The sequence below is a fragment of the Candidatus Midichloria mitochondrii IricVA genome, from assembly GCF_000219355.1.
Taxonomy (GTDB): Bacteria; Pseudomonadota; Alphaproteobacteria; order Rickettsiales; family Midichloriaceae; genus Midichloria; species Midichloria mitochondrii.
This window is the reverse complement of record NC_015722.1, coordinates 370,453-831,825: the sequence shown is the minus strand read 5'-3', so window position 1 is coordinate 831,825 and position 461,373 is coordinate 370,453. Positions and strand designations below refer to the sequence as shown.

The 461,373-nt window shown below is 36.4% G+C and carries 509 protein-coding genes, 17 tRNA genes, 2 rRNA genes, 1 other RNA gene and 35 pseudogenes (2 of these 564 cut by a window edge); 275 read left to right on the top strand and 289 right to left on the bottom strand.

What is annotated here, in order from left to right; genetic code table 11:
* Positions 1 to 399: the 3' end of an LD-carboxypeptidase gene (locus MIDI_RS04345; RefSeq protein ID WP_052567705.1), read on the top strand. 456 nt of this gene lie to the left of the window's left edge; the window shows 399 of its 855 coding nt (coding positions 457-855); the start codon falls outside the window, past its left edge; its stop codon occupies positions 397 to 399.
* A 13-nt stretch (positions 400 to 412) separates the two neighbouring features.
* On the opposite strand, the gene MIDI_RS09830 is transcribed toward MIDI_RS04345, so the two are convergent.
* The 4 genes and pseudogenes from MIDI_RS09830 to dnaX all read right to left on the bottom strand — a co-directional run bounded on the left by MIDI_RS09830 (position 413) and on the right by dnaX (position 3,602).
* Positions 413 to 1,459 (bottom strand): 3-deoxy-D-manno-octulosonic acid transferase, encoded by a 1,047-nt coding sequence (locus MIDI_RS09830; protein WP_320408582.1) that lies wholly within the window; start codon positions 1,457 to 1,459, stop codon positions 413 to 415.
* 16 nt (positions 1,460 to 1,475) lie between these two features.
* Positions 1,476 to 1,532: pseudogene (locus MIDI_RS10330) on the bottom strand (hypothetical protein); the annotation flags it as partial.
* 151 nt (positions 1,533 to 1,683) lie between these two features.
* Complete coding sequence (locus MIDI_RS04335) at positions 1,684 to 1,989, bottom strand: YbaB/EbfC family nucleoid-associated protein (protein WP_013951366.1); 306 nt, start codon at positions 1,987 to 1,989, stop codon at positions 1,684 to 1,686.
* 77 nt (positions 1,990 to 2,066) lie between these two features.
* Positions 2,067 to 3,602: a DNA polymerase III subunit gamma/tau gene (dnaX, locus tag MIDI_RS04330; protein WP_013951365.1), complete on the bottom strand. Its 1,536-nt coding sequence runs from the start codon at positions 3,600 to 3,602 to the stop codon at positions 2,067 to 2,069.
* A gap of 97 nt (positions 3,603 to 3,699) precedes the next feature.
* Here dnaX and MIDI_RS04325 point away from each other — a divergent pair, with 97 nt between their 5' ends.
* Together MIDI_RS04325 and MIDI_RS07270 are read left to right on the top strand one after the other, a co-directional pair.
* Positions 3,700 to 4,041, top strand: coding sequence for a hypothetical protein (locus MIDI_RS04325; protein WP_013951364.1), 342 nt, complete (start codon positions 3,700 to 3,702; stop codon positions 4,039 to 4,041).
* Between the two features lie 46 nt (positions 4,042 to 4,087).
* Positions 4,088 to 4,423, top strand: a pseudogene (locus MIDI_RS07270) (DNA-processing protein DprA); the annotation flags it as partial.
* Positions 4,424 to 4,794: 371 nt separating this feature from the next.
* Here MIDI_RS07270 and MIDI_RS09085 read toward each other — a convergent pair.
* From MIDI_RS09085 to ssrA, 3 genes are all read right to left on the bottom strand, one after another.
* The gene (locus MIDI_RS09085; protein ID WP_083809641.1) at positions 4,795 to 4,914 is read right to left on the bottom strand and encodes an integrin alpha; all 120 of its coding nucleotides are present in this window, start codon (positions 4,912 to 4,914) and stop codon (positions 4,795 to 4,797) included.
* Between the two features lie 38 nt (positions 4,915 to 4,952).
* The gene (locus tag MIDI_RS04315; RefSeq protein ID WP_013951362.1) at positions 4,953 to 5,327 is read right to left on the bottom strand and encodes an HIT domain-containing protein; all 375 of its coding nucleotides are present in this window, start codon (positions 5,325 to 5,327) and stop codon (positions 4,953 to 4,955) included.
* A 21-nt stretch (positions 5,328 to 5,348) separates the two neighbouring features.
* Positions 5,349 to 5,670, bottom strand: a transfer-messenger RNA (tmRNA) gene (gene ssrA, locus MIDI_RS07260).
* 130 nt (positions 5,671 to 5,800) lie between these two features.
* On the opposite strand from ssrA, the gene sucC reads away from it, so the two are divergent.
* From sucC to MIDI_RS04275, 9 genes are all read left to right on the top strand, one after another.
* Entirely contained in the window at positions 5,801 to 6,967 is a 1,167-nt protein-coding gene (sucC, locus tag MIDI_RS04310) for an ADP-forming succinate--CoA ligase subunit beta (protein ID WP_013951360.1), read from the top strand.
* A gap of 4 nt (positions 6,968 to 6,971) precedes the next feature.
* The gene (sucD, locus tag MIDI_RS04305; protein ID WP_041185489.1) at positions 6,972 to 7,853 is read left to right on the top strand and encodes a succinate--CoA ligase subunit alpha; all 882 of its coding nucleotides are present in this window, start codon (positions 6,972 to 6,974) and stop codon (positions 7,851 to 7,853) included.
* Positions 7,854 to 7,913: 60 nt separating this feature from the next.
* On the top strand, positions 7,914 to 10,619 hold the full coding sequence (locus MIDI_RS04300) for an ATP-binding protein (protein ID WP_041185488.1): 2,706 nt from the start codon (positions 7,914 to 7,916) through the stop codon (positions 10,617 to 10,619).
* Between the two features lie 375 nt (positions 10,620 to 10,994).
* Complete coding sequence (locus MIDI_RS04295) at positions 10,995 to 12,200, top strand: pyridoxal phosphate-dependent aminotransferase (protein ID WP_013951357.1); 1,206 nt, start codon at positions 10,995 to 10,997, stop codon at positions 12,198 to 12,200.
* 60 nt (positions 12,201 to 12,260) lie between these two features.
* Positions 12,261 to 12,782, top strand: a complete 522-nt coding sequence (gene def, locus MIDI_RS04290; RefSeq protein ID WP_192805739.1) for a peptide deformylase — start codon at positions 12,261 to 12,263, stop codon at positions 12,780 to 12,782.
* 1,384 nt (positions 12,783 to 14,166) lie between these two features.
* Positions 14,167 to 14,313, top strand: a complete 147-nt coding sequence (locus MIDI_RS08685) for a hypothetical protein (RefSeq protein ID WP_160162267.1) — start codon at positions 14,167 to 14,169, stop codon at positions 14,311 to 14,313.
* Positions 14,314 to 14,523: 210 nt separating this feature from the next.
* A complete protein-coding gene (locus MIDI_RS04280) occupies positions 14,524 to 14,793 on the top strand; it encodes a hypothetical protein (protein WP_237697338.1) in 270 nt (89 codons plus the stop codon).
* 27 nt (positions 14,794 to 14,820) lie between these two features.
* Positions 14,821 to 14,994 (top strand): hypothetical protein, encoded by a 174-nt coding sequence (locus MIDI_RS08680; protein WP_013951353.1) that lies wholly within the window; start codon positions 14,821 to 14,823, stop codon positions 14,992 to 14,994.
* 204 nt (positions 14,995 to 15,198) lie between these two features.
* A complete protein-coding gene (locus MIDI_RS04275; RefSeq protein ID WP_013951352.1) occupies positions 15,199 to 15,960 on the top strand; it encodes an MBL fold metallo-hydrolase in 762 nt (253 codons plus the stop codon).
* Positions 15,961 to 16,141: 181 nt separating this feature from the next.
* On the opposite strand, the gene MIDI_RS07250 is transcribed toward MIDI_RS04275, so the two are convergent.
* The gene (locus MIDI_RS07250) at positions 16,142 to 16,321 is read right to left on the bottom strand and encodes a transposase (RefSeq protein WP_237697337.1); all 180 of its coding nucleotides are present in this window, start codon (positions 16,319 to 16,321) and stop codon (positions 16,142 to 16,144) included.
* Positions 16,322 to 16,437: 116 nt separating this feature from the next.
* Here MIDI_RS07250 and MIDI_RS07245 point away from each other — a divergent pair, with 116 nt between their 5' ends.
* Positions 16,438 to 16,605 carry a transposase gene (locus MIDI_RS07245; RefSeq protein WP_148234150.1) on the top strand — a complete coding sequence of 56 codons (168 nt, stop codon included), beginning with the start codon at positions 16,438 to 16,440 and terminating at the stop codon, positions 16,603 to 16,605.
* A 16-nt stretch (positions 16,606 to 16,621) separates the two neighbouring features.
* Here the strand turns inward: MIDI_RS07245 and ccoS are convergent, their stop codons facing one another.
* The 4 genes from ccoS to MIDI_RS04260 all read right to left on the bottom strand — a co-directional run bounded on the left by ccoS (position 16,622) and on the right by MIDI_RS04260 (position 17,751).
* Positions 16,622 to 16,753 carry a cbb3-type cytochrome oxidase assembly protein CcoS gene (gene ccoS, locus MIDI_RS10325; RefSeq protein WP_083809640.1) on the bottom strand — a complete coding sequence of 44 codons (132 nt, stop codon included), beginning with the start codon at positions 16,751 to 16,753 and terminating at the stop codon, positions 16,622 to 16,624.
* Between the two features lie 2 nt (positions 16,754 to 16,755).
* On the bottom strand, positions 16,756 to 17,232 hold the full coding sequence (nusB, locus tag MIDI_RS04270; protein WP_013951349.1) for a transcription antitermination factor NusB: 477 nt from the start codon (positions 17,230 to 17,232) through the stop codon (positions 16,756 to 16,758).
* Entirely contained in the window at positions 17,204 to 17,650 is a 447-nt protein-coding gene (locus MIDI_RS04265) for a 6,7-dimethyl-8-ribityllumazine synthase (protein ID WP_013951348.1), read from the bottom strand. Before MIDI_RS04265 ends, nusB begins: the two co-directional genes overlap by 29 nt.
* A gap of 16 nt (positions 17,651 to 17,666) precedes the next feature.
* Positions 17,667 to 17,751, bottom strand: a tRNA-Leu gene (locus tag MIDI_RS04260).
* A gap of 150 nt (positions 17,752 to 17,901) precedes the next feature.
* Between MIDI_RS04260 and fdxA the strand changes: the two genes are divergently transcribed.
* From fdxA to MIDI_RS04220, 8 genes are all read left to right on the top strand, one after another.
* On the top strand, positions 17,902 to 18,234 hold the full coding sequence (fdxA, locus tag MIDI_RS04255) for a ferredoxin FdxA (RefSeq protein WP_041185486.1): 333 nt from the start codon (positions 17,902 to 17,904) through the stop codon (positions 18,232 to 18,234).
* Positions 18,235 to 18,300: 66 nt separating this feature from the next.
* Positions 18,301 to 18,591: an RlpA-like double-psi beta-barrel domain-containing protein gene (locus MIDI_RS04250; protein ID WP_052567701.1), complete on the top strand. Its 291-nt coding sequence runs from the start codon at positions 18,301 to 18,303 to the stop codon at positions 18,589 to 18,591.
* A 54-nt stretch (positions 18,592 to 18,645) separates the two neighbouring features.
* Positions 18,646 to 18,721: transfer RNA gene (locus tag MIDI_RS04245), tRNA-Thr, on the top strand.
* Between the two features lie 18 nt (positions 18,722 to 18,739).
* Positions 18,740 to 20,152, top strand: a complete 1,413-nt coding sequence (gene dacB, locus MIDI_RS04240) for a D-alanyl-D-alanine carboxypeptidase/D-alanyl-D-alanine endopeptidase (RefSeq protein ID WP_013951346.1) — start codon at positions 18,740 to 18,742, stop codon at positions 20,150 to 20,152.
* A gap of 95 nt (positions 20,153 to 20,247) precedes the next feature.
* Positions 20,248 to 22,284 (top strand): heavy metal translocating P-type ATPase, encoded by a 2,037-nt coding sequence (locus MIDI_RS04235; RefSeq protein ID WP_013951345.1) that lies wholly within the window; start codon positions 20,248 to 20,250, stop codon positions 22,282 to 22,284.
* Complete coding sequence (locus tag MIDI_RS04230; protein WP_013951344.1) at positions 22,250 to 22,924, top strand: HAD family hydrolase; 675 nt, start codon at positions 22,250 to 22,252, stop codon at positions 22,922 to 22,924. The genes MIDI_RS04235 and MIDI_RS04230 overlap by 35 nt, the downstream gene beginning before the upstream one ends.
* A complete protein-coding gene (locus MIDI_RS04225; RefSeq protein WP_013951343.1) occupies positions 22,921 to 23,712 on the top strand; it encodes a PhzF family phenazine biosynthesis protein in 792 nt (263 codons plus the stop codon). Before MIDI_RS04230 ends, MIDI_RS04225 begins: the two co-directional genes overlap by 4 nt.
* Complete coding sequence (locus MIDI_RS04220) at positions 23,706 to 24,224, top strand: deoxycytidylate deaminase (protein ID WP_013951342.1); 519 nt, start codon at positions 23,706 to 23,708, stop codon at positions 24,222 to 24,224. The genes MIDI_RS04225 and MIDI_RS04220 overlap by 7 nt, the downstream gene beginning before the upstream one ends.
* 185 nt (positions 24,225 to 24,409) lie before the next feature.
* Here the strand turns inward: MIDI_RS04220 and MIDI_RS08675 are convergent, their stop codons facing one another.
* The 8 genes from MIDI_RS08675 to ffh all read right to left on the bottom strand — a co-directional run bounded on the left by MIDI_RS08675 (position 24,410) and on the right by ffh (position 29,683).
* A complete protein-coding gene (locus tag MIDI_RS08675; RefSeq protein ID WP_160162264.1) occupies positions 24,410 to 24,556 on the bottom strand; it encodes a hypothetical protein in 147 nt (48 codons plus the stop codon).
* Between the two features lie 72 nt (positions 24,557 to 24,628).
* Complete coding sequence (locus tag MIDI_RS10600) at positions 24,629 to 25,174, bottom strand: transposase (RefSeq protein ID WP_052567700.1); 546 nt, start codon at positions 25,172 to 25,174, stop codon at positions 24,629 to 24,631.
* A gap of 383 nt (positions 25,175 to 25,557) precedes the next feature.
* Complete coding sequence (trxB, locus tag MIDI_RS04210) at positions 25,558 to 26,484, bottom strand: thioredoxin-disulfide reductase (RefSeq protein ID WP_013951341.1); 927 nt, start codon at positions 26,482 to 26,484, stop codon at positions 25,558 to 25,560.
* Positions 26,485 to 26,513: 29 nt separating this feature from the next.
* Entirely contained in the window at positions 26,514 to 27,113 is a 600-nt protein-coding gene (locus tag MIDI_RS04205) for a peroxiredoxin (RefSeq protein ID WP_013951340.1), read from the bottom strand.
* Positions 27,114 to 27,189: 76 nt separating this feature from the next.
* Complete coding sequence (locus MIDI_RS06345; protein ID WP_013951339.1) at positions 27,190 to 27,723, bottom strand: helix-turn-helix domain-containing protein; 534 nt, start codon at positions 27,721 to 27,723, stop codon at positions 27,190 to 27,192.
* 16 nt (positions 27,724 to 27,739) lie between these two features.
* On the bottom strand, positions 27,740 to 28,198 hold the full coding sequence (locus MIDI_RS04195; RefSeq protein WP_013951338.1) for an outer membrane protein assembly factor BamE: 459 nt from the start codon (positions 28,196 to 28,198) through the stop codon (positions 27,740 to 27,742).
* On the bottom strand, positions 28,182 to 28,334 hold the full coding sequence (locus MIDI_RS08920) for a hypothetical protein (RefSeq protein WP_013951337.1): 153 nt from the start codon (positions 28,332 to 28,334) through the stop codon (positions 28,182 to 28,184). The genes MIDI_RS04195 and MIDI_RS08920 overlap by 17 nt, the downstream gene beginning before the upstream one ends.
* A 5-nt stretch (positions 28,335 to 28,339) precedes the next feature.
* Entirely contained in the window at positions 28,340 to 29,683 is a 1,344-nt protein-coding gene (ffh, locus tag MIDI_RS04190) for a signal recognition particle protein (RefSeq protein WP_013951336.1), read from the bottom strand.
* Positions 29,684 to 30,027: 344 nt separating this feature from the next.
* Between ffh and MIDI_RS09825 the strand changes: the two genes are divergently transcribed.
* Positions 30,028 to 30,156, top strand: coding sequence for a hypothetical protein (locus MIDI_RS09825; RefSeq protein ID WP_272940945.1), 129 nt, complete (start codon positions 30,028 to 30,030; stop codon positions 30,154 to 30,156).
* A 386-nt stretch (positions 30,157 to 30,542) separates the two neighbouring features.
* On the opposite strand, the gene MIDI_RS10310 is transcribed toward MIDI_RS09825, so the two are convergent.
* The 9 genes and pseudogenes from MIDI_RS10310 to MIDI_RS04150 all read right to left on the bottom strand — a co-directional run bounded on the left by MIDI_RS10310 (position 30,543) and on the right by MIDI_RS04150 (position 36,007).
* Entirely contained in the window at positions 30,543 to 30,728 is a 186-nt protein-coding gene (locus MIDI_RS10310; RefSeq protein ID WP_410517922.1) for an SAM hydroxide adenosyltransferase, read from the bottom strand.
* A gap of 39 nt (positions 30,729 to 30,767) precedes the next feature.
* Positions 30,768 to 31,001, bottom strand: a pseudogene (locus tag MIDI_RS10305) (SAM-dependent chlorinase/fluorinase); the annotation flags it as partial.
* A 37-nt stretch (positions 31,002 to 31,038) separates the two neighbouring features.
* Positions 31,039 to 31,242, bottom strand: coding sequence for an SAM-dependent chlorinase/fluorinase (locus tag MIDI_RS09070; RefSeq protein ID WP_013951333.1), 204 nt, complete (start codon positions 31,240 to 31,242; stop codon positions 31,039 to 31,041).
* A 100-nt stretch (positions 31,243 to 31,342) separates the two neighbouring features.
* Positions 31,343 to 32,575, bottom strand: coding sequence for an MFS transporter (locus tag MIDI_RS04180; RefSeq protein WP_013951332.1), 1,233 nt, complete (start codon positions 32,573 to 32,575; stop codon positions 31,343 to 31,345).
* A gap of 347 nt (positions 32,576 to 32,922) precedes the next feature.
* On the bottom strand, positions 32,923 to 33,120 hold the full coding sequence (locus MIDI_RS04170) for a hypothetical protein (RefSeq protein ID WP_148234149.1): 198 nt from the start codon (positions 33,118 to 33,120) through the stop codon (positions 32,923 to 32,925).
* Between the two features lie 139 nt (positions 33,121 to 33,259).
* Positions 33,260 to 33,463 (bottom strand): glycerophosphodiester phosphodiesterase family protein, encoded by a 204-nt coding sequence (locus MIDI_RS04165; RefSeq protein ID WP_041185484.1) that lies wholly within the window; start codon positions 33,461 to 33,463, stop codon positions 33,260 to 33,262.
* Positions 33,464 to 33,595: 132 nt separating this feature from the next.
* Positions 33,596 to 34,195 carry a glycerol-3-phosphate 1-O-acyltransferase PlsY gene (plsY, locus tag MIDI_RS04160; protein ID WP_013951329.1) on the bottom strand — a complete coding sequence of 200 codons (600 nt, stop codon included), beginning with the start codon at positions 34,193 to 34,195 and terminating at the stop codon, positions 33,596 to 33,598.
* Between the two features lies 1 nt (position 34,196).
* Positions 34,197 to 34,871: an RlmE family RNA methyltransferase gene (locus MIDI_RS04155; protein WP_013951328.1), complete on the bottom strand. Its 675-nt coding sequence runs from the start codon at positions 34,869 to 34,871 to the stop codon at positions 34,197 to 34,199.
* Positions 34,868 to 36,007, bottom strand: a complete 1,140-nt coding sequence (locus tag MIDI_RS04150; RefSeq protein ID WP_160162263.1) for a D-alanyl-D-alanine carboxypeptidase family protein — start codon at positions 36,005 to 36,007, stop codon at positions 34,868 to 34,870. The genes MIDI_RS04155 and MIDI_RS04150 overlap by 4 nt, the downstream gene beginning before the upstream one ends.
* Before the next feature lie 115 nt (positions 36,008 to 36,122).
* On the opposite strand from MIDI_RS04150, the gene MIDI_RS04145 reads away from it, so the two are divergent.
* The 9 genes from MIDI_RS04145 (at position 36,123) to MIDI_RS04115 (ending at position 45,372) form a co-directional block, all read left to right on the top strand.
* On the top strand, positions 36,123 to 36,641 hold the full coding sequence (locus tag MIDI_RS04145) for a hypothetical protein (protein ID WP_013951326.1): 519 nt from the start codon (positions 36,123 to 36,125) through the stop codon (positions 36,639 to 36,641).
* Between the two features lie 81 nt (positions 36,642 to 36,722).
* Complete coding sequence (gene gatA, locus MIDI_RS04140; protein WP_041185704.1) at positions 36,723 to 38,186, top strand: Asp-tRNA(Asn)/Glu-tRNA(Gln) amidotransferase subunit GatA; 1,464 nt, start codon at positions 36,723 to 36,725, stop codon at positions 38,184 to 38,186.
* A 22-nt stretch (positions 38,187 to 38,208) separates the two neighbouring features.
* Positions 38,209 to 39,594, top strand: a complete 1,386-nt coding sequence (gene fumC, locus MIDI_RS04135; protein WP_013951324.1) for a class II fumarate hydratase — start codon at positions 38,209 to 38,211, stop codon at positions 39,592 to 39,594.
* 164 nt (positions 39,595 to 39,758) lie between these two features.
* Complete coding sequence (locus MIDI_RS04130; RefSeq protein ID WP_013951323.1) at positions 39,759 to 40,490, top strand: response regulator; 732 nt, start codon at positions 39,759 to 39,761, stop codon at positions 40,488 to 40,490.
* Positions 40,491 to 40,937: 447 nt separating this feature from the next.
* Entirely contained in the window at positions 40,938 to 41,045 is a 108-nt protein-coding gene (locus MIDI_RS10300; protein ID WP_410517921.1) for a hypothetical protein, read from the top strand.
* A 763-nt stretch (positions 41,046 to 41,808) separates the two neighbouring features.
* Positions 41,809 to 44,580: ribosomal RNA gene (locus MIDI_RS04125) — 23S ribosomal RNA — on the top strand.
* A gap of 95 nt (positions 44,581 to 44,675) precedes the next feature.
* A 5S ribosomal RNA gene (gene rrf, locus MIDI_RS04120) occupies positions 44,676 to 44,790 on the top strand.
* Positions 44,791 to 44,899: 109 nt separating this feature from the next.
* Positions 44,900 to 45,067 carry a transposase gene (locus MIDI_RS09370; RefSeq protein ID WP_013951321.1) on the top strand — a complete coding sequence of 56 codons (168 nt, stop codon included), beginning with the start codon at positions 44,900 to 44,902 and terminating at the stop codon, positions 45,065 to 45,067.
* Positions 45,068 to 45,168: 101 nt separating this feature from the next.
* The gene (locus MIDI_RS04115) at positions 45,169 to 45,372 is read left to right on the top strand and encodes a hypothetical protein (protein WP_013951320.1); all 204 of its coding nucleotides are present in this window, start codon (positions 45,169 to 45,171) and stop codon (positions 45,370 to 45,372) included.
* Between the two features lie 69 nt (positions 45,373 to 45,441).
* On the opposite strand, the gene MIDI_RS04110 is transcribed toward MIDI_RS04115, so the two are convergent.
* The 3 genes from MIDI_RS04110 to MIDI_RS04100 are packed head-to-tail and all read right to left on the bottom strand — an operon-like array spanning position 45,442 to position 46,954.
* A complete protein-coding gene (locus MIDI_RS04110; RefSeq protein WP_013951319.1) occupies positions 45,442 to 46,296 on the bottom strand; it encodes a glycine--tRNA ligase subunit alpha in 855 nt (284 codons plus the stop codon).
* Between the two features lie 8 nt (positions 46,297 to 46,304).
* A complete protein-coding gene (locus tag MIDI_RS04105; protein WP_041185483.1) occupies positions 46,305 to 46,505 on the bottom strand; it encodes a hypothetical protein in 201 nt (66 codons plus the stop codon).
* Positions 46,502 to 46,954, bottom strand: coding sequence for a hypothetical protein (locus tag MIDI_RS04100; RefSeq protein ID WP_013951318.1), 453 nt, complete (start codon positions 46,952 to 46,954; stop codon positions 46,502 to 46,504). Before MIDI_RS04100 ends, MIDI_RS04105 begins: the two co-directional genes overlap by 4 nt.
* 134 nt (positions 46,955 to 47,088) lie before the next feature.
* Between MIDI_RS04100 and MIDI_RS04095 the strand changes: the two genes are divergently transcribed.
* Positions 47,089 to 47,610, top strand: coding sequence for a diacylglycerol/polyprenol kinase family protein (locus MIDI_RS04095; RefSeq protein ID WP_237697336.1), 522 nt, complete (start codon positions 47,089 to 47,091; stop codon positions 47,608 to 47,610).
* Positions 47,611 to 47,785: 175 nt separating this feature from the next.
* Entirely contained in the window at positions 47,786 to 48,436 is a 651-nt protein-coding gene (locus MIDI_RS04090; protein ID WP_148234147.1) for a hypothetical protein, read from the top strand.
* Positions 48,437 to 48,480: 44 nt separating this feature from the next.
* Here MIDI_RS04090 and MIDI_RS09820 read toward each other — a convergent pair whose 3' ends face one another.
* The 5 genes and pseudogenes from MIDI_RS09820 to rpsL form a co-directional block, all read right to left on the bottom strand.
* The gene (locus MIDI_RS09820; RefSeq protein ID WP_272940944.1) at positions 48,481 to 48,615 is read right to left on the bottom strand and encodes a hypothetical protein; all 135 of its coding nucleotides are present in this window, start codon (positions 48,613 to 48,615) and stop codon (positions 48,481 to 48,483) included.
* A gap of 269 nt (positions 48,616 to 48,884) precedes the next feature.
* Positions 48,885 to 49,148: pseudogene (locus MIDI_RS04085) on the bottom strand (GTP-binding protein); the annotation flags it as partial.
* 15 nt (positions 49,149 to 49,163) lie between these two features.
* The gene (gene fusA, locus MIDI_RS04080) at positions 49,164 to 51,251 is read right to left on the bottom strand and encodes an elongation factor G (protein WP_041185480.1); all 2,088 of its coding nucleotides are present in this window, start codon (positions 51,249 to 51,251) and stop codon (positions 49,164 to 49,166) included.
* 18 nt (positions 51,252 to 51,269) lie between these two features.
* Positions 51,270 to 51,743: a 30S ribosomal protein S7 gene (gene rpsG / locus MIDI_RS04075; protein ID WP_013951314.1), complete on the bottom strand. Its 474-nt coding sequence runs from the start codon at positions 51,741 to 51,743 to the stop codon at positions 51,270 to 51,272.
* A gap of 13 nt (positions 51,744 to 51,756) precedes the next feature.
* Positions 51,757 to 52,131, bottom strand: a complete 375-nt coding sequence (gene rpsL / locus MIDI_RS04070; protein WP_041185479.1) for a 30S ribosomal protein S12 — start codon at positions 52,129 to 52,131, stop codon at positions 51,757 to 51,759.
* Positions 52,132 to 52,549: 418 nt separating this feature from the next.
* On the opposite strand from rpsL, the gene MIDI_RS09365 reads away from it, so the two are divergent.
* Entirely contained in the window at positions 52,550 to 52,756 is a 207-nt protein-coding gene (locus tag MIDI_RS09365; RefSeq protein ID WP_013951312.1) for a hypothetical protein, read from the top strand.
* Between the two features lie 89 nt (positions 52,757 to 52,845).
* On the opposite strand, the gene MIDI_RS09360 is transcribed toward MIDI_RS09365, so the two are convergent.
* Positions 52,846 to 52,989, bottom strand: coding sequence for a hypothetical protein (locus tag MIDI_RS09360; RefSeq protein ID WP_237697335.1), 144 nt, complete (start codon positions 52,987 to 52,989; stop codon positions 52,846 to 52,848).
* Positions 52,974 to 53,102 carry a hypothetical protein gene (locus MIDI_RS09815; protein ID WP_272940943.1) on the bottom strand — a complete coding sequence of 43 codons (129 nt, stop codon included), beginning with the start codon at positions 53,100 to 53,102 and terminating at the stop codon, positions 52,974 to 52,976. The genes MIDI_RS09360 and MIDI_RS09815 overlap by 16 nt, the downstream gene beginning before the upstream one ends.
* 626 nt (positions 53,103 to 53,728) lie before the next feature.
* Here MIDI_RS09815 and MIDI_RS04060 point away from each other — a divergent pair.
* The 3 genes and pseudogenes from MIDI_RS04060 to MIDI_RS09810 all read left to right on the top strand — a co-directional run bounded on the left by MIDI_RS04060 (position 53,729) and on the right by MIDI_RS09810 (position 54,907).
* Positions 53,729 to 53,926 (top strand): hypothetical protein, encoded by a 198-nt coding sequence (locus tag MIDI_RS04060; protein WP_013951310.1) that lies wholly within the window; start codon positions 53,729 to 53,731, stop codon positions 53,924 to 53,926.
* Between the two features lie 341 nt (positions 53,927 to 54,267).
* On the top strand, positions 54,268 to 54,528 hold the full coding sequence (locus tag MIDI_RS10295; protein ID WP_083809684.1) for a phage major capsid protein: 261 nt from the start codon (positions 54,268 to 54,270) through the stop codon (positions 54,526 to 54,528).
* A pseudogene (locus MIDI_RS09810) lies at positions 54,410 to 54,907 on the top strand (phage major capsid protein). The gene MIDI_RS10295 and the pseudogene MIDI_RS09810 overlap by 119 nt, the downstream one beginning before the upstream one ends.
* 3 nt (positions 54,908 to 54,910) lie before the next feature.
* Here MIDI_RS09810 and glmU read toward each other — a convergent pair.
* Entirely contained in the window at positions 54,911 to 56,215 is a 1,305-nt protein-coding gene (gene glmU, locus MIDI_RS04050) for a bifunctional UDP-N-acetylglucosamine diphosphorylase/glucosamine-1-phosphate N-acetyltransferase GlmU (protein ID WP_013951307.1), read from the bottom strand.
* A 1-nt stretch (position 56,216) separates the two neighbouring features.
* Entirely contained in the window at positions 56,217 to 56,399 is a 183-nt protein-coding gene (locus MIDI_RS04045) for a DUF3035 domain-containing protein (protein WP_013951306.1), read from the bottom strand.
* A 67-nt stretch (positions 56,400 to 56,466) separates the two neighbouring features.
* Between MIDI_RS04045 and hemH the strand changes: the two genes are divergently transcribed.
* The 3 genes from hemH (at position 56,467) to coaD (ending at position 59,002) form a co-directional block, all read left to right on the top strand.
* Positions 56,467 to 57,489, top strand: a complete 1,023-nt coding sequence (gene hemH, locus MIDI_RS04040; RefSeq protein ID WP_083809683.1) for a ferrochelatase — start codon at positions 56,467 to 56,469, stop codon at positions 57,487 to 57,489.
* Between the two features lie 72 nt (positions 57,490 to 57,561).
* On the top strand, positions 57,562 to 58,521 hold the full coding sequence (locus tag MIDI_RS04035) for an RluA family pseudouridine synthase (RefSeq protein ID WP_013951304.1): 960 nt from the start codon (positions 57,562 to 57,564) through the stop codon (positions 58,519 to 58,521).
* Positions 58,514 to 59,002, top strand: a complete 489-nt coding sequence (gene coaD / locus MIDI_RS04030; protein ID WP_013951303.1) for a pantetheine-phosphate adenylyltransferase — start codon at positions 58,514 to 58,516, stop codon at positions 59,000 to 59,002. The genes MIDI_RS04035 and coaD overlap by 8 nt, the downstream gene beginning before the upstream one ends.
* A gap of 195 nt (positions 59,003 to 59,197) precedes the next feature.
* On the opposite strand, the gene MIDI_RS09805 is transcribed toward coaD, so the two are convergent.
* The 3 genes and pseudogenes from MIDI_RS09805 to MIDI_RS09055 all read right to left on the bottom strand — a co-directional run bounded on the left by MIDI_RS09805 (position 59,198) and on the right by MIDI_RS09055 (position 60,046).
* Positions 59,198 to 59,326, bottom strand: coding sequence for a hypothetical protein (locus tag MIDI_RS09805; RefSeq protein WP_272940942.1), 129 nt, complete (start codon positions 59,324 to 59,326; stop codon positions 59,198 to 59,200).
* Positions 59,327 to 59,378: 52 nt separating this feature from the next.
* Positions 59,379 to 59,685, bottom strand: a pseudogene (locus MIDI_RS09355) (transposase).
* Positions 59,645 to 60,046: a transposase gene (locus MIDI_RS09055; protein ID WP_192805748.1), complete on the bottom strand. Its 402-nt coding sequence runs from the start codon at positions 60,044 to 60,046 to the stop codon at positions 59,645 to 59,647. Before MIDI_RS09055 ends, MIDI_RS09355 begins: the two are co-directional and overlap by 41 nt.
* An 832-nt stretch (positions 60,047 to 60,878) precedes the next feature.
* Between MIDI_RS09055 and MIDI_RS09800 the strand changes: the two genes are divergently transcribed.
* The 5 genes from MIDI_RS09800 to MIDI_RS09795 all read left to right on the top strand — a co-directional run bounded on the left by MIDI_RS09800 (position 60,879) and on the right by MIDI_RS09795 (position 62,273).
* Positions 60,879 to 61,007, top strand: a complete 129-nt coding sequence (locus MIDI_RS09800) for a hypothetical protein (protein ID WP_272940941.1) — start codon at positions 60,879 to 60,881, stop codon at positions 61,005 to 61,007.
* A 72-nt stretch (positions 61,008 to 61,079) separates the two neighbouring features.
* On the top strand, positions 61,080 to 61,295 hold the full coding sequence (locus MIDI_RS07180) for a tetratricopeptide repeat protein (RefSeq protein ID WP_083809637.1): 216 nt from the start codon (positions 61,080 to 61,082) through the stop codon (positions 61,293 to 61,295).
* A gap of 110 nt (positions 61,296 to 61,405) precedes the next feature.
* A complete protein-coding gene (locus MIDI_RS04020) occupies positions 61,406 to 61,636 on the top strand; it encodes a tetratricopeptide repeat protein (RefSeq protein ID WP_041185477.1) in 231 nt (76 codons plus the stop codon).
* On the top strand, positions 61,602 to 61,838 hold the full coding sequence (locus tag MIDI_RS08670; RefSeq protein ID WP_013951299.1) for a hypothetical protein: 237 nt from the start codon (positions 61,602 to 61,604) through the stop codon (positions 61,836 to 61,838). Before MIDI_RS04020 ends, MIDI_RS08670 begins: the two co-directional genes overlap by 35 nt.
* 312 nt (positions 61,839 to 62,150) lie before the next feature.
* On the top strand, positions 62,151 to 62,273 hold the full coding sequence (locus MIDI_RS09795; protein WP_272940940.1) for a hypothetical protein: 123 nt from the start codon (positions 62,151 to 62,153) through the stop codon (positions 62,271 to 62,273).
* Positions 62,274 to 62,413: 140 nt separating this feature from the next.
* Here the strand turns inward: MIDI_RS09795 and MIDI_RS06330 are convergent, their stop codons facing one another.
* The 6 genes and pseudogenes from MIDI_RS06330 to MIDI_RS03985 all read right to left on the bottom strand — a co-directional run bounded on the left by MIDI_RS06330 (position 62,414) and on the right by MIDI_RS03985 (position 69,777).
* Complete coding sequence (locus MIDI_RS06330) at positions 62,414 to 63,313, bottom strand: lysylphosphatidylglycerol synthase transmembrane domain-containing protein (RefSeq protein WP_013951297.1); 900 nt, start codon at positions 63,311 to 63,313, stop codon at positions 62,414 to 62,416.
* The gene (locus MIDI_RS04005; RefSeq protein ID WP_013951296.1) at positions 63,307 to 64,260 is read right to left on the bottom strand and encodes a tyrosine recombinase XerC; all 954 of its coding nucleotides are present in this window, start codon (positions 64,258 to 64,260) and stop codon (positions 63,307 to 63,309) included. The genes MIDI_RS06330 and MIDI_RS04005 overlap by 7 nt, the downstream gene beginning before the upstream one ends.
* Positions 64,261 to 64,297: 37 nt before the next feature.
* Positions 64,298 to 65,563: a dicarboxylate/amino acid:cation symporter gene (locus MIDI_RS04000; RefSeq protein WP_013951295.1), complete on the bottom strand. Its 1,266-nt coding sequence runs from the start codon at positions 65,561 to 65,563 to the stop codon at positions 64,298 to 64,300.
* 518 nt (positions 65,564 to 66,081) lie between these two features.
* Positions 66,082 to 67,090, bottom strand: a pseudogene (gene tsaD / locus MIDI_RS03995) (tRNA (adenosine(37)-N6)-threonylcarbamoyltransferase complex transferase subunit TsaD).
* Positions 67,087 to 68,379, bottom strand: coding sequence for a proline--tRNA ligase (gene proS, locus MIDI_RS03990; protein ID WP_041185476.1), 1,293 nt, complete (start codon positions 68,377 to 68,379; stop codon positions 67,087 to 67,089). The pseudogene tsaD and the gene proS overlap by 4 nt, the downstream one beginning before the upstream one ends.
* 15 nt (positions 68,380 to 68,394) lie before the next feature.
* Positions 68,395 to 69,777, bottom strand: a complete 1,383-nt coding sequence (locus MIDI_RS03985; RefSeq protein ID WP_237697333.1) for a penicillin-binding protein activator — start codon at positions 69,775 to 69,777, stop codon at positions 68,395 to 68,397.
* Here MIDI_RS03985 and rsmI point away from each other — a divergent pair.
* The 7 genes from rsmI (at position 69,754) to MIDI_RS03955 (ending at position 74,083) form a co-directional block, all read left to right on the top strand.
* Complete coding sequence (rsmI, locus tag MIDI_RS03980; protein ID WP_052567699.1) at positions 69,754 to 70,638, top strand: 16S rRNA (cytidine(1402)-2'-O)-methyltransferase; 885 nt, start codon at positions 69,754 to 69,756, stop codon at positions 70,636 to 70,638. The two genes, MIDI_RS03985 and rsmI, sit on opposite strands and share 24 nt — an antisense overlap.
* 111 nt (positions 70,639 to 70,749) lie before the next feature.
* The gene (locus tag MIDI_RS03975; protein WP_148234144.1) at positions 70,750 to 70,965 is read left to right on the top strand and encodes a hypothetical protein; all 216 of its coding nucleotides are present in this window, start codon (positions 70,750 to 70,752) and stop codon (positions 70,963 to 70,965) included.
* A gap of 72 nt (positions 70,966 to 71,037) precedes the next feature.
* Entirely contained in the window at positions 71,038 to 71,184 is a 147-nt protein-coding gene (locus tag MIDI_RS09050) for a hypothetical protein (RefSeq protein ID WP_160162261.1), read from the top strand.
* 29 nt (positions 71,185 to 71,213) lie between these two features.
* Entirely contained in the window at positions 71,214 to 71,927 is a 714-nt protein-coding gene (locus tag MIDI_RS08910) for a transposase (RefSeq protein ID WP_202795458.1), read from the top strand.
* Positions 71,928 to 71,945: 18 nt separating this feature from the next.
* Positions 71,946 to 72,524, top strand: a complete 579-nt coding sequence (locus MIDI_RS03965; RefSeq protein ID WP_041185473.1) for a tetratricopeptide repeat protein — start codon at positions 71,946 to 71,948, stop codon at positions 72,522 to 72,524.
* Between the two features lie 129 nt (positions 72,525 to 72,653).
* Positions 72,654 to 72,893, top strand: coding sequence for a hypothetical protein (locus MIDI_RS03960; protein ID WP_041185472.1), 240 nt, complete (start codon positions 72,654 to 72,656; stop codon positions 72,891 to 72,893).
* Between the two features lie 632 nt (positions 72,894 to 73,525).
* Positions 73,526 to 74,083, top strand: coding sequence for a lysophospholipid acyltransferase family protein (locus MIDI_RS03955; protein ID WP_160162260.1), 558 nt, complete (start codon positions 73,526 to 73,528; stop codon positions 74,081 to 74,083).
* A 71-nt stretch (positions 74,084 to 74,154) separates the two neighbouring features.
* On the opposite strand, the gene MIDI_RS09045 is transcribed toward MIDI_RS03955, so the two are convergent.
* From MIDI_RS09045 to MIDI_RS03940, 4 genes are all read right to left on the bottom strand, one after another.
* Positions 74,155 to 74,343, bottom strand: a complete 189-nt coding sequence (locus MIDI_RS09045; protein ID WP_202795457.1) for a hypothetical protein — start codon at positions 74,341 to 74,343, stop codon at positions 74,155 to 74,157.
* A 118-nt stretch (positions 74,344 to 74,461) separates the two neighbouring features.
* Positions 74,462 to 75,010, bottom strand: a complete 549-nt coding sequence (locus MIDI_RS10595) for a transposase (RefSeq protein ID WP_052567698.1) — start codon at positions 75,008 to 75,010, stop codon at positions 74,462 to 74,464.
* A gap of 430 nt (positions 75,011 to 75,440) precedes the next feature.
* On the bottom strand, positions 75,441 to 75,776 hold the full coding sequence (locus tag MIDI_RS03945) for a hypothetical protein (RefSeq protein WP_041185471.1): 336 nt from the start codon (positions 75,774 to 75,776) through the stop codon (positions 75,441 to 75,443).
* Positions 75,777 to 76,108: 332 nt separating this feature from the next.
* Positions 76,109 to 76,333, bottom strand: coding sequence for a hypothetical protein (locus MIDI_RS03940; RefSeq protein WP_041185470.1), 225 nt, complete (start codon positions 76,331 to 76,333; stop codon positions 76,109 to 76,111).
* Positions 76,334 to 77,148: 815 nt separating this feature from the next.
* Between MIDI_RS03940 and MIDI_RS03935 the strand changes: the two genes are divergently transcribed.
* Positions 77,149 to 77,574 carry a hypothetical protein gene (locus MIDI_RS03935; RefSeq protein ID WP_148234142.1) on the top strand — a complete coding sequence of 142 codons (426 nt, stop codon included), beginning with the start codon at positions 77,149 to 77,151 and terminating at the stop codon, positions 77,572 to 77,574.
* Complete coding sequence (locus tag MIDI_RS03930) at positions 77,501 to 80,137, top strand: TrbL/VirB6 family protein (RefSeq protein WP_160162259.1); 2,637 nt, start codon at positions 77,501 to 77,503, stop codon at positions 80,135 to 80,137. Before MIDI_RS03935 ends, MIDI_RS03930 begins: the two co-directional genes overlap by 74 nt.
* Positions 80,138 to 80,968: 831 nt before the next feature.
* Here MIDI_RS03930 and MIDI_RS08660 read toward each other — a convergent pair.
* Positions 80,969 to 81,106 carry a hypothetical protein gene (locus MIDI_RS08660; protein WP_160162258.1) on the bottom strand — a complete coding sequence of 46 codons (138 nt, stop codon included), beginning with the start codon at positions 81,104 to 81,106 and terminating at the stop codon, positions 80,969 to 80,971.
* Positions 81,107 to 81,395: 289 nt separating this feature from the next.
* Between MIDI_RS08660 and MIDI_RS03915 the strand changes: the two genes are divergently transcribed.
* Positions 81,396 to 82,052 (top strand): hypothetical protein, encoded by a 657-nt coding sequence (locus MIDI_RS03915; RefSeq protein WP_013951279.1) that lies wholly within the window; start codon positions 81,396 to 81,398, stop codon positions 82,050 to 82,052.
* A 60-nt stretch (positions 82,053 to 82,112) separates the two neighbouring features.
* Here the strand turns inward: MIDI_RS03915 and lepA are convergent.
* Positions 82,113 to 83,932, bottom strand: a pseudogene (lepA, locus tag MIDI_RS03910) (translation elongation factor 4).
* A 44-nt stretch (positions 83,933 to 83,976) separates the two neighbouring features.
* Entirely contained in the window at positions 83,977 to 85,305 is a 1,329-nt protein-coding gene (cysS, locus tag MIDI_RS03905; protein WP_041185465.1) for a cysteine--tRNA ligase, read from the bottom strand.
* Between the two features lie 105 nt (positions 85,306 to 85,410).
* On the opposite strand from cysS, the gene MIDI_RS03900 reads away from it, so the two are divergent.
* Positions 85,411 to 86,577, top strand: coding sequence for an MFS transporter (locus tag MIDI_RS03900; RefSeq protein WP_013951276.1), 1,167 nt, complete (start codon positions 85,411 to 85,413; stop codon positions 86,575 to 86,577).
* Between the two features lie 9 nt (positions 86,578 to 86,586).
* On the opposite strand, the gene MIDI_RS03895 is transcribed toward MIDI_RS03900, so the two are convergent.
* The 10 genes from MIDI_RS03895 to MIDI_RS03855 all read right to left on the bottom strand — a co-directional run bounded on the left by MIDI_RS03895 (position 86,587) and on the right by MIDI_RS03855 (position 93,791).
* Positions 86,587 to 86,829, bottom strand: a complete 243-nt coding sequence (locus tag MIDI_RS03895; RefSeq protein ID WP_013951275.1) for a hypothetical protein — start codon at positions 86,827 to 86,829, stop codon at positions 86,587 to 86,589.
* A gap of 798 nt (positions 86,830 to 87,627) precedes the next feature.
* Positions 87,628 to 87,831 (bottom strand): hypothetical protein, encoded by a 204-nt coding sequence (locus tag MIDI_RS03890; RefSeq protein WP_148234141.1) that lies wholly within the window; start codon positions 87,829 to 87,831, stop codon positions 87,628 to 87,630.
* 288 nt (positions 87,832 to 88,119) lie between these two features.
* Positions 88,120 to 88,476 (bottom strand): hypothetical protein, encoded by a 357-nt coding sequence (locus MIDI_RS03885; protein ID WP_148234140.1) that lies wholly within the window; start codon positions 88,474 to 88,476, stop codon positions 88,120 to 88,122.
* Between the two features lie 166 nt (positions 88,477 to 88,642).
* The gene (locus MIDI_RS07160; protein ID WP_237697332.1) at positions 88,643 to 88,819 is read right to left on the bottom strand and encodes a transposase; all 177 of its coding nucleotides are present in this window, start codon (positions 88,817 to 88,819) and stop codon (positions 88,643 to 88,645) included.
* An 81-nt stretch (positions 88,820 to 88,900) separates the two neighbouring features.
* Positions 88,901 to 89,200 carry a transposase gene (locus MIDI_RS07155; protein WP_160162257.1) on the bottom strand — a complete coding sequence of 100 codons (300 nt, stop codon included), beginning with the start codon at positions 89,198 to 89,200 and terminating at the stop codon, positions 88,901 to 88,903.
* 289 nt (positions 89,201 to 89,489) lie between these two features.
* Positions 89,490 to 90,737 carry an ATP-dependent Clp protease ATP-binding subunit ClpX gene (clpX, locus tag MIDI_RS03875; protein ID WP_013951272.1) on the bottom strand — a complete coding sequence of 416 codons (1,248 nt, stop codon included), beginning with the start codon at positions 90,735 to 90,737 and terminating at the stop codon, positions 89,490 to 89,492.
* Positions 90,738 to 90,756: 19 nt separating this feature from the next.
* Positions 90,757 to 91,407, bottom strand: a complete 651-nt coding sequence (gene clpP / locus MIDI_RS03870; protein ID WP_013951271.1) for an ATP-dependent Clp endopeptidase proteolytic subunit ClpP — start codon at positions 91,405 to 91,407, stop codon at positions 90,757 to 90,759.
* Between the two features lie 19 nt (positions 91,408 to 91,426).
* Positions 91,427 to 92,731, bottom strand: coding sequence for a trigger factor (gene tig / locus MIDI_RS03865; protein ID WP_013951270.1), 1,305 nt, complete (start codon positions 92,729 to 92,731; stop codon positions 91,427 to 91,429).
* A gap of 65 nt (positions 92,732 to 92,796) precedes the next feature.
* Entirely contained in the window at positions 92,797 to 93,510 is a 714-nt protein-coding gene (locus MIDI_RS03860; protein ID WP_272940996.1) for a P-loop NTPase, read from the bottom strand.
* 8 nt (positions 93,511 to 93,518) lie between these two features.
* Positions 93,519 to 93,791: a hypothetical protein gene (locus MIDI_RS03855; protein ID WP_013951268.1), complete on the bottom strand. Its 273-nt coding sequence runs from the start codon at positions 93,789 to 93,791 to the stop codon at positions 93,519 to 93,521.
* Positions 93,792 to 93,856: 65 nt separating this feature from the next.
* Here MIDI_RS03855 and hflK point away from each other — a divergent pair, with 65 nt between their 5' ends.
* Together hflK and hflC are read left to right on the top strand one after the other, a co-directional pair.
* Positions 93,857 to 95,014 carry an FtsH protease activity modulator HflK gene (gene hflK / locus MIDI_RS03850; protein WP_013951267.1) on the top strand — a complete coding sequence of 386 codons (1,158 nt, stop codon included), beginning with the start codon at positions 93,857 to 93,859 and terminating at the stop codon, positions 95,012 to 95,014.
* A 43-nt stretch (positions 95,015 to 95,057) separates the two neighbouring features.
* Positions 95,058 to 95,864 (top strand): protease modulator HflC, encoded by an 807-nt coding sequence (hflC, locus tag MIDI_RS03845; RefSeq protein ID WP_160162256.1) that lies wholly within the window; start codon positions 95,058 to 95,060, stop codon positions 95,862 to 95,864.
* Between the two features lie 301 nt (positions 95,865 to 96,165).
* Here the strand turns inward: hflC and MIDI_RS03840 are convergent, their stop codons facing one another.
* From MIDI_RS03840 to MIDI_RS03825, 4 genes are all read right to left on the bottom strand, one after another.
* Positions 96,166 to 96,432, bottom strand: coding sequence for a hypothetical protein (locus MIDI_RS03840; protein ID WP_013951265.1), 267 nt, complete (start codon positions 96,430 to 96,432; stop codon positions 96,166 to 96,168).
* Positions 96,432 to 96,872 carry a hypothetical protein gene (locus tag MIDI_RS03835; RefSeq protein ID WP_041185463.1) on the bottom strand — a complete coding sequence of 147 codons (441 nt, stop codon included), beginning with the start codon at positions 96,870 to 96,872 and terminating at the stop codon, positions 96,432 to 96,434. The genes MIDI_RS03840 and MIDI_RS03835 overlap by 1 nt, the downstream gene beginning before the upstream one ends.
* Before the next feature lie 257 nt (positions 96,873 to 97,129).
* Positions 97,130 to 98,353 (bottom strand): 5-aminolevulinate synthase, encoded by a 1,224-nt coding sequence (gene hemA, locus MIDI_RS03830; RefSeq protein WP_013951262.1) that lies wholly within the window; start codon positions 98,351 to 98,353, stop codon positions 97,130 to 97,132.
* Positions 98,354 to 98,435: 82 nt separating this feature from the next.
* Complete coding sequence (locus MIDI_RS03825; RefSeq protein WP_148234138.1) at positions 98,436 to 98,744, bottom strand: hypothetical protein; 309 nt, start codon at positions 98,742 to 98,744, stop codon at positions 98,436 to 98,438.
* Between the two features lie 146 nt (positions 98,745 to 98,890).
* On the opposite strand from MIDI_RS03825, the gene hisS reads away from it, so the two are divergent.
* The 7 genes from hisS to MIDI_RS03785 all read left to right on the top strand — a co-directional run bounded on the left by hisS (position 98,891) and on the right by MIDI_RS03785 (position 104,669).
* Positions 98,891 to 100,144 carry a histidine--tRNA ligase gene (gene hisS / locus MIDI_RS03820; RefSeq protein WP_013951260.1) on the top strand — a complete coding sequence of 418 codons (1,254 nt, stop codon included), beginning with the start codon at positions 98,891 to 98,893 and terminating at the stop codon, positions 100,142 to 100,144.
* Positions 100,145 to 100,146: 2 nt separating this feature from the next.
* Positions 100,147 to 100,962 carry a division plane positioning ATPase MipZ gene (locus tag MIDI_RS03815; RefSeq protein ID WP_013951259.1) on the top strand — a complete coding sequence of 272 codons (816 nt, stop codon included), beginning with the start codon at positions 100,147 to 100,149 and terminating at the stop codon, positions 100,960 to 100,962.
* A gap of 166 nt (positions 100,963 to 101,128) precedes the next feature.
* Complete coding sequence (locus MIDI_RS03810) at positions 101,129 to 102,121, top strand: glucose-6-phosphate isomerase (RefSeq protein WP_013951258.1); 993 nt, start codon at positions 101,129 to 101,131, stop codon at positions 102,119 to 102,121.
* A 119-nt stretch (positions 102,122 to 102,240) separates the two neighbouring features.
* Positions 102,241 to 102,501 carry an ankyrin repeat domain-containing protein gene (locus tag MIDI_RS03805; RefSeq protein WP_041185462.1) on the top strand — a complete coding sequence of 87 codons (261 nt, stop codon included), beginning with the start codon at positions 102,241 to 102,243 and terminating at the stop codon, positions 102,499 to 102,501.
* 35 nt (positions 102,502 to 102,536) lie between these two features.
* On the top strand, positions 102,537 to 102,761 hold the full coding sequence (locus MIDI_RS10275; protein ID WP_083809632.1) for an ankyrin repeat domain-containing protein: 225 nt from the start codon (positions 102,537 to 102,539) through the stop codon (positions 102,759 to 102,761).
* Between the two features lie 85 nt (positions 102,762 to 102,846).
* Positions 102,847 to 103,290, top strand: a complete 444-nt coding sequence (locus tag MIDI_RS03795; protein ID WP_013951256.1) for an ankyrin repeat domain-containing protein — start codon at positions 102,847 to 102,849, stop codon at positions 103,288 to 103,290.
* A 1,100-nt stretch (positions 103,291 to 104,390) separates the two neighbouring features.
* Positions 104,391 to 104,669, top strand: a complete 279-nt coding sequence (locus tag MIDI_RS03785) for an HU family DNA-binding protein (RefSeq protein WP_013951253.1) — start codon at positions 104,391 to 104,393, stop codon at positions 104,667 to 104,669.
* Positions 104,670 to 104,678: 9 nt separating this feature from the next.
* Here MIDI_RS03785 and MIDI_RS03780 read toward each other — a convergent pair whose 3' ends face one another.
* The 5 genes from MIDI_RS03780 to MIDI_RS10270 form a co-directional block, all read right to left on the bottom strand.
* Positions 104,679 to 105,785 carry a porin gene (locus MIDI_RS03780; RefSeq protein ID WP_041185459.1) on the bottom strand — a complete coding sequence of 369 codons (1,107 nt, stop codon included), beginning with the start codon at positions 105,783 to 105,785 and terminating at the stop codon, positions 104,679 to 104,681.
* A 124-nt stretch (positions 105,786 to 105,909) separates the two neighbouring features.
* Positions 105,910 to 108,114 (bottom strand): ankyrin repeat domain-containing protein, encoded by a 2,205-nt coding sequence (locus tag MIDI_RS03775; RefSeq protein ID WP_083809630.1) that lies wholly within the window; start codon positions 108,112 to 108,114, stop codon positions 105,910 to 105,912.
* An 11-nt stretch (positions 108,115 to 108,125) separates the two neighbouring features.
* Positions 108,126 to 108,452: a DUF2497 domain-containing protein gene (locus tag MIDI_RS03770; RefSeq protein ID WP_041185458.1), complete on the bottom strand. Its 327-nt coding sequence runs from the start codon at positions 108,450 to 108,452 to the stop codon at positions 108,126 to 108,128.
* A 102-nt stretch (positions 108,453 to 108,554) separates the two neighbouring features.
* Positions 108,555 to 109,028, bottom strand: a complete 474-nt coding sequence (locus tag MIDI_RS03765; protein ID WP_041185457.1) for a calponin homology domain-containing protein — start codon at positions 109,026 to 109,028, stop codon at positions 108,555 to 108,557.
* Positions 108,955 to 109,251, bottom strand: coding sequence for an MJ0042-type zinc finger domain-containing protein (locus tag MIDI_RS10270; RefSeq protein ID WP_083809629.1), 297 nt, complete (start codon positions 109,249 to 109,251; stop codon positions 108,955 to 108,957). Before MIDI_RS10270 ends, MIDI_RS03765 begins: the two co-directional genes overlap by 74 nt.
* Before the next feature lie 210 nt (positions 109,252 to 109,461).
* Here MIDI_RS10270 and tolB point away from each other — a divergent pair, with 210 nt between their 5' ends.
* Positions 109,462 to 110,763, top strand: coding sequence for a Tol-Pal system beta propeller repeat protein TolB (tolB, locus tag MIDI_RS03760; protein WP_013951248.1), 1,302 nt, complete (start codon positions 109,462 to 109,464; stop codon positions 110,761 to 110,763).
* Positions 110,764 to 111,221: 458 nt separating this feature from the next.
* Here the strand turns inward: tolB and MIDI_RS07145 are convergent, their stop codons facing one another.
* From MIDI_RS07145 to MIDI_RS03735, 9 genes and pseudogenes are all read right to left on the bottom strand, one after another.
* Positions 111,222 to 111,353: an FG-GAP repeat protein gene (locus MIDI_RS07145; RefSeq protein ID WP_160162255.1), complete on the bottom strand. Its 132-nt coding sequence runs from the start codon at positions 111,351 to 111,353 to the stop codon at positions 111,222 to 111,224.
* Between the two features lie 177 nt (positions 111,354 to 111,530).
* Complete coding sequence (locus tag MIDI_RS10265; RefSeq protein ID WP_410517918.1) at positions 111,531 to 111,710, bottom strand: FG-GAP repeat domain-containing protein; 180 nt, start codon at positions 111,708 to 111,710, stop codon at positions 111,531 to 111,533.
* Between the two features lie 3 nt (positions 111,711 to 111,713).
* Positions 111,714 to 111,839: pseudogene (locus MIDI_RS10260) on the bottom strand (FG-GAP repeat domain-containing protein); the annotation flags it as partial.
* A gap of 378 nt (positions 111,840 to 112,217) precedes the next feature.
* On the bottom strand, positions 112,218 to 113,378 hold the full coding sequence (gene dxr / locus MIDI_RS03755) for a 1-deoxy-D-xylulose-5-phosphate reductoisomerase (RefSeq protein WP_013951246.1): 1,161 nt from the start codon (positions 113,376 to 113,378) through the stop codon (positions 112,218 to 112,220).
* Entirely contained in the window at positions 113,378 to 113,617 is a 240-nt protein-coding gene (locus MIDI_RS09790) for a phosphatidate cytidylyltransferase (protein ID WP_083809628.1), read from the bottom strand. Before MIDI_RS09790 ends, dxr begins: the two co-directional genes overlap by 1 nt.
* Positions 113,514 to 114,122, bottom strand: coding sequence for a phosphatidate cytidylyltransferase (locus MIDI_RS10255; protein ID WP_013951245.1), 609 nt, complete (start codon positions 114,120 to 114,122; stop codon positions 113,514 to 113,516). The genes MIDI_RS09790 and MIDI_RS10255 overlap by 104 nt, the downstream gene beginning before the upstream one ends.
* Positions 114,112 to 114,810, bottom strand: a complete 699-nt coding sequence (gene uppS, locus MIDI_RS03745) for a polyprenyl diphosphate synthase (RefSeq protein WP_041185456.1) — start codon at positions 114,808 to 114,810, stop codon at positions 114,112 to 114,114. The genes MIDI_RS10255 and uppS overlap by 11 nt, the downstream gene beginning before the upstream one ends.
* A gap of 48 nt (positions 114,811 to 114,858) precedes the next feature.
* A complete protein-coding gene (locus MIDI_RS03740; protein ID WP_013951243.1) occupies positions 114,859 to 117,003 on the bottom strand; it encodes an ATP-dependent helicase in 2,145 nt (714 codons plus the stop codon).
* A 4-nt stretch (positions 117,004 to 117,007) separates the two neighbouring features.
* Complete coding sequence (locus MIDI_RS03735; RefSeq protein WP_013951242.1) at positions 117,008 to 117,877, bottom strand: UTP--glucose-1-phosphate uridylyltransferase; 870 nt, start codon at positions 117,875 to 117,877, stop codon at positions 117,008 to 117,010.
* Positions 117,878 to 118,716: 839 nt separating this feature from the next.
* Here MIDI_RS03735 and glmM point away from each other — a divergent pair.
* On the top strand, positions 118,717 to 120,066 hold the full coding sequence (gene glmM, locus MIDI_RS03725; protein ID WP_013951241.1) for a phosphoglucosamine mutase: 1,350 nt from the start codon (positions 118,717 to 118,719) through the stop codon (positions 120,064 to 120,066).
* A gap of 382 nt (positions 120,067 to 120,448) precedes the next feature.
* Positions 120,449 to 120,724 (top strand): annotated as a pseudogene (locus MIDI_RS10250) (host attachment protein); the annotation flags it as partial.
* On the opposite strand, the gene MIDI_RS10245 reads toward MIDI_RS10250, so the two are convergent.
* The 10 genes from MIDI_RS10245 to MIDI_RS06320 form a co-directional block, all read right to left on the bottom strand.
* Positions 120,663 to 120,818, bottom strand: a complete 156-nt coding sequence (locus MIDI_RS10245) for a DNA-3-methyladenine glycosylase (RefSeq protein WP_410517917.1) — start codon at positions 120,816 to 120,818, stop codon at positions 120,663 to 120,665. The pseudogene MIDI_RS10250 and the gene MIDI_RS10245 sit on opposite strands and share 62 nt — an antisense overlap.
* 219 nt (positions 120,819 to 121,037) lie before the next feature.
* Positions 121,038 to 122,087, bottom strand: coding sequence for an anhydro-N-acetylmuramic acid kinase (locus MIDI_RS03715; RefSeq protein WP_013951240.1), 1,050 nt, complete (start codon positions 122,085 to 122,087; stop codon positions 121,038 to 121,040).
* A complete protein-coding gene (gene murB, locus MIDI_RS03710; protein WP_052567695.1) occupies positions 122,080 to 123,000 on the bottom strand; it encodes a UDP-N-acetylmuramate dehydrogenase in 921 nt (306 codons plus the stop codon). Before murB ends, MIDI_RS03715 begins: the two co-directional genes overlap by 8 nt.
* Positions 122,997 to 123,407, bottom strand: coding sequence for a hypothetical protein (locus MIDI_RS03705; RefSeq protein WP_041185453.1), 411 nt, complete (start codon positions 123,405 to 123,407; stop codon positions 122,997 to 122,999). The genes murB and MIDI_RS03705 overlap by 4 nt, the downstream gene beginning before the upstream one ends.
* A 33-nt stretch (positions 123,408 to 123,440) precedes the next feature.
* The gene (locus MIDI_RS03700; RefSeq protein ID WP_041185452.1) at positions 123,441 to 124,067 is read right to left on the bottom strand and encodes a DNA repair protein RecN; all 627 of its coding nucleotides are present in this window, start codon (positions 124,065 to 124,067) and stop codon (positions 123,441 to 123,443) included.
* 135 nt (positions 124,068 to 124,202) lie between these two features.
* A complete protein-coding gene (locus tag MIDI_RS03695; protein WP_041185451.1) occupies positions 124,203 to 124,718 on the bottom strand; it encodes an AAA family ATPase in 516 nt (171 codons plus the stop codon).
* 26 nt (positions 124,719 to 124,744) lie between these two features.
* Entirely contained in the window at positions 124,745 to 125,470 is a 726-nt protein-coding gene (locus tag MIDI_RS06325; protein ID WP_237697331.1) for a MotE family protein, read from the bottom strand.
* Between the two features lie 18 nt (positions 125,471 to 125,488).
* On the bottom strand, positions 125,489 to 125,956 hold the full coding sequence (locus tag MIDI_RS03685; protein WP_272940995.1) for a DUF6468 domain-containing protein: 468 nt from the start codon (positions 125,954 to 125,956) through the stop codon (positions 125,489 to 125,491).
* 47 nt (positions 125,957 to 126,003) lie between these two features.
* Complete coding sequence (locus MIDI_RS03680; RefSeq protein ID WP_013951236.1) at positions 126,004 to 126,948, bottom strand: flagellar motor switch protein FliM; 945 nt, start codon at positions 126,946 to 126,948, stop codon at positions 126,004 to 126,006.
* 9 nt (positions 126,949 to 126,957) lie between these two features.
* Complete coding sequence (locus MIDI_RS06320; RefSeq protein ID WP_083809625.1) at positions 126,958 to 127,563, bottom strand: flagellar basal body-associated FliL family protein; 606 nt, start codon at positions 127,561 to 127,563, stop codon at positions 126,958 to 126,960.
* Positions 127,564 to 127,576: 13 nt separating this feature from the next.
* On the opposite strand from MIDI_RS06320, the gene MIDI_RS03670 reads away from it, so the two are divergent.
* From MIDI_RS03670 to MIDI_RS03650, 5 genes are all read left to right on the top strand, one after another.
* Entirely contained in the window at positions 127,577 to 128,101 is a 525-nt protein-coding gene (locus MIDI_RS03670) for a hypothetical protein (RefSeq protein ID WP_148234136.1), read from the top strand.
* Positions 128,102 to 128,275: 174 nt separating this feature from the next.
* On the top strand, positions 128,276 to 128,641 hold the full coding sequence (locus MIDI_RS03665) for a hypothetical protein (RefSeq protein WP_013951233.1): 366 nt from the start codon (positions 128,276 to 128,278) through the stop codon (positions 128,639 to 128,641).
* A 15-nt stretch (positions 128,642 to 128,656) separates the two neighbouring features.
* On the top strand, positions 128,657 to 129,847 hold the full coding sequence (locus tag MIDI_RS03660; protein WP_013951232.1) for a hypothetical protein: 1,191 nt from the start codon (positions 128,657 to 128,659) through the stop codon (positions 129,845 to 129,847).
* A gap of 197 nt (positions 129,848 to 130,044) precedes the next feature.
* Positions 130,045 to 130,344, top strand: a complete 300-nt coding sequence (locus MIDI_RS03655) for a hypothetical protein (RefSeq protein ID WP_013951231.1) — start codon at positions 130,045 to 130,047, stop codon at positions 130,342 to 130,344.
* A 115-nt stretch (positions 130,345 to 130,459) separates the two neighbouring features.
* Positions 130,460 to 131,275 (top strand): WD_0702 family putative metalloprotease, encoded by an 816-nt coding sequence (locus tag MIDI_RS03650; protein WP_013951230.1) that lies wholly within the window; start codon positions 130,460 to 130,462, stop codon positions 131,273 to 131,275.
* A gap of 60 nt (positions 131,276 to 131,335) precedes the next feature.
* Here the strand turns inward: MIDI_RS03650 and rpoH are convergent, their stop codons facing one another.
* Positions 131,336 to 132,202, bottom strand: a complete 867-nt coding sequence (gene rpoH / locus MIDI_RS03645) for an RNA polymerase sigma factor RpoH (protein ID WP_013951229.1) — start codon at positions 132,200 to 132,202, stop codon at positions 131,336 to 131,338.
* 617 nt (positions 132,203 to 132,819) lie between these two features.
* On the opposite strand from rpoH, the gene MIDI_RS08655 reads away from it, so the two are divergent.
* On the top strand, positions 132,820 to 132,963 hold the full coding sequence (locus MIDI_RS08655) for a hypothetical protein (protein WP_160162252.1): 144 nt from the start codon (positions 132,820 to 132,822) through the stop codon (positions 132,961 to 132,963).
* A gap of 70 nt (positions 132,964 to 133,033) precedes the next feature.
* On the opposite strand, the gene MIDI_RS09785 is transcribed toward MIDI_RS08655, so the two are convergent.
* The 3 genes from MIDI_RS09785 to MIDI_RS03630 all read right to left on the bottom strand — a co-directional run bounded on the left by MIDI_RS09785 (position 133,034) and on the right by MIDI_RS03630 (position 134,276).
* Positions 133,034 to 133,162: a hypothetical protein gene (locus tag MIDI_RS09785; protein ID WP_272940939.1), complete on the bottom strand. Its 129-nt coding sequence runs from the start codon at positions 133,160 to 133,162 to the stop codon at positions 133,034 to 133,036.
* A gap of 471 nt (positions 133,163 to 133,633) precedes the next feature.
* Positions 133,634 to 133,813, bottom strand: a complete 180-nt coding sequence (locus MIDI_RS08905; protein ID WP_192805738.1) for a hypothetical protein — start codon at positions 133,811 to 133,813, stop codon at positions 133,634 to 133,636.
* Between the two features lie 232 nt (positions 133,814 to 134,045).
* Complete coding sequence (locus MIDI_RS03630; protein WP_013951227.1) at positions 134,046 to 134,276, bottom strand: hypothetical protein; 231 nt, start codon at positions 134,274 to 134,276, stop codon at positions 134,046 to 134,048.
* Between the two features lie 752 nt (positions 134,277 to 135,028).
* On the opposite strand from MIDI_RS03630, the gene MIDI_RS09780 reads away from it, so the two are divergent.
* A complete protein-coding gene (locus tag MIDI_RS09780) occupies positions 135,029 to 135,157 on the top strand; it encodes a hypothetical protein (RefSeq protein ID WP_272940938.1) in 129 nt (42 codons plus the stop codon).
* Between the two features lie 902 nt (positions 135,158 to 136,059).
* Positions 136,060 to 136,295: pseudogene (locus MIDI_RS09345) on the top strand (conjugal transfer protein TraD).
* A gap of 137 nt (positions 136,296 to 136,432) precedes the next feature.
* Here MIDI_RS09345 and MIDI_RS03615 read toward each other — a convergent pair.
* Positions 136,433 to 136,849, bottom strand: coding sequence for an HD domain-containing protein (locus tag MIDI_RS03615; RefSeq protein ID WP_052567693.1), 417 nt, complete (start codon positions 136,847 to 136,849; stop codon positions 136,433 to 136,435).
* A gap of 361 nt (positions 136,850 to 137,210) precedes the next feature.
* Between MIDI_RS03615 and MIDI_RS03610 the strand changes: the two are divergent.
* Positions 137,211 to 137,916, top strand: a pseudogene (locus MIDI_RS03610) (DNA adenine methylase); the annotation flags it as partial.
* Between the two features lie 377 nt (positions 137,917 to 138,293).
* Here the strand turns inward: MIDI_RS03610 and MIDI_RS09340 are convergent.
* The 5 genes from MIDI_RS09340 to MIDI_RS03590 form a co-directional block, all read right to left on the bottom strand.
* Positions 138,294 to 138,623 (bottom strand): hypothetical protein, encoded by a 330-nt coding sequence (locus tag MIDI_RS09340; protein ID WP_237697330.1) that lies wholly within the window; start codon positions 138,621 to 138,623, stop codon positions 138,294 to 138,296.
* 23 nt (positions 138,624 to 138,646) lie between these two features.
* Complete coding sequence (locus tag MIDI_RS09335) at positions 138,647 to 138,937, bottom strand: hypothetical protein (protein ID WP_237697329.1); 291 nt, start codon at positions 138,935 to 138,937, stop codon at positions 138,647 to 138,649.
* An 861-nt stretch (positions 138,938 to 139,798) separates the two neighbouring features.
* Positions 139,799 to 139,874, bottom strand: a tRNA-Ala gene (locus MIDI_RS03595).
* Between the two features lie 98 nt (positions 139,875 to 139,972).
* On the bottom strand, positions 139,973 to 140,122 hold the full coding sequence (locus tag MIDI_RS08650) for a hypothetical protein (RefSeq protein ID WP_160162251.1): 150 nt from the start codon (positions 140,120 to 140,122) through the stop codon (positions 139,973 to 139,975).
* Positions 140,123 to 140,171: 49 nt separating this feature from the next.
* On the bottom strand, positions 140,172 to 141,002 hold the full coding sequence (locus MIDI_RS03590) for an ankyrin repeat domain-containing protein (RefSeq protein WP_013951221.1): 831 nt from the start codon (positions 141,000 to 141,002) through the stop codon (positions 140,172 to 140,174).
* 251 nt (positions 141,003 to 141,253) lie between these two features.
* Between MIDI_RS03590 and MIDI_RS03585 the strand changes: the two genes are divergently transcribed.
* Positions 141,254 to 142,789 (top strand): acyl-CoA carboxylase subunit beta, encoded by a 1,536-nt coding sequence (locus MIDI_RS03585; protein ID WP_013951220.1) that lies wholly within the window; start codon positions 141,254 to 141,256, stop codon positions 142,787 to 142,789.
* A 650-nt stretch (positions 142,790 to 143,439) separates the two neighbouring features.
* Here MIDI_RS03585 and MIDI_RS08645 read toward each other — a convergent pair.
* The gene (locus tag MIDI_RS08645; protein ID WP_160162227.1) at positions 143,440 to 143,583 is read right to left on the bottom strand and encodes a hypothetical protein; all 144 of its coding nucleotides are present in this window, start codon (positions 143,581 to 143,583) and stop codon (positions 143,440 to 143,442) included.
* 411 nt (positions 143,584 to 143,994) lie between these two features.
* Between MIDI_RS08645 and MIDI_RS03580 the strand changes: the two genes are divergently transcribed.
* The 3 genes from MIDI_RS03580 to gltX are packed head-to-tail and all read left to right on the top strand — an operon-like array spanning position 143,995 to position 147,843.
* Positions 143,995 to 144,549 (top strand): hypothetical protein, encoded by a 555-nt coding sequence (locus MIDI_RS03580; protein ID WP_013951219.1) that lies wholly within the window; start codon positions 143,995 to 143,997, stop codon positions 144,547 to 144,549.
* 44 nt (positions 144,550 to 144,593) lie between these two features.
* Positions 144,594 to 146,468 (top strand): 1-deoxy-D-xylulose-5-phosphate synthase, encoded by a 1,875-nt coding sequence (gene dxs / locus MIDI_RS03575; protein WP_013951218.1) that lies wholly within the window; start codon positions 144,594 to 144,596, stop codon positions 146,466 to 146,468.
* 19 nt (positions 146,469 to 146,487) lie between these two features.
* Complete coding sequence (gltX, locus tag MIDI_RS03570; protein ID WP_013951217.1) at positions 146,488 to 147,843, top strand: glutamate--tRNA ligase; 1,356 nt, start codon at positions 146,488 to 146,490, stop codon at positions 147,841 to 147,843.
* A gap of 124 nt (positions 147,844 to 147,967) precedes the next feature.
* Here the strand turns inward: gltX and MIDI_RS08640 are convergent, their stop codons facing one another.
* The 9 genes from MIDI_RS08640 to MIDI_RS03540 form a co-directional block, all read right to left on the bottom strand.
* On the bottom strand, positions 147,968 to 148,201 hold the full coding sequence (locus MIDI_RS08640) for a transposase (RefSeq protein WP_013951216.1): 234 nt from the start codon (positions 148,199 to 148,201) through the stop codon (positions 147,968 to 147,970).
* Between the two features lie 18 nt (positions 148,202 to 148,219).
* Entirely contained in the window at positions 148,220 to 148,405 is a 186-nt protein-coding gene (locus MIDI_RS07100; RefSeq protein ID WP_041185411.1) for a transposase, read from the bottom strand.
* Positions 148,365 to 148,766 (bottom strand): hypothetical protein, encoded by a 402-nt coding sequence (locus MIDI_RS07960; protein ID WP_041185446.1) that lies wholly within the window; start codon positions 148,764 to 148,766, stop codon positions 148,365 to 148,367. Before MIDI_RS07960 ends, MIDI_RS07100 begins: the two co-directional genes overlap by 41 nt.
* A gap of 128 nt (positions 148,767 to 148,894) precedes the next feature.
* Positions 148,895 to 149,206, bottom strand: a complete 312-nt coding sequence (locus MIDI_RS03555) for a hypothetical protein (protein WP_041185445.1) — start codon at positions 149,204 to 149,206, stop codon at positions 148,895 to 148,897.
* 14 nt (positions 149,207 to 149,220) lie between these two features.
* Positions 149,221 to 149,373, bottom strand: coding sequence for a hypothetical protein (locus tag MIDI_RS08635; protein WP_013951214.1), 153 nt, complete (start codon positions 149,371 to 149,373; stop codon positions 149,221 to 149,223).
* A gap of 381 nt (positions 149,374 to 149,754) precedes the next feature.
* Positions 149,755 to 149,913 carry a hypothetical protein gene (locus tag MIDI_RS08630; RefSeq protein WP_160162250.1) on the bottom strand — a complete coding sequence of 53 codons (159 nt, stop codon included), beginning with the start codon at positions 149,911 to 149,913 and terminating at the stop codon, positions 149,755 to 149,757.
* Positions 149,914 to 150,001: 88 nt separating this feature from the next.
* On the bottom strand, positions 150,002 to 150,970 hold the full coding sequence (locus MIDI_RS03550) for a polyprenyl synthetase family protein (RefSeq protein ID WP_013951212.1): 969 nt from the start codon (positions 150,968 to 150,970) through the stop codon (positions 150,002 to 150,004).
* Positions 150,971 to 151,183: 213 nt separating this feature from the next.
* Entirely contained in the window at positions 151,184 to 151,519 is a 336-nt protein-coding gene (locus MIDI_RS06315) for a TrbC/VirB2 family type IV secretion system protein (protein WP_052567691.1), read from the bottom strand.
* A gap of 176 nt (positions 151,520 to 151,695) precedes the next feature.
* Positions 151,696 to 151,992, bottom strand: a complete 297-nt coding sequence (locus tag MIDI_RS03540) for an FtsB family cell division protein (protein ID WP_013951210.1) — start codon at positions 151,990 to 151,992, stop codon at positions 151,696 to 151,698.
* Positions 151,993 to 152,104: 112 nt separating this feature from the next.
* Here MIDI_RS03540 and secG point away from each other — a divergent pair, with 112 nt between their 5' ends.
* The 5 genes from secG (at position 152,105) to MIDI_RS09330 (ending at position 157,168) form a co-directional block, all read left to right on the top strand.
* Entirely contained in the window at positions 152,105 to 152,407 is a 303-nt protein-coding gene (gene secG / locus MIDI_RS03535; protein ID WP_013951209.1) for a preprotein translocase subunit SecG, read from the top strand.
* 5 nt (positions 152,408 to 152,412) lie between these two features.
* On the top strand, positions 152,413 to 154,062 hold the full coding sequence (locus MIDI_RS03530; RefSeq protein WP_013951208.1) for a CTP synthase: 1,650 nt from the start codon (positions 152,413 to 152,415) through the stop codon (positions 154,060 to 154,062).
* Positions 154,063 to 156,257: 2,195 nt separating this feature from the next.
* A tRNA-Glu gene (locus tag MIDI_RS03515) sits at positions 156,258 to 156,332 on the top strand.
* Between the two features lie 42 nt (positions 156,333 to 156,374).
* A tRNA-Phe gene (locus MIDI_RS03510) sits at positions 156,375 to 156,450 on the top strand.
* Between the two features lie 277 nt (positions 156,451 to 156,727).
* Entirely contained in the window at positions 156,728 to 157,168 is a 441-nt protein-coding gene (locus MIDI_RS09330) for a hypothetical protein (RefSeq protein WP_052567690.1), read from the top strand.
* Between the two features lie 323 nt (positions 157,169 to 157,491).
* Here the strand turns inward: MIDI_RS09330 and MIDI_RS03500 are convergent, their stop codons facing one another.
* Positions 157,492 to 157,893, bottom strand: coding sequence for a hypothetical protein (locus MIDI_RS03500; protein ID WP_013951205.1), 402 nt, complete (start codon positions 157,891 to 157,893; stop codon positions 157,492 to 157,494).
* A 316-nt stretch (positions 157,894 to 158,209) separates the two neighbouring features.
* Between MIDI_RS03500 and MIDI_RS03495 the strand changes: the two genes are divergently transcribed.
* From MIDI_RS03495 to MIDI_RS03470, 6 genes are all read left to right on the top strand, one after another.
* The gene (locus MIDI_RS03495; RefSeq protein ID WP_041185442.1) at positions 158,210 to 158,500 is read left to right on the top strand and encodes a VirB3 family type IV secretion system protein; all 291 of its coding nucleotides are present in this window, start codon (positions 158,210 to 158,212) and stop codon (positions 158,498 to 158,500) included.
* A 14-nt stretch (positions 158,501 to 158,514) separates the two neighbouring features.
* The gene (locus tag MIDI_RS03490) at positions 158,515 to 160,923 is read left to right on the top strand and encodes a VirB4 family type IV secretion/conjugal transfer ATPase (protein WP_041185441.1); all 2,409 of its coding nucleotides are present in this window, start codon (positions 158,515 to 158,517) and stop codon (positions 160,921 to 160,923) included.
* Between the two features lie 2 nt (positions 160,924 to 160,925).
* Positions 160,926 to 163,526 carry a TrbL/VirB6 family protein gene (locus tag MIDI_RS03485; RefSeq protein WP_041185440.1) on the top strand — a complete coding sequence of 867 codons (2,601 nt, stop codon included), beginning with the start codon at positions 160,926 to 160,928 and terminating at the stop codon, positions 163,524 to 163,526.
* A 6-nt stretch (positions 163,527 to 163,532) separates the two neighbouring features.
* On the top strand, positions 163,533 to 164,999 hold the full coding sequence (locus tag MIDI_RS03480) for a hypothetical protein (RefSeq protein ID WP_013951204.1): 1,467 nt from the start codon (positions 163,533 to 163,535) through the stop codon (positions 164,997 to 164,999).
* Positions 165,000 to 165,080: 81 nt separating this feature from the next.
* Positions 165,081 to 166,472 (top strand): TrbL/VirB6 family protein, encoded by a 1,392-nt coding sequence (locus MIDI_RS03475; RefSeq protein WP_237697328.1) that lies wholly within the window; start codon positions 165,081 to 165,083, stop codon positions 166,470 to 166,472.
* Positions 166,473 to 166,489: 17 nt separating this feature from the next.
* Complete coding sequence (locus MIDI_RS03470) at positions 166,490 to 168,589, top strand: TrbL/VirB6 family protein (RefSeq protein ID WP_013951202.1); 2,100 nt, start codon at positions 166,490 to 166,492, stop codon at positions 168,587 to 168,589.
* Between the two features lie 72 nt (positions 168,590 to 168,661).
* Here MIDI_RS03470 and MIDI_RS07955 read toward each other — a convergent pair whose 3' ends face one another.
* The 7 genes and pseudogenes from MIDI_RS07955 to uvrA form a co-directional block, all read right to left on the bottom strand.
* Positions 168,662 to 168,889: a hypothetical protein gene (locus tag MIDI_RS07955; protein WP_148234134.1), complete on the bottom strand. Its 228-nt coding sequence runs from the start codon at positions 168,887 to 168,889 to the stop codon at positions 168,662 to 168,664.
* A 29-nt stretch (positions 168,890 to 168,918) separates the two neighbouring features.
* Positions 168,919 to 169,068, bottom strand: coding sequence for a hypothetical protein (locus MIDI_RS08625; RefSeq protein ID WP_160162249.1), 150 nt, complete (start codon positions 169,066 to 169,068; stop codon positions 168,919 to 168,921).
* A gap of 788 nt (positions 169,069 to 169,856) precedes the next feature.
* Positions 169,857 to 170,066, bottom strand: a complete 210-nt coding sequence (locus MIDI_RS03465) for a glycosyl transferase group 1 (protein ID WP_013951201.1) — start codon at positions 170,064 to 170,066, stop codon at positions 169,857 to 169,859.
* Positions 170,067 to 170,216: 150 nt separating this feature from the next.
* A complete protein-coding gene (locus MIDI_RS03460) occupies positions 170,217 to 170,414 on the bottom strand; it encodes a hypothetical protein (protein ID WP_148234133.1) in 198 nt (65 codons plus the stop codon).
* A 161-nt stretch (positions 170,415 to 170,575) separates the two neighbouring features.
* Positions 170,576 to 171,166, bottom strand: coding sequence for an L-threonylcarbamoyladenylate synthase (locus MIDI_RS03455; protein ID WP_013951199.1), 591 nt, complete (start codon positions 171,164 to 171,166; stop codon positions 170,576 to 170,578).
* Positions 171,167 to 171,186: 20 nt separating this feature from the next.
* Positions 171,187 to 171,261 (bottom strand) — tRNA-Asn (locus tag MIDI_RS03450).
* Positions 171,262 to 171,357: 96 nt separating this feature from the next.
* Positions 171,358 to 174,233: pseudogene (gene uvrA / locus MIDI_RS03445) on the bottom strand (excinuclease ABC subunit UvrA).
* Positions 174,234 to 174,472: 239 nt separating this feature from the next.
* On the opposite strand from uvrA, the gene MIDI_RS07950 reads away from it, so the two are divergent.
* From MIDI_RS07950 to MIDI_RS08620, 4 genes are all read left to right on the top strand, one after another.
* Positions 174,473 to 174,685 (top strand): hypothetical protein, encoded by a 213-nt coding sequence (locus tag MIDI_RS07950; RefSeq protein ID WP_148234078.1) that lies wholly within the window; start codon positions 174,473 to 174,475, stop codon positions 174,683 to 174,685.
* 43 nt (positions 174,686 to 174,728) lie between these two features.
* Positions 174,729 to 174,875, top strand: a complete 147-nt coding sequence (locus MIDI_RS10240; RefSeq protein WP_160162248.1) for a transposase — start codon at positions 174,729 to 174,731, stop codon at positions 174,873 to 174,875.
* Positions 174,876 to 175,046: 171 nt separating this feature from the next.
* A complete protein-coding gene (locus MIDI_RS07090) occupies positions 175,047 to 175,184 on the top strand; it encodes a transposase (protein WP_013951196.1) in 138 nt (45 codons plus the stop codon).
* Positions 175,139 to 175,378, top strand: a complete 240-nt coding sequence (locus MIDI_RS08620) for a hypothetical protein (protein WP_160162247.1) — start codon at positions 175,139 to 175,141, stop codon at positions 175,376 to 175,378. Before MIDI_RS07090 ends, MIDI_RS08620 begins: the two co-directional genes overlap by 46 nt.
* Before the next feature lie 377 nt (positions 175,379 to 175,755).
* On the opposite strand, the pseudogene lpdA reads toward MIDI_RS08620, so the two are convergent.
* The 4 genes and pseudogenes from lpdA to MIDI_RS03420 form a co-directional block, all read right to left on the bottom strand.
* Positions 175,756 to 177,157, bottom strand: a pseudogene (gene lpdA, locus MIDI_RS03435) (dihydrolipoyl dehydrogenase).
* 1 nt (position 177,158) lies between these two features.
* On the bottom strand, positions 177,159 to 177,503 hold the full coding sequence (locus MIDI_RS03430) for a hypothetical protein (protein ID WP_148234132.1): 345 nt from the start codon (positions 177,501 to 177,503) through the stop codon (positions 177,159 to 177,161).
* A gap of 73 nt (positions 177,504 to 177,576) precedes the next feature.
* Positions 177,577 to 178,756, bottom strand: a pseudogene (gene odhB / locus MIDI_RS03425) (2-oxoglutarate dehydrogenase complex dihydrolipoyllysine-residue succinyltransferase).
* A gap of 13 nt (positions 178,757 to 178,769) precedes the next feature.
* Positions 178,770 to 181,580: a 2-oxoglutarate dehydrogenase E1 component gene (locus tag MIDI_RS03420; protein WP_013951191.1), complete on the bottom strand. Its 2,811-nt coding sequence runs from the start codon at positions 181,578 to 181,580 to the stop codon at positions 178,770 to 178,772.
* Positions 181,581 to 181,953: 373 nt separating this feature from the next.
* Between MIDI_RS03420 and MIDI_RS08610 the strand changes: the two genes are divergently transcribed.
* Positions 181,954 to 182,103, top strand: coding sequence for a hypothetical protein (locus MIDI_RS08610; protein WP_160162246.1), 150 nt, complete (start codon positions 181,954 to 181,956; stop codon positions 182,101 to 182,103).
* A gap of 10 nt (positions 182,104 to 182,113) precedes the next feature.
* Here MIDI_RS08610 and MIDI_RS08605 read toward each other — a convergent pair whose 3' ends face one another.
* The 14 genes from MIDI_RS08605 to MIDI_RS03370 all read right to left on the bottom strand — a co-directional run bounded on the left by MIDI_RS08605 (position 182,114) and on the right by MIDI_RS03370 (position 193,900).
* Entirely contained in the window at positions 182,114 to 182,263 is a 150-nt protein-coding gene (locus MIDI_RS08605; protein ID WP_160162245.1) for a hypothetical protein, read from the bottom strand.
* A 136-nt stretch (positions 182,264 to 182,399) separates the two neighbouring features.
* Positions 182,400 to 182,798, bottom strand: a complete 399-nt coding sequence (locus MIDI_RS03415) for a hypothetical protein (RefSeq protein WP_041185439.1) — start codon at positions 182,796 to 182,798, stop codon at positions 182,400 to 182,402.
* A 114-nt stretch (positions 182,799 to 182,912) separates the two neighbouring features.
* Positions 182,913 to 183,014: an FG-GAP repeat domain-containing protein gene (locus MIDI_RS10235; protein WP_148234131.1), complete on the bottom strand. Its 102-nt coding sequence runs from the start codon at positions 183,012 to 183,014 to the stop codon at positions 182,913 to 182,915.
* Positions 182,983 to 183,261 carry an FG-GAP repeat domain-containing protein gene (locus MIDI_RS03410; protein ID WP_160162244.1) on the bottom strand — a complete coding sequence of 93 codons (279 nt, stop codon included), beginning with the start codon at positions 183,259 to 183,261 and terminating at the stop codon, positions 182,983 to 182,985. Before MIDI_RS03410 ends, MIDI_RS10235 begins: the two co-directional genes overlap by 32 nt.
* A 46-nt stretch (positions 183,262 to 183,307) precedes the next feature.
* Complete coding sequence (locus MIDI_RS07940) at positions 183,308 to 183,478, bottom strand: VCBS repeat-containing protein (protein ID WP_013951188.1); 171 nt, start codon at positions 183,476 to 183,478, stop codon at positions 183,308 to 183,310.
* A 352-nt stretch (positions 183,479 to 183,830) separates the two neighbouring features.
* Complete coding sequence (locus tag MIDI_RS03405) at positions 183,831 to 185,204, bottom strand: porin (protein WP_013951187.1); 1,374 nt, start codon at positions 185,202 to 185,204, stop codon at positions 183,831 to 183,833.
* A 170-nt stretch (positions 185,205 to 185,374) separates the two neighbouring features.
* Positions 185,375 to 185,749 (bottom strand): c-type cytochrome, encoded by a 375-nt coding sequence (locus MIDI_RS03400; RefSeq protein ID WP_148234129.1) that lies wholly within the window; start codon positions 185,747 to 185,749, stop codon positions 185,375 to 185,377.
* A 16-nt stretch (positions 185,750 to 185,765) separates the two neighbouring features.
* On the bottom strand, positions 185,766 to 185,933 hold the full coding sequence (locus MIDI_RS08600) for a hypothetical protein (RefSeq protein WP_160162243.1): 168 nt from the start codon (positions 185,931 to 185,933) through the stop codon (positions 185,766 to 185,768).
* 188 nt (positions 185,934 to 186,121) lie between these two features.
* Positions 186,122 to 186,634, bottom strand: coding sequence for a demethoxyubiquinone hydroxylase family protein (locus MIDI_RS03395; protein WP_013951185.1), 513 nt, complete (start codon positions 186,632 to 186,634; stop codon positions 186,122 to 186,124).
* Between the two features lie 6 nt (positions 186,635 to 186,640).
* Positions 186,641 to 187,111 (bottom strand): disulfide bond formation protein B, encoded by a 471-nt coding sequence (locus MIDI_RS03390; RefSeq protein WP_013951184.1) that lies wholly within the window; start codon positions 187,109 to 187,111, stop codon positions 186,641 to 186,643.
* Between the two features lie 9 nt (positions 187,112 to 187,120).
* A complete protein-coding gene (locus tag MIDI_RS03385) occupies positions 187,121 to 188,617 on the bottom strand; it encodes a S1C family serine protease (RefSeq protein WP_013951183.1) in 1,497 nt (498 codons plus the stop codon).
* A 20-nt stretch (positions 188,618 to 188,637) separates the two neighbouring features.
* Entirely contained in the window at positions 188,638 to 190,077 is a 1,440-nt protein-coding gene (gene gatB / locus MIDI_RS03380) for an Asp-tRNA(Asn)/Glu-tRNA(Gln) amidotransferase subunit GatB (protein ID WP_041185690.1), read from the bottom strand.
* Positions 190,078 to 190,409: 332 nt separating this feature from the next.
* Entirely contained in the window at positions 190,410 to 191,132 is a 723-nt protein-coding gene (locus MIDI_RS03375) for a 3-deoxy-manno-octulosonate cytidylyltransferase (RefSeq protein ID WP_013951181.1), read from the bottom strand.
* Positions 191,129 to 193,900 (bottom strand): hypothetical protein, encoded by a 2,772-nt coding sequence (locus MIDI_RS03370; protein WP_013951180.1) that lies wholly within the window; start codon positions 193,898 to 193,900, stop codon positions 191,129 to 191,131. Before MIDI_RS03370 ends, MIDI_RS03375 begins: the two co-directional genes overlap by 4 nt.
* A 110-nt stretch (positions 193,901 to 194,010) precedes the next feature.
* Here MIDI_RS03370 and MIDI_RS06310 point away from each other — a divergent pair, with 110 nt between their 5' ends.
* Positions 194,011 to 194,673, top strand: a complete 663-nt coding sequence (locus MIDI_RS06310; protein ID WP_013951179.1) for a YdcF family protein — start codon at positions 194,011 to 194,013, stop codon at positions 194,671 to 194,673.
* Here the strand turns inward: MIDI_RS06310 and lpxB are convergent.
* The 3 genes from lpxB to kdsA are packed head-to-tail and all read right to left on the bottom strand — an operon-like array spanning position 194,638 to position 197,104.
* Positions 194,638 to 195,834, bottom strand: coding sequence for a lipid-A-disaccharide synthase (lpxB, locus tag MIDI_RS03360; RefSeq protein ID WP_013951178.1), 1,197 nt, complete (start codon positions 195,832 to 195,834; stop codon positions 194,638 to 194,640). The genes MIDI_RS06310 and lpxB overlap by 36 nt on opposite strands.
* Positions 195,804 to 196,268: an SsrA-binding protein SmpB gene (gene smpB / locus MIDI_RS03355; RefSeq protein ID WP_013951177.1), complete on the bottom strand. Its 465-nt coding sequence runs from the start codon at positions 196,266 to 196,268 to the stop codon at positions 195,804 to 195,806. The genes lpxB and smpB overlap by 31 nt, the downstream gene beginning before the upstream one ends.
* A complete protein-coding gene (gene kdsA / locus MIDI_RS03350) occupies positions 196,265 to 197,104 on the bottom strand; it encodes a 3-deoxy-8-phosphooctulonate synthase (RefSeq protein ID WP_013951176.1) in 840 nt (279 codons plus the stop codon). The genes smpB and kdsA overlap by 4 nt, the downstream gene beginning before the upstream one ends.
* Positions 197,105 to 197,187: 83 nt before the next feature.
* Here kdsA and MIDI_RS03345 point away from each other — a divergent pair, with 83 nt between their 5' ends.
* The 7 genes from MIDI_RS03345 to MIDI_RS03320 all read left to right on the top strand — a co-directional run bounded on the left by MIDI_RS03345 (position 197,188) and on the right by MIDI_RS03320 (position 201,986).
* A complete protein-coding gene (locus MIDI_RS03345) occupies positions 197,188 to 198,474 on the top strand; it encodes a bifunctional folylpolyglutamate synthase/dihydrofolate synthase (protein WP_013951175.1) in 1,287 nt (428 codons plus the stop codon).
* Between the two features lie 71 nt (positions 198,475 to 198,545).
* The gene (locus MIDI_RS03340; RefSeq protein WP_013951174.1) at positions 198,546 to 199,982 is read left to right on the top strand and encodes an NADP-dependent isocitrate dehydrogenase; all 1,437 of its coding nucleotides are present in this window, start codon (positions 198,546 to 198,548) and stop codon (positions 199,980 to 199,982) included.
* A 397-nt stretch (positions 199,983 to 200,379) separates the two neighbouring features.
* Complete coding sequence (locus MIDI_RS03335) at positions 200,380 to 200,643, top strand: FG-GAP repeat domain-containing protein (RefSeq protein WP_160162242.1); 264 nt, start codon at positions 200,380 to 200,382, stop codon at positions 200,641 to 200,643.
* A 93-nt stretch (positions 200,644 to 200,736) separates the two neighbouring features.
* Positions 200,737 to 200,883 carry a hypothetical protein gene (locus tag MIDI_RS08595; protein WP_160162241.1) on the top strand — a complete coding sequence of 49 codons (147 nt, stop codon included), beginning with the start codon at positions 200,737 to 200,739 and terminating at the stop codon, positions 200,881 to 200,883.
* Between the two features lie 48 nt (positions 200,884 to 200,931).
* The gene (locus tag MIDI_RS03330; protein ID WP_041185435.1) at positions 200,932 to 201,261 is read left to right on the top strand and encodes a hypothetical protein; all 330 of its coding nucleotides are present in this window, start codon (positions 200,932 to 200,934) and stop codon (positions 201,259 to 201,261) included.
* A complete protein-coding gene (locus tag MIDI_RS03325) occupies positions 201,239 to 201,526 on the top strand; it encodes an FG-GAP repeat domain-containing protein (protein ID WP_041185434.1) in 288 nt (95 codons plus the stop codon). Before MIDI_RS03330 ends, MIDI_RS03325 begins: the two co-directional genes overlap by 23 nt.
* Positions 201,507 to 201,986, top strand: coding sequence for a hypothetical protein (locus MIDI_RS03320; RefSeq protein ID WP_148234127.1), 480 nt, complete (start codon positions 201,507 to 201,509; stop codon positions 201,984 to 201,986). Before MIDI_RS03325 ends, MIDI_RS03320 begins: the two co-directional genes overlap by 20 nt.
* Positions 201,987 to 202,298: 312 nt before the next feature.
* Here the strand turns inward: MIDI_RS03320 and rodA are convergent, their stop codons facing one another.
* Genes rodA through MIDI_RS07935 form a run of 8 tightly spaced genes read right to left on the bottom strand, consistent with a single transcriptional unit; the run spans position 202,299 to position 209,007 of the window.
* Positions 202,299 to 203,417, bottom strand: a complete 1,119-nt coding sequence (rodA, locus tag MIDI_RS03315; RefSeq protein WP_013951171.1) for a rod shape-determining protein RodA — start codon at positions 203,415 to 203,417, stop codon at positions 202,299 to 202,301.
* Between the two features lie 4 nt (positions 203,418 to 203,421).
* A complete protein-coding gene (prfA, locus tag MIDI_RS03310) occupies positions 203,422 to 204,501 on the bottom strand; it encodes a peptide chain release factor 1 (RefSeq protein WP_013951170.1) in 1,080 nt (359 codons plus the stop codon).
* An 8-nt stretch (positions 204,502 to 204,509) separates the two neighbouring features.
* Positions 204,510 to 205,427, bottom strand: a complete 918-nt coding sequence (locus MIDI_RS03305) for a DMT family transporter (protein ID WP_013951169.1) — start codon at positions 205,425 to 205,427, stop codon at positions 204,510 to 204,512.
* A 2-nt stretch (positions 205,428 to 205,429) separates the two neighbouring features.
* Positions 205,430 to 206,380, bottom strand: a complete 951-nt coding sequence (locus tag MIDI_RS03300; RefSeq protein WP_013951168.1) for a DMT family transporter — start codon at positions 206,378 to 206,380, stop codon at positions 205,430 to 205,432.
* Between the two features lie 11 nt (positions 206,381 to 206,391).
* Complete coding sequence (locus MIDI_RS03295; RefSeq protein WP_013951167.1) at positions 206,392 to 208,329, bottom strand: sensor histidine kinase; 1,938 nt, start codon at positions 208,327 to 208,329, stop codon at positions 206,392 to 206,394.
* A gap of 10 nt (positions 208,330 to 208,339) precedes the next feature.
* Positions 208,340 to 208,651: a DMT family transporter gene (locus MIDI_RS03290; RefSeq protein ID WP_013951166.1), complete on the bottom strand. Its 312-nt coding sequence runs from the start codon at positions 208,649 to 208,651 to the stop codon at positions 208,340 to 208,342.
* Complete coding sequence (locus MIDI_RS08590; protein ID WP_160162240.1) at positions 208,648 to 208,803, bottom strand: hypothetical protein; 156 nt, start codon at positions 208,801 to 208,803, stop codon at positions 208,648 to 208,650. The genes MIDI_RS03290 and MIDI_RS08590 overlap by 4 nt, the downstream gene beginning before the upstream one ends.
* A 6-nt stretch (positions 208,804 to 208,809) precedes the next feature.
* Positions 208,810 to 209,007 (bottom strand): aldehyde dehydrogenase family protein, encoded by a 198-nt coding sequence (locus MIDI_RS07935; protein ID WP_272940994.1) that lies wholly within the window; start codon positions 209,005 to 209,007, stop codon positions 208,810 to 208,812.
* A gap of 374 nt (positions 209,008 to 209,381) precedes the next feature.
* Between MIDI_RS07935 and MIDI_RS08585 the strand changes: the two genes are divergently transcribed.
* The 13 genes from MIDI_RS08585 to MIDI_RS03255 all read left to right on the top strand — a co-directional run bounded on the left by MIDI_RS08585 (position 209,382) and on the right by MIDI_RS03255 (position 216,943).
* The gene (locus MIDI_RS08585) at positions 209,382 to 209,525 is read left to right on the top strand and encodes a hypothetical protein (protein ID WP_160162227.1); all 144 of its coding nucleotides are present in this window, start codon (positions 209,382 to 209,384) and stop codon (positions 209,523 to 209,525) included.
* Positions 209,526 to 210,038: 513 nt separating this feature from the next.
* A complete protein-coding gene (gene rpsB, locus MIDI_RS03285; RefSeq protein ID WP_041185688.1) occupies positions 210,039 to 210,809 on the top strand; it encodes a 30S ribosomal protein S2 in 771 nt (256 codons plus the stop codon).
* 13 nt (positions 210,810 to 210,822) lie between these two features.
* A complete protein-coding gene (gene tsf / locus MIDI_RS03280; protein ID WP_013951162.1) occupies positions 210,823 to 211,752 on the top strand; it encodes a translation elongation factor Ts in 930 nt (309 codons plus the stop codon).
* A gap of 64 nt (positions 211,753 to 211,816) precedes the next feature.
* Positions 211,817 to 212,527, top strand: a complete 711-nt coding sequence (gene pyrH, locus MIDI_RS03275) for a UMP kinase (protein ID WP_013951161.1) — start codon at positions 211,817 to 211,819, stop codon at positions 212,525 to 212,527.
* An 11-nt stretch (positions 212,528 to 212,538) separates the two neighbouring features.
* Positions 212,539 to 213,102 carry a ribosome recycling factor gene (gene frr / locus MIDI_RS03270; protein ID WP_013951160.1) on the top strand — a complete coding sequence of 188 codons (564 nt, stop codon included), beginning with the start codon at positions 212,539 to 212,541 and terminating at the stop codon, positions 213,100 to 213,102.
* An 885-nt stretch (positions 213,103 to 213,987) separates the two neighbouring features.
* On the top strand, positions 213,988 to 214,368 hold the full coding sequence (locus MIDI_RS03265) for a hypothetical protein (RefSeq protein WP_148234126.1): 381 nt from the start codon (positions 213,988 to 213,990) through the stop codon (positions 214,366 to 214,368).
* A gap of 91 nt (positions 214,369 to 214,459) precedes the next feature.
* On the top strand, positions 214,460 to 214,618 hold the full coding sequence (locus MIDI_RS08580) for a hypothetical protein (RefSeq protein WP_160162239.1): 159 nt from the start codon (positions 214,460 to 214,462) through the stop codon (positions 214,616 to 214,618).
* A 7-nt stretch (positions 214,619 to 214,625) separates the two neighbouring features.
* Positions 214,626 to 214,805, top strand: coding sequence for a hypothetical protein (locus MIDI_RS03260; RefSeq protein ID WP_041185430.1), 180 nt, complete (start codon positions 214,626 to 214,628; stop codon positions 214,803 to 214,805).
* Positions 214,806 to 215,620: 815 nt separating this feature from the next.
* Positions 215,621 to 215,749 (top strand): hypothetical protein, encoded by a 129-nt coding sequence (locus MIDI_RS09775; protein ID WP_272940937.1) that lies wholly within the window; start codon positions 215,621 to 215,623, stop codon positions 215,747 to 215,749.
* A gap of 150 nt (positions 215,750 to 215,899) precedes the next feature.
* Complete coding sequence (locus MIDI_RS08575; RefSeq protein ID WP_160162216.1) at positions 215,900 to 216,046, top strand: hypothetical protein; 147 nt, start codon at positions 215,900 to 215,902, stop codon at positions 216,044 to 216,046.
* A gap of 29 nt (positions 216,047 to 216,075) precedes the next feature.
* Entirely contained in the window at positions 216,076 to 216,333 is a 258-nt protein-coding gene (locus MIDI_RS07065) for a transposase (RefSeq protein ID WP_160162238.1), read from the top strand.
* Between the two features lie 28 nt (positions 216,334 to 216,361).
* On the top strand, positions 216,362 to 216,538 hold the full coding sequence (locus MIDI_RS07060) for an FG-GAP repeat domain-containing protein (protein ID WP_237697327.1): 177 nt from the start codon (positions 216,362 to 216,364) through the stop codon (positions 216,536 to 216,538).
* A 138-nt stretch (positions 216,539 to 216,676) separates the two neighbouring features.
* Positions 216,677 to 216,943 carry a hypothetical protein gene (locus MIDI_RS03255; protein WP_160162237.1) on the top strand — a complete coding sequence of 89 codons (267 nt, stop codon included), beginning with the start codon at positions 216,677 to 216,679 and terminating at the stop codon, positions 216,941 to 216,943.
* Between the two features lie 114 nt (positions 216,944 to 217,057).
* Here the strand turns inward: MIDI_RS03255 and MIDI_RS03250 are convergent, their stop codons facing one another.
* Positions 217,058 to 218,011, bottom strand: coding sequence for a KpsF/GutQ family sugar-phosphate isomerase (locus MIDI_RS03250; protein ID WP_013951155.1), 954 nt, complete (start codon positions 218,009 to 218,011; stop codon positions 217,058 to 217,060).
* Positions 218,012 to 218,066: 55 nt separating this feature from the next.
* Positions 218,067 to 218,357 (bottom strand): exodeoxyribonuclease VII small subunit, encoded by a 291-nt coding sequence (xseB, locus tag MIDI_RS03245; protein ID WP_013951154.1) that lies wholly within the window; start codon positions 218,355 to 218,357, stop codon positions 218,067 to 218,069.
* A gap of 57 nt (positions 218,358 to 218,414) precedes the next feature.
* On the opposite strand from xseB, the gene MIDI_RS03240 reads away from it, so the two are divergent.
* From MIDI_RS03240 to MIDI_RS08570, 4 genes and pseudogenes are all read left to right on the top strand, one after another.
* Entirely contained in the window at positions 218,415 to 218,720 is a 306-nt protein-coding gene (locus MIDI_RS03240) for an ETC complex I subunit (protein WP_148234125.1), read from the top strand.
* A gap of 138 nt (positions 218,721 to 218,858) precedes the next feature.
* Positions 218,859 to 219,011 (top strand): annotated as a pseudogene (locus tag MIDI_RS07055) (integrin alpha); the annotation flags it as partial.
* 404 nt (positions 219,012 to 219,415) lie between these two features.
* Positions 219,416 to 219,556, top strand: coding sequence for an integrin alpha (locus tag MIDI_RS10230; protein ID WP_410517897.1), 141 nt, complete (start codon positions 219,416 to 219,418; stop codon positions 219,554 to 219,556).
* A complete protein-coding gene (locus MIDI_RS08570; protein WP_013951152.1) occupies positions 219,516 to 219,683 on the top strand; it encodes an integrin alpha in 168 nt (55 codons plus the stop codon). Before MIDI_RS10230 ends, MIDI_RS08570 begins: the two co-directional genes overlap by 41 nt.
* Here MIDI_RS08570 and MIDI_RS08565 read toward each other — a convergent pair.
* The 3 genes from MIDI_RS08565 to MIDI_RS03230 form a co-directional block, all read right to left on the bottom strand.
* Complete coding sequence (locus MIDI_RS08565) at positions 219,670 to 219,822, bottom strand: hypothetical protein (protein WP_160162236.1); 153 nt, start codon at positions 219,820 to 219,822, stop codon at positions 219,670 to 219,672. The two genes, MIDI_RS08570 and MIDI_RS08565, sit on opposite strands and share 14 nt — an antisense overlap.
* A gap of 162 nt (positions 219,823 to 219,984) precedes the next feature.
* A complete protein-coding gene (locus MIDI_RS03235) occupies positions 219,985 to 220,884 on the bottom strand; it encodes a Ppx/GppA phosphatase family protein (protein WP_013951151.1) in 900 nt (299 codons plus the stop codon).
* A 126-nt stretch (positions 220,885 to 221,010) separates the two neighbouring features.
* On the bottom strand, positions 221,011 to 222,159 hold the full coding sequence (locus MIDI_RS03230; protein WP_013951150.1) for a deoxyguanosinetriphosphate triphosphohydrolase: 1,149 nt from the start codon (positions 222,157 to 222,159) through the stop codon (positions 221,011 to 221,013).
* 121 nt (positions 222,160 to 222,280) lie between these two features.
* Here MIDI_RS03230 and MIDI_RS03225 point away from each other — a divergent pair, with 121 nt between their 5' ends.
* From MIDI_RS03225 to MIDI_RS03210, 4 genes are read left to right on the top strand one after another with little or no spacing between them, the layout of a single operon-like run.
* Positions 222,281 to 222,805: a division/cell wall cluster transcriptional repressor MraZ gene (locus tag MIDI_RS03225; RefSeq protein ID WP_013951149.1), complete on the top strand. Its 525-nt coding sequence runs from the start codon at positions 222,281 to 222,283 to the stop codon at positions 222,803 to 222,805.
* Positions 222,802 to 223,746 (top strand): 16S rRNA (cytosine(1402)-N(4))-methyltransferase RsmH, encoded by a 945-nt coding sequence (gene rsmH / locus MIDI_RS03220; protein WP_013951148.1) that lies wholly within the window; start codon positions 222,802 to 222,804, stop codon positions 223,744 to 223,746. Before MIDI_RS03225 ends, rsmH begins: the two co-directional genes overlap by 4 nt.
* Positions 223,747 to 223,756: 10 nt before the next feature.
* Positions 223,757 to 224,059 (top strand): cell division protein FtsL, encoded by a 303-nt coding sequence (ftsL, locus tag MIDI_RS03215; protein WP_041185428.1) that lies wholly within the window; start codon positions 223,757 to 223,759, stop codon positions 224,057 to 224,059.
* 3 nt (positions 224,060 to 224,062) lie between these two features.
* Positions 224,063 to 225,775 carry a peptidoglycan D,D-transpeptidase FtsI family protein gene (locus MIDI_RS03210; protein ID WP_013951146.1) on the top strand — a complete coding sequence of 571 codons (1,713 nt, stop codon included), beginning with the start codon at positions 224,063 to 224,065 and terminating at the stop codon, positions 225,773 to 225,775.
* On the opposite strand, the gene MIDI_RS03205 is transcribed toward MIDI_RS03210, so the two are convergent.
* Complete coding sequence (locus MIDI_RS03205) at positions 225,772 to 226,209, bottom strand: DNA polymerase III subunit chi (protein ID WP_041185427.1); 438 nt, start codon at positions 226,207 to 226,209, stop codon at positions 225,772 to 225,774. The genes MIDI_RS03210 and MIDI_RS03205 overlap by 4 nt on opposite strands.
* Positions 226,206 to 230,954 carry an NAD-glutamate dehydrogenase gene (locus MIDI_RS03200; RefSeq protein ID WP_013951144.1) on the bottom strand — a complete coding sequence of 1,583 codons (4,749 nt, stop codon included), beginning with the start codon at positions 230,952 to 230,954 and terminating at the stop codon, positions 226,206 to 226,208. The genes MIDI_RS03205 and MIDI_RS03200 overlap by 4 nt, the downstream gene beginning before the upstream one ends.
* 73 nt (positions 230,955 to 231,027) lie before the next feature.
* Between MIDI_RS03200 and polA the strand changes: the two genes are divergently transcribed.
* The 10 genes and pseudogenes from polA to MIDI_RS03160 form a co-directional block, all read left to right on the top strand.
* Positions 231,028 to 233,571 carry a DNA polymerase I gene (polA, locus tag MIDI_RS03195; RefSeq protein WP_013951143.1) on the top strand — a complete coding sequence of 848 codons (2,544 nt, stop codon included), beginning with the start codon at positions 231,028 to 231,030 and terminating at the stop codon, positions 233,569 to 233,571.
* A gap of 69 nt (positions 233,572 to 233,640) precedes the next feature.
* Complete coding sequence (gene ppa / locus MIDI_RS03190) at positions 233,641 to 234,168, top strand: inorganic diphosphatase (protein ID WP_013951142.1); 528 nt, start codon at positions 233,641 to 233,643, stop codon at positions 234,166 to 234,168.
* Positions 234,168 to 234,785 (top strand): oxygen-dependent tRNA uridine(34) hydroxylase TrhO, encoded by a 618-nt coding sequence (trhO, locus tag MIDI_RS07050; protein WP_160162315.1) that lies wholly within the window; start codon positions 234,168 to 234,170, stop codon positions 234,783 to 234,785. Before ppa ends, trhO begins: the two co-directional genes overlap by 1 nt.
* A 103-nt stretch (positions 234,786 to 234,888) precedes the next feature.
* Positions 234,889 to 236,181, top strand: a complete 1,293-nt coding sequence (locus MIDI_RS03180) for a hemolysin family protein (RefSeq protein WP_013951140.1) — start codon at positions 234,889 to 234,891, stop codon at positions 236,179 to 236,181.
* Positions 236,182 to 236,250: 69 nt separating this feature from the next.
* Positions 236,251 to 237,510, top strand: a complete 1,260-nt coding sequence (locus tag MIDI_RS03175) for a M16 family metallopeptidase (protein ID WP_013951139.1) — start codon at positions 236,251 to 236,253, stop codon at positions 237,508 to 237,510.
* Complete coding sequence (locus MIDI_RS03170; RefSeq protein ID WP_052567688.1) at positions 237,504 to 238,490, top strand: quinone oxidoreductase family protein; 987 nt, start codon at positions 237,504 to 237,506, stop codon at positions 238,488 to 238,490. Before MIDI_RS03175 ends, MIDI_RS03170 begins: the two co-directional genes overlap by 7 nt.
* Positions 238,491 to 238,701: 211 nt before the next feature.
* Positions 238,702 to 238,929, top strand: coding sequence for a hypothetical protein (locus tag MIDI_RS07930; RefSeq protein WP_041185426.1), 228 nt, complete (start codon positions 238,702 to 238,704; stop codon positions 238,927 to 238,929).
* Positions 238,889 to 239,074 carry a transposase gene (locus MIDI_RS07045; RefSeq protein ID WP_041185411.1) on the top strand — a complete coding sequence of 62 codons (186 nt, stop codon included), beginning with the start codon at positions 238,889 to 238,891 and terminating at the stop codon, positions 239,072 to 239,074. The genes MIDI_RS07930 and MIDI_RS07045 overlap by 41 nt, the downstream gene beginning before the upstream one ends.
* Before the next feature lie 107 nt (positions 239,075 to 239,181).
* Positions 239,182 to 239,334, top strand: coding sequence for a hypothetical protein (locus tag MIDI_RS08900; protein ID WP_192805737.1), 153 nt, complete (start codon positions 239,182 to 239,184; stop codon positions 239,332 to 239,334).
* A 705-nt stretch (positions 239,335 to 240,039) separates the two neighbouring features.
* A pseudogene (locus MIDI_RS03160) lies at positions 240,040 to 240,287 on the top strand (DNA adenine methylase); the annotation flags it as partial.
* 1,324 nt (positions 240,288 to 241,611) lie between these two features.
* Here MIDI_RS03160 and MIDI_RS03155 read toward each other — a convergent pair.
* Positions 241,612 to 241,687 (bottom strand) — tRNA-Ala (locus tag MIDI_RS03155).
* Between the two features lie 20 nt (positions 241,688 to 241,707).
* Positions 241,708 to 241,782: transfer RNA gene (locus MIDI_RS03150), tRNA-Gly, on the bottom strand.
* A gap of 150 nt (positions 241,783 to 241,932) precedes the next feature.
* Between MIDI_RS03150 and MIDI_RS08560 the strand changes: the two genes are divergently transcribed.
* Together MIDI_RS08560 and MIDI_RS03140 are read left to right on the top strand one after the other, a co-directional pair.
* Positions 241,933 to 242,115, top strand: coding sequence for a hypothetical protein (locus tag MIDI_RS08560; RefSeq protein ID WP_041185425.1), 183 nt, complete (start codon positions 241,933 to 241,935; stop codon positions 242,113 to 242,115).
* Positions 242,116 to 242,228: 113 nt separating this feature from the next.
* Positions 242,229 to 242,465, top strand: coding sequence for a hypothetical protein (locus MIDI_RS03140; RefSeq protein WP_148234124.1), 237 nt, complete (start codon positions 242,229 to 242,231; stop codon positions 242,463 to 242,465).
* A 358-nt stretch (positions 242,466 to 242,823) separates the two neighbouring features.
* Here MIDI_RS03140 and glmS read toward each other — a convergent pair whose 3' ends face one another.
* On the bottom strand, positions 242,824 to 244,545 hold the full coding sequence (glmS, locus tag MIDI_RS03135) for a glutamine--fructose-6-phosphate transaminase (isomerizing) (protein ID WP_013951135.1): 1,722 nt from the start codon (positions 244,543 to 244,545) through the stop codon (positions 242,824 to 242,826).
* A gap of 205 nt (positions 244,546 to 244,750) precedes the next feature.
* Here glmS and MIDI_RS03130 point away from each other — a divergent pair, with 205 nt between their 5' ends.
* Positions 244,751 to 244,948, top strand: coding sequence for an integrin alpha (locus tag MIDI_RS03130; protein WP_013951134.1), 198 nt, complete (start codon positions 244,751 to 244,753; stop codon positions 244,946 to 244,948).
* Between the two features lie 116 nt (positions 244,949 to 245,064).
* Here MIDI_RS03130 and MIDI_RS08895 read toward each other — a convergent pair whose 3' ends face one another.
* The gene (locus MIDI_RS08895) at positions 245,065 to 245,208 is read right to left on the bottom strand and encodes a hypothetical protein (RefSeq protein WP_192805770.1); all 144 of its coding nucleotides are present in this window, start codon (positions 245,206 to 245,208) and stop codon (positions 245,065 to 245,067) included.
* Between the two features lie 714 nt (positions 245,209 to 245,922).
* On the opposite strand from MIDI_RS08895, the gene MIDI_RS07035 reads away from it, so the two are divergent.
* From MIDI_RS07035 to MIDI_RS03120, 3 genes and pseudogenes are all read left to right on the top strand, one after another.
* Positions 245,923 to 246,090 (top strand): integrin alpha, encoded by a 168-nt coding sequence (locus MIDI_RS07035; protein ID WP_083809616.1) that lies wholly within the window; start codon positions 245,923 to 245,925, stop codon positions 246,088 to 246,090.
* Between the two features lie 188 nt (positions 246,091 to 246,278).
* Complete coding sequence (locus MIDI_RS08555; RefSeq protein WP_160162235.1) at positions 246,279 to 246,428, top strand: hypothetical protein; 150 nt, start codon at positions 246,279 to 246,281, stop codon at positions 246,426 to 246,428.
* A 20-nt stretch (positions 246,429 to 246,448) separates the two neighbouring features.
* Positions 246,449 to 246,697 (top strand): annotated as a pseudogene (locus MIDI_RS03120) (integrin alpha); the annotation flags it as partial.
* Positions 246,698 to 246,954: 257 nt separating this feature from the next.
* Here MIDI_RS03120 and MIDI_RS07025 read toward each other — a convergent pair.
* The 13 genes and pseudogenes from MIDI_RS07025 to MIDI_RS10590 all read right to left on the bottom strand — a co-directional run bounded on the left by MIDI_RS07025 (position 246,955) and on the right by MIDI_RS10590 (position 254,941).
* Positions 246,955 to 247,131, bottom strand: a complete 177-nt coding sequence (locus MIDI_RS07025; protein ID WP_192805760.1) for a transposase — start codon at positions 247,129 to 247,131, stop codon at positions 246,955 to 246,957.
* Positions 247,132 to 247,212: 81 nt separating this feature from the next.
* Positions 247,213 to 247,344 carry a transposase gene (locus MIDI_RS07020; RefSeq protein WP_237697428.1) on the bottom strand — a complete coding sequence of 44 codons (132 nt, stop codon included), beginning with the start codon at positions 247,342 to 247,344 and terminating at the stop codon, positions 247,213 to 247,215.
* 794 nt (positions 247,345 to 248,138) lie between these two features.
* On the bottom strand, positions 248,139 to 248,375 hold the full coding sequence (locus MIDI_RS10225) for a tetratricopeptide repeat protein (protein WP_410517906.1): 237 nt from the start codon (positions 248,373 to 248,375) through the stop codon (positions 248,139 to 248,141).
* A gap of 18 nt (positions 248,376 to 248,393) precedes the next feature.
* Positions 248,394 to 248,522 carry a hypothetical protein gene (locus MIDI_RS09770; protein WP_272940990.1) on the bottom strand — a complete coding sequence of 43 codons (129 nt, stop codon included), beginning with the start codon at positions 248,520 to 248,522 and terminating at the stop codon, positions 248,394 to 248,396.
* A gap of 7 nt (positions 248,523 to 248,529) precedes the next feature.
* Complete coding sequence (locus tag MIDI_RS03110) at positions 248,530 to 249,036, bottom strand: tetratricopeptide repeat protein (RefSeq protein ID WP_013951128.1); 507 nt, start codon at positions 249,034 to 249,036, stop codon at positions 248,530 to 248,532.
* A gap of 1,117 nt (positions 249,037 to 250,153) precedes the next feature.
* Positions 250,154 to 250,282 carry a hypothetical protein gene (locus tag MIDI_RS09765; RefSeq protein ID WP_272940989.1) on the bottom strand — a complete coding sequence of 43 codons (129 nt, stop codon included), beginning with the start codon at positions 250,280 to 250,282 and terminating at the stop codon, positions 250,154 to 250,156.
* A gap of 429 nt (positions 250,283 to 250,711) precedes the next feature.
* Positions 250,712 to 251,839 carry an FtsW/RodA/SpoVE family cell cycle protein gene (locus tag MIDI_RS03090; protein ID WP_237697427.1) on the bottom strand — a complete coding sequence of 376 codons (1,128 nt, stop codon included), beginning with the start codon at positions 251,837 to 251,839 and terminating at the stop codon, positions 250,712 to 250,714.
* 74 nt (positions 251,840 to 251,913) lie between these two features.
* Positions 251,914 to 252,570, bottom strand: a complete 657-nt coding sequence (locus MIDI_RS03085) for an alpha/beta hydrolase (protein WP_013951124.1) — start codon at positions 252,568 to 252,570, stop codon at positions 251,914 to 251,916.
* Positions 252,545 to 253,012 carry an EamA family transporter gene (locus MIDI_RS09320; protein WP_237697426.1) on the bottom strand — a complete coding sequence of 156 codons (468 nt, stop codon included), beginning with the start codon at positions 253,010 to 253,012 and terminating at the stop codon, positions 252,545 to 252,547. Before MIDI_RS09320 ends, MIDI_RS03085 begins: the two co-directional genes overlap by 26 nt.
* 57 nt (positions 253,013 to 253,069) lie before the next feature.
* Positions 253,070 to 253,441 (bottom strand): annotated as a pseudogene (locus tag MIDI_RS10220) (EamA family transporter); the annotation flags it as partial.
* The gene (locus tag MIDI_RS03075) at positions 253,431 to 254,141 is read right to left on the bottom strand and encodes a phosphatase PAP2 family protein (protein ID WP_148234122.1); all 711 of its coding nucleotides are present in this window, start codon (positions 254,139 to 254,141) and stop codon (positions 253,431 to 253,433) included. The gene MIDI_RS03075 and the pseudogene MIDI_RS10220, both read right to left, overlap by 11 nt.
* Before the next feature lie 393 nt (positions 254,142 to 254,534).
* Positions 254,535 to 254,726, bottom strand: coding sequence for a transposase (locus tag MIDI_RS03070; protein WP_013951121.1), 192 nt, complete (start codon positions 254,724 to 254,726; stop codon positions 254,535 to 254,537).
* Positions 254,727 to 254,767: 41 nt separating this feature from the next.
* Entirely contained in the window at positions 254,768 to 254,941 is a 174-nt protein-coding gene (locus tag MIDI_RS10590) for a hypothetical protein (protein ID WP_237697424.1), read from the bottom strand.
* Positions 254,942 to 255,350: 409 nt separating this feature from the next.
* On the opposite strand from MIDI_RS10590, the gene MIDI_RS03065 reads away from it, so the two are divergent.
* From MIDI_RS03065 to MIDI_RS08540, 11 genes are all read left to right on the top strand, one after another.
* Positions 255,351 to 256,388, top strand: coding sequence for a glycoside hydrolase family 5 protein (locus MIDI_RS03065; protein WP_237697423.1), 1,038 nt, complete (start codon positions 255,351 to 255,353; stop codon positions 256,386 to 256,388).
* Between the two features lie 74 nt (positions 256,389 to 256,462).
* Positions 256,463 to 258,244 carry a RelA/SpoT family protein gene (locus MIDI_RS03060; RefSeq protein ID WP_160162232.1) on the top strand — a complete coding sequence of 594 codons (1,782 nt, stop codon included), beginning with the start codon at positions 256,463 to 256,465 and terminating at the stop codon, positions 258,242 to 258,244.
* An 8-nt stretch (positions 258,245 to 258,252) separates the two neighbouring features.
* Positions 258,253 to 258,699 carry an ACT domain-containing protein gene (locus MIDI_RS09760; RefSeq protein WP_041185421.1) on the top strand — a complete coding sequence of 149 codons (447 nt, stop codon included), beginning with the start codon at positions 258,253 to 258,255 and terminating at the stop codon, positions 258,697 to 258,699.
* 85 nt (positions 258,700 to 258,784) lie between these two features.
* Positions 258,785 to 259,678: an FAD-dependent thymidylate synthase gene (gene thyX / locus MIDI_RS03050; RefSeq protein ID WP_041185681.1), complete on the top strand. Its 894-nt coding sequence runs from the start codon at positions 258,785 to 258,787 to the stop codon at positions 259,676 to 259,678.
* On the top strand, positions 259,642 to 260,580 hold the full coding sequence (gene hemC, locus MIDI_RS03045) for a hydroxymethylbilane synthase (RefSeq protein ID WP_052567687.1): 939 nt from the start codon (positions 259,642 to 259,644) through the stop codon (positions 260,578 to 260,580). Before thyX ends, hemC begins: the two co-directional genes overlap by 37 nt.
* A 33-nt stretch (positions 260,581 to 260,613) precedes the next feature.
* On the top strand, positions 260,614 to 261,834 hold the full coding sequence (locus tag MIDI_RS03040; protein WP_013951116.1) for a hypothetical protein: 1,221 nt from the start codon (positions 260,614 to 260,616) through the stop codon (positions 261,832 to 261,834).
* The gene (locus MIDI_RS03035) at positions 261,831 to 262,181 is read left to right on the top strand and encodes a hypothetical protein (RefSeq protein ID WP_013951115.1); all 351 of its coding nucleotides are present in this window, start codon (positions 261,831 to 261,833) and stop codon (positions 262,179 to 262,181) included. The genes MIDI_RS03040 and MIDI_RS03035 overlap by 4 nt, the downstream gene beginning before the upstream one ends.
* Positions 262,182 to 262,401: 220 nt before the next feature.
* Complete coding sequence (locus MIDI_RS08545; RefSeq protein WP_160162231.1) at positions 262,402 to 262,548, top strand: hypothetical protein; 147 nt, start codon at positions 262,402 to 262,404, stop codon at positions 262,546 to 262,548.
* 29 nt (positions 262,549 to 262,577) lie between these two features.
* Positions 262,578 to 262,802 (top strand): hypothetical protein, encoded by a 225-nt coding sequence (locus MIDI_RS08890; RefSeq protein WP_192805759.1) that lies wholly within the window; start codon positions 262,578 to 262,580, stop codon positions 262,800 to 262,802.
* Positions 262,762 to 262,947 carry a transposase gene (locus tag MIDI_RS08885; protein WP_041185411.1) on the top strand — a complete coding sequence of 62 codons (186 nt, stop codon included), beginning with the start codon at positions 262,762 to 262,764 and terminating at the stop codon, positions 262,945 to 262,947. The genes MIDI_RS08890 and MIDI_RS08885 overlap by 41 nt, the downstream gene beginning before the upstream one ends.
* A gap of 72 nt (positions 262,948 to 263,019) precedes the next feature.
* Positions 263,020 to 263,166 (top strand): hypothetical protein, encoded by a 147-nt coding sequence (locus MIDI_RS08540; RefSeq protein ID WP_160162230.1) that lies wholly within the window; start codon positions 263,020 to 263,022, stop codon positions 263,164 to 263,166.
* Here MIDI_RS08540 and MIDI_RS08535 read toward each other — a convergent pair.
* Entirely contained in the window at positions 263,152 to 263,517 is a 366-nt protein-coding gene (locus tag MIDI_RS08535; RefSeq protein ID WP_041185420.1) for a hypothetical protein, read from the bottom strand. The genes MIDI_RS08540 and MIDI_RS08535 overlap by 15 nt on opposite strands.
* A 226-nt stretch (positions 263,518 to 263,743) precedes the next feature.
* On the opposite strand from MIDI_RS08535, the gene MIDI_RS03020 reads away from it, so the two are divergent.
* The 5 genes from MIDI_RS03020 (at position 263,744) to MIDI_RS03005 (ending at position 268,387) form a co-directional block, all read left to right on the top strand.
* A complete protein-coding gene (locus tag MIDI_RS03020) occupies positions 263,744 to 264,148 on the top strand; it encodes an AAA family ATPase (RefSeq protein WP_013951112.1) in 405 nt (134 codons plus the stop codon).
* Positions 264,149 to 264,378: 230 nt separating this feature from the next.
* Entirely contained in the window at positions 264,379 to 264,621 is a 243-nt protein-coding gene (locus MIDI_RS06305; protein ID WP_052567685.1) for a hypothetical protein, read from the top strand.
* The gene (gene lspA / locus MIDI_RS03015) at positions 264,618 to 265,088 is read left to right on the top strand and encodes a signal peptidase II (protein WP_013951111.1); all 471 of its coding nucleotides are present in this window, start codon (positions 264,618 to 264,620) and stop codon (positions 265,086 to 265,088) included. The genes MIDI_RS06305 and lspA overlap by 4 nt, the downstream gene beginning before the upstream one ends.
* A 125-nt stretch (positions 265,089 to 265,213) precedes the next feature.
* On the top strand, positions 265,214 to 266,860 hold the full coding sequence (locus MIDI_RS03010) for a type I secretion system permease/ATPase (RefSeq protein ID WP_160162229.1): 1,647 nt from the start codon (positions 265,214 to 265,216) through the stop codon (positions 266,858 to 266,860).
* A gap of 48 nt (positions 266,861 to 266,908) precedes the next feature.
* Positions 266,909 to 268,387, top strand: a complete 1,479-nt coding sequence (locus tag MIDI_RS03005; RefSeq protein WP_013951109.1) for an HlyD family type I secretion periplasmic adaptor subunit — start codon at positions 266,909 to 266,911, stop codon at positions 268,385 to 268,387.
* A 301-nt stretch (positions 268,388 to 268,688) separates the two neighbouring features.
* On the opposite strand, the gene MIDI_RS03000 is transcribed toward MIDI_RS03005, so the two are convergent.
* Both MIDI_RS03000 and MIDI_RS02995 read right to left on the bottom strand, forming a co-directional pair.
* Positions 268,689 to 268,765: transfer RNA gene (locus MIDI_RS03000), tRNA-Met, on the bottom strand.
* A gap of 84 nt (positions 268,766 to 268,849) precedes the next feature.
* Positions 268,850 to 269,467: a phospholipase D family nuclease gene (locus tag MIDI_RS02995; protein ID WP_013951108.1), complete on the bottom strand. Its 618-nt coding sequence runs from the start codon at positions 269,465 to 269,467 to the stop codon at positions 268,850 to 268,852.
* Positions 269,468 to 269,625: 158 nt separating this feature from the next.
* On the opposite strand from MIDI_RS02995, the gene MIDI_RS02990 reads away from it, so the two are divergent.
* Positions 269,626 to 270,138 carry a CarD family transcriptional regulator gene (locus tag MIDI_RS02990; protein WP_041185419.1) on the top strand — a complete coding sequence of 171 codons (513 nt, stop codon included), beginning with the start codon at positions 269,626 to 269,628 and terminating at the stop codon, positions 270,136 to 270,138.
* Positions 270,139 to 270,190: 52 nt separating this feature from the next.
* Here the strand turns inward: MIDI_RS02990 and MIDI_RS02985 are convergent, their stop codons facing one another.
* From MIDI_RS02985 to rsmA, 3 genes are all read right to left on the bottom strand, one after another.
* Positions 270,191 to 273,310, bottom strand: a complete 3,120-nt coding sequence (locus MIDI_RS02985; protein WP_013951106.1) for a flagellin N-terminal helical domain-containing protein — start codon at positions 273,308 to 273,310, stop codon at positions 270,191 to 270,193.
* 171 nt (positions 273,311 to 273,481) lie between these two features.
* The gene (gene mutS / locus MIDI_RS02980) at positions 273,482 to 275,938 is read right to left on the bottom strand and encodes a DNA mismatch repair protein MutS (RefSeq protein ID WP_013951105.1); all 2,457 of its coding nucleotides are present in this window, start codon (positions 275,936 to 275,938) and stop codon (positions 273,482 to 273,484) included.
* A gap of 17 nt (positions 275,939 to 275,955) precedes the next feature.
* A complete protein-coding gene (rsmA, locus tag MIDI_RS02975; protein ID WP_013951104.1) occupies positions 275,956 to 276,771 on the bottom strand; it encodes a 16S rRNA (adenine(1518)-N(6)/adenine(1519)-N(6))-dimethyltransferase RsmA in 816 nt (271 codons plus the stop codon).
* A gap of 104 nt (positions 276,772 to 276,875) precedes the next feature.
* On the opposite strand from rsmA, the gene MIDI_RS02970 reads away from it, so the two are divergent.
* The 9 genes from MIDI_RS02970 (at position 276,876) to MIDI_RS02930 (ending at position 288,202) form a co-directional block, all read left to right on the top strand.
* The gene (locus tag MIDI_RS02970) at positions 276,876 to 277,601 is read left to right on the top strand and encodes an aminotransferase class IV (protein WP_013951103.1); all 726 of its coding nucleotides are present in this window, start codon (positions 276,876 to 276,878) and stop codon (positions 277,599 to 277,601) included.
* Between the two features lie 3 nt (positions 277,602 to 277,604).
* Positions 277,605 to 277,835 (top strand): hypothetical protein, encoded by a 231-nt coding sequence (locus MIDI_RS02965; protein WP_041185418.1) that lies wholly within the window; start codon positions 277,605 to 277,607, stop codon positions 277,833 to 277,835.
* A 109-nt stretch (positions 277,836 to 277,944) separates the two neighbouring features.
* A complete protein-coding gene (locus tag MIDI_RS02960) occupies positions 277,945 to 279,732 on the top strand; it encodes an LPS-assembly protein LptD (RefSeq protein WP_237697422.1) in 1,788 nt (595 codons plus the stop codon).
* Positions 279,729 to 280,691 (top strand): peptidylprolyl isomerase, encoded by a 963-nt coding sequence (locus MIDI_RS02955; RefSeq protein ID WP_041185416.1) that lies wholly within the window; start codon positions 279,729 to 279,731, stop codon positions 280,689 to 280,691. Before MIDI_RS02960 ends, MIDI_RS02955 begins: the two co-directional genes overlap by 4 nt.
* A 572-nt stretch (positions 280,692 to 281,263) precedes the next feature.
* A complete protein-coding gene (locus MIDI_RS02950; RefSeq protein WP_013951097.1) occupies positions 281,264 to 282,478 on the top strand; it encodes an amino acid permease in 1,215 nt (404 codons plus the stop codon).
* 49 nt (positions 282,479 to 282,527) lie between these two features.
* On the top strand, positions 282,528 to 283,709 hold the full coding sequence (locus tag MIDI_RS02945; RefSeq protein ID WP_013951096.1) for an MFS transporter: 1,182 nt from the start codon (positions 282,528 to 282,530) through the stop codon (positions 283,707 to 283,709).
* Positions 283,710 to 283,823: 114 nt separating this feature from the next.
* A complete protein-coding gene (locus tag MIDI_RS02940; protein ID WP_013951095.1) occupies positions 283,824 to 285,830 on the top strand; it encodes an acetyl-CoA carboxylase biotin carboxylase subunit in 2,007 nt (668 codons plus the stop codon).
* On the top strand, positions 285,827 to 286,453 hold the full coding sequence (gene cmk, locus MIDI_RS02935) for a (d)CMP kinase (RefSeq protein WP_013951094.1): 627 nt from the start codon (positions 285,827 to 285,829) through the stop codon (positions 286,451 to 286,453). The genes MIDI_RS02940 and cmk overlap by 4 nt, the downstream gene beginning before the upstream one ends.
* A 45-nt stretch (positions 286,454 to 286,498) precedes the next feature.
* Positions 286,499 to 288,202, top strand: coding sequence for a 30S ribosomal protein S1 (locus MIDI_RS02930; RefSeq protein WP_013951093.1), 1,704 nt, complete (start codon positions 286,499 to 286,501; stop codon positions 288,200 to 288,202).
* 141 nt (positions 288,203 to 288,343) lie between these two features.
* Here MIDI_RS02930 and MIDI_RS02925 read toward each other — a convergent pair whose 3' ends face one another.
* The gene (locus tag MIDI_RS02925) at positions 288,344 to 288,607 is read right to left on the bottom strand and encodes a hypothetical protein (protein ID WP_148234119.1); all 264 of its coding nucleotides are present in this window, start codon (positions 288,605 to 288,607) and stop codon (positions 288,344 to 288,346) included.
* Positions 288,608 to 288,770: 163 nt separating this feature from the next.
* On the opposite strand from MIDI_RS02925, the gene MIDI_RS08880 reads away from it, so the two are divergent.
* The 3 genes and pseudogenes from MIDI_RS08880 (at position 288,771) to MIDI_RS09300 (ending at position 289,508) form a co-directional block, all read left to right on the top strand.
* Positions 288,771 to 289,088, top strand: coding sequence for a hypothetical protein (locus MIDI_RS08880; RefSeq protein WP_041185412.1), 318 nt, complete (start codon positions 288,771 to 288,773; stop codon positions 289,086 to 289,088).
* Positions 289,054 to 289,173, top strand: coding sequence for a transposase (locus MIDI_RS09305; RefSeq protein WP_237697420.1), 120 nt, complete (start codon positions 289,054 to 289,056; stop codon positions 289,171 to 289,173). Before MIDI_RS08880 ends, MIDI_RS09305 begins: the two co-directional genes overlap by 35 nt.
* Positions 289,133 to 289,508: pseudogene (locus MIDI_RS09300) on the top strand (transposase). The gene MIDI_RS09305 and the pseudogene MIDI_RS09300 overlap by 41 nt, the downstream one beginning before the upstream one ends.
* 86 nt (positions 289,509 to 289,594) lie before the next feature.
* Here the strand turns inward: MIDI_RS09300 and MIDI_RS02910 are convergent.
* Positions 289,595 to 290,848 (bottom strand): MFS transporter, encoded by a 1,254-nt coding sequence (locus tag MIDI_RS02910; RefSeq protein ID WP_013951090.1) that lies wholly within the window; start codon positions 290,846 to 290,848, stop codon positions 289,595 to 289,597.
* 118 nt (positions 290,849 to 290,966) lie between these two features.
* Positions 290,967 to 291,482, bottom strand: a complete 516-nt coding sequence (locus MIDI_RS06300; RefSeq protein WP_013951089.1) for a DUF5394 family protein — start codon at positions 291,480 to 291,482, stop codon at positions 290,967 to 290,969.
* Between the two features lie 85 nt (positions 291,483 to 291,567).
* Between MIDI_RS06300 and MIDI_RS02900 the strand changes: the two genes are divergently transcribed.
* The 12 genes from MIDI_RS02900 to MIDI_RS02855 all read left to right on the top strand — a co-directional run bounded on the left by MIDI_RS02900 (position 291,568) and on the right by MIDI_RS02855 (position 300,661).
* A complete protein-coding gene (locus MIDI_RS02900) occupies positions 291,568 to 292,179 on the top strand; it encodes a dioxygenase family protein (RefSeq protein WP_160162228.1) in 612 nt (203 codons plus the stop codon).
* Between the two features lie 5 nt (positions 292,180 to 292,184).
* Positions 292,185 to 292,370, top strand: a complete 186-nt coding sequence (locus MIDI_RS02895) for a hypothetical protein (protein WP_041185410.1) — start codon at positions 292,185 to 292,187, stop codon at positions 292,368 to 292,370.
* Positions 292,371 to 292,380: 10 nt separating this feature from the next.
* Positions 292,381 to 293,823, top strand: a complete 1,443-nt coding sequence (locus MIDI_RS02890) for a hypothetical protein (RefSeq protein ID WP_013951086.1) — start codon at positions 292,381 to 292,383, stop codon at positions 293,821 to 293,823.
* Between the two features lie 88 nt (positions 293,824 to 293,911).
* Entirely contained in the window at positions 293,912 to 294,913 is a 1,002-nt protein-coding gene (locus tag MIDI_RS02885; RefSeq protein ID WP_013951085.1) for an NAD(P)/FAD-dependent oxidoreductase, read from the top strand.
* A gap of 7 nt (positions 294,914 to 294,920) precedes the next feature.
* Positions 294,921 to 295,799, top strand: a complete 879-nt coding sequence (locus MIDI_RS02880) for a bifunctional methylenetetrahydrofolate dehydrogenase/methenyltetrahydrofolate cyclohydrolase (RefSeq protein WP_013951084.1) — start codon at positions 294,921 to 294,923, stop codon at positions 295,797 to 295,799.
* Entirely contained in the window at positions 295,793 to 296,665 is an 873-nt protein-coding gene (locus MIDI_RS02875; protein WP_013951083.1) for a YihY/virulence factor BrkB family protein, read from the top strand. Before MIDI_RS02880 ends, MIDI_RS02875 begins: the two co-directional genes overlap by 7 nt.
* Positions 296,662 to 298,740 carry an ATP-dependent DNA helicase RecG gene (gene recG, locus MIDI_RS02870; protein WP_052567684.1) on the top strand — a complete coding sequence of 693 codons (2,079 nt, stop codon included), beginning with the start codon at positions 296,662 to 296,664 and terminating at the stop codon, positions 298,738 to 298,740. The genes MIDI_RS02875 and recG overlap by 4 nt, the downstream gene beginning before the upstream one ends.
* Positions 298,741 to 298,883: 143 nt before the next feature.
* Positions 298,884 to 299,186: an HU family DNA-binding protein gene (locus tag MIDI_RS02865; protein ID WP_013951081.1), complete on the top strand. Its 303-nt coding sequence runs from the start codon at positions 298,884 to 298,886 to the stop codon at positions 299,184 to 299,186.
* A complete protein-coding gene (locus tag MIDI_RS10210) occupies positions 299,173 to 299,631 on the top strand; it encodes an RNase A-like domain-containing protein (protein ID WP_160162314.1) in 459 nt (152 codons plus the stop codon). Before MIDI_RS02865 ends, MIDI_RS10210 begins: the two co-directional genes overlap by 14 nt.
* Complete coding sequence (locus MIDI_RS02860) at positions 299,531 to 299,809, top strand: hypothetical protein (RefSeq protein WP_013951080.1); 279 nt, start codon at positions 299,531 to 299,533, stop codon at positions 299,807 to 299,809. Before MIDI_RS10210 ends, MIDI_RS02860 begins: the two co-directional genes overlap by 101 nt.
* Positions 299,810 to 300,374: 565 nt before the next feature.
* Positions 300,375 to 300,521, top strand: a complete 147-nt coding sequence (locus MIDI_RS10205; protein WP_410517915.1) for an FG-GAP-like repeat-containing protein — start codon at positions 300,375 to 300,377, stop codon at positions 300,519 to 300,521.
* Positions 300,479 to 300,661 (top strand): hypothetical protein, encoded by a 183-nt coding sequence (locus MIDI_RS02855; protein WP_041185409.1) that lies wholly within the window; start codon positions 300,479 to 300,481, stop codon positions 300,659 to 300,661. The genes MIDI_RS10205 and MIDI_RS02855 overlap by 43 nt, the downstream gene beginning before the upstream one ends.
* A gap of 334 nt (positions 300,662 to 300,995) precedes the next feature.
* On the opposite strand, the gene MIDI_RS08525 is transcribed toward MIDI_RS02855, so the two are convergent.
* The 7 genes and pseudogenes from MIDI_RS08525 to rpmI form a co-directional block, all read right to left on the bottom strand.
* Complete coding sequence (locus MIDI_RS08525) at positions 300,996 to 301,139, bottom strand: hypothetical protein (protein WP_160162227.1); 144 nt, start codon at positions 301,137 to 301,139, stop codon at positions 300,996 to 300,998.
* A gap of 467 nt (positions 301,140 to 301,606) precedes the next feature.
* A complete protein-coding gene (locus MIDI_RS02850; protein ID WP_148234117.1) occupies positions 301,607 to 301,963 on the bottom strand; it encodes an FAD-dependent oxidoreductase in 357 nt (118 codons plus the stop codon).
* Positions 301,964 to 302,050: 87 nt separating this feature from the next.
* Complete coding sequence (locus MIDI_RS02845) at positions 302,051 to 302,434, bottom strand: FAD-dependent oxidoreductase (RefSeq protein ID WP_041185407.1); 384 nt, start codon at positions 302,432 to 302,434, stop codon at positions 302,051 to 302,053.
* 300 nt (positions 302,435 to 302,734) lie between these two features.
* Positions 302,735 to 302,926, bottom strand: coding sequence for an FAD-dependent oxidoreductase (locus MIDI_RS02840; RefSeq protein WP_041185406.1), 192 nt, complete (start codon positions 302,924 to 302,926; stop codon positions 302,735 to 302,737).
* A 558-nt stretch (positions 302,927 to 303,484) separates the two neighbouring features.
* Positions 303,485 to 303,811: pseudogene (locus MIDI_RS02835) on the bottom strand (sodium:solute symporter family transporter); the annotation flags it as partial.
* A 417-nt stretch (positions 303,812 to 304,228) separates the two neighbouring features.
* Entirely contained in the window at positions 304,229 to 304,591 is a 363-nt protein-coding gene (gene rplT, locus MIDI_RS02825) for a 50S ribosomal protein L20 (protein ID WP_013951076.1), read from the bottom strand.
* 25 nt (positions 304,592 to 304,616) lie between these two features.
* The gene (rpmI, locus tag MIDI_RS06980; RefSeq protein WP_013951075.1) at positions 304,617 to 304,817 is read right to left on the bottom strand and encodes a 50S ribosomal protein L35; all 201 of its coding nucleotides are present in this window, start codon (positions 304,815 to 304,817) and stop codon (positions 304,617 to 304,619) included.
* Between the two features lie 1,040 nt (positions 304,818 to 305,857).
* Here rpmI and MIDI_RS09755 point away from each other — a divergent pair.
* From MIDI_RS09755 to MIDI_RS02810, 3 genes are all read left to right on the top strand, one after another.
* Positions 305,858 to 306,034 carry a hydroxyethylthiazole kinase gene (locus tag MIDI_RS09755; RefSeq protein WP_083809612.1) on the top strand — a complete coding sequence of 59 codons (177 nt, stop codon included), beginning with the start codon at positions 305,858 to 305,860 and terminating at the stop codon, positions 306,032 to 306,034.
* Positions 306,024 to 306,323 (top strand): hydroxyethylthiazole kinase, encoded by a 300-nt coding sequence (locus tag MIDI_RS09750; RefSeq protein WP_052567683.1) that lies wholly within the window; start codon positions 306,024 to 306,026, stop codon positions 306,321 to 306,323. The genes MIDI_RS09755 and MIDI_RS09750 overlap by 11 nt, the downstream gene beginning before the upstream one ends.
* A gap of 280 nt (positions 306,324 to 306,603) precedes the next feature.
* The gene (locus MIDI_RS02810) at positions 306,604 to 306,993 is read left to right on the top strand and encodes an AIR synthase related protein (protein WP_083809611.1); all 390 of its coding nucleotides are present in this window, start codon (positions 306,604 to 306,606) and stop codon (positions 306,991 to 306,993) included.
* 823 nt (positions 306,994 to 307,816) lie between these two features.
* Here MIDI_RS02810 and MIDI_RS02805 read toward each other — a convergent pair.
* The 4 genes from MIDI_RS02805 to MIDI_RS02790 form a co-directional block, all read right to left on the bottom strand.
* Positions 307,817 to 307,892: transfer RNA gene (locus tag MIDI_RS02805), tRNA-Trp, on the bottom strand.
* A gap of 23 nt (positions 307,893 to 307,915) precedes the next feature.
* Positions 307,916 to 309,094, bottom strand: coding sequence for an elongation factor Tu (gene tuf / locus MIDI_RS02800; RefSeq protein ID WP_013951074.1), 1,179 nt, complete (start codon positions 309,092 to 309,094; stop codon positions 307,916 to 307,918).
* Positions 309,095 to 309,116: 22 nt separating this feature from the next.
* Positions 309,117 to 309,191: transfer RNA gene (locus tag MIDI_RS02795), tRNA-Gly, on the bottom strand.
* 86 nt (positions 309,192 to 309,277) lie between these two features.
* Positions 309,278 to 309,363 (bottom strand) — tRNA-Tyr (locus tag MIDI_RS02790).
* A 244-nt stretch (positions 309,364 to 309,607) separates the two neighbouring features.
* On the opposite strand from MIDI_RS02790, the gene MIDI_RS07910 reads away from it, so the two are divergent.
* Positions 309,608 to 309,754 carry a hypothetical protein gene (locus MIDI_RS07910; protein WP_237697419.1) on the top strand — a complete coding sequence of 49 codons (147 nt, stop codon included), beginning with the start codon at positions 309,608 to 309,610 and terminating at the stop codon, positions 309,752 to 309,754.
* A gap of 186 nt (positions 309,755 to 309,940) precedes the next feature.
* Here MIDI_RS07910 and MIDI_RS02780 read toward each other — a convergent pair whose 3' ends face one another.
* A complete protein-coding gene (locus tag MIDI_RS02780; protein ID WP_041185402.1) occupies positions 309,941 to 310,147 on the bottom strand; it encodes a hypothetical protein in 207 nt (68 codons plus the stop codon).
* Positions 310,128 to 310,259: a hypothetical protein gene (locus MIDI_RS09745; RefSeq protein ID WP_272940951.1), complete on the bottom strand. Its 132-nt coding sequence runs from the start codon at positions 310,257 to 310,259 to the stop codon at positions 310,128 to 310,130. The genes MIDI_RS02780 and MIDI_RS09745 overlap by 20 nt, the downstream gene beginning before the upstream one ends.
* 548 nt (positions 310,260 to 310,807) lie before the next feature.
* Between MIDI_RS09745 and MIDI_RS02775 the strand changes: the two genes are divergently transcribed.
* The 9 genes from MIDI_RS02775 (at position 310,808) to MIDI_RS02735 (ending at position 316,294) form a co-directional block, all read left to right on the top strand.
* A complete protein-coding gene (locus MIDI_RS02775; protein WP_013951071.1) occupies positions 310,808 to 312,025 on the top strand; it encodes a dicarboxylate/amino acid:cation symporter in 1,218 nt (405 codons plus the stop codon).
* A gap of 2 nt (positions 312,026 to 312,027) precedes the next feature.
* Positions 312,028 to 312,432: a hypothetical protein gene (locus tag MIDI_RS02770; RefSeq protein ID WP_041185401.1), complete on the top strand. Its 405-nt coding sequence runs from the start codon at positions 312,028 to 312,030 to the stop codon at positions 312,430 to 312,432.
* A 13-nt stretch (positions 312,433 to 312,445) separates the two neighbouring features.
* A complete protein-coding gene (locus tag MIDI_RS09740) occupies positions 312,446 to 312,577 on the top strand; it encodes a hypothetical protein (protein ID WP_013951069.1) in 132 nt (43 codons plus the stop codon).
* Between the two features lie 16 nt (positions 312,578 to 312,593).
* A complete protein-coding gene (gene gatC / locus MIDI_RS02765) occupies positions 312,594 to 312,884 on the top strand; it encodes an Asp-tRNA(Asn)/Glu-tRNA(Gln) amidotransferase subunit GatC (RefSeq protein WP_013951068.1) in 291 nt (96 codons plus the stop codon).
* Between the two features lie 22 nt (positions 312,885 to 312,906).
* On the top strand, positions 312,907 to 313,554 hold the full coding sequence (locus MIDI_RS02760) for a response regulator transcription factor (protein WP_160162226.1): 648 nt from the start codon (positions 312,907 to 312,909) through the stop codon (positions 313,552 to 313,554).
* Between the two features lie 180 nt (positions 313,555 to 313,734).
* A tRNA-Arg gene (locus MIDI_RS02750) sits at positions 313,735 to 313,811 on the top strand.
* A gap of 99 nt (positions 313,812 to 313,910) precedes the next feature.
* Positions 313,911 to 314,975, top strand: coding sequence for a hypothetical protein (locus MIDI_RS02745; RefSeq protein ID WP_148234115.1), 1,065 nt, complete (start codon positions 313,911 to 313,913; stop codon positions 314,973 to 314,975).
* A gap of 1 nt (position 314,976) precedes the next feature.
* On the top strand, positions 314,977 to 315,618 hold the full coding sequence (locus MIDI_RS02740) for an amino acid ABC transporter permease (protein ID WP_013951065.1): 642 nt from the start codon (positions 314,977 to 314,979) through the stop codon (positions 315,616 to 315,618).
* The gene (locus MIDI_RS02735; RefSeq protein WP_013951064.1) at positions 315,602 to 316,294 is read left to right on the top strand and encodes an amino acid ABC transporter ATP-binding protein; all 693 of its coding nucleotides are present in this window, start codon (positions 315,602 to 315,604) and stop codon (positions 316,292 to 316,294) included. Before MIDI_RS02740 ends, MIDI_RS02735 begins: the two co-directional genes overlap by 17 nt.
* Here the strand turns inward: MIDI_RS02735 and MIDI_RS08520 are convergent.
* Positions 316,286 to 316,462 carry a hypothetical protein gene (locus MIDI_RS08520; RefSeq protein ID WP_160162225.1) on the bottom strand — a complete coding sequence of 59 codons (177 nt, stop codon included), beginning with the start codon at positions 316,460 to 316,462 and terminating at the stop codon, positions 316,286 to 316,288. The two genes, MIDI_RS02735 and MIDI_RS08520, sit on opposite strands and share 9 nt — an antisense overlap.
* Positions 316,463 to 316,716: 254 nt before the next feature.
* Between MIDI_RS08520 and MIDI_RS08515 the strand changes: the two genes are divergently transcribed.
* The 5 genes and pseudogenes from MIDI_RS08515 (at position 316,717) to MIDI_RS08505 (ending at position 317,618) form a co-directional block, all read left to right on the top strand.
* Positions 316,717 to 316,866: a hypothetical protein gene (locus MIDI_RS08515; RefSeq protein ID WP_160162224.1), complete on the top strand. Its 150-nt coding sequence runs from the start codon at positions 316,717 to 316,719 to the stop codon at positions 316,864 to 316,866.
* Between the two features lie 29 nt (positions 316,867 to 316,895).
* Entirely contained in the window at positions 316,896 to 317,036 is a 141-nt protein-coding gene (locus MIDI_RS08510; protein WP_160162223.1) for a hypothetical protein, read from the top strand.
* A pseudogene (locus MIDI_RS10200) lies at positions 317,017 to 317,064 on the top strand (hypothetical protein); the annotation flags it as partial. The gene MIDI_RS08510 and the pseudogene MIDI_RS10200, both read left to right, overlap by 20 nt.
* Positions 317,054 to 317,248 (top strand): transposase, encoded by a 195-nt coding sequence (locus MIDI_RS07900; protein WP_410517914.1) that lies wholly within the window; start codon positions 317,054 to 317,056, stop codon positions 317,246 to 317,248. The pseudogene MIDI_RS10200 and the gene MIDI_RS07900, both read left to right, overlap by 11 nt.
* Positions 317,249 to 317,342: 94 nt before the next feature.
* On the top strand, positions 317,343 to 317,618 hold the full coding sequence (locus MIDI_RS08505; RefSeq protein WP_192805758.1) for a hypothetical protein: 276 nt from the start codon (positions 317,343 to 317,345) through the stop codon (positions 317,616 to 317,618).
* A 331-nt stretch (positions 317,619 to 317,949) separates the two neighbouring features.
* On the opposite strand, the gene MIDI_RS06290 is transcribed toward MIDI_RS08505, so the two are convergent.
* From MIDI_RS06290 to rpmE, 12 genes and pseudogenes are all read right to left on the bottom strand, one after another.
* A complete protein-coding gene (locus tag MIDI_RS06290; protein ID WP_013951062.1) occupies positions 317,950 to 318,552 on the bottom strand; it encodes a GNAT family N-acetyltransferase in 603 nt (200 codons plus the stop codon).
* 20 nt (positions 318,553 to 318,572) lie between these two features.
* Positions 318,573 to 318,953 carry a 50S ribosomal protein L19 gene (rplS, locus tag MIDI_RS02720; RefSeq protein WP_013951061.1) on the bottom strand — a complete coding sequence of 127 codons (381 nt, stop codon included), beginning with the start codon at positions 318,951 to 318,953 and terminating at the stop codon, positions 318,573 to 318,575.
* Entirely contained in the window at positions 318,950 to 319,663 is a 714-nt protein-coding gene (gene trmD / locus MIDI_RS02715) for a tRNA (guanosine(37)-N1)-methyltransferase TrmD (protein ID WP_013951060.1), read from the bottom strand. The genes rplS and trmD overlap by 4 nt, the downstream gene beginning before the upstream one ends.
* Positions 319,664 to 319,799: 136 nt before the next feature.
* Complete coding sequence (locus tag MIDI_RS02710) at positions 319,800 to 320,771, bottom strand: DMT family transporter (protein ID WP_013951059.1); 972 nt, start codon at positions 320,769 to 320,771, stop codon at positions 319,800 to 319,802.
* Between the two features lie 135 nt (positions 320,772 to 320,906).
* On the bottom strand, positions 320,907 to 321,416 hold the full coding sequence (gene ccmE / locus MIDI_RS02705) for a cytochrome c maturation protein CcmE (RefSeq protein ID WP_013951058.1): 510 nt from the start codon (positions 321,414 to 321,416) through the stop codon (positions 320,907 to 320,909).
* Positions 321,417 to 321,418: 2 nt separating this feature from the next.
* Positions 321,419 to 323,743 (bottom strand): penicillin-binding protein 1A, encoded by a 2,325-nt coding sequence (locus tag MIDI_RS02700; RefSeq protein ID WP_160162221.1) that lies wholly within the window; start codon positions 323,741 to 323,743, stop codon positions 321,419 to 321,421.
* A gap of 171 nt (positions 323,744 to 323,914) precedes the next feature.
* Complete coding sequence (locus MIDI_RS02695; RefSeq protein WP_013951056.1) at positions 323,915 to 324,163, bottom strand: BolA family protein; 249 nt, start codon at positions 324,161 to 324,163, stop codon at positions 323,915 to 323,917.
* Between the two features lie 10 nt (positions 324,164 to 324,173).
* A pseudogene (locus tag MIDI_RS06285) lies at positions 324,174 to 324,803 on the bottom strand (nucleoside transporter C-terminal domain-containing protein).
* Positions 324,804 to 325,185: 382 nt separating this feature from the next.
* Positions 325,186 to 325,401 carry a Na+ dependent nucleoside transporter N-terminal domain-containing protein gene (locus tag MIDI_RS10195; RefSeq protein ID WP_052567679.1) on the bottom strand — a complete coding sequence of 72 codons (216 nt, stop codon included), beginning with the start codon at positions 325,399 to 325,401 and terminating at the stop codon, positions 325,186 to 325,188.
* Positions 325,402 to 325,461: 60 nt separating this feature from the next.
* A complete protein-coding gene (locus MIDI_RS09735) occupies positions 325,462 to 325,587 on the bottom strand; it encodes a hypothetical protein (RefSeq protein ID WP_272940988.1) in 126 nt (41 codons plus the stop codon).
* A 101-nt stretch (positions 325,588 to 325,688) separates the two neighbouring features.
* A complete protein-coding gene (locus MIDI_RS02685; RefSeq protein WP_148234113.1) occupies positions 325,689 to 325,880 on the bottom strand; it encodes a hypothetical protein in 192 nt (63 codons plus the stop codon).
* 877 nt (positions 325,881 to 326,757) lie between these two features.
* Complete coding sequence (rpmE, locus tag MIDI_RS02680; protein ID WP_013951053.1) at positions 326,758 to 327,084, bottom strand: 50S ribosomal protein L31; 327 nt, start codon at positions 327,082 to 327,084, stop codon at positions 326,758 to 326,760.
* A gap of 188 nt (positions 327,085 to 327,272) precedes the next feature.
* Between rpmE and ssb the strand changes: the two genes are divergently transcribed.
* From ssb to queA, 4 genes are read left to right on the top strand one after another with little or no spacing between them, the layout of a single operon-like run.
* Positions 327,273 to 327,740, top strand: a complete 468-nt coding sequence (gene ssb, locus MIDI_RS02675) for a single-stranded DNA-binding protein (RefSeq protein ID WP_013951052.1) — start codon at positions 327,273 to 327,275, stop codon at positions 327,738 to 327,740.
* The gene (locus tag MIDI_RS02670) at positions 327,721 to 328,206 is read left to right on the top strand and encodes an RNA pyrophosphohydrolase (RefSeq protein ID WP_013951051.1); all 486 of its coding nucleotides are present in this window, start codon (positions 327,721 to 327,723) and stop codon (positions 328,204 to 328,206) included. The genes ssb and MIDI_RS02670 overlap by 20 nt, the downstream gene beginning before the upstream one ends.
* On the top strand, positions 328,203 to 328,511 hold the full coding sequence (locus tag MIDI_RS09730) for an S-adenosylmethionine:tRNA ribosyltransferase-isomerase (RefSeq protein WP_013951050.1): 309 nt from the start codon (positions 328,203 to 328,205) through the stop codon (positions 328,509 to 328,511). The genes MIDI_RS02670 and MIDI_RS09730 overlap by 4 nt, the downstream gene beginning before the upstream one ends.
* A gap of 52 nt (positions 328,512 to 328,563) precedes the next feature.
* A complete protein-coding gene (gene queA / locus MIDI_RS02660) occupies positions 328,564 to 329,253 on the top strand; it encodes a tRNA preQ1(34) S-adenosylmethionine ribosyltransferase-isomerase QueA (protein ID WP_083809609.1) in 690 nt (229 codons plus the stop codon).
* Between the two features lie 615 nt (positions 329,254 to 329,868).
* Here the strand turns inward: queA and MIDI_RS06945 are convergent.
* The 6 genes from MIDI_RS06945 to MIDI_RS02640 all read right to left on the bottom strand — a co-directional run bounded on the left by MIDI_RS06945 (position 329,869) and on the right by MIDI_RS02640 (position 333,556).
* The gene (locus tag MIDI_RS06945) at positions 329,869 to 330,012 is read right to left on the bottom strand and encodes a hypothetical protein (RefSeq protein ID WP_160162168.1); all 144 of its coding nucleotides are present in this window, start codon (positions 330,010 to 330,012) and stop codon (positions 329,869 to 329,871) included.
* On the bottom strand, positions 329,993 to 330,127 hold the full coding sequence (locus MIDI_RS09725) for a hypothetical protein (protein WP_272940987.1): 135 nt from the start codon (positions 330,125 to 330,127) through the stop codon (positions 329,993 to 329,995). Before MIDI_RS09725 ends, MIDI_RS06945 begins: the two co-directional genes overlap by 20 nt.
* Positions 330,128 to 330,911: 784 nt before the next feature.
* Entirely contained in the window at positions 330,912 to 331,688 is a 777-nt protein-coding gene (locus tag MIDI_RS02655) for a TatD family hydrolase (protein ID WP_013951046.1), read from the bottom strand.
* Positions 331,689 to 331,724: 36 nt separating this feature from the next.
* Positions 331,725 to 332,069: an HU family DNA-binding protein gene (locus tag MIDI_RS02650; RefSeq protein ID WP_013951045.1), complete on the bottom strand. Its 345-nt coding sequence runs from the start codon at positions 332,067 to 332,069 to the stop codon at positions 331,725 to 331,727.
* Positions 332,070 to 332,199: 130 nt separating this feature from the next.
* On the bottom strand, positions 332,200 to 333,159 hold the full coding sequence (locus MIDI_RS02645) for a glycoside hydrolase family 3 N-terminal domain-containing protein (RefSeq protein ID WP_013951044.1): 960 nt from the start codon (positions 333,157 to 333,159) through the stop codon (positions 332,200 to 332,202).
* Positions 333,134 to 333,556 (bottom strand): hypothetical protein, encoded by a 423-nt coding sequence (locus MIDI_RS02640; RefSeq protein WP_148234111.1) that lies wholly within the window; start codon positions 333,554 to 333,556, stop codon positions 333,134 to 333,136. The genes MIDI_RS02645 and MIDI_RS02640 overlap by 26 nt, the downstream gene beginning before the upstream one ends.
* A 293-nt stretch (positions 333,557 to 333,849) precedes the next feature.
* Here MIDI_RS02640 and tatA point away from each other — a divergent pair, with 293 nt between their 5' ends.
* The 3 genes from tatA (at position 333,850) to MIDI_RS02625 (ending at position 335,597) form a co-directional block, all read left to right on the top strand.
* On the top strand, positions 333,850 to 334,017 hold the full coding sequence (gene tatA / locus MIDI_RS02635) for a twin-arginine translocase TatA/TatE family subunit (RefSeq protein ID WP_041185395.1): 168 nt from the start codon (positions 333,850 to 333,852) through the stop codon (positions 334,015 to 334,017).
* A 143-nt stretch (positions 334,018 to 334,160) separates the two neighbouring features.
* Positions 334,161 to 334,739, top strand: a complete 579-nt coding sequence (gene ybeY / locus MIDI_RS02630; protein WP_013951042.1) for an rRNA maturation RNase YbeY — start codon at positions 334,161 to 334,163, stop codon at positions 334,737 to 334,739.
* A gap of 201 nt (positions 334,740 to 334,940) precedes the next feature.
* Positions 334,941 to 335,597: a hemolysin family protein gene (locus MIDI_RS02625; RefSeq protein WP_013951040.1), complete on the top strand. Its 657-nt coding sequence runs from the start codon at positions 334,941 to 334,943 to the stop codon at positions 335,595 to 335,597.
* A gap of 624 nt (positions 335,598 to 336,221) precedes the next feature.
* Here the strand turns inward: MIDI_RS02625 and MIDI_RS02615 are convergent.
* From MIDI_RS02615 to tolQ, 3 genes are read right to left on the bottom strand one after another with little or no spacing between them, the layout of a single operon-like run.
* The gene (locus tag MIDI_RS02615) at positions 336,222 to 337,148 is read right to left on the bottom strand and encodes a hypothetical protein (protein WP_013951039.1); all 927 of its coding nucleotides are present in this window, start codon (positions 337,146 to 337,148) and stop codon (positions 336,222 to 336,224) included.
* Complete coding sequence (gene tolR, locus MIDI_RS02610) at positions 337,148 to 337,573, bottom strand: protein TolR (protein WP_013951038.1); 426 nt, start codon at positions 337,571 to 337,573, stop codon at positions 337,148 to 337,150. Before tolR ends, MIDI_RS02615 begins: the two co-directional genes overlap by 1 nt.
* A 9-nt stretch (positions 337,574 to 337,582) precedes the next feature.
* On the bottom strand, positions 337,583 to 338,320 hold the full coding sequence (gene tolQ, locus MIDI_RS02605; RefSeq protein ID WP_013951037.1) for a protein TolQ: 738 nt from the start codon (positions 338,318 to 338,320) through the stop codon (positions 337,583 to 337,585).
* 277 nt (positions 338,321 to 338,597) lie between these two features.
* Here tolQ and MIDI_RS02600 point away from each other — a divergent pair, with 277 nt between their 5' ends.
* The 6 genes and pseudogenes from MIDI_RS02600 (at position 338,598) to pgeF (ending at position 341,920) form a co-directional block, all read left to right on the top strand.
* Positions 338,598 to 338,885, top strand: coding sequence for an HU family DNA-binding protein (locus MIDI_RS02600; RefSeq protein WP_013951036.1), 288 nt, complete (start codon positions 338,598 to 338,600; stop codon positions 338,883 to 338,885).
* Between the two features lie 57 nt (positions 338,886 to 338,942).
* Positions 338,943 to 339,584: an IspD/TarI family cytidylyltransferase gene (locus MIDI_RS02595; RefSeq protein ID WP_052567678.1), complete on the top strand. Its 642-nt coding sequence runs from the start codon at positions 338,943 to 338,945 to the stop codon at positions 339,582 to 339,584.
* Positions 339,584 to 340,091 (top strand): annotated as a pseudogene (gene ispF, locus MIDI_RS02590) (2-C-methyl-D-erythritol 2,4-cyclodiphosphate synthase). The gene MIDI_RS02595 and the pseudogene ispF overlap by 1 nt, the downstream one beginning before the upstream one ends.
* A 3-nt stretch (positions 340,092 to 340,094) precedes the next feature.
* Positions 340,095 to 340,709: a phosphatidylglycerophosphatase A family protein gene (locus MIDI_RS02585; protein ID WP_013951035.1), complete on the top strand. Its 615-nt coding sequence runs from the start codon at positions 340,095 to 340,097 to the stop codon at positions 340,707 to 340,709.
* Complete coding sequence (locus MIDI_RS02580; RefSeq protein ID WP_013951034.1) at positions 340,681 to 341,178, top strand: CinA family protein; 498 nt, start codon at positions 340,681 to 340,683, stop codon at positions 341,176 to 341,178. Before MIDI_RS02585 ends, MIDI_RS02580 begins: the two co-directional genes overlap by 29 nt.
* A gap of 4 nt (positions 341,179 to 341,182) precedes the next feature.
* Positions 341,183 to 341,920, top strand: coding sequence for a peptidoglycan editing factor PgeF (pgeF, locus tag MIDI_RS02575; protein ID WP_013951033.1), 738 nt, complete (start codon positions 341,183 to 341,185; stop codon positions 341,918 to 341,920).
* A 273-nt stretch (positions 341,921 to 342,193) separates the two neighbouring features.
* Here pgeF and MIDI_RS10585 read toward each other — a convergent pair.
* The 5 genes and pseudogenes from MIDI_RS10585 to MIDI_RS02555 form a co-directional block, all read right to left on the bottom strand.
* Positions 342,194 to 342,300: pseudogene (locus MIDI_RS10585) on the bottom strand (transposase); the annotation flags it as partial.
* A 43-nt stretch (positions 342,301 to 342,343) separates the two neighbouring features.
* On the bottom strand, positions 342,344 to 342,559 hold the full coding sequence (locus MIDI_RS07875) for a hypothetical protein (protein ID WP_148234109.1): 216 nt from the start codon (positions 342,557 to 342,559) through the stop codon (positions 342,344 to 342,346).
* A gap of 889 nt (positions 342,560 to 343,448) precedes the next feature.
* Positions 343,449 to 343,688 carry a hypothetical protein gene (locus tag MIDI_RS02565; RefSeq protein ID WP_013951029.1) on the bottom strand — a complete coding sequence of 80 codons (240 nt, stop codon included), beginning with the start codon at positions 343,686 to 343,688 and terminating at the stop codon, positions 343,449 to 343,451.
* Between the two features lie 412 nt (positions 343,689 to 344,100).
* Positions 344,101 to 344,445, bottom strand: coding sequence for a DUF4153 domain-containing protein (locus tag MIDI_RS09720; protein ID WP_041185393.1), 345 nt, complete (start codon positions 344,443 to 344,445; stop codon positions 344,101 to 344,103).
* 569 nt (positions 344,446 to 345,014) lie between these two features.
* Positions 345,015 to 345,102 (bottom strand) — tRNA-Leu (locus tag MIDI_RS02555).
* A gap of 149 nt (positions 345,103 to 345,251) precedes the next feature.
* Between MIDI_RS02555 and MIDI_RS02550 the strand changes: the two genes are divergently transcribed.
* The 7 genes and pseudogenes from MIDI_RS02550 (at position 345,252) to MIDI_RS09715 (ending at position 350,008) form a co-directional block, all read left to right on the top strand.
* Positions 345,252 to 346,508 carry a sigma-54-dependent transcriptional regulator gene (locus MIDI_RS02550; RefSeq protein ID WP_052567677.1) on the top strand — a complete coding sequence of 419 codons (1,257 nt, stop codon included), beginning with the start codon at positions 345,252 to 345,254 and terminating at the stop codon, positions 346,506 to 346,508.
* Positions 346,509 to 346,997, top strand: a pseudogene (locus MIDI_RS10190) (DNA translocase FtsK 4TM domain-containing protein); the annotation flags it as partial.
* A gap of 279 nt (positions 346,998 to 347,276) precedes the next feature.
* Positions 347,277 to 348,758: pseudogene (locus tag MIDI_RS02545) on the top strand (DNA translocase FtsK); the annotation flags it as partial.
* A 618-nt stretch (positions 348,759 to 349,376) separates the two neighbouring features.
* Entirely contained in the window at positions 349,377 to 349,523 is a 147-nt protein-coding gene (locus tag MIDI_RS08495; RefSeq protein WP_160162216.1) for a hypothetical protein, read from the top strand.
* A gap of 29 nt (positions 349,524 to 349,552) precedes the next feature.
* A complete protein-coding gene (locus MIDI_RS09280) occupies positions 349,553 to 349,780 on the top strand; it encodes a transposase (RefSeq protein ID WP_237697415.1) in 228 nt (75 codons plus the stop codon).
* Positions 349,781 to 349,793: 13 nt separating this feature from the next.
* Entirely contained in the window at positions 349,794 to 349,925 is a 132-nt protein-coding gene (locus tag MIDI_RS02540) for a transposase (protein WP_410517913.1), read from the top strand.
* Positions 349,886 to 350,008 carry a hypothetical protein gene (locus tag MIDI_RS09715; protein WP_272940986.1) on the top strand — a complete coding sequence of 41 codons (123 nt, stop codon included), beginning with the start codon at positions 349,886 to 349,888 and terminating at the stop codon, positions 350,006 to 350,008. The genes MIDI_RS02540 and MIDI_RS09715 overlap by 40 nt, the downstream gene beginning before the upstream one ends.
* A 720-nt stretch (positions 350,009 to 350,728) precedes the next feature.
* Here MIDI_RS09715 and rpoC read toward each other — a convergent pair.
* From rpoC to MIDI_RS02490, 9 genes and pseudogenes are all read right to left on the bottom strand, one after another.
* A pseudogene (gene rpoC / locus MIDI_RS02530) lies at positions 350,729 to 354,890 on the bottom strand (DNA-directed RNA polymerase subunit beta').
* Between the two features lie 118 nt (positions 354,891 to 355,008).
* Positions 355,009 to 359,124, bottom strand: coding sequence for a DNA-directed RNA polymerase subunit beta (gene rpoB, locus MIDI_RS02525; RefSeq protein ID WP_202795477.1), 4,116 nt, complete (start codon positions 359,122 to 359,124; stop codon positions 355,009 to 355,011).
* 93 nt (positions 359,125 to 359,217) lie between these two features.
* A complete protein-coding gene (rplL, locus tag MIDI_RS02520) occupies positions 359,218 to 359,583 on the bottom strand; it encodes a 50S ribosomal protein L7/L12 (protein ID WP_013951023.1) in 366 nt (121 codons plus the stop codon).
* Between the two features lie 33 nt (positions 359,584 to 359,616).
* Complete coding sequence (rplJ, locus tag MIDI_RS02515; RefSeq protein ID WP_052567676.1) at positions 359,617 to 360,096, bottom strand: 50S ribosomal protein L10; 480 nt, start codon at positions 360,094 to 360,096, stop codon at positions 359,617 to 359,619.
* A 53-nt stretch (positions 360,097 to 360,149) separates the two neighbouring features.
* Positions 360,150 to 360,851, bottom strand: coding sequence for a 50S ribosomal protein L1 (gene rplA, locus MIDI_RS02510; RefSeq protein ID WP_013951020.1), 702 nt, complete (start codon positions 360,849 to 360,851; stop codon positions 360,150 to 360,152).
* A gap of 11 nt (positions 360,852 to 360,862) precedes the next feature.
* The gene (gene rplK / locus MIDI_RS02505) at positions 360,863 to 361,291 is read right to left on the bottom strand and encodes a 50S ribosomal protein L11 (protein ID WP_041185390.1); all 429 of its coding nucleotides are present in this window, start codon (positions 361,289 to 361,291) and stop codon (positions 360,863 to 360,865) included.
* A 19-nt stretch (positions 361,292 to 361,310) separates the two neighbouring features.
* Positions 361,311 to 361,841, bottom strand: a complete 531-nt coding sequence (gene nusG / locus MIDI_RS02500) for a transcription termination/antitermination protein NusG (RefSeq protein WP_041185389.1) — start codon at positions 361,839 to 361,841, stop codon at positions 361,311 to 361,313.
* Position 361,842: 1 nt separating this feature from the next.
* Positions 361,843 to 362,031 (bottom strand): preprotein translocase subunit SecE, encoded by a 189-nt coding sequence (secE, locus tag MIDI_RS02495; RefSeq protein ID WP_237697414.1) that lies wholly within the window; start codon positions 362,029 to 362,031, stop codon positions 361,843 to 361,845.
* 283 nt (positions 362,032 to 362,314) lie between these two features.
* Positions 362,315 to 365,332 (bottom strand): AsmA-like C-terminal domain-containing protein, encoded by a 3,018-nt coding sequence (locus tag MIDI_RS02490; RefSeq protein WP_013951016.1) that lies wholly within the window; start codon positions 365,330 to 365,332, stop codon positions 362,315 to 362,317.
* A 70-nt stretch (positions 365,333 to 365,402) separates the two neighbouring features.
* On the opposite strand from MIDI_RS02490, the gene MIDI_RS02485 reads away from it, so the two are divergent.
* Both MIDI_RS02485 and glyS read left to right on the top strand, forming a co-directional pair.
* Positions 365,403 to 366,086 carry a LolA family protein gene (locus tag MIDI_RS02485; protein WP_013951015.1) on the top strand — a complete coding sequence of 228 codons (684 nt, stop codon included), beginning with the start codon at positions 365,403 to 365,405 and terminating at the stop codon, positions 366,084 to 366,086.
* Positions 366,079 to 367,683, top strand: a complete 1,605-nt coding sequence (gene glyS, locus MIDI_RS02480) for a glycine--tRNA ligase subunit beta (protein WP_013951014.1) — start codon at positions 366,079 to 366,081, stop codon at positions 367,681 to 367,683. Before MIDI_RS02485 ends, glyS begins: the two co-directional genes overlap by 8 nt.
* Positions 367,684 to 367,928: 245 nt before the next feature.
* On the opposite strand, the pseudogene MIDI_RS10580 reads toward glyS, so the two are convergent.
* Positions 367,929 to 368,431 (bottom strand): annotated as a pseudogene (locus MIDI_RS10580) (transposase); the annotation flags it as partial.
* A 277-nt stretch (positions 368,432 to 368,708) separates the two neighbouring features.
* Here MIDI_RS10580 and MIDI_RS09270 point away from each other — a divergent pair.
* Positions 368,709 to 368,846, top strand: a complete 138-nt coding sequence (locus tag MIDI_RS09270; protein ID WP_237697412.1) for a hypothetical protein — start codon at positions 368,709 to 368,711, stop codon at positions 368,844 to 368,846.
* A 1,826-nt stretch (positions 368,847 to 370,672) separates the two neighbouring features.
* On the opposite strand, the gene MIDI_RS10185 is transcribed toward MIDI_RS09270, so the two are convergent.
* From MIDI_RS10185 to MIDI_RS02425, 11 genes are all read right to left on the bottom strand, one after another.
* Entirely contained in the window at positions 370,673 to 370,945 is a 273-nt protein-coding gene (locus MIDI_RS10185) for a hypothetical protein (protein ID WP_160162313.1), read from the bottom strand.
* The gene (locus tag MIDI_RS02465) at positions 370,946 to 371,707 is read right to left on the bottom strand and encodes a type III PLP-dependent enzyme domain-containing protein (protein ID WP_013951011.1); all 762 of its coding nucleotides are present in this window, start codon (positions 371,705 to 371,707) and stop codon (positions 370,946 to 370,948) included.
* A 75-nt stretch (positions 371,708 to 371,782) separates the two neighbouring features.
* On the bottom strand, positions 371,783 to 372,658 hold the full coding sequence (locus MIDI_RS02460) for a branched-chain amino acid transaminase (RefSeq protein ID WP_013951010.1): 876 nt from the start codon (positions 372,656 to 372,658) through the stop codon (positions 371,783 to 371,785).
* Positions 372,651 to 372,863 (bottom strand): ACT domain-containing protein, encoded by a 213-nt coding sequence (locus MIDI_RS06270; protein WP_052567674.1) that lies wholly within the window; start codon positions 372,861 to 372,863, stop codon positions 372,651 to 372,653. The genes MIDI_RS02460 and MIDI_RS06270 overlap by 8 nt, the downstream gene beginning before the upstream one ends.
* 4 nt (positions 372,864 to 372,867) lie before the next feature.
* Positions 372,868 to 373,992 (bottom strand): aspartate kinase, encoded by a 1,125-nt coding sequence (locus MIDI_RS02455; protein ID WP_013951008.1) that lies wholly within the window; start codon positions 373,990 to 373,992, stop codon positions 372,868 to 372,870.
* Positions 373,982 to 374,989, bottom strand: coding sequence for an aspartate-semialdehyde dehydrogenase (gene asd / locus MIDI_RS02450; protein ID WP_013951007.1), 1,008 nt, complete (start codon positions 374,987 to 374,989; stop codon positions 373,982 to 373,984). Before asd ends, MIDI_RS02455 begins: the two co-directional genes overlap by 11 nt.
* A 242-nt stretch (positions 374,990 to 375,231) precedes the next feature.
* Complete coding sequence (gene lpxK, locus MIDI_RS02445; RefSeq protein ID WP_160162212.1) at positions 375,232 to 376,269, bottom strand: tetraacyldisaccharide 4'-kinase; 1,038 nt, start codon at positions 376,267 to 376,269, stop codon at positions 375,232 to 375,234.
* A gap of 107 nt (positions 376,270 to 376,376) precedes the next feature.
* Positions 376,377 to 376,835: an OmpA family protein gene (locus MIDI_RS02440; RefSeq protein WP_013951004.1), complete on the bottom strand. Its 459-nt coding sequence runs from the start codon at positions 376,833 to 376,835 to the stop codon at positions 376,377 to 376,379.
* 184 nt (positions 376,836 to 377,019) lie between these two features.
* On the bottom strand, positions 377,020 to 377,724 hold the full coding sequence (locus MIDI_RS02435; protein ID WP_013951003.1) for an ABC transporter ATP-binding protein: 705 nt from the start codon (positions 377,722 to 377,724) through the stop codon (positions 377,020 to 377,022).
* 1 nt (position 377,725) lies between these two features.
* Entirely contained in the window at positions 377,726 to 378,574 is an 849-nt protein-coding gene (locus MIDI_RS02430; RefSeq protein WP_013951002.1) for an ABC transporter permease, read from the bottom strand.
* The gene (locus MIDI_RS02425; protein WP_013951001.1) at positions 378,571 to 379,542 is read right to left on the bottom strand and encodes an ABC transporter substrate-binding protein; all 972 of its coding nucleotides are present in this window, start codon (positions 379,540 to 379,542) and stop codon (positions 378,571 to 378,573) included. The genes MIDI_RS02430 and MIDI_RS02425 overlap by 4 nt, the downstream gene beginning before the upstream one ends.
* Before the next feature lie 268 nt (positions 379,543 to 379,810).
* On the opposite strand from MIDI_RS02425, the gene MIDI_RS02415 reads away from it, so the two are divergent.
* The 4 genes from MIDI_RS02415 to trpS all read left to right on the top strand — a co-directional run bounded on the left by MIDI_RS02415 (position 379,811) and on the right by trpS (position 384,150).
* Complete coding sequence (locus MIDI_RS02415; RefSeq protein ID WP_041185654.1) at positions 379,811 to 380,776, top strand: ribonucleotide-diphosphate reductase subunit beta; 966 nt, start codon at positions 379,811 to 379,813, stop codon at positions 380,774 to 380,776.
* A gap of 12 nt (positions 380,777 to 380,788) precedes the next feature.
* Positions 380,789 to 382,282: a murein biosynthesis integral membrane protein MurJ gene (murJ, locus tag MIDI_RS02410; protein ID WP_013950999.1), complete on the top strand. Its 1,494-nt coding sequence runs from the start codon at positions 380,789 to 380,791 to the stop codon at positions 382,280 to 382,282.
* A 94-nt stretch (positions 382,283 to 382,376) separates the two neighbouring features.
* Entirely contained in the window at positions 382,377 to 383,138 is a 762-nt protein-coding gene (gene pssA / locus MIDI_RS02405) for a CDP-diacylglycerol--serine O-phosphatidyltransferase (RefSeq protein WP_013950998.1), read from the top strand.
* 7 nt (positions 383,139 to 383,145) lie between these two features.
* Positions 383,146 to 384,150 (top strand): tryptophan--tRNA ligase, encoded by a 1,005-nt coding sequence (gene trpS, locus MIDI_RS02400; RefSeq protein ID WP_013950997.1) that lies wholly within the window; start codon positions 383,146 to 383,148, stop codon positions 384,148 to 384,150.
* Between the two features lie 44 nt (positions 384,151 to 384,194).
* Here the strand turns inward: trpS and hslV are convergent, their stop codons facing one another.
* The 4 genes from hslV to MIDI_RS02385 are packed head-to-tail and all read right to left on the bottom strand — an operon-like array spanning position 384,195 to position 386,169.
* Positions 384,195 to 384,722, bottom strand: a complete 528-nt coding sequence (hslV, locus tag MIDI_RS02395) for an ATP-dependent protease subunit HslV (RefSeq protein WP_013950996.1) — start codon at positions 384,720 to 384,722, stop codon at positions 384,195 to 384,197.
* A 1-nt stretch (position 384,723) separates the two neighbouring features.
* The gene (gene xth, locus MIDI_RS02390) at positions 384,724 to 385,515 is read right to left on the bottom strand and encodes an exodeoxyribonuclease III (RefSeq protein ID WP_013950995.1); all 792 of its coding nucleotides are present in this window, start codon (positions 385,513 to 385,515) and stop codon (positions 384,724 to 384,726) included.
* Positions 385,499 to 385,624, bottom strand: a complete 126-nt coding sequence (locus tag MIDI_RS09710; RefSeq protein ID WP_272940985.1) for a hypothetical protein — start codon at positions 385,622 to 385,624, stop codon at positions 385,499 to 385,501. The genes xth and MIDI_RS09710 overlap by 17 nt, the downstream gene beginning before the upstream one ends.
* A complete protein-coding gene (locus MIDI_RS02385) occupies positions 385,621 to 386,169 on the bottom strand; it encodes a CADD family putative folate metabolism protein (protein WP_013950994.1) in 549 nt (182 codons plus the stop codon). The genes MIDI_RS09710 and MIDI_RS02385 overlap by 4 nt, the downstream gene beginning before the upstream one ends.
* A gap of 197 nt (positions 386,170 to 386,366) precedes the next feature.
* On the opposite strand from MIDI_RS02385, the gene rimP reads away from it, so the two are divergent.
* From rimP to MIDI_RS02365, 4 genes are read left to right on the top strand one after another with little or no spacing between them, the layout of a single operon-like run.
* Entirely contained in the window at positions 386,367 to 386,864 is a 498-nt protein-coding gene (gene rimP, locus MIDI_RS02380) for a ribosome maturation factor RimP (RefSeq protein WP_013950993.1), read from the top strand.
* Positions 386,855 to 388,408, top strand: a complete 1,554-nt coding sequence (gene nusA, locus MIDI_RS02375) for a transcription termination factor NusA (RefSeq protein WP_013950992.1) — start codon at positions 386,855 to 386,857, stop codon at positions 388,406 to 388,408. Before rimP ends, nusA begins: the two co-directional genes overlap by 10 nt.
* Positions 388,409 to 388,461: 53 nt before the next feature.
* A complete protein-coding gene (infB, locus tag MIDI_RS02370; protein WP_013950991.1) occupies positions 388,462 to 391,107 on the top strand; it encodes a translation initiation factor IF-2 in 2,646 nt (881 codons plus the stop codon).
* A gap of 10 nt (positions 391,108 to 391,117) precedes the next feature.
* The gene (locus MIDI_RS02365) at positions 391,118 to 391,915 is read left to right on the top strand and encodes a uracil-DNA glycosylase (RefSeq protein ID WP_013950990.1); all 798 of its coding nucleotides are present in this window, start codon (positions 391,118 to 391,120) and stop codon (positions 391,913 to 391,915) included.
* 303 nt (positions 391,916 to 392,218) lie between these two features.
* Here MIDI_RS02365 and MIDI_RS06895 read toward each other — a convergent pair whose 3' ends face one another.
* Positions 392,219 to 392,440, bottom strand: coding sequence for a transposase (locus MIDI_RS06895; RefSeq protein ID WP_013950989.1), 222 nt, complete (start codon positions 392,438 to 392,440; stop codon positions 392,219 to 392,221).
* A gap of 198 nt (positions 392,441 to 392,638) precedes the next feature.
* On the opposite strand from MIDI_RS06895, the gene MIDI_RS07860 reads away from it, so the two are divergent.
* The 3 genes from MIDI_RS07860 to MIDI_RS08480 all read left to right on the top strand — a co-directional run bounded on the left by MIDI_RS07860 (position 392,639) and on the right by MIDI_RS08480 (position 393,398).
* Complete coding sequence (locus MIDI_RS07860) at positions 392,639 to 392,848, top strand: hypothetical protein (protein ID WP_148234107.1); 210 nt, start codon at positions 392,639 to 392,641, stop codon at positions 392,846 to 392,848.
* Positions 392,814 to 393,182: a transposase gene (locus MIDI_RS10575; RefSeq protein WP_192805756.1), complete on the top strand. Its 369-nt coding sequence runs from the start codon at positions 392,814 to 392,816 to the stop codon at positions 393,180 to 393,182. Before MIDI_RS07860 ends, MIDI_RS10575 begins: the two co-directional genes overlap by 35 nt.
* A gap of 72 nt (positions 393,183 to 393,254) precedes the next feature.
* On the top strand, positions 393,255 to 393,398 hold the full coding sequence (locus MIDI_RS08480) for a hypothetical protein (protein ID WP_160162211.1): 144 nt from the start codon (positions 393,255 to 393,257) through the stop codon (positions 393,396 to 393,398).
* 366 nt (positions 393,399 to 393,764) lie between these two features.
* On the opposite strand, the gene prmC is transcribed toward MIDI_RS08480, so the two are convergent.
* The 4 genes and pseudogenes from prmC to motA all read right to left on the bottom strand — a co-directional run bounded on the left by prmC (position 393,765) and on the right by motA (position 396,851).
* A complete protein-coding gene (gene prmC / locus MIDI_RS02350) occupies positions 393,765 to 394,631 on the bottom strand; it encodes a peptide chain release factor N(5)-glutamine methyltransferase (RefSeq protein ID WP_160162210.1) in 867 nt (288 codons plus the stop codon).
* On the bottom strand, positions 394,594 to 395,202 hold the full coding sequence (locus MIDI_RS02345; protein WP_013950986.1) for a 5-formyltetrahydrofolate cyclo-ligase: 609 nt from the start codon (positions 395,200 to 395,202) through the stop codon (positions 394,594 to 394,596). Before MIDI_RS02345 ends, prmC begins: the two co-directional genes overlap by 38 nt.
* A pseudogene (locus tag MIDI_RS02340) lies at positions 395,172 to 395,986 on the bottom strand (3'-5' exonuclease). The gene MIDI_RS02345 and the pseudogene MIDI_RS02340 overlap by 31 nt, the downstream one beginning before the upstream one ends.
* Before the next feature lie 28 nt (positions 395,987 to 396,014).
* A complete protein-coding gene (gene motA, locus MIDI_RS02335) occupies positions 396,015 to 396,851 on the bottom strand; it encodes a flagellar motor stator protein MotA (protein WP_202795476.1) in 837 nt (278 codons plus the stop codon).
* Between the two features lie 144 nt (positions 396,852 to 396,995).
* Here motA and MIDI_RS02330 point away from each other — a divergent pair, with 144 nt between their 5' ends.
* From MIDI_RS02330 to MIDI_RS09260, 11 genes are all read left to right on the top strand, one after another.
* Positions 396,996 to 397,997 carry a magnesium transporter CorA family protein gene (locus MIDI_RS02330; RefSeq protein WP_148234106.1) on the top strand — a complete coding sequence of 334 codons (1,002 nt, stop codon included), beginning with the start codon at positions 396,996 to 396,998 and terminating at the stop codon, positions 397,995 to 397,997.
* Entirely contained in the window at positions 397,988 to 399,295 is a 1,308-nt protein-coding gene (locus MIDI_RS02325; RefSeq protein WP_013950982.1) for an ATP-binding protein, read from the top strand. The genes MIDI_RS02330 and MIDI_RS02325 overlap by 10 nt, the downstream gene beginning before the upstream one ends.
* Positions 399,296 to 399,328: 33 nt before the next feature.
* The gene (locus MIDI_RS02320; RefSeq protein ID WP_013950981.1) at positions 399,329 to 399,748 is read left to right on the top strand and encodes a Fur family transcriptional regulator; all 420 of its coding nucleotides are present in this window, start codon (positions 399,329 to 399,331) and stop codon (positions 399,746 to 399,748) included.
* A 3-nt stretch (positions 399,749 to 399,751) separates the two neighbouring features.
* Positions 399,752 to 400,492 (top strand): tRNA pseudouridine(38-40) synthase TruA, encoded by a 741-nt coding sequence (gene truA, locus MIDI_RS02315; RefSeq protein ID WP_013950980.1) that lies wholly within the window; start codon positions 399,752 to 399,754, stop codon positions 400,490 to 400,492.
* 2 nt (positions 400,493 to 400,494) lie between these two features.
* Complete coding sequence (gene bioA, locus MIDI_RS02310; protein WP_013950979.1) at positions 400,495 to 401,802, top strand: adenosylmethionine--8-amino-7-oxononanoate transaminase; 1,308 nt, start codon at positions 400,495 to 400,497, stop codon at positions 401,800 to 401,802.
* A 1,488-nt stretch (positions 401,803 to 403,290) separates the two neighbouring features.
* Positions 403,291 to 403,425 carry a hypothetical protein gene (locus MIDI_RS09705; RefSeq protein WP_272940984.1) on the top strand — a complete coding sequence of 45 codons (135 nt, stop codon included), beginning with the start codon at positions 403,291 to 403,293 and terminating at the stop codon, positions 403,423 to 403,425.
* On the top strand, positions 403,406 to 403,537 hold the full coding sequence (locus MIDI_RS09700; protein WP_272940983.1) for a hypothetical protein: 132 nt from the start codon (positions 403,406 to 403,408) through the stop codon (positions 403,535 to 403,537). The genes MIDI_RS09705 and MIDI_RS09700 overlap by 20 nt, the downstream gene beginning before the upstream one ends.
* Positions 403,538 to 404,025: 488 nt before the next feature.
* Positions 404,026 to 404,298, top strand: coding sequence for an intracellular growth attenuator family protein (locus MIDI_RS07845; protein ID WP_148234105.1), 273 nt, complete (start codon positions 404,026 to 404,028; stop codon positions 404,296 to 404,298).
* Positions 404,280 to 404,456, top strand: a complete 177-nt coding sequence (locus MIDI_RS09265; protein ID WP_237697410.1) for a hypothetical protein — start codon at positions 404,280 to 404,282, stop codon at positions 404,454 to 404,456. The genes MIDI_RS07845 and MIDI_RS09265 overlap by 19 nt, the downstream gene beginning before the upstream one ends.
* On the top strand, positions 404,378 to 404,557 hold the full coding sequence (locus MIDI_RS06875; protein ID WP_237697432.1) for a transposase: 180 nt from the start codon (positions 404,378 to 404,380) through the stop codon (positions 404,555 to 404,557). The genes MIDI_RS09265 and MIDI_RS06875 overlap by 79 nt, the downstream gene beginning before the upstream one ends.
* Before the next feature lie 87 nt (positions 404,558 to 404,644).
* A complete protein-coding gene (locus tag MIDI_RS09260) occupies positions 404,645 to 404,791 on the top strand; it encodes a hypothetical protein (protein ID WP_160162209.1) in 147 nt (48 codons plus the stop codon).
* Positions 404,792 to 404,986: 195 nt separating this feature from the next.
* Here the strand turns inward: MIDI_RS09260 and MIDI_RS02300 are convergent, their stop codons facing one another.
* The 8 genes from MIDI_RS02300 to MIDI_RS02265 are packed head-to-tail and all read right to left on the bottom strand — an operon-like array spanning position 404,987 to position 411,657.
* Entirely contained in the window at positions 404,987 to 405,706 is a 720-nt protein-coding gene (locus tag MIDI_RS02300) for an RNA methyltransferase (protein WP_041185384.1), read from the bottom strand.
* A 20-nt stretch (positions 405,707 to 405,726) separates the two neighbouring features.
* Positions 405,727 to 408,069, bottom strand: coding sequence for a polyribonucleotide nucleotidyltransferase (gene pnp / locus MIDI_RS02295; RefSeq protein WP_013950974.1), 2,343 nt, complete (start codon positions 408,067 to 408,069; stop codon positions 405,727 to 405,729).
* 51 nt (positions 408,070 to 408,120) lie between these two features.
* Positions 408,121 to 408,390 carry a 30S ribosomal protein S15 gene (gene rpsO, locus MIDI_RS02290; protein WP_013950973.1) on the bottom strand — a complete coding sequence of 90 codons (270 nt, stop codon included), beginning with the start codon at positions 408,388 to 408,390 and terminating at the stop codon, positions 408,121 to 408,123.
* A 9-nt stretch (positions 408,391 to 408,399) separates the two neighbouring features.
* Positions 408,400 to 409,281 carry a tRNA pseudouridine(55) synthase TruB gene (gene truB / locus MIDI_RS02285; protein WP_013950972.1) on the bottom strand — a complete coding sequence of 294 codons (882 nt, stop codon included), beginning with the start codon at positions 409,279 to 409,281 and terminating at the stop codon, positions 408,400 to 408,402.
* Positions 409,282 to 409,313: 32 nt separating this feature from the next.
* Complete coding sequence (locus MIDI_RS02280; protein ID WP_013950971.1) at positions 409,314 to 409,823, bottom strand: DUF2155 domain-containing protein; 510 nt, start codon at positions 409,821 to 409,823, stop codon at positions 409,314 to 409,316.
* A gap of 3 nt (positions 409,824 to 409,826) precedes the next feature.
* Positions 409,827 to 410,387: an outer membrane lipid asymmetry maintenance protein MlaD gene (mlaD, locus tag MIDI_RS02275; protein ID WP_052567671.1), complete on the bottom strand. Its 561-nt coding sequence runs from the start codon at positions 410,385 to 410,387 to the stop codon at positions 409,827 to 409,829.
* Positions 410,380 to 410,736 (bottom strand): NADH-ubiquinone oxidoreductase subunit NDUFA12 family protein, encoded by a 357-nt coding sequence (locus MIDI_RS02270; protein ID WP_013950969.1) that lies wholly within the window; start codon positions 410,734 to 410,736, stop codon positions 410,380 to 410,382. The genes mlaD and MIDI_RS02270 overlap by 8 nt, the downstream gene beginning before the upstream one ends.
* A gap of 3 nt (positions 410,737 to 410,739) precedes the next feature.
* Positions 410,740 to 411,657, bottom strand: a complete 918-nt coding sequence (locus MIDI_RS02265) for a complex I NDUFA9 subunit family protein (protein WP_013950968.1) — start codon at positions 411,655 to 411,657, stop codon at positions 410,740 to 410,742.
* A gap of 153 nt (positions 411,658 to 411,810) precedes the next feature.
* Between MIDI_RS02265 and MIDI_RS02260 the strand changes: the two genes are divergently transcribed.
* The 8 genes and pseudogenes from MIDI_RS02260 to fliP all read left to right on the top strand — a co-directional run bounded on the left by MIDI_RS02260 (position 411,811) and on the right by fliP (position 419,307).
* Positions 411,811 to 412,434 (top strand): superoxide dismutase, encoded by a 624-nt coding sequence (locus tag MIDI_RS02260; RefSeq protein WP_013950967.1) that lies wholly within the window; start codon positions 411,811 to 411,813, stop codon positions 412,432 to 412,434.
* A 43-nt stretch (positions 412,435 to 412,477) separates the two neighbouring features.
* On the top strand, positions 412,478 to 413,185 hold the full coding sequence (locus MIDI_RS02255) for a VirB8 family type IV secretion system protein (RefSeq protein WP_013950966.1): 708 nt from the start codon (positions 412,478 to 412,480) through the stop codon (positions 413,183 to 413,185).
* Between the two features lie 7 nt (positions 413,186 to 413,192).
* A complete protein-coding gene (locus MIDI_RS06260) occupies positions 413,193 to 413,882 on the top strand; it encodes a TrbG/VirB9 family P-type conjugative transfer protein (protein ID WP_148234103.1) in 690 nt (229 codons plus the stop codon).
* A 45-nt stretch (positions 413,883 to 413,927) separates the two neighbouring features.
* On the top strand, positions 413,928 to 415,406 hold the full coding sequence (locus MIDI_RS09695) for a TrbI/VirB10 family protein (RefSeq protein WP_013950964.1): 1,479 nt from the start codon (positions 413,928 to 413,930) through the stop codon (positions 415,404 to 415,406).
* Positions 415,397 to 416,386 (top strand): P-type DNA transfer ATPase VirB11, encoded by a 990-nt coding sequence (gene virB11, locus MIDI_RS02240; protein ID WP_148234102.1) that lies wholly within the window; start codon positions 415,397 to 415,399, stop codon positions 416,384 to 416,386. The genes MIDI_RS09695 and virB11 overlap by 10 nt, the downstream gene beginning before the upstream one ends.
* Positions 416,387 to 416,649: 263 nt before the next feature.
* Positions 416,650 to 418,120, top strand: a pseudogene (locus tag MIDI_RS02235) (type IV secretory system conjugative DNA transfer family protein); the annotation flags it as partial.
* Between the two features lie 199 nt (positions 418,121 to 418,319).
* On the top strand, positions 418,320 to 418,574 hold the full coding sequence (locus MIDI_RS02230) for a hypothetical protein (protein WP_041185382.1): 255 nt from the start codon (positions 418,320 to 418,322) through the stop codon (positions 418,572 to 418,574).
* Positions 418,564 to 419,307 carry a flagellar type III secretion system pore protein FliP gene (gene fliP, locus MIDI_RS02225; RefSeq protein WP_041185381.1) on the top strand — a complete coding sequence of 248 codons (744 nt, stop codon included), beginning with the start codon at positions 418,564 to 418,566 and terminating at the stop codon, positions 419,305 to 419,307. The genes MIDI_RS02230 and fliP overlap by 11 nt, the downstream gene beginning before the upstream one ends.
* Positions 419,308 to 420,064: 757 nt before the next feature.
* Here fliP and MIDI_RS02215 read toward each other — a convergent pair.
* The 6 genes from MIDI_RS02215 to MIDI_RS02195 all read right to left on the bottom strand — a co-directional run bounded on the left by MIDI_RS02215 (position 420,065) and on the right by MIDI_RS02195 (position 423,963).
* Complete coding sequence (locus MIDI_RS02215; protein WP_013950959.1) at positions 420,065 to 420,304, bottom strand: hypothetical protein; 240 nt, start codon at positions 420,302 to 420,304, stop codon at positions 420,065 to 420,067.
* 64 nt (positions 420,305 to 420,368) lie between these two features.
* Positions 420,369 to 420,551: a hypothetical protein gene (locus tag MIDI_RS02210; protein ID WP_041185379.1), complete on the bottom strand. Its 183-nt coding sequence runs from the start codon at positions 420,549 to 420,551 to the stop codon at positions 420,369 to 420,371.
* 52 nt (positions 420,552 to 420,603) lie between these two features.
* Positions 420,604 to 421,188, bottom strand: coding sequence for an AAA family ATPase (locus MIDI_RS02205; protein WP_041185378.1), 585 nt, complete (start codon positions 421,186 to 421,188; stop codon positions 420,604 to 420,606).
* A 92-nt stretch (positions 421,189 to 421,280) separates the two neighbouring features.
* Positions 421,281 to 421,412, bottom strand: coding sequence for a hypothetical protein (locus MIDI_RS09690; RefSeq protein ID WP_272940982.1), 132 nt, complete (start codon positions 421,410 to 421,412; stop codon positions 421,281 to 421,283).
* A gap of 273 nt (positions 421,413 to 421,685) precedes the next feature.
* Positions 421,686 to 423,506, bottom strand: coding sequence for a penicillin-binding protein 2 (gene mrdA / locus MIDI_RS02200; RefSeq protein ID WP_013950957.1), 1,821 nt, complete (start codon positions 423,504 to 423,506; stop codon positions 421,686 to 421,688).
* A 133-nt stretch (positions 423,507 to 423,639) separates the two neighbouring features.
* Entirely contained in the window at positions 423,640 to 423,963 is a 324-nt protein-coding gene (locus MIDI_RS02195) for a hypothetical protein (RefSeq protein WP_148234101.1), read from the bottom strand.
* A 143-nt stretch (positions 423,964 to 424,106) separates the two neighbouring features.
* On the opposite strand from MIDI_RS02195, the gene lon reads away from it, so the two are divergent.
* From lon to rsfS, 3 genes are read left to right on the top strand one after another with little or no spacing between them, the layout of a single operon-like run.
* Positions 424,107 to 426,491 carry an endopeptidase La gene (gene lon, locus MIDI_RS02190; protein ID WP_013950955.1) on the top strand — a complete coding sequence of 795 codons (2,385 nt, stop codon included), beginning with the start codon at positions 424,107 to 424,109 and terminating at the stop codon, positions 426,489 to 426,491.
* Positions 426,491 to 427,117 (top strand): nicotinate (nicotinamide) nucleotide adenylyltransferase, encoded by a 627-nt coding sequence (nadD, locus tag MIDI_RS06250; RefSeq protein ID WP_013950954.1) that lies wholly within the window; start codon positions 426,491 to 426,493, stop codon positions 427,115 to 427,117. The genes lon and nadD overlap by 1 nt, the downstream gene beginning before the upstream one ends.
* Positions 427,086 to 427,448, top strand: coding sequence for a ribosome silencing factor (rsfS, locus tag MIDI_RS02180; RefSeq protein ID WP_202795475.1), 363 nt, complete (start codon positions 427,086 to 427,088; stop codon positions 427,446 to 427,448). Before nadD ends, rsfS begins: the two co-directional genes overlap by 32 nt.
* On the opposite strand, the gene MIDI_RS02175 is transcribed toward rsfS, so the two are convergent.
* From MIDI_RS02175 to mraY, 4 genes are all read right to left on the bottom strand, one after another.
* Positions 427,445 to 428,779, bottom strand: a complete 1,335-nt coding sequence (locus MIDI_RS02175) for a sigma-54-dependent transcriptional regulator (protein WP_013950952.1) — start codon at positions 428,777 to 428,779, stop codon at positions 427,445 to 427,447. The two genes, rsfS and MIDI_RS02175, sit on opposite strands and share 4 nt — an antisense overlap.
* Before the next feature lie 114 nt (positions 428,780 to 428,893).
* The gene (gene gpmI / locus MIDI_RS02170) at positions 428,894 to 430,435 is read right to left on the bottom strand and encodes a 2,3-bisphosphoglycerate-independent phosphoglycerate mutase (RefSeq protein WP_237697408.1); all 1,542 of its coding nucleotides are present in this window, start codon (positions 430,433 to 430,435) and stop codon (positions 428,894 to 428,896) included.
* Positions 430,423 to 431,808, bottom strand: a complete 1,386-nt coding sequence (gene murD, locus MIDI_RS02165) for a UDP-N-acetylmuramoyl-L-alanine--D-glutamate ligase (RefSeq protein WP_013950950.1) — start codon at positions 431,806 to 431,808, stop codon at positions 430,423 to 430,425. The genes gpmI and murD overlap by 13 nt, the downstream gene beginning before the upstream one ends.
* Positions 431,809 to 432,897 carry a phospho-N-acetylmuramoyl-pentapeptide-transferase gene (gene mraY / locus MIDI_RS02160; protein ID WP_013950949.1) on the bottom strand — a complete coding sequence of 363 codons (1,089 nt, stop codon included), beginning with the start codon at positions 432,895 to 432,897 and terminating at the stop codon, positions 431,809 to 431,811.
* Positions 432,898 to 433,012: 115 nt separating this feature from the next.
* Between mraY and MIDI_RS10170 the strand changes: the two are divergent.
* The 5 genes and pseudogenes from MIDI_RS10170 to MIDI_RS09030 form a co-directional block, all read left to right on the top strand.
* Positions 433,013 to 433,261: pseudogene (locus tag MIDI_RS10170) on the top strand (prepilin peptidase); the annotation flags it as partial.
* A gap of 426 nt (positions 433,262 to 433,687) precedes the next feature.
* On the top strand, positions 433,688 to 434,338 hold the full coding sequence (locus tag MIDI_RS09250; protein ID WP_041185642.1) for a M15 family metallopeptidase: 651 nt from the start codon (positions 433,688 to 433,690) through the stop codon (positions 434,336 to 434,338).
* A 291-nt stretch (positions 434,339 to 434,629) separates the two neighbouring features.
* Positions 434,630 to 434,839 (top strand): annotated as a pseudogene (locus MIDI_RS02150) (FixH family protein); the annotation flags it as partial.
* Complete coding sequence (locus tag MIDI_RS02145) at positions 434,817 to 435,842, top strand: phenylalanine--tRNA ligase subunit alpha (RefSeq protein ID WP_013950946.1); 1,026 nt, start codon at positions 434,817 to 434,819, stop codon at positions 435,840 to 435,842. The pseudogene MIDI_RS02150 and the gene MIDI_RS02145, both read left to right, overlap by 23 nt.
* 308 nt (positions 435,843 to 436,150) lie before the next feature.
* Entirely contained in the window at positions 436,151 to 436,573 is a 423-nt protein-coding gene (locus tag MIDI_RS09030) for a hypothetical protein (RefSeq protein WP_052567670.1), read from the top strand.
* A gap of 362 nt (positions 436,574 to 436,935) precedes the next feature.
* Here MIDI_RS09030 and mreC read toward each other — a convergent pair whose 3' ends face one another.
* From mreC to MIDI_RS10165, 4 genes are all read right to left on the bottom strand, one after another.
* On the bottom strand, positions 436,936 to 437,766 hold the full coding sequence (gene mreC, locus MIDI_RS02135; protein WP_013950942.1) for a rod shape-determining protein MreC: 831 nt from the start codon (positions 437,764 to 437,766) through the stop codon (positions 436,936 to 436,938).
* The gene (gene lipA, locus MIDI_RS02130) at positions 437,744 to 438,643 is read right to left on the bottom strand and encodes a lipoyl synthase (RefSeq protein WP_148234196.1); all 900 of its coding nucleotides are present in this window, start codon (positions 438,641 to 438,643) and stop codon (positions 437,744 to 437,746) included. The genes mreC and lipA overlap by 23 nt, the downstream gene beginning before the upstream one ends.
* Positions 438,644 to 438,690: 47 nt before the next feature.
* A tRNA-Ser gene (locus tag MIDI_RS02125) sits at positions 438,691 to 438,782 on the bottom strand.
* 66 nt (positions 438,783 to 438,848) lie between these two features.
* Entirely contained in the window at positions 438,849 to 439,385 is a 537-nt protein-coding gene (locus tag MIDI_RS10165; RefSeq protein WP_083809599.1) for an inner membrane-spanning protein YciB, read from the bottom strand.
* A 73-nt stretch (positions 439,386 to 439,458) separates the two neighbouring features.
* On the opposite strand from MIDI_RS10165, the gene MIDI_RS02110 reads away from it, so the two are divergent.
* The 3 genes from MIDI_RS02110 (at position 439,459) to MIDI_RS02100 (ending at position 441,333) form a co-directional block, all read left to right on the top strand.
* Positions 439,459 to 440,286, top strand: coding sequence for a hypothetical protein (locus MIDI_RS02110; protein ID WP_041185373.1), 828 nt, complete (start codon positions 439,459 to 439,461; stop codon positions 440,284 to 440,286).
* Positions 440,287 to 440,563: 277 nt separating this feature from the next.
* On the top strand, positions 440,564 to 441,025 hold the full coding sequence (locus MIDI_RS02105) for a hypothetical protein (protein ID WP_013950938.1): 462 nt from the start codon (positions 440,564 to 440,566) through the stop codon (positions 441,023 to 441,025).
* Positions 441,022 to 441,333, top strand: a complete 312-nt coding sequence (locus tag MIDI_RS02100; protein WP_013950937.1) for a hypothetical protein — start codon at positions 441,022 to 441,024, stop codon at positions 441,331 to 441,333. Before MIDI_RS02105 ends, MIDI_RS02100 begins: the two co-directional genes overlap by 4 nt.
* Before the next feature lie 33 nt (positions 441,334 to 441,366).
* Here MIDI_RS02100 and MIDI_RS02095 read toward each other — a convergent pair whose 3' ends face one another.
* The 5 genes from MIDI_RS02095 to MIDI_RS08470 all read right to left on the bottom strand — a co-directional run bounded on the left by MIDI_RS02095 (position 441,367) and on the right by MIDI_RS08470 (position 444,810).
* Positions 441,367 to 441,951, bottom strand: a complete 585-nt coding sequence (locus MIDI_RS02095) for an MlaC/ttg2D family ABC transporter substrate-binding protein (protein ID WP_013950936.1) — start codon at positions 441,949 to 441,951, stop codon at positions 441,367 to 441,369.
* Between the two features lie 3 nt (positions 441,952 to 441,954).
* Positions 441,955 to 442,647: an MlaA family lipoprotein gene (locus MIDI_RS02090; RefSeq protein ID WP_160162208.1), complete on the bottom strand. Its 693-nt coding sequence runs from the start codon at positions 442,645 to 442,647 to the stop codon at positions 441,955 to 441,957.
* A gap of 131 nt (positions 442,648 to 442,778) precedes the next feature.
* Positions 442,779 to 443,825, bottom strand: coding sequence for a class I SAM-dependent DNA methyltransferase (locus tag MIDI_RS02085; protein ID WP_013950934.1), 1,047 nt, complete (start codon positions 443,823 to 443,825; stop codon positions 442,779 to 442,781).
* Positions 443,826 to 443,947: 122 nt separating this feature from the next.
* Positions 443,948 to 444,706, bottom strand: coding sequence for a DsbA family protein (locus tag MIDI_RS02080; RefSeq protein ID WP_160162207.1), 759 nt, complete (start codon positions 444,704 to 444,706; stop codon positions 443,948 to 443,950).
* Positions 444,673 to 444,810, bottom strand: coding sequence for a hypothetical protein (locus tag MIDI_RS08470; RefSeq protein WP_160162206.1), 138 nt, complete (start codon positions 444,808 to 444,810; stop codon positions 444,673 to 444,675). The genes MIDI_RS02080 and MIDI_RS08470 overlap by 34 nt, the downstream gene beginning before the upstream one ends.
* A 569-nt stretch (positions 444,811 to 445,379) precedes the next feature.
* Here MIDI_RS08470 and MIDI_RS02075 point away from each other — a divergent pair.
* Together MIDI_RS02075 and rpoN are read left to right on the top strand one after the other, a co-directional pair.
* A tRNA-Thr gene (locus MIDI_RS02075) sits at positions 445,380 to 445,454 on the top strand.
* 95 nt (positions 445,455 to 445,549) lie between these two features.
* A complete protein-coding gene (rpoN, locus tag MIDI_RS02070) occupies positions 445,550 to 446,851 on the top strand; it encodes an RNA polymerase factor sigma-54 (protein WP_041185372.1) in 1,302 nt (433 codons plus the stop codon).
* 89 nt (positions 446,852 to 446,940) lie between these two features.
* Here the strand turns inward: rpoN and ribF are convergent, their stop codons facing one another.
* From ribF to MIDI_RS02040, 6 genes are all read right to left on the bottom strand, one after another.
* On the bottom strand, positions 446,941 to 447,933 hold the full coding sequence (gene ribF, locus MIDI_RS02065) for a riboflavin biosynthesis protein RibF (protein WP_052567669.1): 993 nt from the start codon (positions 447,931 to 447,933) through the stop codon (positions 446,941 to 446,943).
* A gap of 33 nt (positions 447,934 to 447,966) precedes the next feature.
* Positions 447,967 to 448,251 carry a flagellar motor switch protein FliN gene (gene fliN / locus MIDI_RS02060; RefSeq protein WP_013950930.1) on the bottom strand — a complete coding sequence of 95 codons (285 nt, stop codon included), beginning with the start codon at positions 448,249 to 448,251 and terminating at the stop codon, positions 447,967 to 447,969.
* 16 nt (positions 448,252 to 448,267) lie between these two features.
* A complete protein-coding gene (locus MIDI_RS02055) occupies positions 448,268 to 448,963 on the bottom strand; it encodes a FliH/SctL family protein (RefSeq protein WP_013950929.1) in 696 nt (231 codons plus the stop codon).
* Between the two features lie 10 nt (positions 448,964 to 448,973).
* Positions 448,974 to 449,969: a flagellar motor switch protein FliG gene (locus MIDI_RS02050; RefSeq protein ID WP_160162205.1), complete on the bottom strand. Its 996-nt coding sequence runs from the start codon at positions 449,967 to 449,969 to the stop codon at positions 448,974 to 448,976.
* Positions 449,970 to 449,977: 8 nt separating this feature from the next.
* On the bottom strand, positions 449,978 to 451,585 hold the full coding sequence (gene fliF / locus MIDI_RS02045; protein WP_013950927.1) for a flagellar basal-body MS-ring/collar protein FliF: 1,608 nt from the start codon (positions 451,583 to 451,585) through the stop codon (positions 449,978 to 449,980).
* A 177-nt stretch (positions 451,586 to 451,762) separates the two neighbouring features.
* Positions 451,763 to 451,834, bottom strand: a tRNA-Cys gene (locus MIDI_RS02040).
* Positions 451,835 to 451,896: 62 nt separating this feature from the next.
* Here MIDI_RS02040 and MIDI_RS02035 point away from each other — a divergent pair.
* Together MIDI_RS02035 and MIDI_RS08465 are read left to right on the top strand one after the other, a co-directional pair.
* On the top strand, positions 451,897 to 453,549 hold the full coding sequence (locus MIDI_RS02035; protein WP_013950926.1) for an ArnT family glycosyltransferase: 1,653 nt from the start codon (positions 451,897 to 451,899) through the stop codon (positions 453,547 to 453,549).
* 87 nt (positions 453,550 to 453,636) lie between these two features.
* On the top strand, positions 453,637 to 453,789 hold the full coding sequence (locus MIDI_RS08465; protein ID WP_013950925.1) for a hypothetical protein: 153 nt from the start codon (positions 453,637 to 453,639) through the stop codon (positions 453,787 to 453,789).
* A gap of 386 nt (positions 453,790 to 454,175) precedes the next feature.
* Here MIDI_RS08465 and MIDI_RS02025 read toward each other — a convergent pair whose 3' ends face one another.
* Positions 454,176 to 455,369, bottom strand: a complete 1,194-nt coding sequence (locus MIDI_RS02025; protein ID WP_013950924.1) for an acyl-CoA desaturase — start codon at positions 455,367 to 455,369, stop codon at positions 454,176 to 454,178.
* Positions 455,370 to 455,568: 199 nt separating this feature from the next.
* On the opposite strand from MIDI_RS02025, the gene MIDI_RS02020 reads away from it, so the two are divergent.
* From MIDI_RS02020 to MIDI_RS02005, 6 genes and pseudogenes are all read left to right on the top strand, one after another.
* Positions 455,569 to 456,138: a carboxymuconolactone decarboxylase family protein gene (locus tag MIDI_RS02020; RefSeq protein ID WP_013950923.1), complete on the top strand. Its 570-nt coding sequence runs from the start codon at positions 455,569 to 455,571 to the stop codon at positions 456,136 to 456,138.
* A gap of 16 nt (positions 456,139 to 456,154) precedes the next feature.
* The gene (gene der, locus MIDI_RS02015) at positions 456,155 to 457,501 is read left to right on the top strand and encodes a ribosome biogenesis GTPase Der (RefSeq protein ID WP_013950922.1); all 1,347 of its coding nucleotides are present in this window, start codon (positions 456,155 to 456,157) and stop codon (positions 457,499 to 457,501) included.
* Between the two features lie 660 nt (positions 457,502 to 458,161).
* Positions 458,162 to 458,290 carry a hypothetical protein gene (locus tag MIDI_RS09685; RefSeq protein WP_272940948.1) on the top strand — a complete coding sequence of 43 codons (129 nt, stop codon included), beginning with the start codon at positions 458,162 to 458,164 and terminating at the stop codon, positions 458,288 to 458,290.
* A gap of 575 nt (positions 458,291 to 458,865) precedes the next feature.
* A pseudogene (locus MIDI_RS10160) lies at positions 458,866 to 458,991 on the top strand (peptidylprolyl isomerase); the annotation flags it as partial.
* A gap of 89 nt (positions 458,992 to 459,080) precedes the next feature.
* Positions 459,081 to 459,292: pseudogene (locus tag MIDI_RS10155) on the top strand (peptidylprolyl isomerase).
* 285 nt (positions 459,293 to 459,577) lie between these two features.
* On the top strand, positions 459,578 to 461,373 hold the 5' portion of the coding sequence (locus tag MIDI_RS02005) for an AsmA family protein (RefSeq protein WP_148234098.1). Its footprint extends 862 nt past the window's final position; 1,796 of the gene's 2,658 nt are visible here — the first part of the coding sequence; its start codon is at positions 459,578 to 459,580; the stop codon falls past the right edge of the window.

Below are 461,373 nucleotides of genomic sequence, written 5' to 3'. Positions count from 1 at the left end.
GGAGGTAATCTTTCTATTTTGCAGACTAGCATTGGTACAAATTGGGAAATTGGTACCGCAGATAAAATTTTAATTATAGAAGATGTAGCTGAACCACCATACAGAATTGATAGAATGCTTGAACATCTATACCAAGCAAAAAAACTAGATAGCTTAAAAGCAGTAGTTTTTGGGGCTTTTCATCAATGCGGAGACAAAGTAATAGATGCTTTAAATAGAATAGCGTTAGTGCTAGAAAATAAATCTGTACCAGTTTTTAAAACTGAAATGATTGGACATGGTTATTATAACTACCCTTTCATATATGGCAGTAACACAGGAATTATAGCAAACAGTGAAAAAAGAGTTTACAATGAAGCAAGAAGTTCTCTTATCAAAAACTTGGCTAGACTGCCGTGATGTCCCGCATGAATTACGAAATAAGAAATTTATTAATAGTTTCGATATATAAATTCATCACTTCGTCTTGACTTTTTGAGACCTTCAAAGCGTTTTTCTGCACTTTCTTGAGGTATCCATTATCATTAAACAAACTTTTAATTCTCTCATAAAGTTCCTTCTGATTAGAAACAATGATTACTGCTCCTTCTTTTAGAAAACTCTGTACAATTTCAGTAAAATTAAAAGTATGCGGTCCAACTAGTACAGCTAGCCCAAGTTTACCCGGCTCTAGTATGTTATGCCCTCCTCCTTCAACTAAGGAACCGCCAACAAATGCTATTTCCGCTAACCGATAAAAGGTGCCTAGCTCCCCTACCACATTACCGATATATACTTCATCTTTACTATTAATAATATGATTATTGTCAGTATACAACGAAACATTAAGCTTATGACGAGCGGTCATCCTAAGTATCTCGGCCGTTCTGTCTATATGCCTAGGAACTATAACAGTTAAAAGATCTTTATAATGTTGCTTTAACTGTTCGTGCACATTTATAATTATCTCTTCTTCGCCTCTATGAGTACTTGCATATACTACTACCTTACGGTTTCCTATATTTTCCTTTAATTTTTTGAGTAAAGAAGAATTATAAGACATCGGAGGAGCTGCATTTTTCAAATTTCCAAGATAGTGAATATTATCTTGATAAAAAAAGCTAAATCTTTTTAAATCTATGGAAGTACCAGGTAACACTAAATCATAAACTTTGAGCAAACTAGTCATTAAAGATTTTATATTCTTCCACTTAGAAAACGATTGATCCGAAAGTCTTCCGTTAATCAACAACACAGGACTGTGCTTCTTTGCCGTTAACAACAGATTAGGCCAAATTTCTGACTCAGTAAAAATCGACAAATTAGGTTTCCAATGCTTAAAAAATTTTTCAACAATGAAGGGTACATCTATTGGCAAATACTGATGTATCGAATTCGGTATCTTAGCTTTTTTGAAAACCTCTGCTGCAGTAACGGTAGTGGTGGTAATCAAAAAAATTCTCTGTAGGAAATTTCTTATGATAAAGCTTAATAAGGGGTGTTATAATACTGATCTCGCCCACACTAACCGCATGAAACCACATTAAATTTCCTTCAGGTTTTTTTAACCGATACCACTGCTAATTTCTCTAGGTACCGTCCCTCTTCCTCTTTCCCCTTTTTGATTCTCTTTTTAAGCAGTAGAAGCCAAATTGGATATAACAAAAGAGATACAAGTCTATATAAGTGTAAATATAGCATTAGCTAAGACATCATTTTCATCATATCCGGAGGCAGCCCTAAACTGCTCATACTTTGATTAACAAGTTCGTCTGCTTTTCTTCTAGCATCACTGAGCGCTGCACATATTAAATCTTCAAGAACCTCAACTTCTTCAGGATTCATTAAATCTTTATTTATGTTAACCTTTTTGATCACTACTTTTGCAGTTGTCACACAAGTAACAAGCCCTCCTCCTGCTGATCCTATAACCTCTACATTTTCAAGTTGTTGTTGCATATCATTCATTTTTTTTTGAAGCATCTGTGCTTGTTTCATCATGTGTTTCATATCTCCTCTTAGATTTAACGGTTAACGAACTTTAATATCAATTATCTTGCTTCCTGTAAAGTGATTCAAAACTTCCTTTACCATATCATTGCTGGCAATAGCTTCTTTTTTTCCTTTTGTTGTTGTTTATTTTGCAACCCTACCGTTAAAGCCTTATCTTTAACCAACTCAATATGCCACTCTATTTTTGTAGTCTCTTTTAGCTTCTTTTTCAGCATATTCACCAAACCATGAGGCGAATAATTTAGTGGATTAATCTTCATCATCCCTTCCTCAAATTCTACTATAGCAACTTCATTATGTAGCATATAATAAAGATCTAATTCGTTCTTTTCGTATAAGATAGTTAACAGGTTGTCTACATCATTAACTTTCGGGCTAGGTCCAGTATCCTGAACTGGAGCTGGTTTGCTTTCACTCGGCTTATCGTCATCTAGCTTACTGTTCTCTAATTTGCTCAAAATTTCTTCAGGCGTTATGGAAGCATTTAAGTAGCATAATCTAATTAATACCATTTCTAAAGCTTGCAAAGGCATTATAGAGGTTTTAACCTCCTCAAGGCCTTTCAGCAACATTTGCCAACTTCGTGCTAAAAAAGATATTTGTAGTAATTGTATTTTTTCTAACTGCGACTGACTAAAGCCTGTAATATAATTAGCGTCACCTAGAGTTTTAAATTTAGATATTTCATAAACCAATTCTAATAATTGATTAGCAATCATTACTGGATCACCGCCAGAATTGTAAAGGTTAGCAACTAAATTTAATAACTCTTCTACATCTCCTGCAATCAAATACATGAACAGTTCAATTATCTGTACCTTATTATTTATACAGAGCATATCCCTTATTAACTCACCCTTTATAGTCCCATGGCTCAAAGCAATAGCTTGATCTAAAATAGACAACCCATCTCTTACTGATCCATCAGCTGCTTTTACTATAAGATCAATTGCTTCATTCTCTATACTGATATTCTCTTGTTTTAGAATATTTAGATAATGGCTTTTTAAAACTTCTGTTGAAACGCGTCGTAAATCAAATCTTTGGCAGCGCGATAGAATTGTTAGCGGAATCTTCTGAATTTCAGTGGTTGCAAATATAAAAATTAAATGCTGCGGCGGCTCCTCTAAAGTTTTCAATAAAGCATTGAATGCGCTTGTTGAAAGCATATGTACTTCATCTATTATATATGCTCTAAAACGAGATGATACAGGAGCGTAATAGGCATTTTCTATTATAACCCTTACATCATTAACACTAGTATGACTTGCAGCGTCCATCTCCAAAATATCTGTATGTTGAGAAGACGCAATACTAACACAACTATCACACCTTTCGCAGGGGCTAAGACTTTCATTTTGCAGATCAATACTTTGGCAATTCATTATTTTCGTGATAATTCTTGCTGTGGTAGTCTTCCCCGTCCCTCTAATCCCAGTTAATAATATAGCATGAGGGAACCTATTCATTTTTATAGCATTAGTTAAAGTCCTAACTAAAATATCTTGACCAATCAACTCGTTAAAAGACTTAGGTCGATACTTTCGTGCCAATACCTTATAGGATTTATTTTTGTTTAACTCTTCTTGAATAAATAATGAATCTTGCATTTTATTAAAATTTCTTTAACATTGGGCTCAGTGAAATTATCCCAATGATAGTGATTTTTTCTCTTGATTGCAATAAATTAGGTTTGAAATACAAGTGATGTCAAAGTTTTTTGAGAGTGTTTATGAAGAGCAGTTAAAGCTTGTGTCATGGCTAAAACTGGCTCGTACTCCTGGAGTTTCAGCAAAAACGTTTTTTGAATTAATCAATATTTTTGGTTCAAGCGAACTTGCGCTTTCAAATTTGAATTCTATGGCAAGAGCAGGTGGCAGCAAAAAGAACCTAGAAATCCCAAGCGATGCAGCAATCGAATTAGAGATTTCCCAATGTGAAAGTTATAATACTTCGATTATATGTGCATTTGAAGGGTTACTTACATTAGCTGAAGAGCTGGCTTCTAATTTAAGTAGCGCTGGGTGTACACTATTATTTTTGGATTAGCACGCGGAATTGACGCAGCAGCACTCAAAAATTTGGAGCCGGAGCTGTTCCGCAACATTTTCCTCAAAGAAATAGAATAATATCTGGCCTATCTTCAGGTGTAGTTGTCCATAGAAGCGGCAAAAAGCTCCGGCACTTTAAAATTACCCCGCAAGAACAAGCTCGAGAAGTATTTGCGGTACCCGGTTCTTCGTTTGATATATGCTGCTCTGGTACTAATGCATTAATAAAAAACGGCGCAATTCTAGTTGAAAAAGCAGAAGATGTTATAGAGGAATTAGAATCAAATAAATGTAACCCGTTAGCATTCAAAGATAAGGATGCCAAATTTCACACTACGAAAAGCTCTGCAACTAAGAACGAACACCCCTTCAGACGCTGAGCTAAGTAAATACAGAGAAAAAGTATTAGAGCTTATACCCTATGATCCGATACGCGTAAATTATGCTAGTTAATTTTATTATTTTAGAATTAGAACTGGCTGGCAGGGTTTCAAGGATATATGGAAATAATATAGTCAGGATTCCATGATACCAGATCAATATTCATAATACCAATATTCATATAATGCTTCTGCGTGAACTATGTAAACTTGTCCTGCATCGGTTCTGCCAAGAGGGGGGTGGGGGCCCCCATGACAATGTAATTTTTACCATTGAAAGTATGTCTGAGGCGCTAGTAAAAGAAGATCTGCCAAACACCACATATGCGCGACCTGCGCTACGGCTTTTACCCAGATCTCCATCTAGTATATCAAGCACCAGGAGCACCAATAATGATATCACTTTTGCTATCACCATTCATATCTCCAGACGCTACAACAGACATGCCTGCATAATCACCAGCCGTGATGCCATCAACAGCGCGCGGCAAAAATTGTTGAGTTTAATAGAGATGAAAGGGTCCAGTTTTTAAGTATGAAAATTGTCGCCAGCAACCAACACACCCAACCGTTTTTTACCCAAAATGTGAATATGAAAGTGCGGTACTGCTTGCATGCCATCAGCCCCACAATTGGATATCATTCGATAGCCAGAATTTTCAATTTTTAATATCTCAATAACTTTTTGGACAGAAATAAAAAAGCCAACCATAAAATCATGATTAGCGGTACTAATAAAATGACTAAAAGAAATAAATTCTCCTTTTGGAATGACAAGTACATGTACCGGTGCCGATGGATGTAAATCATGAAAAGCTAGAGTATATTGATCTTCATAAACTTTTCTACAAGGAGCTTCATTCCTTAATATTTTTGCAAATATGTTCCGCTGATCGTAAGTCATATTCATACTCACACAAAAATTTGTGGGCTTTTCTGTTGCCCGGCAAGCCCAAACCGCGCTAACTAGCTCATGTTATGCTGCTTGAAGAGCTGGCACAAAGTCGCTATTAGCAGGTACAAACTTATTGTTTGCATTTACTTTTTTTGATCCATTACGGCGGTATCTTACCGAGTAAAAGTAACTTTTTTTAATATCTGTCGAAGCTAGCTCACCCCCCATAAACTTCGCAGGTGGAGGTGCCGGGTACCGCCCCCGAGTCCAAAATACCCATTATAAGTTACGTTTATCACCATAGCCTATTGAGCCCCCTCATTTTACAAGAATCTTTCAGAAAGTCAATTTAAATACAAAAAATGGTAAAAATGTAAGAAAAATCATAGAATGTATTTATTATCGAGTTGAAATTAGTTGTCGTCACATGTAGAATGGGCGTGTTAGTCTTGGTTGATGAGACGTAATTTTGGGGAATTTTGATGAACATACACGAATATCAAGCTAAAGATCTTCTCTCAAAATATGGGGTTAGGGTTCCTGGGGGACGCGTAGCTTTTTCACCTTCTGAGGCAGAGTCTGTAGCTAAGAAATTGGATACCAAAGTTTGGGTGGTTAAAGCACAAATACATGCGGGCGGACGTGGTAAGGCTGGCGGAGTAAAGGTGCTCAGGGATATCGCTTTAGTAAAACCAACTGCCGAGTCTATGTTGGGTATGAGGCTTGTTACCCAGCAGACTGGACCAGAAGGCAAAATAGTTAAAAGAGTATATATTGAGGCAGGCTCCGACATTAAGAAGGAGTATTATTTCTCCATCATCGTTGATCGCAATACTAGCTCCGTAGTACTGATATCTTCAACAGAAGGTGGAATGGATATAGAGGAAGTGGCTGCAAAATCTCCAGGAAAAATCATCAGAGTTGTAATAGATACTGTTATGGGTTTACAAGATTTTCATATTGGAAAAATCATTTCGGCATTTAAATTTACTCCTGCTCAAGGCAAAAGATTTGCGCCATTTGTTAAATCTTTGTATAAGGCCTTTATTGAAACTGATGCGAGTCAAATTGAAGTAAATCCGTTAATTGAAACTAACGATGGCGAATTTGTGGCGTTAGATGCAAAATTTAATTTTGATCCCAACGCTCTTTATAGGCACTCAGATATTGCCCTTCTAGACGATCCTGATGAAAGAGATCCCCTGGAAGTTCAAGCTGCAGATTTTGACCTAAACTACGTAAAAATGGACGGTAATATAGGTTGTATGGTCAACGGTGCAGGCCTTGCAATGGCAACTATGGATATTATACAGCTGCACGGGGGAAAGCCCGCGAATTTCCTTGATGTTGGCGGAAGTGCAACTACTGAAAAAGTGACCGAAGCATTTAAGATTATTACCGCAGACCAGGAAGTTAAGGGCATTTTAATTAACATCTTTGGTGGTATAATGCGCTGTGATGTTATTGCTAGTGGTGTTGTAACTGCTGCAAAAGAAGTTGGCATTAAGGTACCAGTTGTAGTGCGTTTAGAAGGCACGAATGCAGAAAAAGGTAGAGAGATCATCAATAATTCTGGATTAGCTGTAGAATCTGCTAGTGATTTAATTGATGCTGCTGAAAAGATAGTTAAGGCAATTGGGGTAAAATAAGATTATGTCGATATTAGTTAATTCCACGACCAAAGTAATATGCCAAGGTTTTACCGGACAACAAGGTACATTTCACTCTGAAAAAGCCATAGAGTATGGAACAAAAATGGTCGGAGGAGTGACCCCTGGAAAGGGAGGTACGCCCCACCTAAATTTACCAGTTTTTAATACAGTTGAAGAAGCAGTTCTTAAAACTGGTGCTGATGCTTCCGTGATATATGTTCCTCCTGCATTTGCAGCAAATGCCGTATTGGAAGCAATTGATGCAGGCATTAGGCTGGTTATTTGTATTACAGAAGGTGTCCCAGTTCTCGACATGATGAGGGTAAAAAGAGCGCTAGTTGGATCTAAAGCCAGGTTAATTGGCCCTAATTGCCCAGGCGTTATTACTCCAGAAGAGTGCAAAATCGGCATTATGCCAGGGTATATACATAAAAAAGGGAAAGTCGGCATCGTTTCACGATCTGGTACTCTAACCTATGAGGCAGTAGCGCAGACTACTGCAGTTGGCTTGGGACAGTCAACTTGTGTGGGAATCGGCGGTGACCCGATAAATGGGACTAATTTCGTTGACACTATTGAAATGTTTTTTAACGATCCAGAAACCGAAGCTGTTGTGATGATTGGAGAAATCGGTGGAAATGCTGAGGCTGATGCTGCTCATTTTATAAAAAATAGCAAGGTAAAAAAACCCGTGGTTGGTTTTATTGCTGGGCGTACTGCCCCGCCTGGTAAAAGGATGGGACATGCTGGCGCTATCATTTCTGGGGGAGGCGATAGCGCTGAAAGTAAAATTGAAATCCTGAAAAGTGCGGGAGTAGTTATATCAGAGTCTCCTGGCTTGATAGGTAAGACTCTTCTACAAATTATACAAAATAAATCTTGAGTACGATTTATGACATCGGCCTTTTAGAACAGGCGGCCATACTATATAATAGGGGGATTTGTGGGATCTCTAGGGCTTGTTGATGGAGTTGTCGTTTTTGTTTATATAACAGGCTATTTGGCAACAACCTTTTATAAAGCAAGAAGCATCAATAATGAATATTCTATTAATGATCACAGTATATGGCGTGATGTTGTTGCTGTCTCAGCTATGCTTGCCGTCTCGATCAGCACGGTTACAATTGGTGCAATGGAAAATATTTATCTATACGGATTATTTTTTGCAATTCCTAGAATTGTGGCGCCCCTATCCTGGCTGCTTATACTTAAAGTATATGCAGAGCGCACCGGAGAATTTAAAGGCTGTCTATCAATAAGTGATATAATGCAGAGACTCTATGGGGTTCCTGGCAGGTGGGTTACCGATATCGCAACAGTGCTCTTTGGAAAAGGGATGGTAGCCTGTCAACTAGCGGCTCTTGGTTATATTTTTAGTTATTTTTTCGATCTTTCATATGGATTAAGTATTACAGTAGGCTTTTTTCTACTAACCCTCTACTCAATTATAGACAAAGCAAAGCAGGTCGAGTTTATAAAGGTATCTCACTTATGTATCTTTCTGGTTGCGCTCCCAATGGCTTGCTATACAGCTTATCATGATGAATATAAAACCCTGACTAGCAGCGCCCATGCAAGTTTATTTAAATTAGATCTCAATTTATCAAATATATGGGTATTTTTAAGTTTGGTACTCTATAGTATGGTGCCTGCGGCAGAAAGCATTCACGTACAACGATTCTTAATGGCTTACAATAGAATTCGGCTTATAAAATCCCTAAAAATAGTAATGGCTGTAGCAATTCCGTTTACTGTCCTAACTTGCATTATCGCCTTTCTAATAAAAGCACAATCTCCAGACCTAGAGCCAAAGTTTGCTTTCATGCACTTTATTTCAAGTTATACCAGCGCTGGAATCGAAGGATTAGTGCTGGTAGGCTTGATCGCTATTATAATGTCCTCAGCTAGTTCATGGCTTAGTTACGCGGGTTTGGTATGTACAGAGAATATTATAAAAAAAATATTCCCAGATCTCACTGTAAGGCAAGAGCTATCCGTACTATATACTTCAACATTTGCAATTACTATCTTATCTACGCTTTTAGCATTATCAAAAAGTAACATTTTCTCGCTGTTGTGGATGGCAGATAATTTTTGGCAACCAGTTATTTTAGTTCCTTTAGCAGCTGGTTTCTTAGGGTTCAGAGCTAATAGCTTATCTTTTGTGATCTCGACAATTCTAGCTATATTTTTCATTTTAGCAGGGCGTTCGATAACTGGGGAATTTTCAATAATTAGCTTAACCTTAGGAATCTTAGGAAGCGGAGTTAGTTTATTCGCTGTTCACTATTTACAAAAATATGGGGAAAAACGATATGGACATGAGCAGTTAGAGATATTTAATATCGTATCTCGAAGAAAGATAGAAAAAATTTATGGCGTAATTGCTCAATTTATGAAGAGTCAAATTGAAAAAAGTGGCACCAAAAGCCACTCTTTTTGCTTATTTATAGCTGTAAATTATTTCATGCCTTTAATCGTAGTGAATGTAACAGGAAATGTTCTACATGATTCAATTATATACTTACGTGTTATATCTATCTTGTTATGCCTTATATTGCTATTTGCCGAATATTGGACGAGAAAATCTAAAAACAGATATTATGCGCTCTACTGGTATTTTTGCTTATTCTTCTGCATACCGTTTACTGCTAGCTATACCATCTTTGTTACTTATACGAGTGGATTTTGGCTGCTAAATGCGATCTTATCCATTATCCTACTATTCATCATAACTGATTGGATTAGCTTTGGTATACTGATGCTTTCCGGACCCTTTGTTGGCTATCTATTATATACTTCGCTATCTCATCAAGTCTATCCCCACTATTCTCACTCGGGAGATATCTTACTTTTATTCTATCTTTACGGCTTTTTGTTAATCATAATGTTCCTCTTTATTAGGGATAAAGAGAAAATCCAAGAAAAAAGATTAGAGCATATGGAGTTATTTGGCGGCGCTATAGCACATGAAGTTAATACCCCTATCGCCACAATTCAAATGATTGCTATGACTTTATCTGATTTAGCCGCAACTTCAAGCAAAGAAGTAGTAAAAAAAGAGCAACCTGATGGCTCTATTAACTATGTCCTTACCATACCAGAAGCAGAATACGAGATGATATTTGAGAGCCTACCGTATGATTTAGTAAAAACTTCAAAAGAAGCTAAAAGAGTTGTTGATGTGTTACTAATGCTCCTAAGACATCGAGGTACTGAATATGGCTCAGTTTATTCAATGGTTGAAGTTATCCAAGAAGTATTGGATGATTATATGCTTGAGGCTGAGAAAAAGAATCGAATTATTTTAAAACAGGTTAATGATTTCAAGTTTTTTGGAACTAAACAATATATGAAGCAGGTCCTAAAAAATCTTATTAACAACTCCTTTAAATATGCGGGAGAAGACGCAAAAATCACTATATTAGTTGAAGGAAACTCCTTATGTGTAAGAGATAACGGTATTGGGATTGAGCCGGAGTATATGAAGAACTTGTTTAAGCCCTTTCATGAAAAGGGCACTAAAGGTACAGGTATTGGATTAGCATTTTGTGGGATATTAATCCATAATATGGGAGGAACTATAGAATGTAACTCCGAGTATGGAAAGTATACGGAATTCTTAATCACTCTTCCAGTTGCCAAATGAATGATCTTTTATCCGATGCTCAAACCTCTCTTTGATCTCTCTTCTTCTAAAGCGTTTTATCTGCATGGCTCTCTTTCTCAGTGGTACTAGAACTTGAGCCTTGATTTTATGGCCTGCTCTATTCCTTCTTTGGTTCATTTTCCAGCTTTGGTTAAAATCAACTCAATGATAGCCGCTCGCAGCCCCCTCCCTATTTAATATATCTTGGTTCTTAAAATTCTCTGCAGTATTTAACATACTTATGTAATTAGAGTAAAGAGTAAAATATTAATAAGAGGTTAAATATATTTACAATAAATTTCGATACAATCAATAGATTGACTGTTGTGATTTTACTTATATTCTAATTTATGAGATTTTTATTTTTATATAGATATGGCTAAAATTATTTCGAGCTTGGTAAACCAGATAAAGCCCTCCCCTACACTAGCTATAACAGAAAAGGCAATGGCTATGAAAGCAGCCGGTATTAACGTTATTTCACTAAGTGCAGGAGAACCGGATTTTGATACACCAGATAATATTAAGTTAGCAGCTATTAAGGCAATTCAAAATGGAAATACTAAATATACTCCAGTTGATGGAACCCGAGCTCTTAAACAAGCAGTTCAAGATAAATTCGTCCGAGAAAATAATTTAAAATTTGATTTGGACCAAATCACAGTTGGAAGTGGAGCCAAGCAGGTTATTTTTAATGCTCTACTGGCTTCAATTAACCCTGGAGATGAAGTTATAATACCAGCTCCTTATTGGGTCTCTTATCCAGAAATGGTGATATTTGCTGGTGGAACTTCAGTGATAGTAGAATGCCTTATGTCCAGCGGCTTCAAATTGAAGCCAGTAGACTTGGAGAAGTCTATTACTTCTCGCACTAAATGGCTGATTCTTAACTCTCCGAGCAATCCAACAGGTGCAGTTTATTCACCCCAAGAACTACAGGAAATCGCTAAAGCGCTTTTAAAGTATCCGCAAGTTTATATACTGTGCGACGATATATATGAGCATATAACATTTGACCAATTTCAGTTTAACAGCCTCGCCACAATAGAACCAAAATTATCTAACAGGATATTAACCGTCAATGGTTTATCGAAGGGATATTCAATGACTGGTTGGAGATTAGGATACGCTGGTGGACCTAAAGAACTTATCGCAGCAATTTCAACTGTTCAATCTCAAAGCACTTCAAATCCCTGCTCTATCAGTCAAGCTGCTGGGGTTGAAGCTCTCGTGGGTCCACAAGAATTTGTAAGAGAAAAGGCTAATATATTTCAAAAACGTCGCGACTTAGTTTTGGATAGAATAGATGATATTACAGGCTTATCTTGTTCTAAGCCAGGTGGAGCGTTTTACCTCTTTCCAAACTGTTCAGCGCTGCTTGGAACGAAATCTCCAAAAGGGGCTTTAATAGCTTCGTCAGTTGATATAGCTGCGTATCTTTTAGAGGAAGCTTTAGTAGCAGTGGTTCCTGGGTCTGCTTTCGGAATGGAAGGATTTTTCCGAATATCCTATGCAACTTCTGAATCAAACCTGGATATTGCACTAAAGAGGATAAAGGAAGCATGCGAAAAATTAATTTAGAAAATAGGAATTGCTAGTACATGAAAAATGCAATAGAATAAATCAAAGGACATATAATAAGTGCCTAATATACTGGATATAATAGTAGAACCCAATCCGTTGCTGCATAAAAAGTCGCTACCTGTTGATTCTGTAGATGACAGCTTAAGAGGTTTTATGGGTGATATGCTTGCCACAATGCACCATAATAATGGTGTTGGTCTTGCTGCTGTTCAAGTTGGAGTTTTAAAAAAAATTATCGTTATAGATGTGGGTAAGGAATTCGCTAATGGTGTGCCGATGCCCCTCTTTATGGTAAATGCTGAAATAGTTAAAAGATCAGAAGATTTAGCAGAATTTAGAGAAGGATGCTTGTCAGTGCCGGGCTTTTTTGCAGAAGTAACGAGGCCTGCAGATATTACGGTAAAATTTATTAACTATGAAGGAAAAGAAGAAGGGCTTAACATTCCTCACGGCTTGCTTGCGGTTTGTGTCCAACATGAAATAGATCATACTAACGGAATAGTATTTATTGATTACCTTTCAAAATTAAAAAAAGATTTCGCTTTAAAAAAATCATTGAAATTTCAAGAAAGAGCTTAATTCTTTGAAAATCGGTTTAGGGAACAAGTATTTTAATATGAATAAGATCAGTACAAGCCGGATTTTGCCTGAAAGCAGCTACGGTGGCTCTTAAAAAAGAGGATAAAAAATTCTAATCTGGGGTATCTTACTATCAGACCTATCCCCAGTTAAAAATCAATTCCACTAAGCAGCTCTACAAATACGAAACGGTTTCTTACAGACTTTATATAAATCTGCTTGGTTACTTTATTGCCAACAAGCTGGCCATCCCTATACGATCATCAGCTGCAACACCACTGATAGTCATGCCGGTGCTTGTAAGTTTAGAGAGGATAGCTCAATTTTCTTCACTGAAATACTCTAGAAAAATCTTTATATTGATTAACTTACTGGATTATTTATGAATAATATGTTTCCAAGAACAGCTCAAGGATTGTTGTGCTGGAGATTGCTCGAAACTTTAAAATGTTAATATACTTTAAAAGGAGAGAATAGATGTTGAAGTTTAAAAATGCCATAAGTTATTCTGTTAGCAATAGCCCTGTGGGAGCAGCAATTAGCAGACTTTAATGGAGATGGTGGCTCAGGTGGGATATTGCGGTTACCAACCAATGGTCCCCCCCATACTGTTTCTATACCATTGGGAACTGGAAATGGAGAATTCAGTGCAAAAACAGATTTTGCCGTCGGTACAAACCCCACTGGAATAAAAATCAAAGATCTAAATATGGGGATGATGATCTCCAAGATATAACTGTCACTAATCAGGGGTCTAATACCGTTTCTATATTAGTAGGGAATGGGAATATTGTAGGAGCCCTCTTTCTTGGAACCAAAATAGACTTTGCAGTTGGGTCCCACAGCCTGGAGGATTAGCAATAGGAGATTTTGATGGAAATGTGGGGAAGACCAAATATGGTGGTGACCACCAACATCGGTATAGCCACTGTTTCAATCTTGTTAGGTAATATAAGCGGTACTGTTCAACCGTCTAGTTCTTATCAAGTTAAGTTTGTACCCTAATCAAGATATAGTAACTGCTAATGATCAGGGAACCGTTTCAATGCAATTAGGAAATGGCCTAGGAGAAATTTTGTAAGAACAAAGATTTTGCGGTCGGTAACCAGCCGAGTGGGGGTTGTAATCGCAGATATAAATATTGACGGCAAACAAGATATAATAGCTTCAAACGGCAGCTCAAACCCTGTTTCAATATTGCTAGGAGATTGTAAAATGGAGGATTCGAGCCTAAAATAGACATTGCTGTTGGCTCTGGCCCTGCAGAACTTGCAGTTCAAGATATGCGTATATAATATATGCGCAACTACTTCTACAACGTCCACTATTACAACTCCAACTACAGCCCATACAACCGTTACAACTGCTTCTTGCAGGGCGTGGATTGATTGAAACAGCCATCAGACAATTGAAAGAGATTTGCCAAATCCAGCACACCACGGCATTGCTCGCCGAACAATTTCTTGGCAGACCTCTTTCTCAGGGTTCTTGGCTTATGTCTTCAAACCCAATATATATCATGGAAAAATAGGCTCACAGGCCTACTCCTTACGTCAAACTGAGGTTATATTATTTTGTGCTGGATACCTGACTTGCCACCAGTTGTCATTATTACTCTATTTATGTACATTTACTGTCCCTAATAAGGGAAATACAGGAAGAGTTTGGTGATATCATCCATATTCAAGCAAGCTTATTATATCAAGGCCGCTTAAGCATACAATATGTAAAAAATATGGATGTGACTCTAGAAGAATATACTAATAAGATTTTAAGAATCGGGTCTATTCTCGACCATGATTATGAAGTCCAAACAGTAAATGCAATTATCAATCATGATATAGAGACCCTAAACACGGTGATCACAAAACATGGACCACGGTGCGATGCGCTCCCTATAGTAAACTTTAATTTGCTTCAATTAGGAGCAATATCAGGAGATAGTAAAATATTTAAGAGATTATTAGATTATTGTAGCAAGGACCTACTAAACGAAGAGCACTCTAACTAAGCTCAATGTACTAGAGATTTTGATTATATGTCACAAGGAAAGGAAGTATTAGCGCACTTACCGCAGTCTCATGCACTTTTTTTAAAACAACCACCATTAGAAGCTTCATTAACTTACTTATCTTTATCCAGTTTTGTAATGGCAGCTACAGCTCTTACTACTGTAACTACCATTATCATGAAGCATTTGCAAAAGATTTAGTTAAAGCACTGGGGATTTGGATACACTAGGAATAATAGCCTTAAATTCTGGGGGAGGGAGGACCTTATTACCTAGTACAAATTTCACTCTATGTGAAGAAATTCCTACTTACGAGCCTCCGGCTTATATTCATAATTTTGATGATTTATTGGCTCTGGTGCTATAATATGCTTTATAAAACTACTGGGCTTTAAAAAAAGAAATATGATTTGTACGATCCTTGGCTGTGGCGGCTCTTCTGGTGTACCAGAAATAGGGTGTGATTGTTTTACTTGCGTTTCTTCTAATCCAAAAAATAAAAGATTACGCTCATCGATCCATATACAATCAAAAACTACCTCCATATTGGTCGATACCTCGCCCGACTTTAGGCAACAAGCTTTAGCACATGGTATAAAACACTTAGATGCCATATTATATACTCATGACCACGGTGATCACATTTGCGGAATCGACGATACAAAAAGTTTTGCAAGAAACGGCCACACAATTCCAACTTTTTTAAACCAATCTACTTATAGCACCTTACTCCAAAGATTCCCTTACATATTTAAACAGACATCGCCCCTATATCTAGCTAGACTACGAGCTAATGTCTTAGAGTATGACAAGGGTTTTCAAGTGGGCGATATCAATATAATTTCCTTCCCGCAAGTCCATGGCAAAATTGTTTCAACAGGCTTTAGATTTGGAGAGCTTGCGTATTCAACTGACCTAAATGATTTATCCACTAAAGCAGTTGAAGCGCTGACCGGCATTAAAATTTGGATAGTTGATTGTTTACGCTACGCTTGGACACCAACCCACTCATATCTTGAGAGGACCATAAGCTGGAGTGATAAGATTAAGCCAGAATTGACCATTCTAACCCATATGGCACATGATATAGAATATGAAGAAATTAGAAAAATATTGCCACAAAATATGATCCCCGCATTCGATGGCTTAAAGATTAACTTTAACTAAGTTATTATATCCAAATTAATTGCCTGGCCGTGCGTATAGATTTTCACATATATGATATAATAAACAAACTTAAATAGTAGCAGTTGTAAAATGGAAAAGATTACTCCCAGAGTGGATTTAGCTTTCAAAAAGATCTCTGGTGTTGAGGAAAATAAGGACTTACTTATCTCTCTAATTAACCTCAGTTTGACGTAAGGAGTAGGGCCCGTGAGCCTATTTTTCCATGAGATATATTGGGTTTGAAGACATAAGCCCAAGAGCCCTGAGAAGAGGTCTGCCAAGAAATTATTTGGTGAGCGGTGTCTTGTGTGTGCTGGATTTGGCAAATCTCTTTCAATTGTCTGATGGCTGTTTCAATCAATCTATGCCCTGCAAGAAGCAGTTTTGTCATAACTTTTACGTATTAGCGTAATAAGATCTTTAAAGGCACCGCTCAGCGTGGGAAAACGTCGACCCGGATGGTTTCTTTGGCTTTAAGTGGTTCTCAATGATCAAGGAGAGATTATGTCATTCACACTGACCCCAGTAATACAGATGATCGAGCCGTTGTCGAAAAAACTGACTCAATATTTGACAGGCCTTCTATTCGGAGATCGGTGGTATATAAGCAAAAACACTGAGCAATCAAGAGTCGTCAGACCTTAAATTATTATCATCATGATCAATAAAGAATTCGAGTGGAAGCGCCTTTTGTGTCATCAAATTGGTTATTTTTTATTGACCAAAATACACCATATATGCCCAAACCTGCAATTAAGAGTGCTAAGTGTATGAGGTATAGTAAGACTTCCATAATTACTGTTCGCGTGAAAACTCTTTAGATATTTTGTCTAAGATACTGTTAACAAATCCGGCTTCTCCCGGATGATTAAAAATTTTAGTGATTTCAATATACTCATTAATTAGGATACGGACTGGTACTTCAAAATTGTAGATGAGCTCGTAAGCTGCAAGAACAAGTATAGCTTGTATTGGTTCTGGCAGTCTACCTACTTTCCAGCCATTGGCTAAATATTTTTGTAAATTTTTGTGTAAAGAAGAGATATTACTATAAGCGCTTTTAATCAGACTTAAGAAGTATTGCTGATCAAGCTCTTCGCTAGCATTTGCTCCATAAGCCAAAATGTCAGCTATAATGTGGTTTGCAGGCTTTACGTTTTCAGGAGTTAAGGCAATATTATATAAGCACTGCACCGCCAGTACTCGTGCTCGCCTTTTGCCGGCGAAAGGTGGGGAGGGACTTTTAATTGTTGTATCTTGCAAATGATTCATTTTCTATTAATCCGAATTGATTTTTGAGCTTTATTAGATCTACGCATGAGTGAGCTGCGGTTCTTGCTTTTTTTTCGATTGATGAAAATGCTGCTCCTTTGTCAGTTGCTAAAACCATACCAAAACCCACTGGCAGGGCGTAATGCACACTCAAATCACAAAAGCATCTAAGAATTTCTTGATAGATCAGTTTATTTTCTAGGGGTGTATCCTTGAAGACAGTTCCTAAGATAATTACTCCATCATAATCGTGCAATTCCAGGCTAGTGCTTGCTGAGCATAACAAGCTGAATGGCTCGTTAACAGAAATAGTATCTATGGTAAATTTATTTTCTTCTAAAATGTCGTTAACAGTGCTTAACACTTTGCTTGCTAAATATTCATTTTGTATTGATTCTAGTATAAGTATCTTTGCCATAAGTAATTATGAATTTTGGTGCGGATGGTGGGACTTGAACCCACAAGCCTTGCGGCGCTAGATTCTAAGTCTAGTACGTCTGCCAATTCCGCCACACCCGCAATTGGTTCTAAGAGAACCAAAAGAAATTATTGTAAAAACAGCTTATCCAATATATAAGTGTCTGCAGGGCAAGACAATATATGGTCTCTTAGATAAAATCAAGAATAAACTGTTTGTATATTTAAATTTAAAAAATTAAGGACAAAATAATGACATACGTAGTTACAGAAAATTGCATTAAGTGTAAGTATACTGATTGTGTTGAAGTTTGTCCGGTAGACTGCTTCTATGAAGGAAAGAATATGCTATTTATTAATCCAACAGAGTGTATAGATTGCGGGGTTTGTGAGCCAGAATGTCCTGCAGAAGCCATTATTCCGGAGCCAAAATCTGGAGAAGGATTGAAGTGGAGCGAAATTAATGCAAAATATTCTAAAATATCACCTGTAATTACTAAAAAGAAAGATCCGCCAGCTGGTGCAAACGAACATTTAAATGAAAAAAATAAATTTGAGAAATATTTTGCTGAAAATGATGAATAGATTAGTATATTGCGGTTGGAAAAGCTTCATGGTATGGGACGTCTTTTCATGGCCGTTTGACCGCAAGTGGGACTATTTCTAATAAAAATTTATATTCCGCAGCCCATAGAAAGCTTGTCCTTTGGGAGTTTGATTAGAGTAACAAATTTACAAAATGGTAAACAAACCGTTTTGATAGTGAATGACGGGAGGCCTGTACCAAAAGACAGAATTTTAGATGTACCTGAACAAGCTGCTGAAAGCCTAGGGTTTAAATGTATAGGACTTGCTAAGGTCAAAGTAGAATACTTGCCACACCATTCTAAAAAGTTGTTAGAGAATGTAAAGAGTGACAAATGTTCTGTAATTTGTAATTAATTTTGCGAAAAATAGAAAGATTTTCCAAGATCGAAGTGATAATTAATGTATTAAGCCGTCGTAGCTCAGTAGGCAGAGCGGCGCATTCGTAACGCGTAGGTCGGGGGTTCGATCCCCTTCGACGGCACCATCTATCAATTAACTTTATATGTATAGAATTTTTATTCCTTTACTAATATTCTCTTTTTATAAAGAATCTCTAGCTACATTTTATGCTCAAGTTATGGATTTAAGAAGCGGAGAGATTACCACTTACCCAAGAGGTACCCACCATTTAATGTTTGCTAGTAGCCAGAAAATATTTACTGTGTTTTCAGGATTAAGTATTTTGGGCAGTGATTTTCAGTTTGATACTAAAATTTTAACAGATGGAACCACTAAGGGCGGTAAATTGCTTGGAAATCTTTACATAAAATTTGATGGCAATCCAGATCTAAGGGAGAGTACTATGTTGTACATTTCTCAAAAACTAAAAGGTCTTGATATCAATGAAATTCAGGGAAACATTATATTAGATATCTCAGAATTTGATAACAAACCTTATCCACATGGTTGGACTATTGAGAATCAAAATATGTGTTATGCTGCTCCATTTTCAGCTGTAATAATTAATAAAAATTGTAGCGCTATCTCTATAAAAAGGAAGGGAGAGGAACTTATTGCTAGCAGCTTGAATGATTTTATAAAAATTAATTCAAAGGCCAAGTATCATCTGGAGGATTGTGACCTAGATCTTGAGTATAAGGGTGGTAATAAATATTTGTTAACTGGATCTTGTAATATTAAAAATAAAACTGAATTTAAGATAGCCGTGCGAGAGCCTATTTTGCTTGTAAGACAGCTTTTAGAGAAGAATTTTCAAAAGCTAGGTATTAGATACAGAAAGCTAATAGTAAGTAATTCTCCGGCTAAAGCAGAGCACTGCCTCTTCTCGATAAAATCGAGACCGCTCTGGGCGATAGCAAAAGAAGTATTAACTAGGTCAGATAATTTATTATCAGAGGTGATAGTAAAAAAAATAGGCGCTGTATATGATGAAGGGTCTTGGAAAAATGGCCTCCGAGTAATGAATTCATTTTTACAGCGGCAAATACATACTTTAGAAAATGACATAAATATTGCGGATGGAAGTGGGCTTTCTCGAAAAAATTTAATAAATATTAATTCATTTTCTCTACTATTGAGCAAGTTAGCCCTAACAAACTACCGCTTTTCTTTGTATAGTACCGCTCCAATGAATCAAAATTGCAGGATTGAGTTGGATGACAAATTTATACTTAAGGATTTTATGGTACCAAGAGCTTTTAAGTTTAATCAATTACCTCCAGAGAGAATTTTAGTTAAAACAGGTTTTATAGATGGAGTTAATGCAGTTGCGGGTTATATAATGGATTGTAATAGTGTACCTATCTATAGCATTGTAGCAGTTGTTAATAATTCTTATAGTGAAGCTAAAACTAATAGAAATAATTTAGCCGAAGGCTTAGAAAAGATTATTTGCGGCTTAGATTCAAAAAATTGTTTTCTTCAAGATTATGGAAAAGTACTGCCTTCACTGTAAAACAGCACTGCCTACTCAAGAATCTAGTGCTTTCTGTTGCTTTGGATGCAGCGCTGCGTATTCCTTTATCAATAAACTGAAACTAGATAAATATTATGATTATTGCAGAAATATCTACGGTAAAAAATCCTATGAAAGTGAATCAAATAGAAAATAATTTAGACTATCTAGAATATGTAGAAACTAAGGGAAATGAAGCAAAAATAACATTACTGGTAGAGGGTATACATTGTGGAGCTTGCGTCTGGTTGATTGAAAATACCCTAAAAAAACAGCAAGAAGTTACTAACGCTAGGGTTAATTTATCAACTAATCGATTAGCCCTTGGATGGGTTGGTGATAAAGAATTAATTTCAGATCTAATTCCAGTAATAGAAAAGCTTGGATATAAGGCTACCCCATTTGCGGCTGATCAGATGCTTGCAAGATTTATCGGAACAGCAAAAAGATTTGTTAAAACGTCTTACAGTCTCTGGGGCAGCTTCAGCGCAAGTGATGATGTTATCAGGAGCAATTTGGGCTGGAAATTTACAGTCGTCTATAGGCGAATATGCAAGGTTATTACTTCATCTATTGATTGCAATTATTACTATACCTGCTGTTATATATTCTGGCTTGCCATTTTTAGGTCGGCGATTACTGCGATAAAGAATAAGCGCAGTAATATGGATGTCCCAATTTCTGTTGGCACAATAACTGCAGTATTAATTAGTATTCAAGAAACGCTTTATCATAGCGATTATACCTACTATGATGCGGCAATTAGTCTTATATTTATTTTATTAATAGGGAGATATTTGGATTTAAAAGTGAGGAATCAAGCAAATGCTGAGGCCTGCGATCTTATTTTAAGTCAACCAACTTCTGTTACTATAATCGAAGATAATAAGTATAAATTAATCGGTATAAAAAAAGCTTTGCCTGGACAAATAGCCTTGGTTACGCTTGGAGAAAGAATTCCAATTGATGGAGTAGTTGTTGAAGGTGAAAGCGAGGTTGATAATAGTATAATAAATGGCGAAACCATGCCGGTTAAGGTGCGAGCAGGCAGCAATGTTTTTGCAGGTAGCATTAATATATCCAGTGTTTTAAAAATTAAGATTACTAAAGCAGGTGATAACACAACCCTAAATGAAATTATAAAATTAGTAGAAAATGCTAAACAAGTTAAATCTCAGTATATTAACGTTGCAGATAGGGTTGCTTCTTTTTATACACCTGTAGTGTTTACGGTGTCAGCTTTCACCTTTTTTATTTGGTATTTTATTTTAGCCGTGCCAATTACAAAATCACTTCTATATGCTATAGCGGTTCTAATCGTTACTTGTCCATGCGCTTTAGGCCTTGCTATTCCAACAATCGCTGGAGTGACTCAAGATATTGCGATTCTACCAATGGAGGTAGAAGAACAAAAGGGCATGGGATTAAGTGCGATAGTAAATGGAGAAGAAGTAAGAATAGTCAGCAGAGCTTGGTGTGGGGTGGAAAGTTCGATTGATAATAATATAACCATCTTGAGGCTTGGTTTAAGTATAAAAAATCGTTTAACTCGTGTGATTTTTGAAGATAGTATACGCAAAGAAGCGCTGGAAGTTATAGAAGAGCTACGAAAAAATGGTTACGAAATTCACTTGCTTTCTGGAGATCGAAGTTCGGTGGTGCAGACTGTAGCAGGACAGCTTAATATCAGTGATTTCAAGGGATTACTAAGACCAGAGGATAAATTTAATATCATTAAGGCTATGCAAAAAGAGGGTAAAAAAGTGTTAATGGTAGGGGATGGGCTTAATGACTCACCTGCTTTACAGCTTGCAGATGCTTCTTTATCGCCTTCTGCAGCTTTAGCTATTACTTCTAATAATGCTGATATAGTGTTCAAAAAAGATTTATTCTCAGTAGCAGAATGTTTGTTCACTGCAAAAAAATCTATTAAATTGATAAGACAAAACTTTCTTTTTTCATTCATATATAATATTTTAGCGGTGCCTATTGCGGTGATCGGCTTAATGACACCTCTAATAGCAGCTGTTGCCATGGCCAGTTCCTCAATAATAGTAGTTTTGAACTCAATGCGATTAAATTTAGATACAAAAAAATATGAACACCAGTACAAAAAATCTTTTATCTCCTAAAGTTGTATTATTTGATTGGGACGGCACTTTAGTTAACACTGATAAAATATATAAAGGAGTGTTAGCTGAAGCTCTAAAAGAAATGGGTATAAGTAATTGGAATAAGGAAGCGGCAGAAAAATACCGTTTCCACTCAAGAAGAGAAGCTCTACCTTTAATATTCGGCAATAAATGGAGAGAAGTGAATGATAAGTATGTGGATAAAATACAAAAAATCGGAATGCATGCGGTGAATCCGTTTCCTAATGCCTTAAATCTTATAGAATATTTAGCTGAGGAAAATGTAATTATGTCAATTGTTAGTAATAAAGACTCTTATCATCTAAGAGAAGAAGTAAATTACTTGGGCTGGAGCAAATATTTTCATAAAATTGTGGGAGCAACAGATGCTCCTAAAGATAAACCGTGGCCAGATCCCGTACATTTAGCGCTAAGAGAGCAGGATATTCAAGATTACAACGAGGTGTGGTTTCTAGGGGATAGTCTTGTTGATATGCAATGTGCTAGAAGTACTGGCTGTATGCCGATATTATTTGGTACGGAAACTGGAGCTCACACTCAAATGCAGTACTTAAGAATAGAGTACTTACATATACATGATCATGAAGAATTAGTAACACAATATAAGCAATTAAAATGAAATTTTGGATTGTCGATGCGTTTGCTGATCGACCATTTGTTGGAAATCCAGCAGCAGTTTTTTTGGTTCAAGAGTTTCCAAGTACTGGCGTAATGCAAAATATTGCCGCTGAGATAAATTTATCTGAAACGGCATTTGTAAAAAGGCTGGGGTTACATCATTATCACATTAGGTGGTTTACTCCTAACTCAGAGGCCCCTTTATGTGGCCACGCAACAATTGCAACTACTCATGTTTTGATTAATACTAACGCAGAGAGAAATAAAGTCCCTATAAGATTTGAAAGCTTAAGCGGCGAATTGCTAGCAGAAAGCGATGTTCCTTGGATTACACTTAATTTTCCGCGCTATGTTGTTCAGCAGATAGATCCTGATCCAAGATTGCATTCTGTTATAGATTGTAAGCCAATTTATACCGGCTTCTCACAAAATTGCTATTTCGTGGAATTTGAGAAGATTGAACAAATAATTAAATTGAGACCTGATTTACAATTACTATCTGAAATCGAGTGTAGAGCCTTAATAGTCACCGCAAAAGGAACAGGCAAATTCCATGAATATGACTTTGTATCACGATATTTTGCTCCGCGTGTTGGCATAAATGAGGATCCGGTATGCGCCTCAGCCCATTGTAGATTGATTCCATATTGGTCAGCTAAGCTAGGAAAAGGATCTTTAATTGCTTACCAAGCTTCTAAAAGAGGCGGAATAATTAGTTGTGAAGATCTTCAAAACAGAGTATTGATATCTGGCACTGCAACAACTGTTATAAAAGGAGAGTTATGTTAGCACCATTTAATTGGGATGAATACTTTATGACCATGGCTTATTTAGTTTCTATGAAGAGCCGTGATCCAAGCACCAAGGTAGGAGCAGTAATTGTGGGCCCTGATAATGAGGTGCGAGCGACCGGTTATAATGGTTTGCCTCGAGGAGTTAAGGAAACCGAGGAAAGATACTTAAATAGAGAATATAAATATATGGCGGTTAACCATGCAGAGGAAAATGCTATACTTCACTGCGCCCGCATTGGAGTGCCAACCAAAGGCTGCAAGCTATATACTCCTTGGATACCTTGCAGTAGATGTAGTAAATCGATATTGCAAGCTGGAATTATTGAAGTTATTTATGATAATAATTTTCCAGGCAACCATCAGGAACAGCAACGAGGCTGGGCAGAGAGCATCAAAATATCAAAAGAACTAATGCTAGAAGCGGGCGTTGTTCTAAGACCTTTTTCAGGGAAATTAGTTAAGATTGAAATCCTTTACCATGAAAAAGTTTATCCTATAACTCATTAGGGCTTTATATTAAGGTATATAGCTAAAGCAGTGCAAAAAGGTAATGGCGCGGCCACGAGGAGGGGTTGAAGAGCGCCAGCGGACAAAGGGCTGCTAATCCCACAACTTCTAAAATTTGGCACTCTTTCCCTATGCCGCTTTAGCTATATAACCTCAGTTTGACGTTAAGGAGTAGGCCCATGAGCCTATTTTTCCAATGAGATATATTTGGGTTTGGAGACATAAGCCAAGAGCCCGAGAGGAGGACTGCCAAGAAATTGTTTGGCGAGCGATGCCGTGTGGTGCTGGATTTGGCAAATCTCTTTCAATTCTCCGATGGCTGTTTCAATCAATCCACGCCCTGCAAGAAGCAGTTGTTTAAAAGCCGCAAGCGGGTTTTGTTTTTCTTAAGCCGTGTGATGAGCTCAATACCTTGATTGCTCAGTGTTTTTGCTTATATACCACCGATCTCCGAATAGAAGGCCTGTCAAATATTGAGTCAGTTTTTCGACAACGGCTCGATCATCTGTATTACCCGAAGTCAGTGTGAATGACATAATCTCTCCTTGATCATTGAGGCCAAAGAACCATCCGGGTCGACGTTTTCCCACGCTGAGCGACGCCTTTAAGGACCTTATTACGGCTAGTACGTAAGTTATGACAAACCTTCCAGCTTTTTGTTGAGTCAACGTACCTGTTTGTTTCCCTTTGCAGCAATTCAGCAGAATGACCAACGGGATGACCGCGTCTCGCATCAGCTCAACAAAGCGATTGTAGCTGATAAGCTTCGGCAACTCCTCTCTGAAAGAGATTTGAACACAGTTTAGGTAAAAATCTTTGAATCCGGTAATGCCCTCAAATGAAACAAAACGAGGATCGTTATAACTTCGGAAAGCATCATCCCAGACTCTCGTTCCCTTTGTCTCTGCGAGTTTCTTAAGGATCTTTGGTACGTGAGTTGTCGCTTGCAAAAATCATCAATCAAACAAAATATTTCTACTAGGGGAACCACTTTTCTTATTTATCGTGAAATTGAGAGAAACTTAATGGTTACACAGCCTCTTTGAAGCCATATCAGATAATTTCTTTAAAACTTACCTCAAACTGGGGTTATTTAGAGGTATAATTGTTAAAGCGATATAGAGTACCGAATTTTGGAAGCCTCCAGAGTAATTGGCAGACTTTATGTGGGCTTTCGCGTAAAATCCCTACGGGCACGCCAATTGCTGCTTCGCATGAGAGGTTTTGGAATGTCAAGGAAACGTGCTCTTCTTGCACCGTTCTACTAGCTACGCACCCACAATAACCTTCTCTACCTTATCTAGGGGCCTGGCTTCCTGTGGAAGAGGAGAAACTATTCCTGCAAGTATTTAAGTGCATCCAGTGCTGCCATACAACCAGTGCCTGCTGCAGTCACCGCTTGCCTATAAATTTTATCTTGCGCATCACCAGCTGCAAAAACGCCAGGGATACTAGTTAGCGTAGTCCCTTTTTTTGTAACAATATACATATCTTCGTCTAGGTCCAATTGGCCAGCAAATAAGGCTGTGTTAGGCTTGTGTCCTATCGCTACGAAAACTCCATCGATATCCATAGTATATTCCTTACCGGTTAAAATATCTCTTAATCTTACGCCAGTTACGCTAAGAGGATCCTCAGCTCCTAATACTTCCTCAATTACAGTATTACGAACTACTTTAATTTTGGGATTGTTAAATAGTCTATCTTGAGAAATTTTTTCAGCTCTTAAGGTATCGCGGCGATGAATTAGAATCACCTCAGCTGCATGCTGAGTAAGATATAGAGCCTCTTCAAGCGCGGAATTGCCGCCTCCTACTACTATGACTTTCTTATTCTTATAGAAAAATCCATCACAGGTAGCACATCCAGAGACTCCAAATCCTTTAAATTTTTCTTCGCTTGGAAGCCCAAGCCATTTAGCTTGTGCTCCGGTCGAGATTATCACTGACTCCGCAGTATATATAGTGCCGCCTGCACCCACTGCCGAAAAGGGACGGATTTTTAAATCTATATCGGTTATATAGTCATCGATGATTTCTACTCCGACAGATTTAGCCTGTTCTTTCATTTGCTCCATAAGCCATGGACCTTGAATCACTTCGGCAAAACCAGGATAATTCTCAACATCTGTTGTGATAGTAAGCTGGCCACCAGGCTGCTGTCCTGCAATCAAAATTGGTTTCAAAGCAGAGCGTGCAGCATAAATAGCTGCAGAGTAGCCAGCGGGGCCAGAACCTATAATTAAGATTTTTGTATGCATAGCATCACGTCCAACCCCGGAAATTTAAATTATAATTTAGAAGAATGCTGTTTCAAGTAATCCTCTATGCCAGAGGTGGTCGGAGTAATCGCATTATCACCCTGCTTCCAGTTTGCTGGACAAACTTCAGCATGTTTTTCAAAATGCTCTAGTGCATCTATGAGTCTTAATATCTCATCAACATTCCTTCCAAGCGGTAAATCGTTTATAGATTGGTGTCTAACGATTCGATGTTGATCGATAATAAAGGTGCCTCTAAAAGCAACGCCACCATTCGACAATACACCGTATTCAGTTGAGATTTTTTTTGTTAAATCTGCAATCATAGGGAGTTTGATTTGGCCAATACCGCCTTTTTCTATTGGGGTATTTTTATAAGCTAAGTGTGTAAAATGAGAATCAATACTGACTAACATTACGGTAACACCCCGTTTTTCGAATTCAGCAGCGCGTTTGTCGAGTGCTATGATTTCTGAAGGGCAGACAAAAGTAAAATCTAACGGATAAAAGAATAGTACTGCTTTTTTGTTATGGATGAAGCGTGATAAATTAAAAAGGTCAATAATTGAATTGTCTGGCATTACTGCAGCAGCGGTGAAGTCCGGAGCTTCTTTACCGATTAATAACATAGGAAAAACCTCTTTTTTAATTAGTTACTTGCCTTAGAAATATATGCAATACTTTATTAAATACAAGATTTAAATATTAAAGATTAATAACATAATTTTTATTTGAAAAAGAAATCAAATTTTTTAATCCAATAGAACCGAGTTTGTTTTTTAGCCTGTAAATATGAGTTTCGACTGTTGATGTTTTTACTTCCTCAGAATAATTCCAAATATTATTTAATAAGTCTAATTCAGTTGCGTGTCCTCTTTTTATTAAATATTCGATTATTGCTGATTCTTTCTCAGTGAATTTCAAAACTAATTTTCCATTAGGCTCAAATATAGAAAAAGAAGTAGGTTTAAATACCATGTCATGTATTCCATAACTTCTTGATAAGAATAACTTTTTCTTAATTAAAGACACTAAATCATAAATTGAGCAGGGAAGCTCTATATCTATACTGAGGATAATAAAATCTGCTGGGTTGTTAATATTTTTGTCGACAGTTATCCATAAATCAGCAGCTTCATAAAAGCTATTATCTTCTTGTGCCAAAAAAGTTATTTCTTCTAAAAATAGCATTACTTTGTTTTTATTAAACGATTCCAACAATATTTTACTACGTCCCATGAGTTGAACTATCACGTCAAGTGCCCGCTTTTCTTATCCCATCAGCGTTATTGTATTTACCAATATTACCGATGATTTGTTGTAGTACACCTATATTATTGCCAGGCAAATGAGTGCTTGCTTCATCAAATCTAAAAGATTTTACATCACTAAAGCTATACCGTTCTATTGATTTAACAGTACCGCCTCGAGTAAAAGAAATCTGTAAGATATTTTGATCTATTAGTGCTGGATTTAAAAACAATCTTCTCTTATATTTGTGATTTATATAAAAAAACTTTGGCTCGCCATATAATGCAGCGGTAGTAGGGCTACCTAAATTTTCTATAACCTCATTAAGAGTAGATTTCATAGGAACGATTTTCTTAATGACTTCCTCATCAAGATTATAGCCGTGATGTCGTATATCTTTGGTACAGGCTGTGCACACCAATAGGATAAGTAGAGTTCCGCTAATTTTAAAATTTTTTATCATTTTCTCTTAAAGCATTATTGTTTTGTTTTTTTACTTTTTTACGTCTACGTAAGCTAGCTCTCAAGGCTTGAGCCAAATTTGACTTCTCTTCAGTTTTTTTGCTTGTCTCTTTGTTGTTTGATATTTTTTTAAGCATATTTTCTAGTGCATGAATTTAGAGCCTAATCTTTTCAAGTTGCTAGGATCCATATTACTCATTTTTTTAATCATATTATTCATCTCCAAGTATTGCTTAAGTAGCCTATTTACCTCTTGTATAGAAGTCCCAGATCCTCTGGCAATACGATTTTTTCTAGAGGGATTGATGAGTTTTGGATTGCGTCTTTCAAAGTCGGTCATTGAAAATATTATAGCCTCTTGTCTTTTAAACATTTCTTCTCCTTGCTTGATCTGTTCGGCACTGGCTTTAAGTTTACCAAACCCTGGGATCATGCCTATTAAGGATCCTACTCCACCGAGCTTTTTCACGGTCTTAAGTTGTGCTAATAGATCATTCATGTCAAACCTGCCCTTTTGTAATTTTTTAGCTAACTTCTCTGATTCTTTTTCATCGACAATATCTTTCATCTTCTCAACCAGAGAGATGATATCTCCCATGTTTAATATACGAGAGGCAATACTTTCAGCCTTAAACTCTTCTAGATCATTTACTTTCTCACCAACTCCTATAAGTTTTATAGGGCAGCCGGTGATAAATTTCATACTGAGGGCAGCTCCTCCTCGTGCATCGCCTTCTGTCTTTGTCAGAATGATTCCAGAGAGGCTTACCTGCTCATTAAAGGCTTCAGCAACATTTACTGAGTCTTGGCCTATCATACAATCCGCAACTAATAAGACTTCTTGAGGTTGTGCTACTTGGCATATTTCATTTAACTCAAGCATTAACTCTTCATCAATACCTAATCGACCTGCAGTGTCGACAATCAATACGTCATAATTACCAGATTTTGCTTCCGATAAAGCTCTATTTGTGATTTGGAGAGCGGTATCCTCTTCTGCTATGGGCAAAGTTTCTATATTAATTTGTTTGCCAAGAACTTCTAATTGTTTCTGAGCAGCAGGCCTTCTGGTATCTGTTGAAGCTAATAGAACTTTCTTCTTATATTTTTGACGCAAATGTAGTGCTAGTTTAGCCGTGGTAGTTGTCTTTCCAGCTCCTTGTAGCCCAACCATTACAAAAACTATTGGAGTAGGGTAGTTTAATTTTAAATTAGTCTTATCACTTTGAAGCATTGAGACCAGTTCATCATGGACAATTTTGATAATCATTTGCCCAGGAGTAATACTTGATAAAACTTCAGTTCCAAGAGCTTTGACTCTAATTTGCTCAATGAGATGTTTGATTGCAGGAAGCGCTACATCTGCTTCGATTAACGCTATTCTAACTTTCCTTAAAGCCGTATTAATATCGCTTTCGGTCAGTACACCTTTTTTTTTCAGAGCCTCAAATATCTCACCTAAACTTTTGCTTAAATAATCAAACATTTGTTATCACTAGAAGGAGTTACACTATAAACCAGTAGAGATAATAAATAAATCGTGAAATTTTGCAATTAAATTGGTTATAATACCAAAAATTTTGTTAGTATACTGAGTAATTCTTACCAACCAGTTGGCAATGCCTGGTAATTATAGACAGCAATAAGAGGGTGTTGATATCTTCTAGTAGAATAGGTGGAGTAGAAATGGACAATCAAGTGTAAATATTGCGGCTCTAGCGAGCAGGTGAAGAATGGTGTGGTACATTGTGGACAGCAAGAGGTAATATAGGTGCAAGAATTGCAAAAAGAATTACCGAGAAGGTAATAAGCGACAGAAATACACGATGAATGATAGACTTAAAAACTAATCTTGAGGACTGTGGAATTAGGACGATAGAGAGACTGACTGGAATCCATAACAGCCAAATATCTTCATGGATCGAAGGGACGGGGGGCGCTATGTGCAAGAAAAGTTAGATAAGAGCTGCAACAGCACAAAGTCACTTAAGGATATCGAGGTCCTAGAGATTGACGAGCGGGTGAAATTATTGATTTTGAAGGGTAGGTGACGGGAGCAAGGCAACCCACCTGAACCTGTCATTTAGGCTTGGAAGAACGTTATGAATGAGCATGTACAGATGATTACAGCGTTTATGAGTACTATAAAATCTCCACGCACCATCACGAAACAAAGGCTGGGACATCATTGTGGTAGAATCAAAGAATTCTTCAATTAAGGCATTATCTAGCTAGTTTTAATCGAAGAACGAAGCGCTACAGCAAATTCCTGAGGATGCTTTGCACTACTCTTACCCTCTTCTTCCATAGGCACTTGCTGGATTTGAAACTTCTATCTATAAATATTAGGCAATGCCAACCAGCTTAACTATAACCCGAAAGTTTGATTTGATTTTATATTTGCTAGCAAAATTTCTGTGATTAATTGCAATTGCTAAATTACCAACGCTATTTATATATGTAACTGGACTACCAACAGTGGAATTTTTTACAAAACTATTGATTTCTTTACCAACTTGTTCAAAAGTTATTTGCCTGGAAGCAATTTTTGCTGCAGTATATGCATATAAGTCTCTGCCGTGAAAGGTGTGAGATTTAGTGTGATTAGCTAGTGAATGTTTTGTTGCATCTATCTCTCGGACTTTATCTATTTTATGTTTTGAATCGATATAAATAATGATTCCGTTGTCTGGAGTTACAACGTGATAGCCAGTTTTGGTTTTAGCAACTGTCGACTTTTTCTAGGTACTAACTCCGGGATCGGTAACGGTTACAAAAATAGTGCCCTTAGGGTAATATTCCATGGCTTGGTAAAGCCTATCTATATCGGCTTCTTGTATATTAAAAGGGTTCGATTTTATGAGTGAGATCAAAAATAGTGTTATATTTTTGATCTACAGAATAAATGGCTCCCTTCATTGCGCTTACTGCGCCATCAATAGTTTCAAAATCTGTCATTAAGACTGCTGGCGATTTGGCATGAGCTAAATCAAGGGTTAATAATATATAACTAATAGTTATCAAAGATCTTTTAAATATCCTCATATTAACCTTCCTAATTTAATGAGTTTTTAGTCAGCCAGCAGTTATTCTAATGATGACTTACTAGGTTATGACAGGGACTCTTGTAATATGCAATATTTTTTTAATATTTAGAACTTTTTGTAAAATAGCTCATTATTAAAAATAACAATGCAATAAGTATTAAATAAAATGCTGGTGCCTCAAGGCCAATATATTGAGCTAAATAAGTCTCTATAGTTGGGGCTGTTCCTCCAAAAAGTGCATTACCAATATTCCAACTCATAGCAACTCCTGAATACCGTAAAATAGGGCTGAAGTTTTCTATAGCATACGGATATGCAGGAGCTGAGATTGCAGCTGCCAACATACTAATTATAAACAAACCTAGTAAGATGATACTGATATTATCACTTGAAAGCATTTTAAAAACCGGCAAACTACATACTATTAATATTATACAGGATATTTGAACAAATTTATGGTAGCCGACCTTATCAGATAATAAGCCAAAAATTGGTAAAACTATTACAAAAGAAAATAAACATACGGCGGTTAAAAATAGCGATTCAGTTGGCGTGTATCCCATAAATTGCAAGAAGAAAACGTTAAGGTAGGCTCTTATAGTATAGGCCACCGACGTTGCGACACCGCTTAAACATGAGACTACAAGAAGCCTGCGCCACCTGTATTTTATGACTTGCACGAATGGTAAGTCCAATTTACGGTTTTTCTTCATGGCTTGAAATACAGGAGTTTCAGCAACATGCTTTCTTAAATACAGGCCTGTTAGGCCCATTAAGCCCCCTAAAATAAAACCATATCTCCAGCCAAATGCATTATCAGTAAAAAAGTGGTTTATTATAATTCCTACTAAGATTGCGAATAGAGTACCGATCATGTTTGAGGCCATGATTATACTTCCTACTAATCCCGGTCTACAGCCACCAAGATGCTCCAATATAAAGACCGCAGCACCAGCGCCTTCTCCTCCTATGCATAAACCTTGGAAAAGGCGGATAATTATTAATACAATAGGTGCTAGTATGCCTATTTGCTCGTACGTGGGTAGCAGTGCGATACCGAAGGTTGCAATTGCCATTCCTATAATAGAACTTGTTAAGGCAGTTTTTCTACCGAATCTATCACCTATAAGGCCGAAGAATGCTCCACCTATGGGCCGCATCATAAACCCAATAGCAAAGACACTAAAGGCTGAAATGGTTTGTACAAATTCATCTTCCGTAGGGAAAAAAAGCTTACCAATTATAGTTGTAAATACCGCGTATATCCCAAAATCATAATACTCGACTATATTACCGACGAGGGCAGAACTTACTATTTTTGTTTTTTTCATTGTGAATGAAATTACCAGTTTAACATACCTAAATATAAGAAATGTTATATATTGTCAAAAGTTAAAGAAAGTTAATAAGTAAAATTACTTCTCACTATTGTAAGTTGCTAAGAACAGTACTCTACTTAACATTTTAAAGATAATGGCCTGAAACTAGAAACTGCACATATTCCCATGGATTTTGCTTGTTTCCCATAATCTTCTTGGCTATTAACCCCAAATATAAAGACCCTAGCGCCTTTACTGAGACATTCCGCTGCCTCTTTATCCCCATAAATTTGAATTTTATTTTATTATCGTTGATGTCTATTCGAGAAGGAGTGGTAACGGCCATTTCTATTCCTGATTTAAAAGCCTACAAATTGTGCCTTTTCGTCGCCTGCTAGGCACACACCTTCATTTCTTTTTCTTAACAATCTTTCTAAAGTTTTGGCTCGATGTTCAAATATTTTAGCCTTAGTTGGATAGACGTCTAGTAGGTGTTTAAGGTGCTCAGGACGTGTGGAATTGAATATGATTCTATTCCAAGCTTTTGTTATCTTCAACGACTTTGCGGTCGCATCAACCAACTCCTTTGCTGAAAACGACTTGAAGTCAATAATAGCTTCAGTATTAGAGAATTTTTTAAGTATACTATCAAGAGTGGGAATTTTATGTCCAAGTCCTCTTTAGGAATAAGATTCATTACCTATGTGGGTCGAAACAATATGCTGCGTCTAATCTTTGTAATTTTCTCCCTGTTAAGTAAAACGACTCAACAGCGCCCTTACCGTTAGTATGAGCAGACAAGTCAGAAGAATGATATAAAAACCTACCAACCACACCATCTTTAGCGAGTTGTACATCCATTTCTATCCCATCTACTTTGCCATTTATGGAACCTTCCAAATTTCAAATGCGTACACAGCATTTTCTGGGAAATGGCCGCATCTTCCAGCAGTGGCGAAAATCTTAGTTGCTTCTGAATTAAAACTAGAAAAAACTAAAAAGTTATTAATCTACTATTTTGTAACCAATATCTCATAACTTGCTCTCTTTATTGTTTCTCAATCTATTAATATTGTCCATATGACGGAAAATTATTAATAGTAATAGGAATAAGTAAACAATTGCCGTGAATAAATCTAGAATAAAGAAGCTTGCTATTGAATTTATTGACATTGCGATTAGAGACGCTGTTGCTGAGACGCGGAATTTTTTGAAAGTAACCAACCAAATTAGGGCTGAAATAATTGCAGTTTGAGGGGTTGCTGCAAATAATAAACCAAACATGGAAGCTACACCTTTACCTCCTTTAAAACTTAACCATATAGGGAACATATGGCCAATTATTACAAAAAGTCCAGCTAGCGCGGCTACTCCAGTGCCGAATAAGTGTTTGAATACTAATACTGGCAAGAAACTTTTCATGGTATCAAAAAGGAAAGTTAACAAACCAATTTTTTTACCGCCAACTCGCCAAGCATTTGTTGCGCCTATATTTCCTGAGCCTTTGGTTCTTAGGTCAGTAGTACCAAAGCTTTTACTAACCAAGAGACCAAACGGTATAGAACCACAAAAGTATGAAATTAAAGCTATTAGTATGAAATCGACAATACCTAAGGAGAAGAGATGTTGCATTTTATAACCTATTTAAACATATAGTATATATTTCTGCTGAATCACTATAACTAGATTTTGGCTTGAAAATCTTAACTACAGAGAATAATTTTTTGCACATTTTTAAAATATCTGCTTCTTCCTTACCTCTAATTAATTTAAAAACTAGGTTGCCGCCTTTATCTAAAATGGTTTGTGCAAATTCTATTGCAGAATTAACTAATTCGGCGCTTCTCAAGTGGTCTAAACTGCGGTCTCCACACGATTCTGCCGCCATGTCGCTTAAAATCAGATCAGGTTTTTTACTGAGGCTTGTTTTTATCTGATCTTGAATCGGTGCTTCTAAGAAATTGCCTTGGATTAGAATTAATCCTGGAATATCGAGTGCGATTTTTAATAAATCTGTACCAATTAAACACACATTATTTTTCTTTTTAGACATTATAACTTGCAACCAGCCGCCTGGTGCTGCTCCTATATCGATAATGCTACTAGATCGATTTATTAATTTATATTTTTCTTCGATTTCAATTAATTTAAAAGCTGCTCTTGAGACAAAGCCCTGTTTTTTTGCTAAGTGTACATAGGGATCATTGATATGCCTTCTTAGCCAATCGACGGAAGAATTAGCGCGGCCTCTTGCAGTTTTGACTTGTTGTTTTTTCGTTCTATATCTTCTAATTACTTCTTGAGTCATTGATGTATATCAAAACCGAATATGGTTTTGAGGTTGCGCCAAAATTTTTTAAAAACGTTAGCCTCTCCAATATCAGATAAAGAATACAAATTCACAGATTTAATAATCTGTTCGCCATTCATTATGTGCAAAATCCCTACAAACTCTCCTTGTTTAATCGGTGCCGTAAGAGGCTCTTTAAATTTTACCGAAGTTGTGAGTTTTTCACGAGCAACATTTCTTGGGAAAAGGACTTTTAAATCCTCAGAAATAACTGCATTAACAAATAAGTCTGCTCCATTCCAGATTGGCACTTGAGTTATGACTGCCCCGGCTTTAGCAAAAATATGGTATTGAAAGTTATTAAAGCCGTAAGTAAGCAATCTATCTGCTTCCCTACTTCTTTCTTTATTATTCTTGAGCCCGTTTACAACAGCTATTAATCTTCTATCACTTTTTAAGGCGCTTGCAATAATTCCGTAGCCTCCATCATCAGTATGTCCGGTTTTGAGCCCATCAACTCCACCTACACCGAGTAAAGCATTTCTGTTCTCTTGAGAAATTTTATTATACGTGAAGGTCTTTTCATTGAAATAATGGTAATATTCAGGGAAGTTCTTGATAAGAGCTGCAGCAAGTTTGGTTAAATCAATCGCGGACGTTCTATGCCCTGGATCAGGCCAACCGGTCGCATTAGTAAAGTGAGAATTTTTTAAGCCTAGCTCCTTTGCGGCTTCGTTCATATAATGCACAAATACTTCTTCACTCCCAGTAATTCCTTCTGCTAATGCAATAGAAGCATCATTTCCTGATTGTACTATGATGCCACGCAACAAATCTTCAACTGATACACTGCTTCCTAGATCTAAAAACATCCTAGATCCCCCTGTTTTCCAAGCCTTTTCTGAGACAGTGAACCTATCATCCAACTTTATTGCTCCAGATTTGAGCTGATGAAAAGCTATATATATAGTCATTAATTTGCTCATTGAAGAAGGTATCATTGCATTTTCGCCGTTTTTAGAGAAAAGCACCGTTTCAGTCTCATAATCAAGGAGAGCAGCATAATCAGCAATAGTTTCGAATGTAGAAGGAAGTGGGATTTCAAACGACTTTTCAATATTTAGTGGAAATGCTAAATCAGGTAATAAAGTCAAAATAATAAAAAGATAAAAGCGGTACATGCTTGATAGTTTTTAATAATTGCTATTAGAATAATGATAAGATGGTCCGAATTTAAGATAATTACTAATATTTGTAAATGGTAAAAAGATGAGATTTTTAAAACTAATTCTCTTGCTGTGTTATTGTATATTGCATATTAGACCTTCCGAAGCTGTTGGTAAATTTTTTGATTTAGCAGAAGTAAAGAATTGGCGCATTATTGCAGAAATAGAAGAGGAAAAGAAAATCTGTCATGCAATTATGACTCCTTATAGAGACAGGTTGTTGTATGGTGATATAAACGATCCAAAATTTGTAGTATCTTATAAAGGACACCTAGCTTATTCCATAAGTTTTAGTGCATCAACAAGACTGGCTCACTCTAAAAGTGTTACATTATTTGTAAACGATTCTCAATATACGTTAAAAGTTAATAAACATGGTAAAAATGCAATCACTTATAGTGCAGACCAAGATGTTGATATTATAAACGATATAATATCTGGGCCATATCCTTTTAAAATTAGATCAAAAGGGGCTGCTGGAGAGCTGGGCTTTATATACTTTTCGTCTATAGGATTGCAAGAGGCAATATCGTATATGGAAAAGAATTGTAGTAAACTCTGATTTTTAGTTGTTGTGTTTTTTTTTAACATCTATTAACAGATTATAGACTTAATTTATTTTTTAAAATTTTCTAGAATGGATATTACTAACTTAATCAATCTTTCTATCGTTGAAGCTAAGAACTTAATGCGTAAAGGAGAAATATCTCCAACCGAATTAGTAAAAGCTCATTTAGAACGAGCAGAAGAAACCAAAGAATTGAATGCGTATGTTTTAATGATGGAGGAGTTTGCTTTAAAACAAGCTATTGAATCGGAAAGAAAATATAAACAAGGAAACCATGGCATTATAGAAGGCATACCGGTTGCTATTAAGGATTCCTTTTGTATTAAAGGTTTTAGAACGACAGCTTGTTCTCGAATTTTAGAAAATTTTATACCAGAATATGATTCGACAGTGACAAGTTACTTATGTAAGCATGGTGGTATAATGATCGGCAAAACTAATATGGATGAGCTTGCTATGGGGTCTTCTAATAAGACTAGTTGTTTTGGTTCGGTAATTAATCCATGGCGTCGTAATGGTGATGACAGTAAACTGGTGCCTGGGGGATCATCAGGTGGCTCTGCTGCTGCTGTTGCTGCAAGATCATGTATGGGAGCGCTTGGTTCCGATACCGGGGGCTCAGTAAGACAGCCGGCTTCCTTTACTGGCGTGGCGGGAATTAAGCCTACCTATGGTAGATGCTCTAGATACGGGCTGGTTGCATATGCAAGTTCTCTGGATCAAGCTGGCGTGTTCGCAAGAAGCGTTGAGGATTCTAGTTTGATGCTTCAAGCTGTTTGTGGCTATGATAAGTATGATGCTACTTCAAAGAACATAGATGTTCCTGAATGGTCTAAATCGTTAAAAAATGGAATCAAAGGCCTAAAAATAGGTATACCAAAAGAGTATTATATAGATGGCATAAATGCGCAAATTATTGCGCTTTGGCGAGAGGGCATGGAATGGTTAAAAGAAGCGGGTGCTGAAATAGTTGATATAAGTCTACCTCATACTCAGTATGCTCTTCCTATTTATTATATAATTGCACCAGCAGAGGCGTCCTCCAATCTATCTAGATTTGATGGAATAAGGTATGGACTTAGAGTCGAAGAAGAAGGTGATGATATTAATGCTATGATATCGAAAACTAGAGGACAAGGGTTCGGTGAAGAAGTGAAAAGACGGATAATGATAGGCACTTATCTTTTATCTTCTGCGCAATATGATTTACATTATTTAAAGGCGCAAAAAGTCAGAAGGCTACTACAAAAGGATTTTATAGACGCTTTTGAAAAAATTGATGCAATATTAATTCCCACCGCTCCTTCGGAAGCTTTTGCTATTGATGAGCAAATAACCGATCCGCTTACTATGTATTTGAATGATATTTTTACGGTCACGGTTAACTTGGCAGGCCTGCCAGGTATTTCGGTTCCTGGAGGATTAAGCGAGAATGGATTACCACTTGGATTACAAGTAATTAGCAAGCCATATGATGAGGAAACCATGTTGAAAGTTGCTTATCAAATAGAGGCAGCAGCTAATTTTAAAGGTTTGTAACGTTTTTTATTTTGAGGTTACTATGTATAGAATTGAGACAGATACTTTTGGTGAAATTCAAGTGGAAAAAATAAAATACTGGGGTGCACAAACTCAAAGGTCCTTAGAGAATTTTAAAATTGGTAAAGAAAAAATGCCGAAAGCTTTAATTAAGGCTTTTGCTGTAATTAAGAAAGCGGCTGCTATTGTTAATCAAGAGATTGCAGGGCTTGATGCCCAAATATCTGAATCTATTTGTAAAGCTGCAGATGAAGTTATTTCTGGCAAATTTGATGAACACTTTCCATTAGTAGTTTGGCAGACCGGCTCTGGGACCCAAACTAATATGAATGTAAATGAGGTGATTTCTAATAGAGCCATAGAAATCATGGGAGGAATTGTTGGCAGCAAGACTCCAGTACATCCTAATGATCATGTTAATATGGGGCAGTCATCAAACGATACTTTCCCAACCGCAATGAGGGTTGCGGCTGTGAGTGAAATAAATTCCAAGCTCTTGCCTGCTTTAGAGCACATAGTCCAAGTTACCTCACGAAAGATTGAAGAGTTTTCTAATGTCATAAAAATAGGCAGAACCCACCTACAAGATGCGACACCATTGACTTTAGGCCAAGAGTTCTCAGGATATTTAACGCAGTTGAAGCTTGGTAAGGGTAGGATAGAGAGCACAATAAAAAACTTATCATTATTAGCGCAAGGAGGCACTGCAGTTGGAACGGGGTTAAACTCTAAAATTGGGTTTGCGGAAAAAATTGCTGGGAAGATAAGTTCTTTGACGGGGCACAAATTTATGACGGCGCCAAATAAATTTGAAGCGTTAGCTTCGAATGATGCCGAGGTTGAGACGAGCGGTATGTTAAATGTCTTAGCTGTCAGCCTAATGAAGATAGCAAATGACATAAGGCTATTGGGTTCTGGACCTAGAAGCGGTTTTGGAGAGCTGCACCTGCCAGAAAATGAGCCTGGATCTTCAATTATGCCGGGTAAAGTCAATCCAACTCAATGCGAGGCTCTGACTATGGTTTGTGCGCGAGTTATGGGTAATCATACTACTATTTCTATTGCGGCATCTAATGGGCATTTAGAATTAAATGTTTTTAAGCCAGTAATTATAGATGTATTGCTGCAATCTATTGATATTTTGAGCGATGCTATAATCAGCTTTACAGATAATTGTTTATCTGGTGTCGTTGCTAACACTGATAGGATAAAGACCTTAATGCAACAATCTCTTATGCTTGTGACAGCGCTTAATAAACATATAGGATATGATCGTGCTGCCAAGATTGCAAAAGAAGCTTATAAGAATAATCTTACTTTGCAAGAGGCCGCAATTAAAAGTGGATTTGTAACTGAGGAACAATTTAGTGAATGGGTAAGACCGGAAGATATGGTTGCTCCTAGTTAAATTTTGTTAATATTTTGTTATTGATTTTTAGGCTTTGTTACAACTTTAAGGAAAGATTCATGTTGCAAAATATTAATCTTTTTTGTACAATTAGCAACAAGGAAAGGAGAAGCTGGCACTTTTGAAACTTTCCATAGGGGTTTTCATTTTTTAAGCAGCATACGATGAATAAAAATTTAAAATTAACGATTTTGATAGTAGAGGACGAGAAGACTATAGCAACGGTTATAGCTTACAATTTACAGAAAGAGGGATATGCTGTGCACATCATAAGTGATGGCGCAGAGGCCGCTATGTGGGCTAAAAATTCTCCCCCTGATTTAATACTCTTAGATTGGGTTTTGCCATCTAAAACTGGAGTGGAAGTTTGTAATGAATTGCGTCAAGATCCAAAAACTTCTAATGTTCCAATTATAATGATTTCAGCTAAATCTCAAGATTTTGATAAAGTTGAGGGACTGAGCTATGGTGCAGATGATTATATAACCAAGCCCTTTTCTCCTATTGAACTCATTGCTCGTGTTAAAGCAGTATTGAGGAGGATTAGGCCGGCATTTGCTGAAAAGTCATTAAAGTTCCATGATATAATTATGGATTTAAATACTTATAATGTTTCTCGTAATGGTAAAGATGTGAAACTTGCACCGATTGAGTTTCAGATATTGCAAATTATGATGGAGCAGCCAGAGATAGTGCTATCTAGACAAGCCCTTATAGAAAAAATATGGGGAATTGACATAGACGTTGACCAAAGGACAGTGGATGTTCATATAACTAGGTTGCGTAAGGCATTAATGAGTGCGAGTGTCGATGATGTTGATATTATCAAAACCGTCAGGTTAGTAGGATATAAATTACAATTGCCAAGAAAAGCCCGCGCTCATTACATGGAGTAATTATTATCCAAAAAACAAATTGTGCCTAGTTGCATTTTAGGGACAGCGTGTGGGGAATCCTTTTATTCTCCTTAAGAGCACATATAAGTAATTTTATAGCACCGATATGATTTGGCTAGCTTGGTCGCTCGTATAGTATTTTCTGCACTTTGCTCTTCACATTCAAATACTTTAGCTATAAACTTATGCAAATAATACACAGAGTGTTAACTGTAAGTCGTTGTTGTTGCTGGCCAGCGCGTAGTTGCTGTAAATAAATATTGACATGTGTCAATGACCATTGTACCAGTTTTTTCATGTGCTGTTTTATGATACTCCATTAAAAATAGCTTGGGAACTTTAAAAGCAATGTGAATTGTGTGGCGTGGTGCTTTAGGTTTATTGCTGAAGACTTTGATTAAAGGGTAAAAAAATGAGTAACATTGTGGGAAATAAACCCCCCGTGACATAGCAGTAGGAGATCTTAATCAAGATGGTAGGCTAGATATAGTTAATACTAACAATGGCTCGTCCACAGTTTCAGTGTTGATGGGTAACGGTGATTGGGACTTTTAAACCGGCTTTTGTTATTTCAATGGTGATGGGATTTTTGACCTAGCCGCGCTGCTAATTGGAACACAAACACAATTTCCGTACTGCTCGGTGCCCCAGTTCCTGGACAAGCTCACAACTGCGGCAGTTCTGGTCCACTATTACCCCCACCACTACAGAGTTACCTACAACAGTTAGTACTGCAACTACTTCCACTACAACCAAGTACTACCACAACAGAATCAGCACTACAACGCCTTGTTCGGAAGTTGAATGTCCGGTTTCTCCAGAAGCCACGACCAGCGCATAATGCAAAAATTTCTCCTCCAGCTAAAATGACGGGTGCGCTATGGTTGCTGGTATGATGGAATTAACCAACACAAAGGTAGCTACGGTTATCTGTGGTACAATTGGACAGGGCTGGAACGCTAATCAATATGAGATTACGGGGCAGGGCAAGCTCCTATTTATGAAACAACAGGTGATGAATTAAACTTCAGTCAGGGTGGTGCATTTGATAGTGGAGATGTTTGATCTCTCTATTTTTTGGGTGTTGAAAACTATTAATTAAAAAATTGAAAAAAGGAATTGACCGGTCGAGGGGTTTTAAGTATTATCCCCTTCACCACGAAGCAAAAAAAGCTTGGTGAGTGAAAAAGTTCTTTTGAAATTGTAAATAAGTTATCAAAAAAAATTATTTAAACTTACTGCTAAAAATTTAATTAGCATAAATGAAGCTGAAACAGGCAAAGTTTAGTTCTGTAAGTAAAATAGTATTAAGCCAGTTGTATAAGTATGAAAAGAGCATTTGACGGATGCCTTGGCGATAGGAGGCGATGAAGGACGTAATAGGCTGCGATAAGCTGCGGGGAGGTGCCAATAACCTTTAATCCGTGGATGTCCGAATGGGGAAACCCACTGAGCGCGACTCAGTATCTTTAAGTGAATACATAGCTTAAAGAGGCGAACCCGGGGAACTGAAATATCTAAGTACCCGGAGGAAAGGAAATCAACAGAGACTCTGCTAGTAGTGACGAGCGAACGCGGACTAGGCCAGTACTCAGTTTGTAATAATTAGAACGCCATGGGAAGGGCGACCAGAGAAGGTGATAGTCCTGTATAAGTAAAAAGCGAACTGAGTCTTGAGTAAGGCGGGGCACGTGAAACCCTGTCTGAACATGGGGAGACCACTCTCCAAGCCTAAGTACTACCTGTCGACCGATAGTGAACAAGTACTGTGAAGGAAAGGAGAAAAGAACCCCGATAAGGGGAGTGAAACAGAATCTGAAATCAAATGCTTACAAGCAGTCGGAGCAATCGGCTTCCTCGCGGAAGTTGTGTTGTGACGGCGTACCTTTTGCATAATGGGTCAGCGAGTTAGTGTATCTAGCAAGATTAAGCCGATAGGTGTAGTCGTAGCGAAAGCGAGTCTTAATAGGGCGCTTTAGTTAGGTGCATTAGACCCGAAACCAAGTGATCTAGCTATGAACAGGTTGAAGTTGGAGTGAGATCTAACGGAGGACCGAACTCGTCAATGTTGCAAAATTGTGAGATGATTTGTGGTTAGGGGTGAAAGGCCAATCAAACTTGGAAATAGCTGGTTCTCCGCGAAATCTATTTAGGTAGAGCGTCATTTGTTTACCTTCGGGGGTAGAGCACTGGATCGGCTAGGGGGGCCCAAAGCCCTACCAAACCTAACCAAACTCCGAATACCGAAGAGTATAGAGTGGCAGACAGGCTGTGGGTGCTAAGATCCATGGCCGAGAGGAAAAGAGTCCAGACCGCCATCTAAGGTCCCTAATCCATGGTTAAGTGTGAAAGGATGTGAGGGTGCCAAAACAACTAGGAGGTTGGCTTAGAGGCAGCCACCCTTTAAAGAAAGCGTAATAGCTCACTAGTCTATCAGCAGCCTTGCGCCGAAAATGTATCGGGGCTAAAACCATGTACCGAAGATGCGGGCTTATGTGATTATATATGAGCGGTAGCGGAGCGTTGTGTACGTCTGTGAAGGTATGTTGCGAAGCATGCTGGAGGTATCACAAGTGAGAATGCTGACATAAGTAGCGTAAAGAAGTGTGAGAAACACTTCCGCCGAAAGTCCAAGGGTTCCTGTGTAAAGTTAATCTGCGCAGGGTTAGTCGACCCCTAAGGCGAGGCCGAGAGGCGTAGTCGATGGGAATTGCGTTAATATTCGTAAACCCGCTAGAAGTGACGAAGATGAAGGATTGTATCTGATTATTGGATTTTGGATGCAGTTTGGGTCTTCCAGGAAATAGCTCTAGCATATGGATCGTACCCCAAACCGACACTGGTGGACTAGTAGAGTATACTAAGGCGTAGAGTGAATGATGTTGAAGGAACTAGACAAATTGCACCTGTAACTTCGGAAAAAGGGTGGCCCTACTCAGGTAACTGGGAAAGGGTGGCACAAGCCAGGGGGTGGCGACTGTTTATCAAAAACACAGGGCTCTGCAAACTCCAAAGAGGATGTATAGGGTCTGACGCCTGCCCGGTGCTGGAAGGTTAAGGTGAGGTGTGTATAAAAGCACTGATCTGAAGCCCCAGTAAACGGCGGCCGTAACTATGACGGTCCTAAGGTAGCGAAATTCCTTGTCGGGTAAGTTCCGACCTGCATGAATGGCGTAACGACTTCCCCATTGTCTCCAACATCAGCTCAGCGAAATTGAATTCTCCGTGAAAATGCGGAGTTACCGCGGTTAGACGGAAAGACCCCGTGAACCTTTACTACAGCTTTGCACTGGTATTAGGAATCAGATGTGTAGGATAGGTGGGAGGTGATGAGGCAAGGGCGCCAGCTCTTGTGGAGCCAAGCTTGAAATACCACCCTTCTGATTCTTGATATCTAACCACAACCTGTGAATCCAGGTTTGGGACCATGCATGGTGGGTAGTTTGACTGGGGCGGTCGCCTCCCAAAGAGTAACGGAGGCGTGCGAAGGTAGGCTCAAGCTGGTCGGAAATCAGCTGTTAGAGTGCAATGGCATAAGCCTGCCTGACTGCGAGACTGACAAGTCGAGCAGAAACGAAAGTTGGTCATAGTGATCTGGTGGTTCTGCGTGGAAGGGCCATCACTCAACGGATAAAAGGTACTCCGGGGATAACAGGCTGATGAGCTCCAAGAGTCCATATCGACGAGCTCGTTTGGCACCTCGATGTCGACTCATCACATCCTGGGGCTGGAGAAGGTCCCAAGGGCTCGGCTGTTCGCCGATTAAAGTGGTACGTGAGTTGGGTTCAGAACGTCGTGAGACAGTTCGGTCCCTATCTGCCGTGGTTGTAAGGAAAATTGAGAGGATCTGGCTCTAGTACGAGAGGACCGAGTTGGACGTACCACTGGTGTACCAGTTGTTCCGCCAGGGGCAGCGCTGGGTAGCTATGTACTGACGGGGTAACCGCTGAAAGCATCTAAGCGGGAAACCCACCTCAAAACTAGTTTTCCCTATCAGTGCCGTGGAAGACCACCACGTTGATAGGCCGGGTGTGTAAGTGGAGTGATCCATCTAGCTAACCGGTACTAATAGCACGACTGACTTAAATGGCTGGCTTTATATTGTTTGCGTACTGGATTTTGTTTGTTTTGAAAGTTTAGTTTAAAGTTGATAACTTATTTGTCTTGAAGGACCCCAATTTTTAGCTTGGTGGTTATAGAGGAGATGTAACACCTGAGCCCATTCCGAACTCAGAAGTGAAGAGCTCCATCGCCGATGGTACTGTGTCTTAAGGCATGGGAGAGTAGGATGTTGCCAAGCTAAAAATTGGGGTCTTTTAATTTTGCAGCTGAAAAACGCTGCAGCAAAATTTAGACTAAGCCTTCCCTATTTCAAGCTGCGATTCTGCAGCCTCCGCTGGTATGTATAAATGGTTTGTCATAACTCACGTACTAGCGTAATAAGGTCTTTAAAGGCATCGCTCAGCGTGGGAAAACGTCGACCCGGATGGTTCTTTGGCCTCAATGATCAAGGAGAGATTATGTCATTCACACTGACATCAGTAATACAGATGATCGAGCCGTTGTCGAGAAACTGACTCAATATTTGACAGGCCTTCTATTCGGAGATCGGTGGTATATAAGCAAAAACACTGAGCAATCAAGGTATTGAGCTCGTCACCCACGGCTTAAGAAAAACATGAAAAACAAAACCCGGCTTGCGGCTTTTAAACAACTGCTTCTTGCAGGGCGTGGATTGATTAAAACAGCCATCGGACAATTGAAAGAGATTTGCCAAATCCGGCACCACACGGCATCGCTCGCCAAACAATTTCTTGACAGACCTCTTTCTCAGGGCTCTTGGCTTATGTCTTCAACCCAATATTATCTCATGGAAAAATAGGCTCACGGGCATACTCCTTAACGTCAAACTGGGGTTTTATATAGGATTCTAGGACCTTTCCTGGCCTTCTTAGGTCAAATTACTTACCGTATTTAACCAAGAAGCCGAGCAAGCCCTTGCCGCATCTCTAATTTTAGCTATATAAGCTTCGCGCTCTGTAACGCTTATTGCTCCTCTTGCTTCAAGCAAATTGAACATGTGTGAGGCCTTTAAACAAAGATCGTAGGCTGGCTGTGGCAATTCTACTTCAACCAATATAAAAACTTCAGAAAGCACATCTACAAAATGGCTTTTAAGCATTTCGATGTTAGCTCGGTTGAAGTTATAATGGCTGTATTGCTTTTCAGTTTTCAAAAAAATGTCAGCGTAAGTAACACCAGCATTATTCCAAGTAACGTCCCATATACTGTCTACTTTCTGTATAAACATAGCAAGTCTTTCTAAACCATATGTTATTTCCGCAGCCACCGGCCTACAATCAACTCCGCCTAATTGCTGCATATAAGTAAATTGTATAATTTCCATTCCATCACACCAAATTTCCCAGCCAAGACCCCAAGCGCCCAAGGTTGGGTTTTTCCAATCATCTTCAACAAATCTAATATCATGATTTTTTGCGTATAGGCCAACTTTTTCCAAGCTCTCTATAACTAAATTCTGCATGTCGTCTGGAGAGGGCTTCATTAAAACTTGAAATTGATAATAATGTTGCATTCTGTTCGGATTTTCTCCATACCGGCCATCAGTAGGCCTGCGGCAAGGCTGCGCATATGCAACGTTCCATTTTTCTTCACTTAAACATCTAAGAGTAGTGGCCGGATGCGAGGTACCGGCTCCAACTTCAATATCATAGGGCTGCAATATGACACAACCCTTATCTCCCCAAAATTTCTGTAGGTTAAATATAATATCTTGAAAATGCATAAACTTAACTATCGGCTTAGAGCTTTCTGTATCTGAGGAGTTGAAATAGCATTAATTTCTTGAGAAAGCAATGCATCTGCGCCCCTATAATGCATACCTTCTTTTGCTGCAGGCCTCATTGCGTCTACTGCCTGTATGGACACATCCTGCGGATTAGGAACCCCTTTATCCTGTAAAATCTTATCAAATTTTCCGTCGACATTTATCACCTGCCCCTACTTTGATTTTTGCCCTGAGACATAGATTGTGCCTTTATTAAATTAACCCAAAAACCATTACCAGATTGTTGAGCAGCCATCCTCGAAATGATGTATCCTAATTTTTGCGATATTATGAAGTTAGACCAAAACCCTTGAGGTTCAACAATACCAACTATTTTAGTTTCGCTCTTTTGTTTATCATCCTCTATCTCTAAATCATTATACTTTGTCACCTCATTCTCTTGTGCTCTTTCTTGTTCCTTGTCCCGGTGCAAAAGTTCCGTATTTGGCTTCGGCAAAGGCTCATGCTTCCTATAAGGAGAAGAACCAAGTATTGTTTGAAGTTTTTCTTTTGATTTTTTTCTATTGCTACTATTTAACGCTAAATTAATAGTGATTAATGCAGCGATACCGGCTATAACTACTCCAAGTACGATGCTGACAACTACCCCTGTCATTTTCAATAAATTAAATACGCAATGTGTTTAACAATATCTCAAAAGAAAGATTTTTGAAAGAAATGTTTAGAAAAATCCTACACTTAAGCTCAATCTTATTTCCCATATTATATCACTTTACAAATAAAGAGAGCATGATGGTTTTGATTTTACTTTTTACTTCAGGAATGTTTTTTTTCGAGTGGAGCAGATTTTCAACGGGCAAAATTCACTATATTACTCAAGACATCTTAAATTTTCTAAAAATAGATATAAATAAAATAATACGGCCTCATGAAATAACTACACTAACAGGGGCTAGCTATATGGCTATTGCGATGTTTATTACTTTACTATTTTTCCCAAAATTTGTTTTTATAATAGCCTTCTCAATACTAGCTGTATCTGATTCTCTTGCAGCGTTAGTAGGACTAAAATTTGGAAAAATCCAACTCTTAGATAAAACTTTGGAAGGCTGTCTAGCATTTTTTCTCAGTGCGATTGTAATTTCTTATGCAATTATATCCATCTATGGAATAAATCATATGAGCCTTTTTGCTATCCTCTTAACGTGCTTTATTACTGCTTGCGTAGAATTATTTGCAAAAAAGATCGAAGTCGATGATAATTTACTTATCCCCTTAATATTTTGCATATCGGCTTCAATCTTTTATTAATTAAAGAGAGTAAAACAGAGAAAACTAGATAGCACAAACTAAGGAAGGAAAATTCACACAAAAACCGGACATAACCAAGGTTTAAGTGTATAAACGTATAATTTTGCTGTTAACTGGAAATATCCAATTATGTCTTTGACTTAATTGCAACTTAAGGTAGTATAATCAGTGTCAATTGAGTTTCATACTACATATGGTTGTGGCACAGAATAATATAGAGGATAAATTTATATCATTTTTGCAGCGTAGTGCCATACGTTTGGATTCTCAAACAAAAGAAAAGTTTATTAGATCAGTGTTTTACATAAAACAAGCTTTGATCAAGGAAAAAATTACCACTGCTTCTCAAAAAGAAGAATTAACTGAAATTATTAAGGTATTGGCGCATTCGATAGTTTCAAGCACCACTGAAATCGAAACAGATAATCCAGGAGCAGCTAAAAAGATATTTGGTTTTTTAGAGGAATTAGAAATCCCAACTGCGCTTTTGGGAAGCGTAAAAAATGAGCAAGAAAAAACAAAAAGCTCTACAGATAATATCTTAATTAGGCCAAAAACATTCTTAGATAATTTTGAGATTAAAATTACAAAGATTGTTCAAAAAATCTTATCACCCTCTAGGCATTCTCTAGATCAAAATCCTCACCAAAAACCACTCTCCCTTGAAATTAACAGTCTAGAAGAGAATTCCTTATCCGCCTCCAATAAACAAGAACCGTTATTTTCTCAGAAATTTAATAAGTCACAGCAAGAAAAAGCTTCATTTGTAGAACGTATAGAAGCAAAAAGAAATGCTACGCCAGGTTATACTAAACCCCGTAAATAACCTCAGTTTGACGTAAGGAGTAGGGCCCGTGAGCCTATTTTCCATTAGATATATTGGGTTTGAAGACATAAGCCAAGAGCCCTGAGAGGAGGTCTGCCAAGAAATTGTTTGGCAAGCGATGCCGTGTTGTGCTGGATTTGGCAAATCTCTTTCAATTCTCCGATGGCTGTTTCAATCAATCCACGCCCTGCAAGAAGCAGTTGTTTAAAAGCCGCAAGCGGGTTTTGTTTTTCATGTTTTTCTTAAGCCGTGGGTGACGAGCTCAATACCTTGATTGCTCAGTGTTTTTGTTAACCCCAGTTTTAGGTAAGTTTTAAAGAAATTATCTGATATGGTTTTAAAGAAGCTGTGTAACCATTAAGTTTCTCTCAATTTCACGATAAATAAGGAAAGTGGTTTCCCTAGTAGAAATATTTTGTTTGATTGATGATTTTTGCAAGCGACAACTAATCATGTTTTTTACATAATCCGCGTGTCCAGGACAATCAACGTGCGCATAGTGTCTGTTTTCTGTTTCGTACTCAACGTGAGCTGAGTTAATGGTGATTCCTCTTGCCTTCTCTTCTGGCGCCTTATCTATCTCATCATACTTAACATACCTTCCAAACATCTTGGTTAGTGCTGCTGTCAAGCTTGTCTTACCATGATCCACGTGACCTATAGTTCCTATATTCACGTGCGGTTTATTTCTTACAAATTTCTCCTTTGCCATAAATTTTACCCTTAACTATTTTTTACCCATAATCTCATCAGCAACAGCCCGCGGAACCTGTTCGTAATGAGAAAAATGCATTGTGTACTGCGCTCTACCCTGAGTCATAGACCTTAATGTATTAACATATCCAAACATTTTTGCCAATGGAACTTTTGCATTTATTACTTGAGCATTACCTCGTGGCTCCATTCCAAGAACTTGTCCTCGAATACTATTTAAGTGTCCAATGACGTCACCCATAAAATTCTCGGGAGTTACAACTTCTACATTCATAATTGGCTCAAGTACTTTAGGACTCGCCTTCATAGTGCCTTCTTTGAAAGCAGCTTTTGCCGCTATCTCAAACGCTAAAGCACTTGAATCGACATCATGGTATGCACCATCAAGTAATGTAGCTTTGAAATCTATTAATGGGTATCCAGCTAAAACACCACCAGCGCTTATAGCTTCTATACCTTTCTCAACAGCTGGAATGTATTCTTTCGGAACATTCCCTCCAACTACCTTGCTTTCAAAATTAAAACCTGCGCCTAATTCTAAAGGCTCAAATAATATCTTAACTCTAGCAAACTGACCAGCACCACCGGATTGCTTTTTATGAGTATAATCTATCTCATAAGCTTTAGTAATGGTTTCACGGTACGCAACTTGAGGGGCACCTATATTAGCTTCAACTTTAAATTCATGCTTCATACGATCAACAATGATCTCTAAATGTAGCTCACCCATACCTGCTAATACAGTCTGGTTAGTTTCAGGATCAGTACTGACCCGAAGGGATGGATCTTCCGCAACAAGCCTGCCAATTGCGATAGACATTTTTTCCTGATCAGCCGTTGTTTTAGGCTCAACAGCCACTTGAATTACAGGTTCGGGGAACTCCATCTTCTCTAAAATCACGTTGCAATCCTGCTCGCACAAGGTATCGCCCGTAGTAGTATTTTTTAGACCAGCAAGGGCGATGATATCACCGGCATAAGCCTCTTTTATATCTTCACGGTTATTAGCGTGCATCAAAAGCATCCTACCAATTCTTTCCTTATCATTTTTCACAGTATTCATTACCCCAACGCCACTTTTTAAAGTACCAGAGTAAATCCTGATAAAAGTTAGGGAACCAACAAATGGATCATTCATGATTTTGAATGCAAGAGCTATAAATTTACCGCTATCATCTGATTTCACTTCAATTTCCTCGTCAGTATCTGCATCAATTCCTTTGATTGGCGGAACATCAATCGGACTTGGTAAGAAATCAACAACCGCATCTAATAATGGCTGAACACCCTTATTCTTAAATGCGCTACCACAAAGCACTGGAACTAATCCACCTGAAACTGTTCCTATTCTTATACATTTTTTAATTTCTTCTGGAGAAAGCTCTTCACCCTCGAGATACTTCTCCATTATTTTATCATCAAATTCTGCAACTGCTTCTAATAATTTTATACGATACTCATCTGCCTCTCTCTTCATATTTGCAGGAATATCTTTATATTCATATTTTGCACCAAGCTTATCACCTTCCCAGATTATAGCGCGCATCTTAACAAGATCAATTACTCCGATAAAGTCATCTTGGCTGCCTATAGGCAACTGTAACACAGCAATGTTAGCACCCAATCTATCTTTGATCATATCTAGGCATCTGTAAAAGTCAGCACCCATTCTATCCATCTTATTGACAAAGCACATACGCGGCACGCCATACTTATCTGCTTGGCGCCATACCGTTTCAGTTTGAGGCTCAACCCCCGCCACTCCGTCAAATACTGCAATAGCGCCATCAAGCACTTTCAGAGATCGCTCCACCTCAATAGTAAAGTCAACGTGCCCTGGGGTATCTATTATGTTAATCTTAGTCTTTTTAACTTCAGAACCAGCCCACTGCAGAGTTGTAGCAGCTGAAGTGATGGTAATGCCCCTCTCCTGCTCCTGCTTCATCCAATCCATAGTAGCAGTTCCCTCATGCACCTCGCCTATCTTATGAAGCTTACCTCCATAAAACAAAATTCTTTCTGTAAGGGTTGTCTTACCTGCATCAATATGCGCCATTATTCCAATGTTACGACAATCTTGTATGTTCTCCAATCTACTCATATGATGTTACCTTATCTATTACCATTTATAATGAGCAAATGCTTTATTGGCTTCTGCCATCTTATGAGTATCGTCGCGCTTTTTCACTGCTTCGCCCTTACCGCTGTAAGAGTCGACAAACAACGCAGATAACCTAAGCGCCATTGATTTTTCTGCCTTTCTTGCTTTACTCGCTTTAATGATCCATCGTACAGCAAGCGCCATAGCTCTAACGGCACGTACCTCTACGGGAACTTGGTAAGTAGCACCGCCGACACGCCTAGACCTAACTTCAAGAACGGGAGAAACATTTGCTATAACTTTTTCAAATAATTCTACAGGGTCTGCACCTAATTTATTAGCAGCATTTTCCAGTGCATCATACACTATCTTTTCTGCTACTGACTTTTTTCCACCCACCATAACATTGTTAATAAACTTCGCAATCCCTAGATGCCCATATTTTGCATCAGGTAAATGCTGCCTATTTTCTGCTGCTCTTCTACGCGACATATTTCAACCTCTATTACTGCTTAGGCCTCTTAGAGCCATATTTAGATCTACCCTGTTTACGGTTTTGGACACCTTGGGTATCTAGAGTACCACGCACCGTGTGGTACCTAACACCTGGTAAGTCTTTTACACGCCCCCCTCTAATTAATACTACTGAGTGTTCTTGCAGATTATGTTTTTCTCCTGGAATATAGGAGATAACTTCATAACCATTAGTTAATCTTACACTACAAACCTTACGCATAGCCGAGTTAGGCTTTTTTGGAGTCGTTGTGTAAACCCTTAGACACACCCCCCTCTTCTGCGGACACTGCTGTAGCGCCGGCACTTTGTTTCTCGATAATTTATCTCTTCTAGGATGAGATATCAATTGATTAATAGTTGGCATTCAAAACCTCCAACTCGCTTTAATATTTTATTTTTAAATTAAAACACAAAAACCCATGACAGACTTTCAAGTCATCGGCTGGGCAATAATATGTATAATGCACAAATACGTCAAGCCCTTTCTTCTCTTATCATATATTAAATATCCAAAATAAATTAAAATTGTTAATTTATTAACAATTTCTTACCTAATTAAATTCCCTAAATAAGTAAATACAATGAGACTACCCAAGCCCGAGTTCAACCACCCGCACTCCAAGAGCCCAGATAATAAACTCAGTTAAGCAATGACAGCTATAATTTTAATCATGAAAACTTACCAATATAAAGCTTTGAATATTGAAGCCAACAACTTTTTATTCAAGTGCTTGGCATTGCCTAATATTTATAGATAGGAGTTTCAAATCCAGCAGATGCCTATGGAAGAAGAGGTTAAGAATAGTGCAAAGCATCCTCAGGAATTTGCTATAGCGCTTCGTTCTTCGATTAAAACTAGCTGGATAATGCCTCTTAAAGAATTCTTTGATTCTAGCACAATGATGTCTCAGCCTTTGTTTTGTGATGGTGCGTGGAGATTTCATAGTATTCGTAAACGCTGTAATCATCTGTACATGCTCAATTTATAACGTTCTTCCAAGCCTAAATGACAGGTTCATGTAGGGTTGCCTTACTCCCGTCACCTACTTCAAAATCAATAATTTCACCCGCTCCTCTATCAACAGCAATCCATATAAAGGTGTACTCCCACTTCCATTCTTTGGTCTTTTTTTATATATGTGCACAGCTCCTCAATCTCTAGGACCTCGATATCCTTAAGTGACTTTGTGCTGTTGCAGCTCTTATCTAACTTTTCTTGCACATAGCGCCCCCCCGTCCTTCGATCCATGAAGATATTTGGCTGTTATGGATTCCAGTCAGTCTCTCTATCGTCCTAATCCCACAGTCCTCAAGGTTAAGTTTTAAGTCTATCATTCATCGTGTATTTCTGCCGCTTATCACCTTCTCGGTAATTCTTTTTGCAATTCTTGCATCTATACCTCTGCTGTCCCTATACCACGCCATTCTTCACCTGCTCGAGAGCCACAATATTTACACTTGATTGTCCATTTCTACTCCACCTATTATACTATGAAGATATCATACCATCTTGTTGCCGTCTATAATTACCAGGCATTGCCAACAAAAGTTTGCTGCATACACCATTCCATCTACAAGCTAGAATTAAATTAGTTGGATGTGACTGCATAGGGTTAAATTATTGAGGTAGCTCAAAAAACTCAAAATCAGAGATTTTGAGCTATTATTACCACAAAATTATAACTACTTCCAAGATAGAACCTACTTTCTTGAGCGCCTTAAGAGCAATCTAAAAATTGGTATAAAAAGAAAAAGGTACGATTGCAGTAGTGGGCACTAATGAACTTGGCTGACACGCTGGTTTTATTAATCAAGATGGTGATCACAAATTTACGTGGATACACTCTTGCACGAAACAAAGCAAAGTTATCGAACAACGATTTTTTGAAGGAGCTTTTTACTTCGATTTTTTGAATATTATCGAATAAAAGTAGATATTTTCTAACTAATACGGAGCTTTTATGAGCACATCTGATATCACTAACAGGCTTAACCAAATTAATGACGCCTGGCATAATTTAACTCAAACTAACGATGAAATCACGAACACTGATCGAGATAATGTTGATCCATTAACTTTAGACAAAATCAGTAAATTAAATAACTTCATTGATAAACAACAAGAAGAAATAAATTCACTAAAAACTGCTATAGCTTAGACCTCTGCCTGGAAAAAACCTAATAGAACCTGATGCTAGGGGATATGGAGTATAAAAGTGCATTTTGTAACTATTTACGCAAAGGGACTGAACATTCTTTATCCAATCTTGAGATCAAATCGTCATTAGTTGGAAATAATAATGAATTTGGCTACTCTATCACAACTAGGGTGAGTGAACAAATCTCAGATTTTTGTTAGCAAGAACTTCTGTCATGAGGCAAATAGCAAAGGTTGATGAAGTCTCTACTGATGCTTTAGAGTTAATCGAAGACAGAGAAGATACAAACGCAGGCTGATCTCAAGACGTCGATAGTATCATCAATAATAGTCGTGAAATAAATCCAACCCGAAAATATAATACTGGTACATGAACTTTATGCTCAGCCTAAGGTTACTCAAAGATTACTCGATGACCCTAGAATTGATATAGAAGATTGGATCACTAAGAAACTTATCGACGTATTCGCTAGAAAAGAAAGCGATGCGTTTATTCATGGCGATGGTGACGGTAGGCCTCGAGGTATTCTGTCTTACCAAAACGGTACAGAATGGGGTAATATTGAACAAATATCTAACTGGAAAAGTGAAAATTACTGCTGAAAGCATCATAAATTTGTTCTTTTCCTTAAAGGAAATTTATGCAGCGAATGCTAAGTTTTTAATGAGTAGAGCCGCAGTTCAAGCCATTAGAATGTTAAAAGATGAAAAAAGCGTCAGGTATCTAGTATAAATGCGGAAACACCAAATACCACACTTGGTGCAGAAGTCATTGAATCACCGGATATGCCTGGATTAGAAGAAAATAACATCGTGGTCGCCATTTGCAGATCTCAAACATGCTTACCAAATCGTTGATAGTCCGGGAGTCAAATTGCTGCGAGATCCATATACTGGCAAACCTTATGTTAAATATCATGCCCTCAAAAGAGTAGGTGGAGATACAGTAAATTTTGACGCAATTAAGTTGCTCAGTCTATGAAAATTAAATTCTTTTTTTATATTTTTTTTGCTCAACTCTTGCAATCGCTAAGTGCTTTGCAGGAATATCGTGAGTTACAATGCTACCTGCCGCTACCAGCACGTCCTCACCCATCTGAATAGGAGAAATAATACAACTATTAGAGCCAATAAAGCTATTGTCGCCAATTGTAGAATGGTGTTTTTTATAACCATCGTAATTGCAAAAAATAGTTCCAGCGCCTATATTCACGTTTTCTCCAATTGTTGCATCACCTATATATGATAAATGAGAAGCTTTAGTGCTCTTACCCAGTACAGTATTTTTGACTTCAACAAAGTTACCAATTTTTGAATTTTCTTTTACTTCAGTTTTAGGTCTTATTCTAGTAAATGGCCCAATACTAGCTCCTTTTTGTACTCTCACACCTTCTAGATGGCTAAATGGCAAAACTGTTACATCTGAATCTATCCATACATTGGGACCAAAAAAAACAAAAGGATGAATTACCGCATCTTTTTCAATGATAGTTGTTGGAGTCAAAAATACTGTATTGGGAGCAATCATTATTACACCTTTGTTTAACAAAGATGTCCTCAATTTTTCCTGCAAAATGCCTTCGGCGCACGCTAACTGAGATTTGTTATTTATTCCAATTATTTCATTATAATCGACTACCTTTATCAAACTACTTTTATACAAATTTTTATGTTTATATACAAACTCAATCAAATCGGTAAGATAATATTCATGAGAGTTGTTATTATTGTTAACTTTATCAAGAAATTCTTTTAATATAGTTGTTCTAACTAATAAGATGCCAGAGTTACAAAGAGTGATTTTTGCCTCTTCCCCTTTGGCATCTTTCTTTTCAATTATTCTGATCAGCCTATTTCTTTCATCTACTACTATTCTGCCATATTGGTTGTCCTCAAAATACTCAAAGCCTAAAACTACTAAATCGCTTTTTTCTTCCCACATCTTTTTAATGGTGGATTCCTCAACAAAAGGGATATCAGCATATAATATTAACGTATACTCAGATCTTACATACTCAATAACAGATTTTACAGCGTCAGCTGTACCCAAAGGCTTTGATTGTAAGGCAGTGTCTATTTTATAGTGCCTAATCAATTTATTAAACAATTCATGATTTGCTAGCTCTTCGTTTATTACGGTAATTATTTCTTCTGAGCAACTTTTGGCTAATTTTATCACATATTCTAACAACGGCTGTTGAGCAACCTTATGCAGAACCTTAGGCAAGGAAGAAAGCATTCTGGTCCCACTGCCTGCGGCCAATATAACGGTTGTAAGATTTTTTAACATTTTATCTTTTTAACTCTTGAGGCCCAGGTAATTCTTCTAAAACAGGAGGAATCTTGAGATGCTCACGTGCCAAAACCGTAGTTTGATCTGGACCATGAGCTCTCAATCCTAACTTTGTTTTTGCAGCGTTGGAACAGCAAACTAATAAAAAAGGAATAAATAGAATAATTACATTTTTTATCATGGTATTTCTTTGCGTTCTTTCATTTTTTGATTTACAGCTTTTTAAAATTTATTACAAGATAAATTCCATGAAAAAGAAGATCGCAGTTATACTATTTAATCTGGGCGGCCCGGACAAATTGGAGGCAGTAAAGCCTTTCTTATTTAATTTATTTAACGACAAAGCTATAATCGACATAGCACAGCCCTTCAGATGGATTTTAGCCAAACTGATTTCCTCAAGTAGAGCAAAAACCGCTCAACAAAATTATGCTTTACTCGGAGGTGGCTCACCCATTTTAGAGCTCACTCAAGAACAAGCAGCAGCTCTTGCACAATCCCTTAATACTTCATCTTCCAATCGATATGAAGTTTTTGTGTGTATGCGATATTGGCAACCATTTACCGAAGAAATTGTAGCACAGGTAAAACATGGAAATTTTGATGAAGTTATACTACTACCCTTATATCCTCAATTCTCTACAACAACTACTGCTTCATCTTTTAGAAAGTGGTACGAAGTTGCAAGAAAACTACATTTAAATCTACTAACTAAAGAAATTTGCTGCTACCCGACGAATCAGCATTTTATAAAATCACATGTAGAAATTATTACTCAATATTATAAAGAAGGCGTAAGATATGGACCAACCCGGCTTCTCTTTTCAGCGCATGGTTTACCGCAAAAAATTATTGATAAAGGGGACCCTTATGAACATCAAATCAAGCTAACAGTAAAAGAGATAGTCGAACAAATACCTTATAGCAACTTAGACTACAGGGTGTGCTATCAAAGCAAGGTTGGTCCATTGAAATGGCTTAAACCTTCAACTGAGTATGAAATACTTCAAGCTGCTAAAGATAAGGTATCTATACTTATAGTTCCCATATCGTTTGTTTCTGAGCACATAGAGACCTTAGTAGAACTTGATATAGAATATAAAGAATGGGCTAATAAACACGGTGTTCCTGGTTATTTTAGAGCCCATGCTCTAGGGATCAACAATGAATTTATTCAGGCTCTTACTAATTTATGTTTGGAACCCAACAATGAAGTAAGCTGTTTTTCTAAGCATAAATGTTGTTTGCGTTACAAGCAAAAGTACTTATAATCTGCGCCCATAGAAAAAAATACCAACAAACTTTAAGATTAATAAGCTTTTAAGCGGGATCTATTTACAAACATGGCAGAAATAATCAAAAAATTAGTTGCAGGAGAAGATAATGATATAAGGCTGGATCGTTGGTTTAAAAGGCATTACAAAGAGTATTCTTTTGCTAATATTTCAAAATTAGCGCGTACTGGGCAAATAAGAGTTGATAGTAAAAGAGTTAAAGCATCGGATAAAATCAAATTTAATCAAGAAATTAGGTTTCCAGCGCTTATAACTCTTAAGCCTCAGATAAAAAAATCCATTCTTACTTCAAAAAATGATTATGCGAAGCTCGTTGAAGAAATTACTGCTAATATTACTTATATAAATTCACACGTTTTAGTTCTAAATAAACCTGCAGGTCTTGCAGTACAAGGTGGTAACGGCATTGAGATTAGTGTCGATCATATCGCTTCTGAATTAAAATTCGATGCTAAAGAAAAACCTAAATTAGTGCATAGAATTGATAAGGAAACCAGCGGCATTTTAATCATGGCACGTACCATAAAAGCAGCCCAAGAAATAGCTGATATATTTCAAAATCGAGATATAGATAAAAAATATTTAGCCATTGTTCAAGGCAAACCAAAGGAGTTAAAAGAAGTGATCGATATACCCTTAGAAAAAAAAGACTCTGGTGCCGGATTTGAAAACATGGCGCCTAGCAAAAACGGCAAGCAGGCAATTACTAGATATAGGGTACTGGCTCATAATGAGCGAGCTGCGCTCTTAGAAGTAATTCCAGTTACAGGACGAAAACACCAAATTCGAGCGCATTTAGCAACCATTGGATGCCCTATCATTAGCGATAAGAAATATAATAAAGAGTATTCGTTATATAACAAAATTGCAGCAAGTTTATGTTTGCATGCTTACGAGCTTGATTTAGCTCTTTTTGGAGAAAAATTAAAGTTCCAGGCTCCACTCCCAAAACATTTTATAGATGTTTTAAATTTTTTTAGTTTAACCTTTAAAGAAAAAAATGTCTGACAAAATTGCGATTTATCCCGGGACTTTTGATCCTTTAACCTTCGGCCATCTTGATATTTTAGAAAGAGCATGCATTTTGTTCGATAAAATCATTTTAGCAATCGCTGATAACTCAAAAAAATCTCCGCTTTTTACCGCAACTGAGCGAGTGGCGATTGCAAAGGCCGAGGTAAAAAAAATTCAAATCCCAAATTTGGAAGTAATGAGTTTTAACACTCTTTTAGTAGATTTTGCTAAAACCCAAAAAGTGAAGATTATAATAAGAGGCATTCGAGCAGTTTCAGATTTTGAATATGAATTCCAAATGGCCTATATCAATAAAAAGCTTTTCCCAGAATTAGAAACTATATTTCTGCCCGCAAGCGAAAAAAGTCATTTTATCTCTGCAACTTTAGTAAAAGAAGTAGCAAAATTAGGAGGAGATCTCACTGGACTTGTTTCTGAAAGTGTTGCTGAACAAATTAAAAATAAATTTAATTAAGTACAAAAAAAATTCGTCGGGAAGTTGTTCGATCACCTGCATTATAGAAGTATCGTCATCGATACAAAAACTTTCATCAATTAATCTTTTCATCATTATGCCTTCGCTCGTGCTTGGAAACACAATTGAATAGTCGCTGTCTGCAGCTCAACATACACTTAGTCCACTACTACTAGATTTATCTATTCTTTCTTGCTAAGCAGAAAACGCTTCTGCTAGCTTAGAACCCGTTTTGAATATTAATATAACCTCAGTTTGACGTAAGGAGTATGCCCGTGAGCCTATTTTTCCATGAGATATATTGGGTTTGAAGACATAGGCCAAGAGCCCTGCCAAGAAATTGTTTGGCGAGCGATGCCGGTGTGTGTTGGATTTGTCAAATCTCTTTCAATTGTCCGATGGCTGTTTCAATCAATCCACGCCCTTGCAAGAAGCAGTTGTTTAAAAGCCGCAAGCGGGTTTTGTTTTTCATGTTTTTCTTAAGCCGTGTGATGAGCTCAATACCTTGATTGCTCAGTGTTTTTGCTCATATACCACCGATCTCCGAATAGAAGGCCTGTCAAATATTGAGTCAGTTTCTCGACAACGGCTCGATCATCTGTATTACCCGAAGTCAGTGTGAATGACATAATCTCTCCTTGATCATTGAGGCCAAAGAACCATCCGGGTTGACGTTTTCCCACGCTGAGCGATGCCTTTAAGGACCTTATTACGGCTAGTACGTGAGTTATGACAAACCTTCCAGCTTTTTGTTGAGTCAACGTACCTGTTTGTTTCCCTTTGCAGCAATTCAGCAGAATGACCAACGGGATGACCGCGTCTCGCATCCAGCTCAACAAAGCGATTGTAGCTGATAAGCTTCGGCAATTCCTCTCTGAGAGAGATTTGAAAACAGTTTAGGTAAAAATCTTTGAATCCGGTAATGCCCTCAAATGAAACAAAACGAGGATCGTTATAACTTCGGAAAGCATCATCCCAGACTCTCGTTCCCTTTGTCTCTGCGAGTTTCTTAAGGATCTTTGGTACATGAGTTGTTGCTTGCAAAAATCATCAATCAAACAAAATATTTCTACTAGGGGAACCACTTTCCTTATTTATCGTGAAATTGAGAAGAACTTAATGGTTACACAGCCTCTTTGAAGCCATATCAGATAATTTCTTTAAACCTACCTCAAACTGGGGTTACTTAGGAAGCTAAAAGAAGAACTCAACAAGTAAGATATATTAATATCCCACGTATATCAATATTAATTTATCTCACACTTTCACTAGTTCGAAGTCGCGGTATACTTCTTTAACTGCTAATGCATAAAGCGAGTTTGCAATGGAAAAGTATGAACCGCCCTTTAGCAGGCGAAGCTTGCAAGACGGGCCATGTTAAAAAAGCAAATGAGCCTTGCAACAGTATATCTAATATAACTCTTAAATTTTAGGGAACTGCTTCTTAGCGGATAATTGCCGGTCTTTATGTATGCTTTGGCGTCTAAACTCCTATGGGGTACGCTCTTCTTTATAATGCTTTGACCATGATTATTTATATATCAATGCTTAATTACTGAGATTGTAAAATAATGTAAAAATATTATTAACAAATATTGACATAAACTAATAGTAGCTGTGTTCATCATTGGGTGCGCTTAAATGGGGCGCTATCTATGATTTCTTATCAGAAATAGCCCAAGATTTTTAAAGACGAGACTAAACTTAGCTAAGGGGAGTTGTTACCTTAAGTTAATTGTGTAAGACAGAAATATATAGTTTTTGAAGAATAAACATGAAGAGTAGTACGATGATCGGCAAGTATGTACGTATTTTGAATGATGTGGATACTGATCGATTGCAAGCAGCCCCAGATGATAGAAATGAAGCATAGGCAATGAGTGCGAAAAAAATGGTACAGATGTTATATGGAGGAAGCTCAATTGCTCTCTGCGGAAAAGGTAAGCATGTTGAAGCGTTAACCCTATATGAAAAAGCTTTGAGTACAAAAAAGAGAGGTATTTAGGAAGTAACCTCAGTATATAATAGTATGGGGAATTCATATAAAGCTACGAAGCAGTATAATAATGCGTTATAGCTGTATAAAAAAGCTTTAAGGATTAGGATCGAGGAATTCGGAGGGGATAATGAGGTGATAGTGGATCTGTATGGTAATATGGCTTATGTATATAGAGAGATGAAAAGGCAGGAAGAAGCAATGAGCTTGCTATATAGGCGGATTGCTATTTATAGAAATCTTTACGGAGAGAGTACTAAAGAGGTAATAGCGGAGTATGACTGCCTAGTTTACTGAGGGAAGGAATTCAAAAAAATTATTGCAGCACACGAAGGTAGATTACTGATATATAAAAATCTGTATGGGGAAAAAAAGAGTAAGGAAGTGGCTGATTTGTATGGTGATGCTTGGAGAGCGGTTTAATAGGGATTTATAAGCACTTTAAGAGAATTCCAGAAGCAATTGAGGCATTCTACAAGAAAGATTTAACTATTTATCAGAAAATTTATGGAGCAGAGAGCAGAGAAATAGCTGACTTGCATGGTGATATGAGCGATTTATATAAAGATTTTAAACTGTTTGAGAAAACAGCTGAGGAACTACATGAGTGCATCACTATATATAAAAACTATATATAAAAAGATTTATAGAGAAAAAGGTGAAGAAGCAGCTGATTTATATGGCAATAATTGGAGTGGTTTAATAAAGTTATACAAGAACTTAAATAGGTTTGAAGAAGCAATTACATTATTTGCTAAAAAAAGCTTGTTATCTATCAAAATTTATACGGAGAAAATAGCAGAGAGATGGCTGATATATATTATGATAACCCCAGTTTGAGGTAAGTTTCAGAGGAATTATCTGATATAGTTTTAAAAAAAAAGCTGTGTAACCATTAAATTTTTCTCAATTTCACGATAAATAAGAAAAGTGGTTCCCCTAGTGGAAATATTTTGTTTGATTGATGATTTTTGCAAGCAACAACTCACGCACCAAAGATCCTTAAGAAACTCGCAGAGACAAAGGAAACTAGAGTCTAGGAGATGCTTTCCGAAGTTATAACGATCCTCGTTTTGTTTCATTTTGGGGGCATTTACCGGACCTTCAAAGATTTTTACCTAAAACTGTTTTCGAACCTCTCTCAGAGAGGAATTGCCAAAGCTTGTCAGCTACAATCGCTTTGTTGAGCTGATGCAAGGTGCGGTCATCCCGTTGGTCATTCTGCTGAAGGGATACTTTTTTAATTTGAAGCATTACTTTCGCCTATTTTTGTAAAAGGCAAACCGCTTGTTTGCTACTAAGCAGCTGGCATTAGGCGCTAAACGCGCCCAGGGGAGAGGGAAAGCCAGCCGTTTATTATATCCGCAAATTTGCTTTATAGAGGAGTATGAAAAAATTTTATAACCAGTGTGTAACTATGAGGGAAGCCACTTTGCAAATTTCTCCGAATTTAAACCTCTGGAGTGGTTATGAAAAATAAACAACCCTCCTGTTAGGCTTGATATTAAAGAAATTAAAAAGCTGATGCTTGCAATTAAAATGCCAAGCTCTTTGTCTAGTACTGGTAAAAGCTCAGCAGCCCAAATAAAGGTTATTTCTCTTATGCCGATACCTCCTACTGTAATGGGTAAAATAGATAACACTGAAGCTATACTAAAAATTACTGCGTAATCAGCAATTATTTTGAGTGTTAAGCCCTTATTGAAAGACACAATTATGGTATAAATAAATATTATTTGCAAACTTTGAGTCAAAAAAGAAAGAGGTAGCGCCTTTATGGCGCATGAGTCCTTAAGCACTATTTTAGCGAACACTAAATAAGCAGGAAGTCCTAGTATCACTGAGGCTATTATCAAATAATTAAGGTAGGGAACTGAATAAAAATCACTAAAATAAGTAATGCAAAAAGCAAGATAAATAAGAGCAAATACCCCGTGCACTCTTTCGCAGAAAAAGATTTTTAAAAGAGTTAGTTTGCTGGTGCTATAGTATTTTGATAGAAGGTATACTTTATAACTATCTCCCCCCACTCCTCCTGGTAAAAAATTATTATAAAAGGTTCCAACATAGTATAAGCTTAAGTTCTTTAATGAAGGCAAGGAAATGTTAGCCGCCTGGAGATAAATTTTGCTTCTGAGGCTGCTGCTTATTAATGAAAGATTTTGAATTAAGAACGCTAAAAGCACTAAATATAAGTTATTACTTTTAAGTTTGATAAGAGCTTCTTGATAATCTAGCTGCTTTGTTACTATGCCAATAAGTAACGTAGTAAATGTTAGCTTAGCAATAACAAGTAGCATTTTATTGGTTAACATTTGTCATTCTTCGGTTTACTGCGTTTAGATTTAGGGTGAAAATTTGAGTATGCAGACATCAAACCACTTACATCGACTTTGGTATAGCGTTGTGTTGTGGATAAGCTTTCATGTCCTAATAGGGTTTGGATTGTCCTTAAATCTCCATCTTGGCTTAATAAATGAGTTGCAAAGCTGTGCCTAAAAGCATGCGGAGATGTACACTCTGGCAACCCTAGGGATTTCTTTAATCCTCTTAAATTTGCTCTAAAGACATCTGGATTAAGCTTTTTGCCGCCTACGCCAACAAATATATAATCTTCCAGCTGGTACGGACATGATTCCATATAATCCATTACTGCACTTTTAACTTGCGGAAGAATTGGAACCATTCTCTCCCTCTTTCCCTTACCTTTGACTATAAGACTTTCCATACTATCTCTAAAATCATTCTTGTTAAGGAACAGCACTTCGCTAATCCTGAGCCCACAGCCATAAAGTAGCATTAGTACCGCTTTGTCCCTTAGGCCAACCCAGCGCTGCTTCGGTAAAGTTTCTATTATTTTAGTCGCTTCTAAAGTAGATTCTAAAGGTAAATCTTTGGGTAGGCTCTTGTTATTTTTCAGTATTTTTATAGCAAATACATTCTTGTTATCAATATCTTTTTTTGACTTTAGATATCTATAAAAGCTTCTAATCACCGAAAGTGACCTGGCATTCGAAGTAGTTTTTAAATTATCTCTTTTTCTTGCCGCGAGCCAAGAACGAAAATCCTGTATCGATAAATTTGCTATCATGTCAATTGATATTGATTGTTGATAATGGGTATGAATAAAGCTTAGAAAATAAAACAAATCAGTGGCATAAGCATCAAGAGTATGCTTTGAATAAACCAGATTATCTCTCAAGTAGCTCAGCCACTCCTCGATCAATATCTGCAGTTCTTTAGCTGTTTTTATTGTAGCCATAGAGGTAATTGCATAAGTAGCAATATTTTTCCTGAATTTATTGTTTTTTATCCATTTTTACAGACTTTTCGCTGTAATAAACTTTTGTATTGAGAGTTTTTTCTGATCTATCAATAATGACAGTGACACAACCACATCCTGTTACATTGATTACAGTTGTCATCATATCAGCTATCCTATCAATTGTTGCAATCAATAAAACTCCTTCTATTGGTAGGCCAACAGAATGCAAAACCATTCCTAAGAACAGAACAACCCCCCCAGGTATACCTGCCCCTCCAATTGAGGCGAGAGTACACATTAAAGATAAAGTTATATACTGTCCGACTGTAAAATCAACCCCCATCATTTGGGCAAAAAATACAGCACAGGAGGCTTGGTATATTGCTCCGCCATCCATATTTAGAGCAGCTGAAAGTGGAAGTATAAATCGACTTTTTTGTCGAGAAACACCAAGTTGGGTTTCGCAGATTTCCATAAGTGGTACCAAGGTTGCTTTTGAGCTGCTAGTTGCAAATGCAATCAATTGCGCACCGAGAACTTTTTTATAAAAAGAAAAAGGCGATAGTCTTCCAACAAGAAATAATAACACACCAAGGACACAATAATGCAATAGGCAGCCTACCATGATAGTCATTACTAACTTGCTCAAGGAAACTAAAACTGAAATTCCTTCGACACCAACTATCGCTGAGATATAGCCAAATACCCCTATTGGAGATATCTTCATTATCGTTTGAATGATTTTAAAGAAAGTTATTGCTATTTGATGCACCACCAAAACTAGTTGTTTACAGTCATCGCGTCTGCTTTGTAGTATTACGCCAAAAAAGAAAGCAAATACTATAATTTGCAATATATTTCCATCAACAATTGCTGCAAATACATTGCTTGGGATTAAGTTAGTTAACGTTTCAACAAAAGAGAGATCTTGAACTCTTGGAAGCTGACTTGAGCCATGAAATTGCTTTAATAAATTTGGCGAAACGCCAATTCCTGGCTTAAGTAAGCTCGCAACCGTTAAACCTACACTGACCGCTAAAGTAGACGTCGTCATAAAGATTATAGCTGCTTTATAACTTATTCTATAAAGATTTGAAGAGCCTTCCACACTTGTCATACCATATATAATGGTAAATAAAATCATTGGGATGGTAACCATCTTGATTAAATTTAAGAAAACTACTCCCAAATATCCAAAGGATTTTGCTTCGGGACCTAAAATAGAGCCAACTATGGCGCCAAGTACTAATGCAAACAGCACCTGTTGCCATAGAGCAATTTTCCACGAGCCGATCTTCATTTATTATTCTACTTTAAATATTTGTCTAACATTTTTACTACCAAGTTAAAATGTAATCAATAACTTTTAATTTATTTTCAAATACCACTTAAGAATATCCGTATGAATAACATCTTCAAATGCTATTTTTGAAATTAAATGTGCTTTTATACAATACTCTAGAAGGAATATAATATTGTACAACTAATAGTTGCCTCTGGGTTGCTATCTTATAAATAATATATACAAAATAAATATTGGAATCCTAGGGGTAAGCTTTGAGGTTATATATACTTTGGGTCATAAAACCTTCATAAATTAGTTGTTGAAAACTCACGCTAACACACTTTTCCATTAAGGTATATATGTATTTATAAAATCGATAACTATTTTTATTATTCAGTAGCGATACTCTTCATTAACTATCTATAGGAGGCGGGCCACAAAGAAAGCAAACGAACCTTTTAAGCAGATCATCACTTCACAACTTGCTGGAGGATTTTTCACTCTTAATTTATTAGAGGTATATATAAAAATCACTAAAGAGGCCATCTTGAACGCGGCTCAAAGTCTAAATTATTGGTAAGGCCAATCTGTAAAAAGTTCTAAACCTGCCCAAGCTATCATTGCCGCATTGTCTGTGCACAGATGAATAGGAGGAGCAATAAAATTATATCCATGATTTATAAGAAATTCAGATATTTTTTCTCTGATGTATTTATTAGCTGCAACTCCGCCGGCGATCACAAAGCTATTTACTTTTTTAGGCGAATCTCTATTAATTATTTCAATAGCTTGATTAATTTTATATAAAAATATTTCTGCAACTGTGTCTTGAAAGGAAGCGCATATATCATTTTTTATGTGTTCGATATCATTCTTCTCAATCAATTGTCTAACTGCAGTTTTTAATCCTGAAAATGATAAGTCATATCTATTTGCCTCACAAAGAGGCTTAGGGAACTGGAATGCTTTTGGATTGCCTTTTAAAGCCAGTTTTTCTATAGCTGGCCCTCCTGGATAATCTAAATTTAGCATCTTTGCAACTTTATCAAAAGCTTCGCCTGCAGCATCATCAACCGTGGTTGATATTTGTTTATATTGGTTAATTCCTTCAACTAGTAAAAACTGACAATGCCCCCCTGAAGCAAGTAACAGCAAATATGGAAATTCAATTTTGTCAGTTAGTCTTACAGTCAAAGCATGACCCTCTAGGTGGTTAACTGCTATAAAAGGCTTTTTTAGAATCGAAGCAACAGTCTTGGCAAAAATAACACCAACCATAACTCCACCTATTAACCCAGGCCCGGCAGTCACCGCAATTCCATCTAAATCTGAATAAGTTAAAGATGACTCTTGTAGACTTTTTTGAAATAAATAAGGCAGACATTCAATATGGCTTCTTGCTGCAACTTCTGGCACGACTCCACCAAACTCCTTGTGCTCTTTTATTTGAGAATAAATTTGATTGCTCAGGATTTTTCTCTCACTATTCACAATAGCGACGGCCGTCTCGTCACAACTGCTCTCGATACCAAGAATGATCATAGCGAATTTAAGTAATTACCAAACTGATTAATGTCTAAAATTGTAACTTTACCACTCTTTCGATCTTTAACCTCGATTTTATCTTCTCGAGCATTTTTTAAACCAATTATAAGCTGCGTTGGAATGCCTAATAAATCAGCTCTTGAAAATTTTACGCCGGGTCCATACTCGAGATCATCGTATAAATAATCCACGCCCCTCTTATCTAGTATTAAACATAGCTGCTTACTTAATTCATCACACTTAGCGTCATTAATTTTTAAATTCAAAATAATGAATTTGAACGGAGCAACTGCATCAGGCCAAATAATACCTTTTTCATCATGATTTGCTTCTATTAAAGCCCCAACAAGCCTAGATACTCCAATCCCATAGCAACCCATTTCAGGATGTTTTAATGAGCCATCTCTATCTTGAATCTTCATGTTCATTGCTTTTGAGTATTTATTTCCTAAATAAAAAATATGCCCAACCTCGATTCCTTTCCTTGAAACAATTTCAAGAGCCTTACAAAGTTCTGGATTATATTTTTCTTCTTCCACTGCATAAATATCTTGTAGTGAACTTAAAGTTATTTCATTATTTTTTAATTTTTCTTCAAGACTTGTTTCATAATATATAGTACTTTCGCCAGTATCTGCTAGAATATGAAATTCATGACTGTAATCACCACCAATAGCGCCTGTACTTGCAGCAACAGGGACCGCAACAAGACCAAGCCTATGATAAATTCTTAAATAAGCTCTCAGCACGTCTTCATACGTTCTAAGAGCGCATTCTCTGTTCATATGAAACGAATAAGCATCTTTCATCAAAAATTCTCTACTTCTCATAACGCCATAGCGAGGCCTTATTTCATCTCTGAATTTCCAACTGATTTGATAAATGCTTAAAGGAAATGACTTATAAGACTGGGTTCCGCTGGCAATAACATCCACTATCGCCTCTTCAGCAGTAGGAGTGAAAATCATCTCTTGTCCTGCGCGATCTTTCATTCTTAACATTTCGTTATTTAAATCGTTGCTAGCTCCGAAGCGACCCGAGTCTTTCCACAGGGAAACCGGTTGTATACAGGGAACCAATAGCTCAGAGGCATTTATATTACTCATTTCTTGCCGTATAATTGTTTCCACCTGAGAAAGTGCGGATAACCCAAAAGGTAACCAATTATAAATTCCAGCCGCAATCTGCCTTATCATTCCAGCTCTTAGCATTAACTTATGTGATACTATGGATGCTTCAACCGGCGCTTCTTTTGTTGTCGGAACAAAATATCTGCTTAAACGCATATAAAAAATAAAATCCTATTCAAATGACGTCAGCGCTGGATCAATCTCAATTACCTGATTAGAATCAATTTTAAATATTGAAAGCAACCTTTCCCCAGAGCCATCTTTTGCAAACCTAAATACACCGTTTATTCCTTCAAATCCAGCCTTATTTAGTAATGTTTTGGGGTTAAACACTAATAAGTTATTATTATCGTGTTCAACTACCGCTAAAATTAGCGCAACTGCATCATATGCAAGGGAAGCCATGTGATGTGAGTCATATTTATTTGTTGCTCTAAATCTCGCCGCAAAATCAGCTCTCGCTGCAAGTCCAACATCAGCAAACCACGGATCATTAGACCAAGTTATTGAATAAGGCCCGCTATCATGAAATTGACTGCCACAAATTACCTTTATCTTTTTTAAATTAGGGTCTCTTAGCATCTCAAAATTTTGAGATATCTTCCGCAGGAAATTACCAGATTGCGGAAGTAATATAATTGCATCTTCAAAGTAATTTGGTAACGCACTCATCTTACTTTTTAACTCTTGGACTGCTTGAGTAAAATCAGTATTACTAACGCTCTTAGTTTCATTGTATTTTACTGTAATAAAGTCTTTAATTTCATTACTATTTTTATAGTCAAGTAATAGAGCCTCTATAGACTCTCCAAGAGAATTATTTGGAATTATAGTAAAAATATTTTTAGCTCCTTTTTGCGCTGCATAAGAAATTACACGACCCATCTGTTGCTCAATAGGCATTCCAAGCATTAATAAATTACCTAGATTAATAAAATCTCTGTCGTTAATAAAAGCGATATTAGCTATATCTTTCGCTCTACTATGCCGATTGACTATTTCCATTTGCTCTTTAAGTATAGGGCCTATGATTGCATCTATATTATTGCCTATGTTTAATAAAGCATTAGCCGCAGATTCTGGTGTTGAACCAGCATCAACTGCTAGCATATTTATCTTGCCACTTCCAAGCTCTGCAGATGCCAACTGCACTGCATCTAACATACTTTGCCCCATCCTTGCATATTGGCCAGAAAGAGGCAGAAGTACGGCAATATTCAACTCTCTACCGCGTCTTATTGATCCAAAGTGCCCTGAAAGGTCAGTTTTTGGAGTTACCGTAGCTTGTGATTTTATATCTTTGGCTGGGCTTATTACAATATTACCATCTGGCTTTATTTGCGCATACTGACTACTTTTTTTCTTCGCTACACGAGCATTTTGAGCATGCCTTACTGCACTTTTATGCTGATTTTTTCTAATAGCGGTGCCAGTTTTTTTGTTATCAGATAGATTTATCTTGTCACAAGCGGCGTTAAAGCTCATAATACCGATCATTAAGATACAGCTGAGAAATTTTTTCATAAATAATTGTTTATCAATCAAAAGTTGCACAAAATAGAAAATCATATCCTAAGTATTAATTCAAGTACTACAGGAAAACTTTATATTATCTCTACCCCCATTGGCAACATAAAAGATATGACTATCAGAGCACTAGATACGCTAAAATCTGTTTGCAGAGTTGTATGCGAAGACACTAGGATCACTGCAAAACTCTTACTTCACTATGGAATAAAAAAGCCCATGGTTGTCTTTCATGATCATTCCTCTAGTGAAGAACAAAATAAGATTATCAACTACCTTTTAAACGGCGAAGATATGGCGCTTGTTTCTGATGCGGGAACTCCGCTGATCTCTGATCCAGGATATGGTATTGTTAATACAGCAATTAAAGCAGGGATTAAAGTAACTGCCATCCCAGGGCCTTGCTCTGCTATCACTGCTCTTACCTTATCTGGCCTGCCTACTAATTCTTTTATGTTCATTGGATTTTTGCCAAATACTCTACAAAGTAGATTAAAAGAATTAATTTCAGTGAAAGAAATAGAGGCGACCTTAATTTTTTTTGAAACCGCAAAGAGGCTATTAGCAGTATTGCATGATTTCCTTGAAGTTTTCGGTAACAGAAAAATGGCAATTGGCCGTGAATTAACAAAGCTGTATGAAGAAGTCCGCTACGGCAATGTAGTTGAGCAAATTAATTACTGGCAAGGCAAAGCATTAAAAGGCGAATTTGTCCTGATCTTAGAAGGAGCTATCAAAGAAACATTAAGCGATGAAGAAATAAAAAAGCAAATGACGAGTTTGCTAAACAAAATGTCCTTTAAAGACGCAATATCATTTGCAAAAGACTCTTTAGGGATTAGTAAGAAAAAAGCTTACGAAATAGCGCTTCAAATCATAAGGGATTAACGTTATCCAGCATACAATTACCGCTAACGTATTTTCATAGTATCGCATCGACATATAAAGAGCTATTGGTGATATAATACTTAATCAAAAGTGCAGTCGGAGAGTAAAGCTATGCTTATTTCTAAAAATTATTGGCTTTCCCTAATCACCCCAGTATTGAGGAATAATCAAAAGGCGGTTTCTATGTTTGTTGCAGCGGGAGCTAATTTAGATACAGTAGACGATGGTGGCAATTCTGCTTTAATCCATGCATCTATAAAACCCCAGTTTGAGGTAAGTTTAAAGAAATTACCTGATATGGTTTTAAAGAAGCTGTGTAACCATTAAGTTTCTCTCAATTTCACGATAAATAAGGAAAGTGGTTTCCCTAGTAGAAATATTTTGTTTGATTGATGATTTTTGCAAGCGACAACTCACGTACCAAAGATCCTTAAGAAACTCGCAGAGACAAAGGGAACGAGAGTCTGGGATGATGCTTTCCGAAGTTATAACGATCCTCGTTTTGTTTCATTTGAGGCATTACCGGATTCAAAGATTTTTACCTAAACTGTGTTCAAATCTCTCTCAGAGAGGGATTGCCGAAGCTTATCAGCTACAATCGCTTTGTTGAGCTGATGCGAGACGCGGTCATCCCGTTGGTCATTCTGCTGAATTGCTGCAAAGGGAAACAAACAGGTACGTTGACTCAACAAAAAGCTGGAAGGTTTGTCGTAACTTACGTACTAGCCGTAATAAGGTCTTTAAAGGCATCGCTCAGCGTGGGAAAACGTCGACCCGGATGGTTCTTTGGCCTCAATGATCAAGGAGAGATTATGTCATTCACACTGACTTCGGGTAATACAGATGATCGAGCCGTTGTCGAGAAACTGACTCAATATTTGACAGGCCTTCTATTCGGAGATCGGTGGTATATAAGCAAAACACTGAGCAATCAAGGTATTGAGCTCATCACACGGCTTAAGAAAAACATGAAAAACAAAACCCGCTTGCGGCTTTTAAACAACTGCTTCTTGCGAGGGCGTGGATTGATTGAAACAGCCATCGGAGAATTGAAAGAGATTTGCCAAATCCAGCGCCACGGCATCGCTCGCCAAACAATTTCTTGGCAGACCTCTTTCTCAGGGCTCTTGGCTTATGTCTTCAAACCCAATATATCTCATGGAAAAATGGGCTCACGGGCATACTCCTTACGTCAAACTGAGGTTTTTATAGGGATTAATATTTTTGGGGAAGATAGTAAAAAAGTAGCGAATGTATACAGTAATATGGCGTTAATCTATGCAGAGTAGAACGATTATGTAGAGAGTTTGTATCTTTACAAAAAATCTCTCCCTATTAAAAGTACCTTTGGGGAAAAGAGCAAGGAAGCAGCTGATATATATAGTGATATTGCAAACGCTATGGATCCTGCTCGTAATACTCAAGGCAGTTTTAACGAGAGTCTAGAACTTTATAGAAAAGCTTTAGAGATACATATTAGGGTCCTTGGAGAACATACTAAAGATGTAGCCTATATATATAGAAATATAGGTTTTCTTTATGGAGAGCAAAGCAATTATACAGAAGCATCATTATTCTACGAAAAATCCGTGGTTATATACAAAGACATTTTAGAAGAAAAAAGCAAAGAGGTGGCAGATCTTTATAATAACATGGCTATAGCTGTATTACGCGGCCCTGAAGTTAAACCTGAAAAAAGCTTAGCGCTATTTAGAAAAGCTTTGGATATATATCAAAAAATCTTTAAGGAAGATAATAAAGATATAGCCGATGTGTACAACAATATCGCATCAGCGCACCACCTACAAAATGATTATGATAAGGTGTTAGTAGTGTTACAAAAGTCTTTAGATATTCGGTTAAAGATTTTTGGGGAGAATAAGTAGAGAAGTGGCTACTATACATACTAATTCACATTTATTGTATCAAGCTCAAGGAAATGAAGTAGAAACATAAAAGTATGCGCAAAAAATATAAAGAAATTGAGACATACCTAGCAGCTAATAAGACAATCGTTGCAAGAACGGAAGCGAAATCTGATAATAAATTTAGTTGAACAATTTTACGTAGGCCTACTCGATCGATTAATCAAAACCGCTTTAGATAAAGATGGTCAGGAAACAAGAGCTGCTCTTATTCAAGCCTTTAAGCAAGGAGGAGAGGAAGAGTTACGTGATACTTTAATTAAGCTTGAGGCTCTTCAAGAAATTAAAGAGCAACAATCCTTAGATAGGGTAATATACCACAAACAGTAACTCCGCCCTTTATAGCAGCTATAGTAGATGAATCAAGCTCCACTGATATCTCTACAGTCAATCTAGTCCCAGAGATAGCGCATTTGATAAGCTTGCTAATTGGTTTATAGCTTTTAGGCAACAACTGGCTTATAGCGAGAACAGCAATGAAGCAAGAAATTTAGAAGTAGCATTTTTATAAGGATTATATGAAATAGTTGTAACAGGCTTAGGAATCACAGAATTTATTGGTTATCCAAGGCGATATCCAGTAGTGATTCTCCAAATAATCGGCCGGTTACAGAAGACACCTTCTCGTTTGTTAGTTAACACATATAATACAACTCTCGCTGAATAAAACATCTACTCAATAGAGTGCTGCAATACTTTACAGCTTTTGAAGTTAAAAGTGGTAAATGCAAGTACAATATCCTAGACTTTTACTTCTAATTCTTTTATATCAATTCTTAATATTAGAATCGATATGCGCTCCGGCTTTTTAGTCAATTATGGGAATCCTCATTAGGTCAACTGTTTTCAATATTTTTTTAGCAGTTTGGACTGTTTTCATTACCACACTTTTTCTCCCGACACTTCTTACAAGAAATCAAGAGATTATTGCCTTAACTGCATCAGTTTGGGCTGAAGTAGTTATGGTAGCATTAAGATTAATTTGTAATATCAATTATAAGGTTGAAGGAAAGAAGAATTTGCCAGCTTCTGAACCCTTTATTATAGCTTCAAAACATCAGTCGATGTGGGAAACAGTATACTTGATGAAGATGTTAAAGAAACCGGTATTTATTCTAAAAAAGGAGTTAACTAGTATCCCTTTTTATGGTTGGTATCTTAAGTGGATGGGTATGGTTTCTATTAAACGGGAAGATGGCCTGCAGTCTATAAAACATATAATAATTGAAACCAAGAGAGCTTTTAGTCAGGGGCGTAGTTTAATAATATTTCCAGAAGGGACTAGAATAAGGCCAGGAGAAAATGCAGACATCCAGCCAGGGATAGTTGCTATACAGAAATCATATCCAGAAATTCCTATAGTACCCATTTCTCTTAATTCAGGCAATTTTTGGCGAAAAGGAGAGTGGTTAAGATACCCTGGAACAGTGCAGGTTCATATAGGTGAGCCAATCTATGGCAAACAAATTTCAAAAGCAGAATTTCTTGATAAAATTAAAGAGGAGATAAATAAATTATAGCTGTACTCTAGATTAAACAAGCCACTCCTACTTTAGACTGTTTATCCTACTTTTAATTTTATCTTGCTGATTTAAAATAAAAAAGGGCACCGGCCCAGTGTAATTAAATATGTAACCTCAGTTTGACGTAAGGAGTAGGCCCATGAGCCTGTTTTTTCCAATGAGATATATTGGGTTGAAGACATAAGCCAAGAGCCCCGAGAAGAGGTCTGCCAAGAAATTGTTTGGCGAGCGGTGCCGTGGTGTGCTGGATTTGTCAAATCTCTTTCAATTGTCCGATGGCTGTTTCAATCAATCCACGCCCTGCAAGAAGCAGTTGTTTAAAAAGCCGCAAGCCGGGTTTTGTTTTTCATGTTTTTCTTAAGCCGTGTGATGAGCTCAATACCTTGATTGCTCAGTGTTTTTGCTTATATACCACCGATCTCCGAATAGAAGGCCTGTCAAATATTGAGTCAGTTTTTCGACAACGGCTCGATCATCTGTATTACCCGAAGTCAGTGTGAATGACATAATCTCTCCTTGATCATTGAGGCCAAAGAACCATCCGGGTCGACGTTTTCCCACGCTGAGCGGTGCCTTTAAAGGCCTTATTACTGCTAGTACGTGAGTTATGACAAACCTTTTCCAGCTTTTTGTTGAGTCAACGTACCTGTTTGTTTCCCTTTGCAGCAATTCAGCAGAATGACCAACGGGATGACCGCGTCTCGCATCCAGCTCAACAAAGCGATTGTAGCTGATAAGCTTCGGCAATCCCTCTCTGAGAGAGATTTGAAAACAGTTTAGGTAAAAATCTTTGAATCCGGTAATGCCCTCAAATGAAACAAAACGAGGATCATTATAACTTCGGAAAGCATCATCCCAGACTCTCGTTTCCTTTGTCTCTGCGAGTTTCTTAAGGATCTTTGGTACGTGAGTTGTCGCTTGCAAAAATCATCAATCAAACAAAATATTTCTACTAGGGGAACCACTTTCCTTATTTATCGTGAAATTGAGAAGAACCTAATGGTTACACAGCTTCTTTAAAACCATATCAGATAATTTCTTTAAAACCATATCAGATAATTTCTTTAAAACTTACCTCAAACTGGGGTTAAAAAAAGTGTAGTTTTATCTTTACTAAACCCTGATAGAATGCCGCTAAAAGCGTATTTATGAGTACCGTAATCCGAAACCTTTAAGCACTTAGGATCAGAAAATGATTCTTTATTATTTTGATGCAGTTACCAACTCCTGTGTTAAAGCTGCTTACAATATTAGAATCCATAACAGTACCAGTCAAACCAGGCATACTATAGTTATTACCTTGGCAAGAAGATGGGTCTTGGAGTAGAGCATGACTCAGCATCGGGAGTTACAGTCACTCCAACCCTTGTGGCATCCTTTCTGGCCATATTTCCCCAACTAATTGAAATTTCTCGCCTCTTTCATTTTGCAAAAAGATACTTGTGGTATTTGCATTTCTCAGTCGCTTCGGAGGTATCATTAGGATTTGCAATACATGCGAGTAATGTATTCTGGGTTCCAGAATGTTAGAATCGCTTAAAAATTGGCCCGCGCTGTTCTCAAACAACACATCACTTTCTATATAAGAATAATCACCACTCCAACTAATCTTAAATTCATCTCCATCTGCAACGAAAATACCTGTATTAGTATAGTAAGGATTTTTAACGTGCCAACCCGCAAGTGCCAATATTAGGTCTTCTAGCTAAATTCCAAACGTCAGTATTAGACATATAGTTCCACTGTTCTTCTGTGTATTGGGCTGTGCACTGATTTTCTTAGTTGCTAGACCAAGCCAGTAGGTGGGAAAACCAGATTATCATACCAATTAGCACCCATAGCGGCTTTTGGATCTATTGTATCAGTTTTTGGGTCAAGGTTGGTTGGGGGAATAAAGGATTTAGTTTTAATTTTTGCCTACCGCACATGTAAATTTTATTCTCAATATTGTCCGCAGCGGATAAGCTAAAATCAAATTTATCCCCGTTTTTTACAATAAATTTGGTTTTGTACGCGGAATTGCTAATCTTGCTTGCCAAATCTCTGTTGCAAGCTGTTCCAATTGGGTAAGGTCCAGCCACTTTTATTTCCGGCATAACAAACCGCATTACCACTAACTTGCTGAGATGCCGATCTATCTAGCTCCAATGTTTTGCTTGAAAACAATACGCCTTTTTGACATTGCGGATAACAAGAAATTATAACATCTTCATTTAACTCAACTTGGTCTTTTCCATCTGGAGTCACTGAATAGGTCCTCGAAAAATCGCTATATTCATCTTTGCAACGACGATAACAAATATAATTAAGCGGAGTTGGCAACTATTGCTTCCTAGGTTTCATCAGCAAACCCATAAGACTTTACACATTGGTTATAAAAATCTTTATAAGCCAAGGCATAACACGGCATAATGGTTAAATATATAACTGATAGCGCTGAAAATCGACCACGCCCGTCTTAGCAAGCCCCATTTTTGTATATAACTCAACACACTAGCGTTCAGCGTAGCATTCGTAAGAAGTTAATCAAGGCATTCCTTAATTATTTGACCAAATTTATTAAAAAAACATAATTTGGTAATATTTTAATGAAATATATTATAATCTGAGCTAAATTAGGGGTCTAAAAGCTTTATTATTTGATGTAAACACCTTATAAGAATTAAAAAATTAAATTTTTATAAATTTTTTTATTAAATCTTTGAGTTGATTGTTGACTTGTTGATTTTTGCAACTTATACTTTAGCTATATGTGCTAAATAAAATTAAAAAAATAGTTTAGCACCTATCAATGGCGTGTCTACCTTATCTTCACACACACGCAAACCTTCCCACTAAGGTAGACACGCTTTTATGCGTTCGCCCCTAGGATGTAAAATTTACGCAATCTACAGTTGAATTGGTATGCTCTCGCTGTTACTCTTTGTTTTATTGACTAAATTTACTTTTAATAAGTGATGCGGATTAATATTAGTTTTGAAATGCAGAGAAAATACTCGTTAGGTTATGCTTATCTGCGCATCCAAAGCTATAACAAATTCATTCTTAACTTAATGATCTGGTTGGTAGCGTCAATTCTCACTTATAGTAATACTTTTGCCTATTACAATTTGTATGGTGAGTGTGTTAAAGGATATGAACTCACTGATAATCCAATAGATGCGATTGTTTTAAGTCCTCTTAATAGGACATGCCAAGCTAGATGCCAAAAAGAATGCGGCGCTTTTTCAAGAAAAATTTATGAAAATGACAACTATACAGAGTCTGGAGGAGTGGAACTAAACGAAGATATTATAAGTAACTGTATGACTGTCTGCCAAAATGGCGAAATATTTAAGAGTAAATATTTCGAAGCCGTAGGCAATAAAGACGGCAAACCCCAAATAGAACTTAGACCTGAGGCTAAAAATTGGTGTGGCCTGTACTGGCACAAAAGAAGAAATCGCCAACAATACAGTCAGAACTCGCTTTACAGTGAAAAAGGATGATAAGATGAAAATATCTTTAACCGGCCTCGCTGCAGACAGCAGCAAAATATATTTATGTGGCAAAAAATCTTTGGTTCTTACTCCAATCTTTCCTAATATTAATGCAGCTAATTTTGACATTACTAAGTCAAATTGGGATGATGATACAAGTAAACAACAAGCTTGGTCTAATAAAATGGAGAATCAGTGCTTTGCTGATATGTCTGATGCCGATTTCAATGCCTTAACCAATAAAAAAATCTGGATAAATAGAATGGGAAATACAGCTTGCGATTGGCATGCAAGAAACCCAAATTATATTAATACTGGAGTATATGTTGCAAACGGCGATGAACTAAATATTACTTGGTATGGAGAATACGCTTATAAACGCAATGGTACTGACTTAGCTACAAGAAAATTGCTAGTAGATTGTTTAAGGAGTAATAGCGTAACAGATGCCGCTAAAGCAAATTGTAAAAATATATTTTTAAATTCTTCTGCAATTTCAATTAAAGACCCAATGCAAACTTCTTTTAGTTTTACAGCGGGAACCTCAATGCGTTACGTAATCCAAGGAGAAAGAGCTCGTCCTGATAATGCTCCTATTGGTGTTTTTAATACTAATCCTCCTCAAGATTCGTATACTATATTTAACTTAACCGGCAAAGTAACAGATGAGGTTTTAAAAGGTGAATTCAACAAAGGAGTAAGTGGATGTGATGATAAAAAACAAGAATCCTTTTCAAAACCAGAATGCATTAAGCTAACACAATACGGCAAGAGCAAATACTCTTTTTCAGGTATATTGCAAGAATTTAGCGATAAAAGAACTCCACTCGCTATAAGGCATCACGATGAAATTCCTTTTTCTGGTAGAGATCCCACTCCTTATATGAACTTGTATAAAATTAATCACTTTGGGGGTTACAATGTTGAAGTCAAATGGGGCGGGTGTCCATTTAATGATGGTAGTAGGATACAGTACGCTGTATTTAAAGAAGATAAGGAAGAAGATTCAATGTATGAGCGTATTCCAAAAATCCCAGAAACTGATTGGCACGACTTGCCATTAGATGTTTTGAAGCCAGAAGGAGTGCTAACTTTATCAGATATAAACATTGAGGGTAAACTCTTTTTAAGAATAAAAACCATCCCTGCTGGCGCCGGAGCGAGTAAAGAGGTTAAGGATTTATACGAAAACCCCGCCAATTATCATGGGCAATATTATATTACAGTTGAAAAAGCCGATGAAACGAATGCCATAGTAAAAGACGGTCCTATCCTTAAAATAGTCAAGATCGTTACAAACACTATATTTGGTAAAAATAGAAAAATTGGAGAAGTAACCAACAGCGGAGTGGTATACAAAATCTATGACAGTGTCGCATCTAACTCTAAACTTGCAAGTATAGTTAGAGCTTCTTTAGTAGTATATATGCTATTCTTTGGTGTAGGCTTTGGGGTAGGGGTCATCAGGGCTAACCAGCAAGAATTAATTCACAGATTAATTAAATTCGGGTTTGTCTTAGCAGTGATTTCACCGACTAGCTGGAGTTTCTTCGGCGGTTATTTGGTACCTCTTTGTATTGATGGAACAACAGAAATAGTAGCAAATATTATGGCCGGCTCTTATTCTCTTGAAAATGCGGGATTAACTGAAGCAGAAATACTTAAAAATCCTTATCTAATTTTCGAGACCTTTGATGCCCCATTAAAAATTATGCTTAGCGCTGCTGTTTGGAAAAAAATTGTTGCACTTCTATTTAATGGACTAATTGGAATTGCTATGACTGCTGTTTTAGTGATAGGGATTTTTATCTACTTAGTTAATATTTTAAAGGTGCTAGTGGTATACTTAACATCTATCATAGTGCTTTCCTTACTAATAATTATCACTCCAATCGTCTTACCTTTCATGTTATTCTCCCTAACTAAAACCATTTTTGATAACTGGGGTAAACAGATTATATCTTTTGCTTTACAGCCAATTCTGTGTTTTGCTGCAATATCGTTATTTAACTCTTTGCTAATAATGTTATTAAAAATAATTTTAAATTTCACAGCTTGCCCTACTTGTGCGCTATATGTCGATCTATCTCCAATATATGAAGCTTGCTGGATACCTGCATACTATCCCGTATACAGTATTCATATGCCAGGGCAGGCCAGCGCTGGATTTGGTGTGCTTTTTAGTATCGTATCCACATCTTTAGCATTTTTAATCATAGTGCACGGTAGTTATATGTTTACAACTTATATGTCTTTAATAGCATCAACAATAGTTACCGGCTCCCCTATCAGAACTGCGACGGTAATGGGCGCAGTCGATAAAGCCCAAAGTACAACTGTTGGTACTTTAAAAGCTGTTACCTTTAACGTCAGTAATTATGCAATGTCTGCAATATCGAGAGATAGTCCTGGTGAAGACGATCAAGGCGACGATTCTTCAGGAGGAAACGACAGCGGCGGTGTCGATAATAAAGCTAAAAAAGAGGATGGTGCTGAAAGTAAAAGAGCTGGCGCCGATTCTCCAGCTAGTAAAGATAGTGGTAATGCTGGAAGTGGAAATGCTGGAAACTGAGCTGATTAGAGCTTTGAATAAACTGCGTACAAATGAAGAATGAGAAAATCCTCGGCGGGGACGCAAGCCGTATTAGATTTACTGTTGCAAGGTTCGTTTTTAAAATGGCTCGCCTCGTAAGCTTTACTTGCCAGAAGGGAGGGAAGGCTAGCCATACTTTTCCTGTCGCAAACTCCGCTTTAAGCTCAATCCCCTTCAAGTTAGAGAAATATATACTTCTCTGACATAGACGACAGGAAACTTGGAAAAACTATACGAGTGACCTTGGGAGGCACAGTTAAAGCTTTAACTGCTGGAAACTTGAATATAAAGCTAGCGTGGTATAAAAGTGTTCTAGATTCAGCGCGCTATATGGACTTAGATTTGAAAGTATATATGATGGCAGCTAATTACCTTGTAGCAGGTCGATTTCTAAATTTTGACACTCTCTATATGGTGCTCCCCCCATGCTAGTTTCTGCCGAATTCGTCAATAGGCTGCCTCCACCTTGTTTAAATAACCCCCCCCCCTTTAGGGTATAATCTAAGTAGGAAATAAATTGATCCTTATAACCTGTGGATTGATTTTTGTAGTGGCATTGCCCAATGTTTGGATAGAAGTTTCAAATCCAGCAAATGCCTATGGAAGAAAGAGGGCAAGAGTAGCGCAAAGCATCCTCAGGAATTTGCTATAGCGCTTCGTTCTTCGATTAAAACTAGCTAGATAATGCCTCTTAAAGAATTCTTTGACTCCACCACAATGAGGCCCCAGCCTTTGTTTTGTGATGGTGCGTGGAGATTTTACAGTATTCATAAACGCTGCAATCATCTGTACATGCTCAATTTTATAATTTCACCCGATCCAACTTTTCTTGCACACAGCGCCCCCCGTCCCTTCAATCCATGAAGATATTTGGCCGTTATGGATTCCAGTCAGTCTCTCCATCGTCCTAATCCCACAGTCCTCAAGGTTAAGTTTTGAGTCTATCATTCATAGTGTATTTCTGTCGCTTATTACCTTCTCGGTAATTCTTTTTGCAATTCTTGCATCTATACCTCTGCTGTCCCTATACCACGCCATTCTTCACCTGCTCGCTGGAGCCGCAATATTTACACTTAATTGTCATTTCTACCCCCCGCTTTACTACGAAGATATCACACCCTCTTATTGCCGTCTATAATTACCAGGCAATGCCTGGTAATTATTTAAATTACTTCTGGTGCAAATTAGCTCTTTATCATATACTCACAGGTATAATGAATCTTTATTAGGTCCGTCTATGCCACTAGCAGCTGAGTTGGATCTGTGCCCTAGCAGTGATAATTATCATGATCCGTCATTTGGTCACTTTGAAACACCGTTTAGTGGAGTAGTTAGAGTGAGTAGAAACGATGAGCGAGAATTTGAGGGTACAGCCTCTCTGCACTACCCTCTAAATGAAATGAACAGTACTGGCGTACAGAAATTCGCAGGCGAAACAATGAACCTCCTCATTAGTAAAGCTTTTGACTGGGTCAATTGGAATCTACAAGCCAGCCCACGTGCCTCTTTCACAGAAGCTTGTCAAAGTCCTTTAATCAATCATTGCCCAAATGGAAACGTCACAATGATTACCCAGTTTAGAGGAGACTGTTACCCTTCCATGCTTCCAGGCTACTTAAACCAAGAGTTTGATAAGTTATGCGGAGGGTCAGATGGCCATGGAGCATCTCCTCTTGTACCAATAGCTATCGCTGCTGTTACAGCTTTAACTGCATTTTGTATTGCAAAATGTCTTTGGAAAGCTGCGTGGTATAAAATCCGTACCTCATGTTTCTCCCCATCAGAGTCAGAGAACCTGCCTCCTAGAGACGCTTACCGAGAAAATTATGAAAGAGCTGCTGCTGCAGGTGAAGTTGACCTTTATGGTGCACCAGTACAAATTTATACTCAATAAATTGAAAATTCTAGGCGCTGTTAATCAGCGCCTATTCTGTTTGTTGCATACTCTATAAGATTAATTCCCGCCATCACCGGCTTTTAGCACTTCAATAAATGCACCTTTTGGAATTTCGACTTTTACCAATAGAGCGCATTTTTTTCTTGCCTTCCTTCTGTTTATCAAGCAGCTTTCTTTTTCTGGTTATATCACCTCCATAACATTTAGCGGTCACATCTTTTTTTTAGAGCGCTAATTGTCTCTCTCGCTATGATTTTACCACCTATTGCTGCTTGGATTGGAATAGCAAACAAATGTCGCGGAATCAAATCCTTCAGCCTGACACAAAACTCTCGCCCCCTACTTTCTGCTCGGCTGCGATGTAAAATAATCGATAGGGCATCAACTGCTTCTCCATTTATTAGTATACTCATCTTTACTAAATCGCTTTTCCTATAATCATCCATTTCCCAATCAAAGCTTGCGTATCCCCTGGAACAAGACTTTAGGCGATCATAAAAATCAAAAACGATCTCATTCAAAGGTAATTTATAAACCACCATAGCCCTATTCCCAACATAAGTCAGATTAACTTGCTCTCCTCTTTTTTCCGTACAAAGAGCTAAAACAGAACCAAGGAAATTATCAGGCACCATGATAGTTGCTTTAACCCACGGTTCTTCTATAGAATCAATATGAGTAGGATCAGGCAAATCATCAGGATTATGAAGCTGTACAACTTTGCCAGCTCTTGTATGCACATTATAAACAACGCTTGGAGCTGTAGTTATTATGTCTAGATTAAATTCTGTTTCTAGACGTTCTTGAATAATTTCTAAATGTAATAATCCTAAAAAACCACACCTAAATCCAAAACCTAAAGCATTTGAGCTCTCTACTTCATATTGAAAGCTTGCATCATTCAAACGTAACTTTCCAAGGCTTTCTTTTAAAACCGGGAAATTGCTCGCATCTAACGGATAAAGGCTACAAAACACTACCGGCTGGCTAGGCTTAAATCCAGGAAGCGGTTCAATATTCGTTGCTCTTTCATCAATTATAGTATCACCGACACTACAATCGGCAACCTGCCTAATCCCAGCTGTTATAAAGCCCACTTCTCCGGCATACAGCGCTTCGCACATAACTTTTTTAGGAGTAAACACTCCAACGGTATCAACTGCATATATTGCGTTTGGTGCCATCATTTTAATCTTTTGTCCTTTCTTGAGGCACCCATCAATTACCCGAACCAAAATAACCACTCCAAGATATTGATCATACCAGCTATCAATTAGCATAGCTTTAAGTTGGCTTTCCCGACTCCCAGTAGGAGTCGGAAGCTTATTGACTATGGCCTCAAGCACTTCCTCTATCCCCATCCCGGTTTTTGCCGAAATAAGCACGGCATCAGCTGCATCTAAGCCTATAACATCTTCGATTTGCTGTTTCACTCGATCTGGCCCGGCAGCGGGCAAATCGATTTTATTCAATACAACAACTACCTCATGATTGCTTTCTATGGCTTTATAAACATTTGCTAACGTTTGTGCTTCAACACCCTGGCTCGCATCTACTACTAATATCGATCCTTCACAAGCTGCCAGTGAACGGCTTACCTCATAAGTAAAATCAACGTGGCCTGGAGTATCAATTAAGTTTAATATATAAGTTTCTCCATTTTTTGCTTCATATTTGAGCCTTACAGTTTGCGCCTTGATTGTTATACCTCTTTTCTGTTCAATCTCCATTGAATCAAGAACCTGCGCTGTCATTTCCCGCTTTTCAAGCCCTCCACAAAATTCTATCAACCTATCAGCCAGAGTTGATTTACCATGATCTATGTGGGCTACAATAGAAAAATTTCTAATATTAGACTGCGGGATAATGTCTTTCATTCTAAAATATGATCACTAGTTATAGACTGGACTTTATATACTAATTAACCGATTTTCTCTAGTTCATAAGAATCGTCAGTATCTAATATTTTGTATCCTCTTTCCATTATTTGTGTGCGTAAAAGATCAGCCAACTGCCAATCTTTTTCTCTTTTAGCTTGTAAGCGTTCTTGAGCAATTTTTATGATATCAGCAGGTATAACCTCCTTGGCCATTACTTCTAATCCCAGAAAATCTAAACTCCACAATAATTGTTTATTAGCCTCTTCATCTCCTTGCTGCGATTTACTAGCTAATTCATGTAAATGAGCAAGAGCTGCCGAGGTATTCATATCATCTGCTAAAAAATTGATAACTTCATGACATTCTTTAACCTTTTTACTATCAGTTTTATGAATTACAGCAGAAATTTTCTTCATCGCTTTCTTAGCATCCTCAAGAGCCTTATCATTTAAGTCTAAAGGTTTTTTATAATGAGTAGTTAGATAAAAATATCTAATTACTGAGCCATTAAACCCGCTCTCAATGATCTCTCTAACTGTCTTGAAATTGCCAAGACTTTTACTCATTTTTTCACCATTTACGGTTAAAAATCCATTATGCACCCAATACCTAGCAAAACTTGAACCACTATTAGCGCATTTACTTTGAGCAAGCTCGTTTTCATGATGAGGAAACATTAAATCAGCGCCACCCCCATGGATATCAAAATCAGCTCCAAGGTAAGCAAAGCTCATTGCAGAACACTCAATATGCCAGCCAGGTCGGCCCCAACCCCAAGGGCTTTCAAAGCCATAATCTTCTGCCTTACATGGTTTCCACAATACAAAATCAGCTGGATTTTTCTTAAATGGTGCCACCTCAACCCTTGCGCCTGCAATCATTTCATCTAGCGACCTGTTAGCTAACTCTCCATAATTGCTATGGCTGCTTACATCAAACAATACATGACCTTGAACAACATAAGCATGGCTTGATTTTATTAATTGTTCAATCATCTCAATCATTTGTTTAATATGGGTAGTCGCTTTGGGCTCAACATTTGGAGGCAAACAATTAAGCTCTGCGATATCTTGATGATAAAATTGAGTAATTTGAGTAGTTAGACTATCAATCGCTATATTTTGTGATTTAGCAGAATTAATAATTTTATCATCAACGTCAGTTATATTACGCACACAAACAACATCCTTATAAAAACGCTTAAGCAGTCTAAAAAGTATATCATAGACAACAGCTGCTCTTGCATTACCCATATGAGGGCGCTCATAGACGGTTGGACCACAAACGTACATCTTAACTGAGTCTTTATTTAACGGGTAAAAAATCTCTTTCCTTTTCGTTAGCGAATTGCTCAAAAAAATATCAGTCATACATTTTACATAAGAAATCAGCAGTATGATACTTAATAATGCTATCATTTCAAGATTTATATGCTATAAGGGTTCTTTCATATTAACTCAATTTAAAGATTTAAAATGTATTTAGTCATAACTGTATTAATGATAGGTATGTTAGCTGGAGCAGAATTAGATATATTCGTTCCAAGCTTTCCAGAGATTCAAGCCCAATTCCATCTATCTCCGTTCATGACACAGCTGATTCTTAGCTTAAATTTTATTGCCTATTGCATATGCTCCCTATTTGCTGGAGCTGTTAGTGATAAATATGACAGAAGAAAAGTCATAATCATTAGCTTATTAATTTTTATATTTGGTAGCATTCTTTGCTCTCTTGCACAAAATTATGGCACTCTACTGCTAGGGCGGGTGCTTCAAGGCTTTGGAATAGCTGGCCCATCTGTACTTGGTTATGTTATTATTGCTGATGAATATTCAACAACAAAACAAGTCTACCTTATAGGTTTAATGCATGGCTTAATTGCTTTTGCTATGTCTGCTGCTCCTGTGTTTGGCAGTCAAATAACTTGCTATTTTGGATGGCGCGGAAATTTTGTTTCGTTATTAATATTTGCATTGATATGTTTGATATTATCCGCCCTTTTTATTCCAACTAAAGCAATGAAACCTCAGGTAACATTGTCTTTAAAAGCATATTTGCCATTATTGAGATCAAAAAAATTAATGTTATTTACCGCTACTCTTTGCCTTTTTATGGTTCCATATTGGGTCTTTATAGGCATCTCACCGATCCTATATCGTAAAGATTTAGGAGTTTCCCTAGAAGAATTTGGTTTTTATCAAGGCACTCTTGCAGCAATTTTTGCAATAGGTAGCGCTCTTGGCAGCCTTTTAATGAAAAGAATAGGACTTAAAAAAGCTTTCTTTATAGGCATCTCAATGTGTTCAGCTCACGTTATAGCACTGTGTTGCTTGATGGTTCTTGACATTAAAAATCCGCTAATAATAACTTCATGCATGGCTATTGCCTCAGCAGGTGTAGCTATTCCTATCAATACATTATATCCGCATGCTTTAGAAATTCTAGAGAACACTAAGGGCCGAGCTTCTGCCTTTATATCTGGAGTTAGGCTGATTATATCATCTGTTGGACTGTGGCTAGTCAGCAGCACATATAACAGCACATTTGTTCCAATTGGATTATGGATAGTTATCACTATGAGCTTGGCTATAATTCTCTCCTTAGTATTAGTTAAGCAGGAGGCTATATTTTCAAATTCATAGGTATAACTGTTATTGCGGGTCCTCTGAAACAGCTTTAGTACTGCCCTTATGGTTATCAGTCCTACTATCGTCGTCAGCTTGACGCGCGGTTGTTCTAGTTGCAAACATATCTCTAGCAAAACCCGTTGTTTTGTAAGAAACTATCTTAACAATACCCTTAATTAAGTCAAATGCCGCATTTACATTTGGCGCTGCCTCTCCTACTCGCCCCATATTTTGTGCAGTTGCCATAATACCAGCTATTTTTGACATAAAAATCACAGAGCAATAATGAGCCTCGGCTCAATACTAAAAAGCAAACACTAAGACCAAATAATCCATTTGGTGTAAAAAATGCTAACCCAGCTTTCCCCCTCCTTCAATAGGGAAATGTTTACTAGCGAGTATTATATAGCCAGTAATTATACAGTATTCCTCAAAAAATAGAGAGAAAGAAAACAAGTTTTACACACCGAAAAAGATAGCGTTAGCCTAAACATCATTATAAAAAGCAAATTAAATACTAATACTGAGGTAAAGACTATTATTGGCTGCAACATAGATGAAATAAGCCGCTTGCCCCAACCCAGAAATAATCCTCTTATTCTTTCATTTATCTACGATTAACAATGGCGAAAATATCAGTAAAACGATCAATAATATGGCCATAGTAATTGTGCAAAATATATATATATCATTACCGTCTTAAGGATAGCTAAAAAAAAAGAAACCAGAGATTACAATAATAATCGTAATGATCATGCCAAATAAACTGGTAAACATTAACCCAACTAGCTTTTTCCAAGTTGTAGCTGCAAATATCGCCTTTAGAGGCATATCCAAAAACTCAAACACCAAGTTAAGGGTCATCGCGTAGTTCTAACTCTGAGATTTGGAAGCTGTCGATTACTTCTTGGGGAAAATCCATATCTTAATAAGTGGAACCAAATAACCGCCAAAAAATTGCCAACTTTGAGGAGAAATTATAGTTAAAACGAAAGTGGTAATCTATAAATTAGTTCCTGTCTGCTTGCTCTAATTATTCCAAGCATAAGCCAAGACCTGAGAAAACTAAATAAACAGAACAACAGTTCGAATGATATTAGTAAATCCTGGGTTCTCAACGACTGCGTTATATATTTCAAAAACAAGTCCACTGTTACTTAATGTACCTTCTTGACAAGTCTTACCAAACAACTGTTTATCCACATACTTAACTAACTTCTTGAGCATTCCGTCCAGCTCTCTAATTGAAGAATCCCCTTTTTTTGTCAAAATAATATAATACTGTCTCCCAATAGTTAGCAGGATTTGTATAAAGTTGTTTAATCTCATCAGAAACATCTATTGGTATTTCGCTCGCTATCCATCATCGGCTTAATTCTGAGATAATGCCTGCCTGTTACTTCAGCTGAGACAATCCAAGCATTGCCTGCTAGCACATCTTTATCTTCTTATATATCTTCCTTTGCCATGGAAATTCGCTCTCCTTTAAAGCGCTTCCGTCCTGCACTATTGCATACTGTACTCTTTCGCCGTTTTTAAATGGGCAGCCATTTGCTTCTATCTCAACCGAATATCCACCATTGCATTTTCATATCCTGTATTAATAACATTTTGCTTAACTAGATCTAAGGGAATCCTAGAATAGGCTGGAACTGCAGAAATATCTCTTGAGCTATCATTTAAGCTTTGTATGCTTGTGTTGATAGTCGAGCACTTTAATTCACCAAAGAAATGATGCGCCATAAGGCAATCCTGGTTATTTAAAAAGTTATTTATTTGATGCTCTAAAGCTGATTTTCTCCTATCTCTTTCCGGAGTAGCCAATAAACCTTGCTTATGTTCGGATAAATATTTTGTTATCCAACGAAAATCTGGATAGTTATTATATAAAAAAACAATATTTATATTCATCACTTCTTTACCTCATTCCAATAAGAATCAGTACGGAACTTGAAATTGTTAATCTGGGTTACCGTACAGAATATCCGCTTGATTATTTGGTATGTTTTCCGACTGACTTGAACTAAAATCGGTAATGACGTTAACTGCGGGTAGATCAGGGTAATGCTTTATAAAAACCTCAGTTTGACGTAAGGAGTAGGGCCCGTGAGCCTATTTTTCCATGAGATATACCGGGTTTGAAGACATAAGCCAAGAGCCCTGAGAAAGAGGTCTGCCAAGAAATTGTTTGGCGAGCGATGCCGTGGCGCTGGATTTGGCAAATCTCTTTCAATTGTCCGATGGCTGTTTCAATCAATCCACGCCCTGCAAGAAGCAGTTGTTTAAAAGCCGCAAGCGGGTTTTGTTTTTCATGTTTTTCTTAAGCCGTGTGATGAGCTCAATACCTTGATTGCTCAGTGTTTTTGCTTATATACCACCGATCTTCGAATAGAAGGCCTGTCAAATATTGAGTCAGTTTCTCGACAACGGCTCGATCATCTGTATTACCCGAAGTCAGTGTGAATGACGTAATCTCTCCTTGATCATTGAGGCCAAAGAACCATCCGGGTCGACGTTTTCCCACGCTGAGCGATGCCTTTAAGGACCTTATTACGGCTAATACGTAAGTTATGACAAACCTTCCAGCTTTTGTTGAGTCAACGTACCTTCTTTGAAGGTCTGGTAATTCCCCTCTCAAATGAAACAGTTCTTCCAGGAAGAAAAAATCGCATCACCCCTACAACAGAGATAAATTTTAAGTTAAGGTGCAGAATAGATAATTTCTTTGTAATGCTTAAAGAAAATAGACGCAATTTTAGAGAACCTCTCGCCCCTCCCCCAGCTCTAAGGGTTAGCCTAGCCGGCATTCTCTCCGCTCCCAGGCTCAGGTAAAGGCACAAGGTGTTTTTATATTAGCATGAGATCGTGGTGAATGCTGAATTTTTTATGTAGATGAAACCTGAGATTTGAACTCTTAGTAAGATGTACTAACGATTTGCCAGCTTCTTTTCTTTTGTTTTACTAACTACTTTGGGCCTCTTGCCCTTTTTTATAACTTCTTCATCAACAATAACTTTAGCTATGTTATTCTGGCTAGGAGTTTCAAACATTATATCAAGCAAGATCTCTTCCAAGATAGCACGCAATCCTCTGGCTCCTGTCTTGCGCTGCATCGCTTTTTCTGCAATTGCCTCTAGAGCCTCTTGCGTTATCTGCAAATCTATATTATCCATTTCAAACAATTTTGCATATTGTTTCACTAGAGCGTTTTTAGGTTTACTAAGAATAGCAATCAAGGCCTCTGTATCTAGCTCTTCTACGGCTGCAATAATTGGCAGGCGCCCAATAAATTCTGGTATCAAACCATATTTTAATAAATCTTCTGGCTCAGCTTGAGTTAATAATCCTCCAACTTGTTCTTCAGTTAAATTCACGTTGCCGCTAAAGCCAATATGAGTTTTTTTGTTCTTTCTAGTAATAACCTTATCGAGTCCTTCGAAAGCACCGCTGCAGACAAATAAAATATTAGTTGTGTCCACTTGTAAAAATTCTTGCTGCGGATGTTTTCTACCTCCTTGCGGTGGTACAGATGCGATAGATCCTTCCACCAACTTTAATAACGCTTGTTGAACCCCTTCCCCAGACACATCCCTTGTGATTGATGGACTATCTGATTTGCGAGATATTTTATCAATTTCATCTATGTAAACTATTCCTCTTTGAGCTCTCTCAATATTATAATCAGAGGCCTGTAGTAAGCGTACTATTATATTCTCCACGTCTTCTCCAACATAACCGGCTTCTGTTAAAGTGGTTGCATCAGCAACTGCGCATGGTACATCTAAAATTTTTGCTAATGTTTGAATCAAGAGCGTCTTCCCGCAGCCAGTTGGACCTATAAGTAATACGTTTGATTTAGCAATTTCAATATCATTAGAGGAATCTTTGTGAAACAGCCTCTTATAATGATTATAAACCGAAACAGACAAAATTCTTTTAGCGCGCTCCTGACCAATAACATACTGCGAAAGATAATTATATATCTGGACAGGCTTTGGTAATGAAAACTCCTCAGTCTCAGTAACGGCGCCATCTTTTATGACTTCGCTACAAAGCTCCACACACTCATTACATATATAAACAGTTGGGCCTTCTATAAGTTTTTTTACTTCTTCTTGACTTTTACCGCAAAAAGAGCAGTGAAGAGAATGCGAAGAGTGCTGCGAATTTACCATATTATCAAAAAGGATTACTTTATTTTATTTTAGCAGAAATGCCTTTCATCCTACTACCAACTTTAACAAGTTTCTCTTTATCAGTAAAAGGCCTTTTTTCAATAATATCATCTATCAAACCAAATTTCTTAGCTTCAGACGCAGACATAAAGCTGTCTCGCTCAATTCTTTTCTCTATCTCTTTAAGAGGTTGTCCAGTATGTTTAACATAGAGCAAATTCATATTATGTTTAATGCGTAATATTTCATTGGCATGTATTTCTATATCAGTTGCTTGTCCTCTATAACCTCCATGTGGCTGGTGAATCATAATCCTCGAATTCGGTAATGAATAACGCATTCCAGGTTCTCCACCTGCTAAAAGCATTGAACCCATAGAACATGCCTGGCCCATACACACTGTTGCAACTCGAGGTTTTACATACTGCATAGTGTCATATATAGACATGCCAGCAGTTACAACCCCGCCTGGAGAGTTTATATACATATAAATATCCTTATCAGGGTTTTCTGATTCTAAAAAAAGCAATTGGGCAACAATGATAGCGGCCATATTGTCTTCTATGGGACCATTAACAAATACTATTCCATCTCTCAACAAACGAGAATATATATCAAAAGCTCTTTCAGCCTTAGAACTTTGTTCTATGACAATAGGTACAACAGACATTTTATAGGCCCCTCTTCAGTTACATAATGAGATTTTTTTTGCTAAATTCCTCAGCAGTGATTTTTATCTTATTTAAGTTTACTTTGGTTAAAATAAAGTCCACCGTTTTTTCTTCGAGAATTGGCCCTTCTAGCATTCTTAAATTTTCAGATTTGCTGAAATACTCAATAATTTCTTTTTGTTTACCTGGCATCTGCATAACTTGAGCCGCTATTGTTTCTCTTAAGTCATTTTCGCTGACTTCAATCTTATTGATTCTCGCAAGCTCAGCTAATAAAAGTCCTAATTTAACCCTTCTGAAAGAGATTTTCTTAAATTCTTCATTTAATTCTTCTTCAGACTTACCTTGAGTTTCTCGGAAAGGCTTTGCTTTAGCTTCTTTTATTAATTGTTCTAGATCAGCCTCTAACATTCTCTGTGGTAGCTCAAACTCATATTCTCCATCAAGAATATCAAATAGTTCTTTCTTGGTATGAAAACGAGCCATAACAGCAAAGTCGGTAGACATTCTGTCTTTGATCATTTTCTCAACATTTTCAATTTTTTCAAAGCCAAGCTTTTTAGCTAACTCATCATTCCATTCTGCAGTATCTTGAGTCTTAAGTATCTCATGCACTTTTATATCAAAGGTTACTTCCTTACCAGGGTATTTTGGATAATCTTGTGGAAATACAACATTAATTGTTTTTTCTTCGCTAACTGCTAGTCCAACTAATTGTTCTTCAAAGCCTGGCACGAACTGCTTGGAACCAATTTCTAATTTAATCCCGGCACCTTTTCCTCCTTCAAATTCAACTCCATCAATTTTACCAACAAAATCTATTTTTAACATATCACCTACTTGTGCCTTGTACCCAGCTTCTGCAGGTTGGAAATTTTTAGAGCGTTTCAAGATTTCACCTTTGGCTTTTTCCATGTCACTATCAAGAACTTCTATTTCATATCCATCAAAAGAAACTTTAGTTAGGTCAATTTCTGGAATTTTGGGTAATGCATCAAAGCTAACGGTAATTTTTAATTCAGTATTTTCATCAAAATTGTTCATTTGAATCTCTGGAGGCATAGCTGGCCTTTCTTCTGACTCTTTCAGGATCGCCTTAACAGCATCATCTATAGATTGCCTTAGTTGCTTTTGCAGTACTTCTCCGCCAATCTGCCTTCTAACTAAACTAATAGGAACTTTACCTTCCCTAAAGCCAGGCATTTTAAATGTTTCTGCTTCTTTGGCTAGGATTTCATCAACTTTTTTCTTGATATCTTCAGAAGGAACGATAACGGCATATTCTCTAAATAGCCCTTCTTTTTTTATAGGTTGTATTTCCATATGGTTTAAAATTTATTAATTGTTAATAACTCGTTATACTTGATTAGCAGAAAAATTTTTTATTGCTAATTCTCTATAAACGTTTTTACTGCAAAAGCCAACTCACTAAAACAATCTTTTAAAGAAAAGATACTGTTATCTATATACTCAGCTTGAGCAATTGATTCCATTAACGGAATTCTAGCAAGACATTCCAATTCAGCAAGCTTTGTCTTGTTTTTTCCAAAAACATCTTTCTTGAGACCGGTAGACTCTAGAAAATAACTCATATTCTCTACAATTCCTATAATAGGTATGCCTAACTCGCTAAACATTTCTATTGATTTAATGGTATCCTTTACTGCGAGTAATTGAGGTGTTGTAACAAAAATCACTCCATCTATCAAATATTTTGTTGCGAGTGTTAAGTGTATATCTCCGGTTCCTGGAGGCGTATCAATAATTAATATATCTAATTCTCTGTCGTTAAAGCACCAATTAACGCCGTAGGTCATTTGAAATAAAGCTTTACTAAGCATTGGTCCTCTCCAAATAACTGGCCGCCCCTCATCAATTAGAAAACCCATAGACATTAAGTTAACTCCAGCTTTTAAGATAGGATTAATCTTATTATTATCAGCTATATCGGGCTTTTGCTTGATTCCAAAGAGATGAGGAATTGAAGGACCATAAACGTCAGCATCCAATAAACCTACATTCATTGTTTTTGATAAAGCAACCGCAAGACCAGCTGCGATAGTAGATTTCCCTACGCCTCCTTTACCTGAAGCGACTACAATAACTTTTTTTACGTTGGGTATTCCTCCTTTTTTAACTTTTTTTCTTTACTGAAAATAATTTTCAAAGAGTCAGCATTAATTTTTAAGGATGCTAGTAAATGTTTTACTATTAAAGATTTAATATCTTCATATGCTGCGGCATCAAACTCATCGGCATCTAGTACAATAATTATTTTTTCTTCTTGTACTAAAAGATCCAGAAGGGAATCATCATTTATAAGATTTTTTCCTTGATAATTGATCTTTTTTAATAAATTTAAAACTACTTCAGTTGAATACATAACTTGCAAGATAAAAAAGATTTCTTTATATAAACTTATATCAGAACGGTTTTAAGATTTTCATTATGTCCTTTATTGACAATTTACTAAGCTTTGAAAATCCTTGGGGAAACAATACACCCAACAAGGATAAAGATCAAGGCAGGTCTCGGCCATCAAATACCAATAGTGATATAGATGGACTAATTAAAAGGGGACAAGAAAAAATTATCAGTTTTCTAACTAAAGGCAATAATAGGCCTGCAAAAGATAATACTCCTATCAATCCTTCCCCAGTGGTATTGGCATTTTTTATTGGCTTAATTTTTGTATGGCTGGCAACCGGATTTTATACAATAGACACTGATGAAGAAGGCGTAGTGATGAGATTTGGTAAACATAATAGGACAGCGACGCCAGGCTTAAATTATAAACTTCCCTCACCCATTGAAGCAGTTGAAAAGATTAGTGTAACCAGGATTAATAAAGAAATGATAGGATTAAAGGCTTTTCCTAGAAAAATTAATATTGATAATAACTTAGATGAAACTGATTCAAGCAATCCAAAAGAAAGCCAGATGCTGACCGGAGATGAAAATATAATCGATATGCATTTCTTTGTACAGTGGTATATCAAAAGCGCTAAGGATTACTTGTTCAATATTAAGGATGATATAGGTGAAAGCACCATAAAAGTATCCGCAGAAAGTGCAATGCGACAAGTTGTGGGACGCGTTAAAATTTCTGAAGCTTTATCTGAGCAAAGACAAGAAATAGAGCAGCGTGCCAAAAATATTTTGCAGGAAATTTTAGATAGCTATAATTCCGGAATAGAAGTGGTTAATGTTGGTATACTCTATAGCTATGTTGCGCCTGAAGTTAGAGACGCTTATCGCGATATTCAATCTGCAAAAGCTGATAAAGAAAGGGAAATCAATGAGGCATTCGCTTATAGAAATGATATTATACCACGTGCTAGAGGGGAAGCTCAAGCGATAATAGAAGAAGCTAAAGCGTATAAAGAAAGCGCTATAGCGAGAGCGACTGGTGAAGCAGAAAGGTTTAAGAATATAGTCTCTCAATATCAGAATGCTCGTGAAGCTACAAAAAAACGTATGTATATTGAAACCATGGAGCACGTGCTAAAAGATTTAAATAAAGTAATTGTTGATAAATCGGTTGCTGGTAAATCGGTTCCTTTCTTCTCAATAAATGAATTAATGAAAAAAAGCTATGACAAATAAAATGTATCAAATTATCGGTGCCTTGTTATTATTTCTGGGGGCAATGGTCAATTCTGTTTATATTTTAGACCAAAGACAAACAGCTTTAGTCTTACAATTTGGTGAACCTGTAAGGCAGGGCTTAACTCCTGGCCTCAAATTCAAGATCCCACTAATGCAAAATGTAATAAAATTCGACAAAAGAATTCAACATCTAACATTCAGCCCGGGCGATGCCAGTGAATTAATGGCATTGGATCAAAAAACTATGAAACTTGATGCCTTTGCTAAATATAGAATAACTAACCCGCTAAAATTTTATCAGTCCGTACAAAACGATCAAAAACTTAAAATGAGAGTAGGTTCTGTTATTGAGTCAAGCGTTAGAGAAGTAGTGGGCACCTTCCCTTTCATCGACGTGCTTGGCAGCAAAAGAACTGTTATAACTAATAAAATAACCGAATTAGTTAGAAAACAAGCTGAAAATTTTGGTATAAACATAATCGATGTAAGAATTGTTAGAGTAAACTTACCAGATAAAGCTAGAGACGCAGTTTATAACAGAATGAGAACTGATAGGTTGAAAGAAGCTAAAGAAATTAGAGCGCAAGGGGCAGAAGAAGCTTTAGCTATTAAGGCTAACGCTGATAAAGAAAAAACTATTATCTTAGCAGAAGCCAAAAAACAATCAGAAATCCTAAAAGGTAATGGTGACGCAGCTTCGATTAAAATATTTTCAAGTGCTGTTAATAGCGATCCTGAGTTCTTCTCTTTTTATAGATCACTAGAAGCATATAAAAATGCCTTTAGGCCTAATACATCAATTGTGATATCTTCTGATAGCCCTTTTATGAAGTATTTTAATGAATGAGGATCTATAAATGTTGGTAATGCAATAAGCCCGTCCGGTTTCTCAAGTTAAAGGGGTTGTATACCTCTTTTAAAAGAAGCTTCCAGTTTGAGAACAGGACTTCTGACTGCGAGAGTCTTTAAATTCCATAAGTGTTGAAAGTTAGCAACAGCAGAAATTAATTTTACAAGCAAAATAGCGCAACGCTTATCTTTTCTATCACCAAATTATCAGCTCTTCATGTTGAAGAAGTTGCTCAAGGAGCCCCATGCCACTCTCTTACTTTTGTATTTTTGATAAAGGTTTTTGCTGATTATAAAAATTACATCGTGCGACCGCTATTCTTTTCTTCAGGCTTAACCTGGGCTTTTGCATTTTCAATTTTTGAGGTTCCAACTTCGCCTTCATGGGAAGACAAGCGCATTCCTCGTGTTTCCATAATACCGACGGCTTTGCTAATTAAATCGGGGTTTATAGAGCGTTCTGTTGGAGCCGCTCGTTCTGCCCCTTTCAATTCTTTAGAAACTTGATCTACTTCTTCTAAAGCTCCCACACGCTCTCCAATAACTTCCTGAGCATGTGAAGACATTATTGCTTTCGGACACCACCACGTTCTTGCTCAAATTTCTTTACAAATTCATCGGCCGAAGCGTCGACGGATTTATATGCATTTTTTACATTATTCTCTATATTATCCATTACATTATCGATACTTTTGTCTACTTGCGACACCAGATCTTTTAATGGTGCTGCGAATGTGCCAAGCTTCCCTAGGAATTCTGTAAGTTTTTCTGCAGTGAAATCCATACCACTTTTCATTGGCTCAATAATGTATTTTACTATTAAATCAAATATTTCCCGAACTACAGCGTTTATAGTTTTCATTAAAGTTTCATTCTTTAAAACTTGATACATTATTTGTTTTACAGAGCGTTGTGAAACTAAGCCATTCGAAAGTTTTTCAACTAATGGCGGTACCTCTTCTAAACCCTCATCGAATAATCTTTCTAGCTCTCCATCGAATAGCAATTCTATCCTTCAATTGCGATAGCTGAAGCTTTACCTTCTGATCCGCCAAAGGTCGTAAGCGCTGTTTATAAGTAGTCTACGCCCTCTTTGGCTATTTTCCCAAAATCAAAACCTGTGTCTACTGTTGTAGATTGTAGCATCTTTCCCTCCATATTCATTGATACTGCCATAAATGTCATGGTAATAATTCTAATTTAGCAATTTACCCAGTACAACTTTTTTATTGGGTAAATTTATTTTAGTAATTATTATATAGCCTAGCCGTTAATTAATAAGTCGTATTGAGATATTTTATTCTTCTTAAAAACGCTATCGAATCCACTGATCAACCTTTTAATCATTTGGTCAGTGTGTAATGGGGATGGGATTACTCTAAGCCGTTCTTTACCACGTGGGACAGTTGGGAAATTAATATGCTGAACATATATACCATGGTCATTTAAGAGGTCCTCAGCAATTTTTCTCACCAAAAATGGATCGTTAACCATCACAGGTATGATATGGGTTCCATGATCTAAGAAGTTGACTCCAATGTTCTTGAAACCGTTTTTTACCTTCTTAACCGCTTCTTGATGTTTATTGCGCACTTCTTCATTATTTCTTAAATGGCGAATGCTAGCAGTGGCTGCGGCCGCTATAGAAGGAGGCAAAGCAGTGGTAAATATAAAGCCTGATGCTAAGCTTCTGATTGCGTCTACTATAACCGATTTGGCTGTAATATAACCACCAATTACTCCATAAGCTTTTGCTAAAGTTCCTTGAATAATATCTATTTTATCCATAACTCCAAGTTTTTCTGCCATGCCAGCTCCACCCTTACCATACAGGCCCACTGAGTGAACTTCATCTATGTAAGTTAAAGCTTGATATTTTTTAGCCAAGTCACATACTGCCCCAATTGGCGTTACATCACCTAACATTGAGTAAGCAGATTCAAACACTATTAACTTAGGTTTTTCTAATGGGTATTGACTTAATAAAGACTCTAGATGGTTGAGGTCATTATGGAGAAATATTTGCTTTTCTAGCCTACTTTCTCTGATACCTTGAATTATCGAGGCATGGTTCAACTCATCAGAAAATATTACGCAATCGGGCATAATCTTTGCCAAAGCGGTTAAAGTTGCTTGGTTGGCCACATAACCCGAGGTAAAAACCAATCCTGCCTCTTTATCATGAAGATTGGCAAGCTCTGCCTCTAATTCCACTATATATGAACTTGTTCCAGATATATTTCGAGTTCCACCAGCTCCAACCCCACATCTTTTAGTAACCTCAACGGTAGTATCGATGACAACGGGGTGCTGGCTCATGCCAAGATAGTCGTTGCTACAAAAGACAATAATCCGTCGATCTAGTTTTTTACTGTACGCATAAGGAGCTTGTCCGACTTTATACTCTATTTCTGTAAAAACCCTGTATCTCCCCTCTTCCCTCACACTTCTAATAGCTTTTTCGAATATGTGAGTGTAACCAACCATAATTTGTTATAAATTAATACAAAGCCCAAAAAAGCGAAAAGCACAAGACCCCTCGCCTACTCCCTTCAATAAATAAAGGCTATTAAGCTTTTACTTTGACTTTAGATCTAACTAAATTAATTGCAACACCTATCAATGTAGCTGCATAACCAAAACACGGATCTAAAAAGCTTAGCATTTCCCCGCGATGAATGTGGTTACCAGAAAGCATACCAACAGAACATAAAACTAAAAGAACCGATGAAAGCAGGTCAGCACCCACTGTCCTTTTAGCAAAAGTCTTGTAAGATTGTGCCGCAACAAGAGCAACCGCAATCAAAGCCAACGGTCCAAAATGCAATAAATCCATAAATTCTCCATGCATAATAAAAAATCCTAAAGAATGAGTCAAAAGTTAACTACTATTGTTAATACAAAAAGAAGCAGCTCTGGTCAATATAAATTAATCAAAAAGAGGCTTTTCTAATGACCGCTTACTAATATTGTTATAATCTAGCTCCAAATATGTTTAAATACAATTGAAATTAAACTAATAACATGAGTTTTAAACTTCAACCTATACGCGGCACCCGAGACATTTTAAGAGAAGAGTTATACTTCTTTAATAAAGTTATTCATTATGCTAGAAATATTGCAAATTTGTACTGCTATGAAGAGATTGTAACGCCAATTTTTGAAGACTTTTCTGTTTTTCATCGTACTTTGGGAGAAACATCGGATGTGGTTTCGAAGGAAACATATACTTTTGTAGATAGGGATAAAACTAGTATTACACTCCGACCTGAATTCACAGCTGCAATAGTAAGAGCTATAATTTCAAACAGCCTTACTCAAAGTTTACCATTAAAATTCTTTACTTATGGACCAGTTTTTAGACACGAGCGCCCCCAGCACTGCCGGTATAGGCAATTTAATCAGATAAATTTTGAATTCTTAGGTCCGAACGATCCTAAATCGGATATAGAAATCGTCTGCCTCGCTTTGTATTTATTAAAAGAGTTAAACTTAGAACATCTAGTTAGGCTTGAAATTAATACGGTCGGAGATTTGGAAAGCCGCAAAAATTATTCTCAAGCACTAACCTCGTATTTACAAAAACATAAAAGCTTGCTATCAGAGGACAGCTTGCGTAGACTAGAGCACAACCCTTTGCGCATTTTAGATTCTAAAGATCAAAATGATAAATATATTCTTAAAAGTGCTCCCTCTATATTAAATTATTTAACTCCTGACGCAGAGCAATACTATAGAGAAGTTACCAGCTTATTAGAATTTTTAAATATAAAATACCACCCCAATACTAACTTGGTACGAGGCTTAGATTATTATACTCATACCGTATTTGAGTTCACCACGGAGTTGCTCGGCAGTCAAGGCACAGTCTTAGCTGGAGGTAGGTATAATGGGTTGGTAAAACTGATGGGCGGTCCCAGCATTAACGCCATAGGATTTGCAGCAGGAATTGAGCGTCTTGTTGAGCTGCATAAAAAAGAAAATGGTGAAATAAGCCGGCAGAAAAATTTCCATCTTATACCAATTGGTGAAGATGCAGAAAAACAAGCGTTAAAAATTGCGGAAAAATTAAGAAGTGGTGGATTTAATATATATTTAGATTATAACTCCTCTATTAAGAAGAGAATGCAACAAGCAAATAAACTTAATGCATCAGCTGTTATTCTATTTGGAGAGACAGAAATACAACAATTACGATACAAAGTTAAAGATATGAAAACAGGTGAAGAAGTTTCAGTTGATTCTGATAATTTAATTGATTTTTTAGCAAAAATATAAATATGGCGCATATCATCGTTTCAGGAAACGAAAAAGGGGGGTCTGGCAAAACAACTTCTGCAATTCACTTAATTATTAGCTTATTAAAGCTTGGGTTTAAAGTTGCCTCCGTTGATCTTGACTACCGTCAACAGTCATTAACAACTTATATCAATAATAGAAAAAAGTTCATCACCAGCGAAGGCATAAGTCTTACTTTACCAGAGCATTATGTACTTGAAAAAAGTAAAGAGCAAAACCTTCAACAAGCAGAACTCGAGGAGGGTACAAACTTCTCCGAGTTGATTTCTAAAATTCAAAATCAAAATGATTTTATAATAATCGATACTCCAGGTAGTGATACTTTTTTAAGTAGGTTAGCTCATTCTTACTCTGATGCTGTCATGACTCCAATTAATGATAGCTTTATTGATGTTGATTTGCTTGGTAAGATAGAAGTAAATGACTTAGAAAAAATTAAGCCGGGGATATATAGTGCTATGGTTTGGGAACAAAAGCTAAAAAAAGCTGCACGTGAAAATAAACAAATGGATTGGATTATTATGCGTAACCGCGGCTCTTCAACAGACAATATCAACAAACGCAACATAGAGAAGGCAATTGATAAGTTATCCAAAAAATTTGGCTTTAGAATCGTGCCAGGGTTTAGCGAAAGAGTGATATTTAGAGAACTGTTCTTGCATGGACTTACTTTAAATGATGCTGGCTCTACAAATAAAGTCCGTTTTAATACCTCAATTGTAGCGGCACGGCATGAACTTCGCGCATTCATCAAGGCATTAGGACTACCAAATGTGAATTTAGATAGTAAACTGTAATGAATTACCCTTACCTTTATGAATCAAATATCACAAATGCTACTAAAGTAGATGTAAATACAGTAATATCAGATATCTTACCTTTATTTGAGTCGCATTTAGCTCAAAACTTTGATACCATATTTCGTTTAAAGGGTAGTATAAAAAAAATTTTAATGCTTTAGTAATGATAGGTATGGGGGGGGCAATTAATAGTCCTGCTTTACTACTCGGGTTAGGCAAAAATTCCTCTTTTAAAATTCATATATTAGATACTCCAGATCCGCTTAAGAATGAACTTATTAAGGACATTTTAGTTTTAAAGGAAACCGCGTTTTTAGTGATTAGCAATTCTGGTAGTACCATAGAAACCCTAACGATAGCTCAATACTGGACTAAGGAAATTTTGGTGCGAAATTTGCTGCCCCGTAATCATTTCTATTTCATATTAGGCAACAATAAAATTTCTCCATTACAGAAATTAGCGGCCATTCATAATTGCCAAATTCTTCCGCATATAAATTTTAGTGGGCGCTTTGCCATATTCTCAAATACAACAGTGTTACCAGCCGTTTTAGCTGATTTGGATGTTAAAGGATTCTTCAATGGAGCATACGATGCTATAGATGATCTAAAGCATAACCGTGATTTCAGTATAATGGCCAAGTCAGCGTTTGATGTCTTATATCTTAAGCATAATAATATGCTTAACCATGTACTGGTAGCATATAATTCTCTACTAACAGACTTTTTAAACTGGAAGTGTCAAGTTATTGCAGAAAGCTTGGGTAAAGAGGGGCATGGCATCACTCCTATCCAAAACTCAGCTCCTCAATGTCAACACAGTTATTTCCAACTTTATATTGACGGACCTAAAGATAAATTCTTTACTTTTTTTCTGGTAGACAAGCATATTAAAGACCAAGAGATCTGGCCTACAAATCATACTTTAGCCAAAGTTATAGAAACGCAATCCAGCGTTTCTTATGATTTCTTTAGAAAAAATTGCTTGCCGGTAAGGAAAATTCAAATAAAATGCTTAAACGAGTATACCTTGGGTTTTCTTACTATGCACACCATTTTAGAAACAGCGATAATTGCTAAGCATTTGAAAATTGATTTATTCAACCAGCCAGGAGTAGAAAGAATAAAAGCTGCACTCCAAGCTTCATTAACCTAGCCAGCTTCACCACTATCTTACTATCATTTATTGATAATTTATAACCTCAGTTCGACGTAAGGAGTAGCCCTGTGAGCCTACTCCTTACGTCGAACTGAGGTTATAAATACAGAACCCCATTGGTTGGAGCTACTCCACTGCATCATTCGGCTGGTTATTGCAATCAATTAGAATTTATTAAAGAAATGGTAAGCCGAGGCGCAGAGCTTGATTTCTTAATTAACAGCCTGAAAAAGGTTACCCCTGTTCATCTCGCCGCTGATAATAATTGCACTGAAACCATTAAATACCTAGCAAATAAGGGAGCCAACTCAATTTTCAATCTTTTGATGGTTCAACAGCTCTTTATACAGCAGCTGAAAAAGGTTTTGACAAAGTAGTTAAAATTTTATTACAACATTGAGCTAATCCAGATATTCCGAACAATGAAGGATTGTATCCAATTCATCTAGCTGCGGAAAATAATCGTTATTTATCAGTTAAGTACCTCTTAGAAAACGGCGCAATGGAAGCAATTAACGCTGATGGTAATACTCTGCCGTTAGTTGCCGCAAGATCTGGGTCCTACGATGTATTTAATTTATTATTGAAGAACAACGCTACTCTAACATTTAAAAATCCCCCCCCCCAACAGGAGTAGGAGTTATGCACTTACTTGCCGCTCGAGGTCACACCTTGCTATTTTCCAGGAGACTAAGCAAAAATTAGACAAAGGCCCAATATTTATGCAGGATAAGTACAATGGTACTGCTATGCATTATGCAGCACCTCATGGAAACGTCAAGATAATGAAGTACTTGAAGGATAAGGCTGGTTTTCCTTTATCTCTTAAAGATAAATGGGGGCCTACTGCTTTACATGTAGCCGCTCTTAACAATAAAGTTGAGGCTTTAAAATATTTAATTAAGCAAGGCGCTGATTATAACGCTGATAGTTTTATAGGATTCAATATTTATCGCCTCGCAGAACAAATTGGAGCAGAAAATATTACTGATTATTTAGAGACCAAAAAGGATATAAAGCAGTCAATTAGTGTTAGCACTTTGCAATATATAACTGCAAAACTCTATGGATCAATGTATTCTTCTTTATGCACTCCCTCCAAGGAGGAGAACGAGTTAATTAGTGCGGTGTCAAGCGACCTGCTGGATCAGCATTTGACGCTATAATTAGGGCAGGCACCCAAGCGTTTATTTCTGGTAATGAATTGTAAACTGTAAAAAAATACATCTCTTGCAACAGACAGCAAGCTCAATGACTCTAGAAGGCAACCCATGTAAAGAGGAGAGGGGGGCATATGGCAAAGATGAGGTTACTTGCGCCCCGGGGGGGCCCCCCATAGCTCTGGACATAATGTAAGTAAAGCGTGTCTGTCAGGGGGACGTGCGCAGGAATTATGGTTCAGAGCTTAGTGAGGGATATTAGAGACATGATCAAGATTGGATCAGTCTTTGGCGTGATGCGTATTGTATAGCATGCTATTTCATATACTTTTAACGGCAGACGAGTAACCAATTTTTGGAACGGTGTTAAATCAGGCCTTTTATCTGAAGATTTAAACTCTTTCCCGTATTCTCCAAAGATGATTTTTGACGTCTTTACTTTCGCCAAATCATGGTACTACAGAGATACGGCCACTCTAGAGCAAACTATGGTTCGGGAATTATCAGCTCTGCATGACAAAAATTATTATTTGGCACAGTCTCCCTCTGAGTGCGCTCATAATGATAGCCCAGTTTATCGTTTGATTAATAATGAGAACAGCTATGATTATTTGCGAATCAAAGGGTTACCCCTCGCTTAATACTTATTTACCAGGCACAATGAACTTCCTCTTTGGATTCGCTCCTTTGGTATCTACAAATTATCGCTTGTGGTAATTTTTATTCGGGCTCCGCTGCACAGAAGGTCATATGTCTTGGAAATGCAGCAACTGCAATACTGGCATTTTTTATAAGCATCAGCTCTTCAATGAACTCAGAGCCAGAAGTATCACTTTCTCAACAGTACATAAACCAATATATGGAAGAGAATCCTGATTTAGAAAATATTTGTATAACACAAAGCCCTGCCCACTGCGCTTCAGGCGATTTATTATCATATAGCCCTTGGTCTTGGGTAGAGGTGGAGATTGGAAAATATGCCAGGGGATATATAATAGAAATTATAATCAATACTGCCAATTTTACGCAAAAACCCTAGACAAAATACTACATTACTGCTAACCATAACGTAAACAACGCATTGTTAATATTTTGCTTGAGGGAGTATGAATAAGGCAGAACTGGTAACAATAACTACCAGCTATACAGAGTTAAAAAAAACAGAAGTTAACAAATGTATAGAGTCGTTTATTGCTATAATAAAGAAAACCTTAAGAAGCGGAGAAAAGGTTAAATTAGTTGGTTTCGGTTCCCTCAAAGTAATAAATATACCGAATAGAGAAGTGACCGATCCAAGGAGTGGTAAAAGAATTAAAGTTCCAGCAAGCAAAAAGCTAAAGTTTATTCCAGGCAAAGAGTTAAAAGCTATTCTTAAGCAGGGCTAACCTTAGCTCTCAAAAACTGATCTTAGAGCCAACTAAGAAACAATTGAATTTTGATGATTTAGACGGAGTGGTTGCTTTATTGAGCAATTCGATTTGGGCAAGTTCGGTAAATAAGTGTATACCTTTCTTTATATGATAAGCAGCCGTTAAAGAATTTTTCTGTAAATCTCCATTTATATTTTGACTATTAAAATGAGATAAAGACACGGAAGAGCCAAGAATTGAATATGATATACCTAAATTCCAATAAGTGCCATCCTTGCGGTTATCAATATAGTATTGTCCGCTCTTATAATTGTTACCATAAGAAAACCCTAAATTAAATCCCATATACGCTGCTTGTGCACTTAAATCCCAAGATTTTAAATTTTCTTGATTTTTAACATTGATAGGCAAATTTTGACCTGGCAAAAATAGTAAATTATTATTTTGCATATTCTTACGCTTTCCGCCTTCAACTCCGAAAGCAACCCTGAGGTCCAAATCATTAACTTGAGTTCTGTATCCAAGTGTTAATTGAATTATATTTTTAAAGGCAGTATTTCTACCAGCGTTATAAGTATGGTATATCCTAATGAATCCATCTGTATCTGGTATAAAAGAAGCGGCGAAAATTAAATTATATTTTGAAGGAGATATATAACTTATTTTGTTAGCTGTTCTGCTTCCTTCACCAAATCGATTTTGTAAATGCAGTTGATCACTCCAAAGTCCTGGTGAGTATATGTAAAGATCTGGAGAGTATACTTTAGTACTAATGGTATCTTTTATATTTAATTCTAAAAAATTTATACTTCGAGAAAAATTTGGATTTTTAAAATCATCGGCTTGAAATAAATAGTGACCCCCGAAATTGTTTCCTATCTGCACCGTACCACACTCATTCTCAAAAAACCCAAAAGCTCTAGCTTGTATGCTACTTAAATTTTTGTAATCGCTAGCTAAAAAATTACTATTTAAATTTAGCTGGACACCGTAATTGCTTTGTTCTTGCTTAATTTGTTGCTTAAGCTTTATATCAACTGAATTACTAACGGAACCGCTTCCATCAAAAGATCCAATTGTTGGAGACAACGAGGCGCTAAACTGGTTACCAGCATTGGCTTCATTTACCAAAAATAAAGTAAGACAAAGTACCAGAAAGTTAAGGTAGAGGGGCACATCCTTTTATTGGAATATATTCTTTCACCGTCATTGTATCAGACCTTTGAAATAACCCAAGATATTATTTGCTTTTATGCTAATCACAATATCTTCGTATAGTCAATTTCTTAGGTTTGTGCGGACTAATATTTTTCTTAGGCTCTCTAATTATTGGCTTCATTCGCGGTGTTGTTTCTTCTGGCATTGAAGTAAATCCAGATTTTGCCATTATAATATCTTCTGGTTTATAGCCAGCTATTTCTTCTTGTATCTCTGCTGTTTCTAAAGAATCAGCAATATCTGTGTAGCCATGGCGCCTTGCTAATAAGGCTGCTGTATTTCCCTTAATATTTATCTTACCCGGCCTAGCGCCTTTATATAAAAGCCAATTGATAATTGCCTCATCACCATTTTGGGCTGCTAAAATTAGAGCCGTATTGCGATTTTTATCTGAAGTATTAACGTCCGCTCCTCGTTCAATAGCAAACTTAACGCACCCTAATATGCCTAATTCTGCACAGGATAGTAGGGCTTCGTTCATATTATCATAATAGAGAGCAAGCTGCGAGGCCATTTTTGCGCTGGTTACATATTGGAATGCTCTTTTATCTGCTATATCTGTAATATAAGTATTTGTTCCAGCTGCAATAAGCATTTTAAACATTTCTGCATCGTTAATAATAGCAGCTAAGTGTAAGGCGGTCTTGCCATCATTTGCTTGCTGATTAAAATTGGCTCCTCTGGTTATTAAATAGCGTGCCACATCTATTTTTTTCTTGAGCACTGCCTGCATTAGAGGAGTATATCCATAATTTGAAGAGACTGTATTAATATCCGCCCCCTTTTTTAATAATGCCCTTATAGCTCCTATATCATCTTTGTTTACTGCAGCAAATAACAATCGAGAATATTCAGAGTGAAAAAATGCTTTTGGTAAGTGTTTATTATTTTCAGAATACTCGGTTTTATTAATATTGGGAGGCAGATATTGATCTCTATAGTCATATACTGATCTAGGACTTAAGCCAAGATTGTCTGCTTCTTCAAAGGACATAAGAGGGGGTAGCTCTATTTTAGAGGCAGTATTTTTTAAGCTATCTTTTTTCCCATTAACTTTCTTTGTAGGAGCTTTTGGTCTTGGTATACATTTTAGCTGTTGCTTAGAATTTCCCTTGGTAGCTTTTTTGGTACTTTTAGTTTGCGCCCTTCCCTTATTAGATAATTTAGAAGCCTCTATCCTTTGGGTACTGTCATCTTTTTTTGGAGCAGGCTTTTTGATTTCTGGCTTAGAAGAGGCCTTTAATGCAGAAAGTTTTTGTGATGGAGCAGGCTTGGCGGGAGAAAGAGTCTGCGGTGTAAAGACCTTTTGTGGTTTAGGGGCAGCTGTTGGAGGCATAGGAGTTTTTACTTCCTCTGGTGTTTTTGGCGCTGCACCCGTTTGAGGAAGAGAGCTAATCTTTGACGGTGTAGTAGCTTGTAAGAGATTAGCTTGAGAAGAGGTATTTGCTGGTGAGCCTGAGGTAACAGGAGCTAAAGGTACAGTTAAAGTTGATTCTGTATTTATATGGGGTACTACATTTGGTTTTTGTATTGAAGAGCTACTATCGTTGAGAGGCAAAGCCTTAGTTTGAGCAGGGTCTAAAGTAGGCAGAACAGGTTCTGGAGGTGACAGTTTAGGAGCTGTCACCTGTTTTGGTTCAGGTATTTTTGGTGCTGTTAAGTTGGGCATCTCTATTAAGCTATTATCTGGCTTTTGATCAAGAGCTTGAGAAGTTTCGGGGGCTGACCTAGGAGTTACTGGGGAACCTATGTTTCCTGCCTGCGGAACCGCAATTTGAGTCATATTATCATTTTGCGGGCTTTTTAACTGGTTGATAAGAGCCTTAGTGTTATTAAAGTTATTTTGCTCAGCAGGAGCTTCAGCAGGTAATTCCGGGGAAGCTAATATACTACTTGAATTTGAGGGAAGAACTTGTAGATTTTGGATTTCTTGAATTCCAGATTGTTCTTCAGTATTTGCTTCCTTGCTTGCTTTATCAACTTTTTTAATTGGGTTATTATTACTAGTTGGAGCAGTATTGGTAATTTTTTCAGGGTAGTTAATGGGTGGTTTTATCAGATCTTGCTTTATCGGTTCACTTTCTTCTCCAAAATTTTTCTTCATCTCGTTTAAGAAATTTTGATCAATATTGAAATCGGATGAAAAATCAATACAATAAGCTATATTTGCTATAAAAAGGATACAGCAAAGCAGTGTCATAGACTCCTTGTATAATAGTGATAACGCTATCTTGAAAGGCATTTTTCACCCCCTTATTTCTTATTGGACTCATCCATAATCATTTTGATCTGGCGTTCAACGACTTCTTTGACTATACTGGGTAGATTATCATCAAGCCAAGTCTTTAAATAAGGTTTTAATATTTCCTGAAGAGTAGAGGTTAACTGACCCTCCGTCACCTGAAATTTGTCCAATGCTCCCTTAACTTTTTTATTAGGCGTGTCCTTTTGGTCAGTACCTTCCTCAACTAGATTAGTTAACTCTAATATATCGTTCTTCATACTTGTTAAAGCGCTATTTTGTTGCATTAAGTTTTTGATATCGCTCAAAGCATCGTACATGTCGCCACTTTTCGACATATATTTCCTCTGTTTTTTAATATACTTATAAAAACAATCCTATAGAAAAATATGTCAATTATCACCCTAATTTTATAGTCACCTAAATTATAAATTTAGTTTTCAATTACTGGATGTGTTAATTTTTATCAGTCTCTCTAATTGGTTGAATAAGTCCCTTCCTTTTGTCTTTTGTTTATTAACAATAACGTTAACAAATCTTGGAATAATTCTATAAAAAGGTAGCTTAATAGTAATATCAAAGGTACGAAATGGAAGTATAGATTCATGAGGAGATACAGTAACTTGCATTAGTTGTTGCTTATGCTTATCCATAGCTACTACTTGTACAGTCTCTAGAAGTTTGGTTACATCCGCAAAATTTTCAACGGAAATAGTTACTAAAAGAAACCTTTTATATCTATCGAGTGAGTCATTCGCTTCATAAGAATCAACAAATTTATATGATACACCCTGTATTGCTAGTTCTTTAGCCCAGCTTTTTTGAATATTGATTATATCATTAGGTAGCTGGAATTTCTCGAAATAATAAAGGAAACCTAATAATAAAAAATGAACATGAAAGAAGTATAACACTGTATAAATACTTTTTGTTTTTCTTCAATAGAACTATGTTTTGTTCAGTCTTATTCTCTATATTATATGCAATAGGCACGTTTTCACTTGGTTTGACCAGCCACTCATGCTCACAAATTGTACACCTTACAAATCTTCCAGTGCTATGTATTTCTGAACTACTGACATAAAATTTTGCACCACAACTCTCACATGAAACAATAATTCTATTTAAATCTGGCATTACACTTCATTGAAAAAAGTCAATTCAGAAGTATTTTTATCATATATAAACCTCGAAATCATTATATATCATATGTAATATGAAATAAAGCATCATGGCCCCTATACTATATCCTAGCCTAAGAACCTAGGCTGAAAGAAAATCTATTGAAATTGCGTATTTTTATATCTTATAGTATATGTAAACCACTTGTATAAGGTGTCTTTCAATATGGGGAAAATAATATCTACAGTGCTTCTTTGCAGCATTTTTTGGTTCAAACTTTCTTATGCGGTATTGAAAATTGATATAAATCAAGGAACTCTTGAGCCTATGCCTATAGCTGTTGCAGGGTTTGCCGCAGATAGCTGGGATGAAAAGCAAGTAGGAAGGGATATAGTAGACGTAGTCTTAAACGATCTAGAAAATTCAGGCTTATTCAGGGCTATAGATAGAGTTTCTTTTTTAGAAGAAGTTTCAATGGATAAGCCTCTTGGCTATCATAACTGGCGTAAAATTAACGCTGTTGCAGTTATTGGAGGAGCTGTCCAATTTGGTGATCAAAATCAGGTTTCTGTGCAATTTAAAATATGGGACCCGTATAAAGAAGCCGTGATTGAAGGAATGTCCTATCAGGTGCAAAAGAAATCTTGGAGAAGGTTAGCACATAAAATAGCAGATAGAATTTACCAAAAAATGACCGGAGAAAGCGGCTATTTTGATACTAGGATCCTGTTTGTGTCTCATCTAGGTAGAGGCAAGAATACAAAAAAGCGCTTAGCCATTATGGACCAAGATGGAGCAAATTTTAAATTGTTAACAGATGGTAAGCACCTAGTTTTGACTCCTAGGTTTGATCCTAAAAACCAAAGAGCAATTTATATGTCATATGAGCATAAGGTACCGCATGTCTATATATTAGATATAGAGAGAGGGTGGCAAAGGTTGGTTGGTCATTTTAAAGGTATTTCCTTTTCACCGCGCTTTTCTCCCGACGGCAACTACGCAATCATGTCAGTTGCTAATTATGGCTCTACCAATATTTTTGAAATTAACTTAGAAGATGGAAAAACAACTAAGCTAACCCGTGATATAGGAGCAATTAATACTTCCCCTTCTTATTCGCCAGACGGTAGTAAAATAGTCTTCAATTCTGACCGTGCAGGCCGAGGACAAATTTATATTATGAATAGAAATGGCTCCGATATAACAAAAATAAGCTCCGGAAGCGGTACCTATGCAACTCCGGTTTGGTCTCCAAGAGGAGATTTCATAGCCTTTACCAAAATTGAAGGTGGGACATTTTATATAGGGGTAATGAGGCCTGATGGCAGTGGAGAGAGGCTCTTAACTACAAGCTGGCTTGATGAAGGCCCCACTTGGTCGCCAAATGGCAGAGTTATAATGTTTACTAGGCAGAAGCCAGATGGAACTAGCAATATTTATTCTATTGACGTAACAGGCTACAATGAGCGTTTAATTTCTGTTGAAACCGATGCGTCCGACCCCGCATGGTCACCTTTATTAAAGTAAAATTCTTTAGGTATTGCTCTAGGATTTATAAGCGGTTCTACTCAACAGCTTGAACGGTCCCCCGAGTTTCTAACGTTTTCTATAATGCTAAGATCACCGTAGATGCAAAACCCAAAATCTGGAGTAGTAAGAGTTGGTATAGCACAATTTTCCTGATCATCACAACCAATTTTTCCAGAACCCACATAAAACTAAAGGAATGTTGCTGATTGGTTCACCTACAACAGCTTGGGTTAAAATTCCTTCTTCGTATTCTAGGCTATATTTACCATAAATAATAGTCTTTACAGTACCAACAAAGGGTTAATGTACAAAATACATGAGGATTTCACTCTTGATAAAGGGGGGGGTGCATAAAGATGAAGCAGTTGCTGGTCCTCTGTGGGTGTGTATGAGGGCTTGAAGTTGGAGTTGTTAAAAAAGTAGAAGCCAGCTCTGTAGTTGCGGTGGTGAGAGTGCTAGCTGTAGTTAGGCCACGTTGCAATATTCAGTAGTATGGATATAGTGTTTGATTCATGGTTAGCAGTAGCTATATCAGGTCTGCCATCGCCATTAAAATCTGCAATCACTAATCCTCGTGCCCCAACCAATCCCATATGATACCGCTAGTTGGAAGGTTCCATCTCCATTTCCTAATTAATAACGAGATATTGCTTGAACGTGAATTAGCGTTAACTATGTCTACCTTGCCATCCCCATTGGTGGATGTGTCTACTAATAGATATTCCATGTGGTTCATTGCCCACACTGCCATAAGCTATAGGCATCTAAAAGGTACTGTACCCGTTAACCCAATAACACAGAAATGGTAGCCTATAGTGTGTGACCACTATGTCTAATTTATTATCGCTGTTTAGATCATATACAACAGCTTGTACAGGACCGCTATTAGCATTATAGTCCTTTGCTGCTCGGAAAGTTCCATCTCCGTTGCCTAATACAGAAATTGTCTATTTTCCATCTCCATTGAAATCTCCAATAGCCACTCCAAAAGGAGCCGTAGCCACACTATAGTTTACTACACTATAAAATGTGCCATCACCTTTTCCAATCAGTACTGCGATTCTACCTGAAGAATTTACAACTGCTAACTAAACTATGGCTACTTCATAGGTACTACTTTCTCCGCTATAATACGTTTTCAGGATTAAAAGTTCCATTTCTATTCCCTAACAGTATTGAAATGTTTTCTGACTGGGCGTTACCACTTGCTATATCAATTTCACCATCCTTATTGAAATCACTAACTGCTTATTCCATGGGGCCAGAAGCTACATTATAATTTACCGCAGTGAAAACATTTTACCTCGAATAATCTTTTATGTTATTTTCTAATTAAGTTATTGCATAACACTAAAGTGTACTATAATCCTTGCTAAATTACGTCAATAGTTATCTGTAATATTTTCGCATTAACCTCCAAAAAACAATATTAATCTACTGCTTAATGACCACTATAATTTTGTTAGCAAAACCTCAGCAGCTTTAGCGCCCGCCCCTTGCGCTGCGGCAAAAACGTCTTCAATAGTTTTTATTGAGAGATTAGAGATGCTATTTAAGACTTCTTCTATTATTTCTGGAATTTTTAGAAATGGTAAGCCGCTGTTTAAAAAAGCGTTAACAGCAATTTCATTCGCCATATTCAATTGAATACACCTGCCCTGCCCGCTTTTTAGTGTGTCCTTAGCTAGTTTTAAACACTTGAATTTTGTTTCATCTGGAGTAAAAAATTGTACTGATGATAACTTTTCCCAAGTTATTTTTCGGTGCTTAATATCAAGCCTTTCTGGATAATTTAAAGCTGAAGAAATAGGAGTACACATATCCGGCAACGACATTTGAGCCAACATCGAACCATCTGCGTATTCAATTAAGCCGTGTACTAAGCCCTGAGGGTGAATTACTGCCTCTAATCTGCTGGGTTCAATATCAAAAAGGTAACGGGCTTCAATTAATTCCAATCCCTTGTTCATAAGAGTTGCAGAATCAACAGAAATTTTGGCTCCCATGCTCCAGACCGGGTGAGCGACCGCATCACTCGGTTTAGCTGTTCTCATTTCTTCAATCGATCTATTTAAAAATGGCCCACCAGAAGCAGTTAATATAACTCTATTAATTTTTATGGCATTTTTTTTTTCAAAAACTTGAAATATTGCATTATGTTCAGAATCTACTGGTATAATCTTAGTATTGTGCTTTCTAGCAAAATCCATTAAAAGGCTGCCTGCACACACGATACTTTCTTTATTGGCAAGGCCAAGTATTTTAGTGTTCGGTATAACTTTTATTATTGGCTGAAGGCATTCCATACCAACAATTGCAGCTATAGTAACGTCATATTGCTCTTTTAGAAGATCATTAATAGCTTCTTCTCCGCTTATAACATTGATTCTTGGAAGGTTAGATAACATTTTTTTCAAAGATTTGTAACCAGTTTTATCGCTGATCGCTACATTTTGCGGCAAGTAATGCCTAGCTTGCTTTACTAATTTATCTATACTAGATTTAGCAATTAGAGTTTTAACTTTAAATTTATCAGAGTGTTGATCTATAACGCGTAACGTGCTTTCTCCTATGGATCCAGTTGAGCCAAGTATTAGAACTTCTTTTTGCATCAAAAATTAAAAATTATAGATAAAATAAATACAATAAACCATATTATACAAACCATTATCAAGCCATCCATTCTATCCATTACTCCGCCATGGCCTGGTATGATGTGACTGCTATCCTTGACTTGAAAATGTCTCTTAAATGCCGATTCGGCAAAGTCTCCTACTTGCGCGATGAGCGACGTTAAAATAACCACGCTCCATGCGACAAGAATGTTGATTTTTAGGATTAAAGAGCTCATTTACTAAGGTCCTGATCGCAACTTCATGACTTAAAACTGAAAATACCAAGGCCCCACAAAAACCTGACCAAGTTTTTGAGGGACTAACTTTTGGCAATATTTTAGGTCCACCTACTGTTATACCGACAAAATAAGCGGCAATATCAGTAGTCCAAACTATAATACATATCCAGAGTAGCAATTTATAATCAAAAGCAAGTTCGATGCTGGGCTGGTTCCTCAAAAATAGCATAGATATGATCGCAAGGAGAGCACATATGATGCCCAAAACGTACCATTTATATTTTTGTCTTGGCTTAATAATATTGGCTTTGTAGACTATAGAAAACCACTCATAGATTACAATAGATCCTAGCCCTATAATTAAAATACTATAAAGTAAGCTGCCTTCATACAGTGCAAACAAAAAGAGCGGCAGAAGTATCAGTGCTGATAAAGATCTCTTTAAAATGTCAGCTTTTAAAAATTTTTTTATTATTGTGGATATTCTCGTACTACTTGCCATATCTTCTTTCTCTCAAGGTAAAATCCTCTATAGCCTTTAACAAATCATTTTTATCAAAATCCGGCCAAAATTTTTCAATAAAGTATAACTCACTATAGGCAAGTTGCCATAATAAAAAATTACTTAAGCGCTGCTCTCCGCTAGTTCGAATTAAAAGATCAGGGTCTGGTATATTAAAAGGATTAATAAAACGTTCAAACATATCGTTAGGCACTTCATTGATTTTGTTATGCACAATATAATCAGCCATATTATAAGCAGCCCTTTGAATCTCGTCCCGTGCTCCATAGCTGATTGCCATAATGAGAGTAAAGGCATTTTGCTTCGATATATTCTCAACTTCTACCATCTTTTGCTGTATATCAGTAGGCAACAACTTTCTATTTCCTATGAAAATCAATCTGATACCACTATCGACTAATTCTCCGATGCGATTGTTCAAATAATCTCGCAAAAGATGCATTAAATCATTAACTTCTTCATCTTTTCTTAACCAATTTTCAAGGGAAAATGCGTACAAAGTAAGATAATTTACTCCAATTTTTTTACATTCTTCAACAATCTTTTCAGCAGTAACCATACCTTGTCTATGTCCTAATCTCTTAGGAATCATCCTCTGTTTAGCCCACCTACCATTGCCATCCATAATAATTGCCATATGGTTCGGAATAATTAACTTGTTACGCATTACAGCATCTCAAGGAATTCCATAGATATTTTTTTAAAACCACACGCGTCAAACATTACTTGCGCTATATTGCCTTCCAAAATTGCTAAAACCCTGCCTTTTCCAAATTTTTTTATGCACTACAATTTGACCATATTTTAATGAGCCACTGTCTTCTTCTGTTTGCTCTGGCCTATACAAGGCGCTTTTTCCATACTTTCTATTAATAAATGGTTTGTTAAACTTGCTATTATAATCGAAGTTATTACAGTCAAAGCGATTCTGATTACTGAAATTGTTAATAATTTCATAGCTATCCTGAGGTAACTCATCTATAAATCTAGAACTCTCACTTGATTGATAAGTACCAAACAATCTTCTATTGCATGCATATGATATATGCAAATGCTTTTTAGCCCGGGTTATTGCGACATAAGCAAGCCTCCTTTCTTCTTCTAACGCACTGCCATTATTTTCCGAAGCAGCCCTAGAACTTGGAAATATACCTTCCTCCCAGCCTGGTAAAAATACTAAATCAAACTCCAGGCCTTTAGCCGCATGCATGGTTAGTATATTCACTTTATTTTCATCAGCTATCGAATCATTATCAGTGACTAAACTGACATGCTCTAAATAATCAGCTAAGGAAGAAAATTCGCCCATTCCTCTAATTAGCTCTTTTATATTATCAAGTCGATCTTTAGCCTCCTCACGCTCCTGAGCCTTTAACATTTCTTTATAGCCGCTCTCTTCCAAGACTCTTTCAACAACTTCAATATGATTTAAAGTACTGAGGTGATCAGTCCACGTAGATAACCTACCTATGAACTCTGCAATAGCGGAAGCAACCCTTCCTTTAATTAAGGAGTTTTCGATTAAATGATTCGCAGCTGCAAACATTGAGACTTCTTGTTCTTTAGCATATTGCCTGATTTCAGAGACCGTAGCATCTCCGATGCCTCTTCTTGGGGTGTTAATAATTCTTTCAAAAGCAAGACTATCGTCGTTATTTTGCAAAAGACGCATATAAGCAAGCATATCTTTTATTTCAGCTCTATCGTAAAACTTTGCTCCGCCTAGTATCCTATAAGGAATTTTCATGTAATTAAGACTTTCTTCAAAACTTCGAGTTTGATAACCGGCTCTAACTAAAATTGCCATATTGCAAAAAGGAACATTATGAAGCCTATTTTTGGCATCTATTTCATCTGCTATTTCTCTTGCTTCCCGTTTATCATCATAAAAAATACTAAGCTTAACAGGGTCGCCACCTATGCCCTCTGTCCAAAGCTTCTTACCATGACGATTTCTATTATTTGAAATTAATTCACTGGCAGCATTCAGTATAGAAGGAGTTGATCTATAGTTACGTTCCAGCCTTATAACTTTAGCTTCCGAAAAATCTTTATCAAAACGTAAAATATTCTTAACTTCAGCTCCACGCCACCCATATATAGATTGATCATCATCTCCGACGCAACATATATTGTTGTTACCCTGAGCCAATAACCTCAACCATAGATACTGAGACACATTGGTATCCTGGTATTCATCAACTAAAACATATTTAAACTTCCTTTGATAATGCTCCAGTACATCTAGGTTGTTATTAAATAGTTCTATCGTCCATAATATCAAATCACCAAAGTCCATAGCCTGCAAAAGTTGCAACCTTCTTTGGTATTCTGAATATAAAGTGATACCCATACCACTTGCAAACTGGCATTCTTCTGAAACAGGAACGCGGTTTGGTAACCAACCTTTATCTTTGTATCTTCCTATTATGTGAGCTAATAGTTTAGCGGGATTACTTTTTTCATCTATATTATAATCATTTAAAATTTGCTTGATAAGTCTGGTTTGATCGTCGATATCAATAATAGTAAAACTTGAGGAAAAACCAATTCTAGTAGCGTTTTGTCTTAGAATCTTTGCGGAGAGTGAGTGAAAAGTTCCACACCAATGTATAGAGCTGCCGGCCAAAGCTTCAATTCTATTAGTCATCTCTTTAGCCGCTTTATTAGTAAAAGTCACAGCCAGTATTTGTCCAGGCAAAGCTTTCCCCTGTTTTAATATATGCGCAACTCTTGTAGTTAAAACCCTAGTTTTACCGGTTCCAGCACCAGCAAGAACTAACAATGGGCCATCTAAATTTTCTACCGCCTCTTTTTGCTCTTTATTTAAATTTTCAATATAATGAGCAGTTTGATCCATCAGATTACCCTAATATATTTTTTAACATTTCTTTTATGGGCTCAGAAAATTCGCTATTTTGCAGAGAAAATCTTACATTGGCTTCTAAATATCCCAAATAATTTCCGCAGTCTAGTCTATAAGCATTGGTTCTATACGCTCTAAACTTGCTATTAGCCAACATTTTTTTCATTGCATTAGTTAACTGTATTTCCCCACCTTTATCCGCTTCAGTACCTTTCAGATAATAAAAAATATCTGGTTGTAATATGTACCTTCCGACTATAGCTAAACCAGAAGGAGCGTCACTTACTTCTGGCTTTTCTATCATATCTTCAACAATATCTCCATCCCCAATTTTAACTATCCCATATTTTTTACTTTCGCTTATATTAATTTTAGAAATACCAATAATATTAGCAGTGGTATCAGATTGAAAATATTGAATCATCTCTGTTAAGATGCCGCATTTTCGATCTTCTATGAACATATCATCTGCTAATATTACCGCAAAAGGTTCGTCACCTATAATATTTCTTGCGCACCAAACGGCATGGCCAAGCCCTAAGGGCTGCTGTTGTCTCAAGAAGACTATATTACCAGGTTCAATCAAACAATCTTTAGATAGAAATAACATATCTTTGTTATTCTTAAATTCTAGGAAATTCTCTAATTCAATAGCATGGTCAAAATGATCATTGATAGAATTCTTATTTCTCCCTGTAATAAAAATAAATTGCTCAATACCAGCATTTCTAGCCTCTTCAAAAGCGTGATGTATTAAAGGCTTGTTTAGCACAGGAAGCATTTCTTTGGGCATCGACTTGGTTGCAGGTAAAAACCGAGTACCGAGGCCACCAACTGGGAATACTGCTTTCCTGATTTTCTTATACATATTTAATAAATTATTAATTCCTCAACGCTGTTATAACATTAAAGACAAAATTCAAAAACATATAAAATACTTTTTAGTGGCCCGGTAGAAGATAATCTGCTTGATTAAGGAAGTCTGCTAAATTTTGGTTTTAAATATGCACCCATTTTAATACATATTTTAATAATTATTTGTTTTTAGAATTGTTTCTTTGTGATATATGGTAGCGCTATTATTTAACTTTCATTTGAACACAATGACTGATTCTAATAACCAAACCCGTTATCAATCAATATAGAGATGGAGTACAAGTAGTTCTGGTTTAAAACTTTGATCCGCAAATTGATCCAGAAAGTAATGTCGTATTAATCTTAAATTGAGAGTTGATCCTAATAACCCCGAACCGAAATTTGAGCTTCAGCCTATTCCTTCTCCAGACCCAAATGTTAAATATGAATTTATAGTACGTGTAGATAAGGATGGTCCTTGGAGTACTGGTAATGTACTGCAGTTTGTAAAAAACAATTCAGCAAAAACGCTGCACAAAAACACGAAGACACAGCTAAAAATGGTATCAATAACGCTAAGGTTTTAGCATATACTGATAAAAAAAGAATAGCAAGTAATTCAAAATGCACGCAAGGGCGTAAAGCTTTTGCTTACTTGTTACATATTTTACAGTGGAAATCCTATAGTAGCTGACCTTTGCAGATAATAAGCGAGGTTTCGTCATGCTTAAAGTATTTGAGTACAGAAATGAAATGATAGCGGAGCAGTAATACCATTTATACATAGTAATAGAAGAGTTATTAAGCTTGAAAATCTGCTGATTAACTGTTATATCTTAAAGAAAAATCTTTATGTCTTTAAATCTTTTTGGGACGGATGGTATACGAGGTCTAGTAAATCAGCATCCCATTACGCCGGAGGTGATGCTAAAGTTTGGTGTAGCTGCGGGGGTTTATTTTTCTAAGCTTGGCCAACGAGGTAAAGTCTTGATAGCGAAGGATACGCGGTTGTCCGGTTATCTAATTGAACCTGCTTTAACTTCTGGTTTGGTTTCTGTGGGTGTTGATGTAATATTGTTAGGGCCAATGCCCACTCCAGCCCTTGCAATGTTAATTAAGTCCTTGCGCGCTGATTTTGGAATTATGATCTCTGCATCTCATAATCCTTATTATGATAACGGGTTAAAGTTATTTGACAGCAATAGTAATAAATTGAGTGATAAGTGCGAAATAGAGATTCAAAACTTAATTTTAAGTAGCGAATTAAAAAATAATTTAGCTGCACCTGATAAGTTAGGCCGAGCTGCAAGATTAGATGATGCGCTCGGTAGGTATATAGAGTACGTAAAAAATTCTTTCTTAAAGCATAAAACTTTAAGCGGTCTTAGAATAGTAATAGATTGTGCTAATGGCAGCGCTTATAAATTGGCCCCAACCATATTATGGGAGCTTGGTGCTGAAGTCATTTCTATTGGCTGTGAACCTAATGGCTTTAATATTAATGAAAATTGTGGGGCAACCCATCCCCTCACCTTATCTCAAAAAGTGATGGAAACTAGAGCAGACATAGGGATTGCCCTGGATGGAGATGCGGATAGAGTAGTAATATGCGATGAAAAAGGAGAAGTGATATCAGGAGATCACTTAATAGCGGCAATTGCACTATACATGCACCAAGCTGGCTCTTTAAAATCTGGAGTCGTGGTAACTCAAATTTCCAATACAGCTCTGGATGATTTTTTAGCTCAACGCGGGATTGCTGTTTACAGATCTAAAGTTGGTGATCGCTATGTAGCGGCTGAGATGAGAAAAAGAGAGTGTAACTTAGGCGGAGAACAATCGGGTCATATCATAATTAGTGATTATTCAACTGCAGGCGATGGCGTCATAGCCGCTTTACAGGTTCTTTCTTTGCTTGTGCAATCCGAAAAGAAGGCAAGTTACATAGGAAAGATGTTTTCGCTTAATCCACAAGTGGCAAAAAATATAAAATTTACTGGAACTAGCCCCCTGGAAGATCAAAGAGTTTTATCCTCAATAGAAAAAATTCAATCTGATAATAAAGACCTACAAATTATTGTCAGAAAATCTGGCACTGAAAGATTGCTGCGAGTTATGGTTGAAGGAAAAGATATCAATATTGTAAATGAAGTTGCTAATAATATAGAGCAAATGCTAAGTCCAGTTAAGCAAAATCCTTAATAATGCTTTGCTAAGGGTACCTATCTTTTATTATCACTCGACAAACCTGAAAAGATAATCTGATTTTTTATATTGACTTTTATTTCGATATGTCTTCACATTAGATAAGTGGGTCATTTATTGAAATGAGGTTAAGGTGGTGAACAAAGAAGCTCTAGTCCTGCTAGTGGATAGCAAGCGTGCCTTTTTCTATAAGCAAGCATTAAATAAGAAAATCACTACTAAGTTAGATTACGAATTAAAAGCAAAACCGGTTCGACTGATCCAAAAGCTCTATGAAGTCATTAGGAAGGTCTTTCGGACGGCCCATGGGAGCCGAGGCTTATAATAGAGCCGCACACTGATGATTAAAACTCAGGAAATATAAGAATTTACTAGAGAAGTAATCCAGTATCTTGAGGATTTATTCACGAAAAAGACTTATAGTAAATTAGTCATAGCAGCTCCTCCTAAAGTTTTGGGAATGCTACGCAAGAAGTTAAGTAGAGAATCTAAAACAACATATTATCTTGGAATTAGACAAAGACTCAATACAATCTTCGGTAGTGCAAATAGGGGCTCGCTCGGAGAACTGGATAATATTAGCTACTTTAAAACTACAAAACGGGACAATAAAACCGCCATGGTTTGTCGACTGCTTTTTTTATGCCGATTCTAGGAGTAGTGTTGTTATATTGACTTACTGTCGCTCCTTCTTCTATACACATTTGGCTACTATTGGTTAAATCTATGCCGTTCTGTAATTTAGTAATTTACCTCAGTTCGACGTAAGGAGTAGGCACGCGATCCCAACTTTATTAATGATTGTTGTGATAAATATGGAGAAGCAATACTAGTTTCAACTAAACATTATGGGTTTAACGGTGACTCAACCAAATTGTTAATAGATATTTTACGAAATTACTTCAATACCGAAACCCATGCTCTTGAGTATGTTATTGGAAAATTGGAATGTTTTTGATGCATAATTTCTACAGAACTAAGGTTCCACCGGACTTTGGAGTCTTGACTCCGGTTGTAGTCGGATAGGAAATTGGTAGCTTTTTTACGGTTCTTGCTGCTAAGTATCCAAATGCATACGCTTCAATAAGATCACCATCTATACCATATTCATCTATTTGTTTTACTTCCTGCAATAATCCCATTAGGAACTTATTTTTGCGTCCGCCACCGCAAACAATGATCTGTTTAATCTCTCTATTGAGGGTTTTGAGGCTTTTCTTAATGAAATCTGCAGTTATATAGGTAAGGGTTGCGGCCCCGTCTTCTAAATTTGCAAAATTTAAATCGATATAATTAAAATGATTACGGTCTAAAGATTTTGGGATGGGGCCACTATAAAACACATCTTTTTGAAATGTTCTTACTACTTCAAAATCCACTTTACCTCTTGCTCCAATCTTACCGCCTTCATCATAAGAAATAGCTACTCTTTTATATAAGAAATCATCAATCAAAGCATTTCCAGGTCCAGCATCAAAAGCTATTATCTCTTCTTTATCAATATAGGTAATATTACTCACTCCTCCTATATTCAAAAAAATAGTATTATCCAATCCCCAACTTCTAGCTAGCGCTTGATGAAAAACCGGAACTAATGGCGCGCCCTGCCCGCCTGCTGCTATATCTCTTCTTCGGAAATCACTTACTACCGAACTTCCAGTTAATTCTGCCAATAGATTGGCGTTGCCTATCTGCCAAGTTAGACCTTCACCTAGGTTATGAAAAACAGTGTGGCCATGAAAGCCTATGAAACCGATTTCAGAAGCATTAATATCACTAGTGTTTAAAAACTTTTTTATGGCATTTGCATGGTATTCTGTTAATGTCTTTTCTAGTTTAATAATCTTTTTATAGTCACTTTCTTTATAAATATTTTTTAATACTGTAGAGAATGATGGCTCGTAAGGTATGACCATACCGCCCTTTAGTTTTAGCTTCGACTCGCCATCTGTTTCTATCAGAGCAATATCTATGCCATCACAAGAGGTGCCGCTCATTGTTCCTATAATCTTAAGCATCTTCCCCAATGATTTTTACTTCTGGCTCTAATAAAACTCCAGTTTTTTCCAAAACTCTGTTCCTGACTTCCTTAATGAGTTTTTCTAAATCACTCGCGGTGGCTGAGTTACTATTAATAAAGAAATTACAATGTTGAGTAGACACTTCGGCCCCCCCAATTCGTAAACCTCTACATCCTGCTTCGTCTATTAACTTCCAGGCGGGAAGGCCTGGTGGATTTTTAAAAGTTGAACCTCCCGTTTTAGACTTAATCGGCTGTATTGATAGCCTGCTATTCTGTATATTTTTTATGTTGTGATCTATAATGTTGTATTCACCTTGTTGGCCTTGAAAGGAGCCCTCTATAAAAATCCAGCTCTCGCTCAAACCATTGCTGCGATATTTATATCCAAGATCGCTCTTCTTAAATACTTTTAGTTTACCTTGTAAATTAATAGCCTTGGCTTCAATTAAAATATTTGAAATATCAGAGTGATAAGCACCTGCATTCATATAAAGGGCACCTCCAATTGTTCCTGGGATCCCGGCTAAAAATTCTAACCCAGATATTGCATATTCTAAGCAATACTGCGCGACGTTTAAGTCTAAAACCGCAGCTCCAGCAATGACTCGGTGTTCTTTGCGCTTTATATAATTGAAGCCTGCTCCTAACCTAATTACCACTCCTCTAATACCGTTATCACGAATTAATAAATTTGACCCTACGCCTATCACGGTAATCGGAACAGAGCTGCCTACTTTTAGTAAAAAATCCTGCAGGTCTTCTACATCAGCAGGGATAAACAAAACATCTGCACTTCCTCCGACGCCAAACCAGCACATTTTTCCTAGATTAGCGTTATATCTATACCTTCCCCTAACCTCAGGTAGTGCCAGATCCCATCTGAACTCTGTAGCTCGAGTAGTATTCATATACTTTGCTCCTTGCGCTTATATGAGGTTTTGTATTGCAATGGTTCATATAGAGTAGGTACCTTTTCAAATAAGCTTTTGGCTGCATTTTCTGCTTCTATAGTGATGTGATCTCCGGAAAGCATTCTAGCTATTTCTTTAAGTCTTTCTTGTTCATTCAAAAGGTTAACTCTCACTTCAACTTGCTCTGCAATCGCCTCTTGTTTAGTTACTAAATAATGCCTGTTGGCAAAAACTGCAACTTGGGGCTGGTGGGTGACGATCAAAATCTGTCCTAATTTAGATAATTCGGCCAATTTTCTGCCAACGCTAGTTGAAACGGAGCCACCGATACCCGAATCTATTTCATCAGAAATCATTACTGGTACAAAATTGTTTTTGTATAACGCTATTTTACAAGCTAACATAACCCGGGATAGAGCTCTCCTCCTGATGCAATGTTATTGATAACACCAAAAATGCATACCAGGGTTGGTTTTGATCAAGAACCTCACCTCATCAATACCATCTGCTGACCATCTGTCTTCAGCTTTATCTTTGATCTCAGTAGAAAAATCAGCCTTATCCATTTTGATATCTTGAAATTGAGAAATAATATTAGCTTTTAAATTTCTTGCTGCTTCTTTTCTTTGAGAAGAGATCATTAATGCATAATCAAAATATTCCTTTTTAACTTGGGTTAAGAGTTTCTCTGCGTCAATAATTTTATCATCAATATTTTCGATTAGCTGATACTGGCTTCGTTTAGCACTTAAAAATTCTGGAATTTGACTTGGAACGATTGAATATTTCCTAGCTAAATTTTTGATCTTAAAGAGTCTATCTTCTATTTCGTTTAATGTCATTTGGTAATCTTCGCCACTTATTAAGTCGCTATTCTGTCTTACTGCTTCTTCTAAGATAATAACTGCCTCATTGATCTGATGATAAATACCATCAAAATATTCTGGAACTTTTACCAATGCCTTTTGTAAAGTATATAAAGTAACTAAAACTCCATTGATCTCGCCAGATAACTTTAGCTGGATTAAACTCGAGAGTTCTTTGAGCTTTTCCAGGGAAGCCAATTTCTTCTTTTTAACCTCCAGTTCTTCCTCTTCACCAGGTCGATATCCTATGCCTTCAATTTCTGCAATTACATATTCTAAATAAGATTTTTCTTCTAAGTAACTTGTTTTTTAAGTCAATCAAGTCAACCAGGGCTATTTTTTGTTTTGGTAGTTAGTAAATAGTCTCTTTAGCTCAAGCTTTTTAGTTTTTAAATTAAAATATTCATCAAGCATTAGTAAATGCTCACTCTCGTCAAATAACCCACGCTGATCATGTTGGCCACAAACTTCTATAAGATAATTTGCTAAGGCTTTGAGCTGCGATACACTACTGATCGCATTATTTATAAAAGCTCTGCTTTTTCCATCAAAGTTTATCACTCGCTTTAAAACAAGATCTGTACCCTCTATCCCATAATTTTCGGTTAGGTTCTGCTTAATATCTTGATTTAAAAGAGATATGTCGAATTCGGCAGAAATTATTGCAGGTTTTTCTTTATTTTTAATTAAAGAAAGGTTTGCTCTGTTGCCTATACTCAAGCCAAGAGCATCTAATATAATAGACTTTCCTGCTCCGGTTTCGCCAGTTAAAGCAGTTAAGCCATCATAAAACTCTATCAATAAATTATTTATCAATATAAAATTTTGTATAGATAAAGCACGTAACATCAATTAAAAACTAATTTGTTTATAGTTTAGTTATGAATTGATTTACGTCTATTTACAAGTGCTACCGTTATTTCTTTGGCTTTAAAAGGCTCCATAGAAGCAAGTATTGGTGCAAGCCTTGTTTCACGCATTTTCTCCACAACTTCTAACAATACATTTAGCTGCATTTCTTCAAATATTCTAGCAGCTTCTTTTGGTTTCATACTTTCATATATTCTGACCAACTTTGCATTCTTTTCTCCTTCCTTCGTATCATATTGTCTTATGATGACTTGTAACTCATCTTTTAAAAGCTGTAAAGTAGATAAACGCTCAATGATTTGGTTTTTAGTTAATTGAATAGTATTTTCCTTAAAAAGCAATTCCTGTTCTCTATTTTCCAATTCTTCCCTACGTTGTTTTAAGCTCTTTAAAATATCAACCTCGGTAGGGGAGAACTCTCTTTTAATATAAGAAATACACCCAACATTTGGTAAATCTTTTATGTTTCTGTCATAAATTTTTTCATCCTTCACAATATTTTCTGAATCATTTTTTATGGACTGAATTATTTTGTTTAGCTCTTCAGTGTTTTGATTTTTATCATATTCATGCGCCTTGTCATCAATTTCTATCGCGGCTTGAGCAAGATTAGGTTCCGCAAAGTTGAATACAGTATCATCTTTTGATGCTAAATCTATCGCATTTTTGTCAAATATATTAAACATTTTGCTGCCTAATATAATTAATAAACAGACAATAAGGTATGGCAAAAAACGTAACATAAAATTTTATTTCCTATTTGCAATTTCTTTCTTCGCTAATGAACTATAAATAGTTTCACTAACATTTTCCTTAGCTTTCTTATCCCTTAGTTTTAATGGAGTTACTTTTTTTTCTTCATTTTTCGTAACCTTCCTGCGAACTTTTCTCTTAGCTGGTTTTTTAATCGCTGCTGCTTTTTCTATTAATAGGAGGCATCTTGTTTCAATATCTTTCGCTTCAAATAACACATTCTCTAACCGGTCAGCTAAACGTACTGCGGTATCATTCATAAAGGCTAATTCGCTGATTAATTCATTAGATTTAATCGTGTATTTTTTTAAATCTACAGCCGCATTAGCTGAAGCCTCTTTCAGTGCCCCTAAGCTGTTATTGGTGTTAATGATAGCTTCGTCAAACACCTTGACCAAGCTCGCCATATCCTTTCTACTACTTTTTATTTCTGTAATTTTGCTGTTAAGGCGCCAGCAAAACATCACCGTCATGCCAAGTAAAAGGATTACAATAATTTCTAATAAGTAATTCATAGTATATGATTAAATTTCGCAATGTTAATATCATCTAAAAGCTGGACAGCAACCTTATCTCCAGCTTTACCCAATTTGCCCATTGTTACCTTTACTCCGTTTATACTTACATATAACGGTTCTTCCGCAAGTTTATCCAAAACTACGGTGTTACCGACTTTTAAATTCAATAACTCTGATATTTTAGAAGCTGCTCCATCTAAAATCAGTTCTAACTTAACTTTCGTATTTTTTAGCTCTTTTTCGAAATGATCAAACCAAATAGGGTCTTGAGAGATTTTATCTTCTAAAAATGACTGCGATAATACCTTTTTTACTGATTCCAAGCTGTTATAAGGGAAAACGATATCAAAATAACCCCAGGCTGAGTTAATCTTTAGATTAGTTCTGATGCGTCCTACTGCTTCCTCATTTTTAGCGATTTTAATCGTATTTTTATCGATTTCAATTCTTTCAATTTCAGAGCGAAAAGGGGTAACGGTAGAGAATGCATAGTTAAAATTCTTAAAAATAATATTTAACATGTATTTTATTATTTCCATCTCAATAGCAGTAAATGGTCTAATATCAGATTTAATAATGCCTTCCGGCTTTTTGTTACCGCCCAATAGTATAGAAAGGAATAGAAACACTATGTCTGGGGATAAATTGAGCATAAAATGGCCACTTAGTTCATTAGCCTTTCCTATACAAAAAACGGAACCGCTCTTTTCGTTTTGGATGTAGTCAGAGAATTTTAATGATTTGATAAATTCAGTTTCAAGCAATACTTCAGCATTTAATGCTTCTCTAAATGGTAAGGCTATGATTTCAATGAATTTATCATAAATCACATCTAACATAGGGAATTTAAATAACGCTCTTGAGCCTTGATCGACAAGAGAGCTTACGCCCGTCCTAGAAGCATTATCTTTTAAATTATCATCCTGTTGTTTCTTCATTTTAAGAACCTATTGCATAATAAAATCTTTAAATAACACATCGTTAATTTGGGCTGGCGCTATTATTTTGTTAAACCTAACCATCAGCTCCTCTCTTAAGCGATAAATCCCTATGGAACCTTTAATGTCGCTCGGCTTTAACGTTTTTAAATACACTAGTAGTACATCATTAAGCTTCGGCATCATTTTTTTTATAACCTCTAAACTCTCCTTATCATGTACTTCTAAAGTGATTTTTAATTTTAAAAAGTTATTTTCTTTACCTTTGCTGTCAAGGTTTACTACCATTTCATCTAAATCTTGAAAAATTACTTCGTCAACTCCTGATTGCGATGCGGTAGAATTATTTTTTTGTTGGTTATTTTCCACGGGATTGGAATTATTCTTCTTATAATATACAAAACCAACTGCAGCAGTAGATAATATCAGTAATACCGCAAGCATTAACGGCTTTTTACTAATAGTACGAGATCCTTCGTCTGCAGTCTTAAAAATGTCATCTTTTTCGCGAATATCAGATATTTCTCCTGAGGTATTTTTCATATTTGATTTATTGTCAGTTTTAGATTTCATGTTGTAAAGCGGTAAAAAAATTAGATAATTGAATACTGTCATAAGGTTTTTTTAATTGCAACTTAAGTTTTATAAACAAAATATGATGAAATTTCAAATAATCCTAGGAATACTGTTATTTACAGTGAATTGCTCCTCGCTTGAGGCAACTAAAGGTAAGAAATTGAATGCATGCTATAGGTTGAATGATTTTGAAGTCGTATTTAAAGAATGTAAAAACTGTAGCCAAATATTAACTTATGAAGCGGCTGAAAAAATTAATTCTCTTATTGAAAATTATGGTCATAAGAAAAAATATTTGGCTGAGGTTAGTGTGCTTTTCTCAAGAGAGGCAATTTCAATAAGGAGTGATAGCGTATCTATGCGCGATAAAATTTCCTTAAGGTTAAAATATGAAATAATAAGGAATAAAAAGATTATTGGAGCGGATCAAATTTTACAGATAGATACCAAACCTTTATCGAAATCAACTTTCTCTGATTTTATCTCTGAAGAAAAATTATCGGTGCAATTATTGGATGATGCGCTTGATGAGCTAAAGAGGAAGTTAATAGTTTTCACTTTAGAACACAGTAAATAAACCGCTTCTAAATATTTATTATATTTTTCAAGTAATGAAGGGTATTGCTTAGAAAATTATCATGTATTAATTAAGTCAATAAATTTTTTACAACTTATGGGTGTATTTGTGCTTTTTTATAGTGAACTTTTATATTAAATTTATTTTACTTTTCAAACTTATTTCTGGAAAAATATGCACTATGAAAATGAAAAATTTGTATCTAGCATTGTAAGGATCACTAACGAAATAGCTTATAAAGTCATCACTAGCAAAGGCTATACTTACGAAAAAAGTGAGGATTATCTACTTGCCTTTTTAAATATTAACTCAAGTCAACTGCGTATAATAACTTCTTATATAGTAAATTTTATTCCTTATAAGATTTATCTAGAAAAATATAATGATATCAGAAATTATTTGCAATTTCAGATTATTCAAAATGTTATTAATATGCTTTTACAGGAAGATATTAGCAATACAAATATACCTTATTACTTAGAAAGTATAAAAGATTTAGTTTTGTTCAAACTGATGAATCAAACTTATTTAACTAATTAAAGACAAAAAAATATTATGGCTGCGACTAATCCACCTCTTAAGATGAAAGTTTCATATGAAACTGATGAAATTGTGAATTTCTTTGAACTAAAATCGGTCCACGATTTAGAAAAAGTATTAAATTCTAAAGAAGCATTCACTACTGAAGAAATTCTTAATGTGCAAAATTTTTTAGTACAAAGCATTGCTAATGAAAACTTACACAAGATTACTACTGAAATTATTAAATATCCAGACGGGTATAGATATGACAATATCCATATCTCAACGGTTATATTAATAAATCTCTTCACTCACTGTACCAGGCATTATAATTTTTGCCCATCTTTAGAAGAACTAAAAAACGTACTGAATTGCATTTCAAGTTATCAAGAGAGCGGATATAATGAGTTTTCACTTCAGCAAATAGGAGCTATTAATGACTTAGCGTTAGTAATGAATTTTATTAATGAACTTGATCAGAAAAAGATTCTGGAGGGGAGCTCAATCTTAAGAGAAGTAAAAGAGAAAATTAAGTTATCTAGTAAAATTAATGAAGCTATTTCTACTACATTTACAAATGAAGAACTGTTAAGTAGCTCTGGAAGCAGAAATATCATTAAACAATTTAGTAAGCAAGATTTGTTAAAAAATCTGGTAGATTACTATACTAGCATAACAAAGATTATTGCGATTCCAAATAAAGAAATACCCCAAGATGAATGGTTTACGTGCCAGAATAACAAAGCTACTGAAGACTTAGAAAAGAGATTGTTTTCAAATTTTTATAAAATTGATCTAAACCAATTATTTACCAAGGAAAATCAGAAGATCTTGCAGAAGTTATATGGCAAACAGTGGCGGGATGAGGTTTCATCAATAATTAAAGAGATAGAAAACAAAATTATCGCTGACCACATACACGAAGAAGAAAAAAAAGCTCAAAGTGATATTAAAAGCTTTGGAGAAATACATCATAACTCTCAGCAGCTAGATCACAGTAACTTAAATGAAGCAAATCAAGCTTCAAAGTATACTCTAAGTAAAGATCCTAATATGCTCATGCTGACGAGTCATGAATGTCTTATTTACAAAATAATAGAGAGCCTAGAGAAAATCATTAAAAGTTCAATAATTGAAAATAATATATTGAATCGCTGTGAGGATATTAATATAGTTAGAAGACCGCTTAAATTAAATTTATTGAAAGCAAAGATCACTCAATAAAGGTGTCTGTTGTGGGTGGATGGTTTGTGAAAAAAATATACTAATTATATAAAAAAATATGGAGAGAAAGTATCTTGTTCTCAGTGTATTGTTTCTTGGTTTCTTTGTAAAAGTAAATTATTCTTACAGCAATTCGACTAAGGTAGGAGAACTTAAAAAATGGAGTTAGCAATTTACTCTCTCAACTTTCCTCGGCAATGAACTTAAGGCGGAAAAAACTAATTAGTAATTTCATAGATTATTATGCTGATGATAACGCAATTTTTCAAAAGAATAGCATATTATTAGATAGTGATGATAGTTCTACCGTAAAAGCAGAAAGGGTTTATAAACTAAACAAGACTCAATATATAGAGCATTTATATAATATAGTCTCTGCTCCTCTACAATATGCTTTTACAGCTAAAATAACGAGTTTTGATTTCGATCAAAGGCATATATCGGCAATTGTTGGCGTCGCAATTGAGGAAACTTGCAATTATGAAAGCGAATGCTAACATGAACGTAAAAATGGTTATTTCAACGAATTGTAATTTTGCATTCAACTTGCAGCAATTACCCCCTTCTATCTTAAGTAATAATCGCGTTGAAAAAATATTGATTAAGTAACATATGCCTGTCCCAATATCTGAAGAAAAAAATCCCTTAAAGCTATTTGAGATTGCGTGTAGTAATCCAGCTCCTGAAATGCTTGAACAGTTTTTGTTGATGGTTAAGCATCTATACCAATACCAAATTTTTCAACTAATACTAGATTTAACGGCTACAGAAATCTCTGAAAAACTTTTATCTTTTAAATTATGTGACCAAAGGTTTTTTGATTTGGATGCAGGTAACTGCAAAACAATTTATGGCAACTCAATAAATCAATTATTCAACCGAATTAGAAGTAGGAATAAATATCAAATTACTATTAAAAAATTAAGCTACGATGTGATAATTCATGAAATGGCGCATGTGATTGAAAAGGAAGTTATGATAAACTTACAAGAATTTATGGGTTTAATCTCGGATGATTTAGGAGAGGCTCCCACATCGATCGGTTTAAAGCAAGTTGTAGAACAGATTTTTTTTACTGAGTTAAAGTTATATCCTGAAGACCAAAAGCCGTCCGAGCTTTTCGCTAGATATTTTCAAATTTTGTGTCTTTCAAAAGAAATATCAGGCCTAAGTAGCACTGGCGGTTATAAACTTGAGCAGGCGCTTACTTACTTTTCTAATACCACCACTTGGGTGAATAGCGTTTGCAAGTTTAACATTATATCTATTACAGATTCGCAAATTTCTACTTTATCTTCTCAATTTTTGAAAAAAACAGAGGAAGTGGAGCATAAATGGTCCGAGCAAAAGGCCACTTCTATACACGGCCCTGGGCCTAAGAATTGGGGCAACATTATCACTTCTATTAAGTCTGATTATTTCAAATGACTATCTGAAAGCCAGCAGTTAGAGATGGCTCAATAGGCTTTAAACAGATCCAAGTTTCGGTCAGTTAAGGGCGTAAGCTCCAAGATAGCCTTTGAGTTTATCCATGGCTCTTTCTTCAATTTGCCTGATTCTTTCTCTGGAAACGCCGTATACAGCACTTAAATTTTCTAAAGTTTCCGGCTCATCGCTTAATCTTCTCGCTTTGATAATTTCTCTTTCTCTTTCGGAGAGCTTATCAACTGAAGCTGCTAACTTTTCTAACATGATATTTTTATCGTGCAGCTCTATCACTGTTTCTTCAGCGTTTTCGCTGGAAGCAATAAAGTCTAAAAGTTCAGAACTATTGTCATCATCGTCGCCAATGCTTTCATGTAGAGAAATCATTTCTCCGGACATGCTGCGGCTCATATCCTCAACTCTTGATTTAGAGACGCCTAACTTTTCTGCTGCCAAGGTGTTGATATCAGCTGATTCATGGAGCTCGGATTTGAGCAAGTTTTGTTTAACTTTCTTCAAATTAAAGAATAATTTTTTTTGTATGGCTGAAGTTCCAATCTTTACCATCGACCAAGATTTTAAGATGTAATCCTGAATTGTAGCTTTTATCCACCAAATAGCATAAGTAGCAAGACGGTACCCCATTTCCGGATTAAATTTTTTGACAGCCCTCATCAGTCCTATATTGCCCTCAGAAATCAAGTCCATCATTGGCAAGCCATAACCCTTAAATTTTTGAGCTACCTTCACAACTAATTTCATATGTGACAGAACAAGCTTTTGGGCTGCTTCAATATCAGCTTCATCAACCCATTTTCTAGAAAGAGAATATTCCTCCTCTTCCGAAAGCATGGGGATGGCTTTAATTTGCCTTAAATACTTGGTCAAGCCAACCTCACTGTTTAAAGCTATTAAATTATTTGCGGACATACAAACCTCTAATGGATTACCTTCATGGTGTATTATATAGTGTGGCAGTTAAATAATGCAAGGCTAAAAAAAATTATTTTTAAAAATTGTTGTTTGGGGCTTAGTAAGGCCTACAGCAAGTTGAAGGTAAGGAATCAATATACTCTGTATTTATATAGAATGTTGGATTACTTTATAGTAAAAAATGGCCCGAAATTTCAAAGACGAGGTGAAACTTGGCTAATAGGGGGTTATTTTTCAAGTTAACTTTTAAAAATTAATAACTAGGTATGTATACTGAGCATGAATAAAGCGTTGATGTAAATATTTGTAGAGTGTGTACAGTAATTGACGACCATGAAAAAGCGCGCCAATTACTCCTTTTTGCTTGAGAGGCTTTAGAACGTAAGGAAAATATACTCTTTTTATGCCGTTTTGGTTATGTACAGAGGATATACTTTTATTGAAGGGGTTTTGATTATGGAAAATGTGGTTTTTGGCAGCATCGGTAATTTATACGTTATCGTATAGGCCTGTAAGCATAAGAGTATCTGACTTTAACCAAGATAGTAAGCAAGATATAGGTGTAACTTTTTCTCGGGTTGTTGGGGGGGGGTAGTAGGGATAGAGTTGCTATATTGTTAGGTAACGGTGATGCCGCCTCCGATATGGCGGCATGTTATCGTATTGGCGCGCAACACAATTATGATATTTATCACTCAACCCACAGTTACGGCGGAGATGCGGTTATGGGAGATTTTAATGGGGATGGTATGCCTTGATATAGTGGTGGTGGGCGCATCACCAGCTAATGGCCATGCAGTTCCCCCCACACACCAAAACCCAAAAAAGTTACACTACTAAATCTCTCGCCCCTCTAACTACCACAACGCCAACAACCGCTACGTCAACCACAACTTTAACAGCCGAACCAACTACGAGCACAACAACCAGCTCCACTACCACTACTTCTACTACCAATCCTACAACCCCGAAGGAGAAGTAGCAGCAAGTAGTGGTGATAGCTCTTCAACCGCTATAAAATAGCAGCAATCGAAGGGGTAGTGGGTGGGGCATTAGTGACCGGTCTCGCAGCAGGATTGATTTATAAAAGGCATATACATAAGACAGAACAACAAGTTTGCAACGGAGAAATGGTTGATGTGGCTGGATATATGAAGCAGGTTAAGAATAACCAGCCTTCAAATGACTTGGTGATTTACCGCATGATCCAAACCTTAGTGGCGGAGGTGCACAAGCAATGCTACTGAGGCGGCCACAAGCTGATTCGCTTAAAGAAAGAGCTGAAGCAGCGAGAGCGCAGAAGCCCCATGTGTTTATATATATAATACAGTAAGGAGGCCCAATTCAGTTGAAGCGGCAATAGTACCACCACATCCTCATGGGATCCTAGCCTTTATAATGCCGGCGCAGCTTGCTACTAATACAACCTCAGTTCGACGTAAGGAGTAGAGGCCCAGCGATCCTATTTTTCCATGAGATATATTGGGTTTGAAGACATAAGCCAAGAGCCCCGAGAAGAAGTCTGCCAAGAAATTGTTTGGCGAGCGATGCCGTGGTGTGCTGGATTTGGCAAATCTCTTTCAATTCTCCGATGGCTGTTTCAATCAATCCACGCCCTGCAAGAAGCAGTTGTTTAAAAGCCGCAAGCTGGTTTTGTTTTTCATGTTTTTCTTAAGCTATGTGATGAGCTCAATACCTTGATTGCTAAGTGTTTTTGCTTATATACCACCGGTCTCCGAATAGAAGGCCTGTCAAATATTAGGCAATGCTCAAACGTGTAACATATTGGTTACAAATGTTTTTAGTGTTAATCGAAATGCATAACGTATTGATCCCTACGCTACAAGTTAATTGAAATTGTGAAATGGTCGTTTTGTTCAGTAGAATAAGAGAGATCTGGAATATTTCCCTTTTTATCATGATAGTTAGCATTAGATTGAATATTTATACCCTCATTATAACAAAATATTTTTTTAGCAAATGGATTATAAATTGAGGTGGGAGCCTTGGATATCTCTTTTGCTATCGAGGCATTAAGGCTATCATCAGGCTTCTTAAAGAGTTTTGGCATAGGCTGCGTTATTTGACAAGCGGGGCAAAAAGAGCATGTTTGTTAGGGGTTGGTAAAAATAGCTGAAGTTATGGAGCAGGTTGGGGTAACCACTATTTTTGAAATCTATAGAAAAATCTTCGACCGTTCCACTTATCCAGCCGTCCAACGCAGTTTGTTCAAAGTCAGTAGTTGGTGCTGGGGAGCGCAAATTTATATGTACTTTATTAGAATCTTGCTTTTTAAATTTTTATATAAAAAGTTAGCAAGACGTACGATATTTTCTTTGGTTGCAACTCGTGATAAAACTTCGCTATAAAGATTATATGCCATATTAGATATATTAATTAAAAGTAAGAGGATTACAATGGCCTGGATGAGGGCAATGCCTGGTAATTATAGACAGCAATAAGAGGGTGTTGATGTCTTCGTAGTAAAACGGGAGTAGAAATGACAATTAAGTGTAAATATTGCGGCTCTAGCGAGCAAGTGAAGAGTGGCGTGGTATAGGGACAGCAGAGGTATAGATGCAAGAATTGCAAAAAGAATTACCGAGAAGGTAATAAGCGACAGAAATACACTATGAATGATAGACAAACCTAATCTTGAGGACTGCGGGATTAGGACGATAAGAGAGGCTGACTGGAATCCATAACAGCCAAATATCTTCATGGATCGAAGGACGGGGGGCGCTATGTGCAAGAAAAGTTAGATAAGAGCTGCAACAGCACGAAGTCACTTAAGGATATCGAGGTCCTAGAGATTGACGAGCTGTGCACATATATAAAAAAAGACTAAAGAATGGAAGGGGGGAGTACACCTTTATATGGATTGCAGTTGATAGAGGAGCGGGTGAAATTATTGATTTTGAAGTAGGTGACGGGAGTAAGGCAACTACCTGAACCTGTCATTTAGGCTTTGAGGAACGTTATAAATGAGCATGTACAGATGATTACAGCGTTTATGAATACTATAAAATCTCCACGCACCATCACGAAACAAAGGCTGGGACATCATTGTGGTAGAATCAAAGAATTCTTTAATTAAGGCATTATCTAGCTAGTTTTAATCGAAGAACGAAGCGCTATAGCAAATTCCTGAGGATGCTTTGCGCTACTCTTACCCTCTTCTTCCATAGGCATCTGCTGGATTTGAAACTTCTATCTATCAAATATTAGGCAATGCCCTGTAAATTCTGTTAAAAAGAATACACTAGGGCGGTAAATTCAATGTGATGCAGCCTATAGAAGCGAATACTAAGCGGTGACTCATCAAATGCTAGTTAATTTACTATAGCCTTTTTTAAGATGCACCCCTTGCTACTTCTCAAAAGTGTTGTATCCTATAATACGACGACTCTTGCTGGCATTGCTTGAAGAAGTTAAAAAGCTAAAACTTTAAATACAGTCCCCACTTCTCGCTTAAGCGCTAAAGTGGATAGTATTTAAAGTACAACCTTTGAGAAAGATTGGAAAAAAAGGCAGTCTATAAATAGGGTATTAGCTCTACAGATTACTGCGCGGCTAGTTTTCTGGGGTAAAAGTGATGCTTGCTGGCGATTAGCTATGTATAGGTACAATGGAAGCTGCTGTTGAATCAGGTGGACGTATAGCACGGGCTATTATAACAAGATGTAAAAAATGATTTGACAATGATTTTTATAATTATCAGTTAATGATTTGACTCCCATAATTTATTCAGCATTCATGATGATTAGGCCAAGCAATCAATTGTAAAAGCTATATATACGGATAACGTCATAAAACAAAGATTAAAATTAGAACAGAAAAAGGCTGAAGTAGTTATGGAAGAGGCTAAAATGAAAATTAGAGAGAGAAAAGCTCGTACTCGTCATTTAATCAAAATGGGAGGATTAAGTTGTGAAAGCAAAACTTGACTTCGTGTTTACCTACCAATAGTTTACTTGGAGCTTTGGTAACTCTGTAGAACGAGCTAATTCAGCATCCAGCCGTTCAAGATCAATGGACTCAAGTCGGAAAAGAGATTTTTGATCAAAAATTTAATGACCAGAATCAATAATTTTAGCTTGCTTATTACTAGTGCACCATAAATGAAATACTCAGGCTACCCAAATTATACTGAATGTCAAAATACTCAGTAGCTCGTCATTATATCTGCACACCGCTCATAGGGTTGATTATAAAGATTTCGCATACCTAGACAAGCAGCAATGAATAAAAAAGTATCCAGGGCAGGGTTTCTAAAGTAGTTTTCTGGATCTTATCTGTCGATTTAGCCGCTATTGTTCGCATATTATGCAATCGATCACATAATTTTACCATTTCTGCTGAGCTGATTTTCCTATCATGCTTGATTCTAGTTAAATCAGCAACATAACCTGCAATTTTATTACCAAACTCTTTAGCAATGATTTCTTTGGTAAGCTCGGTATCTTCTATGCAATCATGCAGTATGGTTACAATCATTATATCGGTTCTAAACAAATAATCAGCCGCAATACAAGCCACTTCTAGTGGGGGTGTGAGCAATATATTTCTCCTGTTCTCTCTTTTTTGACTGCTGTGATACTTATGAGCTATATGAAATAGCTTTTCTGATTTTATTATAATCAACCCTTAATGTTAGCTTCCCTATTTTTTGACAAAAGCTTATCAATTAACCTTTTGCTATAACGACAACTGATAATGAACTGTTCTACATCATTAGACCTAGCAATCATAAATCATCCCTTGAAAGCCTAAGTAAATCTACTTCACTATTTATAATAGGACTGTTGCAATACTAATATCCTGACATTCGTCTTGAATCTTTCACTTTCAACAATCCTATGATATCAACATTACTAGTTAAATATTATCGTATGGAAAATCATCACAAATACCTTTGAATATAGCATTGTGCTGGCATCTAAGCCTACTTTTTGATATAATTTTTAGTAGAAATAAAAAGATAAATAATGATTATGTCAGTAAAAACTATTACGAACCCTTCCTTGGTGGTGGGGCTTTATTCTTTGAAGTTAGAGATAAGTTTTAAACATTGCTTCCTATCTGATATTAATTTAGAGCTGGTGACCAGCTACAACACTATAAAGAGGGATCCTGATGAAGAGGTGTTTAGTGAATTACTGGACTCCAGTAAAGAACGACGTTCTAAAGAGCATTATTACCAAGTTAGAAGTAACAAGGATAGTAATGATCCAGCAAAAATTGCTGCAAGATTTATCTACCTTAATAGATATTCATTTAAAGGCATTTACCGGGTTAATACCAATGGAAACCCAGCTCAAACTTTTTCTGGCAGGAATTATAGTGAGTCCGATATTGCATCTAGACTAAAACAATGCAGTAGACTTCTAGCTGGTACATCCATTTACGCTATGGACTTTTCTTTCATTGAACCACGACAAGATGATTTTGTGTATTTTGATCCACCTTATCATAAAGCAGGTGAGAAATTCTATACCAGATTACCTTTTGATGAAAATGAGCAAACTAGGCTTAGGGATTTTGCTACAGAATTAAATAGTGAAGGTGTTAAAATAATGATTTCTAATAGCAATACTCCTTTTATTAGAAACTTATACAATAATTTTAATATTAATAGCATTAAAGTTAAATATTCTATGCCTGAACATAATAAAATGTCTAACGAGGTAATAATAACCAATTACGTGTGACATGAGGTCGTATATATGATTGTTTAACGGCTACAAGCTTTGATTAACCTGTTGTCCTACCGATAGTAGTCTACTCTCTTGATCAAGCATTGGAGTAATTCTTTGTTTGAAGCTATCAGGGCAATGTACCCGGCTGCTACATATTAATTGTCATAAACAGGTTCATAATCAAGGTTCAAATGGTAAAAGCGGTTTCAATAAAATGAAATTTAAAGAGGCTTTGAGCCGTATGATGGGAAACTGTCATGCACGGTTTTCAGGGGACAAAAGAGTGGCAACACTTTTCTGTTACCATACTAAAGAGAGATTGAAGCATTCAACTGATACGGCTCAGTCTCTTATGCTTTATTGTCCCCTATATCAAAGCTTTGGTTGTTTTAAAATCTAATCAATTCAAAAGTAAAACCTTGAGTCTCAAAAGCTTCTTCTAGATCTTGCATATAACGATTCCTGACATAATAATCATTGAAAGCTGATGTTGATTTAAGGAATATTTTCTTATTTGCTGTATCTTCCTCTACCACTACTAATTCACTTAATACACTAAAATCGATATATTTGTTATAACGTTCAATGAGAATTTTCCTCACCTGGTACCATACTGACTCAGGATGTGGTTGTTTAGTGAGCTGCAGTGTGTAATTTTGTTTTTCATCTACAGTATTATGCTGATTAGCTTCAAGCTCAGCAAATGCTATGATTTCCAACTGCTCAACACCTCTTCCATAGATCATTTGTAATTGCTATAGTATTCTATCTTGACTCGCTCCTGAAAGCGTAATACCCTCTTCGGCAGTTTTGTTTGATGTTGATTATCAACTACTCCAAAAAGGCAGCAAGGGCTTGGCAATTCATGAGCAGTATCAGAATCAAAAGCGCCGACGAGTTTACGTTTTAGCTCAGCTTGTTTGCTAGTGTCAGTGCTGCTTTCTATCTTATCTAAGTGTCGCTCTTTAGGTTTGTTTACATCGCCAGAGTTGAACTGAAGCGTAGCGTTATTGGCTGTATTAGTTTCTCGCAAGCTCCATGAGCAAGAGCCTTAGCCGATAGCACCTTCTTGTGTGGCCAAAATGATGATTAGAATATTCTCCTGCAAGCTTTAAAAGCAATTTGTTGATGAAGTCCAGGTTAAATTCACGATTAGATTTTGTTCGTAATAAATCAGCATCTTCTTGGCTTAGTGGATGAAAATCTGCTAATTTCTTCCTTTTGAACCAGCTTTTATGCTTCTTAAATTCTATGGGGTTGACCCAAAATTTCTTTGGGCTTTACCCAAAACTTTTTTGGAGCTAAAGAAAAATTTTCTTCATTTTCGTGTGGTATTTTGCTAGAAGCAGGTTGGAAATTTCTAGCTAGCTTAATACAAGGAGTATTACGGCATTTAATGCCATATTTAACTATCCGTTGCTTTGTAAACTTCAATAACGCCACTCCTTTTTAGCTCAAGTAAGCACTTGTCTTACACGTTCTTGACAGACAACCTAGAGACTCTTCAAAGAACTGATAGAGTTTTTCTCGGAGTTCATCAATACTATTGTTGTAATAGATTTGCATGCAGAATACTATAAGAGATAGCAGTTGTCTTGCGGTTTTACTTAATATCTTACCATTATGAGATGAAAGATTGCTCCATTCAGTAGGGATAAAATTACCAACAAAATTATAGAAAATAGTGGAGTTATTATCTTCATTATTAATGTTTATTCTACTGGAAGTGGCAAAAGAGGAGAATATATTGTGCATAACATTTCCTCCTAAACATCTTTATGGAAGAAATTTTTATAGCAATCATAGTGCCCATAACTCAATCTCAAAGGAGAATATAGGGAGCATATAAATTTTTGAACAGTAATACTACATTGGAGAAAAGCTTGACTTAACCTGGTGGAGCCAGGGGGGATCGAACCCCCGACCGCTTGAATGCCATTCAAGCGCGCTACCAACTGCGCTATGGCCCCACTTCTGCGTGCTTCCTATAGCCAATGCAATAAAAAAGTCAATGAAATTGTCAAAACTACTTCAGTTAATAAAAAGCTGTTTTAGCAAACAAAAAGCCTCACTCTACCTGAAGCTCTTTATTTATAGCTAAAGCTGAATAAAAAAGAATACTAAATTTTAGAAGTCCACTTCTCCCTACTTCAAGGAAAATTGGTAGCTCTTTGTCAGCTGACGCCTCTTCAAAGCCTCCATAGTCATCTCTTTGCAAATACATCTCCTTCCTTTTTATATTGCTTTAGCTGTATCCCTTCCCTACACTACTCAAAAACAAGGTCAGGGCAATAATCAAGCGGTAAATAGCCTGCATAATTTTTAATATTTGTATTGGCATTATTTTCTATTAAAAACTTAATCTTTTTTACATTTCTGTTGTAACAAACATAGTGTAGTGGTGTTGAATTTTTCTCATCTATAATGTTTATATAAGCCCCTCTATCTATAAGAAACTGCATCATCTCGATGTTACTATATATACAGGCATAATGGAAAGGAGTTTTTCCTTCATTATTATGAGCATTGATATCCGCATTATTGTCTATTAAAATTTCAATTGCCTCAAAATTATTGCTGCTAATTGCATAAAAAAATACCGATTTATTATAGTTATCTTTTGCGTTCACATTGGCTCCGTTTTGAATGAGAAATTTAATGATTGTAGAATCTCCATACAAGCATGCATAATGTAGGGGAGTTACCCCAAAATCATCTCCAATATTAATTCTGGCACCATTTCGAACTAAGAACATGGTAAAAGCATTATTTCCCGAGTGAATTCCATAATGAATTGGTAAATCTCCATTAAAACCCTTTATATTGACATTTGCCCCTCTCTCTATAAAGAATTCTGCCAGATCAAAAAAACCCTTTCTAATAGCATAATGCAGCATAGAATCTTGCTCCTCTATGTGATTAATATTAGCTCCTTGGTTTATTAAAAATTCTACCATTTCTTTATAGTTTGTAACTACGGCATAGTACAACCATTGATTTAAATCGGTATTTAACAGGTCTTTGTTATAAATTTCTTCTCTGATTTTATCTAAGCCAATTTTTAATAACTGATTTTGTAAGGATTCCATAGCTATCATTCCGTTAAATTATTATATATTTACAAATTACAACAAGTTACAGTTGTAACGAGTCAACGTCTTAACATGCAACGCAGCTTAATGCAATAAGTCATCCCAATGAGTTAATAATAATTTACTGAAATTAATGATTTGTCCTTTAATATGCTAATATCAAAGGCCGATAATTTAAGGGCAGAGCAGATAATTATTGTCATTATAAAGTTTTTCAGCTAAAAACAACTACCAAATCCAGTTTTGTAAAATAAAATATGTTATTAAAAATAAATGCAAAATTAGAAAGCCTTAAAAAGGCCAGCAGAATAGGTGGTGGGCAGCAACGCATAGATAAGCAACATGACCAAGGTAAATTAACTGCTCGCGAAAGACTAGATGTTCTATTAGATCCAGATTCTTTTAATGAAATTGATGCATTTGCTGAGCACCGATGCACTAACTTTGGTATGCAGGATAATATTATACCAGGTGACGGCGTAGTAACCGGCTACGGTACTATTAATGGCCGTTTGGTTTGCGTGTATAGTCAGGATTTTACTGTGATGGGGGGCTCTCTTGGTGAAGCACATGCCAAAAAAATACAAAAGATCCAAGATATGGCTCTTAAATTAGGAGCACCAATAATTGGTATAAATGACTCAGGCGGGGCTAGAATTCAAGAAGGCGTTGACTCTCTTTCTGGCTATGGAGAAATTTTCCAAAGGAATGTTAATGCCTCAGGAGTTATTCCGCAAATTTCAGTTATAATGGGCCCTTGCGCTGGTGGGGCTGTTTATTCTCCAGCTTTAACTGATTTTACTTTTATGGTACAAAATACGTCTTATATGTACGTCACCGGCCCTGATGTTGTTTATACTGTAACTCTCGAAGAAATCACTCATGAAAAACTTGGTGGAGCTACAATTCATAGTAGCAGAAGTGGTGTATGCGACGGTTCTTTTGCAAATGACGTTGAATGTTTACAAAATATTCGCAAATTGGTAGACTTTTTCCCCTCTTCAAATAGAGCACCAGCAGCAACTAGACACACTCTTGACCCGGCCGATAGAGTTGAAATGTCATTAGAAACCCTAGTGCCAGAAAACTCTACCAGGCCTTATGACATGAAGCAGCTAATCGAAAAAATCGTCGATGAAGGTGATTTCTTCGAAATTAAGCCCAATTTTGCAAAAAATATATTGGTTGGCTTCGCTCGTTTTGAGGGCAGAACCGTAGGTATAGTTGCTAATCAACCAACACAATTAGCAGGTTGTCTCGATATAAATGCTTCAATAAAAGCTGCTCGTTTTGTGAGGTTCTGCGATGCTTTTAATATTCCATTACTAACGCTAATAGACGTCCCAGGATTTTTGCCAGGCACTTCTCAAGAGCATAACGGTATCATAACGCATGGTGCAAAGTTACTCTATGCTTATGCAGAAGCTACCGTTCCAAAAGTTAGTATTATAGTACGTAAGGCATATGGAGGTGCTTATATAGTAATGAGCTCAAAGCACTTATCTGGTGATATAAATTTCGCTTGGCCAGCTACTGAAATCGCAGTTATGGGGTCTAAAGGCGCTGCCTCAGTACTTTATAAAAATTCCAAGGTGTCTGACAAGCAAAAAGAAGTTTTAATCTCAGAATATGAAAATAAATTTGCTTCGCCATTTGCAGCCGCTTCAAGAGGCTATATCGATGATATCATAAGACCTTATAATACCAGATGGAAGATTTGTCAGGCATTTGCAGTACTTGAAACTAAGAGTTTCCATACTCCTTGGAAGAAACATAGTAATCTGCCTTTATAATATCTTTTGACAATGGATAAGGAGCAGAGTCTTTCAATATTGACTGGCCATAGAGGTAGATTAAAGAAGAGATTCTTCAAACCCTCCTAATAGAACTTTACCGGATTATGAAATACCAGAAACGCCCCTATTCAATGCGATAGCTAGAAGAGATACTAAAGCTCTAGCAAAACTCTGCTGAATAAATTTGGCTCCCTGATTGGAGCAATTTCCGCTGACCTGGTTGATCTTTAAGCCATCCCTGGAGTTGGTTATGCGATTTTAGTACAATTCAAAACTATTTCTAGACGCTTTTACTAGATTCGGCATTGCCTAATATTTAGTAGATAGAAGTTTCAAATCCAACAAATGCCTATGGAAGAAGAGGGTAAGAGTAGCGCAAAGCATCCTCAGGGGTTTGCTATAGCGCTTCGTTCTTCGATTAAAACTAGCTAGATAATGCCTCTTAAAGAATTCTTTGATTCTACCACAATGATGTCTCAGCCTTTGTTTTGTGATGGTGCGTGGAGATTTTATAGTATTCGTAAACGCTGTAATCATCTGTACATGCTCAATTTATAACGTTCCTCAAAGCCTAAATGACAGGTTCAGGTGGGTTGCCTTGCTCCCGTCACCTACCTTCAAAATCAATAATTTCACCCGCTCCTCTATCAACAGTAATCCATATAAAGGTGTACTCCCACTTCCATTCTTTGGTCTTTTTTTATATATGTGCACAGCTCCTCAATCTCTAGGACCTCGATATCCTTAAGTGACTTTGTGCTGTTGCAGCTCTTATCTAACTTTTCTTGCACATAGCGTCCCCCCGTCCTTCGATCCATGAAGATATTTGGCTGTTATGGATTCCAGTCAGTCTCTCTTATCGTCCTAATCCCGCAGTCCTCAAGATTAGGTTTTAAGTCTATCATTCATAGTGTATTTCTGTCGCTTATTACCTTCTCGGTAATTCTTTTTGCAATTCTTGCATCTATACCTCTGCTGTCCCTATACCACGCCATTCTTCACCTGCTCGAGAGCCACAATATTTACACTTGATTGTCCATTTCTACTCCACCTATTATACTATGAAGATATCATACCATCTTGTTGCCGTCTATAATTACCAGGCATTGCCAACGTTTGTGATTATTATTTATTGACTTCAGTTAAAATTGATCAGATAATGCTTGAATAGCCACCAAAATCATTCTATAAGGTAGAGACCTATGATTACAAATTATTTAGTAAATTTACACAGACCGCTGTCAAGTGTGTTACCTCATGCGTGGTATGCACAACGTCAGGCCAATTTAAGCGGGAAGAATAATTGTGCGAATAATACGGAGTTCCATAAGCAAGTTACAGGACTTCTAGAAAAGCCTACACTAGAAGGTAATGATACAAACGTTAAACTCTTATTAGCTTGTGTCCGTGATTATATTCATAATCTATTTGTAAGTTGCGCCCGGCAAGATCCTGATTCTTTTGTACGGCAAGCTAAGAAAGCGGTTCACTTTACTGATTATAATGCCCATGTCCAAAGGCTAACTGGCTGTAATTGTGGCAATGAAAGCCCTCTTGATACAGCAACCGCCACTCATTATGAAAGTAATCAAGATTCGCATTATTTCGGTCGCGAACCTAGCAAATACTCTAGTGAAGAAGGGTATATTCCAACAGAGAGTTATCCTGAGTATAAAGCAGAAGTACTTCTTCTCGGTTATGAAGGCGACGAAGGCTATAATATAATTTTGATTAATCCAACAATCTTTACTGATTAAAATGAATATGCTACAGGGGTGTCCGTAATGGCGTTGTTTTTTTGATGAGTTTGTTAGGTAGGGTTTCTTTGCCTTTTGATTTAAAAGGGCTTAAGATTGAGGACTTGAAGGTCCTGTCTGATGAGATCAGGGAAATGATTATTAAAATTGCTTCAGAAAAAGGAGGACATTTAGGTGCTAGCCTTGGTGTTGTTGAGTTAACAGTCGCTCTCCATCACATCTTCGATACTCCAGAAGACATACTGATTTGGGATGTAGGACACCAAGCATACCCCCATAAGATTCTAACCGGCAGAAAAGACCTAATGTCCACTATAAGGCAACCTGGTGGTATCGCTGGTTTTACTAAGCGTAATGAAAGTATATATGATCCCTTTGGCGCGGGACACAGTTCGACATCAATTTCTGCAGCTTTAGGGTTTGCTGCTGCTCGCGATATAAAGAAGCAGAATAATCACGTTATAGCAGTTATAGGAGATGGAGCAATGAGCGCAGGTATGGCTTTTGAGGCTCTTAATAATGCCTCAATGCTTAATACTAAAATGCTAGTTATTCTAAATGATAATAAAATGTCAATTGCTCCAGCGGTTGGGGCAATGAGTTCATATTTAGCAAAGCTTTTGTCATCAAGGCAGTACTACAAAGCTAGAAACATTGCAAAAAATGCACTACATTACACTCCCTTCTTTGAAAAAGTAGTAAAAAATGTACAAAAATGTACAAAGCGTCTAGCAACAGGCAGCAACTTCTTTGAAGAGATTGGCTTTCATTATATAGGACCAGTTGGTGGTCATAGCCTCGACCAGTTAATCCCAGTTCTAAGAAATATTCGAGATAATGATCAGGTTAATAAGCCAATTTTGTTGCATATAAGGACTGAGAAAGGTAGAGGTTTTGATTCTCCAGAAAAATCTTTGGAGAGTTATCATGCAGTTCTGCCGTTTGACTTGCAAACCAAAATTCAAAAAAAGCCAGAAAAATCTTACCTCAGTTATAGTAAAGTTTTTGCTAGCACTCTAACCAAGATAGCCAAAAAGAATAAAGAGGTCGTTGCAATTACTGCTGCTATGCCTTCGGGTACTGGGCTAGATTTAATGATTAAAGAATTACCAGATCAGGTTTATGATGTGGGTATTGCGGAACAGCATGCGGTAACATTTGCCGCAGGGCTTGCAGCTGCTGGAACTAAGCCGTTCGTTGCCATATACTCAACATTTTTGCAGCGTGCATATGATCAAATTATTCACGATGTTGCAATTCAGTCCCTACCCGTACGTTTTATGCTAGATCGAGCCGGGCTTGTTGGCGCTGACGGCCCAACTCATGCTGGATCTTTTGATTTAGCTTATTTATGTAACTTACCAAATTTTATATGTATGGCACCGAGCGATGAGGCTGAGCTTGCAAAAATGGTTTTCACTGCTTATCAAATAAATCACTGCCCTTCAGCGGTAAGATATCCAAAAGCTAAAACTAACTCTATTGAATTTAATTATGAACTAGAACCCTTAGAAATTGGTAAAGGCAGGGTGATACAGAAAGGAGAAAGAATAGCCATTTTATCTCTGGGGACTAGGCTTCAGGAATGCATTAAAACATCTGAAATGCTAAAAAAGGATGGATTTGATATAACAATTGCTGATGCAAGATTTGCTAAACCTATAGATACAGAGTTAATTAGAGATTTAGCTTCTTCTCATGATATACTATTAACCGTAGAAGAAGGAGCTATTGGCGGATTTGGCTCAAGTGTTGCCCAATTTTTGTTGAACGATGGTTTATTAGATGGCAAATTAAAATTTAGACTTTTGTGCTTACCAGATTATTTTATAGAACAAAATACAGTACAACAGATGTATGAAGAAGCTGGGTTAAATACCCGCGATATGTGCCAAACTATAAAAAATTTATTACCCTAAATAATTTAAAGAATAAAAAATGTCAGTAATAACAAGGTTTGCCCCAAGTCCAACGGGCTTCTTGCATATAGGCGGAGCAAGAACCGCTTTATTTAATTGGCTTTTTAGTAAGACAACCAATGGTAAATTTTTGCTTAGAATAGAAGATACCGACAGAGAAAGATCAACCCAAGAAGCAGTTGATGCAATTATCGAAGGTCTCAGATGGCTTGGAATAGAGTGGGATGGCGGAGTTGTAATGCAATTTTCGAGAAGTAAGCGCCATACTGAAGTTGCTGAACAACTTTTAGACACCGGTTTTGCATATAGGTGTTATTTATCAACTGAAGAAATTCAAAAGATAAGAGAAAAAGATCCTTATATTAAAATAGAAAGTCCTTGGCGAGATGGCGAAAGGTCAGCATCTTTAGGAGTTAAACCGACTATTAGATTAAAAGTAGATAAACATTCTCAAACAACCGTTGAAGATCAAATTAGAGGCTCTGTTACTATCTCTAACAACGAGCTAGATGATATGATACTACTAAGATCTGACGGGACTCCAACTTACATGTTGGCAGTTGTAGTGGACGATTATGATATGAACATTACGCATGTTATCAGAGGTGACGACCATTTTACCAACACATTTAGACAACAACAAATCATTAAGGCGCTTTCATGGCCTGTGCCGATATATGCTCATGTCCCTTTAGTTCATGGATCAGACGGAGCTAAGCTTTCTAAACGACATGGCGCCTTAGGAATCGATGCTTATAAGCAAGCAGGATATCTGCCCGAAGCAATTTGTAACTACCTTTTACGTCTTGGTTGGAGCAGCGGTGATTTAGAAATTATAACTAAAGAAGAAGCCGCTAAGTTATTTACGTTAGAAGGATTAAATAGAGCTCCGGCACGGTTTGATTATGAGAAACTAAACTTTTTAAATGCCTATTATATCAGCAAAAAGAGCGATGCAGATTTGCTAAAGTTATTAAAATTTGACGGTAAAGTTGTGCAAAAAAGAGTTGAAAAAGCTATAGGCGATTTAAAAATTAGAGCTAGCACTTTAATTGAACTTCAAGAGTTAGCTGATCTTTATTCTAAAAAGCAAAAACCTATAGATAATAAATCCCAAGAAATAATAAATGGCTTGAACAGGGCACATCTAGTAGAGATTAAAGGGGCATTAGAAGCATTAAGCAACTGGGAAGCTATCGAAATAAAAGGAGTATTAGACGGAGTTGCCACAAAAAGTGGTTTAAGTGGGAGTAAGATGATGCAAATCATGAGAGCTTCGGTCATGGGCAGTTTCAAGGGGCCTGCTATATACGAAACTATGGCAATTTTAGGTAAAGAGGAGGTGATAAATAGAATTCACAATTTAATAATTTAAGTCAAACTATTACGAGCAGACAATGCTATATCTCCTAAACTAAATTTTAAAATCGTCTTATAGCCTCTTTTCTTAAAGCCTTGCCTATCCTATTGAAATCTAAAGGATATATTAAAATAACCTCTCAAGTTTGACGTAAGGAGTATGCCCGTGAGCCTATTTTTCCATGAGATATATTGGGTTTGAAGACATAAGCCAAGAGCCCTGAGAAAGAGGTCTGCCAAGAAATTGTTTGGCGAGCGATGCCGTGGCGCTGGATTTGGCAAATCTCTTTCAATTGTCCGATGGCTGTTTCAATCAATCCACGCCCTGCAAGAAGCAGTTGTTTAAAAGCCGCAAGCCGGGTTTTGTTTTTCATTTAAGCCGTGTGATGAGCTCAATACCTTGATTGCTCAGTGTTTTTGCTTATATACCACCGATCTCCGAATAGAAGGCCTGTCAAATATTGAGTCAGTTTCTCGACAACGGCTCGATCATCTGTATTACCCGAAGTCAGTGTGAATGACATAATCTCTCCTTGATCATTGAGGCCAAAGAACCATCCGGGTCGACGTTTTCCCACGCTGAGCGACGCCTTTAAGGACCTTATTACGGCTAATACGTAAGTTATGACAAAACCTTCCAGCTTTTTGTTGAGTCAACGTACCTGTTTGTTTCCCTTTACAGCAATTCAGCAGAATGACCAACGGAATGACCGCGTCTCGCATCAGCTCAACAAAGCGATTGTAGCTGATAAGCTTCGGCAATTCCTCTCTGGGAGAGATTTGAAAACAGTTTAGGTAAAAATCTTTGAATCCGGTAATGCCCTCAAATGAAACAAAACGAGGATCGTTATAACTTCGGAAAGCATCATCCCAGACTCTCGTTCCCTTTGTCTCTGCGAGTTTCTTAAGGATCTTTGGTACGTGAGTTGTCGCTTGCAAAAATCATCAATCAAACAAAATATTTCTACTAGGGAAACCACTTTCCTTATTTATCGTGAAATTGAGAAGAACCTAACGGTTACACAGCTTCTTTAAAACCATATCAGATAATTTCTTTAAAACTTACCTCAAACTGGGGTTGGAATAAATACCAAACCTGCTGAGTAATCCTTCGGCTCCAAATTAATACTTTCTCCGGATAATTTAGTATTAGTCCAGTCACTGGATTTTCCATGTCTTGCACCTTCTACCAAATATTTAGGTTCAAGCTTTATCCAAGTTTTCTTTAAGCTTCCAAGATACTCAAAAGCTCGTGACACTGCTACATAGGAAAGTTTCACGATTGATTCATTATCAAGGCGAGCAATTTGGGTTGCATAACTTTTCGCTGGAGTTTTGGCAGCAAAACGAGCTAGTCCAGTAATCTCCTCCAGTGGCAAAGAAACTATTTTAGCTAATTGATTAATCCTTGGTTGTTGTTGCCGGTTGTCAACGTGCTTAAATACGCTTGCAATAAATTTGGTAGCAATACTAATACGGTATCTGGAACCATACTGCCAGCTATATTAAAGATATTTCCTATCTTAGCAATAGTTTCTACTCGCATGTTTTCTTTACCGACTAATATTTTGCTTAGCTCGTGTATTTCACTTTCAAAGTGCCGAAATAATTGTTATAAAATGCAACGACCTTACGGCAACTGCCACCAAAATAATCGCTTGCAGAAGCGGTAGTTTGATGAATAAAGGTTCTGCAGCTGGAAAGATTTCCCCTAGATACATATCATTTAGAGCCTTATCGCTAAGCTCGCTGCACATCCAAGCTGGTCTCACTTGAATTGCAGTAGGTAATTATCATCATCCGTAAAATCTGGAGTATTTTGTTTCCTTTTATATAAAATATAGCTGCCAACTACTAACCCTAATCCTATAATTCTGACAACCACGCTGCCTATTGCCGATGGGCTTGTAGAAGAGAGCTTGAGTAATCAAAAATTACATACGCCCCCTTGCCCTGTGTTGCTTCTACCACTTGGATTAGCCCAATGAGCTCCAATAATTTCAAGTCCTCTCTGCCCATCTCCATTGATGTCCCCTGCTGATGATATAGAAGACCCTGTCCAATCATTAGATAGACGTAATCCCATTAATTTACAAGCCCTAAAGAAGTTGACCCTAAGAGAGATTATCTAAATAATTATTTTTAAAAGCCGCGCTTTCTTCAAAGTAAATTTCTTACCTCATTCTTTGCAAAGAATCTTGGGCTAGCATATCCATATGGTGAACGAATTCGTTTTGCGGCAGTAGCTCTAGAGCGCTTAAGCATTTTTCTAGATACTTGTTAGCAATTGATTTTATTGCAGTGGTTATATCGTATTTATTTAAGAGATTTATTATTTTTGATAACTCATCAGCGCTTTTAATATCACTACGCGCAAAGACCTGACTTAAAAAATCTTTTTCTGCTTCACTACAATGGTTTTTAAGCAAAATAATGGGTAGAGTTACTTTATTCTCTAAAAAATCTCCTCCTATTTGTTTGCCTAGTGATTCTTCTTGGCCGAAATAGTCAAGATAATCGTCAATTATCTGAAAGATGATACCAAAATTTAGTCCGTAGGCATAAAGATGATCTACCTCATGGTCCTTAGCGCCTGAAACAATAGCACCAACTTGACAGGCAGCTGCAAACAGTATAGCAGTTTTTTCAGTAACCAGCTTTACATAATCATCTATTTGCATTTCAACCATTCCGATAAGCCTCAATTGGCTAACTTCAGCTTTTGAAATCAAGGAAGAAGCGGCGGCCAAACAATTAAGAGCTTGTAATGATTCGGTTTTTATCATTAGCTTGAATGCTTGGCTGAATAAATAATCACCGACCAATATACTGGTTTTATTTCCCCAAAGGTCATTAGCAGTTTGTAAGCCTCTTCTGACACTACTCTCGTCTACAACATCGTCATGAAGTAGAGTTGCAGTGTGTACGAATTCTACAGCTGCTGCGAGTGATACTGCATTTTCATTAGAATCTGAAAAAATTTTTGCAGATATTAACGTAAATAAAGGCCTTAATCTCTTACCACCTGCTTTGGCTATATGCTTGATTACTTCATTTACTAACATTTCATCAGCACCTTCCGCGGCATCAGTTATAATCTGGTCGATTTTCAGTATTTCTGATTTAAGTTTGCTGCTTACCATTGCCAAATTACACCAATTCCCATCTGAAACTCTATCGCTCGTCGCTTGGGTATTGTCTATACACTTTGCTCCTCGCTTCTTGTACGTCTGGAGAGTGGTATTATTCATCCTAAAAATCACCTAATACTGTTAAGACTGCTATAGCATATTTATTGATGACTTTTATGGCAAATAAAAAATACCGTAGAAAGAAGTTTTTTAACTAGCTTAACTTTAAGAGCATATAGCGCCAGTTCCACCAGATAAGATATTAACTACATCCCTTGCTCCAAAGATAACTCCCATTCCAACCGCAAGAGCTATTGCAACACCCCAGGTCACCTTGCCAAGGAGTAACATTATACCAAGAGAAATTACTATAATTATCGTAATAGCCCTTCCGATTGGTCCAGTCAATTGGTTGATTGCAGCACACATGACATTTGTAACCATAGTCATGTCATTATCTGCGGCCCAAGCATTTTTTGCAGCTATAATCAAAACTGCAATGCTAAGCCAGAGCATCAACTTAACTGATATGTCACAACTTCTTATGCCTAATATATTCATGTATCCTCATAATATGATTTGTATTCAAAATTTTTGTCTCAACTTTTTGTAAGTTGATTCAACTAATTATGAGCAGACTAGCATACTTAAAGTTGTATACCAATACCTAGAATTGAAAATATTTCAATTCTTTGTTTAAGTCACTGATTTTTATTGCTTTTAAACATAGGGGATTTTTAATATTTAAGAATAAAACACCTTTCGTTTTTGTGGATTAACCCTAATTCTTTACGCGCTAGCTCGTCCAAAAAATCCATATCCGTCTTTTTAGGGTTTAATAGTTGCACCTTTTTTTCGATTTTTTCTCTAGTAATAATCAGTTCATTAAGCTGATCGTGTGATTGCGCTAGAGATTTTTTCAAGTTTAAATACGCAATTAGACCTCTACTACCAATTATTGTATGATAAATGAAGTAAACCAGTAACAAGAATAAACAAAAATTTACCGTAGATTTTATTGTAACACTTTTCATAAGTTTCTTTTATTTAGTGAAAAAAACATTGCAATTATTGATGATTAGTAATACTATCTCGTTGATATTACTCACAGTGATTTTGCCTCATAGTATATAATAAAAAAGTTTTATGTTAACCTTGTTGTTAGTTTTGCAATTCGTCGTTGTTGTTTCTTTAATTCTAGCTGTATCGTTACAACAAAGCAGCTCTGATGGTGTTTCTGGACTTGCTGGAGGTGGGCATGGCATTGTTTCTAGCAAAGCATCTGCAAACTTTATTACTAAAACTACTTTTATACTAGCTTTTGTGTTTATGATAAATAGCCTCTGTTTGGCTAAGTTGACTATAATGGATTTACAAAAATCTGGCAAAATCATAGAGTCGATTAAAGAAGCAGTGAATCAAGATCCTGTAGTGCCCATTTCACAATAAAAATTATGTGTCGATATATCTTTATTACAGGCGGAGTCGTTTCTTCGCTAGGGAAAGGAGTATGTGCAGCGAGTATAGCGGCACTATTGCAGGCTCGCGGCCGCCGCATTAGATTAAAAAAACTTGATCCATATTTAAACGTGGATCCTGGGACTATGAGCCCATATCAGCATGGGGAAGTTTTTGTTACTGCTGATGGTGCAGAGACGGATTTAGATCTTGGGTACTATGAAAGGTTTACGGATATTTCTGCTTCTAGAAATGATACTATAACCAGTGGCAAGATTTATGAAAAACTTATAGGTAAAGAGAGAAGGGGAGAATACCTCGGGGGGACGGTGCAGGTCATACCTCATTTAACAAAATTGATAAAAGATTTTATTAGATTTGGTGAATCTGAGGTGGACTTCATGATATGCGAGATAGGAGGTACAGTAGGGGATATAGAGGCTCTGCCTTATCTTGAAGCGGTAAGACAAATTAGATATGAGCGCGGTAGTGCTAATATTATGTGTGTACATTTAACTTTGCTGCCCTATATTGCAACTGCTGGCGAGCTTAAAACTAAACCTACCCAACATTCTGTTAGGGAATTAAGATCTATAGGAATTCAACCAGATTTGATAATATGTAGAGCTGATAGAGAAATTCCAGAAACTTTATTGCATAAGATAGCAGTTTCTTGTAGCGTGCCAGAAAATAGGGTAATTGCAGGCATCGATCAAAAAACCATATATCATGTTCCCCTTTCTTATTATAAGCAAAATGTTGATAAACAGATTATAGAATATTTTGGCTTAGAGCATAATGATAAAATCAACTTGGAGAAATGGCACTTAATTGAAAGCGGAATTACTACGCATGAAAGGAGCGTGAATATAGCAATTGTTGGTAAATATAATCAATTACAGGATGCTTATAAGTCTCTTTTGGAAGCCTTTTTGCATGCAGGTATCCACTATAAATGTAAAGTTAATTTAGTACGGATTGATGCGGATGAACTTGATTCTCAAATCTATAGGCAGTTAGATAACGTTGACGGGATCATGATCCCAGGTGGTTTTGGGACGCGAGGTATAGAGGGGAAGATGAATGCTATTGAATATTCCAGAAAAAATAAAATTCCTTTATTTGGCATATGCCTTGGTATGCAGTTAATTGCTATAGAATTTGCGCGTAATGCTCTAGGAATAAGAGATGCAAATTCTACAGAATTTACGAGTGATTGCTCTAATGTGATTGATTTGATGGTTAATTGGTATAAGGGCGAAGAAAAAGAAACTCGTACTCGAGTGTCAAATTTAGGTGGCACCATGCGCCTTGGCAATTATGAAAGTTCTTTGACTAGCGGGAGTAAAATCCAGGGGATCTATAAGCTTGAGAGAGTTTTGGAACGTCATAGACATCGATTTGAATTTAATATAAACTACAAAAATGATTTTGAGCAGGCAGGTATGAGAGTAGGCGGAACCTCGGCTGATGGGAATTTGGTTGAAGCTCTAGAACTGGAAGGGCATCCTTGGTTTATAGGAGTACAGTTTCATCCAGAATATAAGTCCCGGCCATTCAGCCCTCATCCTTTGTTTTTATCTTTTGTTGGAGCTTTGATAGAGCGAAGTGAGAGCATGGGTGAAAGCAAGGTTAGGAAGATTTAATAAGCCTATGTTGTTGCTCATTGCATTACCTTCTTGCTCATTCTACTTGTCTTGCTTTTTTATTTTGTCCTTTTTGCCTACTTGGAACGGAGCAGTTCAGTGTATCCAAGCAGCTTCTGATGATATTAAAAATCAAGTGGTTGTGAATATACAAACAATGCAATTGCTAATTTAGGTACAGGTAGCATATCTGCTAATGGAGACAATACTGAACCAACCAGAATTATTACTGATTTCAACAAAAAAATCTTAGGCTTTTAAAATCATAAGCTTAGAACAAAAACTGCAGGAAATTGGTGAGAAATCAAAGGAATTGCAGAAATTGTATTAATCCAACAAATCTAGAATTAACAACAGCTAATTTAGCAATAATGCGGGAAACCTATATAGCTAAAGAACAATTGCGGCTTTTATAAAAATATTCCGAATTAGAAGATGTAAAACTAAATTTGAAAGAAGCTGGAGCAGCAAGCACAGAAGCTGTAACTGATAAACTCAGCAATCAACTTAACAAATTAAACCTTGAGATAAAAAAAAACAAAACTTGTAATATTGAAAGCTGAAAAATCTAGTAGTGCTCATAGTGATCTTAGTAAAGCCATTTTGGCTAAAATCGCAAGAATAAGACCAAGAAATTGCTAATAAAAGTGCGGAGTCACTATCAATGATATTCTTTATCCAGATAGCCTAATAAGCTTTTTATTGACTTAGATCAAAGTGATACTACGTATGCAAGAGAAAACTTATCATATGATATAGCAATCGAATGCCTTGAAAGTGTGAGTTATGCCATTAGTAATAGACAAGCTAATCTTTACAGCAGAGGACCTAGAAGCAATAACTCGTTCATTCCCAACTGCGGGCCGTATTTAGGGAAGTACTTAAAGAAATCTTACGACTATATATAGGCATTGAAGGAAATCTAGATGGTGTAAATTCTTTAATTAAGATACTAATCGCAGCTCTAAAATCGTCACAATCTGTAAATCATTTAAGACATAAATACAATATAGATTTCAAATCTTCTATTCATGCTTTAGCAGAAAAAGATAGGCAATATAGCCCAAACAAAAGAAGCTAGCACTAAGGAAGAAGTGAAAACTCAAAACGATAAAAGATTATAAAGAGCTAACAGCAAAATTAGAAGCCTTAAAGGTCGAACTCCAAAAACTCGGTATTGCAGTTGCTGATTTCGATCTTATTCGTTATCTTGCTTCTCCATTTGAACATTCAATACCCCCCGCAGGCATACACTTTATAGAAACAGAATTTGATCGAGCTCTGAAAGCTCAAGGTGGCACAATATCTCTTGAGACAATAGAAGATCAGCTAGCAATGGAAGCAGCTGCTCAAAAAGAGTTCTTGCAGATGCTTCAGCTTATTCTGCTTGCCCCCCTCCTGCTAGCTTAGAGTCTTTAGTAATAGATGAGCTGCAGAGTGCAGATAGCGATCGCACTGTCACCGATGAAGGACAATAGCAGCTAGTTTCCTTACTTCTCTTGTAACAAATTCTACAGGTAGCTTCTTGCAAGCTATACAGTAGCTTATATGACAAGCTCTCAGATTCAGCCAAATGAAGATAGCTTTGGATATTCAATCATAAACAAGATAACTCAGTTTGTAGAGAGTGGAAGAACACTTATCATAAGCACCATGTTATCAAAATCACCTCTAGATATTAGTATGCCTTTAGGCTCTGGTAAAATACCAAGCGCAGATACTTGGTTCTAATAATAATCCTGATGGCGGCCCAGGCGGCAGAAGCAGCACTGGTTAAGGTTCTTCTGCTTACGAAAAAGGCGATGGAAATAGTGAATATTCAGATAGTTCACTTATAATTACCGATAATAACACAGATGCTTCAGTTGTATCAAATGAAGAAGCTAACACAGGGTTAATTGTAAATACGTTAATCACTTATCTACAAGGAAATCTTGACGCACAAAACAACAATACTCATATCGAGCAAGTTCCTCTTATACCAATGGGTTACTTGACGCAGGTTAAGCAACCTTCTTCTATAAAAGTTATAACTTTTATAGGCCTTTTAAATATCTGCGGTAACGCACTGCTTTTTCTATGCTTATAGAATATATAGTTCATTAAATTTATTATCAGCAGTACTTTATTACAAAAAATGCATATTTAAACTTGCTTCTAAAATTAAATCGTTATATTAATGATTCCACGAGTTTGACCCCTTCGTCTAGCGGTTAGGACTCCACCCTTTCACGGTGGCAACGCGGGTTCGAGTCCCGCAGGGGTTGCCATCTAAAATGCTTTAAAAAACAAACCTTCAAGTAGTTTAAAAAGCCCAGATAGCTCAGTCGGTAGAGCAAAGGACTGAAAATCCTTGTGTCGGTGGTTCGATTCCGCCTCTGGGCACCATTTAAACACGTGTTCAAAATATAAATTCCCACTGTAAGCTTCAATTCTGCGCTAAAATGCATACAGGAATATGACTAAAAGCGGTATAAGAAGAGTATGAGAGGAGAGTAAATCAGCTCTCCAACTCGTCCATAGTAACCCCAGTTTGAGGTAAGTTTTAAAGAAATTATCTGATATGGTTTCAAAGAAGCTGTGTAACCATTAAGTTTCTCTCAATTTCACGATAAATAAGGAAAGTGGTTTCCCTAGTAGAGATATTTTGTTTGATTGATGATTTTTGCAAGCGACAACTCACGTACCAAAGATCCTTAAGAAACTCGCAGAGACAAAGGGAACGAGAGTCTGGGATGATGCTTTCCGAAGTTATAACGATCCTCGTTTTGTTTCATTTGAGGGCATTACCGGATTCAAAGATTTTTACCTAAACTGTGTTCAAATCTCTTTCAGAGAGGAATTGCCGAAGCTTGTCAGCTACAATCGCTTTGTTGAGCTGATGCGAGACGCGGTCACCCCGTTGGTCATTCTGCTGAATTGCTGCAAAGGGAAACAAACAGGTGCGTTGACTCAACAAAAAGCTGGAAGGTTTGTCATAACTTACGTACTAGCCGTAATAAGATCTTTAAAGGCATCGCTCGCCAAACAATTTCTTGGCCAAAACCTCTTTTTCTCAGGGCTCTTGGCTTATGTCTTCAAACCCGGTATATCTCATGGAAAATAGGCTTGCGGGCCTACTCCTTACGTCAAACTGAGGTTAATGGTATACATGTGTTCCAGCTTGCTCTTTGACCCGATCTTCTCTGGCAGCTTTTAATTGGTTTAAAGCAATCATTTGACGTTTTAGAGCTTCATTTGCCACTTTAAGGTGTTTGAGGCTTTCTACTTCACCTTGTAAGCTTAGCTTTGTTTGAATTAAATCTGTAGAGAGATTTGTCTTTTGGTGTTGCGTGCAACGTAATTAACTCCTCAATTAAATTTTTAAGTTAATATTACAATACCACAGACTTATCCTACAGCACTAAAAGTTGATTTGCAACTTTTATATTACTTGATTGATAAATATATCCGTGTGCTGTCTAAGATTATATTTTCCATATTCTTTTTGGTTTCAAGAGTTTGGTCTTCTGCTATAAGATCAAGAAAATTTTTTATTTCATTTTTTATATTTTCTGATTCATTATCATATTTTTTTTTAAGTAAAAAACAGGGAGCAACTGCAGAGAAGGCTATAGGTATATTGCCGCTTGAGACATATTTAAATACAAGGCTAAGATATCTTAGTGTACCCAGAGAGGCAACATTATTTATTTCTGTATCGTTTTCATTTTCGTACAAGCATAATTCTTTTAGACAAAAATAATGCATTTTTTCTAACATGGTGAAGGCTTTTGTTCCTTCAATCGCGAAAGATAGCAGCAATTTGATTGAATTTGCTATACCTTTCATAATAAGAATCTCTTCGCTCTTAGGGCACAAGTAATTTGCATCTGTTTGTATGTTTGTATGAGAAATAACTTTATCGAAGAATGGCATAAATTAGTAAAATTTATTTCGGAGAAAAAAGGCTTACACATCGGTTAAGTTAGCGCAACCATTGGTGGTATTATAAAATTTTGCAGCGCAGCATAATGTTTATATAACAAAATGTTAGTCGAATGTAAATATTATCTAATTTATAAAGAATAAATTAAGATTGACAATAAGTGCTCAAAAGCTAATCCTTTTATATGTGCTATGAAAATAGGTAGAAGGAGTAAGTTTTATGAGTGGTGTAGTAAAGGCAGATCCACTTTTTGTAGGATTAACGCGTCCTCCGATGCTTTTTGGAGTGAGCTATACTTTTGCGATACTAAATGGTATGGCATGTATGTTATTGTATATCAGTACATCCAATTTTAAATATTTAGTCTCAATGTTTCCTATACATGCTTTAGGATATTATCTTTGCTCAAAAGAACCGTTATTTATAGAGCTTTTTAAGGTTAGGGCAGAAAAGTGTTCTCGGAGTAAAAATAGATTGTTCCATGGAGCAAATTCTTATGACGTCTATTAAGATTGGTTGCTAACATGGTAAAGTTTTTACGCACTAAAATAGAAAGACAATATATTGCCCAGAACGAATATCCAGTAAGTGGCTTTATACCTTATATTAATCATTTTAATGATACTACAGTTTATACAAGAAATAACCAGTTAGTACAGGTGGTAAAAGTAGGAGGCTTTTCTTTTGAAACCGCAGATGATGAGGACTTGGATATAAAAAAAACCATTAGAAATCTGCTTTTTAAAGGTATGAGTGATAATAATATTGCTTTATATTTTCATATCATAAGAAAGGAGCATCAAGCTTATCCTGAAGGTTATTATAATATTGATATGCCAGAGGGCTTTGCGAGTTATCTTGATCAAAAATGGTGTAAACGCCATCAAACTAGAAGAGCTTATATAAATGAACTTTATATATCAATTATAAGAAAGGGAATTAGCTCAAAAAGCTCAGTATTTGATAAATTATTTAGTTTCATCAGTGCATCCTATGGTAAGGAATGGTACAAACCACTCTGGGGAGCTTATGAACAATTGGAAGAAGCGACGGGCCGTGTTGTAAATTCTTTAAGAGAATACGATGCAAGAATTCTTGGTATCGAAAAAGTTGGAGATAAACATTACTCAGAACCCGCAGAATTTTTTGCTAAAATAGTGAACTGTGGCCAAGAATCAAAGATATTATTCACCCCCTATAATATGAATTCTACAATTGGTGGACAAAGGTTATACTTTGGTTCTCGCGCTATTGAAGCAAAATTACAAAATGGTAAAAGTAAATTTGCTGGGATTGTGAGTGTCAAAGAATATGGACCAAAAACCTGGGCTGGCATGCTGGATTCCTTCTTACGTATGCCTTTTGAGTTTGTCATCACTCAATCTTTTCAGTTTGCTAATAGACAAGCATCGATAAACAGAATGCAGTTGCAGCAAAATAGGATGATTCAAGCAGGCGATAAAGCTGTCTCTCAGATCATGGAAATTAGTGAAGCGCTCGATAAAGCAATGGGAGGAGAAATAGCCTTTGGTACGCATCATTTAACCGTAATGTGTTTGACTGATAGTCCAAAAGAACTTGAAAATATTTTATCTATGTCAGCTGTAGAATTGACAAATACAGGAGGTATCGGGGTTAGAGAAAAAATTAATATGGAGCCAGCATTTTGGGCTCAATTACCTGGAAATTTTGATTTCATTGTTAGGTCCTCTACAATAAATACCATGAATCTGGCGTCATTTAATTCATTGCATAATTACCCAACAGGTAGACCTAAGAAAAATCACTGGGGAGACGCGGTTACTGTTCTTGACACTACTTCTGGTACTCCTTATTACTTCAATTTTCACCTTCGCGACGTTGGGCATACTACCATCATAGGGCCCACGGGCTCTGGTAAGACCGTGATGATGAATTTTTTGTGTGCTCAGGCGCAAAAGTTTAAGTGCAGGCTATTCTTTTTTGATAAGGACCGCGGCGCTGAAATTTTTATCAGAGCGCTGAATGGACATTATACAGTAATAGACCCAGCACAGGCTTGTAATTTAAATCCTTTATTATTACCAGATACGGGTGAAAATAGAACGTTCTTATTAGATTGGCTAAAACAGCTAGTATCGGTTAATGGTGAAGTCATAACCGCCGAAGATATCGCTGCACTAAATACATCAATTAATGGTAACTACAAGCTTGATAAATCAAATAGAGGCTTAAGCAACATTGCTCCATTTTTAGGGTTGGAAGGACCAGGGAGCCTTGCAAGCAGAATGGCTATGTGGCACAGCGGTGGTTCACATGCAAAAATCTTTGATAATCCTACCGACACCATAGATTTTGACGAGGCTAATATTTTTGGTTTCGAGATGGCCGAATTACTTAAAGATAAGGCGAGTCTTGGGCCTGTTTTAAGTTATATTTTTCACAAAATTAACTTATCGCTGGATGGTACTCCAAGTATGATAGTTTTGGATGAGGCCTGGGCGCTAATTGATAACCCAATATTTGCTCCCAAAATTAAAGACTGGTTAAAAGTTCTGCGTAAACTTAATACTTTTGTGATTTTTGCAACTCAGAGCGTGGAAGATGCAAGCAAAAGCGCGATAAGCGATACCTTAATACAACAAACAGCAACCCAAATCTTTCTTCCTAACCTAAAAGCTACTGAAGTGTATAAGACAGCATTTATGCTTAGTGAAAGAGAATATCAATTAATCAAAACTACTGATCCAGGGAGCAGATTCTTTTTAGTGAAGCAAGGTAATAATGCTGTAGTAGCGCGTATAGATTTGTCTAGTATGCCAGACATAATAAATGTTTTATCAGGTAGAGCAGATACGGTGATTGTGCTGGACGAAGTAAGAAAGGAATATGGGGATGATCCAAATGTTTGGTTACCGAAGTTTAATAGCAGATTAAAAGAATTGAAGGAATAGTTATGCAACACATAATAAAAAAATTCCAACTTTTTTTTATTATAATGCTCCCCATTTTAATGTTAAATGGCAGAGCACTTGCATTTGACTCTATGATTGAATTTGAATCTCGTTCAGTGACTGATTCTGGATTTGGTTATTTAGGTAACATAGACAATTGCTTTACAAGTGGGAAAGCTACATGGCCTTGGGAATATGGAGCTTTTAACAATACCTGTATTCCAACAATGCTCAGCAAAAATAAAAATAGCTGTAAAGATGGGGGTGTTGGTGGCCTTGCTCTAATAACAAACGTGGGGAGAGGAGTGGTTTATGCGGCCATGCTTACTGCTGTGCCGTTTGGTACTATATTTGCCTTACTTGCTATGGGTATAGAATATGTAATCATGATAGATCTTTGTACCAATGCCTATATAGTAGCTCCTCATGAATATATAAATTTTGAGCAAGGATGGGTACAATGTGAAGAAAAGGGGTCAAACTTAGTATTAAATACTCATCCAAATGCGCTTACTGCAGTGGATGTACCTTTTTATTATCATTGTGATCCTTTCTATGACCCAGACACTGGCACAACTTTAAAATCAGGAGTAGAGGAAGATGAAGCCTTAATTGGAAGGACTTGGGGATATATGGGAGCAGCTTCTCCTTATTGTGCAGGCGATGCGGCCAAATATGCCAAAAAAGATATGGTTGGTAAGGTGGTGGTGCATTATGTATCGGGATGGGATAGATTTTGGAGCGGCCTGAACAGGTGCAGAGCTGGAGGCCAAGGAAGTCCAAAAAGGCAGGAGCTTATATTGGCTGCAAAAAAATCTGATAACGATAAGTACCAGCTCCCTGCGCATTATCACGCGTATTATAGATTTGTATCTGGAGTTGGTAAGGTACAGTTATGCGTGGTTACTCCTTATACATTATTACCAATAAGAATTGGGTGTAGCTATGTGCCGCCCCCTGCTGATGATCTTGATTTAGATGAATTCTTAAAAGTCTACTTACAAGATACTAGGTGCTATTATTTTATTACCGGACGAAGTGATTTGAATGCTTTGGGTAAATCCTTACGGGATACTGATGAGCTTGGGATTCAAAAGAAATACGTGAAGGATTTCTTAAGCAGTGACATGCATATAATTAGCACGGTAATTGGTTGTATGCAGGATTTATTGGTGAAGGTGTTTATTGAGCCTAGTGGAGTGAATGTTAATGGGCAAAAACCGTTTTTCCAAATTGTTCAAGAGCGTTTAAAACAGATAGTGTATGCGGTACTAGTATTGTATGTCACCTTAGTTGGTATAAAGATTATCACTGCAGCTGAGTTACCGCAAAGAGGCGAGTTAATAATGTATGTAGTAAAGTTTGGGCTAGTTCTTTATTTCGCAACTGGTAATGCTTGGTATGAAGTTAAAAATGGAGAGAAGGTGGGGTTGTATCCAGCGCTCTTATCTGCTTCTAGTGAGATAGCAGGGTTTTTTATGGGCGCGCAGAATGATAATGATCCAATAGGTTTTTGCCAATATCAATTCGAGGGCTTTAATCTGTTTGGAGAAAGGGAAATACCGGTATCTGCTGCCATACAATCAAGTGGAACAGGGGACGCTTCTTCTGGTTATATACTAAATCAAGCTTTACAGCCTACGATGGGCTTTAAGGATAAAGTAAAAATCACTGTTTGGGATCTGATAGACTGTAAGTTGTTGAATTACCTGAATCTGGGCTCATGTAAGTACACTATTGCAGGTCTTATAGGAGTATGGATAATATCAGCAGCAATTTTGGTTAGTATGGAAGGATTCCTGCTTGGTGTCGTATCGTTTATATATTGCCAAATGTTATTACTAGTAATATTTAAATTTATACATATTTTCATACTATCAATGTTTGTACTTACAATATTGGTTTTAGTCTCTCCTATAATTATTTGTTTCGCTTTATTTGATTACACAAAAAGCATTTTCCAAAAATGGATGCAATTGATAATTGGTTATATTTTATATCCTGCATTATTATTCGCTTTTATAGCCTTGATGCTTGCAACTTTTGATTCGGTATTTTTTGGTGATATAGACCTAGTCAACAATAGAAATGACATAAAGAAAGCTTGTGCTGGAGTTGATTCTGTATTTTGTACTACTTATGAAGCAGTGGGAGCAGATCCTTGTGGTGCTAATCTTGGGAATATTAATGGTACTCTGACTGAAACTCTTGATTTAGGTCCTCTTGGCAAATTTACCATCCTAAAAGATATCTTCGTTGGTACCTATCTTGATGCTGTTTTAAAATTAATGTTATTTGCCTTTCTCTTCTATTTATTTCTTGGATCGGTCTCGGGCTTCTTAGCTATATTAACAGGAGTGCAGGATTTAGGAAGTATGGCCAAAGGAAGTATTAATATCGCAGCAATCATGGCTGCAGCTGGTAGTGGTGGTGGAGCGGCTGGTGGTGCCAGTGCTGCTGCAAATGAGAGTGGTGGAGTCAACAAGGGCGGAGGTGAAGGTGGTAAAGAAGAAGGTGGTGGCGGAGATAAAGTGCGTGAAGGGATTAGTGCTGCTGGTAGTGGAGGAGGTGGCGGTGGTGGAATGCCTGGGGGTGGTAGTTGATAGATTATGCTTCATCTCAATTCGTCATTTATCACCCTTTTTATCCTTACGTTGTTAAGCATTTTCTATACGAATGCCAATGCCGCGCTATATTCTGATTGCGTATATAGTTGGGAGTTCGGCGACGAAGATCGAAAATTAGTTATAGTTAGGCCTATCGGTCAGATATGCTATAAGAGATGTCAAAATGAGTGTAACTCTTTTGCGCGCGGTAAAAATGATGCCGATCTCAGGAAGGATAAAGATGCTTATAATAGTGCAATCAATGGGGTTGGTGATGATTTGAATGCTGACATCATAGATTCTTGTATTGCAGCTTGTCAAAAGGGCGATTTTTTTAAAAGCAAGTACAGAGATTATGATGAAAATCACAACGTAGTTTGGAAAGATGAAATTACTACAAAGGCGGCTTGTGGTACTAGTGGGATTTCAAGTGCAAATTATAATTATTATCAATCTGATCTAGTAATTGATCCCACTAAGAATCAAAAGATCAGAATCAAGATGCTGGATGAGAGTGGGCAAAGTGAAATTGGTAGCTCTATATATCTTTGTGGCTTTAAGACAATGAAATTGACTCCGGTGTGGAACTCTATGCTCAAAAGCAAATGGCCTGATGGTGCTACAGTTAACGGAAAAATCACAAATGATAAAGAGAATTGGCATGCAAGAAACTATTATTGGACTGATACTGAAATAGATATCAAAGATGGAGATTATCTGGAGCTACGATATGGCGGTAATTATATGTTTCAACCTTATTCAATAGGGTACAGTTCTCCTTTTAATCAAAGCCTACAAGTTTGGAAACCGGAAGCTTTTGGTGGCAGTTTTTTTGGCAATTGGAAATCTATAGAGTTGACAGGATCTCAGTTTAAGTTAGCCGAAATCAATATATTAAGTAGAGATAAAGATGGGATACCAACCTCAATTGATTATAGTAATATTGAGGCAGTAAATAACGCCAATAATGCCCTGGATTGGTATGGACTGAAGGGACGTATCTGGTCAGAAACTAGGCCATTATCGAGTGACTATAATATTACAACTTTTGAAAGCGATTATGGCAGCTCTCTTGGAATGTCTATACTGTCATGGATTACAGATCCCACAGAATCTGATAATCCAACTAAGCGGAGCAAAGAGAGGGTAAGAATGTTATCATTTTCTGGGGTTCTGCAAGGGTTTTCGGATAAGTATATTAGATTGGCATTAAGGCATTATGACAACCCTAATGTGCCAGTTGGCATGGGGAGCACCACTGACTATGCTGATAACTTAGGAGGGATAGATGTCACAATAAAATGGCGTGGTTGTAATTTTCGCTCAGGCGAGAGGCTGCAATATGCAATAATTCCCGTGAACAGCTCCGGAGAATATTTACCAGATTCACCCAACATAGACTGGCAAGATGTTGATATAAAATCAGATTTTTTTCCAGCTGTTGGAAAGGAAAAGGTAACGTGTTTTTAGAATAAAAGATTGGACCTGGACTATAGTAAGGGGTTAGAGCCAACGTGCCCAAGGTTATTCCCGATGCCTTGTCAAAGTACTTTGAATAATATTACTAATCCGGCAAAATATGCAGCCTATAACACAACTGGTGAGTATTATATTGCTGTAGAAAAAGAAGTGGAAGCAGCACCAGTTTCTGGGAGTTTAGCTGAGATTCTACAAGAAATAGTTGATTACTTATTTAAAGATGACCCAAATAATCCTAGAAATGGTATTGTGCCAAAAACGTTTAAGCACTTTGTTACAGATACTAATTTTATTACTGCTGTTAGAGCTTTGTTAGTTCTTTATATAGCATTTACTGGTATTAGTTTTATTACTGGACTTGCGCAGACGACTCAAAAAGAGGCCATAATTAGAATAGCAAAAATAAGTATAGTTACTGTATTGATTTCTGATAGAAGTTGGGATTTTTTCAACAATTACTTATTTAATTTGTTTACTGTTGGCTCGTTGGAATTAATCGTGAGAATAGCCAGCTCAATGAATGGTTCTATGCAATTTAATGAGCAAGAATTCTTTAATAATCCTTCGATTATATTTTCTGTATTTGACGCGCCATTTAAACAATTATTTAGCGCTCAAGTGTGGGTAAAAATAGCATCTCTAATATGTGCTAATTTGTTCGGTTTTTTAATTGCAATAGTGATCATATTTGCAATTGGGATGTATGCAATTTGTATTGCAAAAGTTTTAATGTTGTATTTAGTATCTATCATATCTTTAGGTATCCTTTTCTTAGTAGGCCCTATATTTATTTGTTTTATATTATTTCCTTTTACAAAGCAGTTTTTTGATTCTTGGTTTAAACAAATGCTATCATTTGCGTTACAACCAGTGTTTGTCATTACGGCTGTTGCATTTTTAAATACCCTATTAATGACAGCATTATATGTGACTTTAGGATTTACGGCTTGTAAAGTATGCATATTAGGTTTTTCTATTTTAGGCTTTGATGTCTGTTTAATTCCTGGATACATGAGCTTGGCAAGTGCTCACCATCCACCAACTGATTCTTTTGGGATTCCAATTAATTCTTTAGCAAGCGCTATCTTTTTCTTGATTATAGGGCAGGCGATGTATGTTTTCTGTAATTTTTCTTCTTCCCTTGCCAATATGATAGTAACATCAAGCTTTATGGGGTTAAATCTTTCCGAAGCTGCAGCTAATGCTAATCCTGTCAATGCTTTGTTATCAGCTTTTGGATCGCCTAGGGGTGGCTCAGCAGGGGCTGGAAGAGCGGGCGCGCGCGCAAGTGGTAGAGGCGGCAAGGATCGTGTGGGTGGGCAGTATGATAAAGCAAGAAGAGCTCCATTCGGTGAAAATTTAAGGCTGGACGATATTAATGCTAATAATAGGAAAGAGGAAGAGAACACTCAAGAACAGTCTAAAGGATCAGATCGCGATTCGAATAATAGTGGTATTGAGTAAATAGAGGGAGGGAGATAATGAATCATAATCTTTATAAGTTATCCTTATCAGCCTTCAGAACTATTTTTTTTATCTTAGCTATAAGCTATAAATTAATCCTAATAGCGTCAGCTGCTGGTGGAGGAGCATGTATCGCAGCAGATGATTTCGGGTTGGGAGGCTCAATTACAGTACCCGCTAATCCTGATGAAGGTATTACTACTCAAGGGGTTACCAAACTGTTACGTGTTAATCCAAAAAAACAGCAAATTGCCCCTTGGATTGATAGCGGACTATATACTCTTGGCAATCCGCCAGACCCTAAAAACCCAACCCAAAATAGGTTGAAATTAACGATTACTGGCAGTTGGAGCCCATGGGGAGATATAGAAGGATTGGACGTTAACGAGTGCGAATTATTAGATTGTAGTCCGACCAAAAAGCAAGATAGGATTTGTTTGCCAGGCGGAAAAGTCGTAAATAGCGATATTGATAAATTGCCTTGCACCTTAAAGAACGGTTGGGGCTTATATGGATTAATTGCTATGGCGGATTCTGGGGGAAAGAGCTATTACAACCCAAATGACTTAAGTGCAGCGATTAATTTACCCAAAAGCCTTTTTAGAACTTTTAGGGTAGCACCTACCGTCAAAGGAGCAAGGATCAACTCTTCTGCTTTCGATGAAGAGCCAGAGTATGAATATTATTTTGAGCTAGACGCAACACAGTACTGCGATGAAAGCGTCTGTGTTAAGGATGTGCATAAGGAAGGGGGGGAATACATAGTAAGAGGAAGATTGTTTTTTAAAATCCAAGATGGTTATTACCAAGACAACTCTGGGGTTTACAATGTTACAGTAACTAATGGAGTCTATACGGAAAAAGGCTTCATAGAAAGAACTATTAATATGTTTAACAAGCAAATAGACAGAGTTAACAAGTCCCTTTATGAGAATATAGTTCATAACCTCAAGCTTATCACAATAATAAGGGCGTTTTTATTGTTATACATAGTAATAACAGGGGTGATGTTTGCTCTGGGCACCATTAAAGTGAGTCAAAGGGAGCTGATAGTACGATTATTTAAGTTTTCAATTGTTGCAACTCTTATCTCTGATCAAAGCTGGAACTTTTTTAATACATATTTATTTAGCCTGTGCAGAGATGGAGCAAGAGATATAGCGGACATGATTATTAGAGCCACTTTATATTATGATGGTAACCCTAATTCTCCCATATACTACCTACCTGATAAGGCTTCTCCCTTAACTATTTATGATGTTTTGTTAAAAATACTAACTAAGATACCAGTACATGCAAAAACTTGGTCATTAATGTTTTACGAGTGGAAATTATATTGGATTCCATGCATTTATGTTGGATTTTATCTTATAATTGTATCGATGCTCAAGTCGTTGGTTCTTTATTTATTAATGCTTATACAATTTGCTTTGTTGCTAATTGTGGCCCCTATATTCATCGTGATGTTGCTCTTCCAAATTACGAAAGAGTTATTCGATATGTGGATTAAACAAGTTGTTTCTACAGGTATATTATATATCATGCTAGCCACTAGTATTGGCTTAATGGTAAAATTAATTTTTGGACAAATACAGGCTCTACTCTTCTTTAGAGTATGTTGGCAAACTGTTTGGAAGTTGGAAATTCTTGGCTTAACTATCGTAGACTTAAAGTTTTGGTACCCGCAGTCTGCATCGGAGCTCCTCAGTTCTATTAATGCTATTAATTTCTTCGCATTTTTGCTGATGTCCATAGTGTTTTTCTCAATAATGGAAAAAACTCCTGAAATGGCTGATATTATAATAGGACAAGGGAGAATGCCGACAAAAGAGATGTATGCCTCTGGTCTTAACCAGTATAGAAATAGTTTTGTGGCAGTTAAGCTTCGCCAAGCTAAAGCCGCAGCATATCAAGGAGCGATGGCCGCAATTGCTCATGTTGATGGAGGAGTAACTGCTAAAGTGGTTGATACTGTAAACAGAGGAGCTGATATGGCTAAACGAATGTTGGCTAAGTTTGACGAAGGTGTTGGTGAAGGAAGAGGGGACGGCGTAGCCCAAGCTTTTGATACTCCAGACAAGTGGATAAGTAAAGGGGGCGGCGGGGGGTTCTGGTAGTTCGGGTGGGCCAAGTAATGTAGGAGGTCCTGGAGGGGGAGAAGGAGCGCCTAAAAACGATAAGGTTGAAAGTTAACGAGGACAGTAGCCCTGATAAACCTGCAAATACCGATAAAGGAGCGATCTCCGAATAGAAGGCCCGTCAAATATTGAGTCAGTTTTTCGACAACGGCTCGATCGTCTGTATTTACCCGAAGTCAGCGTGAACGGCCTTTGCAGCAATTCGGCAGAATGACCAACGTGATGACTGCGTCTTGCAATCAGCTCAACAAAGCGATTGTAGCTGATAAGCTTCGGCAATTCCTCTCTGAGAGAGGTTTGAACACAGTTTAGGTAAGAATCTTTGAATCCGGTGATGCCCTCAAATGAAGCAAAACGAGGATCGTTATAACTTCGGAAAGCATCATCCTAGACTCTCGTTTCCTTTGTATCTGCGAGTTTCTTAAGGATCTCTTTGGTACGTGAGTTGTCGCTTGCAAAAATCATCAATCAAACAAAATATTTCTACTAGAGGAACCACTTTTCTTATTTATCGTGAAATTGAGAGAAACTTAATGGTTACACAGCTTCTTTAAGACCATATCAGATAATTTCCTTAAACTTACCTCAAACTGGGGTTAACATAGATGAAAGCTCAAATATACCGTCTATCGTAAAAAGACTCCACAACAAGGGCATAAATCATTATAAATGACCGGGTTAATTCTTTAAGAAGGCTGCTAAGGAGATAATGCTTTGCTGAGTTATCTCTGTTATATGCAGTCTCCCCAAGTAAAGAGTATACCTATTAACAATATATGTCAATAATCACTTAAAGCTTTTTTACTATAGCTCGTAATGGCAATATCAAGATACCGATTTACCTAATCATCCGCTCCCTTCTTTGGTTGCTCTTCAAGAGAGTAGAAACCTTCGGTACACAAATAATTATCCTATTTTTTAACCGCAGAAGCTTCTTGTATAACTCTACATCTTTGGTCATTAAATAATCAGTAGTAATTTCATTTTTATTACCTAAAATTATTTTTTAGGATTGATAAAATTTAAATATAACCCCTCTAAAACATTAATATTGTACTGTGCATACCATTCTCTCATCTTTTGAGCTTTTCTTAACTACCTGTCATAATGGTCACACATACCTATCATGGCTTGAGCTAGATTCTCTACCCTAAAGTCATAGTAATTACCCCAGTCATCATTAGGCATAGACTCATAATTTGCCTTTTTATTTTTATATGACTCTACACAACTAACTAGACGAGAGTTACATATAGTTTTCTGCGCTGTATTTATCCGTTATAATCGTCGGAACACCAAGTGCCAAACTTTTTCTTGGAATAATTGAAAATCCTCCGCCTCTTGAAGGGCTTACGTACGCATCTATTTTCTGAAAATCAGCTAAATGTTCCTCATTATCCTTGTTTTTTATCTCAACCTTAACATTGTTTAACTTATTCTCAGCTACAAAGCGCATTATATTCTTGTATAAGCTAGTAGTTGCATGCCTTGCTGAAATGAATAGAGCATATCGGGTCTTTTAGATTAAACTATCTTAAAAGCTTGAATTAGATTATCTTGTTCTTTTCGGTTCTCTAATGAGGAAAAATATCCAAAAGTAAAAACTTTATTTGGCCTTAACTTTTATTGGCGCCCTCAAAAACTCATCTAAGTTGACCAAAAGAGGCAGGTAAAATATAGGTTTTGTTACCCCTGCTTGTTGATAGGGATCAGGCACAGGAACAATATCAAAACACTCATTAAGACAATTTGCAGCGTGGCCAGTAATTTTGTCAGTTTCGAACATTGAAGTGGCAATAAACAAACGCCGATCTTCTCTATTTATCGAATCAAAACAACTTGTTTTGCTGGCTGCAGGGAACCCATTTCCAGAAAAAATTATTTCTTTTGCTCACTACACAATTCTCTATTGGCGCCGAAGGGTTTTTTAGCGCGTCCTAATAAACATACTTATCTTTTTCATAATCATGAGATTAGGCGTAATATGCTATCCTCACTTATACCACCAACTCTTAAAAATTGTACAGTATTATTTGAGCAATCTATAACCGTTGAAGGCTTGGCATTTTTCTGTATCTCTCCATTCACAATAATTGGCACTTTATCTTTAAAAGTTAGTAATAACTCCTGATAATCGAAAATATCATTATTACCCGATGGATTAGCACTCGTTCCCGTAATTGGTTTTCCAAAGTTATTAATTATTTCCATAATCAAAGAACTGCTAGGCATCCTCACTGCAATTTTTTCGGATATGGACAAATTTTTTGCTAGTTTGCCTTTTAACTTCAAAATCAAGGTTAAAGGTCCAGACCAGAATTTCTTTGCTAATTTCATTGCTAAATCATTAAACTCAAAAAACCTTTCAGCTTGTTCGAATGAGCTAACAAAGACAGGGAGAGCTTTTTCTAACTTTCGGCTCTTAATCTCAAATAAATTTGACACAGCTTTCTCTGAAGTTGCATCGACCGATAAAGCAAAAAGCGTATCTGTAGGTAAAACAACCGGCTCAGCCCTAGACAAGGCGCTCACCACATCTTTTACTATAAAAAGCATACGGCACAGATAAAAAAAGGTGGCTCCCCGGGCTGGACTCGAACCAGCGACCAAGCGGTTAACAGCCGCTTGCTCTACCGCTGAGCTACCGGGGAACTTAAATTGTCACGAACCTTATAGCAATAGGGCTATAAAAAGTCCATAACAAATTTTTACATTTTAAGTATTTCTTTGCAAATATAAAAATATATTTATATTAGGAGCGGCTTCAAATACTTACCAGTTATACTTTCTTTACTTGAAATTATTTCCTCAGGAGTTCCGGTTACAACCACAGCACCACCTTTACTGCCTCCTTCTGGCCCTATATCTACAACATAATCAGCAGTTTTAACAACATCTAAATTGTGTTCAATTACCACTACAGTATTCTCTGCGTCTACTAATTTGTGTAGCACAACTAATAATTTTTGGATATCATGCATATGCAACCCAGTTGTTGGTTCATCAAGTATATAAAGAGTACGGCCGGTTGATTTTTTTAGAAAGTTCTTTCGCTAACTTAATTCTCTGCGCTTCCCCGCCCGAGAGAGTAGTTGCGGATTGCCCAATTTTCATGTATCCCAGACCAACTTCTTTTAAAGCCATTACCTTTTCTAAAATTAATGGAACATTTGAAAAAAATCCTGCTGTCTCATCAACAGTCATATTCAAAACATCTGCAATCGACTTATCCTTGTATTTTATTTCCAGAGTTTCTTTATTGTACCGGCTGCCTTTACATTCGTCACACTGCACATATACATCTGGAAGGAAATGCATTTCTATTTTTATTACGCCATCTCCCTCACATGTTTCGCATCTACCGCCCTTTACATTGAACGAAAACCTACCGGAGTTATAACCTCGGGCTTTTGACTCTTGAAGGGTTGCAAACCAGTCTCTAATATGAGTAAATGCTCCGGTATATGTAGCCGGATTGGACCTTGGCGTTCTACCTATTGGAGATTGATCTATTTGAATAATCTTATCTGTGTACTCCAAGCCAGTTATTTTATCATAAGCACCAGGAGTAATTTTGCTATGATGTAGCTTTTTGAGTGCAGCCTTATAAAGAGTATTAATTACAAAACTCGACTTGCCACTACCAGAAACCCCAGTAAAGGCAACAAAGCTTCCTATTGGAATAGAAACAGATATGTTCTTTAAATTATTAGATCTGGCTCCTGTAATTTCTATAAATTTATTCTTTAAACCAGGCCTCCTGCTTTTTGGGACTTCAATGACTAGCTCTTTAGATAAATATTTCCCCGTTATGCTCTCTTTGACTTGAGCTACCTCCTCTGGCCGCCCCTGAGCAATTATTTGTCCACCATGAACTCCCGCGCCAGGTCCAACATCGATAAGATGATCTGCTGCCTTCATCGTATCCATATCATGTTCAACTACTATAACTGTATTACCTAAATCTCGTAGATGCCAAAGAGTGTTTAAAAGTCTATCATTATCGCGTTGATGTAAACCTATTGACGGTTCGTCCAGTACATATAAAACACCGCTAAGACCTGAACCAATTTGAGAAGCTAATCTGATCCTTTGGCCCTCTCCCCCCAGACAGCGTAGTTGCCTTCCTACTCAAAATCAGATAATCAAGCCCTACATCGTTTAAAAACTTTAATCTTTTTGTGATCTCTTTAACAAGCCTTTCAGCAATTTGTTTGTGAGTATTATTTAATGCTTCTTCAAGATGAGCAAACCATTCTAATGATTGACTGATGGTCATATTACACATTTCTCCTATGTGCTTACCGGCTATCTTAACGCAAAGAGATTCCATTTTCAATCTGTAGCCGTTACAAGCGCTACAATCTTTTGCAGTTTGATAATTCGCCATTTCTTCGGCCACTTGACTGCTCTCAGTTTTTTGCATTCTCTTTTCTAATAATGGAATAACACCTTCAAATGTTTTTTTAACAGTAGATTTGCGGAATCCATCGTCGTACGTAAAACTAATCGATTCATTGCCCGAGCCATAGAATATTACATTTTGTATTTCTTCAGATAACGAACTAAACGGCTGAGTAGTACTGAATTTGTAGTGTCTCGCTAAAGACTCAAAAGTTTGCTCATGAAACTTTAATTGAGAAACTATAGATATCACCGATTTGCTAAATGGTAATACAGCCCCTTCTGCAATACTTAACTGTAAATTTGGTACGATTAAACCTTGGTCAAAGTAAATTTCGGTTCCAAGACCATTACAATAAGGGCAAGCACCGTACGGGCTATTAAAAGAAAAGATTCTCGGTTCGATCTCAGTTAATGAAAAGCCAGAAACATGACATGCAAACTTCTCAGAAAACACCAAAACATCACCAGCTTTATTTTTAGATTCTGCCCCTTCTGGAATTGAAACTATTTCAACATACAAAATACCATCTGAAAGCTTTAATGCTGTCTCAACACTATCAGCAAGTCTATTTCCGAGTTCATGATCTAAAGAAATACGATCAACCACTACAGAGATCTCGTGTTTTTTATTTTTATCTAGCATCGGTAGATCATCAAATTCATAGAACGAATCATCTATTTTTACTCGCTCATACCCATGCTTACGCATCATTAAAAGTTCTTTACGATACTCGCCTTTTTGCCCTCTAGCAATTGGAGCTAAGATATAAAGCCTTGTATTCTCTGGAAGCTTTAATACTTCCTCAGTCATTTGACTTGCAGTCTGTTTCTCAATAGGAAGGCCAGTAGCAGGTGAATAGGGTATGCCTATACGGGCATATAAAACTCTTAAATAATCATAAATTTCAGTTGCAGTGGCAACTGTTGAGCGGGGGTTCCTCGAAGTGGTTTTTTGATCAATCGCAATAGCAGGTGAGAGACCTTCTATCGATTCTACATTAGGCTTAGCTTGCGCTTCGAGGAATTGCCTTGCATATGTAGAAAGGCTCTCAACATACCTACGCTTCCCTTCAGCATAAATAGTATCGAAGGCCAAAGAAGACTTACCTGACCCGCTTACCCCAGTTATTACTACGAGCTTTTCTTTTGGGACATCAATATTAATATTCTTAAGGTTATGTTCTTTGGCGCCCTTTATAGATATAAAACCGTGCATTTGCTCTTCTACTTTATTTTTTTAAGGTATGGAGTATGGTAGCAATGCCTCTTCTTATATTCAACTAAATTCTTTTTGGCAAAAATAAATATTATTTAACCCCAGTTTTAGGTAAGTTTTTAAAGAAATTATCTGATATGGCTTCAAAGAAGCTGTGTAACCATTAAGTTTCTCTCAATTTCACGATAAATAAGGAAAATGGTTCTCTTAATCGAAATATTCTGTTCGATCGGTGAGTTTTGCAAGCGACAACTCACGTACCAAAGATCCTTAAGAAACTCGCAGAGACAAAGGGAACGAGAGTCTGGGATGATGCTTTCCGAAGTTATAACGATCCTCGTTTTGTTTCATTTGAGGGCATTACCGGATTCAAAGATTTTTACCTAAACTGTTTTCAAATCTCTCTCAGAGAGGAATTGCCGAAGCTTATCAGCTACAAATCGCCTTGTTGAGCTGGATGCGAGACGCGGTCATTCCGTTGGTCATTCTGCTGAATTGCTGCAAAGGGAAACAAACAGGTACGTTGACTCAACAAAAAGCTGGAAGGTTTGTCATAACTCACGTACTAGCAGTAATAAGGCCTTTAAAGGCGTCGCTCAGCGTGGGAAAACGTCGACCCGGATGGTTCTTTGGCCTCAATGATCAAGGAGAGATTATGTCATTCACACTGACATCAGTAATACAGATGATCGAGCCGTTGTCGAGAAACTGACTCAATATTTGACAGGCCTTCTATTCGGAGATCGGTGGTATATAAGCAAAAACACTGAGCAATCAAGGTATTGAGCTCGTCACCCACGGCTTAAGAAAAACATGAAAAACAAAACCCGGCTTGCGGCTTTTAAACAACTGCTTCTTGCAGGGCGTGGATTGATTGAAACAGCCATCGGAGAATTGAAAGAGATTTGCCAAATCCAGCGCCACGGCATCGCTCGCCAAACAATTTCTTGACAGACCTCTTTCTCAGGGCTCTTGGCTTATGTCTTCAACCCAATATTATCTCATGGAAAAATAGGCTCACGGGCATACTCCCTAACGTCAAACTGAGGTTTATATTAATACAAAGTAAATTTAAACGCCCAGCTTGCTGGACAGCTCAAGAACGGCACGTTTACTTTATGGGTCGCCGTGCAAGCTTAGCTTAAAAGTGGCGAAAAGTGTGCCATACTTTTCTGTTGCAAACTTGCTTTAGTGCAATTCTGTGAGTAAAATGAGTATAATAGGTGGTGAGTTAAAAGCATTTCTGTTGGGAGCTCTTGAAAACTGTTAAAGCACCAATTTTTGAAGCTTTTCGCTACTCAAGGATAGGCCTTTTGGCCAAGGGCAGCGTCCAAACTTCTCATGGGCGTGTCTCTTTCGCAACTATAGGCTTTAGAATAGCCTCAGCCAATTCTTCGAGTAGAGGTGGTAGAGGTTACACACTGCGGAGAATTTCTTATTTATAAGGCCAAAGGTGATCAAACTTCAGAGAAACTTAGTTCGCCTCTTCCAGGTACAATTGCAGCCTTTTGCTTAGCTTTAACTATATATGTATAGCCGAGGCAAAAGCTGCTAAAGAAGCCTCCTTAATTGCTTCACTATACCCAGGGTGGGCATGGCTAGTTCTAGCAATATCTTCAGCTGCTGCTTTAAATTCTATACCAACGCATATTTCTCCTATTAATTCTCCGGCGTTAATTCCAATGATATGCGCGCCTAGGATCATATCATCTGATCTGGAGGTAATAATTTTGACAAATCCCTCGCTTTCACCACTAGTTCTAGCTCGACTGCTGGCTAAAAATGGAAACTTACCAACTTTATAATCTATACCTTCAGCTTTAATTTGGTCTTCAGTTTTGCCGACATAGGCGACCTCAGGATGAGTATAGACAACGGAGGGTATAGCATTATAATTGACATGCCCATGCTGGCCTGCAATGATTTCAGCAACGGCAACACCCTCTTCTTCAGCTTTGTGAGCAAGCATTGGGCCCTTGATTACGTCACCTATAGCATAAATGTTGTTTATAGAGGTGAGGTAATTATCATTTACTTCAATTCTTGCTTTAGCATCAAGTTTTGGGCCAATATTTTCTAAATTTAAGCCAATTGTATAGGGTTTTCTGCCAATTGCCACAAGTAAAACGTCAGTCTCGATACTTTCTTTATTAGCATCAGCTTTTTCAATTTCCAAGGAGATCCCAGAATTAGTTTTAGTAGCTTTTAATGCCTTGGTCTGCAAAACGAATTTGATACCTTGCTTTTCTAGTATCTTTTGCATTTCCTTTGAAATATCAGCATCGGCAGTAGCTAAGATTTTATCTGCACACTCCACAATAGTAACCTCGGATCCAAGTCTAGACCAAACGGAAGCCATTTCGAGCCCAATGACTCCGGCTCCTAAAACGACCATTTTTTTAGGAGGGGTTTTCAAGGACAAGGCACCTGTTGAAGAGACGATCTTTTCTTCATCTATACTAATGCTTGGTAAGCTAATAGGTTCAGAGCCAGTTGCTATTACAAAGTTTTGAGCTTTAATATTTTCAGTGCTTCCGTCCTTCTTCTTAATTTCTACTGTATTTTGATCTATAAAACTTGCAAAACCGTTGATATAAGAGACTTTATTTTTTCTAAAAAGTCCTTCTATCCCTTTTCCTAAGTCATTTACTACTTTTTCCTTACGGGCTTGCATTTTTTCTAGAGAAAAAGTTAGCTCTTTGAATTCAACACCGTACTCAGCAAAGTGTTTGCTCGCTTCAAAATATTTGTGTGAGGAGTTAAGTAAAGTTTTGGAAGGTATACATCCAACATTTAAACAAGTTCCGCCTAATCTTTCTCGCATCTCAATACAGGCCACTTTTTTTACCAAGTTGAGAGGCTTTTATTGCGCAAACATAACCACCCGGGCCGCCACCAATTACTACTACATCAAATTCTTGCATTTTAATTACCTACTGCTTTAATAAATATCCTTTTTACTTTTATTGTTTTTTCATAGTCACAACTTGCGCATCTATATTCTTCAAGATGCAATTCGCTTCCATATTGCAATTGTATAGTGAATAACTCAATTCTAATATCATTTTTTCTGCCAGTGATATCATTTTCAGAGCATTCATAAACCCAATTTTTACTACATTTAGGGCATCTATATAGTTTAAGAAAAAATAGAAATAGTAATAAGAAAGTTGTTATGATACTGCCTGTGATTAAGCTGAAATGCGTTCTCAACGAATCTAGGCTAATGAAACTATCAGTAGCTGCAGACTTTAATATAATGACTGGCACTAAAGTTCCGATAAATAATGAGGCTAGCAAAGATCTTTTGAAAGAAGAGCGTTTCAACATGACGTTTTAAAGGCTAAATATCAAATAATAACCTCTCAGGAGTTTCTATCATCTCTTTGATTCGGAATAAGAATGTTACTGCTTCTTTGCCATCAATGATTCGGTGATCATATGAAAGAGCAATATACATTATAGGGCGAACAACTATTTGACCTTTAACAACATAAGGACGTTCAACGATATTGTGCATACCAAGAATTGCTGACTGAGGTGGATTAATTATTGGTGTTGAAAGCATGGAGCCATAGATACCACCATTAGTAATACTAAATGTACCGCCGCTCATATCGGCTATACTCAATTTACTTTCTTTAGCTTTTTGCCCCAAATTAGCGATAGTTTTTTCTATCTCGGCAAAGGATAAGGAATCCGCATCTCTCACAACGGGTACCACTAGACCATTTTCGGTGCCAACGGCCACTCCAATATCATAGTAATTTTTATATATAATATCATCGCCGTTAATTTCTGCATTAACCGCAGGGATTTCTTTCAATGCCTGGATTACAGCTTTTACAAAAAAGGACATAAACCCCAATTTTATGCCATGCTTTTTTTGGAATTTTTCCTGATAAGTTTGACGCGCTTGTATAATCGCTGACATATTAACTTCGTTAAAAGTAGTTAAAATAGCAGCGGTATTTTGAGAATCTTTTAATCTTGCAGCAATAGTTTTTCTTAGTCTACTCATCTTAACTCGAGTTTCGCGAGCGCTACTATCAATAGCAGAAGAGGCTGTAAGAGTAGGTGAGGAAGAAGGATGCTGCATCATCACGTCCCCTTTGGTAATCCTTCCATCTCTACCGGTCCCAGATATTGTAGAGAGGTCAACCCTATTATCTGCTGCAAGTTTTGTTGCTGCAGGGGAAGCGGTAGGAAATTTTTCTGTTTTAACAGGAACTCCAGAGGCGGCCGTAGGAGAAGATTTTGGTACAGAAGGAGTACTTGCAACTGCTTTTTCATCAATCACACCCAATACTTGGTTAACTTTGACTGTCGCACCGTCTGCGGCTAAAATTTCTGATATGACGCCCGCTGAGGGAGCTGTAACTTCTAATGTTATCTTGTCGGTCTCGAGTTCCAGTAATATCTCGTCAACTTTAACCGCTTCACCATTTTTTTTTACGCCACTCGAGTACAGTTGCTTCTGTAACCGATTCTCCAAGTGGTGGTACTACTATATTCACACTCATTTTTTTCTCCTTTTTAACTTAAAGCTTTTGTAATAAAATTATCTAATTCTTTGATATGCAATTTCATATAACCAGCAGCTGTTGAGGCTGATTCAGCCCTTCCAGCATATAACAACTCTTTCATGTTAACATAAATTTCTTTTAAGATTTTCTCTATTCTATACTTCACAAATAAATAAGCTCCACCGTTTTCATGCTCTTCTTGGCACCATATAAATTTTGCATTTGGATGTTTAGATAATAATTCTTTTAATTCCTTTGCTGGGAAAGGGTAAAGTTGCTCTAACCTTATAATAACAGTGTCTTTTATGCCAAGTGCCCTCCTTTTCTCAAATAAATCATAGTAAACCTTGCCGCTACATATGATAACTTTTTTAGCATCAGCAGTTATTTCTCCATCTTCTAATAGAGGATGGAATTCTGTATTAAGATCCATTTCTTCAAGGCTGGAAACCGCTAATTTATGACGTAACAAAGATTTTGGGGCCATAACAATTAGAGGCTTTCTGTAATTACGATGCATTTGTCTTCGTAGCGCATGGAAGAGTGAAGCCGGAGTAGTGCAATTAACCACTTGAATGTTATCTTCGGCAGCTAACTGTAAAAATCTTTCAAGGCGCGCTGAACTATGCTCAGGTCCTTGGCCTTCATAGCCATGGGGTAATAATAGTACCAACCCGTTAGCCCTTAACCACTTAGCTTCGCCTGCTGCAATGAACTGATCGATAACAACTTGCGCTCCATTTGCAAAATCACCAAACTGTGCTTCCCATATGACTAGAGACTTTGGAGAGGAGAAACTATAACCATATTCAAATGCCAAAGCTGCAAGTTCGGAAAGGTTGCTGTTATTTATTTCCAACCTAGCTTTTTGATTAGAATCCAAATTATTTAGAGGTATGTATCTGGTTTCATTAACTTGATCAGTAAGCACTGCATGCCTATGCGAAAATGTACCTCTTTCACAATCTTGTCCTGTAATTCTTATATTAAAGCCTTCCATTAATAGAGTCGCATAAGCTAAAGATTCGCCCATAGCCCAATCAAGATCAGCTCCTTTTTCCATCATCTGAATTTTTGCTTGAAATTGCCTAGCTATTTTAGAGTTCAAGTTAAAAGATGTAGGAATTGTTGCTAATTTTTTACCTAGGTCTATTAAAGTGTTCTTTTCTACTCCGGTTGGAGATGTGGTTTTTTCGTCAAGAGGCTGTAAGGTTTTCCATATACCTTTAAACCAATCTGCTTCAGTTGGCTTATATGATTTAGAGATTTCCAACTCCGAGTTTAAAAATCCTTTGAATTCATCAAGTATTTTTTGATATTCAGGAGCTGTGATTATATTTTGTGTGATCAATGCTTCTGCATATAAGTCAGCAGGGTTCTTGTGTTTATCTATAGTCTGGTACATTAAGGGCTGAGTGAACATAGGTTCATCACCTTCGTTATGACCATATTTTCTATAGCAAACTATATCTAAAAATACATCTTTATTAAATTTCAAACGGTATTCAACAGCTAGCTGTGCCGCTCTAATAACTGCTTCAATATCATCGCCATTCACATGTAAAATAGGGGCATTAATTGCTTTTGCTATATCGGTGCAGTATCTGCCAAATCTATCTGCGGAAACATTAGTAGTAAAGCCAATTTGGTTATTGATTACCAAGTGAAATACGCCTCCTATTTTATAAGCCTCGAGCTGGCCGGACATCAATGATTCAGCCACGCTTCCTTGACCAGCAAGTGCGGCATCACCATGTATCAGAAAAGCTAGTGCTTTTCGGCGAGCTTGGTCTTCTTTGTAATCTTGTTTTGCTCTGACGCGTCCAAGTACTACTGAATTTACGGCTTCTAGATGAGAAGGGTTCGGTGTTAGTGATAAATGTATTTTCTTGCCTCCGATTTCTCTGTCCATTGAAGCCCCGAGATGATATTTTACATCGCCTGGCATATCTAAATCTTCTGGAAATGCAAGTACCCCAGCAAATTCAGAAAGGAGAGCATGGTAAGGCTTTCCAAGGATTTTAGTTAAGACATTTAATCTACCTCTATGTGCCATACCAATCACTATTTCTTCAATATTTGCGGCACCAAAAAGCTCAATCGCTATTTCCATCACGACGATTGCTGCCTCTCCGCCTTCTATCGAGAATCTCTTGGTGCCTGGAAATTTGGTGTGTAGAAAGTCTTCGAAATAAGTGGCTTCTAATAGATGTTTTAGGATCCGCTTTTTAAACTCATTTTGAATTGGCTGGTTGAGTGAAGTTTGTTCTAGTTGTTGGCAAATCCACGACTTTTCTTCATGATTCTCTATATGAGATAATTCGATACCGATCTTGTTAGCATAAATTGATTTAGCTTTTTCTAAAGCTTCTGCCAAAGATACTGTTCCTAAATTTAAAATCTTTCCGAAATCAAACTGTTTAACAAGGTCAGCTTGAGAAAGACCATGACTTTCCAAAGCCAAAAGAGGGTGAGGGTTGGCTCTGGTCAAGTTTAAAGGATCAAGGTTGATTGCAGTATGACCATAATCTATATAAGCGTTAATTAAAGATATAGCGGCTGAGGTGAGCTCGTTATTTGTAACTTTAGCAGCAGGAGAGGGAGCAGAAGATTTTACCGGATGAAATATAGATGAATCTCTGGGAGTTTTTGCAGCAATATTGTTGAGTAAACTCTTGGATTCATCTTGAAATGCCTTAAAGTAATCTTGCCAAGATGGATCGATGCTGTTTGGATTTTCTAAGTATTGCTTATATAAAGATTCAATAAAAGTTGCGTTACTTCCAAACAAATAAGAGTTAGACTGAAGTGCATCACTCATCTTAAAACACCTTTAATTCTTCAAAATTCTAATTAATTACAATCTAGCTATATATAAAATTTATATAACCAAAACTCAAGCCCAACCCTTCCGGATCACGAAGATTCAGTTGTAGGATAGCATACCAAACTAATATTTAAAAAAATAATATGCTTTATACTCAAACAAAAACTCAAAAACTTGGCTTTTCATTTCTAAGCCCCTATCAGGCTCAAGAAGAAGTAACAGTAAATGAAAATATAAATAAAATAGATCTATTGCTCAATAGGGGAGTAAAATCTTTCACCAAAAATTTTGAAGTTTCTTCATTAGTTTAATGGGGATCCAGTGATCGTGCCAGCAGATTTAGAAGGCGACTTAGCTGGTCACAAGAGTGAAGTTATTGTACACTGACGAATTACAATATATCAGGCCAACTGAAGGTATGATATTCTGGGCCCAAGAAGAGAGATGTTTGATTGCATATACTAACAATCAATGGATTAAATTAATTGAAGATAAAAGTAGTTCTGCGAGCTTATGACTCGCTGGTGTTATAGTCTGCTCTTGCGTAAAGTGTCAAGCTCGCTGCTATTTTCTTCATAATTGGCCGTGTTTGGAGTGATATAGCTATCATCATCGATTACTGAAACATCAGCTTTTTCATAATGAAGCTTATTCAATGTGGCATCAAGCTTATGCAACACCTCATCCACTCCTTCATAGGTATGAACATCATACTAAGCTGAATCCCATCCAGGTTGTCTGTGAGCTTCCTGGTAGATTTGGGTCGTTTAGAGATCTTTGGCCATCTGAGCCCGCTCCTCCTCTGCGGCAACACTACCTACTGCGCACGTCAACACAAGCCTTCTTGGGGGCATGGCCGTCGCCACGGTGCTGTTCTGGCACATGTTGTAAACGTTTATAAATTATACCTAAACCTACTATCACTATTGCAGATACGATGCCTCCGACAATGCCTCCAACCATTGCTATATTTGAAGATGATAGTTCCTGTTCTTCTAAATTTGAGCTAACTGTTGTATCTGTTACCATTGTGGAAGGTTTGGTACTGCTTGTTGTAATGCTTGTAGTCGTTGGAATTGTAGAAGCAGTCGTAAGGAGATAAAGTACTGGTTGTTGTGTAGTACCCATAGTTGGCGGTATTAGTATAGTGATGGTATTTGAACCAGCATTAGTATTTAATATATCTTGTTTTCCATCGCCAAGTGATATCACCTATTGCTACTGCTTGAGGGCGGCCGCCAACACTATAGGAAACAGCAGATGCAAAAAAGTATACCATCACCGCTACCTAACAATACGGAAACGGTAGATGAACCGTCATTACTTTCACACTATATCTGGTTTCCCATCGTTATTTAAATCTCCTACCGCTGTTCCCGCAGGCGCAGTACTAACACTATAAGAAACAGCTGGTTTGAAAGTGGCCATTTACCATTGTGAAATCCGTCGCTGTTACACCCCAAGTATAACCGCCTCCAACACTATATAGGACTGCTGCATGAAACGTTCCATCTCCTTTCCCCAATAATGCGGAAACCGAATTCCCATTGTAATTAGAGTTAACTAAATCTAATTTGCCATCTAGATTAAAATCTGCAACAGCGATGATCAAAGGAGCCTCACTCCCCACAGTATAACTCACTGCCGGCTGAATTACTCTTGTTTGAATAGGCAAAACGTTTATCAATATGGGATAGTTCCTGCATGATAGTTAGTAGTAACTATATCAAGTTTTCCATCTCTATTATAAAATCGCCTACCGCCACTCCCCAAGGACTACAGCCACCGATTCCATGTAATGTTGAGGCTTGAAACGTTCTGTCACCTTTTCCCAGTAATACAGCAACTGAATTTCCACCGTGATTACTGTTTACTATATCTAGCCTTTCCATCTTGATTAAAATCTGCAATAGCGATCATGTTAGGCCCATTACCCACTACATAATCTGCTGCTGGCGCGAATAACATATTGGACATAATACAACCTCATAATAAAAGTGTTTTATAAAGCATATAGTTGATGATTTGGGGCAACCATTTTAATGCTTCCAAAGCAACAGATATAACGCTTATTGAGGTGTGTCAATAACTATTTAGAAAAGCTTTGTAGTGACTTGCGGCGTTGGCGATAAGGTGTTGTTTTATCTGAAGTTCTTGGCTTTCAAGTGATTAAGGCAACGTCGGGTAAATAAAAAAGCCAGGCTTTTACCTCTGGCTTTTCGCAGTATCCTAATTTTTAATTGGTTAGAAGTTAGCTTTTAAGCCAGCTAAAACTACATTACCTTTATTTACGCTAAATTTGTTACCGGCTGGTTTATCAGCTGAAACCACTTCCGCATTAGGGCCGCTTTTTTTAGCATACTGAAAGTGGGTATATTCAACAAATGCAGCTACATCATCAAATATCTTATATTGTACGCCAAGGGATAAAGATTGGAATTTGTTTTTGTTACCGTCTTGATCAATTTTGATTATATTTTGATCTTGATCCTTTGCTAACAATCCCAAAGAAGAAGAACTTAAGTAAGTAATACTAGCTCCAATTCTGTCATACTCATAAGCGGTACCTACTGAATAGAACTCATTTTTAGGTTTACCTTTTAAGTAACCGGTGAGTGCAACTCCTTTACCTCCGTTGTCAGTAATGGATTTGATGGTGCCTGAGTTACCCAAGTGCCCATAAGCTGCAGCAATCTTAAAGCCTTTGAGAGCAAGGCTAGTGCCAACTTCAAATGCTGCAAGATCGTGGCGTTTGAAATTATTGCCAGCTCCTTCTCGGTAATCTTTTGATTTACCAAAATTTCCAACTAAAGAAACACCATGATTAACATCATTTGTTGTGGTGCTATATCTGACGGCAGCTTCTATAGTATCAGTATACCCTAAGCCTTTTTTGTTTATTTTGCCATTTGTTACAGCAAAAATTGTACCTTGGTGTTCAGTATCCGGTATAAAGCTTAACCCGATTTCAAAGCCGTTGTAATTTGGTGTGTAATAAGTAATCTTGTTAGCACGTGTTGCATCTGAAGCTGGCAAATTAACGCTTGTATAGAAAGCGAAAGAAGCATTGGAGTAATTTAGCACATTGTTGTTATCCTTAGCTAAAAAAGTGCCGCTGGTGAAGAAGTTATAAAAGTCACCATTGGCACCGCCAGTACCCACAGCTAAAGCGTCTGGAGCTACTTTAATTCCATCGTAAGCACCATTATAGCTTCCTGCTTCCAGTCTACCAAATGCTTTGTTTTCTAAATAGAGCGCGGTCTTATCGGAATTTTCTGGATTTCCGCAAGCAGTTAGTGCCGAGGTGTTAGTATTTAATTTTGTAAAGAAGCCGTAACGATTATCTTCATCTGGATTGAAATTTACATCAAAAGATAAATTGGCTGAAACAGCGAATTTATTAAAACTTAAATTATCATTGACAACAAGATTTCCGTCTTGGTCTCCGCCTAATTTTTTAAATTGTCCGGTTTGGGTTACTGCTGGAGCTACCGCCGTCAAAGAACCACCAATATTCAGGGAGGCTTTATTGTCTTTGGCATTGAAAGAAACATCCGCATAAGCTACAGAAGAAGCTGCAACTAAAACTGTAGTTGCAAGTAATGTTTTTCTAAACATACAAATCTCTTATTTTGTTTATAATGGAAAGCTACTAGAATCTTTTTGCTTTTAAGTACATAAAAATCTCTTTTTAAAGCTTAAAAAAAATAAATAATGACTTTTTCGCAACACTAAATTGCATTAAGTGGTTGTAGTTTATAGTAAAACCTGATTTAGAGACAAAGTTATTATGGTAATTTAGGGGGAGAATCAGATAATGTTCTTAGATATGCTATTAAATTTGCTCTTTCTTCATCTTTCTTAATACCTGCAAAAGCCATTTTTGTGCCAGGGACAAATTTTCTAGGAGCATACAAGTATCTGTACAGTGTTTCATAGTCCCATTTTAGGTTTGGTTGCGCACGGGCAAGTATAGCGGCTGAATATGTGAAGTCTGATTTATGTGCAGTAATAGCATTCACTATACCCCAAAGATTTGGCCCAACTTTGTTAGCTCCGCCTTTTTCTGCAGTATGACACACAGCACATTTTTTAAAGACATCCTCACCAAGTTTAGCATTGGCATTGGCCATAATAGTACGCATGTCAAGCGTTTCAGGCAAACCTTTTGACGCAGAGTCAACCCATACCGTTACTCGTTTCAGCAACTTCTATCTCAAATCCACGCTTTTCTGGTTCAAAAACTGGTCTATAAAAAAGATTACCGAAGTTGTCACTAAAAATGAAAACAAAAATTCCTAAAGCAATTGCAAGTACAATTTTATCAAATTCAAAGTTATCTCCCACTTATCAAAAACCCCGGATGAAGCAACTAAATAAAAAGATATAAGGGGAAAGCTAGACCCAATTTGATTGCTGTGGCTGCTTCTTCTCAGACCTGACCAGATTGGCAACTACACCGCCCTAGCATAAATACCCCAACCATGGAATATAAGGCTTTTTTTATAATTAGTAAATCTAGTATTTTTAACTATTTAAATCTTTTTTGAGATTTTTATTGCAAGCTTAGTCAAAGATCTAACTCCTGCTTTAAGTATCTGATAGGGTAGACTTTCAGCTGAATTATTTAATCCAGTAATTTTGTGTTCTATTTCGTCATTTTGAAATTTTTTTATTTTTTCTTTCAGAGCTCGCTCTTCTTTGCAGTTTTCTAAATAATCTATGTGCTTTTGATAATGCGCTTCTATCACCTCTTCAACCGCAGCAGTACAAGCCATTGTGGCTTTGACTCCAAGTTTGCCAGAAATATATCCAAGTGCATATGCTCCTATATTCCAAATTGGTGACATCAAGGTTGGTCGCACTCTTTTTCTAACCATTTCTTGATTAAAATAATGCAAATGCTCTAATTCCTGCTCATACATACGCTTTACTTTTTTCAGAGAGGAGGAGGTGGCTAAAGCGGCCATTTGTCCTTCGTAAATGCGCTTTGCCCCGTACTCTCCTGCTTGATTGACTCGTATAATTTCTGCTATTTTCTTTGACATAAATTTTTATTTTTGGTCTTTGCAATATATAAAAAGTGTCACGCAACATAGGAATCCTAACAATAAAGCATTCCAGTTTGCCATAGTTAAACCAAGTAATTGCGGTCCTAAAATATCACAAACCGCTATTGAAGCGTCTTCTATATTTCTAACTATCTGTTCTGCTGAATTTATAGGCTCAGAAAAACCAGTGCAGACAGAATTATATTTAAACCAATGTCTTTCAACCCCTGAATGAAAAAATGAAATAATAAAACCTGTGAACAAAATCAAAAAAGTGGTTAATAAGGAAATAATTTTGTTAATATTTGGCTTTAATATAAAGATTAACGAGAAAGATAAGAGTGCGAAATAGACATAGCGCTGGTAATAACAGAGCCGGCAGGGAAGTATGCCTAGAAAGAATTCGCCGATATAGGCGCCGCTAAGTGCCAATATTGATATTATTAGAAGTAGGTGAAAATAATGTTTACACATGGTTTTCTATTATTGCTCTATATTATCATTATCTTGATTTAATATAAAATTTGATTTCCATTCAAGAGTATTATCATCAAATTCTAATAATACCGGCTGAGTACCATAGCTATTATATGTCACCTCTGCACTCATTACAGACTTACTTAGCATGGGCCAGTAGTCGTAACCACTATAAGAGACTAGGTTTTTATAACTAATTGAAAAATGCTTCTTAGCCATTAAATTAGGTATAATTTTAGCTATATCGTCAAGAGAATTAATTGTTTGATTATCAATATTTAATATTTGAGCTAATGGCATATAACCAAAATTTTGGAACCCACCATAAGGGAAAACATCAAAACTTGAGCCTTGTTCAATATTTTTGACTAATACGGCGCCAAGGGGAGCTCCAGAAACTAATCGCATAACGTCATCAACTTCAAAAAATACTGTATCAGCAACTAACAGCATACGTTTTAACTTAGATTTGTTAAGGTCGTACAAATTGATTTCAAGCTCCTGTCTTTGACCATTTCTATAGATAGTTAAATTAATTTTGTCACCTGCTTCATTAATTATTTTTTGAAGCAAATAAAGATTAGCGCCAACTTCTTTGCCATTGATTTTCCAGATTATGTCGCCAGGATTTAGTAATTTTGCAGCCGGAGAGTTAGCTAAAGATCCTTTTACCGTTAGCGCTAAATTCATATAAGATGGGTTTCTTATTATATAATCATCAGCTACCTTCTTTGGGAAATTATAAAATTTTACTAATCGATCTAGAGAACGAAAACCTAAAATAGCGCCAGTATCTTTTCTATTAGGTGTCTTATTATTCTTTAAAGTGAATAAAATATCGTTAATATATTGTACAGGAAGACCATTTACAAATGTCTCGCTACCGCCAAAAACAATTCCTATAACTTGCCCTCTCTCATCGAAAATTGGAGATCCACTTGCTCCTCCTTTCACATTAACACTAATTGCTAAATGCTGCCCTGGAAAGAATGAAGCGCTATTATATAGAGAATTAATGACTCCCTCTTGAACAGAAAAATTATTATTCTGATTATTGCCAATAATTAGAATCTTTTGTTCAGTCTTAGGTTCATAGCTAGCTAACTCAAGTTCTACACAATCGTGAGGCAATTCGGCTGGATCGATTTTTAGAACCGATAAATCTTGCCAAGGATCTTGGTAAATTAGCTTTGCTGGTACTTCTTTTCCATTGAAAAAAGTTAAAAGTAACTCTTGTAATTCTGAAGATTTAGCTATATGGGCGTTTGTTAGAACTAATCCTAATTTTTTATCTACTAAAAACCCGCTCCCAAAGTATTCTCCTTTAAGATTATAAGCGCTTTTTATGACATTTACTTTAACATTTACTACTCCCTTTTTGAGAAGCGATACCTTATCAACCTTATCTCCCTTATCTTTTATTAGTTTCTCCTTTGCGCTAACTGGTTCTACAAAACAAAAAACTAGCAACAAGATGAGGAGGAAGATTTTAAATAGTCTCATTCTTTACCATGATTATAAAATTATAATTTCTTTTTCAGTATATCATTGAGGACAGAAGGATTTACTTTACCCTCTGAAATTTGCATAACCTGGCCTACAAAAAACCCAAAAAGCTTTTCTTTACCAGCTCGGTATTCTGCAACTTTTTCAGGGTTAGCAGCAAGGACCTGATCAACAAATTTTTCGATTTCATCATTATTTGTGACCTGCACCAATCCATGTTTTTCTATTAAAGCTTTTGGTTCTTCCTGAGTTTCAAACATCAATTCAAAAACTTGTTTAGCAATCTTTCCAGAAACTACACCGCTTCTTATAAGCTCAATCAACGCAGCAAGATCTCCAGGTTTTATTGGGGAAGCAATAATTTCTAAGTTGGCCTTATTAAGTTTACCGAATAATTCTGCTATAATCCAATTTGCTGCTAGTTTTGGATCTGTTAGGGCGGCTGTGGCTTCAAAATAATCTGCAATATTCTTATCTGCCACAATCACATTAGCATCATAGTCCGAAATTCCCATTGTACTGATATATCTCGCGATCTTTGCATCAGGCAACTCTGGTAGAGCTTTTCTAATATTTTCTACATATTCTTCCGATAAAATGAGGGGCAAAAGGTCGGGGTCTGGGAAGTATCTATAGTCAACAGCATCTTCTTTAGTACGCATTGGCTTTGTTACTTCTTCATTTGAATCAAAAAGTCTAGTTTCTTGTAGCACCTCTCCGCCTGATTCAAGCAATTCAACTTGTCGCGTTGCTTCATAATTGATTGCTTTAATTACAAATTTTACAGAATTAACATTCTTTATTTCAACTCTAGTACCATATTTGTTGCTTCCTAAGGGCCTGACGGACACATTAGCGTCACATCTTAGAGAGCCCTTTTCCATATCACCATCACAACTGCCTAGATACCTTAGTGTTGAGCGCAGTTTTTTTAAGAATTCTGCAGCTTCTTCGCTACTTCTCATATCCGGCTCGGTTACGATTTCCATCAAAGCTATACCCGAGCGATTTAGATCAACAAAAGTTTCACCGGGACTTTGATCATGGATACTTTTACCAGCGTCCTGTTCGATGTGGATCCTGGCTACTCCAATAGTTTTAATTTGCTTGTCCGGCAGCTCTATGGTAATTCTTCCATTACTCACTATCGGGTGCCTAAACTGAGATATTTGGTAGCCTTGCGGAAGGTCCGGATAGAAATAATTTTTTCTATCAAAGCATGAAAAGAGATTAATTTGGGCTCCAATACCTAAGCCGGTTTTGACTGCTTGTTCAACGCATTTGCCATTAATTGAGGGCAGCATTCCAGGCATTGCGGCATCTATAAAGGATACCTGTGAATTTGGTTCAGCGCCAAACTCTGTTTTACTTCTCGAAAATAGCTTTGATTCTGAAGTGATCTGGGAATGGACCTCCAAACCGATTATAACTTCCCACTCATTTTTGCCTTTTATGATTTGTCCTGAATAAGACACAACATCTCTTATAAATTACCAGTTTCAGTATATTAACTAGCATATTTAGTGAAATTCAACAAGCCTAATAGCAAAGGCGCTTGCAAAAAGATCGTTTACCCAGAGATTGCGGGAGTGAAGAGGTGTATAAAACTAAGGGAAGTTTGGAGATGAAAAGAGCCCAGGGGTGGGGGAGGCATTGAAAAGCTCTGCGGGGGGGGGGGAGCTCACACCCAGTTTAAAGCTTCTCCCTTTGAGGGCCTTATAGAGTAAATGAGCTTTTACAAAGGACAGGGAGTAGAACTTCAAGTTAAAAATGTATGTGTGTCTTAGCGCTAAATAGCTGACTTAAATGCAATTCTTGCTTGTTCTAAATCTTCAAAAGTGTCCACAGATATAGGGGCACTATTGACAACGGTTACATGTATTTTAATACCGTGTTCAAGGGCGCGCAGTTGCTCAAGCCGTTCTCTTTTTTCTAGCTCGGTTTGCTGAGCTTTTACAAATTTTTCTAGGGAATCTGGAGTATACCCATAAATTCCAATATGTTCATATAATTTGCCAGGGCCAAATGGAGCTGTTGCTCGAGTAAAATATAAGGCTTGATTGTTTTGAGTCAAAATTGCTTTAACAACATTGGGGTCATTCTCTTTGTTGCTTTCTGTTATTGGAACAGCTGCGGTAACCATTTCAATGTCTTTCTGGGTTAATAGTTCTCTTGTAGCCGAAATTATCTGCGGATCGATTAAAGGCAAATCTCCTTGAAGATTAATTATATAATCATAATTTCTGCTAAGTTTCTTAAATGCGGCATATACTCTATCAGTTCCTGAAGCTAAATCTGGGTCGGTTTTTATTGCTTCAAAATCATGTTTTTTACCGATATTACAAATATCGTCCCCACAAGCAGCAATAAAGACATCGCCGGCATTAGAAGCCCTTGCCTGATCTGCGACCCTAATGACCATAGGTAGGCCTCCTATGTCGGCCAAGGGCTTGTTTGGTAATCGAATAGCTGCAAGCCTTACTGGAATTATTATTGCAGTGTTAGAGCTCATATTGAATTATTTAGAGAATTTATCATTTCTGAAGTTAATTGATGAATCTCATCGACGTCAAAAGCAAGCTTATTTTTATCTTTTAGCTTTTGTACTTTCGAAATATTAGATAGTAACTGTATAGATTTGTAGTATTTATCATTCGTTGGGATTCTAGGTTTGAAGTCTTCATATAAAGCTTCTAACAATTCGTATTCTTTTAAGTTAAGATATGAAATCATTTGTTTTAATATGCGCTCAACTTCTTTGGCATTTAAAGTAAACTCTTTGTTTCTTATTGAATATATATAAGGTTCTGAAAAGTCATTGAAAGAGCTCCAATCTTTCTTTTGCCAAAAGATTTCACTTTTAATTTCGTCGGATTGATGGCTTATATCATCTTTAAGTAAAGTAAGCACATCTTTATCTTTTCCTAATTTCTGCAAGGCTTTGGCAACGATATGCCGTCTCTCTCTTTCCATGAATTCTGGTAAGTGAAAATTCGGAGACTTAAAATTCATGATGTTAATAGCATTAACTGGCTGGAGATTTTTAATATATGCTGAAGCTAATTTGTTGATTGCGCGCTCTTTTTTAAAGCCTGTTAATCTGTTTTTTACCTGGTGTTCTAATAAAACTATATACCTATCCAATAGATCTAGTTCATCTAAATAATCGGCTACCCTTAAGATAATTTCGTCTCCAATAATACCAATTGGTAATAGATGCTGGAATTCAAAAAATATTTCTAAGGCCTGGATAGGGTCATTGTGGTTGTTATCCTTTTCTAAGAAAAACCTTATAAAGGATTTACTCATGTTGTTACTCATTTGCACGGCTTCTAAGGAAGCTGGGTAATTATTTAATATAGATTGTCCAACTCTTAGTGCCTCGATAATGCGGTTAGTTGTAGTGTATATTTCGTATAGCTTTTTTGAAACTCTAATTTCAAAATTATCTCCTTTCCATCGTAGTCTAACTCTTTCTAGGATTTCTATTAATTGTTCTTCACTGATCATATTTGATTTTCTGAGCATTAGTGCTCTATAATAATGGCAGCGGTTATAGTGAAGGTTATCATCAAACTCTTCAAGGCACCTATCAAAATAATCAAGTGCACTTTTAGTGTCGTGATCTGCTAGGTAGTACCTTGCTATGTCATAATTCAACCTGTTTCTAGAGATTTCGTCTGAATAGTAAAATTTGTTCATTACATTGAGAATTTTATAGGCATCTTCTAAGGAATTGTTTTGAATTTTATATTCAAATGTTATAAATCCTATCTCGGCAAGCATTTGGTCTGTATAATACTGAAGAAAATTATTGTTCAGATTGGTAAAAACCCTTAAGGTATTTGAAAGGGCAACATATTGGTAGTTTTCAGCATTACTATAACTAATAAGTGACTGCCAAAATCTGAATTCCTCTCGGTGTATCGTCGGTACATCTTCAATATCAAAGTTTTGAATTTCATATAGCGCTTTTTGATGGTTTCTGGTGAAAAATTCAAGAGCCGCTAACAATGTAATTACCTGATATTTCTTATTTAGCATTTTGTCTTCTTCACGGGCTAAGTTCAGTACAGCCTTCGCTTCATTATAAAAACCATGTGCCAAGTAAAACATAGTTAACTCAAGCCGTGCACGCGACTTAAAGGATGGTTTAGCTGTTACAATCTTTTTAATTAATTTATCTTCTGTGTTTATAAAAGATTCTTTTCCAGATTGGAAATACTTCGGATTTAGAATGGCCTTTTCTGAGGATCTCATTAGGTTATAGGATAAATTATCATGCTGAGCTAAGTAAATTTCAGGTGCTATATTGAGACCAGATTTCTTAGTTATTGAAAAAGATTTATTGCCCAGAGGGTTAAGGGTAACACCATCAGATATTTTTTCTATAACCACCCCTTGGATGGTATCTAGTATATTGAGATCAACAAATTCTCTTTTGATTAGTATTGCGACATTGCTATTGTAAAGAGGTACGACGCTGATGTTTTTGTGGGTAAATGGATCTACAAAATCTATAGTGCCATAAAATCTTTCTCCTGTTCTGATTGTTAGATAAGGATAAATGTTATTAAATTTTGCGTTAACTTTAATACTCTTTAGTTTTTCGAAGCGGTGTGCAACTTCAATGATCCAGCTATTATCTTGTTTATAGGCTGCGATAATCGTACCTTCAATTTCTTCAGGGAGCTTGACATCAGAGACTATAAAAGTATTGTCATTGTCGATTTTCTTTTGCATCATGTTAGATATTTTGATGTAGTCCTGATTCTTAGGATTAAGGAATTGTTGGGTATTATCAATAAACTGTATATTAGAAAATTTGTCAAAGATAATCCATAATTTTCCGTTATTAATGAAAGCCGCCGCCTTTACAGGTTGATCCCATAAAAAGGTTATAGTAGTTCTTGATAAATTTTGTTCAATTTTGGCAACTGTTGAGGTGGTTTGTGCAAATTTAGGAGTTAATAGTTTTGGGTTCTCACTTAAGCTTTCAGTAGCCTGCTCTAATTCTGTAGGTAATATTGTTTTCGGTTTATTGTTTGTAGCAGAATTTGCGGAATTTATTTTTATAACGTTCTTAGTGCCCTTTTGAGTAGTTAGATTCAGTTTTATATTTATGGGTGCCCTATTTTTTAGTTGCTCAGTTAGTGTGTACATCAATGCCTGTTTTCGCTTTAAAATTGAAATTGGCTCCTCTCCTTGGGCTAATATAGTGAAAAACACGGCGAACAAAAGAGAGGTTATTATAAAGAAATAGCCAATTTGCTTGTACATTTCTGGGTAGTTTATAAATATTGCAAAAACAAGAGTAGCAAAAAAAGAATTTAAAGCAACTTTAAGTTTGAAAAATTAAAAAATTGCTTTGGCTCTAAAAAATACCTAAAATGCGAGTGTGGGTTTTGGCAAATGGCATGATAAATAAGGAGATTTTAATTAGCAGATTGAAATGCAGACTAAAGATAGTAGGATACTCCATTATATTGATTTTTGTTTTTTTATTTCTCGGATTTTTTTATTTTAGGTTTCATATAAAAAACTTTAACGAGCAAAATCCTTCCTGTGATAACTGCCAAGCTATCGTAGTAATTACAGGGGGTGGTAAGAGGATCCAAGCTGGAATAGACTTGTTTAATCAGGGATGCGGAAAAACTCTTTTAATTTCTGGGGTCAGCTCGACATTTAATAAAAGCTATTTAAAGAAATCTATTCCTAACAGTAAAATTGATAAGGTATTCTTAGGGTATGAGGCAAATAATACTGAAAGTAATGCCAAAGAGACCTCGGTTTTTTTAACCATACATGAAATTGAGCGGGTACTGTTAGTAACAAACGCTTATCATATGCCAAGAGCAAAGTTTTTATTTGAAAATTATATATTTGCAAAAAACATCAGTATACATGTTGTGGAGTCTGATGAAGATTTGTTAACTGAAGTAATTGAGTATATAAAATTTGTAGAGACTCATGCGGTATATAAATTTGAAGCTATTAATAAGGCTTATCTAAACTATTTACATGATAAGGTCTCTTTCTGGAAGAATCTTTAATATCACTTCAGCTGCTATTTGGCTTGGCTTAGTAGCGTTACCCACTTTTAGTTTTTGAATTATTTCATCTAGTTGATTAACTTGCTTTTCTCCTTCTTCAAGCAATTTATCCATCTCTTTAAATAGATTATCAGCAGTAAAATTTTCTTGAATTAATTCTGGAATAATCATCTTATCAGCCATCAGGTTTAATATACTGATATACCTTATTTTGATTTTCTTCCTTATTAGCCACGCTGTTATTTTAGAAACCTTATAAAATATTAACATCGGTACCTTGAGAAGTGCGCATTCAATTGCGACAGTTCCTGATTTGATGAATGCAGCGTTGCTAGCGTATAGCAACGCTCTTTTTTCTTCGGCGTCTGTTTTCAATAGAATATATTCTCGAAATTGATAATTGGACAGGATCTCTTGGTATATATGCAAAAGGCGAGGGAAGGTTGGAATAATAAAATAAATACCATGATACTTGCTAATTAATCTAGAGACAGCTTCTAGCAATACTTTTAAGTGATATTTGATTTCTTGCTCTCTACTTCCCGGAGTTACAGTTATTAGTTGATCTTGTTTATTGAATCCAAATTTTTCCTTTATTTCTTCCTTACTTGAGGTAATTTCTTCATCTTCTAAGACAGGATGCCCAACGTAAGTGCAGGGGAGGTGCGCTTCATCGAAATATTTTTTTTCAAATGGCAGTATAGCGAATATATGATCATATAAATCAGCAAATTTTTTAGCTCTTTCAGTTTTATATGCCCAAACGGTAGGAGCTACATACTGTACTATAGGAAAAGCAACTTGTTGCTTTCTTAATTTTTTAACTAGCCGAAGATTAAAGCCTGGGGAGTCTACGGTAATTAAGATATCCGGGTTATAAGATTTAATCCATCTTGCTGTTTGAAACAGCCGGATTAATATTATAGGGAGTTTAGCTATTCCCTCAAAATATCCCATAATGGAAAGATTTTTCATTGGAAAGATTGTTTTAAAGCCTCTTTTAATCATATTCTCCCCCCCGACGCCTCGGGCATCCACTGAGATCTTTTGCTGTAATTGATTTAAAAGCTTTGCAGCGATTAAGTCACCTGATGGTTCGCCGGCTATTATAGCTATTTTATAACGGCCTCCTACTCCATCCTTGATTTTTGTCTCTGCCATTCCCTTTCTTTAATTGTTTCGCGTTTATCATAATTTTTCTTACCTCTGCCTAGGCCCAGCGCTACTTTAACTTTGTTTTTTTTGTTGAAATAGATAGCAATAGGTACAAGAGTATACCCTTTTCTTTTAATGAGCCCGATAAGTTTTCGAATTTCGTTAGCATGAAGCAAAAGTTTCCTAGGTCTTTTTGGATAATGATTATATCGATTAGCTTCCATATACTCTGGAATGTTAGCATTAAGTAAGAAAATTTCTCCGTCGATTTCATCAGCATGGGATTCCGCTATACTGATTTTACCACTCCTTAAAGACTTCACCTCAGTCCCTGTAAGAACGATCCCAGCTTCATAAATGTCTTCTATGAAATAATCATAATAGGCGCGATTATTTTGAGAAATATTCTTTAAAATGTTTTTTTCGTGAAGATTACTCATAAATTTATAGGATACTTTTTAGCTATTTGATCGAACTCAATTAATTCAGTTAGTAACTCTTCTAATTCGGATAAGGGCAGCATACAAGGGCCATCGCTAGGTGCGCTATCGGGGTTCGGATGGGTTTCAATGAATAGGCCAGCAACGCCAGCTGCAACAGCAGCCCGTGCAAGAGGTTTAATGAATTCTCTTTGACCGCCACTACTCAAGCCAAGACCCCCTGGTTGCTGTACAGAATGAGTGGCGTCAAATATAACTGGATAGCCAGTTTTAGCCATAATTGGAAGGGCTCGCATATCATTTACTAGATTATTATATCCAAAAGAAACTCCTCTCTCTGTGAGCAGAATATTTTGGTTCCCAGTTGAAGCTACTTTATCTGCTGCACTTTTCATGTTCTGAGGCGCTAAAAACTGCCCTTTTTTAATGTTTACAGCTTTGCCTGTGTGTCCTGCTGCAATTAATAAATCGGTTTGCCGGCAAAGAAATGCTGGTATTTGTAAGACATCTACATAGTCGGACACAATCTCGCATTGCTCTGGAAGATGTACATCAGTAAGGACAGGGCATTCAATTTGTTTTTTTATTTCTTCAAAAATTTCCAATGCTTTTTCTAAGCCAATACCTCTTCGGCCTTCAATAGAAGTTCTATTAGCTTTATCAAATGAACTTTTATATATACAATTAATACCTAATTTTTTGGTTATCTCTGCAATAGTATGTGCAGTTTCTAATGCGTGTTCTTTAGACTCTATTTGGCAAGGCCCAGCGATTAAAATAAAAGGTAAATTATTATTGGCGATTCTTACTTCGTTAATTTCTATAATTTTATGCATTTTTTTGAGAATTTTTCTTCCTTTATATTATATAATTCATAGTATCTCAATAAATATGCTTTAACTTGACTAAGGAATAAAGAATGAAACTGCCATATTGGCCCATACCCTATGGTAAAAAAGCTATAGATTTGGGCTTGAGTAGAATTAAAGAGATGCTTGCTAAAATAGGTAATCCACATTTGAAGTTGCCCCCAGTGGTTCATGTGGCCGGCACTAACGGTAAGGGCTCGACTATTGCTTATCTAAAGGCTATATTAGAAGCTGCAGGGTATAAAGTTCATCGATACATTTCTCCACATTTGGTGAGATTTAATGAGCGAATCACACTTGCGGGCCAAGAAATAGAGGATGATTTTCTAACGGAAATAATAGAAGAATGCAGAATTGCCGCAGGTGACATGCAATTAACCTTTTTTGAAGGAACAACAGCCGCAGCTTTTTTAGCATTTTCAAGAGTGCGGGCTGATATACTGCTGCTGGAAACCGGTTTAGGGGGAAGATTAGATGCAACTAATGTTATAGATAGTCTATTAATGTCAATTATTACACCTATCTCATTAGATCATGTAGAATACTTAGGGAACACTATTGCGCTTATTGCCAAAGAAAAGGCAGGAATTATAAAGAAGAATTCTAAGTGTGTCATAAGCTGGCAACTATCTGAAGCGATGGAAGTTTTGGTACAAGAATGTGAAAGGATGGGCGCTAATTATTGTGCTTGGGGTAAACATTGGGATTTTTCTGGCACCCAGAATCACTTTTTGTTTAAGAGTAATGAGCATACTTTAGAATTTCCGATGCCTTCTCTTTATGGCCTACACCAAATAGTAAACGCGGCCACTGCTATTGCGGCTATCAACTGCTTAGATGCCTTTAATATTAGTAAGCAATATATAGACTACGGGTTAACTCATACTTTCTGGCCAGCAAGGCTGCAAAAAATTACTTCAGGCGCACTATTTGATATTCTAGAGGATGGATCTGAAATGTGGTTAGACGGCGCGCATAACATAGGAGGGGCGCAAATGCTTATAGCGAGCATTGAAAATATGCCAGAAAAACTCCCTTTATATTTGATAAATGGGCGGTCAAAAGATAGAGATATTGCTGGGTTTTTAGAATGTTTTATTGGCAAAGCAGATTTTTTTTGTGTAACTCATATTAAATCTGAGCCGCTTAGTGAAAGCTCTTACAATATCTATCGAGTTGCGGTTGAAATGGGTTTTAATGCTGAATGTTCGGAGTCGATTAAGGAAGCAGTTGAAAAATGTTTAGTGCATGCTAAGGGAAAAAGCATTAGAATATTGATTTGTGGTTCTTTATACCTGTCAGGAGATGTTTTGGCAGTGGATCAAGGTGTGATTTGACTTTACTGCTTGACCGATATTTATTATACAGCGAAACTAACTAAATAAGATAATTCGAATAGGATATAGAAATGAAAGATGCAAAAACAATAGTTGTTGCCAAAGGCGATGGAATAGGGCCAGAAATTATGGAGTCAGTACTCGAGATACTTAAATCTGTTGTAGCTAGGCTTAATTTTGAGTTTGTTGAAATAGGCGAGAAGCTCTATACTCAAGGGGTTTCAACAGGAATATCTAAAGAAGCGTGGAACGCTATTAAAGAGCACAAAATCTTATTAAAAGCGCCAATTACTACCCCTCAAGGCAAAGGATATAAAAGTTTAAATGTGACATTTAGAAAGGTGTTAGGTTTGTTCGCAAATGTTAGGCCGGTCGTATCTTTTCAGCCATTTGTTAGTGGTTCTGACAATAAAGTAGACATGGTGATTGTAAGGGAAAACGAAGAAGATTTATATGCTGGTATCGAATACCGCTCAACAGAAAGCAGCTATCTGTCGCTTAAGCTAATTTCTAAAGCAGGATGCGAAAGAATTATTAGGTACGCATTTGAATATGCAAAAGTAAACAAAAGATCAAAAGTCACCTGTGTTATTAAGGACAATATCATGAAGATTACTGATGGCCTTTTTCATAACATTTTTAAAGAAGTTGCTAAGGAGTATGAGGGGATTACTGCTGATAGCTATATAGTTGACATAGGAGCGGCAAGGATCGCGAAAAAACCTCAGCTGTTTGATGTAATTGTAACTTTGAATCTATATGGTGATATTTTATCCGACATAGCTGCAGAAGTATCTGGTTCAGTTGGTCTTGCTGGAAGCGCTAACATTGGGTCAGAATATGCAATGTTTGAAGCGGTACATGGCTCGGCCCCAGATATTGCAGGTCAAAATATTGCTAATCCTTCTGGGCTTTTAAATGCGGCTATCTTGATGCTAAATCATATAGGCCAACAGGATATTGCGGCTAAAATTCAAAATGCTTGGCTCAAAACTATTGAAGATGGCATGCACACAGTTGATATATTTAATTCAGCAAGCAAGAAGAAGCTTTCTACCAAGGAATTCACAGAGCTTGTGATTAAAAATTTAGGTGCTATCCCAACTCAGCTTAAAGCTATTGAAGCTAAATCTTCAGAAAAAATCAATGTTCAAGTAGAGCCAATAAAGCAGGTGCATAAAGAAATGGTCGGGGTCGATATTTACTTGATGGATCATCAAAGATCAGTGGAAGAAATTGCTGAAATTTTCAAATCTAATAGCTTAAACTTAGTCTTAAAGAGCATAGCACAAAGGGGGTTGATTGTGTGGCCTACCGCTGAGGCTGAAGAGGTTGGTAATAGTATGATGAGATTGAGGTTCTTAGCGAAAGAAAGCGTGAAGTTATCTTCGAAAGATATTCCAGATTTATTGAATTTGGTTTTGCACAATGGTTTGGAAGTAGCATTACTGCATAGTTTGTATAATTATGACGGTATTGATGGTTTTTCCAAAGCGCAAGGGGAATAACTGGTGCTAACTAACCTATATATACTTCCTTAACAGTTGATAGTTAAAGTGAGTTTGCAAGGGCGGGCCATGAAAAAAGCAAACGGGCCCCTTTCCCCCAGCAGATCATCTCGCTTATCACGCAAACGATGAAATAATATTAAAATGTTATTAATAGTTGTTGACATAAATTAATAGCGGTTGTACTCATTGTTGGGTGCGCTTAAATGGCGCTGTATGTGATCTCTTATCAAAAAAATAGCCCAAAATTTTTAAAGACGAGGTAAACCTTGGCTAATGGGGAGGGTTACGCTTGAGGTTAATCTCTTAAAGTTAACAATTTAATATGTGGGGGATTTGATATGTTTTTTTATCAACAACAAATTATGTAGTGGGTCAAGGAGCTACTTGTGTAGATGTGGCAGACTTTAATGCCGATGGAAGGCGAGATATAGTGGGTACTATTTATGTATCTAATATAGTGATTGTGCTAATAGGAAAGGGTGATTTGGATTTTGAGATTTTCACTTATGGTGTTGGTCCTAATCCTTGGGGAGTGGCCGTGGCAGATTTTAATGATGATAATAAACTTGATATAATTACTGCTCATCGTGTAGGAACCAATATTGGGATACTATTAGGAAATGGCAATGGTGGTTTTCAACCAGCAAAGATATCATAGTACCGGTACAGGGCCTGTTGGGATAACAACAGCTGACTTGAATTTTGTGATGGCAATACGGACATCATTAATGCTTGTTATAATGAAAATAAAATGACCATATTGTTGGGCGATGGTAATGGTAGTTTTCAGCAGGCAGTTTATTATAACATTGGCAACAGGCCAGAAGGAGTGAGAGTAGCTGGTCTTGATGGGGGGCTCGCCCCTGATAAATCGTTGCCAGTCAGGGTTCTAATATAGTTTCAATAAGCAGTCCTGCAATATTTGCTCCAGCGGTGAGCTAACCAGTTGGAAGGGAGCCTGTATCCTTTAAGTGTAGTTGATGTGAACTGTGACGGTAATCCAGATGCGCTAACAGCAAACATTGATAATAATTCAGTTTCTGTCTTATTAGGCAACGGCGGTAGGACTTTTAAGTCTGCTGTCTCTTATGGAGTTGGTTCACCTGGTGGGCCAGGGAGATATAATAACAGCAAATTGGGGGTGCACCCACAATTTCTATATTATTTAGGTTATGGAGATGGAACTTTTGCAGCAAAACAAAACCACGAAGTTGGGGACTATCCTGGTGTTGTTTTTATAGCAGATGTCAATAATGATGGTAGCAAGATGTATTAACAAAGCCAATTTTTTCAGTCAAACAATCTCAGTGCTGCTTGGGAACGGCAGTGGAGGTTTTGTTTCAAGGCAAGATTATGAAGTTGGGTATAGCCCTCAAAGATTGTCTCTAGCTGATGTTAATCTTGATGGTAAATTAGATGTGGTAGTGGCTACTAATTTTGATAATCCTATTTCCATTCTTTTAGGTAATGGTCAGGGCAGTTTTAGTGGTTATAAAGGCATAGATTTAGGGACGTATGCAATTGTTTGCGACAGATATTAACAATGATGGTAGAGCAGATATTGTTGCTACGAGTAGGGGTGGTTATAAAGTTTACTCGCTGCTTAATATATACCCACTAACTGCTACCACCTCAACAACGACAACAACCACGCCGACCACTACAACAACTGAGTTAACAACTACTTCTTCTCTATGCATTCCATTATCTGCAGTTAAATCCCATGTTTTTAGCGCTCTCACCTTAATTGGAACTATTAGAGCGGTTATATATAGTAAATATGGGGTTGAATATGAGGATGGTGAATTAAAGACCTCGATTGCTAGCACAATATCAAACAGTAATGTGGCACTTCATATATGTGGGGGCGGGATGGTTGGTTGTGCCGACGAAATTTGTAACAACAAAGTACTTAAGACCCCAGATTCTGAGTTTTGTATTTGTGATGATCTAGGGATCATCACAAATGTTCCGAATGTGTTTGATTATCTAAGCCATTAAAAAAGGGATAGCATATGTACCGTACCTTCCTCCTAGTTGACATTATAGGGGACGGGCAAAGGAAACTTAGAGAAAGGAGGGCCTTAAGGAGGAGCGTATAAAGTTCGTATGAGGCGCATATTGAAACACAAATCTTGGGATAACGACTCTTTTCAAGTTAACAGAGTATATACTGCGTATAAATGAAGAATTGGAAAATTCTCAGCGAGATACGGGCCATATTTTTTCGTTGTAAACTCGCTTCAGCTATCCAAGCTATCTTGGAGGAAAATTAAAACGTATTTGTTTGGCTTAATAAATTTGGTATGAATCCTAGTAAAGCCTGATAGTGCTATTTTTGCTGCTTTTATCTACGCTCAAAATTAGCCCTAATCCCATTAATACTGAGACTAGGTTTGAGCCGCCGTATGATAGTAAGGGGATAGGGGTGCCAACAACTGGCAGTAATCCAGAAATCATACCCACATTGATGAATACGTGCAAAAATATCATAGTGCCAACCCCGATTGCAATCATTTTACCAAAATGATGTAGAGAATTAAAAGCGATGCGATAACAAGTAAAAAGCAAGGCCATGTACATAACCATGATGATACAAAAGCCTAAAAAGCCCCATTCTTCTGTAAGGAGCGTAAATATAAAATCGGTATGCTTTTCTGGTAAAAAACTTAATTGGTTTTGACTGCCCTTTAAAAACCCTTTGCCGAATAATCCTCCAGCCCCTATCGCGATTTTTGATTGGGCTATATTATAACCAGCTCCTAGGAGGTCATCTTCTGGATTTAAAAAAGTTAGAATCCTCTTTTTTTGATAATCATGAAGGAAGTTCCAAGCAAGAGGTAAAGAAGATACCACTGCAATTCCTGGTATGATAAAAAGCCACTTATTCACTCCGGAAGCAAAATATATTGTAATCGAAATCATAATTACAATGAGAGTAGTCCCCAAGTTTGGCTGTTTAAATATTAAAATGGCCGGGATAAAAATAATAATAGTTGGAACAATTAAAAAGTTTATCTTTCTTATGTCGCTATAAACACGGGCGTGAAAGTATCTAGATAGTGCGAGTATTACCCCTAATTTTGCAACTTCTGACGGTTGGACGTTGATGATACCAATCCTTAGCCACCTTTGAGCGCCCATGGTGGTATAGCCTATCAATTCAGCAATAACTAGGCTTAATATACAAAGTCCATATATATAGTAAGATAAACTGTATAAGGTGGTAATTTTTATGAACCTTAAGAGCAGCATAACAAAAGTAAATACAGTAAAAGTGATGCCTTGCTTTAAAGCCCATGGGCTGTAATCGCCATTTGCTGCAGAGTAGAGCATAGCAGAGCTTATAACCGCAAAAAAGACCACAATTGATGCAATTGAAAGAACAGTCGGATCAAAAAGTGCAAGACTAACTTTGCGTGTTAATTTCATTTTTTTAAGAATTATCTTCGGCCAATAACCTTGATTGCTCGTCTGCGATTAAAGCATCAATAAACTGATCCAGTGTACCTTCATTTACAATTTCGTCAAGCGTATAAACAGTAAGGTTTATTCTGTGATCTGTCACTCTGCTTTGAGGATAATTATAGGTCCTAATTCTTTCTGAGCGGTCTCCGGTACCAACTTGGCTCTTTCTGGACGCAGCTCTTTCTGCTTCTTTTTTTGATCTTTCAGCATCATAAAGTCTAGCTCTCAATATCTTTAACGCTCTAGCTTTATTTTTATGTTGCGATTTTTCATCCTGCTGACAAACTACTATCCCGGTTGGAATATGCGTTATCCTAACCGCGCTATCGGTTGTGTTGACGTGCTGCCCGCCTGCACCGCTTGCTCTATAGACATCTATTTTTAAATCTTTTTCTTCAATAGTTATATCAACTTCTTCGGCCTCAGGAAGAACAGCAACTGTTGCAGCTGAGGTGTGCACTCTTCCGCTTGTTTCTGTTTCTGGCACTCGTTGCACTCTGTGTACCCCTGATTCATATTTTAATCTGGCGAACACTCCTTTGCCGCTTATGCTAACTGAAGCTTCTTTATACCCTTCTAAATCAGTTTCAGAAATTGAAAGGATTTCAAATTTCCAACGTTTGGACTCTGCGTACCTTTGATACATCCTAAATAAAACGTAAGCAAAAAGAGCAGCTTCGTCTCCTCCAGTACCAGCTCTGATTTCTAAGATCGCTCCTTTATCATTATCTGCATCTTTAGGCAGTAGTGCTAATTTCAGATTATGTAGAACCTGCTCATTTTTTTCTTGAAGTAAGGGCAATTCCTCTAGAGCCATATCTTTAAAGTCTATATCGGCGTTAGGCTCACTGATTGCTGCTTCTAGATCAGCAATTTCTTGTTTTAATTGAGTATAGCTATTAATTAAATGAACTACATCGCTTAATTCAGCACGTTCTTTGCCTAATTTGGCAAAATCAGATGAACTCATTGCTTCAGGAGCCAGCAGTACATTCTCGATATATTTATAGCGCTCAATTATTTTGGCTAATCTTTCTTCAAATTGCATAAAATCTACTAATTTTTTTCTTCCACTTTTTGGTTTTTTAATGCGGCATTTCGTTTTGTTTCACTTTTTATTAAGTATAATCCGCCAGCCATAATCAAGAGATAGCCAATTATGGAATATTTATCTGGTACTTCATGTAGGAATAAATACCCCAATAGACCAGTAAATACTAGTCGAGAGTAGTCAAAAGGCATAACTGCGGAAATATCAGAAAATTTGAATGCTTTAAAGAAAGAAATTACATGAATAAGGTGAAATAACGCTAGCAAGGCAAGGTACTTTATATACTCTGGCTTAATTGGCCGCCAATTTTGAATTGCAAATGGCAGCGCAAAAATTGATCCTATAAGCATTACATAAAAAAGTTGAGCTTTACCTCTCTCAGTTTTACCTAATATCTTAATTGATAAGTTGTTAACAGCCCAAAATATTAAAGCTAAAAATATGAAGAAATATTTGCTATTAAACTCATTAAAACCTGGTTTAGTAACAAAAAGGGCTCCTACAAATCCACAGGCTATTAATACAATTTTTGCTTTGGTAAAGTGTTCTTTAAAATAAAAAATACCTATGGAAACAACTATAATATGTTCGAGATAAGTAATTGCAGCTGCATCTATGACACTAATTGCGGTGAGGCTATAAAAGAAGCATAAATTGGCCATAACGCTGAAGGTGCCGCGAGTTACATGGACTCCTATTTTGCTGGTTCTTAAATTCCTTTTAAAACCGCCATGCATACACCAAGGTAGTATCGCCACTAAAATACTGAATTTATATAGAAATGCTACCTGATGAGGATGCAAAACATGGGTTAAATTTTTAGCTGTAACATAAAGAGCAGCCATGGCAGCGGCATGCACAATCATAAGTAAAATTCCAGCGATGCTTTTTTCTATTTTAAACGATTTCAGTTCTTCAAACATGCTCATCCTTCATTGACTAGGTCTTTTTTCTTTTTTAAATACTCGGAGCGCGCAAGCATTAATCCACTCGCAACTACACATACATACCCAAGCCATGCAGTTAGGTTTTCTAAATCTGAAAATACAATATAATTTAAAATTCCAATAAAGATTAATCTAAAATAGTCATAGGGCATGAGCAATGAAAAATCTGCGCCTCTTACTGCAAAAAAGAATGCGATACTATGGGTAAAGTAGGCAATTGTGATTAACATGATATATTTGAAATTATTCCAATAAAATAGTTCTGGATTTGGTATATGAAAAGAAGTGGGCAGTGGTATAGAAAGCAATACGAGGTCCCAGTACTCCCAGCTAAACAGCGCTACTAAAATACTTACTAATACAGAAAAGAACATACTGTAAAGCAATTGTACTTCTGCTTTTATTAGCTTTCCAATTTTTTTTATTACTCCGGCATTTGATCCCCAACAGGAGACTGCTAGAAAAACAAAAAAGTAGTAAGGGTTAAAATGAAATTTTTGCTCTGCGTTTACGCTTAATACTTCCGGGAACAGAATAAGAAAAGCGCCGGTCAGACTGCTAATAATTGCTATTAATTTTATCTTAGTAATTCTTTCATTAAAAAATAAAATACCTATAAAGATCCAAAAAATTTGTTCTAGATACCCAAGAGCAGTAGCATTTACGATATTAACGTGTTGTAAACCGTACATAAATGATAAAGATCCAGTGGCCGTGAGTAGACCTCTCAATACAAGTAGGCCGGTATGAGGAGTATAAATAACCTGTACACCTTTACGTAATACCCAAGGTATAAGGCAGAGAAATAACATGGATTTGTAAAGAAGGACGATTTCTACAGCTCTAAGAGATTGTGAAAGATACTTAACTCCAGTGAAGATGCCAGCAACGGCGGCTGCATGAAGCAGAACCAGGGAAATACTTAACATGCTATTGTGTCTCATGTTTTCTGATCTTCGAAAAAGGATAAGTTAAACGCTGCCGCTGCCCCATCTTTTATATTACTTATAGAAAATTTTCCACCATGTTCTTCAATTATTTTCTTCACTATAGCAAGGCCAAGACCCGTACCATGTTGTTTAGTAGTAACATATGGTTCTGAGATTCTGTCAATTATAGTTTGCTTAATGCCGCAGCCATTATCTATAATTTCAATATACAATTGATCGTTTCTGAGGTCTTCTCTAATATTTATTATAATTCTCCCTTCAGATAAATTGCCTATACTATACTTTGCTTTTATAGCATCTGCTGCATTATTCAAGAGATTATTTATGACGCGTAAAATTTGTCCATAATCACATTTTACCAAGTATTTACCTTGCTTGGGCTCAAAAGAGTAAGTAATTTCTGGATTAGCAACTTTTTGCAATAGCAATGACTCTTCTATAATTTTGATGAAATTATTTTTTTCAATTTTAGGGTCAGGAATTTTGGCAAAATCAACAAACTCAGCTACCATTCTTTCTATATCCCCAACATGGCTAATGATGGTGTCAATATATCGGATAAAAGAATTAGGTTCTGATTGAATCTCTGCACTATATTTTCTCTTTAACCTCTCAGCAGCTAATGAGATGGGAGTGAGAGGATTCTTAATTTCATGAGCAATTCTTCTTGCTACATCCGCCCAGGCAGCAATTTTTTGGTTATATATGAGGTCTGTAATATTGCTAAAAGTGATTACTAAACTTTCAACTTTGCCTTTTTGGTCAAGTACGGGACCGGACTTAACTGCTAAATGAAGCTTTTTGTTTTTTCGAACAATTATTAAATCATCTATCTGATTTTCAGAAGCAGAATTTTTAGTGTTTTCCAATAATTTTAACAGTTCGGGGAAAATATCCTCTATTTTTAAAATTGGTCTTATATTAACTGCTAATAAATCTAGAGCAATATTATTATAACTGATAACTTTATAATCTAGGTTGGTTGCTAAAATTCCTACAGAAACTTCTGCTAAAATTACTTCTATAAATTTACGCCTAGTATTGCTTACTTCATTTGCTATTACTAGTTCACTATGCTGCTCAGAAATCTTTTCTGTCATTACATTAAAAGCTCTAGCTAAGGTATGAATCTCATCTTTTTGTTCTCCTTCTGGGACTCTTACACTGAAATTGCCATCGCGTAATGAGACAGTAGCGAGAGCCATCTCTTCTAAGGGTTTCGTTATATATAGCGCTAATCTTCTAGCTATTAATACTGAAATTGTTAATAAGAGAGTGGAAGAGCATACAAATATTATTTGTAATTTGTGTTTGGTTATATCAAGCCCTCCAAGTATTAACTTATACTGTTCTGCAGAACTTTCTGTTTTTTTCAAATGGTCAAGAATTGCTTGGTCTATATAACGGCCGACTAAGACGTAGGTGTTCTCTGGGAGTCCTTCAATTTTGGTTACTGCCCTGACCCTATTTCCTACGTTATCATCTAAGATGATGACTTCTTCATTTTCAAGCTTATCTAAAACTTCTGATTTGATATTTTCAAACCACAGAGCTAGTCCTAAAGAATTTCTTATAATAACAAAACCATCCTGAAAAACCATAATCTCAGCTAATCCTCTTGCGTTTGCAAGTTGGTCCACAAATAGCTGTAATAGGTCCTTATTATTAAAGATAATATGCTTGTTTTTTTCTATGTTGTTAGCAATTGATAGACTGTCGATTTTGACCTTGTCTTTATGTTCTTGAAGATACAATTGCGCTACCTTAACTGTTTCTTCAATCGCTTCATTGACTTTGGTATTAAAGAAATGCTCAACGCCAAATAAGTAGTAAGAATATAAAAGTGTAGCAATTAATATGATAGGGATTATTGTAACAATTAACCCCATTAAAAGAACAACTTTACGCTTAATTGTTAAGTTAAACATCAAAAAGTAATCACCCTAACTTTAACCCTATCATACCAATAAGTATTGGAGAGATAAAAAGAACCTTTATAAAGTTCAGGGGTTCAGCAAAAAAGAGAACTTCTACTAAGTAAATTCCAGCTATGCCTATGCCAGTCCAAACAGCATAGACTATGGGTACAGGAATACCCTTCATTGCTTTACTCATGAAACAAAAACTTACTGCCCCAAATGCCATAAAACCGAGAGAATGCAGCAATTTTGTAAATTGGTTAGATAATTTTAGAAAAGTTGTAAAACCTATTTCAGATAATCCCGCTAATATCAAACAAAACCAACTCATATCACCCGCCTTGGAAGCTCAACACCACCGCCAATAGCAGCAGTATTAATAGTTAAAGTTCCTTCTACCATAGACCTTAGTAAACAACCAGATCCACCAGCCTTAAAGCCGGCGCCGGAGTTCCCTTCTCCACCAAAAGGGTAATATTCCACCCGCGCTCACATTATACTACGGTTTGCATATATATTACCAGCTTTAATTTTTGAGGCTATTTCGTGAATTTTTGAAGTAATTCTGGAGTGGATACCAAAAGTTAACCCATAGCCTGTACTGTTTATCTCATTTATAACTTGATCCAGTTCGTAAGAGGCAAAGGATTTGGCATGCGGCATTGGACCAAAATTTTCTTTTTCTATATCAGATATTTTTTTAATTTCTACAATATGAGAGTATTAGGGGCAAGAAAAAGGGGCAATGCCTGGTAATTATAGACGGCAACAAGATGGTATGATATCTTCATAGTATAATAGGTGGAGTAGAAATGGACAATCAAGTGTAAATATTGTGGCTCTCGAGCAGGTGAAGAATGGCGTGGTATAGGGACAGCAGAGGTATAGATGCAAGAATTGCAAAAAGAATTACCGAGAAGGTAATAAGCGACAGAAATACACTATGAATGATAGACTTAAAACCTAATCTTGAGGACTGCGGGATTAGGACGATAAGAGAGACTGACTGGAATCCATAACAGCCAAATATCTTCATGGATCGAAGGACGGGGGGACGCTATGTGCAAGAAAAGTTAGATAAGAGCTGCAACAGCACAAAGTCACTTAAGGATATCGAGGTCCTAGAGATTGAGGAGCTGTGCACATATATAAAAAAAGACCAAAGAATGGAAGTGGGAGTACACCTTTATATGGATTACTGTTGATAGAGGAGCGGGTGAAATTATTGATTTTGAAGGTAGGTGACGGGAGCAAGGCAACCCACCTGAACCTGTCATTTAGGCTTTGAGGAACGTTATAAATTGAGCATGTACAGATGATTACAGCGTTTACGAATACTATAAAATCTCCACGCACCATCACAAAACAAAGGCTGAGACATCATTGTGGTAGAATCAAAGAATTCTTTAAGAGGCATTATCTAGCTAGTTTTAATCGAAGAATGAAGCGCTATAGCAAACCCCTGAGGATGCTTTGCGTTACTCTTACCCTCTTCTTCCATAGGCATTTGCTGGATTTGAAACTCCTATCTATAAATATTAGGCAATGCCTATGAATCTTGACTTGCGTTTATTCATTAAAGATTATATAATCGCCCCCGTGCATTTAAATTATGAATATTTTAGTGCAAATTCGCATGCGAGTTTTTATTTTGGTGCTGCTCTTAGGGTAGTGATTTGACTTGCAGAGGAATAAACCAAAATTTTATAGGAATTAGGATGAATCAATCAAAATTTACAGTTCGACAGCTATTTGAAGCTGGGGTTCACTTCGGGCATAGAAGGAATCTTTGGAACCCAAAAATGTCTCAATATATTTATGGAGTTCGCAATAATATGCATATAGTTAATCTTAAGGACACGTATTATATGCTCAACGTTGCTTTAGATGTATTAAAATCGGTCGCTGCCAAAAATGGTAAGATTCTTTTTGTAGGGACAAAGAGACAGGCAACTGAAGTTGTTGCAGAAAATGCTCAAAAATGCGGTCAACATTATGTTAATTATCGTTGGCCAGGTGGTATGTTAACAAACTGGCATACTGTTTCTAGATCTTTAAAAACATTAGAGGAGTTTGAAAAGCAACTTGCTGATAAGGATTCATTGTTAACCAAAAAAGAAAGGTTAAATCTAACTAAGAAGAAAGAAAGACTAGAAAAAATGCTTGGCGGCATAAGGAATATGAATGGTCTTCCCGACCTTATATTTGTTATTGATACCAATGAGCAGAGAATCGCTATTGAAGAGGCAAATAAACTAAATATACCAGTGATTGCTGTGGTTGACACTAACGCGAGCCTTGAAGGGGTTACTTATGTCATCCCTGGAAATGATGATGCTTCAAAGGCTATTGAGCTTTACATGAATTTAGCTCAAGAATCTGTGCTTGAGGGTATACAACAGAGCTTGATTAAAGCTGGAGTTGATATAGGTGCTGCGGAAAAAGCACTTATAGAAGATTCAGCTAATTTTAACGCAAAAAAAGAGTGAGAAGGTATCTTAAATGACAGAAATTAATGCAAGTATGGTAAAAGATCTGCGTGAGAAAACTGGTGCAGGTATGATGGATTGTAAAAAAGCTCTTGTGGGGTGCAATGGCAATATGGAAGAAGCTGTAGATTGGCTTAGAAAAAAAGGGTTGGCTGCTGCAGGTAAAAGATCTGGTAGAGTTGCGTCCGAAGGAGTAATCGTAATAGCGACCGCTCCTAATAAAGCAATTGTTTTAGAGCTTAATGCAGAGACAGATTTTGTAACGAAAAATGATAAGTTCCAAGCGCTCGCTAGAAACTTAGCTGCTGAGGCTTTAAAACATGATATAGAGAGCATGGAAACTTTGCTCACTCGTGAATCTCCTTATGATAATTCTAAAACGGTTCAAGAAGAAATAGTTGAGCATATTGCAACGATTGGAGAAAACCTAACGTTAAGAAGGCTGGATTATGTATCTCTTAATTCTGGCGTCATAGGATCTTATATACACAGTTCCGTAGCTGAAGGAATGGGCAAGATCGGTGTTTTAGTGCTATTGGAATCTGATTCTGTTTCAGAAGAAGTTAAAACGCTTGCTAAACAGATTGCTATGCACGTAGCCGCAGCAAAGCCTGAATCGCTTAACATTGAGCAGCTTGATCAAGCTCTGATTGAGAAAGAGAAATCTATTTTTGCAGAGCAAGCCCTTGCTTCAGGGAAGCCCGCAGCTGTAGTTGAAAAAATGGTTGAAGGACGTATGCGTAAATTTTATGAAGAAGTAGTATTGCTTGAACAAGCGTATGCCATTGATAATAAAATAAAAATTTCTCAAATGATTGCTGATGTTGCTAAAAAAGTCGGTTCTCAAATTAAGGTTACAAAATTTATTAGATATGGGCTGGGTGAAGGAATAGAAAAACAAGAAAGCAATTTTGCAGCTGAAGTTGCTGCAATGGCTGGATAAAAAGAACTTGAGGAGCTTAAAAGGCTCCTTTTTTTAACTTATTATTTTGTTGTTAAATATTATTATGGCTGATAAATATCGTCGCATACTGATTAAACTATCAGGAGAAGCCTTGATGGGTAAAAACAAGTTCGGTCACGACATCAATATCATCACTCAGATATGTGAGGATATAGAAGCTGTTCATGATTTGGGTTACCAAATTTGTATTGTGGTTGGCGGTGGCAATATTTGTAGGGGGGCCACATCTCAGAGTCTTGGTATAGAGAGAGCCAGCGGTGATTACATGGGTATGCTTGCAACCGTTATTAATGCTATTGCTTTGCAGAGCAAACTTGAAAGTTTAGGGGTTTTTACAAGAGTACAGTCTGCTATCTCTATGACAGAAATAGCAGAGTCATACATTAGAAGACGCGCCATAAGACATATGGAAAAAGGCAGGATCGTAATATTTGCCGCAGGAGTAGGCAGCCCGTTCTTTACGACTGACACTGCAGCAGCGCTTAGGGCGGCTGAAACTGACTGTAATGCTATTTTAAAGGGTACACAAGTAGATGGAATATATTCGGCAGACCCTAAAACTGATATAACCGCCAAAAAATATGCTAATATAAGCTATAAAGATGTGATCGTAAATGATTTGAACGTAATGGATACCGCAGCAATCACTCTTGCTAGGGACCACAACATTCCAATCTTAATATTTGATATCCACAAAAAAGGCGAAATACTAAAAGTATTAAATGGTACTGGAACATATTCCATTGTTAAATAAGGAGCAACAAGATGACTAGACCCGATGATATTATTATAGACACTAAAAAAAGGATGAATGGAGCGATTGCTTCACTTAAACATGTTTTGCTCGGCCTTCGTACAAGTCGGGCTTCTGCTTCATTGCTTGATCCTATTAAGGTAGAAGCTTATGGAGATTTTGTGCCAGTTTCTCAACTAGGGACTGTAAATGTTCCAGAGCCAAGAATGATTACTATTCAAGTTTGGGATAAATCAGTAGTAAAAAATATTGAAAAAGCAATAGCTAACTCGGGTCTTGGACTAAATCCAGTTAGCGAAGGCCAAATTATCAGAATCCCAATTCCAGATTTAACTGAAGAGAGAAGAGGCGAGCTAAGTAAGAAAGTTAATGAATATGCAGAGCAATCAAAAATAGCGCTTAGAAATGTTAGGCGTGATTCAATAGATAGTTTTAAAAAATTGGAAAAAGAAAAGGCGATATCCGAAGATCAATTTAAAAGTTATAGTAACGATATACAGAAAATTACCGACGACTTCAGCGCTAAAGTAGAGGGGCTCGCTACTCAAAAATCTAAAGAAATTTTATCCATTTAAATACAAAGCTATTAAGGTAAGGACTGAGGTCGCTTCGAATTCTACTCGGGGACGCTGTTGCTCTAGCGTGCTTCTTAAACTTGAAGAGTTTTGAGTATAGAGAGATAGATGGGGCCCTCTTTAGCTTTAAATTCTAAAATGCGAAGAGATGAGCAGAGTATTCTATGAGGTGCTTTGGTTGCAAGAGCGGCTGGAGCTTTATAATTTATATGCGTATCCATATTTCCCCCCCAACGCAAGTTATATTAGATTTACGCTATCTTTGAGCAGATTTACTAACCTTTTATATTGGAGAAGCGTACTATTAAGTACGTCACTTTCCTTTAGTAGTATACTTTTAGCTACATTTTTTGTAACTCTTCGTTTGTGCGTAATAAATAATTAAAGCCTTACAATTCTATAAGAGTGAAGCTCAGAGATTATCTCTGCATCCCTGCATCCGCTCTTTATATTCCTGGTGAACGTAATTTTTTAATTTGAGATGATAAAATTATCATGTTATCTTCCATACTCTATCTAAGCCCTATTACCCTAGGTTTTTAGCTAATTCTTGGTGCGGTTTTCTCCAGTATTTGTCATAATATGACTTCTTGACACTTACTATAAGCAGGTCTTGTTAAAAAACTCAACCTTTAAAGCAAACGTAGGACCAGAGTTGCTTGCCATATTATTTGATATTCTAGATAAAAAATCTCATTATTACTCCACTAGAAAAAACTCCAGACTGAGATCGGTACCTCTTAGCGGAAAAGACTCAGAAATTTATAGAATTAGTTGACGCGCTTAAAACCGGAATAGAAATTTGCTTCCGAAGATGATTTTTATGCTGAGAAAATCGTCAGAAGCTTAGTATATAAGGGAGCGCCTCATATATTGCTTAGAGAATTGATAGAAAATAAAAATTTTAGCGCAAGTTTTACTCCTACTCAATATAAAGCTCCTTGTGACGTTATAATGTTGCATGTCGAGATAATACCAGAATACAAAGAAAATAAACTTGATGAATATATTGTGGCTCACTATGAACTAGGAAAGTATCATGTTGATGGGGGGGGATTAAGGCTATTGAAGATGTTAAAGAGTATTTTGAGCACTTGGCCAGTTGAGGAAATAGAACATATATCAGGTGTTGATGTAACAAAACCAGTAATACAAGTTTGGCTCTCTGCTCGCTCTCCAGACTCTACCGTAGCAACCGGGGGTGCCAGTACTGTAAGCTGGGAGCGCCAAACTTACAGAAGAAATTATTGTAAGCACGCCACTTAGACCTACACCGCCTACAGTTGAGCCAAAGCATACAAACTCCTCTAAAACTAAACATCCTTTACCGGAAGAAATTAAGGAAACTTTTGCAGCTTTGGATAAAAAAGCTGCTGATAAGAATGCTCACTCAGAACTCATAACGCTTTATAGAGCTATAGCAAAAGGTAAAGATAACTTTAAAAAATTCTCTTCTGCTTTTGCAAATCTTCATAATGAAATTGAGTCATTGAAAAGCGGCGAAAAATCAAGATGAGCTAAAATTGGAGCTAAAAGCTATACTTATTAAGATTATTAAGACCTCTTGGGGGATCGATTTTTCTGACATTTCAGCTGATAAAATTGATTTAAATAAGACAAAATGTTTAATGGGAACCAAGTTTAAAGCTGTTGGGACTGACAAGCATAAACACGTTAAATGGTCGTTGACTCCTTACATCTAAAGGTGGTGAAGAACACGTTCAATTAACTGGTGTATCATTAAATTGCGATACTACTTGTAACGAATCTCCGTTTGATCCAGGCTCAATCTCAGATCCTCATCAAGAGTTTCTTAAATTTACAAAAAGTGATTACAAATTACAGAATAAACAAGGTATGACTGAAGCAGCTGCAGCTTTGGCGGCGCTATATTACGATACCTACTTGGTTCAAGATAATGGGGGCTGGCTTAATCCAACATATATTGAAATTGCAGATACAAATTAGAAGTTAAAATTTTGCTAAAAAGAGTTAATTATGAGTAATACGACAACAAATAATAAGCAACTTTATAACCAGCCTACATCAGAAAAATTTGGACAGAAACGTTAATCTAGTCACCTTAGTAAAGGTGCTAGCTATACGCAATATTTGTGTAGAAGAAGAACTTAATCTTTATTCCCACTCACACTATTAAATCAGAAGAAATTGGTAAAGCTTTTGCGGCAATTATAGATTTTGATGATTTCTAGGTCGCTGCAGTTAAAGCCTTGTTACCTAGTGCGTAAGGAGCTTATTGAGAAATTATTGTCTATACCTGAATTTCAAGCAAAAGTCAGAAATTATATAGGGTAATGCCTGGTAATTATAGACAGCAATAAGAGGGTGTGATATCTTCGTAGTAAGCGGGGTTAGAAATGACAATTAAGTGTAAATATCGCGGTTCTGGCGAGCAGGTGAGGGGTGGCTTGGTATAGGGACAGCAAAGGTATAGAGGTTGCAAGAATTGCAAAAAGAATTACCGAGTAAGGTGGTAAGCGGTAGAAGCACACGATGAATGATAGACTTAAAACTTAACCTTGAGGAGTGTGGGATTAGGATGATAGAGAGACTGACTGGAATCCATAACAGCCAAATATCTTCATGGATTGAAGGGACGGGGGGCGCTATGTGCAAGAAAAGTTAGATAACCCCAGAAAGGTTTTTTAGGTAAGTTTTAAAGAAATTATCTGATATGGTTTTAAAGAAGCTGTGTAACCATTAAGTTTTTCTCAATTTCACGATAAATAAGGAAAGTGGTTTCCCTAGTAGAAATATTTTGTTTGATTGATGATTTTTGCAAGCGACAACTCACGTACCAAAGATCCTTAAGAAACTCGCAGAGACAAAGGGAACGAGAGTCTGGGATGATGCTTTCCGAAGTTATAACGATCCTCGTTTTGTTTCATTTGAGGGCATTACCGGATCAAAGATTTTTACCTAAACTGTTTTCAAATCTCTCTCAGAGAGGGATTGCCGAAGCTTATCAGCTACAATCGCTTTGTTGAGCTGGATGCGAGACGCGGTCATCCCGTTGGTCATTCTGCTGAATTGCTGCAAAGGGAAACAAACAGGTACGTTGACTCAACAAAAAGCTGGAAGGTTTGTCATAACTCACGTACTAGCCGTAATAAGATCCTTAAAGGCATCGCTCAGCGTGGGAAAGCGTCGACCCGGATGGGTTCTTTAGCCTCAATGATCAAGGAGAGATTATGTCATTCACACAGCTAACAATAATAATAGTGCAAGAACGGTCACTGTGTTATTGGGCAAAGGGGATGGAACTTTTCAACCATTTGTTTCTTATGGCATACTTAATGCTTGGGTTGGAATCGCGGTAGCTGATTTCAATGGTGATGAGAATCAAGATATAGTTTGCTCTAGTCTTCAATACGGAATTACTATGCTATTAGGTAACGGAAACGGGACTTTTTGACCAGCTTTGTATTATCACATCGAAGGCAGTTTCATTATTGTGTAGTATAGCTGCAGATTTTAATGGAGATGGTAAGCCGGATGTGGGTGGCTACCAGGCCCTCAATTTTCGCATTGCTTAATTTTTGTTTTCTCACCAATGCCGACAACGACTGCTATTCGACCACCACTGCGCTGCAACTACTATACCTCGTCTCTTTGTACACCGTTGTCAGAAGTAAAATCCCATATATTTGGTACGCTTACTCTCATTGGGCTCATTAAAGTTATTGTTCAGGGAAAGTATGGGCTTGAATATAAAGATGGTGAGTTAAAGACCGCAATAGTTAGTGAGTTGTCAAACAGTAATATATCACTTCAGCTTTGTGGAGATGGCATGATCGGCTGCGATGGTGAAGAAAGCTGATCCAACCATTGATGATCCAGGGATGGAATTCTGTATTTATGATAATCTTGGAATTATGACTAAGCGTAGAAAATGTTCTAGATTATATAAATCGTTAAAAATTATGCAAAACTATTAAGAAATTCCGGCTTTAATAAAATCGTGGATATGGATTACACCAACAGGCTTTTTTTCTTCATCAGTGATAAAAAGGTTAGTAACGCTTTTGTTGTTCATTAAAGCAAATGCTTGGACTGCCAACATATTCTGACCAATGACTAAAGGATGCAACGTCATAAGATCACTTACTACCGACTTTTTAAAATCAAGATCTATATGGCGCCTTAAATCTCCATCAGTTACAACACCCACTAAAATTCCGTCCTCATTCACAACGCCAGTACACCCCAAACGCTTTTCAGTCATCTCTAATATCATTTCTGAAAAGGAGCTACTTGGTTTTACAAGCGGTATACTGTCTCCTGTATGCATTAGATCTTTTATTCTAATTAATCTTACAGCAATACTGCCGCCTGGATGTAAAAGCCTATAATCGTCTTTAGAAAAACCCCTTTTATTAAGCAAGGTAACGGCTATTGCATCGCCCCATGCTATCATCATAGTGCTAGATGTGGTGGGTGCCCCTATATCTGTAACCTCAGCGGTATTTGGTATAAGAATTTTTATATCGCTAATTTCATATAACAATGAATTTTTATTCCTGGTTACTCCTATAATTTGCACGTTAAGCCTTTTGCAATAGGAGATAATAGAGTTTAATTCTTGAGTTTCTCCAGAATTAGAAAAAAGAATCGCGATATCACTTTTGGAAATTACCCCTAGATCCCCGTGACTTGCTTCGGCTGGATGTAAAAACACTGATGGGGTGCCGGTAGAAGAAAGAGTAGCTGCAATCTTTTTGGCAACATGGCCGCTTTTACCCATACCACTCAACATCACCTTTCCAGTAGTACTTTCTATTGCGTCGATTGCTTCTAGAAATGATTTGTCCATGGAAGCCATTAAGGCATTTAATCCCTCTATTTCTTGAGAGATTACCCCCTTCGCTAGGTTAATCATTTCAGACATCAGCAAATAACATGATTTTTTACTTCTTTAATATAAAAAATATATTTATTCAAACTTAATTAAGTTTGTTCTTCAAATTATATAATCGCCGTAAATCAGACGGAGTAGTATCGATTGGTTGGCCGTTATCATCGGTGATGATGTTATTAACTGCAAGTTGTGCTTCTTCAAGTTTTGCCGCGCAGAAATCATGTAATAAGCGACCACGCTTATAAAGTTCTACCGTTTCATTTAATGAGACTTCCCCTGCTTCAAGTTTTGCGGCAATGACTTCTAATTCCTTTAAAGCTTCTTCAAAAGAATTTGGTACGTCTGAAGTATTAATCTTTTCTTTTTTTACATTCATTGGCTTTTTTCTTAATTTGAGGTTTGGTCATATTAATGTTAGGGTGTATGCATTAAATTGTATACTGATAAAAACATGGCTGCAAGAATTTATCAAGCGTTCCGATCAACAACTCAATCAGGGAAGAAGTCGTTAGGTAAGTGGGTCTTAGAATTTACCCCGCAAACCAAGAATTTTATAGAGCCTGTTATGGGCTGGACTGGAGGCTATGATACATTAGCAAGTGAGGTAAAACTCTATTTTAATTCCAAAGAAGCTGCCGTGAATTATGCAGCTAACTCCTCAATAGAATACGAGATGTTAGAGCCAAAACCTTCTAAAATAACGCTAAATTCCTATATAAATAACTTCTCACATAATTAATCCTTTAAATAAAAACTTCCTTGACACGGAGATAAAGCCGTGAGCCAATGTTCTGCTAACGAAGGTTTAAATGGAAAAAAATTGGTTTTGTAATGGGGGAGGTTTAGCGCAGGGGCACAAACTTATGTCTCATCAGCAGGAGATGTGAATGGTGATGGCCGAGATGATGTAATGCTAGGTGCACCAGGTGTTGACGTTTTTTCAGGACGAGTATATGTGATATTTGGTCAGTCTTCTTTTACATCTCCTTTTAGCCTTTCAACCTTAGATGGTTCTAATGGCTTTATATAAAGAGTGCGGCAGATGGTGATTATTTACATCATTGCATCGGCGGGAGATATCAATGGAGCGATGGGCTTTTTAATGATATTGTAATTGGAGCATCTGGGACTTCTCCTTCGGGGGTAGGAGTGGTGCAGGTAAGGGGGGGCATATGTAGTCTTTGGTAATTCTTCTTTCACAAGCTTCTTTTTAGAGCTTGCTGACTTAAATGGAACTAAGGGGAAAACGTGGTGGTGTGGGGGAATGCTCAAGGTGCGGCAGGGGGGTCTTCTGTAGCTTCTGTTGGCGATATAAACGGTGGGGGGTAACGAACCCAAAGATGAAAGTCAACTTTTACTTCTCCTTTTTCCCTTTCCAACCTAAACGGTAACGACGGCTTCGTCATTAGTGGCTCTGGTCAGACAGGCTGGTCAGTGTCATCTGCTGGAGATATTAATGGTGGTGATATCAGTGATATTATCGTTGGCGCACCTTGGGCAGAAAATTATGAGACTGGGCAGGCATATGTAATTTATGGTGAAGGACTCTTTTCCTTCACTTTTGGAAGTTTTTAGCTTAAACGGGACCAACGGCTTTGCTATTAATGGTATTAAGAGCGGCTATTATACGGGTTATTCTGTGGCTTCAGCTGGAGATATCAATGATAATGGTATAGATGATATAGTTATCAAAGCAGTATAGCAGGCCAAGAATACGCAGTTTTTGGCGAGGTCTCTGATTCATCACTCACCGATTTTTGATATATAAATTGATACATTGAGGACTTTGAATTGGCCTTTTTAACATAATCTTTAAGAAGGTCAATTGCCTTACTATGCATTTTAAGCTTTTGCTAGGGAACCGAACATTGCCCGCACATTAGTTTATTACGCTACCTGGGTTCAGTGCCAGATAATCTTTAGTATCCTCGCTAATATGCACAAATTTATCTACTCTAAGCGCTTTCATTACTGCATACACCAATAATAAGCCAGCTTGGTTATCAATTAGATAATTGGGATATTTTTTTCCTCATTTGTGCAAAACTATTAGTGGCGCTCTCTTCAATCATTTTTTCTAGATCTGAAATTGTAATAGTGTCTTTGGTGAACTTTAGGTTGCGCTTTATGCCGTATTGCACAAATCCACTGAGGCTATAAACTTTTAAATCTTTCTTGGTTATTAAACTTGTTAAGTTTTTGTCGTGAATGATATCAGTAGCTACAATTTTATTAACATGTTCTAACGCCTTTTTAATATCTTTTTTGGAGATTAATTCGTATTTATTTCCTTTATTAAAGATGTTATTTAGCTCATGCAGCATGGTAGCGGAACCGTATTTACCTTGAAAGACAAAATGCTGCTCTTGTTTGTTAAATCCAGATAATTGGAAGCTACCTCCTCCAGAGTCAAAGACTATAGTTTCATCATTAATATTAGTGCTCGGCAAATGCATTTTCGCTGCTTCTAGCACTAAAATCCCTTCCTTTTCCTGAGAAACAATCGAAAAATCTATTTTTGTCTGTTGAAATAACTGAGAAAAGACGCTCCCACTATTATTTATATTTCTGGCCCAAGCTGTTGCAAAACCAATACACTCATTATTGAAACAATCAGTATTATATAATTTTTTGATTTCATTAACGGCTGCAATGCTTTTAGTTATACACCATCGACTTAGGGTTTTACCGTTTTTTGATTGTAAGATACATTTTTGTATATCCAGTACTTTATTATATTTTGGTAAGTGTTCTTCTATAGTATTATTGCAGGAATTGACTACGTACCCAGCTGCCTTTAAGGAGCTGGATCCAAAATCGAAAATATATTTATTCTCGATACAATCGTTTGCAAACGCTTCAGGTGATAATAATAAGAAGAAGAGAGCTTTTTTGAAATCCATAGCTTACACAATTTTAGATTGAAATTGGCGTTATTATATAGCTATTAATTTAAAATTCATTGAATAAGATTTACATGTACCTAAAAAACTTAAGTAAATTTCCTTAAAATATTTATAGATACTTAACTAGTCGTGTATTTTATTTGAAGTATTTGGGTAAAAAATTCTTTTATGCTCATCTATTGCAAATCTGTCTGTCATGCCTGCTATATAGTCTCCAATTATTATAGCTCTTTCTTTTAGATCAGAATTAATAATTTTTTTATTCCAGTTAGTTGGTAAACAGCCCGGCTCTTCCATAAAATAATAGAAGAGGTCGTGCATTAGGGTTTTAGCCTTATAGCGCATACGGTTGATATTATAGTTTCTATACACATTATTCATTAGAAAATTTTTGATTTCGTTTTTTTGCTCTTCCATCTCGGAGCTGAAGGCAACGACCCAACTGCAGTGTTTTCGTATAGCTTGGATACTAGAGAATGCATTATCAGTAATGCGTTTTTTTGTTTCAGTTAATAGATCGTTAATCATTATTTCTCGAATATTATTGATAAGGTACTGATAGTTATTTTTATTAAATGGTCTGTTACTAGTCGCCATCTTTATTATACTAAGCTGCATTAATTCTTCGAATGAAATAAAACCTGCGCGTAAGCCATCATCTATATCATGGGCACAATAAGCTATATCATCAGCTAGCGAAGCAACTTGCGCTTCTAAAGTCGGATATTTATCTAATTGCAAATTGAACGGGGCAAAAAGCTCACTCACTTTTTTTGCAAACTCACTTTCTAGATTGAATGGGCCGTTATGTTTAGCGAGCCCTTCTATGATTTCATAAGATAGGTTCAACCCATTTTCGAAAAAAACCCCTTTTTCCAACTGAGCAATAACCTTTAAAGTATGAAAATTATGATCAAAGCCTTCAAAATCTTGCATAGCTTCTGCAAGCCCGTCTTCTCCAGCGTGACCAAACGGTGGATGTCCTAAATCGTGTGATAAAGCTATGACTTCAGCTAAATCTTCGTTTAGTTGTAGAGACCTTGCTATCAATTTAGCTACAGCTGCCACTTCAAGAGAGTGAGTTAGTCTAGTACGGTAGTGGTCACCAGAATGGTTTACGAAAACCTGAGTTTTGTATTCTAGCCTGCGAAAAGAAGAAGAGAATATAATCCTATTTTTATCATTTAAAAAAATTAACTGCGGATTTTCCTTTTCTCTATGAATTCTTCCCAAGGACTCGGTTGGATTACTAGCGTATTTAGATATATCCATGACTTATATTTCAACTCCAAGCGTTATAAAATGAATTTTTCCCACTTGTTCCACTTATATCCCATATTTTCCCAAAATAGTACTATTAATTCCCACAAAACTGTAGTAGATTGATGTTGTAATGGGCATAAAACTGCTATTTGTTTGTATTTTGTTAATTTTATTAATGAGCGCTGATATAAAAATATTTTTATCGATATATGAGAATAAAATTGATGACAAAAAGCGTGTCTCAGTTCCTGCTCAGTTTCGCTCAATAATTGAAGGAAGAGGGGGTAGCATAATTTATGCGTATCCTTCTCTAAAAAATCAATGTCTTGAGGTTTGCACCCCCCAAAGGATTAATGAACTAGAAAGCCATATAGAAAGTTTTGATATTTTTTCCGAAGAAAGAGATATTCTAGCTACTTCCATACTTGGGGCGTGTGAGCCTATGCAGATTGATGCAAAGGGGCGTATCTCTATTTCAGATAGATTATTGGATTTTGCTCAAATTGATAAAGAGATAGTATTTGTTGGGAAGGGCAAGGTTTTTGAGATCTGGAATAAACAGGATTTTAATAATTACTTTAGTTATGCAAGAAGCAATGTGCGTAATAGTAGTTTGTTTACTAATAAATTAAAAAATAGTGAGGCAAGGTCATGAAAAATCCTCATATCTCGGTTTTATTAAATGAAGTAATTGAGACTCTCGGTATTAAGAAAGATGGAGTATATTTGGATTGCACTTTTGGAGCAGGTGGATATAGTAATGCAATTTTAGAAAAAGAGAATTGTTATGTGTGTGCGATCGATAGAGATACAAAAGTTATGCCGTATGCGGAAAAATTACTCCAGAATTTTGGCGAAAGATTCAATATTAATTTTAGCGAATTTGCTAATCTTGAGGAGACTATACAATATTTTCCTCATCAATTTTTTGATGGAATTGTTTTTGATATTGGGGTGTCGTCAATGCAAATAGATTCAGGGTTTAGAGGATTCTCGTTCGCTAAAAACGGCCCCCTAGATATGCGTATGGACCAAAGCCAAGATATTGATGCTGCCTTTATAATTAACAATTATCCGGAAGAGGAACTGATCAAAATTATTAGGGATTTTGGGGGAGAAAAAAAAGCCCGAAGCATAGCTAAAGCAATAATTAACAGTAGAGAACAAGAGCCCATTTCTACAACACTGAGGCTTGCAAGTATTATAAAAAAAGCAGTTGGTAATCATAGCGATACGATTCATCCGGCAACAAGGACCTTTCAAGCTCTGCGGATTGCTGTAAATGATGAATTGGAACAGCTTAAAGTAGGGCTTAGAGCTTCTATTGAGTTGTTAAAGGTTGGAGGGGCGATTGCTGTGGTGACCTTTCATTCTGGTGAAGATGAAATTGTAAAAGAAATTTTTAATTCTCTACTAATAAAGCCATCAAAAAGGAATAAATACAGTCACTTTTCTAAGCAACCGATTTCTGATTATAAGCAGTCTAAATTTGAATTAGTTACTAAAAAACCTATCACTCCTAGCGAGCAAGAAGTTTTAGAAAATATCCGATCTCGCTCAGCAAAGCTTAGAGTCATTAGACGTATTAGAGAATGAGCGAGGTTAAATGATGAAATCGATTAGATCAATTTTAATTTATTCTATTATAATAGTTGTAATATCCTTGTTTTTTATAAAATCAAAAGTACAAGATCTAAGCAAGGAATTGGCCCTCATTGAATCTGAAATTATCAAAGAAAGAGATAATATTCATATTTTAAAAGCAGAATTTGTATACCTTTCTAAACCACAAAATATAGAAAAATTAGCTGAGCAGCACTTGAATCTGCAACTTATGGATAGTGAGCAGTTAGTGAATATTGAAATAGGCAATAATTCTAAAGCTAAAATCTTTGAGAAGGGAAGGTGAGAGATGGATTGGAATGAGCTATCAAAAAGTGATATTTACGAAGAATCACTGAAAAATTCTATCATTAGATGGAGGTTTATTACTGGTTTGATGTCTTTTGCTTTTATTGCCATTATTTTAAGATTATTTGATTTAAGCTTCACTACCGTTGAAGAGATTAACTTAGCCTATAAAAAGCAGTTGCATAGCCAACACATCATTTCAAGAGCGGATATAGTTGATAGAAATGGTACTCTCTTAGCATCGAATATCAAAACAGCTTCTGTTTACGCGCATCCGAAACAGTTAATAGACGCCAGGGCTGCAGCAAAACATTTGGCGAATTTAAAAATAGGTTTAAATGAAAAAGATTTAATAGGAAAATTGGGGTCAAATAAGGATTTTGTGTGGATCAAAAGGCATATAACTCCGATTGAGCAGCAACTAATCCATGACCTTGGAGTCCCTGGTGTTTATTTTGTAAAAGATGAGAGGCGTATTTATCCCCATGAGAATCTTTTTGCGCATGTTTTAGGATATGTAAATATCGACGGAGTTGGTATAGCAGGAATTGAAAGATTATATAATAATGAACTTATTAAATTAGGTTTAGACTCTGAGAACATGCAGTTATCCTTAGATGTTAGAATTCAAACCATTCTATGTAGCGAACTGAAAAATGCTATAGATTTACATTCAGCGGTTGGTGGGGCTGGAGTTATTATGAATGTTAATACTGGAGAAATTCTAGCTATGGCAAGTTTGCCAGATTTTAATCCGCATAACTTAAATAATATAAAAAAAGAAAGCTTATTTAATCAAGTGGCACTCGGAATTTATGAAATGGGATCGACGTTTAAACCATTTACACTTGCTATGGGGTTAGATACTAATAAGATCACTCTTAATGATGCATTTGATGTGTCCAAGCCTTTAAAAATAGGTAAATTTCAAATTCATGATTATAAAGGTAAAGGTGGTTATTTATCGGTGCCAGAAATTTTAATGTATTCTTCTAATCTTGGTGTTGCACAAGTAGCGAAACTTGTTGGAGCCAAAGCTCAAAGGGACTACTTGAATAGGTTTGGTATGCTAAGAGAAATAGAAGAAAATATTCCTGGAAAAGCTAAACCAATGTTTCCGAATGAAAAGAAATGGTCTGAGGCGAGTTTGATTACAATAAGTTATGGTCATGGCATAGCTATAACAGGAATTCACCTAGCGCAGGCAATGGCTGCTTTGGTAAATGGAGGTTTGCTCTATAAGCCGACTTTGATCAGACAAGAAAATATTGACAATATCGAGTGTAGAAGGGTTATAAAAGAGCAGACTTCTCATACTATGAGAAAGCTTTTAAGATTGACGGTCGAAAGTGGATCGGCAAAGAGAGCAGACGTTGAAGGATTGCTTGTTGGAGGAAAAACTGGAACTGCAGAAAAAAATAAAAATGGGCGTTATAGTAAGAAATTAAATTTAGCTGTTTTTGCTGGAGCTTTTCCGATGAATAAGCCAGAATATATGATAGTTGTGATGATTGATGAAGCAAAACAAAATAGTATCAATTATGGATATACAACAGGAGGTATGATAGCCGCTCCGGTTGGAGGCAATATTATTAGAAGAATGGCCCAAGTTCTTGGTATCATGCATCTCGATCATAATGATAAAGAAGTTTTGCAAGCCATGTATTTAGATTATATACCCCGGCATGTCACTACCAAACTTGCAAAGCGTTAATCAACGCGTTTCCATGAGCCCCTTTCTTCTTCAAAAATTGTAACGGGAATATTAAGGGCTGCTAAGTTTTTTACCTGTTCTTGAATGAGCCCTTCATCCGTAGAGGTATCATATATGCTAACAAATCTCTCATAGTTACCGACCAATTCAGGTACTACATAATTTGCCAGAAGCACATTTGCGTCATTTAAATTGCTAGTTTGAGTAGTAAGCAAAATCTTCTGTTGATCTAAAAACGTATCTTCTTCAGTAGCATGAGGTAGAAATGCTAATACAGAATATGTCCAGAGATCATTGTCTAGCTTATGCATTTCACTTTTGTTTTTACATAATACGTGTACTCTAAAATTTTTTTGTATTATAGTTTCTAAAAGCTTAGCAGTGCCTCTAACTATTGGTGTTGCGGAGAGTTTATATATGGATGCCTGTATCACTTTATTACCTCCTTTAATCTTTTTAGAGCAATGACAAGAACCGACACTGCATTGGTTGGAACAATGTTTTTGGTTATATCATTTAAAAATTCATTATATTCCTCAATTTTTTTGGCCTGTCGACTTAATTTATCTTCTTTAATATTTGTAATTGTTATAAAGGACATCAACTCGTTTAATTCGGCTAGAATAGTTTTTAAGGCAGTATTTTCTGCGTAGTCGAAAATTTCTACATTTTTAACTTGTTCGATTAAATGGTTAATACCCAAAAGGTTATAGATTTTCATATATTCGTTAGCTGCGATCTTAATAGGCTTACCAGAATTTTGAGTTATGGCGATAATATCTAACAGATTACTTAAGACGGATATTTGATTAATGGAGTTTAAAAGGTCTTTGTTAGTAATGTTACTCAACTCATTGGGATGGGATTTATCATTATTGAATTTCTTATATAAAGAAGAGGTTGGAATAGTTATTTGCTGAAGCTTTAATAAATCATCAAAAGTAGGTTTTAGATCTTTTATAGTTTTACTTACATTATCAAGTAAGTGCTTATGATTTAAAAGCCATAGTACTAATTTTTCGATACTTTTACTAATTTCATCAAACAAACTAAGCTGGGTATTTGCTGATATAGTATGAGCCAATTTTGCAGTATCACTCCAAATTGATTCTAGAGAAAATAAATCAGAAGCGATGGCAAAGGTATGAATTATATCAATAGCGTCATGTCCTTGCTCAATCAGTTGATGAAACAAACAGCAACCAAGCGTATTTACGAAGTGATTAACTGTTGTGGTTACGATAATCTCTCTTTTTAGTTTGTGCTGTAAGATAGAATCTTTAAAACTTTTCTGTATTGTTCTGGGGAAGTAACTAATTAGATAATAATCTAGGTATTTGTCTAAATTCTTTTTACTTGCCATAGAGGTTAGTATAGCAGAGTTTTTGGCGTATGCTATTAGAATTGCGATTTCTGGCCGGCTTAATTTACCGTATAAGTTCGCAATTTCAGTAAAATCTTCTATAGTAGGTAATTTCTCTAATTCTCTACTTAACTCCTTCCTTGATTCTAAGTTTTTGATTAACCAAAAATGCTCATCCAAACGTTTCCTGCCTTTATGCTGTTCTAGGCTAATTAATAAGGTTTGATTTTTGTTATCTTGTAAGACCAACTCAGATATTTCTTCAGTCATATTGAACAACACTTTGTTTCTTTCCTCTATCTCGATAGCGTTTTTCTGTAGTAGATCTGCGAAGGCTATCTTGATATTTACCTCATGATCTGAGCAGTCAACACCAGCTGAGTTATCTATAAAATCTGTATTGATTTTACCTCCTTTTCTTGCATACTCTATCCTACCAAGTTGTGTAGCCCCAAGGTTTCCACCTTCTATCACTGCTTTACAGCGTAAATCTGCACCATTAACTCTTACGTTATCATTGCTTTTATCACCAATAGCCGCATTTGTTTCTTCTGCTGATTTTATATATGTTCCAATGCCTCCATTCCAAAATATATCAACAGGCGCTTTTAAGATTGCTTTTACCAATTCATCAGGAGTAAAGCTATTGTTTGTTACCCCTAGAGCTTTACATGCTTCTTCTGAGATAGTAATGTTTTTGGCACTCCTTAAAAATACCCCGCCGCCTTTGGAGATCAACTTTGAATCGTAATCTGTCCACTGTGAACGTGGCATATTAAATAACCTTTCTCTTTCTTTAAAAGAAATTGCTGAATCTGGATTAGGGTCAATAAATATATGAATATGATTAAAAGCAGCAATAAGTTTATAATGCTTTGAAAGTAATAGGCCATTGCCAAATACATCTCCTGCCATATCTCCAATACCTATTGCAGTAAAGGGCTGTTCTACAATATTTATACCAAATTGACTTGCATGGTCCTGAGCTGAAATCCAAGCTCCTCGAGCAGTAATACCCATTTTTTTGTGATCATATCCTGCTGATCCGCCAGAGGCAAATGCGTCTCCTAACCAGAAATCGTATTCCTTAGAAACCGCATTAGCATGATCTGAAAAAGAGGCTGTACCTTTATCTGCAGCGACAACTAGGTAAGGATCGTCTTCATCATATCTAATAACATGGGGTGGGGGTACTATTTTATTATTTACTACGTTATCTGTAATATCTAAAACGCTTCTTAAGAAATCTTTATAACATGCAATCCCTTCATTTATAAAATCGGGCGATGTAGGACTTACATTTTTCAAAATAAATCCACCCTTAGATCCAACAGGTACTATAACAGAATTTTTTGTCATTTGTGCTTTCATTAACCCCAGGATTTCGGTTCTGAAATCATCTTTTCTGTCGGACCAGCGCAAGCCTCCTCTTGCAATTTTACCGCCCCTTAAATGTATGGCTTCAAAGCGTGATGAGTAAACAAAAATTTCTCTGAAAGGCTTTGGTAGAGGTAGGGCAGAAACTTCTCCTGAAGAAATTTTAAAAGAGAGCCCACTGGTTTCGAAATTTGTATTAATTTTTTGGAAAAAGTTGGTTCTTTTGGTTGCGTGTATCAATTCAATAAAAGTTTTAAATATCTGCTCAGTTGTCAAGCTTGGTACATCAAGCAAAGCTGTATTCAGCTCATTCGTAAATTCAAGGATGGTCGCCTCTCTATTCTTGAGATTTTTATTATCTATTGAGAACTTAGTATGAAAAATTTTAATGAGTTTATTGGTTAAGTCAGGATAATTTATCAAGTTTTCTGTAATAACTTGACTATTATGCAGAAAGTTTATTTGCTTTAGATAAGCTGAGTACGCCCTAATTATAATTGCTTCTTTCCAGCTAAGAGAAGCATAAGTCATTAATGAATTGAAGCGACCGTCTTCGAGTTCTTTTGCGTATATCTTTTCTAAAGCGGTTTCAATATTCTTTTTTACTGAAGGTGCAAGAGGTTTGTTTTGTTTGTTGTTGGTGTTAATTCTGAAATGATGAATAAAAAGCTCAGTGTTTTCCTTCGTTGATTCCTCTAAAGCGAGTTTGAATGTGAGAGTATCTATAACGAAAAAGCCAAAATTTTCCATAGTAGGCAAAGTGAGGGATAAAGGAAGTTCTTTATATGGTGAAAAAATCTTCAATTGTAACAGTTCCTTACCACTTTTGGCCGATAAATAAAAGTCGAATTTAACTTGATTTTCAGCAGTTGCTAATTCTGCCATTTTAATATCGTGAACTGCCTGTTTTGGTGCAAAGCTCGAGGTATATTTTAAATCAAAGGCATTTTTAAATTTATTAAATTTTTCAATAGCAGATTGTTGAGAGTATTTGATTTGTAACGCTTTCAGTAAATTATCTAGCCAAACACTCGTAGCTTCATTAACCAGCTCTTCGATTTTCTTTACGTTATACTCCTTTTTAAGGCCTTTTACTGGTTTGATTACAATCTGTATGCGAGCAAGCTGAGATTCTCCGACGTTGACATAGTATCTCGATACCGTTCCGTAGATTTGTTGTGAAATAATTCTTTCCACAATTTTCATTATTTCAGCAGTAAACTTGGCTTTTGGAATAAATATAAAACAATGCAGAAGTTGAGAAGCGCGGTCTTGTCTTAAGAACACCTTAACCCTAGGCATTAGGTTAAGCGAAACCATGCCGGTTGAAATTTCAAACAGCTCATCTTCACTCATTTGTACTAGGTCGCTACGAGAAAAATCTTCCATAACGCTAACTAATTCTTTAGCATTATAGCTATCTGCATTATAGCCATACCTACTTAAGACATTATTAATTTTATTTCTAATCAATGGTATATTTCTTACGCTCTCTTTGTGTACGGAGGAGGTAAAGAAGCCTATAAAAACAATGACCGATACACATTTGTCTTGCTTATCAAATTGTTTAATTTGAATGCAATCCATATATGAATCTCTATGAACTATAGAACGGCTGTTGGATTTTTTGATGAAAATTACATTCTCATAGTCATCATCGATTTCTGTTTCAGTGATTTCGTTTCTATAAAGGTCAGATTTAGTCATTCCTAGATTATTATCTGGATCTATGATTGAGCGCCCCGACTCATAGTTTACTACTACGCTTCCCAAAAAAATAAAATGGTTATCTAGTAACCACTCTAAAAACTGGATCGACTCTTTTTTTTCTGGAGCGGTCGCTTGGTACCAATTCTTGGCCGTAATATTCTTAATCGCTCCTTTCATTTGCTGTTGCATGGCTTGCCAATCTTCTACGACCACCTCCACACATTCGATCACATTTTTTAGTCCGCTTTTCAATTTATTGTAGTAATCGTCACTAAATTGATTAGAAACAAAAAATTGCATTACTGATTCTTTATCAGCTTTACTTTTTCCAACTTCAATTAACTCTCCACTTTTTTTTCTTTCAATAGGTATGGTAGGATGTACTATCAAATGTATTGTAATACCCTGTTTTTTTAACTCGTTGCTAAGTGACTCTACTAAAAAAGGAACTTCTTTTGTTATGATTTCTAATACTACTAAATCAGGGTTTTTTTGTAACTTAGTGAAATTGATATTAGTAGAATGATGAGATCTATATTGTAATGACTCAAATATAGAAATGCATGCTTCAGCTAGGTCATGAGTATTAATTAAAGATATAGCATCTAAAGGGACATCACTATATAGTGCTTTACAGAATTTACGTGTATTTTTTTCAGGAATAATTTTGCAGATCTCTTCTAAAAAAGACCCTATAGTATGTGACATAATTGGTTCGTTACATTTCATTAAACATGCTGTATAAAGGATATCAGTTTTTTGTGTGAAGCCAAGAAAATTTAATCGCTGAAGAGAGTTTATTATGCATTTATATTTGGTTGATGGCTATGGATTCGTTTTTAGAGCATATCATTCGCTCCCCCCATTATCTAGTCCTGATGGGACTCCGATTTCTGCGGTGTATGGTTTTGTTAACATGATGATAAAGTTATGCGATTCCCATAAAGCTGATATGATTGCTGTGGTGTTAGATAGCGGTAGCAAAAATCATCGACATGAATTGTTCCCTGAATATAAAGCAAATAGACCAACTCTTCCAGATGATTTAAAAGTGCAGTTTCCAATTATAAGAGAAGCATTACAGGCTCTGAATATTACGATTGTTGGAGTCGATGGTCATGAGGCTGATGATCTTATCGCTACATATGCTGTAAAAGCTGTAAAGCTAGGGAATGATGTAACTATAATTAGCTCGGATAAAGATTTAATGCAACTTTTATCTTACAGTAGAATTTATATGCATGATCCTATAAAAAATAAGCCTATTATTGAAGAGGATATAGAAAAGAAATTTGGCATTGGCCCTAAGCAACTAACCGATGCTTTAGCATTAATTGGGGATACTAGCGATAATATTCCAGGGATTCCTGGTATTGGTCCAAAAACTGCAGCAGATTTACTCAAAGAGTATGGTTCCTTGGATGAAATTTATAAAAATATAGACTCTATAAAATCTGTAAGAATAAAACGGTTATTAATTGATAACCAAGAACAGGCTATTTTGTCCAGGAATTTAGTCACTCTGAAAACGGATATTAGTACTAATTTAAATTTAGAAGAAATGAGAACCCAGCAGCCTGATCCCGAGCATCTAGTTAGTTTTGCTAGGAAATTTGGCTTTAAATCATTAATTGCAAAATATGCAATAATTGCTACCGAAAGCCATTCTCTTGGTTATGAAAAAATTGAGCTAAAAAAAATTAATAAAAGCGATTTTAAAGAAGAGCTGCTAAGAAAAATAGAAAAAGGCGGGATTATAGCTTGCTATTTTAACGATAAGGAATTTTTTTTAGCGACAAATGAGCTGAATTTCATAATAGATTATGAAGATACCGCACAAAAGAATCTTTTTGATGTTCAGCATATGACTCATTTAAACGATATATTAACATTTTTAAAACCAATTTTTGAATCTGACAGCATAACAAAAATATTATTTGACGCAAAATTATTTATTAAAATTCTGTATAAGCTTTCTATAAGGATAGTTGCGTTCGAAGATTTGGCGATTATGTCCTACTCTATTAGTACTAAGAATCAATATAAAGACTTGGTCAGCTTAATTTCAGAGAGTTGCTTTGATGCTTTTGGAATGATTGGGTGTTATGCTGAATTAAAAGATGAGTTGATTAATCTTAAAATACTTAGTCTTTACGAAAAGCTAGAAAAGCCTTTAATTAAGGTATTAAGCGATATGGAAAGCATGGGGGTATTGGTTGATAAACAGGTTTTAGACGAAATTTCTCTTGATTTAAATGGTAGGGCAAAAGTAATTGCGGATTCTATTTATAAAATGGCAAATCAAGAATTTAATATTGGTTCTACTAAGCAGCTTGGCGAAATTTTGTTTGAGAAATTAAAGCTTGTAACGAAGAGTAAGAAATCTAGCAAATCTGGAAATTATTCTACTGATAGTGATGTTTTAGAAGCTCTAGCCTTACAAGGAGATGAAATTGCTTCATTGATATTAGAATGGAGGCATTTAACTAAACTGGTTAATACCTATACTGAGGCTTTACAAAAAAGTATTGATCCGAATACTGCCCGCATACACACTACCTTTGAGATGAATACCACGACAACTGGGAGGCTGTCTTCGCGTAATCCAAATTTACAAAATATACCGGTCAGGACCGAGGAGGGAAGGAGGATCCGTAAAGCATTTGTTGCTTCAAAGGGTAATGTGTTAATCTCTGCTGACTATTCTCAAATAGAATTAAGGCTACTTGCACATTTTGCAGATGTAAAACAGTTGAAAGAGGCGTTTTTATATAACAAAGATATTCATGCAGTCACTGCAAGTGAAATATTTGGAGTGCCGATTCAAAATGTTGACAGCGATTTACGTAGAAAAGCAAAAGGAATAAATTTTGGTATTATATACGGTATTAGTCCTTTTGGATTAGCAAAAAATATAGGAATTCCTCAACGCGAGGCAAAGAAATATATAGAGAACTATTTCCTACGTTATCCTGGAATCCGGGAATACATGAAAAAAATATTAGATTTTGTAAAAGCAAACAACTTCGTTGAAACAATTTTTAAAAGAAGGTGCTCTATAGAGGGAATAAACAGCAGTAACTATACTGTAAGATCGTTTGCAGAACGGGCGGCAATAAATGCTCCTTTGCAAGGTAGTGCAGCTGACATAATTAAAAAAGCGATGGTAATGTTGCCGGAGCACTTATCCAGGTATTTGGTATTACAGATACATGATGAATTGCTTTTCGATGTACCAGAAGCTAAAGCTGAAATGTGTACTCAAGAAATAGTGAGTATCATGGAGAATGCGGTGCAATTATCGGCCCCGCTTAAGGTGGGTGTATCCATAGGTAAGTCTTGGTAACAGAAATTACTTGATACTATTGCACATTTTTATAAAATGCGAAATAAAGGTATTTAAGAGTTTAACTTAATGAATTACAACAAATTATCAATTGGTAAAAATCCGCCATATGAAGTTAATGTGATGATAGAGATAGCAGCAAATTCTGGTTCCATAAAATATGAGTTCGATAAAGAGACTGGGGTGTTGAGTGTGGATCGGATTATGCAAGGTTCTATGCAGTACCCATGCAATTATGGCTTTATTCCTCATACTTTGTCTGGCGACGGCGATCCTGTTGATGTTCTTGTATATACCAACCATCTAATAGTTCCTGGAGCGGTAGTATCTGTAAAGCCAATAGGGGCGCTGGTTACTGAAGATGAGAAAGGAAGTGATGAGAAAGTGTTAGCAGTCCCAACAGAGAAGATAGATCCTTTTTTTGCAAATATAAAGTCATACGAAGATTTGCCCGAGATTTTGATACAGAAAATTAATCATTTCTTTTCTCATTATAAAGATTTAGAAAAAGGAAAATGGGTTAGGATTAGCGGCTGGCAAGGACCTGCAGCAGCGGAAAAAATTATTAGTGAAGCAATTCAACGAGAGAGGAAGTAATATGTATACAATTTCAACTTTTTTACAAGTTTGTCCGTATCTCCGATACTTTATCGCTGCAAAAGTTATTAAAGGATTTTTGTCTCGAGAAGGCGATTAAGGGCACTATACTTATTGCTGAAGAGGGTATCAACGCTACAGTAGTTGGAAAAGAAGATGCAATAAAAGAGTTTCATGCCTTTATGAGCTCTTTACAACACTTTGCTAACCTTTTTTTCCAAGATAGTAGCTGTGAATTTATGCCATTTCAAAAGTTAAAGGTCAAAATCAAGCCAGAAATTATTACTTTTAAGGTGCCGGATCTAGACATGTCTAATACTGGGGAGTATATTAAACCAGAAGATTGGGATGCTTTTATTAGTAGAAGTGATGTGAAAGTTGTTGATGCTAGGAATTATTATGAGGTGGCTATGGGCTCTTTTAAGAATGCAATTAGTCCAAATACAAATAACTTCACTGATTTAGTTGAATGGATCGAAAAGAATTTAGATAAAAAAGATCTGGAGACACCCATTGCTATGTTTTGCACTAGTGGAGTGCGTTGTGAGAAATCTACTGCTTATATAAAAAAGCTAGGTTATAAAAAATGTATATCATTTGCAAGGTGGAATAACTAATTACTTGAAACGCAATAAGTATAATATGTGGGAAGGCGCTTGCTTTATTTTTGATGATAGAATTGCCCTTGATTCTTGTCTATCGCCAACTAATACGTAACTTATGGCTCACTTTCTTTTGGATGCATCAATATTAATTATTTTAATAATGATGACCTCTTTATTTGTCAGTGCAGAAATTGCTATTGTCGCCTCTCGTAAAAGTAGGCTTAATTCTCTAAGCAAGCAAAATAAAGGGGCTAGAAAAGCACTTGATCTGGCGGGTCGCCCGGAAGATTTTCTTTCAACAGTGCAAGTGGGGATAACTCTTATCAATGTTATGATAGGCATTTATGGAGGGGCTGCAATTTCGGCAGATATAGCTAATTTAGTAGGCAAATTTGGGATTTTATATCCATACCGCGAAGAGATCAGTTATGCATTGGTTGTGATTCTTATCACTTACTTTACGGTTCTGGGCGAAATAATACCTAAAAGGATCGCCATGCTTTATCCAGAAAGGGTTGCTTCTTTAACTTCTTATCTAATGCTGTTTTTCACTAAACTTTTTTATCCATTTGTTAAGCTACTTGCGCTTTCTACTAAGTATGCATTAAAAATTTTGAAAATTAAGGAGCCAAAAGCGCAGCTTACCATGGAAGAATTAAGGATGATGGTTAATCAGTCTGAAGTTGCTGGTATGCTTGCTGCAACGGAACATGATATGTTGCGCCGTATTATTCACCTTAGTAACGCTCAAGTCGGTGCTATAATGACTCCACGCAATAAAATGATCTGGATTGATATTAGGGATAAAGAAAAGGTTAATATTCAAAAAATAATCAGGCACCCCTTCCATTATTTGCCGGTCGTTGAGGGTGGATTGAATGATGTAATCGGAATAGCTACATTTAAAAATATATCTAAAGATGAATTAAATAATCAAAAAATCTCTCAGAAAGCTCAAGGGTCTGAAATTATTTATATTCCAGAGACTGCAAGGGTGAGTAAGCTTATTGATTTGTTTAGAGAAAAAAAGTTGAGGATAGCTCTTGTTGTTGATGAATATGGAGATATAGAAGGGTTGGTGACGCTTAATGATGTATTAAAGATTTTGGTTGGCGATCTTGCAATCGGCATGAATGATAAAGCGCCTGATATAATTAAAAACTCTGATAATTCCTACACGGTTAACGGAAATATATTAATAGAAGAGGTGATGAGCTTGCTCGGAGTATCGTCACTTCCTGGCGATGAAGAAGAGGACTATAGAACCTTAGCTGGCTTTATGCTTAGTCAGATCGGCCAGTTACCGAAGATAGGGGATCATTTTAACAGTGTTGGTTGGTCTTTTAATATAGTTAAAATGGATAAAAGGAGAATAGAGCGGGTCCTGTTAAGAAAAACTGTTTTTTGAAGAATCTTGGCTTGCGCTCTTGATTTTGTTTGGCATAATGCAATCAAAATAGATATTTAAAATACTTTTATGAAGCATTATGTGGTTGATAAGCTCAATATAGTGACCGATTATATGCGTTCGGCGGAAACGGTCTCTATTAAAGTTATGGTAAAGGCTGGCAGTCGATATGAAAACGAGACTAATAATGGCATCTCTCATTTTCTGGAACATATGGCCTTTAAGGGGACTAAAACGCGTACCGCTACACAAATTGCTGAAGAGTTTGATATGATTGGCGGTAATTTTAATGCTTATACTAGTAGAGAAAAAACAGTCTATTATGCTCAAGTGCTTAAGTGGGATCTAGCATTAGCGGTAGATGTATTAGCCGATATAGTGCAAAATTCAATTTTTGAGCCAGAAGAAATCCAAAAAAGAAAAAAAGTTGTTTTAGAAGAATTAGCTCAAGTAAAGGACACTCCAGATGATCATATATTTGATCTCTTCCAAGAAAAACTTTTTCCAAATCAAGCGCTTGGAAGACCAATTATTGGGACGGAGAAGTTTATTAATAGCGTGATGCGTCAGGATTTGATTGATTATATAGATCAAAACTATAGTAGAGATAATATAGTTATCTCTTGCGCAGGTAACTTTGATGATAAAGAATTTTATAATTTAATTAAGGAAAAGTTTGCCTTTCTTCCCCAGAGTAGAAAGCCTAGTTTTGAGCACGCAACTTATGTTGGAGGCGAGGTTAGGGTTGAAAAAGACTTAGAACAAGTCCATTTAACAATTGGCTTTCCAGGGCTTTCCTATCTTGATCAAAAATTTTATGAACAGCAAGTTTTAGCGGTGGTTTTAGGAGGTGGCATGTCTTCCAGGTTATTCCAAGAAATAAGGGAAAAAAGAGGGCTTGCCTACCACATTTCAACCTTTTCAATGAGTTATGCTGACCTTGGTGTATTTGCTGTATATTCAGCAACTAATCCAGACTCAGTTAATGAGTTAATCGAAGCAACAGCTGAGCAGATAAAGTTAGCCACCGATTCCATTACTGAAGAGGAATTAAAGAGAGCTAAGGCACAAGTGAAAGCAAGTTTGTTGATGTCTCAAGAGAGTTCGGCTTCGAGAGCGGAGAGAATTGCTTGGCATTATGCTGTATATGGAAGAATTATACCTCTTGAAGAAATTATTGAGCGGATAGAGGCAATATCAATTGAAGATATAAAAAGTACATTACTAAAAATATTATTAAATGAAAAATTGCCAACTGTTGCTGCGATTGGTAGGCTTAAAAAGTTAATGCCTTATGAAGATATAAGAGCAAAATTTACTTTGTGTTAGCTTATTCTATGACCAAAGCGGTTGTTTTTGATACTTATGGGACGTCAGATATATTAAAAATATCTGAATTACGAGATATAGAGCCTGGCCCCAACGAGGTTTTAATTAAACAGGAAGCTATAGGTGTAAACTATCATGATATACTCTATAGGTCAGGGCGCAAAAAGATAGAGAATCTTCCTACCGTTCTTGGTTTTGAAGCTGCAGGAATCGTGCAGAGTGTTGGAGCAAATGCGCGTAGTCTTAACGTTGGACAAAAAGTTGCTTATGCTACTGCTCCTATAGGCGCCTATAGAAGTCATAGATGTGTTGACCAGAATTATGTTATAGCCGTTCCAGATGAGTTGAATACTCATTTGGTTGCTGCTTGCCTTTTTAAGGGGTTGTTAGCTCACACCTTGCTGTTTAGAACATATTTTGTGAGGGTTGAAGATACTATTCTAATTCATTCTGCGGCAAGTGGGGTGGGTAGTATTATGACACAGTGGGCATCTTCATCTGGGGTAAAGGTCATTGGGACAGTTGGTACGGATGCAAAAAAGGAAGTAGCGCTAAAAAATGGCTGCATGCAAGTATTTAATAGAAAGGCTGAAGATTGGGTTAAGGGAGTTTTAGATTTAACAGGAGGCAAGGGAGTTAAGGTTATATACGATTCTGTTGGAGTGGAAACATTTAATGACTCCATCAGAGCGCTTTCTAAATTTGGATTTTTAGTGCTTTTTGGAGAATCCAGCGGCAAGGTCGCTACTGTGAATTTAAGTGATTTAGAGTCTAAATCTTTGTTTTTATCAATCCCCTCTGTATTTGATTATAAGATGAATAGAATGGAATTGGTTTTAGCTGCAAACGAAATCTTTGATAAAATGAAGAGCGGTTTATTTAAAGAGCAAATTTCTGCTTCTTTTAATTTGGCAGATGTTTCTGAAGCTCATGATTTAATCGAGTCTGGGCAAAATATTAATTCGATAATTTTATGCTAAATTTCCTAAGCAAAGGTTGATATTAGAAGGAAGACGCTTGATGGGATTATTAGTTGTAGGCGTATTATTTAACCCCAGTTTTAGGTAAGTTTTAAAGAAATTATCTGATATGGTTTTAAAGAAGCTGTGTAACCATTAAGTTTTTCTCAATTTCACGATAAATAAGGAAAGTGGTTTCCCTAGTAGAAATATTTTGTTTGATTGATGATTTTTGCAAGCGACAACTCACGTACCAAAGATCCTTAAGAAACTCGCAGAGACAAAGGGAACGAGAGTCTGGGATGATGCTCTCCGAAGTTATAACGATCCTCGTTTTGTTTCATTTGAGGGCATTACCGGATTCAAAGATTTTTACCTAAACATTAGCCGTAATAAGGTCTTTAAAGACATCACTCAGCGTGGGAAAACGTCGACCCGGATGGTTCTTTGGCCTCAATGATCAAGGAGAGATTATGTCATTCACACTGACTTCGGGTAATACAGATGATCGAGCCGTTGTCGAGAAACTGACTCAATATTTGACAGGCCTTCTATTCGGAGATCGGTGGTATATAAGCAAAAACACTGAGCAATCAAGGTATTGAGCTCATCACACGGCTTAAGAAAAACAAAACCCGCTTGCGGCTTTTAAACAACTGCTTCTTGCAGGGCGTGGGTTGATTGAAACAGCCATCGGACAATTGAAAGAGATTTGACAAATCCAGCACACACCGGCATCGCTCGCCAAACAATTTCTTGGCAGACCTCTTTCTCAGGGCTCTTGGTTTATGTCTTCAAACCCAATATATCTCATGGAAAAATAGGCTCACGGGCATACTCCTTACGTCAAACTGAGGTTAACTAAAGACATTGCTTCAATTAACTTAACAGCAAGTAAAGATGCTGGGTCGCCTTTGGTTTTTAGCTCATTAATTAATAGCTAATTCAACGTTTACCTTAACAGATTTAGAATAGTTTTATCCATTAGCTCCTGACGTAATTTTAAATATATTTCAACCGATTTTCTGGTTTTATTTACGTAGGCTAGCGCTTGCGATGGGCCCAGCGGGTGAGATATACCAAATTTTCTAGTTCTTGATAGCTTAGTTCAACCTCCTCCCTAGACCTGTTAATATTTATTCTCCGCAAGCATCTATGACCAAGAACTTAGCTAACTGACTCTTACCAAAAAGCCTCCCAGGGGTAGCGGTGGGGGTATAGCAATAAAAATAGTTTAACTTATCCCCCCTTTATATATACGCCTAGCTCCTGACCTACCTCTTCAAGATTAATATCACTTTCAACGACACTAGGACTACAACACTGATTTCTCATACAACTCCTCGATGATGGATTGCACAAATAACGCGGCAGTGTAAAATAGATGATGCTTCTAATCAATTGTCAAGTTTTTTTACTAAACTTTTAGTGCTTTTGAATAACTCACCTTAAATCCTTCATCTATTTTGCTATCATTAATACGCCAAAAAAACCTTGAAGTGTAGTATTTACTGGCATTTAAGCTTAATTTATACTATGACCATAGTATAAATTAAGCCTGTATCAATTTATGTCAGTAAATAATTTAAATAAGGTGCAGCCATTCTTACAATGGGTTGGTGGGAAAAGAAAGATTGCAGAACAATTAGCTAAACTTATTCCATCAGGGTTACATAACTATTATGAGCCATTTCTCGGTGGTGGAGCCCTATTATTCTTCCAGGTGCAGGATAAGTTTAAGCACTGTTTCCTATCCGATATTAACCTAGAGCTGTTACCAGCTATAATGCCATAAAAAAGAATCCAGAGGAGGAGTCGTACCATTTTTCATAAAATAAGTTTACAGATAATGTAGATAGCATAGGGAGTAAATAGTATGCCTTTTTAGGTTTATTAGAAAGTCTGATACCGTTGTTTCCAAAGCATCTAATATCATACTTTATTTCTAATAGAGTATGTGCTTTATGTATCTCCAAAGCCGTTCTACTGGGTAGTTCTGACGAATAGTGAGGTAAATATGATTTTTTATGTTTGGTGGCACAACCAATCCTTTAGATTTATGCCATCCAGCGCAAAGTTTCTCCCCATTCTTAGGATTGATGGCACCGTAAAGATAAAAGCTCTTAAAGCCCAACTTTGACATTTACAGAAGTCCTAGAGCTTGTCATAAACCATCCACGGCAAAGCTTAGAATGCGTGCCAAATTTTGCCTCATCAAAAAAGAGAACTATTCTTGCAGCCTCTTCAGAGCACAACGACTTTAGTTTTTTTTAAAGTCCTCTTCCTTGTGTGGGTGCTGATCTTGCTTATAGTGACGAGAGCGCGGCTGTGACACATGAGAACCCTAGACTTTTCATTAGTTTATGCGTTTGTAGTTATACCAATGTTCTTTCTGAACTTCCCTTCAATCCTGAGTTTCACCACCTTAATAGTTAAATTGCAATCTTGAAAAAATCCACTCTTTAATTATTTCTTGCTCATCCTTACTTATCACAAGGCACAAAGCCCCCTACCGGTTTGCAATTTCAAACCTCCTCTATACCATCCTTTTCAAAGGCTTTAATCCAGGACATGAGCGCAACCCCACTAACGCCAAAAACTTTTTGCCACCTTTTGAATCTCATGCTCCTTAGCTGACTTTATTGCTTGCAGCTTCCTCGAGACATCTCCACTACGCGCAACTTCTTTTAGAGCACATCAAATTTGCTTTATCGTAAACACGATCGCTCACAGCTTCGCTAACACAAGACATAGGCACCTCCAGGTTTAATACACTCCGATCCTATGATAACAGCATAATAACGCTTGGTATATCTGTAAAGTTATTTTATAAAAATGGTATTAGACAAATGTTTAGGAGGACGAGGCTGCGTAAGTGTACACGTTAGTACGTGCGCAAAGCTGAGGTCCTACTTGAACGTTTGGATCAGTTAAAAATGAGACATGGTATAATATCAGCTGGGCAATATTGTCATAAGCTTTAGTAAAATCAGAGAACTTTATGTCTTCAAAACTAATAAAGGTAACGGGATTCTGGTGTTGTTGACAAAATACTCATTTTCTTCGAGCCAAAATGTAGAACATACGTAGAACACGCGACTCACTTACAAACAATAGAAATCTATGAAACGCTAGAGAAAAGTGGTGGAGACAAACGGGATCGAACCGATGACCCCCTGCTTGCAAAGCAGGTGCTCTACCAGCTGAGCTATGTCCCCACATATAAAAACGTTGAAGATGGAGCGGGCGAAGGGATTCGAACCCTCGGCCCCAACCTTGGCAAGGTTGCGCTCTACCCCTGAGCTACACCCGCCTCAAACGACATAGGGCAGTATATTTAAAAATCTTCTAATTGCAATAGTCTACTTTTAATTAATTTTACATTTATTTTATAGTTAAGTTGAGAGGTTAATATAGAAAAAAACACTATAGAAATTAATGTGTATTCTTTAGATAATCATGAATGTTTGTTTTAAATGTATCGGGATTAATTTCAGGCTCTATAAACGAACTTTTTCTAACCGAGTTCCCACAGCAAATCCACTCGATCGAAGTCAAAGGTATTGCCATCTCCCAATTAAAAACTAAGAAAATATGGAAAAGTAGAATTACAGTGGAAACTCTTAATTTAATGAGGTTAGGATGAAAAAATTATCCCTCGAGTTTCGTATTCAAAACAACCTTCGTAAAATTATTGGTTTACAACTTATAAATATCGAAACAAATAATAGTTATTATAATACCTTAAAAAGCTCCTATTTGATTGAACTCAAAGGTATATTTTTAGGTAGTAATGAACAGTTATTAATCCAAGATTTAGCATTCAATAAAAGAAATTTTAGCGGGACAATTAAGCACACTAATTTTGAGATCGAAGCAATATTTGATATCCAAAAGTACGAAATTTCTAATGATATAGGAGAGCTAGATCACTTCAAATTAAAGTTAGAATGTAAAAAGAGCCTGAAACACACAATTTTATCAGTGGAAGTGTAATTTTATGAAACAGTCTATAGACCAAGATTTCAATTCCGGTGTAATCGCCAATAGGTTACTTAAATATGGAGTAACTATAAAAGTATGCAGCTAGTGTTGCTAGTGAAATCAGTAATTTTGAAAATCATTGCCGACTCCAATTTATTAGTAAGAATGAATTGGATGACCTAATAAAGCATCATTTTGTAAGAATTGAATCTAAGCTGAACGCCGCCAGAATCGAAGCCTTGAAGTGGCATTTTGGTATGACCTTCGTACAGATTTCAGGTTTATTATCTGCAATTATCGCGGCTGTACAGCTATTTAAATAATCTACTCAACAGTGACAGATTTAGCTAAATTTCTTGGCTTATCTACATCATTTCCTCGTAGTAGAGCTGTATGATGAGCAATAAATTGCAAAAACTGGAGTATAAATAAAAGGTATCGTAACCTCGGAAATATACTCTGGCACTTCTATAGCATAATCATATAAATGTTTTAACTGATCTAGTGCTTTTCTGCATGCAATTAAAATAATTTTTCCGCTACGAGCTTTAATTTCATTAATATTGGAAACTATCTTGCTAAAGCTGCTGTCTTCAGGCGCAATAACTATAACAGATGTTTTTTCATCGATCAAAGCAATCGAGCCATGTTTTAATTCACCAGCTGCAATTCCTTCTGCTGGTATATAGGCTAATTCTTTCATCTTAAGAGCACCCTCCAAGGCTATAGGATAGCTTACAGCACGGCCAATAAATATAACTTTTTGTGCATTGACTAAACCATCCTTTGCTATCTTATAAATTTCTTTATCCTTCTTTAAAATTTGTTGGATCAGTTTTACCGATTGCTTTAAATTTTCAACTTCAATTCCACTTATAAATGCAAAAGTTGCTAACTGAGCTAGAAAAGTCTTAGTAGCGGCTACAGCAATTTCAATTCCCGCTTCAACTAGAATCAACTTATCTACTAGTTTCGCCATAGTACTGTTAGCATTATTAATAATGCCGATTGCGCACCCTCCATGCTTTTTTACTAATTTTAGAGAAGCTAAGGTATCGGCAGTTTCTCCCGATTGCGAAATAAAGAAGAATAATTCCCCTTTATTAATAATCGGATTTTTTTTGGTGCTGAATTCTGAGGCGATTTCAACCGAAGTATTGATATTATACTTTTCCTCAAGCCATAATTTTGCAATGTACCCAGCATACATCGATGTACCGCAAGCAATTATTTTAATGTGATTAATTTTAGAAAAATCAATTTTATTAGCTTGCTCGTCATATTTTGCGATTATATCCTTTATAATCTTAGGCTGCTCATATATTTCTTTAAGCATAAAGCTAGAAAATCCGCTTAAATCAGAACATTTTTCATTGCTCACTTTCTCTTTTTTTATAGCAACCTCTTGGCCATCAAAATCGATAATCTTATACTGGTTGCTCTCCAAAATCCCTATTTGTCCGTCTTCTAAATATATTACCTCTCGACAGAACTCAGAAATCGAAGAGGCATCAGAAGATAAATAACAAGATTTTTTTTCTTCATCAAGGCCTATAATGAGAGGAGAGCCTTGCTTAATTGCTATAATAAGATCAGGATTACTTTTTGATAATAAGCCAATTGCAAATGCGCCTTTTAGCTTGTTAGCACAAAGCAATACCGCTTCTATTAATGTTGCCCCATTATTTTGGAAAAAATCAATAATATTAGGTATAACCTCAGTATCAGTATCACCGTGAAATTTGTAGCCAGCTCTTATCAGATCTTCTTTTAATTCCCGATAGTTTTCTATGATTCCGTTATGAACCACTGCACTATCTTTAGTCACAATAGGATGCGTGTTTTCTATTTTAGGGGTTCCGTGCGTTGCCCATCTTGTATGACCAAGCCCAATATTACCCTCTAACTGCTCTTCTTCTGTACTTTTAGCAAGATTAGCAAGCTTACCTAATTTTTTACGAACTTTGATATTATTACCTTTAATAGTCGCAACACCTGCAGAGTCGTACCCACGGTATTCTAGTAGTTTCAGAGATTTTAAAATACGCCCAACAACTTGATCGCTAGAAATAACGCCTATTATACCGCACATAAAGATAAACTAAATTCATTTAAAAATTGATATATAAGACAAAACGCTTCTTTAAAACAAATATATTTTTACAAATTTTTACATTTTTTATCTTTAATTAATTTATTGCTAATCATTCAAGCTATCTTCTTGACATTAGATCTGAAGTTTATTTCAGTATATAGTTAACGAAGTAGTTCAACACAATTTTTTAGGAGGGTTATCCATGTTCAATGCCACGTTCGATTTATCAAGTTTAAATGGCGAAAATGGGTTTATTATTAATGGTATTACAGCTAATGATTATGCAGGATATTCAGTTGCATCAGCTGGAGATATCAATGGTGATGGAAAGAATGATATTATAATTGGAACGCCTTATATGCCGATAAAGGTGCGGGCCTGCCTCTTACGTCGAACTTGAGGTTACATAAATGCTCGATTTTATAACGTTCTTCAAGCCTAAATGCCAGGTTCAGGTAGGTTGCCTTGCTCCTGTCACCCTACCCTTCAAAATCAATAATTTCACCCGCTCCTCTATTAACAGCAATCAATATAAAGGTGTACTCCCACTTCCATTCTTTGGTCTTTTTTTATATATGTGCACAGCTCGTCAATCTCTAGGACCTCGATATCCTTAAGTGACTTTGTGCTGTTGCAGCTCTTATCTAACTTTTCTTGCACATAGTGCCCCCCGTCTCTTCGATCCATGAAGATATCGCACCATCTTGTTGCTGCCTATAATTGCCAGGCAATGCCCAGGGGTTAATACAAAAAATATTGCAACCAAGATAGGCGATTGTTAGACTACAAAATGGGTTATAAAAAGATTGATTTTGTGATTATAGTATTGCAATCATTGTCCTATAGGAATAATTACAGTCATTTTCAGAATAATGATTTCAAAACATTTCAAAACGTTTTGGTCGCCTGAACGGGATTCAGAAACTATTTTAAGCGTTAGAATATTTGAACTTTACATTATAATGTGGAATATTCCACGATGCTCTGTAAGACGTATAAAGTTTGTTTTAGACATAGCGAAAGCAAGGTAATTGCTGCGGATAATATCAGTGAATTAATTAAAAATATTGCAACTCAAGAGGTAATAGCAATTTTCAAATTATCCTATTTTTACAGTATATTATGCCCTGCAGAATTTTTAAAACCAGTTCAGTATTAGTGGTAATTTTAAATAAAACAACGCCTTAGCGTCGCTGCTTTTGATTAACCCGAGGGTGCTCTAAATAAATATCGACCTGCAGCAATAATCTTTATATTGATTGATTTATAAGTTTCTGTGGATTTATATATTTTTCTTTAAACCCAGGGACCATAGGAATTTGGATGGCTTAATTAGCGCAGGCGTCGGCCGCTTTAACTGAAGGAATTTTGTTTATGACAAACGGGATTTTTGCATTATCATCTTTACTAAATTCAACGGCTCTTGGATTGGTGATTAATGGTATTGCAGCAGTTGATAATGCAGGCTGGTCAGTATCACCAGCAGGAGATATAAATGGCGATGGCTTCAATGATATTGTTATTGGAGCTTTATTTAGCTGATCCGGACAGATCCAACACCGGTCAAGCTTGTGTAGTACTTGGGAAATCCTCTTTTAACCTCACCCTTAGAGTTTTTATTTCTAAATGGTACTAATGGTTTTATAATGAGGGGTGTAGCAACTTGTGATAATTCAGGATATTCAGTATAAGGGGTAGGGGATATCAATGGCTATGGTTTTAGTGATATAGTGATTGGGGCGAAAAGGGCTGACCCACCAGGCGGCATATATAGTGGGGGACAAACATATGTGATATTTGGTAAGTCTTCTTTTATAAGCTCTTTAGAGCTTTCTTATTTAGGTAAGGGTGATGGTTTTATTATTAATGGCGTAAATTAGGTAATCTTGCAGGATCATCGGTATCATCCGTGAAAGACATCAATAGTGATGGAAAAAGTGATATTATAATTGGAGCGCCTTCCGCTAGCCCAAATAGTAAGGCTGATGTTGGTCAAGTTTATGTAATATTTGGCAAATCATCCTTTGGTACGCCTTTAAAACTCTCAAGCTTAAATGGCGCAAATGGCTTTATTATCAACGGTATTGCAAAAGGTGATTATGCAGGTACCGCTATTGCTGCTTTTGATATCAGGCGATGGAGTAAATGACTGGCATTGCCTAATATTTATAGATAGAATTTTATAACGTTCTTCAAGCCTAAATGCCAGGTTCAGATAGGTTGCCTTACTCCTGGTCAACCTACTTCAAAATCAATAAGTTCACCCGCTCCTCTATCAACAGCAATCCATATAGAGACGAACTCCCCTACATTCTTTGGTCTTTTTTTATATATGTGCACAGCTCGTCGATCTCTAGGATCTCGATATCCTTAAGTGACTTTATGCTGTTGCAGCCTTATATAACCTCAGTTTGACGTAAGGAGTAGGGCCCGTGAGCCTATTTTTCCATGAGATATATTGGGTTTGAAGACATAAGCCAAGAGCCCTGAGAAAGAGGTCTGCCAAGAAATTGTTTGGCGAGCGATGCCGTGGCGCTGGATTTGGCAAATCTCTTTCAATTCTCCGATGGCTGTTTCAATCAATTCACGCCCTGCAAGAAGCAGTTGTTTAAAAGCCGCAAGCGGGTTTTGTTTTTCATGTTTTTCTTAAGCCGTGTGATGAGCTCAATACCTTGATTGCTCAGTGTTTTTGCTTATATACCACTGATCTCCGAATAGAAGGCCTGTCAAATATTGAGTCAGTTTCTCGACAACGGCTCGATCATCTGTATTACCCGAAGTCAGTGTGAATGACATAATCTCTCCTTGATCATTGAGGCCAAAGAACCATCCGGTCGACGTCTTATTTATCGTGAATTGAGAAAAATTTAATGGTTACACAGCTTCTTTAAAACTTACTCCAAACTGGGGTTATCTATGGTCTGTTGGTTTTTGATTTCTTCTGCTGCTTCAAGGTTAATTAAAGTGCTGCGTAATGTTTCCTCTACACAGTCATCGAATGCTTTAATGAGAGTCGAAAGCCGCCTCAGTTTCTTTACCCTCTCTTATCTAAGCCGATTTTAAGCAGTCTGTTGAAAGGGGGGGAGGCTTTTTGGCCCCCCATCTGTTATCTACACTACAGCCAGTTCAAAAGTACGCTGCACGAATGCGCTTTTATATTCGGTTTTAGCGTGGGCGATAACAATTTTCTACTCTTCTCTTAAATGCTCTGTAATTGCTCTATATTTTTGCTTGCATTCGTCTGCTTCTCTAAATTTGGCTATGCTACTGTACATCTTAGTTAAGATAATAGTAAAGAGATGCGGTTTCTGCATAATTTTCTCCAATAGCCTGATAAATAGCTAAGGCGTTTTCATAGCATCCTTTCACTTTTTTTTGCCCAGTTTCGCTGCTTATGGTCCCATTCGTTATTTGCATGTATTGTATATTCATCAGCCCATGCTGACATAAACTTCTGCTACTTCCTGTATTAATCTAAACCTTGTTTATATAAAGGTTTAGCATGCCAGGTACCTATACCTCTTTTTATAAAATAATCGCTGTAGTAATTTATTAGATCGGTTAAATTGTGGCAAATATCAGCTATTGCTTTATTGTTCATAAATCTTTTTATAGATATCCAGAGATTTTTGCCAATATCTTGAGGTTTTGGTTGCATTAACCCCCAAAGATTTGCATAAGTACGCCATGTGGTAATATATATCTGCTACTTCTTTGCTTTTTTCAGCAAAAATACTCTCTCGAATTGTAAGAGATTGTTGATATAGGAGAAAGGCGGCTGTATAGTTGCGGTTTTTGTGATATATTTTAGCTAGATTGTAGCTCACGTCTTCAACTTCTTTTCTCTATTTTCCAAAATTTTCTCCAAAGATACCTCGACGGAGGTGTATAGATTGTTCATAATATTTTTGTGCTTCGACAGAATTAGCTAAAATATTATGTATATCGGCTACATTATGATACATTTCAGCCATCTCTTTGTCATCTCGCACTAAGGCGACACTTTTTAATTGCCAAGACTCTTTCATATAAAGATAAACTTTCTGGATAATAAAGGTGCTCTTTATGAAAGTTAGCCATACTTTTGCAGACTGCAGCTACTTCTAAATTATTTTGTCCAAAGAGAGCAATTCTAATTTTCAAAGCCTTTTGGTAAAAAGGAAGCACTTCTTGAAATTCTTTTACTTGGTGATGGAAGCCTGCTATGTCGAAGTAAATTGTTGCCATTTTTTCGTAATATCTTTTTTTGCTCTGCTCTGCGATTAATTGATTCAAAATACTCGGAGCCTTTTCATATGGCCACAGCACCTCAATAAAATTATTGTTGTTATAGTGTAGCTTTCCAATACTATAAAGTATATCCGCAACCTTTTCTTTACTATTAATTTGTTCACAGATGCTTAGAGCTTGCTCGTAGTGCGATAAAGATTTTTCTGTTTCTTGTTGGTTAGCGTAAAAATCAGCGATATCTAAATAAATATCTGCCATAATTTATTGGAGCTAACTCACTTAAAATATCTAAGGATTTTTTAAACCATGAGAGTACCATATATGGTTTGTTAAGCGCTCTACACACCTTACCGATACTCTGATGCAGATCAGCTTTTGTTCATATAGAGATTTAGCCATCTCTAAATTTGCTTCAATTCTCTGTTTCATATTTATCGGAAGCTGTTGCTCTTCGGTTAGTATTAATGAGCTAAATCCCTCCACAGGAACTATAGTAGAGCTGCTTCACTTTGATTTTTCATAAATAATTTACCCAAGAAATAACAAAACACGCAAACGCTTTAGTAAGCTAATCATAAATTGGTACGATCATCAAGTTTTTATCTAGCAAAGTTTTTGAATGTCTAGTTATCAATTAAAATCAAGTGACTAGGGGCTACGTACTAATTAAGGGTTCAAGGTAGATTTATCACCAATGAAAGGTATCTATACTACTAACCCTATGGATAATGCTTGGTTTATTCCTTTGGCTCTATGCCTCGAAATTTTTGCCAACGATGCATACCAAATAGCCCTATAGTACTGCCTAATGTGCCCCACATTTGTTAATAAAGTGAATAAACGCCATACCGGGTTCTATGTTGGGGTTTTTGGCTCTAACAAAAAATCCACAAAACTTATTATCATTATTATCATTATTATCATTGTAAAAGCAAAATCAATCAGAGCTAAGGAATTCATACACCTAGCCAATTGTCGTGAGCTTTTGGTCATCAAAAATCTTTGTATATAAGGATCTCCTGACTTTGGCAATAAGTTAAAAAATATTAAGCTCAAGAATAGCCAGATATTGTTCTTGGTAAGATTTAACTCAATAAGTTCTTTAGGTAAAGAGGTCATGACAGCATTGAATCCGCCAGAATCACGGTATGCGTAAACACAAAATAGAGGTATGAACTTAACCCCAATACTATAAATTGGAAGACATCAATTAATGCCACAGCGCGTATACCGCCGCAAATTGAATAAAGAGCAAGTCCTATCATTCCATAGAATGTACCGCTCCAAATAAGGATTTGAAAAAAATAATGTAAGAGATAACCTAAAGCTGTAGCTTGAGAAGCCACCATTATGACAGCTAGGATTATTGTAGTAATCAAGAGAGGCCAGCTTTGCCGTATAACATTTCCATCATATTGCTCACTGAGAAGGTGTGACCGCGAAATTGATTTATGTCCTCTCCCGTATACTTTGGGCCATAAGTAGCCAGAAAAATGACAAACATAACCATGGAATTGCAAAGAACACTCCTAATTTATATACTTGTTCCACCGATCCAACAATAGCACCAGCTCCTATATGAGCAGAGAAAATAACGGAAACAACCACTATATCAGAAAAATATCCTCTTTCTAATATATATTCTCTTAGGGTTTTGATTGACTTGAATTTGTTTACGGCAATACACACACACGATAAGATAAATAACGATGATGCTTATATCTATAACATGTATATTATTCATTTATCTTTTTTAATAAGTTGGCTTCGCTATACATTTCGAGTGATTAGTTATAGGTAGATCGTACGCGTAGCATATATAACTCATATTGTATATATTGTGCTTCTGGTTAAATTATTAAATATAGAAGTAAAAAGGTTAAGACTCCCAATACTCCATCTACATTTTGTTCCTCACATTACTGAAGTCTCCTCAAGGCGATGGAGTATCATGGATTATGGAACGCATATGGTTGTAATTCGGCGTTATATAATGAGCATTAGGAAATGCTGTTTTCTTAGTTAAGCTTAGGTATATTCCTGTAGCTATAGCAAATGACAAGGCAGATGAACCACCATAACTAATAAAGGGTAAAGTCATCCCTTTAGTTGGAAGAATATGTAAAGTCACTCCTATGTTAAAAATCGATTGAATGCCAAAATACATCATAACGCCGACCACTGCATATATTACAAATAGGTCTCTTGTTGAAGAGATTCGTATCATGGCTCTGATGATGATTGAAGCAAAAAGTATAATGATAATCATACAAAACAGAGCTCCCATTTCTTCTGCTGCAACTGCAAATATAAAATCAGTGTGAGAATCTGGTAATACTAATTTTACCGATCCTTCTCCTGGGCCTTTACCAAAAATTCCACCATTTACGTATGATTCTATAGACTTTTCGACTTGATAACTAAGACTATCTTCGGGATTTAAAAAGCTATTAATACGGTTAGCAACGTGTGGAAACATTTTATAGGCAGTAAAAGTTGCTGATATAAAAAATATTATAGCAACTAAAACCCATATTAATGGAAGGCCAGCGACAAAGAGTTGTCCTATAGTAACCATGGAAATAGTAATAGCCATCCCAAAATCAGGTTGCATTAAAAGTAATGCGCAGATAATTAAATGAATGGCAAGGCATATATACACATTCCAGGACTTTAAGTGAAATAATCTTTTTTTACAATTATAAGGCGACAGTATTAAAGCAACTATAACTGCGTATAAAGGTTTTAAGATCTCTGAGGGCTGAATAGAGAACCCTATCAGATTGATCCACCGTCTTGAGCCCTTAGTTTCGTCTCCAATGAATAGTACTAATACCATTAAAATTAGCGTAACAACAAAACCTAAAAGAGCCAATCGTTTTATGGCTTTTTTACTCATAAGAGAAATTAATACAACAACGCCAAGCGCAGTTCCTAAGAATACTAGTTGCCTGTATAAAAAGTGAAAGTAGGGGGCCCCTATTTTTTCTGCTACACCAGGGCTTGCTGTAGCGGTTAAAAATGCGCCTATCAGTATGATAGATAATATAAAGATAAACATTAGAGAGTCTATCAACCACCACCACTTCAGAAAACTGCTTGAGCGCTTATTTTGTAACATATAAAGGTACTCAATTAATTAGCAAAAATCTCACGCAGGAAACCCCCACCGATCTTTATACCTTGTGAATCAATCCCATGTGCTAACCTATTACATCTATAGGTATGTGCCATTACGCCATTATCATCAAGAGCATTATAAGCTTTTTCCATTTCTTTTATAGGAACGATGGTGTCCTCAGTACCGTGGATTAACATTACTCGAGGTTTTGATTTAATCACATTTTTTAATTTTGAAGGGGCAATCAAGAGCCCTGAATAGCCGATGATACCTTTAACTGTATGCGGAAGTCTAAGCCCTAAATGCATAGCCATCATTGCTCCCTGTGAGAAGCCAATTAGCGCGATATTTTCTAGTAAGATTGAAAACTTTTTTGCCTGCTCGGTAATAAAATTTTCTAATATGATAGAAGATTTGCTGGCTCCTGTTAGCATTTTTTCTTCAGATCTATCAGTGAGGCTGAACCACTGGTAGGCATCCATGAAATAATCATTACCCTCAAAATTTTCTGGAGCATTTGGAGAGATGAAGAGAGAGTCAGGTAGATATGCTTGTAAATCTGGAGCGAGATTTATTAAATCATTTTTATTAGAGCCATAGCCATGTAATAAAAAAACTAGCTTAGATGGCTTGCTTATACTGGAATTAGGGTATATTACGTGATTTAACATTTTTTAATTTTGCTTCTGAAAATACTATAAACGATGCGCTAACTATAATTATAACTGATCCTATAATAGTGGAAATAGAAATAATTTCATTGAATAAAAAATAAGCAGTAATTGAGGCAAATATTAACCTGGTAAAATCAAAAGGTATAACTACAGTTATAGGTGACTTTTTATAAGCAAACCCCATTAATACTTGGGCGAGAGCTGACAGCATTGATGAAATAAAAAGCAGCGGAAGTTGTTCGTTGCTTGGTAAAATCGGGTTTTGAGTAAGTGCTGGCACTGACAGTAATAAGGATATAAAGCTTGTAAAGAATATAACTGGTACTGGATGATGGTAAGTCACAAAGGTTTTGATCACAATAGCGCTTGAAGCCCAAAGCATTGCTGCTGCTAATACTAATAAACTATAGAAGCTTAACTTAGTGAAATCAGGGGACATGACTATTATTGCTCCAAAAAAACCAATGAATAAGCAACCCCACTTTGTTAGAGAAACTTTTTCTTTTAATATGAGTATTGCAAGGAGAGTAATGAAAAGAGGAGTAGTAAAACTTATTGCAACGCACTCTGTTATAGGTAATTTGCTTACTGCCATAATCCAAAAACAGATGCCCAGAAACCCCAAGCTTCCTCTTACTATATTTAACAGTAGATTATTTTTATGGAAAAGACCGGAAGTATTTTTACGGTAGGCAATTAAAAATGGTAATAATATTAGTATTAAGAACAAGTTGCGATAAAAAACTAATATGAGAGGAGGGAGATTATGCCCTATTTTTTTTAAAATGCAGTTTAATATGGCATAACAAAAGCTTGAAGAAATTACTAAAAAAATCCCTATATAATTTGAGGATATTTTATATTGCATTTACTATTCTCTTTTTAAAAAAGTTAAATCTCAATATGGGCACGAAGCAAGTAATAGAGAAAAATAAGATAAAGGGTATAAAGAAATATAAAATTGGCGTATGAGGAAGTAGTTTTAATTTAAAGGCTTGCATGATGAATGCAGCAGTTACACAAAAAGAAAGTCCAATTAGTATATCTAATTTTTTATTTAGTATAAGATCTTTAAAATGTAAATCATAGCAACTAAATAAGCTGGTTGTAATAGCTATGGCTAGGCTCATAGCAAGTGTTATAAATAGCCAGGAGTAGTAAGTTAATTCTTTTGCTAAATTCAAGAAGATGACCCAACTTGAGAGGATAACCGTTACTATACAATATATTGGAGCCAACACTTCGGCACTTTTATTAAATTCGTATACTAAATTCATTACGGTAAGCAAGATCAATGCTGTGCCTATAGCTGCAATTATTTCGGAAGTATCATGAAATTTGTAATATATAAAGGCTTCAGATATACCGTATAGTACGATTATCGATGTGATAAACACCCATAATTTTCTAGCATAGAGAGCAAGCCCTAAGTAAAATATAGCAGCATTTTGCATATGCCCGCTTGGAAATCCCCACCAGACTTTTCCTAGAGAAGGATCTAGTGGCACTTGCCATAACTCTTTTAGGAAAGCATTTAGACTGGCACTCAGTCCAATTGTAAGAGCCAATAATTTAAAAAAGCCCGTGAAATCTTTTCTATATGACAACAAAAATATTAAGGCTATGAACCAATTTTCAGATAGGCATATAAAAAAGGGGTAAACAAGCTCCATGGGTTTTTCACCTCTTATACTCGAACCTGAATAAAGTGTAAACTAGGATTTAATTGGTAGTGGTTAAATTGCGGAGGGAGCGTTTCACGTTGAAGTACTGCCTAAAACCTAGATAGCCTTTTTATACTGCTTTGGCTATGCTAAATAAAATAAATAAAAGCAGTGTGAGGAGCGGGATTCGGCTCCTTGGTTTTAATTATTATTCCTATTAAGCATATAACAATTGTGAGAAAAAGATGAATAACAGCAACTTTATGTAAACAACTCACTAATTGCCAAGAATTTCTACTAAGTAAGAATCTCTGAATATAAGCAAGCCAAGAGCCCTGAGAAAGAGGTCTGCCAAGAAATTGTTTGGCGAGCGATGCCGTGGCGCTGGATTTGGCAAATCTCTTTCAATTCTCCGATGGCTGTTTCAATCAATCCACGCCCTGCAAGAAGCAGTTGTTTAAAAGCCGCAAGCCGGGTTTTGTTTTTCATGTTTTTCTTAAGCCGTGTGATGAGCTCAATACCTTGATTGCTCAGTGTTTTTGCTTATATACCACCGATCTCCGAATAGAAGGCCTGTCAAATTTTCCCACGCTGAGCGATGCCTTTAAGGACCTTATTACGGCTAATACATAAGTTATGACAAACCTTTCCAGCCTTTGTTGAGTCCAAACGGTAGCTGTTTGTTTCCCTTTACAGCAATTCAAGCAGAATGACCAACGGGATGACCGCACCCTGCATCAGCTCAACAAAGCGGTTGTAGCTGACAAGCTTTGGCAATTCCTCTCTGAGAGAGGTTTGAACACAGTTTAGGTAAAAACTTTGTTTAACGCTTCAAACCAATAGCCGCAAATGATTCGAGTATTATGCCTTACGCATATTTAACACGAAGAATACCACAAGAATTGTAAAAACAGTAAAAAATTCTTTATATAATCATTGCTCTCTGCTTAGAAGATTTGTAATGATATTTATAATATCATTATCAACTCATAGTTTATGAGATTATTTACTATAATAGTATTTTGCTTCTCCTTAATCATAAAAGGAAATGCTTTTTCATTATCTTTGCAAGAAAAATTACTTTTTTGGGATAAACCTCAAAAGGGGGCCAATATGTTTAATAAAGTCATAGATCGCCAGGATATACAAGCGGCTAAAAATGTGAAAATAAAATTTATACGTTTAGCTATTGATAAATTTCCGACTAACAAAAGAGATTTTTTAATCGGTAACGCTGACCAGTATGAGGGATTAGTAAAGGAGGACCTAGAGTTATTAAAGAAAATCTTAGACATTTTTGAAGAAGAAAGAATGCCGGTAGTTTTGACCACACACACTTTGCCGGGTTCCAGATATTATGCTAATAATAACGGCAGGGATGATTTAAGAATATGGAGTTTCGAAGAATATCAAAGACAAGCTGCAGCTTTTTGGCAAGATCTAAGCCGAGAATTGAAAGATCACCCAGCCATAGTAGGTTTCAACATCATAAATGGTCCAACACCTGAAAAACTTTTTATAAATCATAGAAATAAGCTTTATGAATTAAATCAAGAAAATGTACAACAAGTATTACATAACTTTTATCAAGATATTATCATTGCGATTAGGAAGATTGATAAGAATATCAAGATCATTATAGATAGCAGCGCTGAGGGTGAACCTAATACCTTTAAAAATCTTATAAAACAAAATATACCTAACATAATGTATTCTTTTCATATGTATGAGCCAACCCATTTCACTGACAAACGTTTAAATCAAAACGGATTTACTTATCCTGGCGAAATCAATGGGGAAGATTGGAATAAAGATAGATTGCGCACTTATTTAAGGCCGGTAAAAGATTTTCAAATCAAAAATAAGATCCCAAATACGCAAATATTGGTTGGTGGTTTTGGTTGTAGTAGATACGCATCTGGAGTAGAACATTATTTACAAGATCTGATAAATATTTTCGCAGAATTTGGCTGGCATACTACATTTTCGTATTTCAGGCAATATATGAGCGATGATATGGATTATGAATTGGGTAATAAAAAATTACCATGGAGCTATTATCAAGCTTTGGATTCCGGCTTTAACCCAAGGCCAGAGAGAGATGGCGACAATAAAATATTCCAAATTATTAAAGAGTATTTAACCAAATAAACCCCTTGCATTGCTGTTTTAAAACAATCATACTACTGTTCAGCGTGGATTTAAATATATATAAGGAAAATTCAGTGTCATCAGATTCCTTTTCAGAAATTGTGATGGATAGTACTGTACTCAAAAAAGCACATTATTTGCTGCAACTTATCAGCAAAAACCACCCAAGTGCTGATTTGGTATTGATAGAAAAAGCAATTATGTTTGCTGATCAAGCTCATAAAGGACAGCTCCGAGCTTCAGGGGAGCCTTACATTATACACCCAATTGCAGCGGCAGAAATATTAGCCGAACAAAAATTTGATACTGCTTCTATAATCACCGCGCTATTACACGATACAGTCGAAGATACTAATATAAGCTGCGAAGATATTGCTAAAGAGTTCTCTTCAGAGATAGCAGAATTAGTTGATGGTGTAACTAAATTAAAAAAGATAGATTATCAACCAATACACATAAGGCAGGCTGAAAATTTCAGAAAATTATTATTGGCTATGTCAAAAGATTTGCGAGTTTTGCTAGTTAAACTTGCTGATCGTATACACAATATGCAAACCCTAAAATCTTTAAAAAGTAAAGAAAAGCACTTACGAATCGCCCATGAAACGATGGAAATATATGCCCCTCTTGCAGAAAGAATGGGTATGCACCAATTTAAAAATGAGTTAGAGGATTTAGCATTTGCAATCATATATCCAGAAATAAGAGACTCTGTAAAGAATCGTTTATCCTTTCTTACTATTAAAGATAAATTCTTGATCAAAAAAACTAAAGATAAGTTATTAGAATTAATAAAAAAGAATGGCTTAAAAGCAGAAGTGTCAGGCAGGTTAAAAACCCCCTATTCTATATGGAGAAAGATGGAAAGAAAAAAGATTACCTTTGACCAGCTATCTGACATTATAGCTTTTAGGATTATAGTACCAAAAGTAGAAGACTGTTACCATGTCCTAGGTATTATTCATCTAACTTATAAAATTATCATCAATGGCTTCAAAGACTATATAAGCTTACCGAAAGCCAATGGATATAAATCCTTACACACTCTCGTTGTTGGCGAAGAACAGCAGCGCATCGAAATTCAAATTAGAACTTATGAAATGGACGAAATAGCAAAATTTGGGCTTGCAGCGCACTGGACTTATAAAAATGATGTAAAGGTGGCTGAAAATGAAAATAGCCAATTCAAGTGGATTAATGAGCTTATAGATGTTTTGCAGCATACTACCAACCCTGAGGAGATTCTAGAAAATACAAGGCTTGACCTTTACAGTGATCAAGTATTTTGTTTTACACCAAAAGGAGATCTAGTGCCCTTACCTAAAGGAGCAACTGTGATAGATTTTGCATTTGCTATGCACTCGAAAATAGGCTTCACATGTGTAGGCGCAAAAATTAATGGTAGAATTGCAAGACTCGATCAAACATTACAAAATGGCGATCAAGTCGAAATAGTAACCAACCCAAATGCTATACCGATGCCAGCTTGGGAAAATTTTGCAATTACTGGTAAGGCTAGATCCGCTATTAAAAAATTCATTAGAGCAACTCAACAATCTGAGTTAATCAATTTAGGACGAGTTATTTTAATTAAAGCGTTGCAAAAGAGTAAAAAACCTTACAATGAATTAGATTTAGTACAAATTTTAAAAACTTTTCAAAAGAAAACAATTGATGACTTACTTTTTGCAATCGGTAGGGGCACGATAAATAAAGTAGATGTTTTACAAGCTATGTATGCTCACTTTGAAGGCAGTGATATTGAAAAAGGAGGTCTCTCCGCACTCTCAATCTTAAAATTGCCAAGACACTATAGAAAACTAAAAAGAATGACCAGATTCCTATTCAAGGATTAATTCCTGGCATGAATAGTGTCTTCGCAAATTGTTGTAGTCCCTTACCAGGAGATAAAATTATAGGAATTATTCATCCAGCTCAAGGTATTGTGATCCATGCAATTGGTTGTAGTATCTTAAACCAATATACTGATTATCCTGAAAGATGGATAAGCCTATCCTGGGAAGGTAATAAAGGGGATCTTTACATTGGTAAAATGAGGATACTACTTCTAAATCACCCTGGCGCTCTAGCTCAAGTAACTACCTGCATTTACGAAATGGACTGCAATATCTCTTATATAAAGGTAATCGGCAGAAAAATGGATTTAATAGAAATGATTTTTGATATTGAAGTCAAAGGAGTACATCAATTCAATACTATTTTAACCGCTATTAAAAAATTGCAGTCTGTGCACAGTATAGAAAGATTTATTAACCAAAATAAAAATACATTGCATCATTTTTATTTATAAGCAAAATGTCAGCCAAAGAAGAGGTGCTTGTGAATATATGTCATTAACAGATTTGCAAAATCAAGAGTTAGAAGATGTATGCTCTATAAAAAATACTACCCGTAGACCAACAGTTGAAGCCTTAGAAGAGATACTTTATAAGCCTTTAAAAGCCTTGGATCATGGTTTTGTTAGGTTAGTAGATTATATGGGAAACGATTCAGCTGTAGTGCAGGCAGCCAGAGTTTCATACGGTTCCGGAACCAAAAAATTAAATGAGGATAAAGGATTAATAAATTACTTGATGAGGAGATGGCATACTACTCCATTTGAGATGTGCGAAATCAAGTTTCATATTAAGTTACCGATATTTATAGCTAGACAGTGGATAAGACATAGAACCGCAAATGTTAATGAATACTCTGGCAGATATTCAATTATGGATAAAGAATTTTATATTCCAGAAATTGAAGATCTGGCTGCGCAATCGCAGATTAATAAGCAAGGACGTAGTACTGACGTATTGAGTGCCGAAGAATCTCATAGAGTATTAGAAATGTTAAAAGATGATGCGAGGCGGTGCTATGATCATTACATGGAAATGCTGAACTTGAATGAGGAAACGCAAGAAATTTTGGATCCAAATAAGGCTGGCTTAGCTAGAGAATTAGCTCGGATGAATCTAACCTTAAATTATTACACACAGTGGTACTGGAAAACAGATTTACATAACTTACTGCATTTTCTGAGGCTACGCGCAGACGATCACGCACAGTATGAAATAGGAGTATATGCCGATATTATATTAGATATAGTAAAAAAATGGGTTCCTTTTACTTATGAAGCTTTTTTAGATTATAGATTAAATGCTGTAAATATTTCTGGAAAATCTATTGCTGTTATTAAAAAGAAGTTAGCTGGTGAAAACGTTACTGCAGAAGATGTTGGGATGTCAAAGAGAGAGTGGCAAGAACTAATATCTTTATTAGAAATAAAATGAAGATAAAAATTGGTACAAGGTCAAGTGCCCTTGCTTTTGCCCAAACAAGTCTATTTATGAAGGAATTAACAACTCTCTTACCAGATTTGGAAATAGATATTATCAAGATCAAAACCACAGGTGATATTTTATATGACCGACCATTGGTCGACATAGGTGGAAAGTCTTTATTTATAAAAGAAATAGAAGAAGCTTTATTAGACAAAAGAATAGATATTGCTGTCCATTCGATGAAGGATATGCCAGTAGATCTACCACCGGGCTTAAAAATAGGGTGTGTCTTGCCTAGGGAAGACTGTGCTGATGCGTTTATTTCTCTTAAGTATGACAAGTTATCAGAAATGCCTAAAGGTGCCACGCTTGGCACTTGTTCTGGACGTAGAAAGGTTCTAGCTCATAATATCAATAATAAGATTGATATCAAAGGTTTGCGAGGTAATGTACTTACTAGAATTGATAAGTTAAATAATGGAGAAATTGACGCTATCATTCTTGCAGTTGCCGGCTTAAAAAGAGTTAATCAAGAGCATTTGATAAAAGAAATCTTATCACCAACTTTGTTTATTCCAGCCGTTGCACAGGGTATAATTTGTGCCGAAGTCGGAGAAGAAGATGAATTTATTTGTAGTATATTAGAAAAAATAAATCACAGAGAAACTTATATACAAGCGGTAATTGAAAGAGCCTTTTTAAAGGTTATAGGAGGAGATTGCAAAACTCCTTTAGGCATATATACGGAGCTAAGGGGGCATTATATAGATTTCATAGCATTTACCGCAATAAATGGAACCTACAAGGAATATAAAAATCGTTTAAGTTTCAATGAAAAATCTGCCCGGGATTTATCCATTATTGAAAATGAAATCAAAAATATATTTTCAAAAGCAAATATAAAATGTTAGCATTGAGTAGTTGTTTTATATTTCAAAAAAATTATGAATGATGAGGGAACTAATTTAATTCAACAACAGGCTCACAGCTCTGTTGCCAGTAAAAGTTTTTATGGAGTGGGGGCTGCATACTTTGTAGGAGCCGCATTGGTATCATCTACCCGTAGCTTAGTTGATGTTACGGGTAATACCTTAAACCCATTTGTAGCCGGTGTTATTGGCGGTATGGTACATGTTTCTAAAAAAGAATTACAGGCTAAGCAAGCCAATACTGAAGAAAAAATAAGGGAAGTTAAAACCAAAGATATATTATCTAGATTAAAAGTCAGAGAATCCATGGCTGTAACGACTGGAATAATTAAAGGAGTTAAAGATACTTATATTAAAGCTTATCAAGATATTGAAGCTAGAGATTTAAGGATTTTACAAACAGAAAATCCAGCTAATTTTATAACTGATTATGGGGATGTTTCTGCTTCTGGGTATGCAAATAGAGTTACTAGACAAAAAATACTGCAAGATAACAAAAGTATATCTTATAAGGCATTAAAATCTGCGAATTACTTAGAATCTGGGCTCAAGTCCACCGTAGTGTTAACTCAAGTAGGGTTTTATAATTTAGGTTTTTTTATTGGAGCAGTTGTTCAGAAATCCTTTGCAATAACAGAATATAAAATGGAGACTGGGTCTTTACCTACCGTTGCAACAATTTTGTATGGGGCAAGTTATGTAGTTAATGCAGTAGTAGTCCCATTTCGCATCGGAATGGAAGTTTGCTGCTTTGTTATCAGCTCGGCTTTAATTGGGTTGATGGGTTTCTTAATGGGAGATACCACTAAATTAGAAACTAATAAAGAAACGCTTAAGATACATACAAGGAGCGATAGCGTTCAACAAACTATTATTAATACATTGTCTTCTTCTGCTTCTGCCCAAGACGTAGTTAATGGTCTCAGGTATGTATACCAAAATTATGCTAAAGAAGTAGAATCAATGAATAAAAGTTTAAAAGAAAAGGAAGGAATAAGTAGTTTTGCGACGAATGCTCCTTTAAAAAAGCATGATTTTTTAAGATTACAGATGAAGAAGTTATCATTGGACGACCACTCTAGCGTTGTAGACATGATAGATAAATTGAATGTAGCTGGGCCCACCGTGGCTTCTACAATCACTAGATGTGCACTGCAGTGTGGTATTGCTATGAGAGAGCATATTGGGAAGAGTACTAATCAAGTTTTAAATACAATTTATAATGGGACGAAATGACAAACGAAAATTATGCACTCGAAAACGCTTTCATAAATATTTTAAGTATCTTCTCAACTAGTGAAGAAGGGGGAACGTTTTTCTTAAAATATATTTTAATTCCTGATGGAAAAGAGAGTGATAAGGCATTGGAAATTCTTTATGAAGAGATATCTAATGGTTTTAAAGATGAAGTTGAAGCTGGCAAAAGTGTAATAGAATCATTAAAAACAATAAGAAAGATAATACTTGCTGAGCCAGCAGCTAGAATTTTTATTGAGAACCAAATCGATCAAGTATTGCAATACAAAGCTATGGTTGACTATGTAAATGACAAACCGAGTGGAGAGTTTTTGAAAAATATTTAAGATCATTTTTATATTTGAAGTTGCTATTTGCCCCTCTGGTTGTACAGTACTTAAATCGTGATTCTGTTACCTCTAGTATAACCCCAGTTTGAGGTAAGTTTTAAAGAAATTATCTGATATGGCTTCAAAGAAGCTGTGTAACCATTAGGTTCTTCTCAATTTCACGATAAATAGGAAAAGTGGTTCCCCTAGTAGAAATATTTTGTTTGATTGATGATTTTTGCAAGCAACAACTCATGCATCGAAGATCCTTAAGAAACTCGCAGAGACAAAGGGAACGAGAGTCTGGGATGATGCTTTCCGAAGTTATAACGATCCTCGTTTTGTTTCATTTGAGGGCATTACCGGATCAAAGATTTTTACCTAAACTGTGTTCAAATCTCTCTCAGAGAGGAATTGCCAAAGCTTATCAGCTACAATCGCTTTGTTGAGCTGATGCGAGACGCGGTCATCCCGTTGGTCATTCTGCTGAATTGCTGCAAAGGGAAACAAACAGGTACGTTGACTCAACAAAAAGCTGGAAAGGTTTGTCATAACTTATGTATTAGCCGTAATAAGGTCCTTAAAGGCATCGCTCAGCGTGGGAAAACGTCGACCCGGATGGTTCTTTGGCCTCAATGATCAAGGAGAGATTATGTCATTCACACTGACTTCGGGTAATACAGATGATCGAGCCGTTGTCGAAAAACTGACTCAATATTTGACAGGCCTTCTATTCGGAGATCGGTGGTATATAAGCAAAAACACTGAGCAATCAAGGTATTGAGCTCATCACACGGCTTAAGAAAAACAAAACCAGCTTGCGGCTTTTAAACAACTGCTTCTTGCAGGGCGTGAATTGATTGAAACAGCCATCGGACAATTGAAAGAGATTTGCCAAATCCAGCGCCACGGCATCGCTCGCCAAACAATTTCTTGGCAGACCCCTTTCTCGGGGTTCTTGGCTTATGTCTCCAAACCCAAATATATCTCATTGGAAAAATAGGCTCACGGGCATACTCCTTACGTCAAACTGAGGTTTATGACAAACCTTCCAGCTTTTTGTTGAGTCAACGTACCTGTTTGTTTCCCTTTGCAGCAATTCAGCAGAATGACCAACGGAATGACCGCGTCTCGCATCCAGCTCAACAAAGCGATTGTAGCTGATAAGCTTCGGCAATTCCTCTCTGGGAGAGATTTGAACACAGTTTAGGTAAAAATCTTTGAATCCGGTAATGCCCTCAAATGAAACAAAACGAGGATCGTTATAACTTCGGAAAGCATCATCCCAGACTCTCGTTCCCTTTGTCTCTGCGAGTTTCTTAAGGATCTTTGGTACGTGAGTTGTCGCTTGCAAAAATCATCAATCAAACAAAATATTTCTACTAGGGGAACCACTTTTCTTATTTATCGTGAAATTGAGAGAAACTTAATGGTTACACAGCTTCTTTAAAACCATATCAGATAATTTCTTTAAAACTTACCTCAAACTGGGGTTAAATAATATTTTATTATAACTATGCTATATGGTAAATTCTCGCTATATGATAATCTAACAGTGTGTGTTTATTAATAATCCAAATATGAATATCCAACTTCTAGCAAATGTTATAGGTCATGAAAAGGGCAAAAAAATACTTATTAATGCCTTTCAAAATAATAAATTATCGCACTCTTATATCCTCAGCGGCCCAAAAGGTATAGGTAAATATCTATTAGCGGTAGAGTTTTCTAAAACATTATTAAATAATAAGTCAAGGCAAGCTAGTCCTGATTTAATGGTTATCCAATCTACGACAGAAAATAAAAAGCATAGTAGTATTAATATAAACGAGATTCAGGAGCTGGAATCATTTTTAAGATTTACTTCGGCCAATAATTCTTACCGAATTGGAATCGTAGACGGCGTAGAGTATATGAATTACAGTGCTGCTAACGCTCTTTTGAAAATTTTAGAAGAGCCAGGAAATAAGACAATAATTTTTTAATTACTAATTCAATAAGTAGTATTATTCCAACCATTCGTTCAAGGTGTATAAATATTAAATTTAATAAACCAGACGAGACCGAATTAATCAATATACTAAAAGCCTATATTGATGATGAGCACTTAGATTATAAATTTTTATTAGAGGCCGCAAATTACGATATAGGTGCAGCTATAAAAATTTATAAGGAAAATGCAATAGAAATTATCAAAAAAATAGAAAATTGTTTTTTGACAAATGATAAAAGTTGCGTTAGTGAGATAGTTCGGTTTGCTTGTGATAATAAAGATGCTTGGGAAATATTAAAGATTAATTTAATTAGATGTGCTTACACTATTGTAAAAACATCCATCCCGCACTACCTGGCTTCTGAAAGAATTTTAAAAAAAGCAGAAAAGGTTATTAATATAATAAATAAATGCGAGAAAGAGAGTTTAGATAAAGAGAAAGTAATAATGTATTGTTTGTCATGAAAAAAATATTGCTAAAACCTGAAACACAAAGATTTTTGTTTTTTATAACATTAATTTTATTTTTAGACCAGATAACAAAGTACGCAATATATAGTTATTTTTCTTCACATGAAGAGATAATAAAAGTTTTTCCCTTCCTTAATTTAGTATTGGTTTGGAATTATGGAATTAGTTTTGGAATGTTAAATGATATAGAACAAGGCCAGATTATTCTTTCAACGCTGGCTATCTTTATAATCATTTTGTTAATTTTTTGGTATCAAAAAACTAAAGATTCTCAATTGGTTTTGCCTATAGCATTAATAATAAGCGGCGCAGTTAGCAACATAATTGATAGAACTAATTATGGAGCAGTCCTTGATTTTATAGATTTTCACGCGTTTGGTTGGCATTATCCCACTTTTAATATTGCAGACTCAGCCATCGTAGTAGGAGCGTTCATGTGTTTATTTGTAAAAAAAGTTTAATATTATAAAAATCAAAATAGTAATGTTTTTAGTTGTGAGTGTAAATTAGTATGATGCAGAGAAACAGTAGCCAAAGTAATTTTGGATTAACGCCTTTAAAGGAAGCGTTGTTGGCTTGCGGAGTCATGGTTAAGTATATATTAGTATGTGGGTTTATAACTAATATATTACTCTTGTCTACTTCAATATATTCAATGCAAGTTCTTGATAGGGTATTATCAAGCGGTAGTGTTGAAACTTTGGTTATGTTAACAATAGTAGTTATCATTGCCTTAGTGTTGTTAAGCTTAATTCAAGGGGCACGATCATTTGCTATGACAATTATGGGCTCTTGGTTTGAAGATAAATTATCTAAGAGCGTATTTGCGAATTCTATCAGAAGTGCATTGGAATCCGAAGCAAATGCAAACAGCCAGCAAATGAGGGATTTACAGACTGTAAAAACTTACCTGACAAGCCCTGGTCTCATATCTATCATGGACACTCCTTGGGCGATCATTTTCATAATTATGCTTTTTATCTTACATACTTATCTCGGCCTGTTAGCAATCATGGGCAGCATAATCATACTTGCTATGGGTATTGTTGCTGATAGGTCAACTAAGCCTCTTATTGAAGCTAATAACGAGGGGTTTATTAGGAGCATGAAACAAGTCGATCAAGCAACCAGAAATGCTGAAATTATTGAAGTAATGGGATTATTAAAGAATGTTAATGAATCTTGGAATAAGATTAATGATAGAGTACAAACTACCCAGTCCCTTTCTAACAAGAGGCAAGCGGTATTTGCAGAAATAACAAAATTTGTTCGTCTCATTTTGCAGATTTGCGTCACAGGCATGGGGGCATACTTAGTTTTAAGAGGAGAGCTATCTAGCGGAGCAATGATTGCTAGCTCGTCCCTTGTTTCTAGGGCCCTTGCGCCTTTTGAAGCAGCAATTAATTCCTGGAAAGGATACTTAAACTGCCGTAAAGCATATAATAGGTTAGATAAAGCGTTTGTTAGGTATGTAGATGCCGATAACGCGATGTCCTTACCTGTACCAGAAGGAAAAATCTCAGTAGAAAATATTTACTTTGCTCCTCCAGGTTCTCAAAAACATATTATTAAGGGTATGAATTTTGTTATTGAACCAGGTGACGTATTAGTAATTATGGGCAATTCTGGCTCTGGAAAAACATCTTTAGCTAAATTAATGGTTGGCGCATGGCAGCCGGTTATGGGCTCCGTAAGAATTGACGGTGCAAGCATCAAGGACTGGAATAGGCAAGAACTTGGCCAACATATTGGCTACTTGCCTCAAGATATAGAATTATTTAATGGTACTGTAAAAGAAAACATAGCGAGAATGAATCCTAATGCCAATGCAGAAGACGTTGTTATGGCTGCTCAACTCGCTGGGGTACACGATATGATTCTTCAATTACCAAAAGGGTATGATACTGAAATAGGCATGGACGGATCAACCTTATCTGGTGGTCAAAAACAGAGAATAGGATTAGCAAGAACATTTTTTGGCGATCCAAAAATTATCGTTCTTGATGAGCCAAATGCTAGCTTGGACAGTTACGGAGAGGCCGCTCTTGCTGCAGCTATTGAGTTTGCAAAGGAAAAAAAGATTACTGTAGTGATAATATCTCATAGAACTCCAATCTTGTCATTAGCTAATAAAATATTAATGGTAAAAGATGGGATGGTTGCTGCGTTTGGTCCTAAAGAACAAGTTTTAGAGCAAATCAAAAGATCCTCGGCAGATAGTATTGCGATATAACAACAAAATGACTTGAACACTTTTATAGTGTTAGAAAAGGAGTGAGAAATGAAAAATATAGATATAAAAAAACAAGAACAGCCAGAAACTGATGGTAGCTCAAGAATTATCGAAAGAGTGGTTGAGGATAAAAAAGAAGATAAAATTCATCCCATAAAAACTTTTTTCGATAACACGAAAAGATTTTTAATTGCAAAAACTGCTGAAGAAGCAAGATACCACAAAAAAATAGAAAGTAAGCTCGTAAAACAAGTGAAGCCTGCTGTAATATTCGGAGGAATCGCAATGGGAATTTGTATAAGTTTTTTTGTAATATGGGGAGGCCTCGCTCCTCTTGATAGTGCGGCCGTTGCAGAAGGTACTATCATCGTTAGTGGTAATCATAAAACTATCCAACACCTGGAGGGTGGCATTATAGAAGAGATATTTGTTGAAGAAGGGCAGACAGTCAACGAAGGTGATAATCTTGTAAAATTAAGTGATACATCCGCAAAGTCAACCGTACAGGTTATGCTATCCCAACTCCGTTTTGCAAAGGCCTTGGAAAAAAGATTAATTGCTGAAGAGCAAGAAGATAATGAAGTAGATTTCAATGATCCTATACTTGACATCAATGATCCAGAAGTTGAAGTTCTAATCAAAAATCAAAAAGCTTTATTTGATTTAAATAAAAAGGCTTTGAGGGTACAGATGGATGTATACAACCAACGAATCTTACAGAAAAACGAAGAAATTAATTCTCAAGAAGCCAGACTAGAGGCCATTACCTCTAGGCTTGCAATAGCTAAAGAACAATTTAATATTACTAACGATCTCTATAAAAAAGGCTTAGAATCTAAAACTAGGCTTTTACATTTCCAAGAACGGTATGAAGAGTTAGAAGGTGAGATGCATTCGGTGAAAGCTTTTATAGCTAAAGCCAGAGAAGAAATGTATGAAACAGACTTACATAAAGTACACGTAGAGAATGATTTCAAACAAAAAACTGCTGAAAAATATAGAGAAAATCATGTCCATGTTCTTGAACTTGAACAAAAGTTACAATATGCAAAAGATATCCTAGAGAGGACTATGATTAAAGCCCCTAATGCTGGAATGGTGACTGGCCTAGCATACCATACTATTGGCGGTGTCATTCAGCAGGGCGCAAAAGTTATGGATATCGTACCTCAGGATGATAAACTAATTATCGAAGCCCATGTTTTACCTCAATTTATTGAAAGTTTATACGTCGGTTTAGAAGCAAAAGTGCAATTAAATGCATATAAAAGCAGGTTAGTACCAAGGATCTTAGGCAAAGTTACCTATGTTTCTGCTGACAAATTTGTCAATCAAAGTAATGGACAATCATTTTACACTATAAAAATAGAATTAGACGAAGAGTCTATGAAAAGCGTAAATACGGATATAAAATTATATCCCGGTATGCCTGTTACTGTGTTTATAGTGAAAGGAACACGAACCTTTTTGCAATACATGATGAGCCCAATAGTGGATAGCTTCCATAAAGCCTTTAAAGAAGCTTAAAAAAGCTAGAAATATGAATAGAAAAAAGCTAGCCTTGTAAGCGAAGCTTGTCAAGGGGGCGGCGGAAGGCGGGGCATATGTCCCTTCCATTGCAAGCTCGCTTTATCTGTAACTTTCTTGGCACACATCTACCCGCTATTCAATTTAACGGGATATATGGGAAATTTAGTGGCATTTGGGCTTAAATAATGGAGTGAACTCAGCAGACGAGCAACGAAAGGGTTGCATAATTGGTGCTCTTTTTATACTGCTTTAGCTATATTCAAAAGACTGAAGCGGGCACAAATATTAAGCTGCAAGATGGTAGCGGAGGGGGGACTCGAACCCCCGACGCGCGGATTATGATTCCGCTGCTCTAACCACCTGAGCTACTCCGCCTTGGATAAAGAGTGGATATACTTTTTCTTCATAAAAAGCAATAAATTTTATATTAAATTGCTTTCCTAAAAGTGTTTATTAGACTTAATAGGGTATGCTTAATTTCTTTCTGATTCGCCAATTGCTTAAATATATTTGAGCAATATTTTTATCTTCAATCAACAAAACATTTTCTGCATTTTTGGTGTCAGCTGCAGTAGTAAAATTAAATGATCCAGTAACCACTTTATAATTATCGATAATTATAACTTTATTATGGGCAATGCCACTTGATATTTTATCAATACCCACCTTTATCCCAGCTTTCTTTAGTTCTAACGCAACTTTATTATTATGACTTAAATTACTGCCATCTAATAATATATTAACCCTCACCCCTCTATCTTGAGCCTTAACCAATTGACGAATTATAGGCTTAGAAGTTAATCCATAGGCTTGCAAATAAATACTAGATTTTGCTTTCACAATTTCGTTTGCTATCAACGATGCACACCCAGAAGGAGGCGTAAAACAAATATTAAATTTGTCCAAAGGGGGATGGTAACTGTGCCAAGTTCCTATACCAACTATTTCTTCCCAAGCAACCCCTACTCCACTACCTAACATAAAAGCTATTATAACTACTTTAACCGGAGTCTTTTCCTGTTTTAGGATATTAAGAATTTTGTTGAGAGAAGAATTCTTAAATGGCGACTTTTTCATTCTGCATACATACTTTTTAAAAAAAATAATTTAATTACATTTGATTAAAAAGCAACAGAACATTTGATATCAAATTGAAGTTTCTAAAATTACTTTTATATACCGGCATTATGTGCTATAATACGATCATTCAATAATCTAATTAGCGGTGTTGGCTTGTGAGTAGAGCTTCTGAAAATATAGCCTTTAAAGTTGGTGATACGGTTGTTTACCCTTCCCATGGTGTTGGACAAATTACAGCAGAAGAAATTCAAGTGGTTGCTGGTTGTGAAATGCCTCTTTATGTCATATCATTTGTTAGAGATAAAATGATACTAAGAGTGCCAAAATCAAGGGCTATAAAGACTGGTTTAAGACATCTTACATCGAGCAGTGACTTTGAAGAAGCAATCTCGGTGCTAAAACAAAAAGCTAAAGTCACCAAAGGAATGTGGAGTAAAAGGGCGCAAGAATATGAGCAAAAAATTAATTCTGGGAATATAATTCGAATAGCGGAGGTATTAAGAGATTTGCACAAGAATGTGGGAGAAGCAGATCGATCTTATAGCGAACGGATAATTTATGAGGCAGCTCTGGAAAGACTCTCGAATGAATATGCTGCGTCTATTGGACTTGAAAAGGACGATGCGCATGCAAAATTAATAGAATTACTTGATTATTATAAAATTTAAAATAAGCAAAGCCACCTCCAATAGAAGTGGCTTTATCTTTAGTTTAAGTAGCTTATCTAAACAATACTTGGATTAATCTAGCGGATTTGTCGCGGGTGCTGCTTAGTACATAAGCACCAGCTTCAATCTTGTTAGAGTTTTCAGTGTATTTAGCAAGTTCAGATGTAATATCAGCGTTTTTCATCACATCAAGAGCAGAGTTAGTTGTTATAATATTTTGCTCAAGAGCAGATGCAGACGCCGCAAGCGTTTGCAGTAATCCACCGATATTAGCTCTCGCAGAAATTACTGTCATTAGCGCATCATTAAGAACCTTGGAAGCCTTTCTCATCTCGCTAGTGCTTCCTATGCTTAACTTCTCACCCTTGAACAAGGTATCAGCGGTCAGGTCAGCAAACTTAACTGAGATGATGTCATCCTCACCTTCACCAACTTGGAATTGCATTGGCGAAAGGTTAGCCTTGAATGCAGAAACTAAATCAGTTTGAAAGCGTTCAGTGCTTGCATCGTTTGTAAAATCGACGTCCTTACCAAAAATCAAGACTATTTTTGAATTACTGTCTCTTTCTTCAACAAGTTCAATTTTCTCACCAACGTTTGTAGAGCTACCAAGAACTCCTGCCCTATTTTTAAACACTTTACCATCACTGGTTTTTACAGTAATAGACGCATCGCCAGTAGCTTGTGCACTCTCAGCTTCAACTGAAACTACATTAAGGTCTGCAGCATAACCAGGTAACACTAAGTAAGCCGACATATTATCAACACTTGAGCCTGGATTTGGGCTAAAGCTAGAAATTTCCCTTTGTTGATAGAACTCTAATTGTTCAAATGCCATATCCATAGAGGCAGCAAACTTAACAGCATCATCAGCAGAATTAACATCAAATCCACGGCCACCGCCTAAAGAAATTGTGAAATAACCTCCAAGATCTTTATTTGATCGCATAATGATTTTGGTATCCATAATAGGATTAGTATCTTCAACTATTCCTTCATACATGTAGTCACCAACAGATAATTGCAGCTTAACTCTATTAGAACCTTCGAAAAATGTTTTAAAGCCTTTGAGTTGTCCTAAAAAGTCTTTGTTATCATTTATACTTGAAAGATCTAAGCCATCAGCAAAGCCATCAGCAAGCTTTAGCGTAGCAGTCGTAGTAGTAGATGCAGTCACAACTGGCTCTTCTATAGTCATAATAGCGTCATTATAATCAGCAGAAAATACCTTGCTACTAATTTTCAATTGATTTTCCACAGTTGTTCCAGAAGAAGAAGCAACAGCTTTAGTTTCAAAGATGAAATTAGACAAACTTGGATCACTCGAAGAATTCAAAAATACAGCTATATTCTTTAAAGTTTGAACTGGATCGCCAGCTTTTAACTGTATCTCATAGCTAGGATCTTTAATTTGTCCCCTTAAAGTGAATTCTCTACCACCAAATTTAATTTTTGATCCTTCAACTAAAGTTGCATTATCAACTTTAACAAATCCAGTCGTGGCAACAGCCCCTCCCACAGATTTAATTAAAGCATCAGCTTTCACGCCACCAGACACAAAAACGTTGCCAACACCAAGAGAACCAACCGATGCCACATTATCATATTGAGCAGAATCAGCGCTTCCAACATTTAAATCTTTCAGTAAAAAGTTACCAGCACTACCTTGTCTTTTAGATTTAAAATCAACTGCAGTAGGATCCGCGGACTTAACTGTTGCAGATAACATTGAGGCTGTATCTCTTGAAGATTGCAATGCAAATTCTGTTGTAGTAGCATTTTGAAATAACCCAGCAACTTTAGTAGCAAGATCTGCAAGGTCAGCATTTACAGTAATCTGCTCACCTACAATAACAGAATTATTTGCAGAATAAGATGCTGCTAAACTCTTATCTGATACTTCAATAATACCTGCGCCAACTTGCAATGACTTAACTTGAGCAGCTAAATCAGCACTACCTTTATCCACACTAGCCTTAAATGATACCCCACCTGGATGTCCGGTAGAAGTTCTATTTAAGATTAATTTTGCTTCATCAACCCCATCACCAACGGAAACAACTGTTGCTTTGAAAGTATTTCTCAAAACTGGATTAACACTAACTGCATCAGCAAATGCTTGTGCTCTTCCTTTTGCATCCAAACCTGCTACGTTACTTATTTTAATATCAGCATCCGTATTTGTAGCAGTACCATCAATACCAAAAGTTACATCCTTCTTATTAGTGTCATCTATGTAGATTTCCTCTAACTTGAATAAATCTACTTTTTGTGCAGTACCCTTTTTTAAAGTAATAACAGCTTGATCTGCAGCATATAATATCTCATGCTTAACAGGATCGGTAGATCTAGAAGCGGGATCAACCTTAAATCCAGATATGGCAGCTTGAACAGCAGCAGCATCTGCAATACCAGGGCTATTAGAAGCAGCTATAGCTGCATCAATTGTAGCTTTGGCAGCATCCTTAACTGGTTGAGAGAGAGGAGCTGTTGCATCAATCGTGCTTTTTTGAACGGCAGCTTCGGCAGCAGCTGCTGACCTAGCTGTAGCAGCATCCGCGCCGGTTGCCTTACCTACTATAGCATCAATTGCTGCGTTTGTTTTTGCTATAACATCAGCTGGGTTTGCTTTTATAATGATACCATTAATTTCAATATTATCTGGTTTATTAAAAGAGTGAGTTAAAGAACTATAAGATTTAGTAACATCAGAAACACCAGTTATATCTGTTTCTAAGTTATTTCCGCCTTCTAACGAACCGTTCAGAAGCACTTGATCACCAAACTTTGTTGTTTTTGCTATACGATCTGTCTCTGCCATAATTCCTTGAAATTGTGAATCAAGTAATTTTTTATCTTGTTCACTTACAGTGTTTGCTGCACGAATTGCAAGTTCAGAAAGAGTTTGAACGTTTCTTAGAATTTGAGTTGCAGCCCCTTCCGCAACTTCTCCTACAGACTTAGCTATTGCTGTACCATCTAAAGCCGCTCTTAACATTACCACTGTCTTTTCAATCCTAGCGGCAAGAGAGTCTTTTGCTGGATCTTCGGCAGCCGAAGCGCGCTGACCGGTAGATAAACGTTTTGTAATCGCAGTATTTGCTTCCGCGTAATTATTTAAAAGGGTACCAATACCTCTAGTATCGTAACCACCAATTGAAATTGTCGCCATTTTTTCCTCCTATTTGGAATTTATTGCTTAAAAACTACTGTTTCCTTGGTTTTGACCAACTCTTAAAAGAGCTATACAAAAATTGTATTAAAGGCCAAAAACAACTTCAAGTTAATTTTTACAATAATGCCAACATGTAACTTATCTTATTGTTTTATAAGAAATAAAAAATCATTGTGAAAGCTGCTGCAAGATTTCGTAAGCTCTCTTAATTACCTCTTTCGGCATACCAGATAGTTCCGCGACATGGATACCATAGGATTTATTAGCTCTACCCTTTGCAACTTTATGCAAAAAGACCGTTTTACCATCCCATTCTTGCACGAGCATATTATAACACTGAAGGCGCGATAGTGTCTCTTCAAGTGAATTTAATTCATGATAATGAGTTGCAAATAACACCTTGCTCTGGTTGGTATTATGCAAATACTCAATAACAGACCAGGCGATAGAAAGACCATCATATGTTGAGGTACCACGCCCTATTTCATCCAATATCACTAAAGAATTTTTAGTAGCATTATTCAAAATATAAGCAGTTTCAAGCATTTCAACCATAAATGTTGATTGACCCGAGGCTATATTATCGCCCGAACCGATTCTGCTAAATATTTTATCTACTATCCCTATATGAGCTTCGTCTGCTGGAACAAAGCTACCAATTTGAGCCATAATTGCAACAACAGCATTTTGTCTTAAAAAAGTACTTTTGCCTGCCATATTAGGGCCAGTCATTAGCCAAAAATTATTGTTGGAATCTAATGCACAATCATTAGTCGTAAATTCTCCCTTTGGCATTAATAGCTCAACCACCGGGTGCCTTCCTCCTTTAATAATAAAATTTTCTCCGCTATCAACTATTGGCTTAACATAATTATTTTGCTTGGCGAGCTCTGCCATAGACGCTAAAAAATCAAGACGAGCAATAGTCACTGCTGATAACACTATACTGTCTGCTTTTGCAATAATTAGTTCGCAAAGCTCTTCAAATATGCTTGTCTCCAGCTGCAGCGCCCTTTCATCGCAAACTAATAACTCACTTTCTAATTTTTTCAGATCTTCGGTAATATATCTAGTAACATTTCCCAGAGATTGACGATGGATAAATTTCTCAGAATTAATTTTATTATTATTTAATGATGTAACTTCAACAAAATAGCCTATAACGTTGTTTCTTTGTATTTTTAAGTTATTAATTCTGGTCTCAAAACGATATTGATCGCACAACTCGCCTATCTTTAAATTAATATTGTTTTTAAAATTTATAAGATTATCTAATTGAGGCGAGTATCCAGATCTTATATAACCACCATCTTTAATGTTTGCCGGCAATTCTGGATTTAAAGCCTCTTTCAATTGATCTATTAAATCATGAAACAAGGCTAATTGCGGTAACTGCGATTCTAAATAATCATTTAAATCTTCCTTATTATACTGTAACAGTTCCGCTATTTGATTTGAAACGAATAACCCTTCTTTTACTGCATTTAAATCTTTAGGAGCACACCTTCTTGAATAAATTCTCGATAGCGCCCTCTCAACGTCAGGGAAGTTCGACATTATTTTTCTTAAGGCGACCCTTAATTCTTCATTATTGAAAAATACTTCTACGGCATTTAAGCGCTGATTAATCGTTTTTTCATCAATTAAAGGGAAATTCAATTGTCTGGATAGAAGCCTTCCTCCAGTTGCTGTAACAGTTTTATCGAGTACTTCTAATAAACTATTATTTTTGCTTCCTAAAGTATTTTTTTCTATCTCAAGATGCTTTCTTGTCTTAGCATCAATTAATAAAAACTCGTCTTGATTAATTCTTTTTAGCTTCGATAAGTATGGTAGGCTACGTTTTTGAGTGTACTGTATATATTCTAATAAACAACCAGCTGCCGCAATTTCTTGTTGGGTAAAATGGTCAAAACCTGTTAAAGAGTTAATTTTAAAAAAGTTCAATAACCTAGCTTGGGTTCTTTTCAAATCAAACAGGCTGTGCGGCTTTGGTGTAACAAAATTTGACACAGATAAAGTGTCACGTATTTGCTCATCTTTAAGCAGCATATCATCTACTATTACTTCTTGAGGAGATAAATTGCTTAGTAAAGCACTAATTGCGCTCTCGTTAATCGAGGATACACTAAATTCACCTGTAGAAATTTCAACCCAAGCGACTGCTATATTATCTTTAAAACTAGTGATAGCTGCTAAATAATTGTTACTTTTAGGGCTAAGTAATACATCCTCCATAAGAGTACCAGGAGTAATTATCCTCACTACTTCTCTTCTTACTACTGCCTTATAGGATCTTTTTTTTGCCTCCTGCGGAGTTTCGAGTTGCTCGCAAATAGCTACTGAAAATCCTTTCTTAATTAGTTTTTGCAAATATATCTCAGCTGCATGAAATGGTACACCGCACATCGGGATATTTTGTCCATCCTGCTGTCCTCTTTTGGTAAGGGCTATGTCGAGAATCGGAGCTGCAATTATAGCGTCTTCAAAAAATAACTCATAAAAATCACCCATACGATAAAAAAGTAATTGCTCTTTATGTTGGGACTTAATTGACAAATACTGCTGCATCATCGGAGTAATTGCGTTATTGCACTCCACTTCTTTAAAAATTGAATTATTCATATTCGCACACAAAATTATTATTTATAAGATAAATTAGCCAATTTACAAAACTGATCTATAGAGAGTTCTTCAGCTCTTGCAGTCGGTAAAATTCCGTATTCTTCAAGAATCTTACTTACCTCCTCCCTAAAAGCTAATTTTAAGTTATTACGCAGCATTTTTCTTTTTTGAGCGAAAGCCATTTTTAAGAAGGGCTCAAGCTTTTCTAAAGTGCAATCATATAGAGGTTTACTATGAGGTATCAGGTTTACCACTGAAGAAGTAACTTTTGGAGCGGGCCAAAAAGCTTCACCAGGTATATCAAATAACTTTTCTGTACAACAGAGCCATTGACATATGACGCTTAAGCCTCCATAAGCTGAAGTGCTTTTATTAGCAACAATTCTATCAACCACCTCTTTTTGTAGCATCAATGTAAAACTAGAAAATAGATTAATTTTCTTTAGCCACTTGATTAGTAGCGCAGTTCCTATATTATAAGGTAGATTAGCCACTACTTTTATTTTTTCGTTAGCTGCAACGAGATCCTCTTCCTGGATTTTAAGGGCATCCGCGTTTATTGTCTCTAAATTTAGATACTGATTCTTTAATAATTCCAAACCTGTAATGCAATTCTTATCAAATTCAATCGCTATAACTTTTTTAGGACCTGCCTTGAGCAACTCTCTTGTCAAGCTCCCAACCCCAGGACCAATTTCTAGCACTGTAGCATCACTAACGTTTGCCATAAAAACAATATTTGCCACAACGCTTTCATCTATTAAAAAGTTCTGCCCCAATTTTTTAGTTGGAATAATGTTATAATCTGCAGCTATCTTTTTTACATAATTCATATTTTACTATAAGTTAATTGCTAGATTTGAAGCTATATAGTATTTGGGAGTGAGTGTATTCTAAACTTTCACGGAAAATTTAGCAACTTATAAAAGATTTTTTTATGGTGTCACCCGAAGAAATAAATGGATATATTTGGTGGAACGGCGAATTTATAGAATGGCAGAATGCTAAAATACTTTTGACAGCCCATTCTTTACATTACGCAGGTGCTTTCTTTGAAGGCATAAGGATATATAATAAGAAGCCCTTTAAGCAATTGGAACATTACAGGAGATTGTTGAAATCTGCTGAAGCCGTGGGTTGTAGTATTCTGTATCCTATAGAATTGCTGTGCGAGATCACTACTAACTTAATCAAAATGAATAACCTAGCTTGTAAAATACATACAGCTATCATTGCTTGTGATTCCTTTATCAGCGAGGGAAAGTGGGGTGCAGGTCTCAGATTAGAAATCTCTAAATGGAAAAAAATTCCTATGAGTGTAGCACTGGTACATAGTAAAGCTTCCGGCCTATATATGATGGCAACTATCATACAAAATGAAGCTGTAAAAAATGGGTTTGATGATGCAATTTTAAACGGGATTACTCGACAGACAATTATTAACGAGGTCGCCTACAAATTAAATCTAAAGGTGAGAGAAAATAGGTTTAAAGTCGAAGATCTAAGAGGTTCTCAAGCAGCATTTTTGACCGGTACAGCTATTGGAATTTTAAAAGTTGCTAGTATTTATAGTCACGAACACAAAAAATCTTTTGAATTTTCTATTGCTGATACTTTATTAGAAAATATTATTTATACCTACAATAAAATAGTTGGAGCTTAGTAATTGATAAAAAAGCTATTATCTTTAGTATTTTTTTTATACCAAATATTCGCATTAACTGAAGGATTTGCTAATACACCTATGGCCTCACTTCAAGCTAATAATATCGCTTATTCAAAAGATTATGAATCAATTACTGCCAGCGGTAATGCCCAATTATTTTTTGAAGGAAAAAAATTGTTTGCGTCTAAAATTGTTTATTTAAAAAAGGAAAAAAGTTATTGCGACAAGTAGAGTAATTTTTCAGGACCCCAATGGTGATATCTATAATTTTGACTACTTAACTTCAGATTTAGGATTTCACAACGTGTATGCAACTAATATTAAAGGTCGCTCAAAAAAAGTGCTCACTTGGTCTGCTGATGAAGGTTTTATTAATCAAAGCAACAAGAGAGTAAAAAACTTTACCTTTTCTCCTTGCGTCAACTGTTCTAATGACATAATAAAAGATAAGCTATTATGGAAAATACGTGCTGAGGAACTGGAAATTGATAACAACCACAACGAAATCATTTTAAAAAAAGCCACTTTGGACTTTTTAGATAGACCTATTTTATACCTTCCTTATTTATCTCTGCCCTCCTCCAAAGCTAAACCCAAAAGCGGTTTCTTAAAACCAAATGTGGATATATCGAGAGAAATGGGTTTAAGAGTGGAAGTTCCTTATTACTTTAGGCTCGCTCCTAATATGGATGCAACCTTCATTCCTATACTTAGTACTACAATACCAACATTATACAAACTAGAATTTCGGCATTTGCTAAAAAATGGCCAATACCAAGTAGATGCTAGTTTCATTAATCAAAAAAATTCTAAGCAAGAAAGAGAATTAAGTAGTAATATTAAAGTTAATGGTGATTTTAAAGGCAGATTATTCAATCGAAATATTAATTATGGAGTCCATATCAGCAAATTATTTGATGAAAGCAAGACCTATCTGAAAAAATATCATCTCTCTAATGAGGACATCTTAAATTCCTGCCTTTATGTTAACAATCAGTCAGTAAATCGTACTGGAAAATCACATTTTATTTCTTTAGAAGCTGTTTCCTTTCAAGATTTAAGGCCAGATTATAATCCTAAAATCACGCCTAGTGCGCTCCCCCTAATTAGATATAAACAGTTATATCCTATTGAGTTTATGAACACCAAAATGGAATTAAATTCAGCTTTTTATAATATAATAACTAGATCGGAAGATCATGATACTAGGTTAATGAACGACATTAATTTTAGCAATCAAATAGTTACCAGCGAAGGTCACGAATTTAATATAAAAAATGGAATTTATACCTATTTACACCAGTATAATAATATTAATGAAATTAACAAGAAATATATAAGCCTTGTTAATGTTATTCCCTATTCTCAAATCAGATGGGGATATGAGATGCTAGCTTCTGACTATAAAGATAGAATTATAATAGAGCCGATCGCTGCTTTGATGCTAACTTCTAACAAATTTTTTTCTCAAGAAACTGAGCTGTTAGAGATACGAAAAAGTAATTTTTTAACTCCTAATAGGTTTTTAGACTGGGAATCTTCTGATTTAGTTTCACGCTTTGACTACGGACTTAACTTCTTTCTTAAAAATACTTCAATCGACGCTTTAAATATTTTTCTAGGAAGTAGCCTTTATATGAAAAATCATCAAGCAGCCAACAAAAAGAAATACAATTGTATACTAAATGCTTCTTTGCAATTAAATCAAAATACTTTTATAGTAAATAGGGTGTGGTTTGATCATAGAAATTTTAAAATTGTGCAGCATGAGATCGACTCTATAATGAAGTTCAATAAGCTTGGTCTTGGGCTTAGCTATGCTTATAAGAGTCAGGCAGATGAAAGGTTGTTCCAGCAGGAGGTTTCAGGATATATTGGTTTTAATTTTTACCAGAAGTGGTGGCTACACCTTGATGCTAAAATTAAGCTAAATAGTCAAAAGTTTTCATCTGGCTCAGGTATTGAGGATAAAAGGAAATTATTAAGGGATGGTATAGGATTAACTTATAAAGATGATTGCTTAAAAGTTGATTTTGCTATAAACAGAGATCACACAAAGTTAAAAGATTTGAAACCATCTGTTACATACGTAATTAAGGTAGGCGTGCCAGTTTTTAGTAAGTTATGAATATTATAAAAGTTTTTCTATTAGTTTGTTGTTTGGCTTTAAGTTCAACCACAGCCTTTTCTCTTAATAACTCAAGCATCGCAGCTATAGTAAACAATGAACCTATTACGATAATCGAGCTCAATAAGAGATTAAATGCTTCACTTGTGCTCAATAATATAGATCCTGCCAAAATCAACATTAAACAGATGAAAGAACAAGTACTTTATGCATTAATAGATGAAAAGTTGCTTGAAGAGGCTGCTTCTAAACAAAGCATAGTGGTTAGCGATCAAGAGTTGGATTTGGTAATCGAAGATCTTGCTACTAAAAATGACTTAACTGCAGAAAATTTAATTGTTGAATTGCAAAAAAAACAAGTTAGTAAACAAGAATTACAAAAGATGTTCAAATCCCATATTCTATGGTCAAAAATCATAAAGAATGAATTTGCGGATAATGTTAAAGTTTCTGAGCAAGAAATAAAAGAGCAATTTGAAATTATGCGCAAATATCAAAAAATCAATAACGATATTCGCCTAAAACTTGCCCAAATTGTATTTAATATTGAACCTAATAATCCTGGTAGCAAAAATTATGCTGCTAATATTATTTCCGCTCTCAATTCTGGTGCTGATTTTAAGAGTTTAGTACGGGAATTTTCAGTCGCCCCATCAAAAGAAAACGGCGGAGAAATAGGGTGGGTACAGTTATCACAATTAACTCCTACAACCATAGAAGCACTAAAAAACCTAAAACCTGGCGCAATCAGCAAGCCTATTGAGCAAGAAAATAATGTAATGATATTCAAGGTACTAGATCGACAAGACATTGTCACAAAAAAACTCGGTGTTATACCAACGGAACAAGAGAAAAAAGAGATAGAAGCATTCTTAAAAATGAAAAAAATTAATACCGGAGCAAAAGCTTATATGAGTGAAATAAAGCAGAATGCATTTGTAGAGATCAGAAAATTTTAGTGTACCGATTTTCAGCAGTATAACTGAGGCAAAAAGGAGTACGCTAAGGCGTTGCCTAATATCCTACAGATAAGAGTTCAAATCCAGCAAATTGCCCTCTGTGGAAAAAGAGGGCAAGAGTAGTGCAAAGCATCCTCAGGGATTTGCTATAGCACTTTGTTCTTCGATTAAAACTGGCTAGATAATGCCTATTAAAGAATTCTTTGATTCTACCACAATGAGGTCCCAGCTTTTGTTTTGTGATGGTGCGTGGAGATTTTACCATATACCACGCCATTCTTCACCTGTTCGCTGGAGCTGCAATATTTACACTTGATTGTCATTTCTATTCCCATTTTACTACGAAGATATCACGCCCTCTTATTGCCGTCTATAATTACCAGGCGATGCCAGTAATATCATAAAAATATACTTGCATAATTAGTATTTTTTTATAGAATACCGTGATTATTGTTTTCATTATTTTATAGATATCTCTTAGCCTATTCGAGGTTTGCTGTTTTTTTGTGTTTTGTCCCTACTAGTGCACGTCTTTTTTAATGTTTTTTTGATTAATTTCTTTAGGTTTGAATATGAATAGGACTGTAGGCGGGGTCTGTTTAATTGCGGGTACTGCAATTGGATCTGGTGTGTTGGCATTGCCGATAATATTAGCTAGCCTTGGAATTTTTTACAGTATTACTTTAATGTTGACTATATGGTTATTAACTTATTATACATCGTTAGTCAGCGTAGAACTTAGCTTGCAAGCTGGGCAGGGACTTGCTCTTGGTAGGTTAGGCAGACTGTATTCTGGTAAAGGGGCAGAGCTTCTTGGGATTTTAAGTATAAAAATAATCTCATATTCACTTTTAGCAGTATTTATTTATGGTATTTCTTCAGTAATTCAGAAGATGCTCATAGACTTCGGTATTGATTTTGACTTTAAAGTTATAGCTTTCTTGTCAACCTGTTCTGTAATCGGAACGCTAAGCCTTTCTATGGGCCTTATTGACCGTATTAATAGAATGCTTTTTTATGCGCTTTTATTTTCAATAGGTATAATAATTTTTGGTTTGTTGATTGTTATGGATTGGACTACTGTACCTATAGGTATGAGTGATGGCGCTTTTAAAGACTTGAGATTAGCGGTGCCGATACTCTTTACTTCATTTGGATATCAGACAATTTTTGCAACTTTAGTACAATATTGTCGGCAGGATAGCTCGAAACTGAAAAAAGCATGTTTTTGGGGCAGTTTCATCCCAACAATCACTTATATATTGTGGTTTGTTGTCATATTAGTCGTTATAAATAACTATGATCCCTATTTTTATTCTTTAATGACTAATAGCTTGGTTGATGTAGGGAGCATGATATTAAAATTGAGTCAAATAGCTAATATAACTTATATGCAAATTGTTATTTGGTGCCTTTCTATTTTGGCAATACTTACTTCTTTGTTAGGTGTTGGTATGGGCTTGATGAATTCCTGGGAAGATATTTTAAATAAAGGAAGGGTAGGTGCAAGTTTTCCAGTTAAGGTAAAATCACTTTTGTTAGCATTCATCCCCTCTTTGTTCATCGCCCTTGTTGTGCCTGATGCTTTTATTAAGATGTTAAGCTTTGCGGGTATGATACTAGTGATAATAGCAGTACTGTTGCCGCTTTATTTATTGCAAAAAATAAAAACAAATAAATTACATTATAGTATATTGACATCGAAGTTTATTAGATCTATTGCTGCAGTTCTTGGAATAGTAATTATTCTGATGGAAATAATTAATATATTTTATAAAGGTATTTAAAGTATGAATAAGTTTATTTCAGTTTGGTCAGCTTGGTTTTTTTGCCACAATGTTTTATGCATACCAATATATATTAAGAGTATTGCCTAATATTGGTATGCCGAATATTATCAATGATTTTAATATAAATGTGACTCAAATCGGGCTCTTTTCTGGCATATATTATATAGGTTATACACTTATGCATATCCCAATTGGACTACTTATAGATAGGTTTTCCATCAAAAAAGTTATTCCAATTTGTGTATTGTTAACTTCTGTTGGGTTATTACCTTTACTATATAGCAGCTTGTTTTTAAATGCTGTTTTGGGTAGGTTACTATTAGGTATTGCCTCTTCTGCTTCTGTATTAGGGATTTTCAAAGTTGTTAAGACCGGTTTTGGTGAAGCAAAATTTACTAGCTTAGTTGGAATGAGTGTAACTATTGGTTTGCTTGGTGCAATGTACGGTGGAAGGCCAATTGACTATTTGGTTTCTGTTTATGGCTGGAAGACAGTAATTAATGCTTTTGTTATAATTGGCGTTGCCTTTTCGATATTACTTTACTTCGTTTTACCTAAGACTTCTGGAGAAGATAAGCAATATCACTTTTCTATTAGAGAGATGTGGCAAGATGTAAAAAGTATTTTTTGTAATTCTAGAGTAGTAGTATTGAGCTTTATAGCGGGGTTGATGGTTGGGCCTCTTGAAGGCTTCGCTGATGCTTGGGGCACATTGTTTTTTGAGTCTTTTTATGGATTTGATAGAGGCCATGCAAGCATTTTGCCATCCATAATATTTTTAGGGATGTGTTTTGGTAGTGCTTTAGTTGGTTATATTACGGGCAAAACTAAATCTCATATTCAAGTGGTTTTTATTTCTAATATAATAATGATTTTATCGTTTTTATTAGTATTCTCTGGAAAATGTAACTTATATATTTTGTATTTCCTAATGTTCGCAATAGGTTTATTATCAGCTTATCAGATACCTATTTTGGGTAAAGTAAGAGACTATACTGATAGTAGACTAGCTGACATTGCGTCTGCTGCTTGTAATATGATTGTTATGATATTTGGAACAGTTTTTCACACTTTAATAGGTATATTTACTGAACAGTTCGGCGGCATAAGCAAAGGCTTGATAGTAATCCCAGCAGCTTTAATTTTAGCGTTAATTTTATTATCTATTTTAATGATTAATAAATTTTTTATCAGAAATATAACTGTACCCAGTAATGTAACCTCATAACACTGCGTTTAAAGTGCAATTGTTTTTAGACTTAGTTACAAAATACTTGTCAATATGGCAGTTGTTCTCTATAGATGTTTTAGTACATTTTAGTTTAAATAGTTATAATTTGCGATGAAAAAATTACTTATTGCTAATAGAGGTGAAATTGCTTGTAGAATAATGAGAACCGCAAAGAAGATGGGGATTACCACGGTTGCGGTTTATTCTGAAGCTGATAAATCTTCGTTACATGTGGGTCTTGCAGATGATGCAATATATATAGGTCCTTCACCTGCTACTCAGAGCTATTTAAATCAAAAAAGATTGCTTGATGCAATAAAGTTGTCAGGTGCTGATGCTGTCCATCCTGGATATGGGTTCTTATCTGAAAATGCGGAGTTTTCAGAGTTAATGGAGAAAAATAACATTAATTTTGTTGGCCCTTCTGCAGATTCAGTAAGAAAAATGGGAGATAAAATTCAAGCGAAAAAAATAGCGCAAAGTGCTGGAGTCAATGTAATCCCCGGGTACATAGGTGCTATCAGAAATGAAAAAGAAGCGCTTAATATTGCTTCCAAAATAGGTTATCCTATCATGATCAAGGCTGCAGCTGGAGGTGGAGGCAAGGGAATTAGGATAGTGCGTAGCAAAGAGGAAATGCAGCAGGCCTTTAGTTCTACACGTAATGAAGCTAAGAATAACTTTTCTGATGCCAGAACTTTTATAGAGAAATTTATTGAGAATCCTCGACATATAGAAATACAAGTTTTAGCTGATAAACATGGCCACTATGTTTGTTTAGGTGAAAGGGAATGTTCGATTCAAAGGCATCACCAAAAAGTGATAGAGGAGGCTCCTAGCGCGTTTTTAGATGAAAAAATGCGTAAAAAGATGTATGACCAATCGATCGCCTTAGCTAAGGCTGTGGATTATTTTTCAGTTGGAACAGTAGAATACATAGTTGATAAGAACAGAAATTTCTATTTCTTGGAAATGAACACCAGGCTTCAGGTAGAGCATCCGGTTACTGAGCTAATTACTGGTATTGATTTAGTTGAACAAATGATAAGGGTCGCTCGAGGTGAAAAATTATCGTTTAAGCAAAAAGATGTTGTTTTAAGTGGTTGGGCTCTAGAAAGTAGAATATATGCGGAAGATCCTGCGTGTGGCTTTTTACCCTCAACGGGCAGAATCGCAACTTATAAAGAGCCAATTTCTTCAGCAGGAGTTAGGGTGGATACTGGAATTTATGAGGGCGGCGAAGTAAGCATGTTTTATGATGCCATGATTTCTAAGTTATGCACTCATGCAACCAATAGAGATTATGCAATTCACCTTATGAATGAAGCCCTTGAACAATATGTAATACGCGGTATTTCCCATAATATTAGCTTCTTACAGGCAATCATTAATAGCAAAAGATTCTTATCAGCCGACATATCCACTAATTTTATTGATGAAGAATATAAAGATGGTTTTGCTGGCGCGGTCCTAAGCGATGAAGAAAGTGTAGTTATACTTTGTGCAGCTGTTTATATATCTATGACAGATATAAAAAGGAGCATGAGTATTAATGGACAGGTGAGGTTTGCTTCAAAGTCAATGGGGACACGTTGGGTTGTACAGATGAATAATCGTAATTACCCAGTCGCGGTTCGAGGCATAGATGATGGATATAAAATTTCATTTGAGAACAGAAGGTTTTATATTACTAGTCGCTGGTTATTAGGCAGTAAACTATTCCAATGTGTTATTAATGGTAAAGATTACAGCTTGCAGATAGAATACCTTCATGGCGCTTTAAACCTAACCTATCGTGGTTCGAAAGTAAAAGTTGCCCTCTTCACTCCAAGGGCAGGAGAATTGACTAAATATATGAAAAAGTCATCTGGAAATGAGGCCCAAAGTGATCTAGTAGCTAATATATCAGGGATGATAGTTGATGTAAAATGCAAAGCCGGAGATAATATAATTAAGGGACAGCCTCTAGTAGTGCTTGAGGCAATGAAAATGGAAAATGTTCTTTTGAGCCAGGTTGATGGTAAAGTAATAGGAGTTAATGCAGTGAAAGGTCAAACTTGTTCTTCTGGTGATATACTAATAGAAATAGAATCTGCGGATAATATAAATAGATTATGAGTTTTGTTATTGCTATAGACGGTCCTGCTGCATCTGGGAAAGGGACAATTGCCAAAATTGTTGCAGAAAAACTCGGGTTCGATTATCTTAATACTGGCTTGTTATATAGGGCGGTCGCCTACTTTGCACTACAAAATCAAATTGAACTAAGGGATACCGATAAGTTGGTTTCTTTAATTGATTCAATAAATTTTAACGACACTGTAGGAACAGCTTTGTATGGAAGTGTAGTTTCGGAAAATGCTTCAGTTATAGCAGCTATTCCTGAAGTTAGGAAAGCTTTGTTAGGTATTCAACGTACCTTTGCTATTGGTAAAGAGGGTGTTGTTATTGAGGGAAGGGATATAGGTACAGTAATATTCCCTAATGCGAATGTGAAAATATATATAACTGCTGATATAGAGGAAAGAGCAGCGAGAAGATTTAAACAGTTGCAAAAGAATGGGGAAGATATTATATATGACGATGTCCTAAGAGATTTGCAAATCAGAGATCTACGTGATTCGAGCAGAAACAATGCTCCCTTAACTAAGGGAAGCGATTATCTAGTTGTGGATACAACCAAGGTGGATATTGATGCTGCGGTTGATAGCATATTAAAGCTAATTAATAGAGCTCTATAATTTCTTAGTCTTATTAACTTTTTTATTTATAATTTTGATATGAGTATGAATCTCAAAAAAAACATTACAGCAGAAGAGCAATTAATCGCTGATGAATTTGAAAAACTTTTTCATAGTTATTTAGATAGCGAAAAGAAAGAGGGACAAGTAATTAAGGGAGCAGTTATTGGCGTAGAAAGAGATTCTGTACTTATTGATGTTGGTCTTAAAAGCGAGGGAAGGGTACCTAAGGCTCAATTTGGTAATATGGAGCTAAATGTAGGAGGTGAAGTAGAAGTTTATGTTGAGAGGTTTGAAGGCAAGGGCGGCAGAATAATATTAAGCCGCGAGAAAGCACTTAGAGATATTGCTTGGAGCAAATTCGAACAGATATGTACGCAAGGCGAGAACGTTGATGGTGTAATAATAGGTCGTGTTAAAGGAGGTTTTGCGGTTGAACTAAGCGGTATTATCGCGTTCCTTCCAGGCAGCCAAGTTGATATAAGACCTGTTAAAGATATAAGCGTTTTATTTGGTTTAGCTCAGCCATTTAAAATTTTAAAGGTAGATAAGGAAAACGGAAACGTAGTAGTTTCTAGGAGAGCAATTCTTGAAGATTCCAGAAAAGAAGCTCGTCAGGAGCAGCTTGCAAATATTCAAGAAGGTTCAGTATTAGAGGGAACGGTAAAGAACTTAACAGATTATGGGGCATTCATTGACCTAGGATTCATGGATGGGTTGTTGCACATTACTGATATTTCTTGGTCTAAGATCTCTCACCCATCGGAAGTATTATCGATAGGCCAAGTTGTCAAAGTTATCGTGATTAAATATAGCGCTGAATCTCAGCGTGTATCTCTTGGTATGAAGCAGCTTGAGGCAAACCCTTGGGATCAATTGGCTGAAAAATATAAAGTTGGTACGAAGTTAAAAGGTACTGTGACAACTATAGTTGATTATGGAGCTTTTGTTGAAATTGAGCCGAACGTTGAAGGATTGGTTTATCATACAGAGATGAGCTGGAATGCAAAAAATATGCACCCTCGTAAGCTTGTAAAACCTGGTGATGAAGTTGAAGTAATAATCTTGGAAATTGATATTTCTAAGCACCGCATCAGTTTAAGTATGAAGCAATGCAAGGAAAATCCTTGGGCTAAGTTTGCAGAAAACTGTCCAATTGGTAGTACTGTGTCTGGTATTGTTAGGAATATAGCGGATTTTGGTATGTTTATGACCATTGGAGAGGCAGAACAAGATGAAATAGACGTATTGATACCTGCAACAGAAATTTCTTGGGATAAATCACCTGAAGAAGCTCTAGAAGGTTATGCTAGAGGGGCATCAGTAACTGGAGTGGTTCTCAATGTTGATCTTGAAAGAGAGAGAGTAACCGTAAGTATTAAGCAAGCTGCAGGTGATGCAGTTGCAGTAACGGCTGAAAAACTAGTTAATGCTGGAATAGTTACCTGTGTTGTTACTAACATAAAAAAAGATGGTATAGAAGTTGAAGCTGCAGAAGGGCTTGCGGCATTTATAAAGAAATCTGACTTGTCTAAACATAAAGATGAACAACGTCCGGAAAGATTTGCGGTTGGCGATAAAGTTGATGCTAAAGTTTTAGGATTTGATAAGGCTTCAAGGCAGCTTTCATTATCGATAAAAGCGCATGAAATTGAAGAGGAGAAAAAAGCTATTGCTGAATTTGGTTCTACTGCAAGCGGTGCAAGCTTAGGCGATATCTTAGGTGCTGCTTTAAAGAAAGATAAATAAAAAAAATAGGTTGGCATTTAGGAATAAACTCAAAAATGCCAACCTATGTTACAAATTTTATAGATCAGAAGCCTCACCAAAGATTGCGTAAGCTTGTCCCGCTCCCTCATTGGCATTCCATTGCACCAATAATAATATCATCTATTCCATCGTTAGTGACATCCCCCCAGCGGATGTCACTGGGTCTCCTGCCCAATCACCTGAATGAATGCCATTAATAATGAAGCCATTATTACAATTTAAACTAGATAGTGATGGAGGTGAGTCAAAATGAGCTTGACCAAAAATTACATACGCTTGACCTGCCTCTTCATTAGTAAAAGGTGCACCAATAGCACCAATTATACGTCTTTCCGTCTCCATTAATATCTCCTGCCGGTGCAACGGATGACCCAGTGCTATCAAATGGGTTAATGCCATTAATAAAAACCTCAGTTTTAGGTAAGTTTTAAAGAAATTATCTGATATGGCTTCAAAGAGGCTGTGTAACCATTAAGTTTCTCTCAATTTCACGATAAATAAGAAAAGTGGTTCCCCTAGTAGAAATATTTTGTTTGATTGATGATTTTTGCAAGCGACAACTCATGTACCAAAGATCCTTAAGAAACTCGCAGAGACAAAGGGAACGAGAGTCTGGGATGATGCTTTCCGAAGTTATAACGATCCTCGTTTTGTTTCATTTGAGGGCATTACCGGATTCAAAGATTTTTACCTAAACTGTTTTCAAACCTCTCTCAGAGAGGAATTGCCGAAGCTTATCAGCTACAATCGCTTTGTTGAGCTGGATGCGAGACGCGGTCATCCCGTTGGTCATTCTGCTGAATTGCTGCAAAGGGAAACAAACAGGTACGTTGACTCAACAAAAAGCTGGAAGGTTTTGTCATAACTTACGTATTAGCCGTAATAAGGTCCTTAAAGGCATCGCTCAGCGTGGGAAAACGTCGACCCGGATGGTTCTTTGGCCTCAATGATCAAGGAGAGATTATGTCATTCACACTGACTTCGGGTAATACAGATGATCGAGCCGTTGTCGAAAAACTGACTCAATATTTGACAGGCCTTCTATTCGGAGATCGGTGGTATATAAGCAAAAACACTGAGCAATCAAGGTATTGAGCTCATCACACGGCTTAAGAAAAACATGAAAAACAAAACCCGGCTTGCGGCTTTTAAACAACTGCTTCTTGCAGGGCGTGGATTGATTGAAACAGCCATCGGAGAATTGAAAGAGATTTGCCAAGTCCAGCACAACACGGCATCGCTCGCCAAACAATTTCTTGGCAGACCTCTTTCTCAGGGCTCTTAGCTTATGTCTTCAAACCCAATATATCTCAGGAAAAATAGGCTCGCGGGCCTACTCCTTACGTCAAACTGAGGTTACTACTATACACTCTATAAATCTGCTGGGGGTGGTGAATTTAGCTTAGAATTTGCCCTCATAATCCATATAGTAAGCAGAGCAATTATTGCAATATATAGAGCTATAGAAATCGAAAATTTTGTAAAATGCCAAAGCATCATACAAAGTATTGGAGTAAGGCGGCCTATTGAACTTCCTATAGCCTCACCAATTCCAGATAATAAGTACTTATCTTCATTCTCAAATAAGCTATCAATCCACACATTAATAGAGCAAGTGAAGAAGACCCCTATGGTAATAATCCATAAACGAACAAAATTCACATACCATAAACCACTGCCATCTATGTTTCTCCATAATGGCACTATAGTAATAAATAACACAGCGGTCGAGATCATCATGACTCTAGTAGAGTTATATTCTCTTATAAGGTACCCTATTAATAACAACATACCAGCGTCTACTACTAACAATATTATATTATAGCTCATCATTAGCTCCAAAGAGATAGAAGTAATGCCTGGAACAAAATTATTCATTACTATAAAAACTATAGAATAGGTTACATAAGAAAAACAGCTTACTACCGCAACACTGAAGATTTTCAACTTATTATCCCTTACTAACCTTATCTCATAATATAGTGGTTTCACCTGATCCATCTCTACTCTATAGACATACTTTCTAAGATTATATCCTATAATGCCGCTGCCTCCTCCTAGGATAAAACATAGGCGCCAGTAATTGCTATAATTGTAATTAATCAATAACGTACCCGCAAAAGAAGCCAAAATAATCCCTACCATACTTGAAAATTGATAAAGCGTAGAAGCTTTAACAGCTTGTACATGTAATTTATTTTCTAGAATATATAACTTCGCTATAGCTTTCTCTCCTTCTGCAAATATTCCTTGTAGCATCCTAAAAATGGTGAGAATAAAAGGAGCAAAGCAACCAAGCACTGCATAAGTTGGTATAAATCCAATTGCAATAGTAGTTATCGACAACCCTATTAATGAATAGGATAAGGCAAGAGCTGCTCCCTTATTTCTGGCAACTACACTAAAAACTATAGACCCTATGGGTCTCGTAAACAGAGAGCTCGCAAATACACTATAGGTTAGGATTAAGCTCACTATAGGATCATAGTTAGGAAAAAAAATTTCCGAAATAACTGGCGCTATAAAACTATAAATTGCAGTATCAAAATGATCCAAGCTATTGCCGATTAGAATTGATAAATCCTGCTTTGTTAATGCAGTTCTTGAATTTTTAGCCTGTAACATAAAATGAAGCCTAATTTATACACCTTCATATATATATTAATAATAGCATTTCCCATAAATAAATCTTTTAAATAAAGGGTTACGTTTAATGTTTAGCAAGTTTTTTTAGAAAACCTCTTTACATTCCTTTTCCCCAACCTCTAGAGCCAAACGCATCTATGCGCCTTAAAGCAGTCTTTGAACGCTGCCCTAAAATCTTCAATTCTTCTTTGCTAAACCCTCTACTTATATTTCTTCTATCATAGTAAAGTGCAGCTTCTACTCCCCTAATCATCACATTATCTATAAAATTCTGTATCTCAGTTTCACCTGCTATGCGGCTTGGATTTAGCATTTTATATATTTCATATATAACAAATCTGGTCTGAGTTTTTAGCTCCTCTTCCGAGAGTTCCTCCTCCTTCTTCATGGAGTTTTTCTTCATTTTCAAAAGGGCTAGTATTATCTTAATCAACTTATCTAGCTCTAGGTTACCCTTTGTAGTGATTAAGTGCTCCAGTAACCTCATCAAAACCATTTTCAAGCCACCGCTATCTTCTTCGGAAACTTTTTTATTCTTATTTACAATATCAGAGATAATATTGTAGCATTCTTTAATCGCATAAGAAGCTTGATTTCGGTTTTCATTGCTCATATCATAAATTCAATTACATGTTTAGATAATTAATATTATCATTTTGGTTATATTTGGAAAATTTATTATGAAAATAATCACCGGGGTGAGTTATTTAATCCTTATAGTAAAGCTTATATTAATCGAAAGCTTTGCTGTCGATAATATCCAAGATAGCATTTTAATTAAAGACTGTATCATCACTCCGCAAATTTGGTCTTTAGAAGCGCCAACAAAATTTGCAACTACCTCAGAATTAAGAAAGCAAACTGGATCTTCAGTATTTGCACAAGGCCAAAGTATTATAATTTCTGGAACTATTCTCGATCAAAATTGTGTCCCGATAACTGGAGCAAATGTCAAAATTTGGCAAAAAAATCTTGGTAAACCATCTTCTCGTACGGATAAAACCAAATATACTGGCTCCAATATCTCTGATAATTTAGGACATTTTAGTTTCCATACTATAATGCCAGCTCCGGAGCCAAATGAGAGTCCAAGAGTTTATTTTCATATTTCACACCCTGATATCATAAACTTTGAGACAATTATGCTCTTTCCAAAAAATCAGAACAATGACGCGGAACTAAAAAACTTAACCGCACAGGAAAAAAATCTTTTAATTGCAAAATGCAAAAATTGCCCAAATAATGAGGGAGCCCCTATTTATGAATTTAAAATTATAATAGAAGGAAAAACTAATTATAAGAATTATTAACTCCTATGGGAATAATACTGATTGTTACAACAGCTTTAATATACTATTCTAACTTTATGTTTTCAGCAAATTCCATTGACTGCGATGGGGAAGATTGTAATAAAGAACCGAATTATGAAAAATGGGATGATATGACTGAGGAGCAACAAAGGTTTGCGGTTGGGAAAGCTATAGAAAAAAGAATACAATGAAAGCTGTTTAATGAACAAAACTAATATAAATTACCGTAATAATTTACTACTTTTCTCCATAGCATTTTTTTCATTTACTCTTTCATCTCCTCCACTATTTTTGGATCCGGATGTTGCTTGGCATATAGCTGCCGGTGATTATATTATAAAATCAAAAAGTATTCCTTTTTATGATCCCTGGTCGTATGTAGGACTTGAGCAGCAATGGTATAATATTTCTTGGCTTTGGGATATGTTATGCTCTTTTCTTAATCAGTTGGTAGGGTTTCACGGCTTATCAATATTACTCACGGTTTTTCTATCACTAATCTGTACGTATTGCTATCAAAGCCTGGTATCAAGAAAGTATCCCATTTCTCATGATGCTACAATGATAAGCTTAGCATTAACATCCTTGCTATTCATCGAAATAGGCTGCCTAAGGCCGCAGCTAACATCTTGTGTTATGATAACCTTCTTCATGAACAAGTTACATAATTTTTGTTACCTAAATGATGAAAAAGCTCTAAACAAATTGCCTTTTGCCACTCTAATTTGGACAAATAGTCACGGCGGATTCCTTATTCTCTATGCTTTATTAGCAGTATTTATGGCTATTGCTGTATACGAAAAGAATAAAGTTGCCATAAAAAAAATCATTAAAATCTCGGTAATATGCTCATTAACTACTCTTGTAAATCCAATAAGTTATAAAATATACATCGGCTCACTTAGAACCTTAAATAGCGTGGTTATAGATTATATCAACGAATGGCGCCCCTTCTTTTTCGGCCAATCCTATTCTTTTAGTATGTTATTTTTAGTGTTAATAATGGCTGGCTGCGCCTTTCATACTCATTACACAGAACTTAGAATAAAAAACAGTGATTGGCTTATTGGGTTAGCTTTTTTAATTGCCTCTTTATTATCAGTAAGAAATTTTAGTAATTTAGCTACTTCAGGAGCGCCATTTATAGCTGGTATAGTTGACAGATCCCTTCCTACTTCTAAATTTACTATCAAACTAAAAAATTCACATAAAGCTTTAATCAGTATTTTATTAATCATTGTATCAATTTCTATCCATGCTTTTTTAGTTATTACTAAAAATGATAAAAAGATAGGACTAAATAGAGTCCCAGTGGAGTTAATTCAATATACGGCAGATAATTACCCCGGCTCAAGAATTATTAACAACTATAACTTAGGGGGATACATAATTCTATTTGGTAACGGCAAAATAAAACACTTGATAGATGGAAGGGCAGGAACTGCGTTTAATGAAAGTATATTGAATGAATTTGTGGACATAATTAATAGAAAAACAAGCGTATTGGAAACTGCTGTAAAACATAATGTAGATGGAGTTATTATACATGAAATGGTTTTTAAACAAGAAAGTGAAAGCCAGAAAAAAAATTGGAATATAGTTTATAATTCAAAAAAATATTATTTACTTATCAAAAACAAATAAAATATCCCCTAATTTATTTATTATATTGTATTGATCCCTTTAAAATCTTATAATCCCCGAGCATTAATAAAACTAACTTTTCTATGAGATGTTTGATGTAATAATTATAGGAGCTGGGCCATCTGGACTTTTTTCAATATTCCAAGCAGGAATGATGGGACTCAGCTGCGCCGTTATAGATGCTCTTCCCTCTCTTGGAGGACAATGTAATGCATTATATCCAGAAAAGCCAATATATGACATACCGGCCTATCCGCGAATTTTAGCGCAAGAATTAATTGATCAACTTTATAGACAAATAGAGCCATTTAAACCTATATTTTTCTTAGATCAGCAAGCTCTATCAATCCACCAAAATGAAGATCAAAATTTTACCGTAACTACTGCCGCTAATAATAAAATAGAGGGCAGAACTATAATAATTGCAGCAGGTGGCGGGTCATTTGGTCCAAACAGGCCTGCGATAGAAAATATTTTAGAATTTGAAAACAAGAGCGTTTTTTATAGTGTCACTAAACAGGAAATATTTCAGGATAAAAAAATAGTAATAGCTGGAGGTGGGGACTCAGCAATAGATTGGAGCTTATCTCTTTCCGAAATCGCTTCAAAAATATATCTGGTTCATAGACGTAATAAATTCAAAGCAACTCCAGAAAGTATGAAAAGAATTTATACCCAAGTTGAAGAAGGAAAGATGGAACTAGTTATTCCATATCAATTACATAAAATCCATGGACAAAATGGAAGACTAGACACCGTAGAAGTAATAGACTTTGACAATAATACCAAACTAATAGAAGCGGATTATCTTTTGCCTTTTTTTGGCCTCTCGATGAATGTAGGGCCAATATCAGATTGGGGAATAGAGATAGAAGATAAGCATATAAGAGTTGATCCAAGCACTATGCAAACCAATATAAAAGGTGTTTTTGCAGTTGGAGATATAATAAATTACCCTGGGAAACTAAAATTAATACTAACCGGGTTTGCAGAAGCCGCTCTTGCGTGCCATAGCGTCTATTCTATTGTTAATAATGGAGCTGAAGTGCACTTTGAATACTCAACAACCAAAGGGATACCTAACAAATAATTGCAATATGCAGAATTGTGAAATTATAGATGGGAAATTATATGCAGCCGAAGTCTTGGAAAGAGTGAAAAGTAAGATCGGACATCTTTCTACAGTTATTTGTAAGACACAAAGAGCTACTCTTGGGCTTGCCGTAATCTTAGTTGGTACCGATGCAGCAAGCCAAATTTATGTCAATAATAAAGCTAAAAAAGCAAAAGAAATTGGCTTTAATTCAGAAGTTTATAAATTTCCTCAAACCGCAACCGAACAGGAAATAATAGAATGTATAGAAAGATTAAACTCTGATCCAAACGTCAATGGAATACTAGTTCAGTTGCCTTTACCGCAGCATATTAACACTCAAAAAATCATAGATACTGTAAATTATGAAAAAGATGTAGATGGGTTTAGCACCTATAACGTTGGCTTATTAAACTCATGGCAAGACAGTTTAGAACCTTGCACCCCCCAAGGAGTTTTAATTTTATTACACGAGATATTGGGAACAAATATAAGTGGAAAAAAAGCAGTAATTCTAGGTCGGTCAAGAATAGTAGGCCGGCCTATGGCTTCAATATTAATCAGAAAAGGTTGCAGCGTTACTTCATTAAATTCAAACTCTTATAATATAAAAGACGAATGTAGAACTGCAGATATATTGATCTCAGCAGTTGGTTCGCCCTCTTTTATTAAAGGCGATTGGATTAAAAAGGGAGCTTGTGTAATTGATGTTGGTATTGTTAAAGTAAATGATAAATTATATGGTGATGTTGACTTTGAGAGTGTAAGAAAAGTTGCTGGGTTCCTGACTCCAGTACCAGGCGGAGTTGGCCCTATGACGGTTTCGTGCTTAATGCTTAACACAATAAAAGCTGCTTATAAGCAATATGATATAAAATGGTAAGAAGTACTAAAATTATAACTTTTATAAAAATTATTTACCAAAGTTTGATTAACACTATTAATCATGATGGTATCGAGCATGCTGGGTATCTATCATTTTTATTAATGCTTGCAATTTTTCCATTTTTAGTATTTTTCACAGCAATAATTGGTACTTTAAGTAGCCTAGTAGACATACCTTTAGTTACCACTCTTACAAATCTTATCATAAATAGCCCCTGGGCTAGCTTTATAGATTCTTTAAAGCCAAGAATAATCGAAATTACCACTCTGCCTCCTCAAAGCTTTTTAACTATTGCTATAATTAGTGCAATCTGGACGGCTTCCTCAATCTTTGAAGGTATAAGAACTACACTAAACCGCGCATATCACGTAAAAAACCCACCAGCTTATCTGCTCAGAAGGCTATTTAGTATCTTGGAATTTATTATCGTTATAATCATTTTAGCAGTTGCAATATGCACATTAATAATAATTCCAGCTATGTGGGATTTTTTAGAAAAGCATATTGTCATACCGGACGCCCAAATTATTTCTTTAATAGATAAAGATTTGGAAGTCCTAAGAAGCACAATCCTTTATCTCTTTAGCATTGTATTTGTTTCATATCTCTACTATTCCTTGCCAAACAAAAAGCAAAAATTCACTAAAATACTACCTGGTGCTGTATTAGTGCTATTCTGCTGGGCAGCTTTTTCTAAAATCTTTAAGTATTACATTTCTTATTTTCCGCAGATTAATATGATATATGGCAGTATTGCAGGTATTATTATATCTTTGCTATTTTTTTACTTTTGTAGTTTAATCCTAATATACGGAGCTGAGTTTAATTACTTAGTTGAGTTGGAATTTAAAGAGAAGAAATGAACAATTCTGTTTTTTTCATCAACCGTGTTTTCAATAATCCACTACAATATATAAAAGGAGTCGGGCCGAAGAAAGCGGAATTGTTGAGCGATTTAGGATATAACTCCGTAAGGGAATTAATCTTTCGTGTTCCAACTCATTATATCGACAGAAGAAAAATAACGGCGCTTGATCAAGCTGAATCCGGGCAGATATTAAGTCAGATCGTAACTATTGAAGTGATGTTGCCCAAGAGTAGAGGGCAGAAAATAACTAAGATACTCTGTCAAAACCAAACCGGTTCAATAACCTTGATCTTTTTTCATATTAATAAATCTGCTTTATCTTCTTGGAAGGTTGGAGACAAAATAGCGATTAGCGGTAAAGTTGATTGGAATTACGGCAATTTACAGATGCTCCATCCAGACATAATGGTGCCCGCTAGTAAAGCAGAGCAAAGTTTTACAATCGAACCAGTTTATCCAGCAAGCCTTAGGCTCAGCTCAAAAAGTATAGCTTCCGTAATTAAGGAGATATTAAAAGTGCTACCTTTATTACCAGAATGGATACCCTTGGATTTAAAAGAAAAATTACAATTACCTTCATGGAATGAAGCGATTAATATTATCCATAATCCTAAAAATGATGCTGAGATTAAAATGATAGATAAAGCGCTCGAGCGGCTAGCTTTTGATGAAATATTAACTGAACAAATAATGCTTGAAATCGCGCAAAGCAAACTACTGGAACACAAAAAAACACCTCTTACCTTTACAGGCTTGCTACAAAATAGTTTTCTCTCTTCCCTTCCCTTTAAGTTAACCAATAACCAAAAAGAGGTCTTAGAGGAGATAAATAACGATCAAAAATCTGACCAACATATGGTAAGAATTTTGCAAGGAGATGTTGGCAGTGGAAAAACTATTATCGCTTTTCTTGCAGCCATCAACGTAATAGAAGCAGGAGCCCAGGCTATAATTATGGTGCCAACCGAGCTTTTAGCTAGACAGCACTTTTCTAATTTTAAAAAACTTTTTCCTAATTCCCAAATAGAAAGTAGTCCATTAATCAGCAAAATACCAAATTCTCAAAAAAAGCAGCTCTATGATGATATTAGAAATGGGAAAATTAAATTAATTATTGGAACCCATGCTTTAATACAATCAGAAGTTCAATTTCACAAACCGGGTTTGATAATTATAGATGAGCAACATAAATTTGGAGTAGCACAGCGCTTAGAGTTATTAGAAAAAGGTGTGACCTGTGACTTTCTTATGATGTCTGCAACTCCAATACCCAGAACATTAATTATGATGCATTATGGTAGCATGAAAATTTCAACTTTAAAAGAAAAACCTGCTGGCAGACTCCAAATTATCACTTCCTTACTCTCTTCAAAGAAATCAGATTTTTTAATCCACAGTATAAAAAACGCTATAGAGCACGGAGCAAAAGTGTATTGGATCTGTCCTTTAATAGAAGAGTCAGAAAATTTATCTTTAAATAATGTCAAACAACGTTATGACTCGCTAGAAAAAATATTTGGTAACCAGGTTGCAGTAATTCACAGCCGAGTTAAGGTTGAAGAAAGGGAAAAGATTATGGAAGACTTTGCCTCCCAGAGTGGCAATATAAAAATCCTTGTAGCAACTACAGTTATAGAAGTGGGAGTGGATGTACCTGATGCAACGATTATGGTAATAGAACATGCTGAACGCTTTGGATTAGCACAAATGCACCAATTAAGAGGCCGAGTTGGGAGGGGCAATAAACAGTCTCATTGCATACTTTTATATAGCCATCCTCTTAGCGTGACTGCTAAGTATAGACTAGAAGCAATGAAGAAGACAAATGATGGCTCTAAACTCGCTGAAGAAGATTTACGTATTAGGGGTAGCGGTAAAATACTCGGTACTCAACAAAGTGGGTTACCTTTATTTAAAATTTATGATTTTTTTACCCAACAGCACTTGATTAGGTATGCAAATCATATCGCTCTAGAACAAAGTAACAACTTAGATGAAAAATTTTCTGTGCTAATTAACTTGTATAGTGATACTAGCCTCTCCTCAATTGCAGCAATTTCAACGGCATAGCCCGTTGCTCGAATATCACAGAATAGTGATGACATATTGTTGATTTAATAAAAATATTTGCTAATATCTGAATTTGTTATGTGGAAAACATCCTATCAATTGTTTTCTATTATGTCTAGAATTTTTTATACTTTTAGTTGAATATGGCGCGTAATAGTTTATTTACAAAAGCATCAATAGTTGATTCTTTGAAAAAGTCACACCCGGAATTGGGTAATGACCTTCTTGAAAAAGTTGTTGATATATTTTTTAACGAGATCACAACAGCTTTGGTTTGTGGAGATAGAGTTGAATTAAGAAAATTTGGCTCTTGGGTCGTTAGAAAAAGAGAGGGAAAAACGGTTAGAAACCCTAGAACTAACGCTAAAATAGTGGTGGGAGACAAGGGTTCTCTTTACTTTAGAGCGAGCAGAGATTTAATAAAATCTCTTAATACTGTCAAATAATATAGCTGATGCAGGAGGTCACAATGACAAAATATTCTTTCCTAGCTACTACTTTATCTTAGCTTTAAGCTTTACCACTCATTCCTCTTTTGCTGCTGACCCCGAACCTGCGGATTTAGGAATTCCCCAAATCAACCCAGTTAAAATATGTGATATCAACGAGGAATATGTAAAAAATTTTATTAAAGATTTCAATATCATAAACACGATCAAAAAAACAGGCAACCATACATCAAAACTGCATGTAGGAAAAGACTATAAAGAACTTCTACCAGCTTTAGAGAAAAAATCAAAAGCAGTAAGCAGTTATTATGATCAATTAATAGCAGGATACGTAATTAAAAATGGTATCCAAAAAGATGCCAAAAGAATTATTAATTGGGTCAATGGCCCTGATACTGGAAGGACACTTAAGCTTGAGTACCAGCTATCAAAATCAGTATGAATCAGGAATTAAAAAAGGCGATACCAAGCAAATAGATACTTCCGAAGCGGCTGTTGTGCTTAGAAAAATTCCTAACTGTAGTTTTATAGTATATACTTCATATCCAGTAATTGGTGAGTCAGAAACCCCAGTTATCAAAGAAACTGTAATAATTACCAAGCCAAGCGATAAAGAGTAAAAACCTTGGTCATGACTAAAAAGCTTAAGTCATGACCAACTTATACAGTAAGTTTAGTAGCATTTGGTACTAGAAATGCTGGAGCGAACTCTGTAAATAATAGGTGAGCGACGCCGCATAAAATCAACTTACTATATGATTCTAATTTACTCACAAAATGCTTAGAATCTCCTTAATCTTTACTCAAAAAAAACTTGCCTGATAATTCAATAAAGAAAGAAAAGAGAGTTGCATTAGCTATATAACTCTTTAAAGTTCCAATTGGCAGACTGCTAGAAATTCTACAGCAAGGAAAAACATTATGGCTACCATTGTATTTTCATTTACTTTAATAAGTGCATTAAAGAGGCTATGTACAAATGAGTAACATTTTTGCACCTACTGTTAAATTATAACCTCAACGGGGGTTTCTGGTAGAGTGGTAGTAAGCGACTTTAATCGAGATGGTAATTCAGACATCGCTTGTACCCAGCCTTATGCAGAAACTGTATCGATTTTATTGGGAAACAGTAATGGGACTTTTCAACCTGCAATAAGTTGTGGAGTCAGTAGTTAGCCAACTGCAATCATAACAGCAGATTTTAACCATGATGGTAAACAAGATATAATTAACAGCGACCAGGGTGACGGTTCTATTTCAATCTTATTGGGAAATGGAGATGGAACTCTTTGCAAGGTGCAGCAAGCTACAACGTTGCTAGCCATCCCGTAGGACTAGCAGCAACAGATCTGAACGGTGATGGAAAATATGATATAGTAAATATCGACCACAATACGGCAATTGGTTCCATCTTATTATCAAATGGAAATGGAACACTTCGAGAGGCTGTAAATATTTTCGGCGTTGCCTAATATTTAGTAGATAGAAGTTTCAAATCCAACAAATGCCTATGGAAGAAGAGGGTAAGAGTAGCGCAAAGCATCCTCAGGGGTTTGCTATAGCGCTTCGTTCTTCGATTAAAACTAGCTAGATAATGCCTCTTAAAGAATTCTTTGATTCTACCACAATGATGTCTCAGCCTTTGTTTTGTGATGGTGCGTGGAGATTTTATAGTATTCGTAAACGCTGTAATCATCTGTACATGCTCAATTTATAACGTTCCTCAAAGCCTAAATGACAGGTTCAGGTGGGTTGCCTTGCTCCCGTCACCTACCTTCAAAATCAATAATTTCACCCGCTCCTCTATCAACAGTAATCCATATAAAGGTGTACTCCCACTTCCATTCTTTGGTCTTTTTTTATATATGTGCACAGCTCCTCAATCTCTAGGACCTCGATATCCTTAAGTGACTTTGTGCTGTTGCAGCTCTTATCTAACTTTTCTTGCACATAGCGTCCCCCCGTCCTTCGATCCATGAAGATATTTGGCTGTTATGGATTCCAGTCAGTCTCTCTTATCGTCCTAATCCCGCAGTCCTCAAGATTAGGTTTTAAGTCTATCATTCATAGTGTATTTCTGTCGCTTATTACCTTCTCGGTAATTCTTTTTGCAATTCTTGCATCTATACCTCTGCTGTCCCTATACCACGCCATTCTTCACCTGCTCGAGAGCCACAATATTTACACTTGATTGTCCATTTCTACTCCACCTATTATACTATGAAGATATCATACCATCTTGTTGCCGTCTATAATTACCAGGCATTGACGATATACTCTGTTAACTTGAAAAGTCGTCGCTCCAAAAATTTGCATTTCGTTACATATTTCAATATGCGCCTCATGTAAACTTTGTAGCTTCTAGCCCTTTTCAAAGTTTCTTGTCGTCTATGGCAATTCATAAAAATTATTGTAAATTATTTTTTACATCTTTTTATAATAGCGCATGCTATACGTTCACCCGATTCAACAGCAGCTTCCATTGTACCTATACATTCTAGAATAGTTGTATGTTCACCAACAAAGAACATAGAATTTTGAACAGGTAAAAACATTGTTTTATAATATGTACCATTATGCTGAGTGATATTATCAAGTTCTTTTGAAATCGCAGTTGAATATCCTGAATATGAACCCATTGAAAATAAATCATTATGCCAATGACATTGAATAGGCTCTTTATAGATACTATAATACTTTTGCATAACCCCGGGGATGGGTTCGCTTGAAAATTCTTGCTGTATTGCATCAAGATCTACAATGGTGATATTCACAAATTTTGATGCATCTAATACTGGTTCGTAAGCATACACTAGTTGTATAGTTTTATCATGATTAAAACGATATTGTACTGTCTGTTATCACAGAACGATAAGAATTTGCAGAGTTTTAATTGAGTGACATGGCAATTTTAAAATTTTCCCATACTGAATTGAACGAATATAAGATAATCTTCTATCTTCTATTCCAACATCAGAGAAGTCTATAAATTTGAATGTAGAAGCTGGTGTTGCCAATACAACTAAGTCGTAGCTATAATAAGATTTATCAGTAAATTCTATTTTAACAGCACTACTATCAAAACTGACTTTAGACAGCACTTTGTTAGAGTGGATATTGTTTTTTATAATTTCTGAAATAGAGATTGGCAAACGAGCATTCCCTCCAGCAATAGAGCTAGTTGTAATATAATCATCGTTATCTGCATTAAGTTTATGGAATTTTGATAAGCCGCTACGTATCATATATTCTAAGCTTTCTATGTTATGATAGATAGATTGTTGATAAACGTCTATGCCTTCATAAGCAGTGATCCTGGTGAGCAGTGCTTGCTTTAAAATTGCACTCTTGCCTCAAAACATATCTATACCTATATTTTCTGCGCTATTCGCTAACAGTGGAAGGTCTTTATAAGTCTTACTATGATCCTTTACTAGCTCGTCATAATCATAGTAATCACCAGCAAATTCAACTTGATTGGTTTTTCTTGTACTTCAAGACTTAATTCTTTTATCAATCCTAATAAATTTACTGCTTCTCCACCATCAGTAATATTTTGTCCTCCGAGTTCTACTTCTGTTTTTTGCCCAAGATAATTTTTCCATTAGTACTGTAAAAACTCTACCACCCACTCTGTTTCTTGCTTCAAATATATCAACATTTGAATTTTCCTTATGTAGACGATAAGCCGCGGTAAGGCCAGCAAGACCCGCTCCTATAATTGCTATTCTATTCATGCTCTCTATAGCCTAAGATTTTGAGGAAGTAACTGAATATTCGTACTCTTTGTTCGAAATAACAATTTAAACACATACTCTTACATCATATTTAAAATACAATCATACTAAAAATGCCTATAAATCTTTTAATATATCGGTACTAAAAAAACATTTTTTTATTCAGTCTGGCATATCATTGGGATATTTGAGAGGCTGCCTCGAATCTCTTCATCTCATTTAACTAGCTAGCAGTATGTCAACGTCGATCTTTTGATAAATCATTTACTAAAGATTCTATTTTTCGATTTCTGTCACTACTTTCTTTATGCCATTCTTCAATTTGTTCAGCACTGTTAGCATGTCCAATTTTAACTCGTTCTTTCTCTATAGCAGCTAGTTTTTTTTATGTTTGGCGGCTGGGTCCATACCTTGACCTTTCTGCCAGTGATGCATACCAAATAAACCTATAGCACTACCTATCATGCCACCACATTAGGGGCTGATCGTTGAGAAGTCACCTACACCCTACTATACAGGCACTGATACAGGCAAAGGCGACTGCAAGCGTCACTGATGCTATATAAAAGATTTAGAATTCGTCCAAAATTTTAAAAAACCAGCGGCAAGAGGTAATATAATTAGTGGTTCCCAGAAATTACCAGCCAGCCAATTTAGTTCCACTACACCCTTTCCAGACAGAGATAGAAGGATGGATAAAATAGCTATTATAAAAGTAGCACATCTAGCAATAATTAAAACCTTCTTTTCAGTCATAGGTACTAATGGTAAAATAACATCATTTGTTACCAGCGTACTTGTAGTATTTAGCCAAGAATCAGCAGTAGACATTATAACTGCAAGCAAGCCTGCAATAACCAAACCTTTTACACCAATCACTAGGTAATTAGTAACAAAATAAAAAAATGCAGTAGTAGGGTCAGGATAACAACACCAATATACCTAACTAGTTGCTTATCATTTCTTGCAAATCCTCAGCAGGATGCGAGTTATACTAGATTTACTGCTGAAAGGCTCGCTTTCATTATCGCATGCCTTGCAAGCTTCGCTTGCTAAAGGGTGAAAAATGCGCTATGGGTTTTTCAATACGAACTCGCTTTAGTTATCAATTCTTCCAGGTAAAAGGAGTGTATATAAGTGAAAAATACCTTATAAAGCCTCTCGCTGCTTCAAACGGCCGCCCCCAAGCGCGCCAGCAGGCCCAACCCCTTCCTCTTTCCACCGAGAAGCTTCCAGAAATGTTTAACAGTTAAAGGAGAACGTACAACGCCATCCCTGAGCAGAACAGAAAGCTAACTGACATTATTTTAAGCTGTTAATGTTTTTAGCTTGTTCAACTAGAGATGCAAATGTTTCTGGTTGATGTATAGCAATCTCGGCAAGCATCTTTCTATTTAAGCCGACATTTGCAAGATTAAGTCCTCTAATAAATTGGGAATAAACCATACCATGTAATCTGGCAGCTGCGTTTATTCTTTGAATCCAAATGCCTCTAAAGTCGCGCTTTTTGTTTTTGCGATCCCTATAAGCATATTGTAAACCTTTTTCTACTTTCTCAATTGCAACTCTAAAACAGTTTTTAGAGCGGCCCCTATAGCCTTTTGCCATATCTAAAATCTTTTTGTGACGGGCCCTTGCAGTCACACCACGCTTTACTCTAGCCATATTTTAACCCCTTATTTATAAATGATTAACTGCCGTATGGCATGAATCTGATTAACCTTCTGCATTCGACGTCGTTAAGGATCACCGTTCCTCTTTGAACCCTTAACTGTCTTTTACTGCGCTTACGCATGTTATGCCGTTTGTTGGCTTGAGTAGATCTAACTAAACCAGTTGCGGTTAAAGAAAACCTTTTCTTCACCCCGCTTTTTGTTTTTAACTTAGACATTTTTACTCCTATAAAAAAATAAATACCGTTTAAGGCATGCCCCAACCCTATGCGGTTAAACGACTGGGAAATTAATAATATAAAACCTTCTGAAATTCAACCTTTATTTTTTAATAATTGACAGTTTTGTATTTTTAAGATAGAAGCTCAGAAGGTAAGTATCGCTAGGGGTGCTGGTTGAAGGTTGGCTGAAAAAAACCTTAGGACCTGGTCTAGTTAAATCTAGCGAGGGGAGTGTGAAACAATAAGATTTTTGTGCTTATACTTCTGCTTATAGGCCTTGTTGGTTTTTTGAATTTACTTCCTCTTTTTAAAAATTTGAGGTAACGTTGGTAGGTTCATTTCATCAATTAATGCTGATTACCTATAAAAATGATCAGCCTTTAAATAATTATCTTAGATTTATTGAGGCTTGCGCTGAGGCTGGAATCACTTCTGTACAGCTCCACGAAAAAGGCAAAAAAAGCTATAAAGAATTAATAGAATTTGGTAGACAGCTGAAAGTTGTGCTGAAGCCTTTTCAAATACTGCTTTATTATAAATGGTGGCCTAGAACTTGCTTTAGAATTAGATGTAGAAGGCCTACATTTAGGACAAACCGATGAAGAGAGTTACCAATAGATTATGTTGGAGCTGGTGCTTATGTGCCAGACTAAAAGTAAAAGCAATGTGGAGACGATTTGGGGTCTTGCAGGGTTAAAAGGAGTAGCACAATTTTCGAAACGTCCAGTCATTGCGGTTGGTGGGATCAATTAGTTAAACGTATAAGAAGTCATAACTTGCGGGTGCTGCAGGAATTGCCGCTATTAGCGTCTTTCATGATACGCTAAAATCCTGAACAAGCTGCTAAAAATCTGCTTTAAATTGTATCTAAGAGAGGTCAATTCGTGCTAAGAGGTATAGAAGAAATAGCAGTGAATAACATAAGACAGTCTAAGCCTTTGCTATTAAATTGACTAATTTATGTCACTGTGAGGTTTATGGCTAATGCTCTGCTTGCAATTGGGGCTGCCCCAATTATGTATATTTGCTAGGAAGAATTGGAAGAGTTAATTAAAATTTCTTCAGCAGTTAATCTAAATATTGGAACGTTAGATTTAGATTTTATTAAAAGATGTGAAAGTGCAGCAGAAATTGCTAAAAAATGCAAAAAACCTGTTATTCCAGATCCGGTAGGAGCTGGTGCAGCTCACATTAGAATAAGGGTTGCTGGGTGATCTTCTACAATATGCTGATATTGTAAGGGGCAATGCTAGTGAAATTATTGCGCTTCACAACACACAAAATAAAACTTTCGGAGTTGAGACTCTTAATACAATTGAAGAAACAAAAGACAAAGCTCAAGCCTTGGCCAAGGAACATAATATTACGGTGGTTGTAAGTGGTGAGAAAGATTTTATTACTGATGCTGATAAAGAAAAAAATTCTACACCATTTGGCTCTCCTCTTATGCCGTTAGTTACTGGTATGAGGTGTGTATTTAACAGCTGTTATAGCTACTTTTAGAGCGGTATCCCTAATTCGTTTGAAGCGGCTCACTTTTTGCTACAAGTTATTTTGGTTTGCGTGGTAATTTAGCGTAGAAGAGAGCGAACAGTCCCGCATCTTTTATGGTGGCTTTTATTGATGAGTTATATGCTGCAAACTTTGATTATATGAAGCAATTTTATGTTAAGTGAAGAAAAATTGGTTAATTTCTTAAAATCAGAGTTTCCCCACAATATATTGGAGATGACGCAGCGGTTATACCTTACCAAGGCGAGCAAAAGTATATTGTTACTAGGATATATTAGTAGAAGATGTGCATTTTCGTACCTCTTACTTTAAGCCAAGTGGTCTTGCTCACAAATCCCTCCATGTTAACTTAAGCGATATTGCTGCGATGGGAGCTACTCCTCTGTTTGTACTTATGGATATTGCGATACCGCTCTCATATGAAAAATATATAAGTGAATTTTTGCAGGCTTTTACCGCTATCTGTAAAAATAATTCGATAGTGCTGATTGGGGGTGATACAACTAAATCTTCCGATAAACTATCAATAAGTATTACAGCGATTGGAACAGCTAGAGTTGAAAACATAAAGTACTTCAATTCAGCACAGCCTGGAGGATCCTTATGGAGGGAGGCGCTCTCAACATATTTTCACATTTTGGAGAGTTATAATGCAGTATAAATGTTTAACTATTGCGGGTTTTGATCTGTTTTGACTGCCTTTACCTATATAAAATACTTTTGTGGTGTAGAGAATTGCTATGACATCCCTGTAAGGTTAATACAATAGTGTCTCATGTAGGTTTGTTATCGGGTAAGTAATATGGCATTGCCTAATATTTATAGATAGGAGTTTCAAATCCAGCAAACGCCTATATCAGAAGGCAGCAACACGATCTTGCATACTGGCGCTATGCACTTCACATGGTAGTACTAAGCCAAGAGTATCTGTGATTTTATATAATGTTTTCTGCCCTTCACTTTTTTACCAGCATCGTAATTTGTTTTCATTATATAGCGAATTGCTCTATTATATTTTTGATATCATACATCTATAATTTAAAAAACTTTCAGCTATCCTAGATATCTTCCCAAAGCTTTCAAGACATGTTCTTAGAAAACGCCCAAATAAAGGACCTGAGAACAAAAGTATCCGCAAACTACTTAATCTATGTGCATACTTTTGCTCATAAAGTTTTTTTCAAGCACGCTTTTTTGGAGGCAGGTTGAAAAAAATGGCTGCCCTTTTGTCCAGGAAGGCTAAAGCCAACCATTTAAGAAAAAACAAAAAACACGCACAACCTTTATAAATCAATATAATCCTTCTATTATGTTTATACATGCCTCTCCTAAACAAATAAAATTTAGCTAAACATATATTTCGCCGCAAAAATGTGATGCAGAGCCATAGGACGATATTTTCAACCGCCCTTATTAGCTTGTTTTATTATAAAATATGGATATTATGAGCAAGTATAGATAAAAAGTTTCGGGCGCTTATAGTATGGCAGGAGCGAGAGGGATCGAACCCCCAACCCCCGGTTTTGGAGACCGGTGCTCTACCAGTTGAGCTACACTCCTAAAATTTAAATCCCCATAACTTATTATTCAATAATTTCTGCAACAACGCCTGCACCAACTGTTCTGCCGCCTTCACGAATCGCAAATTTTAATCCTTTATCCATCGCAATAGGTGAAATTAATTCAACCATGATTTCAGTATTATCTCCTGGCATTACCATCTCTACCCCTGCCTTTAAGTTGATAGTTCCAGTAACATCGGTAGTTCTGAAGTAAAACTGTGGCCTATAATTGCTCACAAACGGTGTATGTCTTCCTCCTTCTTCCTTCTTTAAGATATATACTTCTGCTCTGAATTTCTTATGAGGCTTAATTGTTCCAGGTTTAGCCAATACTTGACCCCTTTCTATTTGATCTCTCTCTATCCCCCTTAACAATAATCCTACGTTATCTCCAGCTTCTCCTTGATCAAGTAACCTTCTAAACATTTCTACTCCAGTACATGTAGTCTTGCTACTCTGCGCCTTTAGTCCCACTATCTCAATCTCTTCACCCACCTTAACAACTCCTTGTTCTACACGACCAGTTGCAACAGTTCCTCTTCCTGATATTGAGAACACGTCTTCTACTGGCATTAAGAATGGTTTATCTACACTACGAGTAGGTAGTGGAATATACTCATCAACTTGCTTCATTAATTCCTTAATCGCTTCTTCTCCAAGAGCTGGATTCTTTCCTTCCAACGCCATCAGCGCTGATCCCTTAATAACTGGAATTTGATCTCCTGGAAACCCATATTGATTTAATAGATCCCTCACTTCCATTTCAACTAATTCTAATAGTTCCGGATCATCCACCATGTCCACCTTATTCAGGAATACTACCAGAGCAGGTACACCAACCTGGCGAGCAAGTAAGATATGCTCCCTAGTCTGTGGCATAGGACCATCAGCTGCACTGACTACGAGTATAGCTCCATCCATTTGGGCAGCTCCTGTAATCATGTTTTTTACATAATCCGCGTGTCCAGGACAATCAACGTGCGCATAGTGTCTGTTTTCTGTTTCGTACTCAACGTGAGCTGAGTTAATGGTGATTCCTCTTGCCTTCTCTTCTGGCGCCTTATCTATCTCATCATACTTAACATACCTTCCAAACATCTTGGTTAGTGCTGCTGTCAAGCTTGTCTTACCATGATCCACGTGACCTATAGTTCCTATATTCACGTGCGGTTTATTTCTTACAAATTTCTCCTTTGCCATATGCTCCTTTTTATTTACGTAATGGAGCGGGCGATGGGAATCGAACCCACAACTACCAGCTTGGAAGGCTGGGACTCTACCATTGAGCTACGCCCGCGTAATATTCTTAAAAACTTCCATTATGCTTACAACGATCCCTGCATAATGTCAAATTCTTATAACCTTAATAACTTAATTAAAAGGTGGTGGAGGAGGTAGGATTCGAACCTACGAACGCATACGCGGGCAGATTTACAGTCTGCTGCCTTTGTCCACTCGGCCACCCCTCCAATTTTCCGGGCCATTCAACCATACTTTTCTCATGATTGCAACAAAGTTATATCAAATTTTTCGGCATTGCCTAATATTTATAGATAGGAGTTTCAAATCCAGCAGATGCCTATGGAAGAAGAGGTTAAGAATAGTGCAAAGCATCCTCAGGAATTTGCTATAGCGCTTCGTTCTTCGATTAAAACTAGCTAGATAATGCCTCTTAAAGAATTCTTTGATTCTACCACAATGATGTCCCAGCCTTTGTTTTGTGATGGTGCAAAAGAAGTGAAACCTGTAATGTATAAGGGCGGAAAAATTGGGCATGGCAATTATGTAGCAGCTAAATTTGATAACGGTGATTTAGTGCGTGATGCGGCTGGAAGACCGGTTCCTTATCAAGTTTTATAAGCTTGGAAATTGTTTCAAAAAGGCGTTGAAAAGTTTATACTTTTTGGTCGCCCTTTTTGTTTGATATTTCACTGATGTCTCAGCTTTTGTTCTGTGATGGTGCGTGGAGATTTTATAGTATTCATAAACGCTGTAATCATCTGTACATGCTCATTTATAACGTTCCTCAAAGCCTAAATGACAGGTTCAGGTGGGTTGCCTTACTCCCCGGTCACCTACTTCAAAATCAATAATTTCACCCGCTCCTCTATCAACTGCAATCAATATAAAGGTGTACCCCACTTCCATTCTTTGGTCTTTTTTTATATATGTGCACAGCTCGCCAATCTCTAGGACCTCGATATCCTTAAGTGACTTTGTGCTGTTGCAGCTCTTATCTAACTTTTCTTGCACATAGCGCCCCCCGTCCTTCGATCCATGAAGATATTTGGCTGTTATGGATTCCAGTCAGTCTCTCTATCGTCCTAATCCCGCAGTCCTCAAGATTAGGTTTTAAGTCTATCATTCATAGTGTATTTCTGTCGCTTATTACCTTCTCGGTAATTCTTTTTGCAATTCTTGCACCTATATTACCTCTTGCTGTCCCTATACCACACCATTCTTCACCTGCTCGCTAGAGCCGCAATATTTACACTTGATTGTCCATTTCTACTCCACCTATTCTACTAGAAGATATCAACACCCTCTCATTGCTGTCTATAATTACCAGGCATTGCTGGAAGAAGCTTAGCAGCTCAAATAATCAAATACGTTTTCTACATTGGCCATCAGCCCAAGGTTGCCATCAATATAGAATTCAGGAGCTGGATAGATGATCGTTGCTTTATCGCAAATCTCTTCATTGTTACGATCATGATTTTTGTTATAATTCTGGATTTTTTTGTTAATCTTTAGAAAAAATTATGTATCAATAAGTTAATATTTTGTTGCTCATCATGTTATTATTTTATTTATACTATGAATTACTGCTTCATATTATACGATTAAAGATGTATAAATAGCCAAATCGTTTTGTATTAAATAAAGAATCAGTTAAGAGGAATTGCTTTTTTTATGACAAAGAAAAAGAGAGAAATCAAGCTGTGGCACAAGGTGCTTATAGCAATGTTTTTAGGTATAATTGTTGGCGCAGTCTTTAGGGAGCAGGCTGTTATTCTAAAGCCTATAGGAACACTGTTTATTAATTTAATAAAGATGATAGTGATTCCATTAATATTTTTTGCCGTTCTTTATGGAGTAACAAGTCTGAATGATGCCTCTTCTTTTGCTCGACTTGGGACAAGGGCAGCGTTGATATATACATGTACTACAACTTTTGCTGTGCTAATAGGAATTATTTTTGCAAATGTGTTTAAGCCAGGGGTTGGTTTAAATATAGAGTTAAATGTTGACCCTGAACATCATAATGCTAGTCATACTATATTTGATATTTTGATGAATATCATTCCAACTAACCCTATTCAAGCTATGGCTTCTGCTAACACCTTGCAGGTAGTGGTTTTCGCTTTTTTTACGGGATTTTCCTTAATACTCATTGGTGATAAGGGCAGAATTGTTAGAGATTTCATAGTTTCAGCAGCCCATTTAGTTTTTAAAATGGTTGAACTAGTAATTAAATTAACCCCCTATGGAGTTTTTGCTTTAATGTCCTGGGTTATTGGGGAATATGGCTTAAATGTTATGTTAATCCTAGGCAAGTTTGCAGCAGTAGTTTGTGGTGCACTTGCTCTGCAATACTTATTGTTTGGGGTTATGCTTATGATATCAGGGTTAAACCCCCTCCCTTTTTATAAAAAGATTATAAACGTACAGACATTAGCTTTTGCGACAGCGAGCAGTAAGGCAACTATATCTACTGCAATGCTCGATTTAAGAGAAAAAATGGGGGTTTCTAAACAATCCTCTTCTTTCATTTTGCCTTTAGGTGCTTCCATGAATATGGATGCAACTGCTATATATCTTGGTATATGTGCGGTATTTTTTGCTCAAGTAATAGGGGTTGAACTGACGATGGCTCAATACTTCATAATCATGATGACTTCAACTATAGGCTCAATTGGTGCAGCTGGATTTCCAGGGGGCGGTATGATAATGATGAGCATGGTTTTATCATCTGTTGGACTACCCTTGGAAGGAATGTCCTTGTTAGTTGGTATAGATAGGCTGCTTGATATGTTAAGAACTACAATAAATATAACAGGCGATTGCACAGTTACCGTAATCGTCGATAAAATGGATGGTAGCTTAAATAAAAAAATCTATTATAGCTAAGTATGCAAGTTATCATAAGAAATTTTCTCCTTGTTTTTTTTCTATTAGGGCTCGCACCGTGCACAACAAGAAGCCCTTGTGCTCCTTCTTTAAATTCGGTATCTAGCAAAATACTTAGGTTTAATGTCGAGAAAATAAAAATTGAAGGTATAACTGCCGTTAACACATATTGCGAGCCTACCAGTAACATTTGTCCAAGAGATTTATTATTAGATTGGATTGAGCATAACGTCAGGATAAGCGGTAGTAAAGGGGTGCTCCGTGTTATAATCAATAGTGCAACTTTGCAGCGTTCTAAAGTTAAGAGGAAGATGGAAATTTATCATGGACTTTATGATGTGACTTTAAGGCTGCTAAGTGATGAAAAATGGCCGGATAGCTACATTGAGTTAAAATGTTATTGCTGAAAATTCTAGAACCATGTATCGCGGCACGAGCGACCAAGAAAAAGCAGCAATCATTGCAGAACAAGTTAACGAACTTGTAAGATTGCTAGAAGATGAGATAATAACTAAAGCCAATATATATTTTTCAGATTACTTAATTAAATAAAAAATGACGGTACTATATGGATAAAATTACTTTAGAGCAGGCTAAAAAAGTCGCGTTCCTTTCCAGAATCCATTTTTCAGACTCGCACTTAGAAAAAATTACGAAAGAATTAGATGGGGTATTACGTTGGATTGAAAAAATACAGGGTATCGACACAGATAATGTTAACCCGTTGGTTAACCCTAATGATGAGGCGTTAACATTTTTAGAGGATGTGGCTGATAACAATAATTTACAACAGGAAATATTAAAAAATGCTCCAAAAGCCAAATATGGTTATTTTGTTGTTCCAAGAGTAATAGAATAAGGTTGTGACCGGATCCCATATTTTGATTGTTGATGACGATTTTGAAATTAGATCTTTATTATCTGAGCTCTTAATTAAGAATTCTTTCATTGTAAGTACAGCCAAAGATACAGAAGAAGCGGATAAATTACTTCAACTTATTATATTTGATTTGATCATACTAGATGTCATGATGCCAAAAGAGAGCGGGATTCAATTTCTAACTAGGATGAAAAAAAATCAGCCTCCAATTATAATGCTCACTGCTATGGCTGATGTCGATGACAGAATTAATGGCCTTGAGCTCGGAGCAGCTGATTATTTAGCAAAGCCCTTCGAAGTAAAGGAATTAATTTTAAGAATCAAAAATCTTCTATACTGGAAAACTTCTTATACTCAAGTAGTGAGATTTGGGCCGTATGAATTTGATTTAGATAAAAATTCCTTAACCTGTCAAAAGAACAAAATCCACCTTACTACCAATGAAAGCAAATTGCTCAATATACTAGCAAAAAAATATGGAAGGATTGTAGCTAGAGAAGAAATCGTTTTAAATAATGAAGAAGAACTAACAGAAAGAGCGGTCGATGCACGAGTGGCAAGGCTTAGGAATAAGATAGAAAGAAAACCTAAAAACCCTCTTTATTTACACACTATAAGGAATAAAGGGTACATGTTAAGAGAAACTTAAAATGTTTTAGTACTACCAAAACTGCTATATCGCCTACATGCTTCTTGCTCTTGTCTACAAGATTTTAATATAAAAATTTGTTTTTTTATATACGGTTTATAAAAAGTCGCTTCGGCGCGTGGTTTATAAAAAATTACTTTGACATATAGTTCATAAATATGTATTTTTCGGTCTTTAATGGCGCCCGTAGCTCAGCTGGATAGAGCGTTAGACTACGGATCTAAAGGTCAAGGGTTCGACTCCTTTCGGGCGCGCCACTTTGATTAATAAACCTTAAGGCCTACATGAGAAAAGTCTTTATATCTTTGCTGATAATTTTAATATCTCTTATCACTCTAAATATGGCTGCACTTTTTATGCATAAGAAGTCGCTGAATGCCGCACTCTTAACTATGAAATCCAAACTAGAGGAGCAAGGTACCTTTATAGAATTTACCGAGCCAAAATTTAAAAATTATATTGCTTGGAAACCAGTTTTTTCTATAAAAACTATTGATTTAAGGCGTGGCAATAAAAATGATAGAGCCCACTTTGTACTCAAGGATTTACTAATTAAAATTTCAACTTTTAATAAAAAAGTTAAGCTAAATCTTTTAAAGGACATTAGTCTTAAAGAACATACTCCAAGTAAAGAGCACCACTTTATCTATAAAGTAGGTGATGGTGTTGTTTTAGAAATCAAATTAACTGATTCGATTGATCTTTTCCTAAGGGATTTAAATAATGATTTGTTTTCAAAGATAAAGAGTCTTCATCTTAAGAATGATAAATTTGCAACCTATGAGCTAAAGCATGATGAGTTAAGTGAACCACTCTTTAATGCAGTTGATAGCTTTGTTTTTATCGAGAGAAGCAACGATAAAAAGTTTAAAGAAAAAGAAAATTATAAATTAGAAATCAGTGGTGGCATGAAAGAAGGCTTTTATAATCCAAATTCTACCGATGAGAATGTAAAGACCCTGGCAAAATTTGGTAAAGCTTCTGGCGATTTTAAGCTGACTTATACGCATTTAATGGGCCATGATTTACGGGTAGCAGAAGAGTTTAATATCCACAAAATTAGCTCAGTAAATGACGTATTTGCATTAAATATATCAGGTAAAGGCCTAAGAAATGAAACCCAAAGGATGCCAGAATGGAATTTAACAGTAGATGCAATTAATTATAGAGAAATTATACGATCATATTTTGATATACTGAATTACTCGGTAAGAGGAGTAAGCAAGGAGCAAACTGAGTTTGCAACCGAGGCACAAGTTGAGAAAATAGTAGAAGTTTTTTCAAAATTGCCAAAGGCAAAAATTATAGGTCAAGATATGAGTTTCAATATTGAGAAGTCTTCGGAATCCGATTTTAAAGTGGGTGGCGCTGATATCACCACTCTCTCAAATCAGATCTCTAATATATTTACTTTAAAGTAGTATGAATGGGTGGTATCTATATATATTATCAGGAATAGTTGTAACACTTAAGTACGCTTTTTTTGCTGCAATAGTCGGGATATCATTTGGTTCTATTTTAGCGATTGCCAGGATAAGCGAGAATATTCTGCTGAAAAATATATCAAGGCTTTACATCTCACTAATTCGTGGCACTCCCTTAATGGTTCAATTGAGTATTATTTATTTTGGGATTTCTGGAGTGTTTGAGGTTAGAATCTCTCCTACAGTGGCTGGTTTAGTAGCATTTTCGATGAATTCTAGTGCGTATATTGCTGAAGTTGTAAGAGGCGGGATTTTAGCAATTGATAAGGGGCAATTTGAAGCAGCTAAAGCATTATCAATTCCTCATTATCTGACGATGAAAGATATTATCATTCCCCAAGTCTTTAGAAATATTTCGCCCTCATTAGTAAATGAGGTGATTAGTTTAATTAAAGAATCAGCAATCATTGCAATTATCGGTGAGTCAGATATCATGAGGCGAGCTCAACTTGCTGCCTCTGCTACTTATGATTTCTTTAAGCCATTATTGTTTGCAGCGTTGTGTTACTATGTATTAGTTTTGGTTTTAAGTATAATTGCTAAATATATGGAAGATAAAATCAATGCTAACTATAAGTAAGTTAATTAAAAAATATAATGGAAAAATCATACTGAATGAAGTATCTTTTGTGATACTTAAGGGACAAGTAGTGGTTTTAATTGGTCCTTCTGGCAGCGGTAAATCCACCGTACTGAGGTGTATTAGTAACTTAGAGAAGTATGAAAGTGGCTCTGTTAAGGCAAAGGGCCTCCCTCAAACCAAGATAGGGATGGTTTTTCAACATTTCAATTTGTTTCACAACATGACATTGATTGAGAACCTAACTTATGCGCCTATTAATGTATTGAAGTATAATAAAAAGGACGCTATCTCCATAGCTACCAAGTGGCTTGAGCGAGTAAATCTAGATAATTTGAAAGATACTTACCCTTGGGCCTTGTCAGGAGGGCAAAAACAAAGGGCAGCAATTGCAAGGACCTTATGCATGGACCCGGAGATTGTTTTGTTTGATGAGCCAACATCAGCGTTAGATCCTGAAAATGTAAAGGAAGTGTTGGATGTGATTAAGTCCCTAGCCCATACAGGTATTACTATGCTAATAGTAACCCACGCAATGAAGTTTGCTGCAAGCATTGCTGATCGCGTTTTATTTTTGGATCATGGAGAATTGATAGAGGATAATAATGCAGGTAACTTTTTTAATTCTCCGTCGACTAAAAGAGCAAGGGATTTCCTTAATATAACCTCAGTTTGACGTAAGGAGTAGAGCCCGTGAGCCTATTTTCCATGAGATATATTGGGTTTGAAGACATAAGCCAAGAGCCTTGAGAGGAGGTCTGCCAAGAAATTGTTTGGCAAGCAATGCCGTGGTGTACTGGATTTGGCAAATCTCTTTCAATTCTCCGATGGCTGTTTCAATCAATCCACGCCCTGCAAGAAGCAGTTGTTTAAAAGCCGCAAGCGGGTTTTGTTTTTCATGTTTTTCTTAAGCCGTGGGTGACGAGCTCAATACCTTGATTGCTCAGTGTTTTTGTTAACCCCAGTTTGAGGTAAGTCTTAAAGAAATTATCTGATATGGTCTTAAAGAAGCTGTGTAATCATTAAGTTCTTCTCAATTTCACGATAAATAAGAAAAGTGGTTCCCCTAGTAGAAATATTTTGTTTGATTGATGATTTTTGCAAGCGACAACTCACGTACCAAAGATCCTTAAGAAACTCGCAGAGACAAAGGGAACGAGAGTCTGGGATGATGCTTTCCGAAGTTATAACGATCCTCGTTTTGTTTCATTTGAGAGGGCATTACCGGATTCAAAGATTTTTACCTAAACTGTGTTCAAATCTCTCTCAGAGAGGAATTGCCGAAGCTTATCAGCTACAATCGCTTTGTTGAGCTGATGCGAGACGCGGTCATCCCGTTGGTCATTCTGCTGAATTGCTGCAAAGGGAAACAAACAGGTACGTTGACTCAACAAAAAGCTGGAGAAGGTTTGTCATAACTCACGTACTAGCAGTAATAAGATCCTTAAAGGCATCGCTCAGCGTGGGAAAACGTCGACCCGGATGGTTCTTTGGCTTCAATGATCAAGGAGAGATTATGTCATTCACACTGACTTCGGGTAATACAGATGATCGAGCCGTTGTCGAGAAACTGACTCAATATTTGACAGGCCTTCTATTCGGAGATCGGTGGTATATAAGCAAACACTGAGCAATCAAGGACAAAACCCGCTTGCGGCTTTTAAACAACTGCTTCTTGCAGGGCGTGGATTGATTGAAACAGCCATCGGACAATTGAAAGAGATTTGCCAAGTCCAGCACAACACGGCATCGCTTGCCAAACAATTTCTTGGCAGACCTCCTCTCAGGGCTCTTGGCTTATGTCTTCAAACCCAATATATCTCATGGAAAATAGGCTCACGGGCCCTACTCCTTACGTCAAACTGAGATTATATAAGAGCTGCAACAGCACAAAGTCACTTAAGGATATCGAGATCCTAGAGATCGATGAGCCGTGCACATATATAAAAAAAGACCAAAGAATGGAAGTGGGAGTACACCTTTATATTGATTGCTGTTGATAGAGGAGCGGGTGAAATTATTGATTTTGAAGTAGGTGACGGGAGCAAGGCAACCCACCTGAACCTGTCATTTAGGCTTGGAAGAACGTTATAAATTGAGCATGTACAGATGATTACAGCGTTTATGAATACTATAAAATCTCCACGCACCATCACAAAACAAAAGCTGAGACCTCATTTGTAGAATCAAAGAATTCTTTAATAAGGCATTATCTAGCTAGTTTTAATCGAAGAACGAAGCGCTATAGCAAATTCCTGAGGATGCTTTGCGCTATTCTTACCCTCTTCTTCCATAGGCATTTGCTGGATCTGAAACTCCTATCTATAAATATTAGGCAATGCCTTTATTTTTAGCAGCTGACCACTCTTCTCGAAGTAGAGAATATAAATCTACGTCTATGAATTTACTGCGTACTTTTCGATAGCTTTTTAATACACCTTCTTTTTTAAAACCCATTTTTAGTAAGAGAGCAGCAGAAGCTACATTGTGAGTCATTGTTTTAGCTTCTATTCTATTGATACACATTTTAGTAAAGGCAAAAGTTAAAACATGAAACAAAACTTCAGACATAATATTACGACGCCAATGGGTACTTGCTAAGTCGTAACTCATCTCAGCACGTTGGCTGCTAAAATTCCAAGAGTTGAACCCCACTGTTCCTATTAGATTATTAGTCTCTTTTTCTACGATCGCCCAAAAGATTGATTGTTTCTTATAAAATAAGCTACCCCAGAATTTTATTTCTTCTAGGGCTTTATAAGGTGACTCTGGAACATCTTCATCAGAAAGGAATTGAGCGACATTCGGATCGCTCAAAACCTCAAAATATCTCTGATTATCGGATAAACTCAAGTCTCGCAAAATAAAATTTTCAAGGTTTATAACTGGGAATTTGCTAAAAAAAGAGCTGTAGTTGAAAATTCTATCTTGCATTAAGATGCTAATCCTAAAACCTAGACTTTAGATTTATTACGCGCAACAGCTTTTTCTTTAATTCTAGCTGCTTTGCCCCTTAATGCTCTCATATAATATAACTTTGCCCTTCTTACTCTACCGCGACGAAGAACCTCAATCTTTGTAACACGCGGAGAATATAGAGGAAATATACGCTCTACGCCCTCACCATGACTTAATTTTCTTACAGTAAAGCTTGAGCCTAGTCCTCTGCTTTTCCTTGCTATACATAAGCCTTCAAACAACTGTATACGCTTTGCTGTTCCTTCTGTGATTTCAACGCTAACAACAAGCTGATCACCAGGGGCAAAACTCGGAACAGCTTTCCCTTCTGTCAGTCTCTTGAGTTGACTAGCTTCATATTTTTCCAATAAATTCATTTTTCTTTCCTGCTCAAATATCTATTCCAAAGATCTGGGCGCTGCTCCTTCGTTTTCTGTTTCGCCTGTTCTAATCGCCAATTTTCTACCAATTGATGATTCCCCGAAAGTAAAACTTCCGGAACCTGCCTATCCCTCCAATTTTGCGGTCTTGTAAAGTGCGGGTACTCTAACAACATCTCATAATTATGGTCCAAACCAAAACTTTCTTGAACCAATGAACCACCATTGCCAAGAACTCCTGGCAGAAGCCGTACGCACGCATCCAAAAGAGAGTACGCAGCCACATCACCAGACGATAATACAAAATCCCCTATACTAACTTCACGTATTCTATACTCATTTATTACTCTTTCGTCAATACCTTCAAACCTCCCACATATAATATTTATTCCTTTTCTTTGTGTAAGCTCTCTCGCCAGGCCTTGATTAAAAAGCTCTCCGCGCGGTGATAAATAAATAATTTCGTTCTGATTAGAAATAAAATTCTCCTCTATGGCCTGACCTAAAATATCAGGCCGCGCGACCATCCCGCCTCCGCCTCCATAAGGGCAATCATCCACGGTTTTATGTTTATCTGTGGCATAATCTCTCACATCAATCGCCTTAATTTCCCATATGGCCTCTTTTAAGGCTCTACCAGTTATAGAAGACGCTAGCGGCCCTGGAAATAATTCAGGAAATAACGTCAGGATACGCACAGACCACATATATTTTCAATTCAAAACTACGCGAGGATTATACCATTCTTGGTAAACAATTGAACATTAACATTTAAAATTTTTGAAATAACTTCAGCAGCAGCCCTAAGAGCTAGGGTACTACCTTTTCTTGTAATCCGCTTTTTTAATTTTTTTTATGTTGTTGATATTGACTCCAAATAAGCAACAGACCTGCGATTACTATGAAAGAGTAGCCAATATAGGAGATAGTCACCTTAGGCGCTTCACCAAATACTATATAACCTAGTATTCCAGCAAAGACTAATTTAAAGTAGACAAATGGAGCTATAACTGTCATCTCACCATATTTCATAGCATTGAAGAATGCCACATTATGAATCAAGTAGAATAGTGCAGAAGCAGCAATGCCTACAATTTGCCAAGTTTCGATCCCTAAACAAAATGGAAAATGCAATCGTCCAGGCACGTAAATTACGAATCCAAAGCAACCAATTAAGTTCCAATCTATAAATGCTACTACATACGAAAAGAGTGAAGCAAATAGCATAACATAAAATAACTGCGCTTTATTGGAGGCTTTTCTGTGTCCAAGGACTTTGACTAAAGTACTATTAATTGACCAACAAAGTATCGTAATCGCAATGAAAATATAGGCTTTATTAAACTCAGGAATCTCTATTTGATTTCCAAAGAAAATATTATGTATTAATTCTGGTCTTACTATCAAAAAACCACCTGCAAAGCCAAACAAAATAGCAGCTACTTTATAGTAATTTAATTTCTCATTAAAAAACAAAGTCCCTATAATGAGCCATAGCATCTGTTCAAGGTGAGTGAGAACGGTAATATCAATTAATTTCAAATAATTTAGTGAATGCATTAATGTTAATGAGCCAGTAGTACTGAAAATACTGCGGTAGAAATGTAATCTTAAATTTGGAGTTTGTATGGCCTTTATTCCATCCTTATAAAAAATCCAAGGAAGTATAAATAAAAAAACAGAGAATTTATAAAAGAAAACAGCTTGACTAGAGTTTAATGAAACAGTTACCATTTTCATAACGGCGTAGAGCGCGGCCAGGCCCAGAGCGTTAATTACCATCAAGCCCATCCCTTTTACATTTTGATGACTCATTTTATCTTGGAAGAATTTTTAAGCAAACGGTTGAATTATTATATATGATGTCAATGTTTGCAATCCTTATATTTTGTTTTAGTGATATTGTTAAAAAATAGCGTAAGATTTATTATCGAGATATTAATAACGCTCCTAATTGCATATATCGTAAGGCGGCTTATTTAAAAGATCGGGGTCATCTCCTGGATATTTGATAGAATTTTCTTTCCATCTACCTGATTTCTTCAACTCATCCACAACTTCTTTAGGCATATAATTTTCATCATGTTTCGCAAGTAGTTCCTGGGCATAAAAAATATTGTCTTTAACTTTACCCTGCACTATAGTACCACTATCTTCTTTAAACAATACAGGAACAGCGCCCTTATATCTTACAACTACTTCATTCTTTAAATCTGTTATTATGAATTCTATAGAGTGGTCCGAAGAAATATTTTTTATACTACCAACTTTGACTATTCCTCCTAGCCTAATCAATTTATTGCTATACTTCTTTTCTTGAGCTTTAAGTTCCGTTGGAGTAACAAAAAACACTATATTTTCACTGAAAGTTTTTAAAGCAAGGAATAGGCCTGAAGCAACAAACAGCAGACTTAAAAATAGTATTACTAACCTCCTATGCCAATTTTTTAACTTTGTCATTCTTAATTATTAGTCTCATCCTCAATGTCTAGTGAATCTACTATACTGCGAAGATTATAATCCGCATGTCGATTAGTGCTTTTTTCACTTGAGAAACTTTTATCTTGAAAATTTCCATTTTGAAACGCTTCTAAAATTACATCTTTATAATCTATGCTATTATAATCTTCTACAAATTTACCGCTATGTCTATCAATTTTTCTTAAAATGATATTTTTAGGAACTTTGAAAGATACATCAGGCAAGTCATTAACGGCAGCTTGCATAAAATCTATAAAGATTGGTAATGAAACAGTAGAGCCAGTTTCTCTTTGCCCCATATCTCTGGGTATATCATAGCCTATGTATGTACCTGCAGTTATGTAGGGAGTAAAGCCGATAAACCAAGCGTCATGACTGTTATTCGTTGTTCCAGTTTTTCCTGCGAGAGTTTTCTTCAGAATATTAGATCTAGCTCCCGTCCCTCTTCTCATCGCACCATTTAATAATGAAGTAAGTTGGTAGTTCACATCTTCAGAAATAATAGGTTCACTGACATATTTTATTTCTGGAACAGAATTGATATCATTTGAAATACAGTTGATACATTTCATATCGTAATCTTTATAAAGCAGATTTCCCTTTCTATCGTAAACGCTATCAATCAGCTTAGGTCTTGTTTCCATACCTTGGCTTGCGATTATATTATATGCGTTCGTCATGTCCATCAGCGTCGTTTCAGAAGCTCCAAGTGCTACAGAATAATTATACCGCGGTTGATTGTATATCTTCAGTGCCATAGCAGTCTGTACAATCTTTTCTATGCCAAGCTCTAATATTATTCTAACCGTTGGTATATTACGAGATTTCTCTAAAGCTGTCCTCAGAGTCATCAGCCCGAAAAACTGTCCACCAAAATTCTTTGGCTGCCAATTTGGCATACCTTGACCTTGAGAAACGGTAATTGGATCATCTAATATCATCGCATTAGGAGGATATCCCTCTTCAAGAGCAGCTAAATACACAAAGGTTTTAAATGCAGATCCCGGCTGCCGTTTGGCTTGTATTGCTCGATTAAAATAGCTGCGCGTAAAATCATACCCTCCTATTAAAGCAAAAACCCTTCCACTATTAGGTTCCATAACTACCATAGCTCCATCAATTAATGGAACTTGTGCCAAGTGGTAAATACCATTACGGTCCCTGGAAACTAGGATCACGTCTCCTGATTTAAATATTCCTTTTGCCGCCTCTTTCTTTTCAGAAAGTATATATCTGGCCCACTTAAAATTAGAAAAGGGTATAATGTGTACTGATTTGTCAACACAACCTATCTTTATTTCACTTTCTTTGTTGATTCCAAGTATAACTGCCGGTTCATATTTACCTATATAATCCGGCTTATCGACTTTTCTCAAGGCTAAATCCCAATCTTCAAGAGCAGGCAATTTTGCAATTGGACCACGCCAGCCATGACGTCTATCATAATTTATTATCCCTTCTCTAAAAGCTTCTTCAGCTTTTTTCTGCAAATCTTCATTAAAGTAAGTATTTACAATCAATCCCCTAGTATATAGGGCTTCTTCACCAAACAAATTAACTAATTCTTTTTTGACTGCATCGATATAAAAATTTTCTGTCCATGATACTGCTATTTCTTTTTTATTTAATTCGATCGGCATTTGTGCGAATTTTACAGCTTCTCTGTTACTAATAAATTTTTCTTCAGCCATTCGCTCGATTACCCAATCTCTTCTGCCTTTTGCTCTATCATAATTCAAAAAAGGATTGAGAGCAGAAGGAGCTTTGGGAAGTGCTGCAAGCATTGCAGCTTCTGGTACATTTAGTGCATTCAATTCCTTGTCAAAATAACTCTGAGCAGCAGCAGCTATGCCATAAGAGTTGCTACCAAAAAATATTTGGTTCAAGTAAAGTTCTAAAACTCTTTCTTTTGAATAAATCTTACTGATTCTGTAAGCAAGTATTGCTTCTTTGATTTTTCTGGCTAGGGTCCTTTCGTTACCAAGCAAAAAAGACTTTACAACCTGTTGAGTTATGGTAGATCCACCGATCGCACGTTTATTAGTAATTATGTTAAAGGTGCTCTGGACAGTTGCGCGCAGTAGGCTATAAATATCAATACCTTGATGCCGGAAGAAGTTTTTGTCTTCAGCAGCTAAGAAGGCACTGATTACTAAATCTGGAACTTGTTTGTATTCCACATAAATTCTGCGCTCGTTCGCATATTCTGCCATTATTTCTCCAGAACCAGAATATATGCGGCTTATAATCGGAGGGTCATAATTTTCCAGTTGTTTATAATCAGGTAAACCCTTACTAAAATACACTATCGCCTGGATAGCTCCGGCAATCCCGACAATAAAAAGTATAAAAATAAATGCGGTCCATCTGGAGATAATATTCAGTAACGAAGAAAACATTTTTCGAATCAATTTTTTGTATCAACAATATATTATATAACATTAATATAAAAATCATACAACTATAAGTGAATTACCCTAAAGTATTATGGTACCGATACTGATCGCATGTATAAGCTTTATTTCGTCTTCTAATAACTCATAGACCAACTTGTGACGAGCAACTTGGGTCATAGACTTAAATTTCTCTGATTTTACTTTGATGTCGAAATGAGTCTCATAAGGATTTTCTTCAATATGGCCTCTATGTCGATAAGACACATCTTGTACTCCTACATTTTCTTGTCCAAAGAAGTCGCCTAATTTGTTTTCTATACGTTTTTTCATTAAAAATTGATTAATAAAGCAATCCAACAATAGTCGCTGTAGCATAGTTTGCGAGAGCTCCAGCAATAACGACTCTAAATGCAAGATTAGTTATTTCTGACCGTCTTGCTGGGACTAAGGAATTATATACACCTAAAATAATTCCAATACTACCAATATTTGCAAATCCACGAAGAGCTTACAGCACTATTATTTATAGTAGAGGGAGATAAATTGGACCAACCTCTGCAAATTCTTGATAAGCAACTAATTCATTGGTGATTAACTTTGTACCCAGTAGCCCCGGCCTGTAATATTCGCTTCCTCCCCAAGGAATACCCATCAGCCGAGCAATTGGAGCAGATACAATTCCTAATAGGTATTGTATTGATAGCTGAACATCATTAATTACTATGTTAGCTAGTATTTTATTAAAGATATTAATCAATGATATAAAACCTATGAACATAGCAATAATTGTAACCATCACTTTTGCACCATCCATAATCCCATTGAATACTATATCTAAAGCATTATTCGTTTTCTTTAAAAACATATAATCTCCTTCGGTAAGCACTACTTCAGTTTCTGGCGCTATAATTCTAGAAAAAGTTAAGGCAGCTAGGAGACCAATTAAAATCGAAGATAGAATATGTTGCACGCTATTTGGCACCACACCGTTAACAATATTACTATATAGCAATATAACAAAGCCACAGCTATGCCAGTGGTGCCGCAAGTAATTAAAGAAAACAGCTCGCTGCGCGTCAAATTTAGATAGATAAGGTTTAATTACTAGAGGGGGGGCTCACTCCATCCCAGTAAACATATTTGTAGACACGCCAACTCCTAAAGTCCCACCGATAAATAAAGTTTTTCTGAAAAAAAATAAAAACATTCTAATTATTAAAGGTAATATACGCTAGTGCGTCAGTAAAGCACTGATAGCAGAAATTACTATAATTTTATAGAGAAAAACCAATGTAGAGCTAAAATAAACCCCAAAGGGCCCCTAGGGTTTCCTAGATTGCCAGAACAAAATTCTAAGGCCTTAAGGGTAGAATTAGAGACTGCCTGCAACCCATTGAAATTACTAGCAAAGGAGAGGATGCCGCTGGCATTTCGATTAAAAACGCAACAATTATAAATTGGAAAAATACTCCAGAAATCAAAACCTTCCATGAAAAAGACTTTTTATCTTCGCTCAAAACCCAGGCTATAAGGTAAAAGCAAAATATCGCAAAAAAGCGCTCTAACACACTCCATAAAACAGCAGGTACGCCTTAATCAACGAAAAATTATACATTACAATCTTCAAATTAACAATCTCCAATATCTAGTTTGCCCTTCTTTTTTAGTGTGGAATTTTTATTATATTCAGACTGAGGATTATTTGATTCCGCTCTCATGCTTCTAACAATATCACTAAAAGCTTGTGCTTGCAACACGGTGCGCCTCTTTTCCAAGTTGTGCAGCTCTTCCTTTCGATATACTCATTTAAATTACCTTTGAATACTCTAGAATCAAGATCAGTCCTTACCCACTTTTACTTGGTTATTTTTATCATTACCAAGATGCTTCTGTTCTCACTATAGAGCGCATTGATCTTTTTTGTTACTTCTTCTGCCATTGAAATATTATCCAGTGCTATGTCAACCAGACATTCTACCCTTATTATCTTCGCTTCTTCAATATTGTTTTCTATAAACAATTTAGCTCTTTCTAACACTCTATCCAACAGATCTTCACCTTTTAAATTCTTTAAGCTGCTTTTTAGGAGCCCCAATTCTCGCACATAAAGTTTTTTAAGGATTTATCTAACTCTGCTGCTCTTTTTGGTTCTTTAACAGGCTCTTTAAAATCTGTTTTTAAAGATTGCAAAGTGTTTACTAGTTTATCCTGAGAAATATCAATTCTTTCTAAAGCTTCAGCGAAGCTTTCATCTGGGATGACTCCTTGAAAGTAACGACGAAATTTATTTGATCACCATTTACTTTATCTCTATTAAGAGCATCCAATATAGCACCCTTGCTCTGTAAACTTGGACTATGATCACTATACCATTCTTTATTAAATCATTAAAAGAAGGCGCGCCCGAAGTCTATACGTCCTATCTTTGCTAGGCTGTTGGGATTCCTCAGCAATTAACATAAAATTTCCGGTGCTTAAGGTCATGGTCACCAACAATAAAAGAAAATGCTAACGCCTTATATAAGCTTTCTTTATCTATTCCTAAAGCAATGCTATTGACATTTTGATTACTGTAGGCTGATTTACAGAAGAGATTTTAAGAGATTTTAATTGCATCATTGCTGCAGTTAATCTTGCATTGCCGATGCTCGTTCTTTTTAAAGACCGCCCGAGAAGTTTGAGCTCGAATCTGTACTCTAATTACATCAGTCAAACTTCATAGTCCCAATATCTTTTTTCTCTTGATTTAGATACTTGGAAGCTAACAATGTATCTGGGCTTATTTTCAACAACTAGGGAAACTTCGGGTGCAAGCCCAGTGTACGCCAAAGATTCCTGTGCAGATTGATTTAAAATCTGGCACTCAATAGCAGAAGCTATAAACTTTAAAAGCAGAAAAAAAGAAACAGCGGCATGTTAATAATTTATTTCCTTATCCCGAAGCTCAAACCAGCAAATTTACTATTAAATTTAGCAACTTCGCTATTTTTAGTATTGACGTACCCAGCCTCTTTAGTCCAGGCAGGGTGAGTTTTCGGATCAATATCCAGTCTTAAAGAAGTATTTTTATAAGTAGAGCGAACCATGAAAGTTGCACCATCAGTTTGAGTAACTTCTACCTCACGGTAATTATGATGCATTGTTCCTCTTTTAATCTTCTTCGCCGCAGCAGCATTCATGTTTTCAGCATTAGCCACAATAGTTTGTTCTTTAGGAGATTCTTTAACAGCTGTTGCTTTTTTAGTTGCCATAAGCCAAAATAATTCAAAGTAAACGAATTCGAAGGCGAAGGATACATCCAAGAAGCTTTTTAATCAAGATGATTTTTGTAAATTATACAAAAATTGTATAGAATGTGTAAAAAAGTTGTGTTTCCTCATTGACTTTAACTTATATAAAGGTCTAATAGAGTACTAAAATAGGTTTCGTGATTGTAAATATGGCGGGCAGTTTAAATAAGGTGATATTGATCGGAAATGTAGGGAGAGATCCAGAAATCCGCACTACACAGGATGGCAGAGAAATCGCATCTTTTTCATTAGCAACCTCAGACGCTTGGCGCGATAAAGGTAGCGGTGAGAAGAAGGAGAAAGTTGAATGGCATAAGGTGGTAATTTTTCAACCGCATCTAGTTGGAGTAGTGAGAAATTATGTACATAAGGGTTCTAAAATTTACCTGGAAGGATCATTGCAAACTAGAAAGTGGACCGATCCAAATGGGGTTGAGAAGTATACCACAGAAGTTATTCTACAGCCTTACAGCGGTGCTTTATTGTTGCTTGATGCGCGTTCGAACGATGAAAGCAGCTTCGACGAGGCAAGGAGTTCAGCCTCTTCTTCTACCCAAGAAGAGAGAAGTAAGCCTTATCAAGTTGAAGAAATCGATGATGACGAAATTCCTTTCTAGAAAGAAATATAGGCCAGGAGTTGGAATAATCCTCTTAAATCAAAAAAAGCAAGTCTTCATTGGACAGAGAGCTGACTCGGTGGTTGAAACTTGGCAAATGCCGCAAGGCGGCATAGATGGCGAAGAAGCTCCTCTCGAGGCAGCTCTTAGAGAACTTGCGGAAGAAGTTGGCACTAACAACGTAGAATTAATACAAGCGTCAGCCAGGTGGTATTATTACGGTTTACCAATGGAACTACAACCGATTTTATGGGATAATCAATATGTTGGGCAAAAACAAAAATGGTTTTTGTTTAAATATTTAGGTGCAGATGCTGAAATTAATATAAAGACGGAACAGCCTGAGTTTATCGCATGGAAATGGACTGAATTTGCTGGTTTACCAGATATTGTAGTGTACTTTAAGAAACAGCTTTATTTAGATTTAGTTGAAGAATTTGAATCTACAATAAAAAACTTAGCATGAATATTGATGAATTTGATTTCGTTTTACCTAAAGAACTTATAGCTCAATTCCCTGCGAATCCACGAGGAAGCTCTAAACTTTTGTATTTCGACCCACACCACAAAATTCACGATCAGGTTTTCGATTATATAGTTAACATTTTAAATCCTAGCGATGTACTGGTTTTCAATGATACAAAAGTTATTCCTTCCCTGCTGAAAATACATAGTATAAACGCAAAGAAAACCAACGCTTCACTAAATATAGTGCATCAAATTAATGATAGTAGCTGGCAAGTTATGGCCCCAAGCCAGCAAATAAACTAGAACTCAGGAGTATAATATTCTTTGATGAGGGGGTAGTCTTGTAGCCAAGGTTATAGAGAAAGATGCAAAAACCAACCGAATAGTTATTGAATTTTTAGGGCCTACCGAGGATATCTTTTCAAAAATACTAAAATTAGGAGCCATGCCTCTACCTCCTTATATCAAGAGAGAAAATGCTCACTCAAATGATTTTGATAGTTATCAAACTGTCTATTCAAAGCGCTATGGCACCTTTGCAGCACCTACAGCTGGCTTACATTTCACTCAAAATTTACTAGAAAAAATTGCTCAAAAGGGAGTAAATATTCAATTTTTGACTCTGCATGTTGGCCTAGGTACATTCGCTCCTATAAAAACTCAAAATATTGAGGAGCACAAAATGCATACTGAAAATTTTATCTTAAATCAGTCAGTATGTGAAGCAGTAAACTACGCAAAGCAAAATGGTAATAAAGTTATTTGCGTTGGAACCACGACTATGCGAGTGCTAGAAAGTGTTGCGGTTAATAATATGGTTACTCCTCAAATAGGAGAAACAGATATATTTATAAAGCCTGGACATAAATTCCAGATCGCCGACGCTCTTATAACTAATTTCCACTTACCTAAATCTACTTTGTTGGTGTTAGTTTCCGCTTTTATTGGGAATACAAATGTCGATAAAGTGTATCAATACGCAATAGAACAAAAATATAGATTCTTCTCATATGGCGATGCTTGTTATTTTAGCAAACCCACTTAAGAATTAAGTTTAAGCCCTACGTTTATAGTATGAAAAATTTTGGGTAGCTTAACCATCAGAGTTTTAGGATTAGACACAGCATTTAGTAAGTCTTCATTAAAATTAATTAAATCTGGCTTTTTAGTACTATAATTAATATCATAAGCCAGCCGCAGCTGCACTAATGGATTAATGTTATAAGCAATACCGCTTTTAAAAAGGATTTAGGGCTTGCAGCGTAAGTTGTAATATGATTATAGTATGATTGTATCCAACCCCGCCCCCTGACAAATGGACATTGCCTAATATTTATAGATAGGAGTTTCAAATCCAGCAGATGCCTATGGAAGAAGAGGGTAAGAGTAGCGCAAAGCATCCTCAGGAATTTGCTATAGCGCTTCGTTCTTCGATTAAAACTAGCTAGATAATGCCTTAATTAAAGAATTCTTTGATTCTACCACAATGATGTCCCAGCCTTTGTTTCGTGATGGTGCGTGGAGTAGTATTCATAAACGCTGTAATCATCTGTACATGCTCAATTTTATAACGTTCCTCAAAGCCTAAATGACAGGTTCAGGTAGGTTGCCTTGCTTCCGTCACCTACCTTCAAAATCAATAATTTCACCCGCTCCTCTATCAACAGCAATCAATATAAAGGTGTACTCCCACTTCCATTCTTTGGTCTTTTTTTATATATGTGCACAGCTCCTCAATCTCTAGGACCTCGATATCCTTAAGTGACTTTGTGCTGTTGCAGCTCTTATCTAACTTTTCTTGCACATAGCGCCCCCCCCGTCCCTTCGATCCATGAAGATATTTGGCTGTTATGGATTCCAGTCAGTCTCTCTATCGTCCTAATTCCACAGTCCTCAAGGTTAGGTTTTAAGTCTATCATTCATAGTGTATTCTGCCGCTTATCACCTTCTCGGGTAATTCTTTTTGCAATTCTTGCACCTATATTACCTCTTGCTGTCCACAATGTACCACACCATTCTTCACCTGCTCGCTAGAGCCGCAATATTTACACTTAATTGTCATTTCTACTCAACCCATTCTACTACGAAGATATCATATCATCTTATTGCCGTCTATAATTTACCAGGCATTGCCTACAAATGGGCTTATCTCGGAATCTTTTTTTAAGTCGCAAAGTAAACTAGTTGCAATACTAAATTGATATGCTTTAACTTTAAACATGGTCAATGAAGTTAAGGAATGCCCTTGGTTATTACCATAAAACTTGTTGTTCAATGAGTAGTTAAAGTTCACCTCCCCCCCCCCTCAAGTGGTCAGAAAAATAATATCCCAGTAGCTCCCACAAGCCCCCCTTTTTTTCTATAGTTATAGTAATTTCAGGAGGCGGTCCAGACTCGCGCTCAACATAGTATAGTGCAAATTCTTCGTAAAAAAGACTATATCCTAAATGTAGTATTAAATAGTTTCTAACAGGATTAAATTACCAAGCAATCATGATTAACCGCAGCGACAGCGCTCCTTATAGACAAAAAAACTAATAAAAAGGTTAAAGATAATCTTGTTTTATCACAAAATATGATATTTATAAGACAATAATAATGAGTCAGCAGGGACAAGGTCAGCACTTTATTAACCTTTAAGTTGAGTAGGCTTATGATTCCCTAGAAAAAATGAGCCCTTGGCAATACCCATTTCCCCCCAAATTATCTACCCACTTTTGTAAAGAGCCTAAAAAAGTTATCAGTAGTAATTTTTGCTATCTCCTGAAAAGATTTGCTCCTTAAGTTCGCAAGAAACAATGCAGTATGAGTTAAATAACTAGGCTCATTAACTTTTCCTCTAAAGGGTGATGGAGCAAGAAATGGTGCATCCGTCTCGATAATAATTCTATCTTCAGGCAGCTCTTTAAAAGTTTGCTGAATATCAGTTGCGTTTCTAAACGTTAATATTCCAGAAGCAGAAATATATAACCCCATATCAATACAAGCATTAGCAAGCCCTCTGCTCGCAGTAAAACAATGGATCACACCAGTAAATGATTTTTCCTGCATTTGCTCCCTTAGAATTCCAAGTGTGTCATCATCAGCGGATCGAGTATGAATTATAATAGGTAATCCACATGCCTGAGAGGCTTTAATATGTTCTATAAAGCTCTTTTTCTGCGATAGCTTATCGAAATCTGTATGATAATAATCCAGACCAGTTTCGCCTATACCAATTACCTTGGACAGCCGACAAAACTCAAGTATAGAGGCACAATCTGTAACACCTTCCTCCTTTAAATAAAGAGGATGGTTGCCCACAGAACAATAAATATTACTATATTTTTCTGCTACTTCGTAAATCAACTTAAATTTGCTAATCTGAGTACAAATTGTTTGCAGTACAGCAACATCTAACTTTAAAGCTCTTTGCACAACCAGCTCTAAATCTTTATTTAGCTCTTCAAAATCGAGGTGGCAATGACTATCAATTAACATACAAAATCATTATCAAATAAGCCCCTGTACTGCTTATTATTTAGTACATCCTATATTGTCAATATTATCATTAATTCTTTTTTTAAGGGTCGGAGCAACTTTGAATTTAACAATATCGCGAGCTGATATCTCAGCCTCCACCATAGTCTTAGGATTACGACCAGTTCTTGATTTTTTCTTCTTAATTGTAAATAACCCAAATAGTCTAATCTTCACCTGCTTATTGCTTAATATGGCGTTTAATAATGAATCTATAATATCATCCACCACTTCTGATGCTTTATTGATATTGAGGCTCGTATAACGCCTTATAGAACGTGCTAGATGCTCTCTAGTAATAGTATTTTGCTGTAAAAAAGGCATTTGTTTGGTTTGTTTCATATATTTCTGCTGTTTATACAAATATTAAAATTTTCATTTATCGGTCCATTAAACTAACGAGACATGACGCACAACGTATCATAAATAAGTCCATTTAATCAACATAATTTTATTATATTGAAAATATTTTTCAGCAAAAACAATTAAAGGATTTAACCCGCTCTATAATATGATATTTTAATTTGTGGCTGTTCTGCAACACTACCTCAACTCCTTTCAGATCTGCTCTACAATAAAGCAAGATATCACAACCAGCGGCTGAAGCCTTTTGCGTAACTTCTCCTATGTCGCCTCTCAATGCTTGCATATCTAATGCATCTGTGATAGTTAATCCGTTAAATGCAATATCTCTTTTAATGAAGTCTATGGCCTTTTTAGAGAGTGTAACTGGTACTTCATCATCAATTGCCGCAAAAACTACATGCGCTGTCATAGCTAATTTCATTGCACCCGACCGCTGAAACACCTTAAAATCAGTTTCTAATAAAGTTTTTAGATCCGTAGATACAACTGGAAGCTCCAGATGGCTATCTACTAAAGCGCGACCATGCCCTGGGATATGTTTAATTATAGATTGCACTTTTGATTCAGCTAAGCCCTTATCTGCTGCTTCACACAGTGCAACAACTGTATTAATATCGTTACCGTAACTTCTTACTCCTATTATTGGATCTGCCCAGTCATACCGAATATCCGCTACTGGTGCGCAATTCACATTAACACCTGCCTCTCGTAGTTGTTTTCCGACCAAAGCAAAATCAGACCTTAATCGTTCTTGAGTTGCATTAAGATTGATTTTAGCATCTCGATTATATTTTATAGCATTTGGCAGCACTTTAAAATGAGGCTCCTTTAACCTGGATACCCTTTCTCCTTCTTGATCAATTAAAATAAGGATACCATCACGCCCTGATGCTTCTTTTAAAGAGTCTGTAAGCCGTCTTAGTTGGGCGGGACTTTGATAATTCCTAGAAAACAATATATATCCAAGGGGCTTATATTTTTTAAACAATTGACTTTCTTCAATCGTTAAATCAAAAGATTGGACCGGCACTATTGCAGCTCTAATCTCTTGGTAATCTAATGACATTGCACTCCCCTCCTGCCGATTTAATTTTTTGGCAAACCATGCTTCCTACTTTTTCATTAATCGCTTCAGCTGTTTCCAACTTATAAGTATCTTTATCTATTTGCACAATCTTAAATTTAATTTGAAAGAGCTCTTGGTAACTATTTGCAAGTCTCCGTGATTTTATCTCAGCTGCCTCTTTAGTACTAGTGGTACCAAAACTGATTAAAGAGTTTTTATCTAAATCCTGGTCGAGCATGGAAAATGGACTCTCTACAATTTGCATTTCTTTTTTTAAGTATGCAGATCTTAATAAAACTAACAAATCCTCGTTTTCTCCTGGGGATATTGCATGATTTCTGATTTCTTTTTTAGGATTGGATTTAAAATTATCATATATAGTTTTGTTTTGATGCATAACGACTAAACCCGCTGAGTTTTCGGGTTGAAATTTAAATTCTTTTTTCAACTGTTTCACAATAGGCAATTGGGCCAAATCTACAGGTTTTGCATATTTGTGCGCACGGTCAAATAACGCCAAAAATACAATGAGCGCAAAAGTAAAAGTACTGAGCTCAATTACCCTGAACTTTTTTATTAAATTTGATCGTTTTTTACGCCTGCTTCTCATTATCATACAATTTTTCTTGGCAAATTTTATATTGGTGATATTCTAACTCACATAATCTTTTTTTTTAAGCTATATTTATTGTGACTGGTCGTTTTGGTGAATTACTTCTCATATTATTGATTGTTCTAGTGCTTTTTGGCGCTGGCAAGCTACCTAGAGTAATGGGCGAAATAGGGCGCGGAATAAAAGCTTTTAAGAATAGTTTAAGCAATAAGTCAGAAGACGATAATGAAAACAATAAAAATTAATTATACCGTCAATTCAGCTTATAATTTTATTAATAAAAAAATTTATTGCAAATTCTTTCATTATCTTGTTATACTCGGAGAGTAAACATTGCGTTGTTGTTTTATAGTAATAGTTTTGCCTTTGAGGAATTTGTTGTCATTTTATGAAAGGAGCTGACCCCGATAGTTTTTATAGTGTGAGTGCTGATGTTATTATCAGAGATTGCGAGTGGTTCGACGTTACAGGTTTTGAGGATGGTGATATTGAGCAGCATATACGGGGCGTTTTATTTTTGGTCTTAAACTATGCTGGGTTTTTAAAGCATATACATGAGGTGGAAGTGGCGGTCCTGTTAACGGATGATGGCGAGTTAGAACAACTAAATCACGAGTTTCGCCATAAAAATGGCCCTACCAATGTCTTGTCTTTTCCTTCCCACGAATTTTCTAGAGATGACTTTTCCTCTCTTCCGATTCAAGAGGATGAGAAATTCTTTTTGGGAGATGTGGCTATAAGTTACCAACGCATTTCTCAAGAAAGTATAGAACAAACCAAAACCTTTAAAGCACATTTTACTCATATACTGGTGCACTCCTTTTTACACCTGCTTGGTTATGATCATGTTGAAGAAAGTGATGCAGAAATAATGGAAAGAGTTGAAATCTCTATAATGAACTCAATGGGCTTTAAAGATCCTTATCTCCTAGAACATGTTGCAGATACCCTACAAATCAAATACTAGTTTGTCACCTCTTAATACAACATTTAGGTTAAAAAATTATTTAGGCTGTTCAAAAAGAAGAGCAGAAGTGACGAAACAAAACAAAATATTGATATTTATATAGATAAAGATGGGCACATAGACAATGATTTACTAAATACTTCAGAGAGAAATATTATAGAAAACCTTTTATCCTTTAGAGATCTTAGGGTAAGTGAGGTGATGATACCAAGGACGGATCTTATTGGTATCGAAGGCTCTTCCACCTTTGAAGAAATCAAGCAACAATTTACTAGTACTGGTTATACTAGAATGCCAGTATATAGAGAAAACCTGGACGATATAGTGGGTTTTTTGCATATCAAAGACTTTATCCATTATATGGATGGTAGTAAAGCTTTTAAGATGTCTGATGCTATACGTAAAATAATTTATTCGCCTCGTTCCACCAAGTGCATAGATTTATTATCTAACATGAGAAATAGCACAACTCATATTGCGGTAGTTCTAGATGAGTACGGGGGGACAGAAGGCATGGTGGTAATTGAAAATTTAATTGAAAAGATCGTAGGCGATATGAGGGATGAACACGATCAAGTGAGCAAGGTGTTTATCAATAAAATTAGCGAAAACCACTATACTGTTGACGCACGGGCGGCAATTCAAGATGTAGAAGAAATATTAAATTTCAGCTTATCTCAAGAGGATGGAGAATATGAAACATTCGGCGGCTTTATCTTGTCTTACCTAGATCGTGTCCCTCTTAAGGGAGAAAAAATAATGCACCCTATGGGCTTAGAAATTGAAATCATCGAGGCCGAGCCCCGCAAAATTAAAAGCACTAAAATTAAGATTACTAAAGCTGAAAACTCGGAATAGACCGTAGTTTAAGGTCCATCCAGTAGCTTCGTTATTTTGCCTGCGTATAAATATAGTAAATCTGTTAAATTATAGAACCAGCTTAATCCGATTCTCAAGAATATCAAATTTAAATTTCTGTATATAATTTTATTGCGCTAGCGTAAGGCTTAGATTAGGCTACGGGTTGTAAAGGGTTACTCCTTACGTTTCTATTGCATTCGTAACAAGGCCTTAGACCGATGTTGTATAACTTTTAGATATGAGGCGCTACCTATGAGGATAGTAAAAGATGGAATTCCTGTCCGCGATCCTGGAGAAATCACTGAACCGGTCCGGTTTTACAATCGGAGCCAAGCATAGGGGGTCTTTTTGAGTCCCCCGTGGGAGTCCCCCGTGGTGTTTTTGGGGGGCAAGATCAGCTATCGGTTGGTGTAATAGGTGCGTGGCCGTAGAGAGTTTTGGAGTAAAGGCTAAAGAGATACCTTCAACCGCGGGATCTCAAATACTATATTATGCTATAGATGATACTAATTTAGAAAATACATCAGTGATACAAAATGAGGATACTATTCTCGTTTGCTTTCTTTATACGACTGGCATTGAATGCTTCCTGCCTGAGTTCCAACGCTCTAGCTATACAGTTTAGTATACCATATCTTCAGAAGAAAAAACCATCTCCATCTCTTTCCAAGACTGGAACTTATTTGGCGCGAGATCTTGCAGCGGCGAAGCTTTTCTAGCCGCTCTAATCACGCTCTCAACAAAGGCGTGATAACTGGGATTATGATTACTTTCCAAAATTGGTTTGATACTAATTATAGTACCACTTTTATCAAGTTGCATAAAAATAGACACTTTCATAACCTGCCCGCTACCATTAAAAGCTATCGGGTTCCACGCTCTTTTAATTTGGTTACGTATAGAATCGATTTCACTAATCGATATCTCTAAATCTGGATTAAATGGTTCATCTGCCTCCCCTTCTATTATTTTTTCTAGTTCTTGAAATTTTTCATCTAATATTTTCCTTTCAGGTTGAGTTATATTAGTCGCTTTCAATGATTTTAGGACCATTTTAGGGTGCAAGCCTTTTTTCTTATCGCTATTCTTTAAGTCTTGTCTCACTCCTACACTCTTTTTTACAGTTTCCCTTTTGGGCGGCTGCTTAGGGGACGGCTTTTCTTGGGAGGCTATCTTCTTCTCTTCATGCTTTACTTCAGGTATCTTTTCTTCTGGCTTTTTTTTAGCAGCTAGCACCTTTTTTTCTTTCTTAACCATTTCTTCAGCTGGATCATTCTTTGCTATAACGGGCAGCGGTGGTATTTCTATAGGGGCGGCTAGCTTCGGTTTTTCCTGAAAACTATCGGCAAGCTTGAGTTGCGGCTGTGGAGCGCTTTGCTTTTTTGGTTTAATCTTTGTTATTTCAGATACACTTACAAGATCTATGACGATCGCTTGCTCCTTAAAGTTATCTTTTTTTAAAGACGGAAGCCCAAAAATCAAAAAAACAAATAACACAGCATGCAGCACCAAAGAATATGCTAAGCTATTGCTAAAATTGGTAGTCATCACTTTTGGAGCACTTCAGTTACAAGAGCAACATTATAAAGTCCGCTAGCTTTTAATGTTGTGAACACTTCCATAATCTTCCCATAATCAACAAGTTTATCCCCTCTTAAAAAAACTCGATTATCTTTTTTGGCTGCAAATAAGGCGTTAAGCTTTTTCTCCAATTCAGCAAGCGATACTTTGATCTCTTGTAAATATATATTTCCATGCTTATCAACAGTAATAGACACTGGTTCATCTTGACCAGTGATAGGAATAGTTTTAGTTTGGGGCAGATCAACCTCTACTCCCGATAATAACATAGGCGAGGTCACCATAAAAATAACTAAAAGAACTAACACCACATCAACAAATGGAGTTACATTTATTTCACTGTTTAATGATCTTCTCTTATATTTATTAAAACTTGGTACAGCAAAATGCATTTAGATTACCTATTCTATGTCTCTTATAATCAAAGTAGATAATTCTAACGAAAAATTTTCTATTTTATTAACAATTTTATTAATATCATTAGAAAGCTTATTATAAAATATAGTAGCTGGGATCGCTACAATCAAGCCAATGGCAGTAGCTAAAAGTGCTTCAGCTATTCCAGGTGCAACAACCGCAAGCGTAGTGCTTTTACTAACCGCTATAGATTGAAAGCTGCTCATGATACCCCAAACTGTCCCAAACAAGCCTACAAATGGAGCACTACTTGCTATAGTGGCCAAAAATCCAATATTCTCTTCTAATTCTTCAACCGCGCGATTGATAGCAGTGCGCATCGATTGATCTAATCTCTCCTTAACAAAACTCAAACGAGAGCTATTTACTAAATCAATTTCCTGCATAGCAGCTACGAATACTTGGGATAATGGATGTTTTTCCTTCTTTTGTAAAACAAGCCTCAATAGAGAATCCAACGGCTTACCTGACCAAAAATTTTTCTCAAAATTGTTCATTATATAACGCAACTTCATAAACACGATGATTTTATCAATAATTATGGTCCAACTAATTATAGAACAAACCAGAAGAAAGAGCATTACTAGCTTCACCACTGTATCAGCCTGTAGGAAAAGATCAAAAAAAGATAAACTTGTTAAAGTTGACTTTGCCGCGGCTGCATCAACTGGTAAAGTTAGAGAATCTATTTTTGCAGTTGGTACTGCAACTATTGGTAACATATATTTTTTTATAATTTTCTTTTGATAAAGCTTCTATCAGTATTCAATTTTATGTCAAGTTTTGCAGCTTTATTACTGGGCTCTAAATTGATTTATATTATTATAAAGGAAGAAAAAGTATACTTTTTACTAAATCTTTGCACAAAATTGCGTTTTAATTAAGTATTGAGCATAAAATCGCTAGACAAATAAAATGTATTACTGTTATTTTTGTTTTTGATAGCGCATTGCAAGGTATTGCAATGTAAATATTAACTAAAACTTATTCGAGGAGGATATGAATAAGACAGAATTTGTAGCAGCGATTGCTAGTTCTATGGTGACAACAAAAACAGATGCTGAGAAATTTGTTAACTCATTCATTGCAGTTGTTAAGAAAGCTTTACAAGATGGAAGAGAAATCAAGTTAGTTGGTTTTGGCTCATATAAAGTTAAAGATGTTCCAGCCAAGGAAGTTAGAAATCCGCAAACCGGTGAAAAAATGGAAGTTCCAGCGACGAAAAAACCTAAATTTTTCCCCGGATCAGAACTAAAAAAAGCTGTTAACCATGGTAAAAAGGAATAACGAAGAAAGCCATCTTGGCCTGTATCAAAAGTGTAGGCATTTGAGCTTCTCAGGTGTATGTTAAAAACTATAGCACTAATTGTTGCATCAGGTCATTCTTCAAGGTTTGCTAGTTCAAGTATAACCAAAGTATACCAAAAAATTAAAGGGAAGGAGATTCTGTATCACGTTCTAGAAAAATTTACCGATCATTGTCTAGTTGACGAAGTATGTGTTGTTGTAAAGCCAGAACATGAAAAATATTATCGACCTATTTTAGATGAATTTCGCTCCATCAAAGTAGCATTTGGAGGCAATACTAGGAAAGAATCAGTAAAAAATGGGCTAGACCTTGTTGCTAAGCTTGACCCTCAAAATGTTATTATACATGACGCTGCAAGGCCTTTTGTAAGTGAAAGGTTGATAACTGATGTTATCTTTGCGTTAAGAACAAGCGATGCTGTTGACGTTTTGCTTCCCATAGTCGATACCTTAAAAAGGTTCGATGAGAATAATAATTTAGTTATTGTTCCACGAGATGACCTTTGCCAAACTCAAACCCCTCAAGGTTTTAAATTTAAAGTAATTTATGAGTTGCATCATGATGTCACACAAAATGTAACTGATGATATCTCCTTAGCTATTGAAAGAGGGCTTATAGTTTCATATGTTAAAGGCGAAGCTAGTAACTATAAGATTACATTCAAAGAGGATATTTAATGTATATTACAAGGGTTGGAATCGGCTACGATGTGCATAGATTAATAAAGATCTCTGCAGATGGGTTTATGCCGATTTGCGGTATTAAGTTACCCTGCAATTATATTGTTGATGCTCATTCAGATGGGGGACGTTGGTCTTCATGCGCTAACAGAGGCGATTCTAGGCGCTATTGCAAATGGCAATATTGGCTCTCATTTTCCAGCAACTGACGAAAAGTGGCGCAACAAGGAATCGAAATTTTTCGTTCAGTATGCAAATGATTTAATAAAAGAAATTGGTGGACAAATTATCAATATCGATATTACAATAATATGCGAGCACCCAAAAGTGATGCCAAGAAGTTTAGGAATGAGACAATTTATAGCTGATATCCTCTCAATTAATTTAGACCAAGTTAGTGTTAAAGCAGCAACTACAGAAAAGATGGGATTTTTAGGTAGACAAGAGGGAATAGCTGCTCAGGCTATATGTGGTATATTAATGCAGAATAAATTCTTAAAATAATTTATGTTTTTTAATCGTGGTTATAAAAGAGTATTAAAGTTACTTAGAGAAGCACAAAAAGAGCGCCTCAATTATGGTTTTAAGCCTACTACAATTATAGTTACATGGTTTTTTCTTGGATTATTTCCAATTGCGCCTGGTACTATTGCTTCCCTTTCAGTGTATCCAATTTACAATTTCCTTATTATTAGCTCAACATCTTATGAGGAAATTGCATTAGGATTTTTTGTATTATCTTTAATTTTCCTTTCATTGGGATGGTTTAGTATATCACGATTTCAAGCCCAAACATTAACGCACGATCATCAATCAATTGTTATCGACGAAGTTGTCGGACAGCTTTTGACTTTTGCAATATCTTGCAAGTCTTTATTGAAACTCGGCGTAGCTTTATCTCCCTACTTTTCATGCCATGCTACTACTTTAGCTTTTTTCATTGGGGTAATATTTTTTAGATTCTTTGACATAAAAAAGCCATTTTTTCTAAAAACCATTGATGGGCGTATGAAAGGAGCATTTGCAGTAATGCTTGATGATGTTCTAGCAGCTATATTTGCAGGGGTTACAATAACTATAGTTTATCAAATCTATGATAATTTTCTCCGATACTACATTTAATACGGCAAGATTAATCATCCAAAAAGCAGAGCAGCAAGGAATAAAAATTGCTGGCGCTGAATCTTGTACTGGTGGTTTGATAGCCGGGGTTCTAACCAGTGTTCCAGGTAGTTCTGCGGTCTTTGAATTTTGCATAGTAAGCTATGCTAACCATGCAAAAAATTCTATTTTAAAAATCCCAGCAGAGGTTATTGCAAAACACGGCGCAGTAAGCTCCAAGGTTGCCTTAACAATGGCAGAGGGACTAAATAAAATCTATTCTAATAACCTTGTGTTTGCTGTAACGGGTATTGCAGGCCCTGGTGGGGGTAGCGCTGCTAAGCCAGTCGGCACAGTTTTTATTGGCACATCTAATCTCGAAAGCAATAAGATTGATGTAGTTAAGCAACATTTTGTTGGAGATCGAGCAACAATTAGAATGAAAACTGTGGATTTTATTCTCCAAATGATTTTAAGCCAATTATCCTAAAATTATGCTGGTTTTAACTTCTTCTTTGTTTAATCAAATTAAATCTATTCAACATGGCTTCTTTTCTAAGCTAGGTGAAGCAAATCTAGCAGAATCAACTTCCCTAGACCATAATGCCACCTCAAATCAAGCAAAAATTAGCAAGGACTTCAATTACAATGTAAAATTCTTAAGGCAAATACACTCAAATAAGGTAATTGCTATCGAAACCCCAACTCAAATTTGCAACCACGTCGAAGCAGATGCCCTTGTAACAAGCCTGCCCCAAGTTTCGCTTGCCATAAGAACTGCCGATTGTGTACCAATTCTCCTTTGTGATCCAGAAAATAGTATAATAGGGGCCAGTCACGCTGGTTGGAGAGGAGCATTTGCAGGCGTTATCGAAAAAACCATTGAACAAATGACCCAGTTAGGTGCTAAACATATATATGCAGTGATTGGACCTTGCATTAGGGCACAAAATTATGAAGTTGATCAAGATTTTTATCAAAATGCTATAAAAATCAATTCAAAGTCCTTAAAGTTCTTCACCGGTAGCCATAAAAAAGGACATTATCAGTTCGATCTACCTGGATACTGCTCAAGCATGCTAAAGGATCTGGGAGTTAATGCGAATGACTTAGAGGTAGATACTTATTCTAATTCCCAATTATTTTTTAGTTACAGAAGAGCTTATCATAATACCAAAAGTGGCCGTGCCGTAAAGTATGGGAATCAGGTATCCGCTATTATGATTAAATAATACCAGCAGTCTATTTTGATCCTTTCTTAAGGGTTACTTATATTCATCATTCAGTTCATAATGCTTAAGATTTATATATCATAGCTAGTCTTACCCCACCCAGTGGATTTGATTTCGCCGGCATTTAAGCTGTTTAAGTATTCTCCCATATTAGTCATAACCTCAGTTCGACGTAAGGAGTAGGCCCGTGGTCCTATTTTTCCATGAGATATATTGGGTTTGAAGACATAAGCCAAGAGCCCTGAGAAAAAGAGGTTTTGGCCAAGAAATTGTTTGGCGGGCGATGCCTTTAAAGACCTTATTACGGCTAATACGTAAGTTATGACAAACCTTCCAGCTTTTGTTGAGTCCAACGTACCTGTTTGTTTCCCTTTGCAGCAATTCAGCAGAATGATCAACGAGATGACCGCACCTTGCATCAGCTCAACAAAGCGATTGTAGCTGACAAGCTTTGGCAATTCCTCTCTGAGAGAGATTTAAACACAGTTTAGGTAAAAATCTTTGAATCCGGTAATGCCCCCCAAATGAAACAAAACGAGGATCGTTATAACTTCGGAAAGCATCACCCTGGATGCTCATCGTTTCCTTTGTCTCTGCGAGTTTCTTAAGGATCTTTGGTACGTGAGTTGTTGCTTGCAAAAATCATCAATCAAACAAGATATTTCTCTAGAGGAACCACTTTTCTTATTTGTCGTGAAATTGAGAAAAACTTAATGGTTACACAGCTTCTTTGAAACCATATCAGGTAATTTCTTTAAAACTTACCTCAAACTAGGGTTAACAAAAACACTGAGCAATCAAGGTATTGAGCTCATCACACGGCTTAAGAAAAGCATGAAAAACAAAACCCGCTTGCGGCTTTTAAACAACTGCTTCTTGCAGGGCGTAGATTGATTGAAACAGCCATCGGACAATTGAAAGAGATTTGACAAATCCAGCACACCACGGCATTGCTTGCCAAACAATTTCTTGGCAGACCTCTTTCTCAGGGCTCTTGGCTTATGTCTTCAAACCCAATATATCTCAGGAAAAATAGGCTCACGGGCCCTACTCCTTACGTCAAACTGAGGTTATTTACTTTTAAAAAATTTTTTAGCCTGCATTTTCTTTTTTCAAAGAAGGGGTTAGATTCTCTCTGACTCTATTACTCTGGCTTAAAAGTCTGTCATCTTAAATCTACTTCAGTAAGCTTACAGCAGAGCTTTATGAGCTATATACTAACTATTTTTTCTTTAACAAAAGCATAGTATCAATAGATGAAATCGTTGTTTTAGCATTGACTGGATTGTTAGAGTAGTAGATTCCTTCTCCATAATAAACTTCTCGATACTATTAGCGTTATTTGTAGTTGTGTTCAATTTCTCAATTAAATCTTCGAGCTCAAATGTAACGCTTTCATTTGTATTTATTTGTACCACATACAGATTAGTAGAGGGTCCCAATTTTACAGCTAATTTTATTCCAGCATTATCTAACGTAATATCCCTAATAAAACCAGACCCTCCTATAGTATAGCTATCTACGTTAACTAGATAATCATATCCAGAGATTTCAATGTAAGCTTGGCTCCTCCCCCCTTATTGAAGCGAAAATCATAATTCTCATCATTTACATTGCGCTTATAGACTGGTATATACTCAATGCCCATATCTTGCACAATAGTTCTTGCGTTATGATTTCTCTGGACTTGGTGGACATGCGCATTCGAAAACTCAGCAAACCAAGGTTTTATAAGGGCAATTTTTTCGGTGCGGACGATATAGTCCATAATAGAGCTGATACTGATATGGTACGCCCGGCTTAAAGCCTTCGTAGGATTATGTATCTGATTTTTATCAGTGCTTGATTCTTTTCCAAAATTGATTTCAATCGATGCAATTGGCTATAAGTTGAGATATTAACAGCTCCCCAGGGACCAAATGAGGCTACATCAAAAAGAACAATGATGCTTACAAATTTTGGTGCTTGGGATACGGGGTTTTATTAGTACAAAGAAAGCGGATGCTGCAGGCCATGTGAGACATAGTAAAATAGCATAGCGTCCCTCCGTTACTCCATATTTGTGTGTACGTACTCCAATACCGACAGCGAGTAGGACTAATGGTACTAAATAGTACCTTAAAGAAGTGACGACTAAATAAACTAATGATCCCTTGATTACGGTGCAAAAAAGGAGCTTATTAATATGCAACGACTCCAGCGCGGCCGAAAGCCGATACTAGGTAGGCTACCCCCGCCTTTTGGCAAATCCCCCAGGTGATAGGGATTTTTATAGCGTAGCAATAAAGAATTACTGCGTAAATCAGCAATAACAGTGGAGTAATATGAGACAGGATGATCCTAATAGCTTTTGGATAAGGTTCTTCTATGGTATCAAATTGCTGTGTAATACCTGCCATCGCTGAGATAGGCAAAAAAAGAGTTACCACTACTAGCCAAACGTCTTCATAAATCGCTCTATAAAATTTTACTCCAAAAAGAAAACCTAGGCTTGCAATAATTGCTGCAAGCCCGAGGTGTAGCACAATAGCAGCTAAAACCGTAAAGCAAATACGACTCCAGAGATGGTAATTGAATACCCATATCTGTGTGTTGGAGGCCTGCTTGCTGAGAAAAGGTGCTATAAAAATACTTAGGAATTAATCCTGATCCTAAGAAAATAAATGGAATTAAGGCATCTAGCGCTGTGTAAAGATGCCATGCCATAATAAGAAATATAGCCGTTCCGCCATGTTGTAATACGCACTCCGCCAACTCTTGCTTTCTGCAAATAACTTTAATGCAATAAACCAAAAACCCCCACAAAATAGGATAGTGAGACAAGTTGCCTTTAACTTAGGGTCAAGCGAATTTACCGATAGATATGACGCAAAAGAACACGCTAAATAGCAACGGGTAGAGGAAAACGTTTTATAGCAACTGTTATATTAGCAATTAAGTTCCCAAGGGCCTTTTTTAACATCGTATTATAATCGGCATATATTAAAGCGTAAATTATTAGGGCCTTAAGGTAGAGAGGGTTCTAGTCTTGGCATGCTAAAACTGCGGCTAATCTTTATATAGTATAATAAGGGCTTGAAGGGAGATACCGAATTGGTGCCTCTGGCAGGACTCGAACCAGCACACCCCCCAAAGGGCAACAGATTTTGAGTCTGTCGCGTCTACCATTCCGCCACAGAGGCACTTGTCACTTATCTAAATTATATTATTTAAAAAGCCATTATAGCTTAGGTGTAAATAATAGCCTTGAGATTCGCGCTATACTGGTTGCTTAATTAGCCTTTAGCCAATAATATAATCTTGGATTGGTTATATATATATTACCTGATTTATGCGCATTATGATCATAGGCAACTTAAATGGGCAGTTGATTCCTGCGACTAAAATAGCTACAATAAAAGGAGCAAAAGTGCTACATGCAGCTGATGTGACTAGTGCTTTGAATACACTATATTCTGGAAAGAGTGTAGAAATAATTATGGCTTCCGAAGAAATTGATATCAGCGGATTATTAAGAGAATTAAGAGCACAGCATATTGCTTCTTCAGTAATATGTTGCGGTATTGGAGATAATCCAGAGATTGCAGTAAAGGCAATAGAAGCGGGTGCAGTTGATTATATGCCACTTCCGCCTGATGAAGAATTGATAGCGGCAATTTTAGAAAATATCTCTAAAAAAGACTTAAAAAATGAGATGATTTTTAATTCTACTGCAATGGAAGAAGTCCTTGATATTGCAAAAAGAGTGGCTCCATCTGAAGCGAATGTTTTGATTACCGGCGCTTCTGGCACTGGAAAAGAAGTAATGGCATGTTTTATTCATAAGCATAGCAAACGAAATAAGCATGATATGATTGCAGTAAATTGCGCGGCAATCCCAGAAAATCTTTTAGAATCAGAAATGTTTGGTCATGAAAAAGGTGCATTTACTGGAGCTTCCGAGCGTAGAATCGGTAAATTTGAAGAAGCAAATCAGTCTACCATCCTACTAGACGAAATTAGCGAAATGGACCTAAAGTTACAAGCAAAGCTTTTAAGAGTCCTGCAGGAGAAAGAAGTGATTAGAATAGGCTCCAATACTCCTATTAAACTAGATACAAGGATCATTGCTACCTCAAATAGAGATTTAGAATACGAGATAAAAAAAGGCAATTTTAGAGAAGATTTATTTCACAGATTAAACGTAATAAATATTGGTTTACCTAGCCTCAAGGAAAGAATAATAGATATAGAATTACTTGCCACTCATTTTATAAAGAAATATGCGAAAATCAATGCTATCAGTCCGAAGGACATTAGTATAAATGCATTAGAGAAAATGAAAGAATACAACTGGCCTGGAAATATTAGAGAGCTCGAGAACTGTATTCATAGAGCTTTACTCATATCTCCCACTGATAAAATAGAAGTCGCGCACTTAAAAATAAAAGAGCCAGAAAAAATAGAAACACTAGAAAATACTGAAAAAAATGCTATTTTAAGAGCCATGGAAGTTTACGGCAAGGATAGTGGAAAGGCTGCAACTGCGCTCGGTGTTTCAATTAAGTTATTGCAACAAAAAATCAAAAAATACGAGTTAGAAAAATAGATGTTATTGTTAGCTACTAAAAAAATTTTACTTAAAATATGTGGTATAGCGCTTTTAGTTTTTAATGTTTTTTCATTAATTTCTATTATTACATTTAATTCCAGTGATCCTACGGTATTGCACCTTAATAATAACCACGTGACAAACTTAGGTGGAAGATGGGGAGCTGATATTGCCGATATAGTTTTGCAATCAATAGGTTACGCTGTTTTTTATCCTTTAGCTTTTTTATCTATTCTATCTTTTAGGTTACTGAATAACTGCTTCCCTGAATATTTGCTAATTAGAGCCTCGGTTTTGCTGTTTACCCTTCCTGCGCTTTGTGGGGCTTTAAATTTGTTCGTTACATGTGTTGGCTTAAATTCCTTAAAATTTAGTGGTTTTATAGGAGATTTTATAGCTACCGAATCGACCCAGCTCATCCCTAAAAGAGTAGCGTTAACTGGATTATTAGGAATAAGTTTGGTAGGAATTTTAGCTTCGGTTGGGTTAGAAATTAATGAATGGAAAGAATTATTGTATGTATCAATCAGAGCAACTAATTATCTTATAAAATTTATTTTGAGGAAAGGAACAAAAGTATTTAAAAAGCTATCTAGGTTATTGCGGCGAAAAGGAAAAATTGCGGTCTCTAAGGAAGAGCATTTTGAGGAAATTGTGCGCCCTGTTAAAAAGAGTAATTTGTTAGATAAACTGAAAACTACTGCAAAAAATGAGCAAAAGATTGAGGAAAAAGAATTTGAGGATTTTTACAAAGGCAAAAAAATTAATACCAAATTTACTCTGCCTCCAATTGATGTACTGAAAGCAATTCCTGCTTCTCATAAATCTAATATCAGCAAGGAAAATTTAGCTGCTAATGGAATAGAGCTTTCTCAAGTCTTAAAAGATTTTGGCATCAATGCTGACCTGCTTGAGGTAAGTCCTGGCCCAGTTGTAACTTTATATGAATTTGAACCAGCAGCTGGAACTAAATCAGCAAGAGTGATAGGTCTATCTGATGATATTGCAAGATCAATGAAAGCCATATCGGCTAGGATATCGGTTATTCCTGGGAAAAATGCTATTGGTATAGAGTTACCCAACCAGAAAAGGGAAACCGTTTATTTAAGAGAAATGCTAGAATCAAGACCTTATAGGGACAGCCAATCTCAATTACCGTTGATACTAGGTAAGAATATCTCTGGCGCTCCTGTTATTGCAGACTTAGCTAAAATGCCACACTTGCTTGTAGCGGGTACTACTGGTTCAGGTAAGTCCGTGGCTATTAATACTATGATTTTATCACTATTGTACAGGTACACGCCAGAGACCTGCAAATTCGTTATGATAGACCCTAAGATGCTTGAGCTTTCCGTATATGAAGGAATTCCTCATCTATTATCGCCTGTAGTTACTGATCCTAAAAAAGCAGTAGTAGCTTTAAAGTGGGTGGTAAAAGAAATGGAGGAAAGATACAGAGCCATGTCAACTTTGGGAGTAAGAAATATTGGAGGATATAATAGAGCTATTATAGAAGCAGCAGAGTCTGGACAGGCTCTTACCAAAAATATTCAAACTGGGTTTGACAGAAGTACTGGTAAGCCAATCTTTGAAAGAATTGCCATGGAGAATAAAGAATTGCCGTATATTGTTGTTATAGTTGACGAAATGGCTGATCTAATGCTTGTTGCAGGTAAAGATATTGAATCTTATATCCAAAGATTAGCACAAATGGCAAGAGCTGCTGGAATACACATAATAATGGCAACTCAAAGGCCTTCGGTTGATGTAATAACAGGTGTTATTAAAGCTAATTTCCCAACAAGAATTAGTTTTCAAGTCACTTCAAAAATAGATAGCAGAACGATACTAGGGGAACAGGGAGCGGAACAGCTACTGGGTATGGGTGATATGTTATACATGATGCCAGGTGGTAGAATAGAAAGGGTACACGGCCCTTTTGTCGATGACAAAGAAGTAGAAAATATAGTCAAGTTTTGGAAAGAGCAAGGTGAGCCGGAATATATAGAAGAGATCACCGCAGACGAGGAAGAACAAAATGTTACTATGATTGAGGATAGCGGAGATGATGATCTGTATCGCCAGGCAGTTGAAATAGTGATGCGCAACCGTAAAGCTAGTACGAGTTATATCCAAAGATGCTTACGTCTTGGCTATAATAGAGCAGCTAATATTATTGAAAGGATGGAGAAAGAAGGACTGGTAAGTGCCCCTAACCACGCTGGTAAAAGGGAGATTGTAGACTAGCTCTCTAAAATGAGTGACTCCTCTTCAAGTTAAAGTATATCTAAAGCAGTATAGAAAGCCTACATAGGGACACTTCCTGGCATTAGAGACTTTAGAGTTCCGTACTCTTTCTATATGTAGAGGATATATTCAAATGGGTGCAGAAAGGGGGATTGCGTAGTGTTATATACTTCTTTAACTCGAATGATTGAACTAAAGCGAGTTTGCAACAGCAAAAGTATGGCTCGCCTTCCGCCCCTTTGCAAGCGAAGCTTGCAAGGCAGGCCAAAAAAGCAAACGACCCTTCCTTTTCAAGCAGATCATCACTCAACATCTTGCTGGAGGCTTTTCAACTCCCTAGAGGTATATAAAAAAATGTCTTAGATTTCAACATCTTGTTGTTATCTTGGGTTGACAAAAAAATACTCTAGATAAGTGTTGATATATATTAACTAACGTTATAACTGTTATTTTGGGAGCGCTGTAAAGGCGCTGATATAACCCCAGTTTGAGGTAAGTTTAAAGAAATTATCTGATATGGTTTTAAAGAAGCTGTGTAATCATTAAGTTTTTCTCAATTTCACGATAAATAAGGAAAGTGGTTTCCCTAGTAGAAATATTTTGTTTGATTGATGATTTTTGCAAGCAACAACTCACGTACCAAAGATCCTTAAGAAACTCGCAGAGACAAAGGGAACGAGAGTCTGGGATGATGCTTTCCGAAGTTATAACGATCCTCGTTTTGTTTCATTTGAGGGCATTACCGGATCAAAGATTTTTACCTAAACTGTGTTCAAACCTCTCTCAGAGAGGAGTTGCCGAAGCTTATCAGCTACAATCGCTTTGTTGAGCTGGATGCGAGACGTGGTCATCCCGTTGGTCATTCTGCTGAATTGCTGCAAAGGGAAACAAACAGGTACCTTGACTCAACAAAAAAACTGGAAAAGGTTTGTCATAACTTATGTATTAGCCGTAATAAGATCCTTAAAGGCATCGCTCAGCGTGGGAAAACGTCGACCCGGATGGTTCTTTGGCCTCAATGATCAAGGAGAGATTATGTCATTCACACTGACTTCGGGTAATACAGATGATCGAGCCGTTGTCGAAAAACTGACTCAATATTTGACAGGCCTTCTATTCGGAGATCGGTGGTATATAAGCAAAAAACTAACAAAAACCAAGAAATAGGCTCACGGGCCTACTCCTTACGTCGAACTGAGGTTATTTATCGTGAAATTGAGAAAAATTTAACGGTTACACAGCTTTTTTAAAACCATATCAGATAATTTCTTTAAAACTTACTTCGAACTGGGGTTCAGTAATTCACACCCGCTCTTTAAAAAACATATAGATGAAATAACACAATGCTCTATGCTAAAAATCTCTCGTGCAAAGAGGTATAGCTGAGCAATTTGGCTAGCTCGGCCGCTCATTTCTTACACACTTCTATTCAAATTAAAATTTTAGCTAAATTGGCACACCAAGTAGAATTTGGCCACCACCCTGGAGCAAAGTGCCAGCAACTATTCTAGAGAAGTGACCTTTATCTAGCATAGGTAGAGAGGTACATCTCCGTTAACCTGAACAGTGGGTATATATGGTAATTCCACCCCAAGAAAGCTATAGATAAAGCGAGTTTGCAATGAAAAGACAGAGCCTACCTTTCGCCCCTTAGTAAGCGAGGCTTACGAGGTTGGGCCCATAGCCCTCAGAGATTAAATTAAACAAATGCTTGGAGGACAGACTACGCAAGTGTCAAGCATGAGCAAAGCCGAGCTTCGAACTAAGCGTTTGGATAAGTTAAAAATGAGACATGGTATAAAAAGCAAACGAGGCTGCCCATCCCTTAACACCTTGCTGGAGGCTTTTCAACTCTTCATTTACTTAAAAATATACGTCTTTACTGTTACAGAACTTGCAAAAATGCCAACACTACTATAGTAGTTTTTTGAGATTCCAGCTAATTCAGGCCGAATTTCAACCTTTTTAAATCAGTTATTTTCACTACTGCTGTTAGTGCTCATCATTTCTCTATCACGCACATGAGCAAGTTTTTTCATCTTATTAAGGTATAGACCAGTTCCAGCAGGAATTAATCTACCCACAATAACGTTTTCTTTAAGCCCAATGAGGTTATCAATCTTACCCGCAATAGCTGCTTCTGTTAAAACACGAGTTGTCTCTTGGAAAGAAGCTGCTGAGAAGAAAGAGCGAGTTTGTAGCGAGGCTTTTGTAATACCCTGTAAAACAGGGATCGCCATAGCAACACTATAGCCATCTTTTATTGCCTTAGCATTAACTCTTTCAAATTCTTCTTTATCAACTTGTTCGCCTACTAAGAATGTAGTTTCCCCGGCATCAACTATCTCAACTTTTTGTAACATTTGACGTAGCACTACTTCAATATGTTTGTCGTTTATTGACACGCCTTGCAACCTATAAACCTGTTGTACTTCTTGTACCATATATTTCGCAAGAGCTTCAACGCCCATAATTCTCAAGATATCATGCGGAGAAGGATTTCCCTCCATGAGCATATCACCTTTAGAAACATAATCTCCTTCATTCACAGTAATATGACGGCCTCTTGGAATGAAGTACTCTACCGGATTCATACCTTCAAGGGTTGGTTTAATAATAATTCTACGCTTTGATTTATAATCTTTACCGTACTCAACATATCCATCTATTTCACTGATAATAGAGTGGTCCTTAGGCTGTCTTGCCTCTACCAATTCGATAACGCGAGGTAAACCACCAGTAATATCCCTACTTTTTGAGGACTCTTTTGGAATTCTTGCAATAACGTCACCTGCATGAACTGATGTTTTGTCAGAAATATTTAAAATCGCACCAACCGGCAAGAAGTACCTTGCTTCTAAGCCATTAGCAAGAGTCATAACTTGCCCATTATCATCAAATAATACTACTCTTGGGCGAAGCTCTTCACCTTTAATATACTTTTTGCTGTCAGTAATAACCCAGTTTGCAATACCAGTGACCTCATCTTGCATTTCTTTTACTGAAATACCTTCAACTAGATCAACAAATGAAGCTTTACCGCCTTTTTCGACTATAATCGGAACAGTAAACGGATCCCATTCAGCAATTTTATCACCAGGCTTTATATTCTCACCATCTTCCATTAATAACCTTGCCCCATAAGGAAGCTTATAGCGAGCTTTTTCTATACTGTGGCTATCAAGGATAACAGCTTCACAGTTACGGCTCATCAATATCTTCTTACCGCTACTATCTACAACGACGTTCTTGTGAATTAACTTCATAATACCAGTATACGAAGCAATAGCGCTAGATTGTACAGTAGTCCTTTGTGCTGCTCCCCCAATGTGGAAGGTTCTCATCGTTAACTGAGTACCAGGTTCACCAATCGATTGAGCTGCAATTACGCCAACGGCCTCCCCTTTACTAACTAATCTACCAGTTGCTAAATCCCTACCATAACAATGTGCGCATACACCACCTTGTGCCTCACAAGTAAGAATAGATCTAACTTTAACTGAATCGATACCGACTTCTTCTATTTTATCGACAACCACTTCTTCTATGAGTTTGTTTTTACCAATAATTAATTCGCCAGTAATCGGATGATAAACCTCACCTATTGAAACACGGCCTAATATCAAATCAGAAAGAGGAACAACTATTTCACCGTTCTCAACGATCATCTGCATTATAACCCCTTTAGAAGTACCACAGTCATCTTCTGTTACTACACAATCCTGAGCAACATCAACCAACTTTCTAGTTAAATAACCAGAGTTAGCGGTTTTTAATGCAGTATCGGCAAGACCTTTACGAGCACCGTGAGTAGAAGTAAAGAATTCTAATTCACTCAAGCCTTCTTTAAAGTTTGAGATAATAGGAGTTTCAATAATTTCGCCCGATGGCTTTGTCATAAGACCACGCATACCAGCAAGCTGTTTAATCTGAGCCGCAGAACCCCTCGCTCCAGAGTCTGCCATCATATAAATGTTATTAATATTTTCCTTGGTTTTACTTTCATTAGCTCCACCTGATATCATTTTCATCATATCGACAGCTATTTTGTCCAGTGCACCTTGACCACGCATCGACTATTTTGTTATATTTCTCACCTATGGTAATCAAACCATCTGCATACTGATTCTCATATTGTCTCACTTCAGCCATACTCTCATCAACATGCTTATGCTTGGTTCCCGGAACAATCATGTCATCCTTACCAATTGAAATACCCGATCTCATAGCATGAGTAAATCCTAGCTGCACTAAGTGATCTGCGAAAATAACTGTACTCTTTTGACCACAATACCTATATACCGTATCAATAAGGGCCGAGACGTCTTTCTTGGTCATTACTTTATTAACAAGGTCAAAGCTAATATTGGAATCCTTAGGTAAAGCCTCGGATATTAAAACTCTGCCTGGTGTCGTATCAGCTATGAATGAGGTGACATTTCCCTCAATATCTACTCTCGCTCTACGACATTTAATTTTAGCATGTAATGATACCTTCCCAGAATGCATAGCATGCTCTAGCTCACCTATTGTGCCAAACATGCCGCCTTCGCCTGGCTCATTATCAAATTGCAAGCTCATATAATAAAGCCCTAATATTATATCCTGAGAAGGAACAATAATTGGTTTACCATTCGCTGGACTTAAAATATTATTGGTGGACATCATCAAAGCTCTCGCTTCAAGCTGAGCTTCAATTGAAAGAGGTACATGCACAGCCATCTGATCTCCGTCAAAGTCAGCATTGAATGCGGCACAAACTAACGGGTGGAGCTGTATGGCTTTACCTTCAATTAGTAAAGGTTCAAACGCTTGTATCCCGAGTCTATGAAGGGTAGGAGCACGATTTAACAATATTGGATGCTCTCTAATTACCTCTTCAAGTATGTCCCAGACTTCTGGGCGTTCCGCTTCGACCATTTTTTTAGCAGCCTTTAAGGTAGTTGCAATACCGTAAAGTTCTAACTTAGAGTATATAAATGGCTTAAATAACTCAAGAGCCATTTTTTTAGGTAAGCCACACTGATGAAGCTTTAATTCAGGGCCAACCACAATTACCGAACGGCCTGAATAGTCAACACGTTTACCCAAGAGGTTCTGCCTAAAGCGCCCTTGCTTTCCTTTCAACATATCAGCTAAAGACTTGAATGGCCTTTTATTAGAGCTTTTCAAGGCCTTGCCTCTTCTGCCATTATCAAATAATGCATCCACTGATTCTTGCAACATTCTTTTTTCGTTTCTTACAATGATATCAGGAGCTTTCAACTCTATAAGCCTTTTCAAACGATTATTACGATTGATAACTCTTCTATATAATTCATTTAAATCCGAAGTTGCAAATCTTCCGCCATCAAGCATTACTAATGGCCTTAAATCAGGAGGAAGAACTGGTAACACCTCTAGCACCATCCATTCAGGCTTATTACCAGAATCAATGAATTGTTCCACCAGCTTCAAACGTTTTACTATTTTCTTACGCTTAGTTTCAGAGCTAGTGGTAATTAAATCTGAACGTAAAAGCGCACGTTGTTCTTCAAGATTAATATCTCTTAAAAGTTTTTTCACAACGTCTGCTCCTGTTTCTGCTGTGAACACTGCCTCGCCAAGCTCATCTTGAGCTCTATAAAATTCTTCTTCAGATAGGATTTGACCGTACTTAAATGAAGTTAAGCCAGGATCAGTGACAATATAAGCTTCAAAGTAAAGTACCTTCTCAACGTCTTTTAAAGACATATCTAATAAGATACTAATTCTAGATGGTAAAGAGCGCAAAAACCATATGTGAACTACCGGAGCAGCAAGTTCAATGTGACCCATTCTTTCACGCCTTACTTTGGAAGTGGTAACCTCAACCCCACATTTCTCGCAAACAATCCCTCTATATTTCATGCGCTTGTACTTACCGCAAAGACACTCATAATCTTTTACCGGCCCAAAAATTCTAGCACAAAATAGCCCGCCATTTTCTGGCTTGATTGTCCTATAATTTACAGTATCAGGTCTAGTAACTTCACCAAAAGACCAAGCTCTTATTTTCTCAGGGCTGACAATTGATATCCTTATTTTATCGAAATCTTGATTACTGTGGGCCAGCCCAAAATAGCCAAAATTGTTATTATTATGTGTTTTCACATTAGCCTTGGCTGGATCTCTTGGCTGAGTCGCGTCAAATAATGTCTGCTGTACCAATTCGCTCATAATTACCACAATCTATTATAAATTTTTATTAAAAAATCCTTCAAAGATGAGTTTAGTGTTCATCTTCTAGCATTTCTACGTTTAGCCCTAAAGAACGGAGTTCCTTAACCATCACATTGAATGATTCAGGAATTCCGCATTCAAATACTGGATCTCCTCTTACTATAGCAGCATATATCTTAATACGTCCTGTTATATCGTCAGCTTTGAACGTAATTTTTTCTTGCAACGTATAAGCTGCACCATACGCCTGTAATGCCCAACATTCCATTTCACCAAAACGCTGGCCACCGAAGTGAGACTTACCTCCAAGAGGCTGTTGAGTAACAAGGCTATAAGGTCCAATTGATCTTGCATGTATTTTGTTATCAACTAAGTGATCTAATTTCATCATATAGATATAGCCAACTGTTACTTTTCTCTCGAAATATTCTCCAGTTCTGCCATCAATTAATCTAACCTGCCCTGAAGTATCTAACCCCGCTTTTGTTAGCAATTTATTCAACTCTTCTTCTTTGACTCCATCAAATACAGGAGTGGCAAAAGGGATACCTTTTTTTAGATTTTTAGCAAGATCCTTAGCTTCTTTCTCGCTTAAGCTAGCTATTAATTCCCTGGCTTGCTTATCACTACTACGGTTGGAGTCATAAACTTCGCACAAAGCATTTCTTAGATTATTTGCTTCACCATTTACAACAACAGTATCTAGCATTTTACCGATTTGCTTACCTAAATTAGCAGATGCCCAACCTAAGTGTGTCTCTAAAATTTGTCCCACATTCATCCTTGAAGGAACACCAAGAGGGTTTAAGACCATATCTACTGGCGTGCCGTCTTCTAAGAACGGCATATCTTCAACTGGAACAATTTTAGAAACCACACCCTTATTACCGTGCCTACCAGCCATTTTATCCCCTGGCTGTAGCTTTAACTTTTTAGCTATATAAACTTTAACGACCTTTAGGGCGCCCTGAGGTAGGTCATCACCACTTTGGATTTTTTCAACTTTATTTTTATAGATAGCATCGAGCTCCTCAAGTGACTGGTTATACGAAGCTTTAATCTTTTCAAGTTCAAGCATAACATTCTTGTCGTCGACACTGATTTGCCACCATTGTTTCTTAGGTAAGGCTTCCAAATCTGCTTTCATTAAGGGTTTCCCAACCTTTAGCGTTTTTGGTCCACCTAGAATCATTTTTCCCAAACAAAGCTCTTTTATTTTTGAGTAGGCAAAATTCTCAATAATAGCAATTTGATCGTCCCTATCTTTAGAAATTTTTTCGATTTCGAAACGCTCGAGAACCATTGCTCTCTCGTCCTTTTCCACACCCCTTCTAGTGAAGACTCTAACCCCAACAACAACACCACCACCACCAGGAGGCACTCTAAGTGATGAGTCTTTTACATCTTTTGCCTTTTCACCAAAAATAGCTCGTAGCAATTTTTCTTCAGGAGTTAATGGAGATTCTGTTTTTGGCGCAACTTTTCCAACCAATATATCACCAGGGTTAACCTTTGCTCCTACGTGTACTATACCTACTTCATCCAGATGCTTTAGGTTCTCATCCCCAACATTGGGTATATCACGAGTCACTTCTTCAGGCCCAAGCCTCGTGTCTCTTGCTATAACTTCAAATTCCTCTATATGCAAAGAGGTGAAAATATCTTCTTTTGAAATACACTCAGAAATCAAAATTGAATCTTCAAAGTTATACCCATTCCACGGCATGAACGCGACTAAAACATTGCGTCCGAGAGCAAGCTCTCCTAGTTCAGTACAAGATCCATCCGCTATTATATCACCTTTTGACACTTTATCTCCAACGCTTACAATAGGCCTTTGTGTCATGGACGTACCCTGATTAGACTTTTGGAATTTAGTTAAAGTATATATATCAACGCCAGGCGCACTATCTTCATCTGAAAACTCACATCTTATTACTATTCTTCTTGCATCAACTTGATCAACAATGCCGTCTCTTCTGGCGATCAAAACAGCTCCCGAATCACGAGCAACCACTGCTTCCATCCCTGTGCCCACTAACGGAGCTTCATTTTTTAACAATGGAACAGCCTGACGTTGCATGTTTGAGCCCATCAAGGCGCGGTTAGCATCGTCATTTTCTAAAAATGGAATTAAAGACGCAGCAACCGACACTAACTGTTTAGGAGAAACGTCCACATATGTGATTTCTTTTGCCAGAACTGTCACATATTCTCCCTTCCTTCTAGCCCTTACCATTTCAACTGCAAAAGAGCCATCTTTATTTAAAGCAACATTTGCTTGAGCAATTGTATGCTTAGATTCTTCTATAGCCGATAAATAGTCAATAACATCTGTCACTTTACCATCAACAACCCTTCTATAAGGGCTTTCAATGAAGCCATATTTGTTGATCCTTGCATAGGTAGCAGTAGAATTAATTAAACCAATATTTTGTCCCTCTGGGGTTTCAATTGGACATATCCTACCATAATGGGAAGGATGTACATCCCTCACCTCAAAGCCCGCTCTCTCTCTTGTTAATCCGCCTGGACCAAGAGCTGACAATCTTCTTTTATGGGTCACTTCAGCTAATGGATTTGTCTGGTCCATGAATTGTGAAAGTTGAGAAGTTCCGAAAAATTCGCGCACTACTGACATTAACGTCTTCGAGTTAATCAAGTCGTGAGGCATTACGGTATCAACCTCTACCGCATTCATGCGCTCAATAATTGCGCGTTCCATTCTAACTAGACCAAGTCTAAATTGGTTTTCAACTAATTCTCCAACTGCTCTTACTCTTCTGTTACCGAGGCTATCTATATCATCAACTTCTCCTGACCCGTCTTTTACTGCTACAATATACTTAACAACAGCTAAGATATCTTCTTTAGTTAGTACAGTAAATTCTTCAGAAATATCTAATCCGTGCTTAGCATTAATTTTCATCCTTCCAACCGCAGAAAGATCATATCTTTCACCGTCAAAGAACAAAGAATTAAACAAATTCTCTGCAACCTCATTAGCAACTGGTTCGCCTGGCCTTAAAATTCTATAAATATCCCCTAACGCCTCTTCTTTGGAAGAGTTCTTGTCAGCCATCAAGGTGTTTCTTATGTACGGCCCTACTCTTACATTATCGATATCTAATATATTAATTTCTTTAACATCAGCTGCTTCGATTTGCTTTAAGAGATTGCTAGTTATCTCGTCACCTGCTGCAAGCAATTCCTCACCACTTTCTTTATTTACAATGGATGTAGCAACATAACGTCCCAAGATATCGTCTTGAGAGAGTATATAATCCCTTTTTTGCTGCTGCTCTTTAAGTTTTTTTATGACATTTGGAGTAACTCTAACCCCTGTTTTTATAATAAATTCCCCGGTATCTGCATCAATGATATCTCGTAGTACTTTAGTACCTTTGAAATCTTCAGGATTAAACTCAGCAATCCAAGAATCTCCTTGTTTCCTGAATTTTTTAAAATTATAAAACTCTTTTAGTATTTGATTCTTATCATACCCTAATGCCCGTAGAATGGTGGTCGCGTACATCTTGCGCTTTCTGTCTATACGGAAAAACAACAAATCTTTGGCATCAAATTCGAAATCAAGCCATGATCCCCTATAAGGTATAATTCTTGCGTAGTATAGGTACTTACCAGCTACATTTCCCTTACCTTCATCATGATAATAGAATACGCCAGGTGACCTATGCATTTGAGATACTATAACTCTTTGAGCTCCATTGATAATAAAAGTGCCACTTTCCGTCATAAGTGGAATTTCACCCATGTACACGCTCTGTTCCTTAATGCCTTTGACTTCTTTTACGCCGGCTTCCTCATCAATATCCCAAACAATTAAACGTAATACTACTCTTAAGGGAGCAGCGTAATTAACTCCGCGTTGAATACATTCTTCTATGTCGTATTTGGGAGCACCAAGTTCGTAGCTTACATACTCAATTGTAGCTTTACCATCATAATCTGAAATAGGAAATATTGAACGAAGGACCGATTCTAAACCCCTGCTTTGCCTACTATCTGGCGCAATATTAATTTGTAAAAAATCTTCATAGGATTTTTTCTGAACTTGTATAAGGTTAGGAATCTCTGCGACACTAGAGATCTTACCGAAATTTTTTCTGATACGTTTTTTTAGCGCAAGTAAAGACACAGCCACACCGTAAACTCATTAAACAAAGCAAAGAAAAGGAGGCAAAAAGCTTAAGCTCCTGCTTCCTTTTCCAAATATAATATCGAAGATACGCTAAATTTATTTAATTTCAACTTTAGCACCTGCTACTTCAAGAAGTTGTTTAATTTTTTCAGCATCCTCTTTAGAGACTCCAGATTTTACAGCTTTTGGAGCGCTCTCAACTAATGCTTTAGCTTCAACTAGACCCAAGCCTGTTGCACTTCTCACTTCTTTAATTACTGCAACTTTATTTGCCCCAGCTTCTAGTAACATTACATCAAATTCCGTTTGAGCCGCAGCTTCAGGAGCCGCAGCAGCTGAAGAAACAGCCATAGGAGCCGCAGCACTAACGCCCCACTCTTTTTCTAATAATTTAACTAACTCAGCTGCTTCCGTAATCTTAAGAGCGGAAAGTTCTTGAACTATTTTCTCTAAATTCGACATTTTCAATATCTCCTGTTTTAAAAATTTAAAATTTTATTTTTCTGAATGTAAAGCAATAACCCTTGCAATTCGTCTAGCAGGTTCTTGTACGAGCGACAACAACTTAGCACGCAATTCATCGAGTGATGGTAGCGTTGCTAACATATTTATATGCTCAACACTTACTTTTTCCTGTCCAATTACTCCGCCAATGACTTCTAATCTCCCACCGTCTTTGCAAAATTTCATTAACGCCTTAGCTGCAGTAGTAGGCTCGCTTGCGCATACAACAGAAACTGGCCCCGTTAATAGCTCTGATAAACTTTCACAACGAGTGCCTTTTACAGCAATTTTCATTAAGGTATTTTTTGCTACAAAATATTTTCCATCAGCTTCTTTTTTAATGCTCTTACGAACATTATTAGCTGCGGACACAGTGAGTCCGCCTTTATTGTGTGCCAAAATAACCACTTCACTTGACTCAAATAAGGCTCTAATCCGCTCAACGGTCTCTTGCTTTGCAATCCTATTCACTACTTCACTCCAAACTCATTAAAACTAATTATCACTTAAAATAGGCGAGCATCCTAAACCAGCATATTTCTCAAGTCAAGTGCTACGGATGGACCATGTGTAGTACCGATATACATTTTTTGCATATATATACCTTTCGCACCTGCAGGTTTTGCGTTTAAAACCGCATTATATAAAGCAGCAATATTTTCCTTAAGAGCTGACAAAGCAAAACTTAGTTTACCAACACCTGCATGGATTAGACCCGCCTTCTCAACCTTATACTCAACTTGACCTGACTTGGCGTTCTTAACCGCTATTGCTATATTATCAGAAACTGTTCCTAATTTAGGGTTCGGCATTAATCCTTTAGTACCAAGGATTTTACCAAGCGTTGCCATTTTAGGCATAAAGTCAGGTGTCGCAATACAAACATCAAAGTTGATTTCTCCACCTTTAACCTTTTCTACTAAATCTTCACTACCAACAATATCTGCCCCCGCTTTCAAAGCCTCTTCATGGCGTTCATTTTTAGCAACCACCGCAACACGCACTTTTTTACCTAAACCATGCGGCATAAGTATTACCCCCCTTACCATCTGGTCTGAATGTCTAGGATCCACCCCTAACTTAAAAACAACCTCAACACTCTCATCAAATTTGCTCTTAAACTTTTCGCTGTATTGCTCTAATATATTTAAAGCCCCATCTAAAGTGTAAAACTTATCTCGCTCAACCAAAGCTCTCGCTCCGTTTATTCTCTTATTATGTGCCATTATCTTAAAACCTATTCTACAACTTGAACACCCATAGAACGCGCTGTTCCTTTTACCATATTTACAGCAGATTCTAAATCATCTACACTCATATCAACCATTTTGATTTGAGCAATTTCCTTCACCTTATCAATCGCAATCCGCCCAGCTGCTGCTCTGCCTGCGACCTTAGAACCACTGGCAATACCTGCAAACTCTTTAACAAAATAACTCACTGGTGGATTCTTTAAAATAAAGCTAAAAGATTTATCAGCATAAGCACTGACAATCACAGGAATTGGAGCTCCTTGCTTCATTTCCTTAGTCCTGTCGTTAAATTGCTTACAAAACTCCATTATATTCAAACCTCGCTGACCAAGAGCAGGGCCAACAGGAGGAGCAGGGTTAGCTTTACCCGCAGGAATCTCTAATTTTATCTCAGCAACCACCTTTTTTTTCACAATAACACCCCCTTATTTATCAAATTTTCTCAACTTGGTCAAATTCAAGCTCTACAGGAGCCTCTCTCCCCAAAATAGAAACTAGCACTCTCAACCTCAATTTTTCGTTATCAACTTCTTCGATGACTCCAGTGAAAGTTTCAAACGGACCATCAATTATCCTAATCACTTCATGCAACTCAAAAGATACTGGTGCATCCTTAGCAATACTGCCCTCTTCAACTTTCTTCAATATCCTCTCCACTTCCTTCTCCAAAACCTTAGCCGGCCTATTATCAGCTCCCAAAAATTTGGCAACATTGGGAATTCTCTTTACTAACCCCCAGGCACTTTCATTCATATGCATCTTAATGATTATATAACCAGGAAGAATTTTCTTTTTAGTATCGACTTTTCTTCCTCTTCTTATCTCAGCATAACGCTCAGTAGGTACGATAATCTCCTCAAAAACATCGCTCATACCCTTTTTTACCGCTTCTTCTCTTATAGCCTTCGCAACTTTATTCTCACAACCAGATGCAGTGTTGACGATATACCAATCAGAACTCACTTTATCCCCCGATACCAAGAAGCAGTTTTATAGCTTTATATATGATAGAATCAACAAGCAAAAATAACAATCCAGCAAGACCTGCAGCAATAATAACAAACAAAGAAATCAGCGCAGCTTCCCTAAAGGTGGGCCACTTAACTTTGATTACTTCCTGTTTCACTTCTCTTAAAAAACTTACTGCTTTCACTATTTTGCTCAAAAACATTAATTATACCTTAATCAGGGCATAGCTTACCATTATTGTAGCTAAAGCATTTTAATCTGAATGCGAGGAGCGAAACGTAGAAAAACTACATGAGCGACCGAGCGACGCATAGTCAAATTATAAAGACCCAGCTATGTAACTTATTATAGCTCGGGGGTTAGTATAATTGCTTTCAGCGTTCTGTCAAGTAATCAGTAATATTCTATCCACTATTTTTCGATTATTTTTTAATTAATAGGCAACTCAACTTAAAAAAAGGGAATCTTTACTCTGGAAATTGCTCTTTTTTTCTAAAATTCTTTTCTTTATCAAAAAAACCTCCTAAGAAGCCCGGCATTAGCATCGAAAATGGATTGATAATTATAGACATATGGTCAATATCCCCGATTACAGAAAAATTCGTTGCTATAATTCCACTGTCCTCCCCACCTGATAGCATCTTCCCAATTAGTGGTATATGTTTAGTAGCAGTATTTATTATATTAGAAGGCACCATGATACCTTCCCCCGAAACTTTCCCGCTTTCTTCATTCAGAACTCCAGAACATTTGATATGAAGCGATGGCCCGGTAATCACTAATCCATCCACAAATACCTTTTTCTTATCATAGGCAATACCTGCACTCATCTTATCAAAATATATACCTTTATTATTTAAGCTATCTATTAAGCCTCTAAAAGAAGTGAGAGGAGAAATAAGTTTTGCAAGTAAAGGAGCCTTCTTGATATAAAAATCCAATACGAATAGCCTTCCTTTCATAAGATCTTTTTCATCAAATTCTCCCTTAAACTGTAGGGTTCCCCCCTCCATTCTATCATACAAACCAAATGCGCTTAGCGCCTTATAAGCCGAATCCGTCACTACAGATATAACTGGATGACTATAGAAAATATTAATCTTAGTATTATCAAAAAAACTACCGATCAGTGAGAACTCTCTGCATTTACCAGCCTTGCAAGACAAGTTAATCTTAGGAGCTATTAAAGTTTGCCCTTGATGTAGTATAATGCTTTTGAAGTCTGTTTTTAAAATAAAACTATTACTACCACCTTTGCCAAAACCTGAATCTTTAACTAAACCGATTATATTGATTTGGCTTAAATCTAGTTTATCACCGTACAACTGCAGCTTTATATCTCCTTGATAACTTTTACTATACTTAAAGCTAAAATCAGTTGCATTTATTCTGCTCTTTTCAGAAACTAATTGCACAAGTCCTTCTTCATTTAAAATACCACTTCCTGCGCTACTAAAGGTCGGCAAGGTCAATGAATATGTCGGCATATCAATTAAAGCATTTGCAGCTGTACCATGGATACTAAATGATAACTCTCCTTTTTCACCAATTTTCTTTTCAATTCCAAGTGAATGAGTTAGCGCTAATTGTTGCAAATCAAGAGAGCCACTAACATTATATTGATCATCCAATAAGAAAATACTTATATTACCTTTTAATTCTCCATCTGCTATCTCACTTTTAAAAATTCCGTTTCTCTTCAATTCATCAATCGAAGCATGCACAGTAACATTAGTTTTAATTCCAGGCTCATTGAATAAGCTCTTCTCTAAATCAAAACCAGCGCGGATGACATTATTAACGGTGCCCTCTCCTCGCACACTTAACTTTGTTCCAATAAATTGACCACTAATATCAAATTGCGATAAACTCACTAGACCGCTTAAGTCTTTATTTGAAACATTTTTCATTTTTGAATGTACAACTACACTCCTTTCATCAAGAACGAACTCTTGAGTTAGCGGAACAACTATTTTTATTTCCGTCTCAGCTTCACCCTTAAAATTTTTTAATTCTCGATTATTAGACTGAGCATAGGCAAAACCTATATCTATAACATCCTGTGCTAATCCTGCCACTCTGCCATTTAAAACCAAGTCAACCCGCTCATTCTTATAATTTATAATACCTATCATGTTATTAGTTCTGCTATTTAATATAGTTGCATCATTAAGCTTCAGTACAACATCTTCAGCAGAGACCTCGACTACTCCTTCATTTATGTGAACAACCGGCACAATATAAGGTAGGGGCATACAACGCACTACATTATTCGCCAAATTCACACGTACGTTGATAGACTCTTTGGGTATAGGGCGGCTCGCATTTAAATCAATATTAATTTTAGCATCCACACCTGTTACATAGCCTTTATCCAAATTTGAAACTAACCAAGTCCTTGTCTCCTCTAAAATAAACGAAGGCCAATAATCTAAAACTGATCTCAACTTCATTTTTCCTGCTATTATATTACCAACTAATTTGCCATTCTTATTAGCAATTAAAGCTTTTAATGTAAGATCATCCGCTTCCAAAACAGAGGTTGCTTCGATATCATATTGACTTGATACCCCGCCTGATAATAAAAATTTCTTAGGTACTATATCATGTTTCAGATAATCATTCTTTTGTATGAAACCATGATAGTTAACAACATCAAAATTTAAGTATTCCAATCCACTTTTTCCTATTTTACCACCTAGAATTAGGTCCAGCTTTAAATTACTCTGGATTTTTGTATAATATGTAGAACTAGCCCATAATAAGGATACAGGTATAAAATTTAGCTTACCTCCTAACTCGATCATATTAGGGTTAGTAGTATCAATATTAAAATCAAAATTTATAAAATCGTTGCCCGCATTAAAGTCTCCTCTAAAGTTAAGAATCCTATCCTCAATTAAGGTAAAATTGAGGCTATTTAAGCTTAAAGTTAAAACTGGTTTTTTGTCTACATCCCGTATTTTAAAGTTAATATCTCTTAGCAATTCAGGTAAATAGCTTATGAATCCAATATGAGACATCAAATAAGCTTTCACTGATTTTGCAGCATGTTTAGGAGTTTTTTTCACAGTAATGTTATTAGGTCTCGGCGCCCTACTGAGCTCAATATCAGACGAAACCGAAATATGGGAAAGAGCCTCTATGAAGCTACCTCTTAGTACCTTACTCATATAGATGTCCACTTTAAGGTATGGCACTCTCACTATATTTTGGCTATAAGTGACTTTCAGGTCAAAAACGGAGAAATCCACAACATTATCTTCCACTCCCAACTCAACATAGTCTATTTCAATTTTTGTGCCTTCTATACGGCGCTCTAAAATTGTCCCTATTAGCCTTCCAATAAATTTTGAGGAGACCGGCCCATAGTATTTTAAAAAGAGAAAACCACTACCTAAGATAGTAATAAAAAACATAATTAACACACTAAAAAATATTACGATACTTTTTAATTTACTAATTACTCTCCAAAATTCATTCATACTTTAGAATTAATCATTAATATGGTATGAGTTGCATTATCACTAATTAAGAAAGAGAACGAACTCCTTTATGAGTAAATCAAATAATTCTCCTCCTATCAATTTTATGTTTATTATCTTTAATAAATTAAGAAATATATACATTTTTTTTATCTTTTTATCTATAATTCTCTTGTACCAATTATCAAGTGCCCAAAATCAGGAAATTATAAAAGAAGTTGAGAAATACTTAAATCAAATTAAAACAGCCAAAGCGCAATTCAAACAAATAGGGCCAGAAAAAGGTATGGAAAGAACTGGCTTTTTTTATATTGCGAAACCTGGCAAACTCAAGTGGGAGTATTTAAACCCTAAAAAAATCACAGTAATTAGTAACAACAATAAAGTATCCTACTATGACTACGAGATGGAAGAATTGACCAAAATTGACCAGGATCATACTTTGGCTAGATTACTTACTACACAGAATATCTCTTTGAAGAAGATGGCTAATATAATATCCATAATCGAAAAAAAGAATAGCGTTGAAGTAATCGCTTCTAAAAAGAAAAAAATCAATGAAATGGGTAAATACCCGTATTTAGTATTAAATTTTAAGAGAAAACCTACACTCACTATAGACAAAATAATCGCAGTGAATGACGAAATTACTTTGACGGAAATTTCACTTACTAACTTAGATATCAACACACCGATAACAGACTCTGAATTCAAATTTAAGAATCCAAGTTTTTTTGCTCCAAGGGATGATTAATATTTTAACTCTATCTGCTTTAGGTTATATATTATTTCCCATAAAAAGTAAAAAGAAGTTGATTGTGGAAGTAGACAGGTTTTTATTAGAAATTTTCAGCGAAGAGATACCTGCCAGCATGCAAAATTCTATAGCTGAAACTTTATTTAAAGAGGTCATTAATACCATTGGGAATATATTTAAAACAATCAAGCTTTCCGGACGTTACTTCTCAACACCAAGAAGAACAGGGTTCTTTATAGATAACTTACCTACCTTAACTCCAAGTTTTACTGAAGAAATAAGGGGCCCTAGAATTAACTCAACTGAGCAGGCTATTGAGGGCTTTTTAAAAAAATATCAAATCTCTTCCAGGGAGCATTTAGAACAAAGAGGAGATTTCTATTTTTGGATTAACAAGCAAGAAAACAAGAAAATAACAGACATACTGCCAAAGATTATCCAAGAACATATTTCCACATTAATTTGGCCAAAATCAATGCGCTGGGCTGACCATGAAATAAAATGGGTAAGACCAATACATAATATTCTATGCTTACTTGGAGAGCAAATAATTGAGGTAAATTTTGGGCATATAAAATCAAATAATAATACCTACGGGCATAGGTTCATGGCACCAGAAAAAATTATCATCCAAAATGTGGATGCATACGAAGACGTATTAAGAAAAGCGTTCGTTGAAATTTGGCCGCAGAACAGAAAAAAAACGATAACAGAGAATTTAAGCAATCAAGCTAGCAAATTGGGGGTTTCTTTAATAAATGATCAAAATCTCTTAGAGGAAGTTTCAGGCCTAGTTGAGTGGCCTGTGCCATCAATTGGAGAAATTGATAAAAAATTTCTTCCTTTACCAAAAGAAGTTTTAATTACTACTTTAAAAAACAACCAAAAATATTTCCTGTTTGAAGATAGTGAAGGCAATCTCGCTCCTTTCTTTGGAATAGTTGCTAACGTCACTATAGAGAATAATAACCAGACAATCATTAAAAGTAACCAAAGGGTTGTCGCTGCTAGATTAAGTGATGCTGCATTCTTCTTTAACAATGATAAAAAAGCTACATTAATATCACGAGTCATACGGTTAAAAAATTTGTTATTTCATAACAAAATTGGTACCGTATACGATAAAGTGCAAAGCACCAAAGTTATCGCTATAAGGATTGCAGAGCAACTTAGTTGCCATACCGAAAAAGTAATACTTGCAGTAGAACTAATGAAAGCAGATTTGTTAACCGATATGGTAAAGGAATTTCCGGAACTTCAAGGGATTATGGGTTACTATTATGCATTGAATGATGGCGAGGATATAGAAGTAGCAAACGCAATTAAAAACCAGTACAAACCCAAAGGCCCTAGTGATTCTGTACCTACAGAACCACTTAGTGTAGTGGTCGCTCTAGCAGAAAAGCTCGATACATTGAATCAAATGTTCCTTCATAATATCAAACCAACAGGCTCTAAAGATCCATTTGCTTTAAGAAGAGCAGCAATCGGAGTGTTAATGATTCTAAATCAAAATAATATAGCCTTAGATTTTAATAAACTCGAGTTAAGACAAGATGTTATAGACTTCATCTATCAAAGAAAAATTTGCTGAGGCCTGCTTCTAATTCTTAAGAAGTAATGCAAAATTACAAGTAGCGAATTTAAAGTGAGGCTCAGCTAAAAGTATTTTAATTTGGATATAGAAGCTAAGCGTAGAAGACGTTATATAAGCGACTGAGCGACGCGTAGTCAAATTATAAAGACTGGTATCCTAGAGTATTTGAGCTATAAATAACAAACTTAGAAAGCAACCATTTTTCTGCTATTTTCATCTCCTGAAATTTTTGATGAAACCGTTTAGCGTTGTATTCTAGCCTCAGTTTGACTTAAGGAGTAGGCCAGCGCGAGGCCTAATTTGAGATATATGGGTTTGAGGACATAAGCCAAGAGCCCTGAGAAAGAGGTCTGCCAAGAAATTGTTTGGCGAGTGATGCCGTGGCGCTGGATTTGGCAAATCTCTTTCAATTCTCCGATGGCTGTTTCAATCAATCCACGCCCTGCAAGAAGCAGTTGTTTAAAAGCCGCAAGCGGGTTTTGTTTTCTTAAGCCGTGTGATGAGCTCAATACCTTGATTGCTCAGTGTTTTTGCTTATATACCACTGATCTCCGAATAGAAGGCCTATCAAATATTGAGTCAGTTTTTCGACAACGGCTCGATCATCTGTATTACTGAGGTCAGTGTGAATGACATAATCTCTCCTTGATCATTGAGGCCAAAGAACCATCCGGGTCGACGTTTTCCCACGCTGAGCGGTGCCTTTAAAGACCTTATTACGGCTAATACGTAAGTTATGACAAACTTAAAAAATCAAAAAAGTATGGATTTTTTAAAGTTGCTCTAGCCAGATCTGACTGATTCTTAGGAAATTTTGTCTGAAAATTCGTAGCTGCTTTTCCTTGCCGTTTGTATAGATCAGTTTCAATCTGCATAGATAAAATTCTTCAAATCTTTAGGTAATTGATCAATAACTCTAGCTCCCCAACCACTCTTTCTTTGAGAGATAAGGATCTGACCACCAATATGATGATATAAAGCAATGAGTTCTTTACAAGAATTATACGAAATAGTAGCAGACAGTGCATGGCCTACAATTTGCTGGCCTTCCAAGGCGTTATATAGAAGACTTTGATCCGGATGATAATTCTGGATATAGCAATGGTGGCTCTAGCCATAATAATCAAACTTCTGTTCAAGATGCTTGCTTAACTTATTAACATTACTGCTATTTATGAATAATAGTACTAAACCTTAATTGTTTGTGTGCACCAGCTTCATTTGAGTAAGGCAACCTATCTGAACCTGGCATTTTAGGCTTTTGGAAGAACATTATAAAATTGATCGTGTACAGATGATTACAGCGTTTATGAACACTATAAAATCTCCACGTACCATCACAAAACAAAGGCTGAGATCTCATTGGTAGAATCAAAGAATTCTTTAATAAGGCATTATCTAGCTCGTTTTAATCGAAGAACAAAGCGCTATAGCAAATCCCTGAGGATGCTTTGCGCTACTCTTACCCTCTTCTTCCACATAGGCATTTGCTGGATTTGAAACTTCTACCTATAAATATTAGGCAATGCCTTGTAGGGCAAGCAGTAATCAGAAGATATATCTAAGCCGGTAACTTTTCAGACTCATTAAAGAAGATATAATCAGATCTGCCTATACGAACTACAAGATTAATAGCTTTTTGTAATATACTGACATTAAAATCCTTCATAAGTAATGTAGGCAGACTCATATAGCGGGGTTTCTTCACAAAGGGTCGGCTAAACCAATATATTTTTACCTCTCACCGTCTTTGTTCCCCGATACACTTCCCATAACAGATTATAGCGGTACTCAGATAAAAGGCAACTCCGTTACCCCGCTCCAGCTGTATGTAAAGCAAGCCTCGTTAACTATGTCTAAAATTTGTCATAAGTTTTTCATTAAAGCCATCCTTCATTAACAACAACGCTTGCAGCTCTAGTGATTGGAATGGACGGACACTGAGTTTTTTCGTATGTGTAGAATTTGCAATGAGGTCAGTGGTAAGTAGTCAACTCTTTCCATAGGCTCGGCGCACTTAAAGATATAATCTCTTCTCCGCTCGGTATTCAATGCCAAAATCTGCATTATCAGTTATTAGCCCCCCGATCGGAGAGTAAATAGTAATAAAATCTTTTAGTTTGCATTAATATATATTAAACTTTTCGAGATTATCTAATGCATCGCACACTCCTTTAACGCTCAGATAATTTAGTATACCTTCTGTTTGCAAACGTGAACTTCTTCGTATTTATGTCCTCTTGATTTCCTAACTCTACAGTAAAGACCTCCATTGGCATATTTATAGGGCTTTCAAGTCGGTTAATTTTCTTGTATTTCTCAATTAACTCAATCCAAGGACAAAAAAATAGCTTCATCTAGTGCGCCTGCAAAAATGCTTGGTTATTTCTATAACAAATGGGATTCTAAGTTCAGATACCGAGCGCATCGCATATTCAGAGCTATAAATATGCGGCACAGAAATTGTATCGCAATGAAGATCTAGGACTATATCTGCAGAAATGGCGAGCTCTTGCAACTGCAAAGCCAATTTTTTGTGATAACTAGTTTTTTCTTATTCTTCAAAGCTCCGATTAGGGTGTGCTTCCAAGAACTCATCAACATGACCACTAAAATCCACATAATTGCGATTCCAGTTATCACCAGTAACTGGATCAAATCTTCTAAAGGTATATTTCTCCTATCTTACAGTTTAATCCGTAAGGATTTGCAATTGGAGCAATAGTAATATCCCCCTTGGGTGGATTATTCTGAAATATTCAATTAGCTGTAAAGTAACTACATACCCTTGAACTTCAGCGCCATGGATACCAGTTGTATATAAACAAAAGGTGCTCCTTTGTTAGTACCAGGACAACAAAATACTGGAATGGAAAGTTCACTACCATATGCAAAACTTCTTATCAGAATGTCTTTTCTCTTCATTTTTACTTTAACCAAAATTGTGCAGATTGTGGTTCTCTAATTATACTTAAATTTTTGTTCTCTAATACAGCTTCGCCTGGCAAATCGTTGCATAGAAAGAATGGCAAGCTTTCTGTAAACCCATAAGAAGCCCCCGGTTTGCATAAAAAACAATTACGTCACCTACTCTTGTATCTTCAGGTAACATTTGTTCCCCTAAGAAATCTAGCGATGTACATAAAGCTCCATGAATAAAGAAAGGTGCAAGTTTGGCTTCGGATTCACGTAACAAGTATAAAGGGAAAGATTCGTTTACTAATGCAGGCCTCGCGATATGATTAGTTCCACCATCTATCTAATACGAGAATTTTTTTCCATCGGTCTCTTTACAATCGACGACCGAAGTCACATAAATACCACAAGGCCCTGTCAAATAACGTCCCATCTCCAACCAAAATTCTTTAATATTGTAGGCGTCTTTTAGTTCATTCACTAGAGAATTAACCTCTTCCCAAGCTAAGGACGCTTCTGCTGCGTAGGGAATTCCAAAGCCGCTACCAACATCTAAAACTCGAAAATCTTCAGTTAAACTTTTGCATGTAGACATACTCCTTTCCCAAACATGCCGCAACTTGTAAATCGATAGAATATTGCCCCATTGAAAAACTTGGAATCCTAATAAAGATAGCTGCACTTTTGGCATAATATCTCGAGCAGGGTTTGCTGATCCATGCCAAAAAGCGGTAGTCTTATTTACCCACCTACAGCATTTTTTTCCTCTCCATTCCACTGTAGCTGCAATCTTAGTAACACGTCGGGTTGGTATCCACAAGTCTTTTGCTAATTCTTGCAAGCACATTAATTGTGCGGTATTCTCTATAACAAACGCGCCAACCTTATTTTCGAGTGCAAACCTAAGCAGCCGTTCTGGTTTAGCTGGCCCTGTCATTATCATATCTTTACCCCAGCACGCCAATAGATAGAACTGGCCTAATTCCCCAGAACTTGCAACATCGAAACCTACTCCAGCATGTTTCAGAGTATTTAAAATTGAACTCAAGGTTGGCTTTGCATGCGAAGAATAGCTTCGCTTGCCCTGAAACAATTTCCTTCGCATGATTATAAGAGCTTATCAGGGTTATATACGAAATACGAGCCCCTAGAAGCCAAATTTTGCAAAGTTCCATAGTGATTATAATTTACTAATAATATTTCGAAATTCATTATAAATAGCATTAGTAACTCCAGCTGGCCTAAACTGCCATGCCTTACCATTACCTTCAATACTACCAACAGGCAAGATTTCAATCGCTGTACCAGTTAAGAATACTTCCCGAGCTCTGTCTAAATCATCAAGAGTAAGCGTGGTTTCGTAGACATTAATGTTTAACTTTCTCGCTATATCAAGACATGTCCTTCTAGTAATGCCGTTTAAGAAACATTCTGGTTTAGGAGTGAAAAGTTTTCCATCAACTACTAAAAAAATATTTGAACTACTAGCTTCAGCTATGTTCCCTTGGTAATCAAGCATAAGTACATCATCGAACCCTAGCAACTCAGAAGAGCGCTTACTCATTGAAGATATCATATATAAGCCCGATGCTTTGCTATGCACAGGAGCAGTTTTAGGATCAGGTCTATACCAATTGGAAATATTCATTCGAATCCCATTTTTAAATTGGCTTTCTGTATAGTTAACAGGCCGTTCCCAAACCGCAATCGCCACATGTACATTGGCCCCATTATGAGAAACTGTCATTTTTTTACTACCACACCAAGCAATAGCTCTGACATAACCTTGGCCGTAGCTACCTTGCTTCACCAAAAATTCGGTAGCTTCTATTAGCTCCTCTATCGCGTAAGGGATCTCAAAATCTAAATAATTTGCAGATTGGTGGAAGCGCTCATAGTGTTGATGTGCCTTTAAAAGCTTATCACCATAGGCACGCAAGCCTTCGTATACACTGCTCGCATAATGTAGAGCATGCGTCATAACATGAATACGCGCATCTTTCCAAGACACTATTTTTCCATCTAGCCAGATTGACCCGGGTAAATCATCAAACATATGCTTCTCCTAAAAGTTTTTTTTTATGTAGTAACTCTGCCATCTCAACCGCATTCTCCTTATCGACTAAAACGCTGATGCTGGAATTACTAGCACCATAACACACTAATCGGAGCATGAACGGCTCTATCACTCCTAAGGCTTTTTGTATAATACCAGGCACAGTAAGCCTAGAACCAATAACTGCAAGCAAAGTTATCTTCAACCGATCACACTTCAGCAAATTGTTTAAGCTCATTTAACAAGTCTTGATTATAAATAAATGGATTACGTGCATGTGAACCAGTGCTAATATTATCTATTGTCAAAGCAACCTTCACCTCGCTAGTAATAATTAAGTCTATACTAATCTTGTATTTTGTTAAGATACTGAAAATATTGGCAAGGAATCCATAAGCGTTAAGCATTTTTAGACTCGTTATTGTTACAAGAACTTGCCCTGAGCGCATCGTAATTGCACTAATTCTAGAAGCCAAGGATTTATTATCCTTGATATTTATAAGCGTGCTGTTTCTTTCTGGTTCAAATGTGGATAGAATACGTACTCCTGTTCTGCTTCTAACGCATGGTTCTATTGTTGCAGGGTGTAGTACTTTAGCCCCAAAATTCGCCATTTCAGCAATCTCTTGAAAATTAAGCTCATCAATAAGCTGAGCTTCATCAGTAGTATTAGGGCCCATAGTATAAACTCCAGGGACATCCGTATATATTAGTAATTCATCAGCCCCTATAGCTTCTGCTATGAGCGCTGCACTATAATCACATCCACCTCTACCAAGAGTCGTTGTTTTACCATCCAATGTGCTACCTATAAACCCTTGAGTAATGCAAATATTTGTGGAAAGATTTTGCATACGCTCCTTTATTATACCTATTTCTGGCGCAGCCTTACCGAAATGATCATCAGTAATTAAATAATTGCGTATATCAATTAAGTCGATTTTGATGCCCTGTAAATTAAGAAAGCTGTATACAAGAAGAGATGAAAGATCCTCTCCTAGAGACAAAATATTATCAATTTTTTCTTTATCAATAATGTCTGTATTCAACAATTGATCTAACCTTGCGACTTCTTTTTTTATCTTATCATCGATTGATAAATTTAATTCTTGCGCAATCTTCAAATGAATATTTAATAATTCTTGGATTAAAATAGGGCGTTGAGCTTGGTCCGCGTTTATTAAATTGACTAATGAATTTGTAACGCCCCCCACCGCGCTCACAACTACTATCTTAATTTCTGGGTTAGCCCTTAGAATTTTAGCAACTTGCCTAATTGCCTCTGGAGTTTTAACGCTCGTCCCCCAAAATTTTACAACAATTTTACGCACCATAATGCATCCCTTTCACGAAATTAATATAACTTTCCATGTTAGCAATAACTGCACCTGCTGCTCCTCTGACAAGATTGTGAGTTAAGCAAACAAGTCCTATAATATTTGGTTTATCGCCTTGACGTAAATGTCCTATATGAGCACGCATGTCGTTATGAGCCAAATCCTTTGCGCTTTGTGGCCGTCCATTTTTGTTATGAATAACAAAAAGCTCAGAATATTTTTTATTCCAGGCTAAGTAAGCTTCAATTGCTTGTTCAGGCCGCACGCTTTTCTTAAACACAACATGTAGGGTTACTGTATGGCCATACATTACAGGTACCCTATGTACGTGTGTTGTGACAGAAAAGCCTGCATAATTTTCTGCAGTACCCAGTATCCTCTTAGTTTCTTCGGCAATTTTTTCAACTTCATTAGAAATATGCGGTATAGTGTTGCCCAGTATATCAAGAGAAGGTACTCCTGGGTACCCAGCACCGCTTATGGATTGGAGCGTTACCACGCTTACATGCTCTATCTCTCCCAAATTTACAAGAGGTACAAGGGCCAATGTCACGCCAACTACCGAACAATTAGGATTTGTAATGATTTTACCTTTTGTCTCCTGCTTCTCTAATAGTGACAAATGATTAAAATTAATTTCTGGAACTAATAATGGCACATTTTTATGCATTCTAAAGGCAGAAGCATTTGAGAAAACTATTTTCCCTTGTTCCGCTAGGGCTAGCTCTACTACTTCCGCAACATCTGCTGGTAAGCAAGAAATAATAAAATCTGCCTTTAAATCTTGAGCTGAACTTAGTTTTATTTTAGAAATATCTTGTGGTAATGACATGATTGGTTCACGCCAGTCACACACTTCACCAAAGGTTTGTCCAATACGTTGATCCGAGGCAACCAACTCTATTATGTTAAAACGCGGGTTACTAGCTAAAAGCGCAATTGCTTTTTGTCCCACGACGCCAGTGGCCCCCAAAATGGCAACAGAAATATACATAATTACCTTTCTAAAGAATACATATATAAAGAAACAAAGGATGAAAGTCTTATAGCATATGTCAATATGCTATAGTTCAAGAATATGGCTAGGAGCGCCGCTTTCACTTCAAAAGAAGTGTCAAATTTTATACAAAAAACTACCATATTAATAATTAATACTTACACAAAATTAACTATACTGTGATAACCACGCAACCCTTTCATTCTGCACAGTAATATTCTGTAGTCAAGCAATAAAATTCAGCTCTTTATTTTAGCAAGCATATTTTCCACCAGCTCAATATTTGGAAATTCCGCTTCTATTTCGAGCACTTGAGTTAAACTTTGATATTTTTTAGGTAAACGCACAAAATCTTTCGAGGAAGTTATGACGCTGCATTTCAAAACATTAGCGTGATTATAAATCGCATCCAATTCTGACTCACCAAACATATAATGATCAGAAAAAATAGCAGATTCTTTTACTTTTATATTATATTTCTTAGCTGTTTCTAAAAATTTTTTTGGATGTGCAATTCCTATTATTGCAAAAAAATCTTTATCTTTAAATTCCTCTATACCTTTCGGAGTGATGATACAGGAAGTAATTTTAGTTTTTAGCAAAGGTATAGTTTTTGAAAATCTATAATTGATAAAATTAATAGTCTCTTTGATCTTATCTTCATTAATACCGGAGACGATAACTAAATCTGCTCTTCCTAGAGCACAAACCGGTAATTCTCTTAAAGGGCCAGCTGGTAACAAGAGCAGATTTCCAAACATATACTCAGAATCTATTACAAGTATTGATAAGTCTTTGTGTATACTGTTATCTTGTAATCCATCATCCAAAACCACTACATCAAAATCGTCAGCTTGTGCGGCGAACACTCCTTGAATCCTTTTCTGAGCTATATAGGTCGGAGCAAAGTTGCTCAATAAAATCGCTTCATCTCCTACATTACTTACGTTATGCATCTTAAGATCCACTGCAATACAGATACTATGCTTGAGCAAATTGGCTTTGTAGCCATGTCCAATAAAGGCTAGATTTTTCTTGTGTTTCTTCAATAACCGACCTATAGCAATTACAATTGGCGTTTTCCCAGAACCGCCTACCGTCAAGTTCCCTACGCATATGACCGGCATATTTGCTTTTTGTTTTTCAGTGAAAAAAACTTTTATGGTATGGACGATAATATATATCCATGAAAATGGACGCAGTAACTTATTAATAAATAAATTCTGCCTCCATAACCTATCGACCATCAAGTGTTCTACTTTACTCAAAAAATTCATTTCCATGTAAAAACTCTACTTTTAGTTTATAGATACACTCATAGGTTCAAAAAGCAAATAAAAAAGCCTCATATTTAAAATTAATATGAGGCTAAAATAATATTTTATTAGTTGGCCACAGTAACCGCTCTACGATTTTTAGCATAGGCGTCTTCCGTAGTGCGGTCATCAGCTAACCTTTCTTTTCCATAAGATATCACTGTTAACCTACTAGGTGAAACGCCACCTTTGCTTGTTAAGAACGACTTAACAGCATTAGCGCGTCTCTCGCCAAGCCCTATGTTGTACTCGGCTGTACCGCGCTGATCAGCATGTCCTTCTATCGTAAAGGTCGCTGTGCTATATTTTTGCATTAGCTCTGCTTGCTTAGCCAAGATTGCCTTCGCTTCTTCAGAAAGAGAAGAATTGTCAAAAGCAAAGTACACTTTGTCCCCCACTTTTTGTGTTAACTCTTCAATAAGAGCTTTTGAAGCTTTAGTTGAACTGAGAGCTTTGCTATCAGAACCAGATTGTACGCATGCTGTTAGCATTGCTAAAGCACACACTGTTAAAATTGTTTTTTTCATAATGATAACTCCTACAAGTAATACCGAGATAGTTGGTCGACCTCTCTACAAATCTAACCATTAACTCGTTTTTTTAAATAGGTCAAATAAATTTAAGTTATGCCAACCCATCCGTTATAATGATGTTATTTGAAATTATAATTGTCAATTGAGTTTTCAGTATATTTTGCAGCTTTTTCGCTAGTTAAAAATTTTTATGCATTTTTTTAATTTTGCAATTTGTTATAGCGTAAACTTCATCACAATAATCTAATTCACTCATGTCGTGAGTAATCATAATAGTTGTCATATTATGATTTCTTAAAAGATGATGAGTAAATCTCATAACTAATTTCGCCGCCTCCGGATCAAGAGCCGCGGTATGCTCATCCAATAATAAAATTTTCGAAGGTCTTAATACAGCCATTAATAGACTCAGTATCTGCCTTTGCCCCCCAGACAGCATAAAAACTGGTTCATCCAACTTATCTTCTAATCCAGCATTAAGTTCCTGTAACTTTTTTTTAAAAAATGCTCTGGGATCTTTTTTAAGGAACAATACCAATGTCCTCTTTAGATCGCGTCTGCTAGCAAAAATTAAATTCTCTAAAACCGTTAGATTCCTAGCGGTGCCCTTTCCCGGGTCTTGAAATACGCGGCTTATAAATTTTGCTCTGTCAAAATCTCTAATATTAGTACAATCTTGATTACCTATTATAACTTTGCCTTCATTGACTATAACTTCTCCTGCAATAACTTTTGCTAGTGTAGACTTTCCCGCGCCATTGTTACCTATTAGCGCAGCAAACTTACCCTGAGTTATGGTCATAGACACCTTATCAAGAACTACCCTTTCTAGAGTAGTACCCTTATTATAAATCAAGCTAATATCTTGCAGCTCAATTGACATTTTAACTTCCTCTCTCGTTATTTCTTTTGCTTAGCATAATGAAAACAATTAGAACAGCGGTGATAATATAGATATCTGAAGCTCTTAATATAGAATCAGCAGCATCAAGAGATATCGCTATCAAGGTGTTATAGACTATCGCACCCAATAAGCAAGAAAAAGATATCATCAGCATATTACGACTAGATATGATTCTTTCTCCAACTATAACACTGGCAAGGCCTATTACAATCACCCCATTACCCATACCTATGTCACAAAACCCCTGTAATTGAGACAACAAAGAACCTGCTAAAGATGTTAAACCATTACTCAAGATTAAGACCGAATAAACAACTTTATTATAATCAACACCGTAAGCGTTTCCCATAATTGGATTTTGCCCCGATACTCTTATTCCAAGCCCTATTTCTGAAGAAAGAAAATAAGCAAGCATTATAGTGATAATAATTACTATAGATGCCGTAATTATTATTGAGTTTGAATTAGTGTATATAACCTCTTGGTCTAGTAACACTAAATTCGGTTTGCCCATGATTCTCAAGTTAATTGAATGCAATCCGATCATGATAATGATGCTAGATAAAAGATTCTGTATTTTGCACTGTAAATTTAGAAAGGCTGTTGCTGCTCCGGCAAAAAAGCCCATAAGAATCGCTGAAAAAGTTGAAACTATGGGAGGAAAACCATTTATTATCAACACAGTAGATACAGCCGCTCCTAGAGTGAAGCTACTATTTACTGTTAAATCTGGAAAATCTACAATTCTCAGCGTTAAATAAATACCAAGAGCAATCAGGCCATATATAAGGCCAGTTTCTAAAGTATAGTATACAAGATCTGATATCATTCTATAACCTCAGATGCTACACTTACAATACTCTTATCAATTTTAATTTTTAAATTTTTTGCTGCTACCTTCATATTGATTTTTAGTTCAATTTTTTCTGGAAATTCTACAGGAAGTTCATATGTTGTTTTTTTACCTAGTAATACTTTTTCTATTATTTTGCCAGTCTGTATACCTATCTTATACTGATCTGGACCAAACGCAGCCAACACCCCATTTTTTATGGTATCAACATCACTACAAAAGACTGGTACCATAAAACTAGAAGCAATTTTTGTAATGCCCCGTATTGAAGATAAAGCCGTATTATCGTTCGAAACAAATATAGCGTCTATTTGTTTATGTATCAAGGACTGCGTTGCAACTATTACATCGTTGCTTGACGATATTACAGCCTCCAATATCTCCAAATTAAAGTCCTTCGCGCTTTCCTTGACTCTGCGCAATATTTCCATTGAGTTAGCTTCTGTTGAATTATATATCACACCAATTTTTTTAGCCTGTGGCAAAATATCAACTATCAATTTAAGCTGCGGCTCAATATTGATCATATTGGACACTCCAGCAAAATTTGTAGCAGTCTCTTTTAAATCTTTGATTAAGCCGGCTGAGACAGGATCAGTTACCGAACTAAAAATTACTGGAATCTGATCATTCTTTAAGAAGGCCTGAGCTGCAATAGTGCCAATTGCAACTATTAATTTTGGTCTAGCGGTAGTGACTCTTTTGCCAATTTGTAGCGCCAAGGTGGTATTACCCTGGGCGTTTTCATATCCTGTACCAAACCGACTACAGCATCTTCTTAAATAGTCTTCTATGCCTTTCCTCGTCGAATTTAAAGCGTCATGCTCAACTACCTGCAATATCACTACATCATTATTGTTTTTTTTGAATGTCTTAAATAGTTGAAAAAGCTTAAAAATTACCGCAAATGATAATACGAGTATTAAATAATATTTATTTTTCATATGTTATTATAAAGTTTCTTGAAAATTATTTACCTTCCGATGCAAGTACTATGTTAGCATATTTTATCAATGAACTGAAGACTTGTATTGTATTTTGTAAAGTTTTGCAAGGTAAAATAAAATATATATTATCTTTTTTATTGTCTATATACTTCATCAAATTAGGAGAGAAGAGATGATTCTTGTTATTTTTTGTATAGATATCTAAATGGACTTTTTTTATAAAGATGTATATGATACGGAATATAAAAGAATTTGTTATTTAAGTATGTCGTTGCTTGACTCAGAGTCGGTATATAAGCCCTTTCATTACCCCGAAGCTTATGATTATTGGAAATTACAGCAACAACTTCATTGGCTACCCGAAGAAGTTCCTATGGCAGACGATGTAAAGGACTGGAAAAAGGTTTTGACTGAGCCAGAAAAACACCTTTTAACGCAGATCTTTAGATTTTTTACCCAGGCTGATATAGAAGTTAATAATTGCTACATGAGGCATTACTCGCGAGTATTTAAGCCGACAGAAGTACAAATGATGTTAGCAGCTTTTTCTAATATGGAAACTATCCATATCGACGCGTATTCTCACTTATTGGATACATTAGGTATGCCAGAAGTCGAATATAGTGCTTTTCTTAAATATAAGGAAATGAAGGAGAAGTATGATTATATGCAGCAGTTTAACGTGAATTCTAAAGAGGATATAGCAAAGACCTTGGCAGTATTTGGTGCTTTTACCGAAGGATTACAGCTTTTCGCTTCTTTTGCAATGTTATTAAACTTCCAAAGATTTGGTAAAATGAAGGGTATGGGCCAAATTATTGCCTGGTCAGTAAGAGATGAAACCCTGCATACTAACGCTATAATGTGGCTATTTAAGGCATTTATCACTGAAAACCCCGAGGTTTGGAATAAAAAATTAACCGACTTCTTACACGAAGCCTGTGAGACTATTATAAAACATGAAGATGCATTTATAGATTTGGCATTTGGATTCGAAGGAGCTATAGAAGGCATGACCGCATCTGATATCAAGCAATATATAAGATATATAGCCGATAGAAGACTTACTCAGTTGGGTTTGCGAGAACTCTACAAAATTGAGAGAAACCCTCTTCCGTGGCTCGACGAAATTCTGAATGCTCCGGAGCACACAAATTTCTTCGAGAATAGAGTTACTGAATATGCTAAAGCCGCAACTAAGGGAACATGGGAAGAAGCATTCGCGGTATAAGTTATTTATCCAATGAGTATTATTAGAAATGCGGCTGTTGTTTCAATAACAACCCTAGTGTCAAGAATATTTGGCTATATTAGAGATGTAGTTATTGCTTCTTATCTAGGTACAGGCCCGCTTAACGATGCGTTTATTGCGGCATTTAAATTCGCCAACTTATTTAGAAATATTTTCGGCGAAGGAGCATTGACGGCTGCGTTTGTCCCTATTTTTACTTATAAATTATCGCAAGAGGGAACGAAAAAAGCCTTAGAAGTGGCAGCCCTAGTTCAATCCATTTTAGCAATAACCTTAACCTTGTTTTGTTCTATTATAATATGTTCAATGCCGTATGTGTTAAAGATTACCACTCCAGGATTTGCAAACAAGGGGTACTACTTTGAGATGGCCGTTACATTGAGCCGCATTACTTTTCCTTATTTATTCTTTATCTCTTTAGCGGCCTTCTATGGAGGAATACTTAATAGTATCGGTAAATTCATGCCATTTGCCGCCACCGCAATAATTTTTAATATCTCTATGATATTATTTGCTCTCCATATTAATGATGAACGAACTAAAGCACACGTAATTGCTCATGGCGTACTAGCCGCAGGTGTTTTAGAACTTTTGTGGATGGTCTTCTTTTTAAAAATCAATAAAATGTCCGTACCAATTAGGCTACCCTCGATCAATCCAGATATCAAAACTGTTTTAAATAGAATGGGAGCGGGAGTTTTTGGATCTGGTATAGTGCAAATTAATACTTGGATTGATATGGTTATAGTTTCCTTTGTACCCGGAGGGTTATCTTATATCTATTATGCAGACAGAGTTATGCAATTACCACTAGCTATTATTGCTACTGCTACTTCGACCGCATTGTTGCCCGCACTTTCAAGACATATTGCAAATAACAATTACACGGAACTAAAACACAGTAAAGAAGCAGCTATCAGAATAGCTGCATTCTTTTTAATTCCTGCAACAATGATATTATATTTATTTCCTGATGATATTGTAAGGATGTTATTAGAAAGGTATGAATTTAACTCTGAATCAACAAAAAATACCGCTGCAGCCCTTAGGTTTTTAGCACTTGGCCTACCTGCATATGCATTAATTAAGTTATTCAGCAGTAACTTTCATGCCCATGGAGATATAAAAACTCCAGTAAAAATAGCCGCTTGTGCATTGTTGATTAATGTATTACTCAGCATATCTTTAATCACTACCTTAAAACATGTGGCAGTTTCGGTTGCATCCGCCATTGCAGGCTGGTTTATTGCTATCACGATGGTAATGATATCTAAAAAAAGAAATTATTACCAATTTAGCACGCATTTGTTAAGGAAGTTAGGACTTTTTATTTTTAATGCAACAATTGGTAGTGCATTAATATACGCACTTCTTAATATATTAAATGCAAACGCATTTATCAGCCTGACTGCAGGCGGGGTATTGTATATCTCGATGCATTATGTAATCAACTTATTACTGCTTAATATATTTAAACTTAAGTAATTATCAAGATTTTGAATATTTTTGCTATACAATAGAATTTTATGTTTGTAGAATCAGAAAAGTAAAGAATTAATATATACTTAGAGCTGTGGCAATGCAGAAAAATAAAATTAATACTATTCCTCTGGTTACATTAATCCCAAGTATTATCACCATGTTCGCACTGTGTTTGGGCACTACAGCAATTAGATATGCTTTAGAGGCGAAATTTGATATAGCTGCCGCCTTAGTCATCGTCGCATCAATTATGGATGGTTTAGATGGAAGAGTAGCAAGGCTTCTGAACTCAACAAGTCATTTTGGCGCTCACCTAGATTCTTTAGCTGATTTGGTGAGCTTTGGAGTTGCCCCTGGAATGGTGTTATATCTGTGGTCTTTACACCAACTGACATATAAAGGCGTAGGTTGGGCTGTTGTGTTATTTTATATAACCTGCTCCGCATTTAGATTAGCTAGATTTAATGTTCAAACAGGTGATTCATCTGAAAGAAAAAATAATAATTTCTTTACTGGAGTACCAATGCCCGCAGCTGCTGGCTTAGTGCTACTACCATTGGTAATCACCTTTAACATTACAGAATATAGGTTACCCAATGCAGTGATAGCTGTGTATGTAGCTTTAATTGGAATGATGATGATCAGCCAATTACCAACTTTCTCTGGAAAAAAAGTTAGCGTTAAGAGAGAATATGTAGTTCCTCTTTTGGTACTCACAGGAGTTATGATGGCTGGAATTCTTATTGAACCCTGGTTTATATTGCCTTTAATGGGTGTTGGCTACATATTGTCTATACCTATAAGTGCCATTTATTATTACAGATTTTATTACAATAAAAAATCAACTGCAGAAAAATAGTGTGGTTATGAAGGAGAGGAAGGTAGTTTTTTCGGGGGTACAGCCGAGCGGCATTATTACTCTTGGTAATTATTTGGGGGCAATAAAAAACTGGGTCGAAATGCAAGAGAGTAATGATTGTCTGTTTTGCGTAGTTGATTTGCATGCCATAACCATCTATCAAGATCCAAAAATTTTAAGCCAAAATATACTTAACGTTGCAGCTATATACGTCGCTTCCGGTTTAGATCCACAAAAATCTATAATATTTCAACAATCTTCCATCACAGAACATCTTGAGCTAGCTTGGGTTTTAGGTAATCACACTAGGCTCGGTTGGTTAAACCGCATGACACAGTTCAAAGATAAAGTTGGAAAAAATAAGGAAGCGGCTTCTTTAGGTTTATATTCTTATCCTGTTTTGATGGCTGCCGATATTTTACTTTATAACACAGATTTAATACTAGTTGGCGAAGATCAAATTCAACATATTGAGCTTTGTCGTGATATTGCAGGCGCCTTTAATAGACAATACCAAATTGATTATTTTAAAATGCCCGAAGCCCTGACCAACCAAAATGCAAAGCGTATAATGAGCTTACGGGATGCGAAGAAAAAGATGAGTAAATCTGCCCCTTCAGATGCAACCAGAATAAATATCTTTGACAGTAACGAAGCAATAGAACAAAAAATTAAAAAAGCTACAACTGATTCTTTTGAAGGAATTTGCTTTGATGAAGAAAACCGCCCAGAAATAAGCAACTTGCTTAATATATATTCTGCATGTTCCGGCAATTCTATAGAATCTTCTGTACAAGAGTTAAAAAATTGCAGCACAAGTCAGTTCAAAGCAAGGCTTACAGAAAGCATTATAAGCGCAATAGCGCCGATTCGAGACCAAGCATTTAAAATCCTTAAGAAAAAAGAGGTTGTAGTCAATATATTAAAAGAAGGACAAAAGCGGGCTAAAGAATCAGCAAGCACTAACCTTAAGAAGGTTTATGAAATAGTTGGGTTATCAGTCTATTATTAAACTCAAGCGTCTCAGCAGTAAATCCTGGCCAAAGCAAGACAAAATCACAACTCTTCTATTTTGATATTATGATTTGTGTAAACACATATATCAGCTGCTATATGAATTGATTTTTCAGCAATTTCTCTTGCAGAAAGAGCAGGATTACTTAAAAATGCCTTTGCAGCAGCACGAGCATAATTACCCCCAGAGCCAATGGCTGCAATATTATCCTCAGGTTCTAAAACGTCGCCTTGACCAGATAGAACTAATAGGACATCCTTATCAGCGACAATTAACATTGCTTCTAGCCTCCTCAAGTATTTGTCCGTACGCCAATCCTTTGACATCTCCACAGCTGCCCTTAGAAGGTGATTATTATGCTTCTCTAGCTTTACTTCAATCCTCTCAAAGAGAGTAAAAGCATCAGCGGTTGAGCCTGCAAACCCCGCTATAATTTTACCACTATTACTTTTTCTGATTTTATTGGCAGTTGCTTTCATAACGGTATGGCCAAGGCTCACTTGCCCATCGCCCGCAATCGCAACCTTGTTATCTTTCTTTACTGCAATAATAGTAGTAGCATGCCACATTTTAATTACCTAATTTACATAACACGGGCACATGGTCAGAAGCTCTCTCCCAGCCCCGCGCTTCTTTAAAAATTTCAGCTTCTGACATCATATCAGAAACATTGGGAGAAACCAATATATGATCGATACGCATACCACGATTTTGTATATAACCGTTTCCTCTATAATCCCACCAGCTAAACTCTTGAATACCTGGATTCATCGCTCTAAAAGTATCGATAAAACCGCTATTTATAACTCCCCTAAATTGGCTCCTTTCTTTTATATGAAAGCAAATAGAGCCATCTAAGCCCTTGGGGTTATAAACATCTATTTCCTCTGGAGCAACATTTAAATCGCCACCAACTATAATATTTTCTTCGGCTTTAGACAAATGGATTAGATGTTGTTTAAGAGCATGCAAAAACTCTAATTTATATAAAAATCGATGTGACCCTACCTCTAATCCATTTGGTACATAAACCGATATAACTCTTAAGGGATAGTTATTGATAGTAGTAAATGCCTCAATATATCTAGCTTCTGGCGGCCAATCTTCAGAAAGAGTAGGCAGCCCTAGTATACTATCTTCTATCGGGCTTTTGCTGAGTATAGCAACACCATTATAGCTTTTTTGCCCATAGACTTTAATATTATAGTTAAATTCCTCAAGCGCCTCAAAAGGAAATTTTTCTGCTTGGCACTTAGTCTCCTGCAACAAGACTATCTCAGGTTTCTTTTCTGCTAAAAACCTCCTTAAATGATGGATCCGGGCATTAATTGAATTGACGTTCCAACTAACAATTAGCGCCATGCAACCCTCCACTCATTTTTGAGTCATAAATATTATCTAAAAACGCCCAAATCAATTTAGCTACTTTTATAGCTGCTTTATGGGCAACTTCTTGTTCTGCTTCGCTCAATTTATCAAGTAAAGCTTCACATTCTGCTGAATGCCATTCATCAGCTTTAGTGTGCACTTTAAAAAATTGCAATCCAGGATTCTCATTATCGTATCCATAGAATTTTTTATCTTTGATTCGGCAACCACTGGGACTTGTTGTTCATATGCAAACAACGCTCCAAGACCTGCAGCGTACGAAGACTTGATTAACTCTAAGAAGCCTTCAACTAAATTTTTTGTTGCGCTTTCAGCGCGTGTAGAAGAAACTTCTTCCCTACTCTCCCCAAGGCTTTCAGCAAACCTAAGCCATAGCTCCGGGTGATTTTCATCACCCCTTTCTTCATCTATTAAATTTTCTAAAAGAACTCGACGATCAGTAATAGATAAGCACTGCGAATGCACTCCGCTAACATATCTAGGAAAGGCCTCAACGTTTTTAAAATACTGTTTGGCATAGCGCTGCAAAGTTGATATCTCTAGAGCACCTTGATTCCAAGCTTGGTAAAAAGGATGCTTCAGCAAATGATACTTGGAAAGATTTTGGACTAAAGTAACAGAAAACATAATGCCTCACTCTTTAATTGCACATCTTATGCTTTTTATACTCTTTGCAGAATAAGTCAAAGCAATTATTTTTGATTATGACTTGACCGCTCTAATATATAGTGATATAAGTACCTCACAAAAGGGTTGGGCTTTTTCTCAACCTTTTTTTGTTTATATATTTATATGATTTCCTATTTGAAAAAATTTTCATCTTAATGAGTATATTTCAGAATAATTTAGAAGAAAGGATAGCAAATGCTATTGTAGGTCCAATTGAAAGTCTGGGATATGAACTAGTTAGAGTAAAAATAATTAGTACAGGCAAACATAACACTTTGCAAATTATGTTTGATAAAGTCAACGGTACAGCAGTCAATATAGAAGATTGTAAGAAAGTACATTACACAATCTCCCCACTACTGGATGTTGAAGATATTATAGAAGACAAATATACACTAGAAGTTAGCTCTCCTGGAGTTAATAGGCCACTTACTCGCGATAAAGATTTTATTAATTATATCGGTTACGCAATAAAATTAACTACGAAAATTCCAATAGGCAACAGGCGAAGGTTTAAAGGCGTGCTGAAAGAATTTTCAAATAATGAATTAAGTATCGAACTTAAAGATAATAATGGAATTATAAAAATAAATAAAAACAATATAATGGAAGCGAATTTGCTTTTTGAAAAAGAGGAGACATTATGGCAGTAGCAGGTTTTGGTGGAGTTGAGATCTTGCAAATAGTTGATGCTGTATCAAGAGAGAAATCAATCCCGAAAGAAAGTGTAATTAAAGCTTTAGAAGAAGCTTTAAAGGTTGCAGCGAAACGCAAGTATGGTAGTGAACAACAAATAAGAGCTGAGATTGATAGAAAAACTGGTGAAATAAAGCTTTACAAGGAGATATTAGTTGTTGCTAGTCAAGAAGAAGTTGATAGTAAATATACAGAAGAAAAAGTGCAAGCGATTACCCTAGAAGACGCAAAGCTTAAAGATATTAATATCGCAGTCGGAGATATAATATGCGAATCACTCCCTGCAATGGATATTGGAAGAATTGCTGCACAATCCGCGAAACAAGTAATCACTTCTAAGGTCAAAGAAATCGAGAAAGATCTACAATTTGAAGAATTTAAAGATCGCATTGGAGAAATCATTAATGGGGTAGTTGAAAAAGTTGAATACGGTAATCTTATCGTTAAACTTGGTTCAGCAGAAGCGTTGCTTAGAAGAGATAATTTATTGAGAGCTGATCACTATAGGCAAGGTGATAGGGTAAGAGCATATCTAGTTGATATAGATAGGCAAGCACGAGGTCCACAGATTATCTTGTCTAGAACTCACGAGCAATTTGTTGCAATGTTATTTGCACAAGAGGTACCTGAAGTATATGAGAATATTATACAAATCAAAGCAATTGCACGAGATCCTGGCTCCAGAACTAAAATTGCAGTCTATTCTTCTGATCCAGCAATAGATGCAGTTGGATCTTGTGTTGGAATTAGAGGAGCTAGAGTTCAAGCAGTAATTTCAGAACTTAAAGGAGAGAAGATCGACATAATACAATGGACTGCGGATTTAGGTGTGTTAATAGTAAGCACATTAGCCCCTGCTTCAATAACCAAAGTGTTAATTGATGAAGAGCAGCACAAAATCGAAGTGGTAGTCCCGGAAGATCAACAAAGTATAGCGATCGGTAGACAAGGCCAAAATGTACGATTAGCATCTAAATTAATAGGTTGGAAATTAGACGTACTAACCGAAGAGAAAGAGGCTAAACGTAGGCAAGATGAATTTAGCGCAGTGACACAAAAATTTATGGAGGCTCTTGATCTTGAAGAAATCTTAGCACAATTGCTCGCTTCCGAGGGATATAATTCTATTCAATCTATATCAGACGCTAATATCAATGAATTAAGCACTATTCAAGGTCTTGATGTGGAAATAGCTCAAGAATTAATAAACCGGGCAAAAAATTATTCCGAATCTCATGCTGATGCTAAGGAAATTATTGCTCCATCGCACCTGCACGATATCGCTAACAGTCCATTGCTTAGAATCAAAACGGTGACCCCAGAGCTTGCTAAGCGCCTTCATGATAATAACATTAATAAAATTATTGATGTCGCAGATCTTTCTCGGGATGATTTCAAAGATATAATTCCTGATTCTGAACTAGATGATGAAGTGATAGATGTAATTATTATGGATGCCAGAAAGAAATCTTATTTCAATAAAAGCAATAAGATAGTATAGTATCAGTGCCTATTGCTGATCATAAGGTGCTGTAAAAAAAGAGGTAAAACTAAATGACTAATAGTAATGATAGTAATAACACTATTAAGAAGCCGTTAGGGTTGTCAAACAGTAAGCTTGGCTTATCAAGTAAACAACCCCTTGGGAAAGGTCAGGCTGATGCCTTAGGTCCAAAATCTTCTCCTAACCGCTTAAGAGGGAGCTCATCAGTGATCGTAATCACTAAAAACAAGCCCGCACCTAACTCCCCTACTAGAACTGCCCCTGGAGCCTTGAGCAAAGAGGAGCAAGAAAAAAGGTTGCGTTTACTAAAAATGGCTGAGGCTGAAAAAAGTAAACAGCAACGTGTTATTATCAAAACAGAAACTCAGAAAGAAGAAGATATAGAAAAGACCAACAGAAGTGAGCTTGTCGAGAATTCATCTGAAAGCCTCTCCAAAGAACACAGCAATACGGTGATCTCGACAGAGATCTCAGAGAATAGCGCTCCATCTCAAGAAAAAACTGAGCGCCGCGATTTTATAAAAACCCTCAGCTCAAATCGAGGCAAGGTTAGAAACCTAAATCAAATTTTAACTCCATCTCCACAGTCAAATGAAGATAATGAAGTGGAAGAAGTGCTAAAGCCTTTTGAGGAAAAAAATATCAGGATTATTTCCGATACCGTTGTAAAAAAACATCATTCGATCGGAGCTCATAAAAAGAAAAAAGGTACACCTGATGAAGAATTAGAAAGCGCAACTCAAATTAAAAAGGTGCTTGGTGATGCCGATACAAAAAAATTAGGACGGCATAGTAACAAAGGAGCATTATCTCACTTTGCTATGCTGAAGAGCGACGAGGAAGAAGATGAGCAGTTTATAAGACAAATTGGCGCTTCAATTAGAAAATCTAAGAACAAAAAAAATCGTAATACAACTCCTACTCAAGAAAAAATATTTAGAAAAGTTTCTATACCTGATTTTATTACTGTCCAAGAACTTGCGAACAGAATGACGGAAAAGGCAGTTGATATAATCAAATCTTTAATGAAAATGGGGGTAATGGCAACTGTTAATCAATCAATAGACGCAGATGCTGCAGAATTGATTGTACTGGAGTTTGGTCATACGCCAAAAAGAGTTACTGACGTAGAGGTCGAAAAAGGTCTATTGAATGAAACTCCTGATAATCTAGAAGACATGGCGCCGAGAGCGCCAGTTGTTACAATTATGGGACACGTTGATCACGGTAAAACCTCATTATTAGACGCTTTAAGGCTCACAGATGTTGCTGCCAAAGAAGCTGGAGGAATTACTCAGCATATAGGAGCATATAGCGTACAACTCGCTAACGGCAAATATATAACCTTCTTAGACACTCCAGGGCATGAGGCGTTTACTGCAATGCGTATGAGAGGAGCAAAAGTTACCGATGTAGTGATTCTAGTAGTTGCAGCTGATGATGGTATCAAAGAACAAACTATAGAAGCGATTAACCACGCTAAGGCTGCTAACGTACCAATTATTGTGGCCATTAATAAGATAGATAAACCAGAAGCAAATACAGAAAGAGTAAAAAACGAATTGCTAAGCCATGGCCTCGTTCCAGAGGATATGGGAGGCGATACCATTGTGGTAAATGTTTCGGCTAAAACTAAACGAGGACTTGATGCTCTTGAAGACACCATATTAGTGCAAGCGGAGTTAATGTCTTTAAAAGCTAACCCAAAGGCTCCTGCAAGCGGAGCTGTTGTTGAAGCAAGAATGGATAAAAGCAGAGGTGCGGTTGCTACTTTACTTGTTCAACGAGGCACTTTGAAAATAGGCGATATTATAGTTGTAGGAACATGTTATGGTAAAGTAAAAGCCTTATTAGATGACAAAGGTCACACTATAAAATCATGCTTACCTGCATACCCGGTTGAAGTTTTTGGCCTCAACCAAGCTCCTGTTGCTGGTGATACATTTACAGTTGTGAGTAATGAAAACACCGCAAAAGAGTTAGTTGATTTTAGAATGCATAAAGAAAAAGAACATAAAGCTGCATCTTTGAGAAAAGATCCTTTGGAAAGATTGTTTACTAAAGCTAAGCAGGATGGATCTCATAAAGAACTAGCCATAATAATAAAAGCTGATGTGAATGGCTCTGCAGAAGCCATTGCTAATAGTTTAGCTAAACTTCCAAGCGATGAGGTAACGTTAAGAATACTCCATTCAGGTGTTGGTGGAATAACCGAATCAGATGTCACCCTTGCTGCTGCCTCTAGGGCATTAGTAGTAGGATTTAATGTCAGGGCTAACAATCAAGCACGTGATATGGCTGGGCAATTAGGAGTGGACATTAAATATTATTCAATAATTTATAACTTGATAGATGATATCAAAGCTGCAGTAAGTGGTCTATTATCTCCTATTATAAAAGAAAAATTACTGGGTTATGCTGAAATTAGGCGGGTATTCGATTTAAGCAAATTTGGAAAGGTTGCTGGATGTATTGTAACTGAAGGGATGGTTCAAAGAAATGCTTCAGCAAGATTGCTGCGAGACAACATAGTAATTCATGAAGGCAAATTAAAAGCCTTGAAAAGATTCAAAGAAGATGTTAGGGAAGTTAAAGCAGGATTTGAATGCGGTGTGTCTTTTGAAAGATATGAAGACATCAGAATCGGTGATAGAATAGAGGTATTTTCTTTAACCGAGGAATCGAGGCAAATTTAGAAGTTAAAAAATGGCTATTTCTAAAAAAGATCGTGAACTTTTGAGCTTATACCAACGCTCTGGATCTGATCTTTTTCTTGAAGAAACACCACAAAATCGCCAAAGTCCGTCCGCCTCCTCAAGAATTACTAAGAGAAAACATAAACGAATCGCTTCTCAACAACCAGTAAAGAGCGAATCATACACAGAAAGGAGCGCCTCTAGAATAATGGCTGATAACTCTGATAACTTTCAGGAGCTATGCGAAGCTATAAAAAAATTCGATGGTTGCGAAATAAAAGAGGCTGCAATCAACACCGTAATCTACGATGGACAAGTTGACGCAAAAATAATGGTTGTAGGCGAAGCACCAGGCGCTAATGAGGACGAGCAGGGAATTCCATTTTGTGGTCAAAGCGGCAAACTCTTAGATAATATATTTAAAACAATCGGCCTTAGTAGAAAAGAGAACTTGTTTATTACTAACACCGTTTTTTGGCGCCCCCCAGGCAACAGGAGACCAACTCCAGAAGAAATAGATGCCTGTCGTCCCTTTTTAGAAAAAATGATTTTTTTGCTGCAACCAAAGCTAATTATCATAGTAGGCAGTACTGCTATTGAATCCTTGCTTCGAATTAAATCCGTTTCTATGAATTCACTGCGCACTCAAAACCACTTGTACTCTAATTGCTATCTAGGCTCAAATACCACAGAAGCAACGGCAATTTTTCATCCTGCTTACTTACTTAGGCAGCCTGCACAAAAAAAAGCCATGTGGTTTGACATTTTAAAAATTTCTAAAATGATAAGGCCCTTTATAAGCTACTAGTATAGTTTTAATGCTGATATAAAGTTGCCATTTAGTAATTGTCCAGATTATCTTCACCTATCCTTCATCTGGAAAGTGTACTTATTATAAAGCAAACACATTAAAATGATTAGTTAAAAATTTGGCAATTGATTAGGGGCTCTGGTGTTAGTTCATTGGTGTCAATTCTTTATGCTTTCCAACTTCTCATTTCACAATATTTTACCAGCTACCTCGCTCCATATCATGGCCTTTTGGCCTATTACTTTTGCATTAGCACTTTTATCTATTCAAATTTTGCTATGGAGTTTCACATAAATAACCTCAGTTTGACGTAAGGAGTATGCCCGTGAGCCTATTTTTCCATGAGATATATTGGGTTTGAAGACATAAGCCAAGAGCCCTGCCAAGAAATTGCTTGGCAAGCGATGCCGTGTGGTGCTGGATTTGGCAAATCTCTTTCAATTGTCCGATGGCCGTTTCAATCAATCCACGCCCTTGCAAAAAGCAGTTGTTTAAAAGCCGCAAGCGGGTTTTGTTTTTCATGTTTTTCTTAAGCCGTGGGTGACAAGCTTAATACCTTGATTGCTCAGTGTTTTTCTTAACCCCGGTTTGAGATAAGTTTTAAAGAAATTATCTGATATGGTTTTAAAGAAGCTGTATAACCATTAGGTTCTTCTCAATTTCACGATAAATAAGAAAAGTGGTTCCCCTAGTAGAAATATTTTGTTTGATTGATGGTTTTTGCAAGCAACAACTCATGTACCAAAGATCCTTAAGAAACTCGCAGAGACAAAGGGAATGAGAGTCTGGGATGATGCTTTCCGAAGTTATAACGATCCTCGTTTTGTTTCATTTGGGCATTACCGGATTCAAAGATTTTTACCTAAACTGTGTTCAAACCTCTCTCAGAGAGGAATTGCCGAAGCTTATCAGCTACAATCGCTTTGTTGAGCTGATGCGAGACGCGGTCATCCCGTTGGTCATTCTGCTGAATTGCTGCAAAGGGAAACAAACAGGTACGTTGACTCAACAAAAAGCTGGAAGGTTTGTCATAACTCACGTACTAGCAGTAATAAGATCCTTAAAGGCATCGCTCAGCGTGGGAAAACGTCGACCCGGATGGTTCTTTGGCCTCAATGATCAAGGAGAAATTATGTCATTCACACTGACTTCGGGTAATACAGATGATCGAGCCGCTGTCGGGAAACTGACTCAATATTTGATAGGCCTTCTATTCGGAGATCAGTGGTATATAAGCAAAAACACTGAGCAATCAAGGTATTGAGCTCATCACACGGCTTAAGAAAAACAAAACCCGCTTGCGGCTTTTAAACAACTGCTTCTTGCAGGGCGTGGATTGATTGAAACAGCCATCGGAGAATTGAAAGAGATTTGCCAAATCCAGCGCCACGGCATCACTCGCCAAACAATTTCTTGGCAGACCTCTTTCTCAGGGCTCTTGGCTTACGTCTTCAACCCAATATATCTCATGGAAAAATAGGCTCACGGGCATACTCCTTAACGTCAAACTGAGGTTAACTTATGTCAACAACCATCTAAAACATCTTTGCATTATTAATGAATTCCAGTAAATAAGCAGGTTAAATATAGCGCTATACAGACAAAGCCGCATGAAAAGATTACCAGATTTTAGAAAATCTAGTCTCTGCTTCACGGATAATTGGCAGCCTCCCGCCGGCCAGCCGCGTCCAACCCCCCCCCTGAGCGCGCCAATTACCCCTTATCAGGAGAGGCTTTAAAACATAAAGGGAATACACTCTTTTTCATATTACTTTTTATACTCACAAGCTTGTTTCGCCTTGCAAGCGAAGCTTGCTAGGGGGGCAGAGGGTAGGCCATAATCTTTTCATTGCAAATTCGCCTTATCTATACCAACAGTTAAAGAAGCACAAACAACCCTTGGTATCTGCGTCAGGTCCAGAGCCATTTGATCGATATTAAATCCTTGGTTACTGATAAGTTTGCTCAAGGTATCTAACTGATTATAACCAATCTCAAAAAACGCTTTACCGTCTGTTTTTAGATATTCAGGCAGCTTTTCTAAAATAGCTTCATAACAGGCAAAGCCATTCGCATCATCTGTCAATGCAACTTTTGGCTCATAATCTTTAACCCCTTGCTCAAGGCTCAACCACTCTTCTTTGCTTATATAAGGAGGGTTAGAGGTGATGATATCAAATTTTTCTTGCCCTATATTCTCAAACCAATTACTTTTAGTAAACTGTATTCTGCCACTCACCTCTAGCTTATCTGCGTTGGCTTGCGCTATTTTCAAGGCTCTGTCTGATATATCAACTCCTGTAGCTTTGGCATTAGGATAGACCTTTAAAAGCGTGATCGGCATGCAACCGGTGCCAGTACCAAGGTCTAATATATTGAGCTGTTCATTTGGTTTAGTAAAACATTTTTTCACCGTTTCGATAATCAATTCTGTTTCAGGTCTTGGAATTAAAACATCTGGGGTAACTATGAATTCATAATCCCAGAACTCTTTAGAACCTAGTATATAAGCCATAGGTTCTCTCTCGATCCTTCTTTTAAGTAAAGCTTCGCAAGCCATTATTTGCTCCTGATCCACTTCATCCTCATAAAGCATAAATAATCTCTCTCTATCTTTAATGTTAAGTACGTGCATTAACAATAAACTCGCCTCTAAGTCCGGTGTTGCAGTGATATTATGTCTTATTAAGCCTTGCTTTATTTTCTGTGCCAAACTTTTTATCTGCATTTTTAATAACTTCTTTTTCGGTAATAATTAAATTAAGCGCAACATCATGTGCTTCAGATGGAATATTTTCAACCTCCTGAACAGAGAAAGCAATACCGATACTAAGAGCCGAAGGATAGGAACGTAAAACTTTGTCATAGTATCCAAAACCATACCCAAGTCTATGATTTTTTCGGTCAAATCCAAGCATTGGAACTATAATTATCTCTGGAATGACCACGCGACCTACGCTAGGATCTGGCTCAAGGGTTGACCACTTATTCATTAACAGATTTGACTCTAACAACCATTCTCTAAAAATCATTTCCTGGTTTTCAATAACGGGCAAAGCGAGCTTCTTATTTTTTAGCCCTCTCAAATACCTAGTTATATCTACCTCATTATTCATTGGGCAATAGGCTGCAATATTATTTGCGTTTAAGTATTTATCTACTGCTTCAGATATAGCTTCAGAAGCCTTATTGCGACAACTTGCATCTAAGCCAAAGCGAATTTGCTTTAGTTTTTTTCTCAAGCCTACCTTAATTAAAGATATTGGATCCCGATTTTGTTCCATTCATCTAAAAACATTGTGAAATGCTGCTTTTTCCTCTTTTTTCCAAGAAAGAAACCAAATCATTTATCATTTTGTTATAAGATTCCTTCGATACTCTTGCTATATGGTATGCGTGTCTTATGTATAGCAAATAAGTGTTTATTACATCTAGTTCACAATAATCCCGTATTTCTTGCAGCTTCCCTTCATTGTACATGACCTCGACCATCGAACCTTCCGTTTCAAGCTTACCTGGGAAATTTAACATGGCACAAATTTCATTCATTTTAATCCTAGCTGAACTTCCAAAATCAGAAAAAGCATCTATTAAATCACAATGCCAATCTAGGCTATACTTAGAGTGGTAGTTGTTCCACTCATCTCCACTCTGATGCAACCACTTTGCCTGAATCCCATGAAGCATGGCTCTATATTTTAAAACTGGAAGATCAAAGGTACGCCCATTGAAAGAAACTAATCTTGGGTGCATACCAGAAAGGTAATGAAAAAAGCCTTTCACTATCTCCCTTTCATCTGAAGCTAGAGCGCCCCCTGAACGTATCTTTTTTAAATGATAAAACTCCTGATTACCATTCCCCTCTATTTCTGCTTCTAGAAAGCTAATAGCAATAACTCGATGAAATGGCTGTTTGAAAAAGGGGTTTTTGCCTCCTGTTACCTCCAAATGGTAATTCACCAGAGCTTGCCTGAGTGCATTTAAATCCTCGGTTGCACCCAACAAATTTGCCGCAGCTTTCAAGTCCGGCACTGTTTCAATATCAAAAACAAATAAATTTTTATGCAAAACCTCAAACCTCTAAAACACTTTCAATTTACTCGCTCTCTTTATGTAATTGTTTTTCCAGCTCTACAAAACTAGGCTGATATTCCGTTGGTATGTTTGCTCTCCCCATTTCAACGGCAACTTGAGGAAGATTCCCACATAAATAGGAAATGATCACATCTCTTACCACAAAATATAAATGCATATCTTGTTCATATATCGATTTTATTTTATTGGCAAGTGGACCCGCAACACAATATGCTAAAAAAACTCCTAAAAAAGTTCCAACTAAAGCCCCCCCCCCGATCATTTTGCCCAATACGGGGGGTGGTTGATCAATACTTGCCATAGTCTTTATTACCCCTAACGCGGCAGCAACGATCCCAAGAGCGGGCAAACCGTCCGCGACCACTTGTAAAGCATGTGATGAGGCCAGTAGCTCATGCTCTATCTTTATTATTTTCTTATCTATTACTTCCTCTATTTGCATAGGATTATCGACATTTAATGAAATAACTCTAAAAGTATCGCAGGTTAGCTCCAATATTCTACTGTTAGTTAATACACTGGGATAAGACTTAAAAATGGCACTATCTCTAGGATTTTCAACATGTGCTTCTAATGTCAGCACCCCTTTGGTTTTAGCCTGCTTAGTAATATCATACAATAACAACAAAACTGCTTCATAATCTTTTCTCTTATACTGACTTCCCTTAAACGATATCAATATATCCTTTAAAGTAGACTTAATTACATGCATTTTATTTGCTACTAAAAAAGAACCAACTGCTGATCCTCCTATTATGCCAATTTCCATAGGTAGTGCAGCTAATATTACCTGTAGATTGCTCCCCCTAACATATAGGCTCCTAATACCATCACACAAATAAACAATAGACCAAAAACCATCAACATATTATTAACCACTAAAATAAAATCATTGCCTTGTAATAAACTTTCAAGTAATTTGTTTGTGTAATACTCAGCTTACAATTAAAAGTTGTCAGAATGCAACCCTAAAAAGAATCAGTTGCTGCAAGATATGATCACTGTATATACAGACCTAGATAATAGACTAGAAAAACAAGAAATGAGTATAGGAGACTCTATACCGTATGGGACCGTTTTGATAGATTTATACGAGCCTACAGCCAAAGAAGAGCAATATATAGAAAATATTCTGCAAATCAATATACCAACTCGAGCTGAAATGGATAAGATTGAAGTTATGAGCCCTTTTTATAAAGAAGGCAACGCTCATTATATGACGGTTACAGTTTTGGACAAATCTTCTAAAGAAGACCATCCAGATAGCATGGCAGTGACCTTTATTTTGACAACAGAATATATTATCATACTACGTTATAGCACCCCTTGGTCCCTGGTGAATTTTATAGCTCGTGCAACAAGAGGAATTCATCAATGCAATTCTCCAGAAACTGTTTTAAGTGGAATATTAGAATCTTTTATTAATAAAACGGCCGATGTGTTAGAAGAAGCTGGTAACGAGCTCGACGATTTATTAAAGGCTATCTTCGAAAAAAGCTCCAAACAAGAAATTATTTCATCGAAAAGATATAACTCAGTAATCCGGAAAATAGGCCATACCGGAAATCTAATTTCAAAAAATCGTGAGAGTTTAGTTAGTATCAACAGACTTCTTATATACTTCAGTCAGATTGATGACAACAATAGGTTAACTTCTAAAAAAGAGTTTAAGTCTAAGTTCAAAAACTTAGCCAGAGAAGTCCACTCTCTTGGGGAATATGGCAATTTTCTCTCACAAAGAAACAGCTTTTTATTGGATGCAACGCTTGGGATGATTTCAGTAGAGCAAAATATGATAATCAAAGTCTTTACAGTGGCCTCTGCAGTATTCATGCCACCTACACTTATTGCGAGCATTTACGGAATGAACTTTGAAAACATGCCTGAACTATCCTTGACCTTCGGTTATCCTATGGCACTTGGCGTGATTATTATATCCGCCTTATTGCCGTATTTCTTCTTTAAAAAGAAAAAATGGCTTTAGACAAATGGATTATATTTCCAAGGTCACTTTTTGGTAGGTTTTTTTTAATAATAGTTATGCCGGTTATCATAATCCAACTTGTTACTGCATATATATTTTATCAACGACATTGGGATAATGTTAATAAGCACATGCAGCATTCCCTTGTTTCCGAACTTACCTTTTTAGTAAAGTTAATAGATGGAGTGACAAACCAAATGGAGTTAGAAAGAATAATCAAAAACTGGCAGATAGTTTTTCTAGCAAAAATTGAAGTAACAAGCCCTTTAAAATATAGTACTAAAAGAATGTACGCCGATCGCTACAAATTTGATAGCTTAAAAACCGCTCTCGAATCATCTTTAACCAGGCAAATATCTTTATATTACATTTCAGAAAGAGGTCTAATAGGGTGCGATATACCTCTTGCTCAATTTAACTTACATACCGAATTTTCAGGCAGGCGCATACATAGCCCCACAACTTATGTGTTCATTTCTTGGTTAGTCGCCACATCTGCCTTGCTCGTGATAATTGCTATTTTATTTATGCGCAATCAAGTTCGTTCTATCTTAAAGCTTACAGAAGCCGCTAATAAATTTGGTAGTGGCCAAAAAGTAGTTGAATTTAGACCCACAGGCGCTCATGAAATTAGAACTGCTGGCTTTGCTTTGATTAAAATGAAAAAAAGACTAGAACGCAATATACAAAATAGGAGTGAAGTATTAACCCATATCTCTCATGATTTAAGAACACCAATTACTAGAATGAAATTAAAGCTTGCGATGTGTCAGGATACTAATTTATCTACTTCTTTAGAAATCAATCTGAAAGAAATGGAAGAATTACTATCCCGTTACTTGAAATTCGCCAAAGGAGAAGGTAACGAAGAAAGTCAACTTGCTGATATAAATGAGATAATATTGGAAAGAATACACAACTTTCACGACCCAAGGATAAATTATACTAGTAAGGAAACAAATTGTAAAATTAATATTAAAATTAATGCTATAAAAAGAGTGATCGATAATGTAATAAATAACGCTTGCAAGTTTGGCAAAAATAAGGTTGTTATTGAACTAAGATGTTCCGAGGATTTAGTAATTATTACAATTGAAGACGATGGCCCAGGAATCGAGCCGGAACTACATAAAAAAGTTTTCGAGCCTTTCTTCCGTATGAATGAAAATAAAGAAGGATTCGGTTTAGGGCTTGCTATAGTAAAAACAACAGTGCAAGCTCATGGAGGGTTTATAAATCTTAGTAGAAGTACTTCTTGTGGAGGATTAAAAATACAAATATCATTGCCTAGATTATGAACAAAATAAGTATTTATATATTAATTTGATTACATGGCCTCAAAACTAGAGCTAATATGCCAAGCCGCAAATATCAAAATGACCCCACAAAGAAAAGTCATAGCTGAAGTTATATCTAATTCTTCTGATCATCCGGATGTAGAAGAAATATATAAAAGAGCGAACTTAATTGATCCAAATATAAGCCTAGCAACCGTTTATCGGACTGTGAGCCTTCTTGAGCTACATAATCTGCTTAAGAAATTAGAAATAGGTGACGGTAAAGCAAGATATGAAGCCAATTATTCAAACGCCAGACATCACCATCATTTGATCGATGTGGATAGTGGAGAAATTCTAGAATTTGCAGATGAAGAACTAGAACAGCTTAAAGAAAAGATTGCTAAAAAGCTTGGTTATGAATTAACTGACCATAGACTAGAATTATACGGCAAAAAAATAAAGCCTGAATGAGGGATGTTTAGGTATAAAATTACTGTAGAATATGACGGCAGCAAATTTTGTGGCTGGCAGCGACAAAAAAATTGCATTTCAATCCAAGAATCCATAGAAAATTCTATAGCTAAATTTGCACATAAAGAAGTAACCGTTTTTGGCGCTGGCCGCACTGATGCAGGGGTGCATGCCTTTGAGCAAGTTGCGCACTTTGACCTAGAACAAGATTATCAACTTCACAAGATAAAAAGCGCTATTAATCACTTCGTAAAGCCTGATATTGCGGTTTTAAATATCGAAGCAGTATCAACAGATTTTCATGCACGTTTTAGTGCAAAAAAGAAAAGATATATTTACCGGCTAGTCAACCGGGATTCCCACCTAGCCATTATGCATACTAAAGCTTGGTTAGTAAAAGAAAAAATGGATGTAGATAGCATAAGAAAGGGAGCATTAATATTAACTGGTGAACATGATTTTGCTAGCTTTAGAGCAAGTTCTTGCCAAGCCAAAAACTCTGTCAAAACCATTGATAAGATTGAGATCATAAAAAGAGAAGGAGAAGTTATAGATTTTATCTTCGAAGGCAAGTCCTTTCTTCATAACCAAGTTAGAATAATGGCTGGAGCTCTAAAAAATATTGGGATAAAGAAATGGGATTGCAAAAGATTGCAAGAAGTTTTAAATGCTCAAGATAGAAAAGTTGGACCGGAAACCGCGCCCCCTTGTGGACTCTATTTAGCAAAAATTTGGTATAGTTAAAAATGATAAATCTGGCAAAGATAGACAAACAAATAATCTGGCACCCTATAACTCAAGACAAGATAGCTGACCTACCCGTGATCATCAAAGAAGGAATGGGTCCTTATTTGATAGGTCAGGATAATAAGAAATATCTTGATCTAATTTCGAGCTGGTGGGTGAATCTTTACGGTCACGCTAATCCGCATATTGCAAAGGCCATATACGAACAGGCGCTAAAACTGGAACAAGTCATTTTTGCAGGCTTTTCACATGAGCCAGCAATTAACTTATGCATGGGTTTACAAAAAATATTACCTCAACCATTAAAAAGATTTTTCTTTTCTGACAATGGCTCTAGCGCCACCGAAATTGCTATCAAAATGGCGTTCCAGTATTGGTTTAACCAAAAAGATTATAATAAAAAATCCTATATAAGTTTTGCTGGGGGGTACCACGGTGACACAATCGGAGCTATGAGTGTTGGACAATCACCTTTACATAGAACTTTTGGCGCACTTCTTTTTAAAAATCACCATATTCCCTTCCCCCAAACTTGGGATGGTGATCTCGATGTAGAATTAAAAGAGGAAATATCTTTAAACGCTTTGCAAGAAATTATAAAAAAGCACAAAGATGAAATAATTGCGCTCATGGTTGAGCCCTTAGTGCAGGGAGCAAATGGGATGCAAATATGCCGTCCTTCCTTTTTAGAAGAAATCTGTAAACTCACTAGAGAGGCTGGTATCTTAGTCATCTTTGATGAAGTTATGACCGGCTTTGGACGCACAGGAAAAAATTTTGCATTTGAGCATATAGATTTTGTGCCCGATATCATTTGTTTATCCAAGGGACTAACAGGCGGATTTCTACCCTTAGCCCTCACAATAGCAACTGAAAAAATATTTGAGGCATTTTTAGGGAATAACATGCAGGTTGCATTTACTCATAGTCACTCCTATACTGCCAATCCATTAGGATGTGCTGCAGCAATTGCCTCTCTAGAACTATTAGTAAAAGCTGAAACCACAGAAAACATTAGTACTATAAAGGAAGCGCATACTATTGGTCTACAGAAGCTCCTTGCAACTGAAGCAAAATTAGAGAAATTCAGACAAATTGGAACCATTGCAGCTTTCGATATGGTATTGCCGGATGATTTAGACCTCTTTAAAGTTGCACTATCTTTGCGCAGAAAATTTATAGAAGCAGGCTATATAATAAGGCCGTTAGGTAAAACACTTTACTTGCTACCTCCTTACTGCACTTCTGCACAGGAACTTGAGCAATTCTATGAGAATATATCAGCAATTATAGCTGAAGAATTTTAATTTAAACGCGAAGTGTAGAAAATGATCGAGCTGGTCAAGTTAATCAGCTGTAGAAAGCATTATTGAGTGCTAGATAGTTAATTTCTTGTTATAAAAGAATTATGTTTTAAGCCATTCTTCTATCTGCTCTCTGCTGCTTGCTGTTACTACCTTATGCTCTTTTTCATAGCTTCCTTTTCGCTATGTTTTTGGCCGGGTCTAATCCTTGATGCCTTTACCAATAATGCATGCCAAATAAACCAATGCTGCTACCTATCATGCCGATCATTAAACTAATCGTCGCAAAATCTCCTACTATATAGCAGTTATACAGGTAAAGATTATAGCTAATGTCACTGAAGCTATATTATAAAAGACGTAGAATTTGTCCAAAACCTCAGAAATCCAGCAGCAAGCGGTACTATCATAATTGGCATCCAGAAATTACTGGATAGCCACTCTAATTCCATCACTCCTCTTTTTCCAAAGAGATAGTATAATAGCTAAAATAGCTATTATAAAAGTGGATAACCTAGCAATGATTAAAGCTTGTTTTTCAGTTAGAGGAATCAATTTTCCAACAATATCATGTAAGCAGAGTACACTTGTGGCTATTTAGCCAGGAATCCGCTGTCGACATTATTACCGCCAACAAACCAGCAATCACTACTCCTTTTATCCCAATCATCAAATGATTCGCAATAAAATAGATAAAAGAGCAGTATTAGGACCAATTTCTGGAGCCTGAGCTCTAATAAAAAACCCAATTAAACAGATCATGAGTATAAAAAGATATTTAAAGCAGCTACAATTCCAATACACCTGACCAACTGTTTAGAGTCTCTAATTAACAAAAATCTCTGTACGAAAGTTCTAGCAGTTTGCGGTAATAAGCTGTAAAAAATTAAGCTCACAAAAATAACCAAATATTGTTTTTGGTGAGATTAAGACTTAGCGTCTCCTTAAGCAATGAGCTCACTATATTTTCATAACCTCCTGCTCCACGATGGGCAAAAGAGCATGCCAAAGGAATGCCACTATCCAAAAATTGTAAATTGAAATACATCAGTGAATGTCACGGCACGTATCCCGCCCTGAGTATAATGCTAATATTGAAGTACTGACTATTGTACCATAAGAAGTTTTGGGATCTGGAAAAAATAATGAATGATATAGCCCATGGCAGTAGCCTGTAGCGCTACTAACCCAATAGACGTAAATATAGAAGCAATATTAGTAACCCATCTCGCAATTTTACCATATAAATGCTCCATAATATCACTAATTGATATGCGCCCCTTGGCAATGCCTGGTAATTATAGACAGCAACAAGATGGTATGATATCTTCGTAGTAGAATGGGTGGAGTAGAAATGACAATTAAGTGTAAATATTGCGGCTCTAGCGAGCAGGTGAAGAATGGTGTGGTATAGGGACAGCAAGAGGTAATAGGTGCAAGAATTGCAAAAAGAATTACCGAGAAGGTGATAAGCGGCAGAATACACTATGAATGATAGACTTAAAACCTAACCTTGAGGACTGTGGAATTAGGATGATAGAGAGACTGACTGGGAAAATCCATAACAGCCAAATATCTTCATGGATCGAAGGACGGGGGGCGCTATGTGCAAGAAAAGTTAGATAAGAGCTGCAACAGCACAAAGTCACTTAAGGATATCGAGGTCCTAGAGATTGACGAGCTGTGCACATATAAAAAAAGACCAAAGAATGGAAGTGGGAGTACACCTTTATATTGATTGCTGTTGATAGAGGAGCGGGTGAAATTATTGATTTTGAAGTAGGTGGACGGGGAGCAAGGCAACCTACCTGAACCTGTCATTTAGGCTTTGAGGAACGTTATAAAATTGAGCATGTACAGATGATTACAGCGTTTACGAATACTATAAAAATCTCCACGCACCATCACGAAACAAAGGCTGGGACATCAATTATTAATATTCTTAAGGTTATGTTCTTTGGCGCCCTTTATAGATATAAAACCGTGCATTTGCTCTTCTACTTTATTTTTTTAAGGATGGAGTATGGTAGCAATGCCTCTTCTTATATTCAACTAAATTCTTTTTGGCAAAAATAAATATTATTTAACCCCAGTTTGAGGTAAGTTTTAAAGAAATTATCTGATATGGCTTCAAAGAAGCTGTGTAACCATTAAGTTTCTCTCAATTTCACGATAAATAAGGAAAATGGTTCTCTTAATTGAAATATTCTGTTCGATCGGTGAGTTTTGCAAGCGACAACTCACGTACCAAAGATCCTTAAGAAACTCGCAGAGACAAAGGGAACGAGAGTCTGGGATGATGCTTTCCGAAGTTATAACGATCCTCGTTTTGTTTCATTTGAGGGCATTACCGGATTCAAAGATTTTTACCTAAACTGTGTTCAAATCTCTCTCAGAGAGGGATTGCCGAAGCTTATCAGCTACAATCGCTTTGTTGAGCTGATGCGAGACGCGGTCATTCCGTTGGTCATTCTGCTGAATTGCTGCAAAGGGAAATAAACAGGTACGTTGACTCAACAAAAAGCTGGAAAAGGTTTGTCATAACTCACGTACTAGCCGTAATAAGGTCCTTAAAGGCATCGCTCAGCGTGGGAAACGTCGACCCGGATGGTTCTTTGGCCTCAATGATCAAGGAGAGATTATGTCATTCATACTGACTTCGGGTAATACAGATGATCGAGCCGTTGTCGAAAAAACTGACTCAATATTCGACAGGCCTTCTATTCGGAGATCGGTGGTATATAAGCAAAAACACTGAGCAATCAAGGTATTGAGCTCATCACACGGCTTAAGAAAACAAACCAGCTTGCGGCTTTTAAACAACTGCTTCTTGCGAGGGCGTGGATTGATTGAAACAGCCATCGGACAATTGAAAGAGATTTGCCAAATCCAGCACACACCGGCATCGCTCGCCAAACAATTTCTTGGCAGACCTCTTTCTCAGGGCTCTTGGCTTATGTCTTCAACCCAATATTATCTCATGGAAAAATAGGCTCACGGGCATACTCCTTAACGTCAAACTGAGGTTACTTAGAATGGGCTGCAGAAACAGAGCTATCTACGGCTAGAGTTGCTTGGGATGCTACTCTTTATGAAACAGATAGCGATAACTATTGCAAAACCGAACACTCGTTTGGAATCACTGCATTATGATGTAAGCAACACCTCTCTCTATATGAAGCAATCTCTAAGTCCCATTTTTCCTTATAGCTTTAATAATACCCCTTAATGTTCTCACATCTTGAGAATGGGGATGCATACGCATAATAATATTTCTTATATTTTGCATCATGCCCTCCTTCTTTTCAGGGACTTGGAAAAAATTTGCTGCATCCAACTCACTTTCTAAGTGTTTAATAAGATATGATATCTCTGCTTGGGTGGCTTTCTGAGTCAAATTAAATTCGTTGGTGTTGGATTGATCAAGTTTTGACAGTTCATAGAGTATGATACAAACCGCTTGCGCTAAATTTAAGGATGGATTAATTCTTGAAGTCCTGATTCGTACAATTTCATCTGCAAAAGATATTTCTTCATTTGTAAGGCCGCTTCTTTCTCTGCCGAACATTAACCCTATTGAATGTTTAGAATCAAGATGCTGAGCAATCTTCTGCACGCTATCGCTTGGGCCGTTAACCGTTTTTGCTAAATATCTAGTATTAGCTGTTGTTGCGATAAGGTAGCTTATATCAGCGATTGCTGATCTGATATCTTGAAATATTTCTGCTTGTTCAACAACAAACTTCCCGTGTACAGCCATTTCTAACGCCTTCTGGTTAGGCCACCCGTCTCGAGGATTAACTATGCGTAAATTACAACAGCCAAAGTTACTCATAACCCTGGCTGTTGCTCCTATATTTTCTCCCATCTGAGGTTCAATCAGTATGACAAAAATACTGGAATGCATGATAGAAAATATTTTGAGAATTAGAAGAATCTCCTGCGTTTCTGCCCTTCATCAGAATTATCATTTTTTCTGCCAGATCTTTTATCTTCAAGATTTCCCCTATCACTACGGCCTTCGCCGCGGCTGCCTATATCGCCGCGTCCTTCTTCACGACGACGGCCTCCCCTTTCACCGCCACGCTCTCTACCGTGCCCGCCTTTGCGACCGAATTTAGAAGATCTATCAGAAGATTTATCTTTGGGAGCTCTCTCTGTGCTTCCGAAGCTAGAGCTGCTTTCATACCCATTCTCGCCGCCGTTTATAATACTTTTAATACTTAAACGTACTTTACCATTTCTTTCCAAACCAATCACTTGAACGGTAACTGATTCACCTTCTGATAAGACATCTTCAATGTTTTCGACTCTTTCATTAGCAATCTCACTGATATGAAGCAATCCTTCCATAGCTCCCAAAAATCTAACAAAAGCTCCAAAAGAAGCTAGTTTTGTTACTGTGCCTTCATAGACCTTGCCAATTTCTGGGACTGCAACAATATCATTAATCATTTTAAGGGCAATTTCTATAGATTCAGCTGTTACACCTGCAACATTTATCTTGCCGGTTTCTTCTATATCTATCTTCGCACTACTTTTCTCGCAGATTTCCCTAATCACCTTACCGCCAGAGCCTATTACTTCTCTGATCTTGTCCTTATCAATTTGAATACTAACAATTTTAGGAGCATAAGGGCTTGCTTCTTCTCTAGCCTTTTCAATAGTTTTAGCCATTTCAGAAGAAATATGATTTAACCCCTTCATGGCTTGATCCAAAGCAACTTCCATAATTTCCTGACCAATACCGCCAATCTTTATATCCATCTGCAACGCAGTAATACCATCTCTAGTGCCAGCCACCTTAAAGTCCATATCACCTAAGTGATCTTCATCTCCCATGATATCTGACAAAACTACAAAATTATCGCCATCCTTTATTAAACCCATGGCAATCCCTGCTACCGGCTTAGTAATGGGAATGCCAGCTGCCATCATCGATAACGATGCTCCGCAAACTGTCGCCATAGAGGACGAACCATTTGATTCAGTAATTTCAGCAACTACCCGAATGGTATAAGGAAACACTTCCTTCGAAGGCACAACTGCTGCGATTGCCTTCAAAGCGAGTTTACCATGTCCTACTTCCCTTCTTCCAGGAGCCTTTAATGCGCTTGCCTCACCGACTGAATAAGGAGGAAAATTATAATGAAGCATAAGGTGGTCAGATTTATTCCCTAATAAATCATCACTCATCTGCTCATCTTGAGAGGTGCCTATAGTGGTCACAACAAGGGCTTGGGTTTCTCCGCGGGTAAATAACGCCGAGCCATGAGCTCTTGGCAGTAAATCAAGCTCGCAATTTATAGGCCTGATTTGCTCTAAGTTTCTACCATCAATACGTCTCTTGTCCTTTACAATCATATTGCGTACAATTTTATAGCACATTGAGTTAAACTCTGTTCTAACTGCGTTTTCAGCAATCTCTTCAGAAACCAGCTCACTTAGAGCTTTCTTTCTCGCCTCATCAACTAAGTTATATCTTAATTGTTTATGCGGCTCAAGATATGCTTGATTTAAGCTCTTACCAACTAAGCTATTTACTTTCTTAGATAACTCTTTGTGGCCAACTACTTCAAATTTCCATTTTTCTTTTTTAACTTCTTTAGCCAAAGCATTAATCATTTTAATCACCGGCTTAAATGCCTCTTGACCATACATGACCGCTTCAAGCATTACAGATGCAGGTAATTCCTTTGCTTCTGATTCAACCATCAAAATTGAATCTTTAGTTCCAGCAACCACCAACTCTAAGCTGGACTCTAAATCCTTACTTTGATTTAAAGTAAATTCTCCGTTTTTATAGCCTACCCTTGCAGCTGCAATTGCTTCAGTAAATGGAATTTCTGAGATCGCTAGAGCAGCAGAAGTACCTATTATAGAAAGTATGTCTGGATCATTAACTCCATCATAAGAAAGTACAGTACATATAACCTGCACAGCATTATGATACCCTTCAGGAAACAAAGGCCTAATAGGTCTATCGATTAACCTAGAGACTAAGACCTCTCTTTCGCTTGGTTTGTTCTCTCTTTTTATAAAACCACCTGGAATTCTTCCAGAGGCATAAAACTTTTCTTGGTAATGAACAGTAAGCGGCAAAAAGCCTGCGTCAACCGCAGATTCTTTCTCTCCAACCACCGTACATAAAACTACTGTTTCTCCCATAGTTGCAACAATAGCCGCACTTGCTTGTCTGGCTATTTTACCAGTTTCTAGAGTGAGCGTGCCCCCTCCCCACTCTATTTGTTTTTTGATAATATCAAACATTTAGTATCCTCTTTAATTTACTGCTTATGGTTCGCAGTATCCCAAAATAATTTATTTTCTTAAACCTAACTTAGCTATTAAATCTTGATGTGCAGACTCATTAACTCTCTTATAATAAGCTAAAAGTCTCTTTCTCTTATTTACCATAACTAGCAAACCTCTTCTTGATTGGAAATCTTTGGGGTTTTGTTGGGCATGCGATGTTAAATTATTAATTTGTTCTGTAAGTACAGCACACTGTACTGCAACAGAGCCCGTATCATTATTATTCTTAGCAAATTCTTTTATTAAACTACTCTTCTTTTCTTTAGTAATCGACATCGTTTTCTCCTATTTTAATTTGAATCTATAATCATTAATAACCCGTTTAGGAATTAATTCAGAATCCTTAAAAATACAAACCGCTACAACCTCCCCCCCTGTAATATCATATACAACAAGCCTTTGGCCCTCACGGTAATTTAAGTTCTTTATCTGAACTCTTCTTCCTTGACGTAATGCCTTGACTTCTTGTTCATTAATACGCAAGACTAAGATGTCGTCCAGCAGAGCGTTCACTGGCTGCAAAAAATCAAAAAGCACTTCAAGCTGGCGAGCATTATGCACTAACTGTAATAAATAATCCAGCTTTATTGAATCAAATTGTGTAAATTTACCAATCTTGATCCTTCTTAAATATGAAACATGGCCGCAAGCTCTTAATTTATCTGCAATATCTCTGGCAAGAGATCTTACATAAAAACCTTTGCCGCAACTCACCTCAAAAGTCGTCGTGTCATTTACATGATTAATTAGCTTTATGCCCCTCAAGAACACCTCTCTTTCAACCAAAGAAAACTCCTGGCCTGCTCGAGCCATTCCATAAGCTCTTTTCCCATTTATATGTAGAGCAGAATATCTAGGGGGTTGCTGTTTTATTATAGAACTATGTTTGAATTCTTCTACGCAAGCTGTAATCTCTACTAATGTTGGAATAACCGCAGATGCTTGGGTTACCGATCCGGTTAGATCTAGCGTATCCGTACTTGTTCCCCATTTTATTGAAAATCCATAAGTTTTTTCTTGATCCATTACATAATCAACAAGCTTTGTAGCTTCGCCAATTGCTGCAATGAGCATGCCTGAAGCAAATGGATCGAGGGTTCCTGTATGTCCAATCTTACTAGGCTTAACAAATCTCTTCAATTTATTAATTGCAGCTGCTGAACTCATTCCTTGTGGTTTATCTATAATAAACCAGCCGTTTATTCTGTCATTGAGCACCGGTTCAAAGTAAAAAAATAATTGCCGTAAATTGGCTGAGCAAATGATTTATAACCAGAAAATATCCAACCGTTGAATACTACAACACCTGTATCTCTCTCAATTATTTCAATAAAAGCTTTGTAGTTTGAGGATAAACTAACACCTACCTCTTGCACACAACGTTTTGCTTGTATCTGTAGATTAGCAAACTCAATTCTTTCATTTACTTTATTTTTTAAATTCACTATTCTGCCAAAGCTTACGTCTACAACTTTTAAATTAGCAATTTTACAATCTTTATTGATTGCAGCTTCCTTAGGAATTAACATAGTATTACTTCCGTTCTCTTCGTCCGGATTAATCCAAATACTTTTATTATCATCTAAAGAAGCATTTTCCTGCTCAAATATAGAAAATACCGACTTATTCTCTTGTTTTACCTCAGCTGACCCTATATTTAAAAAAGCCGAATAATAAAATAAAAAAATAGAAAGTTTTTTTAGTAGCATCTTTTAGCCAGGGATATTCATCGAATCAATTTCATCAGATATGCTGTTATGGCCTCTCCCCTGATCAGTGTATCCCTCTTTCAATTCAATATTATTATCTTTGGAATCTGCTTTTTTTTCAGCCCCACCAAATATAAATTTACCTATTAAAGATTCAAGACTTAACGATGATTGAGTGAATTCTATCACTCCACCATTATTTAAATACTTCCCATCTGATCCTGGAACGAGTGATATATATTTATCGCTCATCAGCCCAAGACCGATTATTTCAGCAGAGGTATCTATCGGCAATTTAATATCTTGCTTTATTTTCATTTGTACTAAGGCATGATAGGTTTTTTCATCAATAGATTGCCCAACAACCTTACCGACCGTTATACCACTTATTTTTACGGGAGAACCAACGCTAACTCCATCTATTTTATCAAATTCAGCTTTTATGATATAGCTATTCTCATCAACAGCAAAAAATCCCCCTTCCTTATAGGCAACAACTACCGAACCAATTGCCAACAACAAAACAATTAATCCAACTATCGTCTCCACAACACTTTTATTCATCTACCGCCGGCCTCCATGGTTTATAACTTTGCTTCAATCTTTTGTCAGTCTTATTTGGAGAGTAAGAAAAACTCGTCCCAGTTAAATTGGGCATATGATTTTTTTCCCAATGGTGACTCTTATGTATAGCATCGTTTTTGTTGGGTGGCAAATCAGCCTGGTAGTGTAGCCACAAAAACCATGCACTCGGTACTTTGCTCCCAATCGGTAAACCATTATAACAGACCCACCTATTCTCTCTACCAAAATCTCTAAGCATTCTAGTACTTCTAAAATAAATATTGCCAAACTCATCTTGACCTACCTGCTCTCCGAACAATTTGGTATATAATTTTGTTGCAAATGTCATAAATTATTTAATATATCTTGCTAAAATAAAATTTAAACTTTGAGGCTTGATCCCAAGTTCTTCTAAGGCGTTCTCAGAAGTTACTACACTGCTTTTCTTTAAAAACTTAACTTGATCAGCAGTCAATATTGGAGTTGGCAAAATAGTTTGTAAAACATATGCCACTAATAAAGATAAGCTGAATGGTAAAGGTATAAATATCCTTCTTTTATTTATTAAAGACGCAATAAGCTTAAATAGCTGCTTTAGCGAGTATTGTTTTTTTCCTCCTATTTCAAATATTTTGCCCGCAACTTGCGAATCAGGCAAGTTACAGCACTTCTCTATTGACGCAGCCACATCATCAACATATATAGGTTGAAATTTCGTCTTTCCCAGAACAACCATTGGAACAAAAAATGAATATCTTATAATTCTAGCAAATAAATTTAGAAATCTATCTTCAGAACCAAATATTACACTAGGCCTCAATATTACCGCTTCGGGGAATTCGTTCAATACCGCACTTTCACCTGAAATTTTACTCATACTATAATCTGACTTACTAGTTTTGCAAGTCAGAGCTGAGATATGCACTAGCCTTGAAACATTATTTAGCCTTGCAAAATGTGCTATCTTTTCTGCTAGCTCAATATGCACTGATTGAAAGGTTTCCTTTTTCGTTTGGAACAAAATTCCAATTAGATTTATCACGTGAGTTGATCCTGCAAGTAATTCCTGCCACTCCATCTTTAAATTCGGTACTTTTTGAAAAGATACTTGACCAACAGAACACATCAGAGATAAATCCTGCCTAAAACTTGCTGATCTTCCAACTACAATTATCTTAGCATTAGTTTTGGCTAGTCTTCTTATTACATAACGTCCAACGAATCCACTACCACCAAAAATTACTACTCTACTATTTTCATCAATATCCATTGCCTTAAAACCGATTCAATAAGTACGCTTATAGCTTGCAAATTTCATTTTATACTATTAAAGATAAATTAACTGGTCAATTCATTTGCTGTTAAATTAAGCACTATTAATCAGTAAATTTACAAATTGTTTTAATTTTTAAGAGAATAAAAAATGAATAAAGAAGAGAAATATCCCTTTAAACTGTCAGACCTCCCTTATGCAAAAAATGCTCTCGAGCCCACAATCTCAGCTAACACATTATCTTTCCACCATGAAAAACATCATCAGACCTATGTAACAAATTTAAATAATTTAATAAAAGATCGTCACTTTTCCTCTCTCTCTTTGGAAGAAATTATAAAAGAGACGGCTAATGAAATAGCAGAAATTGCAATATTTAATAATGCCGCTCAGGTGTGGAACCACACCTTTTATTGGCATTGTATGCGCCAAGGTGGCGGCGGAGCCCCAACGGGTAATTTACTAAGACAAATTGAAAGAGACTTTGACAATTACGATAATTTTAGGGCAGAATTTAGTAGAGCTGCCTTGTCGCGATTTGGCAGCGGGTGGGCGTGGCTGATCTGGGACAAGGATCAGAGACGCTTATTAGTAACAAAAACTGGAAATGCTGATTTGCCAATGGTGCATGGGCAAGTGGCTCTGCTTACTATTGATGTCTGGGAACACGCATATTACCTAGATTACCAAAATCGTAGAGTTGATTATATCACTGCCTTTTTGGATCATCTTGTGAATTGGCAGTTTGCAGAAGAAATTTTTGCTAGGTGCTAATTACAAATTACTAGTCCCTGGCAAACCAATTAAAAAATGAGCCATGGGATTAAAGGATTTTTTTGCAAGACTAAAGAATAAACAAGGGGTTGCCACGCCTTCGGACGTAGCGGTACTACGTAACTGGTATAAAGAGAGGTACGAAAGCACCGTTATCCAGCGTAATCTTTTATTTGTCATATCAGTCGCGTCGCTGGTAATAATTACCTTTTCCGTTTTCGTGATCAGATATGTCAGAAGCACCAGATCTATAGAGCCCTTCATCATTGAAATAGAGAGAAAAACAGGCGTACCAACCGTGGTTGATCCAGTAACAATTGAGGCATATTCCGCTAATGTGTCCGTAAAACGTTATTTTGTCTGGAGATATATAACAGCAAGAGAAGAATATTTTCCTTCGACGTATACATATAATTATACAACCACTGTGAGGGTATTATCAACCCCAGAAGTATACTTTGGCGACTACAGGCCAAAATATAGTATGGCTAATCCGACAAGCCCCTATAATTTATACTCTCAAGGTAGTAGTCGAACTGTTAAATTAAAATCCATGATATTTACTAATGACTCCTCTGCTCAAGTTAGAATTTCAATGGAAGTTACTGGTTTAATGAATATGAAGATGGATAAAATAGTTTTCATTGAATTTGATTTTCAGAACATTGAAATGAACGATGAGGAAAGATTAATAAATCCTTTGGGTTTTAGGGTTAAGTTATATAGGATAGAGGATGAGAGAATTCAGTAGCTTATTTATGCGATACATTACTTTGATCGTTTGTGTCCTTTTTGTTTTTAAAACTGCGAATGCCCTATTGGATAAGCCTATAGCTACAGATAGCAGGATTAGAACATTCGTTTATAGCCAAAATGAGGTGTTTAGAATAGCAGTCCACTATGGTTATCAGACCAATATAGAATTTGCGGATGGAGAGGAAATACAAACTATATCAGTAGGTAATAACTATGCTTGGCAATTATCACCCCTCGGTCGCCGGCTATTTATCAAACCCTTGGAGGAAAATATTCTTACCAATATGACTTTAATAACTAATAAACGCACGTACCAATTTGAATTACAATCTAAAGATCTAGCGGGATTGACAGATGATGAATTGGTTTACGTGGTAAGGTTTTTTTACCCGGATGAGAATCAAGATATAATATCTCCAGAAACATCAAGTGTAGTTGCTGAAAATGATACGATACCAGCAATACAACCTTACAATTTTGATTATAAAATTAGCGGGCCAGTGTTCTTAGCCCCAACAAAAGTCTTTGACGATGGAATTAATACCTATTTCAAATTTCCTAAGAATTTAGATAAGGTTCCGGTCATTGAAAATAAAATAGGCAGCAACCTTATTAAAACTGCTCCCAAAAAAGCTAAAAGATTATATTTTAGTAAATACTACCGGCACTTCTTTTCTTATTTCATTAAATAATCAAAAAAGTGGAAATAATTAATAACAAATTGGTTGGACAGAGCAATGGAAAAAGTAAATGATCAGGATTCTTCTAATCCAGTAGTTGAAACAAAATCTCAGCCCGAAACCCCTGGAGGAAACTCTAATCCAAGCAGTTCCCAACAGCCAGTTAGTGGCGGTAATAAAATTGATGGTATAAAAGCTGCTAAAAATAATATGCAAGAGCAATTCTCTTCAGTCGCAATTAACTCCGATCATAAAAAGCTAGTAGGCTTACTGTCGTTAGTGGCAATCGGAGCATTAGTTTATTTTCTTTTTTTTAGCGGCACTCCGACCCCCGATAAGCAAAAAGATGACTATAACAAAAAGATAGAAGCCAATAAAGAAGAGATAGTAAAACAATCAATATCGCTACCAAAGGTAGCGGTCAACGACAACACGAATGTAGTACAGCCTGCTAAATTACCTGATCCTTTGCCAGTTGCAGATCCTACCCCACCCGCTCCGCCACCAGCTCCAGTGCCAGTTGCACCTCCTGCACCTGTAATTATAAACAATAATAAATCTACACCGCCTGCTCCCCCATTACCTCCTTTTATACAAACAGCCCCGAACAGTGGAGCAGGCTCCCCTTCCGTGCCACTTAATCCCTTTGATTCGAGCGCTGAAGAGCGAAAAAAAATGCTTGAACGGAAACGTAAAGCAGGAATTATGGTCACAGGCAGTGGTAAAGGAGGAGCAGGAAGTTTAGAACTTGATAAAAATGATAAAAACAATAAAGAAGATGATACTGCTAAGAAGTCTTCTAAAAGTGAGTTCCTAGGGTTTGGTAATGGCTCTTTAGATAAAGAATCTGTAGGTAAATCTTCAGCCCCCCAAGTCGTAGCTACAAAAGTCTCTGACTTAAATAGAACTATCTTGCAAGGAAAGATAATTAACTCTGTTCTAGAAACTGCTATAAATACAGATATACCTGGTACGTTAAGAGCGATTGTAACGCGTGATGTTTATTCTGAGTCAGGTAATAATGTTTTAATACCCAAAGGTTCTCGCCTTGTTGGTACTTATGAATCAGAGGTTAAACCCGGACAAACCAGAGTTAGTATAATGTGGAATAGGTTAATTCGGCCGGATGGAGTAGATATAGCTATTGAATCAGCAGGAACCGACGCTCTTGGTAGAGCTGGGGCTGTAGGCCAGGTAGATAGTAAATTCTTCTCTCAGCTTCTTAATGCTTTCTTGGTTTCTTATGTTATTCCACTTGGGGCCCAGCAGCTTTCAGGCTCTGGCAACAACCAGATTTCAACCTCGACATCTACAGGAGGCATCGGTACAACTACTACCAATACTGGCACAGCTAAAGATTTTACTCTACAGCAAGCCGCCCAAGATTTTAGTAAATTAGCTTCAGATACAGTAAAAAATAATTTTTCATCTAAACCGACTATTAGCATCGATCAGGGTACTGTAGTCGATATTTTGGTACAAAAGGATTTAATTTTTCCAACAAGTATAGCAGGTAGCAGGACGGTATTACCATGAGTTTAGCAGCGTTAGAAACTTATCTAGAACCATTAAAAAATCTCTTTGCCGAAGAGGGAGTAAATGAAATATCTATTAATAGACCAGCAGAAGCCTGGGTGGAAAAAAAAGGAGATATTAGGCAAGAAGTCCTTACCCAATTGGATTTTAATCACCTAAGAGAGCTTGCACAGTTAATTGCTCAGTCAACCGAGCAAACTATTAGCGAAGAAACCCCTCTTCTGTCGGCTACATTGCCAACTGGATTTAGGATACAAATTGTTATTCCTCCTGCCTGTGAGCCAGGAACTATAGGTATGTCTATAAGAAAGCCCTCTTCAATGAACTTGGATCTTGACGGCTATGAAGAATTAGGGACTTTTGATAATATTGCAGTTGAAGAAGAGGTTGATAATAATACTCTTGTACTTAAAGATTTACTGATCAAAAAAGATATCAAAAACTTTTTATTAGAATCGGTATTAAGAAAGAAAAATATAATAATAAGTGGTGGTACCTCAACTGGTAAAACTACGTTTACCAACGCCATGCTTAGAGCTATACCTATTGAGGAAAGGATTATCACCTGCGAAGATGCTAGGGAGATTGACCTAAAAGATCATCCGAATAGAATACATCTACTTGCCTCTAAGGGCGGCCAAGGTAGAGCTAAAGTTACCACTCAAGACTTAATAGAAGCCTGCTTAAGGTTAAGACCCGATAGAATAATCGTGGGTGAGCTACGGGGGGCTGATGCCTTCAGTTTTTTAAGAGCTATCAATACCGGGCACCCGGGTTCGATTTCTACTTTACACGCTGACACTCCTAAGATGGCACTAGAACAGTTAAAACTAATGGTAATGCAAGCGGGCCTTGGTATGCCTCCTGATCAAATTAAGGAATATATATTGAATGTCGTTGATATTGTAGTACAGTTAAAGAGAGGCGCCAAAGGAAGAAGATACGTATCTGAGATTTACTTCAAAGGCGCACAACATTAAAAATGGGTTTATCTTATGGGTGACACAATTAAAAATTTCATTATCGCCTTTGGGTCTTTTATGACTTTGTTGCTCCTTTGCATTTATTTGGGGGGGCTTTATTTTTGCATGGAGCGAATTTGGTAGCGGCCATATTTTAAATCCTATGTTTATAAAGTCATTTACTCCTTTTTTCCTATTTAATTACTTATGGAATTTGGTGGTATGATTATTTCAACGTTATTACACTCGATTACAATAAATACTTTGCCCTAAGATACATATTTAGCGTAATTACTCCTATCTTCTTGTATGTATCTCTTGCTTGGCATTATAGAGGGGCCATATATGAACTTAGACCTTTCAAAAAACCTGAATCAATACATGGCGACGCTAGGTGGGCAACTGAAGGGGACATCAAAAAAGCTGGGTTAAGGACCGAAAAAGGGATGCTAATTGGTAGAGATAAAAAAGGATTTTTAGTAGCCAGCGGTTATCAACATGCCCTTTTATTTGCTCCAACCGGCTCTGGTAAAGGTGTTGGATTTGTCATTCCTAATCTACTTTATTGGCAAGATTCAGTGTTTGTTCATGATATTAAACTCGAGAACTATGAGTTAACAAGCGGTTGGCGGCAAAAAATGGGGCAGAAAGTCTATTGCTGGAATCCTGCTAACCCTGATGGAATTACACACTGCTACAACCCAATAGATTGGATTAGTACGAAGCCAGGTCAGATGGTGGATGATGTGCAAAAGATTGCAAATTTAATTATGCCAGAAAAAGAATTTTGGAATAACGAAGCGCGCTCTTTATTCGTTGGTGTGGTTTTATATTTAGTGGCTGCAAAAGATAAAATTAGGTCTTTTGGTGAAGTTGTACGCACTATGAGAAGTGACGACGTAGTTTACAATCTAGCTGTAGTTTTAGATACTTTAGGAAATGATATACACCCAGTTGCCTATATGAATATAGCCGCCTTTTTACAAAAAGCTGATAAAGAAAGGTCGGGGGTAATTTCTACAATGAACTCTAATCTTGAGTTATGGGCTAATCCTCTAATTGATACAGCAACCGCAAGCAGCGACTTTAATGTTTCAGAATTCAAGAAAAAGCTCACTACAGTTTATGTTGGTTTAACCCCTGATAACCTGCAAAGATTGCAACCATTAATGCAGGTATTTTACCAACAATGTACGGAATTTTTATCAAGAAAAATGCCAGGACCAGATGAGCCATATGGTGTTATGTTTATGATGGACGAATTCCCAACTCTTGGAAAAATGGAACAGTTTATGACTGGTATCGCATATTTTAGAGGGTATCACGTTAGACTATTTTTAATCATCCAAGATACAGAGCAGCTCAAAGGTATCTATGAAGAACACGGTATGAATTCATTCTTATCAAATACCACTTATAGGATAACATTTGCTGCTAATAACGTTGAAACTGCAAACCTTATATCCCAGTTAGTTGGTAATAAAACCGTTGACCAAGTTTCAACCAGTAAACCTAAATTCTTAGACTTCAATCCCGCCTCCAGGTCTTTAAATGTCTCTCAAACGCAACGTGCTTTACTTTTGCCACAAGAAGTGATTGGATTACCTCGCGATGAACAGATTATCTTAATTGAGTCTAGTCCGCCTATCAAATCTAAAAAGATAAAATATTATGAAGAAAAATTCTTTAAAAGTAGGTTACTTAAGGCAACTCCTGTACCCCAACAAGAGCCTTTTGATCCAAGAAAGTTTAAAGAAAGCTTACAATCTAAAAAAACCAATGCCGAAGACGGTAATGATGCTAACTCTGCTGAAGCAGTTACTAATCAATAATGAATCCCTTTTAACGACCTCACCTCGTCTCTCAAAGCTCAGGTATTGCCTATGCGCCTGTTCCTTACTCTTTGTGCGGCGAGGAATTGGTATAATTTTCAATAATAGATACGATAATTATGGAATTTGATTTATACATCAAAGCTTTTTTTTCATTTATAGCTATTATCGCATTGATTATATGTATAGGACTAATAATAAAGTATGTCCAAGCGACTAGCATGAAAAAATCTAAAAGAGAAATTTTTATTCAAGAAATACTTTTAGTTGATAACAAAAATAAAATAGCTTTAATAAAACGTAAAAAGAGTAAATACGTTTTGCTTTTAAGTGAAAATAATAACCTGCTTATAGATACAATAAATGAAAGCTAAAACATTGTTGCTAACGCTTGCTATCTTCTTAACTTTATTGCTTGAAGGAACATATAGTCATGCTCAGTCCTTGACTATCGATTTAGGTAAGAGCGATTTAATGAGCGCCAAAATAATTCAGCTTATAGGCTTGATTACCATATTGAGTATTGCACCATCAATATTAATAATGGTTACCTCTTTTACCAAAATTTCTGTAGTACTGTCTTTTGTCAGAACGGCGGTTGGTTTACAGCAGACCCCTCCTAATCCTGTCATTATAAGCCTAGCGCTATTTTTAACCTTCTTTATTATGGCTCCAACTTTTGAAAAAGCGTATGAGAATGGCCTTTATCCGTTAATGCAAAATACAATTAAAGAAGCAGCAGCATTACAAAATATAACTAATCCTTTCCGTGATTTTATGTTAGATAATGTAAGAGAAAAAGATTTATCACTATTCTCTAATATGGCTCGACTGGAAGCCGAAGAAGCCTTAAAGGAAAACATACCACTACATGTATTGATCCCTGCATTTATGATTAGCGAGCTTAAAAAAGCTTTTGAAATTGGCTTTCTTATATTCTTACCTTTTTTAGTAATCGATATGCTAGTTTCATCTATTCTCATGGCTATGGGTATGATGATGTTGCCTCCTGTAGTTATCTCATTACCCTTCAAGATTATCTTTTTTGTACTTATTGATGGTTGGTATATGCTTTGCGGTAGCTTAGTTAAAAGCTATGGTCTATAGGCAAGAATTATAACTCCTGAACGCTGCTAGATAACCTTGGTCACATAAATAAAAATAGATAACTTCATCATACATAATTCTCAGTTTCATAATAATAATCATCATAGGTAATAATCGGAGCTGCACACTGCCAACCTGCACTTCACCCCGCTGCGCATTTACTATTGATTACTGTATGGGGGGCCTCCTTATTTAGCAGGAGATACTTCTCAAACTGTTTAAGCAATCTGAAAGAGGATAAATTGATTTTTTCATAATTATCATAGTCATAGCATAGCCGAAACTTATCATTGCCTACATATTTAGCAATTTCTTTAGCAATATTAAGTGCGAGATCACTAACGAAAAGACCAATAAACACTTGTAAGGCTTTCTTCCATGAATCAAGCCAGAATTTAGTGCTAGCGGTAAGGGCTGAAACTGCTAATAAATTTATAGCCAATATAAAGCAATCCAACTGGTTTACATACCAAAGTCTCTTGCCAACTTGGCCAGCTGAACCTCTATCTCTTCGACCATTCTTGTATCAATAATCTGTTTATTTTTAGATAAATAAGCATAATCAATTACCTTTAACTTCACTAGTTTATCTTGAGAAGATAATAATGCGGGAGCGTGGATACCAATATGACAATAATTTTTTAAAGATATCGAGGTGCCTGCAATAGCTCCTATATGAAGTAGGCTAAAATTGGCAATACTGCTTTCACATTTTAATAATATTTTAGAATTAAATAATTTCTCTAATCCATCAAGATCATGGTTGATAATATGGTGGATTGACTGTTTTAGTGGGTGGTTTTTGAATAAATTTATCTGCAGTTTTAACTATAAAATTACCACAACCATTTATATCAATAGCGTGTGAGTTACAAGGTAAACCAGTCTTTTCTAAATTTTCTAATACTGCGCCAACAACACGAGTAAATTCTGCCTTTACTTCATAATTTGGTCTCTTAAAGAAGTAGCCTTCTCTGTTCGTTTTACAGTCAAACATCCAGAATGTAATAACAAATATGCAAGAGATTTTTGGATAGTTTTAGGCGCATAATCATAATACCTCAATAAATTAGCATCATTTTTTCAAGTTCTAATCTTTCTTCTTTGCCTCCTATCAAGGCCCAGAGCGACTGCTGCATATTTTTGCTAGTAATATAGCATAGTAATTTTTCCAACATAATGCTCGCACCACTTTTTACCCAATAATTTCCTGGTTCAAACCTATTTTGTACAACTTCATTCAAATATTTAGTTACAAGCCCCAGAGGTTATAAACATTCGAAGCTACGGAACCAACTAGCTGCAGTCTATATCCATTATACCAGCCCTAATATTTTCATTTACCGAGTTCTCTTTATCCCCAAGCATAAGCTTTGCCACTAAATTCCTTACCTCTTCTCCTGAAAAACCAAAGCTACGGCCAAAATTAGGTTTACTATTCCATAAATACTCACATTGGTTAAAGCCCGAATCGCTTTCTCTTTTTAAGGTATCAAAAATTCCTGTTAAGATGAGCTTTTCTCTGTAACGATTATCTTTGCCAGCTGCTGCTAAAATTGAGGTTATTAATTCCACTGCCTCTTTTAACAGATTATGATTTATTGGACTTAATTCAAGAAGCATATTCACAGGTTTGTCATATTCATCTATTAAGATATAAGAGTTCTTCTCATTGTGTACATGTAATAAGTGGCTTAAAAATTCTAGACTATTTTTTAGTGCTTCTTTTGTAATATTGCCACTAATATATTCATTAAAATCTTCTTTGAAGTACGATTCTATTTTTCTACTATAGTTTAAATAATTATATTCCCTAAATAGTTCAGTTATCTTGACTTTGAGTGCATTTATCAAATCTTCTATAGAGTTAATATAAGGCAAATATCCCCAAAAATGATAAAGATAACCGGATGCTGGCCCTGCTCTTCCATATAAAGTCCACCATCTGCTTTAGCAATATAAAGTGGTTCTAGCTACTTTTTCCTCTCCTGATTCAAAAATGTACTTTCCACCTTCAAATAATCCCCCCCCCTATTAGGATTTTCATCCAATGGGATGCCCTCTTTACCAACTTTAATTTCCAAGAAGGTTTTTAGCATATCCATATTAAAGGGTCTTCCCCCATCTGCGCGGGGTCTAGTAAGTAGAATAGCCGCCTCATCACTATCTCTAATACCTCTGAATAAATAAAGTCTTATCTATAAAGTACTCATAACTGATGACCATTTTTTTGAAATCAGAGTGTCCTATTGAAAATTTATGCTTAGTCATATCTTTCTCCTGCGCAATCCATCAATCACTGTAGGACGATATACAGGTACACAGATAAAAGTCTAGCAAAATTCAGATAATATAGATACATCTCAAATCTACAGGATTTAATCATCCTGTATTAAATCATCGTCAATATCCTCTTCTTCAACTTGAGTAGCAGCCATAGCTAAATATTCTCTCATGATATTGGTCGCAATAGGTAACGCACTTGCAGAACCCCACCCTGAATGTTCAGCTACAACCGATATCGCATATAATTTTTTGTCACTTGTAGAGATGTAGCCTGCAAATAAACCGTGATCTCTAATTTTATATTGCAACACTTGATTTCTTTTGGCCTGAGCCACAACTTGAGCCGTCCCAGTTTTCCCAGCTAATGCATACTTCTTATCCGTAAATCTCCTTCGGTATCCTGTACCTCCTGGATTGTTAAAAACATCGTGCAAGCCTGCTCTAACCAACCGTAAATGCTCTTCTGGCAAACCTAATAGCTCGGTAGAGAAACTTTTAGAGGAAGATAAAATAGTTGGTATTACTTTCAAGCCGGTAGCAATTTTTGCTAAGGCTGCAGCCAATTGTAGAGGAGTTATCAATATATATCCTTGTCCAATCGTTGCATTGATCGTGTCCCCAGCCCCCCACCTATTTTTCAGTTTTCTTTCAATCCAATTATTTGTAGGTAAAAGTCCTGGATTTTCAAAGGGCAATTCTACATTAGTTTTTTGATTAAATCCTAATTTAGTGGCTGTTTCTACTATTGTATCAATACCCGCTGCTAGTCCAAAGGTGTAAAAATATACATTGCACGATTTGGCTATTGCATTGTGTAAGTCAACCCACCCGTGTCCCTCTTTCCTGTTACATCTAAACATCCTATTTCCAACCTGATGCTCACCTGTACAAAGAATTTTTCTTGTGGGATCAATTCCTGCATCCAAGATTGCCAATGCCGTAACTATTTTAAAGATCGAACCAGGCGGATAATAATTCGATATACTTTTGTTAATTAAAGGTTTGCCTTCATTAAGTTTGAGTTGATTCCAATAATTAAGCTGTACTCCGCCTACAAACTTGTTAGGATCATAAGCAGGGGTTGAATGCATAGCAAGAATCTCGCCATTATTAGCGTTCATTATAACTACGCTCCCATGGAGAGAAGCAAGGTTTTTAGCAACAATTTTCTGTAAATTTGTATCTATAGAGAGTTTAGTAGTGATACCACGAGATGGAGGATTATATATAAGTTCTCGCATGAATTTTCCACCAGCATTTACCTCTATCTTCCTAGCTCCTGGGCTTCCTAATAAAAGATTATTTAAGCTTCTTTCAACGCCATTTTTACCGATTAAGAATTCTTGATAATGAGGTATGGAAGATCGCTCTGCTTCTTCAATACTCGGTTTTGATATGTATCCAGTAACATGTGAAATCATCTCACTTAAAATATACCTGCGTTTATGGCTTTTTATTATTTCAACTCCGTATAAGTCGGTACGAACCTCTATTTTAGCTATATCAAGCCATGATAAGTTATCTTGGATCATGATTTGGTTATTTTTACCGGCAGCCCGTAACGCCTTTTTTACCCCAATTCTCGAAATACCAGTTTCATATCCCAATATTTTATTCAAATCCTGTACAATTTTTTCAGCTTCTTGCTTAAAGGGACTAAGCAACACCAGACTATAATTAAATTGATTATCAGCAATTATAACCCCATTCCTATCGAGTAATAACCCACGCAGCGGAGGGATAATAACAATTTTTATGCTATTATTCTCAGCCATAGCACGGTATTTAGAATTAGAAATAATTTGTAAATAACCGAATCTAGAAGCTAGTGCAGAAAATAAAGCAAGTTTCCCCATACCAAGCAAGAAGGCACGGCGAGTGAAAATCTTATTCTTTTCTCTTTGGCTTCTCATTTGTTTCTATAGCTAAAAAAGATGTACCCAAAACAGTATATGATAACAGCAATAAAAGATATTTTAACGGATTGCCCCAAATATAATTTTTGATTTTGTAAAACCGATAAGAATAAGCTTCTCAATATCAACATCAAAAAAAAGAAGCAGCATAATAAGACATAGAAATTAATTTACCTTCGGTAAGCAGAAAATTGTGTTTAAAGGATCTCACTCCAATTAAAGATAAATAAAAAAGAGAAGTAATCATCGAATAATTTCCTTCAAACAGATCTTGTATTATTCCACACAGAATTATTGCTATCAAATCAACTTTAGATCTTTTTATGGTAACTATAACCCAAACCAAAGCTGGAGGTATACTTGGTAAAAAACTGAACATTGATAAAAACTTTAAATGTGCAATGAAATTTATAGCTACTATTAAAAATACTAAAAGTGCACCATTCTTACTCAAAACCATCTAAAAATAACCGTGTGTAATAACAAACTGCCTTACAACTAAAACTTGTCAAGAAATAAAACTAATGCCTAGATCTTGTCAAATGCATCTTAAGACCTATATTATAGCTCAAAGCAATAATAAGGAAAGCTATAAAAATGGGACTATTACAAGAAGTTCAATACCCAGTGCTGCCATTAAGAGATTTAGTCATGTTTCCTGATATGATAGTTCCCCTTTTTGTTGGTAGAGAAAAATCAATTAAAGCTCTTGAATATGCAGCAGGCACCCAGAGTAAAATTCTGTTAGTTGCTCAACGGGACGCAGCAAATGACAATCCAAAGCTAGCTGAAATCTATAAAATTGGGGTGGTCTCAAAAATACTCCAGTTTTCAAAAGTTCAAGAACCAACCATTAAGATTTTTGTCCAAGGTCTCGAAAGAGTAAAGGTAACAAAATTCAGTAATAATTCGGGCATTTTACTTGCTTCCACTATATTGATGCCAGACGAGGAATATAATGCTGAAGCAAAAGAGGTTCTAGCACTACGACGAACAGTTGGTGAACGGTTCGAAGAATACGTAAAAATGAACAAAAAAATTAATCCTGAAATATTGAATAATATTTCTCAGATTAAAAGACTAGAAGATTTCTGCAATGCGGTTAATGCTCACATGATTTTATCAGTAGATAAAAAACAGGATCTTTTGTCTATCACTTCATTGCCCAAGAGACTTGAAAAAACCTTGCTTTTGATAGACTCGGAAACCGAAATGTTAAAAACCGAAAGTAGAATCAAGGCAAGAGTTAAAACTCAGATCGAAAAAAATCAAAAAGACTATTATCTAAATGAGCAGTTAAAGGCCATCCATAGAGAGCTTGGTGACGATGATCAAAAAGAAGAGCTTAACGAATTAGAAAAAAAGATTAAGCACTCTCATATGTCAAAGGAAGCTAAAGAAAAAGCCCAATCTGAGATAAAAAAACTTAAGATGATGAATTCAATGTCATCTGAAGCCGCAGTTATCAGAAATTACCTCGATTGGCTTACGGAACTTCCTTGGCAGGCCTACTCTCCAATGAAAAAAAATTTGAAAACCGCACAAGACGTTCTAGACACTGATCACTATGGCCTTGAGAGGATTAAAGAGCGTATCCTAGAATATTTAGCGGTGAATTTAAGAACCCAAGAGTTAAAAAGCCCAATTATCTGCTTTGTAGGCCCTCCTGGGGTCGGTAAGACATCTCTAGCTGAGTCAATTGCCAAGGCTACTGGACGTGCCTTCGTTAAAATCTCTTTGGGAGGACTAAGAGATGAAGCGGAAATCAAAGGACATAGAAGGACTTACATTGGAGCTATGCCAGGAAAAATCATCCAAGCTATGAAAAAAGCTAAAAGTAGTAATCCAGTAATCTTACTTGATGAGATTGACAAGATGAGCTTTGATCATAGAGGAGATCCAGCTTCTGCGCTTTTGGAAATTTTGGATCCAAAACAAAATATTGCTTTTAATGATCACTACCTTGAAGTCGACTATGACCTTTCGAAGGTTATGTTTATCGCAACTGCAAATAGTACTTATTTGCCAAGGCCGTTATTAGATAGATTGGAGATTATAACTTTATCTGGCTACACAGAAGATGAAAAAATGCGTATTGCCCAAGATTATTTATTACCTAAGCAGTCATCCGCTCACGGAGTTAAAAGCAAGGAAGTTTCTATAGAAAATGAAGCCATTCTCTCAATTATCCGTTATTACACACGAGAATCTGGAGTAAGACAGCTTGACAGAGATCTGGCTAAAATCATGCGTAAGTGTATAAAAAGAATATTGCTAGAAAAAGAAAAATGTCTGCTAGTTAATAATAAGAACCTAAAAGATTTTCTTGGAGCGCCTCGGTTTACTTACGGTGAAATTGCTGCTAAAAACAGGATCGGAGTCACTAATGGTTTAGCTTACACTGACTTTGGTGGCGACCTTCTTGAAGTAGAAGCTGTAGTATTCCACGGGAAGGGTGATATTAAAATTACTGGTAAGCTAGGGGATGTAATGAGAGAATCAGTACAAGCAGCATTTAGCTTTATCCGCTCAAAAGCCTTAGATTTTGGCATCAATCCAGAAATATTTAAGGAGAAAGATATTCACGTACATGTTCCGGAAGGAGCAACACCCAAGGATGGTCCATCAGCTGGAGTTGCCATTTGTATATCGATTGTCTCCGCCCTAACTGGTATACCTGTAATTAAAGATATAGCTGTAACTGGTGAAATAACACTGAACGGAAGAGTTCTTGGTATCGGCGGACTAAGGGAGAAGCTCCTTTCTGCCTTGAGAGGGGGGGTTGAAACTGTGATGATTCCTAAAGAAAACCTAAAAGATTTGGAAGAAATGCCACAGAAAGTTAAAGGTGATTTGCATATTATTCCGTTAGAAAGCGCGGAAGAAGCTCTAAGGATAGCTTTAGAAGGTAAGCTTATACCAGTTGATGCTCCTTTAGCTCATTCTCCGGCACGAGGAGAATTAGTACCAAAAGCCCATTGATGGAAAGTATACAGGAAAAGCTCTTGCCAATGCAAGATAGTGATATCCGTGTTGGCCTTCTTGGCGGTTCCTTTAACCCTGCACATAGTGGACATTTACATATCTCTTTGCAAGCAATAGAGTTGTTAAATTTAGATTACGTAATATGGCTTGTTTCACCGCAGAACCCTCTTAAATCTAATATGAAAGATTCTTTGGAAAAAAGAGTTTCATATGCTAAGTTAATATCTCAGCACGAGAAAAAGATAATAGTTTCCGATGTAGAGAAATTATTTCCAACGACATATACTTCTGAAACTATTAAAATTTTAAAACATGTTTACCCTAAGGTAAAATTCGTATGGATAATGGGAGCTGATAATATGCTCCAAGTCCATAAGTGGCACAGTTGGAGAGATATTTTTGACGCAGTATTTGTAGCCGTATTTGATCGAGAAGAGTATGCCGAAGGAGTTATTGCAAGTGAGGCGAGTAAATGTTACAACACGGTAGACGTTGATTTGGGTGATTCTAGAAAAAATAATTTAGACAGTGGACATTGGCACCTTTTTAAAATACCTAAATCTCCTTTATCTTCAACAATACTAAGGGGGGGTGTGTCAGTGTCAAGACTTTGGGGAACATGAGAAAATAGTTGATATGAAAGATATAGAGTACATAAAGGATGTGATACTAAACAGCTTAGACCAGGATCAAGCTGAAGATATTAAGGTCTGCGACCTTACCAACAAGATGGATTTTGCACGCTACTTAGTTATAGCCTCTGGGCGTTCAAATCGGCATGTAGCTTCTTTAATCGAAAACCTCATGGAAAGATTGAAGAATATAAATATTCTAAGTACCGCCTCTGGCTTAGAAGAAGCAAATTGGGTATTACTCGACGCTGGGGATATAGTGGTTAACGCATTTATACCTGAATACCGTGCCTTATATAAGCTCGAAGAGCTTTGGGGTTAACAAGACCCTTCTTGCAAGCACTTAATTTTTCTATGCAGAGCGGCTCTATCCATTTTTATGAAATCGGCAGTTTTAGAGATGTTACCGTTAAATCTTTCTAGTTGTACTTCGATATAACTTTTTTCGAAGATATCTCTTGCTTCTTTGATAGGTTTGTCAAATAAATCATTATTACTGCCGATATTTCTACTGCAATCGTTATTAGACAAAATTTCAGCCGGCAACATATCAGTAGTTATTTCCTGCTTTTGTTGACTATTTGCAACGATAATCAGCCACTCGATTACATTTTTAAGTTGACGAACATTGCCTGGCCAATCATAAAATTTCAATAGTTTTAATACATCCTTGCCGAGTTCCTGTATCCTGTTGCCATAGGCCTCTGCAACCAGTTTAATAAATTCTCTTGAGAGTAGCTCTATATCCCCTTTTCTTTGTGATAATAATGGTAGATTAATCCGCGCTATATTTAAATTATAATATAAAGCTTCGCCTAACGACCCTTCACTCAAAGCTTGTTCGGGACTACCAGTTGTCGCTGCAATGATTCTAACATCAAAATTATGATTACCTACCGCAGAGTTTTTTAGTATTTGCAATAACTCTGATTGTGTTTCTAATGACATACACAAAAAGTCATTTATAAACAAGGTGCCACCATCAGCTTTTGTGAAAACTGAGCTCATAGTTTCATCGCCAAATAGCTCTCTTGTAATTACATCCGGTGATTTATTAGTTACATGCCAGTATAAAAAAGGCTTCTCATAACGGCTTGATTTGTTATGAATTACTTGAGCGACCGTAGCTTTGCCAACCCCATGCCCTCCAGTGATTACCACCCTACTGTTCGATTTCAGAGCTATCGAATCTATTAAAGACCTCAATTTCGTAATTTGCTTACTTTGTCCTATAATTTCTAATCCTTCTTGCTGACTTTTAAGTCTATTATTTTCATTCAGCAATAAATACTTTTCCATGGCTCTTTCAACCATAATCAACAATTTAGCCGTTTTGAATGGCTTCTCTATAAAATCATATGCGCCTAGCTTAATAGTTTTGACCGCGATATCTATATTTCCATGCCCACTTATCATAATTATTTGCGTTTTAGGCAGGCGCTGTTTTATTATTTTCAACAGACCCACACCGTCCATATGGCTACCCTCAAGCCATATATCCAATATAACCACTTTTGGGTTAGTAGATAGCTGCTCTAAAGCGCCTTGTGTATCCTTTGCGCAGGCGACCGCGTACCTAAACTCCTCCTGCAAAACCTCGGAGATTAATTCTCTAATATCAGCCTTATCGTCGACTATCAATATATCAGCCATAATGCATTATAAAATATTATTGCGCACCATCAAATATTAGAACGACAGTTGCTTATTTGCAACAGTATTTTTAAATATATCATTACTAATTTAGCTATTCTAAGCATAGCAGATCTAAAATCTATCCCGATATCCACTAACTCCCCCCCTTACTAAGGATACCCCTGTCATTTCTTTCGGTACCTCTACCTTCATAATATTCAATATAGTTGGCGCTATATCTCTCAATTGCCCCACCCCCCCAAGACGAATATTTTGATTACCAAAGTAGATTAGTGGGACTTTGTTTATAGTGTGCGCGGTATGACGCTGGTTAGTAGCAGAATCAAAAAGCTGCTCCGCATTACCATGATCAGCTGTGATAAATATATCACCATTTTGCTCTTCGACTACTTTTGAAATCCTTGCAAGACACACGTCTATTGCTTCACAAGCCTTTATGGTAGCTGACATATTAGCAGTATGCCCGACCATATCGGCATTAGCAAAATTCACACAAATGAAGCCATATCCTTTTCGCTTAATTCTTTCAATTAACTGTTCGGTTAATTCGTATGCGGCCATTTCTGGGCAGATGTCATAAGTTAAAACTTTTGGAGATGGAATCATAATTCTATCTTCTTGATCATATGGCTCTTCTTTGCCCCCGTTAAAAAAATGTGTAACATGAGCATATTTCTCAGTTTCTGCCATTCTTAATTGTTTTAAATTATTTTTAGCAATGACTTCGCCCAAGGTATTTCTTACCGACTGCTTAGGGAAAACTACATCCATAAATTCATCAATTTTATTAGAATAGGATGTCATTCCTAAGCCCTTGAGATTTAAGTTCCTGGTTTGAAAATCTCGAAAATCAGGCTCTAACAAGGCAAGCATGATCTGTCGCACCCTATCTGCCCTAAAGTTAATCATGAAAATGCAATCATTCTTGCTCATACCATAATAATCAGTGGCTACGTGCGGCTCAATAAATTCATCACTTTGATAGTTCTTAACAATATCAAAAGGAGTAAAGAATTTTTTAGCTTCCGCACCCACCAATGCTTTATAGTATTTCTCTGTACGCTCAAATCTTTTATCTCGGTCCATCGCATAGAATCTACCGCTAATGCTTGCAATATTAAAGCCTTGCTCTACAAAAGTATTGATATACTTCACTGCACTCTTTGGTGGGGTATCTCTGCCATCCGTGATAATGTGTATAAACACCTTGATATTTTGATTACGTATCAATTTAGCACATTCTAAGAAATGCTTTATATGTGAATGTACTCCGCCATCAGAAGCAAGACCGATTAAATGACAAGCTTTATTGTTTAACTTCAAATAATCTATAGTGTTTTCTATCACCTTATTTGAAGCCAACTCTTCTTTAGCTATCGCTGCATTAATTCTTTCCAAATCCTGGAGTATCACCCTGCCAGAACCTATAGTCATATGCCCAACTTCTGAATTACCCATTTGCCCAGTAGGCAGTCCAACAGCTGTGCCGCTCGCGTCTAAAAGCGATACCGGCCTAGTTTTTAATGCATCACTAAAAAACGGAAGCCTTGCTTGAGCAATTGCATTATGCTCATATTGGCGAGAATACCCCCACCCATCCAGTATGCATAAAAGCATTGGACCTAAATATTCTGACATATTTAACCAGGCCACTTTTCTTTAACTAATTTCATGAAGGCGTTTCCTCTTTCTTCATAATTTTTCCACTGATCTAGAGAAGCGCAGGCTGGCGACAATAAAACGTTACCATTTTCTATATTTTGCGCTTTAATAATCGAAATTGCATTTACTAAGGTAGTTGCAATAGTATACGGTACATTACTTTCTGCCAAAATTGCTGCAAAACCCTCAGCCGCATCTCCTATTAAATATGCATGATTAATTTTTTCAAAAAACGGCTTTAATAATTTTATTCCGCTATCCTTACATATCCCTCCTGCAATCCAATAGACATTATCAAAATTTTTTAATGCCCAGTAAGTTGAGTCCGCGTTAGTAGCTTTACTATCATTAATAAAGTTGATTCCATTAAAACGATGAAATAAGTCCATCCTATGCGGTAAAGATTTATAGGTTTTGAAAGCAGCGATTACTTCTTCGGGTTTTACACCTACTCCAATGCATGCAGTAAATGCCGCTGCCATATTTTCTCCGTTATGTTCACCTATTAAGCTGTTTATATCAGGTACATTATACCGTTTTTTCGATTTGTAATTGTCATATAGAACCCCAGAAATAACACTCACTCCGCCTTCGATCTGCTCTGTTCTTGATATTGGTATAACTTTAGCTCTTTTTCTAGCAATTACTTCACTCATTATTTGGTTATTAATATAGCTATCTGTAGAAATTATTGCTAAGTCTCCTTTCTCTTGGTTATTAAACATCTGTTGTTTTGCTTCAACATAACGTTTAAAGGTTCCATGTTTATCTAAATGATCGGGCGTAATAGTAAGGCACACTGCGATATTAAATCTAGTTTTTTCTAATAAATCTAATTGAAATGAAGATACTTCTAAAACATAAAAACCCGAATTTAGTTCTTCAAGCTCTAGGACTGGAGTACCTATATTACCTCCAATTTCGGTTTTAATCTTTACAGACCGGAGCACATGATTAATCAGCGCAGTAGTAGTTGATTTGCCATTGGTTCCAGTTATACCTATAAAACCTACATTTTTATTTGTCTTTTGATACAAAAACTCTATATCGCAGTAAAGAGGAATTCCTTGACCGTGAGCTACCTTATACAGTGGATGCCAGGTAGGATAATACATTGGGATCCCAGGGCTTACTAGGAAGGCATCGGCTCTGCGCCAAATTTTTTCCTCCGCAGGAGAAGCAAATAACAGGCTCTTACTTTGATTGCTAAACTCCTCCCTAACTTGCTCTAAAATTTTCTCGTTATCATCCCAAGCTACAATTTGTGCGCCTCTTTCTATAAAAGAATTAATTGCAGCTTTGCCGCTTTTGGCGAGCCCTAAAATTCCTATCAGTCTATCACTATAATTATCAAATTTTATCATTTATCTTAATTTTAATGTTGAAAGTCCAATTAAAGCAAAAATGAACGCCAGTATCCAAAATCTTATGACTATGGTGGGCTCACTCCAGCCTATTTTTTCAAAATGATGATGAATGGGAGCCATTTTAAACACACGTTTACCTCTTAATTTATAAAACCCCACTTGTATTATTACCGATAAAGCTTCCATAACAAAAAGTCCACCAGTAATAAACAATACCATTTCATGCTTAGTAATAACACTGATTGTGCCTATTGCACCTCCAAGAGAAAGACTCCCCACATCTCCCATAAAAACCTTAGCCGGCGGGGCATTATACCACAAGAAGCCAAGCCCTGCTCCAATTATAACGGCACAGAATATAGAAACCTCACCAACACCCTGTACATACTGTATTTGTAAATAATTAGCAAAAATAAAGTTCCCCACCAAGTAAGAAATCAAAGCAAAGCAACACGCAACAATTATTACTGGAAGAGTGGCAAGACCATCCAGACCATCGGTTAAGTTTACTGAATTTGAAGACCCAATAATTACTACACTTGCAAATAAAAAATACGATATCCCCAAATCCAGAGTTAAGTTTTTATAGAAAGGAAAAAATACTATTGTAGCAGTTTCGTTTTGAGCGAGTTCGCTTATCATAATAGCGGCAATTGATGCCGTAATAAATTGCCAACCTAATTTAAGTTTGACAGATACCCCTTTAGAATTTTTATATTTGAGTTTCTTGTAGTCGTCTAAAAATCCAAGAGCAGCAAAACTTAGCATTACAAACAAACAAATCCAGATATAGAAATTTGATAAGTCTGCCCAGAGAAAAGTTGAAAATAATATACTAATTATAATCATGAGGCCGCCCATAGTAGGAGTACCTTTTTTATTAACAATATGAGACTCAGGACCATTAGCTCTAATTGGTTGCCCCTCTCTCTGAATAGATTTCAAGAGCCTTATAATTCTTGGTCCAATAAAAAAGCTTACAATAAGCGCCGTAAAAGTTGCGGCCATCCCTCTGAAGGTTATATATTTTATAACATTAAATATGTGATATTTAGAAATAAGCAGAGATAAAAAATAATACAACATTACTAAAAATTTTATTTACTAAAAGTTAGTTCTACTCGTATTCTCCTTTTAAGATACAATATAAGTAATGTAAAGCAAGCTGTTAAACGTATTATTATCTTATGCCATAGCTTTTTTGTTTGGCACACTTGTTGGTAATTTTGCGACCACAGCTTACTATAGGTTGCCAAGGAAGATTTCACCATTCGGATTTGATCAAAAAACACATAACCCTCCCATGTGCTCAGACTGCGGCACACGCCTAAAATTCTACGAATATCTCCCTATGCTCAGCTGGCTAAGCACTCTTGGCAAATGTAATTACTGTGGAAAAAGAATAGATTCATCTTATACTTTTCTAGAGGCAGCTACCGGCTTCAGCTCAACTTTACTATACCATTTTTTAGGGTTTACCGAATCATATATATTGCTGATCTGTATTACCGCTGTGTTAATTCTTAAATTGTTACTCTATCGAAAATATCGACGGATATGGCTAGCTTTGACTATAAATTTTGCATTCCTAGCCGCAGCTCTCAAGATACTAAATGAAGGTACCCTATATAATTGTTTGTTAAATATCTTTCTAGCGGTAATTATACTCACTAATAGTATATTGAAAATTCATAAATCTGATGAGTTAGTGTTTGTTATAATCTCTGCAGCTTTACTATGTAATGTTTACATTTTTTTAGTATATGTTACACTTATCTCTTTCTATTTCATTAAATTTACTCAAATGAGAAAAAAGAAGCATTTATATTATGGAAGCGTTCTAGCGCTGCTTGTGGTAATGTTTTTTAATTATGTTATGCCCAAAGATTTTCGTATTTTTTCTAACAATTTGCCGACCGGATTTGTCTACTTAGCAGATGTCGCACCTGATATTATTCAAGATGTAAAATACGCAACTAAAGATAATTTTACAGGAAAAATAGTGCCAGGCTACGAGAAGGCTACTATTATTTTGACTAAAGAAGCAGCAGATGCATTGTTAAAAGTACAAACCGCACTAAAGCAACATGGATTTAGCCTCAAGGCCTTTGATGGATATAGGCCCGTGACTGCAGTAGAAAGTTTTAAAGAATGGGCTTTATCTACTGATGAAGATCCAGAAATTAAAGCCAGGTTTTACCCAAACATAAATAAAAATGAATTACTAAATGGATACATCAGTGCTAAATCTACCCATAGCAGAGGGAGTACTGTAGATTTAACAATAATTGATCTGGCTTCAGGTGAAGAGCTTGATATGGGAACCGAATTCGATTTTCTGGATCCAAAAGCTAATACGGATTTTGCTGATTTACCAGAAGAGGTAAAGAAAAACCGAGAAGCCTTACGCATTGCTATGGAAGCCCATGGATTTGAGGGATATAAATGGGAATGGTGGCACTTTAAGTTAGCAGATGAACCGTTTTCAAGATACCCCGAAGACCATTTTGATTTTCCTGTAAAATAATCTATGTCCTTTGACTCAAGCTCTAGATTTGCGCCCTACTTAATTGTAATATTTTTTGCAGTTTTATCTTTAATTTACACTGGTTGGATATATGTAGCTTCAATTAGCTATAGTGGTTCTGTTAGCTCTGTAGAGCATGGAAAAGGTATCTATAAGAGATATCCGGTCAATACCAAGATCTCTTCCATCTTGTCCTTTAATTATACTCTTATAGATTCGACAAGAATATGAGGGTTGGAGTTTTATTTTAGAGTTAAATCCGACACTAGATAGTATAAAAAAGTTAATTTAAATTTAATGAGCCCTGTAACTAATAAATTTGATCAACATATTACGATGATTAAACAAAAGGATAATACTTATCGAGCCTTAATCGAATGTAAAGAGGGGCAGTGGGATATGGAGATTTTGGTGGAATTAAATAATCAGGTATATATAATATCTGAAAGAATTTTTCTTCATGATAAAAACTTTATAAATGAGTCAGTTAAACAGCATTAATGAACTATTCGTTTCAGAACTTTCGAACGTTAGCAATTTCACCGAATTATTTAATCTAAAAGCTAAATTTTTAGGCAAAAAAAGCCTGCTTGTAGAACAAATGGCAAAGTTAGGCGCATTAACTCCTGAAGAGAAGAAACAGCTCGGGCTTGAGATAAATACAGTCAGAGAGTACATTTTAAAAAACTTAAGCGAAAAACAAAAAGAGCTTGAAGAGTTAGAGCTAGTACAAAAATTAAATGCTCAAAGTATTGATATAACCCTTCCCGGCCGAGGATTTACCCGCGGAAGAATCCATCCAATTACCAATACTATTAATGAGTTAAAAAATATATTTGTCCGCATGGGGTTTTCTCATGTTGAAGGTCCAGAAATTGAAGATGATTGGCACAATTTTACTGCTTTAAATATAAATGAGTCTCATCCAGCAAGACAAATGCATGATACTTTTTATATGCAAAATGTTGAAGGGCTTTTAAGAACTCATACTTCGGGCGTACAAATTAGATATATGGAGAAAAACCAGCCCCCTATTCGCATCATCTCTTCCGGTAGAGTTTATAGATCAGATTATGATGCGACGCATACTCCTATGTTTCATCAATTAGAAGGGCTCGTCATAGGAGAAGAAATCAATTTTGGCCACCTGAAGGGCTGCATCGCACAATTCTTAAAAGAATTTTTTAGAGTGAATGCATTGCCTATGAGGTGGAGATCTAGTTACTTTCCTTTTACCGAACCATCAGCAGAAATAGATATAAAATGTGACCGCAGTACCAAAAAAGAAATCAGAATCGGTGAAGGAAATGACTGGCTTGAGATTCTGGGTTGCGGGATGGTACACGAAAAGGTTTTAAAAAATGTTGGTATAGATCCAATGAAATACCAAGGATTTGCCTTTGGGGTTGGAATCGAAAGGCTTACTATGTTAAAGCATAATATCCCTGACCTTCGCACTCTTTTTGAGGGTGATATGCGCTGGCATGAAATATACGGCTTTTAACCATCTTTGAGCTTCACTAGACTTTTATTGGATTAACTGTACACTACAGCACAGCAACTTTAAGTCAGGTTAGATATGCCATATAAATATCCATTACTACCAGTAGGCCCCCAGAATTTTGAAAATGTAGTTATTACTTATGATTATTTTGTAGACAAAACTTTTTTAACCCCAGTTTGAGGTAAGTTTTAAAGAAATTATCTGATATGGCTTCAAAGAGGCTGTGTAACCATTAAGTTTCTCTCAATTTCACGATAAATAAGAAAAGTGGTTCCCCTAGTAGAAATATTTTGTTTGATTGATGATTTTTGCAAGCGACAACTCATGTACCAAAGATCCTTAAGAAACTCGCAGAGACAAAGGGAACGAGAGTCTGGGATGATGCTTTCCGAAGTTATAACGATCCTCGTTTTGTTTCATTTGAGGGCATTACCGGATTCAAAGATTTTTACCTAAACTGTGTTCAAATCTCTTTCAGAGAGGAGTTGCCGAAGCTTATCAGCTACAATCGCTTTGTTGAGCTGATGCGAGACGCGGTCATCCCGTTGGTCATTCTGCTGAATTGCTGCAAGGAAACAAGGACGGGGGGCGGCTATGTGCAAGAAAAGTTAGATAAGAGCTGCAACAGCACAAAGTCACTTAAGGATATCGAGGTCCTAGAGATTGAGGAGCTGTGCACATATATAAAAAAAAGACCAAAGAATGGAAGTGGGAGTACACCTTTATATTGATTGCAGTTGATAGAGGAGCGGGTGAAATTATTGATTTTGAAGGGTAGGTGACGGGAGCAAGGCAACCCACCTGAACCTGTCATTTAGGCTTTGAGGAACGTTATAAATGAGCATATACAGATGATTACAGCGTTTACGAATACTATAAAAATCTCCACGCACCATCACAAAACAAAGGCTGGGACATCATTGTGGTAGAATCAAAGAATTCTTTAAGAGGCATTATCTAGCTAGTTTTAATCGAAGAACGAAGCGCTACAGCAAATTCCTGAGGATGCTTTGCGCTACTCTTACCCTCTTCTTCCATAGGCATTTGCTGGATTTGAAACTCCTATTATAAATATTAGGCAATGCCCTTTTTCCTAACGCCTAACAACAACGGCAACCATAGTAAATAAATTTAGATTTGTTGCAGGTTTCAAAATAAATTCATTTTCTTCAGAATCAGACACCGCAATTTCCCCAACCTTTATGCCAAAAGGTAAAATTCCCCCTTCGCCAGAAGTAACAGCAATCTCTCCTTCGATTGGCTCAACATTTTCTGGTAAATATAGTAAATTCATATAAGAATCTTCATTAGAGCCATTTGCAATACAACGGATGCCACTCTTTAATAAAAGTACTGGAACTTTAAAACTCACATTACTCCAAGGTAATAATTTTGAGCTTTTTTGAGAAACCTTGACAACCCTACCAACCATGCCTTCAGAATTGACAACCGCTTGTCCTTCTGACACTCCATCTTCAGCTCCAGCGTTTAACATAATTTGAAGGCCAAAGCTGTCAGTACCAGCGCTCACTATGTTAGTGGTAACATATTGAAACTTAAGGGGAATTGCATATTTATTTAACTTTTTTAACTCGAGATTTTCTCTTTCTAAAATTTCTATCTTAAGATTATGTTTTTTTAAATTCTGATTTTCAGCAACAAGAATATCTTTCTCTCTCTTACAAGTGAGGTAGTCATTGCCCAATTCTATAAAACTTCGCACCTGCTCCAATGGCTTGTTAACAACTTGGTAAACCTTGGAAATCATATCATCAAAAATCTCAATTGATTGCTCGCCAAAATATAAACTGAAAAATATCGTTGCCAAACAACTAAAGGTTATCACGATAACAGCTCTAGCTTTAGTACCAAGACTAATAATATTCGATCTCTTGCTAAATTTAATTTGAGGCTTTTTTAACATATAATGATTCCTGATATGCAACTTTCATTTTCAAAAAGTCCTCATCCGCGTGATAAGAAGATCGAGTTAAGGGTGTAGCAGATACCATCAAAAAGCCCTTAACTTTAGCAATTCTTGCATAGTAATCAAATTCTTCTGGAGTTACATATCTTTTAACTTCGGCGTGTTTTGCTGTCGGCTGTAGATATTGTCCAATCGTTAGAAAATCAACTTTAGCAGCTCTTAAGTCATCCATCACTTGCAAAACTTCCTCTTTAATTTCCCCAAGCCCCACCATCATACCCGATTTTGTAAAAATCTCTGGATCCAATTCTTTAACTTTGTTTAGTAAATTCAAAGAGTGGAAATAGCGCGCACCTGGCCTCATTTGCTGATACAAAGAAGGTACCGTCTCAACATTATGGTTATATACATCGGGCTTAGCTTTTACTACTGTCCTAATAGCCCCATCTTTTTTCAAAAAATCGGGGGTTAAGACTTCAACGGTACTATGGGGTGATCTTTTTCGTATTTGCTCTATGCACTGCGCAAAATGCTCAGCTCCACCATCTGGCAGATCATCGCGATCAACCGAAGTAACAACTACATGTTTTAAACCAAGCTTTTCTACAGCTTGCGCAACCTTCTCTGGTTCATGAGGATCAAGTAAGTCAGGGCGTCCCGTTGCAACATTGCAAAACCTACACGCTCTTGTGCAGACACTTCCTAATATCATAAATGTTGCATGTTTCTTCTTCCAACATTCTCCTATATTCGGGCAAGCAGCTTCTTCACAAACCGTATTTAGTGATAAACCTTTCACTATATCTTCGGTTTTTTTATAATCAGAGCTGGTTGGTGCTCTCACTCTAATCCAATCCGGTTTTTTTAAAGCAATATTATTAGACACTCAAATCTCCTCTTTAGTCTTGCTGGTCTTAAGAATGGCGGAAGAGAAGGGATTCGAACCCTTGTTTACCCCATAAGGGTAAACACGCTTTCCAGGCGTGCGCCTTAGACCACTCGGCCACTCTTCCTAAAAATTTCCGCCTTGGTATATCATTTCTATGAGAATACTGCAATTTAAACTCTTGATCTTACCTTTACCTATCATTTTGTATCACTAAATGTTTTCTATAAAGAAATATTTGCAAAAACATAAATAAAAGAGTGAAGAGAGGCATAAAACTTACTTTAAAATTCACCCAAGTCTCTTCTGAAAAAAATCTCCAGATGATTTCATTGCTGATAGCAGCCACTAGAAAAAACGCTATCCACTGTATAGAGAAAATTCTCCACTGTCTGTCATTTAAAAATAAAAAAGCACTAAACAATGATTTTATGAAGACTTTCCCCATGAGAAGGCCCCCGGTAATTGTCAAGCCACACAAAGAATATAATATGGTCGGTTTGACTTTAATAAAGGCTGAATTGGATGTAAATACTGTTAAAGAACCCATGAGAACCATTAATGCGGTAGAAAACAGCGCAAAATTATTAGGCTTCCGTTTTGTAATCAAAAAATTTATTATAGTTGCCAACAATGTCGTTACAACTATGCCAGCAGTTGCATAGATAACTCCATAAAGTTTATATAATATGAAAAATACCGCCAGAGGTATAAATTCTAACACTCTCATAACACTTGACGTTGTATTGATTGCTTTATAGTCTTTTAATACACATTATTTAAATAGGTGTAAACACAGAATAATGATCAAGCAAATAAAAATAAATTTCATACGAGTAATCCTAATGTTAGGCATTACAACAAATTGTAGTTATGGTCTAATTCCAGAAGATAAGATATTCACCGTTAATAATATAAAGGCCTTTAGTGATTTTGGGACGGTTGCAGAATCAAAAAAAATAGCTCTTGATAATGCAACTAGGGAAGCAATGCTAGTTCTTTTGAATAGAATCACTATTGAAAAACAAAATGGTAAATTTAATAGTATTGTGAAGAATGATAACTCCAGTCTTGTCAAAAAGTACGTTATATTAAATGAAAGGATAACCTCCCATTCATATTCTGCAGAAGTAGATGTAGAGTTCCATCCTGCTTCTGTAAAAGCATTATTAAATCGTCAGGGACTCAATTTTGCAGAAAAAATATATAATGATTGTTTAATCATTCCCTTTTATGAAAATTTCTCGAGTAATTTAGTGCTTCAGTGGAGGCAATTCTTGCCCGAACAATTTGGCCTGGTTGAACCTGTGACTCTAAGAAGTGAGTTAGACGATCTAACCTCTTTTAATATTAGAAATATTAAAAATTATGAATATAAGGATTTTTATTATCTTCTAAAGAAATATCACACCAAAGAAGTAATGCTGGTTCAAGTCTCAGAAATAGAAGAGAATACGGAAAAGGTATATGTAAAAATTAAATTCATAAATTCAACAAATACCTATTTTAAAAATCTTACTTTTGAAAAAAATATGGATGAAGATGAAGACGACGTGCATAAAAGAATTATTAATGAAGTTCTGCTACAATTAGATTCTTGGTGGAAAGGCAGTAAAGGAATTTGGAATTAGAGTTTATGGATTTTCCACTTAAATACTTATAGCAGCACAAAAGTGCCTGAAATTAGAGGACGGATATTAGCGAGGGTTCGATAAACTTATTGCAATCTTTTTTAAAATTCTAGATAAAAAATTTTCGCTAGAACATTGATTTTAATTCTGCATAAAATTCCGATAATTTTTTCTTGCATAACAGCTACTTACAGCTAATAATATACTGCACATATATTTCTTATCTTTAGTTATATTTTCAGACTTAGCCTGGAACAAGAGGGCGTTGAATCCTGGTATGTTAGAGAAGTTCATAAAGAACTTGGATTATTTCAATCGGAGTACTTTAGCGCCAGAAAAAACTAACCCTTTTATTTTTGGTATGCAAGAAAATGGCATTAGAGCACTAGTTGCCAAACCAAGCACTGACCTTGTTGAAGATGTACATGGCGCTGTCGATATTGCTACGGCTGGTAATAACCCACTTAAAAAGCAGCTGGAGCAGGTAAAAGAATATATAAATAATGAAAATACAAGGCCATTAAAATTCGTTATACCGATAGCCCAATCAATATCCTACTTCTTCGGCTTATTTCAAAGGAGGCATTGGACAATGCTTGAGTTGGACGTTTTTGACCAAGCTAATAATATTCGAGCCCATCATTATGATTCTAAAGGATGGTTCGCTAGTTTTCTTTATTCCTTAGAGCCAATTAGGCGAGCTATAGCGGAAGTCTTCATGGAGAAGGTATTGAAATGAAAACCAGTTATCTAGGGCATCAGTCTATAATTGATAATACAAATTGCGGCCGCTTTGTTATTTCTTATATTAACTGCAAAGCTTCCAAGCTTTCCATAGATATAGAAAAAAATTTCAACTATGAATCGGTACGAGAGAATTACACCACCATCCGTGAGATTGTTACACATAATGTAAAAACAATAGCAAGGCAGGCTGCAGCCCGAGAAACCAGCTCTCCAAGTACAGAACAGCGGATCCAGAGTACTGACTTTAGAAAAAAGCTAAATCAAGAAAATAAACCGGAGATTAGCTTTAACAGAAGGTAAGTCGTGACCTAATTTAAATATCGCAAACAAACTTTATTGATTTTTCTTGTCCAATATTTTGAGAAAATCATTTACTCCCTTCTGCTCTATAATAGAGGAAAAATCTGCTCTTTGAGTAGAAAGAAGACTTACTCCTTCTCCTATTATGTCTATAACTTTCAAAACATTATTAGAATCTTTAATTCTGTAAGCTACATTAATATGAGGCTTAGAGCTCCGAGTGTTAATTATTTCAGTTACCACAATAAAATGACTTTTACCAATGTTACTTACATCCACAATTTTGTACTGCTGATTGTTGTACTCAACGAATTTTTTCACATACAAATTACTTAAGTACTTTTTATAACTTTCTAAATAATGGTTTTGCTGATCTTTATTCATGTTATTCCAATTCTTAGCAATTACAAACTTGCCTATCCATTCGTAATCAACTATTTCGTAAAAGAACTCAGTTAACTTTGCTTTCTTTTCGCTATCAGTAGTTTTTTCTTCCAAAACAGCAATAATTCTCTTGGCATTATTATCAACAAAACCTTCTATATCTTTTTTCGTATCAGCAAAAGAATCAGTATAAATAGACATTAAAGCAAGGATTAGGATATATTTAAATTTCATAGTTTATCTCCTATTTTGTAAATAAATACTTCTGGTTGTGATATATTCATCGATTGAAACTTCATCAATATTATCAGTTAATTTTAACAAGCCAGCTCTTTTATCTATCACTACAAGAGTATCTTTTGAAAATACATATTGACGTTTAAGCGTATAATTTAAAGGGTCAGCTACAAAATCTAATAATAAGCCGAAGGCACCTCTGGCAGATGATGGACCAACAACTGGCAATACTATATAAGGACCGCTTTTTCCTCCGTACCTTTTCAATACGTTCTCCCCTCTAAACTCCTCAAATCTTAATTCAGGATATCTTGAGGCTGCATCATGTAAACCAAGAGTACCAAATGTTGTATTGATGACAAATCTAGCAAAGAATCTACTGGTCATTTCCGGATTCAAGCTCAGAATACCGTAAATCGTCTGTAAAGGAGCAAAAAGATTCTGCAAAAAATTTTGTATATTATCCTTTCCCCAATCGGGGATAGTTCTATCATAAATAATCGCTATCGGTCTGACTAAAAAATTGTCCAATCCTTTATTGATTTTGAACATCATCCTGTTAAAGGGCTCAAATGGATCCATATCTTCCTTATAATCAGCGGTTAATATTCTTCCCGAAGAATAAGTCACAATACTGGCATTTCTCCAGTCTTCATCAGCTTCATTTGTAGAAGAATCGTCGACCTTCTGCAATAACTGCGCACCAGGTTCCCGATTATTAGCCGCTTTGTACTTACTACTGCAGCCACACAACACCGGGGAAAATAGCAACAAGATGCTGTAAAACACAACCTTCACCATAAACTTCTTTTTTCACACCAGATTTAATCTTTCACAAAAATTATTAAAACACCAGCATTTTGATTACTAAACATAACATTTTGTTCAGAAAATAAGGTCCATCCGTTCGAGCTGAAATTATTTTTTATAAACTCTGGGCTGTATCTAAATTCTCCTCTTTTATGAACAAAGTTAATATCTGATTTTTCAGCTTTTTTAAAACTAATTGCCAAAATTGTTTTCTTATCTGTAATATTCCTTAGTAACGTAGCTATATCAGCAATATTTCTATTAAACGTTATAAAATCAGCCATAACTATTATATCATATACAGTTTTACTTGTAGAATCAGCCTGCCGTAAAAATTTAATCGCATCTTCATTTAAAAGCTGTGCATAAACTTTTTGCCCATCAAAAGATTTTCTTTTAGAGTTAGCTAGCATTTTTTTTGAAATATCTACCCCAACAATTGCATTTGCAACCTTGCTCTCCCTTAAAAGCTGACCGATAATTCCAGTCCCACACCCCAAATCTAACACGTTATTTCCTAGAGATTTACCATGCGACGAATTAGCAGCTTTTACTATATCATCTACCGTTAAAAACTGCGGCGCAACTTTATTTCCCTTCAAATGAAATTCGTCAAAACTGTCTGCTAACTGATCAAACTTATCTGCGATAAGAGTGATAGGGATCTGGTTTACTTCTTGTTTCTCGATTAATGATTTAAAGTAATTAACTTCATCTACGAACTGTCCATCGCCAGACTCGGTATATAATTTTATATACTTCTCTGCTCTATCATATTTTAATTGGTCCATATAACAGTGTGCCATATAATAGGCAAGCCCCGGTCTTTTACATCTAAATAATTCTAGCAGATTAAACCTCAACAAGGCATCACTTATATCATTATTCTTTAAGTGGTATATTCCTAATTCATAATTAGCTTTCTCTAGATTTTTCAATCTATCTTTCAATTCGTAAACTTCATCAATTGCCCTTTCATATAGCTCCACCAACTTTGTTTTTAAATCCTTTTTACCTTTCCACTCTTTATATAACTTAGTGAATTTACTCAGAAAAAACATGGTCACAGACGATAGTTACTTACAAATAAATACTATAGCCAAAATAATAGTTATCAAGCCTATATATAAATTATTTATAATCCAACACAAAAGCGCAATTTTTAATTAGTTGACATTTTAAGTTATTCTGGAACCACAGGCGTTATACTAGTGGAACCGGCATTAGTATCCGCATTCTTAGATCCACTTGCAGTAGTAGCCGGCTGTTGAGGAGTGGTATGCTCATTAGTTGAAGCAGGTACAGATGGTACGGGGATCTCAGGAGCAGTAGACACCGATGGACTTGTTGGATTCTCATCAATGCTGCTAAAAGGCGCAGTCAAGCCAGTAGTGCTTGGTGAAGTATTGGTATCTATTTTCTTAGCTCCAGCACCCTCTAATGCACTTTTGATTTCAGCATAGCTTAAAGAACCAGGCAAAATACCGTCATTAATTATATAAGCAGGAGTACCTCTAACTTTAAGATCAGCCGCTAGCTGGAGATTTGCTTGAATAACATCCTCTATTTCTGGCTTTTGCATCATATCCTTTAACTTGGTTACGTCTAGCCCGATATCAGCTGCTGTTTGCATTATGCCCGCCTCAGTTCTATCCTCTAAATTTAATAGTTTATTATGGAAGCCTTCGTATTTACTATTATCCACGATTGTAACTGCAAGCGCTGCTTTGCTTGCCAACACTGACCAATCTCCCATAATAGGAAGCTCTTTCAAAACTAGTTGTACGTTAGGATATTCTGATAATATTTTTTGCTGGATTGGAAGCATTTTCCTACAGAAGCTACAAGCATAATCAAAAAATTCTACAATCTTTATACTACCTTTTGGATTACCAATCCGTGGATCATTTATATTATTGTAAATTTTATCCTTGGACCGCATGAGCATATTTTTTGTATAGCCTTTGCTTCATTAGCCTTAGCCGCATAATGATTTTCTATACTTTTCATAATTGCTTCAGGATTTTCGTCTATATACTTCTTCACAATCCTTACTACTTCTTCTTCATTTAAGCCATAATTCTTAGGAACAGATAAGGCCTGACCTTGAGTGGATATTGGCGCAGCAATCTGTTTATTTGGTACGGGTTGTTTGTTATCTTCATCAAAAACAAAAAAATCATTAGCCCAATAATTAGCACTGCTAACATTAAGATTACAACATTTCTAGAATTCATTTTGCCTCTCTAATTGAGATCTTTAGTTAATTTTTATAAAATCACTCTGTTTGATAAATTACAAGCAAATATGTAATTTATTAAAAACGTTTTATATTTTCTTACGCACATAGTGTGATTAATATCACAATTCATACTGTAGGAAAAGAAAGATGTAAGTATATTCATTAACTACGGTATGAGTACATCAACTAAACCTTATAGTACATATATTTTTCATTTCAGGAAGTGTAACAAGACATAGTGTATATCAAGATAGTTAGTACCCCAAATAAACCTTTCCTTAGTGTTTTATCAAATAAAACATAAAAAATTTTTATAGCAAATAATCAATATATATGCTATCCACTCTATAATGTGAAATTTCAATCAGAATTGGCCGGATTAGCTCAGTGGCAGAGCGACCGCCTTGTAAGCGGTAGGTCGTCTGTTCAAATCAGACATTCGGCACCATTAATCTCATTTCTAAAAAAATTTAGAACAACTCTGGTCATAAAAAATAAATTAATTTAGCATAAGTTGGGTATAAGTGTCTTTATTTATAGATAATGAAGCAGAGGTTATTACAATCTACCACTCAAATTCTAACAATTTCAGTAGAATTAAAACAATCATTTGAAATACTCACTATGCAAACCGAAGATTTAGTGAATTCAATTATTGCAAACTATAGTAATAATCCTTTTTTAGACTTAAATTACGAGAAAATAGAAGCCTTGACCAGAAAATCAAACAATATACACTTTGATGCCGAGATAGAAGTACTCACTTATCCAGAGTCTTTAAAAGAGCACTTAATCAAACAAATAAACATCACCTTTTCCGGCTTAAATCAAGAAATCGCAAGCGCCATTACAGATTGTTTAAACGAAAATGGTTACCTTCTAGAAGATATCAATTGGATAGCAAATATACATGGATACGACCCATCTCGTACTTATTCCATTTTAAAAGAGTTACAAAAACTTGAACCAACAGGCGTATACGCATATAGCTTACAAGAGTGCCTTACCCTACAATGTTTAGAAAAAGGAATATACAGTAAAAAAATGGAAATTTTATTAAATAACTTACAATTAATTGCTAGCAATAAAATTAAAGAATTATCAATTATTTGTAATTGTCCAATTTTCCAAGTTAACCAGTTGATAACTTTAGTTAGGGGCCTCAATCCTAAACCAGGTCTTTTGTATAACAACAATATAGAGCAATTTGTAATGCCTGAAGTGTATATCTTAAGAAAAAACAATAAGTTAGTGGTTATTCCGAATGAACATATTAAGGATTTAATCTCGTTAAATGGTTTATATAAAGAAATCAGGAGTGTGAACAATCCTGCTCTGCAGGAACAGAAAAGAGAAGCAATAGTAGCAAGCAAAGCCATTGAACAACGGGTTGAGACCGCAGTTAAAGTAGTTGAGTTTATTGCTAAAAATCAATATGAGTTTTTCCTATACGGGATTTCATATTTAAAACCTATGACTCTTGCTGACGTTGCAACTGCTCTAAATATAAATGAAAGCACAGTTAGCAGGATTTCTAATAAGTATATAGAGTTTGAAGGAAAGTATTATCCAGTAAAATTTTTCTTTAATTCGTGCATAGGCTCTAATATTTCTGAGAATAGTTATGCCAATAAGGCCATTAAACAAAAAATCAAAGAATTAATTCAAGCAGAAACTCCAGATGAACCTCTATCAGATGACAAGATCACTCGTATACTAGTTAACCAAGGTATTCAAATTGCAAGAAGAACAGTTGCAAAATACCGAGAAAGCATGGGAATAGCAGCCTATACCCTGCGAAGAAAGCCTAGCAGTACACTTCAAGTGAATGAAGAATTGATATAGGCTACAGAAAGCTTAAAAAAGAGTTATAATCCGCTGAAATTTGTATAAAATACCTACCCTGAAGCAATAACACCGATTGCGCAGATTAATTATACCACCCTTTCCAAGCCAAAATTTATCAGATGTCTAGCCAGCCTTATATCAGCATCAATTTGGGCTTTCAGAGTTTCTAAGCTAGCAAATTTCCTTTCTGGTCTTAAAAAAGAAAGCAACTCAATTTTAATCGTGACTCCATATAAATCTCCTTTAAAATCAAAAAGATGAGTTTCAACCCAAACTCTATTATTCTCAGTTAAAGAGGGTCTATGCCCTATATGAGTTAATCCAAAATAAAATACGTTATCTGCCACATAGACTTTACTTAGGTAAACTCCTGCTTTCACCTGAAAGAGCTCAGCAGGCCAAGCGAAATTAGCTGTGGGAATTTCTAACTTGCTACTAGCAATTTGGCTGCCTTTAGTTACCGTACCACTTAAACTATAGTTAGCATCTCCCAGTAGCTTCTTCACCTTTTCGATAAAACCTTTGCTTAAGGCATCCCTTACCAATGAAGAAGAAATAGCCATACCCTCAAAAAACACCTGTTGAATTGGGGTATAAGAAAAACCATATGTAGAAGCCTCTAAATGCAGCGTTGATACATTACCACTTTTTTTATGGCCATAAAAAAAGTTGCTTCCAGTAATAATTTTTTTAGGATTAAATTTTTTAAATAATAAATTTATGAATTCATGAGCTGGAAGCTTAGCAAAAGCTTGATCAAATTTTAGGCTGATAACATTTGCAATACCCAAATTTAACAATTTATTTACTTTATCTTCGTAAGACTCAATAAGGCCTAAATACGACTCAGGTCTTATAAGCGAGACCGGATGAGGCAGAAAGGAAACAACAACAGGCTTAGCACCTAAGATTTTAGCAAAATAGACACAGTTCTTTACTATTTCTTGATGCCCTAAATGAACTCCATCAAAATTTCCAAGGCCGACAACTGAGGGACCTATAGAAAAGGGGCCAGAGCTAGTATCCAAAAGATTTATTATCTCAGCATTACCGTCAGATTTCTCTGTTATCCAAACCACTATTTAACTCTAATAATAAGCACCGTCAGTCTTTTAAGACAATTGTTCTGATTTGGCAAGCTCCGTCAATGTCACCCCAACTTTATTATCAACTAGCACTATCTCTCCTTTTGCAACCAATCTATCACCAACGAATAGATCTACTGGATCACCAACTTTTTTATCTAACTCAACTACTTCTCCTTTGCTTAATTTCAGTATTTGATTTAATTTTAAATCAGTACTCCCAAGAACGACTCGCACTTGCAAAGGGATATCATATACCGCTTGCAAATTAATTTCTTGGGTAATATTTTTTTCTTTTTCATTATCTTGCATTTTTAAACTCTCTTTTTTAATTATTACTTATAGAATGAGTTATATAACCCTCGCTGTCTAGATTTTTTGCATAATAATTGCTCAACAATCTATCCAATTGAATTAATAATTTACTCCAATCCCTACTAATCTTACTACCATCGACTTCAATAGCACAGTCACCAGGACTTATTGCCTCATCAAAAACGATATCAACTTCCATAGTATGGTTCTTTCTATGTATTACTTCCTCAATATATTGCCTTATATCTTCGACGTATTCAGGAGCAACCTTTATGGTAATTAGATTCTCAGAATAAAGCTTAGGTAATTGATCAGCTAAAAAACTTTTTATCAAATCGAGCCCGGTGTTTTCCACAGATTTTTCGATTATTTTTTTTGCAATAGTCATACATAACTCAATGCTATCATTTATTAGAAGTTCTTGCCTATTTTGTAGTTCAGAGCTTAATCCATTAAATTTTTCCTTTAAAGAGTTTATAATCGACAATAAATTTTGATCATATATCGCCTTTTGAGATTCAACCTCTTTCATAGCTTCATTCTTACCTGAAAGAAAGGCTTCTCGTTTAATTACCGCAACGTCTAGGGTAGCTGTTTCTTCTTTTGTCTCCGTAATCTCTATTTCAGCTTTCTGGGATTTTGGTATGGCTTCTGTTTCCACAAGTTCTAACTTTGATAAATCTAATATAGGATATTGCTCTATTTTCATAAAAAATACCTCATACCATCTCTTCTTCCTCAACTTCAACCAAGCCAATATATCCTTCTCTTATCATATCTTTTGCAGTACGAACAATATAAGACCTAGCTTCATCAATATCTTTTGCCTTGACCTCCCCCAGACTATCTATTTCCTCTAGCAAAAGTTTATACACTCTTTGTGACATATTAGCTGAAATTAATTGCCTAATAGCATCAGAGGATTCTTTAAGCGCTAGAGCAAGCTGGCTTTTATCCAGAATTTTAATTAGTTCTTGAATTCCGCTTGATTCAATCTTGACCAAATCATCAAAAGTAAACATTAATTTACGGACTTTGCTAGCAACTTCATGACTTTGCCTTTCAAGGATTGACATCATCCTTTCTTCATTGCTTCTATCTAAGTTATTAAAAATTTCAGCTACTATATAATTATTGTCGTTTTGGTTAATTTTAGAAACGTCACCAATAAAATGGTGTCTTATTGTTTTCTCAACGTTATCCAATACTTCCTTTTTCACTGTTTCCATAGATAAAATCCTGGTTAAGATTTCACTTACAAATTCAGAATTCAATATTGAAAGCACCTTAGCTCCAGTAAAAGACTGCAGTTTACTAATAATTAATGCCGCTGTCTGCGGGTGTTCATTTTTCAAGAAATTAGCTAATATGCGTGGTTGGACTTTATTCAACTTATCCCAAACATTTTTACCGATAGGTCCTCTGATCTCCTCAATAATCATATTGACCTTATCATCGCTTAACACTTTGCGTAAGAATTTCTCTGTGCTGGTAAAATTTCCTATAACTGCAAGAGTTTCGTTCATTTGATGAGCAAACTCAATAACAATCTGCTCAGTAACTTCTGATGGAATTTTGCCTAAATTAGCCATAGCTTGAGAAATTTCCTGTACCTCAGAATCCTCAAGAGCCTGAATCAGTCTTGCTGCTATATCAGTATCTAAAGACAGCAATAATATTGCTGCTTTATCTGTTCCACTTAACTTCGCCTTCATAAACTCCATTATTTATATAACCAATTTTTTATAACCCCCACCGCTTCATCTAAATGATTTTCAACCGTATCATTTAAGTACTTAGCAACACTTGCATATTTTACTCCATTGGCAGAGACAACCTCAAATGGCTTAGGCTCAGTAGATTCTTCGCCCTCTTGTGCATTATCTCTATTCGCTTCAGTACCCATCTCAGCTCCTGCCACAGCACCCTCTAAACTTGTAATCATTTCCTCATCCCGATCTCTACTTGCTAATTTGGCCATGACTATTCTAGAAATCATAATAACTATGATTATCAGTACAATTCCAACGATTAAGGTCTGGATTAGACCCTTAGCGTCTCCTTTAATCCAAGCCATGAATCCCTCATCTGCACCAGTATCCTCAATCTCATTAATGAATCTTAGATTAATTAATTCCAACTTATCTCCTCTATTTAAATCAAGACCAACAGCGGAAGTAACCAGGGCCTTCAATTTAGTCATCTCTTCCTCTGGACGTTCACTATATACAAGTTGCCCCTTATCATCTTTGGTATACACACCATCAACAAGAACCGCAATTGAAAGGCTCTTTATGCGACCTTGCTCACTAATCTTATTACCAACTTTTTTGGAGATCTCATAATTTGTTATATTATCAGAGCGCACCTTTTCCTTTCCAAAAAACTGAGCCTGCTGATTACCATTTGGAATATTGTTAGCAACGCTAACATCTTTCATTTTTTCATTATCTTTATCATTCTCCGAACTAGTGCGCTGTGATCTTATAACCTGTCCTTCTGGGTCATATGTTTCATAGTTTATTACTTCTCTATCAAAATCTATATCAGCAGAGACATTAGCTTTAACTTTACCAAAACCAACCGATTTAGAAACTAAATCTTCTATTATCTTAGTTAACCTGGTTTCCATATTAATCTTATACTCAGTAGCGCTATCAATAATGCCACCAGCCATAAAATCACCATTCTCCGAGCTTAACTTTAAAGGATTACCTTTGTCATCCACTATGGTAATATTACCAAGTTTCAAATCCGGAACTGCAGTAGCAACTATATGAGCAATTGCAGCTATTTCCGCTTTGCTAAGTTGCTGAGCTCCTTTCATTTTGACCACTATAGAAGCAGAAGGAGTAGAAGCATTCTTAGAGAATAACTCTTTTTTGGGCAAAACTAGATGAACTCTTGCAGAGGCAATCGGACTTAAACTGGAAATGGTCCTTGCTAATTCTCCTTCAAGCGCCCTTACCATGTTAATATTATAAACAAATTGTGACGTTCCAAAAGCATCGGATTTATCAAAGAGCTCATATCCAGCAACTTGACCAGAAGAAGGCAAACCTTCTTGAGCCAAGCTCATCCTCAAAGCTAAAACTTTCTCCGCTGGCACCTTTACCTGTCCGCTATCAGATTCAACACTATAGGGAATTGACGTAGACTGGAGCCTTGCAACTATAGCGCTAGTGTCCTCTGGAGTCAACGAAGTATACATTGGCACCAAATTCGGCTTAGATATACTAAATATAAGTACTATTATTGAAATAAAAAGAACAATAGCAGCCGTTATAAAAGCTACTAATTTCTTTGTTCCGAGATTTTTCAAAAACTCCATAGCCAATTATCTTTATTGTTCACAGATAAAATTTATATTCTATTAAGAATTAAATTTACTCTACTTAAAGGAGATAAAACAACATATTTAAGTTGTTTGCAAAAGAAATTTGTATACAAAACGAAATAATTATTTAATTACACGAATATTAAGGTATTTTGGAACGGTATTTGTGTGAGGCCGAGGTCAGAATCGAACTGACGCATGAGGGATTTGCAATCCATTGCATTACCACTTTGCTACTCGGCCAAAAAACTTTAATGGTTGATAGTGAGTAATAAAAAAGTCACTATAAGTCAAGATTTTATTTTATGGTATTTTTAATTAAAAAACGTTTACCTTTATTACTTGCGCTAGTCTTCTTAAGCTTTGGAACAATCAGAGCTTTTGAATCATTCAAAGATACCGCAGTATCAATTGATGAACTGCAACATATAGCAACAGGATTTGAATGGCTGGAGAATAAAACATACGAGCTAGAAGCCTTACATCCGCCTTTAGCAAGAATCATATCGGCGTTACCTTTATACATTTTCAAGAATGTAAGGCTAAGCCAAGACTTTTATACAAAGTACTGCTCAACGAACTTACCAAAAGATTATAAGAAAGAATACGAGGGCCGAATCGAAGAAGGCAAAGCTATTTTTTGCGGCCTAAATGAGTTAGAATACACGGAAAGGGTAATCTTAGCTAGAGTTAGCTCGCTAATATTCTTTGTAATTGGAGGATTAGGAGTATATGCATGGAGCCGCAGCGCATTCAATTCAAGAGTCGCGTGCTTGGCCACTTTCTTTTATTCGAATCTGCCGATAATTCTTGCAAGTTGTATAATAATCAACACAGATATGGCTGGTTCTGCATTTCTAATATGGGCCCTATATTTTATTCCAATTTGGCTAAAAGCGCCAACTACTAGGAACTCCATAGTTATGGGTATATTGATTGGTATAGTTGCGATTAGTAAATTCTCATCGATAATCTTTCTCTGGCTATGCTTCGCAGTATCGGGATTGTACCTTGGTTCACAAAGCAAAAAATTAATTTATGGCTTACAATTATCAGAATGGAGAAATAGACTGATCATAATACTTAGCGCATTTACAGTAATTTGGAGCGCATACCACTTTTCAACCGAGGAGGTCTTTGGCCTTAACATTTTACCCTTTCCAGAGTTTTTTAGAGGATTAGGAGAATTAATAGTGCGTAACCAAATACCTTTCCTCGGTTACATCTTCGGCAAAATACTTTTTTTTAAAGGAGTCTGGTACTTCTTTCCCGTCGCTACCTTTTTTAAAACTCCCCTCTCCTTTTTATTGGTGTTTATGGGCAGTATTTGGCTTGCAATGGAGCTAAGCAATAAACAAACCATCTTGATTTTACTCTTGATTTTATCAATTTATTCTATCGGCGCTGCTTCCAACATTAATATTGGCTTAAGGCATATGCTGCCCGCATTTATGTTGATGTGTATAACAAATGCCCACTTTATAGATTATTGTTGGCACCACTTTAAAAGTCTTACAAGCAACCTCGCTATAATAGCTGCAATTTTTTCATACTTACTTTCCAGCGCTATAGCCCATAAAGACTATATATCATATTTTAATATTATGGCAGGGAGTACCCCTGAAGATATTTTGATCGAAGGGGATTTTGACATAGGCCAAGATGCTAAAAAGTTAGCAGACTATTTAAGTTCAGCCCACATTATGGATAAAACAGTTTTTTACAGTTACAATGTAGTGCACCCAGACTGCTATGGCATCAAACACTATAAAATACTTTTTGGAGCTAATAGAAAAGAGTTCAAGGTAGAATTTGGAACTCATGAATACTTGGCTATTGCTAAAGTGGTCCCTAAATTTCTCACTCAAGCGGCTTTGAGAGAAATTAATCAATGCACTAACCCTATTTATATCGGAGAAACGATTATAATTTACGACAAAAAAAATTGTAGGTTTTAAATTTTCTTAGCAAGACAAATAATAGAGCTGCCTTGTATCTGGGCATCGATATAATCTGGCACAAGAATTATTCAGGCGTGTAAAATCATGAGAAATAGGCATAGTGGCAGAGATGACTTTAGAAATTTTATCATCGGCAACTATGCTTATGTAGATAAATCCCTCTTTATACAGCATTCGATAGAGGATGATGCGCATGTCATGAGGTTAATTATAAAGATAGATTGGCATCTTTGCTAAATGATAATTTTCAGTCCATTACTACTAACCATTTTTTCTACTCTTCAAGTTAAAGAAGTATACTCCGTCGACCTGAAGAGTTGATAGCAGCAGATGTGTATCAAGAAAGTTATAGATAAAGCGAATTTGCCACGGTAAATATGGCCCGGCCCCCAGATTAAATTAGAGACAAAAGCTTTAGGAGGAGAGGCTGCATAAGCGTGCGAGCATGCGCAAAGCCGAACTTCGAACTAAGCGTTTGAATAAGTCAAAAATGAGACATTTTGCTGAAGCTTTTCAACTCTTTACTCACAAGCAACACACACCTAAAGTTTGGAATCAAACCCAATCCTTAAGGCTAATTCCATTAATGCTGCGCTCCTCCCTTACTGAGATAACTCTAGCTATCAAGAAGCTTTAGATAAACCTAACTTATAGGCTACGACTTCAAGTTCTTCCAATTTCTTTAAGGCAGCTTTCACAACTTTTTCCTGTGATTTAAAGGAACAATTTTGCATCTTTCCCCTTATACTATGCAATAAATTTTCCGCGGCCTCTTCAAGATTTACTAGTTTGACCTTAATGCTATCAGCAATCATATTTGCACCCTTCTCTAGATTCCTAATCTGTTGCCTTGCCATATCAGCTATACCAATTGCCCCTATTTCAATGCTTGAAAGCTTATCCTTCATTAATTCAGTCAACTCTAATTTTGCTTCTGCCTGCTTGGCAAGGATTCTCTCTTTTGGAGTGACAACCAAATCGTGTGCTAAACCTACCTTACTCATAAGGTATATAATCCACTTATGTATATCTAATTGATGCCATTTCCAACCATTTCTATAATCTCTAGCAAATGCATGATGGTAATTATGCCAATTCTCCCCAAGCAATAAGAAAAACATCCAAGGAATTTCTCCAGGAGTGCCGTTCAAATATGGCTGGCTGCCTATAACGTGAGTTAGCGAATTCACGCAAAAAGTCATCTGCTGCTGAAAGGCACGGCCGAGCCCTATAAAGATGTATGCAGCAACAGCAGATTTTAAATCGCCCCCAATTAAATACCCGACAATAAACGGCACTACTAAATTCATACCTAAAGCTAGCTTCCAATAATGCCGCAACTGGAACACCAAAATTCTACTACGGCCTAGGCGTCTCATTGTTCCCTTATCTATATGCTTTTTAGAAATATCCTCAAATAACATCCACCCTATATGTGACCAAAGAAAGCCTTTTAGTTTATTTTTAAATTTTAAAGGAGAGTGAGGATCTAATTCCTCATCCATATAGGTGTGATGTAATGCATGATCGGAAGCCCAAGCTATAGCGGGACCTTGCAGAGTACCACTAGAAATTATCATTAATATGAATTCTACAAATTTATTTGTTTTATAGGCGCTATGCGCCCAGAGTCTATGTAACCCTATCCCTACCGATATATTGTAAACATAGTGAGCAGCTATTGCCATTCCCCACTCGAACCAACCAGTGCCATATCGATCACAATAAATTATTGCTGCAATTATAAGAAGCAAAGGATAAAAAATCAGTACGCTTGTTGTGACCCAATTTATTCTTAAGGAAGTATCGCCCTTCATATCAACACCTAAAAATTTACTCACGAGAACATAGGAACACAATAAACTCTTAATGCATTTAAGTAAAGGAATATATACATAATTAAGAATACTCAACTCTTTTCTAGAAGAAAAACAATCTTTAACAGTGAGTATCTCATTTACTTATTATTAGTTTTGTTTAATAATACTGGGAGTCAAACACAAATTTTTACCGTTTATGAGCATTTTAGGTATCATTAGAAAACTTCCAGATTATGCAGCTGATATAAAAGGGAATCTAATTTCCATTTTTGAGGAAAATAAAGTTGCTTTAGACCAAAAGCAACTTTATGGAGTTTCGCTAGCTGTAGCTTACTCCTTAAAACACGAACAGCTTTTAAATGGTATAAGAGCAGAAGCCAAGCTCTATCTTGAAGAGGTTGATGCGAATGCCTGTAAAATTGCTGCGACAATGATGGCCATGACCAACACTTACTACAAATTTGTAGAGAGAGCCGGGGACTCTGCTTATGAAAATATGGAATCTGAATTAAATATGCTTTCTTTATCAAGTACTGAAGTGCCCAAGGAAGAAATGGATTTATATTGCCTTGGAGTTTCCATATTAAATGCATGTAAGCACTGTATAGCAGTACACAGTAAAGGGATGTTAGCTGCAGGACTCAGCAAAGACGCGATTCGCGACGTTGCGAAAATCGCATCGGTCTTACAAGCAGCAGTGAATGCTCTTGAAATTGAGAGAATGAGAAGCTATGATTTCGTAGTCCGTGACGCAAGCATGGACTAATACGAAAACTAAAAAGATGAAATATCCAAAAGTTGTTATAGTTGGCAAGCCAAATGTCGGTAAGTCTGCCTTATTTAATAGATTGTGCGGCAGAAAAATTGCTATAGTGACAGATGCAGCCGGCACAACTAGGGATCGTAAAGAGTGTTTAGTCAATTTTGACGATCTCAATTTTTTGCTTGTAGATACTGCAGGTTGGGAGAATGAGCATAAAAAGCATCAAATGAAGTCCTTGATGATGAGTCAAACCCAAGAAGGTATAAAAGAAGCAGATATTATAATTTTTATGGTCGAAGCTAAGAATCCCCTAACCAGCGATGATCTGGAATTCGCAGGCTTGGTAAGAAAGAGTAACAAAAAAGTTATACTTGTTGTTAATAAAAGTGAATCTAAGGTCGCTCTTTCTGCTAATGATTTCATGCCTTTTGGGTTTGGAGAAGCAGTCTATATTGCAGCTGAGCATTCTTTAGGCTTAGATGTTTTATATAACGCACTATCCACTGAGCTAAAAAATTTTCCATCTGTCAAAGATGAACAACAACACGAAAAGCTGTTACTAGCAATTGTGGGGCGACCTAACGCCGGAAAGTCCACGATATTTAATCAATTGCTCGGCTTTCGAAGGAGCATTACCTCTGCAGAAGCAGGGACCACTCGCGACGCTATAAGTTATGATATTAACTTTAATGATACACTGATTTCTTTAATTGACACCGCGGGCTTAAGGAAGAAAAATAAAGTGCACGAGGAAATAGAAAAATTATCAAATGCGCAAACCATAACCGCAATCAGACGCGCGAACGTAGTAGCCCTTATAGTTGATGCAACACAAGGATTTGAACAACAAGATCTTGCCATAGCACAAATGGTTATTAACGAAGGCAAGGGTTTATTTTTAGTGTTTAACAAACATGATCTTGTTAAGGATAAAAAAAAGCTAAAAGACGATATCGAGTACCTTTTTGCCCATTCACTAACAGCTATTATGAATACACCAATATTACATACGAACGCTCTAGCTGGGGTTAGCGTGGAAAGAATAATATCTACAGCCTTAGAAGTTAAGCAAAGTTGGGAAAAAACACTAACTACAAGTATGTTAAATAAGTGGCTTGAAGCTTCCATTCATAATCATCAACCATCTTTTACAAATGATGGACGTAGAATAAAATTAAAGTATATTACTCAAATTAAAAGTAGACCTCCAACTTTTAAGGTATTTGTAAATTTTCCAGCGAGTGTCAGCAAACATTATGAACGTTACTTAAATCACGATCTTCAAAAGCACTTTAATTTTGTTGGCACTCCGATTAGAATAATATTTTCTAAAACAAAAAACCCTTATGAGACTAGCGCGCGATGAAACCTAGATGATAATTTATCCACATACGTCAATCTTGCTAAATCATCATAAACACAAAATGTTGATTCAGGTGAAGTAAGTTCATCACAATCTATATCTGTACCACCTCCAAACTCTTACACTGCAATGAAGGGGTTCGACAGCCACGCCGTGGGGTTGGCTTACAACGCTATACAATTTATCGTAGGCTTGAAAACAGTTCCACCACCACCCCCTTAGCGATATACAAAAAATATCGCGCATAATCAACCCCTTAAAAAAGTATGCTTATCTAATTGTTAACTATTAAGAGACGAAAAGAATGCCCTCCCTATCAGCCAAGCCACCTTGTCTTCTAAAACTTTGGGCTGTTTTTGATGAGAAATCACAGATAGCACCCTATTTAAGCGCATCCAACAGTGAGTATAACTATTGCTAATTTATGTCAATATTTATTAATAATATTTTTAGGCAATGCCCGGTAATTATAGACGGCAACAAGATGGTATGATATCTTCATAGTAGAATGGGTGAAGTAGGAAATGACAATCAAGTGTAAATATTGCGGCTCCAGCGAGCAGGTGAAGAATGGCGTGGTATAGGGACAGCAAGAGGTAAATAGGTACAAGAATTGCAAAAAGAATTACCCGAGAAGGTGATAAGCGGCAGAATACACTATGAATGATAGACTTAAAACCTAACCTTGAGGACTGTGGGATTAGGATGATAGAGAGACTGACTGGAATCCATAACAGCCAAATATCTTCATGGATCGAAGGACGGGGGGACGCTATGTGCAAGAAAAGTTAGATAAGAGCTGCAACAGCACAAAGTCACTTAAGGATATCGAGGTCCTAGAGATTGAGGAGCTGTGCACATATATAAAAAAAGACTAAAGAATGGAAGTGGGGTACACCTTTATATTGATTGCAGTTGATAGAGGAGCGGGTGAAATTATTGATTTTGGAAGGTAGGTGACGGGAGCAAGGCAACCCACCTGAACCTGTCATTTAGGCTTTGAGGAACGTTATAAATGAGCATGTACAGATGATTACAGCGTTTATGAATACTACAAAATCTCCGTGCACCATCACAAAACAAAGGCTGGGACATCATTGTGGTAGAATCAAAGAATTCTTTAAGAGGCATTATCTAGCTAGTTTTAATCGAAGAACGAAGCGCTATAGCAAACCCCTGAGGATGCTTTGCGCTACTCTCACCCTCTTCTTCCATAGGCATTTGCTGGATTTGAAACTCCTATCTATAAATATTAGGCAATGCCGGGGAATACTATTGAACCTAACAACCAACAGAATCATAGGATGGAGGATATGAGTCAAAAGAAGAACCCTAAAATTATAATGTAGCTCAAGTATGGCCCTGTCAAAATAGAATTATACCCAAACGAAGCCCCAAAACACGTTGAAAGAATTTTAATGCTTTCAACGCAAGGCTTTTATAATGGCTTAAAGTTCCACAGAGTAAAGAGGTTTTATGGTATAAACTGGTGATCCCAAGGGTGACGGAACTGGTGGCAAGTAATCAACCAAGTTTACCTGCTGAATTTAATGAGATAAATCATACTCGCGGAATTGTTTCAATGGCTAAGTATATTGACCCTAATAGCGCCAACGGCCAATTCTTTATAATGCTTGAGATGCTAAATATCTTGATTATCAATATACTGCTTTTGGCAAAGTTACTAAAGGAATGGAGTTTGTTGATATGATCAAAAAAGGAGATACTAAGCAAAACTGTAAAGTAGAAAATCCTGATATGGTAGAAAGAATAACCTGTCGTGCAAGATTATAATAAGCTTGACATCACTTGTTTACCTAGCAACTCGAATGTAAAAATAAATGTAGTGCGCAATTGTCATTGTATCAGTTATTACAAATAATTATTTTTTGAATCTAGAACTAGCTTTAATATTGACCTCCGCATTCACCAACATATATAGTAAAAATTAAACTTATTTTAATTTTTCGACTTATTGTGGTTAGATTGCTTTTAGTATCATTACGTACTCTCTTAGCTATATTGCTAACCCTATCTGCACTTTCTCACTTTTTAACTTTTAATGAGTATAAAGACGAATTGCAGAGCTTTTTTAAAGGCTCTTACAGTATTGATGTAAAAATCGAAAAGGATATTACCGCAACTTTATTTCCGTTACCACATCTTGAAATCAAAGACGTTAAAATTATAGATAAGAAAAATAGACAAATATATGAAGGAGACATAGGAATCTATCTTAGCTATAAGGTAATGTTTAATAAAGACTTTGCTAGTCATATATACCGTGTTGCTGCAATAAATTCAAAAATCGATCTAGAGCATTTTGTGGAGCATTTCAAAACCACACGTGGTGCTGCTTTAGTGGGAGCTCTTCCAGATGTAAAATTAATTAATATAAAAGTTAGCTTCGGAGTTCAGTGTGTAGAATGCTTAAAGATTGAAGAGCTAGACTTAAATTTTAATAATTCAATTTTAGGCAAAAGTTATAAGCTAAACTCTAATTTAGAATTCAACAATACTCCTTATAATTTAAGTGCAAATCTAAACGGTATAAATTCAGAAGGCAAAGTCAAAGAGGCCTTGATAAAAATAGATAATAGTATGTTTGCCCTAGAGATATCCGGTAAAGGAAATAAACTTTATGATGATCCAGAATTCCATGGAAAAACCACACTCGACATCCATAATCTAAAGGATTTCGCAATAGCTATTGAAGAGGTAAATGAAGATAAAAATAAGCAACCGGTAAAGGGAGAAGTATCAGCCTTCCAAGCTCGCCAAATCATAATAAATTCTGATTCGTCTTTTAAGAATAATGCTCTAAAATTTTTTAATATGAAGGTTTCTGGTAATGGAATTACTGACTTTGATGGCTTCATTGAAATGGCGTTATTCGATAATAAAGTCGAGTGGTACTATAACTTCAGTGCTACTAGGTTGGATTTAGACTACTTCCTACAAAGCGAAAAATTTGATGAAATCGCTGAAATAATTAATTTGTTAGACTACCATTCTTATTCTTCTGACTCTATCCTTAATAATCTAATTACCACTTACATAGAGTTAAATGTAAGTTCAATAAATCTTTTTAACCAAGAAATCCATGATTTTGCTTTAAATGCCGACATAATGAATGGCGAGCTTTATATTAATAAGGCATCCTGTCTCTTACCAGGAAACGGAAAAATCGATCTCGTGGGATATTACTCTAAAAATAATTTCAGACCCAAATTTAATGGTGATTTATCGGTAGTAGTTACTGACGTCCCAAGCACTATAAAATGGTTACAAAAAAGTAAAGACTCCGACATCGAAATATCAAAATTTCTTTTGAAAGCGAATCTCTCAATCATACCACATAGAATCAGGTTAGATAACATCAAAGCAGCTTTCGATTCAACTTTAATGATGGGAAGGATCAATTTAATTAAAGATGCTAAAAATAAAAAAATAGTTGAATCAGCCCTAAAATTTAATGAGTTAGATTTTGATAAATTTAATATTGATGATAAATTTGATAATTTGGTAAAGATTCTATTTCAATCTGACAGCGATAAAAGTGGTAGCACCTATTTCAAAAATGTTAATGATCACAAGTGGCTAAGATATATAGATTATAGCGTCAATTTGGACTTTATGGCACAAAAAGCTACATTTAAGGGAAAAATCCTGAAAGACTTCTTTACTTCTTTTGAGTTATCCCAAGGTTTGTTTTCAATCAATAATCTTTCATTTGAAGCCGAAGATAAAACTAAATTAGAGAGTGCGGATTTTACCCTATCGCTTGATAACTTCAGGCCTGCTATAGATTCCGCAATCAATTTTTCAAACCTCTCTTTAGATTTTTTAAACCAAATCTTCCCTAAAATGTCAGA

Coding starts and splice junctions, on each gene's coding strand:
- MIDI_RS04335 (WP_013951366.1), bottom strand. CDS start 1,989: ATGAAACACATGATGAAACAAGCACAGATGCTTCAAAAAAAAATGAAT.
- dnaX (WP_013951365.1), bottom strand. CDS start 3,602: ATGCAAGATTCATTATTTATTCAAGAAGAGTTAAACAAAAATAAATCC.
- MIDI_RS04325 (WP_013951364.1), top strand. CDS start 3,700: ATGTCAAAGTTTTTTGAGAGTGTTTATGAAGAGCAGTTAAAGCTTGTG.
- MIDI_RS04315 (WP_013951362.1), bottom strand. CDS start 5,327: ATGACTTACGATCAGCGGAACATATTTGCAAAAATATTAAGGAATGAA.
- sucC (WP_013951360.1), top strand. CDS start 5,801: ATGAACATACACGAATATCAAGCTAAAGATCTTCTCTCAAAATATGGG.
- sucD (WP_041185489.1), top strand. CDS start 6,972: ATGTCGATATTAGTTAATTCCACGACCAAAGTAATATGCCAAGGTTTT.
- MIDI_RS04295 (WP_013951357.1), top strand. CDS start 10,995: ATGGCTAAAATTATTTCGAGCTTGGTAAACCAGATAAAGCCCTCCCCT.
- MIDI_RS08680 (WP_013951353.1), top strand. CDS start 14,821: ATGTCACAAGGAAAGGAAGTATTAGCGCACTTACCGCAGTCTCATGCA.
- MIDI_RS04275 (WP_013951352.1), top strand. CDS start 15,199: ATGATTTGTACGATCCTTGGCTGTGGCGGCTCTTCTGGTGTACCAGAA.
- ccoS (WP_083809640.1), bottom strand. CDS start 16,753: ATGGAAGTCTTACTATACCTCATACACTTAGCACTCTTAATTGCAGGT.
- nusB (WP_013951349.1), bottom strand. CDS start 17,232: ATGAATCATTTGCAAGATACAACAATTAAAAGTCCCTCCCCACCTTTC.
- MIDI_RS04265 (WP_013951348.1), bottom strand. CDS start 17,650: ATGGCAAAGATACTTATACTAGAATCAATACAAAATGAATATTTAGCA.
- fdxA (WP_041185486.1), top strand. CDS start 17,902: ATGACATACGTAGTTACAGAAAATTGCATTAAGTGTAAGTATACTGAT.
- dacB (WP_013951346.1), top strand. CDS start 18,740: ATGTATAGAATTTTTATTCCTTTACTAATATTCTCTTTTTATAAAGAA.
- MIDI_RS04235 (WP_013951345.1), top strand. CDS start 20,248: ATGATTATTGCAGAAATATCTACGGTAAAAAATCCTATGAAAGTGAAT.
- MIDI_RS04230 (WP_013951344.1), top strand. CDS start 22,250: ATGAACACCAGTACAAAAAATCTTTTATCTCCTAAAGTTGTATTATTT.
- MIDI_RS04225 (WP_013951343.1), top strand. CDS start 22,921: ATGAAATTTTGGATTGTCGATGCGTTTGCTGATCGACCATTTGTTGGA.
- MIDI_RS04220 (WP_013951342.1), top strand. CDS start 23,706: ATGTTAGCACCATTTAATTGGGATGAATACTTTATGACCATGGCTTAT.
- trxB (WP_013951341.1), bottom strand. CDS start 26,484: ATGCATACAAAAATCTTAATTATAGGTTCTGGCCCCGCTGGCTACTCT.
- MIDI_RS04205 (WP_013951340.1), bottom strand. CDS start 27,113: ATGTTATTAATCGGTAAAGAAGCTCCGGACTTCACCGCTGCTGCAGTA.
- MIDI_RS06345 (WP_013951339.1), bottom strand. CDS start 27,723: ATGGGACGTAGTAAAATATTGTTGGAATCGTTTAATAAAAACAAAGTA.
- MIDI_RS04195 (WP_013951338.1), bottom strand. CDS start 28,198: ATGATAAAAAATTTTAAAATTAGCGGAACTCTACTTATCCTATTGGTG.
- MIDI_RS08920 (WP_013951337.1), bottom strand. CDS start 28,334: ATGCTTAAAAAAATATCAAACAACAAAGAGACAAGCAAAAAAACTGAA.
- ffh (WP_013951336.1), bottom strand. CDS start 29,683: ATGTTTGATTATTTAAGCAAAAGTTTAGGTGAGATATTTGAGGCTCTG.
- MIDI_RS09825 (WP_272940945.1), top strand. CDS start 30,028: ATGATAGACTTAAAAACTAATCTTGAGGACTGTGGAATTAGGACGATA.
- MIDI_RS09070 (WP_013951333.1), bottom strand. CDS start 31,242: ATGAGGATATTTAAAAGATCTTTGATAACTATTAGTTATATATTATTA.
- MIDI_RS04180 (WP_013951332.1), bottom strand. CDS start 32,575: ATGAAAAAAACAAAAATAGTAAGTTCTGCCCTCGTCGGTAATATAGTC.
- plsY (WP_013951329.1), bottom strand. CDS start 34,195: ATGCAACATCTCTTCTCCTTAGGTATTGTCGATTTCATACTAATAGCT.
- MIDI_RS04155 (WP_013951328.1), bottom strand. CDS start 34,871: ATGACTCAAGAAGTAATTAGAAGATATAGAACGAAAAAACAACAAGTC.
- MIDI_RS04145 (WP_013951326.1), top strand. CDS start 36,123: ATGAGATTTTTAAAACTAATTCTCTTGCTGTGTTATTGTATATTGCAT.
- fumC (WP_013951324.1), top strand. CDS start 38,209: ATGTATAGAATTGAGACAGATACTTTTGGTGAAATTCAAGTGGAAAAA.
- MIDI_RS04130 (WP_013951323.1), top strand. CDS start 39,759: ATGAATAAAAATTTAAAATTAACGATTTTGATAGTAGAGGACGAGAAG.
- MIDI_RS09370 (WP_013951321.1), top strand. CDS start 44,900: ATGGTTTGTCATAACTCACGTACTAGCGTAATAAGGTCTTTAAAGGCA.
- MIDI_RS04115 (WP_013951320.1), top strand. CDS start 45,169: ATGAAAAACAAAACCCGGCTTGCGGCTTTTAAACAACTGCTTCTTGCA.
- MIDI_RS04110 (WP_013951319.1), bottom strand. CDS start 46,296: ATGCATTTTCAAGATATTATATTTAACCTACAGAAATTTTGGGGAGAT.
- MIDI_RS04100 (WP_013951318.1), bottom strand. CDS start 46,954: ATGACAGGGGTAGTTGTCAGCATCGTACTTGGAGTAGTTATAGCCGGT.
- MIDI_RS04095 (WP_237697336.1), top strand. CDS start 47,089: ATGATGGTTTTGATTTTACTTTTTACTTCAGGAATGTTTTTTTTCGAG.
- fusA (WP_041185480.1), bottom strand. CDS start 51,251: ATGAGTAGATTGGAGAACATACAAGATTGTCGTAACATTGGAATAATG.
- rpsG (WP_013951314.1), bottom strand. CDS start 51,743: ATGTCGCGTAGAAGAGCAGCAGAAAATAGGCAGCATTTACCTGATGCA.
- rpsL (WP_041185479.1), bottom strand. CDS start 52,131: ATGCCAACTATTAATCAATTGATATCTCATCCTAGAAGAGATAAATTA.
- MIDI_RS09365 (WP_013951312.1), top strand. CDS start 52,550: ATGGAAGAAGAGGTTAAGAATAGTGCAAAGCATCCTCAGGAATTTGCT.
- MIDI_RS09815 (WP_272940943.1), bottom strand. CDS start 53,102: ATGATAGACTTAAAACTTAACCTTGAGGACTGTGGGATTAGGACGATA.
- MIDI_RS04060 (WP_013951310.1), top strand. CDS start 53,729: ATGAGCACATCTGATATCACTAACAGGCTTAACCAAATTAATGACGCC.
- glmU (WP_013951307.1), bottom strand. CDS start 56,215: ATGTTAAAAAATCTTACAACCGTTATATTGGCCGCAGGCAGTGGGACC.
- MIDI_RS04045 (WP_013951306.1), bottom strand. CDS start 56,399: ATGATAAAAAATGTAATTATTCTATTTATTCCTTTTTTATTAGTTTGC.
- hemH (WP_083809683.1), top strand. CDS start 56,467: ATGAAAAAGAAGATCGCAGTTATACTATTTAATCTGGGCGGCCCGGAC.
- MIDI_RS04035 (WP_013951304.1), top strand. CDS start 57,562: ATGGCAGAAATAATCAAAAAATTAGTTGCAGGAGAAGATAATGATATA.
- coaD (WP_013951303.1), top strand. CDS start 58,514: ATGTCTGACAAAATTGCGATTTATCCCGGGACTTTTGATCCTTTAACC.
- MIDI_RS09800 (WP_272940941.1), top strand. CDS start 60,879: ATGAGTGCGAAAAAAATGGTACAGATGTTATATGGAGGAAGCTCAATT.
- MIDI_RS08670 (WP_013951299.1), top strand. CDS start 61,602: ATGAGTGCATCACTATATATAAAAACTATATATAAAAAGATTTATAGA.
- MIDI_RS06330 (WP_013951297.1), bottom strand. CDS start 63,313: ATGTTAACCAATAAAATGCTACTTGTTATTGCTAAGCTAACATTTACT.
- MIDI_RS04005 (WP_013951296.1), bottom strand. CDS start 64,260: ATGGCTACAATAAAAACAGCTAAAGAACTGCAGATATTGATCGAGGAG.
- MIDI_RS04000 (WP_013951295.1), bottom strand. CDS start 65,563: ATGAAGATCGGCTCGTGGAAAATTGCTCTATGGCAACAGGTGCTGTTT.
- proS (WP_041185476.1), bottom strand. CDS start 68,379: ATGCGTTTAAGCAGATATTTTGTTCCGACAACAAAAGAAGCGCCGGTT.
- MIDI_RS03975 (WP_148234144.1), top strand. CDS start 70,750: ATGCTTATTTCTAAAAATTATTGGCTTTCCCTAATCACCCCAGTATTG.
- MIDI_RS03955 (WP_160162260.1), top strand. CDS start 73,526: ATGGTAGCATTAAGATTAATTTGTAATATCAATTATAAGGTTGAAGGA.
- MIDI_RS08660 (WP_160162258.1), bottom strand. CDS start 81,106: ATGATAGACTCAAAACTTAACCTTGAGGACTGTGGGATTAGGACGATG.
- MIDI_RS03915 (WP_013951279.1), top strand. CDS start 81,396: ATGCCACTAGCAGCTGAGTTGGATCTGTGCCCTAGCAGTGATAATTAT.
- cysS (WP_041185465.1), bottom strand. CDS start 85,305: ATGACTGATATTTTTTTGAGCAATTCGCTAACGAAAAGGAAAGAGATT.
- MIDI_RS03900 (WP_013951276.1), top strand. CDS start 85,411: ATGTATTTAGTCATAACTGTATTAATGATAGGTATGTTAGCTGGAGCA.
- MIDI_RS03895 (WP_013951275.1), bottom strand. CDS start 86,829: ATGTCAAAAATAGCTGGTATTATGGCAACTGCACAAAATATGGGGCGA.
- clpX (WP_013951272.1), bottom strand. CDS start 90,737: ATGGTAAATTCGCAGCACTCTTCGCATTCTCTTCACTGCTCTTTTTGC.
- clpP (WP_013951271.1), bottom strand. CDS start 91,407: ATGTCTGTTGTACCTATTGTCATAGAACAAAGTTCTAAGGCTGAAAGA.
- tig (WP_013951270.1), bottom strand. CDS start 92,731: ATGGAAATACAACCTATAAAAAAAGAAGGGCTATTTAGAGAATATGCC.
- MIDI_RS03855 (WP_013951268.1), bottom strand. CDS start 93,791: ATGTATTCAACTGAAGTAGTTTTAAATTTATTAAAAAAGATCAATTAT.
- hflK (WP_013951267.1), top strand. CDS start 93,857: ATGTCCTTTATTGACAATTTACTAAGCTTTGAAAATCCTTGGGGAAAC.
- hflC (WP_160162256.1), top strand. CDS start 95,058: ATGGTCAATTCTGTTTATATTTTAGACCAAAGACAAACAGCTTTAGTC.
- MIDI_RS03840 (WP_013951265.1), bottom strand. CDS start 96,432: ATGTCTTCACATGCTCAGGAAGTTATTGGAGAGCGTGTGGGAGCTTTA.
- hemA (WP_013951262.1), bottom strand. CDS start 98,353: ATGGTTGGTTACACTCACATATTCGAAAAAGCTATTAGAAGTGTGAGG.
- hisS (WP_013951260.1), top strand. CDS start 98,891: ATGAGTTTTAAACTTCAACCTATACGCGGCACCCGAGACATTTTAAGA.
- MIDI_RS03815 (WP_013951259.1), top strand. CDS start 100,147: ATGGCGCATATCATCGTTTCAGGAAACGAAAAAGGGGGGTCTGGCAAA.
- MIDI_RS03810 (WP_013951258.1), top strand. CDS start 101,129: ATGATAGGTATGGGGGGGGCAATTAATAGTCCTGCTTTACTACTCGGG.
- MIDI_RS03795 (WP_013951256.1), top strand. CDS start 102,847: ATGCAGGATAAGTACAATGGTACTGCTATGCATTATGCAGCACCTCAT.
- MIDI_RS03785 (WP_013951253.1), top strand. CDS start 104,391: ATGAATAAGGCAGAACTGGTAACAATAACTACCAGCTATACAGAGTTA.
- MIDI_RS03775 (WP_083809630.1), bottom strand. CDS start 108,114: ATGCCTTTCAAGATAGCGTTATCACTATTATACAAGGAGTCTATGACA.
- MIDI_RS03770 (WP_041185458.1), bottom strand. CDS start 108,452: ATGTCGAAAAGTGGCGACATGTACGATGCTTTGAGCGATATCAAAAAC.
- MIDI_RS10270 (WP_083809629.1), bottom strand. CDS start 109,251: ATGCCAGATTTAAATAGAATTATTGTTTCATGTGAGAGTTGTGGTGCA.
- tolB (WP_013951248.1), top strand. CDS start 109,462: ATGGGGAAAATAATATCTACAGTGCTTCTTTGCAGCATTTTTTGGTTC.
- dxr (WP_013951246.1), bottom strand. CDS start 113,378: ATGCAAAAAGAAGTTCTAATACTTGGCTCAACTGGATCCATAGGAGAA.
- MIDI_RS09790 (WP_083809628.1), bottom strand. CDS start 113,617: ATGAGCTCTTTAATCCTAAAAATCAACATTCTTGTCGCATGGAGCGTG.
- MIDI_RS10255 (WP_013951245.1), bottom strand. CDS start 114,122: ATGGCAAGTAGTACGAGAATATCCACAATAATAAAAAAATTTTTAAAA.
- uppS (WP_041185456.1), bottom strand. CDS start 114,810: ATGCGTAACAAGTTAATTATTCCGAACCATATGGCAATTATTATGGAT.
- MIDI_RS03740 (WP_013951243.1), bottom strand. CDS start 117,003: ATGGATCAAACTGCTCATTATATTGAAAATTTAAATAAAGAGCAAAAA.
- MIDI_RS03735 (WP_013951242.1), bottom strand. CDS start 117,877: ATGTATAAGAAAATCAGGAAAGCAGTATTCCCAGTTGGTGGCCTCGGT.
- glmM (WP_013951241.1), top strand. CDS start 118,717: ATGTCTTTAAATCTTTTTGGGACGGATGGTATACGAGGTCTAGTAAAT.
- MIDI_RS03715 (WP_013951240.1), bottom strand. CDS start 122,087: ATGCTTAAGATTATAGGAACAATGAGCGGCACCTCTTGTGATGGCATA.
- murB (WP_052567695.1), bottom strand. CDS start 123,000: ATGAATACTACTCGAGCTACAGAGTTCAGATGGGATCTGGCACTACCT.
- MIDI_RS03705 (WP_041185453.1), bottom strand. CDS start 123,407: ATGTTAGCTTGTAAAATAGCGTTATACAAAAACAATTTTGTACCAGTA.
- MIDI_RS03695 (WP_041185451.1), bottom strand. CDS start 124,718: ATGTTACGTGCTTTATCTATACAAAATTTTATATTGATAAATAATTTA.
- MIDI_RS03685 (WP_272940995.1), bottom strand. CDS start 125,956: ATGTTTTGCTGGCGCCTTAACAGCAAAATTACAGAAATAAAAAGTAGT.
- MIDI_RS03680 (WP_013951236.1), bottom strand. CDS start 126,948: ATGAAGAAACAACAGGATGATAATTTAAAAGATAATGCTTCTAGGACG.
- MIDI_RS06320 (WP_083809625.1), bottom strand. CDS start 127,563: ATGACAGTATTCAATTATCTAATTTTTTTACCGCTTTACAACATGAAA.
- MIDI_RS03665 (WP_013951233.1), top strand. CDS start 128,276: ATGCACTATGAAAATGAAAAATTTGTATCTAGCATTGTAAGGATCACT.
- MIDI_RS03660 (WP_013951232.1), top strand. CDS start 128,657: ATGGCTGCGACTAATCCACCTCTTAAGATGAAAGTTTCATATGAAACT.
- MIDI_RS03655 (WP_013951231.1), top strand. CDS start 130,045: ATGAACTTAAGGCGGAAAAAACTAATTAGTAATTTCATAGATTATTAT.
- MIDI_RS03650 (WP_013951230.1), top strand. CDS start 130,460: ATGCCTGTCCCAATATCTGAAGAAAAAAATCCCTTAAAGCTATTTGAG.
- rpoH (WP_013951229.1), bottom strand. CDS start 132,202: ATGTCCGCAAATAATTTAATAGCTTTAAACAGTGAGGTTGGCTTGACC.
- MIDI_RS03630 (WP_013951227.1), bottom strand. CDS start 134,276: ATGCCAAAACTCTTTAAGAAGCCTGATGATAGCCTTAATGCCTCGATA.
- MIDI_RS03590 (WP_013951221.1), bottom strand. CDS start 141,002: ATGATAGCTATGGAATCCTTACAAAATCAGTTATTAAAAATTGGCTTA.
- MIDI_RS03585 (WP_013951220.1), top strand. CDS start 141,254: ATGTTATTAAAAATAAATGCAAAATTAGAAAGCCTTAAAAAGGCCAGC.
- MIDI_RS03580 (WP_013951219.1), top strand. CDS start 143,995: ATGATTACAAATTATTTAGTAAATTTACACAGACCGCTGTCAAGTGTG.
- dxs (WP_013951218.1), top strand. CDS start 144,594: ATGAGTTTGTTAGGTAGGGTTTCTTTGCCTTTTGATTTAAAAGGGCTT.
- gltX (WP_013951217.1), top strand. CDS start 146,488: ATGTCAGTAATAACAAGGTTTGCCCCAAGTCCAACGGGCTTCTTGCAT.
- MIDI_RS08640 (WP_013951216.1), bottom strand. CDS start 148,201: ATGAAAAACAAAACCCGGCTTGCGGCTTTTAAACAACTGCTTCTTGCA.
- MIDI_RS08635 (WP_013951214.1), bottom strand. CDS start 149,373: ATGCGAGTAGAAACTATTGCTAAGATAGGAAATATCTTTAATATAGCT.
- MIDI_RS08630 (WP_160162250.1), bottom strand. CDS start 149,913: ATGGGATTACGTCTATCTAATGATTGGACAGGGTCTTCTATATCATCA.
- MIDI_RS03550 (WP_013951212.1), bottom strand. CDS start 150,970: ATGGTAAGCAGCAAACTTAAATCAGAAATACTGAAAATCGACCAGATT.
- MIDI_RS06315 (WP_052567691.1), bottom strand. CDS start 151,519: ATGAATATATTAGGCATAAGAAGTTGTGACATATCAGTTAAGTTGATG.
- MIDI_RS03540 (WP_013951210.1), bottom strand. CDS start 151,992: ATGAAAAGTGTTACAATAAAATCTACGGTAAATTTTTGTTTATTCTTG.
- secG (WP_013951209.1), top strand. CDS start 152,105: ATGTTAACCTTGTTGTTAGTTTTGCAATTCGTCGTTGTTGTTTCTTTA.
- MIDI_RS03530 (WP_013951208.1), top strand. CDS start 152,413: ATGTGTCGATATATCTTTATTACAGGCGGAGTCGTTTCTTCGCTAGGG.
- MIDI_RS03500 (WP_013951205.1), bottom strand. CDS start 157,893: ATGAAAGGTATAGCAAATTCAATCAAATTGCTGCTATCTTTCGCGATT.
- MIDI_RS03495 (WP_041185442.1), top strand. CDS start 158,210: ATGAGTGGTGTAGTAAAGGCAGATCCACTTTTTGTAGGATTAACGCGT.
- MIDI_RS03490 (WP_041185441.1), top strand. CDS start 158,515: ATGGTAAAGTTTTTACGCACTAAAATAGAAAGACAATATATTGCCCAG.
- MIDI_RS03485 (WP_041185440.1), top strand. CDS start 160,926: ATGCAACACATAATAAAAAAATTCCAACTTTTTTTTATTATAATGCTC.
- MIDI_RS03480 (WP_013951204.1), top strand. CDS start 163,533: ATGCTTCATCTCAATTCGTCATTTATCACCCTTTTTATCCTTACGTTG.
- MIDI_RS03470 (WP_013951202.1), top strand. CDS start 166,490: ATGAATCATAATCTTTATAAGTTATCCTTATCAGCCTTCAGAACTATT.
- MIDI_RS03465 (WP_013951201.1), bottom strand. CDS start 170,066: ATGCGCTTTGTAGCTGAGAATAAGTTAAACAATGTTAAGGTTGAGATA.
- MIDI_RS03455 (WP_013951199.1), bottom strand. CDS start 171,166: ATGCTTTTTATAGTAAAAGATGTGGTGAGCGCCTTGTCTAGGGCTGAG.
- MIDI_RS07090 (WP_013951196.1), top strand. CDS start 175,047: ATGAAAAACAAAACCCGGCTTGCGGCTTTTAAACAACTGCTTCTTGCA.
- MIDI_RS03420 (WP_013951191.1), bottom strand. CDS start 181,580: ATGAGTGATGCACTTCAGTCTAACTCTTATTTGTTTGGAAGTAACGCA.
- MIDI_RS10235 (WP_148234131.1), bottom strand. CDS start 183,014: ATGGCCACTTTCAAACCAGCTGTTTCTTATAGTGTTAGTACTGCGCCT.
- MIDI_RS07940 (WP_013951188.1), bottom strand. CDS start 183,478: ATGGAAAGGCTAGATATAGTAAACAGTAATCACGGTGGAAATTCAGTT.
- MIDI_RS03405 (WP_013951187.1), bottom strand. CDS start 185,204: ATGTTTAGAAAAACATTACTTGCAACTACAGTTTTAGTTGCAGCTTCT.
- MIDI_RS03395 (WP_013951185.1), bottom strand. CDS start 186,634: ATGTCAAAGAAAATAGCAGAAATTATACGAGTCAATCAAGCAGGAGAG.
- MIDI_RS03390 (WP_013951184.1), bottom strand. CDS start 187,111: ATGTGTAAACATTATTTTCACCTACTTCTAATAATATCAATATTGGCA.
- MIDI_RS03385 (WP_013951183.1), bottom strand. CDS start 188,617: ATGAGACTATTTAAAATCTTCCTCCTCATCTTGTTGCTAGTTTTTTGT.
- MIDI_RS03375 (WP_013951181.1), bottom strand. CDS start 191,132: ATGAGCTCTAACACTGCAATAATAATTCCAGTAAGGCTTGCAGCTATT.
- MIDI_RS03370 (WP_013951180.1), bottom strand. CDS start 193,900: ATGTACAAGCAAATTGGCTATTTCTTTATAATAACCTCTCTTTTGTTC.
- MIDI_RS06310 (WP_013951179.1), top strand. CDS start 194,011: ATGCGAGTGTGGGTTTTGGCAAATGGCATGATAAATAAGGAGATTTTA.
- lpxB (WP_013951178.1), bottom strand. CDS start 195,834: ATGGCAGAGACAAAAATCAAGGATGGAGTAGGAGGCCGTTATAAAATA.
- smpB (WP_013951177.1), bottom strand. CDS start 196,268: ATGAGTAATCTTCACGAAAAAAACATTTTAAAGAATATTTCTCAAAAT.
- kdsA (WP_013951176.1), bottom strand. CDS start 197,104: ATGCATAAAATTATAGAAATTAACGAAGTAAGAATCGCCAATAATAAT.
- MIDI_RS03345 (WP_013951175.1), top strand. CDS start 197,188: ATGAAACTGCCATATTGGCCCATACCCTATGGTAAAAAAGCTATAGAT.
- MIDI_RS03340 (WP_013951174.1), top strand. CDS start 198,546: ATGAAAGATGCAAAAACAATAGTTGTTGCCAAAGGCGATGGAATAGGG.
- MIDI_RS08595 (WP_160162241.1), top strand. CDS start 200,737: ATGACCATATTGTTGGGCGATGGTAATGGTAGTTTTCAGCAGGCAGTT.
- MIDI_RS03325 (WP_041185434.1), top strand. CDS start 201,239: ATGATGGTAGCAAGATGTATTAACAAAGCCAATTTTTTCAGTCAAACA.
- rodA (WP_013951171.1), bottom strand. CDS start 203,417: ATGAAATTAACACGCAAAGTTAGTCTTGCACTTTTTGATCCGACTGTT.
- prfA (WP_013951170.1), bottom strand. CDS start 204,501: ATGCAATTTGAAGAAAGATTAGCCAAAATAATTGAGCGCTATAAATAT.
- MIDI_RS03305 (WP_013951169.1), bottom strand. CDS start 205,427: ATGTTTGAAGAACTGAAATCGTTTAAAATAGAAAAAAGCATCGCTGGA.
- MIDI_RS03300 (WP_013951168.1), bottom strand. CDS start 206,380: ATGTTAAGTATTTCCCTGGTTCTGCTTCATGCAGCCGCCGTTGCTGGC.
- MIDI_RS03295 (WP_013951167.1), bottom strand. CDS start 208,329: ATGTTTAACTTAACAATTAAGCGTAAAGTTGTTCTTTTAATGGGGTTA.
- MIDI_RS03290 (WP_013951166.1), bottom strand. CDS start 208,651: ATGAGTTGGTTTTGTTTGATATTAGCGGGATTATCTGAAATAGGTTTT.
- rpsB (WP_041185688.1), top strand. CDS start 210,039: ATGAATCAATCAAAATTTACAGTTCGACAGCTATTTGAAGCTGGGGTT.
- tsf (WP_013951162.1), top strand. CDS start 210,823: ATGACAGAAATTAATGCAAGTATGGTAAAAGATCTGCGTGAGAAAACT.
- pyrH (WP_013951161.1), top strand. CDS start 211,817: ATGGCTGATAAATATCGTCGCATACTGATTAAACTATCAGGAGAAGCC.
- frr (WP_013951160.1), top strand. CDS start 212,539: ATGACTAGACCCGATGATATTATTATAGACACTAAAAAAAGGATGAAT.
- MIDI_RS09775 (WP_272940937.1), top strand. CDS start 215,621: ATGATAGACTTAAAACTTAACCTTGAGGAGTGTGGGATTAGGATGATA.
- MIDI_RS03255 (WP_160162237.1), top strand. CDS start 216,677: ATGCCGACAACGACTGCTATTCGACCACCACTGCGCTGCAACTACTAT.
- MIDI_RS03250 (WP_013951155.1), bottom strand. CDS start 218,011: ATGTCTGAAATGATTAACCTAGCGAAGGGGGTAATCTCTCAAGAAATA.
- xseB (WP_013951154.1), bottom strand. CDS start 218,357: ATGAATGTAAAAAAAGAAAAGATTAATACTTCAGACGTACCAAATTCT.
- MIDI_RS08570 (WP_013951152.1), top strand. CDS start 219,516: ATGGTGAAGGACTCTTTTCCTTCACTTTTGGAAGTTTTTAGCTTAAAC.
- MIDI_RS08565 (WP_160162236.1), bottom strand. CDS start 219,822: ATGCATAGTAAGGCAATTGACCTTCTTAAAGATTATGTTAAAAAGGCC.
- MIDI_RS03235 (WP_013951151.1), bottom strand. CDS start 220,884: ATGGATTTCAAAAAAGCTCTCTTCTTCTTATTATTATCACCTGAAGCG.
- MIDI_RS03230 (WP_013951150.1), bottom strand. CDS start 222,159: ATGGATATATCTAAATACGCTAGTAATCCAACCGAGTCCTTGGGAAGA.
- MIDI_RS03225 (WP_013951149.1), top strand. CDS start 222,281: ATGGGCATAAAACTGCTATTTGTTTGTATTTTGTTAATTTTATTAATG.
- rsmH (WP_013951148.1), top strand. CDS start 222,802: ATGAAAAATCCTCATATCTCGGTTTTATTAAATGAAGTAATTGAGACT.
- ftsL (WP_041185428.1), top strand. CDS start 223,757: ATGATGAAATCGATTAGATCAATTTTAATTTATTCTATTATAATAGTT.
- MIDI_RS03210 (WP_013951146.1), top strand. CDS start 224,063: ATGGATTGGAATGAGCTATCAAAAAGTGATATTTACGAAGAATCACTG.
- MIDI_RS03200 (WP_013951144.1), bottom strand. CDS start 230,954: ATGAAATGTAACGAACCAATTATGTCACATACTATAGGGTCTTTTTTA.
- polA (WP_013951143.1), top strand. CDS start 231,028: ATGCATTTATATTTGGTTGATGGCTATGGATTCGTTTTTAGAGCATAT.
- ppa (WP_013951142.1), top strand. CDS start 233,641: ATGAATTACAACAAATTATCAATTGGTAAAAATCCGCCATATGAAGTT.
- MIDI_RS03180 (WP_013951140.1), top strand. CDS start 234,889: ATGGCTCACTTTCTTTTGGATGCATCAATATTAATTATTTTAATAATG.
- MIDI_RS03175 (WP_013951139.1), top strand. CDS start 236,251: ATGAAGCATTATGTGGTTGATAAGCTCAATATAGTGACCGATTATATG.
- MIDI_RS08560 (WP_041185425.1), top strand. CDS start 241,933: ATGTTTGTTTTAAATGTATCGGGATTAATTTCAGGCTCTATAAACGAA.
- glmS (WP_013951135.1), bottom strand. CDS start 244,545: ATGTGCGGTATAATAGGCGTTATTTCTAGCGATCAAGTTGTTGGGCGT.
- MIDI_RS03130 (WP_013951134.1), top strand. CDS start 244,751: ATGTTCAATGCCACGTTCGATTTATCAAGTTTAAATGGCGAAAATGGG.
- MIDI_RS07035 (WP_083809616.1), top strand. CDS start 245,923: ATGACAAACGGGATTTTTGCATTATCATCTTTACTAAATTCAACGGCT.
- MIDI_RS07020 (WP_237697428.1), bottom strand. CDS start 247,344: ATGTCATTCACACTGACTTCGGGTAATACAGATGATCGAGCCGTTGTC.
- MIDI_RS09770 (WP_272940990.1), bottom strand. CDS start 248,522: ATGGCTGAAATGTATCATAATGTAGCCGATATACATAATATTTTAGCT.
- MIDI_RS03110 (WP_013951128.1), bottom strand. CDS start 249,036: ATGGCAGATATTTATTTAGATATCGCTGATTTTTACGCTAACCAACAA.
- MIDI_RS09765 (WP_272940989.1), bottom strand. CDS start 250,282: ATGTTTGTCATTTTTCTGGCTACTTATGGCCCAAAGTATACGGGAGAG.
- MIDI_RS03090 (WP_237697427.1), bottom strand. CDS start 251,839: ATGTTTATCTTTATATTATCTATCATACTGATAGGCGCATTTTTAACC.
- MIDI_RS03085 (WP_013951124.1), bottom strand. CDS start 252,570: ATGTTAAATCACGTAATATACCCTAATTCCAGTATAAGCAAGCCATCT.
- MIDI_RS09320 (WP_237697426.1), bottom strand. CDS start 253,012: ATGTCCCCTGATTTCACTAAGTTAAGCTTCTATAGTTTATTAGTATTA.
- MIDI_RS03070 (WP_013951121.1), bottom strand. CDS start 254,726: ATGAAAAACAAAACCCGGCTTGCGGCTTTTAAACAACTGCTTCTTGCA.
- MIDI_RS03065 (WP_237697423.1), top strand. CDS start 255,351: ATGTTTAATAAAGTCATAGATCGCCAGGATATACAAGCGGCTAAAAAT.
- MIDI_RS09760 (WP_041185421.1), top strand. CDS start 258,253: ATGAATAGTGTCTTCGCAAATTGTTGTAGTCCCTTACCAGGAGATAAA.
- MIDI_RS03040 (WP_013951116.1), top strand. CDS start 260,614: ATGAATGATGAGGGAACTAATTTAATTCAACAACAGGCTCACAGCTCT.
- MIDI_RS03035 (WP_013951115.1), top strand. CDS start 261,831: ATGACAAACGAAAATTATGCACTCGAAAACGCTTTCATAAATATTTTA.
- MIDI_RS03020 (WP_013951112.1), top strand. CDS start 263,744: ATGAATATCCAACTTCTAGCAAATGTTATAGGTCATGAAAAGGGCAAA.
- lspA (WP_013951111.1), top strand. CDS start 264,618: ATGAAAAAAATATTGCTAAAACCTGAAACACAAAGATTTTTGTTTTTT.
- MIDI_RS03010 (WP_160162229.1), top strand. CDS start 265,214: ATGGTTAAGTATATATTAGTATGTGGGTTTATAACTAATATATTACTC.
- MIDI_RS03005 (WP_013951109.1), top strand. CDS start 266,909: ATGAAAAATATAGATATAAAAAAACAAGAACAGCCAGAAACTGATGGT.
- MIDI_RS02995 (WP_013951108.1), bottom strand. CDS start 269,467: ATGAAAAAGTCGCCATTTAAGAATTCTTCTCTCAACAAAATTCTTAAT.
- MIDI_RS02985 (WP_013951106.1), bottom strand. CDS start 273,310: ATGGCGACAATTTCAATTGGTGGTTACGATACTAGAGGTATTGGTACC.
- mutS (WP_013951105.1), bottom strand. CDS start 275,938: ATGAATAATTCAATTTTTAAAGAAGTGGAGTGCAATAACGCAATTACT.
- rsmA (WP_013951104.1), bottom strand. CDS start 276,771: ATGAATTATGTAAAAAAGATAGCTGCAGATTATAACATTATTCCAACT.
- MIDI_RS02970 (WP_013951103.1), top strand. CDS start 276,876: ATGGTGTCACCCGAAGAAATAAATGGATATATTTGGTGGAACGGCGAA.
- MIDI_RS02955 (WP_041185416.1), top strand. CDS start 279,729: ATGAATATTATAAAAGTTTTTCTATTAGTTTGTTGTTTGGCTTTAAGT.
- MIDI_RS02950 (WP_013951097.1), top strand. CDS start 281,264: ATGAATAGGACTGTAGGCGGGGTCTGTTTAATTGCGGGTACTGCAATT.
- MIDI_RS02945 (WP_013951096.1), top strand. CDS start 282,528: ATGTTTTATGCATACCAATATATATTAAGAGTATTGCCTAATATTGGT.
- MIDI_RS02940 (WP_013951095.1), top strand. CDS start 283,824: ATGAAAAAATTACTTATTGCTAATAGAGGTGAAATTGCTTGTAGAATA.
- cmk (WP_013951094.1), top strand. CDS start 285,827: ATGAGTTTTGTTATTGCTATAGACGGTCCTGCTGCATCTGGGAAAGGG.
- MIDI_RS02930 (WP_013951093.1), top strand. CDS start 286,499: ATGAATCTCAAAAAAAACATTACAGCAGAAGAGCAATTAATCGCTGAT.
- MIDI_RS02910 (WP_013951090.1), bottom strand. CDS start 290,848: ATGTTACAGGCTAAAAATTCAAGAACTGCATTAACAAAGCAGGATTTA.
- MIDI_RS06300 (WP_013951089.1), bottom strand. CDS start 291,482: ATGAGCAATGAAAACCGAAATCAAGCTTCTTATGCGATTAAAGAATGC.
- MIDI_RS02895 (WP_041185410.1), top strand. CDS start 292,185: ATGGGAATAATACTGATTGTTACAACAGCTTTAATATACTATTCTAAC.
- MIDI_RS02890 (WP_013951086.1), top strand. CDS start 292,381: ATGAACAAAACTAATATAAATTACCGTAATAATTTACTACTTTTCTCC.
- MIDI_RS02885 (WP_013951085.1), top strand. CDS start 293,912: ATGTTTGATGTAATAATTATAGGAGCTGGGCCATCTGGACTTTTTTCA.
- MIDI_RS02880 (WP_013951084.1), top strand. CDS start 294,921: ATGCAGAATTGTGAAATTATAGATGGGAAATTATATGCAGCCGAAGTC.
- MIDI_RS02875 (WP_013951083.1), top strand. CDS start 295,793: ATGGTAAGAAGTACTAAAATTATAACTTTTATAAAAATTATTTACCAA.
- recG (WP_052567684.1), top strand. CDS start 296,662: ATGAACAATTCTGTTTTTTTCATCAACCGTGTTTTCAATAATCCACTA.
- MIDI_RS02865 (WP_013951081.1), top strand. CDS start 298,884: ATGGCGCGTAATAGTTTATTTACAAAAGCATCAATAGTTGATTCTTTG.
- MIDI_RS02860 (WP_013951080.1), top strand. CDS start 299,531: ATGGTATCCAAAAAGATGCCAAAAGAATTATTAATTGGGTCAATGGCC.
- MIDI_RS02845 (WP_041185407.1), bottom strand. CDS start 302,434: ATGATACGTAGCGGCTTATCAAAATTCCATAAACTTAATGCAGATAAC.
- MIDI_RS02840 (WP_041185406.1), bottom strand. CDS start 302,926: ATGAATAGAATAGCAATTATAGGAGCGGGTCTTGCTGGCCTTACCGCG.
- rplT (WP_013951076.1), bottom strand. CDS start 304,591: ATGGCTAGAGTAAAGCGTGGTGTGACTGCAAGGGCCCGTCACAAAAAG.
- rpmI (WP_013951075.1), bottom strand. CDS start 304,817: ATGTCTAAGTTAAAAACAAAAAGCGGGGTGAAGAAAAGGTTTTCTTTA.
- tuf (WP_013951074.1), bottom strand. CDS start 309,094: ATGGCAAAGGAGAAATTTGTAAGAAATAAACCGCACGTGAATATAGGA.
- MIDI_RS09745 (WP_272940951.1), bottom strand. CDS start 310,259: ATGATAGACTTAAAACCTAATCTTGAGGACTGCGGGATTAGGACGATA.
- MIDI_RS02775 (WP_013951071.1), top strand. CDS start 310,808: ATGACAAAGAAAAAGAGAGAAATCAAGCTGTGGCACAAGGTGCTTATA.
- MIDI_RS02770 (WP_041185401.1), top strand. CDS start 312,028: ATGCAAGTTATCATAAGAAATTTTCTCCTTGTTTTTTTTCTATTAGGG.
- MIDI_RS09740 (WP_013951069.1), top strand. CDS start 312,446: ATGTATCGCGGCACGAGCGACCAAGAAAAAGCAGCAATCATTGCAGAA.
- gatC (WP_013951068.1), top strand. CDS start 312,594: ATGGATAAAATTACTTTAGAGCAGGCTAAAAAAGTCGCGTTCCTTTCC.
- MIDI_RS02745 (WP_148234115.1), top strand. CDS start 313,911: ATGCATAAGAAGTCGCTGAATGCCGCACTCTTAACTATGAAATCCAAA.
- MIDI_RS02740 (WP_013951065.1), top strand. CDS start 314,977: ATGAATGGGTGGTATCTATATATATTATCAGGAATAGTTGTAACACTT.
- MIDI_RS02735 (WP_013951064.1), top strand. CDS start 315,602: ATGCTAACTATAAGTAAGTTAATTAAAAAATATAATGGAAAAATCATA.
- MIDI_RS06290 (WP_013951062.1), bottom strand. CDS start 318,552: ATGCAAGATAGAATTTTCAACTACAGCTCTTTTTTTAGCAAATTCCCA.
- rplS (WP_013951061.1), bottom strand. CDS start 318,953: ATGAATTTATTGGAAAAATATGAAGCTAGTCAACTCAAGAGACTGACA.
- trmD (WP_013951060.1), bottom strand. CDS start 319,663: ATGTGGTCTGTGCGTATCCTGACGTTATTTCCTGAATTATTTCCAGGG.
- MIDI_RS02710 (WP_013951059.1), bottom strand. CDS start 320,771: ATGAGTCATCAAAATGTAAAAGGGATGGGCTTGATGGTAATTAACGCT.
- ccmE (WP_013951058.1), bottom strand. CDS start 321,416: ATGACAAAGTTAAAAAATTGGCATAGGAGGTTAGTAATACTATTTTTA.
- MIDI_RS02695 (WP_013951056.1), bottom strand. CDS start 324,163: ATGAAAAAACGTATAGAAAACAAATTAGGCGACTTCTTTGGACAAGAA.
- rpmE (WP_013951053.1), bottom strand. CDS start 327,084: ATGGCAACTAAAAAAGCAACAGCTGTTAAAGAATCTCCTAAAGAACAA.
- ssb (WP_013951052.1), top strand. CDS start 327,273: ATGGCGGGCAGTTTAAATAAGGTGATATTGATCGGAAATGTAGGGAGA.
- MIDI_RS02670 (WP_013951051.1), top strand. CDS start 327,721: ATGACGAAATTCCTTTCTAGAAAGAAATATAGGCCAGGAGTTGGAATA.
- MIDI_RS09730 (WP_013951050.1), top strand. CDS start 328,203: ATGAATATTGATGAATTTGATTTCGTTTTACCTAAAGAACTTATAGCT.
- MIDI_RS09725 (WP_272940987.1), bottom strand. CDS start 330,127: ATGATAGACTTAAAACCTAACCTTGAGGACTGTGGAATTAGGACGATA.
- MIDI_RS02655 (WP_013951046.1), bottom strand. CDS start 331,688: ATGTTAATTGATAGTCATTGCCACCTCGATTTTGAAGAGCTAAATAAA.
- MIDI_RS02650 (WP_013951045.1), bottom strand. CDS start 332,069: ATGAAACAAACCAAACAAATGCCTTTTTTACAGCAAAATACTATTACT.
- MIDI_RS02645 (WP_013951044.1), bottom strand. CDS start 333,159: ATGTCATTAGATTACCAAGAGATTAGAGCTGCAATAGTGCCGGTCCAA.
- MIDI_RS02640 (WP_148234111.1), bottom strand. CDS start 333,556: ATGCATCAAAACAAAACTATATATGATAATTTTAAATCCAATCCTAAA.
- ybeY (WP_013951042.1), top strand. CDS start 334,161: ATGAAAGGAGCTGACCCCGATAGTTTTTATAGTGTGAGTGCTGATGTT.
- MIDI_RS02625 (WP_013951040.1), top strand. CDS start 334,941: ATGATACCAAGGACGGATCTTATTGGTATCGAAGGCTCTTCCACCTTT.
- MIDI_RS02615 (WP_013951039.1), bottom strand. CDS start 337,148: ATGACTACCAATTTTAGCAATAGCTTAGCATATTCTTTGGTGCTGCAT.
- tolR (WP_013951038.1), bottom strand. CDS start 337,573: ATGCATTTTGCTGTACCAAGTTTTAATAAATATAAGAGAAGATCATTA.
- tolQ (WP_013951037.1), bottom strand. CDS start 338,320: ATGTTACCAATAGTTGCAGTACCAACTGCAAAAATAGATTCTCTAACT.
- MIDI_RS02600 (WP_013951036.1), top strand. CDS start 338,598: ATGAATAAGACAGAATTTGTAGCAGCGATTGCTAGTTCTATGGTGACA.
- MIDI_RS02595 (WP_052567678.1), top strand. CDS start 338,943: ATGTTAAAAACTATAGCACTAATTGTTGCATCAGGTCATTCTTCAAGG.
- MIDI_RS02585 (WP_013951035.1), top strand. CDS start 340,095: ATGTTTTTTAATCGTGGTTATAAAAGAGTATTAAAGTTACTTAGAGAA.
- MIDI_RS02580 (WP_013951034.1), top strand. CDS start 340,681: ATGATAATTTTCTCCGATACTACATTTAATACGGCAAGATTAATCATC.
- pgeF (WP_013951033.1), top strand. CDS start 341,183: ATGCTGGTTTTAACTTCTTCTTTGTTTAATCAAATTAAATCTATTCAA.
- MIDI_RS02565 (WP_013951029.1), bottom strand. CDS start 343,688: ATGGACTATATCGTCCGCACCGAAAAAATTGCCCTTATAAAACCTTGG.
- MIDI_RS02550 (WP_052567677.1), top strand. CDS start 345,252: ATGCGCATTATGATCATAGGCAACTTAAATGGGCAGTTGATTCCTGCG.
- MIDI_RS02540 (WP_410517913.1), top strand. CDS start 349,794: ATGTCATTCACACTGACTTCGGGTAATACAGATGATCGAGCCGTTGTC.
- rplL (WP_013951023.1), bottom strand. CDS start 359,583: ATGTCGAATTTAGAGAAAATAGTTCAAGAACTTTCCGCTCTTAAGATT.
- rplA (WP_013951020.1), bottom strand. CDS start 360,851: ATGGCACATAATAAGAGAATAAACGGAGCGAGAGCTTTGGTTGAGCGA.
- MIDI_RS02490 (WP_013951016.1), bottom strand. CDS start 365,332: ATGAATGAATTTTGGAGAGTAATTAGTAAATTAAAAAGTATCGTAATA.
- MIDI_RS02485 (WP_013951015.1), top strand. CDS start 365,403: ATGAGTAAATCAAATAATTCTCCTCCTATCAATTTTATGTTTATTATC.
- glyS (WP_013951014.1), top strand. CDS start 366,079: ATGATTAATATTTTAACTCTATCTGCTTTAGGTTATATATTATTTCCC.
- MIDI_RS02465 (WP_013951011.1), bottom strand. CDS start 371,707: ATGCGAAGGAAATTGTTTCAGGGCAAGCGAAGCTATTCTTCGCATGCA.
- MIDI_RS02460 (WP_013951010.1), bottom strand. CDS start 372,658: ATGTTTGATGATTTACCCGGGTCAATCTGGCTAGATGGAAAAATAGTG.
- MIDI_RS02455 (WP_013951008.1), bottom strand. CDS start 373,992: ATGGTGCGTAAAATTGTTGTAAAATTTTGGGGGACGAGCGTTAAAACT.
- asd (WP_013951007.1), bottom strand. CDS start 374,989: ATGTATATTTCTGTTGCCATTTTGGGGGCCACTGGCGTCGTGGGACAA.
- lpxK (WP_160162212.1), bottom strand. CDS start 376,269: ATGAATTTTTTGAGTAAAGTAGAACACTTGATGGTCGATAGGTTATGG.
- MIDI_RS02440 (WP_013951004.1), bottom strand. CDS start 376,835: ATGAAAAAAACAATTTTAACAGTGTGTGCTTTAGCAATGCTAACAGCA.
- MIDI_RS02435 (WP_013951003.1), bottom strand. CDS start 377,724: ATGTCAATTGAGCTGCAAGATATTAGCTTGATTTATAATAAGGGTACT.
- MIDI_RS02430 (WP_013951002.1), bottom strand. CDS start 378,574: ATGATATCAGATCTTGTATACTATACTTTAGAAACTGGCCTTATATAT.
- MIDI_RS02425 (WP_013951001.1), bottom strand. CDS start 379,542: ATGAAAAATAAATATTATTTAATACTCGTATTATCATTTGCGGTAATT.
- MIDI_RS02415 (WP_041185654.1), top strand. CDS start 379,811: ATGTCGTTGCTTGACTCAGAGTCGGTATATAAGCCCTTTCATTACCCC.
- murJ (WP_013950999.1), top strand. CDS start 380,789: ATGAGTATTATTAGAAATGCGGCTGTTGTTTCAATAACAACCCTAGTG.
- pssA (WP_013950998.1), top strand. CDS start 382,377: ATGCAGAAAAATAAAATTAATACTATTCCTCTGGTTACATTAATCCCA.
- trpS (WP_013950997.1), top strand. CDS start 383,146: ATGAAGGAGAGGAAGGTAGTTTTTTCGGGGGTACAGCCGAGCGGCATT.
- hslV (WP_013950996.1), bottom strand. CDS start 384,722: ATGTGGCATGCTACTACTATTATTGCAGTAAAGAAAGATAACAAGGTT.
- xth (WP_013950995.1), bottom strand. CDS start 385,515: ATGGCGCTAATTGTTAGTTGGAACGTCAATTCAATTAATGCCCGGATC.
- MIDI_RS02385 (WP_013950994.1), bottom strand. CDS start 386,169: ATGTTTTCTGTTACTTTAGTCCAAAATCTTTCCAAGTATCATTTGCTG.
- rimP (WP_013950993.1), top strand. CDS start 386,367: ATGAGTATATTTCAGAATAATTTAGAAGAAAGGATAGCAAATGCTATT.
- nusA (WP_013950992.1), top strand. CDS start 386,855: ATGGCAGTAGCAGGTTTTGGTGGAGTTGAGATCTTGCAAATAGTTGAT.
- infB (WP_013950991.1), top strand. CDS start 388,462: ATGACTAATAGTAATGATAGTAATAACACTATTAAGAAGCCGTTAGGG.
- MIDI_RS02365 (WP_013950990.1), top strand. CDS start 391,118: ATGGCTATTTCTAAAAAAGATCGTGAACTTTTGAGCTTATACCAACGC.
- MIDI_RS06895 (WP_013950989.1), bottom strand. CDS start 392,440: ATGAAAAACAAAACCCGCTTGCGGCTTTTAAACAACTGCTTTTTGCAA.
- MIDI_RS02345 (WP_013950986.1), bottom strand. CDS start 395,202: ATGGAACAAAATCGGGATCCAATATCTTTAATTAAGGTAGGCTTGAGA.
- MIDI_RS02325 (WP_013950982.1), top strand. CDS start 397,988: ATGGCTTTAGACAAATGGATTATATTTCCAAGGTCACTTTTTGGTAGG.
- MIDI_RS02320 (WP_013950981.1), top strand. CDS start 399,329: ATGGCCTCAAAACTAGAGCTAATATGCCAAGCCGCAAATATCAAAATG.
- truA (WP_013950980.1), top strand. CDS start 399,752: ATGTTTAGGTATAAAATTACTGTAGAATATGACGGCAGCAAATTTTGT.
- bioA (WP_013950979.1), top strand. CDS start 400,495: ATGATAAATCTGGCAAAGATAGACAAACAAATAATCTGGCACCCTATA.
- MIDI_RS09705 (WP_272940984.1), top strand. CDS start 403,291: ATGATAGACTTAAAACCTAACCTTGAGGACTGTGGAATTAGGATGATA.
- MIDI_RS02300 (WP_041185384.1), bottom strand. CDS start 405,706: ATGCATTCCAGTATTTTTGTCATACTGATTGAACCTCAGATGGGAGAA.
- pnp (WP_013950974.1), bottom strand. CDS start 408,069: ATGTTTGATATTATCAAAAAACAAATAGAGTGGGGAGGGGGCACGCTC.
- rpsO (WP_013950973.1), bottom strand. CDS start 408,390: ATGTCGATTACTAAAGAAAAGAAGAGTAGTTTAATAAAAGAATTTGCT.
- truB (WP_013950972.1), bottom strand. CDS start 409,281: ATGAGTTCAGCAGCTGCAATTAATAAATTGAAGAGATTTGTTAAGCCT.
- MIDI_RS02280 (WP_013950971.1), bottom strand. CDS start 409,823: ATGCTACTAAAAAAACTTTCTATTTTTTTATTTTATTATTCGGCTTTT.
- mlaD (WP_052567671.1), bottom strand. CDS start 410,387: ATGAATAAAAGTGTTGTGGAGACGATAGTTGGATTAATTGTTTTGTTG.
- MIDI_RS02270 (WP_013950969.1), bottom strand. CDS start 410,736: ATGACATTTGCAACAAAATTATATACCAAATTGTTCGGAGAGCAGGTA.
- MIDI_RS02265 (WP_013950968.1), bottom strand. CDS start 411,657: ATGGATATTGATGAAAATAGTAGAGTAGTAATTTTTGGTGGTAGTGGA.
- MIDI_RS02260 (WP_013950967.1), top strand. CDS start 411,811: ATGAATAAAGAAGAGAAATATCCCTTTAAACTGTCAGACCTCCCTTAT.
- MIDI_RS02255 (WP_013950966.1), top strand. CDS start 412,478: ATGGGATTAAAGGATTTTTTTGCAAGACTAAAGAATAAACAAGGGGTT.
- MIDI_RS06260 (WP_148234103.1), top strand. CDS start 413,193: ATGCGATACATTACTTTGATCGTTTGTGTCCTTTTTGTTTTTAAAACT.
- MIDI_RS09695 (WP_013950964.1), top strand. CDS start 413,928: ATGGAAAAAGTAAATGATCAGGATTCTTCTAATCCAGTAGTTGAAACA.
- MIDI_RS02230 (WP_041185382.1), top strand. CDS start 418,320: ATGGAATTTGATTTATACATCAAAGCTTTTTTTTCATTTATAGCTATT.
- fliP (WP_041185381.1), top strand. CDS start 418,564: ATGAAAGCTAAAACATTGTTGCTAACGCTTGCTATCTTCTTAACTTTA.
- MIDI_RS02215 (WP_013950959.1), bottom strand. CDS start 420,304: ATGTTTGACTGTAAAACGAACAGAGAAGGCTACTTCTTTAAGAGACCA.
- MIDI_RS09690 (WP_272940982.1), bottom strand. CDS start 421,412: ATGGATATGCTAAAAACCTTCTTGGAAATTAAAGTTGGTAAAGAGGGC.
- mrdA (WP_013950957.1), bottom strand. CDS start 423,506: ATGAGAAGCCAAAGAGAAAAGAATAAGATTTTCACTCGCCGTGCCTTC.
- lon (WP_013950955.1), top strand. CDS start 424,107: ATGGGACTATTACAAGAAGTTCAATACCCAGTGCTGCCATTAAGAGAT.
- nadD (WP_013950954.1), top strand. CDS start 426,491: ATGGAAAGTATACAGGAAAAGCTCTTGCCAATGCAAGATAGTGATATC.
- MIDI_RS02175 (WP_013950952.1), bottom strand. CDS start 428,779: ATGGCTGATATATTGATAGTCGACGATAAGGCTGATATTAGAGAATTA.
- murD (WP_013950950.1), bottom strand. CDS start 431,808: ATGATAAAATTTGATAATTATAGTGATAGACTGATAGGAATTTTAGGG.
- mraY (WP_013950949.1), bottom strand. CDS start 432,897: ATGTTGTATTATTTTTTATCTCTGCTTATTTCTAAATATCACATATTT.
- MIDI_RS09250 (WP_041185642.1), top strand. CDS start 433,688: ATGCCCAAAGATTTTCGTATTTTTTCTAACAATTTGCCGACCGGATTT.
- MIDI_RS02145 (WP_013950946.1), top strand. CDS start 434,817: ATGAGTCAGTTAAACAGCATTAATGAACTATTCGTTTCAGAACTTTCG.
- mreC (WP_013950942.1), bottom strand. CDS start 437,766: ATGTTAAAAAAGCCTCAAATTAAATTTAGCAAGAGATCGAATATTATT.
- MIDI_RS10165 (WP_083809599.1), bottom strand. CDS start 439,385: ATGAGAGTGTTAGAATTTATACCTCTGGCGGTATTTTTCATATTATAT.
- MIDI_RS02110 (WP_041185373.1), top strand. CDS start 439,459: ATGATCAAGCAAATAAAAATAAATTTCATACGAGTAATCCTAATGTTA.
- MIDI_RS02105 (WP_013950938.1), top strand. CDS start 440,564: ATGTTAGAGAAGTTCATAAAGAACTTGGATTATTTCAATCGGAGTACT.
- MIDI_RS02100 (WP_013950937.1), top strand. CDS start 441,022: ATGAAAACCAGTTATCTAGGGCATCAGTCTATAATTGATAATACAAAT.
- MIDI_RS02095 (WP_013950936.1), bottom strand. CDS start 441,951: ATGAAATTTAAATATATCCTAATCCTTGCTTTAATGTCTATTTATACT.
- MIDI_RS02085 (WP_013950934.1), bottom strand. CDS start 443,825: ATGTTTTTTCTGAGTAAATTCACTAAGTTATATAAAGAGTGGAAAGGT.
- MIDI_RS02080 (WP_160162207.1), bottom strand. CDS start 444,706: ATGCGGTCCAAGGATAAAATTTACAATAATATAAATGATCCACGGATT.
- rpoN (WP_041185372.1), top strand. CDS start 445,550: ATGAAGCAGAGGTTATTACAATCTACCACTCAAATTCTAACAATTTCA.
- fliN (WP_013950930.1), bottom strand. CDS start 448,251: ATGCAAGATAATGAAAAAGAAAAAAATATTACCCAAGAAATTAATTTG.
- MIDI_RS02055 (WP_013950929.1), bottom strand. CDS start 448,963: ATGAAAATAGAGCAATATCCTATATTAGATTTATCAAAGTTAGAACTT.
- MIDI_RS02050 (WP_160162205.1), bottom strand. CDS start 449,969: ATGAAGGCGAAGTTAAGTGGAACAGATAAAGCAGCAATATTATTGCTG.
- fliF (WP_013950927.1), bottom strand. CDS start 451,585: ATGGAGTTTTTGAAAAATCTCGGAACAAAGAAATTAGTAGCTTTTATA.
- MIDI_RS02035 (WP_013950926.1), top strand. CDS start 451,897: ATGGTATTTTTAATTAAAAAACGTTTACCTTTATTACTTGCGCTAGTC.
- MIDI_RS08465 (WP_013950925.1), top strand. CDS start 453,637: ATGAGAAATAGGCATAGTGGCAGAGATGACTTTAGAAATTTTATCATC.
- MIDI_RS02025 (WP_013950924.1), bottom strand. CDS start 455,369: ATGAAGGGCGATACTTCCTTAAGAATAAATTGGGTCACAACAAGCGTA.
- MIDI_RS02020 (WP_013950923.1), top strand. CDS start 455,569: ATGAGCATTTTAGGTATCATTAGAAAACTTCCAGATTATGCAGCTGAT.
- der (WP_013950922.1), top strand. CDS start 456,155: ATGAAATATCCAAAAGTTGTTATAGTTGGCAAGCCAAATGTCGGTAAG.
- MIDI_RS09685 (WP_272940948.1), top strand. CDS start 458,162: ATGATAGACTTAAAACCTAACCTTGAGGACTGTGGGATTAGGATGATA.